Genomic DNA, 451,845 nt, shown 5'->3' with positions numbered 1-451,845 from the left:
GCGCGGCCTGCGCCCTCCACGCCGCGGCGGCCGGGCTCCGCACCGTCCTCGTGGACCGCGGGCCGGTGGCCGGCGGCACCACCGGGGCCGGCGAGGGCAATCTGCTGGTCTCCGACAAGGAGCCGGGTCCGGAGCTCGGACTCGCCCTGCTCTCCGCCCGGCTGTGGCAGGAATTGACGGAACGTCACAATCTGGGCGCGACCGCCGAGTACGAGGCCAAGGGCGGGCTCGTCGTGGCGTCCGGCGCGGAAGGACTGCGCGCACTGGAGGACTTCGCCGCCGCCCAGCGGCGCAGCGGCGTCCAGGCGGTGCCCGTCCCGGCGGACGGGCTGCGCGAGCTCGAACCCCACCTGGCGAACGGCCTCGCCGGGGGTGTGCACTACCCCCAGGACGCCCAGGTGCAGCCCGCGCTCGCCGCCGCCCGGCTCGTCCACGCCGCCCGCGACCTGGGAGCGCAGGCGCGGCTCGGGACCACGGTGACGGCGGTGCTCCGCGCGCCGGACGGCGCCGTGCGCGGGGTCCGCACCGACCGGGGCGACATCCACGCCCCGGCCGTCGTCAACGCCGCGGGCACCTGGGGCGGCGAGGTGGCCGCCCTCGCCGGGGTGCGGCTGCCCGTGCTGCCGCGACGGGGCTTCGTCCTGGTCACCGAGCCCCTGCCGGCGCGCACCGTCCGCCACAAGGTGTACGCGGCCGACTACGTCGCCGACGTCGCCAGCGACTCCGCCGCCCTGCAGACCTCCGCCGTCGTCGAGGCCACCGCCGCCGGCCCCGTGCTCATCGGAGCCAGCCGCGAACGCGTCGGCTTCGACCGCACCTTCTCGCTGCCCGTCGCCCGCCGCCTCGCCGCCCAGGCCCTGGCCCTGTTCCCGGTGCTCCGGGACGTCGCGACACTGCGCGCGTACACCGGCTTCCGGCCCTACCTGCCGGACCACCTCCCCGCGATCGGCCCCGACCCCCGCGTCCCCGGACTCCACCACGCCTGCGGCCACGAGGGCGCCGGCATCGGACTCGCCCCGGCCACCGGCCACTTGATCGCGCAGTGCCTCACCGGGGCCCGCCCCGAACTCGACCTCACCCCCTTCCGCCCCGACCGCTTCCCCGCCGAGGAGGCCACCCCGTGAGCCGTCGCAGCCCCCTGCGCCTGGCCCGCGCCGCACCGGGCCCGGGCTTCACCTTCACCTTCGCGGGGCGCGACATCCCCGCCCACCCCGGCCAGACCGTCGCCGCCGCCCTCTGGTCGGCCGGCGTCCTGTCCTGGCGCACCACCCGCGTCGACGGCGCCCCGCGCGGCGTCTTCTGCGGCATCGGCGTCTGCTTCGACTGCCTCCTCACGGTCAACGGCCGCCCGGGGCAGCGGGCTTGCGTCACCGTCGCCCACCCCGGCGACGTCGTCACCCCGCAGGTGGGCACGGGGGAGCTGCCGTGAGCGCCCGCGTCGCGGTTGCGGTCGCCTTCGTCCTGGTGCGGGCGGCGGGGCTGCGGTGCGTCCTTGGTGGATCGGGCGCGGGGGGTTGGCCGTCCCCGGGGTGTAGCCGTCCGGCGGGCGGGCGTGCGGGTGCTGCCGGGGGTGTCCGTGTCGGGGCTGCGGCTGCCTTCGTCCTGGTGCGGGCGGCGGGGCTGCGGTGCGTCCTTGGTGGATCGGGCGCGGGGGGTTGGCCGTCCCCGGGGTGTAGCCGTCCGGCGGGCGGGCGTGCGGGTGCTGCCGGGGGTGTCCGCGGTGCCGCCCCGGCGCGGTGGCGGGCGCCGGCGAAGGCGCGCGGGCAGCGGGATCCTCGGGAGGGGACGGCGGGTCCCGCCGCGGGCCGGCCCCGTCCGTCGGTGACGGCGGCGACGTCGCCTGCCACGGCCGAGCCGTCCGCCCGGCACTCGACCGGCCGTGACGCCGGCAGGTCGGCCGGGACGATCGGGGCGAGCAGCACCCCCGCCGGCGTCGGTGCCGTGGGGGCGACCGGGCTGCTGCGCGGCGTGCCGAGGCGCAGGCCGGACTCGCCGGACGGTGCCGGAGCGGCCGGAGGGGGACGGCCGGGGCTCGTACGGGGCTTGTCCGCGCCCCCGGGGGTGGTCCGCGGGGGGCGCCCCGGACCGGGCCCGCGGGGGAGGCGGGCGTGAGCGGGGACAGGTACGAGCTGGCCGTCGTGGGGGCAGGGCCGGCGGGGATCGCGGCGGCGCTGGCGGCCGCGGACGCGGGCGTACGGGTCGCCCTGGTCGACGCCGCGCTCCAGGCGGGCGGGCAGTTCTACCGGCAGCCCGCGCCGGGACTCCGGGCGCGCAGGACCCGGGCCCTGCACCACGCGTGGCGCACCTGGCGGGGGCTGCACGGGCGACTGGAGGCCCACCTCGCCACGGGCCGCGTCACCCACCTGCCGCAGCGCCAGGTCTGGTGCATGGAGCCGGGGTTCACCCTCCACACGCTCGAGGCGGGCGCGATCCGGGCGGACGCGGTGGTCCTCGCGACCGGGGGCTACGAGAAGGTGCTGCCGTTCCCCGGCTGGACGCTGCCCGGGGTCGTCACGGCGGGCGGCGCGCAGGCCATGCTCAAGGGCGGCCTGGTGCTCCCCGGCCGTACGGTCGTCGTCGCCGGGACGGGGCCGCTGCTGCTGCCGGTCGCGGCGGGCCTCGCGGCGGCCGGGGCGCGCGTCGCGGCGCTCGCCGAGGCCGCCGACCCGCGTGACCTGCTGCGGCACGCCACCGCCGTACCCCTCGGCAAGGCCGTTGAGGGTGCCGCCTACGCCGTCCGGCTCGCCCGGCACGGGATCCGCGTGCGCTGGCGGCACACGGTCGTCGCCGCCCACGGCGAGGACCGCGTCGAGGCGGTCACCCTCGCCGGGCCCGACGGCACACGGCGCCGCGTCGCCTGCGATGCCCTCGCCGTCGGCCACGGGCTGTTGCCGCACACCGACCTGGCGGACTCCTTCGAGGTGGACGCGGAACAGCGCACCCCCACCCCCGGCGTCTGGGCCGCGGGCGAGGTGACCGGCGTCGGCGGCGCGGAGCTCGCGCTGGCCGAGGGGGAGATCGCCGGCCGCTCCGCCGCCGCCCGGCTGCGCGGCACCGAGCCCCGCCACGCCACGTGGGCCGCGGCCGCCCGCCGCCGCGAGCGGCTGCGGAGGTTCGCCGCCGTGCTCGACGCCGTCTACCGGCTCCCCGGCGACTGGGCGGAGTCCACCGTCACCGACGACACCCTGCTGTGCCGCTGCGAGGAGGTGCCCGCCGCCGCCGTCCGCGAGGCCGTCCGCGACCTCGGCGCCGGCGACCTGCGTACCGTCAAGCTGCTCACCCGCGCCGGGATGGGCTGGTGCCAGGGCCGCGTCTGCGGCCCCGGCGTCGCTGCCGTCGCCGGTTGCCCCTTCACCGACCCCGGGCGGTCCCTCGCCCGGCCCGTGCCGCTCGGCCTGCTGGCCGGCGGGACGGAAGAAGAGGAAGAGAGGGAACGGCCATGAACACCACCCCCGACCGCCCGTGGCGCGGCGTGCTCGTCGCCACAGCCCTGCCGCTGCGCGCAGGTGACCTGTCCGTCGACTACGAGGCCTACGCGGCCCACTGCGCCTGGCTGGTGGCGAACGGCTGCGACGGCGTCGTGCCCAACGGCTCCCTCGGCGAGTACCAGGTCCTGACCCCTGCCGAGCGCGCGCGGGTCGTGGAGACGGCCGTCGCCGCGATCGGCGGCGAGCGCGTCGTACCGGGCGTCGCCGCGTACGGCTCGGGCGAGGCGCGCCGCTGGGCCGAGCACGCCGCCGACGCCGGCTGCTCGGCCGTGATGCTGCTGCCGCCCAACGCCTACCGTGCGGACGAGCGTTCCGTGCACGCCCACTACGCCGAGGTCGCGCGGGCGGGGCTGCCGGTCGTCGCGTACAACAACCCCTACGACACCAAGGTCGACCTGACCCCGCGCCTGCTCGCGGAGCTGCACGACGCGGGCCACATCCAGGCCGTGAAGGAGTTCAGCGGCGACGTGCGCCGCGCCTGGGAACTGGCCGAGCTCGCCCCGGAACTCGACCTCGTGGTCGGCGCGGACGACGTCCTGCTCGAACTGGCCACCGCGGGCGCCAAGGGCTGGGTGGCGGGCTACCCCAACGCCCTGCCCCGCGCCTGCGGCGAGCTCTTCCGCGCCGCGGTCGCCGGGGACACCGCGACCGCGCTGCCGCTCTACCGGGCGCTGCACCCGCTGCTGCGCTGGGACTCCCGGACGGAGTTCGTCCAGGCCATCAAGGTGTCGATGGACCTCACCGGCCGGTACGGCGGCCCCTGCCGCCCGCCGCGCATGCCGCTGCTGCCGGAGCAGGAGAAGGAGGTCAGGGCCGCCACCGAGGCCGCGATCGCCGCAGGCCTCGCCTGACCGGGCTCCGGCCCCGCCCAGCCGGGCTCCGGCCCCCCGACCCACGAGGAGGACACACCCCCATGCGCAGCAAACTCGTCCTGCACGCGGTGGACTCCCACACCGAGGGCATGCCCACCCGCGTCGTCACCGGCGGCATCGGCACGGTCCCCGGCGCCACCATGAACGAACGCCGCCTCCACTTCCGCGACCACCTCGACCACATACGGCACCTGCTGATGGACGAGCCGCGCGGCCACGCGGCGATGAGCGGGGCGATCCTGCAGCCGCCGACCCGTCCGGACGCCGACTACGGCGTGATCTACATCGAGGTCTCCGGCTACCTCCCGATGTGCGGGCACGGCACGATCGGCGTGGCGACCGTCCTCGTCGAGACCGGCATGATGCCGGTGACCGAGCCCGTCACCACGGTCCGCCTGGACACCCCGGCGGGCCTGGTCGTCGCGGAGGTCGCCGTCGAGGGCGGCGCGGCGACCGCCGTGACCCTGCGCAACGTCCCCTCGTTCTGCGTCGCGCTGGACCGCAAGGCCGTCCTCGCCGACGGCCGTACGGTCACGTACGACCTCGCCTACGGGGGGAACTTCTACGCGATCCTGCCCCTGGACGCCTTCGGCCTGCCCTTCGACCGCTCCCGCAAGGACGACATCCTCGCCGCGGGCCTGGCGCTGATGGACGCGATCAACGCCGAGGACCCGCCCGTCCACCCGGAGGACCCCACCATCCGCGGCTGCAAGCACGTCCAGTTGCTGGCGCCCGGCTCCACGGCCGTCCGTTCGCGGCACGCCATGGCCATCCACCCGGGCTGGTTCGACCGTTCACCCTGCGGCACCGGCACGAGCGCGCGCATGGCCCAGCTGCACGCCCGCGGCGAACTGCCCCTGCACCAGGACTTCGTGAACGAGTCCTTCATCGGCACGCACTTCACCGGCCGGCTCACCGGCACCGCCGAGGTGGCCGGTCTGCCCGCCGTGCTTCCGTCCGTCACGGGCCGCGCCTGGATCACCGGCACCGCCCAGTACCTGCTGGACCCGGCCGACCCGTTCCCCTCCGGATTCGTCCTCTAGCCGTCCGGGCACCGATACTGGTCGCATACATGCCACGTCGCCGAGGAGGAGCCACCGCATGGCAGCGCACGACGGCCCCGCCCTGCCCGCCCTCGGCGGGCAGCGCACCGGCAGTTACCGCGAGCTCGTCGCGGACGCCCTGCGCGCGGCGCTGGTCGCCGGGGAGCTCCGCCCCGGCGAGGTGCACTCGGTGCCCGCGCTGGCGACCCGCTTCGGCATCTCCGCCACGCCCGTCCGCGAGGCGCTGCTGGACCTGGCCAAGGAGGGGCTGCTCGACCCGGTGCCCAACAAGGGCTTCCGGGTGACCGCGGTGTCCGAGCGGCAGCTCGACGAGTACACCCACATCCGCTCGCTCATCGAGGTCCCGACCGTCACCGGCCTCGCCTCCACCGCCGACGCCACGGCGCTGGAGGCGCTGCGCCCGGCCGCCGAGGAGATCGTCACCGCCGCCGCGGCCGGCGACCTCATCGCCTACGTGGAGGCCGACCGCCGCTTCCACCTCGGGCTGCTCGCGCTCGCCGGCAACGAGCACCTGGTCGAGGTCGTCGGCGACCTGCGCAAGCGCTCCCGGCTGTACGGCCTCACGGCGCTCGCCGAGCGTGGCCTGCTGCGGGCCTCCGCCGAGGAGCACCTGGAGCTGCTGGACGCCCTCCTGGCCCGCGACGGCGCGGCCGTACAGGCCGTCATGACCCGGCACCTCGGGCACGTCAGGGGCCTGTGGGCGCGATGACCGGCGCAGGCGCCGTGGGACCGGGACCGTTCTTCACCGTGCGCACCGGGCCGGGGGAGCCGCGGGCCGAGGGCTTCGTGCCGCTGGCGCAGGTGTACGCCGGGCGGCCGTCGCCCGCGCTCACCGGCCGGGTGGCGGAGGTCGGGCGGCGCCTGCGCACCTCCGAGCGGCGCGTCGCCGCCTCGCTGGCCCACCAGGGGCTGGCCGCACGGCTGTGGTCCGTCGCGCTCGGCCCGGCGGCGCTGACCGGCCGCATGCCCGACCTGTCCGGCGGACGCCTGTGGTGGCACCCCGGCCGGTCCACCCCGGACGAGCTGTGGCTGCCGGACGACGCCCCGGAGGTGCCCGCGGGGCGGCTGCGCGAGGACGTCCTCCACGGCCACCTCGTGCCCCTCTGCGCGGCCGTGCACGCGGTGTCGGGCGTCGCGCCCGGACTGCTGTGGGGCAACGCCGCCTCGGCCCTCGCCGGCACCCTGCGGGTGCTGCACTCCTGGTGCCTGGGCGAGGGCGCGCGGCCCGACGCGGCCGCCCGCGCCGTCGCGCTGGCGGAGGAACTGACGGCGGACCCGCTGCTGTGCGACGCCGGCGACCTGCGGCTCACCGGGGCCGGCGCGCCCGCCTACGCACGCCGCAGCTGCTGCCTGTACTACCGCGTGCCCGGCGGCGGACTGTGCGGGGACTGCGCGCTGCGCTGAGGGCCAGAAGGCCTTCGTCCGGCCCCTCGACCAGGAACTATCCTCGTGGGCAGAGAAGTTGATGATGTGAAAAGCTGTCGTCAGCGGTGCCGGGTCAGGGCCCGGACGGCCGCCGAGAGGAGCGCAGCGTGATGGAGAACGGTTTCCGCGCCGAGGAGATCGACACCGGCAGGCCGCACCCCGCGCGGATCTACGACTACCTGCTGGGCGGCAAGGACAACTACGAGGTGGACCGCACGGCCGCCGACGCGCTCGCCGCCGCCGCGCCCGAGGTGAGGATCGGCGTCCGCGCCAACCGGGCCTTCATGCGCCGCGCCGTCCGGCACGTGGTCGGCAGCGGCGTCCGCCAGGTCCTCGACATCGGCACCGGCCTGCCCACCTCCCCCAACGTGCACGAGATCGCCCAAGAGGTGGCGCCGGACGTCCGCATCGCCTACGTCGACAACGACCCGATCGTGAACACGCACGCCAACGCCCTGCTCAGCCGCTCGGGCGCCACCAGCGTCGTGCTCGCCGACCTGCGCGACCCGCGGGCCGTCCTGGAGCACCCCGACGTCCGCCGGGTCATCGACTTCGACGAACCCGTCGCCCTGCTCCTCGTCGCCGTCCTCCACTTCCTCACCGACGCGGAGAAGCCCGCGGAGATCGTCGCCACCCTGCGCGACGCGCTCCCGGCCGGCAGCTACGTGGTGCTCTCGCACGCCACCGGCGACTTCGCCGACCGCAGCGACGCCCAGGCCGTCTACAACAACGCCACCGCCACCTTGAACCTCCGCTCCCGCTCCGAGGTCGAGCGGTTCTTCGACGGCTTCGAGCTGGAGGACCCGGGCCTCGTCCAGGTCCCCTTCTGGCGCCCCGACGCCCCGGTCCCGCCCCGCTCCGCCGAGATCGGCTTCTACGGCGGCGTGGCCCGCCGCGGTTAGCCTCCGGCGGGCCGGTCCAGACGTGCCGTGAGGACCCGGGCCCTGGCCTGCTGGACCGCCCCCGCCTGGGAGGCGGCGAAGCGCAGCAGGCCGGGCGGCGTGCGCAGGTGCAGGGTGTCGGTGACGAGGCTGCCGGCCCCGTCGCGGTCGATGGCGAAGCGGTAGCCCATGCGGACCCGCGCGGGGCTGCGCACCTCGCCGGAGATCTCGGCGGAGTGCGGCAGGCGGTCCGGGACGGCGACGAGCGTGACGTCGATGACGTTGTCGTGCCGCAGCAGGCCGAGGAAGCGGAACCGCTCCACGGCCGTGTACCGCACGGTCCCGCCGCTGCGGCGCACGTCGCGGACGTCGACCAGGAGCGGCGACAGGCCGATGTAGTGCGACGGCTCCGCGAGGTGCGCGAAGACCTCCTCCGGCGGCGCGGCTATCCGGAAGGTGTGCTTCAGTTCGGCGGACGGCATCCCGGACCCCTCCTCGACACGGCGCACGGCACGGCGATCCTCCCACCGCGCAGCCCCGTACGCGCCCCACTCGGCACCCGGTACCGCGAAAGCCTCGGCCGGCTCCGGGATGGGAGGATCCTCCCGGAGGGGCGCGTATGGACATGTTCGAACTGATGGCGTGGCTGGCCGAGCGCGGAGTCACGACCGTGTTCAAGGCCGACGGCGAGCGCATGGTCGAGCACAGGAGGGCATGGATGGTCATCATCAGCGGTGGACCGCTCGGCGAGGACTCCTTCTTCCGCGCGGACATGGCCACGGCAGATGCCTGCCTTGACGCGTTGCTCGCCCACCTGGAGAGCAAGGGAATGTCGCCGTTCGCATGACCGGCCGCGCGGTCCGCCGTCGCCGCCGGATGCGAACCATGTGCACGACAGACGCCCACGGCCTAGAGCTGACCCCGCCACCATGGCGCGTCCGGGCTGTCAGCCGGGATGACCTTGGCCCTTGCCAGGATCTTCTCATCGAGGGCCCGCACGAGGGCGCGCAGCTCACGCGCGCTCTTCCCGGGCAGTGCGTGGAGCACGGCTTCGAGGAGTTCGCGGAAGCCGTCGCCGTAACAGCCGCACTCAAAGATGCCGCAATCAGGACCGGCGAGGGGGTCCACAAGTTGTCTGAGGGGGCCATGGGCAAAGGCCTGCCAGTGCCAGAACGCTTCTTCCACGGCTTCGGGCCGGAAACGTGTCCGCTCCAGCCGACGCAGGTCGGCGGTGCAAGATCCTGAAAGACGATCAATGAACGGGTAGCGTCGCCGCATCCAAGGGCGGACGGGAAGGTCGCCCCGCAGGGCTGACGGGCGCCTACGCGGCATTGCCCTTTCGGTTGTCGGTCACGGGGGGCACGGTATAGAACCACGTGTCGGGTGGCCACCGCGTTTTCCCGCCCTGCGACCTGTCGGACACTCAGCCGGTGCGGCTCTCCCTGTCTTGTCTCTCCGAGGCGGGCAGCATTGCGTCCAAAGCCGCTCGAGCCTCGGCAATCCGGTGGCGCCACTCCTCGGCGTTCAGTGCCGCGGTGTCCCACTCGACCACCGGTTCCGTGCCGGTGATGCAGTAGCCGTATACCTGGTGGGCCACCTGGTCGGTGAGGAGCTCGTCGTAGTGGAACGTCCCCTCGAAAGCTGCCCAGGCTACGGCCCGCGTGTCTGCGCAGACCCGTTGAAGTACTGCTCGCGTGTACCCGCGCAGATCGAGCGAGGTGTCATCGAAGTCGATGTCGTACGACACCAGACCGAGCCGCTCGATGGCTTCGGGTTGCTCCAGCAGAGGGAACGGCAAGAAGGCGTCAGGGACCATTCCGGCGAGGTGAAAAGCCTCCTCCGGCAACGGCGTGTTGCCGGCGCCGATCACGAACACGTTCACTGAGACCGGGCCCCGCCAGGACAGCAGGTCACGCATCCCACCCGCCATCGTCCTTCGCCCCTTGTCCTCTGACCGCCTCCTGCCAGGAGAGTGGCACGGCCCGTGATGGTGACGCTCTCGATTAGACGCTGAGGGTGGCTGCGCGATATCGATGAAGGAGCCCTGGACCGCGGTCGGTTCTGCTGTCCCGACATGGTGCAGATCGGTAAGCGAGGTCACGACGTCGGCTTGTGCGGACCCTCCCAGAGGAAGACATCCACACAATCACCGTCGTCCACAGCCCCGAACGAGACTTCGACGACCGCACCGTAGCGCGTAGGGCGGAGGAGCGGCTTCGGGACCTCGAAGACGTCGGCCTTGCTCCGGCGGCACGAACGCGCGGGGCCGTCGACCGCGTCTTCCGGATGAGGAAGGACGCAGGCGACGGCCCCGGTACGGCCCCGGAGGGGGATGCAGGTGCTGTGACCTGATGCGTTCTTAGATGTCGAAGTAGAGCTCGAACTCGTGCGGGTGCGGGCGCAGCGCGATCGGCGCGATCTCGTTGGTCCGCTTGTAGTCGATCCAGGTCTCGATCAGGTCGGAGGTGAAGACCCCGCCCTGGAGGAGGAACTCGTGGTCGGCCTCGAGGGACTCCAGGACCGCCGACAGCGAGGTCGGGACCTGCGGGACGCCCGCGTGCTCCTCGGGGGCGAGCTCGTACAGGTCCTTGTCGACGGGCTCGGCCGGCTCGATCTTGTTCTTGATGCCGTCGAGGCCGGCCAGCAGCAGCGCCGAGAAGGCCAGGTACGGGTTGCCGGAGGAGTCCGGGGCGCGGAACTCGATGCGCTTGGCCTTGGGGTTCGCACCCGTGATCGGGATGCGGATGGCCGCGGAGCGGTTGCGCTGCGAGTAGACCAGGTTGACCGGGGCCTCGAAGCCGGGGACCAGGCGGTGGTAGGAGTTCACCGTGGGGTTGGTGAAGGCCAGCAGCGCCGGGGCGTGCTTGAGGATGCCGCCGATGTAGTAGCGGGCGGTGTCGGACAGGCCCGCGTAGCCCTGCTCGTCGTAGAACAGCGGGGCGCCGTTGGTCCACAGCGACTGGTGGACGTGCATGCCGGAGCCGTTGTCACCGAAGATCGGCTTGGGCATGAAGGTCGCGGTCTTGCCGGCACGCCAGGCGACGTTCTTCACGATGTACTTGAAGAGCATCAGGTCGTCGGCCGCAGCGAGCAGCGTGTTGAACTTGTAGTTGATCTCGGCCTGGCCGGCGGTGCCCACCTCGTGGTGCTGGCGCTCGACCTGCAGGCCGGACTTGATCAGCTCCAGGGTGATCTCGGCGCGCAGGTCGGCGAAGTGGTCGACCGGCGGGACCGGGAAGTAGCCGCCCTTGTACTTGACCTTGTAGCCGCGGTTGTCCTGCTCCGCACCGCTGTTCCAGGCGCCGGCCTCGGAGTCGATGTGGTAGAAGGACTGGTTCGCGCTGGTCTCGAAGCGGGCGCTGTCGAAGACGTAGAACTCGGCCTCGGGGCCGAAGTACGCGGTGTCGGCGATGCCGGAGGAGGCGAGGTAGGCCTCGGCCTTCTTCGCCACGTTCCGCGGGTCACGGCTGTACTGCTCGCCGGTGATCGGGTCGTGGATGAAGAAGTTGACGTTGAGCGTGGAGTCCTTGCGGAACGGGTCCAGCTTGGCCGTGGACAGGTCCGCGATCAGCGCCATGTCGGACTCGTGGATGGCCTGGAAGCCGCGGATCGAGGAGCCGTCGAACATCAGCTGCTCGTCCGGGTCGAAGGACTCGACCGGGACCGTGAAGTGCTGCATCACACCGGGCAGGTCGCAGAACCGGACGTCCACGAACTTGACGTCGTTGTCCGAGATGAACTTCTTCACCTCGTCGGCGTTTTGGAACGACATCCAACTCCTCCTTGGCCCGGCCCGGGAGGCCGGATTGCAGCTCATGGGTGCGACCAGTGCGGTGGCGCACGTTGGTGCCGACCATAGAGATCGGGCATTTCCCTCTCGTGACCCATTTGTTTCTTGCAGGTTAACCGAGCCGCCGCACGGGTGCCGGGTCGGACGCGGGCGCCCCGGGGCGGGGGGTTACCGTGGAGGCGTGGACAACAGGGATGTCATCGGATCGTGGATCGAGGGCCCGAAGGCCGCCGCGGAGCGGATGGGCGTCGACTTCGGCTACCGCGGGCAGCGCCTCGGGCTGCCGGAGGAGGGCCCCGGCTCGATCGCCCCGGTCGGGCGGCGCGTCGCTGCCCTCTTCATCGACTGGGGCCTGTGCGCGGTGATCGCATACGGGCTGATCGCGCACCGTGAGGCGGCCGCGGCCAATCCGTGGACCACGGTGGTCTTCGGCCTCATGAGCGTGCTGCTGCTGGGCACCATCGGCACCACCCCGGGCAAGCGCCTGCTGCGGCTGCGCGTGGTCCGGCAGGACGGCGGGCGGCTGGGCATGGGCGCCGCGGCGCTGCGGACGCTGCTGCTCCTGCTGGTCATCCCGGCGGTGGTCTGGGACCGCGACACCCGCGGCATGCACGACCGGGCCGTGAAGGCGGTCCAGATCCGGATGTGACCGCGGCTGCGGACGTGACCGCGGCGCACACCACGCGAAGTGCCCCGGACGAATCGATTCGTCCGGGGCACTTCGCGTTCCGTTTCGTATGCGATCAGCGGCCCTTCGGCATCCGCATCCCCTTGGGGAGCGGGCCCTTCGGCACCGGCATGTTGCTCATCAGGTCGCCCAGTGCCCGCAGCCGGTCGTTGACCTCGGTGACCTTGGGGCCGGGCAGGACCCGCGGGAGCTTCAGCAGGGTGGTGCGGATCTTCTTCAGCGGCACCTGGCCCTCGTCGTTGCCCACGACGAAGTCGGTGACCGGGACGTCGACGACGATGCGCGCCATCTTCTTCTTCTCGGAGGCCAGCAGGCCCTTCAGCCGGTTCGGGTTGCCCTCGCCGACCAGGACGATGCCGGCCTTGCCGACCGCGCGGTGCACGACGTCCTGGCTACGTGTCATCGCCACCGCGGGCGTCACCGACCAGCCGCGGCCGACGTTGTCCAGCACCGCCGCCGCGGCGCCGGGCTGTCCGTCGAGCTGGCCGAACGCGGCCTTCTCGGCACGCCGCCCGAAGATGACCGCCATCGCCAGCAGGGCCAGCAGGAAGCCCAGGATGCCCGCGTAGATCTCGTGACCGATCAAGAAGCCGATGGCGAGGATGACACCGAAGGTGACGATTCCCACAGCCGCAAGGACGAGACCGACCTTGGAGTCGACACGCCTGGTCATCTTGTAGGTCTGGGCGATCTGCTTGAGGCGCCCAGGGTTGCTCTCGGATGTTTCCCTCGCCATGCCGCACAGGATACGTGGCCCGCGCGTCCCGGGCCCCACCGGAGGGGGTCCGGTTTTCGCCCGGAGGCTCTGCGGGGGTCTAGAGGACGTCGCCGCGCGGGGCGCGCGAGGAGACCAGGGCGTCCATCACGTGCTGGGCGTCGCGGCGGTCCTTGGCGCGCTTGCGGTCCTCCAGGACGGCGGACCAGGCGTTGCGGCGGGCCGTCTCCTCCGCGCCACGGAACAGGAAGTACTCCACGGCGCGCAGCGCGCCGGCGGCGGCGCCGGGGATGGTGGTGCTCTGGCGGTGGAGGTGTGCGGCCTCGGCCTGCATGGTGGTGTCCCCCTCAGGACGGCTCAGACGCGGGTGGATGTTCCGCTTATCCAGAGTCACCACATTGTGTTACCAGTCCGTGACCGGTCGGTCAAACCGTCGTGAAACCCCGGCGGTGGCTTTGCGCCGTTCTCCGCGGACGTACCGCACGTCAGGGACGCGTCAGGGGCCCCCGCGGGGGCCCCTGACGTGACGAACCGCACGTTCCGGCGGTGATCCGGAGGTCACCGCAGCGTGATCAGACCGCCTGTGCGGCGACGACCTCGCCGCGCTCGCCGCGGCGCTCGACGGCCTGCTGGAAGAGCCGGCCGGCCCGGTACGAGGAACGCACGAGCGGGCCCGACATGACACCGGCGAAGCCGATCTCCTCGGCCTCCTCCTTCAGCTCCACGAACTCGTGGGGCTTCACCCAGCGCTCCACCGGGTGGTGCCGCAGGCTCGGGCGCAGGTACTGGGTGATGGTGATCAGCTCGCAGCCCGCGTCGTGCAGGTCCTGCAGCGCCTGGCTGACCTCGGCGCGCTCCTCGCCCATGCCGAGGATGAGGTTGGACTTGGTCACCAGGCCCGCCTCGCGCGCCTTGGTGATGACCTCCAGCGACCGCTCGTAGCGGAAGCCGGGGCGGATGCGCTTGAAGATCCGCGGCACGGTCTCCACGTTGTGGGCCAGCACCTCGGGGCGGGCGCCGAAGACCTCGGCGAGCTGCTCGGGCACCGCGTTGAAGTCGGGGATCAGCAGCTCGACCTTGGTGCGGCCGTCGGCCCGCTCGGCGGTCATGGCGTGGATCTGCCGCACGGTCTCGGCGTACAGCCAGGCGCCGCCGTCCTCCAGGTCGTCGCGGGCGACGCCGGTGATGGTGGCGTAGTTCAGGTCCATGGTGACGACGGACTCGCCGACGCGGCGCGGCTCGTCGCGGTCGAGGGCCTGCGGCTTGCCGGTGTCGATCTGGCAGAAGTCGCAGCGCCGGGTGCACTGGTCGCCGCCGATGAGGAAGGTGGCCTCGCGGTCCTCCCAGCACTCGAAGATGTTGGGGCAGCCCGCCTCCTGGCACACCGTGTGCAGACCTTCGCGCTTCACCAGGCCGTGCAGCTCGGTGTACGCGGGACCCATCTTGGCCCGGGTCTTGATCCACTCGGGCTTGCGCTCGATGGGGGTCTGGCTGTTGCGGACCTCCAGACGCAGCATCTTGCGGCCTTCAGGTGCGACAGCGGACACGTCCGACTCCCTCTCGCGGCTTCATTTCCTTGGTGAACATCAGCGTACGCCTGTGGATTCCTGGACGGCCCGGGGGAGCGGCTCGGCCGACTCCAGGACCAGCCGCAGGTGCTTCTCGACCACCGGGAGGACCTCGGCGACCGTGACCTCGCGGCCGAGCTCGTTGCTGAGCGAGGCCACCCCGGCGTCCCGGATGCCGCACGGCACGATCCGGTCGAACCAGGTGTTGTCGGGGTTGCAGTTGATCGCGAAGCCGTGCATCGTCACGCCCTTCGCGACGCGGATGCCGATGGCGGCGAGCTTGCGGTCCTCTCGGCGCTGGCCGGCGTTGGACGGGGCGTACTCGGGGCCCGAGAGGCGGGGGTCGAACTCGTCGTCCTGCAGCCGGGGGTCGAAGTCCAGGGTCAGCCCCGGGATCACCGGCGGCCGGTCCTCGATCGGGTCGCCCAGCACCCACACGCCGCTGCGGCCCTCCACCCGGGTGGTCTCCAGGCCGAACTCGGCGCACGCGTTGATCAGCGCCTCCTCCAGGCGGCGCACGTGCGCGACCACGTCCACCGGGCGCGGCAGCTTCAGGATGGGGTAGCCGACCAGCTGGCCCGGCCCGTGCCAGGTGATCTTGCCGCCGCGGTCGACGTCCACCACGGGGGTGCCGTCCAGCGGACGCTCGCTGTCCTCGGTGCGGCGGCCCGCGGTGTAGACCGGCGGGTGCTCCAGCAGCAGGCACGTGTCGGGGATCTCGTCGGCGAAGCGTGCGGCGTGCACGCGACGCTGCTCCTCCCACGCCTCCAGGTACTCCACCGCGTCCTCGCCGAAGCCCAGGTGGACGAAGCGCAGGTCACTCACGGCCGCTCCCTTTGTGGTCCTTTGCGGCGCCCCTCCACGAGTCAGGAGCGCCCCCGCAACTGTACGTCCGGTGAGGTGGTGTCCTGCACGGGGCCGGGGGCTTAGCACCCGACGAAGGGCAAAGGAAGCGTTCTGCCGATATGTGGGTGCAGATTCACCCGATACAGCGAATGCGAGGCGCTCGGGTGGTGAGTGAGTCGATACAGAACGTTACATTCGCGCCGTTCTGCGGATGGCTCCGAGGGCCGCGGGCGGTGAACACCGCTCCGGACGCCCGCGGCGCCGCGCACCCGCGCAGCCGGACACCCGCAACTCCGCACGCCCGCACGCCCGGAAGGCAGGGGACCGCACCACTGATGTCCGACCGTTCCTCGCAGCGCCCCCCGAACCGTCAACTGGCCGCCCTGATCGCCGAAGCCGGGTTCTCCAACGCCGGGCTCGCCCGTCGGGTGGACCAGCTCGGCATCGAGCACGGTCTGGATCTGCGGTACGACAAGACCTCCGTCACCCGGTGGCTGCGCGGCCAGCAGCCCCGGGGCACGACGCCCGCACTCATCGCCGAGGTCTTCACCCGGCGGCTCGGCCGGCGGCTGTCCGCCCACGACCTCGGCCTCGACGCCGTCGCCCCGGTCTACGCGGGACTGGAGTACGCCTCCTCCCCGGAGGAGGCCGTGGAGATCATCTCCGGGCTGTGGCGGAAGGACACCGGGAACCAGGCCGACCTCCGCAAGATCGCGTTCACCCCCGCGGGACTGGTGGTCCCCAGCCGTGACTGGCTGATCGGCCGGGCGGACGACCGGGTGGGGCGCGGCCCCGAGCCGGGCACCGGCCCCGCCGGTCCCGGCCACGGCGGCGGTCCGGGGGCGGCGCGGCTGCCGGCGCAGCGCGCGGGGGGCGGGTCGCGCGGGGCGCCCGCACCGGTCGCGGTCGCCGCGCCCGCGGTCTTCGGGGGCACCGGTCAGCGGGTCGGCGTGGGGGACATCGCCGCCCTGCGCTCCGTCGGCGAGCTCTTCCGCACCCTCGACAACGCCTACGGCGGCGGCCACGCGCGGCAGGCCCTCGTCCGCTACCTCGAGCACGAGGCCGAACCCATGCTGCGCGGCACCTACGGGGAGACCATGGGGCGCCGCCTGTTCGCGGCGGTCGCCGACCTCACCCGGCTCGCGGGGTGGACCTCGTACGACATCGGCGCACACGGGCTCGCCCAGCGGTACTTCGTGCAGGCGCTGCGGCTCGCACAGGCCGCCGGGGACCGGGTCTACGGGGGGTACGTCCTCGTCACGATGAGCCGCCAGGCGGTCTACCTCGGGCACGGCCGCGAGGCCGTCCAGCTGGCGCGGGTCGCCCAGCAGGGCGCCGCCGGCGGTGCCCCGCCGGTCGTGCAGGCGCTCTTCCACGCCGCCGAGGCACGCGGCCACGGGCTGCTCGGCGAGGTCCGCGCCTGCACGGCGGCACTGGTGCGGGCCGAACGCGCCCTGGAGGCGGTCAGGAACGGCGACGACGTCCCGTCCTGGGCGCGCTTCTTCGACGAGGCCCAGCTCGCGGACGAGTTCGGCCACTGCCACCGCGACCTCGGCCAGTACCGCGCGGCCTCGCAGCACGCCGAACGCTCGCTGCAACTGCGCGGCCACGCGTACGCACGCAGCCGCGTCTTCTGCCGCACGGTGCTGGCCGCCGCGCGCCTCGGCCTCGGCGAGGTCGACGCCGCCTGCGCCCTCGGCGCGGAGGCCATGCAGGCCGCGGTCGAGATGCGCTCGCTCCGCGCCGTCGAGTACGTCCGCGACTTCAGCCGCCGCCTCGAAACCCACCGCGACGCCGCCCCCGTCCGCGCCTTCCACGACCGCGCCGCCGCGCTGGGCGTCCCGGCAGGGTGACACCGGTCGGCGGCGCGGGGAGGATGCCGCCGCCGAGGTCCGGCCCTGACGGGTTCCCGCCCCGGCGCGGTTCGCGGGGTTCCGCCGTGGTGCGGCGCCGGCGCGTGGGGTACGGGTTCCGGCGGTCGCAGGGGGTCCTGTGCCGGCCCGGTGCGGTCCGTGGACCAGCGGGGGGAGCCCGCTGGCCTCAGGTGCCCCGGCCCAGGCTGCCGGGTGCACCGGACGGCGCCGCGACCGGAGGGCGGCGCGCCCATGGGGCCGGAGAGCCGGGGGGCCGGCGAGCGCCACTGCGCCGGGTGTCTCGCGTGGAGAGGGAGCCCCGGGGGTGCCGGGCCGCCGATCCGGCAGGTACGCGACGGTGGCGAGGGAGACCGCGCCGGTGCATGGCCGCCGCTCTGCCACCTCGGCGCTCCACCGCGACTCCGCCCCGTCCGCGCGTCCACGACCGGCGGCGTGCCCGCGACCCTGACAGGCCGGCGCCAGGGCAGGCCGCGCACGTCGGACCGGCCTCGGGCGGCGCAGGGCATGCCGCCCGTTCGGCGCCCGGCTGAGGCCGCGCAGCGCGTCCCATCCGACCGCGCGGGCCGACCCACGCCCTCCCCCGGGTGGCGGTCAGGCGGCCAGGGGTTCTGCGGGGGGTGCCGGGGGGAGGCCGACGTCGCGGAGGAGGCGCTGGGCCGCGCGGCGGCCGGAGAGCAGGGCGCCCTGGACGGTGCTGGTGTCCCGGTGGTCGCCGCAGACGTAGAGGCCCTGCAGGATCCGCACCGGGCGGCGCAGGTCGTGCGGGGCCGTCATCGCGGGGAGCGCCTCGGCGTCGTGGTGGACGGCGAGCAGCTCCCACGCCGCCGTGGACGTGCCGTAGAGCTCCGCGAGGTGGGCCCGGACGGCGATGTCGTCCGGGGCGGGGGCGGCGGCGCGGCCGAGCAGTACGGAGGTGACCAGCGCGCGGCCCACGGGGGCGCGGGAGGGGTCGACGAGGCTGGCCGGAAACGTGTGGGAGACCGGTCCGCGCCGGTCCGCGTCGAGGACGAGCGCGGGCTGCTTCAACGGTGCCGCGGGTGCGGCGTGGTGCAGGACGGTGACGCCGTGGAAGGCGGGGACCCGCAGCCCCGGCAGCAGTCCGGCCGCCGCGCGGGCCCCGGTGGCGACGACCACGGCCCGGCACGGGATCTCGTCCCCGCCCGCGGTGCGGACGCCGTTGGTGGCCGCGGCGACCGCCCGCACCCCGGTGCGGACCGTCCCGGGCGGCAGCGCGGCCGCCAGGGCCTGCGGCACCGTCACGGCGCCGCCCGCCGGCAGGCACGTACGGCCGAGGGCGAAGCCGCGCAGGACCAGGTCGGCGACCCGGCTGGACGTCGAGAGGTCCGGGTCGCAGAGCAGCGCGGACAGCAGCGGCCGCAGGTACCCGTCGACGGTGCGGGGCGCGAAGCCGCGCGAGGCGAGGGCGGCGGCGGCCGTGGTCTCCGGGCGGTCCAGGAGGCGCTCGACGGGGGCGTCGGCCAGGCGGTTGAGGGCCGCCCGCAGCCGCGCCTTGTCCAGGGGCGAGCCGATGGGCGCCCGCGCGGCGGCGAGTGCGCCGCGCGGGTCGCCGACGCGGTAGCCGCGGCCGGCGGCCCTTACCAGGACGCCGGGGGAGAGCGGCCGCAGCTGCAGGCCCCGCAGGACCGCGGTGCGGCGCAGCTCCGGGTAGGAGGTGCTGAGCAGTTGTGGACCCCGGTCGAGGAGGAAGCCGTCGACCTTCTCGGTCGCCATGCGGCCACCGATCCGGTCCTCGGCCTCCAGCACGGTGACGGTGAGCCCCGCACCGGTGAGGTGATGTGCCGCGGAGAGCCCGGCGAGGCCGGCTCCGATCACGCACACGTCCGTAGGTGAACCCGTAGAGCGTGCTGTAGAGAGCACGTTGCCCCTCCCCGAGGTCGGCACGTTTCCCCGCTCGCGTCAGCTGGCGCTGGAACCGTCATGCCCACTCGCGCGCCAACTGATGCCGGAAAACGGCTGTGGGTGGCATTCAGTGCCTTTCTTCGGCCAGCGCGGCGCGGATCGCCTCGTCGATCCCGGGGTGGGTGTGGGTGAACCCGGAGTCGAGCAGCACCCGCGGCACCGCGCGGGTGCTGCCGAGGATCTCGGTGGCGAACTCCCCGACGACCGTGCGCAGTACGGGTCCGGGGACCGCGAACGCCGTGGGCCGGCCCAGCACCCGTCCCATCGCCCGGGTCACCTCGGCGTTGGTCAGCGCTTCGGGCGCGCACAGGTTGACCGGCCCGGAGACGGACGCGGTGTCGACGATGTGGCGCAGCGCCGCGATCTGGTCGTGCAGGGAGATGAAGCTCCAGTACTGGCGGCCGTCGCCGAGCCGGCCGCCCAGGCCCGCCTTGAAGAGCGGGAAGAGCCGGCCCCACGCCCCGCCCCTGCCGGAGACGACCAGACCGGTGCGGGCGAACGCGGTGCGGATGCCGGCTTCGCGGGCCGGGCCGGCGGCGGCCTCCCAGTCGCGGCAGACGGAGGGGAGGAAACCGGTGCCCAGCGGGGCGCCCTCGTCGACCCGGCGGTCGCCGGTGTCGCCGTACGCGGTGATGCCGGAGCCGCTGACGAGCACCCGCGGCGGGGTGTCCAGGGAGGCGAGGGCCCGCGCGAGGGTGTCGGTGCCCCGCACGCGGCTTTCGCGGATGGTCCGCTTGTAGTCGTCCGTCCAGCGGTGGTCGCCGACCCCGGCGCCGGCGAGGTGGACGACGGCCTCCACGCCCGCGAGCCCCGCGGTGTCGATCGTGCCTTCCCGTGGGTCCCAGCGCACCTCGTCCGGCCCGGACGGCTCGCGCCTGACGAGGCGTACGACCTCGTGCCGGTCGGAGCGCAGGGAGCGGACCAGGGCGGAGCCGATGAGACCGGACGAGCCGGTGATGGCGATGCGCATGGGGACATCGTCGCGCGGAACGGCCCCCGTGGTGTGGGAGGGTGACCCGCATGTCCGACCTCCGCGTGCGCCCGGCCCTGCTCTCCGACGACCCCGCGCTCGTCCGTCTGGAGCGGGCGACCTGGTCGACCCTGCACGCGGTGCGGCCGCCCCGGGAGGAGAACGAGGACTTCTTCAGCGAGCGCTGGGGCCCGGACGCGTTCCTGGTGGCGGAGGCCGACGGCCGCGTCGCCGGCTTCGTCGGGGTGGTGCCGCCGACGCCGCTGGCGTCCAACGCCCACGTGCGCCAGATCCAGGGCCTGGCGGTCGACACCTGGGCGCGGGGGCGCGGGGTGGGGCTGGAACTCGTCCTGGCGGCCGTGGCGGAGGCCCGCCGGCAGGGCGCGGTGCGCGTCACGCTGCGGGTGCTGGGCCACAACACCCCGGCCCGGCGGCTGTACGAGGCGGCCGGGTTCACCGTGGAGGGCGTCCTGCGGGGGGAGTTCCTGCTGGACGGCGTCTACGTGGACGACGTGTGCATGGGGCGCCGGGTCTGACGGGTCACCCGGTACGGCCCGGCGGCGCGGAACGCCGGGCGCGCGGCCGGCACGGTCCGGCTCAGCCGAAGCGCTCCCAGAGCCGGGGGAATCGGTCCGCCACCGCGGCCGTGTTCTCGAAGTCGATGTAGACGCCCTCCGGCTCGGCGGGCTGCGGCGGCAGGTCCAGGTCCGGCAGCCGGACCCCGGTGAGCTGCTCGTACGCCTCGTCCGCCGCGTAGCCGAGGTCCTCCGCGTCGCCGTCGACCTCGGGGTCGAAGGAGTCGGTCATCTCCGCGAGGCTGTCGGGGTCGTGGACGGCCCCTTCGAAGACGTGCCGGCCCTGGCCGATGAGCCAGCACCGGAAGAAGTCGAACGCGTCGTCGCCGGCGCCGCCCAGCATGAGGTCGGCGGCGCCCCACACGTCCCAGCGGTAGGCCCGGTTGAAACGGCTCTCGAAGTGCCGCGCGAAGTCGACGACGGACTCCGGGTCGAGCTGGGTCAGCCGTTCCACCAGGAGGTCGGCGTGCTCCTCCGGGTCGCCCCCCGCTGCCTCACGCGTGCTGTCGACGATCTCCCAGAACTCCGTCTCGTCCATCACCGCTCCAGCATCCTGGCTGCGGCCCTCCGACGCACGCGGAACACGGCAGACGCGGCCCCGTGTCGCGGGCCGCACCGCACGGCCCTCAGGCGTAGACGGCGGCCATGGCGCGCACCGCGTCGGCCAGCCGCTCGCGCAGGGCCGGCGGGCCGAGCACCTCGGCGTCGGGGCCGAGGGAGAGGAGTTGTTCGTAGGCGACGTCCTGGCTCTCGACGGGGAGCGTGACGGTGACCCGCCCCCGTGCGTCCGGCGGCGCGGCGGCCGCGAGGGCCTCACGGGCCGCGGTGCGGTCGGCGGCGTACGGCAGGCGGCGGGCACCGTCGGGCGTCAGGCGCAGGACGACCTCGTCCCGGAGCACCGAGCGGGCGAACTCGGCGGCCCGGGCGTCCCAGAACGCGGAGAGGTCGAAGTCCGGGTCCCTGCTGAAACGATCCTCCGTCGCCTCCGCCGCGGTGAACCGGTCCACCCGGTAGACCCGGACGTCCGCGCCGCAACGCGCCACCGCGTACCAGACGCCCCCCTTGAGCACGAGGCCGTACGGATCCAGCGCGCGCTCCGCCTCCATCTCCGCCTCCCCGCGCCGGTATCGGGCCCGCAGCCGCCGGTCCCCCCACACCGCCTCGGCGAGCACCGGCAGCAGCCGCGGCGTCTGCGGTTCCTGCCACCAGCCCGGCGCGTCCAGGTGGAAGCGCTGGGCCGCCGAGCGCGGGGCGTCCCGCAGTTCGGGCAGCAGGGCGGCCGAGACCTTCAGGCGGGCCGAGGAACCCGCGTCGTGCAGGCCCATCGCCCGCAGCGCGGCGGGCACCCCGGACAGGAAGAGCGCCTCGGCCTCCGCGCGGGCCAGCCCGGTCAGCCGGGTGCGGTAGCCGTCGACCAGCCGGTAGCCGCCGGCGCGTCCCCGCTCGGCGTAGACCGGCACCCCCGCCTCCGACAGGGCCAGCACGTCCCGGCCGACGGTGCGCTCGGACACCTCCAGGGCCTTGGCGAGTTCGGTGGCCGTCATCGACTCGCGGGACTGGAGCAGGAGGACGAGGTGGATCAGTCGTGCCGCACGCATGCCCCGAGGCTATGCGGTCGCCGTGGGCACCGGGACGTGGCCGGTCCGGGAGGTCCGGACCGGCCCCGCCGGAGCCCGCTGCGTGCGCGTCAGCGCGGGGGGAAGGTCACCGCAGCGTGCAACCCGCCAGGGCGGCCGGGCCGGTGGGGACGGTGGCGCCCCGGCGGGAGCAGGGGACGGTGACACGCGGTCACCACCCGGCGGTGGTCGGCCTCGCCGATCCGCCGTCGCTGCAGGGCGCGTTCGCCGGCATCCGGCTCCCCGGGCCCTGCCCCCTTCCGTACGTACGCCGGGCCCGGACCGTTCAACGGGCGGGGGAGTCCCCGGAGAACGGCCGAGGCCCCAGCCCGGAGGGGGCTGGGGCCTCGGCCGTCGTACGGTCCCGTGAGGACTCCGGTCGGTTACAGACCGAGGTCGCCCTCGAACTCGCCGGCCTCGAGACGGGCCTTGACGTCGTTCAGGTAGCGGGCGGCGTCCGCGCCGTCGACCAGCTGGTGGTCGTACGACAGGGTCAGGTACGCCACGTCGCGGATCGTGATGGTCTCACCCAGGTCCGGGTGGTTGATCACGATCGGGCGGCGCACGGTGGCACCGATGCCGAGCTCGGCGACCTGCGGGTAGTTCACGATGATCGTGTCGAACAGCGCACCGCGCGAGCCGGTGTTGCTGATCGTGAACGTGCCGCCGGACAGGTCGTCCGGGCTGATCTTCTTGTTGCGGACCTTGCCGGCCAGCTCGGCGGTCTTCTTGGCGATGCCGGCCAGGCTCAGGTCGCCGGCGCCCTTGATGACCGGGACCATCAGGCCCTGCTCCGAGTCCACCGCGATGCCGACGTTCTCGGCGTCGTGGTAGGTGACGGTGCCGTCGTCGTTGATCTTGGCGTTGATGACCGGGTGGGCCTTCAGCGCCTCGGCGGCGGCCTTCACGAAGAACGGCATCGGCGAGAGCTTGACGCCCTCGCGGGCCAGGAAGGACTCCTTGGCCCGGGCCCGCAGCTTCATGATCTTGGTGACGTCCACCTCGACCACGGTCGACAGCTGCGCCTGGCTGTGCAGGGCCTTCATCATGTTCTCGGCGATGACCTTGCGGATGCGGGTCATCTTGACGGTCTGCCCGCGCAGCGCGGCGGCGGCGGCCGGCACCGTGACGCCCGCGGCCGGGGCCGGGGCGGTCGGCGCGGCAGCGGCGGCCTTGGCGGCCTCGGCGGCGGCCAGGACGTCCTGCTTGCGGATGCGGCCACCGACACCGGTGCCCTTGACCGAGGCGAGGTCCACGCCGTTCTCGGCGGCGAGCTTGCGCACCAGCGGGGTCACGTACGCGCCCTCGTCGGTCGGCGCGGTCGCCGAGGGGGCGGCCGGGGCGGCCGGAGCCGGGGTGACCGGAGCCGGAGCCGCGACCGGCGCGGGGGCCGGGGCGGGCACCGGAGCCGGAGCGGGCGCCGGCGCGGGAGCCGGAACCGGGGCGGGAGCCGGAGCCGCGGCGGCCGGGGCCGGAGCCGCGGCGGCCGGGGCCGGAGCGGGGGCGGCGGGGGCCGGGGCAGCGGCGGGCGCAGCACCGGCGGCACCGATGACGGCGAGCTTGGCGCCGACCTCGGCGGTCTCGTCCTCACCGACGAGGATCTCCAGCAGGGTGCCGGCGGCCGGCGACGGGATCTCGGTGTCGACCTTGTCGGTGGAGACCTCGAGCAGCGGCTCGTCGGCCTCGACGCTCTCGCCGACCGACTTCAGCCAGCGGGTGACGGTGCCCTCGGTCACCGACTCGCCCAGCGCCGGCAGCAGCACCGGGGTGCCCTCGGCGCCACCGGCCGGGGCCGGGGCGGGGGCCGCGGCGGCGGGCGCCGGGGCCGGGACGGGGGCGGGGGCGGGGGCGGGGGCGGGGGCCTCCTGCACCGGAGCCGGCGCGGGCTCCGCCGCGGCGGGGGCGGCAGCGGGGGCGCCCGTGCCGTCGTCGATGACGGCCAGCTCGGCGCCGACCTCCACCGTCTCGTCCTCGGCCACCTTGATGGAGGAGAGGATGCCCGAAGCGGGCGCCGGGATCTCGGTGTCGACCTTGTCGGTCGACACCTCGAGCAGCGGCTCGTCGGCCTCTACGCGTTCACCCTCGGCCTTGAGCCAGCGGGTGACGGTGCCCTCGGACACGCTCTCGCCGAGCGCCGGCAGGGTTACGGAAACCGCCATGGTTTCGGTTGCTCCTAACGATCTGTGCGGATCTGTCTGCGTGTCCGTGGGTCAGTCGTGCGAGTGAAGGGGCTTGCCCGCGAGCGCGAGGTGCGCCTCGCCGAGGGCCTCGTTCTGCGTCGGGTGCGCGTGGATGAGCTGCGCGACCTCGGCCGGCAGCGCCTCCCAGTTGTAGACCAGCTGGGCCTCGCCCACCTGCTCGCCCATGCGGTCGCCGACCATGTGGACACCGACCACGGCGCCGTCGCGGACCTGGACGAGCTTGATCTCGCCCGCGGTCTTGAGGATCTTGCTCTTGCCGTTGCCGGCCAGGTTGTACTTCAGGGTGACGACCTTGTCGGCGCCGTACAGCTCCTTGGCCTTGGCCTCGGAGATGCCGACGGAGGCGACCTCCGGGTGGCAGTACGTGACGCGCGGCACGCCGTCGTAGTCGATCGGCACGGTCTTCAGGCCGGCCAGCCGCTCCGCGACGAGGATGCCCTCGGCGAAGCCGACGTGGGCCAGCTGGAGGGTCGGGACGAGGTCGCCGACCGCGGAGATGGTGGGCACGTTGGTGCGCATGTACTCGTCGACGAGGACGTAGCCGCGGTCCATGGCGACCCCGGCCTCCTCGTAGCCCAGGCCCTGGGAGACCGGGCCGCGGCCGACGGCCACGAGCAGGACCTCGGCCTCGAACTCCTTGCCGTCGGCCAGGGTGACCTTGACGCCGTCGGCGGTGTACTCGGCCTTGGAGAAGAAGGTGCCGAGGTTGAACTTGATGCCCCGCTTGCGGAAGGCGCGCTCCAGCAGCTTCGAGCTGTTCTCGTCCTCGACCGGCACGAGGTGCGGCAGGCCCTCGACGATGGTGACGTCGGCGCCGAAGGACTTCCACGCCGAGGCGAACTCGACGCCGATGACACCGCCGCCGAGGATGATCGCGGACTTCGGCACACGGTCCAGGACCAGAGCGTGGTCGGAGGAGATGATGCGGTCGCCGTCGATGGCCAGGCCCGGCAGCGACTTCGGCACGGAGCCGGTCGCCAGGAGCACGTGGCGGCCGGTGTAGCGCTGGCCGCCCACGTCCACCGAGGTCGGGGAGGACAGACGGCCCTCACCGGTCACGTAGGTGACCTTGCGGGAGGCCACCAGGCCCTGCAGGCCCTTGTAGAGGCCCGAGATCACGTCGTCCTTGTACTTGTGGACCCCGGCGATGTCGATGCCCTCGAAAGTGGCCTTGACACCGAACTGATCGGCCTCGCGGGCCTGGTCCGCGATCTCACCGGCGTGCAGCAGAGCCTTCGTGGGGATGCAGCCGCGGTGCAGGCAGGTGCCGCCGAGCTTGTCCTTCTCGATCAGGGCGACGTCCAGACCGAGCTGCGCCGCACGCAGCGCTGCGGCGTAGCCGCCGCTACCGCCACCGAGGATCACTAGGTCGAAAACGGTGCTGGCGTCGTTCGCCACGTCACGTCCTCCATGCATGGATACGCCGGAGCCGGTCCGTCATGACCGGGCGGCGGCTTTTGTTCGGCCGCTTCTGTTAAACGGGGCCCTGTCGTGCCGAGACAACATCTTCGCACTTGTTCGGGGCCGACGAGGCACCGGGCCGGTGTCTGAGACGTACGGAACGTCCCCGGCCGGGGCTACTCGCCGGTATCCCTTGCGAAATACGGAGCGGTTGCACTCTTTGCTCGCCCTTGGCGAACGCGTACGGCCCCGGATGCCATACCCGGGGCCGTACGGAATGTGCCGAGGCTTACACCGCGGTCAGAGCAGCTCGCCCTCGCCGGCCTTCTCGGCCACGCGCACCAGGGTGCGGATGGCAGAGCCGGTGCCGCCCTTGGGGGTGTAGCCGAAGGGGCCGGACTCGTTGAAGGCGGGGCCCGCGATGTCCAGGTGGGCCCAGGTGATGCCCTCGCCGACGAACTCCTTCAGGAACAGGCCGGCCGCCAGGCCGCCGCCCATGCGCTCGCCCATGTTCGCGATGTCCGCGGTGGGGGAGTCCATGGCCTTGCGCAGGTCGGCCGGGAGCGGCATCGGCCAGGACTGCTCGCCGACCTCGGTCGCGACCTCGTGCAGCGCGGTGCGGAAGGCGTCGTCGTTGGCCATGACGCCGAAGATGCGGTTGCCCAGGGCCAGCACCATGGCGCCGGTCAGGGTCGCCACGTCGATGATCGCGTCGGGCTTCTCCTCGGAGGCGCGGGTGAGGGCGTCGGCCATCACCAGGCGGCCCTCGGCGTCGGTGTTGAGCACCTCGACGGTCTTGCCGCTGTACATCTTCAGCACGTCGCCGGGGCGGGCGGCGCTGCCCGAGGGCATGTTCTCGGCGAGCGCCAGCCAGCCGGTGACGTTGACGGGCAGGCCGAGGCGCGCGGCGGCGACCACGGTGGACAGCACGGCGGCGGCACCGCTCATGTCGCACTTCATGGTCTCGTTGTGACCGGCCGGCTTCAGGGAGATGCCGCCCGAGTCGTAGGTGATGCCCTTGCCGACCAGTGCCAGGTGCTTGGCGCCGCGGCCCTTGGCACCGGTGTAGGCGATCTTCACCAGGCGGGGCGGGTTCGCCGAGCCCTGGCCGACGCCCATGATGCCGCCGTAGCCGCCCTTGACCAGCGCCTTCTCGTCCAGCACCTCGATCTTGAGGCCGTGCTCCTTGGCGGCCTCCTGCGCGAGCGCGGCGAAGGACTTCGGGTGGAGGTCGTTCGGCGGCATGTTGATCAGGTCGCGCGCCCGGTTGACCTCCGCTGCGATGACGGCGGCCCGCTCGGCGGCGGCCTTGAACGCCTTGTCCCGCGGCTTCGCGCCGACCAGCGCGACCTCGGCGAGCGGGGCCTTGCCGTTGGACGACTGGTACGCGGTGTACGTGTAGGCGCCGAGCAGCGCGCCCTCGGCGACCGCCTGCGCGGCGTCCGCGTCCTGCACCGGAAGGGCGTAGGCGGCCTTCTTCGACCCGGCCAGCGCGCGGGCGGCGGCGCCGGCGGCCTTGCGCAGCGCCTCGGTGTCGTACGCGGCGCCGTCGGCCGGGGCCTCACCGAGCCCGACCGCCAGCACGACCGGGGACTTCAGGCCGTCCGGGGCGGGGAGCTTGGTCACCTCACCCTCCGCGCCCGAGGCGCCCAGTGTCTCGAGCGTCGCGGCGAGCCGGCCGGAGAAGGCCTGGTCCACCGCCTCCGCCCCGGCGGCGACCTCGGGGCCCTTGGCGCCCTTGGTCACGCCGACGACGACGGCGTCAGCGCGCAGCGCTGCCGCGGAGGAGGTGCTGAGAGTCAGTGCAGTCACGGTGATGCGGATCCTGTTCCTTCGGGGGTCCAATACTTGACGCCGGACTCCGTCCGGCTCCCTCGTGCCCGACGCCGGGCGTCCTTCGCGGCACGGGCGGGGGTGCAGCACCGACCTTACGCTCACTCCTGTCGCTTGCGACCACGACCTGCGCCCATGACGGCGAAGGCGCGGGTTTTCCCTATGGGACCGCGCCCGCGCGGCACCCCGGACAGGGTCCCGATCCCCTTCCGCCCGGTGGGAGTTGGGGCGTCGGACCGCATCACGCCCGGTCGCCGCGCGGCGCTCAGCCCAGGGTGAGCACCAGCAGCGCGGCCGTCGCGGCTGTCTCGCACAACGCGCCGAAGACGTCACCGGTGACGCCGCCCAGGCGCCGGCGGCACCGCAGCAGCAGCAGTTCCGCGGCGGCCAGGCCCGCCGCCGCAGCAGCCGCACAGCGCACCGCGTCCGGCACGCCGAAGGCGGCCCCGCAGATGGCGCAGATCGCCACCGTCAGCGCGGCCGACGCCCAGGCGGTACGGGCGGGGACCGCGCCCGCCACGGCCGCGCCGAGCCCGCCGGGGCGGGCCGGGGGCACACCGTCACGGCAGGCCAGCGTCATCGCGGCGCGGGCGGTGAGCCCGGCCAGGGCGGCGGCGACCGCACCCCGGGTCCAGGACTGGCCGTACAGCTCTGCGAGCGCGGCGACCTGGGCCAGCAGGACGAGGACCAGGGTGAGCACACCGAAGGGCCCGATGTCGGACTGCTTCATGATGCGCAGCGCGTCCTCGGCGGGCTTGCCGCTGCCCAGCCCGTCGGCGGTGTCGGCCAGCCCGTCCAGGTGCAGCCCCCGCGTCAGGGCGGCCGGTACGGCGGCGCTCGCCACCGCGGCGGGCAGCGGCCCCGAGCCCAGGAGCAGCAGGAGTCCGCCGGCCGCCGCGCACAGCCCCACGACCAGCCCGGCCACGGGCGCCCAGAGCATCCCGGCGCGGGCCGCCGCGCGGTCCCAGCGGGTGACCCGGACCCGCAGCACCGTCAGGGTGCCGAAGGCGAAGCGCAGCCCGTCGGCGGCCGTGACGGCGGGGGGCGCGTGAGCGGGCGCGGGGTCGGGGTCGGGGTCGGCGGTCATGGCGTGCAGGGTAACCGCCGGGCCGGAACCGTATAGTGCCGCGTACGGGGCGAATCTGGAGCAATCGGCATGGGCGACTGGTGGTACCGCAACATCATCGAGCCGGGAAAGCTGCCGCTGCTCCTCGCGCTGGGCGCGTTCGTGCTGACCTTCCTGGTCACCCGGATGATCACCCGTCTCATCCGGGCCGGCAAGGGCCCCTTCCGCAACATCTCCTCCGGCGGCACCCACATCCACCACGTGGTGCCCGGGATCATCCTCATGACGATCGGCGGCTTCGGGGGCGTCGCCAGTTCCTCACGGGGCTTCGGCGCCTACCTGTCCGCGGTCCTGTTCGGCGCCGGAGCGGGCCTGGTGCTCGACGAATTCGCGCTCGTGCTCTACCTCGACGACGTGTACTGGAGCGATCGCGGCCGCAAGAGCGTCGAGGCCGTCGTCGTCACCTTCTCCGTCGTCCTGATGATGCTCTGCGGTCTGGTCCCCTTCGGCGTCAACTCGGTCAGCCCGGACGAGCAGCAGAGCCGCGTCTCGGTGATCCTCACCATCGCCGTCAACTTCCTGTTCGTCCTCGTCGCCCTCGTCAAGGGCAAGCTGCGCTCCGCCGTCGTCGGCGTCTTCGTGCCCTTCGTCGCGCTGTACGCGGCCCTGCGGCTGGCGCGCCCCGACTCGTTGTGGGCCGAGCGGCTGTACTCCCGCAGGCCCGGGGCGGCCCGGCGGGCGGAGGCCCGCGCCGCACGGCACGACGCGCGCTGGTCGGGCCCGTTGCGGCGGCTCCAGGACCGGATCGGCGGCTTCACCGAGCACTGAGCCCCGGCGCCGGCGGCTCACGCCGGTCCCTCCGGACGGCGTCGGTGAGCGTCTCCGCCCCGACGGGCCGCGGCCTTCGCCCCGGCCGTCGGACGCCCGGCGCGCGTGGTGGCCGCGTGCCGGATGCAGGCCGCCGCGGCGCCCCGGCCGGTCCCTCAGCGCCGCGGCGAGGGCATCCGGGGCGCGGCGAGGAAGCCCTCGGCCCGTGCGCTCGCCAGTCCGATCCGGGGCAGTTCGCCGCCCTTCTCGAAGAGCAGGAAACGCGGCTCCCAGACCGGCCGGTACTTGGCGTTGGCGCGGTACAGCGACTCGATCTGCCACCACCGGGAGAAGAAGGTCAGCAGCGCCCGCCACATCCGCAGCACCGGTCCGGCGCCCAGCCTCGCCCCGCGCTCGAAGACCGAACGGAACACGGCGAAGTTGAGCGACACCCGCTCGACCCCGGACTCCTGCGCGCGCCGGATCAGCTCGATCACCATGAACTCCACCAGCCCGTTGTCGGAGTCCCGGTCACGGCGCATCAGGTCCAGCGACAGCCCGTGCCGCCCCCACGGCACGAAACTGAGCAGCGCCCTCGGCTCGCCCCGCCCGTCCGCGCACTCCACCATGACGCACCGGCCGTCCGCCGGGTCGCCGAGCCGCCCCAGCGCCATGGAGAAGCCCCGCTCGGTCTGCCCGTACCGCCAGCGGTCCGCGCGCTCCAGCAGGGCCGCCATCTCCCGCGCCGGGATGTCCTCGTGACGCCGTACGCGGACGGTGTACCCGGCGCGCCCGATCCGGTGGTACGCCTGCCGCACGGTGCGCATCGCGCGGCCCTCCAGGGTGAAGTCGGCGACCTCGACGATCGCCTCGTCGCCGAGCTCCAGGGCGTCCAGCCCGTGCCGTGCGTAGACGGTGCCGGCCTCCTCGCCGGCCCCCACCACCGCCGGTACCCAGGCGTGCTCGCGGGCCTCGGCGAGCCAGGCCTCGATCGCCCCGGGCCAGGCCTCGGGGTCGCCGATGGGGTCGCCGGAGGCGAGGGACACCCCGCCGACGACGCGGTAGGCGATCGCCGACTTGCCCGACGGCGACCAGACCACGCTCTTGTCGCGGCGCAGCGCGAAGTAGCCGAGCGAGTCACGTTCGCCGTGCCGGTCCAGCAGGGCCCGCAGCCGCATCTCGTCCTGCGGGCCCAGCAGTTCGCGGCCGCGGGGCGAGCGGAACGCCGCGTACAGCACCAGCAGGAACAGCACGGCGCTCATGGCGTTGATGACGACGTCGACCCAGCCCGGGGTCGAGATCCCCGGGAAGGACTCCTCGGCGTCCGCCAGCGAGACCACGCGGAGCATGGCGTACGCGTACCGCCGGCCGAAGGTCGAGCCGTGCCCGGTGTCGGTGACGGTGACCAGCCCCGCGGCGAGGAGTCCGCCGGCCGCGACGCCGCCGACGGCGACCGCCGCGGCCAGCCGGGGGTTGGAGCGGTCGCCCTTGGCGCGGAACGCACGGCGCCCGGCGAGCAGCGCGGCGCAGAAGGCGGCGGTGATCCCCAGCGACACCCAGTTCTGCGGGTGGCCGCGGAACGCGGGGACGGCCGTCGCCGCGGCCAGGAACAGCAGGTAGAGCCCGGCGAGGACGAGGTTGAGCAGCCAGGCCGCGCGCTTCCTGCGGCGCATCGTGACCGCCAGGAAGAGCGCGAGGAAGGCCGGGGTGTAGCCGGCGGTCAGCAGGTACGGGGTGAGGTACTCGTCGACGTCGTGACGCCGGATGTCGTTCCCGAAGGACACCCACACCGCACCCAGCAGGTCGATCAGGCCGACCAGGCGCAGGTACCGGACGGTGGACACCGCGCCGCGTTCACGCCAGACCGAGACGGCCGTTCCCATAGGTCCGGATCCTACGGGAACGACCCGGTTCGCGATGGGTCAGAAACGTTCCGGCAGCTCCGCCGACAGGGCCGCCGCCGCCTTCAGCAGGGGGAGCGCCAGCAGCGCGCCGGTGCCCTCACCCGCCGTCACCTTCTGGTCGAGCAGCGGCTCGATGGACAGCCGGTCCAGCGCCTTGACCTGCCCGGGCTCACCGCTGGCCTGCCCGGCCAGCCACCAGTCCGGCGCCCGGAAGGCGATCCGCTGCGCGACCAGCGCGCACGCCGCGGACACCACGCCGTCCAGCACCACCGGCAGCTTCCGCACCGAGGCCTGCAGCAGGAAACCGGTGATCGCCGCCACGTCCGCGCCGCCGACCGCCGCCAGCAGCTCCAGCTGGTCGCCCAGCACGGGCCGGGCCCGGCGCAGCGCGTCGCGGATCGCCGCGCACTTGCGCATCCACGCGATGTCGTCGATGCCCGAACCGCGGCCGGTCACCACGGAGGCGTCGGTACCGCACAGCGCCGCGATCAGCACGCCGGCCACCGTGGTGCCGCCCACGCTCAGATCGCCCAGGAGCACCAGGTCCGTGCCGGAGTCCGCCTCCTCGTCCGCGACGGCCATGCCGGCCCGGAACGCCGCCTCGGCCTCCTCGGCCGTCAGCGCGTCCTCCACGTCGATCCGGCCGGAGCCACGCCGCACGCGGTGCGCCGTCACGTCGGCGGGCAGGTCGTCGGCCGGCGCGTCCACGCCGACGTCCACCACCCGCAGCGCCGCGCCGTACTGACGGGCCAGCACATTGACCGGGGAGGCCCCGTCCAGGACCTGCCGCACCAGCTCGACCGCGGTGCCCCCGGGGCGGGCGGACACCTTCAGTGCCGCCACCCCGTGGTCCGCCGCGAAGAGCACGGCCTTGGGGTGCTCGATCGGGCGTAGGGTCGCCGCGCCCTGGACCGCCGAAAGCCAGTCGGCGAGCTCGGCCAGCCCGCCCAGCGCGCTCGCCGGGCGCACCAGCCGCTGCCAACGGTCGCGTGCGTCACGGCGCACACCGGCGTCCGGACGCTCCACCAGGGTCGCGAAGTCATCAAGGTTCAGGCCGCTCACGGGGTCGAACACTACCGGTCCGCGGGGTCGCGCGCCGAGGTCAGCCCCGCAGCGGCAGCGCCTGTCCCGCGACCACCAGCACCACGTGCTCGGACTCGTCGGCCAGCGCGAGGTTCAGCCGCCCCAGCTCGTCCCGGAATCTGCGCCCGCTGGCCGTGGCCGGTACGACCCCGGAGCCGACCTCGTTGCTGACCGCCACGGCCGTGCGGCGGGTCGCGCGCCACGCCGCGGTCAGTTCCCCGACGCGGCGGCGCAGTTCGCGCTCGGCGCCCTCCGCCCACCTCTCGTCGTCCCACGCGCCGAGCTCGTCCATGGTGTGCGTCAGCCACAGCGACAGGCAGTCGATGAGCAGCGCGGGCCCGTCCTCCTCGGCCAGCAGCGGCAGCAGGTCGCAGGTCTCCACCGTCTGCCACGACTGCGGACGCCGCTCGCGGTGCAGCGCCACGCGCTCCGCCCACTCCGGGTCACCGCCGCGCGTCCCGCCGGTGGCCACGTACAGCACGTCGGGGAAGGCCGACAGCCGCCGTTCCGCCTCCACCGACTTGCCCGACCGCGCCCCGCCCAGCACGAGCGTGCGCCGCGGCACGTCGGGCACGTCGTGCAGGTCGCCGACCGTCAGCGTCGTGCCGTCCGGCACCGCCCGTACGCCGAGCGCGGCGAGCCGGCGCCGCAGCTCCGGCCCGGGGTGGACGCGGTGGTCCAGGTGGACCGCGACGACGTCGGTGGTGCTCCCGACCGCGCCGGCCGCGCGCAGCCGCGCCAGCCCGTCCGGCCGGCCCACGGCGTCCAGCAGCACCATCCGGTACGGCTCCACGGCCTCCGGCAGCCCCGCCGGAGCGCACTCCGGCGGCAGGTACAGCAACCGCTCGCCGTCCGGTCCCGTCACCTCGTACCCGGACCCGGGCGCGTCGACCGGCACCGCCCGCACCCGGTGGCCCGTCAGCAGCGTGATCTCCTGCCCGGCCGCCACCCGGCCCGGCGCGGGCAGCCCCGCCGGGATCTCCACGGCCGGCCCGTCGTGCGGATGCGACAGCAGCACCTGGCGGACCCCGGCGAGCGAGTGACCGGAGCGCGCCGCGGTCAGCGCGAGACCCGGCGTCAGGTCGAGCAGCAGCACCCCGTCCACGAGCAGCGAGGTCGCCGCCCGCGCCTGGTCGCCCACCGCCGTCGCGCACGCCGCGCACGGGCAGCCGGGGAGGGGCAGGCCGTCGGGGCCACCGGTGCCGAGGAGAGTCAGTTCCACGTGCAGATCCTCTCGCGTCCGCGCACGCTACGCTGCCGGGCAGGCACCCCCAGGGACGAGGAGACGGACATGGCGTGGACGTGGCGTTTCGAGAAGACCGACGGCACGGAGGTCACCCCCGCGGTCGAGCCCGAGGAGTTCCCCACGCAGGGCGACGCCGAGTCCTGGATCGGCGAGGTCTGGAAGGACCTCCTCCAGGGAGGCGCCGACCAGGTGCACCTCTTCGATGACGGCACGAAGATCTACGGCCCGATGAGCCTGCACGCCGACGAGTAGACCCGTGCCCGGGCGGCCGGGGGTCCGGCCGCCGCACCACGCCGGGGCGGGGTCGTGGGACGTCCCACGACCCCGCCCCGGCTGTGCGTCCGGCCGCTACTGGAGCTGCCCGAGCGTGACCTTGACGGTCTTCGCGTTGCCGCCGCGCTGGAAGGTGACGTCCACGGTGTCGCCGGGGGCGTGCTGGACCAGGGCCTCGGACAGCGACTGGAGGGTCGTGATGTCGTCGCCCCCGACGTCGGTGATGACGTCCCCGGGCTTGATCCCGGCCTTGTCCGCCGCCCCGCCCCGGGTCACCTCGACGACGCCCACCCCGGCGGGCTGGAAGTTCTCGTCGAGGACGGTGCGCGCGACGATGCCCAGCGCCGCGCGGCCGGAGTCGACGACCTTGCCGTGCTGGATGATCTGGTCCGCGATGCGGGTGACGGTCGCCGCGGGGATGGCGAAGCCGATGCCCGGGGCCGAGGAGTCGCCCATGGTGGGGTTGACCGCGGCGAGCGTCGGGATGCCGATGACCTGGCCGGAGAGGTTGACCAGTGCCCCGCCGCTGTTGCCCGGGTTGATGGGAGCCGAGGTCTGCACCATGTCGGCCAGGGTGGCGCCGGTGCCGCCCTCGGCCCCGGTCTCGCTGACCGTACGGCCGACGGCGGAGACGATGCCCTGCGTGACGCTGCTGTTCAGGCCGAGCGGACTGCCCATGGCGAGCACGATCTGGCCGACCTGGACGTCCCGGGAGCGGCCGAAGGACGCCGCGCGCAGCCCGCTCGGCGGGTCGTCGAGTTCGATGACGGCGAGGTCCTGCTCGGGGTAGGCCGCCACGAGCCGGCCCTTGTGCGGGGTGTCGCTGTTGGCGAGGGTGACCTCGAAGGTGTCGGAGCTGCCGACGACATGGGCGTTGGTGACGATGTGGCCCTTGGTGTCGTAGACGATGCCGGAGCCCAGTCCCTCGGACGTGTTGATCTGGACGACGGACGGCAGCACCGCCTTGACCACCTGCTGGTAGGAGCGCTCCAGATCACGGGCGCCGGCCAGCTCGGAGGCGGCGACGGGCGCGGGCGCCGAGGATGCCGCGCTGGGGGAGGGGGAGTCCCCCGTGCATCCGGCGGTCACGCCACCGCAGCACGCGACGGCCAGCAGCAGGGCCGCCGCCCGGAGCGCCGTCGGCGGCCGCCATCGGTTGGGCTTCGAATCGCGCATGACCGAAGTGTCGCGTTCGTGACGTCCCGTCCCCGGTATCCCGCCCCGGTCAGTTCCGTACGCCGCACAGATGCAGCAGTGCCGCGACCCCGCGGTAGGGGTCGGTGCGGCCGGCCAGCTCCTCGGCGGCCAGCAACTCCTGCGGCACCTCCACGGAGTCGTCCGGCGCCGTGTCGGTGAAGACCCGCACCCCGTACCAGGCGTGCAGCGGCGCGCCGATGGCGCTGAGGGTCGTCGTCAGGTCCGCACGCCGGTCGGCGCGGGCGGCGAGCCCCAGCCGGTTGGTGTACGTGTCGCCCGCGAAGGCGGACAGCGCACCGGCCCAGTCGCCCTGCAGCGCGGGCCGCATCGCCAGGGCGTCGGCGTTGCGCACCAGCAGCGACAGCAGCCCGCCGGGGGCCAGCACCCGGGCGAGCCCGGCGACCATCGCGTCCGGCTCGGGCACGTACATCAGCACGCCGTGGCAGAGCACGACGTCGAAGCTGCCGGGCCCGAAGTGCCGGCCGGTCTCCCGGCCGTCGCCCTCGACGAGGGTGATCCGCTCGCGTATGCCCTCCGGCTCGGCGGCCACGGCCGCGCGCAGGACCCCCGCCATCTCCGGATCGGCCTCCAGGCCGGTGACCAGGTGGCCGGCACGGGCGAGTCGCAGCGCCTGGGTGCCCTGGCCGGGGCCGACGTCGAGGATCCTGAGCCGGCGCCCCACGGGGAAGCGCGCGGTGATCTGCTCGTCCAGCTGGCGCGCGACCAGCTCCTGGCGCACGGTGTTCCGGAGCCCGCCCAGCCGGTCCAGCCACGAGCCGGCGGCGCCGGCGAAACCGCCGTTCCCGCTCAGAGCTTGGTGCCGCGCTTGACCTGCGGCTTCGGCAGGCGCAGTCGGCGCATCTGGAGGGTCCGCATGAGGGCGTAGGCGACCGCACCCTTGGTGGGCTTGTCCGGGAAGCGCTTGGCCAGCTCGCGGCGGAGCAGGAAGCCGGTGAAGGCCGAGTCGACGACGATCAGCACGATGACCACGAGCCACAGCAGCAGGGAGAGGTTCTGCAGCGCGGGGTTGCGGAGCATGCTGAGCACGAGGATGACCACGGCGAGCGGCAGGAAGAACTCGGCCATGCGGAAGCGCGAGTCCACGTAGTCACGCGCGAACTTGCGCACCGGGCCCTTGTCACGGGCGGGCAGGTAGCGCTCGTCCCCGTTCATCAGGGCCTCGCGCTGCTTGGCCAGGTCGGCCCGCCGGGCGTCGCGGGCCTGCTTGGTGGCGGCCTTGCGGTCGGTGGGCGTGGTCACCGCCTTGCGGCGCTGGCCCTGGGCATCGCTGCGCTTGGGCGTGGGGCGACCCTTGGGAGCCTGCGGGTCGCGGGGCTGCCGGTCGTCCACCACAGTGGTGGACGCGGTCTGCTCGCTTTGGGAACGACGTCGGAACACGACTCCAAGGTTACGTGCTCGCCGACGGGACCCCCAGCCCCTCACCTACTCCCTGCGCCTGAGGTCATCGAACTGTGATCGTTCCTAAGGATGAGCGCATCAGCAACAGAACAGTGGGGTAATGGAACCAGGCCCCGTACTGTGGGGTCTGTAGAGGTGTGCTGGCGAGCTGAATGAAGGGGGCGCGCGAGGCCCATGAGCGGTGTCATGAAGCGGATGGGGATGATCTTCCGCGCGAAGGCCAACAAGGCCCTTGACCGGGCCGAGGATCCGCGCGAGACCCTCGACTACTCGTACCAGAAACAGCTGGAGCTGCTGCAGAAGGTACGGCGCGGTGTGGCGGACGTCGCCACCTCGCGCAAGCGCCTGGAGCTGCAGCTGAACCAGCTGCAGCAGCAGTCCGCGAAGTACGAGGACCAGGGCCGCAAGGCGCTCGCCCTGGGACGGGAGGACCTGGCCCGCGAGGCGCTGTCGCGTCGAGCCGCCCTCCAGCAGCAGGTCACCGACCTGGAGACGCAGCACCAGACGCTGCAGGGCGAGGAGGAGAAGCTCACCCTCGCCGCCCAGCGCCTGCAGGCCAAGGTGGACGCCTTCCGCACCAAGAAGGAGACCATCAAGGCCACCTACAGCGCGGCCAAGGCCCAGACCCAGATCGGCGAGGCCTTCTCCGGCATCTCGGAGGAGATGGGCGACGTCGGCCTGGCGATCCAGCGGGCCGAGGACAAGACCGAGCAGCTGCGCGCCCGGGCCGGCGCCCTGGACGAGCTGCTGGCCTCCGGCGCCCTCGACGACCCGACCGGGATCGCCAAGGACGACATCCAGGCGGAGCTCGACCGCCTCTCCGGCGGCAGCGACGTCGAACTGGAGCTGCAGCGCATGAAGGCCGAGCTGGCCGGCGGCTCCCCGCAGCAGGCCATCGAGAGCGGACAGCAGGGCCAGACCCCGTCGCAGACCCAGGACCAGCCCCGGTTCGACAAGCAGTGAGACACCCCTAGAGGAGGGCGTCGTGATCGTGAGGATCATGGGCGAGGGCCAGGTGACGGTGGACGAGAGCCACCTCACCGAACTCAACAAGCTCGACGACGAGCTCCTGGCGGAGATGGAGAGCGGTGACGACGCCGGGTTCCGGCGCACGCTCACCGCGCTCCTCGACGCCGTCCGGCGGCTCGGCACACCTCTGCCGGACGACTCCCTGGAGCCGTCCGAGCTGATCCTCCCGGCCTCGGAGGCCACCTTGGAGGAGGTCCGGGCACTGCTCGGGGACGGCGGGCTCATCCCCGGCTGACACCTCGCCGACCAGCGCACCCGCTCAGTGCCCCGGCCCGGTACCGCACCGGACCGGGGCACGGCCGTTCCTGGGGACCCGTACCGTTGGTGAGCGTGCAGCATCGATCGATGAAGGACCGGGCCCGGCTGTGGCCGCAGGCCCACCCCGTAGCCCTCGACGCCGGGCTGGCGATCGCCGTCCTCGCGGTGATCCTCGGCAACATGTTCATCGGGCCGCACACCGAGCGGTACGACGCCTCGGTCCCCGACATCCTGCTGGCCGTCCTCGGCTCCGCCGCGCTGATGGTGCGCCGGCGCAGCCCGCTGGGCGTCCTCGCCTTCACCGGCGCGGTCACCGTCGTCTACCTGCTCACCGCGACCGGGGAGGGCCGCGCCCCGGTGGCCGCCACCGTCGTCGTGGCGCTCTTCTCCGCCTCCACGCGCACCGACCGCACCACCACCTTCCGGCTCGGCCTCGCCACCTGCCTGCTGCTGCCCGCGATCGCCATGCTCTTCGGGGCCCGGCCCTGGTACTCCGCCGAGAACATCGCCCTGTTCGCGTGGAGCGGCATGGCCGCCGCCGCCGGCGAGGCCACCCGTCACCGCCGCGCCTACATCGCCGCCGTCGAGGAGCGCGCCGAGCGGGCCGAGCGCACCCGGGAGGAGGAGGCCAAGCGCCGCGTCGCCGAGGAGCGGATGCGGATCGCCCGCGAGCTGCACGACGTGGTCGCCCACCACATCGCCCTGGTCAACGTGCAGGCCGGTGTCGCCGCCCACGTCATGGACAGTCGGCCCGACCAGGCGAAGCAGGCCCTCGCACACGTCCGGGAGGCGAGCCGTTCGGCGCTGGACGAGCTCCGTGCGACCGTGGGCCTGCTGCGGCAGTCGGGGGACCCCGCCGCACCCATGGAACCGGCACCCGGCCTCGGGGTGCTGGACCAGCTCGTCGACGGCTTCCGCCGGGCCGGGCTGCCGGTGGAGGTGGCCGAGGAGGACCCCGGCACGCTTCCCGCGAGCGTGGACCTCACCGCGTACCGGGTCATCCAGGAGTCGCTGACCAACGTCCACAAGCACGCCGGCCCGGGCGCGCGGGCGCAGATCCGCATCGCGCGCGGCGACGGGACGCTGGAGGTCACCGTGGTCGACCGTGGCGGCAGCCCGCAGGCCCCGGGCACCGCGGGCGGCGGCCACGGCCTGATCGGCATGCGCGAGCGGGCCGCGGCCCTCGGCGGCACCTGCGAGGCCGGCCCCTGCACGCAGGGCGGTTTCCGCGTCCACGCCCGCCTGCCGCTGGTGGTGCCGGGCCAGCCGGCCGCCCGGCGGGGGGATGGGAGAATCCCGGCATGATCAGGGTGCTGCTCGCGGACGACCAGGCGCTGCTGCGGGGCGCGTTCCGCGTCCTCGTGGAGTCCGAGCCGGACATGGAGGTCGTGGGGGAGGCCTCGGACGGCGCCGAAGCCGTCGCGCTGGCCCGCAGCACCCGGGCGGACGTCGTCCTGATGGACATCCGGATGCCCGGCACGGACGGCCTCGCCGCCACCCGCGAGATCACCGCCGCCGAGGACCTGACCGGCGTGGCGGTCCTCGTCCTGACGACGTTCGAGGCGGACGAGTACGTCGCCCAGGCGATCCGCGCCGGCGCCGCCGGGTTCCTCGGCAAGGGCGCCGAGCCGGCCGAGCTGCTCGCCGCGATCCGCACCGTCGCCGAGGGTGACGCGCTGCTGTCCCCGTCGGCGACCAAGAGCCTGATCGCCCAGTTCCTGGCGCAGAGCGGCGGTCGGCGCCCGCTGCCCACGGAGGGCGGACCGGCGGCCCCGGACCTGGACGCGCTGACGGCACGCGAGCGCGAGGTGCTGGTCGAGGTGGCGCTGGGGCTGCCGAACGACGAGATCGCCGAACGCCTCGGGGTGAGCCCGCTCACCGTCAAGACGCACGTGAACCGCACCATGGCCAAACTCGGTGCCCGCGACCGCGCGCAGCTGGTCGTCGCCGCGTACGAGTCGGGTCTGGTGCGGCCCGCAGCGCGCTGAGTACGACCGGCGTGTACCGCATCCGCAGTACGCCTCCGGAACCAATCACGACCTCGGGCTGAGGAAACCACCCTCCGCGACAGGAGAAAGTGGCGTGGGCTGACAAAAGTCCACAACCCGAGAACACCCGAGCACTCTGAGCACAGAGAAGAGACCGCACCACGATGTCCTGGCTGTCCCGAATCAGCCTCGCCCAGCGCAGCCTGGTCGCGCTGATGGCGGTGGTCGCCATCGGCTTCGGCGCCATCGCGATACCGTCCCTCAAGCAGCAGCTGTACCCCTCCATCGACCTGCCCCTGGTGTCGGTGATCACGACCTACCCGGGCGCGTCCCCCGACGTCGTCGAGAAGCAGGTCGTCGAGCCGATCGAGAACGGCGTCAAGGGCGTCGACGGCATCACCGGCATCACGTCCACGGCCAGCGAGGGCGCTGCCGTGATCATGGCCCAGTTCGACTACGGCAACGACAGCGACAAGCTGGTGGCCAACGTCCAGCAGGCGGTGAACCGGGTCTCCTCGCGGCTGCCGGAGGACGCCGACCCGCAGGTCATCGCCGGCTCGACGGACGACATCCCGACCGTCGTGCTCGCCGCCACCTCCACCGGCCTGGACCAGCAGGCACTGGCCGACGCGCTCGACCGCTCGGTCGTCCCGGTCCTGCAGGACATCGACGGCGTCGGCCAGGTGACCGTCACCGGCGTCCAGGACCAGATCGTCACCGTCACCCCCGACGACGAGAAGCTCGCCGACCGCAAGCTCGGCGCCGCCGCCCTCGTGCAGGCGCTGCAGGCCGGCGGCCACGCCGTCCCGGCCGGCTCCTTCGACGACGGCGGCAAGAGCCGCACCGTCCAGGTCGGCGGCGAGTACGCCTCCGTGCAGCAGATCGAGGACCTGCGGATCCCCGCCGCCCCCAAGCCCGTGCGCCTCGGCGACGTCGCCACCGTCGCGGAGCGCCCGGACGCCGCCGCCTCCATCACCCGGACCGACGGTGAGCCCAGCCTCGGCGTGGCCGTCACCATGGACCAGGACGGCAGCGCCGTCGCGATCTCCTCGGCCGTCAAGGACAAGCTGGCCGATCTCGAGCGCGACCTCGGCAAGGGCGCCAAGCTCACCGTCGTCAGCGACCAGGGCCCCGCGGTCTCCAAGTCGATCCACGGCCTGACCACCGAGGGCCTGCTCGGTCTGCTCTTCGCGGTCGTGATCATCCTGGTCTTCCTGGCGTCGCTGCGCTCGACCCTGGTGACCGCGGTCTCCATCCCGCTCTCCGTCGTGCTGACGCTGATCGTGCTGTGGACCCGCGGCCTGTCGCTCAACGTGCTCACCCTGGGCGCGCTGACCATCGCCATCGGCCGTGTCGTCGACGACTCGATCGTGGTGCTGGAGAACATCAAGCGGCACCTCGCCTACGGCGAGGAGAAGCAGCCCGCGATCATCGCCGCCGTGCGCGAGGTGGCCGGCGCGGTGACCGCCTCCACCCTCACCACGGTTGCCGTCTTCCTGCCGATCGGCCTGGTCGGCGGCCTCGTCGGCGCCTTGTTCGGCTCGTTCTCGCTGACCGTCGCCGTGGCGCTGCTGGCTTCGCTGCTGGTGTCGCTGACGGTCGTCCCGGTGCTGTCGTACTGGTTCCTCAAGCCGCCGGCCGACGCGGGCAGGATCGCCCCGGAGGAGATCCGGCGCCGGGCAGAAGAGGAGGAGTCCCGCGGCGTCCTGCAGCGGCTGTACGTGCCGGTGCTGCGCTTCGCCACGCGTCGTCGGCTGACCAGCGTCCTCATCGCCGTCGCGGTCCTGCTGGTCACTGTCGGACTCGCCCCGCTGCTGAAGACGAACTTCTTCGAGCCCGGTGCCCAGGACACCCTGACCGTCAAGCAGGAACTCCCGCCGGGCACCAGCCTGTCCGCCTCCGACGCAGCGGCCCGCAAGGTCGAGAAGCTGCTCGAGGGCATCGACCAGGTCCAGGACTACCAGGTCACCGTCGGATCGTCCGGCTTCCTGGCGGCCTTCGGCGGCGGCACCGGCGCCAACCAGGCCAGCTTCCAGGTGAAGCTGAAGAGCGCCGACGACAGTGCCGGCGTCCTCGACGAGATCCGGACGGGCCTGAAGAAGCTCGACGGCGTCGGCACGACCTCGGTCTCCGCCGGCGACGGCTTCGGCAGCCAGAACCTGTCGGTCGTGGTCAAGGCAGCGGATGCCGGCACCCTGGCCAAGGCCAGTGCCGAGGTGCGTGACGCCGTTGCCGGTCTGGACGACGTCACCGACGTCACCAGCGACCTCGCGCAGAGCGTGCCCAGGATCGAGGTCCACGCCAAGCAGACCGAGGCCGCCAAGTACGGACTGAACGACGCCACCATCGGTGCCGCCGTCACCCAGGCCGTGCGCGGTACGACCGTCGGCAGCGCTGTGCTCGACGACACCGAGCGCGACGTGCGGGTGGTCTCCGGGCAGAAGGCCGGCACGGTCGCCGAGCTCGAGGCCCTCACCATCCCCACCCCCGCGGGACCGGTGAAGCTCGGCAAGGTCGCCGAGGTCGTCGAGGCTCCCGGCCCGGTGCAGAAGACCCGGATCGACGGTGCCCGCGCCGCCACGATCACGGCGAAGCCGACCGGTGACAACACCGGCGCGGTGAGCAACGCTCTGACGAAGGAGATCGACTCGCTCGATCTCCCCAAGGGCGCCACCGTCGAGATCGGCGGTGTCTCCTCCGATCAGGACGAGGCCAACACAGGGCTCCTGCTCGCGATGCTCGCCGCGATCGCCATCGTCTTCATGCTGCTGGTCGGCACCTTCCGCAGCCTGATCCAGCCGATGGTGCTGCTGGTGTCCATCCCGTTCGCCGCCACCGGCGCGATCGGCCTGCTGCTGATCACCGGCACCCCGATGGGCGTCCCGGCGCTGATCGGCATGCTGATGCTCATCGGCATCGTGGTGACCAACGCGATCGTGCTGATGGACCTCATCAACCAGTACCGCGCCCAGGGGTACGGCGTCGTGGAGGCCGTCATCGAGGGTGGCCGGCACCGTCTGCGGCCGATCCTGATGACCGCGCTGGCGACCATCTTCGCCCTGCTCCCGATGGCCCTCGGGGTGACCGGCGAGGGCGGCTTCATCGCCCAGCCGCTCGCCGTGGTCGTCATCGGCGGTCTGCTCACCTCGACGCTGCTGACCCTGCTGCTCGTCCCGACCCTCTACACGATGGTCGAGATCCGCAAGGAGCGCCGTGCCAAGCGCAAGGCGCTGAAGCGGGCGGCCGGGGCCGCGGGCCCGGGCGAGGAGGAGCCGCAGAAGAAGTCGGAGCTGGCCGGGGTCTGAGACCCCGCGCAGTACGACCGGCTGCAGGGCCCTGGGCGTTCACGAACGCCCAGGGCCCTGCCCCGTCTACAGGAAGAACCCGGACGGGATGTACGGCTCCGGCGGACGCATCCCGCGCAGGCAGACCCAGCCGGACGTGCTCAGCTCCAGCCCGGCCGTCAGGCCCACGTCCACGGCCCACTGCTGCTCGGCCGTCAGGTTGGGGACCCGCGCGGTGGTGCCCTCGGGCAGGCTCAGCAGCGCGGCGGTGAGCAGCCGGGACGCCAGCCGCCGTGAGGTCGCGGCCAGCAGCCGTACGTTCCCTTCCCGGTCGACGTAGCAGTAGCCGCTCCCGGCGAGGTCGTCCACGACCAACAGGGGGCACTCGGTGAGCAGTTGGTCGTGGTCGGGGCCGTGCGCGCCGCCCCGGGTGCGCCGGTCCACGGAGTCCATCAGGTCGCGGTGCTTGGCCGAGCCCTCGTGCACCGCCCCGTCCGGCGCCGGCAGGTCGCCCTTGCGGACGGCACCTTCCAGGCGCATCGCCGGGTGCAGCGCGAAGCCCGCCCGGCGGTAGGTCGCCGCCGCCCGCGGGTCGGGGGAACTGCAGATGATGCCGCGCAGGCAGCCGCGCCCGTACGCCAGGGCGGCGGCGAGCAGTTCGCGCCCGACCCCCTGCCGCTGCGCGGAGGGCAGCACGGCGAAGAGCGACAGCCCCCACGTCCCCTCGCGGCGCGTCGACATGGCGATCCCGAGCGGCATGCCGGAGGTCTCGTCCACGGCCAGCCAGCAGCCACCGGGGTCGGTACGCGCGACGTACCGGTTGCGCCGTCGCAGCAGAGCGGCCCGCTCGGGAGGCATCTCCTCGGGCGGGCCGCCACCGGGCAGGGCGTCGGAGGCGCCGAACGCGGCGGCGGCCACGACCGCTACGGCGTCGGCGTCCTCGTCGGTGTCGTGCAACGGGCGCAGGATCATGCGCCCATCCTGCCCCTACGGCAGGGCGAGCATCCGCTCCAGTGCCAGCTTCGCGAAGTGTTCGGTCTCCCGGTCTACTTGGATGCGGTTGACGACCTTGCCGTCGGCCAGCGACTCCAGCGTCCACACCAGGTGCGGCAGGTCGATCCGGTTCATGGTCGAGCAGAAGCAGACGGTCTTGTCGAGGAAGACGATCTGCTTGTCCTGGTGCGCCTTGGCCAGCCGGCGCACCAGGTTGAGCTCGGTGCCGATCGCCCAGGAAGAACCGGCCGGGGCCGCCTCCAGGGCCTTGATGATGTACTCGGTCGAGCCGACCTGGTCGGCCGCGGTGACGACCTCGTGCTTGCACTCGGGGTGCACCAGGACGTTGACGCCGGGGATGCGGGCGCGCACGTCCTCCACCGAGTCCAGCGAGAAGCGGCCGTGCACCGAGCAGTGGCCGCGCCACAGGATCATCTTGGCGTCGCGCAGCTGCTCCGCGGTGACCCCGCCGTTCGGCTTGTGCGGGTTGTAGAGGACGCAGTCCTCCAGCGAGAAGCCCATCTCCCGGACCGCGGTGTTGCGGCCGAGGTGCTGGTCGGGGAGGAAGAGCACCTTCTCGCCCTGCTGGAACGCCCATTCCAGGGCGCGCTTGGCGTTGCTGGAGGTGCAGATGGTGCCGCCGTGACGGCCGGTGAAGGACTTGATGTCGGCGGAGGAGTTCATGTACGAGACGGGCACGGTGACGTCGGCGACGCCGGCCTCGGTGAGCACGTCCCAGCACTCGGCGACCTGCTCGGCGGTGGCCATGTCGGCCATGGAGCAGCCGGCCGCCAGGTCGGGGAGGATCACCTGCTGGGCGTCGGAGGTCAGGATGTCCGCGGACTCGGCCATGAAGTGCACACCGCAGAAGACGATGTACTCCGCCTCGGGCCGGGCGGCGGCGTCACGGGCCAGCTTGAAGGAGTCGCCGGTGACGTCGGCGAACTGGATGACCTCGTCGCGCTGGTAGTGGTGGCCCAGGACGAAGACCTTCTCGCCGAGCTTCGCCTTGGCGGCGCGGGCGCGCTCCACCAGATCCGGGTCCGAGGGGGCGGGCAGGTCGCCGGGACAGTCGACGCCGCGCTCGCTGCGCGGGTCGGACTCGCGGCCCAGGAGGAGCAGGGCGAGCGGGGTCGGCTGGACGTCCAGCGGTTCGGATGTGGTGGTCACGGGCCCGAAGCCCTTTCTCTGCGAAACTGCGGCTCAAACCTTTTCGTCTATTTGACGCTATCTATCATAACCCGTTCGCGTCAGAATGACGATGGCCCTCGCGTCAATGTGACGCATTACCCGTACAGGGTCCGGTGTGCGAGCATGGATGGCGCCAAGACGCATGGGACCCGGAGGAATGAATCCGGGAAGCCACCGGTTCACCGTTGTGGCAGCATCCGTACAACCCGGGAGTGGATCAGATGACGGTTCAGGACGAGACCAGCCAGAGCGAGGGCATCATCCTGTCCGACGCGGCGGCCTCCAAGGTCAAGAGCCTGCTCGAGCAGGAGGGCCGCGACGACCTCGCGCTGCGCGTCGCCGTCCAGCCGGGCGGTTGCTCCGGCCTGCGCTACCAGCTGTTCTTTGACGAGCGCGCGCTCGACGGCGACGTCGTGAAGGACTTCGGCGGCGTGAAGGTGGTCACCGACCGCATGAGCGCCCCGTACCTCGGCGGCGCCTCCATCGACTTCGTCGACACGATCGAGAAGCAGGGCTTCACGATCGACAACCCGAACGCCACCGGCTCCTGCGCCTGCGGCGACTCGTTCCACTGAGCCCCGCGCGAAGGCGGCGGGCACCCGGGGTGCCCGCCGCCTTCGGCATGTCCTGACGCGCCCTCCCGGGGCCCCGCCGGCTACTTCCGCGGCACCGTACTGCCGTCGGAGAGGTCGACGACCTTGCGGTCGCCCAGCGGCGTGTCGAGCCGGACCGTGCGGGAGAACCGCTCGGCGATCATGATGCAGGCCTTCCCCGGCTCCTTCTCCACCGCGGTGACCTTGACCTTCACCACCGCGCCCGCCCCGTCGGCCGAGGCCGTGTAGTCGCTGCACACCCCGCCCCAGAAGCGCAGGGTCAGCTCCGTCCCCTCGGCGCGGTACGACTCGACCTTCGCCGTCCCGGCGGCCGGCGCCGACGTCCCCGAGGGCGCGGGGGAGGCCGTGCCGCCCCGCACGTACGCCGGGTCCACCGCCGTCTGGGCCAGCACCGAGGTGCGCGTGACGCCCTCCTGCGCCACCTCGAAGAGCCAGGACGGCACGAGTGCCTGCCGCCCGGCCACGAACTGCGCCGACAGGCCGAACTCGGCCTTCCGCACCTCCATCGGCCGGTGCGCCGTCGGCACGCAGGGGAGCACCTGCGGCAGCGTCGGGTCGTCGCCGGGGGCGCGGGAGGGCTTCGGCACCACGGTGGGGCAGTCGCCGATCCCCAGGTCACCGCCCGTCCCGGGGCGCCCCAGCAGCTTCAGCGCCTGCTTCGCCGACACCACCGGGTAGGTGTCACCCCTGGTCAGCGGCGCCATCATGCCGTACCCGGTGACCAGCAGCCCGTCCGAGGCGACCTGCACCGCCGACCGCCAGCCGTGCGTGGGCAGCCCCGCCACCCGCGGGTCCGCGGTGACCGTGCGCAGGACCCCCGAGACCTCGCTCGCGTCCGTACGCGCGCCCTTCAGTCCCAGCGCCGCGAAGACCGGCGCGGCCTTGCGCAGCGCCTCCGCCGACGGCACCGCGAGGTCGTCCTGTGCCGGGGCGCGGCCCTTGCGGGGCGCGGCGCCGTAGTACGAGTACGCCCAGGTACCCGGCGCGTCCTTGTTCACCCGGAGCACCGGACCGCCGCCGTCCGGCGTACCGCCGGCCTTCCAGACGCCGTGGTCGGACTTCACCGTGCCGGGCACGCCCAGGGCCCGGGCGAGCCGTTCCACGGCGGCGCGTGACACGTTGCCCGGCCGCTGCACGGCGGCGGAGGAGGGGCCGTCGGGCAGATCGCCCCGGACGGTGAGCTCGGCACCCGTGCCGCCGGTGGCGGCGTCCAGTTCGAGCGGCTCCGGGGCATCGTTCCCGCTGCCGCCCGTGGCGCGCGGGACACCGCCCTCGGCACTCGACGAGGCCCAGTAGGCGCCGCCGCCCCCGGCGGCCAGTACGGCCACGGCCACCGTGGACATCACCCACGGCGACCTGTGCCGGCGGCGCGTGCGCGTCGGCTCGCTGTCCACGATGGCTCCTTCGGCTCCGCACAGCTGCGTACAACTGCTGACGTCCCGGTCCTTCAACCGGGGGACGCCACTTGGACGGGCCGGAGCGCCTCGCGGTTCCGATCAGTCGGCGTACTCGGCCATGCCCTCGACGACGTGCGACGACGCGGCCGGCACCGTGATCCCGTGCAGGCTCGCCGGGCTGACCCGCGCGGACTCGTCCTCCGCGGGGACCTCCCAGTGCGCGGCCATCTTGCGGCAGTCGCCGATGAGCTCGGCGAGCGACTCGGGGTCGCCGAGGGGCGCGGGGGGAAGAGGAGTGGTCATGCATACGACCCTAGGCACGTGGCGTCACGGGAGAAAGCCCTACTATCGGGTAGTTTCACCATGTCGGCGTCCACCGGCCCAGCCGGTAGCGTGGACAGGTCCCGTCCGCAGCCCGCCTCCGCAGGAGCGTTCCAGCCGTGCGTATCGCAGTCACCGGCTCCATCGCCACCGACCACCTGATGACCTTCCCCGGCCGATTCGCCGACCAGCTCGTCGCCGACCAGCTGCACACGGTCTCCCTCTCCTTCCTGGTCGACACGCTCGACGTACGCCGCGGTGGCGTCGGTGCGAACATCTGCTTCGGCATGGGCCAGCTGGGTGTCCGGCCCGTCCTCGTCGGCGCCGCCGGCTCCGACTTCGACGAGTACCGCGCCTGGCTCGACCGGCACGGCGTCGACACCGCCTCCGTCCGCATCTCCGAGGTGCTGCACACGGCGCGCTTCGTCTGCACCACCGACGCCGACCACAACCAGATCGGCTCCTTCTACACCGGCGCCATGAGCGAGGCCCGCCTCATCGAGCTGCACTCGGTCGCCGCCCGCGTCGGCGGTCTCGACCTGGTGCTCATCGGCGCCGACGACCCCGAGGCGATGCTCCGCCACACCGAGGAGTGCCGCTCCCGCGACATCCCGTGGGCGGCGGACTTCTCGCAGCAGATCGCCCGCATGAACGGCGACGAGATCCGGATACTGCTGGACGGCGCGGCCTACCTCTTCTCCAACGAGTACGAGAAGGGCCTCATCGAGTCCAAGACCGGCTGGACGGACGAGGAGATCCTCGGCCGGGTCGGCACCCGCGTCACCACGCTGGGCTCGCGCGGCGTCCGCATCGAGCGGGCCGGCGAGGAGCCGATCGTCGTGGGCTGCCCGGAGGAGGACGCCAAGGTCGACCCCACCGGCGTCGGCGACGCCTTCCGCGCCGGCTTCCTGTCCGGCCTCGCCTGGGGCGTCGAGGCGGAGCGCGCGGCGCAGGTGGGCTGCATGCTGGCGACGCTGGTGATCGAGACCCTCGGGACCCAGGAGTACCAGCTGCGGCGGGCCCACTTCATGGACCGCTTCACCAAGGCCTACGGCGACGAGGCCGCCGAAGAGGTCCGCACCCACCTGCACTGAGGCTCACCGGGGGTTGCGGGCGACCGCCCGCGACCCCCGGGCCCGTCAGGAGACGCGACGCACCCAGTACGCGACGCCGCGGGGCGCGGCGTGCGCGCCGAGGTACTCCTGCTCGCGCATGTCGCACCACGCGGGGATGTCGAGCCGGGCGGCCTCGTCGTCGGAGAGCACCGACACGACGCCGCCGACTGGCACGTCCCCGATGACCTTCGCCAGCTCGATGACCGGGATCGGGCACCGCTTGCCGAGGGAGTCCACGACGAGGTCGGGCTCGCCCTCCTCCTCCGCGGCTCCCGCTCCTCCCGCCGTCCGCACCGCCCGCGCCGCGGGCCCGGACGCCGGCGCCGGAGCGCCGAGCCGCTCCCGTACCGTCCGCACCACGCCCGGCAGCACCTCGAGGAAGCGGTCCACGTCGCCCGCCTCGGTGCCCGCCGGCAGCGAGACCCGGACGTTCCCCTCGGACAGCACGCCCATCGCCTTCAGCACGTGGCTGGGCGTCAGCGTGCTGGAGGTGCACGACGACCCGGAGGAGACGGAGAAGCCCTCCCGGTCCAGTTCGTGCAGCAGCGCCTCGCCGTCCACGTAGAGGCAGGAGAAGGTCACCACGTTCGGCAGCCGCACCTCGGGGTGGCCCACCACCTCGACGTCCGGGAGGAGTTCGGGCACCGCGGTACGGATGCGGTCCACCAGGGCGGACAGCCGTGCCGCCTCCGCGTCCGCCGCGGCGCGCACCGCCCGCAGGGAGGCCGCCGCGGCGACGATCGCGGGCAGGTTCTCGAAGCCGGGCGCGCGCCCCGACTCCCGTTCGTCCGCGGGGTGCTGGGCGGCGAAGCGGGTGCCCTTGCGGACCGCCAGCAGGCCGACGCCGGACGGCCCGCCCCACTTGTGGGCGCTCGCGGTCAGCAGCGACCAGCCACCCGCCACCGCGCCCCAGCCCAGTGACTGGGCGGCGTCCACGAGCAGCGGCACCCCCGCCGCCCGGCACAGCTCGGCGGCCCGGTCGACCGGCTGCACCGTGCCGACCTCGTGGTTGGCGGACTGCAGGCAGGCCAGCGCGGTGTCCTCGCGCAGCGCGGCGCCGAAGGCGCCGGCGTCGACCAGACCCGTGCGGTCCGTGCCCACCTCCGTGACGTCGGCGTCCTCCACCGCGTGGAGCACGCAGGAGTGCTCGACGGCCGAGACGACCACGTGCCGGCCGACCCGGCGTCGGCCGGCGAGCGCCCCGGCCACCCCCGCGTGCACCGCACGAGTACCCGAAGGAGTGAAAACGAGTTCGTCCGGACGGCATCCGACGGCGTCGGCGGCGGCCTCCCGGGCGGCGTCGAGGAGCAGCCGTGCGCGGCGCCCCTCGCGGTAGAGCCGGGAGGGATCGGCCCACCCTTCGTCGAGCGCGGCGAGGAGTGCCTGCCGGGCGACGGGATGCAGTGGTGCGGCGGACGCGGCGTCGAAGTAGGGCACGTCCTGCACGCTACGCCCCGGCGTCCCGCGGAGCGTCTGGGGGCCAGTCAAAAGCCCCCGAAACGGGGCCCTCCGCAGGTGCGCAGCGGTGCCCGACACCCCTTCGGGGGCAGCCCCGGCGCGTTGGCACCCCTCCCCGCGCGCCCCAAAATCGAGTCCAGTAGGGTTTGGTCCGCATAAACATCCACACCACTGCCCGCGCCAGGGCGACCGACCAGCACAGGCCGGGCATCCGGACGCGTGGGCGAGACTCTCGGGAAGGCGCTACGTGAGTCCCTACGGCTCCGACCGCTCGTCGCGGCGCCCGATGCGGCGGATTCTGCCGCAGGCGCTGGCCGCGGGCCTGGTCCTTGCGACCGCCACCGGTTGCACATACGAGGACTTCCCCCGCCTCGGCATGCCCAGCCCCGTCACGGAGCAGGCACCGCGGATCCTGTCGCTCTGGCAGGGTTCCTGGGCCGCCGCGCTGGCGGTCGGCGTGCTCGTGTGGGGCTTGATCCTCTGGAGCATCATCTTCCACCGGCGCAGCCGCACCAAGGTGGAGATCCCGCCCCAGATCCGCTACAACATGCCGATCGAGGCGCTCTTCACCACCGTCCCGCTGGTCATCATCTCGGTGCTCTTCTACTTCACCGCCCGGGACGAGTCCAAGCTCCTGGAGACCTCCGCGCGGCCCGACCACGTCGTCAACGTGGTCGGCTTCCAGTGGAGCTGGGCCTTCAACTACGTCGAGGACGTGGACGGCAACCCGTCGACCCCGGCGGCCGGAACGGTGCCCGCGGAGCTCTCCACGATCTCGGCGAAGAAGCTGGACGCGCCCGCGGGTGCCGACGGCGTCTACGACTTCGGCACGCCCGCCTCGAAGGACCAGGACACCGGCAACCCGGGCCCGACCCTGTGGCTCCCCAAGGGCGAGTCGGTCCGGTTCGTCCTCACCTCGCGTGACGTCATCCACTCCTTCTGGGTGGTTCCCTTCCTGATGAAGATGGACGTCATCCCCGGACACACCAACGTCTTCCAGGTGACCCCCAACAAGGAGGGCACCTTCGTGGGCAAGTGCGCCGAGCTGTGCGGTGTGGACCACTCCCGGATGCTCTTCAACGTCAAGGTCGTCTCCCCGGAGGCCTACAAGCAGCACCTCCAGGACCTGGCGAAGAAGGGCCAGACCGGTTACGTCCCGGCAGGCATTGCCACCACCGGCAACGCCAAGAACGCGGAGACCAAGACCCAGTGAGCATTCTCAACGAACCCCACGGTGCGGCCGCCGCGCACGACGACGCGTACGCGGACGAGATGCCGGTCCGCACGAAGCAGCCGGGCAACGTCATCGTCAAGTGGCTGACCACCACCGACCACAAGACGATCGGCACGCTCTACCTGGCGACGTCGTTCTTCTTCTTCCTCATCGGTGGCGTGATGGCGCTCGTCATGCGCGCCGAACTCGCCCGCCCGGGCACCCAGGTGGTGTCCAACGAGCAGTTCAACCAGCTCTTCACGATGCACGGCACCGTGATGCTGCTGATGTTCGCGACCCCGCTCTTCGCCGGCTTCGCGAACTGGATCATGCCGCTGCAGATCGGCGCCCCCGACGTCGCGTTCCCGCGGCTGAACATGTTCGCCTACTGGCTCTACCTGTTCGGCTCGCTGATCGCGGTCGCCGGCTTCCTCACCCCGAACGGCGCGGCCGACTTCGGCTGGTTCGCCTACTCCCCGCTGACCGACGCGGTCCGCTCGCCGGGCATCGGCAGCGACCTGTGGATCATGGGTCTGGCGTTCTCCGGCTTCGGTACGATCCTCGGCTCGGTCAACTTCATCACCACGATCATCTGCATGCGCGCCCCCGGCATGACGATGTTCCGGATGCCGATCTTCGTCTGGAACGTGCTGCTCACCGGTGTGCTGGTGCTCTTCGCCTTCCCGGTGCTGGCCGCCGCGCTGCTGGCCCTGGAGGCCGACCGGAAGTTCGGTGCGCACGTGTTCGACGCCGCCAACGGCGGCGCCTTGCTGTGGCAACACCTCTTCTGGTTCTTCGGGCACCCAGAGGTGTACATCATCGCGCTGCCGTTCTTCGGCATCATCAGCGAGGTCATCCCGGTCTTCTCCCGGAAGCCGATGTTCGGCTACGTCAGCCTCATCGCGGCGACGATCTCGATCGCCGGCCTCTCGGCGACGGTGTGGGCCCACCACATGTACGTCACCGGCGGTGTGCTGCTGCCGTTCTTCTCCTTCATGACCTTCCTGATCGCGGTACCGACCGGTGTGAAGTTCTTCAACTGGATCGGCACCATGTGGAAGGGCTCACTGAGCTTCGAGACACCCATGCTCTGGGCCATCGGCTTCCTGATCACCTTCACCTTCGGTGGTCTGACCGGTGTCATCCTGGCCTCGCCGCCGCTGGACTTCCACGTCTCCGACTCGTACTTCGTGGTGGCGCACTTCCACTACGTCGTCTTCGGCACGGTCGTCTTCGCGATGTTCTCCGGCTTCCACTTCTGGTGGCCGAAGTTCACCGGCAAGATGCTCGACGAGCGCCTGGGCAAGATCACCTTCTGGACGCTGTTCATCGGCTTCCACGGCACCTTCCTCGTCCAGCACTGGCTGGGTGCCGAGGGCATGCCCCGCCGCTACGCGGACTACCTGGCCGCCGACGGCTTCACCACGCTGAACACCATCTCGACGATCAGCTCCTTCCTGCTGGGCCTGTCGGTCCTGCCGTTCATCTACAACGTGTGGAAGACGGCGAAGTACGGCAAGCCGGTCGAGGTGGACGACCCGTGGGGCTACGGCCGCTCGCTGGAGTGGGCGACCTCCTGCCCGCCGCCGCGGCACAACTTCCTCACGCTGCCCCGCATCCGGTCCGAATCCCCGGCCTTCGACCTCCACCACCCGGAGATGGCCGCTCTGGACCAGCTGGAGAACGTCGGCGCGGCTCCGGCCGTCTCCGGCGGCGATGAGAAGGAGAGCGGCAAGTGAAGTTCCAGGGCAAGCTGTTCCTGTGGCTGTCCGTCTTCTTCCTGGGCATGGCCGTCGTCTACGGCCTGTGGTCCAAGGAGCCGGTCGGCACCACGGCGCTCTTCCTCTCCTTCGGCCTCGCCGTGATGGTCGGTTTCTACCTGGCCTTCACCGCCCGGCGCGCCGACACCGGCGCCCAGGACCGTGAGGACGCGGACGTCGCGGACGACTCCGGCGAGCTGGGCTTCTTCAGCCCGCACAGCTGGCAGCCGCTGCTGCTGGCCTTCGGTGGAGCCACCGCCTTCCTAGGCATCATCTTCGGCTGGTGGCTGATCTACTTCGGCGCGCCCTTCATCCTCGTCGGCCTGTGGGGCTGGGTCTTCGAGTACTACCGGGGTGAGAACCGCACCCAGTGAGCGCCCGGCGCCCACGCACCGCACGGCGATGGCCCGGACCCCGAACGGGGGGTCCGGGCCATCGCCCGTTCGTACGCGCTCGGCGAGCGCCGTAGATCATCTCTGCTTAGCGTGGTGACCATGGGTCACTTTTCTCCGCGCCGCATGGCGACCGCGATCGCTGCAGTGACACTCTCCGCGCCGCTGGCCTCCTGTTCGGGCGGCGGCGATCCCCTCGCCACCGCCCCCTACGACGCCGCCGGCCAGGTCGTGTGGACCGGGGGAACCACCGGGTCGAAGAAGGCCGACCCGAAGAAGCCGCTGGAAATCACCGTCAAGGGTGAAGGCAACCGCATCACCGACGTGACGGCCACCGACGGTTCGGGACGCTACGTGAGCGGCCGCCTGTCCGCGGACGGCAAGCGCTGGCGCAGCACCTCGAAGCTCTCCTCCGCGGCGCACTACGTCGTCCAGGTGACCACCGAGGACGCGAAGGGCCACCAGGGACGCAAGACGCTCGCCGTGGACACCTCGGGCACCAAGCGCCATCTGAAGGTCACCTTCGGCCCGGAGAGCGGCACCTACGGCGTCGGACAGCCCATCACCGCCGAGCTCAGCGCGGCCGTGAAGGACACCCTCGGCCGGAGCGTCGTCGAGCGCAACCTGCACGTCAACGCCTCCCCGGCGGCCGACGAGGGCGCCTGGTACTGGGTCGACGACAAGACCCTGCACTACCGCCCCCGTACCTACTGGCCCGCGCACGCCCGCATCGACGTGCGCAGCACCCTGGACAACGTGCACATCAAGGGCTCGCTCTACGGGGGCGACGTCAAGCCGCTGACGCTGCGCACCGGCGACCGCATCGAGGCCGTCACCGACGCCGCCACGCACTCCATGACCTTCAAGCGCAACGGCAAGCTCGTCCGCACCATCCCGGTGACCACCGGCAAGCCGGGGTTCTCCACCCGCAACGGCATCAAGGTGGTGCTGGGTCAGGAGGCCAACGTGCGGATGCGCAGCGAGACCGTGGGGATCGCCTCGGGCAGTTCCGACTCCTACGACCTGCCCGTCCAGTGGGCCACCCGCGTGACCTGGAGCGGTGAGTACGTGCACGCGGCGCCCTGGTCGGTGGGCTCGCAGGGGATCGCCAACGTCAGCCACGGCTGCGTCGGCATGAGCACCGAGAACGCCCACTGGTTCTTCGACAACGTGCGGCGCGGCGACCTGGTCTCGGTCGTCCACAGCCTGGGTGAGGACATGCCCGCCTTCAGCAACGGCTTCGGCGACTGGAACCTGTCCTGGAGCGAGTGGCGCAAGGGCAGTGCGACGGGAACGCGCAAGGGCGCCGACCCGGCCGTCGCCGACCGTACCGACGCCCCTGAGGCCCGTCTTCAGCCCGAGATGTGACGCTACGCGTCGACGGCCAGCCGCTGCCTCAGCAGCCCCGCCAGGGCCTCGTTCAGCGCGACCGGGTCGACCGGGTGGCTCACCGCCGCGTCGGCCCGGCTCCAGCTCGCCAGCCAGGCGTCCTGGGGGCGCCCGATGAGCACCAGCACCGGCGGGCAGCGGAAGATCTCGTCCTTCACCTGGCGGCACACTCCCATGCCGCCGGCCGGGACGGCCTCGCCGTCGAACACGCACGCGTCGATGCCGCCGTTCTCCAGCGCGCTGAGGACCGCCGGGAGGGTCGCGCACTCCATGTACTCCACCGGCGGCAGGTCGCTCGCAAGGCGGCGGCCGACGGCCAGACGGACCTGTTCCCGGGTGTTCCTGTCGTCGCTGTAGACCAGCACCGTCGCGGTCGTCTGCATCCGTGCCTCCTCGCCCTCGTGGAGTCGCCTGCCTGTGGCCGAACCTTACTCCCGGGCAGGGTGCTTCGAGGAGGGTTAGCTCCTTCGGGGGACGCCTTTCCCTACCTCAAGGGCCTTGACACACCGAATGGCACCCCCCGGAGTGAGCGCGAGATAAGCGACCGACATAATGTCGGTCGTGGCGACAGCAACAGCAGTAGAAACCGGGCACGCGCACCCGTCGGTCAACCGGCCGAACCTCACCAGCGTCGGAACCATCATCTGGCTGAGTTCCGAGCTGATGTTCTTCGCGGCCCTCTTCGCGATGTACTTCACCCTTCGCTCGGTGACGGGTGCCGAGTACTGGAAGGCGCACGCCGACGTCCTGGACATCCCGTTCTCGGCGACGAACACCACGATCCTCGTGCTCTCCTCCTTCACCTGCCAGATGGGTGTCTTCGCCGCCGAGCGCGGCGATGTGAAGAAGCTGCGCGCGTGGTTCATCGTGACGTTCATCATGGGCGCGATCTTCATCGGCGGTCAGATCTTCGAGTACACCAACCTGGTCAAGGAGGACGGCCTCTCGCTCTCCTCCGACCCGTACGGTTCGGTGTTCTACCTGACCACCGGATTCCACGGTCTGCACGTGACGGGTGGTCTCATCGCCTTCCTGCTGGTCCTCGGACGGACCTACGCGGCACGGCGGTTCACCCACGAGCAGGCCACTGCGGCCATCGTCGTGTCCTACTACTGGCACTTCGTCGATGTCGTCTGGATCGGCCTCTTCGCCACGATCTACCTGATCAAGTAGTCGGGCCCCCGCGCGAGTTGCGCACACGGTCAACGACATCCAGAACCATCGACGCAAGAGATCCTGACACCGGGGTAATCCGTGAAAAAGCTCTCCGCACGACGGCGCCACCCGCTGGCGGCGCTCGTCGTCCTACTTGTCGCGCTCACGGCCATCGGGGGGCTGTACGCCGCGCTCGCGCCGGCGCCCAAGGCGCAGGCCGACGACAGCTCGCAGTCCCTCGCCATCGAAGAGGGCAAGAAGCTGTACGCCGTCGGCTGCTCCAGCTGCCACGGTACGTCGGGGCAGGGCGGCAGTGACGGCCCCAGCCTCGTCGGCGTCGGCTCCGCGGCCGTGGACTTCCAGGTCGGCACCGGTCGCATGCCGGCCCAGCAGCCCGGCGCCCAGGTGCCGCGCAAGAAGGTCATCTACGACCAGAAGCAGATCGACCAGCTCGCGGCGTACATCGCCTCGCTGGGCCCCGGCCCGGTCACGCCCACCGAGGAGCAGTACGACCCGGCCGGCGCCGACGCCGCGCGCGGCGGGGAGCTCTTCCGCACCAACTGCGCCCAGTGCCACAACTACCAGGGCAAGGGCGGAGCGCTGACGCACGGCAAGTACGCGCCCACGCTGGAAGGCGTGAGCGACAAGCACCTGTACGAGGCCATGCTGACCGGCCCGCAGAACATGCCGTCCTTCCCCGACACGACGATGCCGGAGGAGAACAAGCGGGAGATCATCGCTTACCTCGACGCTGTCAACGGCGAGGGTGCGCCGAGCCCCGGCGGCATGTCGCTGGGCAGCCTCGGCCCGGTCACCGAGGGTCTCTTCGGCTGGATCTTCGGCCTCGGGGCCCTGATCGCCTGCGCCATTTGGCTCGCGGCCCACACCACCAAGGCGAAGAAGTCATGAGTCAGGACATGTCACAAGAGAACCTGCCGGACAGGCCGGCACACCAGGGCGGCGGCCAGCTCGCGACCGCGGAGAACCCGTTCGCGGACCCGGGCTTCCCGGCCCACCTGCCGCGCCGCCAGGACATCGACGAGAAGGCCGCGAGGTCCTCCGAGCGCACGGTGGCCTTCCTGTTCACCGTGTCGATGCTCGCCACGCTGGCCTTCATCGCCAGCTTCGTGGTCATCCCGATCGACAAGATCGTCTACATCTGGCCGCTGGGTCACATCAGCGCGCTGAACTTCGCGCTGGGCATGACCCTCGGCGTCTCGCTCTTCGCCATCGGCGCCGGCGCGGTCCACTGGGCCCGCACGCTGATGTCGGACGTCGAGGTCGCCGACGACCGCCACCCGATCGAGGCGAGCCCCGAGGTCAGCGCCAAGGTCAAGGCCGACTTCGCCACCGGGGCCGGGGAGAGCCAGATCGGCCGCCGCAAGCTGATCCGCAACACCATGCTCGGCGCGCTGACCCTGGTGCCGCTCTCCGGTGTGTTCCTGCTGCGCGACCTCGGCCCGCTGCCGGAGGACAAGCTCCGCCACACGCTGTGGTCCAAGGGCAGGCTGCTGATCAACCAGAACACCAACAAGCCGCTGCGTCCCGAGGACGTCGCCGTCGGCTCGCTCACCTTCGCCGTGCCCGAGGGCCTGGAGGAGGAGCAGCACGACTACCAGGAGCAGCTCGCCAAGGCGGCCCTGATGATCGTCCGCATCCAGCCGGACGACATCAAGGACAAGAAGTCCCGCGAGTGGGCGCACCAGGGCATCATGGCGTTCTCCAAGATCTGCACCCACGTCGGCTGCCCGATCAGCCTCTACGAGCAGCAGACGCACCACGTGCTCTGCCCGTGCCACCAGTCGACGTTCGACCTTTCCGACGGTGCCCGGGTGATCTTCGGTCCCGCCGGTCACGCCCTGCCGCAGCTGCACATCAGCGTGAACGGTGAGGGTTACCTCGAGGCACTGGGCGACTTCGAAGAGCCCGTGGGCCCTGCGTTTTGGGAGCGTGGATGAGCACCAACACGAGCGCGAGCGCGAAGCAGCGCGGAAAGGCGCCCGCCGGCGAACGTGTCGCCGACTGGGCCGACGGCCGGCTGGGCATCTACAGCCTGGGCAAGGCCAACCTGCGGAAGATCTTCCCGGACCACTGGTCCTTCATGCTGGGCGAGATCGCCCTCTACAGCTTCATCATCATCATCCTGACCGGTGTCTACCTGACGCTGTTCTTCCACCCGGCGATGAACGAGGTCGTCTACGACGGCTCCTACGCGCCGCTGCAGGGCATCACGATGTCCGATGCGTACGCGTCGACCCTGCACATCAGCTTCGACGTGCGCGGCGGTCTGCTCGTCCGCCAGATCCACCACTGGGCGGCCATCGTCTTCGTGGCCGCGATGCTCGTGCACATGATGCGCATCTTCTTCACCGGTGCGTTCCGCAAGCCGCGCGAGGTCAACTGGGTCTTCGGCTTCCTGCTGCTGTTCCTCGGCATGTTCGACGGCTTCATGGGCTACTCGCTGCCGGACGACCTGCTGTCGGGCACCGGTATCCGCTTCATGGAAGGCGCCGTGCTGTCCGTGCCGATCGTCGGCACGTACCTCTCGTTCTTCCTCTTCGGCGGTGAGTTCCCCGGCACCGACATCGTGCCGCGGTTCTACACGATCCACGTGCTGCTGATCCCCGGCATCATGGCGGGCCTGCTGGTGGCCCACCTGATCCTGATCGTCTACCACAAGCACACGCAGTGGGCCGGCCCCGGCAAGTCGGAGAAGAACGTCGTGGGCATGCCGTTCTTCCCGGTCTACACGGCCAAGGCGGGCGGCTTCTTCTTCATCGTCTTCGGTGTCATCGCGGCCATGTCCGCGCTGGTCTCCGTGAACCCGGTGTGGGCGTACGGCCCCTACCGTCCGGACCAGGTGTCGACCGACGCCCAGCCTGACTGGTACATGGGCTTCTCCGAGGGCCTGATCCGCATCATGCCGGGCTGGGAGATCAACTTCGCGGGCCACACGCTCGTCCTGGGCGTGTTCATCCCGCTGGTGATCTTCCCGCTGGTCCTGGGCTTCATGGGCGTCTACCCGTTCCTGGAATCCTGGGTCACCGGTGACAAGCGCGAGCACCACCTGCTCGACCGGCCGCGCAACCGGCCCGTCCGCACGGGCATCGGCGCCGCCTGGATCAGCCTCTACCTGATCCTGCTCGTCGGCGGTGGCAACGACCTCTTCGCCACCCGCTTCCATCTGTCGATCAACGCGATCACCTGGGTGGTCCGGATCTCGTTCTTCGTGCTGCCGGTGCTGGTCTTCGTCGTCACCAAGCGGATCTGCCTGGGTCTGCAGCGACGCGACCGCGACAAGGTGCTGCACGGTCGCGAGACCGGCATCATCAAGCGGCTCCCGCACGGTGAGTTCATCGAGATCCACGAGCCGCTGGAGCAGGGCTCGCTGTTCAAGCTCACCCAGCACGAGCAGCCCAAGCCGCTCGAGGTCGGCCCCGAGGTCGACGAGAACGGCGTGGAGAAGAAGGTCGGCCCCACCGCGAAGCTGCGCGCGAAGCTGTCCCGCGGCTACTACGGCGAGGGGACGCAGATCGACAAGCCCACGGTCGAGGAGTACGAGGAGATCACGAGCGGCCACGGTCACCACTGATCACTGAAGCTGTGCCACCGGGCAGGGTCCCGTCCATCCGATGGACGGGGCCCTTTCCCGTTCCCCGGCGCCGATAGGCTGGAGCCGAAGGATTCCCGTCGCACGTCAGACCCCATGGAGTGTGGACCATGAGCGTTGTGAACCCCGCCGGAGGCGCATCAATGGCGGGCGGCTCCTGGCCCGACGTCCTGGGTGCGCTGCTGAACGGCAAGGACCTGACCGCCGCGGAGGCGGCGTGGGCGATGGACCGGATCATGAGCGGTGAGGCCTCGGACGCCCAGGTCGCCGGCTTCATGGTGGCGCTGCGGGCCAAGGGGGAGACCGTCGAGGAGGTCACCGGCCTCGTCGAGTCGATGTACGCGCACGCGGAGCCGCTGCACATCCCCGGCCCCGCCGTGGACATCGTCGGCACCGGCGGCGACCGGGCCAAGACGGTGAACATCTCGACGATGTCGGCCATCGTCATCGCCGGCACGGGGGCCAAGGTCGTCAAGCACGGCAACCGCGCCGCCAGCAGCGCCAGCGGCGCCTCCGACGTCCTGGAGAAGCTCGGCATCAACCTCGACCTGCCCGCCGACCGGGTGGCGAAGGTCGCCGAGGACACCGGGATCACCTTCTGCTTCGCGGCGAAGTTCCACCCCGCGATGCGGTTCGCCGCCCCGGCCCGCCGCGACCTGGGCATCCCCACCTCGTTCAACATCCTCGGCCCGCTGACCAACCCGGCACGCGTGGGCGCCTCCGCCGTGGGGTGCTTCGACACCCGGATGGCCGGGCTGATCGCCGGCGTACTGGCCCGCCGCGGCTCCTCCGCGCTGGTGTTCCGGGGCGACGACGGACTGGACGAACTCACCGTCACGTCCACCTCCCAGGTGTGGGTGGTGCGGGACGGGAAGGTCGGGCAGGAGTCCTTCGACCCGCGCGACGTCGGCATCGAACTGGTGCCGATCGAGGCGCTGCGGGGCGCGGACGCGGCGTACAACGCCGACGTCGCCCGGCGGCTGCTGGCCGGCGAGACGGGGCCGGTCCGTGACGCGGTGCTGCTCAACTCGGCGGCCGCGCTGGTGGCGCTGGAGGGCGCGGGCGGTTCGCTGACCGACCGGATCGCGGCCGGGATCGGCCGGGCGGCCGAGTCGGTCGACTCGGGTGCGGCCGCGCGGACGCTGGAGCGGTGGGCCGCGGCCACGCAGGCGTAGTCGCGGGAACGACCGTGGAGGGCCGGGGGCGTTGCCCCGGCCCTCCGTGCTGTGCGCCCGCGGGCGGACCGTCCGGGATGCGGACCGCGGCTTGCGGCGCCCCGCGCGTGTGGCATGATGCTGCGCAGGTCACGAGTGACAGCGACACGGCCCCGGCCCGCTGTCCGGCAACCCTCCTTCCGTGGCGGGGTGCCCCGGGTGATGACCAGGCCGCAGGCAGCGAGGTCTGCGGCAAGCGCGGTCAGAGGAGTTCCTCCATGAGCAAGCGAATGCGCTAGGGCCTTTCGGGCCCCCAGCCGTCCTCCCCCCTCCCCGGGCCTTCGCCCGTCGTGCCGAGGGCCGTTCCGTCATCACTGACGTCCCGTCACTCCCGCATGCTCCCAGGAGACTTCGCCATGTCGCTGCGCCCTGCCCTGCCCTCGTCCGTCCACACCGCGCTGCCCGTGCTCGGGCGCGACGTCCTCGTGCCGCTCGTGACCGGGGGCGAGGTCGGCTACGCAGCCCTCGACTACGCGGCCAGCGCACCCGCCCTGCAGCGGGTCTGGGACGACGTGGCGGCCTACGCGCCGTACTACGGCAGCGTCCACCGGGGGGCCGGCTACCTCTCGCAGCTGTCGACGGACCTGTTCGAGCAGAGCAGGGCCACGGTCGCGGAGTTCCTCGGCTGCCGTCCCGACGACCAGGTGGTCTTCACCCGTTCGACCACCGACTCGCTGAACCTGCTGGCCGCCGCCGTACCGGCCGGCACGAGCGTCTTCGTCTTCGAGACCGAGCACCACGCGTCCCTGCTGCCGTGGCGGAACGCCGACGTGACCTACCTGGGCGCCCCCCGCACCCCGGGGGAGGCCGTGGCGACACTGGAGCGGGCACTGGCCGCCCGGGAGTCGTACGGACCGGCGCTGGTCTGCGTCACCGGGGCGTCCAACGTGACCGGCGAGCTGTGGCCGGTGCGGGAGCTGGCCGCGGCGGCCCACGCGCACGGTGCCCGGATCGTGCTGGACGCGGCGCAGCTGGCCCCGCACCACCCGGTGGACATCGCCGAACTCGACGTGGACTGGGTGGCCTTCTCCGGGCACAAGCTGTACGCGCCGTTCGGCTCCGGTGTGCTGGCCGGCCGCGCCGACTGGCTGAGCGCGGCCGAGCCCTACCTGGCCGGGGGCGGCGCCTCGCGGCGGGTGGCCCGGCGCGCGGACGGCGGCGTGGACGTCGACTGGCACACCACGGCCGCCCGGCACGAGGCCGGCTCGCCCAACGTCATCGGCGCCTACGCGATCGCCTCGGCCTGCCGTGTGCTGACGGAGGCCGGGTTCGACCGGCTGGTCGAGCGCGAGCAGGCGCTGGTGGCACGGGTGCGGGCCGGACTGGCCGAGGTGCCCGAGGTGAAGGTGCTGTCGCTGTTCGGCGACGACGCCCCCCGGGTCGGCGTCATCTCCTTCGTCGTCGAGGGCTGGAACAGCTCCCACTTCGCGGCGGCGCTCTCCGCCGAGTACGGGATCGGCGTCCGCGACGGCCTCTTCTGCGCGCACCCCCTGGTGCGCACCCTGCTCGGCGGCGCCGACCAGGAGCCGGGTGAGTGCGGGGCCCCCGACGCCGCCCCCGGCGAGCTCGCCCGGCCCTCGGCCGGGGGTGCCCCCACGCTCAACGCCATCCGCGTCTCGTTCGGCGCGGGCACCCCGGACGAGCACGTGGAGCGCTTCGTCGCCGCGGTGCGGGAGCTCGTGGCGGACGGTGCCAAGTGGCGCTACCGCACCGAGGACGGCCGCTGCGTCCCGGACCGGGACCAGGCCTGAGCGGCGGCCCGGTCCCGCGGCGCCGCGCCGGGCGGAGCGGTCACGCGTCCAGGCCGATGGCGAAGGCCGTCTCGAGGTCGTGCTGGGAGTAGGTGCGGAAGGCCACGTGCGTGTCCGTGGCCTCGACGCCGGGGATCTTGCTGATCCGGCCGGGGATGACGTCCGCGAGCTCGTCGTGCCGGGCCACCCGCACCATGGCGACCAGGTCGTACGTCCCCGTGACGGAGTAGACCTCGCTGACGCTGTCGAGTGCGGCGATGGACTCCGCGATCTCGGGGATACGGTCGACGCTGGTCTTGATGAGCACGATCGCGGTGATCACGGCTGTAGGTCTCCTTGGGTCGCCCTGGCTGCGGGCTCAAGCTTAGGCGTTGCGCGATAGCACACCCACGCGCACAGGAAGCCGAAGACGAAGCCGGTGATGTGGGCGAGGTAGGCCACCCCGGGACCGGTCTGCTGGATCTCGCCGGCGAGCCACTGCAGCACGAACCAGAAGATCAGCACCATCCAGGCCGGGAAGCGCAGCGGCAGGAAGAAGAGGAAGGGGAAGACACTGGTGACCCGGGCCCTGGGGTAGAGGTAGAGGTACGCGCCGAGCACCCCAGAGATCGCGCCGGACGCCCCGACCAGGGTCTGGGTCGAGGAGGCGTGCCCGAGCGCGTAGCCGTACGTCGCCAGGTAGCCCGAGACGACGTAGAAGAGCAGGAACCGGAAGCGGCCCATGCGGTTCTCGACGTTGTCGCCGAAGACCCAGAGGAACAGCATGTTGCCGAGCAGGTGGACCCAACTGCCGTGGACGAACAGTGCGGTGAGCACCGACACGAACGGCGAGGTGGCGAAGGACCCCAGTGGCGGGCAGTCCGCCGGCATCGGCACCTGCGCCAGGGGGATCCGGCCGTGCCAGAGCTCGGCGGGGATGACACCCCAGCGGGCGAAGTACGTCGCCTGGGCGCACACCTGATCGTGGCCCATGCCGTACATGTAGTTGAGCCCGGAGGACGGGCTGATGAGGAAGAGCAACGCGCACAGCCCGATCAGGCCGTACGTCACCACGGGTGTGCGGTGGACGGGGTTCTTGTCGTACACCGGGATGACCATGGACCGATCATGACGGAACGGGCGTAACGGTCGTGGGGCGCCTCGCCGCAGCGCGGGGGACCACCGAGGCCGTAGGGTGACCGGAACGCATCCGCGCGACCGAGGAGACGACCGATGCCGGTGCCCCTGCCGACCGCCACGACCCGCTGGCGTTGCTCCCTGTGCGGCAACCTGACCCGGTTCGACGTCACCCGCTCCAGCAAGGTCGTCGAGTACGTCCACCTGGACCTGGCGGGCGAGCCCACGGTCGAGGAGCGCGAGGTGCTCAGCGAGTCCGTGGAGTCGGTGCGCTGCCGCTGGTGCAACGCCGTGGACCAGGTCGAGCTGGTCGACCGCCCCGGCGCGGCGGCGGCGACGCAGGCCTGAGCGCCGCCGGGGACAATAGAAGAATGCGGCGCGGCCAGAGAGGTTGAAGGAGGCCGGGGAGGCGCCCACGGACTGGACGGGAGTGACGGGTGGACGGGACCGGCGGTAACCCGGGCCGCGGCGACGAAGCGGCCGCGCCCGAGGCTACGGCTGCGCCGGAGGAGTCCGTCCACGGCGAGTCGCTGGACCGGCCGCTGCCCGAGGGCGTACGGCACCGCGTGGTCGCCCTGGCGGCGGAGGCCTTCGGCGGGCTGACCCCGGGCGAGCTCCCCGCGGTGCTGCGCCCGTACGCCCGGTTCACCCCGAGCCGTCGCGCCAAGTTCGCCGCCACCGCGCTCGCCACGGCCCTGGAGGGCGACCCTTCCTTCCGGCAGCGGGTGGGCGCACGGCTGCGCGAGTCCGAGCCGGACCTGTGCGAGGCGCTGGACGCCGGCACCCCGCCCCCCGCGGTCGACCCGCTGGACGTGGCGGCCGCCGCGTACCTGCTGCGTCCCGCGGGCTGGGCCAAGCTGGTGGCCGCCGCGGGCGAGGAGGCGCAGCGGGTCAGCGCCGAACGGGCCGGCGAGGAGACGCAGCGTGAGCTGCGGCAGCTGAAGGTGGAACTGGACGAGGCCCGTGCCCAGGCGCGTACCGAGGGCGTCCGGGTCCGCACCGAGCTGGAGGCGGCCCGCAAGGAGGCCGAGTCGCTGCAGCGCAAGCTGCGCAGCGCGGCGAGCGACGTGAAGCGAGCCGAGGCGGCGCTGCGCAAGGTCGAGGCCGAACTGGACGAGACCCGCGCGGCCGCGGCCGCGGAGAAGGCCTCGGCCGACGGCGAGGCCCGCCGGCTGCGGGCCCGGCTCGCCGAGGCCGAGCAGGCCGTGGAGGCGTCCCGCCGGGCGGCCCGGGAGGGCCGCAGCACCGAGGACATGCGGCTGCGCCTGCTGCTGGACACCGTGCTCGACGCCGCCTCGGGACTGCGCCGGGAGCTCGCGCTGCCGCCGCGCGACACCCTGGGCGCCCGGCCCGCGGACACCGTCGACGCGGTCACGCCGGGGGCGATCAGCCCCAAGGACATCGCGCGGCGCGCCCTGTCCGAGGACGACCCGGCGCTGCTGGACCAGCTGCTGGCGCTGCCGCAGTCCCATCTGGTGGTCGACGGCTACAACGTGACCAAGACCGGTTATCCGGCGCTGCCGTTGGAGAAGCAGCGGCTGCGGCTGCTGGGCGGCCTGGCCGTGCTGGCGGCGCAGAGCGGTTCCGAGGTCACCTGCGTCTTCGACGGCGCCGATCTGGACGCCCCGGTGTTGCTGGCACCGCCGCGCGGGGTGCGGGTGCTGTTCAGCAAGGCCGGTGAGACGGCGGACGAGTTGATCCGGCGTCTGGTTCGGGCGGAACCTCCCGGTCGTCCGATTGTGGTGGTTTCTTCCGATCGCGAAGTTGCTGACGGTGTGGCCCGTGTTGGCGCCCGCCCGGTCGCATCCACCTTGTTGCTGAAGCGACTTGCCCGGGTGTGACCTGGAGCACACCGTGGGGCGTGTGAGGCGCTTTTCGGGGACGCAGTGTCAACTCGTCATCACTGCACGTGCGATGTGTGTAAAGAAAACGCTGCCGAGCGACTTTTTTTCTTCAGGGATTTGATCCGATCACAAGATGGTCACTAGGGTCGTGCCTCGAACCTCTGCCCAGTCGATCATCCAGCCCGGATGGCGGCGGAGGTCCCGCCGATCTGAAGTGCCGCGCGTACGACGGGGGACGCCGACGCTTGGAGCCGGGGAACGTAGTTCCCGATGCATGCGGCAGGCGGCTGGAGGAAGAAGGAGCTCGCCCGAGTGGCGTCCCACCGTCGTCCCAAGCAGGCCAGTCGCACACGTGTCACCGTGCTCACCGCGACCGCCGCCGCAGCCGTCGCCCTGTCCGCGCAGGCCGCCCAGGCCGCGCCGGCCAAGCCGTCCGTCAAGAGCGTCAAGGCCAAGGTCGACGGTCTCTACGAGCAGGCCGAGCAGGCGACCGAGAAGTTCAACGGCGCCAAGGAGAAGCAGCAGAAGCTGCAGAAGCAGGTCGAGGACCTGCAGGACGAGGTGGCCCGCGAGCAGTCGGAGCTCAACGACCTCCAGGACGACCTCGGCACCCTCGCCAGCGCCCAGTACCGCAGCGGCGGCATCGACCCGACGCTCCAGCTCTTCCTCTCCGCCGACCCGGACACCTACCTCGACAAGGCGTCCACCCTCGACCAGCTGAGCACCAAGCAGGCCGAGGCGCTCCAGCAGATCGCGGAGAAGAAGCGCACCCTCAACCAGCAGAAGGCGGAGGCCGCGAGCAAGCTCAACGAGCTCGACGAGACCCGCACCGAACTGGGCAAGAAGAAGAAGGAAGTCCAGGCGAAGCTCGCCGAGGCGCAGAAGCTCCTCAACTCGCTGACCGCCTCCCAGCGCGCTTCCCTCACCGCCGCGGAGAACCGGGCCAACCGCTCCAACGAGCGCGTCGACCTGGGCAACGTCCCGCCGGCCTCCTCGCTCGCCGCCGCCGCCCTCTCGGCCGCCCAGAGCAAGATCGGTTCGCCGTACGTCTACGGCGCCACCGGCCCGAGCTCCTTCGACTGCTCCGGCCTCACCTCCTGGGCCTACGCCCAGGCCGGCGCCTCGATACCGCGCACCTCCCAGTCCCAGGCCAACGCGGGCACGCGCCTGTCGATGAGCCAGCTCGCGCCCGGCGACCTCGTCATCTTCTACGGCGACCAGCACCACGTGGCCCTGTACGCGGGCAACGGCATGGTCCTGCACGCGCCGCGCACGGGCACGGTCGTGCGCTACGAGTCCATCAACAACATGCCGTTCCAGTTCGGCGTCCGGATCTGACCGGAAGCGCCGACGCCCGTTGAACCTATCGGGTGATCTCGTACGGTGACGGTCCGGCGGTGACCTGCGCAAGCGGAGTCCCGCCCGGCCGCCCGGCGGTACCCGGTCTTTGAACTCCCCGTGTCCGGCTGACTACTGTCAGCCGACGTGCCATCTCATCGACGCATCCCGCAGCCCGGCCGGGCCCCGCGTACCTCCAGGGCCACGGTCCTGACGGCGGCGGCCACGGCCGCCGCCGCGATGGCGGGCGCGGCCGGCACCGCGCAGACGGCCGCCGCCGACCCGGCGGACACCCCCGTCGATGTCGCGGCCCGCATCGACCACCTCTACACCCAGGCCGAACGGGCCACCGAGCAGTTCAACGCCGCCCGTGAGAACACCCAGCGGCTCCGGCGCGAGGTGGAGGTGCTCCAGGACCGGGCCGCGCGCGGCCAGGAGCGGGTCAACCGGCTCCGCGACGACCTCGGCACGTTCGCCGGGGCCCAGTACCGCGGCGGGGGAGTGGACCCCACCCTCGCCCTGCTGCTCTCCGCCGACCCCGCGACCTACCTCGACCGGGCCGCCACCCTCGACCGGATCAGCAGCCGTGGCGACGCGCGGCTGGGCGAACTCCGCTCCGCCCAGCGGTTCCTGGACCAGGAGCGCTCCCGGGCCACCGAACGCCTCGGCGAACTCGAGCGGGCCCGCACCAGCCTCACGGCCCGCAAGAAGGCCGTGCAGCGCAAGCTGATGGCGGCCGCCCGCCTGGTCAACTCCCTCTCCCCGGAGGACCGGGCCCGGCTCGCCCGCCGCCTGGAGGCCCGTGCCTCCCGTTCCGGCCGGATGGTCGACATCCCCGACCTCGGCCCCCTGTCCGTACGTGCCGCGACGGCCGTCGCCGCCGCGCGCTCGGCCGTCGGCGCCCCCTACGTGTGGGGTGCCACCGGCCCCGGCTCCTTCGACTGCTCCGGCCTGATGGTCTGGGCGTACCGCCAGGCCGGCGTGGGCCTGCCCCGCACCTCCCAGGCCCAGCTGAGCGCCGGGCACCACGTGCCGCTCGGCCAGGCCCGCCCCGGCGACCTGGTCATCTACCGCGGCGACGCCAGTCACGTCGCCATGTACGTCGGCGACGGCCAGGTCATCCACGCCCCCTACCCCGGTGCCCGGGTCCGCTACGACCCCGTCGCCATGCTGCCGATCTCGGCGGTGACCCGGCCCACGTGACCGCCCCCGCCCAGACCGTACGATCGGCGGCGTGGCCCTCTTCCGCTCGCCGACCCGCGCCGTGGCCGCCGCGCTGTGCTGCGCGGCGGTGCTGCTCGCGGGCTGCGGACCCGCGGGCGACGGGACGGCGGAGCGCGGGGGGCCCGGGGACCCGGTCGTCCGGCAGCTGCTGGAACGGCGGGCCGACGCGGTCCTGGGGCACGACGAGAAGGCGTACCTGGCCGATGTGACGCCCGCCCGGCACGCCGCCGAGCGCCAGGTCTTCCGCAACCTGGAGGAGCTCCCGCTCGCCTCCTGGTCGTACCGGCTGGTCTCCACCGAGGGCGCGGACCCGGTGACCGTCCGCGTCCAGCTGCGCTACCGCCTGGGGGGCTACGACAGCACCCCGGTCACCACCGACGAGTCCCTGCTGCTGCGCGCGGACGGCACCGGACGCTGGCGGGTGGCCGGCGACGGCGACCCGGGCGGCCTGCTGTGGGAACAGGGCCCGCTGCACGTCGTCCGCGGCAGCCACAGCCTCGTCCTCGGCACCGGCGACCGAACCGAACTGGCCGGGTACGCCACCGACGCGGACCGGGCCGTCCCGCAGGTGCGGCGGGCCTGGGGCGGGCAGGGCTGGACCGGGCGGGTGGTGCTGGAAGTGCCGTCCTCGCTGCGGCGGATGGGACAGCTCCTGGACGCCCCGGCGCAGACGTACGCGGGCGTCGCGGCCGTCACCACCGGGGAGGTCGGCGGCAGCGGGACCGCGCCCGCCGGACGCGTCATCGTCAACCCCGAGGCCTTCGCGGGGCTGTCGGCCTTCGGCCGCCAGGTCGTGCTCACCCACGAGACCACCCACGTCGCCACGCGCGCCGCGACCACCTCCCGCACCCCGCTGTGGCTCTCCGAGGGCTTCGCCGACTGGGTCGCCTACCGGGACTCCGGTCGTACGGCGGCGAGCCTGGCACCCGAACTGCGCCGGGACGTCACGGCCTCGGGGCCGCCCGGGCACCTCCCCGCGGACGCCGACTTCGCGCCCGGCGCGCCCGCGCAGGCCCAGGCGTACGAGGGCGCCTGGCTGGCCTGCCGGCTCATCGCCGACACCTGGGGCGCCGACCGGCTGGTCGCGCTGTACCGTTCCGGTGCGGATCTGCGCGGCACGCTCGGCATCGACGAGGACACCCTCACCGAGCGCTGGCGGGCCTACGTCGAGGGGGAGTTGGGATGAGCGCCACGGACGGGGACTTCACGCCGGAGGAGACCGCGCGCGGCAGGGCGCTGCGCCGCGCGCAACTGCCCTTCCTGCTCGGCGGCCGCCTCGCCGGGCTCGCGCTGCTGGTCGTACTGGGGCTGACCCCCGCGGGCGCCGCCCTCACCGGGCTGTTCGGCGACGCCCGGGCCCTGCGCGTGGCGGCCGGCGGCCTGCTGCTGGTGCTGCTCCAGCAGGCGGTCACCCTGCCGTTCTCCGCCCGGGTCCGCGTCGTCCGGTGCCGCTACGGGCTCGTCACGCAGGGCTGGGGCGGCTGGGCCGTCGACGTCCTGCGCGGGCTGCTCGTCTCCGTACCGCTCGTGCTGGCCGCGCTGTACGGCTACTACGGCCTCGGCTGGGCCTGGGCCGCCCTGGGCGCCGTCTGCGCGGCCGTCGTGCTGTCCTGGCTCGCCCCGGTCGTGCTGGAACCGCTCTTCAACCGCTTCCGGCCGATGGAGGACGGGCCCCTGCGCGACGCGCTGCTGGCCCTGGCCGAGCGCGACGGGATCCCCGTGCGGGCGGTGCTCGTCGCCGACGCGTCCCGGCGGACGACCGCGCTCAACGCGTACGTCTCCGGCTTCGGTCGCACCCGGCGGATCGTCGCCTACGACACGCTGCTCGGCACGGCCCCGGCGGAGGAGGTCGAACTCGTCGTCGCCCACGAACTGGGCCACGTCAAGCACCGCGACGTGCCGCGCGGCACGCTGCTCGGCGCCGTCGGCGCCGGGGCGGGGGTCTGCGTGCTCTCCGCGGTCATGGCCGCCTCCTCGTACGGCACCGGTGACCCCCGCGGGCTGTTCCTGCTGGCCGCGGTGGCCGCGGTGCTGTCGGCGTGCGCCGGGCCGTTCGGCTGCGCCCTGAGCCGGCGGGTCGAACGGCGGGCGGACGTGCACGCGCTGGAACTCACCGGGGACGCCGAGCGGTTCATCGCCATGCAGCGCCGCCTCACCGTCACCAACGTCTCCGACCCCGACCCTCCGCGCCTGCTGCACGTCCTCTTCGGCACGCACCCCACCCCCGTCCAGCGCATCGCCGCCGCCCGCGCGTTCGCCTCCGCCACGGGGTAGCGCCCGGCACGGCGCAGGCGCTCCGCGCCGAACGCGCCACCCTCGCGCCCGGCGCGGTCTGTGCCCGGCAGGTGGGGTCCGGGCGAGCCTTCCGTGAGCCGTTCGCGGTCCGTGTGGGCCGTGGCGCGGGGCACGTCCTGGCGGCGGGGGCCGTCCGCCTCCTCGGCGCGCACCGGTGGCAAGGAGGGACGCCGCCGCAGCTCGTCGTACGGGCCGCGGGCACCGTGCGCGTCCGCGGGCGGCCCGGGATCAGGCGGTGAGGTCCGCGAGGGCCTCCGTGAGCCATTCGCGCTCCGCGTGGCCCGTGGCGCGGGCGACGCGGAGCATGCCCTGGCGGAAGGGGTCGTCCGCCTCCTCGGCGCGCACCGGCCTGCCGCGGTCGTAGAAGAAGCTGGAGGGGGTTTCCAGGAACTCCAGCCGGCGCCGCAGCACGGCCGCCTGGGCCGTCGCGTCGGGCAGGTGCCTCAGGAAGGCGAGCACGGCGAAGAAGCGGGTGGAGTCGGTGATCTCGATCGGCTTGGGGTCGCGGAGCCGGGCGAGCAGCCGCGCGCGCCCGGTGTCGGTGAGCGAGAGCACGCGGCGCGGTGCGGCGCCGACGCCCGGCTCGGTGTGCTCGCTGATCAGGCCTGCGGCGGTGAGCCGGTTGATGGCCGGGTAGAGCGCGCCGTCGCTGACCGGGCGGACGTGGCCGTTGAGTGCGGCGATGCGCTCCTTGAGCTCGTAGCCGTGCAGGGATTCCTTGAACAGGAAGCCCAGGATCGTCAGCTCCAGCACCGTTCGCCACCTTTCTCGATCATGCGTTCGCACTTGCCCGTGTGGTGCCATGATGATACCTCTAAACGTGGTATCTCGAATCGAGGTACCGGACGGGAGGGGACCCATGACGCACCGCGCCCGGCTGGTCGCACTGGCCGGCCCGGTCTACCTGGAACTGCTCGCGGGCGTCGTCGCCGGGATCGTCGACGTGCTGTGGGTGGCGCGGCTCGGCGGTGGGGGAGCGGCCGTCGCGGCCGTGGCGGTGGCGACGAACACCGAGAACGTGCTGCTCGGGGTGGTGCTGATGGCCGCGCAGGGGACGACGGTGCTGGTCTCGCGGGCCGCCGGGGCGCGGGACCCGGCGGCGGTCAGGGCGGCGGTCCGCGGTGGGTGGGCGCTGTGCGCGCTGCTGACCCCGGCCGTGGCCGTCGGCGGCTTCCTGTGCCGGGAGCCGCTGGCGGCGCTGCTGCTCGGTGCCCACGGCGACCCGGCGGCGGTCCGCCTCGCGGCCGGGTACTTCGCGGTCTCGCTCCCCGGCACCGCGGTGTTCTACGCCCAGAACACCCTGGACGGGGTCTTCAAGGGCGCCGGCGACACCCGCACCCCGATGCGGCTCGCCCTGCTGGCGGGCGGGCTGATCCTGCTCCTCGACCCGTTCCTGATCCACGCCCTCGGGGTGCGGGGCGCGGCCGTCGCCACCGTCGCGGGCCGGGCCGTGGCCCTCGCCGCGGGGCTGGCGCTGCTGCGCCGCAACCCCCTGGTGCGGCAGGCCGCGCAGGTGCCGCCCGCAGAACCGGTGGCGGCCGCGCTGCGCCGTACCGCCGTGACCGGGGCGCCGATGGCGGCGGACTTCCTGGTCCGGATGGCCGGCACGCTGACCCTGGTGGCGATCGTGGCCCGGCTGGGCGTCACCCAGGTCGCGGCGTACGGGATCGCGACCAAGGCGATGTACGTGGCGACGATGGGCTTCTACGCCGTGCGCCAGGCGGCCTCGATCCACACCGCGTACCACCTGGGCGCCGGCCGCGACGAGCGGTACGCGATCGGCCGCCGGGCCCTGCTGCTCGGCGGCGGGCTCGGACTCCTCGCGGCGGTCGTGCTGCTGCCCGCCGCGCCGTGGGTCATGGCCGCCTTCGGCGCGGAGCCCGGCGTGGCGGCGGCCGGTACGGTCTTCCTGCGCACCCTGGGCCCGTACCTGGTGCTGCTGGGGTGCCTCATCGCGCTGGGCGGTGTCTTCCAGGGCGGCGGCGGGGCCTCCCTGCTGGTCCGGGTGACCCTGGTGGGCACGGCGGTGCAGCTGCCGCTGGCCTACGCGCTGGCGGGCCCGGCCGGGCTGGGGCTCGTGGGCGTCGGCGTGGCGCTGGCCGTCGCGGCGGGCTTGCAGTGCCTGGCCGTGACGGCGGCCTTCACCAGGTCAGCAGCTTCTCGGCGTCCTGGCCGTGCTCGGGCACAGACGTGGCCTGCGCCCTGCGCGCCCTCTCCGGCAGGCCCGCCGAGGCCACCCACAGCCGGCGGCAGGCGATGACGGAGGCGGCGACCAGCAGTCCGTTGCGGAGCAGCAGCAGGGCGATGCCGAGGTCGGTGCTGCCGACGACGTCGGCGAAGCGCACGGGGAACTCGTACAGGGTGAGCACCGTCGCCGCCAGCACCAGCACCGCGGGCAGCGCCATCACGCTGGCCCGCAGCGTGAGGCAGACGGCCGCCAGGCCGATCAGCCAGATCATGTACTGGGGGCTGATCACCCGGCTGGTCGTGGTGAACAGCAGCACCGCGGTGAACGCGGCGTCGAAGGGCGTGCTCGGGCCGTACGTCCGGGTCCGCAGCCGCCACAGCAGCAGCCAGGCGAAGGCCACCGCGGTCAGCCCGAGGGCGAGGTCGCTGACCAGGCCCACGTAGGGCCCGAGGAACTCCACCGAGCCGTAGTTGAGCAGGACCTGCCCCTGCCAGCCGTGGTGCCGGGCGATGTGGAAGACCAGGGAGCCCAGGGACTCCACCTCGGTGCCCCGCTCGCCCTGGAAGCGCAGGAAGGCGAAGGCACCCGGCATCCACAGCCAGAAGCCCAGGGCGAGGACGCCCGCCCCGGCCACGGCCGCCGTCCAGATCCGGCGGTCGCGGACCCCGGTGAGCAGCAGCACCGGCCAGACCTTGAGCATCGCGCCGAACGCGATCAGCGCGCCCGCGACCCTGGGGCGGCGCACCGTGGCCAGCAGCGCGGCCACGGCGACGGCGGTGACCATCACGTCGTAGCGCGCGTACGCGGTCGGCCCGAGCAGCGGCACGCCCAGCACCCACACGTAGGCGCCGGCCACCCGCCGTCCCTCGCCGCGCGAACCGCGCAGCAGCAGCGCGAAGGCGACGAGGTCGGCGGCGCAGGCGAGCCAGAAGAACGCGGTCGCGTAGTCGAGGAACGGCAGCATCGCGGGGGCGAGCACCGCGAGCGCGGCGGCGGGCGGGTACTGCCAGGTGACGTCGTGGTGGGGGAAGGTGCCGGTCCGCAGGACCTCGTACCAGCCGTGGTAGATCACCGAGACGTCGGTGGTCACGTCCAGCGGGGACAGGGTGAGCACCTTGAAGACGTAGAGCAGCAGCACGACCCGGGTGGCCGCCCAGGCGAGGACCGGCCCGACCGGGAGCCGCTTGCCGCTGTCGCCTGCCATGTCCACCTCGTCGAATCGGTTCTGCTGTGATGATGCACGATGCCGGTCTCACCCGTGGACAGGCTGTGGAGCTTAGACGCGCGGGGGACCGCGGTCGGTTGCCGCGGACCGCACCGGATACCCTCGGCGACGTATGGACAAGACCTTGATCGTCACCAACGACTTCCCGCCACGCCCCGGTGGCATCCAGGCGTTCGTGCACAGCATGGCGCTGCGCCTCGATCCCGGCCGGGTGGTGGTGTACGCGTCGACCTGGCGGGACGGCTCCGAGGTCGCCGCGTTCGACGCTGAGCAGCCCTTCCCGGTCGTACGTGATCGTACGACGATGTTGCTGCCGACCCCGAGGGTGACCCGGCGCGCCGCCGCGCTCCTGCGCGAGCACGGCTGCACCTCGGTGTGGTTCGGGGCGGCGGCCCCGCTCGGGCTGATGGCGCCCGCGCTGCGGAAGGCCGGGGCCCGCCGGCTGGTGGCGACGACCCACGGGCACGAGGCGGGGTGGGCGCAGTTGCCCGCCAGCCGCGGGCTGCTGCGGCGGATCGGCGAGGGCACCGACACGATCACCTACCTGGGCGAGTACACCCGGTCCCGGATCGCCCGGGCGCTGACGCCGGAGGCCGCCGGGCGCATGGTGCAACTGCCGCCGGGCGTGGACGAGAAGACCTTCCACCCGGCCTCCGGCGGCGAGGCGGTGCGCGCCCGGCTGGGGCTCACCGACCGGCCGGTGGTCGTCTGCGTCTCCCGCCTGGTGCCGCGCAAGGGCCAGGACACCCTCATCGAGGCGATGCCGCTGATCCTGGCCGCCCAGCCCGACGCCGTCCTGCTCGTCGTGGGCGGCGGCCCGTACGCGGAGGACCTGAAGCGGCTCGCCGAGCGGACCGGGGTGGCGGAGTCCGTGCGGTTCACCGGGGCCGTGCCCTGGCAGGAGCTGCCCGCGCACTTCGGCGCGGGTGACGTCTTCGCCATGCCGTGCCGCACGCGCCGCGGCGGGCTGGACGTCGAGGGGCTCGGCATCGTCTACCTGGAGGCCTCGGCCACCGGCCTGCCGGTCGTCGCGGGCGACTCCGGCGGGGCGCCGGACGCGGTGCTGGACGGCGAGACCGGCTGGGTGGTGCGCGGCGGGGAGCCCGCGGAGGCCGCCGAGCGGATCCTGGCTCTGCTGGGCGACGCGGAACTGCGGCGCCGGATGGGCGAGCGCGGACGCAAGTGGGTCGAGGACGCCTGGCGGTGGGATCTGCTCGCGGAGCGACTCAAGGCCGTCTTGTAAAAGACCATGAGCGCGCGGTATGGGCGGAATCCGCCGTTCCGCCCATGATGCGCCCATGACAGCAAACCTGACGCGCCGTCAGATTCTGGGCATGGCCGCCCTGCAGACGGCATCCGTGATGGGTCTCACCCGCATCGGGCTCTCCCCGGCCGCCGCGGCGGACCGGCAGCCCGCCGGCTACGCACCGGCGGTCGTCGTCGGCTCCGGCTACGGAGGGGCGGTCGCGGCGTTACGCCTGGCCGAGGCGGGCGTGAGCACCCTCGTACTGGAGATGGGGCGGGCGTGGGACACGCCGGCCTCCGACGGCAAGGTCTTCTGCAACACCGCCTCGCCGGACCGGCGCTCCATGTGGTTCCGCACCCGCACCGCGGCGCCCCTGGCCACCTTCCTCTGGCTCGACGTGGTCAACAAGGACATCGCCCCGTACCCCGGCGTCCTGGACCGCGTCGACCACCCCGGCATGTCCGTCTACGTCGGCCGCGGCGTCGGCGGCGGCTCCCTCGTCAACGGCGGCATGGCCGTCACACCGGACCGCGCCTACTTCCGGGAGGTCCTCCCGCAGGTCGACCCGGACGCCATGTACGGCACGTGGTTCCCCCTGGCCAACCGCATGCTCGGCGTCAACACCGTCGCGCCCGACTGGTTCGAGGGCACCGAGTGGTACCAGTTCACCCGCGTCTCCCGCGCCCAGGCCGCCCGGGCCGGGCTCGCCACCACCTTCGTGCCCAACGTCTACGACTTCGGCCACATGCAGCGCGAGGCCGCGGGCACCGCCACCAAGTCGGCCCTGGCCCAGGAGGTCATCTACGGCAACAACTTCGGCAAGCGCAGCCTCGACCGGACCTACCTCGCCGCCGCGCTCGGCACCGGCAACGTCACCATCGAGACGCTCAGCCACGTGAAGGCGGTCCGCCGCAACCCCGACGGCACCTACGTGCTCACGGTGGCGCAGACCGACCTCACCGGCGCCGTCGTCGCCACCCGCGAGGTCGGCTGCCGCGCCCTGTTCCTCGCCGCGGGCAGTCTCGGCACCACCGAACTGCTGCTGCGCGCCCGGGAGACGGGCGCCCTGCCCGACCTCAGCCCGGCCGTCGGCAAGGGCTGGGCGGGCAACGGCAACATCATGCTCGGCCGCGCCAACCACCTGTGGAACCCCACCGGCGCCCACCAGTCGACCATCCCCGTGATGGGCATCAACGACTGGAACAACGCCGCCAACCCGGTCTTCGCCGAGATCGCCCCGCTCCCCATCGGCCTGGAGACGTGGATCAGCCTCTACCTCGCGATCACCAAGAACCCCGAGCGGGGCACCTTCGTCTACGACCCGGCCACCGACGCGGCCGTGCTGAACTGGACCCGCTCCCAGAACCAGCCCTCGGTCGCCGCCGCGAAGACCCTCTTCGACCGCGTCAACCGGGCCAACGCCACCATCTACCGCTACGACCTGTTCGGCGGCAACCGGGTCTTCGCCGACGACTTCTGCTACCACCCGCTCGGCGGCTGCGTCCTCGGCAGCGCCACCGACGCCTACGGCCGCGCGAACGGCTACGACGGTCTGTACGTCGTCGACGGCTCGCTCGTCCCCGGCTCCATCGGGGTCAACCCGTTCGTCACCATCACCGCCCTGGCCGAGCGCACCATGGCCAGGGTCCTGGCCCAGGACGGCATCACCTAGGAACGCCGGTGGCCGCCGTACGCCCGAGGCGTACGGCGGCCACCGTCGACGTGGGTGAGGGCCCGTCAGCGCGGGCTCACCTGCCGTAGATCGCGGCGATCTCGTCCGCGAAGTCCCGCAGCACCACGTTGCGCTTCAGCTTCAGCGAGGGCGTCACGTGACCGGACTCCTCGGTGAACTGCGTCGCCAGGACACGGAACTTCTTGACCGCCTCCGCCTTGGACACCGCGGCGTTGCCGTCGTCGATCGCCGACTGCACCTCGGCCAGCAGCTCCGCGTCCTCGCGCAGCTCCGCGACGGTGCGGCCGGACTTGCCGTGCTGCTGGGCCCAGCGGGGCAGGAACTCCTCGTCCAGGGTGACCAGCGCGCCGATGAAGGGCATGCCGTCGCCGACCACCATGCACTCGGCGACCAGCGCGTGGGCGCGGATGCGGTCCTCGATCACGGCCGGGGCGACGTTCTTGCCGCCCGCGGTGACGATGATCTCCTTCTTGCGGCCGGTGATGGTGATGTAGCCGTCCTCGTCCAGCGTCCCGACGTCGCCGGTGTGGAACCAGCCGTCGGTGACGGCCTCGGCGGTGGCCGCCTCGTTGTTCCAGTAGCCCGCGAACAGGTGCTCGCCGTGGAGCAGGACCTCGCCGTCGTCGGCGATGCGGACCGTGGAGCCCGGCAGCGGCTGGCCGACGGTGCCGATTTTGGTGCGGTCCCAGGGGTTGAAGGCGGTGGCCGCACAGGACTCGGTCAGGCCGTAGCCCTCCAGCACCGTGAAGCCGATGCCGCGGTAGAAGTGGCCCAGCCGCTCGCCCAGCGGGGCCCCGCCGGAGATCGAGTACTCGGCGCGGCCGCCGAGCACGGCGCGCAGCTTGCTGTAGACCAGCCGGTCGAAGACCTTGTGCTTGAACTTCAGGCCGAGCGAGGGACCGCCGGCCGAGTCCAGCGCGCGGCTGTACTCGATCGCCACGTCGGTGGCCTTGTCGAAGACCTTCCCCTTGCCGCCGGCCTGCGCCTGGGCGCGCGCGGAGTTGTAGACCTTCTCGAAGACCCTCGGCACGCCCAGCAGCAGCGTCGGGCGGAAGGCGGCCAGTTCGCCGGTGAGGTTCTTGGTGTCGCTGACGTGCCCGAGCTTGATCGGCGCCATGATGGCGGCGACCTCGACCAGCCGGCCGAAGACGTGCGCGAGCGGCAGGAAGAGCAGGATCGAGGAGTCCCCGGTGCGGAAGAGCGGCTTCAATCGCTCCACGACGTTGCCGCACTCGGCGAAGAACGCGCGGTGCGTGAGCACGCAGCCCTTGGGGCGCCCGGTGGTGCCGGAGGTGTACACGATGGTGGCCGGGGAGTCGGCCTTGGCCCAGGCGCTGCGCTCGTCCACGGTCGCCTCGGCGACGTCTGTGCCGGCCGCGCCGAGGGTCTCCACCGCACCCGCCTCGATCCGCCACACGTGCTTCAGCTGCGGCAGGCGGTCGCGCACCGACTCCACGGACTTCTCGTGGGCCTCGGTCTCCACCACGGCCGCGACGGCGCCGGAGTCGCCGAGGATCCACTCGATCTGCTCGGCGGAGGAGGTCTCGTAGACCGGGACGGTGACCGCGCCCGCGCTCCAGATGGCGAAGTCGAACAGCGTCCACTCGTAGCGGGTGCGGGAGATCAGGGCCACCCGGTCGCCGGGCTGCACGCCCGAGGCGATCAGGCCCTTGGCGGCGGCGCGTACCTCGGCGAGGAAGGCGGTCGAGGTGACGTCGGCCCAGTCACCGGCCGCGGTCCTCCGGGCGATGACGGCAACGTCCGGGTGCTGAGCGGCGTTGCGGCGGATGAGATCCGTCAGATTGCCGTCCGCGGGGACCTCGTAGAGAGCCGGAAGGCTGAACTCGCGCAAAACTGCTGCTCCTCATCGGCGCCGGCGGCGGTGCTGGCTGCGTCCACTGCATGGTTGAGCGTGGAACGGACGGCCTGGACGTTACCCACCGGTAAAGCTTCAGCGGTAGGGGGTGCCGTGTAGATGTTTTGTGTGTCACATCGTCGTCACACGCCGCAGGCCCGCCGCGAAACCGTGCGGATCCACTGGTCGGAAGCCTAGTCGAGGCCCCCGGTGACCCGCAGGTAACCGCAGCCCCGGTGTGCCCTCCCCAACCCCGCCCGGCGCGTCCTACAGTGATCGTCATGCGGGTCCATGTCGTCAGTGACGTCCACGGCGCCTCCGAGGCCCTCGCCGAGGCCGGTGAGGGCGCCGACGCGCTGATCTGCCTCGGCGACCTGATCCTCTTCCTCGACTACGCCGACCACTCGCGGGGCATCTTCCCCGACCTCTTCGGGGCCGAGAACGCCTCCCGCATGGTCGGGCTGCGCACCGCCCTGCGCTGGGACGAGGCCCGCGCCCTCGACCGCGAACTGTGGGCGGGGCTCGGCACCGACCGGCGCACCGCCATCGAGGCCGCCGTGCGCCGCCAGTACGCCGAGCTGTTCGCCGCGTTCCCCACCCCGACGTACGCCACCTACGGCAACGTCGACATCCCCGCGCTCTGGCCGGAGTACGCCCGGCCCGGCACCACGGTGCTCGACGGCACCACCACCGAGATCGGCGGCCTGGTCTTCGGCTTCGTCGGCGGCGGGCTGCGCACCCCTTACCGCACCCCGTACGAGATCGACGACGAGACGTACGCCGCCAAGGTGGCCGCCCTCGGCGAGGTCGACGTGCTGTGCTCGCACATCCCGCCCGCCGTCCCCGAGCTCTGCTACGACACCGTCGCCCGGCGCCTCGAACGCGGCAGCGAGGCACTGCTCGACGCGATCCGCCGGGTGCGCCCCCGCTACGCGCTCTTCGGCCACGTCCACCAGCCGCTCGTGCCGCGGATGCGCCTGGGCAGGACCGAATGCGTCAACGTCGGCCACTTCAACTCCACCCGGACGCCCTGGGCACTGCAATGGTGACCGCCCCGGCGGTCTCCGGCCGCCCGACCAGGCGGTAGCCTTCACCAGCAGACATACAACAGCAGGTACGACGCGACGTCCCGGAGGGGCCACGGCGATGGCGGAACACACCAGGTCGAGCATCACCATCGACGCGGCCCCGGCCGATGTCATGGGCGTCATCGCGGACTTCGCCCGGTACCCGGAGTGGACCGGCGAGGTGAAGGAGGCCGAGATCCTCTCCGCCGGCGGCGACGGCCGTGCCGAGCAGGTCAGGCTCCTCCTGGACGCGGGCGCCATCAAGGACGACCACACCCTCGCCTACACCTGGGTCGGCGACCACGAGGTCCGCTGGACCCTGGTCAAGTCCCAGATGCTGCGCACCCTGGACGGCGCCTACATCCTGGCCCCGCTGGAGGACGGCAAGCGCACCGAGGTCACCTACCAGCTGACCGTCGACGTCAAGATCCCCATGCTCGGCATGATCAAGCGCAAGGCCGAGAAGGTCATCATCGACCGTGCTCTCGCCGGCCTGAAGAAGCGCGTCGAGTCCCAGGGCTGACGTGCGCACGCTCCTGGTCACCGGCACGGGCGGCGCCGGGCGTACGACGGTCGCCGCCGCCACGGCCGTGGCCGCGAGCACGCCCGGGCGGCGTGTGCTGCTGCTCTCCACCGACCGCGACGCCTCCCTCGACGGGGTCCTGGGCCCGGTGCCGCCCCCGGCCGGGGACGGCCGCGGTCCGCAGCAGGACGGGACGGCGCCCCTGCCCATCGCACCGGTCGGGTCCGTACCGGGTCTGTGGGCCGCGCGCGTCGACGCGGCCGCCGCCTTCCGGGCCGACGCCGGAGCCGTCCAGCAACGCCTGGGCTCCCTGCTCGACCTGCTCGGCGCGGCCCCGCTGGACCCCGAGGAACTGACCGAACTCCCCGGCGCCGACGCCTTCGCGCTGCTGCGCGCCCTGCGGGACACCGCCGGCGGCTGGGACCTGGTGGTCGTCGACCTCCCGCCGGTCCACGACGCCCTCGCCGCACTCGCGCTGCCCGCGCAACTGCGCCGCTACATCGCACGGCTGGTCCCCCGGGAACGGCAGGCCGCCCGCGCCCTGCGCCCCGTCCTCGCCCAGCTCGCCGGTGTGCCCGCGCCCGGCGCCTGGGCCTACGAGGCCGCCGCCCGCGCCGACCGGGAACTGGCCGGCGCCCAGGCCGTGATCGAGGACGCCGCCACGACCGTACGGCTCGTGGTGGCCGCCGGCACGCACGCCGCCGACGCCGTGCGCCGGGCCCGCACCGGACTGGCCCTGTACGGCCACCGCCTGGAGGCCGTGGTCGCCAACCGGATGCTGCCCGCCGAGTCCCCGGACCCCTGGCTGACCGAACTGGCCGCCCACCGGCGCAAGGAAGTGCGCGCCCTGCGCGCGGAACTCGCCGGCACGCCCACCGCCCTCCACGAAATGCCCCACCTCGGCCGGGAACCACACGGCGTCGAGGACCTCGCCCGGCTCGCCGCGCAGCCGCCCGCCGGCGCGCCCGAGGGCCCCGCGGCGCCGCCGTGGACCACCGAGGACCGGCTCGCCGCCGAGGGCCACTTCCTCTGGCGGCTGCCGCTGCCGGGCGCGACACGCGACACCGTCGACCTCGTACGCCGCGGCGACGAACTCGTCGTCGACGCCGAGGGATACCGCCGCATCCTCCCGCTGCCCTCCGCGCTGCGCCGCTGCACCGTGGCCGGTGCGGCGCTCCGCGACGGTGCGCTGCAGGTCCGGTTCGCCCCGGATCCCGGTCTTTGGCCCCGCTGAGCGCTGAAAGCGCCGCCCTCGTTCGGGTACCGTCGTGGGTACCAAGCCCGGAGCCTTACGGAGCCACCATGAGCGAATCCACGGACCGCGCGGGCCGCCCCGACACCGATTCCGACGCCTGGGCCAAGGCGAGCGCGGAGGACACCGCCGCGGAGAACGCCCGCCGACGGCAGCAGAGCGGACAGACCCCCGGCAGTGCCGGCGAGGAGCTGCGGCGTCTCGCGGAAGCGGTCACCGACCGCTTGTCGATGCTCCGCAGCCCCGCCGCCGAGATGGCGGCGCAGGGACTGATCTCGCAGGTCAAGCAGGCGGTGGAGCCGATCGTCGAGCGCAACCCCGAGGTCTTCGACCACCTCGCCGCCGCGGGCGCCGAACTCCTGGCCGCCTACCGCGCGGTGGTGAGCGGACAGGAACGACGCTGGACCTCCGGCGGGGACACGCCGCCCAGCGAACGCATCGACCTGGACTGAACGGCGCGACGCGGACCCGGGACGAGCATCGGGCCCGAACAGGGCGCGGGTCGCCCTCCGGTACGGTGGGACGCAGCGGGGCTCGACCGAATACTGAGGGATACATGGGACTCACCATCGGCGTCGACATCGGCGGCACGAAGATCGCGGCCGGCGTGGTCGACGAGGAAGGCTCGATTCTCGAAATCGTCAAGGTGCCGACCCCGCAGACCTCCGAGGGCGTCGTCGACGCCATCGCGAGCGCGGTGCACGACGTCAGTGTCGGCCACACGGTCGAGGCCGTCGGCATCGGTGCCGCCGGCTACGTCGACGACAAGCGCGCCACCGTGCTCTTCGCGCCCAACATCCGCTGGCGCCACGAGCCGCTGAAGGACAAGGTCGAGCAGCGCGTCGGCCTGCCCGTGGTCGTCGAGAACGACGCCAACGCCGCCGCCTGGGGCGAGTACCGCTTCGGTGCCGGCGCGGGCCACGACGACGTCATCTGCATCACCCTCGGCACCGGGCTCGGCGGCGGCATCATCATCGGCAACAAGCTGCGCCGCGGCCGCTTCGGCGTGGCCGGCGAGTTCGGGCACATCCGCATGGTGCCGGACGGTCTGCTGTGCGGCTGCGGCAGCCAGGGCTGCTGGGAGCAGTACGCCTCCGGCCGGGCACTGGTGCGCTACGCCAAGCAGCGGGCCGTCGCCCAGCCGGAGAACGCCACCCTGCTGCTGTCGCTCGGCGACGGCACGCCCGAGGGCATCCAGGGCCAGCACATCAGCCGGGCCGCACGTGAGGGCGACAAGGTCGCGATCGACTCCTTCCGCGAGCTGGCCCGCTGGGCCGGCGCCGGGCTCGCCGACCTGGCCTCGCTCTTCGACCCCTCCGCCTTCATCGTCGGCGGCGGTGTCTCCGACGAGGGCGAACTCGTCCTCGAGCCCATCCGCAAGTCCTTCCGCCGCTGGCTGGTCGGCGGCCAGTACCGGCCGCACGCCCAGGTACTCGCCGCCCAGCTCGGCGGCAAGGCCGGCCTCGTCGGCGCGGCCGACCTCGCCCGCCAGGGCTAGTCCCGGCGGTCACCCGCCCGGCACCGGTGCCCCCGTCACTCCCGCTACAGGAGTGACGGGGGCACCCGGCTTCCCGGCCGGGCACGCGCCGCCCCCGCGTGACCGCGCCGCCGCTACAGTGAGCCCGTGAGCGAGGGCCCGCTGCCGGAGCTGCCGGCGTCCCGTACCGAGCCGGACGGCTCCGCCGTCGTCCGCGTGCTGAGCTACAACATCCGCTCCATGCGGGACGACACCGCCGCCCTCGCCCGGGTGATCCGCGCCTGCGACGCCGACCTCGCGCTGATCCAGGAGGCACCCCGCTTCTTCCGCTGGCGCAAGGCCGTCGCCTGCCTCGCCCGCGCCTGCGGCCTGGTCGCCGTCACCGGCGGGGCCACCGCCACCGGCCCCCTCGTGCTGTCGTCCCTGCGGGTGCACGTGGAACGCGCCGAGGACGTCCTGCTGCCCCGTACACCCGGCCTGCACCGGCGCGGCTTCGCCACCGCCGTCGTGCGCGTCGGCGGCGCCCGCCTGTCCGTCGTCAGCTGCCACCTCTCGCTGCAGGCCCGCGAGCGCTACGACCAGGGCGGCATGCTGCTGGACCGGCTCGCCGCCATGGGCGAGCTGTACGCGGTGGTCGGCGGCGACCTCAACGACCGCCCCCACGGCCACACCTTCCGCCGGCTCGCCGACGACCTCCAGGACGCCTGGGCGGCCCGGCCCTGGGGCGGCGAGTACACCTCCACCCCGTACGACCCGCACCAGCGGATCGACGCGATCTTCACGACCCCCGGCATCGAGGTCCTCGGCTGCGGGGTCCCGCACGGCCTGCCCGGCATCACCCCGTACGACCTGAGGGCGGCCACGGACCACCTCCCGGTCCTGGCCGCCCTCAAGGTGCCCGCGTCCGCCTGACGGCGGCGCCGGTCAGACCACGGCGCCGCCGCCCGGCAGGTCGTCGTCCTCGTCGCCGCCCGGACGCATGCGCGTCACCAGGGTGGCGAAGCCGCCGAGGAAGCCGCCGACGCCGACGGTGAGCGCCCACCACGGCATCGGCTCCTGGAAGAGGACGAAGCCGAAGATCAGCAGCGGGCCGCCCACGGCGGCCAGCCACGCGAACTTCGTCGTCACGTCCGCCTCCGGCAGCGGCGGCGGCTCCGGCGGCTCGTAGTGCCCCTCGTCCGCGTCCTCGTCGAGTGCGTAGTCACGGGGACCGGACAGCACGGGGTGGATGACGATACGCGTCGCGTCCGGCGCCGCGGGCAGCGCGGACGGGTCCGCCGTGCCCTCGCTCCCGTCACGCTCGCCGTCGGCCCCGCCCTCGCCGTCCCGCTCCGCCGCCGGGACGTCCTCGGCCTCGGGCCAGGAACCCGTCCCGGGCTCGGGGTCCTTCTCGTACGCCGCGACGATCTCGGCCCACGCCGACTCCTCGTCCAGCGGCGCGCGCTCCGGCTCGCCGCCCTCCGGCACCTGGCGACGCTCCTCCTCGGGCTCAGCCACTGGCCGCGTCCTCCTTCTCCGCCCGCTCTCCCGCACCCGACAGCCGCTCGACGAACGCGTACGACTCCTCGAAGACCGTCTCCGCGTCGTGGTCCAGCGTCGCGACGTGGTAACTGCGCTCCAGCACCGTCTCCGTGACGTCCGTCGACGACACCCGGCTCAGCACGACCGCCGAGTTCGACGGGTGCACCACGTGGTCGACCCGGCTGTGCAGCAGCAGGAGCGGCTGCGTCACCTGCGGCAGCTCATGGCGTACCAGCGTCCAGAAACGGCTCAGCGAGTGCACCGCCCGCAGCGGGGTGCGGTCGTAGCCGACCTCCTGCGAGCCCTCCTTCGCGATGTCGCTCGCGATGCCCGGCACGGTGGGGACGAAGTGGCGCAAGAGGGGGACGACCTTCAGCTGATGGCTGTCGGCCTTGACCGAGGGGTTGACCAGGGCGATGCCACTGACCGCGGCGCCGTGCTGCGCGGCCAGCCGCAGGGTCAGGGCCCCGCCCATCGACATTCCGAAGACAAACACGCGGTCACAGCGCTCGGACAGCGCGCGGAATTCCCGGTCCACCTCCGCGTACCAGTCCTCCCAGCCGGTCAGCTGCATGTCCTGCCAGCGCGTGCCGTGCCCCGGCAGCAGCGGTACGGACACGGTCAGGCCCCGCTCGGCCAGGTACTCGGCCCACGGCCGCATGGACTGCGGTGTGCCGGTGAATCCGTGGCACAACAGGACGCCGACCTTGCCGCCGTCGTGGCGGTAGGGCTCGGCTCCGGGCATCAGCGGCACCGTGCGTCTCCTGTTCGGTGGAATGCGCGAAAAGCGATACCTCACAGTACGCGGACGGCCGACACCGGGGGAGAGCACCGGCGGATCTGGCGTTAAGGTCTTCCCGTCAGACACAGGAGGTCATCGGTTGTTGTACGGCGTGATGAAGATCGCCATCGGGCATCCCCTGCGGGCCGCGTTCCGGCCGTGGGTGGAGGGGATGGAGCACATCCCCAAGCAGGGAGCGGCGATCCTGGCGAGCAACCACCTGTCCTTCTCGGACTCCTTCTTCCTGCCGGCCGTGCTCGACCGCAAGGTCACCTTCATCGCCAAGGCCGAGTACTTCACCACGCCCGGCATCAAGGGCAAGCTCACCGCCGCCTTCTTCAAGGGCGTCGGCCAGCTCCCCGTGGACCGCTCCGGCGCGCGCGGCGCCGGCGAGGCCGCGATCAACAGCGGGATAAAGGTCATCGAGGCCGGCGAGCTCTTCGGCATCTACCCCGAGGGCACCCGCTCGCCCGACGGCCGCCTCTACCGCGGCAAGCCCGGCGGCCTGGCCCGCATCGCGCTCGCCACCGGCGCGCCCGTGATCCCGGTCGCCATGATCGACACGGAGAAGATCCAGCCGCCCGGCCAGGTCATGCCCAAGCTGATGCGCCCCGGCATCCGGATCGGCAAGCCGCTGGACTTCAGCCGCTACATGGGCATGGAGCACGACCGCTTCATCCTGCGCTCGGTCACCGACGAGGTGATGTACGAGATCATGAAGCTCTCCGGCCAGGAGTACGTGGACATCTACGCGACCGCCGCCAAGCGGCAGATCGCCGAGGCGGCGAAGAAGCAGCAGCAGCAACAGCAACAGCAACAGCAACAGCAACAGCACGGCGAGTCCTAGCCGGACGCGCCCGGGGGGAACGGGGGGGACGGCCCATGGCCGGGGAGAAGACCGGCGCGACCGGGGGGAGACCCGGCGGGTCCGCCGCCGCGCGGCCCGCACGCGTCACCCGCATGTCCGTCGAGCAGCCGCTGTGGCGCGCCCTCACCGGCTACCGGCTGCTGACCGCGGCGTACGCCATCGGGCTCTACGCCGCCGCGTACCACGAGCACGCACACCCCCTGGCGGGGGCGGCCTACATGGCGGTGCTCGCCGTGTGGACGCTGGCCACCGTCGGCAAGGTGAGCTCGCCCCAGCGCTGCACCAGGCCCTTCCTCATCGTCGACCTCGGCGTCGCGATCACCGGCATCCTCATCACCCCGGTCGTCGAGGCGCACCAGCGCATCCTCGACGGCGGCCCCACCCTCCCGTCGATCTGGACCGCCGGCTCCGTGCTCGCCTTCGCCATCAAGGGCGGCTGGCGCTGGGCCGCCGCCGCCTCCTGCCTCGTCGGCGGCGCCAACCTCGTCGAACGCGGCGCCCCGGCCCGTGACACCCTCCACAACGTGCTGCTGGTGGCCATCGCCAGCATCGCCATCGGGTACGTCGTCGAGGTCGCCCGCGCCAGCGAACGCACCCTCGCCCGCGCCCTGCAGATCGAGGCCGCCACCCGCGAGCGGGAGCGCCTGGCCCGCGACATCCACGACAACGTGCTGCAGGTGCTCGCCATGGTGCAGCGGCGCGGCGCCGAGATCGGCGGCGAGGCCGAGGCCCTGGGCCGCATGGCGGGCGAGCAGGAGGCCGCCCTGCGCGCCCTGGTCACCGACGGCGCCGCCGCCCTGCCGTCCCCCCGCGGTGCCACCGGCACCGATGCCGACGCCGATACCGGCGCCGGCCAGGACCCGGACGCGCCCCGCGACCTGCGCCCGCTGCTGTCCCCGTACGGCAGCGCCCGGGTCACCGTCGCCGCCCCCGGCACCCCCGTCCTCGTCCCGGCCCGCGCCGCACGCGAACTCGCCGCAGCCGTGGGCGCCGCCCTGGAGAACGTCCGCCGGCACGCCGGCGAGGACGCCCACGCCTGGATCCTGGTCGAGGACGAACCCGAGGCCGTACTGGTCAGCGTCCGCGACGACGGCCCCGGCATCCCCGAAGGCCGCCTCGCCGCCGCCGAGGCCGAGGGCAGACTCGGGGTCGCCCAGTCCATCCGCGGCCGGCTCCGGGACCTCGGCGGCACGGCGGAACTGGTGTCGGTGCCCGGGCAGGGGACAGAAGTCGAGTTGAGGCTCGCGAAGTGAGGGAGGAGATTGGGCTCATGGCGGTGAAGGTGATGGTGGTCGACGACCACCCCATGTGGCGGGACGCGGTGGCCCGCGACCTCACCGAGGCCGGATACGTGGTGGTCGCCACCGCCGGCGACGGTCCGGAGGCGGTGCGGCGCGCCAAGGCGGCCATGCCCGAGGTACTCGTCCTCGACCTCAACCTCCCGGGCCTGTCCGGTGTCCAGGTCTGCAAGGACGTCATCGCGGACAACCCCGCCCTGCGGGTCCTGGTGCTCTCCGCCAGCGGCGAGCACGCGGACGTCCTGGAAGCCGTGAAGTCCGGCGCCACCGGCTACCTGCTGAAGTCCGCCGGCCGCGAGGAACTCCTCGACGCCGTCCGCCGCACCGCCGTCGGCGACCCCGTCTTCACCCCCGGCCTCGCCGGCCTCGTCCTCGGCGAGTACCGCCGCCTCGCCTCCGACCCCGCCCCCGCCGCGGCCGACACCCCCGAGGCGCCCCGCCTCACCGACCGCGAGACCGAGGTCCTGCGGCTCGTCGCCAAGGGGCTCAGCTACAAGCAGATCGCCGAACGGCTGGTCATCTCCCACCGCACGGTGCAGAACCACGTCCAGAACACCCTCGGCAAGCTCCAACTCCACAACCGCGTCGAACTCGTCCGCTACGCCATCGAACGCGGACTGGACGAGGAATAGCCCCGACGCCACCTTCGGGGGCGCGCCCGCTCAAGTGCCGCGCGCCGCCCGGAAGGGTGAAATCGGCGGACCAACATCCCCGCGGATCAAGGGATTTCACCGAACGGCCCATCCCACCTGTGACGCCGGTCACGCTAGCGTCGTGGACGCAGGCAAATGGTGCGAACGGGAAGGGATGGATCATGCGAGTTGGCGTGCTGACCGGCGGCGGAGACTGCCCCGGGCTCAACGCGGTCATCCGTGCCATCGTGCGCAAGGGTGTCCAGGAGTACGGATACGAGTTCACCGGTTTCAGGGACGGCTGGCACGGCCCCCTCGAGGGCGACACCGTGCCGCTCGACATCCCCGCCGTGCGCGGCATCCTCCCGCGCGGCGGCACGATCCTCGGCTCGTCCCGCACGAACCCGCTCAAGGCGGAGAACGGCGTGCGCCGCGTCAAGGAGAACCTCGCCAAGTACGAGGTCGACGCACTCATCGCGATCGGCGGCGAGGACACCCTCGGTGTCGCCACCGCCCTGTCGGACGAGTACGGCGTCCCCTGCGTCGGCGTGCCCAAGACCATCGACAACGACCTGGCGGCCACCGACTACACCTTCGGCTTCGACACCGCCGTCAACATCGCCACCGAGGCCATCGACCGCCTCCACACCACCGCCGAGTCGCACATGCGCGTCCTCGTCGTCGAGGTGATGGGCCGCCACGCCGGCTGGATCGCCCTCCACTCGGGCCTCGCCGGCGGCGCCAACGCCATCCTCATCCCCGAGCAGCGCTTCGACGTCGACCAGGTCTGCGCCTGGGTGGAGAGCCGCTTCAAGATCCGCTACGCGCCCATCGTCGTGGTCGCCGAGGGCGCCATGCCCAAGGACGGCGACATGGTGCTCAAGGACCAGTCGCTCGACTCCTTCGGCCACGTCCGGCTCTCCGGCGTCGGCGAGTGGCTCGCCAAGGAGATCGAGAGGCGCACCGGCAAGGAGGCCCGCACCACCGTCCTCGGCCACATCCAGCGCGGCGGCACCCCCAGCGCCTTCGACCGCTGGCTCGCCACCCGCTTCGGCCTGCACGCCATCGACGCGGTCCGCGACCAGGACTGGGGCAAGATGGTCGCCCTGCGCGGTACGGACATCGTCCGCGTCCCGCTGCGCGACGCGACGGCCCAGCTCAAGACAGTCGATCCGCGGCTCTACACCGAGGCGGCCGTCTTCTTCGGGTAAACACGGCGTTTCCCCGGCGCCGTCTGCGCTTTCCCCGCTTGCCATGGGCGATCACGCGGCCGTACATTCCCTGCACCCGGCTTGTCCGGCCGCTTCGTCTATCCCCCTTGAGCACATGAGGAGCGCCCGGCATGACGGGTGTACTGGCGGTCGCAGGCGGCACCGCATCCGGCAAGTCCACCCTTGCCGAGGCCCTGTCGCTGCAGTGTCCCGAGAGCATCGCACTGGTCCATCTGGACGACTACTACGTGCCCGCGCACGATTCCCTCAGGGGCGTGTGGACGGTCAGCGCCGGCGGGCACGCCATCCTCGACTGGAACCACCCCGGCTCCATCGACGAGGCCGCCGTCAGCGCCGCGATCGACGCGGCGCTGGCCCGGCCCGGCGTGCGCCTCGTGGTGGTCGAGGGCCTGTTCGCCCTGACCCTGCCGTCGGTACGGGAACGGGCGGACTGGCGGGTGTACGTGGACGCCCCCGACGACGTCCGGCTGGCCCGCAAGATCCTCCGCAAGATCGAGGTCCAGCGGCAGGACCCCCGGCTGTCCCTGTTGAACTACCTGCAGAGCGGACGGGACCGCCACGTCGCCCACGTCGCCCCTTCGCGGGCGCTGGCCGACCTCGTGGTGGACGGCCTCACCGAGGGCCCGGACATGGTGGCGGCGGTCCTGGCTCTCATCGGCCCGCTCCTGTCGCCCGTCCCCGGGCCCGCGCCCGACCCGGTCCCCGCCGCCCGCCCCCGCCGGCCCCGCGCGGTCACCCCGCGGACGCACCAGTTCCCGGCGGCCGCGGTCTGACCTGCCGGGGCCGCGTGCGGGGCGGCGGGACGCGGGTGTCAGCCCGCCACCGTCACCCCCGCCAGGAGGTCCGCCACGATCGCCGTGCCGTTCAGCGTGAGCACGGACTCGGGGTGGAACTGGACGCCCGCGAAGCCCGGGCCGCGCAGGGCGTGGACGTCGCCGGTGGCGGGGTCGCGGCTCAGTTCGATGCGGTGCATGGCGAGCTCCTCCGCCGTCGCGTCGTCGCAGCGGGCGGTGAAGGAGTTGTAGAACCCCACGGTCTCCGCCTTCCCGAACAGGTCGACGGATGTCTGCGCGCCCTGAAAGGGGACGTCCTTGCGGACGATGTCGAGGCCGAGTTCGGCGGCGATCAGTTCGTGGCCGAGGCAGACCCCGAGCAGGCCGTGCCGGTGGCCGCGGACGAGTCCGGAGGCGAGGCCGCGCAGGAGGGCCATCCTGGGGTCGCCGGTGTCGCAGGGGTCGCCGGGGCCCGGACCGAGGACGACCGGGCCCTGGTGCGCGAGGGCGGTCTCGCGCAGTCCCGGGGCGTCGAAGCGGCGCACGGTGACCTGCAGCCCGGACGACCTCAGCACGTGCGCGAGCATCGCGGTGAAGGTGTCCTCGCCGTCCACCACGAGGGCGTGCCCGGTCAGCGTGCCGGGCTGCTCCGCGGTGCGCATGCGCAGCCAGAACGGGGCCAGGTTCCGGCGGCGTCCGTCCAGCGCGGCCCGCACCCGGATGTCGTCGCCGAGCGGTGGCCGGTCCGCCGCCGGGCCCTGCGCCCGTCCGGGCCGGACCCCCAGCGCGGCCAGCACGGCCGCCGCCTTCGCGTGCGTCTCGGCGACCTCCGCGTACGGGTCGGAGCGCCGCACCAGGGTCGCGCCCACCGGGACCTTCAGGCCGCCCGCGGCGTCGACGTCCGCGGTGCGGATCAGGATGGGCGAGTCCAGGGTCTGTGCCCCGCCCGCGTCCCGACCGATCAGGGCGAGGGCGCCGGCGTAGTAGCCGCGGCCGCCCGGCTCGTGGCGCTCGATCACCCGGCAGGCGTTCTGCACCGGCGAGCCGGTCACCGTCGCGGCGAACATGGTCTCGCGCAGCACGTCCCGCACGTCCATGCTGCTGCGGCCGCGCAACTCGTACTCGGTGTGTGCCAGGTGCGCCATCTCCTTCAGGCGCGGGCCGACGACGACGCCGCCGAGGTCGCCGACGGTGCACATCATCTTCAGTTCCTCGTCGACCACCATCGTCAGCTCCTCCACCTCCTTGGCGTCCCGCAGGAAGGCGAGCAGCCCCTCCGCGTCCGGCCCCTGCGCGGGGTAGCGGTAGGTGCCGCTGATGGGGTTCATGACGACCGTCCCGCCGGCCATCCGCACGTGCACCTCGGGGCTGGCGCCGACCAGGGTCCGCTCCGGGGTCCGCACGACGAACGTCCAGTAGGCGCCGCGCTCGCCGTCGAGCAGCCGGCGGAACAGCGCGAGCGCGTCGGCCGCCGCGAACCCCGGGATCTCGCCGCGGAAGGTGCGCCGGATGACGAAGTTCGCGCCCTCGCCGCGCCCGATCTCGTCCTCGATGACGCGCTCCACGATCCCGGCGTACGTGTCGTCGTCGACGTCGAAGGCCCCGCCTTCCACGCGCACCGCGTGCGCGGGCAGGGCCGCCATGAGCTCGGGCAGCGGCAGCTCGTACGTCTCACGGGGGCGCAGCACGACCAGCGGCGTCCCGTCGTCGCGCACGTCGAAGCCGCGCTCCCTGATCTGCCGGTACGGCACCAGCGCCAGTGCGTCCACCGTGGGTCGCTCCCCTTCGGGCGCCCCGGTCGGCAGCGCGATGCCGGCCAGCCGCTCCGCCGTCGTGACCGGGCCGAGCAGCACTTCGACGGTGTCCGTGTCCCGGCCGGGCGCTCTGCGCCTGAGCAGCGCGAAGGGCGGGCACGCGGGGTCCAGCAGCCGTTCGACGAGCGCGGCGGCGGGGGGTGCGGCGGCGGGATCGTGGTTCTCCACGGCGGTTCCTTCCGGTCTTCGGCGAGGGAAGGGACGGCCGCGCAAACACCGAAGGCCGCCCCTCGGGCGGCCTGAGCGTCTGCTTCTGCGTACGCGCTGCTAGTGGGCCGCCGGATCCGCGGTCCACCACCACTGCAGGTGCGTCTGCTGCGCGTACATGTTCCGCACCCTAACGCATCCGCCCACGACGCGGCGGCCCCGCTCACGCTTTCGGGGCATCGTGGGGACGTGGGGCCCCGGTACTCTCGGGGATGCGTCCAGAATCCCGTCCATGGGAGGAACCATGACCGCCGAACCGCTGCCGGCCTGGGCGATTCCGCCGCGTGGCGGCTTCACCTCGGACGACCTGGACCGCATTCCCGACCTCCCGCCGCACACGGAGTTGATCGACGGGAGCCTGGTGTTCGTGAGCCTGCAGAAGAGCTTTCATTCGGCGGCCATGTATCTGCTGGAGCAGGGCTTGCGAGCGGCGGCCCCGGAGAACCTGCGGGTGCGGCGGGAGATGAGCGTCGTGCTGAACCGGCGCAACCGGCCCGAGCCGGATCTGGTGCTGGTGCGTGCCGAGGCCGCGAGCGACGGCGCGGACGAGACGGGGTACCAGGCGGCCGACGCCGTGCTCGTCGTCGAGGTGGTCTCACCCGACTCCGAGGAGCGGGACCGCAAGCGCAAGCCGCAACTGTACGCCGAGGCGGGCATCCCGCACTTCTGGCGGGTCGAGAAGGGCGAGGGCCGGCTCCCCGTCGTCTACGTCTTCGAACGGGAGTCGGCCACCGGCACCTACGTCGCCACCGGCATCCACCACGAACGCCTCAAGGTGTCCGTGCCGTTCGCCGTGGACATCGACCTCGCGGAGATCGAGCGGCTGTAGCCGCCGCCCCTCACCTCACCAGCCGCCACAGGGACGCCCACTGCCTCGCCGTGAGGTCCTTGGGGAGGGCGTGCGGGGGGACGCGTTCGGCACGCAGCCAGTCGCGCAGCGCCGTGCGGTCGAAGTGGCCGGTGCGGGCGAGGACTTCGCGCAAACCACGGCCCGGGCCGGTGAACACCCGCTGGACGAAGGCCTGGTAGGCGCGGCGGTCGCCGGTGACGAGCGGCTGCGGGCGCCGGGTCATGGTCAGCAGTCCGCCGTCGACGGAGGGTGCCGGGCGGAAGGCGCGGGCGGGGACGCGGGAGTGGAGGGTGAAGTCGTACCAGGGCCACCAGGAGGCGGTGAGCATGCTGGCGCCGCCGACGCCCGCGCGGCGGCGGGCGACCTCCCATTGGACGAGCAGCACCGCGCACTCCCACCGGTCGGCGGCCAGGACGCGCCGCATGATGGTGGTCGTCAGGTGGAAGGGCAGGTTGCCGACGATCACGTGCGGTTCGCGCGGGAAGCGGTAGCGCAGGACGTCGGTGGTGACGACGTGCGCGCCGCGCGGGAGCCGCCGCTGCAGGCGCTGTGCGCGCCCCGGGTCGATCTCCACGGCCGTCAGGGGGCGGCCGGTGCGGCTGAGGGGGAGGGTCAAGGCGCCGTCGCCGGGGCCGATCTCGACGATGGGTCCGCTGGTGGCGGCGACGAGGGCCTCGATGGAGGCGATGACGGTGCGGTCGGTGAGGAAGTTCTGGCCGAGCTCGTGCCGGCCGCCCACCATGGACCGGTGGTGAGGCATGGGTGTGCACTCCGCGACATAAGAGGTTCCGACGATGGACCCGATGCCGCGGCGAAGAGCGCCGCGGCTATGCCCGGCGCAGCCTGATGTAGTAGGTGCAACCCATGGGCCGCACGGTATCCCGGCCCCGTCCGGTTCCGCACGCGGTTTTCCGCGCTCTCCGTGTGGACGCTCGCGTATGGGACGGAGCGTCCGGGCCATGTTCCGTCTCACCAGGCGCGGCTTCACTGGTCGCATGACTTCCCGAGACGCCGTCCTCGTCGCGGCCACCGTCGCCGTCGGCCTCATGGCCGGGCTCTTCTTCGCGTTCTCCGTCGCCGTCATGCCGGGTCTGGCCAAGGCGGCCGACCGTACGCTCGTCGACGCGATGCAGCGCATCAACATCGCCATCCAGAACGGCTGGTTCCTGCTGGTCTTCGGCGGTTCGCTGCTGCTGTGCGCCGCCGCGGTGGCGCTCTGCCTGCGCGACGCAGGCCGCGGTCCGCTCCCGTGGGTGATCGCCGCGACCGTGCTCTACCTGGCGGTGCTCGTCGTCACCTTCGGCGTCAACATCCCGTTGAACGACCGGCTGGACGCGGCGGGCGACCCCGGGAGCCTCGCCGATCCCGCCGCCGTGCGCGAGCGGTTCGAGGCGGCCTGGGTCCGCTGGAACCTGGTGCGCACGCTCCTGTGCACGGCGGCGCTGGGCTGCCTGGGCCAGGCGCTCGTCCTCAGCGGCCGCGCCGCCGTGGAAGCGGCGCGTCGCACAGGGCGCATGTGAAGTCGTCGTCCTTGACGAGGTTGCGCTCGCCGCACCGCGGGCAATGCCGGAAGACGACCGCCTGCGTGAACCAGCCGGGGCGGGTGAGCCCCGCCCGGTCGAGGGCTTCCGCCAGCGCGGGCCAGGACGCCTCGGCGTCGGGGCAGTAGCCGGTCGACTGGTTGCCGACCTCGGTCACCTCCCACCCGCCGTCCTCCCGCGCGGCGAACGTGATCTCCCCGGCGGCCAGCACGGGCCCGCCCCCGGCGCACGCCACGTGCTCGCTGCGGCGCGGCGCCAGACGGAGCGTGCCGGTCGAGTCGACGACGTAGGTGAAGGGCTCCTCGCGGTCGGCGGCGGCGCCATCCAGCCACTGCCGGACGTCGTCCGCTGACCGCACCGCCCGGCCCGCCGCGTCGGGCCGCACCACGGCGGCCCGGATGTCGTCCGGTCCCACGTACCTGAACGCCTCCGACGGTGTCGGCATGACGGCGGCCCCTCCCGTCCGGGCTTCGGTGTGCGGGCCGAGCGTACGACCCCGGACGCGGGCCGTCTCACTGGGTGGACTCCGCGGTGGCGGCGTGGGCCGGACGCGCCGTCGCCGTACGCCGGGCGGCGCCGGCGCGCGGGGCCGGGGAGGGCCCGCCCTCCGGGCTCCGCAGGCCTGTGCCGGGCGGGTCGGACGGGGCTCCGCGGAGGTCACTCGGTCGTCTCATCCTCTGGTCCGATGCGCAAAGGAACGGACACGACCACGTAATGTGGGCTGCGTGACCGTGAACGCTGAAACCCACGCCGGGCGCCAGACCTGGCGCTCACTGCCCGCGGCGCAGCAGCCTGAGTACCCCGACCCCGAGGCTCTGCGCGAAGTGATCGCGGACCTCGAGTCGTATCCGCCGCTCGTCTTCGCAGGCGAGTGCGACCAGCTGCGCGACCGCCTGGGGGCCGTGGCCCGGGGTGAGGCGTTCCTGCTGCAGGGCGGCGATTGCGCGGAGGCCTTCGACCAGATCGGGGCCGACCAGATCCGCAACAAGCTGAAGACGCTGCTGCAGATGGGCGCCGTCCTCACCTACGCCGCGTCCGTGCCGGTCGTGAAGGTGGGCCGGATCGCCGGTCAGTACAGCAAGCCGCGTTCGAAGCCGACGGAGACCCGGGGCGGGGTGACCCTCCCGACCTACCGCGGTGACTCGGTCAACGGCTTCGAGTTCACCGAGGCGGCCCGCGTGCCGGACCCGGAGCGGCTCAAGCGCCTGTACAACGCGTCCGCCGCGACGCTGAACCTCGTCCGGGCCTTCACCACCGGCGGCTACGCCGACCTGCGTCAGGTGCACGCCTGGAACCAGGACTTCGTGAAGTCCTCGCCGTCCGGGCAGCGCTACGAGGCCCTGGCCCGGGAGATCGACGGCGCGCTGAACTTCATGCACGCCTGCGGCGCGGACCCCGAGGAGTTCAAGACCGTCGAGTTCTACGCCTCGCACGAGGCGCTCCTGCTCGACTACGAGTCGGCGCTGACCCGCGTGGACTCCCGCACCGGCCGGCTGTACGACGTGTCCGGCCACATGGTCTGGATCGGTGAGCGCACCCGTCAGCTCGACCACGCGCACATCGAGTTCGCCTCGAAGATCCGCAACCCGCTCGGCGTGAAGCTCGGCCCGACGACCACGCCCGAGGAGGCGCTGGCGCTGATCGACCGGCTGGACCCGGACCGCGAGCCCGGCCGGCTGACCTTCATCACGCGTATGGGCGCCGGCAAGGTGCGCGAGCTGCTGCCGAACCTGGTGGAGAAGGTCACGGCCTCGGGCGCGCAGGTCGCCTGGGTGTGCGACCCGATGCACGGCAACACCTTCGAGGCGGCCTCGGGTCACAAGACGCGCCGTTTCGACGACGTGCTCGACGAGGTCAAGGGCTTCTTCGAGGTGCACCACGGCCTCGGCACCCACCCGGGCGGCATCCACGTGGAGCTCACCGGCGACGACGTGACCGAGTGCGTGGGCGGCGGCGACGAGATCTTCGTCGACGACCTGCACCAGCGCTACGAGACGGCCTGCGACCCGCGGCTCAACCGCAGCCAGTCGCTCGACCTGGCGTTCCTGGTGGCGGAGATGTACCGCGGCCAGTAGCGGCGGCCGTCCCTGCGGACCCTGAGAGGGGCGCGGATCACATCGATCCGCGCCCCTCGTCGGTTTTCAGCCACTCGCCCGGCGGGTAAGGTTAGGTTAACCTCAGGCCGGGATCGAGAGAGAGGGGAACCGCGTGTACGTCTGCTCATGCTTCGGCATCACCGAAGAGCAGGTCAAGCAGCATGCGGACGCCGGCCGCTGCACCCCTCGCCAGATCGCCTCCGCCTGCAAGGCGGGCACGGACTGCGGTTCCTGCGTGCGCCGGATACAGGCGCTTCTCGGCCGCGGCGACGGCTGTGCCACCCGTACGAAGCTCGACACGGCGAAGCCCGGAGCGCCCGCGGAACCCCTCGGTGCCCCCGCGCCGGCCTCCCTGCCGGTCCCGCCCGCACTGCCGGTGCCGGTCGTGGTCCCGCTGCCCGCGGCGGCCAGCGCCGCCTGAACGGCTGCGGCCCGGCCGTCAGCTGTCGGGCTGCTCGATGAGCTGGGCGATGTACAGCGGCTCCCCGAGCTTCTCGATGAGTTCGAGCTGGGTGTCCAGGTAGTCGATGTGGTGCTCCTCGTCGGCGAGGATGTCCTCGAAGATGTTGGCCGACGTGATGTCGCCCTTCGCCCGCATGACCTCGATGCCGCGCTTGAGGCGGTCGATCGCCTCGACCTCGACCTGGCGGTCGGCCTGGAACATCTCGGTGACGGTCTGCCCCACCCGGACGTGGAAGAGCCGCTGGTAGTTCGGCAGTCCGTCGAGGAAGAGGATGCGGTCGGTCAGCACCTCGGCATGCTTCATCTCGTCGAAGGACTCGTGTCGCGTGTACTTGGCGAGCTTTGTCCAGCCCAGGTTCTCCTGCATCTTGGCGTGCAGGAAGTACTGGTTGATCGCCGTCAGCTCGCCCGTCAGCTGCTCGTTCAGGAACTCGATGACCTCGGGGTCGCCCTGCATGGCAAGCCCGTCCTTTCCGGAGGAATCCACACGATGGGCGCATCTTCGCACCGCCGGTGGAAGCGATCCAGTAAGTTCACACTTACTCCGGTGGCCCGGGTTGTCATACTTTGACCTGGTGCTGGTCGGTAGCACTGCATCCGGTCTGTCACCATGGACGCATGGGTCAGTCCGAACGCCGCGAAGGGGAGCTTCCTCCCGGACAGCGGCTCCAGCGGGGCTGGCCGGTCACCCACTACGGTCCGGTGCCCAGGTTCAAACCCGAGCGCTGGGAGTTCCAGGTCTTCGGCGCCACCGCGGACGGCGGCAAGCGTGCGTGGGGCCACGAGGAGTTCGCCGCGCTGCCGTACACGACGGTCACGGGCGACTTCCACTGCGTGACCAAGTTCAGCATGCTCGGCGTCGAGTGGGGCGGTGTCTCCACCGCCGAGATCCTGCGGCTGGCGCCGCCCGCGCCGGACGTCACGCACGTCATGGTGTGGGCCGAGTACGGCTTCAGCTCCAACCTGAGGCTGGCGGACTTCGCCGACCCCAAGTCGATATTCGCGACCCACCGCGGCGGCGAGCCGCTGACCGCGGAGCACGGCTTCCCGGCCCGGCTCGTCGTGCCCCACCTCTACGCCTGGAAGGGCCCCAAGTGGGTCAGGGGCGTGGAGTACATGACGTCCGACCGCCGGGGCTTCTGGGAGGAGCGCGGCTACCACAACCTCGGCGACCCCTGGAGCGAGCAGCGCTACTCGTACCAGGAGGAGCCCGGCGACGGGCCGGAGCTGTAGCCGCCGGGCCTCGGCAGTGGGTCAGTGGTACCGGTGGACGACCGCGTGTCCCTTGCCGCGGCCGATCATCCACTTGTTGACGGGTGCGGTCACCAGGAAGGCGACCACGAAGGCCAGCGCGAGGCTGATCCAGAACAGCGCGTCCGACAGCGTGGCGTCCATCGCGCCCGGGAACAGCAGGATCGTCCCGTTGTCCGCGAGTTCCATGAAGACGATCGAGACGGTGTCGGCGGCGAGCGCCACCCGTACGGCGCTGCGCAGGTCAAGGCCGGCCCGCAGGACGCCGCGCATGGTGAGCGAGTAGCCGAAGACGAAGGCCAGGACGATCGCCAGGGTCATCGTCGGGACGTTGTGCCAGCCGAGGGCCGTGCCGATCAGCATGCCGAGGACCTCGCCGATCGCACAGCCGGTGAGGCAGTGCAGCGTGGCCTGGACGGCGGTGCCCCAGGAGGCCGGGCCGGTGTGGTGGGCCGCCGTGTGGTGCTCGTGGTGGGACTGATGCCGGTGGGAGTGCTCGACGTGCTGCATCCTGTGCCCCCCAGGGATGAGTGCGGGTGTCTCGTCGTGCTCGACGCTCAACGCATTACCCCCCTGGGGTATTCCCGCCGATCCGGTCAGACCGGGCGCAGCGACTTGAGCACGGCCACGTCCGTGGCCATCCCGGTGCCCTTGGGGCCGCCGTTCGGCGTCTCCACGACAAGCGGCACGCCCTGCGTGGCGGGGTGCCGGAACAGCTCCCCGAAGGCGGTGGCACCGATGTGACCGGCGCCGATGTTCTCGTGGCGGTCCTTGTGGGCGCCGGTGACGTCCTTGGAGTCGTTGGCGTGGACGAGCTTCAGCCGCCCCTCGCCGACCGTCGCCACCAGCTCGTCCAGGACGGCCTTGACCCCGCCGGCCGCCGCGAGGTCGTGCCCGGCCGCGAACACATGACAGGTGTCCAGGCAGACCCCCAGCCGCGGGTGGTGGTCCAGGGCGTCGAAGTACGGGCCCAGGTCCTCCACCAGCGAGCAGAGCGAGAAGCCCTGCCCCGCGGTCGGTTCCAGCAGCAGCCACGGGTCGTCGTCGTGCGTCAGTTCCTCCAGCAGCGGCAGCATCCGCTCACGTACCTGCGCCAGCGCGGTGGCCCGGGAACGGCCGCCGGTCGCCGACCCGGTGTGCACGACCGTGCCCAGGGCGCCGATCGCCCGCCCGCGGCGCAGCGAGTGGCGCAGCGAGTCCACCGAGTGGTCGACCGTCGCCTCGGTGTGCGAGCCGAAGTTGATCAGGTACGGCGCGTGGACGTACGCGGGGAGTCCCTGCGCGGCGCAGCGCTCGCGGAACTCCTCGTCCTGGCGCGGACTGCCGGGCGGGGTCGCCCACCCGCGGGGGTTGGCGACGAAGACCTGCACGGTCTCGGCGCCCATCCGCGCGGCCTCCGCCAGCCCGGTGGTGGCCAGCCCACCGGCCACGGCGACGTGGCCGCCGACAGGGTTGCGGAGCGCGGCGGCGGCGCCGCCATCGGACGTGACTATCGCACCCACAGTGTGATCGTGCTGCCCTTCGGTGCCTCGGTGCCGCCGGCGGGCGACTGGTTGTTGACCTGGCCGGTGAAGAAGAACTGGATGACGCGCACGTCGAAGCCCGCGGCCTCCAGCTTCGCCTTCGCCTCGTCGACGTCCAGGCCCTGCACGTCCGGTACCACGACCATCTCCTGGCCCTTGGAGACCTGCAGCGTGACCGTGTCACCGGCCGCCAGCCGTGTGTTGGCGCCGGGCGTCTGCCCGGCGACCGCGCCCTCGTCCGCCTGGTCGGAGTAGACCTGCCGCGGGTCCACCTTGACCCGCAGCCCGGCGTCCTCCAGCTGCCGGCGGGCGTCCTCCAGCGGCTGCCCGACCACGTCGGGGGCGTCGACGGGCGCGCCCTTGCTCACCACCAGCGACACGGCCGAGTCCGGCCGGCGGCTCGCGCCCGAGCCGGGGTCGGTGGAGATCACCCGGCCCCGCGGCACCTCGCCGCTGAACTCGCGGGAGACCGTCCCCGGGCTCAGTCCGGCGGCCTTCAGCCGCCGCTTCGCCTCCGCCAGCTCCTCGCCCACCACGCCCGGGACCTTCACCCGCTCCGGGCCCTTGGACACGGTGATCGTCACCGTGCCGTTGTCGCGGATGCGCTCGCCCGTGCCCGGGTCGGTGGAGGCCACCTTGCCCTTGGTCATGGTGGGGTCGAACGCCTCGACGACCTCGACCCGCAGCCCGGCGTCGCGCAGCTGGCGCTCCGCCTGCGCCTGCGGCAGCCCGACGACGGCGGGGGTCCGGGTGAACTGGCCGTCGTTGATGTACCAGATGCCCGCGCCGACGCCGAGGATCAGCAGCAGGGTCGTCACGACGGCGATGGCCCCGCGACGCCGCCGGGGCCGGGTCGACGTCCGGGACGCCGCCCGGGGCTGCTGCCGGGTCGGCTCGGGCGAGAACTCCAGGCGCGCGGTGCGGTGCACCACCGTCGTCGGTTCCTCGGCGCCGGCCGGTGCCGCGGGGGCGTGCGCGGGGGTCCGCGCGCCCGGTGGCACCAGGTCCAGCTGCTCGGGCGTCATGCCCTGGCGCACCGCGTGCAGCCGCCGCAGCAGCTCCGCGGCGTCGGCCGGACGCCGGGCGGCGGCACGCGCGGTCGCCTCGGCCACCAGCGCGTCCAGCTGCGGGGGCAGCCCGGGGGAGGCGGCGGACGGGGCGGGCACGTCCTCGTTCACCAGCTGGTAGACCACCTGCACGGGCGTCCCGCCGGTGTGCGGCTTGCGGCCGGTGAGCATCTCGTAGAGCAGCACCCCGCACGCGTACACATCGGTGCGCTCGTCGGTCGTGGGGCTCTCGACCTGCTCCGGCGCCATGTACGAGACCGTGCCGAGGACACCGCCGGCGGAGGTGTTGGTGTGCGTGCCCGCGATCCTGACCAGGCCGAAGTCCGCCACCTTGACGCGGCCGTCGTCGCCTATGAGGACGTTCTCCGGCTTCATGTCGCGGTGCACCAGCCCCGCGCGGTGCGCCGCGCCGAGCGCGGCCAGCACGGGCTCCAGGATGTCCAGCGCGGCGCGGGGCGGCAGGGCGCCGCGGTCGCGCAGCACGTCGCGGAGGGTGCAGCCCGCGATGTACTCCATGGCCAGGTAGACGTAGGTGCCGTCGGCGCCCTGGTCGTAGACCTGGACCACATTGGGGTGGTCGAGGCGCGCCACGGTCTTCGCCTCGCGGATGAAGCGCTCCACGAAGCCGGGCTCGGCGGAGAGGGCGGGGTGCATGACCTTCAGGGCCAGCACCCGGTCCAGGCGGGTGTCCAGCGCCCGGTACACCGTCGCCATGCCGCCGACCGCGATCCGGGACTCCACCCGGTAGCGGCCGTCGAGCGTCTGCCCGACGAGCGGGTCCTGAAGCGTCGTATCCACGAAGGTGCAGTTTACGGTGCCGACATGACCCTTCTGGGCTAACCCGCCCAAGTTGTACCTCACCCGTGCGGTACCGCGACCGCCCCGTGACCCGCGCTGCCACGTGCCACCGGGCGGGAGCGGCCCCGGTCCGGCGCGGGCCCCCGCAGGTCGCGGCAGGGTGCCCGGGCCACGGGTCAGCAGGCGCCGAAGGCGGGGCGTTCGGGGTCGAACGTGGCGAGTCCCACAGCCGGCGAGGACGCGTTCGCGTGGTGGCGGCGGGGGATGCGCCCCGCCCGGTACGCCAGGCGCCCGGCGTCGACGGCGTGCCGCATGGCCTCGGCCATGAGCACCGGTTCCCTCGCCCGGGTGACGGCGGAGGCCAGCATGACGGCCGCGCAGCCCAGCTCCATCGCCAGGGCCGCGTCCGAGGCCGTCCCGGCACCCGCGTCCAGGATCACCGGCACCGTCGCCCGCTCGACGATCAGCTCGAAGTTGTGCGGGTTGCGGATGCCGAGCCCCGATCCGATGGGCGAGCCCAGAGGCATGATCGCCGCGCAGCCCGCGTCCTCCAGCTTCCGGGCGAGCACCGGGTCGTCGTTGGTGTACGGCAGCACCGTGAAGCCGTCGTCCACGAGGGTCTCCGCCGCGTCCAGCAGCTCCACCGGGTCCGGCAGCAGGGTGCGCTCGTCGGCGATGACCTCCAGCTTCACCCAGTCCGTGCCCAGCGCCTCGCGCGCCAGGCGGGCGGTGAGGACGGCCTCGCCCGCGGTGTAGCACCCGGCGGTGTTCGGCAGCACGCGGATGCCGTGCCGGGCGAGCACGGACAGCACGGAGCCCTTGACCGTGGGGTCCAGCCGCCGCATGGCGACGGTGGTCAGCTCGGTGCCGGAGGCCAGCAGCGCCTGCTCCATGACCTCCAGGCTGGGCGCCCCGCCCGTGCCCATGATCAGCCGGGATCCGAAGGCGGTGCCGCCGATGGTCAGCGGGTCGTCGGCCATGGGGTCAGCCTCCCTGGACTGCGGTGAGGACCTCGACGCGGTCGCCGTCGCGGAGCGGGGTCGCCGGCCACTGGGCGCGCGGGACGACCGTCTCGTTGAGCGCGGCCGCCACTCCGGACGGGGCGACCGTCAGGGTCGCGACGAGGCGGTCGAGGGTGACGCCCTCGGCGACCTCCCGCGCCTCGCCGTTGACGGAGACGGACAGAAGGAGGGGCCCGGTCATGCGTGCTGCTCCTGGAGGGCGAAACGGTCGGGGGAGAAGGGCCGGGCCTTGGCGGGGACCTCCGACCCGGTGAGCACCTCGGCCATCACGTCCCCGGTCAGCGGGGTCAGCAGCACGCCGTTGCGGTGGTGGCCGGTGGCCAGCACCAGTCCGTCCAGCGCGCCGCGGCCGAGCACCGGGGCGTTGTCGGGCGTGCCGGGGCGCAGGCCCGCCTGCGTCTCGGTCAGCGGGAGTTCGGTGATGCCGGGGAGCAATTCGTGGGCGTCGCGGAGCAGTTCGTACACCCCGCCGGCGGTGACGGTGGTGTCCCAGCCCATTTCCTCGCTGGTGGCGCCGACGACCAGCTCGCCGTTCTCGCGCGGGACCAGGTAGACGTGACCGCCGCGGACCACGGCCCGTACCGTCCGCGACAGGAACGGCGCGTACGCCGCCGGCACCCGCAGCCGCAGCACCTGCCCCTTCACCGGCCGTACGGGCGGCAGCGCCCGTGCGGGCAGCCCCTCGACCCGGCCGCTGAGGCTCCCGGCGGCCAGCACCACCTGCCCGGCGGCGATCCTGGTGCCGTCCTCCAGGACCACCCCGTGGGCGCGGTCGCCCGTCACGTCCACCCGCGCCACCCGCGACCGCCGGAACTCCACCCCGGACAGCTCGCAGGCGCGCACCAGCGCCGCGGCCAGCCGCCGGGGGTCGATCTGGTGGTCGCCGTCGACCCGCAGCCCGCCGTGCACGCCGGGGGCGAGCATCGGCTCCAGGCGGCGGCACTCACGGCCGCTGAGCCACTGCGACGCCAGGCCCAAGGACTCCTGGAAGGAGTGGAGTTCGCGCAGCTGCGCCCGGTCGTCGGCGTCGAGGGCGACGGCGAGGGTGCCGCACGTGCGGTAGCCGAGGTCGAGCCCCGTCGTCTCCTCCAGCTCGGCCACGAAGGACGGATAGCGGCGCGCCGCCGCGAGGTTGAGCTCCAGCAGCGGCTGCTCGCCGTACTGCACCTCCGTGACCGGCGCCAGCATCCCCGCGGCCACCCGGGCCGCCCCGCCGCCCGGTTCGGGGTCCGCGACCGCCGTGCGCAGGCCGCGCCCGCGGGCCCGCCACGCGGTGACCAGTCCGATGATCCCGCCGCCGACCACGACGACGTCATGACGGTGCATGATGTTCCCGCTCCTCCCTTCGCCGGCATGACCCGGATCAGGTTCGTACGGTCGGCGGCCGCTCCAGCCGCCCTCTCAGCCCGGTGCGCCGGGCTCCCGCGAGTGCTCCTGATCCACCTTAGTACGCGCCATCCGCGGCGAGTAGGGCACCGGTACCGGCGGGCGGCGCCCCCGCGGCGTTACGGTGATCGCGTGACCAGCAGCGAGCAGCGCGTCGTCGTCGTCGGGGCCGGGATGGCCGGAGTGCAGACCGCCGTGTCCCTGCGCGAGCAGGGCTGGGGCGGGACGATCACGCTGATCGGCGCGGAGCCGCACGCCCCCTACGACCGGCCGCCGCTGTCCAAGGGCGTGCTCTTCGGCGCCGAGGAGGGCCCGGCGCTGGACGTCGACTTCGCGGGGATCGAGGTCGAACTGCTGCTCGGGCGGCACGCGAGCGCCCTGCGCCCCGGGGAGCGGCAGGTCCACACCGACGCCGGCCCGGTCGGCTACGACAAGCTCGTCCTGGCCAGCGGCGCCGAGCCGGTCATGCTGCCGGGCAGCGAGGGCACGCCGGGCGTGCACGTGCTGCGCACCCTGGACGACGCCACCGCGCTGCGCCCGGTGCTGGAGAACCGGCACCGGGTCGTGGTGGTCGGCGCGGGCTGGATCGGCGCCGAGTTCGCCACCGCGGCACGTCACGCCGGGTGCGAGGTGACCGTCGTCGAAGCCGCCGACCACCCGCTCGCCGGGGTGCTGCCCGAGCACATCGCCGAACGGATGCGCGGCTGGTACGCGGAGGAGGGCGTGGAGCTGCGCACCGGCGCGGTCGTCTCCTCCGTCGAGCCGGGCGCGGTGCGCCTGGCCGACGGCAGCGTGCTCGCCGCCGAGGCGGTCGTCATCGGGATCGGCGCCCGGCCCGCCACCGGGTGGCTGGCCGGCTCCGGCGTCGAGCTGGGGCCGGACCGCTCGGTCCTGGCCGACGACCGGCTGCGCACCTCGGTGCCGGACGTGTACGCGGTGGGGGACTGCGCCTCCTTCCCGTCGGCGCGGTACGGGGAGCGGCTGCTGATCCACCACTGGGACAACGCGGTGCAGGGGCCGCGCACGGCCGCCGCGAACATCCTGGGCGGCGACGAGCCCTACGACCCCGTCCCCTACTTCTGGTCGGAGCAGTTCGGGCGTTTCGTGCAGTACGCCGGGTACCACGTGGACTCCGACCGCATGCTGCTGCGCGGGGACCCGGACGGGCCCGCCTGGTCGGTGCTGTGGCTGCGCGACGGCCAGCTGGTCGCGCTGTTCGCCGTGGGCCGGCCGCGCGACCTGGCGCAGGCCCGCAAGCTCATCGCCCGCGGCGTCCACCTCGACGACACCCTGGCCGCCGACCCTGCGGTGCAGCTCCGGGCGGCGGTCGTCTGACGCCCGTGGTGGTCTCGGAGGCGTAGCGGACCCGTCAGGACGGAGCAACGGGTGCCCTGAGCGGTTCCATGGTGTCGGTCCGGGATGGCACGCTTGTCCTGTGACCGAGATCGACGCAAAGATTGACTCCCTCGTCCCCTCCTGGCTGTACGTCCCCGATGTCGCCGAGCGCCTCGGCGTGGAGGTGACCCGGGTCCGCCAGCTCATCAAGGAGGGCCAGCTCATCGCCGTGCGCCGCGGTGAGAACCGGGTGCTGATGATCCCCGCCGACTTCATCGGCGAGGAGAAGATCGTGAAGGGCCTCGCGGGTACCCTCACCCTGCTCAAGGACGACGGGTTCAGCGACGAAGAGACCCTGGAGTGGCTGTTCACCCCGGACGAGAGCCTGCCCGGCACCCCCGTCCAGGCGCTGCGCGACAACCGCGGCACCGAGGTGAAGCGCCGCGCCCAGGCACTCGCCGTCTGACCGAACGACCCGCCACCGCCGCAGCCACCCGAGGGGACCCGCCCGTATGAGCACGCGTACGAGCACGAGCACCAGCACGGGCGTCCGCGCCCAGCTCGCCGACGCCCGGCTCTACCTGTGCACCGACGCGCGCAAGCGCCACGGCGGCCTGGAGGAGTTCGCGGCGTTCGCGGACGCCGTGCTGGCCTCCGGGGTCGACGTCATCCAGCTGCGCGACAAGAGCCTGGAGGCCCGCGAGGAGCTGGACTACCTCGCGGTCCTCTCGGAGGAGTGCGGACGGCACGGCAGGCTGCTCGCGGTGAACGACCGTGCCGACGTGGCGCACGCCGCCGGGGCGGACGTCCTGCATCTGGGCCAGGGCGACCTGCCCGTGCAGGCCGCCCGCGCGCTCCTCGGCGACGAGGTGGTCATCGGGCGGTCCTGCCACTCCGAGGCCGAGGCGGCCGCGGCCGCCGTGGAGCCCGGTGCGGACTACTTCTGCACCGGGCCGGTGTGGCCCACCCCGACCAAGCCCGGCCGGCCCGCGCCGGGCCTCGGCCTGGTCCGGTACGCGGCGGGCCTGGGCACGGACCGGCCGTGGTTCGCGATCGGCGGGATCGACCTGTCCAACGTGGAGCAGGTGCTCGACGCCGGGGCCCGCCGGATCGTGGTCGTACGGGCCGTCACCGAGGCGGCCGACCCGGGGGCCGCGGCGGCCGAGCTGGCCAAGCGGGTGCGCTCCTACGAGGGCTGAGCGAGGGCCCGTGCCGGGAGTACGGGATGTCCAAGGGATGGACATTTGGGCGTCGTCTGTTGGGACGGCCCAGTCCTCGCCGATAGCCTGAGGCCCATGGCCCTCGGAACCGCCTCCACCAGGACCGATCACGCGGTCACCATCCGTGAGCTGCTGGCCTCCGGCGAGCGCTCGTACTCCTTCGAGTTCATGGCGCCGAGGACCGAGAAGGGCGAGCGGACCCTGTGGAACGCGATCCGCCGCATCGAGGCCGTGGGCCCCACCTTCGTCTCCGTCACCTACGGCGCGGGCGGCAAGTCACGCGAAGGCACGGTCCGGGCGACCGAGCGGATCGCCTCCGACACCACCCTGACCCCGGTGGCCCACCTGACCGCGGTCGACCACTCCGTCGCCGAGCTGCGCAACATCATCGGCCAGTACGCCGACGCGGGCATCCGCAACATGCTCGCGCTGCGCGGCGACCCGCCCGGCGACCCCATGGGGGAGTGGCTGCGGCACCCGGAGGGCGTCGACCACGCCTACGAACTGGTCCGGCTCATCAAGGAGTCGGGCGACTTCTGCGTGGGTGTCGCCGCCTTCACCGAGATGCACCCCCGCTCGACCGACTGGGAAAGTGATACGCGTCACTTCGTCGAGAAGTGCCGGGCGGGCGCGGACTACGCCATCACCCAGATGTTCTTCAACGCCGAGGACTACCTGCGCCTGCGTGACCGCGTCGGGAAGGCGGGCTGCGAGACCCCGATCATCCCCGAGATCATGCCGGTCACGAACGTGAAGCAGATCGAGCGCTTCGCCCAGCTCGGCAACGCGCCTTTCCCGCAGGAGCTCGCGGACCGTATCCTCGCGGTCAAGGACGATCCGGCCGCGGTGCGGGCGATCGGGGTCGAGTACGCGACCGAGATGTGCCGGCGGCTGATGGCCGAGGACATCCCGGGACTGCACTTCATTACCCTTAATCACTCCACGGCGTCGTTGGAAATCTACGAGAATCTGGGACTGCACCAGAGGTCGTGAGGGCGGACCCGCCGCCCCAGTGGGCCGACGACGGTGAACGGTGAGGAAGTGCGCTCATGGCCTACACAGTGCTCTACATCGCCTTCGGGGTGGTCGCGCTGTGGCTGCTCGGTGAAGTGCTCCTGCAGTACAAGGCGCGGCTGAGGTGGCGGCTGCTGGCCTTCGCGGGGTTCCTTGGTGTCGTCCTGGGCGTCTACCTGCCCTCGGTCCTCGTCATCGTGGCCGGTGCCGTCGCCTTCGGCGCGGGCCAGACCTTCGTCACGCTCTCCTACCGCCGCGGCTTCGTCGAGGGTTGGGCACTGCGCTCCCCCAAGGAGGGCGCCGACGACGAGGACGACGAGGAGGCGCCGCCGCTGCCACGCCGTGCCGCCGGCCGCCGCGGCCGGGGCGCGCAGCGCGACGAGCTGCCGGACGACGGTCTGGCGACGCCGTACGAGGAGCCCGCGGGCGACTCCCAGGCCGGTGCGGGCGTCGGGCAGTCCTACGACAGCTACGCCGCTGCCGGCCCGGCCGCGGCGGCACCCGCCGGGATGGACTCCACGCAGGTCTACCAGCCCATGCCCATGCACGAGGACAGCGGCGAGTACCCGATGTACAACGGGCAGCCGAACTACGCCCAGGACCCGTACGCGGGCGCCGGTTACCAGGACTACGCCGCCACCACCGGCTACGGCGACTGGAACAGCGGCCAGCAGCAACAGCAGCCCGCGGCCGCCTCGTACGACGCCTACGGACAGCAGCAGCAGACCGGCGGCTGGGAGCAGCAGCAGACGGCGGCCTACGGCACCTACGCGGGCGGCTACCAGGACCCGTACCAGGGGCAGGGCCAGGGGCAGGGCCAGGGCCAGGGCACCCAGCAGCAGTACGGCTACGACACCCCGGCGGGCGGCGTGTGGGTGCCGCAGCAGGGCGGGGAGCAGCAGCCCTACGTCCCGCAGCAGCAGAACACCTACGACCAGCAGGGGCAGCAGCAGGGGCAGCAGCAGGGCCAGTACGACCCGTACGACCCCTACCGCTACAACTAGCGCCCACGGGCGGCGGCCCCGTCAGCCGGAGCCGACCCGCTCCAGCCCGAAGTCCAGCAGCCCGGCGTCGCCGAGGACCTCCACGTCCACCGGCGGCGACGGGCTATCGGCGGTGTCCGGGCGGTGCGGGACGCGTGCCTCAGCGGCTGCCGCCGGGACCGCCCGCTATGAGGTCGGCGGCGATGGCACCGGACATGCCGGTGTGGGCGAGGCCGCCACCGGGGTGGGACCAGCCGCCCACCAGGTACAGACCGGGGACGAGCAGCCGGTTGCCGGGGTGCAGATGTGCCCCGTCCGCGCCGGCCAGGGCGGGGCGGGGGAGCCGGCCGCCCGGGGTGCCCGTCTCCTCCTCGGTGTCGGCGGGCGTGTGCACGGCCCGCCACAGCAGGCGGTCCGTCAGATCGGGCAGGACCGCGGCCGCGGCCTCCTGCGCCGCGTCCGCGACGCGCTCGGCCGTACCCGGCGCCCGCCAGTCCACCCCCGAGAGGCCGTGGGGCGGGACCGTGACGCTCAACGTGACCGACTCCGAGGCGTCGTCGGGCCGCAAGGTGTCGTCGTCGGGGCGCAGCACGGTGACCGTCGGGCGGTCGTACAGCTCGCCCCGCGCCAGCGCAGCCGCCTCGGTCTCCAGGTCCGCGGTGTGGACGACCGTGCGGTGCACGGCGTCCGAGGGCCGGGCCCCGCGGAGCGCCAGGCAGACCGTGAGGCGCCCGGGGCCCTCGCAGCGGGGGCCGGGACCGATGCCGTCCCACACCTGGTCGGCGCCCTGGACGCCCCCGGCGCCGTGCGCCAGCAGCGGGGGCAGCAGCCACGGGGCGACACCGGCGACGACCGTGTCGGCCTCCACCCTTGTGCCGTCGGCGAGTTCGAGCCCGGCCGCGCGGCCGTCCTTCTCCACGATCCCCGCGACCGCGGTCCCGAAGTGGAACTCCACCCTCCGCGCCACGCACCGGGCGTGCACGGCGTCGGCCAGCGCCCGCATGCCGCCGTGCACGTACCAACTGCCGAAGGTCTGCTCCAGGTACGGCAGCACGGTGGCGCTGCCGGGCGCGGTGCGCGGGTCGAAGCCGTACGCCAGGGCGTAGGAGCCGAGCAGCGCGGCGAGCCGCGGATCGTCCAGTTCGCGCCGGGCGACGTCGGCCAGGGTGGGCGCGCCGCGCCGGAACAGCCCCCGCCGCACGGGAGGCGCCGGATACGGATCGCGGCCGAGCGCGGCCGGGTCGCCGGCGAGCGCGTCCTCCAGCAGGGGGCGGCGCGTGGCGTCCCACACCTCCCGGGCCCGCACCAGCAGCTCGCTCCAGCGCTCGCCCGCGCCGGTGCCGAGCGCCGCGTCCAGGGCCGCGACGACCCCGCCGCGGGACGCGTTGGGCAGCGACACGGACGTGCCGTCGGAGAAGAGGTGGCGGCTCGCCGGGTCGACCTGGCGCAGCGCGACGCTGTCCTCCAGGCTCTCCCTGCCGGTCTTGACGAACAGGTCGCGGTAGACGGCGGGCAGGTGCAGCAGGCCCGGGCCGGTGTCGAACCCGAAGCCCGCGCGCTCCAGCCGCCGCACACCGCCCCCGTGGGTGCCGGCCCGCTCGTACACCGCCACCCGGTGCCCGCCGGTGGCGAGCCGGGCGGCGGCAGCCATGGCGCCCATCCCCGCGCCGATCACCGCAATCCGTGCCATGAACGGGACTCTAACCCCAGCCACCGACAACGCCGCGACCGGCCTTGCGGCGTTCCCTGCGGGCCTTCCAGCGCTGCCAGGCACGGCGGATCCGCGACAGTATGAAGATCACCGTGATGACGCCCAGCACGAGCAGCACGGCCGCGATGCTCGCCGCGGCCACCGGGTGGAAGAGCGCGAAGACGATGATCGCGGCGACGCCGACGTCCTCCGCGAGGCTGATCACGATGTTGCTCACGGGCTCCGGCGAGGTGTTGACGCCCATGCGGAGCCCGGCCTTCACCAGATGGCTCACCAGCGCCGTCGTGCCACCGACCGCGCCCGCGGCGAGCTGCGGCAGCGAGCCGTCCTGCCCGGCCAGCAGGGCCGCCACCACGCCGCCGGCGACCGGCCGGATCGCGGTGTGCACGGCGTCCCACGTGGTGTCGACGTAGGGGATCTTGTCCGCGACCGCCTCGCAGAGGAACAGGATCCCCGCGGCGATCAGCACGTCGGTGCGCTCCAGGGCGGGCGGCACCTGGTCGCTGACGCCCGTGGCGCCCATCAGGCCCAGCAGGAAGACCACGGCGTAGGCGTTGATCCCGCTCGCCCAGCCGCTGGTGAACACGAGCGGAAGTACCGACATGGGCCGTGATGCTACCGAAGCCCTGGAAGACCACCGCGGCCTTTGAGCGATACGACCCGGTCATGAGTACCTGTACTCAGACCCCCACTTGAGTACCCGCACGGATGAGCGCGGGGCGGCCCGGACGCCAAGGTGGAGGCAACGGAAGGGCACGGCACCGGCACCGCCGACACGGGGCGGCGGAACGGCGCCACGCCCGGCCGGAGCGGGGGTGCACGGGGGAGCGCCGCCCCGGAACGGCCCGACGGGGGATCGGGCCGCGCCGGGGCGGCGCGCCGTCGTACGGCGCTCAGGCGCGGGCGTGCCCCGCGACCCGTCCCTGCAGGAGCCGCGACAGGGCCGCGTGCACGTCGTCGATCGACCGCTCGGGCTGGAAGGACAGCCAGTCCAGCGCCGCGACGAGCACCATCCCGAAGAGGGCGGCCGCCGTGAGGGGCACGTCGATCTCGTCGCTGAGCTCGCCCGCTGTCACCGCGTCGTGCAGCGTCTGCTCCACGACCGCGACCGCCTCCTTGCGCAGCACCATGAGAGTGTCCTGCCAGGCGCGGTTGGTCCGCCACAGTTCGGCCACGTACAGCTGCGTGAAGGACGGGTACTCGGCGATGAAGGCGAGACCGGCCCGGATCATCGCGTCGATCGCGTCCACGTGGCTGCCGCCGCGGGCGGTGACGCCCGCCCCCGCCTCCCGCAGGGAGGCCGTCAGCAGGCCGACGCCGTGCCGCAGCAGCTCCTCGAAGAGCTCGTTCTTGCTGGCGAAGTTGTAGTAGACGGTGCCCTTGGCCACCCCGGCGCGCTCGGCGATCTCGTCGACCGTGGTGGCGGAGAAGCCCTGCTCGGCGATGAGCGTGACCGCGGCCTGGAAGAGCTTCTGCCGGGTGGCCTGCCGTCGTGCACTGTTCATGACGACGATTGTCTACGGTCCGGGCGCCCGGTTTCGTGCGGCCTCACAGGGACAGCTCCGGATGCAACCGGTCCAGCGTCCACACCTGCTTGCGGCGGGCCGCCACCGCGGTCAGCGCCAGCGCGCCCGCGGTGAAGGCGAGCAGCACCAGGACTGCCCGCCACACCGGCCAGAGCCCGCCGCCCGTGATGAGGTGGCGCAGCCCCTCGACGACGTAGGTCATCGGCAGGAAGGGGTGGATCGCGTTGAAGAAGCCGGGGCTGGTCTGCACCGGGTAGGTGCCGCCCGCCGAGGTGAGCTGCAGCATGAGCAGCGCCAGCACCAGCACGCGTCCCGCCGGCCCGAAGCGGGCGTTGAGCCACTGCACGATGGCGGCGAAGCAGGCGGTCACCAGCACCAGGAAGCCGACCGTCCCGGCCGCCCGCACCATCTGCAGGCCGATCGCCCAGTGCAGCACCGCCATCAGGGCCAGTGTCTGCAGCACCCCTATGGCGAGCACCGGCAGCCACCCGGCCACCGCGATCCGCCAGGCGGGGGCGCCCGCGGCCATGGCGCGCCTGCTGAGCGGCGGCAGCAGCATGTAGGCGACCATCGCGCCGACCCACAGGGACAGCGGGATGAAGTAGGGGGCGAAGCCCGTCCCGTAGTTGGGCGCCTTGTGCAGCGACTGCGCGGCCAGCCGGACCGGGTCGGCCATCACCTCGGTGCGGTCGGCGCGCTCGCCGCCGTCGTAGTCGGGGATCCGGGACGCGCCGTCGTGCAGGCCGTCGGCGAGCTGCCCGCTGCCGTCGGTGAGCCGGGTCAGACCGGTCGTCAGCTGGTTGCTGCCGTCCGACAGCCGGTACATCCCGCCCGCCAGGGTGTCGGCTCCCGAGGCCAGGTCCCGGAGCCCGGCATCGAGGGCGCCCGCGCCGTCCGACGCCGTCCGCAGTCCCTTCGCCACCTCGTGGGCGCCCTCGTTGAGCCGGTTGACGCCGTCGACGGCGCTCTGCAGCTTCGTGGCGAGCGCCGGGTCCGACAGCGCCACGGCCGCCGAGTGCAGCGTGCCGAGGTCGTCGCGGAGGTCGTCGAGGGCGGCGGAGTGCCCCTGCACGTAGGTGTCGAGACGGGCGGCGACGCCTGCCACCTCGTCGGCGGCGTCGACGGCCTTCCTCAGCGTCCGGCACTGTGGGGTGACGGCGCCCAGGGGGCACTGCTCCGCGTAGGCGTCGTGGATCCCGGCGGCGGCCGCCTCGGCGTCGCGGACCGCCCGCGCCGACTGCCGCGGCAGGTCGCCGATGCCGTCGCGGGCGGCCTGCGAGCCGCGGGCGACGACCCGGGCCACCGCGTTGATCTCCTTGACGTGCTCCTTGACGAAGGTCAGTTCGTCCGAGGCGCCGTTGACCTTGTCGGCCAGTGCCTGGGTCCCCGAGGCGACCTGGCCGGCGCCGCTGTCGAGTTCTCCCAGCCCGCCGGCCAGCGAACTGCTGCCCTTCCTCGCCGTGTGCAGGCCGCCGGCCAGCCGGCGCGCGCCGTCCTCGGCGGTGGAGATGCCGTCGCCGAGCCTCTTGGAGCCGGTCCGGGCCGAGCCCGCGCCCTTGGTGACGTCGTCCGCGCCGTCGGCGGCCCTGACCGTCTCGTCGTGGAGGTCGGAGAAGGCCACGAAGATCCGGTCGTAGAAGTCCCTCGACGCCTTGGTGGAGGCGGCGGACCGCACTTCGGAGAAGACCGTGCGGGAGATCTGCCCCACGACGTAGTTGTTCGCGTCGTTGGTGCGCACCTGGAGCGCGCCGGTACGCGGGTGGTCGCCGGAACTCGACGCGACGCGCGCGCTGAAGTCCCGCGGGATGGTCAGCGACAGGTAGTACGTGCCGTCCTCGACGCCCTCGGCCGCCTCGGCGGCGCTGGTCTCGCGCCAGTCGAAGGTGGCGCTCTCCCGCAGGCCGTCCACGATGGAGTCGCCCGCGGCGAGCCGTTGCCCGTTCACGGTGGTGCCCTGGTCGGCGTTCACCAGGGCGACGGGGATCTTGTCCAGCCGCCCGTAGGGGTCCCAGAAGGACCACAGGTACAGGGCGCCGTAGAGCAGCGGCAGGAGCAGCAGCGACACCATGGCCGCGCGTGGCAGCCGCCCCCTGCCGAACTTCCTCAGCTCAAGCGCTGCCAGCCTCGGCGTGCGCATCGGCCGCCCCCTCCTCGTCGGTCTTCGTGTCGGTTTCCGCGGCGGTTTCCGCGGCGGCCGGCCGGGTGCGCGCCACCACGGCGTCCCCCGGAGCCTGGGAGCACACCGCCAGCACGGTCGTGCCGCCCGCGGCGACGGCCCGCAGCATCGCCCAGGCCTCCTCGCGTTCCGCCGGGGCCAGCTTGTGGTCGGCGTCATCCACCGCCAGCACCCTGGGGCGGGCCAGCAGCGCGAGGGCGGTGCCCAGACGCAGGGCCTCGAGCCGCTCCAGGTCACGGGCGGCGGTGCGCTCGGCCTTGAGCAGCGTCGACAGGTCCAGCCCGGCTGCCGTCAGCGCCTCGTCGACGCGCGCCCTGTCCGTCGCGCCGGGCCGCACCAGTTCGCGCAGCGAGCCGCCGAACCGCCGCTGCAGCAGCACGCGTTCCCGGAGGTGCTCGCCGACGGTGAGGGCCGGGTCGAGTTCCGCGACCCCGGTGACGGGGCCGAGCGCTGCGACGCGGCGGACCGCGGCGAGCTGTTTGGGCAGCGTGAGCCCGGCCACCTCGGCCCGGCCCTCCGCCGCGCGCATGCGCCCGGTCAGCGACAGCAGCAGACAGGTGCGGCCCGAACCGGAGGCACCCTCGACGGCGACCAGAGCGCCCGCCGGCGCGGTGAAGGTGACGTCCCGGAACACCCAGCCCCGGGGCCCCTTGAGCCCGAACCCCTCCGCGGTGATCACTCGCCCGCCCCCATTCTTTGAACTGACCAGTCAGTGCAAAAACACTAACGCATCGCGCCAGTGGACCGCGAATCCAGGGACGTTGTCCGGCCACCGCGACCGTTTGTGCAGGTCAGCGCGATTGTCAGAGGTGTGCTTCACGATGAGTGGCGAAGGTCAGGAACTGTCGGACACGTCATGCGAAGACAGGAGGAATGTGATGACCGTGCCAGCCCGCAGGGCCGCCGTCGCCGGCGGCAGTGCCGCCGACGTCCACCCCGTGCTGCGCAAGGCCACCGCCCCCGCGGCCGCCCTTGACCTGCTCGTCCAGGCCCGGCGGGGGCTCGATGAGGCCGCCGTCCTGGAGACCCCCAACGACCGTTTCGCCACCGCCCACTTGGCCGCCCTGCGCACCGCGGCCGCCGTCCTCGCCGTGCGCGGCCGCCCCGAACCCACCAGGCGGCGCCGGCAGCGGATACGCAGTGCCTGGGAGGTACTGCCCGAGGTCGCGCCCGAACTGGCCGAGTGGAGCGCCCTGTTCGAGGCGGGAGCCCGTCAGCGGGCCCGCGCCGAGGCCGGCATCCAAGGCGCGGTCAGCCCCCGGGAGGCCGACGACCTCGTCCGTGCGACGGGGATGTTCCTGCGGCTCGTGGAGCGCCTGCTGGTGCTGCAGCCCGTGCTGGACCGGCCGCAGACCGGCCGTCCCGCTTGATCGGCCGCCGGGCGGCAGCCCACTAGAGTGGGTCCCAGGCCGGGTCGACCGGTCCCCTGCCCCGTCCGTCCGCGAGGAGCCGTCCGCATGTCCCGTCCAGGAGGGGCCGAACCGCTGCGGCCCCGCGCAGCCCTGCGTACCGCCGTGGTCTGGGAGGTCCTGCGCGATGCGCTGGACCGGCAGGCCAAGGCCGCCGGACGGGACGTCCTCGACGTGCTCGACACCGGTGGCGGCACCGGCAACTTCGCGGTACCCGTGGCCAGTCTGGGTCACCGGGTCACCGTGGTCGACCCCAGTCCCGACGCGCTCTTCGCCCTCGAACGCCGCGCGGCGGAGGCAGGCGTCACCGAACGCGTCCGCGGGGTGCAGGGCGACGCCCACGGATTGCTCGACGTCGTGCCGGCCGGCAGCCACGACGTCGTGCTCTGCCATGGCGTGCTGGAGTACGTGGACGACCCCGCCGAGGGCGTGCGCAACGCCGCGGGCACCCTGCGCGCCTCCGGCGCCCTCAGCCTGCTCGCCGCCAGTCGTCACGGAGCCGTGCTCGCCCGGGCGCTCGCCGGTCACTTCGGCGAGGCCCGGCACACCCTGGACGACCCCGACGGCCGCTGGGGCGAGGGCGATCCGGTGCCCCGCCGCTTCACCGCGGGCGAGCTGACCGCGCTGGTCGCCGACGCCGGGCTGCGGGTCGGATCGGTGCACGGCGTCAGGGTCTTCGCCGACCTCGTCCCCGGCGTCCTGGTGGACACCGAACCGGGCGCGATGGACGCCCTGCTGAGGCTGGAACTGGCCGCCGCCGAGCAGCCCGCGTTCCACGCCGTGGCGACCCAGTTGCACGTGCTGGCCGAGCGCGGCTGAGCCGGAACGGGGGGCGGCGCCCCCTGCCTCTTCCGGTCACCCACCGGGAGGAGTCCGTCACACGCCCCCCGATTCCCGGTTCAGGGCCTTATGCTGGCATGACGTGGCGTTCGACGGGGAAAACACCCCCCGTCGGATTGGCGTAGTGGGGCGGGTTTCACGGGGGCGATTCCCTGCCTATCCTGGAAGGGTCGTACCGGTCGCTCCCCCGCGACCGACGAGGAGGAGGACTCCGTGCCGCTCTCGGAGCACGAGCAGCGCATGCTCGAGCAGATGGAGCGAGCGCTGTACGCCGAAGATCCCAAGTTCGCGTCGGCGCTTGAGGGAAGCGGGCTGCGCACCTACACCAGGCGGCGCGTCTACCTGGCTGTGGCGGGCTTCCTGGTGGGCATCGGGCTGTTGATGGGCGGCATGATCGCCCAGCAGCCCTGGATCAGTGTCGTGGGCTTCCTCGTGATGCTCGGCTGTGCCGTTCTCGCCGTCACCGGCTGGCGCCGTGCCGCCAAACCGGGTGCGGCCCCCGCTCCCGCGGGGAACTCCCCGCAGGGTGCCGTCGGACGGGGCCGTCGCCACCAGCCGCGGCGCAAGATGATGGACCGCATCGAGGAGCGCTGGCAGCGGCGCCGCGACGAACAGGGCCACTGATACACAGACCAAGACGAAGGGGGCGGGGTTCCGGTCGGAACCCCGCCCCCTTCGCCATGCCGTCCTCACGTGGGCCGGGCGGGGTGCGGCGTGCGGCCCTCCGACAGGTCGGCACCGCGTACCGCCGCGCGCCGCTCGGGGGACCGGACCCCCGGGGCCGGCCGACCGGCCGGCCCCGGGGGCCTCAGGAGCTCCGACGCTGCCGCAGCGGTCGCATCACGGCATCGCCCGCACCGCGCAGCCTGGCCGAGAAGCGGGCCGAGGCCGCCGACCAGCGCTCCGCGGACCGCCAGACGACCCGGACCGTGGAACGCGGCAGCAGCACGGCACGGATCCGCGTCATGAAGTCCGCGTTCCTGCGCAGCCCCTCGCGCACCAGCTGGACGTCCTTCGCGGAGCCCGTGGTGGTCGGCGGTCGCGGAGAGAACAGGGCCTGCTCCACCGAGGTCGCCAGACGCTGCGCCGCCTCCGCCGAGGACCCTTCCAGGCCGCCGTCGCGGACGAGGCGCGCCGCGACCCGGCGCGGGGTCTCGGACTCGTCGGGCCGCAGACCGTAGTCCCAGGCGGTGTCGATCAGCTCCAGCCAGGCCGCCAGGGTCCGGGCACCGTCCCGGGCGCCCATGGCGTCCAGCTCGCCGGCGGTCAGGCCCTGTGATGACCCGCCCTGCCCCTGCCCGTCGGCTCCCGCCGTGCCCGGGGCGCGCCCGGTGAGCTCCAGCCACGCCGCCAGGGCCGCCGGGTCCTGGCCGCCGCCGCGCAGCCGCTGGGAACGCTGCCTGCGCCGCCAGAGCAGCGGCAGCAGCAGGACCAGGACCACCAGCGGCACCACGGCCCAGGCGAGGACGCGCAGCGTCCACGTGACGATCCGCGGCCACAGCCGCTCGTCCTGCGTGCCGACGCCCGAGGCCTGCCCCAGGGGGTCGCAGTTGCCGAGCTGGGCGTCCTTGCCCAGGCAGGACGGGGAGACGGTCGGGCCGGTGCTGGCACCGGCCCCCGCGGACTGCTCGGGGGTGTCGGGCGCCGTGGGCCCGGAGTCGGAGGTGGCCGCCTCCTGGGTGTAGCCCGGCAGGGTGCCGCGGGTCGGCGTGGGCTCGAACCGCGTCCAGCCGACGCCCTCGAAGTACACCTCGGGCCAGGCGTGCGCGTCCTTCAGCCCCACCGCGTACGCACCGTCCGACTCCGAGGTGCCGGGCGTGAAGCCGACCGCCACCCGCGCGGGGATGCCCAGGGTCCGCGCCATCGCCGCCATCGTGAAGGCGAAGTGGATGCAGAACCCTTCCTTGTTGCGCAGGAAGCGGGTGATGGCCTGCACACCGGTGCCGGAGCGCACCGAGGTGTCGTACGAGAAGGCGCCCGAGGTGAACCACCGCTGCAGCGCGAGGGCCCGCTCGTAGTCGTTGGTGGCGTCCTTGGTGACCTCCAGGGCCGTCTGCGCCACCACGGGGGGCAGCGAGTCCGGCACCTTCGTGTACTCGGCCCGCAGCCGGGCGTCCGCAGGCGGCGCGCTCGCCAGCTGCTCCGCGGTCGGCTCCAGCGCCAGGCTGCTGACCTGGTAACGGGTGTCCGAGGTGGTCTGGCCCCGGTCGCCGATGATGGTGCGGCCCGTGGGCTCGAAGCGCCAGCGCCCGTCGACCTGCACCTGGGTGGCCGGGTACGGCAGCGGCAGCCACATCTGGACGTAGCTCTTGTCCGCCGCGACCGAGGTGGCGACCTCGGTGGCCTTCACGTCGGGACCGAGCCCCTGGGGGCTGGGCAGCACCTTGGGCACGCCGGTGAGGGAGCGCTGCGCGGGCTCCCACTTGTCACCGGTGAAGCGGTCGAGAGCCACGATCCGCAGGTACATGTCCGCGTTGGAGACGGCGTTCGTCCGGTACCGGAGCACGACGCGGTCGTCGGGCTGGTTGAGGTTGTCCTGGAGCGCGACCACGGGGTTGACCGCGGAGATCGTGCCGCCGCCGCGTCCGTTGCCCGTGCCCGAGCCCCCCGTCGGCAGCAGTCCGACGCCCATCGAGGGCAGCGCGGCCGGCGCCACCAGGGCGATGCCGAGCGCCATCGCCCCTATGCGGCGCCCGGTCCGCACCGGGGCCACCGCCCCGGTCGGTCCTCCGTACCCGGCGCGCGCCCCGGACCCGACGCCGCCGAAGACCCGGCCCCAGCGCGAGATCCGGTCCCGGCCCTCGGCCAGCAGGAGCAGCAGGTAACCGACGGCCGCCAGCAGGAAGTACGGCCAGCGGGTGCCGTCGCCCCCGGCCAGCCCCGCCGCGATCGAGTACAGGGCCAGTAGCGGCAGCCCGGCCGGGGCCGCGCTGCCGTAGGTCACCGCCAGTGCGTCCACGGTCAGCCCGATCAGCAGCACGCCGCCGAGCAGCAGCAGCCGGATGCCCGGGGTGACCGGCGCCGGGATGGCGAACTGGGTCACGTCCTGCATCGCGGCCGTCAGCAGGTTGCCGAACTGGGTGTACGCCGCGGGCCCCGGCAGGAACCCGAGCAGGGCCTGTTCGCCGGCGAACATCAAGGTGAGCACCAGCAGCGTGACCACCGCCTGCGCCAGCACGGTCAGCGGGCGGGCCAGCGGCACCCGCCGGGCCAGCGCGCCCACCCCGGTCTGCAGCGCCACCAGGAAGGCGGCCTGCAGGATCCACGAGTTCGGCGTCGCCAGCGGCAGCAGCGAGCAGGCGGTCATCAGCGTCGCCGCCGCCGCGCAGACCGCGAGCCGTCCTCGTCCGCTCATCATCGCGTCCCCGCCTCCTCACGCGACCGGTACCGGTCGGCGCGCTGCCACAGGTCGGGCAGCCCGTCGCCGGCGGTGGCCGGGAGCACCGTCCAGCCCGCCTCGTGCAGCATCCGCACGGCCCGGGCCGAGCCGTCCTCCGGCGCGTCCGCGTCCGTGCCCGTCCGCGGCGCCTCGGGCCGTCCCGTCCCGTCCTCGTCCAGCGCCCCCCAGGCGGCGCTGTCCAGGACGAAGGCGACGGCGGCCCCCGCCCGCTGCCTCATCCGCCCCGCCATCGCCGCCTGCTCCTCGTCGAGGTCCCCGAAGAACGCCACCAGCAGGCCCTCGCTGCCCGTGCGCAGCACGTCCAGCGCACGGGAGAGCCCGGCGCCGTCCGAGTGGTCGACCACCGCCAGGGTGTCCAGCAGGGTGCCGGCCGCGTCGGAGGAGTCGGTGCCGCCGAAGCCGTCGTTCCCGGGCACCGTGCTGCCGGTGTCGGTGAGCAGCCGTACGGAGTAGCCGCGCTCCAGCATGTGCATCGCCACCGAGGCCGCCCCGGACACCACCCACTCGAAGGCCGAGTCCGGGCCGGCGCCGAAGTACGCCACGGCCCGGGTGTCCAGCAGCACCGTGCACCGGGCGCGGTGCGGCTGCTCCTCGCGGCGCACCATGAGCTCGCCGTACTTGGCGGTCGAGCGCCAGTGCACCCGGCGCAGGTCGTCGCCGTGGCGGTAGCCGCGCGGGATCACGTCGTCCTCGCCCGCCAGGGTCAGCGCGCGGGTGCGGCTCTCCCCGTAGCCGGAGGAGTCGCCCTTGAGCTTGACCGGCGGCAGCGGCTCCACGCGGGGCACCACGGTCAGGGTGTCGTACGCGCTGAAGGAACGGGTCAGCTCGCACATGCCGAAGGGGTCGGTCAGCCGCAGCTGCAGCGGCCCCAGCGGGTAGCGTCCGCGCAGGTCGGAGCGGACCCGGTAGGACACCTCGCGGTGGCCGCCGGGCTCCACCCGGTCCAGGATGAAGCGGGGCCGGGGCCCCAGCACGTACGGCACCCGGTCCTGGAGCATCAGCAGGCCGGTGGGCAGCCGCGACACGTTGTCCACCCGCAGGTGCACCCGCGCCTCGGACATCGCCGGCACGCGCGACGGCGACAGCCGGCGGCTGCCGGCGACGCGGTAGCGCGTGCGGTGGAGCACGGCCACGCAGACCAGCGGCAGCACGGCCAGCAGCAGGCCGACCCGCAGCAGGTCCGGCTGCCCCAGGACGTAGGCGCAGACGGCCGCCGCGATCCCCGCGGCGAGGAACGAGCGGCCCCGCGTGGTGAGGCCGCCCAGGGCGGCCCGGAAGCCGCTTTCACGCTCGGTCACGCGGCACCTCCAGCGTCCCCGTCCGTCGTCCGGGTCACCGGCTGCCGTACGGGTCGGGGACCGGCGTGCGCTGCACGATCTCCGCGACGACCTGCTCCGGGGTGCGCCGGTTCAACTGGGCCTGTGCGGTCGGCAGCAGACGGTGCGCCAGCACGGCGCCGGCCAGCGTCTGGACGTCGTCGGGGAGCACGTAGTCCCGGCCGTCCAGGGCCGCCGCGGCGCGGGCGGCGCGCACCAGGTGCAGTGTGGCGCGGGGGGAGGCGCCGAGTCTCAGGTCCGGGTGGTCCCGGGTGGCCGAGACCAGGCTCACCGCGTAGTGCCGTACGGCCGGGGACACGTGCACCGTCCGTACCGCGTCGACGAGTTTGACGATCTCGTGCGCGTGGGCGACCGGCTGCAGGTCGTCCAGCGGGCTGACGCCCGCGTGCACGTCGAGCATCTCCAGCTCGGCCTCCATGCTGGGGTAGCCGATGGAGACCCGGGCCATGAAGCGGTCCCGCTGCGCCTCGGGCAGGGGATACGTCCCCTCCATCTCCACCGGGTTCTGGGTGGCGATGACCATGAAGGGGCTCGGCAGCGGGTAGGTGCTGCCGTCGATGGTGACCTGCCGCTCCTCCATCGACTCCAGCAGCGCCGACTGCGTCTTGGGCGACGCGCGGTTGATCTCGTCGCCGACGACGATCTGCGCGAAGATCGCGCCCGGCTTGAACTCGAAGTCGCGGCGCTGCTGGTCGAAGACGCTGACCCCGGTGATGTCCGACGGCAGGAGGTCCGGCGTGAACTGGATGCGCCGGACCGAGCAGTCGATCGACCGGGCCAGCGCCTTGGAAAGCATCGTCTTGCCGACGCCGGGGACATCCTCGATGAGCAGATGTCCCTCGGCGAGCAGCACCGTCAGCGCAGTCCGTACGACCTCGGGCTTGCCCTCGATCACGTTCTCCACCGACCGGCGTACGCGGTCCGCCGTGGCAGTCAGATCGCTGAGGCTCGCTCGCGCGTCATAGGTCGTCACCCGGTTCTCCTCGGCCCGTTCCTGGGGACACGGTCATCCCTGGACCGGCCCTCCCCGTTACACGAAGCATTCTCCCCTTCAACTATGCTCCGCGTCACTCCGCTTCCGTTACTCGTTTGTGATTTCGCGCAGCAGGCCGGTGTGCACGTCGAACACAAACCCCCGCACATCGCCCGTGTGGGTCAGGAAGGGGGACGTCCGGACCCGCTGCATCGACTGCCGCACGTCCTGGTCGACGTCACGGAAGGACTCCACCGCCCAGGTCGGACGCTGGCCCACCTCCTCCTCCAGCTCCGTGCGGAACTCCTCGGTCAGCGACTCCAGGCCGCAGCCGGTGTGGTGGATCAGCACGACCGAGCGGGTGCCCAGGGCGCGCTGGCTGATGGTCAGCGAGCGGATGGTGTCGTCGGTGACCACGCCGCCGGCGTTGCGGATGGTGTGGCAGTCGCCGAGCTCCAGGCCCAGCGCCTTGTGCAGGTCGAGGCGGGCGTCCATGCAGGCGACCACGGCCACCTGCAGAACGGGGCGGGCGTCCATGCCGGGGTCGCGGAACTGCTCCGCGTAGCGCCGGTTCGCCTCGACCAGCCGGTCGGTGACGGATGCCGTGCCGGTGCCGGCGGGAACCGCGGACTCATGCGCGTTTATCGACATGACACGACCGTAGAGGGCGCGGTCCTTTCCGACCTGCTGTGGGGTCCGGCAAATCTCGGTCAAACCGGTGCACTGTGAGGTAACCCACAGGCGTCGCGCGCGCTCGCCCGTGCGGGTGATTCGGGCGCGGACGCCCACGAGGGCGCCCGTGCCAGGGCAGGCTCCTCGTTGACCGTGGGGGCCGGTGGAGTAAAGTGGCGCGAAGTGGGTCGACCAACCTGGTGCGGGAGGTGCGGATGTTCCTCGGGACGTACGCGCCACGGCTGGACGACAAGAGCCGGCTCGTCCTCCCCGCGAAGTTCCGCGACCAGTTCGCGGACGGCCTGGTCATCACCAAGGGCCAGGAGCGCTGCCTGTACGTATGGCCGGTCGAAGGCTTCCGGGCCCTCACCGAGGAGCTGCGCAGCGCCCCCCTCACCTCCAGGGCGGCACGCGACTACATGCGCGTGCTCTTCGCCGGCGCCCATGACGAGGTCCCCGACAAGCAGGGCCGCGTCACCCTCCCGCAGCCCCTGCGCGACTACGCCGGACTGCGCCGCGACTGCGCGGTGATCGGCGCCAACACCCGGGTCGAGGTGTGGGACGCGGCGGCCTGGGAGGACTATCTGGCGGGTCAGGAAGACGCCTTTTCGGCGTTGTCCCAGGAGGTGCCTCCCAGCTTACTGTGACCTCGCCCGTAGCCTGATGGCTCACGTACGAGTACGTGACGCTCGGCCTCCTCCCGCTCCCCGGTCCGCTGGCACTCCTTCCCCGGTGCCAGAAGGCCGCCCACGAGCGGGCGGGGACCCAGTGGTACGTCCCCGCGAGCAGATGAGAAGGGCTTCATGAGCACCACCCCGTCCGAGCCACGCCACGTCCCGGTCATGCTGGACCGCTGCCTGGACATGCTGGCGCCCGCCGTCGAAGCGCCGGGCGCCGTGGTCGTGGACGCCACCCTCGGCCTCGGCGGGCACAGCGAGGCACTGCTGCGGCGGTTCCCCGAGGTCCGGCTGGTCGCCGTCGACCGCGACCCCGCCGCGCTCAAGCTCGCCGGTGAGCGGCTCGCCCCCTACGGCGACCGGGCCACCCTCGTGCACGCCGTCTACGACGAGATCCCCGAGGTGCTGCAGCGGCTCGGCGTCCCCAGGGTGCAGGGCGTCCTGTTCGACCTGGGCGTCTCCTCCATGCAGCTGGACGAGGCCGACCGCGGCTTCGCCTACGCCCAGGACGCGCCGCTGGACATGCGCATGAACCAGACCGCGGGCATCAGCGCCGCCGAGGTCCTCAACACCTACCCGCCGGGCGAGCTGGTGCGGGTGCTGCGTGACTACGGCGAGGAGAAGTTCGCCCGCAAGATCGTGGAGGCGGTCGTCCGCGAGCGGGCACGCGAGCCCTTCACCACCAGCGCCCGACTGGTCGAGCTGATCCGCGAGGCGCTGCCGCAGGCCGCCAAGCGGACCGGGGGCAACCCGGCCAAGCGCACCTTCCAGGCGCTGCGCATCGAGGTCAACGGGGAGCTGACGGTGCTGGAGCGCGCCATCCCCGCGGCCGTCGCCACGCTCGCCGTGGGCGGCCGGATCGTCGTGCTGTCCTACCACTCCCTGGAGGACCGCCTCGTCAAGGGCGTCCTCGCCGCCGGCGCGGCCATCACGGCGCCGCCCGGGCTGCCCGTGGTGCCGGAGCAGTACCAGCCGCGGCTGAAGCTGCTCACCCGCGGCGCCGAGCTGCCCACGGAGGACGAGATCGCCGCCAACCGCCGGGCCGCCCCGGCGCGGCTGCGCGGCGCCCAGCGGATCCGCGAGGCCCTGGCGTGAGGCGGCGCAGCTCGGCGGCGCGCTCGCCCTTCGTCCTGCTGATCGTGCTGCTGCTGGGCGGCGGCCTGATCACCCTGCTGCTGCTCAACTCGGCGGTGAACCGGGACTCCTTCAAGCTCAGCGAGCTGCAGAAGAAGACCACCCAGTACACCGACGAGGAGCAGGCGCTGCAGCAGGAGGTCGACCAGTACTCGGCGCCGGACGCGCTGGACGAGCAGGCCCGCGACCTGGGCATGGTCCCCGGCGGCAACCCGGCCTTCCTCGCCCCCGACGGCACCGTCCTGGGCCGCCCCGGGGCCGCGCCGTACGTGCCGGCCCCCAGCCCGAGCACGGCGCCCGCCACCGTCGCGCCCAGCGGCTCCGCGGCCGCCTCCCTGGGCCCGACGCCGTCCGCCTCCGCCAAGCCCAGCGCGAGCCCCAAGGAGACCCCGTGACCGCTGCTCCGGGGCCCCGTGCCCTCCACCCGCCCCGATCCGCCCGTCCGGCCGGCCGGGAAGGTGCCGGGGCGTGGTGACCCGCGACGGGGAGCCGCCGCGCGAGCGGGGCGACCGCGGTGAGCGGGGCGAACGGCGCGACCGGGCCGACCGGGAGAACGGCGCCGGCCGCCCGGGGCCCGACGCCCGGGGCCGTGGCGGCCGCGGTGACGGCGGCGGGGCAGCCCCCCGGCGCCGGCAGGTGCCCCGGGGACGCGACGGCGACGCCGGAACGCCCGCACGCGGCGGCGAGCCCGGCGAACCCCGCCGCAGGACCGCACCCGGGCAGCAGGCGGGGCCACGCCAGCCCGCCGCACGCGGCGCGCGGCCACGTGACGACGGCGGCCGGACCGCCCGCGAGACGGGCCGTGACCCGCGGGCCCGCAGGCCCACCCCCCGCCGCGAGGGATCCGGCGCGTCCGGCGCGTCCGGTACGTCCGGTACGTCCGGCAGCGCCGGCACCTCCGGCGTGCCGCACGGACGCACCCCCGGGGCCCGCAGGCCGGCCGCCGGCGGACGCGACGCCAGGGGCGCCCGGGACCGGGCCGGCCGCGGGGCCGTACCGCCGCGGCGCAGGCCCCCGCGCCCGGTCACGCCGGCCGGTGCGCCGCTGCTGCGGCTGGGCCGGCCACGGCCGCGCCTGCGGCTGGTCAGCTTCGCGCTGACGCTGGTGATGCTCACCTTCGTGATCCGGCTCTTCCAGGTGCAGGCCGTGGACGCCGCGACCTACGCCGCCAAGGCCGAGGTCAACCGCAACGTCAAGGTGACCCTCGCCGCCGAGCGCGGGACGATCACCGACCGCAACGGGGTCGACCTGGCCACCACCGTCGACGCGTACGACATCACGGCCGACCCGATGCTCTTCACCCCCGAGTACGCGAAGGCCAAGGACGCCCCGGCGCGCGCCGCCGAACTGCTCGCGCCGATCGTCGACGGCGACCAGAAGAAGATCGCCAGGCAGCTCGCCAACTACCCGGGGTCCCGCAACGAGATCATCGCCCGGCAGCAGTCGCCGCAGGTCTGGAACCAGATCAAGGACCTGCAGAGCGCGCTCGCCGACCGGGCCGAGAAGGGCGACGGCGTCAACTACCTCGCCGGGGTCTTCCGGCTTCGGCACGCCAAGCGCGTCTACCCCGCGAGTGACCTCGCGGCGGGCGTGATCGGCTGGGTGAACGCCTCCGGCGCGGGCGGCGGCGGCCTGGAGAGCCGTCTGGACAAGGCACTGGCGGGCAAGGACGGCACCGTCACCTACGCCCAGTCCGGCGGCCGCCGGGTGCCCACGGCCAGCGTGCAGGAGCGCGCCGCCGAGCCCGGCACCGACGTGGAGCTGACCCTGGACCGGGACATCCAGTGGGCCGCCCAGCGGGCGATCACCCAGCAGGTGAGGGCGTCCGACGCCGACCGCGGCTACGTGATCGTCCAGGACACCCGCACCGGGCAGGTACTGGCCATGGCCAACGCCCCCGGCTTTGACCCCAACGACCTGACCCGGGCCGACCCCACCGCCCTCGGCAACGCCGCGCTGCAGGACGCGTACGAGCCCGGCAGCGTCAGCAAGCTGATGTCCATGGCCGCGGTCCTCGACGAGGGCGTGGCCACCCCGGACACCCACGTCACGGTGCCCGGCACCCTGCCGCGCGCCGACCGCGTCTTCCACGACGACGTGGACCACGGCACCTGGCACCTGACCCTGAACGGCGTGCTGGCCAAGTCCAGCAACATCGGCACGATCCTGGCCGCCGAGCAACTCGGCAAGAACCAGAAGCAGGCCAACCGCGTCCTCTACTCGTACCTGAGGAAATTCGGCATCGGGCGGCCCACGGGGGTCGGTTTCCCCGGCGAGACGCCCGGCATCCTGGCGAGGCCGGACCAGTGGAACGCGTCCCAGCAGTACACCATCCCCTTCGGGCAGGGCCTGTCGCTGAACGCGCTGCAGGCCACCTCGGTCTACTCGACGATCGCCAACGGCGGTGTACGGGTCGAGCCCAGCCTGGTGCGCGGCACGACCGGCCCGGACGGCCGCTTCGTCCCGTCCCCGCAGGCGCCGCGGACCCGGGTGGTCAGCGCGAAGACCGCCAAGACGCTCACCACCATGCTGGAGTCCGTGGTCGGCGACGAGCAGGGCACCGGCACCAAGGCCCGCATCGCGGGGTACCGCGTCGCGGGCAAGACCGGCACGGCCAACCGGGTGGACCCGGAAACGGGCACCTACAGCGGCTACACGGCCTCGTTCATGGGATTCGCCCCCGCCGACGACCCGCGGCTGACCGTGTCCTGCGTGATCCAGAACCCGACCCGCGGCAGTTATTTCGGTGGTCAGATCTGCGGCCCGGTGTTCAAGCGGGTCATGGAGTTCGCCCTGAAGTCCCTGCAGGCGGCGCCCAGCGGAACCAAGGCCCCGAACCTGCCGGTCGAGTGGGACCCCTCGAAGCCGTGACCGGCGAGCAGGGGAGGAAGGAACGGCGGCCGTGAACGGACACGACCCCACAGCGGAAGGTACGGGCGGTAGCCCCGCGCACGCGGACCGTACCGGAGGAAGCAGCAGGCCGGAAGCCCGGCGAGGGGCTTTTGGCCCGGAGCCCGGCGCGGCGGGTACTCTCACGGCCGTGTCACACGCTGATCAGTCCCCCCGCCCCGAACCGACGCAGCCGGGCGCGCCCCGCCCCACCCGGGTCCGGCCCGTACCGACCGCGGAACTGGCCGCGCGGCTGGGCGCGGAACCGCCCGCGCCGGGCGCCGCCCCGGTCACCGGGATCACGCACGACTCGCGGGCCGTCCGCCCCGGCGACCTGTACGCCGCGCTGCCCGGTGCCCGCTTCCACGGTGCCGACTTCGCCCCGCAGGCGGCCGAACTGGGGGCCGCGGCGATCCTCACCGACCCGGCGGGCGCCGAGCGCGCGGCGGCGACCGGCCTGCCGGTGCTGACGGTCGAGGACCCCCGGTCGCGGATGGGCGAACTGGCCGCCGAGATCTACGGCCGGCCGGGTGAGGACCTGCTGCAGATCGGGATCACCGGCACCTCCGGCAAGACCACCACCGCCTACCTCATCGAGGGCGGCCTGCGGGCGGTGCACGGCGGCGGGACGGGACTGATCGGCACGGTCGAGTCCCGGATCGGCGACGAGCGGATCAAGAGCGAGCGCACCACCCCCGAGGCCACGGACCTGCAGGCACTCTTCGCGGTGATGCGCGAGCGCGGGATCGAGTCCCTGGTCATGGAGGTCTCCAGCCACGCCCTGGTGCTGGGACGGGTGGACGGGGCGGTCTTCGACGTCGCCGTCTTCAACAACCTCAGCCCCGAGCACATGGAGTTCCACTCGGGCATGGAGGACTACTTCCAGGCCAAGGCGCAGTTGTTCACCCCGCGCCGCAGCAAGGCCGGCGTGGTCAACATCGACGACGAGTACGGCCGCCGCCTGGTCCGCGAGTCGCAGGTGCCGGTCACCACCTTCTCCGCCGACGGCCACCCCGACGCCGACTGGCGCGCCGAGCACGTCGTGACCGGGCCGCTGCGCTCCACCTTCACCGTCGTCGGCCCGGGCGGCGTGTGCATCGAGGCCGCCTCGCCCCTTCCCGGCCCCTTCAACGTCGCCAACGCCCTCGCCGCGATCGTTGCCCTGGCGGTGGCCGGGATCGACCCGCAGACGGCCGCCCAGGGCGTCGCCGCCGTCCCGGGCGTGCCGGGCCGGCTGGAGCGCGTCGACGCGGGCCAGCCGTACCTCGCGGTCGTCGACTACGCCCACAAGACCGACGCCGTCGAATCGGTGCTGCGGGCCCTGCGCAAGGTCACCAAGGGCAACCTGCACATCGTCCTCGGCTGCGGCGGGGACCGCGACGAGACCAAACGCGGCCCGATGGGCGCCGCCGCGGCACGGCTGGCCGACACGGCCGTGCTGACCTCCGACAACCCCCGCTCCGAGGATCCGCTCGCGATCCTCACCGCGATGCTGGCCGGAGCGGCCGGGGTGCCCGCGCACGAGCGGGGCCATGTCGTCGTCGAACCCGACCGGGCGGCGGCCATCGCGACCGCCGTCGCCCTGGCCCGGCCGGACGACACCGTACTGGTGGCCGGCAAGGGCCATGAGCAGGGCCAGGACATCGCCGGAGTGGTACGCCCCTTCGACGACCGAGAAGTGCTGCGCGCGGCCATCGAACGGGCCGCCGGCACGCCAGCGCAGGAGAAGGACCAGGACCAGCTGTGATCCCACTCACCCTCGCCGAGGTCGCACACGCGGTCGGCGGGAGCACGTACGACATACCGGACCCGACGGTGCCCGTCACCGGGTCCGTGGAGATCGACTCCCGCAAGGTGACGCCGGGCGGCCTCTTCGTCGCCTTCCAGGGCGAGCACGTGGACGGTCACGACTACGCGGAGCGGGCCGTGGCGGCCGGAGCGGTTGCCGTACTGGCCGCCCGGCCGGTCGGCGTGCCCGCGATCGTCGTGGACGACGTCCAGGTCGCCCTGGGCGCACTGGCCAGGCACGTCATCGAACGGCTCGGCGCGACCCTCGTGGCGCTGACCGGATCGGCGGGCAAGACCAGCACCAAGGACCTCACCGCGCAGCTGCTGCAGCGGCTCGCGCCCACCGTGTGGCCGCCCGGCTCGCTCAACAACGAGATCGGCCTGCCGCTGACCGCGCTGCGCGCCGACGCCTCCACCCGGCACCTGGTGCTGGAGATGGGCGCCCGTGGCATCGGCCACATCCACTACCTCACCGAGCTGACCCCGCCGCGGATCGGCGTGGTCCTCAACGTCGGCACCGCCCACATCGGCGAGTTCGGCGGCCGGGAGCAGATCGCCCAGGCCAAGGGCGAGCTGGTCGAGGCGCTGCCGGAGGCCGCCGACGGCGGCGTCGCCGTGCTCAATGCGGACGATCCCCTCGTACGCGCCATGTCTTCCCGCACCAAGGCGCGCGTCGTGCTGTTCGGCGAGTCCGCCGACGCAGACGTCCGCGCCGAGAACGTCCGCCTCAACGACCGAGGTCAGGCCGTCTTCACGCTCACAACGCCTACCGGGTGCAGCGAAGTGACCTTGCGCCTGTACGGTGAGCACCACGTGTCGAACGCGCTTGCCGCGGCCGCCGTAGCCCGTGAACTCGGCATGCCCGTCGAAGAGATCGCCACCGCGCTCTCCGAGGCGGGGACGCTGTCCCGCTGGCGCATGGAGGTCGTCGAACGGCCGGACGGCGTGACGGTCGTGAACGACGCCTACAACGCGAACCCCGAATCCATGCGAGCCGCCCTGCGCGCGCTCGCGGCCATGGGCCGTGCCGCCGAGGCACGCGGGGGACGCACGTGGGCGGTGCTGGGCGAGATGGCGGAGCTCGGCGGGGAGGCCCTCGCGGAGCACGACGCTGTCGGACGGCTGGCCGTCCGGCTCAACGTCAGCAAGCTCGTGGCAGTCGGCGGCCAGGCGGCCGCCTGGGTGCAAATGGGCGCCTACAACGAGGGTTCGTGGGGTGAGGAGTCGGTGCACGTGTCCGACGCTGAGGCGGCGATCGACCTGTTGCGCAGTGAACTGCGTCCGGGGGACGTCGTGCTGGTGAAGGCATCGAGGGCGGTCGGCCTGGAGCGGGTCGCACTCGCGCTGCTCGACGGCGTCGAGGGCGGGGGCGCCGAGTAATGAACCAGATCCTGGTCTCCGGTGTTCTCGGTCTGTTCCTGTCCCTCGTCGGTACCCCGATGCTGATCAAGCTGCTGGCCCGCAAGGGCTACGGCCAGTTCATCCGCGACGACGGGCCCAAGGAACACCACAGCAAGCGCGGTACGCCCACCATGGGCGGCATCGCCTTCATCCTGGCCACGCTCGTCGCGTACGCGCTCACCAAGGTCATCACCTCGGAGCGCCCGACGATCTCCGGCGTGCTGGTGCTCTTCCTCTTCACGGGACTGGGCGTCGTCGGCTTCCTCGACGACTACATCAAGATCGTCAAGCAGCGCAGCCTGGGCCTGCGGGCCAAGGCGAAGATGGCGGGCCAGCTGATCGTCGGCATCACCTTCGCGGTGCTGTCGCTGCAGTTCTCCGACGCCCGCGGCGTCACCCCGGCCTCCACCCGGCTGTCCTTCACACAGGACTTCGGCTGGTCCCTCGGCCCGGTGATCTTCGTGATCTGGGCGCTGTTCATGATCCTCGCGATGTCGAACGGCGTGAACCTCACCGACGGCCTCGACGGCCTGGCCACCGGTGCCTCGGTGATGGTCTTCGCCTCCTACACCGTCATCGGCGTGTGGCAGTACGGCCAGTCCTGCTCCAACGTCATCACCGCGGGGCCCGGCTGCTACGACGTACCGCACCCGCTCGACCTCGCGGTCGTCGCCGCGGCGCTGATGGGCGCCTGTTTCGGCTTCCTGTGGTGGAACACCTCGCCGGCCAAGATCTTCATGGGTGACACCGGCTCGCTCGCGCTCGGCGGCGCCCTGGCCGGTCTGGCCATCTGCTCCCGCACCGAGCTGCTGCTGGCGATCCTGGGCGGCCTCTTCGTCCTGATCACCCTCTCCGTGGTCATCCAGGTCGGCTCCTTCCGCCTGACCGGCAAGCGCGTCTTCCGCATGGCACCGCTGCAGCACCACTTCGAACTCAAGGGCTGGAGCGAGGTCCTGGTCGTCGTCCGCTTCTGGATCATCCAGGGCATGTGCATGGCCGTCGGCCTCGGTCTCTTCTACGCGGGCTGGGTGGCCGCGCAGTGACCTCGGCCCCCGGGCAGGAACCCGGCTCCCGTCAGGACGGACTTCCGCGGGCCGCCGTCGAGGCGGCCGGGCGGCTCGGACTGCCGGGCCGCCGGGTCACCGTCGCGGGCCTCGGCGTCTCGGGCGTGCCCGCCGCCAAGGTGCTGCACGCCCTCGGCGCCCGCGTGACGGTCGTCAACGACGGCGACGACGAGCGGGTCCGGGCCCAGGCCGCCGAGCTGGAGGCGCTGGGCGTCACCGTGCGGCTCGGGGACGGCCGGACCCTGCCCGAGGGCACCGAACTGATCGTCACCTCGCCCGGGTGGAAGCCCACCAGCCCGCTCTTCACGGCCGCCGGCGCCGCGGGCGTGCCCGTGTGGGGCGACGTGGAGCTGGCCTGGCGGCTGCGCGGCCCCGGGGCGGCGCCCTGGCTCGCCGTCACCGGGACCAACGGCAAGACCACGACCGTGCAGATGCTCGCCTCCATCCTGCGCGCTGCGGGCCTGCGCACCGCGGCGGTCGGCAACATCGGCACGCCGGTCCTGGACGTCGTCCTGTCCGGGCAGGAGTACGACGTCCTCGCCGTGGAGCTGTCCAGCTACCAGCTGCACTGGGCCCCCTCGGTGCGCCCGCACTCGGCCGCCGTCCTGAACCTCGCCCCGGACCACCTCGACTGGCACGGCTCGATGGAGGCCTACGCCGCCGACAAGGGCCGCATCTACGAGGGCAACAAGGTCGCCTGCGTCTACAACCTCGCGGACCCCGCCACCGAGGCGCTGGTGCGCGAGGCCGACGTCGAGGAGGGCTGCCGCGCGATCGGCTTCGGCCTCGGCAGCCCCCGGCCCTCGGAGTTCGGGGTCGTCGAGGGCATCCTGGTCGACCGGGCCTTCGCGCCCGAGCGGCACAAGAACGCCCAGGAGCTGGCCGAGGTCTCCGACGTGCACCCGCCGGCCCCGCACAACATCGCCAACGCCCTGGCCGCGGCCGCCCTCGCCCGCGCGTTCGGCGCCCCGCCGGCCGCCGTCCGCGACGGCCTGCGCGCCTTCCGGCCGGACGCCCACCGCATCGCCCACGTGGACCGGATCGACGACGTGGACTACGTCGACGACTCCAAGGCCACCAACACCCACGCCGCCGAGGCCTCCCTCGCGGCCTACGAGCACATCGTCTGGATCGGCGGCGGCCTCGCCAAGGGCGCCACCTTCGACGAGCTCGTCAAGGGCGCGGCCAAGCGGCTGCGCGGCGCCGTGCTGATGGGGGCCGACCGCGCCCTGATCCGTGAAGCGCTCGCGCGACACGCCCCCGAGGTCCCGGTCGTCGACCTCGACCGCACCGACACTGGGGCGATGGCGGCGGCCGTCCACGCCGCGCGGGACCTCGCCCACCCGGGGGACACGGTGCTGCTGGCACCGGCCTGCGCCTCGATGGACATGTTCGCGGACTACAAGGCTCGCGGAAACGCCTTCGCGCAGGCCGTACGGGATCTGCGGGCGCCCGGCGCCGGGCAGTAGCCGGGGCCGCTCCGGCACGCACCGCGACCTAGGAGGGGACATGACGGCAGCCGACCACGGTGACGCCTCCGGTTCTCGTTCCCGCAACGCCCTGAAGGCGCCCGCCCGCCCCCCGCGGACGGCGCCGCCCCGGCGGGGGGCGGCCGCCTCCGGGGCGCGCACCCCCGGCGGGAAGGCGTCGCGGGGCAGCGCGCTGCGGGGCGCCAGGGTCGTCCTGGACCGCGCCATGCGGACCTGGGACCGCCCGCTGACCGCGTACTACGTCATCCTCGGCAGCAGCCTGCTGATCACCGTGCTCGGCCTGGTGATGGTCTTCTCCGCCTCGCAGATCAAGGCGCTGGAGTACGGGCTGCCGTCCACGTACTACTTCCGCAAGCAGCTGTTCGCCGCCGTGCTCGGCACCGGCCTGCTCGTCGCGGCCTCGCGGGTGCCGGTGCGGCTGCACCGGGCGCTGTCCTACCCGCTGCTCGTCGGCTCGGTCTTCCTCATGGCCCTGGTCCAGGTGCCGGGGATAGGGCAGTCCGTCAACGGCAACCAGAACTGGCTCTACCTCGGCGGCCCGTTCCAGCTGCAGCCCAGTGAGTTCGGCAAGCTCGCGCTCGTCCTGTGGGGCGCGGACCTGCTGGCCCGCAAGGAGGACCTCAAGCTCCTCGTCCAGTGGAAGCACCTGCTGATCCCGCTGGTGCCGGTGGCCTTCCTGCTGCTCGGCCTGATCATGCTCGGCGGTGACATGGGCACCGCGATCATCCTCACCGCGATCCTGTTCGGCCTGCTGTGGATCGCCGGCGCCCCCACCCGCCTGTTCGCGGGTGTGCTGGGGGTCGCGGGGATGATCGGCTTCCTGCTGATCAAGACCAGCGGCAACCGCATGGACCGGCTCGCCTGCATCGGGGCCACCGACGTCACTCCCGGTGGCGGCTGCTGGCAGGCCGTGCACGGGATCTACGCCCTCGCCTCGGGCGGATGGTTCGGTTCCGGACTCGGCGCGAGCGTGGAAAAATGGGGTCAACTGCCCGAGCCGCACACCGACTTCATCTTCGCCGTGACCGGGGAGGAACTGGGGCTGACGGGGACGCTGTCGGTGCTCGTCCTCTTCGCGGCTCTAGGCTATGCGGGTATCCGCGTGGCCGGTCGTACGGAGGAGCCCTTCGTCAGGTTTGCCGCGGGAGGCGTGACGACGTGGATCACGGCGCAGTTCGTGGTCAACATCGGTGCGGTGCTCGGCCTGCTGCCGATCGCCGGTGTCCCGCTCCCGCTGTTCTCCTACGGGGGCTCGGCCCTCCTGCCGACCATGTTCGCGATCGGGCTGCTCATCTCCTTCGCGAGGAGCGAGCCCGCCGCGCGAGCGGCACTCAACGCGCGGGGGCCCGGCTACTGGCCGGGGGCAATGACACGGACGATGAGGCGGTTCGTCAGACGGCGACCGTCCGGAGAGCGGTGAATTTCGGTGCATGTCGTACTCGCCGGTGGGGGGACCGCCGGCCACATCGAGCCCGCGCTCGCGCTCGCCGACGCCCTGCGCAGGCAGGACCCGACCGTGGGGATCACGGCACTCGGCACCGAGCGGGGTCTGGAGACCCGGCTGGTGCCGGAACGCGGCTACGATCTGGCGCTCATCCCGGCCGTCCCGCTGCCGCGCAAGCCCACCCCCGAGCTGATCACCGTCCCGGGGCGGCTGCGCGGCACCATCAAGGCCGCCGAGCAGATCCTGGAGCGGACCAAGGCCGACGCGCTCGTCGGCTTCGGCGGCTACGTCGCCCTGCCCGGCTACCTGGCCGCCAAACGGCTCGGCGTGCCGATCGTGGTGCACGAGGCCAACGCCCGCCCGGGCCTCGCCAACAAGATCGGCTCCCGCTACACCGGCTACGTGGCCGTGAGCACCCCGGACAGCAAGCTCCGGCACTCCCGCTACGTCGGCATCCCGCTGCGCCGGTCCATCGCGACCCTCGACCGCGCCGCGGTCCGCGCGGAGGCGCGTGCCGCCTTCGGCCTCGACCAGACCCTGCCGACCCTGCTGGTCTCCGGCGGTTCCCAGGGCGCCCGGCGGCTCAACGAGGTGATCGCCTCCGTCGCCCCGCGCCTGCAGCAGTCCGGCGTCCAGATCCTGCACGCGGTCGGCCCGAAGAACGAGCTCCCGCACGCCGACAACATGCCCGGCATGCCGCAGTACGTCCCGGTCCCCTACCTGGACCGGATGGACCTCGCCTACGCCGCCGCCGACATGATGCTCTGCCGGGCCGGCGCCATGACCGTCGCCGAGCTCTCCGCCGTGGGCCTGCCGGCCGCGTACGTCCCGCTGCCGATCGGCAACGGCGAGCAGCGGCTGAACGCGCAGCCGGTCGTCAAGGCGGGCGGCGGCGTCATCGTCGACGACGCGGACCTCAGTGCGGAATGGGTGCTCGGCAACGTGCTGCCCGTCCTGACCGATCCGCACCGCCTGTACGAAATGTCGCGCGCCGCGGCCGAGTTCGGCCGCCCGCATGCCGACGAGCTGCTCGTCGGCATGGTCTACGAGGCGATCGCCGCCCGCCGCGGCTGAACCCCGGTGCCGGCCGGGCACCTCCGGCACCCCCGGCGGGCGACGCCGGGGGTCCCCCGTGCTCCGTTGGGGTCACGGGGGAGGAGGCCCGGCCCGCCGGGCGGCGCGCGGCCGCCCGGGCACCCAGCACGACGACTAGCCTGCCCGGAAGCGCAAGGCAGTTCCGACGACCCCGGAGGCGAACGTGGCCGTACCGACGACCGTCGAGGCGGCCGGCGAGCAGGACGACGGGACCGAGCGCCCGCCGCGGCGGAGCCGGCGCCTCGTCGTCCTGACGGCGCTCGCCGCGGCCACCGTGCTGGGCGGCACGGGCACCTGGCTGTTGTACGGCTCCGCCTGGCTGCGCGCGACGCAGGTCCGCGTGACGGGCACGGACGTGCTCCACCCCGACGAGGTGCGCGACGCCGCGCAGGTGCCCCTCAACGGGCCGCTGGTTTCCGTGGACACGGACATGATCGCCCGCCGGCTGAAGGCGCGGCTGCCGCGCATCTCCGCCGTGGAAGTGGAGCGTTCGTGGCCGCACGCGATCACACTGAAAGTGACGGAGCGAACTCCCGCCGCCCTTGTGAAAGGTGACGGGTTCTTCGTCGAAGTCGACGCGGAGGGCTTCCGGTTCGACGAGCGGGACACTCCTCTCAAGGGCGTGCCCATCATCGAATTGAGGCCTGATCGCGACTCCGCGAGCTATCGTCTTTTTGGGACAAAACGACTATTGGCGGCGGCGGTTCAGGTCGCGGCGGACCTGCCGAAGGTCGCATACCGGGACGCACAGCTCATCGATGTGCGCTCATATGACGACATTACGGTCGAACTGACCGGTGGACGTGCGGTGATGTGGGGGAGCGCGGATCGAGGGGCGGAGAAAGCGGTTGCCCTCACGGCGCTGATGAAAGTCGAGCACGATGCCGAGTTCTTCGACGTGAGCGCCCCAACATCCCCTGCTGCGTCGGACGGTTGACGTCCCAGCCTTCTGTTCGACACCCTGGTTGGTCCGGCTCTGGCGTGATCACATAGGGTCAAAAGAAAAACGGGAGGTTCGGCGTGTTCGTTGAACGCGAACCGCTTGTCGATTTAGTGTCCTGTCCCAAAGACAGTGCGGGACAGACATACTGGTAACCCTAAACCTCAGGGTTAGGGTTCGGATCGGCCGGCCTTCCCGACGGTCCCCACAGGTATACGTAACTCGAGGCGAGAGGCCTTCGACGTGGCAGCACCGCAGAACTACCTCGCAGTCATCAAGGTCGTCGGCATCGGCGGCGGTGGCGTGAACGCCATCAACAGGATGATCGAGGTCGGTCTCAAGGGCGTCGAGTTCATCGCGATCAACACCGATGCACAGGCCCTGCTGATGAGCGACGCCGACGTCAAGCTGGACGTCGGCCGTGAACTCACGCGTGGACTCGGCGCCGGGGCCAACCCGGACGTCGGCCGGAAGGCCGCCGAGGACCACCGCGAGGAGATCGAAGAGGTACTCAAGGGCGCCGACATGGTCTTCGTCACCGCGGGCGAGGGTGGCGGCACCGGTACCGGCGGCGCGCCCGTCGTGGCCAACATCGCCCGCACGCTGGGCGCCCTCACCATCGGTGTGGTCACCCGGCCGTTCACCTTCGAGGGACGCCGCCGGGCCAACCAGGCCGAGGACGGCATCGCCGGGCTGCGCGACGAGGTCGACACCCTCATCGTGATCCCGAACGACCGGCTGCTGTCCATCTCGGACCGCCAGGTGAGCGTGCTGGACGCCTTCCGCTCCGCGGACCAGGTGCTGCTCTCCGGTGTCCAGGGCATCACCGACCTGATCACCACCCCCGGTCTGATCAACCTCGACTTCGCCGACGTGAAGTCCGTGATGTCCGAGGCGGGTTCGGCCCTCATGGGCATCGGCTCGGCCCGCGGGGACGACCGCGCGGTCGCCGCGGCGGAGATGGCCATCTCCTCGCCGCTGCTGGAGGCGTCCATCGACGGCGCCCGGGGCGTACTGCTCTCCATCTCCGGTGGCTCGGACCTCGGCCTGTTCGAGATCAACGAGTCGGCCCAGCTGGTCAGCGAGGCCGCCCACCCCGAGGCCAACATCATCTTCGGTGCGGTCATCGACGACGCCCTCGGCGACGAGGTCCGGGTCACCGTCATCGCGGCCGGCTTCGACGGCGGGCAGCCGCCGACCCGCAACCGCGACAAGGTGCTCGGCTCGTACGCCTCCCGCGAGGAGAACTCCTCCTCGTCGCCGGCCCGTCCGGCCACCCCGGCCGCCGAGCCGGCCCGCCCGGCCTTCAGCGGCCTGGGCAGCGTCACCCAGCGTGAGGAGGGGCCGAAGCCGGAGCCGGTCGCCGAGGTGCCGGCCCAGCCGATCGCCCCGCAGGTTCCCCCGGCGCGTCCGTACCAGGACACCGCCGCCGAGGAACTCGACGTACCCGACTTCCTGAAGTAAGCACAGTCACACGTGATAACGCTCAACCACGCACGTCCGGGCGGCGCCCACTTCGCCTTCACCGACAGGTGGGGAGGGGTGAGCGCCGCTCCGTACGACAGCCTCAACCTCGGCGGCGCGGTCGGTGACGACCCGGCCGCCGTCCTTTCCAACCGTGACCTCGCCGCACGCGGGCTGGGCCTCGACCCCGCCCGGGTGGTGTGGATGAACCAGGTGCACGGCAACGACGTCGCCGTGGTCGCCGCCCCCTGGGGCGACGGCCGGGTCCCGGAGGTGGACGCCGTCGTCACCACCCGGCCCGGACTCGCCCTCGCGGTACTGACCGCCGACTGCGTCCCGGTCCTGATGGCCGACGCGCACGCCGGGGTGGTGGCCGCGGCCCACGCCGGCCGCCCGGGTCTGCTGGCCGGGGTCGTCCCGGCGGCGGTCGAGGCCATGGTCGGCCTCGGCGCCCGCGCGGAACGGATCACCGCGATGACCGGCCCCTCGGTCTGCGGCGCCTGCTACGAGGTGCCCGAGGCGATGCGCGACGAGGTCGCCGCCGCCGTCCCCGAGGCCCGTGCCACCACCAGCTGGGGCACCCCCTCCCTGGACATCGCCACCGGAGTGCACGCCCAACTTGCCCGACTGGGTGTCCCGGTGGGTGAGAAATCCCATATTTGTACGATGGAGTCCGGAGACCACTTCTCGTACCGCCGTGAGCGGACCACCGGACGACTCGCGGGATATGTCTGGCTGGACGGCCCGAGTGACTGACCGTACGCAAGAGCGAAGGGCCGAGCTGGCCGGGAACCTGGCCGCGGTCGAGGAGCGCGTCGCGGCGGCCTGCGCGGCGGCCGGCCGGCCGCGGGACGAGGTGACCTTGATCGTGGTCACCAAGACCTACCCGGCGAGCGACGTGCGGATCCTGTCGGAGCTCGGCGTCCGCCAGGTCGCGGAGAACCGCGACCAGGACGCCGCCCCCAAGGCGGAGGCCTGTGTGGACCTGCCGCTGACCTGGCACTTCGTGGGCCAGCTGCAGACGAACAAGGTGCGCTCGGTGGTTCGCTACGCGGACGTCGTGCACTCGGTCGACCGCCTCCGGCTGGTCGACGCGCTCTCCGCGGCCGTCATGAAGTCCGAGCGGGCCGACCGCGAGCTCGGCTGCCTGGTCCAGGTCGCGCTCGACGCCGAGGCCGGGGCGCAGGGCGCCCGCGGCGGAATCGCACCCGATGCCGTCGAAGGGATCGCCGAAACCGTCGCGGCCGCCCCCGGGCTGCGCCTTGACGGACTGATGACGGTCGCACCGCTGGCGGGGCCGTACGCGGGTCAACCCCGCGCCGCCTTCGATCGGCTGGCGGAAATCTCATCCTGCCTGCGCGCGTCGCATCCGGCTGCAAACATGGTCTCGGCAGGGATGAGCGCGGACCTCGAAGAGGCCATCGCCGCCGGTGCGACACACGTACGCATCGGTAGCGCGGTACTCGGAGTCCGGACCGGGCTCGGGTAACGTCACCAAACAAGTCGGACCACACAAAAAATATGGTCTTTCCCCGCTGAGAGGACGCAGAGCATGGCCGGCGCGATGCGCAAGATGGCGGTCTACCTCGGCCTCGTGGAGGACGACGGGTACGACGGCCCGGGCTTCGACCCCGACGACGAGTTCGAACCGGAACCCGAGCCGGAGCGCTCCCGCCGACCGCACCAGTCCCACCAGCCACCACATCAGACACAACCGGAGGAACCGGCACGCATCGTGCACGCGCCGGCCCCCCGGGAGCCACGGATCGCCGCAGTGGCATCCATCACACAAGAACGCCATAGCCTGGAGAAGAACGCGCCGGTGATCATGCCTAAGGTCGTGTCGGAACGAGAGCCGTACCGGATCACGACACTCCACCCCCGGACGTACAACGAAGCCCGTACGATCGGGGAACACTTCCGCGAGGGCACGCCGGTGATCATGAATCTGACGGAGATGGACGACACGGACGCGAAGCGACTTGTCGACTTTGCCGCCGGGCTGGTCTTCGGGCTGCACGGCAGCATCGAGCGGGTGACGCAGAAGGTGTTTCTGCTGTCGCCTGCTAACGTCGATGTCACGGCGGAGGACAAGGCCCGCATCGCCGAGGGCGGGTTCTTCAATCAGAGCTGAGATACGCAACCGTACGAAACCGGCCGTGAGGGCCATGGACGAGCAAGGGAGAGGGAAGCGCGATGGACATCGCACTCCAGGTGCTGTGGATCGCGCTGATGTGTTTCCTGCTCGTCCTGATCTTCCGGTTGGTGATGGACTATGTTTTCCAGTTCGCTCGATCGTGGCAGCCTGGGAAGCCCATGGTGGTCGTCCTGGAGGCCACCTACACTGTCACCGATCCGCCACTCAAGCTTCTGCGGCGGTTCATCCCGCCGCTGCGTCTCGGGGGCGTGGCGCTCGACCTGTCCTTCTTCGTATTGATGATCATCGTGTACATCCTGCTCACCGTCGTAGGGGGCTTGCGAGGATGACCGATGCGGGCTCCCGATATGTCGACGATCACGTTGAGGTGAAGAGATGCCACTGACCCCCGAGGATGTGCGGAACAAGCAGTTCACGACCGTCCGCCTCCGAGAAGGCTATGACGAGGACGAGGTGGACGCCTTCCTCGACGAGGTCGAGGCGGAACTGACCCGACTGCTCCGCGAGAACGAGGACCTGCGCGCCAAGCTGGCCGCGGCGACCCGTGCCGCCGCCCAGAACCAGCAGCAGGGCATGCGCAAGCCCGAACCGCAGGACGGCCGCGGTCCCGGGGCCCCCGTGCCCGCCGCCATATCCGGACCCCAGCCGGTGCCGCCCCAGCAGATGGGCGGCCCCGGTCCCCAGGGACCCGGCAGTGGCCTCGCCCTGCCCGCCGGGCCCAGCGCACAGCAGGGCCCCGGTCCGATGGGCCAGGGTCCGATGCAGGGCGGTCCCATGGGTCCCGGCCCGATGGGTCAGGGTCCCATGGGTCAGGGCCACATGGGCCAAGGCCCGATGGGTCAGGGTCCGATGGGCCAGGGCCCGATGCAGGGCGGTCCCATGGGTCCCGGCCCGATGGGCCAGCACGGCCAGCACCCCATGGGTGGTCCCGGTCACCCGATGCAGCAGCAGGGCCCCGGTGGCGACAGCGCCGCCCGTGTGCTCTCGCTCGCCCAGCAGACGGCCGACCAGGCGATCGCCGAGGCGCGCGCCGAGGCGAACAAGATCGTCGGCGAGGCCCGCAGCCGCGCCGAGGGCCTCGAGCGCGACGCCCGCGCCAAGGCCGACGCCCTTGAGCGGGACGCGCAGGAGAAGCACCGCGTGGCCATGGGCTCCCTGGAGTCCGCCCGCGCCACGCTGGAGCGGAAGGTCGAGGACCTGCGCGGCTTCGAGCGCGAGTACCGCACGCGCCTGAAGTCGTACCTGGAGAGCCAGCTGCGTCAGCTGGAGAACCAGGCCGACGACTCGCTCGCCCCGCCGCGCACCCCCGCGGCCGCGTCCCTGTCCTCCGGTTCCGGCGGGATGGGCGGCACGATGGGCGGCGGCACCATGGGCGGCATGGCCACGGCCGGTGCCGGCACCATGGGCGGCGGCCAGGGCTACGGCGGGCAGGGCATGGGCGGCGTCGGCGGGCAGAACCCGACGTACGGCGGCCAGCAGCAGATGTCTCCCGCCATGACGCAGCCGATGGCACCGGTGCGGCCGCAGGGGCCGGCGCCGCTGCAGCAGGCGCCGACGCCGATGCGTGGGTTCCTGATTGACGAGGACGACAACTAGTCGCTGGCGCGACGGCAGCACGACACAGGGCCGGGCCCCCAGGGAGTCACCTCCCTCGGGGCCCGGCCCTTTGGCGTGCCTCTTGCGGCCCGGTTGTTGTGTGCGGCTCCGTTGCGCCTGCGGCGGGCATCCCCCGCCCGCCCTCCCGATTGCCCGGCGCGGTTGGTGACCGCCTCGCGCGTTCGTTGTGGGTCGGTGCCGCGCCGGGGTACGCCCCCAGCCTTCGGCCGGGGGGACCCCCACCTCGGCGCTCGCGACGCTGCCCCACGTCATATGGCGCCACGTGCTCCGCTCGTCTCCCCCAGCCTTCGGCTGGGGGAGTGCGCCGGCGCGGCCCCGACCCCACACCAACGGAGCGCAGGCCCGCACTGACCGCGCCGGATGGGGGTCCCCCCGGCCGAAGGCTGGGGGAGGGCGAGCGGCGGGGAAACCCCCAACAGCAACCGCAATGCACCCGCAGACGACGACGCCCTCCGCCCACAGGGAACGTGGGGGGAGGGCGGCGCGTGGGGTGCGGCCCCGCGGGGGTTACCGCTTGCGGAGGTGGAAGGTGAGGCCGAGGGCCTCGTCGGTGAAGGCGGGGCCGTAGCCCTCCTCCGGGGCGCCGGAGGCGAAGTCCGTCGCGAGGACTTCGTCCGCGACGAGCCGCGCGTGCTCCGCGAGGGCTTCCTCCAGTTCCGCGTCCGCCGCGGCCCAGCGCAGCGCGATGCGGTCCGCGACGTCCAAGCCGCTGTTCTTGCGGGCCTCCTGGACGAGCCGGATGACGTCACGGGCCAGGCCCGCGCGGCGCAGCTCCGGGGTGATCTCGAGGTCGAGGGCCACGGTCGCGCCGGAGTCGGACGCGACGGACCAGCCCTCCCGCGGGGTCTCCGTGATGATCACTTCCTCCGCCGACAGGGCGACCGGCTCGCCGTCCACGAGGACCGACGCGTTGCCCTCGCGCAGCGCCAGCGACAGCGCCGCCGCGTCGCACTCGGCGACGGCCTTGGCGACGGCCTGGACGCCCTTGCCGAAGCGCTTGCCCAGCGCGCGGAAGTTGGCCTTGGCCGTGGTGTCGACCAGGGAGCCGCCGACCTCGCTCAGGGATGCCAGGGAGGCGACGTTGAGCTCCTCGGCGATCTGCGCCCGCAGTTCCTCGCCCAGTGCCTCGAAGCCCGAGGCGGCCACCAGGGCACGCGAGAGGGGCTGGCGGGTCTTGACCCCGGACTCGGCGCGCGTGGCGCGGCCCAGCTCCACCAGGCGGCGTACGAGGGCCATCTGGTCGGACAGGACGGGGTCGACCAGGGCCTCGTCCACCGTGGGCCAGCCGGCCAGGTGCACCGACCCGGGGGCGCCCGGGGTGACCGGGACGACCAGGTCCTGCCAGACGCGCTCGGTGATGAACGGCACCAGCGGCGCCATCAGCCGGGTCACCGTCTCGACGACGTCGTGCAGGGTGCGCAGCGCCGCCTTGTCGCCCTGCCAGAAGCGGCGCCGCGAGCGGCGCACGTACCAGTTGGACAGGTCGTCGACGAAGGACGAGAGCAGTTTGCCCGCGCGCTGGGTGTCGTACGACTCCAGGGCGTCGGTGACGTCCCGCACGAGCGCGCCCAGCTCGCCCAGCAGCCAGCGGTCCAGCAGCGGGCGGTCGGCCGGGGCCGGGTCGGCCTCGCCCGGAGCCCAGCCGGAGGTGCGGGCGTACAGGGCCTGGAAGGCGACCGTGTTCCAGTACGTCAGGAGGGTCTTGCGGACGACCTCCTGGATCGTGCCGTGGCCGACCCGGCGGGCCGCCCAGGGCGAGCCGCCGGCCGCCATGAACCAGCGCACGGCGTCGGCGCCGTGCTGGTCCATGAGCGGGATGGGCTGGAGGATGTTGCCCAGGTGCTTGGACATCTTCCGGCCGTCCTCGGCGAGGATGTGGCCCAGGCAGACCACGTTCTCGTAGGCGTTCCGGTCGAAGACCAGGGTGCCGACCGCCATCAGCGTGTAGAACCAGCCGCGGGTCTGGTCGATCGCCTCGGAGATGAACTGGGCCGGGTAGGTGCCCTCGAAGAGCTCCTTGTTCCGGTACGGGTAGCCCCACTGCGCGAACGGCATGGAGCCCGAGTCGTACCAGGCGTCGATGACCTCGGGCACGCGCACGGCCTCGGCGGAGCACTGCGGGCACGCGAAGGTGACGTCGTCGATGAAGGGCCGGTGCGGGTCGAGGCCGGTCTGGTCGGTGCCGGTCAGCTCCGACAGCTCGGACAGCGAGCCGACGCAGGTGAGGTGGCCCTCCTCGCAGCGCCAGATGGGCAGCGGCGTGCCCCAGTAGCGGTTGCGGGACAGCGCCCAGTCGATGTTGTTGTTGAGCCAGTCGCCGAAGCGGCCGTGCTTGACCGCCTCCGGGTACCAGTTGGTGCGCTCGTTCTCGCGGAGCAGGGCGTCCTTGACCGCGGTCGTGCGGATGTACCAGGACGGCTGCGCGTAGTAGAGCAGCGCGGTGTGGCAGCGCCAGCAGTGCGGGTAGCTGTGCTCGTACGGCAGGTGCCGGAAGAGCAGCCCGCGCGCCTGCAGATCGTCGACGAGGGCCTCGTCGGCCTTCTTGAAGAACTGGCCGCCGACGAGCCCCAGGTCCTCCTCGAAGGTGCCGTCGGGGCGCACCGGGTTGACCACGGGCAGGCCGTAGGCGCGGCAGGTCTTGAGGTCGTCCTCACCGAAGGCGGGCGCCTGGTGGACCAGGCCGGTGCCGTCCTCGGTCGTCACGTACTCGGCGTTGACGACGAAGTGCGCGCCCTCCATCTCCACCAGGTCGAAGGGCCGTTCGTACGTCCAGCGCTCCATCTCGCGGCCGGTGAAGCTCTGCCCGGTGGCCTCCCAGCCTCCCCCTGGGCCTGACGGCCCGGGAGGTGCCCCCACGCCGAGCGCCTTGCCGAGCAGCGGCTCGGCGACGAGCAGCTTCTCCCGGCCGTCGGTGGCGACGACGTAGGTGACGTCGGGGTGGGCGGCGACCGCGGTGTTGGAGACCAGCGTCCAGGGGGTGGTCGTCCACACCAGGAGCGCGGCCTCGCCCGCGAGCGGGCCGGAGGTGAGCGGGAAGCGCACGTAGACCGAGGGGTCGACCACGGTCTCGTAGCCCTGCGCCAGCTCGTGGTCGGACAGGCCCGTGCCGCAGCGCGGGCACCAGGGCGCGACGCGGTGGTCCTGGACCAGCAGGCCCTTGTCGAAGATCTGCTTCAGCGACCACCAGACGGACTCGATGTACTCCGGGTCCATCGTCCGGTAGGCGTCGTCGAGGTCCACCCAGTACCCCATGCGGGTGGTCAGCTCGGCGAAGGCGTCGGTGTGCCGGGTCACGGACTCGCGGCACTTGGCGTTGAACTCGGCGATGCCGTACGCCTCGATGTCCTTCTTGCCGGAGAAACCCAGCTCCTTCTCGACGGCGAGCTCGACCGGCAGGCCGTGGCAGTCCCAGCCGGCCTTGCGGGTCACGTGGTGGCCCTGCATCGTCTTGAAGCGCGGGAAGACGTCCTTGAAGACGCGGGCCTCGATGTGGTGCGCGCCGGGCATGCCGTTGGCGGTGGGCGGGCCCTCGTAGAAGACCCATTCGGGCTTGCCCTCGGTCTGTTCGAGGGAGCGGGCGAAGACCTTGTTCTCCTGCCAGAACGCGAGCACCTCGTGCTCGAGCGCGGGCAGGTCGACCTGGGCGGGGACCTGGCGGTACTGCGTCATCGGACTGCCTCCGGCGGACACGTCGCGTGCGTATTCCGTCGGAGGGACGAGAGCACGTGCTGTGACTGCTCCCGCGGTACCACCCTCCTTGGCTGCGGACGGGCCCTCGCGGGCTCGCTCCGCAACCCCCTCATTGGGGTCGCGCTACCGGGTCTACTCGCCCTCGCAGGCTTTCTTCCGGCGGCTCCGGGGTGATCTTCACGTCGCGCACACCCCCGGGCTTCCACCGTCCCCGGGTCGCTATGGGCTGCGTACGGCGCTACTCGTCCCCTTCCACGCCTTTCGCTCCGCCCAGTGTAAGGGGCCGCGGGGTGCCGTGTCGGCCGGGTTTCCGCGGGGAGCGGGTGTGACCCGAATGGCCCGGTCCGCACCCTGTTACCCGTTGGTACCGGAATACCTCGTGGAGAGCTGGGCACAACGGATGCAGACCTGCCTCCCGACCCGGCGCGGCAGGCGGATCAGGCGGCGTGCCCCGTTGCCGTGGGTCCGGAGTCGATTTATCGTTCCGGCACGATTCGCGAGCAAGATCACAATATGTGAAGGGGCTCGGCCATGGTGGGGAAGAAGACCACCGTCACGAAGAAGACGACGGCGAAGAAGACGGCACCGGCGGCCGCCTCCGCGGCCCGCAGGAGCGCCGCGCCCACCGCGCGGAAGGCGGCGGCCAAGCGCCCCACCAGGGCCGCGTCCCCCGTTCGCAGCGACACCGCCACGGCCGGCGAAGGAGCGGCCGAGGGGAAGCGGACCCCCGCGAAGCGGGTGGTCCCTCGTACGTCCGCGCCGCCGCAGAAGGCGGCGCCGGCCACCAGGACGACCGCGAAGAAGGCCGCGGCCGGGAAGAAGGCGCCCGCGAAGAAGGCTGTCGTACGCAAGGCGGCACCCGCCGCGAAGAAGGCCGCGGCGCCCGCCGCGGGGAAGACCGCGGCCAAGGCCGCAGGAAAGAAGGCGGCCGTGGCGGAGGAGACGACGACCAAGGCGGCGTCCACACGGAAGACCGCGGGACGTACCGCGAGGAAGACCGCGCCTCCCGCCAAGAAGGCGGTCACGGCGGCGGAGAAGCCCGCGAAGGCGCCGGCCGCGGCGAAGAAGGCCGCACCGGCGAAGAAGGCCGCGCCCGCGGGGAAGGCCGCAAAGACGTCCAAGACCGCCAAGACCGCCGGTACGGCCGCGACGGCCGCACCCGCGAGGACCGCGAAGACCGGCACGACCCCCGCCCGAGCGGCGGCGAAGACCACGAGGGCCACGAAGGCCACGAAGACGGGAGCCAAGACGGTGGCAGCGAAGAAGACGGCGGCCGGTACGGCCGCGGCAGGGGCGTCCGCCTCCGCGGTCCCCACGGCCCGCATCGCCGAGGCGGCGGGTGTCGTCGCCGCGGGCGACCTGGCCGTACGGCCCGACGAGGAGCCGTGGTCCGAGGAGGAGGTGGACGCGGCGCGCGCCGAGCTGCTGGCCGAGATGGACCGGCTGCGGTCCGAGATCTCCACCTCCGAGGACGCCATCACCGGGCTGCTGCGCGACTCGGGCGACGGCGCCGGCGACGACCAGGCCGACACCGGCACCAAGAACATCACGCGCGAGCACGAGATGGCGCTGACCGCCAACGCCCGCGAGATGCTCGCGCAGACCGAGCACGCGCTGGAGCGGCTGGACTCCGGCACGTACGGGCTCTGCGAGTCCTGCGGCAAGCCGATCGGCAAGGCGCGGATGCAGGCCTTCCCCCGTGCGACGCTGTGCGTGGACTGCAAGCAGCGCCAGGAACGCCACTGACCGCGGACACGGGGAATCGCGGGGCCCGAACCCCCGCAGCCCCGCTGTTCGGACGTGTGTGCCGTAACCTCGTCTGCGTCAGGATCCGGACTGGCGCAGATCAGGGCTGAAGGACTCACATGGCGAAGGCACAGGAGACCGCGGCGGACACGGCCGAGGAGCCGCCCGGCGGTACGGACGAGGTCACCGGCAAGGGGCCGCGGCGGATCGCCGTGCTGCTCGGCGTCGCGGCGCTCGCGTACGTCCTCGACCTGCTCTCCAAGATCTGGGTGGTGACCAGCCTCGAGGGGCACGAGCCCATCGACGTGTTCGGCAGCTACCTGCGCCTGGAGGCGGTGCGCAACGCCGGCGCGGCCTTCGGCTTCGGCCAGGGCATGACCATCGTCTTCACGGTGATCGCGGTCACGGTGATCGTGGTGATCGCCAGGATCGCCCGCAAGCTGCACAGCGTGCCGTGGGCGATCGCGCTGGGGCTGCTGCTCGGGGGTGCCTTCGGCAACCTCACGGACCGGGTGTTCCGCGCGCCGGGCTTCCTGCAGGGGCACGTGGTCGACTTCATCGCGCCGACCCACTTCGCGGTCTTCAACCTGGCCGACTCGGCGATCGTGTGCGGCGGCATCCTGATCGTCCTGCTGTCCTTCCGCGGTCTCGACCCGGACGGAACCGTCCACAAGGACTGAGCCGGGACCGGGGCGGCGGAGGACGGCCCGCGGATCCGGCATACTCGATCAGGTGAGTATGCCTGCCGAAGTTCGATCCCTCCCCGTCCCCGATGGTCTCGAGGGCGAGCGCGTCGACGCCGCCATCGCCCGCATGTTCGGTTTCTCGCGGACCAAGGCGGCCGAACTGGCCGCCGCCGGGAAGGTGACGATCGACGGCAGCGAGGCCGCCAAGTCCGACCGGGTGTCGGGCGGTGCCTGGCTCGAGGTCGAGATGCCCGCGCCGCCGCGCCCGGTGGAGGTCGTCGCCGAGCCGGTGCCCGGCATGCGGATCGTCCACGACGACGAGCACGTGGTCGTGATCGACAAGCCCGTTGGCGTGGCCGCGCACCCCAGCCCCGGCTGGACCGGTACCACGGTCATCGGCGGCCTGGCGGCCGCCGGCTACCGGATCTCCACCTCCGGCGCCGCCGAGCGCCAGGGCATCGTCCACCGGCTCGACGTCGGCACCTCGGGGCTGATGGCCGTCGCCAAGTCGGAGATCGCGTACAGCGACCTCAAGCAGCAGTTCCGGGAGCGCACCGTCGACAAGCGCTACCACGCGCTGGTCCAGGGCCATCCGGACCCGCTCAGCGGCACCATCGACGCGCCGATCGGCCGCCACCCGAACCACGACTACAAGTGGGCCGTGACCGCCGACGGCAAGCCCAGCGTCACGCACTACGACCTCGTCGAGGCGTTCCGCGCGGCCTCCCTGCTCGACATCAAGCTGGAGACCGGCCGCACCCACCAGATCCGGGTCCACATGGCCGCCCACCGCCACCCCTGCGTCGGCGACCTGACCTACGGGGCGGACCCCACCCTCGCCAAACGGCTGAAGATCACCCGCCAGTGGCTGCACGCCGTCCGCCTGGGCTTCTCCCACCCCGAGGACGGCCGCTGGGTGGAGTTCGAGAGCTCCTACCCCGACGACCTGCAGTACGCCCTCGACGCCGTGCGAGCCGACAGTGCCTGAGACCTACGAGGTCCGGGTCGCCACCGAACCGGACGACCTGAAGGCGTACTACGCGGTGCGGCACGAGGTTTTCGTCGTCGAGCAGAAGGTCCCCGCCGAGCTGGAGTACGACGCCCACGACGCCGACGCCGTGCACGTCCTGGCCACCGGCCCCGGGGGCGGCCTCGGCGCGGGCCGGCTGCTCCTCGGCGAGGACGGCACCGGCATCCTCGGTCGGCTTGCCGTGACCGGCGCGTCCCGCGGGCTGGGCATCGGCGTGGCCCTGGTGCACGCCATCGAGGTTGAGGCCCGGCGGCACGGCCTGTCCGCCGTCGAGCTGCACGCCCAGTCCCACGCCGTCGGCTTCTACGAGCGCCTGGGCTACACGTCCTTCGGCGAGGAGTACGAGGAGGCGGGCATCCCGCACCTGTCGATGAGGCGCGTGCTCTGACCGGGCCGGAGGCGGCCGACATGCCACGCTAGGGGTGTGGATCAACTCGCGCTGTTCTTCGCCCTGATGCTGGCGGCCATCGTCATGGTGCCGCTGGGCGACCGGATGGGGCTGCCATCGCCCGTGCTGATGACACTGCTCGGGGTCGTGCTGGCCCTCCTGCCGTTCGTGCCGAACGTCGAGATCAACCCCGAGCTCATCCTGCCGCTCGTGCTGCCGCCGCTGCTCTACGCCTCCGTACAGCGCACGTCCTGGCGGCAGTTCGCCGTCAACAAGAAGGCCATCTTCCTGCTGGCCGTCGCACTGGTGCTGATCACCACCGCGGCGGTGGGCGCCATCGCCAACGCCGTCGTCCCCGGCATCTCGCTGGCCGCCGCCCTCGCGCTCGGCGCGCTGGTCGCCCCACCCGACCCGGTGGCCGCTACCGCCGTTGCCGGGCGCCTCGGCCTGCCGCGCCGCATGGTGTCGACCCTGGAGGGCGAGGGGCTGTTCAACGACGTCACCGCGATCGTCGTCTACAACGTCGCCGTCGCCGCGGCCGTGACCGGCTCCTTCTCCTGGCCGGAGGCGCTCGGCGAACTCCTGCTGTCGGCGGTGGTCGCGGTGGGCGTCGGCGTCGTGCTCGGCTGGACCGCATCCAAACTGATGGGCGTCGTGGGGGATCCGACCCTGCAGATCGGGCTCTCGCTGCTCGTCCCGTTCGCCTCGTACGCGATCGCCGACGAGGCGCACGGCTCCGGCGTCCTCGCGGTGCTCACCACCGCGCTGTTCCTCGCCGAACACGCCCGCGACGCCGACGACGTGACCGGGCGACTGGTCGGTGCCACCTTCTGGGAGGTCGTCGACACGCTCGTCACCGGCGTCGCCTTCGGCCTGATCGGCCTGGAGCTGCACAACGTCTTCGGCGTCGGCGCCGGCCGCTGGGGCACGATGCTGAGTCACGCGGCGATCGTCGTCGGCGCGGTCGTCCTCGTACGGCTGGCCTACCTGATGCCGGCCGCCGCGGTGACCAGACGGCTGCACAAGCGGCGCGACCTCGACGAGGACATCCCGATGTCCTGGCGGGAGACCGTCGTCATGTGGTGGGCCGGCATGCGCGGTGTGGCGTCCGTCGCCCTGGCGCTGGCCATCCCGCACACCACGGAGGCCGGCGAGGCCTTCCCGGCGCGTGACGAGATCCTCTTCATCGCCTTCTCCGTCGTCCTCACCACCCTCGTGCTGCAGGGCCTCACCCTTCCGCAGGTCGTCAAGCGGCTCGGGGTCAGCAGCGACACCCAGGTGGAGCACGACATGGAGATGCTGCTCGCACTGCGCGCCATGGCCGCCGCCAAGCAGCGGCTGAAGGAGGTCGAGGCGACCGAGGACTTCTCCGAGGAGGTCTCCGAACTCCTGCACCGCCGCGCCTTCGACGTCGGGGCCCGGATCTGCCCCGACATCGTCGACGACGAGAAGCGCGAGCGGCACACCGCCCGCGTGCGCCGCATCAGGACCGTCGAGCGCGTCCAGCGCGACATGCTCTCCGCCGCCCGGCACGAGGTCCTCGCCGCCCGCAGCGAGCCCGGCTACGACCCCGAGATCGTCGACCGGGTGCTGCGCCAGCTCGACGTGCGCAGCCTGCGCGTGTCCCGGTAGCCGGCCCGGCGCGTTGCCTAGCGGGATCCGGGGCCGGGACCGATGTCCTCGGCCCCGGGCGCGGCCTGCTCCCGGTCCGGGGCCTCGGCCAGGCCGGGGGCGGTGGCGGTGTTGATGCGCGGCAGCGCGTACGGGTGCTCGCGGCGCAGCCAGTCGATCATCTGCTCCCGCACCACGCAGCGCACCGTCCAGATGTCGTCCGCGTCCTTCGCCGTGGCCAGGGCCCGCACCTCGATCGTGGACGGGGTGGCGTCCGTCACCACCAGGCCCCAGGCCCGGCCGTCCCACTGCTCGCACTCCTTGAGGACGTCGTGGAGGTGTCCGCGCATCAGGTCGACGGGTGTGGCGTGGTCCAGGTGGAAGTAGACGGTGCCGGTCATCCGGGCGTTGCCGCGGGACCAGTTCTCGAAGGGCTTGCTGGTGAAGTACGAGACCGGCATGGTGATCCGCCGCTCGTCCCAGGTACGGACCACCAGGTAGGTGAGGGTGATCTCCTCCACCGTCCCCCACTCGCCCTCCACGACCACCGCGTCGCCGATCCGGACCATGTCACCGAAGGCGATCTGCAGCCCCGCGAAGAGGTTGCCCAGCGTCGACTGGGCGGCGATGCCGGCGACGATGCCGATCACCCCCGCGGAGGCCAGCATCGAGGCGCCGAAGCCGCGCATCGCCGGGAAGGTCAGCAGCATGGCCGCCACCGCGACCACGCCGACGACCGCGGTGACCACCCGCTGGATCAGGCTCACCTGCGTCCGCACCCGCCGCACCCGCGCCGCGTCCTGGGCGGCGGAGGCGTAGCGCGAGTAGGACGCCTCCACGACGGCCGCCGCGACTCTGACGACCAGCCAGGCACAGGCCCCGATCAGCACCAGCGTCAGCACCTGCCCGATCCCGCGGGTGTGTCCGCGGGCCAGGTGCGCCTGTTCGTACGAGCCGCGCAGCAGCGAACTGCAGATCACCAGCTGGAGCGCCAGCCGGGCGCGGCGCAGCAGGTTCCACAGCGGGGTCTCCGGGTGCCGGGCGTCCGCACGGCGCAGCGCGTGGTCCACGGCCCAGCCCACGGCGAGCGTGACGACGAGGGAGCCGCCCACCACGCCGAGCGGTCGTATGACGGAATCCATGTCTTCGACGGTAACGGGCATGATGGAGCCCGTACCCGACCGTGCGCCGATCATGGGAAGTGAAATTGTGAGCTCGGGCATGACCATCGTGCTGTTCCACTCGGCCTACGGACTCCGTCCCGCCGTGCACGCCGCCGCCGACCGGCTGCGCGCGGCCGGCCACGAGGTGCACGTGCCCGACCTCTACGAGGGCCGCACCGCGGACACCGTCGAGCAGGGCATGGCCATCAAGGACGAGATCGGCCGCGACGAACTGCTGATGCGCGCCGTCACCGTCTCCGGCCCGCTCTCCGGCCGCGGCCTGGTCTACGCCGGGTTCTCGCTGGGCGGTTCCATCGCGCAGAACCTCGCCCTCGCCGACGACAGGGCCCGCGGCCTCCTGCTGCTGCACGGCACCTCCGACATCGCCGACGACGCGGCCACCGACATCCCCGTCCAACTGCACGTCGCCGAGCCCGACCCCTTCGAGCCCGACGACTGGCTGAACGCCTGGTACCTGCGCATGCGCAAGGCGGGCGCCGACGTGGAGATCCACCGCTACCGGGGCGCCGGACACCTCTTCACCGACCCGGACCTCGACGACTACGACGCGGAGGCGGCCGAGCAGACGTGGGCGGTCGCCCTGGACTTCCTCGCCGACCTCGCGGCGGAGACCGGGACGGCGGGGGAGGCGTAACGCCGTTGTGGACGGGGGTCGTTGTCAGTGCCCGCTGAGATCATCGGGGACATGGGTGTTCTCTACGGGTACTACTCCGCCGCCGACGACAAGGACGCCGCACGCGCCGTGGTCCGGGAGTTCCGTGAGCTGTGCGAGTTCCGCGGGCCTCGCGAGTTCCGCGAGGCCGACGGCGACGGTCGCGACGAGCACGTGACCCAGGGCATAGACCCGGTCGTGGAGTTGCTCCCCGCGGAGGTGCTCATCACCGGCCGCGCCCCCGAGGACGTGCGCTCCGACCCGCGCCGCGGCGCCCTGGTGGGCGTGGCCGGCGAGGGCAGGGTGGTCGCCGTCTCCCTCACCGACAGTTTCCGCGACGCCCTCGCCGCCTTCGACGCGGACCTGCTGGACGATGTGGCCATGGGGTGGTCCCGCACCTCCGGAGGTCTCCACGGCGTCCACGGCCCGGACGTCCTCGGGCTGTTCCTCAAGGAACTCGCCGGGCTGGCCGGCCGTGCGGCGGCGGGCGGACGGCGCCTCTACTGCTGGATCCGCCCCTGAGCGAAGGCGGCCCGGCGCGGCCCGGCGGCCGCGGCGAGCAGCAGGAGCGCGGCCGAGGGCAGGAACACGTACATCGCCGGCACCGCGCCGATGACGGACCAGGTGACCAGCGCCAGCGCGATGACGACGCAGGCCCGGGCGAACACCCTGGGGAACCGCCCCAGGAGCGGTGGCAGCGCCAGCGGCACCACGGACAGCACGAAGAAGCCCCCGTAGTAGCTGTCCAGCCCGAAGAGCAGCCCGGGCACGGCCGCGGCCAACGCCCCCACCGCGAGCACCCACTGCCGCCGCCCGATCCCCGCCCGCGCCTGCGGCCGCCCCGCCTCAGCCTTCATGGCCGCCCCTTCCCCCTGGCGAACAGCACTTTGAACGCGTTCAACCTAGCGGATCGAGACACGGCTCAGTACCAGCGGCTGAACGCGGCGGCACCGAGGCCGGATCGGGCGGCGTGACGCAGCACACGCAAGGGGGCGTCGAGCAGCTCGGCCCCGTCGAACTCCGGGACGTCGCCCATACCGCGCATCCAGTCGGCCACGCGGGAAAGGACCGCGTCCCGCCGGGCGCCGGACACGTCCAGGGCCCGCACGACCCGGGGGAGCGCCGCCGCGACCTCGTCGTGGGTCAGCAGGAACTCGCCGAACCTGCCGGGCAGCAGGGCCGAAGCCTCCGCGCCGAGACCGTGCAGCAGGGCCGCGGCCGGGCTCGCCTTACGGGCGACGGCGGCGAACGGGCCGTCGCCTCCGGTCGTCGGCATGAGCTCCATGAGCTCGTCCTGAAGGGTCAGCGCGGGCTCGTCGTCGGGGGCGGTGTTGCAGTGGACGAGTTCGGCGAACCGCAGCGCGGCCGGGGTGGGGCACACGTCACCTGAGCCGTCCGCGATGTCCTCGAAGAAGCGCTCCTCGTCACCGCCGCCCGACCACCAGGCGAGCGCCTGCGCGTGCTCCGGCGGCAGGTCCTCGTCCCCGGCGCCGCGCCGGGCCGCGCGCCCGGACAACGCCCGTGCCTCGTCGTCGGGGACGGCCCCGACCACCCAGACGCCCATCACGCTCACGGCCCCCACCTCCCGGTTCGATCCCGACCGTATCCGGGGGCCCGGAGGGGGCTTGGCAGGGGCGTCACATCGTGGATGACGGTCGGCACGGCGCCTCGGCCCGGCGGCGCCACCGCCGATCGCCGCGACGGCGTGCGCGTGCTCGTTCCGCGCGACGGCAACGTCCGTTGCCGTTCCGGGGACGGCCGGGGTGGAATGGGCGGATGGAAGACCTGTCCTCGATCGCCGCCGCCCTGGCGGAGGTCGGCCCCCGCCTCAAACGCCTGCGCACGCAGCGGGGCGTCACGCTGGCCGCGCTGTCCGAGTCCACGGGCATCTCCACGAGCACCCTGTCCCGCCTGGAGACCGGCGGGCGCCGCCCCAGCCTCGAACTCCTCCTCCCGATCGCCCGGGCGCACCGCGTGCCGCTGGACGAACTGGTCGGCGCCCCCGAGGCCGGCGACCCCCGGGTACGCCTCAAGCCCCGCCGCGTGAACGGCCGCACCGTGCTGCCGCTGACCCGGCAGCCGGGTTCGCCGCAGGCATGGAAGGTCGTCATCCCGGCGGGCCAGTGCGAGCCCGACCTCCGCGTCCACGAGGGCTACGAGTGGCTGTACGTGCTCTCCGGACGCCTCCGCCTCCTGCTGGGCGACCGCGAGGTCGTCCTCGGCGTCGGCGAGGCCGCCGAGTTCGACACCCGGATGCCGCACTGGTTCGGCAGCGCCGGCGACCAACCCGTCGAGATCCTCAGCCTCTTCGGCCGCCAGGGCGAGCGCATGCACGTCCGCGCCAGGTCCAGCCGGGGGAAGGGGAGCGGCGGTGCCGGTTGAGGACGACCTGGTTGATCGCGCTTTTCCCGTCGCAGTAACGCAGTAACCTCCGTCCGGAACGGGGGAGACGGGTGGGGACGGTGCCGACGCCGCCTGCGCGCGGCCGTCGCGCAGCCGCCCGCACTTGCCGGTCGGCCACAAGGCCCCTTCGCCTGACCGGCTACCGGTACCAGTCGCCGCCATCGGCGAGGGCCCGCCGCAGATAATCGTCCAGCTCCCGCGCAGCCCACAGCCGACTGTCGTCCTCGTGGTCCCACACGAAGATGTCCGGACGCTTGGGCGTCTGCACGAAGGCGAACTGGTCACCCCCGCCGTTGTCACCGAAGAACAGCAGGGCGTCGAAGGGCATGTACAGGCCAGGGAACGCATCGGGGGACCAGAACAGCAGATTCTGTTCCACGATCCGATGCAGGGACCAGACGACGTCCTTGCCGTAGGTGCCGACCATCCCGTCGGCCTCCAGCAGCAGGGCGGTCAACTGCGCGGGCAGGGCCCGCCCCAGACGCTGCTCGGCCTCGGCGAGGGCCGCCCGGTCAACCGGTGGTCGAAATGTGACGTCGGGCAGGACCTCGGCAGCGGTTTCTTTCCACATCGGTGCAGCATATGCGGCGGGCTGGTCAACCGGTCAGTACCTGGGGACATGGGCGCCAGGCTCGCGACCGTTCAGGTTCCGGATACGCCGGCGCCGGCCTCGAGACGAAAGCTCAACTGGGCCCCCACCTCTCGGAAACCGAGCGCGCCTGCAACCCTTCGGGACGGCTCGGGCCGAGCTCTCCACTGAGGTAGGAGACCCGTATCGAGAGCAAGAGCCACCGCTGCGGAGGCCACGGTCTTCGCCAACCCACGACCGCGGCGCCGCGGTGCCGTCAGTACCGACGCATGAGCCGCACTCCCGGGCCAAACCCGGTATCCCGCTGCGGCCACGACCTCGCCGCCGTCGAGGATGACGAACGCAGGCGAAGAGATCTCATCCAGGCCGCTTTCGCCGGCGTCTTCGTGCCCCGCTGTCGCGAGCAAAGCCAGCAGGCCAGGGTGTTCCGCGGGCAGGCGCGCCACAGCCCGGTCCGTGGGCGCAGGACGGAACTCCGCGTCGGACACGTAAGCGAGGGTGGCCGGGCCGAGTACCTCGGCGACGGGCAGTACCGTCCGGAGCGCGTCCGTCCGGACGAGGGCGTCCGGAGGAATCCCAGCGGTGGCTCTGCGGAGCAGGCCGGCGATTGCGCGGGCCTCCGGCGCGACACAGGCAGGGGCCAGTCCGACGCGGCCGCTACGATCGCCCCATGACGTCCCATCAGGCGGATGCCGCGTAGGGCGCCGCGCGAGGTGAGGGCCGCAGGGCCCGATGAACGAGGCAGTGATGCGGTGAGCTCGTTGCTCATCGGCACGTGTCCTGGGCAGCCCGTGTGCGCCGCCGTTCACACGTACCTCTTCGTCGACGGTCTCGACGTGGTCGCGCGCAGCGACAGCAGGATGGCCGGCCTCGATCCGAGGCGGCTGCTCCGGCCGGGCGGGCCGCTCCATCCGACGGACATGCCGCGTGAGGTGGAGGTGGCAGCCCAGGAGCAGCCCGAGTCCGGGCCGGGCAGGCTGGGCATCCGGCTCCGGCTCCGGGGCGGGACGGTCATCTGGTCCGGCCTGATGTACCCCGGCATCGATGGCAGACCCGTCGAAGAGGTGCGCTTCCGCCTTGAGCAGTACCTGGGCGAGGTGGAGCGTGCCTATGCGGCCGTCACCGCCGCCCGGCGGCCCACGGCGGGTGGCTAGACCCCGCTCCTCGTTCTCATCCGCATGCATCGGTTCCACTGGCCGGATCCCCGGTCTGGGACGAATCGATCGCTGCCGGGTTCAGCGCCGACGTGTACTGGGAGTCCAGGCCTATCAGGTGGGAGGAAGCAGGTTCCGATCCAAGGCCTGTTGGCCTTTGATTCCCCCTGCCCGGCCCCCTACGTTCGGAGTAGTCGACCGGTCGGCGAGTCTCCACCGGTCGTAGCATCGCTCCGATCCGACACGAAGGCAGAACACCGGCATGCGTACTACCACCCTGGGCGCCCACGGACCTGAGGTCGGCGTCATCGGCCTGGGCGCCATGGGCATGAGCTTTGCCTATGACATGGCCACCCCGCGTGACGAGGCCACCTCCGTCTCCGTCGTCCACCAGGCCCTCGACCTGGGCGTGACCCTGATCGACACCGCCGACGTCTACGGCCCCTACACCAACGAGGAACTCCTCGGCCGGGCCCTGGCCGGCCACCGCGACCGCGCGGTCCTCGCCACCAAGGTCGGACTGGAGTCCATCGACCCCACCGGCGGCCCCGGCGGCTCCCCCCTGGTCAAGCCCAACGCCCGGCCCGAGCACATCCGCGCCTCCATCGACGCCAGCCTGCGCCGGCTGGGCACCGACCACGTCGAGCTCTACCAGCTCCACCGCGTCGACCCCGACGTCCCGATCGAGGAGACCTGGGGCGCCATGGCCGAGGCCGTCACCGCCGGAAAGGCCCTCCACCTGGGCCTTTCCGAGGTCGGCGTCGAGCAGATCCAGCGCGCCCAGGCCATCCACCCTGTGACGACCGTGCAGTCCGAGTTCTCCTTGTGGACCCGCGACGTCCAGGCCGAGGTCCTGCCGTACTGCGCGCAGCACGGCATCGGCCTGTTGCCCTACTCGCCGCTGGGCCGCGGCTTCCTCGCCGGCCGCTTCACCTCCTTCGACGAACTGCCGGAGAACGACCAGCGCCGGCGCCTGCCGCGCTTCCAGGACGACAACCTGCAGGCCAACCGCGACATCGCCGCCAAGGTCCGCGAGGTCGCCGACCGGGCCGGCGCCACCCCCGCGCAGGTCGCCCTCGCCTGGCTCGTCGCCCAGGGCCCGCACGTCGTCCCCATCCCCGGCACCAAGACCCCGAAGTACCTCACCGACAACGCAGGCGCCGCCGACGTCCAGCTGTCCGCAGCCGACCTCGCCGAACTCGACGCCATACCGGCCCCCGTCGGCGCCCGCTACTGACCGGACCGCCCCGGCCGACGACGACCGCGGGGGCGCGGGACAATACCGCGCCCCCGCGGCGTGCCTTGCCCGCTACGGATCAGGCGGGCAAAGCCCGGAATCGCTGAAAGCGCCGTCGCGCGCGTAGCTGTGAACGAAGTCCTAAATGCGGGTGCCGCCCTGCGAGTCGAACCCCGTCGCGGGCCGCCCCTGGGCCGGGGAAGGTGGGCCGACGCAGACCGACGTTGACAACCGGCGACGGCGTCAACTCTGCTCAGCGTGCCGTTCCGTCTGGAGGCCCAGCTCAGCCGGACGGCCGCTCAGTAGACCGATATGTGCACGTGGTCGAAGTGGTTCTGCGTGATGGAACCGCGGTCCTCCATCAACTTCCACCCCTGTTGCGGGAGTCGGCTGGACCAGATGTGCTGCTCGTAGATGACGTACCATATGCCGTATTCGTCCGCGTGCTCCCGCACCCAGGCCACGATGGCCTCGCCCAGGGCGTCGGACTTGCCGGTGGCCTTCTTGCCGGCGGGCATGAGCATGAAGTCGCAGGCGCGGCCCAGGGGGTGTTCGCCGCCGCCGGCGATGCCGCCTTCCTCGCGGTAGCAGCCGGGGGCGCCCTCGAGGCCGCGGGGGCCGAACTCCTTGACGACGGCCTCGCGGACGGCCTCCATGCGGGCGGTGATGTGCCGCGGCCCGCGGGGTTGCTCCTTCGGCCAGTTGGCCGCGCGGACCTGTGCGGAGAGTGTGGGCCACGCCACGGCGGCCAGTACGAGGCCGCCGATCAGCAGCAGCCCGAATATGGTGCGCCGCCGGCCGCGGCGCGCGGTGTCCCGCCCCCTGGTGGTGTTCATCGCAAGCCAGAACGCGCGACCGTGGCCGGAAGTGCCCGGTTGAACGCGGTGCGACGGTGACGCGAATAACGCCCCGCCCGGGGTCGTCCCCGGGCACGCGAGCGTACGCTCCTGCGTTGGACGCGGCAGACACGGACCAGCCCAGGAGGCACAGCACCGATGGCCACAGGCATGACGACGGACGAAGAGCGCGGCGAGCGGATCCTCGAGGTCTTCGGCACCGCGTTCGGGGAGCTGCTGGCCGCCGATCCGGCCGCGTTCCGGGTCAAGTTCCGCAAGATGGCGGCGTCGGCGTTCGCCTTCTACCGGGGCACCGCGTGCCTCTACTACGCGGACCTGGCCGACATCAAGGACGGCAGCCCGTTCCTGGACGAGCGCACGTCCCGGGTGTGGATCCACGGCGACCTGCACGCCGAGAACTTCGGCACCTACCTGGACGCCAACGGCCGCCTGATCTTCAACGTGAACGACTTCGACGAGGCCTACGTCGGCCCCTTCACCTGGGACCTGCAGCGCTTCGCCGCCTCCATAGCGCTGATCGGCTACAGCAAGGCCCTGGCCGACGACGTGATCTCCGGCCTGGTGCGCAGCTACGCCACCGCCTACCGCGAGCGCGTGCGCGCCCTCGCCCAGGGCGAGGCCGTCCCCGCGCTGACGCTGGACTCGGCGCAGGGCCCGCTGCTGGAGGCGCTGCGCCACGCCCGCTCGCAGACCCGGTTCGGGCTGCTGGACTCGATGACCGAGATCCGCGCCTGGGACCGCCGCTTCGGCTCGGGGGGCGGCGCGGTGGAACTGGACGGCGGCACCCGCGAGAAGGTGCTGCGGGCGTTCGAGGCGTACCTGGACACGCTGCCGGAGACCAGCCGGATCAACCCGGAGAGCCACCGCGTCAAGGACGTCGTGGGCCGCCGCGGCGTGGGCATCGGCAGTGCGGGCCTGCCCTCGTACAACATCCTCCTCGAGGGCCACACCGACGCCCTGGAGAACGACGTCGTGATCTACATGAAGCAGGGGCAGACCCCGGCGGTCTCCCGGCACATCACCGACCCGGCGGTGCGTGACTACTTCCGCCACGAGGGTCACCGCACCGTGATCTCGCAGCGCGCGCTGCAGGCGCACGCCGACCCGTACCTGGGCTGGACCGAGCTGGACGGCGTCGGCCAGCTGGTCGCCGAGGTGTCGCCGTACGCGGTGGACCTGGACTGGTCGGACATCGACGACCCGGAGCAGATCGAGGCCGTCGTCGCGGACCTCGGCCGGGCCACCGCCGGCATGCACGCGGCCGCCGACGACGAGAGCGGGCACTCGCTGGTGCCGTTCTCCACGGAGGACGCGATCGACGCGGCCATCGCCCGGGACGAGGAGGGCTTCACGGAGTCCCTGGTGGAGTTCGCCCACTCCTACGGCGCCCGGGCCCGCGCCGACCACCAGATCTTCGTGGACCTGTTCCGCAACGGGCGCATCCCGGGGCTCTGATCCCGGGCGCCTTGTTCGGGGGTTTAGGCATTGCTTACACACCGGCATGGCACACTCTGCGCCATGGAAGGGACCGGACCCCGGCTGAGGGCACTGCGCGCGGGATGCTTCGCCGCGCTGTGCGTGACGCTGTCCGCGACCGCCCACATCATGCTCTCGCGGGAGCCCCTGCCGATGACGACCACGGCGGGGGCCTTCGCGGGCGTCTTCGCGGTCGCGTACGCGCTCGGCCGCCGGGAGCGCGGCTACTGGCCGATCGCCGGGCTGCTCGTCCCGCTGGAACTGGCCCTCGACACGTTGTTCACCGCGGGCCAGCACACCTGTTACGGCCCCGGGGGCGGTCCCGTCACCGGCTCGTGGCGCTCGATCAACGAGGCGCTGGCCTGCCACGGCGGCGACGTCGGCGGCTCGCTCGCGACGGGGCAGGGGATGTCCGGCGCCGGCACCTCGCCGTGGCTGCTGCTCCTGGCGCACGTCTGCGTGGGCCTGGTCGCCGCCGGGTGGCTGCGGTGCGGTGAGGACGCCCTGCACCGTTTGCTGCGTGCCGCCTTCCGGCCGCTGCTCGTCGCGGTGGCCGTCTTCCGGACGGCCGGACCGCGCGGCACCGCCCGCCCCGGTGCGGCCGGGCCCGTGGCCGCCGCCCCGGCCTTGCCCCTGCTCCTGCACTCCGTCGTACGGCGAGGGCCGCCCGCCCGCCTCGGCTTCCGCTGAGCACGGCGCCCCACCCCTCACCCACGTACGCACGAGTCGGAGATCACACCACCATGAGCAAGCGAAACAGCCAGGCCGCCAAGAACGCCGCCCGTGAGCGGCTGCGCGTCGAGCGCGAGCGGCAGGCGAAGCGGGACAAGCTGCGGCGGCAGCTCGTCGTCGGCGGCAGCGTCCTGGGCGTGCTGGCGCTCGGCGCCGGCATAGCCGTGGCCGTCGTCAAGATGAACGCGCCCACCTACTGGGAGAAGGCCGCGGACAAGCCGCTGGTGAAGCCGGCCAACTCCTCGGGCAAGAACGGCACGTCGATCGTCATCGGCGACGAGAACGCCAAGCACACGCTGAAGGTGTACGAGGACCTGCGCTGCCCGGTGTGCGCGCAGTTCGAGCAGACCTCGGGCGAGACCGTCCAGAAGGACGCCAAGGACGGCAAGTACAAGATCTCTTACACCATGGGTGCCTTCCTCGACGACCGCCTCGCCCAGGGCCAGGGTTCGAAGAACGCGCTGAGCGCGCTGGGCGCCGCCCTGAACGTCAGCAAGGACGCGTTCGTCCAGTACCACACGCTGCTGTACTCCAAGGACGTCCACCCCGAGGAGACCAAGGACGACTTCGGCAGCGACGACAAGCTGATCGAACTGGCGCAGAAGGTCGACGCGCTCAAGGGCAACAAGACCTTCGAGAACGCGGTCCGCAACGGCACCTACGACAAGTGGGCGCTGACCATGGACCAGCAGTTCACCGACGACGGCATCACGGGCACGCCGACCGTGAAGCTCGACGACAAGACCATCGACAGCGTGCAGGCGATGACCGCCGACCAGTACACGGCCGCGGTCGACCAGATCATCGGCAAGGGGTAGTACCGGCCCGTGGCCGGTTCCGCCCTCCGGTCCCCGGCGTCACGCCGGGGACCGGAGGGCGAAGTCCTCCCGAACTCTTGTGCATTCGGTCCCGGAAAGGGGTTACCGGCGCGTAATCTGACGCCCCGTGACCGATACCTCTGCACCCTCACAGACCTCATCGAGAACACCGAGCCGCCGTTCGGTCGTCAAGGCCGGCGCGGTCGTGACCGGCGCCGCACTGATACCGCTGGCGGCCTCCACCGCTCCCGCCTCCGCCGCCCCGGCCCCCGCCTTCCTGCACGGCGTGGCCTCCGGTGACCCGCTGCCCGACGGCGTGCTGCTGTGGACGCGCGTGACTCCCCTGCCCGAGGCCGTCCCCGGCTCCGGGCTCGGCCCCGCGACCGAGGTGAGCTGGACCGTCGCCACGGACAAGGCGTTCACCTCCGTCGTGGCGACCGGCACGGCGACCATCACCGCCGCCTCCGACCACACCGTCAAGGCCGACGTGCGCGGGCTGCAGCCCGCCACGGACTACTGGTACCGCTTCACGGCCGGCGGTGTGACCTCGCCGGCCGGCCGCACCCGTACCGCGCCCGCCGAGAACGCCGCCGCCGACCGGCTGCGCTTCGGGGTGGTCTCCTGTGCCAACTGGGAGGCCGGGTACTTCTCCTCGTACCGGCACCTGGCCGCCCGCGGGGACCTGGACGCCTGGCTGCACCTGGGCGACTACATCTACGAGTACGGCACCGGGGGCTACGCCGCCCGCGGCACCGTCGTCCGCCCGCACGCGCCCGCCCACGAGATCGTCACGCTGGCCGACTACCGCACCCGGCACGGGCGCTACAAGACCGACACCGACCTGCAGGCGCTGCACGCCGTGGCCCCGGTCGTGGCGATCTGGGACGACCACGAGTTCGCCAACGACGCCTGGTCCGGCGGCGCCGAGAACCACACCGAGGGCGCGGAGGGTGCCTGGACGGCCCGGGTGGCCGCCGCCAAGCAGGCCTACTTCGAGTGGATGCCGGTGCGTCCCTCGGTGGCCGGCACCAGCTACCGGCGGCTGCGCTTCGGCAAGCTCGCCGACCTGTCCCTGCTCGACCTGCGCTCCTTCCGCTCCCAGCAGGCCTCGATCGGCAGCGGCTCGGTGGACGACCCGGACCGGACGATCACCGGCCGGGCCCAGCTGGACTGGCTGAAGGCCGGTCTGAAGGCCTCGGACACCACCTGGCGGCTGATCGGCAACTCGGTGGTGATCTCGCCGGTCGCCTTCGGCGCGCTGCCGGACTACCTGATGGCGCCGCTGGCGAAGCTGCTCGGCCTGCCCGCCGAGGGCCTGGCGGTCAACGTCGACCAGTGGGACGGCTACACCGACGACCGCCGCGAGATCCTGGCCCACCTGCGGGACAACGGCATCCGCAACACGGTGTTCCTGACCGGCGACATCCACATGGCGTGGGCGAACGACGTCCCGGTGAAGGCGGCGACCTACCCGCTGTCGGCCTCGGCCGCGACCGAGTTCGTGGTCACCTCGGTCACCTCCGACAACCTGGACGACATCCTCAAGGTCGCCCCGGACACCGTCTCCACGGTCGCCGAGGCCGCCGTGAAGGCCGCCAACCGCCATGTGAAATGGCTGGACATGGACTCCCACGGCTACGGCGTGCTGGACATCACCGGCGAGCGGGCGCAGATGGACTACTACGCGCTCTCCGACCGCACCGACCCGAACGCCTCGTCGACCTGGGAGCGTTCGTACCGCACCCTGTCGGGCACGCAGAAGGTCGAGCGGGTCTACTCGCCGGTACGCTGAGCCTCCCGAACGTCGATTTCCGGCCAACCCCCCGCGCCGTGCGGGGACCGGCCGGCGCGGGGCGGGCGGTGGGGAGCCCCCGGGTCCGAATCCGGACACACCGCCCGCCCCGTGTCCCGGGGGTGTTACGCCGGCCGGCGCGGACCCTCAAAGGTCCTTCGTTGTCTAGGGATTACCCTCTGTCCGCCAATGGGCCGGAAGGGGGCTGCACCGGTTCTGGCATGGACACATAACCTCCGGGCGGCGAGGAGGAAATTCCTCCCGTACGTCCCACGAGGAGTGCCCCCACATGTCACGCACCCCCCGTTCCCGCCGTCTCGTCGGTCTCGCCGCCGTGGCCGGAACCCTGGCCGTGCTCCCCCTCACCGGCGCGACGGCCACCGTGAGCAGCGCCTCCGCGCACGCGAGGACCCCCGCGGAGCAGTGCGCGGACAGCGGCGACGCCGCGGCCCGCAAGATGAAGGGCTCCACGGCCCACGAGCCCAACGCCATCAGCGACGCCACCGCCAAGGCGATGGACGCGGACCTGAGGAAGCGCGTCGCGAAGATCAAGGCCGAGGGCAAGGGCTCCCGGGTCGCCGCCGCCGCGACGACGACCATCCCGGTCTACTGGCACGTCATCCACAGCGGCAGCACCGGCAAGCTCAGCGCCGCCGCCGTCGCCGGCCAGATAGCGGTGCTCAACGCGGCCTACGCCGGCCAGGGCACCGGCAACGTCGACTCCGGCTACCGGTTCTCGCTGGTCGCGACGGACTACACCGACAAGGCCACCTGGTACAACCTGACCGAGGGTTCCTCGGCCGAGACCTCGATGAAGACCAGCCTCCGCAAGGGCGGCGCGAGCACGCTCAACATCTACTCGGCCAACCTCCAGGACGACCTGCTCGGCTGGGCCACCTTCCCGAGCTGGTACGCCGGCGACCCCAAGGACGACGGCGTGGTCATCCTCGACGCGTCCGTCCCCGGCGGCTCCGCCACCAACTACAACCAGGGCGACACCGCCACCCACGAGGTCGGCCACTGGATGGGCCTCTACCACACCTTCCAGGGCGGCTGCGGCGCCAACGGCGACTACGTCTCCGACACGCCCGCCGAGAAGACCGCCGCCAGCGCCTGCCCGACCGGCCGTGACACCTGCACGGCCAGTGGGGCGGACCCCGTCCACAACTTCATGGACTACACCTACGACTCCTGCATGTACCAGTTCACCGCAGGCCAGGTGAGCCGCATGACGAGCTCGTGGGCCGCCTACCGGGCGGGCTGACGCCACCGTCCGCGACCGGCCGGACACGGGGCCGGCCGGCCGCGGCGGGGAGGGCGGGGAGGGCGGGAATGGCATCGGCTGTCGGACCCCCGGCGTAGGATTCCAACGCCGCCAGATGACGACCGATGCCGGAGGTGTCGCTTCCCGTGACCACGCCGTTCACCCACCTTCACGTCCACACCCAGTACTCCCTGCTGGACGGAGCGGCGCGGCTCAAGGACATGTTCAAGGCCTGCGGTGAGATGGGCATGACGCACATCGCCATGACCGACCACGGCAACCTGCACGGGGCGTACGACTTCTTCCACCAGGCCAAGGGCGCCGGGATCACGCCGATCATCGGGATCGAGGCGTACGTCGCCCCCGAGTCGCGGCGCAACAAGCGCAAGGTCACCTGGGGCCAGCCGCACCAGAAGCGGGACGACGTCTCGGCCTCCGGTTCGTACCTGCACAAGACGATCTGGGCGGCGAACGCGACGGGTCTGCACAACCTCTTCCGGCTCTCCTCCGACGCCTACGCCGAGGGCTGGCTCACCAAGTACCCGCGCATGGACAAGGAGACCATCGCCCAGTGGTCGCAGGGCCTGATGGCCTCCACCGGCTGCCCCTCGGGCGAGGTGCAGACCAGGCTCCGCCTCGGTCAGTTCGACGAGGCGGTGAAGGCCGCCGCCGAGTACCAGGACATCTTCGGCAAGGAGCGGTACTTCCTGGAGCTGATGGACCACGGCATCGAGATCGAGCGCCGGGTCCGCGACGGGCTGCTGGAGATCGGCAAGAAGCTCGGCATCCCGCCGGTCGTCACCAACGACTCGCACTACACGTACGCGAGCGAGGCCGACGCCCACGACGCGCTGCTGTGCATCCAGACCGGAAAGAACGTCTCCGACCCGGACCGCTTCCGCTTCGACGGCACGGGCTACTACCTGAAGACGACGGACGAGATGTTCGCCATCGACTCCTCCGACGCCTGGCAGGAGGGCTGCCGCAACACCACGCTGCTGGTCGCGCAGCAGGTCGAGACCGAGGGCATGTTCGAGGCGCGGAACCTGATGCCCCGCTTCGACGTCCCCGAGGGGTACACCGAGATCACCTGGTTCCGCGAGGAGACCATGCGCGGCATGCAGCGCCGCTACCCCGGAGGCATCCCGGACGACCGGATCAAGCAGGTCGAGTACGAGATGGACACCATCATCCAGATGGGGTTCCCCGGCTACTTCCTCGTCGTCGCCGACTTCATCATGTGGGCCAAGAACAACGGCATCGCGGTGGGCCCCGGCCGCGGTTCCGCGGCCGGCTCGATCGTCGCGTACGCGATGGGCATCACCGACCTCGACCCGATCGACCACGGCCTGATCTTCGAGCGCTTCCTCAACCCCGAGCGCGTCTCCATGCCCGATGTCGACATCGACTTCGACGAGCGCCGGCGCGCCGAGGTGATCCGGTACGTCACCGAGAAGTACGGCGCCGACAAGGTCGCCATGATCGGCACCTACGGCACGATCAAGGCCAAGAACGCGATCAAGGACTCGGCCCGCGTCCTGGGCTACCCGTACGCGGTCGGCGACCGCCTCACCAAGGCGATGCCCGCCGACGTCCTCGGCAAGGGCATCCCGCTCTCCGGTATCACCGACTCCGCGCACCCGCGCTACAGCGAGGCCGGCGAGATCCGCTCGATGTACGAGAACGAGCCCGACGCCAAGAAGGTCATCGACCTCGCCCGCGGCGTCGAGGGCCTCGTCCGGCAGATGGGCGTGCACGCCGCCGGCGTGATCATGTCCAGCGAGCCGATCGTCGACCACGCCCCGGTCTGGGTGCGGCACTCCGACGGCGTCACGATCACGCAGTGGGACTACCCGAGCTGCGAATCGCTCGGCCTGCTGAAGATGGACTTCCTCGGCCTGCGCAACCTCACGATCATGGACGACGCCGTCAAGCTCGTGAAGGGCAACAAGGGCGTCGACATCGAACTGCTGGCCCTGCCCTTCGACGACCCCAAGACCTTCGACCTGCTCGCCCGCGGCGACACCCTCGGCGTCTTCCAGTTCGACGGCGGCCCCATGCGCTCCCTGCTGCGCATGATGAAGCCCGACAACTTCGAGGACATCTCCGCCGTCTCGGCCCTCTACCGGCCGGGCCCGATGGGCATGAACTCGCACATCAACTACGCCCTGCGGAAGAACAAGCAGCAGGAGATCACCCCGATCCACCCGGAGCTCGAGGCCCCCCTCAAGGAGGTCCTCGACGTCACCTACGGCCTGATCGTGTACCAGGAGCAGGTGCAGAAGGCCGCCCAGATCATCGCCGGGTACTCGCTCGGCGAGGCCGACATCCTCCGTCGCGTCATGGGCAAGAAGAAGCCCGAGGAGCTGGCGAAGAACTTCACCATCTTCCAGGAGGGCGCCCGGAAGAACGGCTACAGCGACCAGTCGATCCAGGCGCTGTGGGACGTCCTGGTGCCGTTCGCCGGCTACGCCTTCAACAAGGCGCACTCCGCCGCCTACGGCCTGGTCTCGTACTGGACGGCCTACCTCAAGGCCAACTACCCGGCCGAGTACATGGCCGCGCTGCTCACCTCCGTGCGCGACGACAAGGACAAGTCGGCGGTCTACCTCAACGAGTGCCGCCGCATGGGCATCAAGGTGCTCCCGCCGAACGTGAACGAGTCGGACGCGAACTTCACCGCGCAGGGCGACGACGTGATCCTGTTCGGCCTCACCGCCGTCCGCAACGTCGGCCAGAACGTGGTGGACTCGATCATCCGCTGCCGCAAGTCCAAGGGGAAGTACACCTCCTTCCCCGACTTCCTCGACAAGGTCGAGGCCGTGGTCTGCAACAAGCGCACCGTCGAGTCCCTGATCAAGGCCGGCGCGTACGACGAGATGGGCCACACCCGCAAGGGCCTCACCGAGCACTACGAGCCGATGATCGACAACGTGGTCGCGGTCAAGCGCAAGGAGGCCGAGGGCCAGTTCGACCTCTTCGGCGGCATGGGCGACGACGCCGGGGGCGACGAACCGGGCTTCGGGCTCGACGTCACCTTCTCCGACGTGGAGTGGGACAAGACGTACCTCCTCGCGCAGGAGCGCGAGATGCTCGGCCTGTACGTCTCCGACCACCCGCTCTTCGGCATCGAGCACGTCCTCAACGACAAGGCGGACGCTTCCGTCTCGGCCCTGGCCGGCGACTACGCCGACGGCGCGATCGTCACCATCGGCGGCATCATCTCCGGTCTGCAGCGCAAGATGACCAAGCAGGGCAACGCCTGGGCCATCGCCACCGTCGAGGACCTCGGCGGCTCCATCGACTGCATGTTCTTCCCGGCCACCTACCAGTTGATCTCGACCCAGCTCGTCGAGGACGCCGTCGTCTTCGTCAAGGGCCGGCTCGACAAGCGCGAGGACGTGCCGCGCCTGGTCGCGATGGAACTGATGGTCCCCGACCTCACCGACGCCGGAACCAACGCGCCGGTGACGATCTCCATCCCGACGGTGAAGGTGACCCCGCCGCTGATCGCCCGCCTCGGCGAGGTGCTCGCCAGCCACAAGGGGAGCACCGAGGTCCGGGTGCGGCTGCAGGGCGCCCGCAAGACGACGGTGCTGCGCCTCGACCGCCACCGCGTCACTCCCGACCCGGCACTCTTCGGCGACCTCAAGGCCCTCCTGGGCCCCTCCTGTCTCGCCACCGCCCAGCAGCAGGCGGGCTGATCACCTCCCGCGCGAGCGGGCGGACGTGCCGAGGGTGGCACCCCTTCCGGACGGGGTGCCACCCTCGGTCGTGAGTGTCCGGCGCTCGCGCGCTAGTTGTGGCCGAACTTCTTCTGCCGCTTCTGCGACACGTGCGGTTCGGCGCCCGGGACCGTCATCGCCATCTGCTCGCGTCCGCCTGCGCTCTTCGCGTGCTCTTCGGTGGTCGCGGCGCTGCGGTCGTGGTGCTGGCCGGTACGTTCGCCCCGGTTCTTGTTCTTGCCCACGATTCCTCCTTGGGGGAAATCTCGGATGATGGGCCGCACTCAGGCTTGCACGGGAGTACGAAGGTCGCATTTCGGGCAGTTGCAGAGTGTGGCGCGCCGGTGATCGCGTAACCGGTCACAACGCCCCGGTGTTCGGGCAGACTCGGGGCAACAGTGTTACCGGGGGGACGGACGGCAGGACTTTCGGAGAAGAGGGTGAGACCGATGGACCGCTGCGTCGTCCTCGTGGATGCCGGCTACCTGCTCGGGGCTGCCGCGAGCCTCCTGGCCGGAGAGCCCTCCCGGTCCAGGATCACGGTCGACCACGCCGAGGTCGTCGCGGGCCTGCGGGAGCGGGCCGAGAAGGAGACGGGCCAGCCGCTGCTGCGGATCTACTGGTTCGACGGCGCCCCCGACCGCGTCCCCCAGCCGGAGCACCGGAGACTGCGTGTGATGCCCCGGGTGACGGTCCGCCTGGGCGCGCTGACCCGGACCGACGGCCGCTGGGCGCAGAAGGGCGTCGACGCGGCCATGCACGCCGAGCTGTCGGAGCTGGCCCGCAACCGTGCCTGCTCCGACGTCGTCCTGGTCACCGGCGACGGCGACCTCCTGCCCGGCATGATGTCGGCGAAGGAGCACGGCGTCGCCGTCCACCTGTGGGCCGTGCAGGCCGCGGACGGCGACTTCAACCAGTCCGAGGACCTGGTCGCCGAGGCGGACGAGCGGCGCGTCCTGGACCGGGAGTGGATCACCCGGGCCATCCACGTGCGCGAACCCGCCGGGGTCTGCGCGCCCCTCACCCCGCGGCCCGAGATCGCCGCGATCCTGTCCGCGCCGCTGCCCGAGACCACCCGCAGCGCCGAGCCGCAGCCCGCGGCGGACCAGCCCGCGGAGCCGGCCGCCGTCGCGCCCCGGGTCGTCACCGTCGAGCGCAACGGCACCCGCCCGAACCCCGAGGCGCCCGCCGCCGCGACCGGCAAGGGCATGGTGCCCACCCCCAAGGACGTCGCCGGCATCGTCCACCGCGGGCACTCCTCCCCGCACCCCGCCTCCCCGTCCGCCACCGGGGCCACCCTGCGCTGGTCCTCCGACCGCGGGCTGGTCGGCGGCGCCGAGGCCGCCGACGTGGGCCTGCCCACGCTGGCCCAGCTCACCAGCCCCGAACAGCGCTGGGCGGACCGCGAGGAGGACATCACCGCCGTCAGCGGCGACCCGTACGAGGTCGGCCAGGTCTTCGCCCGCCGCTGGATCGGCCGGCTCACCGACACGTCCCACCTCCAGGTGCTCTCCGCCGAGTACCCGCGCGTCCCGCACCGCATCGACGGCGAGCTGCTGCGCTACGCCGCCCGGTTCGGGCTGCTGGCCCACAAGGACGACCAGATCGACGAACACGACCGTTACGCCATCCGGGCGGGCTTCTGGCGCGAGATCGACGCCCGCGCGGTCGTCGCGAGGGCCTCTGCGGGGGAGTGAGCGCGCCCGGACCCGACCCTGCGGCACGTCCCGGCCGGGATGCAGCGTAGGCTCGATCCTCGTGAGTACGGGCACGGGACAGGGCGCCACCACGCGGACGGCGATGGTGGTGACCGTGCGCGGGCTGGTGAAGAGCTATCCGGCCGGGCGGGGGCGGCGCGGCGCCGTGAGCCCCCCGGTGCGCGCCAACGACGGCATCGACCTGGACATCCGGGGCGGTGAGATCTTCGGGCTGCTCGGCCCCAACGGTGCCGGGAAGACCACCCTGGTACGCCAGTTGACGGGGCTGCTGCGCCCCGACGCGGGCACCGTCCAGCTCCTCGGGCACGACCTCGTCCGGCACCCGGAGCGCGCGGCGCGGCTGGTCGGCTACCTCGGTCAGGAGTCGAGCGCGCTGGACGAGCTGACCGTCGCCCTGGCCGCCGAGACCACCGGACGGCTGCGCGGCCTGGACGCCAGGGCCGCGCGCGCCGAGCGGGACGCCGTCCTGGAGGAACTGGACCTGACGGCCCTGGCCGCACGGCCGGTGAAGAGGCTGTCGGGCGGGGAGCGGCGGCTCGCCTGCTTCGCCGCCGCCCTGGTGGGCGAGCGGCCGGTGCTCGTGCTGGACGAGCCGACCACCGCCATGGACCCGGTCGCCCGGCGCGCGGTGTGGGCGGCGGTCGACCGGCGGCGCGCCGAACGCGGCACCACCGTGCTGCTGGTCACCCACAACGTGATCGAGGCGGAGACCGTACTGGACCGGGTCGCGGTCATCGACGACGGCCGGGTCATCGCCTGCGACACCCCGGCCGGGCTGAAGGCACTGGTCGCCGACGAGGTACGGCTGGACCTGGTGTGGCGGGACGCGCCCCCGCTGTCGGTGCCCGCCGTGGCGGCCCTGCGCGACGCCGCCCACGTCACCGGGCGCCGCTGGACGCTGCGGCTGCCGCAGCAGCGGGCCCGTTCCGTGGTCGCCGAGCTGACCGGCGGCCCGGCCTTCGGCGCGCTCGACGATTTCACCCTGACGGCGCCGAGCCTGGAGGATGTCTACCTGGCGCTCGGCGGCCGCCGGAAGGGACTGGTCAAGGCGTGAACGGCGGCAACGGCAAAGACGTGACCCTGGACGTGGACCGGAACGTGGACCTGGACGTGCGCGGCATCGCGCAGCGGGGCGGCGTGGAGTGACGATCATCTCCGCGGGAGCGGACACCCGGACGGCGGCACCGGCGGCGCCCACCGCCCCCCTCGGCGAGGCGGCCGCGACGCTCGCCCCGCGCGCCCGGCTGCTGCCGGCGATGGCGGCGGTGTACCGGGCGCAGCTGTCCCGGGCGAAGGTCGCCCGGATCCCGCTGCTGTTCGTGGCGACCTTCCAGTCGGTCGGCATCATGATCATGATGCGTGGCGTGGTCGACGGCGGCCCGGCCGCGCGTGCGGTGGTCGCCGGGTCGAGCGTGCTGGTCGTCGCCTTCGTGGCGCTGAACCTGCTGGCCCAGTACTTCGGGCAGCTGCGCGCCTCCGGCGGGCTCGACCACTACGCCACCCTGCCGGTGCCACCGGCCGCCGTGGTGCTGGGCGTGGCTGGCGCGTACGCGTCCTTCACCGTGCCCGGGACGCTCGTGACGGCGGGCATCGGCTGTGCGCTGTTCCAGCTGCCGTTCGCCCACCTGTGGATCCTCGCCGCGGTCATCCCGCTGGCGGGGGCCGCGCTGTCCGGGCTGGGCGCGGCGCTGGGGCTGTTCGCGCCGCGCCAGGAACTGGCCACCCTCGCCGGTCAGCTCGGCATGTCCGCGGCGCTGCTGCTGGGAGTGCTGCCGGCCGGCAACCTCCCCCAGCCCATCGGCTACGTACGGGACCTGCTGCCCTCCACCTACGGCGTGGAGGCCTTCATCCGCAGCTTCGACGCCCACCCCGACTGGCTGGCGATCACCACCGACCTGTCGGTGTGCGCGGCCGTGGGCCTGGTGTCGCTGGCCGTGGCCACCTGGGCCTACCGCCGGGCGGCCTGCCGGTGACCCGTGGGTGTGGTGCCGGTGAGGTGCCGGTGCCGCGTGCCACGGACGGACCTGGCACGATGGCAGGGTGACCGCACCCCTGACCCCCCATGATCAATGGCCGCCCGCGCCGCTGCCGCCGTTCCCGCAGCAGGAGAGCCGCATGGATCCCGTCCGGGAGCTCAAGAGCGGCGCGCTGACCGCGGTGCTGGTGGCCGTGGCGGGCGTGGTCCTCGGCCTGCTGTGGCTGTGGCTCGCGCCACGGATCCCGCTGGTCTCCGACGGCAAGGCGGTCTACCTCAAGGACACCGAGGGGGAGCAGGCGATCGGCGCCGACGGCGTCTTCGTGCTGCTCGGGCTCGGCATCGGGGTGCTGACCGGGGTTGTCGTCTTCTGGCGCAACCGGCGCGGAGGCGTCGGCGTCGTCCTCGGCATGGCGGTGGGCGCGGTGCTGGGCTCCCTGCTGGCCTGGCGGCTGGGCACCTGGCTCGGCCCCACCAGCGACCTGATCGCGCACGCCAGGGCGGTCGGCGCGAAGAAGGTGTTCGACGGCCCCCTCGCACTGCAGGCCAAGGGCGCGCTCCTGGCCTGGCCCATAGGGGCCGTCCTCACCCATCTGCTGCTCACCACGGGTTTCGGGCCGCGCGACGAGCAGCCCCCCACCGTGCAGTGGACGCCGCCGCCCCCGGGCGCGTGACCCGGGGCCCGCAGGTCACGCCGGGCGCCTGCCGTGGTTGGCGTTGCGCTTCTTGATCCGCCACTTGCGCTTGCGGGTGCGCTTGGACATCGGGCCTCCTCCCCTGGACCGGGTGTGCTTCCCGGCAGAGTGCGCCCGTACGGCCCCGCCGTCCAGGGGTCAGGCGCGACCGATCGGCGCGACGACCGCATCCGTGAGCCGCACCAGGTCCTGCGGCGCCAGCTCGACCTCCAGGCCGCGCTTGCCGGCCGAGACGAAGACCGTGGGGTGCTCCAGCGCGGAGGCGTCAACGACGGTGCGCAGCCGCTTGCGCTGCCCCAGCGGGGAGATGCCGCCCCTGACGTATCCGGTGGTCCGCTCGGCGGCGGCCGGATCCGCCATCCCGGCGCGCTTCCCGCCGGCAGCGGAGGCCAGCGCCTTGAGGTCCAGTGAGCCCGCGACGGGGACGACGGCGACGGTCAGCGCCCCGTCCACGTCGGCGACGAGGGTCTTGAACACCCGGCCGGGGGAGGTGCCCAGCGCCTGCGCGGCCTCCTCCCCGTAGCCGAGCTCCGAGGCGGGGTCATGGGCGTACGCGTGCACGGTGAAGGCGGCACCCGCCTTCTCCAGGGCGACGGTGGCGGGCGTGCCGCCGGAGGATGACTGCTTCTTCTTGGCCATGGCGCTGTGAGGATACGTCAGTTCGGGCTCGGGACCTGCCGGGTCAGGTCCACGGCGGGCAGGGTGCCGAGCTTGTTGATGACGGCCGCCTCGCGGCGCAGCAGCCGCAGTTCCCGCTCCAGCCGGGCCGCGGTGTCCGGGGCCTCCAGCAGGGCCTGCTTCTCCGGGGTCCCGGCGACGGTCGCGGCCGCCACGAGGTACGACAGCACGGTCGGGTCGTCCGGCAGCTCCTGGCTCCCCGCCAGGCTCCGCTCCCGCGCCCCGGCCAGCCGCTTCTGGTAGGTGCGGAAGGCCCGCGCCACGTCGGCCGCCAGCGCCCCCGACCCGGTGCCGGGCTCCTCCTGGACCTCCTCGACCTCTCCGACCAGGTACGGCCCGGAGGAGTCCACCGACAGCAGCCGGAAGCGCGTCGTGCCGGTCGCCACGACGTCGAAGCCGCCGTCCTCGCGCTCCCCGATCGTCGCCGCGTCCGCGGTGCAGCCCAGCGCGTACAGCGCCCCTGACAGGTCCGGCGCGTACCCGGCGGCGGCCTCCTCCGCGCCGGCGGGGGCGACCTCGTGGCCGTCCCGGATCGCCACGACGCCGAAGGTGCGCGGCGCGTCCTCCGGCAGGGCCAGCAGGTCGCGGAAGAGCGCGCGGTAGCGCTCCTCGAAGACGTTCAGCGGCAGCACGAGCCCCGGGAAGAGGACGGAGCCGAGCGGGAAGAGCGGAAGGCGAGCGGTCACGGTCAGCAATCCTAGGGCCTGCGGCGTTCACCCCCATCGTCGTCCTCGTCCCGCACCACCCGTTTTCGCCCCGTACGGCCTGTATGCGGCCATCGCCGCCCACCGGGCGCACCGGCTCACCGGGCCCGCCGGCCCGCGGCGGCGTCAGCCGCGGCGCAGCAGGCGGGAGGCGCCGGCGGCGACCGTGGTGGCGAGGATCCAGCCGAGCATGCTGAGGACCGCGGCGGCCCATTGGGCGTTGCCGGTCAGGCGCCAGGCGTTGTCCTGCCCGAGGTTGATGACCGGCAGGAGCAGGTCGAGGGCGAAGAGGGAGGGGTTCCAGTCGGGGAAGGCGCCGCCGTCGACGGGATCGGGCCGGCCGTGCGCGGTGAAGAAGACCGCGCCGAAGGCCCAGAGCAGCGCCATCCATATGGCGGCGCGGCCCGGGCGGTAGCCGTAGCCGACGGTCACGTCCTGCAGGTAGCCCCACAGCTTGCCCGCGAGGGGGAGGGTCTCGCGGCGCCGGCGTTGCTTGGCCAGCAGCACCTCGCGGGCGTCGGCGTCCTCGCCGCTCGCGCGCAGGGCGGCCGACAGGTGCTCGTACGGCTCGGGGCTGTACTCCGGGGTGGCCGCGGCCAGCCAGGCGATCCGGGCGCGCAGCGGGAAGGCGCCCTCGGGGCTGAGGGAGCCGTAGGCGAAGCCGGTCAGGTCGAGACCGCCGGCGTCGGGCCAGCAGGTACGGCTGTCCGTGAGGTTGCCCACTCGCGCGCCGGCCAGCGAGATCGTCCCGGTCGGCGGCTGGTCGAGGGTGAGCCGCAGCTCGGGCGTCTGGATCCGGCGCAGTGACAGCTGCTGGCCGCCGGTGAGCCGGAACCGCGCCTGGTGGATGATCACCGCGTTGCCGAACCGGCCGTCGTCCAGCCGCACCCCGCCGTCCGAGCTGAAGCGCCGGGTGCGCACGCCCAGCGGCGGGGTGCCACCGCCGGAGCCGCCGGTGCCGACGTAGCCCGCGCTCAGGTAGAGGGTGTGCTCGACGGTGACCCGGGCCGCGTTGAGCGCGTAGCGCCCGTACGGGTTGTGCAGCCGGCTGCCGCGCAGGCTGAGCCGGCCGCCGATGCGGGCGCTGCGCAGGCTGATCTCGCCGGTCGCCTCGATCAGCTCGGCTTCGACGTCCTGGGCGACGCTGAGCCCGTCGGCCGCCAGCGCCCGGCCGTGCCGGTCCTTGCGCAGGGTGATCTGGTTGAGCAGCAGGTCCGTGCCGATGTGGGCGTCGGTGAGCCGTATCCCGCCCTCGATCGTGCACTGCGGCAGGTGCAGGTCGCCCGAGGTGTGCAGCCGGGCCGCCTCCAGCCGCGGTATGGCGCAGCGCACCATGCGCAGGGTCGTGAAGCTGCACTCCGCGAGCAGCACCTGCTGCTCGAAGCGGCAGTCGTGCAGCTCCACGTACGGCACCACCGTGCCGCCCGAGAGGTTGAGCTGACCGCTGATCTGGGCCCCGGACAACTTCACGCACGACACGCGCCCGGAGGCGGCCTGCGGCCCGTCGAGCAGCAGTTTGGCGATCACCTCGGCCCGCACCGTGCGGTCCGGTCCCCAGAAGCGGTCGGCGGCCGGGTCGTCCCGCTCCGGGATGCCGGTGCGCAGGTCGTACAGCTCCCCCCGGCGGAAGGCCTCCCACAGGCCCTGCTCCACAGCGCTCCAGTCGTGCGGCGGCGCGACGTCCGACGGCTCGGTCACCGGTCTCCCTCCCGTGGCTGGCGACGACGACGGAAACGCTAGCCGGGGAGATCATGGGACGGGGCCCGTACGCGTATCACGGACTGATACTCGACGAAGGCCGTGAGGGCGGTTCTCTACACTTGGGAGGGTGATCTCCCGAATCGATCTGCGCGGCGACGCCTTCCCGGCGGACGGCGTCGACCGCGACCTGCTGCCCCGTGCCGAGCTCGACGTCGAGGCCGCACTGGAGAAGGTGCGCCCGATCTGCGAGGACGTGAAGCATCGTGGCACCGCGGCACTGATCGACTACGCGGAGAAGTTCGACGGCGTCACCATCGACCGGGTGCGGGTTCCGGCCGAGGCGCTGACCCGGGCCCTGGCGGAGCTGGACCCGAAGGTGCGGGCCGCGCTGGAGGAGTCGGTCCGCCGCGCCCGGCTCGTGCACGGCGAGCAGCGCCGCACCGACCACACCACGCAGGTCGTGCCGGGCGGCACGGTCACCGAGCGCTGGGTGCCGGTGGAACGCGTGGGCCTGTACGTGCCCGGCGGCCGCTCGGTCTACCCGTCCTCCGTGGTGATGAACGTGGTGCCCGCGCAGGAGGCCGAGGTCGGCTCGATGGCCGTCGCCTCGCCCCCGCAGAAGGAGTTCGGCGGGCTCCCGCACCCGACGATCCTCGCCGCGTGCGCGCTGCTCGGCGTGGACGAGGTGTATGCCGCGGGCGGCGCCCAGGCCGTCGCGATGTTCGCCTACGGCACCGAGGAGTGCCGTCCGGTGAACATGGTCACCGGCCCCGGCAACATCTGGGTCGCCGCCGCCAAGCGCCTGCTCAAGGGCCGCATCGGCATCGACGCGGAGGCGGGCCCGACCGAGATCGCCATCCTCGCCGACGCCACCGCCGACCCGGTGCACGTCGCCGCCGACCTGATCAGCCAGGCCGAGCACGACCCGCTGGCCGCCGCCGTCCTGGTCACCGACTCCGTGGACCTCGCCGAGGCGGTGGAGAAGGAGCTGGAGACCCAGGTCGCGGCGACCAAGCACGTCGAGGACCGGATCGCCCCCGCGCTGTCCGGCCGCCAGTCCGGCATCGTCCTGGTCGACGGGATCGAGCAGGGCCTGCAGGTGGTGGACGCCTACGCGGCCGAGCACCTGGAGATCCAGACCGCGGACGCCGCCGTCGTCGCCGCCCGGGTGCGCAACGCGGGCGCGGTCTTCGTCGGCGCGTACGCGCCCGTCTCGCTCGGCGACTACGCGGCGGGCTCCAACCACGTCCTGCCCACCGGCGGCTGCGCCTGCCACTCCTCGGGCCTGTCCGTGCAGTCCTTCCTGCGCGGCATCCACGTCGTGGACTACACCCGCGAGGCGCTCGCCGAGATCGCCGCGCACGTGGTGACCCTGGCCGACGCCGAGGACCTGCCCGCGCACGGCGCCGCGGTCCGCGCCCGATTCGATTGGACGGTACCGGGTCCGTGACCGGCATCGACGACCTGCCCATCCGGGACGAACTGCGCGGCAAGTCCCCCTACGGCGCCCCGCAACTCGACGTCCCCGTACGCCTGAACACCAACGAGAACCCGTACCCGCTGCCCGAGGCGCTGGTCGAGCGGATCGCCGAGCGGGTCCGCGAGGCCGCCCGCGACCTCAACCGCTACCCCGACCGGGACGCGGTGGAGCTCCGCACCCAACTGGCCGGGTACCTGACCCGCACCGCGGGCCACGCGGTGGGACTCGCCAACGTGTGGGCCGCCAACGGCTCCAACGAGGTCATCCAGCAACTGCTGCAGACCTTCGGCGGCCCCGGGCGCACCGCGATCGGCTTCGAGCCCTCGTACTCCATGCACGGGCTGATCTCCCGCGGCACCGGCACCGGCTGGATCTCCGGCCCGCGCCGCGAGGACTTCACCATCGACGTGACCGCCGCCGCGCGGGTCATCGCCGAGCAGCGGCCGAACGTGGTCTTCATCACCTCGCCCAACAACCCCACCGGCACCGCCGTCGCCGCCGACACCGTCGTGGCGCTGTACGAGGCCGCCCAGGCCGCCCGGCCCGCCCTGGTGGTGGTCGACGAGGCGTACGGCGAGTTCAGCCACGGCCCGTCCCTGCTGCCGCTGATCGAGGGCCGCCCCAACATGGTGGTCAGCCGCACCATGTCGAAAGCCTTCGGCGCGGCCGGCCTGCGGCTGGGCTACCTCGCCGCCGACCCGGCGGTGGTGGACGCCGTCCAGCTGGTGCGGCTGCCGTACCACCTGTCGGCCGTCACCCAGGCCACCGCGCTGGCCGCCCTGGAGCACACCGATACGCTGCTGGGGTACGTCGAGCAGCTGAAGGCCGAGCGGGACCGCCTGGTCGGGGAGCTGCGGGCGATCGGCTGCGAGGTCACCGACTCAGACGCCAACTTCGTCCAGTTCGGCCGCTTCGAGGACAGCCACCGCGCCTGGCAGGCGATCCTCGACCGCGGCGTGCTCGTCCGCGACAACGGCGTACCGGGCTGGCTGCGGGTCACCGCGGGCACCCCGGCCGAGAACGACGCGTTCCTCGAAGCGGTACGCGAGCTGAAGAAGGAGCAGTAACCACATGACCCGCGTCGGCCGCGTGGAGCGCACGACCAAGGAGACGTCCGTCGTCGTCGAGCTCGACCTCGACGGCACCGGCAGGACCGAGATCTCCACCGGAGTCGGCTTCTACGACCACATGCTCGACCAGCTCGGCCGCCACGGCCTCTTCGACCTCACGGTCAAGACCGAGGGCGACCTGCACATCGACACCCACCACACCATCGAGGACACCGCCCTCGCGCTGGGCGCCGCCTTCAAGCAGGCGCTCGGCGACAAGGTGGGCATCTACCGCTTCGGCAACTGCACCGTGCCGCTGGACGAGTCCCTCGCCCAGGTCACCGTCGACCTGTCGGGCCGCCCGTACCTGGTGCACACCGAACCCGAGAACATGGCGCCGATGATCGGCTCCTACGACACGACGATGACCCGGCACATCCTGGAGTCCTTCGTCGCCCAGGCGCAGATCGCGCTGCACGTCCACGTCCCGTACGGGCGCAACGCCCACCACATCGTGGAGTGCCAGTTCAAGGCGCTGGCCCGGGCCCTGCGCTACGCCTCCGAGCGCGACCCGCGCGCCGCGGGCATCCTCCCGTCGACGAAGGGCGCCCTCTGATGAGCAAGCCGGCCGTTCTCTTCATCCTGCTCGGCCTCTTCCTGGCCGGCGGGGTGTACTCCTTCTGGAAGCAGAAGATGCCCAAGAGCATCGTCGTGCTGCTCGGTGTCGGCTCGGCCATGTCGCTGGCGGCCGGCCTGCTGCGGCTGTAGGGGGTTCCGGCAGATGAGCAAGGCCGCCAAGAAGGTCGTGGTCCTCGACTACGGCTTCGGCAACGTCCGTTCCGCCGAGCGCGCGCTCGCCCGGGTGGGCGCGGACGTGGAGATCACCGCCGACTTCGACAGGGCCATGAACGCCGACGGGCTGCTCGTCCCCGGCGTCGGCGCCTTCGCCGCCTGCATGGCCGGGCTGAAGGCGGTGCGCGGTGAGTGGATCATCGGCCGCCGGCTGTCGGGCGGCAGGCCCGTGATGGGCATCTGCGTCGGCATGCAGATCCTCTTCGAGAGGGGCGTCGAGCACGGCGTCACCACGGAGGGCTGCGAGGAGTGGCCCGGCACCGTGGAGCCGCTGCGCGCACCGGTCGTGCCGCACATGGGCTGGAACACCGTCAAGGCGCCCGAGGACTCCCGGCTGTTCGCCGGCCTGGACGCCGACGCCCGCTTCTACTTCGTGCACTCCTACGCGGTGCGCAGCTGGGAGCTGGAGACCGCCAACCCCGGCATCCGGGTCCCCAAGGTCACCTGGGCCACGCACGGCGAGCCCTTCGTCGCGGCGGTGGAGAACGGTCCGCTGTGGGCCACCCAGTTCCATCCGGAGAAGTCCGGCGACGCCGGCGCCCAGCTGCTGACCAACTGGCTCGACACCTTCAAGGACTAGGACGTACGCCGCCATGAGCACGACGCACCGCCTCGAACTCCTTCCCGCCGTCGACGTCCGCGACGGCCAGGCCGTCCGCCTCGTCCACGGAGAGTCCGGCTCCGAGACGTCCTACGGGGACCCGATGGCCGCCGCCCTGGCCTGGCAGCAGGCCGGTGCCGAATGGCTGCACCTGGTCGACCTGGACGCCGCCTTCGGCACCGGGGACAACCGGGAGCAGATCGCCGAGGTGGCCCGCTCCATGGACATCAAGGTCGAGCTGTCCGGCGGCATCCGTGACGACGGGACGCTGACCGCGGCGCTCGCCACCGGCTGCACCCGGGTCAACCTCGGCACCGCTGCCCTGGAGACCCCGGAGTGGGTCGCCAAGGTCATCGCCGAGCACGGCGACCGGATCGCGGTCGGCCTGGACGTCCGCGGCACCACCCTGCGCGGCCGCGGCTGGACCCGCGACGGCGGCGACCTCTACGAGACGCTGGCGCGTCTGGACTCCGAGGGCTGCGCCCGCTACGTCGTCACCGACATCAACAAGGACGGTACCCTCCAGGGCCCCAACGTCGAGCTGCTCAGGAACGTGTGCGCCGCGACCGACCGGCCGGTGGTCGCCTCCGGCGGTGTCTCCTCCCTCGACGACCTGCGGGTCCTGGCGACTCTGGTCCCGGAGGGCGTCGAAGGCGCCATCGTGGGTAAGGCCCTGTACGCCAAGGCGTTCACCTTGGAAGAGGCTCTGGAGGCTGTGTCGCGATGACCCAAACCCCTGCCGTACGGCGTGTGCAGAGCGACAGCCCCTGGGAGGAGCAGTTCGGTTTCGCACGTGGCGTCGCGGCGGGGGACCGGGTCCTCGTCGGCGGCACGATGCCGTTCGTCGGAACCATGCTGTACGGCGAGGGCGACCCGTACGAGCAGGCCAAGACGGCGTTCACCAACGCGCTCGGCGTGCTGGAGGAGTTCGGCCTCGGCGCCGAATCGGTCGTCCGCACCCGCATGTACCTCACCCACACCCGCGACGTGGACGCGGTGGGCCGGGCCCACAAGGAGTTCTTCGACGCCGTGCGACCCACCGCGACGGTGGTCGTCGTCTCCGGTTTCGTGGACTCCCGGGTCCTGGTCGAAGTCGAACTGGAAGCATTCCGAGGAGCTTGAGCACCATGACCCTGGCGGTCCGAGTCATCCCCTGCCTGGACGTGGACAACGGCCGGGTCGTCAAGGGCGTCAACTTCCGGAACCTGCGGGACGCCGGCGACCCCGTCGAGATGGCCAAGCTGTACGACGCCGAGGGCGCCGACGAGCTGACCTTCCTCGACATCACGGCCTCCTCCGGCAACCGCGAGACGACCTACGACGTGGTGCGGCGCACCGCCGAGCAGGTCTTCATCCCGCTCACCGTCGGCGGCGGCGTGCGGTCCGCCGAGGACGTCGACAAGCTGCTGCGCGCCGGGGCCGACAAGGTCGGCGTCAACACCGCGGCGATCGCCCGGCCCGAGCTGCTGCGCGAGATCGCCGAACGGTTCGGCCGCCAGGTGCTGGTGCTGTCCGTTGACGCCCGCCGCACCGACGCCGGGACACCGTCCGGCTACGAGGTGACCACGCACGGCGGCCGCCAGGGCACCGGCATCGACGCCGTGGAGTGGGCGCACCGCGCGGCCGAGCTGGGCGCCGGCGAGATCCTGCTCAACTCGATGGACGCCGACGGCACCAAGGACGGCTACGACACGGAGATGATCGCCGCCGTCCGCAAGCACGTCACCGTCCCCGTCATCGCCTCCGGCGGCGCGGGCCGCCTCACCGACTTCCCCCCGGCCGTCGCCGCCGGCGCCGACGCCGTCCTGGCCGCCTCCGTCTTCCACTTCGGCGACCTGCGCATCGGCGACGTCAAGCGGACCCTCCGGGGCGCCGGGCACCCGGTGCGCTAGGCGCCCCGTTCCGGCCCGCGGCCCGGACGGCGACGCGGTCGCGGGCCAGGAGGGGCCGCGCGGCGGCGAGGGTGAGGGCGGTGAGGGTGACGCCGCTCGCGGCGCTGACGGCGGCCGCGGGGAGGGAGCCGTCGGCGAGGATCAGGCCGCTGACGGCGGAGCCGCCCGCGATGCCGGTGGTGACCAGGGTGACCAGCCAGGCGAAGGCCTCGGTGACGGTGCCCGCCGGGGCGAGTTCGCCGGTGAGCCCGAACACCACGGTGAGCAGCGGCGCGAAGAACACCCCGCTCAGCAGGGCGGCAGCCGCCATCGGCAGCGGGCCGGGGACCAGGGCGAAGGGCCAGAAGGTGACGGCCATCCCGGCGGCGGTGACGGCCGCCTTGGTGGCCGGGTCCGCCCGCCAGGGCAGGACGGCGATCAGCAGGGCGCCGATCAGGGCGCCGGTGGAGTTCAGCGCCAGCAGGGTGCCCGCGCCGCCGGGCAGCGGGTGGCGCTCGGCGTAGGCGACGGCGAAGACGTTGAACGTGCCCAGCGCCCAGCCGCATCCGGCCAGCGCGCACAGCAGCACCACCAGGGCCCGGTTGCGCAGCGGACCCAGCCAGTCGACGGAACGGGTGGCGGAGGCCCAGGCACGGGAGGGCGCGGAGGTCGCGACGGAGAGCGCGCCCACCACCCCGAGGACGGCCGCGGCCAGCAGCGCCAGCCGGGCCGGGCCGAGCACCGCCAGCCCGCCGACCAGGAGCGGGCCGGCGATGAAGACCAGTTCCTGCGCGCCGGCGTCCACCGCGTACGCGGACTCCAGTTCGTCCGGCTCGACGAGGTCCGGCCAGAGCGCGCGCAGGCACGGCTCCAGCGGCGGCGAGGCGGCCCCGGCGACGGCCGGGCCGAGCACGGCCACCGCCGTGCTGCCCGGTGCGGCGGCCAGCGCGGCGAAGCCGCCAGCCGAGACCAGCGCCGAGACGATCAGCACGCGCGGCTGGCCCAGCCGGTCCGCCCACCGTCCGAGCAGCGGCCCGCCGATCGCTCCGGACACCGCGTAGATGCCCCCGGCGGCGCCCACCAGCCGGTAGTCCGCGCCGGCCGCGCGGAGCGCCAGCGCGATGGCCAGGGCCGCCATCGCGGTCGGCAGCCGTCCGACGAGCGAACCGGACAACAACCGGCCCACATGGGGCCGGCGGAGCAGCTTCAGGTACGGCACACGTCACCCACGGAGGTCGAGCGTTGCGGCGATCACGTCGTGCACCAGGGTCTCACCCGGCGCACGGTTCTCCGCCGGCCGTCCGAGGTCCCCGTCGGCATCGGCCGCGAAGTCCGCCTCGTGGCACGGGCCTTGACCGCCGTCGTCCTCCCGGGTGGACATCCCGATCAGTCGCCCCGATGTGCAGGATCAGTTGCGCAATTTCTATTGCGCAAATTTCCTTTCCTATCTAGCCTCCCGGGTATGCCCGAGGAAGAGACGGAAGAGACCTCCGCAGACCCCCAGAGGATCACCGACCTCGACGCGCTCAAGGTCTTCACGCACCCGCTGCGCATCGAGCTCTACCGCGCCCTGTTCACCGCCCGCACCGCCACCGCCTCCCAGCTGGCCGACCAGGTCGACGAGGCGGTGTCGCTGGTCAGTTACCACCTGCGCAAGCTGGCCGCGCACGGCTTCATCACCGAGGCCCCCGGGCAGAGCTCGGACGGCCGCGAGCGGTGGTGGAAGGTCAGCTCCGAACGCGGATTGGCCTTCCGCACCTCGGACTTCGCCGACCGCCCCGAGGGCGCCGCCGTCATGGGCGAGGTGGCCCGGCAGCTCCTCGCCACCCGGTACGCGCGCTACGCCGCCTACCTCGACCAGCAGTTCGCCTGGGACAAGGAGTGGACCGACGCGTCCTTCAGCTCCGAGTACATGCCCCGGCTCACCGCGCAGGAGATGCGCCGGTTCGGCGATGAGCTGGGGGAGCTGGTCATGCGCTGGGTCGACCGCGGGCGCGCCGCCGAGGAGGCGGGCGACACCGAGGGCCGTGAGCACGTCGCGGTGCACCTGTACGGATTCCCCCACCGGCCGTGAGCCCCGAAGGAGGCGACCGCATGACGGCGCCCGCCACCGCCGCACCGTCCCTGTCCCCTTCCCGTGCCCCCGCCCACCGGGACGCCAACGTCCTGCGCTGGCTCGCCGCCTTCACCGCCTCGCTCGTCGGCGACGCCGTGTGGTTCCTCGCCCTGTCCTGGGCCGCCACCCGCGCCGGGGACCCCGGGCGGGCCGGCCTGGTCCTCGCGGCCGGCGCCGTGCCGCGCGCGGTGCTGATGCTCGGCGGGGGAGTGCTGGCCGACCGGTTCGGGCCGCGACGCATCGTCATCGGCAGTGATCTGACCCGGTGCGCGGTGATGTTCGCGGCGGCCGCGCTGCTCGCCCTCACCACCCCCGGGCTGTGGGCGCTGGCCGTGGTCGCGGTGCTCTTCGGCGCCGTGGACGCGGTGTTCCTGCCCGCCGTCGGCGCCCTGCCGACGCGCATCACCGGCCCGGACCAACTGGGCCGCCTGCACGGGATGAAGGGCATCGCGATGCGGGTCGGCAACGTGGCCGGCGCCTCGCTCGGCGGCACGGCCGTCGCGACCGGCGGCGCCCCCACCGCGTTCGCCGTCGCGGGCGTGCTGTTCGCGGTCTCGCTCGTGCTGCTGCTCGCCGTCCGCGTGGCCCCGCTGCGGCCCGACGACGGTGCCGCACAGGCGGGCGGCACCCCGTGGCGGGAGCTGGTGGACGGCCTGCGCCACATCCGCGGACGGCGCGCGCTCACCGCGCTCATGGTCGTCATCGCGGTCGGCGAGCTCGGTTTCGCCGGGCCGTTCAACATCGGCCTCGTGCTGGTCGCCGCCGACCGGGGCTGGGGCGCCGCCGGGCTCGGCTGGATCGTCAGCGGCTTCGGCGCCGGCGCGGGCGCCGCCTCACTGCTGCTGACGGTGCGCGGCCGGCTGCCGCGCGCCGGGCTGGCCCAGGCCTGCTGCCTGGGGTTGGGGGCGGTCGCGGTGGCCGCCTTCGTCTTCGTCCCCGCGCTGCCGGGGGCGGTCGCCGTGGCCGTCGTGATCGGCCTCGTGGCAGGACTGAGCGGCGCACTGTGCGGAGCCCTGCTGCAGACCCTCACCGACCCCGCCTACCTCGGCCGGGTCAGTTCGGTGGCCGCGCTGTTCTCGCTCGGCGTCGCCCCGATGAGCTACCCGCTCACCGGGGCCGCCATCGGCGCCTGGGGTCCGCAGCCGGTGTTCGTCGTCAGTGCGGCGGTCGCGGCCGCGGGGGCCGTCGCGGGACTCGCCGCGCCGGCGCTGCGGCGGGCGGAACTCGCCCGCCGCCCCGGGTAGCCGGACTCAGGCCGTGATCCCGAGCCTGGCGTCGTACAGCCGGGTCACCGCGTCCTTGTCGCCCTCGGTCTCCACCCGGGCGGAGTCCTGCCGGCCGAAGGCGAACAGCAGCAGCTCGCCGGGCTCCCCGGTGACCGTGACGACCGGGGCGCCGCGGTGCGCCACCGCGGTCTGCCCGTCCGGCCGGCGCAGCACCACGCCGACCGGGGCCTTGCGGCCCAGCAGCCGGGCGGAGCGCTCCAGCCGGGACCAGAGCAGTTCGGCGAAGACGGGGTCCAGTTCGCGCGGCGACCAGTCCGGCTGGGCCCGGCGCACGTCCTCGGCGTGGACGAAGAACTCGACGGTGTTGGCCGCCTCGTCGATCTGCTTGAGGGCGAACGGCGACAGCCGCGGCGGCCCGGTGCGGATCAGCCGGATCAGTTCCTGGAAGGGCCGTTCCGCGAACTCCTTGCGCACACGCTCCGACCGGTCCGCGAGGAAGGGGATGACCAGGCCGGCCGAGGCGTCACCGCGGCGCTCCCGCACCACGATGTGGGCGGCGAGGTCGCGGGTGGTCCAGCCCTCGCAGAGGGTTGGCGCCTCGGGTCCGGCACTCTCCAGCAGGTCGGCGAGGAGCAGACGTTCACGCTGGGCATGAGTCGACATGCCGTCAGCCTACGTCCGGCCCCCGCCGGTGGGCAGCAGCTACGGCAGCGGTTTCGTCAGCTTCTTGCCGTCCAGCTTGTTGCTGAGGGTCAGGGAGCAGGAGATGGTGTCCTTGCCCTGCACCTGGTAGCCCGAGAGCTTCGGGTACAGCGCGTAGTAGTAGTACCCGGGGTTGTCCTTGACGTCCTTCAGGCGCTTGGCGGCGTCCGCCTCGCACAGCTTCAGGACCTTGGCCTTGAGCGCGGCCTCCGTGCCGAAGGTGCCCGTGATGGTCTCGTTGGCGATGACCTCGGCGTCGTGCGGGCCGTTGCAGGAGACCGTCGTGACCTCGGTGACGCCGCTGTCCAGGCCCGGATCGTCGAAGCACTGGCCGGGGCTGAGCACGACGTACTTGCGGAAGGTCTCGGAGGGGTCCGGCTCCGTGGACGCGGTCGCCGTGTCCTGCGTGGCGGGGGCCGAGGCCGTGGGGCTGCTGCTGGTGGACCCGGTGGCGCCCTTGTCGTCGTCCTCGCCGCCGCTCAGCGCGATCGCCAGACCGCCGACGACGACGGCTATCAGGACGACCGCGCCGATGACGATCGCGGCCACCTTCGCGCCGCCACCGCTGCGCGGCGGCTGCGGCGGGGGCGGGTAGCCGTAACCGCCGCCCTGCTGAGCAGGCCCGGGGAACTGCGGCTGGTTCTGGTACGGCGGCAACGGCTGCGGCTGGTACTGCGGCTGCGACTGGGGCTGGTACTGCGGCGGGCCGAAACCCCCCGGGGGCGGCCCAAAACCGCCGCCCTGTCCGGAGCGCGGGTCGTCGGGCGGCGACGGCGGAGGAAAACTCATGGACGAAGCATGCCCCATACGGGTGAGCGGGGTGAGGGCAGGAGCCGAAGTCACGCCGCCCGCAGCGGGCAGAATGGGGGTATGGAATCCCCGCTCGACCCAGCCGTCGCCGCCCGTCTCAAGCGCACCGCCGACGGCCTCGTCCCCGCCGTCGCGCAGCAGTACGACACCGGCGAAGTCCTCATGCTCGGATGGATGGACGACGAGGCGCTGCACCGCACCCTCACCACCGGCCGCTGCACCTACTGGAGCCGCAGCCGCCAGGAGTACTGGGTCAAGGGCGACACGTCCGGGCACGTCCAGCACGTGAAGTCTGTTGCCCTGGACTGCGACGGCGACACCATCCTCGTCAAGGTCGACCAGGTCGGCGCGGCCTGCCACACCGGCGACCGCACCTGCTTCGACGCGGGCGAACTGCCGCTGGCCTGAAGCGGCCGCGCCCGGGCACTAGGCTGCGGACCATGACCACGGGCACCGTCACCCCCGACCTCGACACCTTCCGCAAGCTGGCGCAGGACCGCCGTGTCATCCCGGTCAGCAGGAAGCTGCTGGCCGACGGGGACACCCCGGTCGGCCTGTACCGGAAGCTCGCCGCCGAGCGCCCCGGCACCTTCCTGCTGGAGTCCGCGGAGAACGGCCGCTCGTGGTCCCGCTACTCGTTCGTCGGCGTCCGCAGCGCCGCCACCTTGACCGAGCGCGACGGCCGGGCCCACTGGCTCGGCACGCCGCCGGTCGGCGTGCCGGACGGCGGTGACCCGCTGGAGGCGCTGCGGGCCACGATCGAGGCCCTGCACACCCCGCGCGACCTGCACGACGACGCGGGCCTGCCGCCGTTCACCGGGGGCATGGTCGGCTACCTCGGCTACGACGTCGTGCGCCGCCTGGAGCGCATCGGCGACCATGCCCGAGACGACCTGGGCCTGCCCGAGCTCACGATGCTGCTCACCTCCGACCTGGCGGTGCTCGACCACTGGGACGGCTCGGTGCTGCTGATCGCCAACGCGATCAACCACAACGACCTCGACACCGGCGTCGACGAGGCGTACGCCGAGGCCGTGCGGCGGCTCGACGCCATGACCGCCGACCTGGCCCGTCCCGTGGACTCCGCGCCCGTAGAGCTGCCGCCGTCCCGGCTGCCGGAGGAGGTCACCTCGCGCTTCGGCGGGGCCGCGTACCAGGCCGCGGTGGAGACGGCCAAGGAGTACATCCGGGCCGGCGACGCCTTCCAGGTCGTGCCCTCGCAGCGGTTCGAGACACCCTGTCCGGCGAGCGCGCTCGACGTCTACCGCGTGCTGCGGGCGACCAACCCCTCCCCCTACATGTACCTGCTGCGCTTCGACGGCTTCGACGTCGTCGGGTCCAGCCCCGAGGCGCTGGTGAAGGTCGAGGACGGCCGGGCCATGGTGCACCCCATCGCGGGCACCCGCCCGCGCGGCGCGACGCCCCGGGAGGACCAGGCGCTCGCCGACGAACTGCTCGCCGACCCCAAGGAGCGCGCCGAGCACCTGATGCTGGTCGACCTGGGCCGCAACGACCTGGGGAGGGTCTGCGAGCCCGGCAGCGTCGAGGTCGTCGACTTCATGTCGATCGAGCGGTACAGCCACGTCATGCACATCGTCTCCACCGTCACCGGCAGCCTCGGCGCCGGCCGCACGGCCTTCGACGTCCTCACCGCCTGCTTCCCCGCGGGCACCCTGTCGGGGGCGCCCAAGCCGCGCGCGATGCAGATCATCGACGAGCTGGAGCCCACCCGGCGCGGGCTGTACGGCGGCGCCGTGGGCTACCTCGACTTCGCCGGGGACTCCGACACCGCCATCGCCATCCGCACCGCGGTGCTGCGCGGCGGGACCGCCTACGTCCAGGCCGGCGCCGGCATCGTCGCCGACTCCGACCCGGTCAGCGAGGACACCGAGTGCCGGAACAAGGCCGCCGCGGTGCTGCGCGCCGTCGCCACGGCGGGCCGGATGCGCGGCGGGGCGTGACCGCCACCGGCGGGACCCGCGTGCCGGGGCGCGGGAACGACGGGGGATAGTGGTCCGGTGAGCAGTTCCGTACCCCAGTCCGTACCCCAGCCCCGCACCGTCGCAGATCCGGCCGCCGGGCCCGCACCCCGCCGGGCGGCCGGCCGCGGCAGCCTCGTCCTCGCCCTGGCGAGCGGCGTGGCCGGCGCCGCGGTCGTGCTCCTGGCCTCGGGCAAGACCTGGCAGAAGGGCAGCGCCCCGTTCGCCGGCGGCGGGATGCCGGTCAGCGTCTCCGGCCACCAGGTCACCGGGGTGCCGGGCGCGCTCGCGCTGGTGGGACTCGCCGCCCTCGTGGCGGTCTTCGCCGTACGGGGAGCGGCCCGGCTGCTCGTCGGCGGGCTGCTCGCGCTGTGCGGGGCCGGGGCCCTCGCGGCGGCGCTGCTCGCGCTCGGCGACACCGCGGCCCTGGACGCCGCCGCGGCGACCGCCAGCGGCCTCAGCCGTACGACCGTCACCGGGGCCACCACCAGTGCCTGGCCGGGCTTGTCCGCGGCCGGTGGCGTGCTGCTGCTGTCCGCAGGCGTCGTCGCCCTGCTCCGCGCCCGGACCTGGCCGGGGATGTCGAACCGGTACGACCGCGACACCCCGAAGGCGTCGCAGCCCGCACGTACCGCCGCACCCGCCGCCGGCGAGGAGCGCCCCGAGGACCTGTGGAAGGCGCTGGACCGCGGCGAGGACCCCACCGAGGCGCCCTGACGCGCCGGGCCACCCCCCGCGCGCGGAGCGTGAGCGCAACGGGGGACAATGGCGCGTGACGCGCGCCATCGCGCGGGCGGAGCAACTGACGACCCTTTTGTAGAACGACTTGGGAGCACTCATGGCGGGCAACAGCCACGGACACACCCCTGCCGCCTGGACCGGCGTGACCATCGCCTTCATCGGCTTCTGCGTCGCGGCTGCCTTCGTCGTCCTGGCGGAGCCGATCGGTATGTTCGCCGGCCTGGCGGTCGCCGCCCTGGGCGGTCTGATCGGTCTCGGTATGCGCGCCGCGGGCCTCGGCAAGCCGGTGCCGGAGAAGCAGCACGGCTGACCCGGGCACGGACCCCGCAGCCGCCGCCGGCGCATCCGCCGGCGGCGGTTGCGTCCTTTCCGGCCACCCCGGGTGTCCCCGGCGGGCGCGGCGCGGGACAATCACCGCGTGACCGAGACCGCCGCCAGGCCGAAGCCGATTGCCCTCGCCGCCCCGCTGGGCGTGCTCGGCGGTGTCGCCGCCGCCTTCGCGTACGTCGGCACCTTCGACCCGAACGAGGCCGGGCACTACCCGGTCTGCCCCCTGCTGCACTACACGGGCCTGTACTGCCCCGGCTGCGGCGGGCTGCGCAGCGCGTACGCGGTCGTGCACGGCGACTTCGGCGCGGCGTTCGGCCTCAACGCGCTGGCCGTGGCGGGCTACCTGCTCTTCGCCGTGGTGTGGACGGTCTGGCTCACCCGGACGCTGCGCGGCCGCCCCTTCTCGCTCGCGCTGCGGGCCGTCCACTGGTGGGCGATCACGGGTGTCGTGCTGCTCTTCACCGTCGTCCGGAACCTTCCGTTCGGCACCGCGCTGGCGCCCTGACCAGCGACGAAGGGGCGCCCGGACCGTCCGTCCGGTGGGCCCCCGCCCCGCCGGATGCGGGTCCTCCGCCCACCGGCGGTTACCATCGCAGTGCTGGTGGAACATCTCACTGGCCTGATCGTTTCGCTTTCGGAAGGGGTCCTCTCGCGTGAGTGTGCTCGACGAGATCATCGACGGAGTCCGCGAGGACCTCGCCGAGCGGCAGGCCCGGGTCTCCCTCGACGAGCTCAAGGAGCGGGCGGCGAAGGCGCGCGACGCCAAGGACGGCGTGGCGGCCCTGCGCGGGGACAGCGTCAAGGTCATCTGCGAGGTCAAGCGGTCCAGCCCCTCCAAGGGAGCTCTGGCCGCCATCGCCGACCCCGCGGGCCTGGCCGCGGACTACGAGGCGGGCGGCGCCGCCGTCATCTCGGTCCTCACCGAGCAGCGCCGCTTCGGCGGCTCGCTGGCCGACCTCGAGGCCGTCCGGGCCAAGGTCGACATCCCCGTGCTCCGCAAGGACTTCATCGTCACCGCCTACCAGCTCTGGGAGGCCCGCGCCTACGGTGCCGACCTGGCGCTGCTGATCGTCGCGGCGCTGGAGCAGGACGCGCTGGTCTCCCTGATCGAGCGGGCCGGGTCCATCGGGCTCACCCCGCTGGTCGAGGTGCACGACGAGGAGGAGGTCGAGCGCGCCGTCGACGCGGGCGCCCGCATCATCGGCGTCAACGCGCGCAACCTCAAGACCCTCGAGGTCGACCGCGGCACCTTCGCCCGCGTCGCCCCGGAGATCCCGGACCACATCGTCAAGGTGGCCGAGTCCGGCGTCCGCGGCCCGCACGACCTCATCGCCTACGCCAACGACGGCGCCGACGCCGTCCTCGTCGGCGAGTCGCTGGTGACCGGCCGCGACCCCAAGTCCGCCGTGGCCGACCTCGTGGCCGCCGGCGCGCACCCCGCGCTGCGCCACGGACGGGGCTGACCGGCCCCATGACGACCTACGCGCGACTGGCCCGGGGCTGCCGTCCCCGTGGCTGCCGCGCGCCCGCGCGGCGCGTCCTCGGCCGCCGCGTGCGCTACCACATCGGCTGCGAGCCGGGTCAGATCAACGGGCGCCGATGGCGCTGACGGCAGCGCCGTCCTCCTGATGACCGGGGCACGGGCGTGCCCACCGGCGTCCCGCCGGTGAGCGTCCCGCCGTGCTCCCCGGCCGCGGGCGTGCGCATGCCGCCGACGGCGCCGAACGCGCCGTAACGTGACCATTGGTACGCGAAACCCTGGGGGCTGCCGACGCGCGCCCCCGAAGGAGCCGAGAACGTCATGTCCGAAGACTTCTTCATCCCCGACCCCGAGGGCCGGGTGCCCAGTGCCGAGGGCTACTTCGGCAGGTTCGGCGGCAAGTTCATCCCGGAGGCGCTGGTCGCCGCCGTGGACGAGGTCGCCGTGGAGTACGACAAGGCGAAGTCCGATCCGGCCTTCGCCGCGGAACTGAACGACCTGCTGGTGCACTACACCGGCCGCCCGAGCCCGCTCACCGAGGTGCCGCGGTTCGCGGAGCACGCCGGCGGGGCACGGGTCTTCCTCAAGCGGGAGGACCTCAACCACACCGGCTCGCACAAGATCAACAACGTGCTGGGCCAGGCGCTGCTCACCAAGCGCATGGGCAAGACCCGGGTCATCGCCGAGACCGGCGCGGGCCAGCACGGTGTGGCGACGGCCACCGCCTGCGCCCTGTTCGGCCTGGAGTGCACCATCTACATGGGCGAGGTCGACACCGAGCGCCAGGCGCTCAACGTCGCCCGCATGCGCATCCTCGGCGCCGAGGTGATCCCCGTGAAGTCGGGCAGCCGCACGCTGAAGGACGCGATCAACGAGGCGTTCCGCGACTGGGTCGCCAACGTGGACCGCACCCACTACCTCTTCGGCACGGTCGCGGGCCCGCACCCCTTCCCGGCGATGGTGCGCGACTTCCACCGCGTCATCGGCGTCGAGGCCCGCCGCCAGATCCTGGAGCGCGCGGGCCGGCTGCCGGACGTGGTCGCCGCCTGCGTGGGCGGCGGGTCCAACGCGATCGGCCTGTTCCACGCCTTCATCCCGGACGAGGGCGTACGCCTGGTCGGCCTGGAGGCGGCGGGACACGGCGTGGACTCCGGCGAGCACGCGGCGACGCTCACCGTCGGCGAGCCCGGCATCCTGCACGGCTCCCGCTCCTACGTCCTGCAGGACGACGAGGGCCAGATCACCGAGCCGTACTCGATCTCGGCCGGCCTGGACTACCCCGGCATCGGCCCCGAGCACGCCTACCTCAAGGAGACCGGCCGCGCCGAGTACCGCCCGGTCACCGACGACGAGGCGATGCAGGCGCTGCGCCTGCTGTCCCGCACCGAGGGCATCATCCCGGCCATCGAGAGCGCGCACGCCCTCGCCGGCGCGCTGGGGGTCGGCCGGGAGCTGGGCGAGGAGGGCCTGGTCCTGGTCAACCTCTCCGGCCGCGGCGACAAGGACATGGACACGGCCGCCCGCTACTTCGGGCTGTACGACGAGGCTGAAGGAGCACAGCGGTGAGCGGGCAGATCGAGCTGCTGGACCGGACCCTGGCCGGCGCCAGGGCCGAGGGGCGCGCCGCCCTGGTGGCCTACCTCCCGGCCGGTTTCCCGACCGTGGAGGGCGGCATCGAGGCGGCGAAGGCGGCCCTGGACGGCGGTGCCGACGTCGTCGAGATCGGCCTGCCGCACAGCGACCCCGTGCTGGACGGCCCGGTCATCCAGACCGCGGACGACATCGCGCTGCGCGGCGGCGTGCGGATCAAGGACGTGCTGCGCACGGTGCGGGAGGCGCACGCCGCGACCGGGAAGCCGATCCTGGTCATGACGTACTGGAATCCGGTGGACCGCTACGGCACCGAGCGCTTCGCGGCCGAGCTGGCCGAGGCGGGCGGCGCGGGCTGCATCCTGCCGGACCTGCCGGTGGAGGAGTCCGAGGTGTGGCGGAAGGCCGCCGAGCAGCACGGACTGGCCACCGTCTTCGTGGTCGCCCCGAGCAGCCGGGACGAGCGGCTGGCGAAGATCACGGCGGTGGGCTCCGGCTTCGTCTACGCGGCCTCGCTGATGGGCGTCACCGGCACCCGCGAGAGCGTCGGCGCCGAGGCGGCCGACCTGGTGCGGCGCACCCGGGCCCAGACCGAGCTGCCGGTCTGCGTGGGCCTGGGCGTCTCCAACGCCGCCCAGGCGGCCGAGGTGGCGGCCTTCGCGGACGGGGTGATCGTCGGCTCGGCGTTCGTCAAGCGGCTGCTCGACGCGCCGGACCTGGAGCAGGGCCTGACCGGGGTGCGCGAGCTGGCGGCGGACCTCGCCCAGGGCGTCCGCCGGTAGCGGCGCCTCACTCTTCCGGGCGAAACATGGGCCGGGGGTACGCGCGAGCGTGCCCCCGGTTCGTTGTGCCTGGGTGTGAGCGAGAAGAACCGTGAAGGAAAGCGCAGTGCCCGGGACCGGCTGCAGGAGCAGCGCGCGGAGGACGAGCGCCGGCACAAGCGCAAGAGGACGCTGATCGTCGCGGGCTCCGTGGTGGGGGTCCTGGCCGTCGGCGCCGTCATCGGGGTCGTGGTGGCGGGCAGCGGCGGCGGTTCCGGCGCCCCGGCCGTCACCCCGGTGGGCGCGACCGGCAAGGACAGGCTGGCCCTCCCCAACGGCGCGAGCGACGCCCCGTCCACCCTGACCGTGTACGAGGACTTCCGGTGCCCGGCCTGCGCGGCCTACGAGAACGAGCTCCGCGACACCATCCACGGCCTCCAGGACCAGGGCCAGCTCAAGGTCGAGTACCACCTCGTCCGGCTCATCGACGGGAACCTGGGCGGTACCGGCTCGCTCAACGCCGCCAACGCCGCGGCCTGCGCGCAGGACGAGGGCAAGTTCCGCGCGTACCACGACGTCCTCTACCAGAACCAGCCGCAGGAGAACGACGACCACTTCGCCGACAAGACCTACCTGCTGGAGCTGGCCGGCAAGGTGCCGGGGCTGAAGACCGACGCCTTCACCACCTGCGTGAAGGACGGCACGTACGACGACTGGGTGAACGCCAACAACGAGGCCTTCGGCGCCGCCGGCTTCAACTCCACGCCCACCATCCTGCTCAACGGCGGGGAGAACCTGCTCGCCAAGGGGCAGCCCAACCTGACCGCGGACCGGCTGAAGCAGCTGGTCACCGAGGCCAACAAGGGCAAGAAGCCCGGCACCGCGACGCAGGGCGCCACCCCGCCGAGCGCTTCCGGGTCGCCGGGCGCGCCGGGATCGGCGAGCGGCTCCGCGCCCGCGGGAGGCTCTCCCGCGGCCTCGCAGGGCGGCTGAGCTCCCGCCCGTTATCCAGCCGTTGCCGGGCGGGTGCCCGCCGCACCCGCCCGGCACGGTAGCGTCGGCAGTGCCATGGAACTCATCGCCTTCATTCCCAGCCCGTCGCGCGGGGTCATCCACCTCGGCCCCATCCCTCTGCGCGGCTATGCCTTCTGCATCATCATCGGTGTCTTCGTGGCCGTGTGGCTCGGCGGCAGGCGATGGGTCGCCCGCGGCGGACTGAAGACCACGGTCGCCGACATCGCCGTCTGGGCGGTGCCCTTCGGCCTGGTCGGCGGCCGCCTCTACCACGTGATCACCAGTTACGAGCTCTACTTCGGTGAGGGCAAGGACTGGGTCAACGCGTTCAAGATCTGGGAGGGCGGTCTCGGCATCTGGGGCGCCATCGCCCTGGGTGCCCTCGGCGCCTGGATCGGCTGCCGGCGCCGCGGCATCTCGCTGCCCGCGTACGCCGACGCCGTGGCCCCGGGCATCGCCTTCGCCCAGGCCATCGGCCGCTGGGGCAACTGGTTCAACCAGGAGCTGTACGGGCGTGCCACCGATCTGCCCTGGGCCCTGAAGATCGACAGTGCCCACCGGCCGGCGGACAGCCTGGACGTCGCGACGTACCACCCGACCTTCCTCTACGAGTCGCTGTGGTGCGTGGGCGTGGCCCTGCTGGTCATCTGGGCCGACCGGCGCTTCCGGCTCGGCCACGGCCGCGCCTTCGCGCTCTACGTCGCGGCGTACACCGTCGGGCGCTTCTGGATCGAGTACCTGCGCGTCGACGACGCCCACCACGTCCTCGGCCTGCGTCTCAACGACTGGACGTCGATCCTGGTCTTCGTCGCCGCCGTGGTCTACATCGTGGTCTCGGCGCGGCTGCGGCCGGGCCGTGAGGAGGTCGTCGAGCCGGCGGCCGTCGCCGCGGAGGGGACGGACCCCGAGGCGAAGGCCAAGGACGCCGGGGACGCCAAGGGCGAGCAGGCGACCGGCGCGGACGCGGACGCCGAGAAGACCGAAGCCGACGGGGCGGAGCCCGGCCCGGACCGGGACGAGGAGGACGGCGCCGTCCCCGTCGACGCCGAGGCCAAGCCCGCCAAGAACCTCTGACGCGTACGTCGCGCAGCCCGCGGCCGCCGTTCACCACCCCGGTGACGGCGGCCGCGGCGTTTCACCTCCGGGCGCGTTTTCGCAGGTAAGGCAGGCTTTCCTTGCTGGAAACGCAGGGAATTCGAGCGTACGGTCGAGGCGTTCGAGGGAGGGACGCGGGGATCGCCGCCCCGGGGGAAGGAGCACATCGACCATGCCGTCAGCCGTGGAGGACGAGCGGGTCGCGCCGTACCACGTGGCGCACCACACCCACCGGGACGTCAGCGGTGGCTGGCTGCGTCCGGCCGTGTTCGGGGCGATGGACGGCCTGGTGTCGAACCTCGCGCTCATGACCGGCGTCGCCGGCGGCAACGTCGCCCCCTCGACCATCGTGATCACCGGTTTGGCGGGACTCGCGGCGGGCGCTTTCTCGATGGCGGCGGGCGAGTACACCTCCGTCGCCTCCCAGCGGGAGCTGGTCCAGGCGGAGCTGGACGTCGAGCGGCTGGAACTGCGCCGCAACCCCAAGGACGAGCTGCGCGAACTGGCCGCGCTGTACGTCGCCCGGGGCGTCGAGCCGGAGCTGGCCGAAGAGGTGGCACGGCAGATGTCCAGGGATCCGGAGCAGGCCCTGGAGATCCACGCCCGCGAGGAGCTGGGCGTCGACCCGACCGACCTGCCGTCGCCGCTGGTGGCGGCCGGTTCCTCGTTCCTGTCCTTCGGCGTCGGGGCCCTGCTGCCCGTGCTCCCGTACCTGATCGGCGCAACGGTGGTCTGGCCCGCGGTGATCGTCGCGCTGGTCGGTCTCTTCCTCTGCGGGGCGGCTGTGGCCCGTGTGACGGCGCGCAGCTGGTGGTTCAGCGGACTTCGGCAGCTCGTCTTGGGCGGAGCCGCCGCCGGGGTTACCTTCGTTCTGGGAGCGCTGTTCGGCACCGCCGTCGGCTGAGCCGGGTGACGGCCACAAGCCACTTGTTACCCGCTCGTTTCAGCGTGACCAACACAGGGCATCAGTCTGTGGCGCCGTGGGCAGTGTCGCCTGCGTCTCACGTGAGCGATGCTGGCCCATACTGCCTGCTCGTAGCGCTGCTTAGTCCACATGATGGAACTGGCTATCCACTTTTCGGCCATCCGGCCATCATGTAACCTGCACGAAATCGCAGAGGGCCAACGTCGTCCCTAGTGCGCATGTCATATGCCAGATGACGACGACGGGAGAGCCGATGCGTTCCGCGTCCACGCACCCCCAGACCGCCGGCTCCGGTTCCGGCCGGTGGTCCCACATGGACGGGCGTCCCGCCCCCCAGGGGATGTACGACCCCCGCAACGAGCACGACGCCTGCGGCGTCGGCTTCGTGGCCACCCTCACCGGCGAGGCGGACCACGCGCTCGTGGAGCAGGCACTGACCGTGCTGCGCAACCTGGAGCACCGCGGGGCCACCGGCTCCGATCCGGACTCCGGCGACGGCGCGGGCATCCTGATGCAGGTCCCGGACGCGTTCCTGAGGGCGGTCGCCGGCTTCGAGCTGCCCGCCGCCGGCCGGTACGCGGTCGGCACGGCCTTCCTGCCCGTCGAGGACGAGGACCGCCGCAAGGCCGTCGAGTCGATCGAGCGGCTGGCCGCCGAGGAGGGCCTGACCGTCCTCGGCTGGCGCGAGGTGCCGATCGGCCCCGACGTCCTCGGCGCCACGGCGCGCTCGACGATGCCGTACTTCTCCCAGCTCTTCGTCTCGGACGCCGAGGGCGCGCGGTCCGGGATCGACCTCGACCGCCCGGCCTTCGTGCTGCGCAAGCGTGCCGAGCGGGAGGCGGACGTCTACTTCCCGTCGCTGTCGGCCCGGACGCTCGTCTACAAGGGCATGCTGACCACCGGCCAGCTGGAGCCCTTCTTCCCGGACCTGTCCGACGGGCGCACCGCCACCGCGATCGCCCTGGTGCACTCCCGCTTCTCCACCAACACCTTCCCCAGCTGGCCGCTGGCGCACCCGTACCGCTTCGTCGCCCACAACGGTGAGATCAACACCGTCAAGGGCAACCGCAACTGGATGCGCGCCCGCGAGTCGCAGCTCGCCTCCGGCCACTTCGGCGGCGACCTGGACCGGATCTTCCCGGTCTGCACCCCGGACGCCTCGGACACGGCGACCTTCGACGAGGTGCTGGAGCTGCTCCACCTCGGCGGCCGCTCGCTGCCCCACAGCGTGCTGATGATGATCCCCGAGGCGTGGGAGAACCACGACTCGATGGACCCGGCCCGGCGCGCCTTCTACCAGTACCACTCCACCCTGATCGAGCCCTGGGACGGTCCGGCCTGCGTCACCTTCACCGACGGTTCCGTCGTCGGCGCCGTCCTGGACCGCAACGGCCTGCGTCCGGGGCGCTACTGGGTCACCGACGACGGCCTGGTCGTGCTCGCCTCCGAGTCCGGCGTGCTGGACGACATCTCCCCGGACAAGGTGGTCCGCAAGGGCCGGCTGCAGCCCGGGAAGATGTTCCTGGTCGACACGGCCCGGCACCGGATCATCGAGGACGACGAGATCAAGGCCCAGCTCGCCGCCGAGCACCCCTACGCGGAGTGGCTGGAAGCCGGCCTGATCCACCTCAACGACCTGCCCGAGCGCGAGCACATCGTGCACACCCACGCCTCGGTCACCCGCCGCCAGCAGACCTTCGGGTACACCGAGGAGGAGCTGCGGATCATCCTGGCGCCGATGGCGAAGACCGGCGGTGAGCCGCTGGGCTCCATGGGCACCGACTCGCCGATCGCGGCGCTGTCCGAGCGGCCCCGGCTGCTCTTCGACTACTTCACCCAGCTGTTCGCGCAGGTCACCAACCCCCCGCTGGACGCCATCCGGGAGGAGCTGGTCACCTCGCTGATCAGCGCCGTCGGCCCGTCCGGCAACCTGCTGGAGCCGTCGCCGGCGTCCTGTCGCAACATCACCCTGCCCTTCCCGGTGATCGACAACGACGAGCTGGCCAAGCTCATCCACATCAACGCCGACGGCGACCTGCCGGGCCTGAAGGCCGCGACGCTGTCGGGCCTGTACCGGGTCTCCGGCGGCGGGGAGGCGCTGGCCGCGCGGCTGACCGAGATCTGCGCCGAGGCCGACGCCGCCATAGAGGACGGCGCCCGGCTGATCGTGCTCTCCGACCGGCACTCGGACGCCGAGCACGCGCCGATCCCGTCGCTGCTGCTCACCTCCGCCGTGCACCACCACCTCATCCGCACCAAGCAGCGCACCCAGGTGGGCCTGCTGGTCGAGGCCGGCGACGTCCGCGAGGTGCACCACGTCGCGCTGCTCATCGGCTACGGTGCCGCGGCGGTCAACCCGTACCTGGCGATGGAGTCGGTCGAGGACCTGCTGCGCGCGGGCACCTTCCTCCAGGGCCTGGAGCCCGAGGCGGCCATCAGGAACCTGATCAAGGCGCTGGGCAAGGGCGTGCTGAAGGTGATGTCCAAGATGGGCATCTCCACCGTCGCCTCCTACCGCGGCGCGCAGGTCTTCGAGGCCATCGGCCTGGACACCGACTTCGTCGACACCTACTTCCACGGCACCACGACCAAGCTCGGCGGCGCCGGCATCGACGTGGTCGCCAAGGAGGTCGCGGCCAGGCACGCCAAGGCCTACCCCGCCTCCGGCATCGCCCCGGCGCACCGCCGGCTGGAGATCGGCGGCGAGTACCAGTGGCGCCGCGAGGGCGAGCCGCACCTGTTCGACCCGGAGACGGTCTTCCGGCTGCAGCACGCCACCCGCTCGCGCCGCTACGACATCTTCAAGCAGTACACGGACCGGGTGAACGAGCAGTCCGAGCGCCTGATGACGCTCCGCGGCCTGTTCGCGTTCAAGGACGGCGAGCGCGCCCCGATCCCCGTCGACGAGGTCGAGCCGGTCTCCGAGATCGTCAAGCGCTTCTCCACCGGCGCCATGTCGTACGGCTCCATCTCGCGCGAGGCGCACGAGACGCTGGCCATCGCCATGAACCAGCTGGGCGGCAAGTCCAACACCGGCGAGGGTGGCGAGGACCCGGACCGCCTGTACGACCCGGCGCGCCGTTCCGCGATCAAGCAGGTCGCCTCCGGCCGCTTCGGCGTCACCTCGGAGTACCTGGTCAACGCGGACGACATCCAGATCAAGATGGCCCAGGGCGCCAAGCCCGGTGAGGGCGGCCAGCTGCCCGGCCACAAGGTCTACCCCTGGATCGGCAGGACCCGGCACAGCACCCCCGGTGTCGGCCTGATCTCGCCGCCGCCGCACCACGACATCTACTCCATCGAGGACCTGGCGCAGCTGATCCACGACCTCAAGAACGCCAACCCGCAGGCCCGCATCCACGTGAAGCTGGTCTCCGAGGTCGGCGTCGGCACGGTCGCGGCGGGCGTCTCCAAGGCCCACGCCGATGTCGTGCTGATCTCAGGCCACGACGGCGGCACCGGCGCCTCCCCGCTGACCTCGCTGAAGCACGCGGGTGGCCCCTGGGAGCTGGGGCTGGCCGAGACGCAGCAGACGCTGCTGCTCAACGGCCTGCGCGACCGCATCGTGGTGCAGACCGACGGCCAGCTGAAGACCGGCCGCGACGTCGTGATCGCCGCCCTGCTGGGCGCCGAGGAGTTCGGCTTCGCGACCGCCCCGCTGGTGGTCTCCGGCTGCGTGATGATGCGGGTGTGCCACCTGGACACCTGTCCGGTCGGCATCGCCACCCAGAACCCGGTGCTGCGCGACCGCTTCACCGGCAAGGCCGAGTACGTGGTGAACTTCTTCGAGTTCATCGCGCAGGAGGTCCGCGAGCTCCTGGCCGAACTGGGCTTCCGCTCGATCGAGGAGGCCGTCGGCCACGCCGAGCTGATCGACACCACCGCGGCCGTCACCCACTGGAAGGCGCAGGGCATGGACCTCGCCCCGCTCTTCCACGTGCCCGAGCTGCCCGAGGGCGCGGCCCTGCACCGCACCACCGACCAGGACCACGGCCTGGGCAAGGCGCTCGACAACGAGCTCATCGCGCTCGCCAAGGACGCCCTCGACAACGGCGACCCGGTCCGCGCCCAGGTCGCGATCCGCAACGTCAACCGCACGGTCGGCACCATGCTCGGCCACGAGGTGACCAAGAAGTACGGCGGCGCAGGCCTGCCCGACGACACCGTCGACATCACCCTGACCGGCTCCGCGGGCCAGTCCTTCGGCGCCTTCCTCCCCAAGGGCATCACGCTCCGCCTGGAGGGCGACGCCAACGACTACGTCGGCAAGGGCCTGTCCGGCGGCCGGGTGATCGTCCGTCCCGACCGCGGGGCCGACCACCTGGCCGAGTACTCGACCATCGCCGGCAACACCATCGCGTACGGCGCCACCGGCGGTGAGCTCTTCCTGCGCGGCACCACCGGCGAGCGCTTCTGCGTCCGCAACTCCGGTGCCACCGTCGTGTCCGAGGGCGTGGGCGACCACGGCTGCGAGTACATGACCGGTGGCCGGGCGCTGGTGCTCGGCCCGACCGGGCGCAACTTCGCGGCGGGCATGTCCGGCGGCATCGCGTACGTCCTCGACCTCGACCCGGACAACGTCAACACCGGCATGGTGAACGTCGAGGAGCTGGACGCCGACGACATCAAGTGGCTGCACGACGTGGTGCGCCGCCACCAGGAGGAGACGGGCTCCACCGTCGCCGAGAAGCTCCTCGCCGACTGGGGTCACACCCTCACCCGCTTCGGCAAGGTCATGCCGCGGGACTACAAGGCAGTGCTCGCCGCCAAGAACGCCGCCGAGCAAGCCGGGCTCTCCGAGTCCGAGACCGTCGCGAAGATGATGGAGGCGGCAAATGGCTGACCCGAAGGGCTTCCTCACCACGCCCCGCGAGACCGCTCCGACCCGTCCGGTCGAGGAGCGCAAGCAGGACTGGAACGAGGTCTACGTTCCCGGCGGCCTGCTGCCGATCATCACCAAGCAGGCCGGACGCTGCATGGACTGCGGCATCCCCTTCTGCCACAACGGCTGTCCGCTGGGGAACCTGATCCCCGAGTGGAACGACTACGCCTACCGTGAGGACTGGAAGGCCGCCAGCGAGCGCCTGCACGCGACCAACAACTTCCCGGAGTTCACCGGTCGCCTCTGCCCGGCCCCCTGCGAGTCCGCCTGTGTGCTCGGCATCAACCAGCCGGCGGTGACCATCAAGAACGTCGAGGTCACCATCATCGACAAGGCCTGGGACAGCGGGGACGTCACCCCGCAGCCCCCGGACCGGCTCTCCGGCAAGACCGTCGCCGTCATCGGCTCCGGCCCGGCGGGCCTGGCCGCCGCCCAGCAGCTGACCCGGGCCGGCCACACCGTCGCGGTGTACGAGCGGGCCGACCGCATCGGCGGTCTGCTGCGGTACGGCATCCCCGAGTTCAAGATGGAGAAGCGGCACATCAACCGCCGCATCGAGCAGATGCGCGCGGAGGGCACCAAGTTCCGCACCGGTGTCGAGGTCGGCCGCGACATGCCGGGCAGCGCACTGCGCAAGCGGTACGACGCCGTGGTGATCGCCGCGGGCGCCACCCAGTGGCGCGACCTGCCCGCCGAGGGCCGCGAACTCGGCGGCATCTACCAGGCGATGGAGTACCTGCCGCTGGCCAACAAGGTGCAGGAGGGCGACTTCGTCGCCCCGCCGATCACCGCCGAGGGCAAGCACGTGGTCGTCATCGGCGGTGGCGACACCGGCGCCGACTGCGTCGGCACCGCGCACCGCCAGGGCGCCCGCTCGGTCACCCAGCTGGAGATCATGCCCCGGCCGTCGGAGGACCGCCCGGCGCACCAGCCCTGGCCGACCATGCCGATGACGTACAAGGTCACCTCCGCCCACGAGGAGGGCGGCGAGCGGGTCTACGCCGTCAACACCATGAGGTTCGAGGGCGACGAGGACGGCAACGTCAAGGCGCTGCACCTGGTCGAGGTCGAGTTCCAGGACGGGAGGTTCGTCCCGCAGCCCGGCACCGAGAAGGTGATCCCGGCCGAACTGGTCACCCTCGCCATGGGCTTCACCGGCACCGACCAGCGCAACGGCCTGGTCGAGCAGCTCGGCCTGGAGCTCGACGCCCGCGGCAACATCGCCCGCGACAAGGACTTCACCACCAACGTGGACGGTGTCTTCGTCGCCGGTGACGCGGGCCGCGGCCAGTCGTTGATCGTGTGGGCCATCGCCGAGGGCCGTTCCGCGGCCCGCGCGGTGGACCACTACCTCACCGGCGCGAGCATCCTGCCGGCCCCGATCCGTCCGACGGATCGCCCGCTGACGGTCTGACCCTCCGTCACACCTGAGACGTCCCGTACAAGGGCGTACGGAACGGAACGCGGCGCCTGCCCTCACCCGACCGGGGGCAGGCGCCGCACTGCCATGTCGTGGAACTCCACCCGGGCGTCCTCGGTGTAGGCGCCCACGCCGCCCCGGGTGTAGGGGCGTTCGGCGTCCGCGAACGAGGTCAGGAAGCGCCCGTCGACCGTGATCGTGAGCGTGGCGCCGCGCTGCTCCACCTCGATCCGGTACCAGCGCCCGGTGGGGAACGGCGCCGGACCGGTGGCCAGGAAGCGCTGGCCGCCCGGGTACGCCGGGTCGCGCTTGCCCAGCTCCCAGCCGTTCGGCTTGAGGGCCAGGTAGTAGAAGTGCTCCGGGTCGCGGTACGCCCAGACCAGCCAGGGCACTTCCCACGGGTTGGGCCGGGGGGTGCGCAGCTGGCGGAGCGTCCGCGTCCGCGCCCCGAACGCCATGTCCCCGTACTCCTCGGTGGAGACCACCAGGCCCGCGTGCGTGACGTCCGGGCGGTCGGCCACGCCCGGCGAGAGCAGCAGCGACGTGGCGTCCCCGCGGTTGTCGCCGTAGCCGTCGTACACCGACAGCCAGGGCCCGTGCACCGTGCCGTCCGTCCAGCCGGGCCCGGCGCCGCCGCGCCCCTGGCACGCGTACACCACGCCGCCCACCACCAGCAGCAGGGCGAGCACCAGCCCGGCGGACCGCGGGCCCCTCCGCCGCGGGGGGCGGAGGGGCCGGAGCGCGGAGGACCTCAGGGCGGTGGTCATGCCGCGGGGGAGGGCTCCGGGGCACGGGGCGGCGGGACCGCGGAGGAGAGCGTGGTGGGCACGTCCTCGCCGAAGTCCTCGGCGAGCTGGGCGAGCACGCGTTCCGCCGCCCGTCCGTCGCCGAAGGGATTGCCCGCGGTCGCCATGCGGTGGTACTCCGCCGGGTCGTCCAGCAGCCGGCCCGCGGCCGTCAGGATCGCCTCGGGGTCGGTGCCGATCAGCCGGGCCGCGCCGGCCTCCACGGCCTCCGGCCGCTCGGTGGTGGTACGGAGCACCAGCGCGGGCTTGCCGAGGCTCGGCGCCTCCTCCTGGATGCCGCCGGAGTCGGTGAGGACCAGCTCGCAGTCGGCGAGGGTGGCGGCGAAGTCGGGGTAGCCCAGCGGTTCGACGACGTGCACGGCGTGATGGCCGGTCAGTTCGGGCAGCAGGGCCTCGCGCACGGCCGGGCTCTTGTGCAGCGGCAGCAGGATCTCCACGTCCCCGCGCTGGCCGAGCCGGCGCAGCGCGCGGCCCATGGCGCGCATCCGCTCCCCCTGGTTCTCCCGGCGGTGCAGGGTGAGCAGCACCCGGCGGCGGCCGCTGCCCGGGAAGGCACTGCGGCCGACGCCCTCGCCGAGCACCCACAGCAGGTTGTCGATGACCGTGTTGCCGGTGGTGAACACCTGGGTGTCGGGGGTGCCCTCGGCGAGCAGATGGGCGGCGGCCCGCGGGGTGGGGGCGAAGTGCCAGCGGGCGATCCGCCCGATCAGCCGGCGGTTGAGCTCCTCGGGGAACGGGCTGTCGAGGACGCCGGTGCGCAGGCCCGCCTCGACGTGGGCGACGGGGACGCGTTCGTAGAAGGCGGCCAGCGCCCCGGCCAGCGCGGTCGTGGTGTCGCCCTGGACGATCACCAGGTCCGGACGGTCGTTCCTGATGACCTCGCCCAGTCCCTCCACCAGACGGGCCGTCAGCTCCGAGAGCTGCTGGCGCTCGCGCATCACGTCGAGCCCGGCCCTGGCCGGCACCTGGAGCAGCTCCAGCATCTGGTGGAGCATCTCGCGGTGCTGTCCGGTGGTGACCACGATCGGCTCGAACAGCTCCGAGGCCGCCATCGCCCGGGCCACGGGGGCCAGTTTGATCACCTCCGGCCGGGTGCCGAGGACGAGCATCGCGCGGATCGTTCCCATCATTCCGGGCGATTCGGATGGGTGAGCGGACATGGTTCCCCCCTGGGACGGTGGTGCAGGTGATAGGGACGAGAAGGAGTACGGGCCGTCAGGTGCGCGCGGTCTTCAGCCAGGTGCGCTTGCCGGTGAGCATCCGCCACAGGCCCCACCAGCCGGCGGCGAACCAGATGTAGCCGTAGAGGATGAAGGCGTGCGCCACCAGGACGGAGCGCACCAGCCCGAGCGTGCGCTCGCGCTTGGCGTAGACGAAGCCGTAGACGTAGGCCGCGGTGAAGGAGAGCAGGTACGGGCCGAGCAGCCACATCGGCGAGACCAGCGGCCGGCCCTCCTGGAACGAGGCGGCGACGGTGCCGCCGACGGCGACCAGGAAGGACAGCGGCAGCAGCGAGGTGAGCAGGATCAGCACCGGGCTGGACAGGTGGTAGAGCAGGTCCAGGGCCGGGCGGGTGGCGACCTCGCGCAGGATCAGCGGCACCAGGCCGGCGGACTGCAGGTGGCCCTGGAACCACCGCGAGCGCTGGCGCACCAGCCGCCGTACGTCGAGCACGGCCTGCTGGGAGACGGCCGCGGTGGTGCAGTACTGGTTGCGCCAGCCACGCGCGATCAGCCGGACCCCGAGGTCGAGGTCCTCGGTCAGGCTGTCGCTCCAGGGGCCGTCGCCGCCGAGCGTGTCGAGCGCGGACAGCCGCATGAACTGCCCGTTGCCGCCCATGCCGACGCTGCCCAGGAAGCGGCGGGCGCTCTGGAAGACGTCGCCGTAGACGACGAACTCCATGTCCTGCAGCCGGGCCAGCAGCCCCAGGTGCCGGTTGTACATGCGGACGCCGATCTGGACGGCGCCGGTGGCCGGGTCGTCGAAGTACGGGTCGACGGCCTGGATGGTGTGCGGGTCGAGCCGGCCGTCGGCGTCGACGACGCAGATGATGACGTCCTCGGGGGCGCGGTGGCCGAGCAGTCCGGCGGCCCGCAGGTGGCGCACGCCCGCGTTGAGCGCCGCGCCCTTGCCGCGCCGGGCGTCGGGGAGCCGGCGCCGGTAGAGCCGGACCCGCGAGCTGTCGGCGGCCCGGGCGACCTCGGACGTACGGTCGTCGGAGGCGTCGTCGATGACCAGTGCCACGAAGCTGTCGGCGGGCAGTGAGGCGATCCGGGCCAGGCTCTCGGCGAGGACCTTCTCCTCGTTGAGGCAGGCGAGCAGGAAGACGTAGAAGCGCTGCCGTCCCGGCCGGCGCACCCGGCGGATGTGGCGCCGGGAGAGCAGGAACAGCGTGGTGTTGTAGGTCCCGGCCAGCACGATCAGCGCGGTCGCGGCCCACAACGCGAACTGGCCGGTCATGACCGGCCCCCGGCGGGGCGGCCGGCCGCCGCACGGGCCGAGGGGCGGCGGAGCCAGAGTCTCGCCGCCATCAGACCGAATGCGATCAGGCAATACAGCAGGAAGCCCATTCCTGCCGCTATTTGTAAACCCCTGGCGAACGGAATGCCAGGAACAGCCCTCGAAGCCGTGGCCATACCGGCCAGCGGCAGCATTGTGCCCAGTGCGGACCTTCCGTACATGAGTGAGTCCCCCCAATGCGTTCCGGCGCGAAAGGCGGTCCGGAACTCCAGGGCAGGAAGTTAGCAGATACTTTTTGATGATCATCGCCTGATAGGTGGTGCGTGGGGTCGCGCGCGGGGCGTGCGCCCGTATCGCCGCAGCTCCGGGGTGTGCGTTGAAAGGGAGATTCACCCTTCCGGGGGCTTTGGGTTTCCATGCCGGAATGAAAATCGAACGAGAGGCGAATCCGATGATCGTGTTGACAGCGGGCATTGCTGCTCTGAACAATCGGCGACCTGTTCTGAACCGGTGCAATGGGGGGAAACATGCAATCCCGCATCAGGAGGCCCGGGAAGTCCCGGGTCTCCGTCATCGTCATGCTCATCACGGCCCTCTTGGGGTTCGCATTCCTGTCCGCCCCGGCCGGCGGCGCCGCAGGGCGCGGCCCCGCCGGCAAGGGCGACCACCGCCACCGCGGCGAGCTCCTGGGCGGCCGCGCCGGCCTCGGCAAGGTCGACTTCACGGGCTGGGCCACGGCCCAGCGCGCCGCCGACCGGGAGCGGCGCGCCAAGGGCCCGGTCCGCGGGGGCGGCCTGCCGCCACGGGCCGGCCGCGACCTGACCGGCGCACGCGCCCCGCTGGCGGCCGCACCCGCGAGGGCGGCTGCGGCCGCCGCCGGCACCACCGCGCTGGTGCTGTACGACACCGCCGGCCCCTACGGACACCTCGGCGAGCTCTACGCCATGGCCACCGCCAACCTCGCCGGCCACTTCGGGACCGTGACCGCCAAGCCCGTCTCGCAGTACACCGCGGGCATGGTCAACCAGTACACGGCCACCTTCTACATCGGCTCCACCTACTACGGCGGGAGCATCCCCGACGCCGTCCCCGCCGCCTTCTACCAGGACGTGGTCACCACCACGCGCCCGGTGACCTGGTTCGCCGACAACATCTGGTCGCTGGCGAACGCGACCGGGGTCGCGCAGTTCCGGACCAAGTACGGCTGGGACCCCACCGCGTCGTACTTCGAGGCGAACGGCAGCGTCGGCACCGTCACGCAGGTGACGTACAGGAACCAGAACCTCACCCGGAAGATCCCGGCGGGCCAGGACGGCGGCGTGCTGCGCCCCGCCATCTCGTCGGGGCCCGGCTACCCGGCGGTGACGCAGCTGGCCACCGCACGCGACACCAGTACCGGCACAGACTTCCCGTGGGCCGTGCGATCGGGCAACCTCACGTACGTCGGTGAGATCCCCTTCGCCTACGTCTCCGAGAGCGACCGGATCATCGCCTTCGAGGACCTGCTCTTCGACTCCCTCGCCCCCGCCACCGCCGAGCGGCACCGGGCCATGATGCGGCTGGAGGACATCAGCCCCAACTCCGACCCCGCGCAGCTGCGGGCCATCGCCGACTACCTCGCCGCGGAGCAGGTCCCCTACGGCATCAACGTCATCCCCGTCTACACGGATCCCAGCGGTACCTACAACAACGGCCGGCCGCAGACCGTCACCCTGGCGCAGCGTCCCGAACTGGTCACCACCCTGAAGTACATGCTCCAGCATGGTGCCGTGCTGATGAACCACGGCTACACCCACCAGTACGGGAACACCGCCAACCCCTACAACGGCGTCACCGGCGACGACTTCGAGTTCTACCGGGCCCACGTCGACGCCTCCGACAACGTGGTCTACGACGGCCCGGTCGCCGGGGACTCCGCCCTGTGGGCGCAGACCCGGGTCACCCTGGGCCTGGCCCAGTTCGCCCTCGCGGGACTGCCGGTGCCCAGGCTGTGGACCACCCCGCACTACGCGGCCTCCGCCACCGACTACAAGGTCTTCGCCCAGAACTACACCGCGCGCCTGGAGCGTTCGCTGTACTTCTCGGGCACCCTCGGCGGCAGCACGGCCGACCCCAACCGCTTCATCGGGCAGTTCTTCCCGTACGTCGTCAAGGACGTGTACGGCACCACCGTGCTCCCCGAGAACATCGGCAACTACGAGCCCGAGGCCTACAACAACCACCCGGCGCGCCTGCCGGCCGACCTGATCGCCTCGGCCAAGGCGAACCTCGCCGTCCGCGACGGCTTCGCCAGCTTCTTCTACCACCCCTACTACCCGGTCCAGCCGCTCAAGGAGACGGTCGAGGGCATCCGCGCCCTCGGCTACACCTTCGTCAGCCCCGCGACCGCCGCGTGACCCTGCTCCGGAGGACCGCCGCCGCGACCGTCGCGGCGGCGGTCGTCGCCCTCACCGGGGGCTGCACCACCGTCGGCGCCCGGCCCGCGGACCGCCCCGACGACCGGCCGCACGAGCGCCCCGGGGACGCCGCGGGCGACCGTGTCCGCGGCATCGCGCTGCCCTCCTGGGCCGCGGACGACTACGACAGCCCCGCCGCCGGGCGCTACCTGCGCGGCATCGCCGCCACCGGCGCGCGCTGGGTGTCCTTCACCCCCACCTGGTACCAGTCCGGCGTCCACGACACCTCGATGCGCACCACCGAGGAGACCGCGAGCGACGCGAGCCTGCGGAGGATCGTCCGCGCGGCCCATGCCGCCGGCCTGAAGGTGCTGCTCAAACCGCACGTCGACCTGACCGGCGGCGGCGACCGCGCCGGCATCACGCCCACCGACCCCGATGCCTGGTTCACCGCCTACACGCGCTTCATCACCCACTACGCGGAGCTGGCGGGCGGGCTCGGCGTCGAGCAGTTCTCCGTCGGCACCGAACTGGCCGGCACCTCGCGGGACGGCGGGCGCTGGCGGGCGGTGATCCGCGCCGTCCGGGACGCCTACGACGGCCCGCTGGTCTACGCCGCCAACTACGACGAGTACGAGCAGGTCCCCTTCTGGGACGCCCTCGACCTGATCGGGGTCGACGCCTACTGGCCGCTGGCCGAGCGCCCCACCGCCGACGTCGGCCGGCTGCGCGCCGCCTGGCGGCCCGTCATCCGGGAGCTGGCCGGCTACTCCGCCCGGCACCACCGCCGCGTGCTGTTCACCGAGGCCGGCTACGTCAGCCAGCGCGGGACGACCACGGCCCCGTACTCCTGGACCGTCAGCCGGCAACCGGGGGAGGCGGAGCAGGCGGCCGCCTACCAGGCGTTGCTCGCCGCCCTGGACGGGGAGCGCTGGTGGGCCGGGGTGTGCTGGTGGATGTGGGACGACTGGCCGGACAGCGGGGAGACCCCGGCCCGGCTCGCGTACAGCCCGCGCGGCAAACCCGCGGAGGAGGTGCTGCGCCGCTGGTGGCGCACATGAGCGTGACAATTCAGGCGAAACGCTGACATTGTGTCGTCATGACGGCTCTCGCACCCGGCGCAACCGAGGACACGACGGACTTCGCCGACGCCGACCGGGGATTCCTCGGTGCCCTGACCCCCGGCCGCGTCACCGACGGCGACGGCCGGGTGGTCTGGGACGGCGACGCGTACTCCTTCCTGCAGGGCCCGTGCCCCGACACGGCGCACCCCGGCCTGTGGCGGCAGAGCCGGCTCGCCTCCCGGCAGGGGCTGTTCGAGGTCGTCGAGGGGATCTACCAGGTACGCGGCCTGGACCTGTCGAACATGACCCTCGTCGAGGGGGACCGCGGGGTCGTCGTCATCGACCCCCTCCGCTCCGCCGAGTGCGCCGCGGCCGCCCTCGCCCTCTACCGCGAACACCGCGGGGACCGGCCCGTCACCGCCCTCATCTACAGCCACTCGCACGTCGACCACTTCGGCGGCGCCCGCGGTGTCCTGCCGCACGGTCACGACCCGGTGCCCGTCCTGGCCCCGGCCGGCTTCCTGGAGCACGCCGCCGGCGAGAGCGTCGACGCCGGGGTCGCGATGACCCGCCGCGCCGTCTACATGTACGGCTCCGAACTGCCCAAGGGCCCGGCCGGGCAGATCGGCTGCGGCCTCGGCCAGACCGCCTCCACCGGAACCGTCACCCTGATCCCGCCCACCGTCCTGGTCACCCGCACCGGCCAGGACGAGACGATCGACGGCGTCCGGATCATCTTCCAGCTCACCCCGGGGGCCGAGGCGCCCGCCGAGATGAACTTCCACTTCCCCGCCAAGCGGGTGCTGTGCATGGCGGAGAACGCCACCCACACCATGCACAACGTCCTCACCCTGCGCGGCGCGCAGGTCCGCGACGCCCGGCTGTGGGCGCACTACCTCAACGAGGCCCTCGTCCTGTTCGGCAACGCCTCCGACGTCGTCATCGCCTCCCACCACTGGCCGACCTGGAGCCGCGAGGGCATCCACCGGCTGCTGTCGCACCAGCGCGACCTCTACGCCTACCTCCACGACCAGACCCTGCGGCTGATCAACAGGGGCCTCACCGGCAGCGAGATCGCCGAGGAGCTGACCCTGCCCCCGGCCCTGGAACGGATCAACTCCAACCGCGGCTACTACGGCTCCCTCAGCCACAACGTGAAGGCCGTCTACCAGCGCTACATGGGCTGGTTCGACGGCAACCCGGCCCACCTGTGGCAGCACCCCCCGGCCCAGGAGGCACGCCGCTACGTGGACTGCCTCGGCGGCACCGACGCCACCGTCGCCAAGGCCAGGGAGTACGCCGAGGCCGGCGACCTGCGCTTCGCCGTCACCCTGCTGGGCCACGCCGTCTTCGCCGACCCCGGGCACGCCACCGCGGCGGAGGAACTGGCGCTGCTCTACGAACGGCTGGGGCACGGCTGCGAGAACGGCCCCTGGCGCAACTTCTACCTGATGGGCGCCCAGGAACTGCGGCAGGGCGTGACCCGGACCCCCGTCGTCATCGCGAACCCGGAGCTGATGGCCGCCCTGACCGTCGACCAGCTCATCGACTCCCTCGCCATCCGCGTCAACGGCCCCAAGGCCTGGGACGTCCACCTGACCATCGACTGGCGCCTCACCGACGAGCACCGCACCTGGCACCTGACCCTCTCCAACGGCGCCCTCACCTACTTCTCCACCCAGGACGGGCGCCCCGCCGTCCGGCACGCCGACCTGACGCTCACCCTCAGCCGGCCCGAGCTGCACCGGCTCCTCGCGGGCGGCCGCTTCGAGGGCGTCGACCACGAGGGGGACCTGAAGGTGGTCGCGACCCTGGTCGGACTGCTGGACGCCGCCGACCAGGACTTCCCGATCGTCACCCCGTGAGGATCCCCCCACGCGCGCCCGGCACCGTGGTCCACCACCGCACCGTCGAGGCGAACGGGATCCGGCTGCACATCGCCGAGCAGGGCGAGGGCCCGCTCGTGCTGCTGCTGCACGGCTTCCCCGAGTGCTGGTACTCCTGGCGCCACCAGTTCGCGCCGCTGGCCGCCGCCGGCTACCGGGTGGTCGCCCCCGACCAGCGCGGCTACGGCCGCAGCGAGCGGCCCGGCGCCGTCGACGCGTACACCGTCCTCGACCTCGTCGGCGACGTCGTCGGGCTCGTGCACGCCCTCGGCGAGAGCCGGGCCGTCGTCGTCGGCCACGACTGGGGCGCCCCCGTCGCCTGGCACACCGCGCTGCTGCGGCCCGACCTCGTCCGCGCCGTGGCGGGCCTCAGCGTCCCGCCGACCTTGCGCAGCGGCGACACGCCGCCGCTGCGGTCCATGCGCGAGCTGTACGACGGGCGGTTCTACTGGAACTACTTCGAGCGGCCCGGGGTCGCCGACGCCGAGTTCGCCGCCGACCCGCGGACGACCTTCCGTCGTTTCCTGTACGGCGCGTCCGGCGACAACCCCGCCAACGACCCGGTCCCGGTCCAGCCCCTGGTCCCGCCCGGGGGCGGCTTCCTCGACCTCGTCGAGGAGCCCGGGGAACTCCCGGACTGGCTCACCGACGAGGACCTCGACGCCTTCGCCGCCGAGTACGCCGAGGCCGGCTTCACCGGCGGGCTCAACTGGTACCGCAACCTCGATCGCAACTGGCGGCTGACCGCCCCCTGGGCCGGTGCCGCCCTCCAGGTCCCCGCCCTCTACGTCACCGGCGACCGCGACCTCGTCCACGGCTTCCCGGGGATGTCGGAGCTGCTCCCGGTGCTGCGGGAACTCCACCCCACGCTGCGCGAACCGGTGGTGCTGTCCGGCTGCGGCCACTGGACCCAGCAGGAGCGCCCGGCGCAGGTCAACGCCGTGCTGCTGGACTTCCTGCGGGAGGTCGCACCGCCCACCGGCTGATCACGTGTCGCACTCCAGCACGGTGCGGCACAGCCCGCACCGTGCCTTCACCCGGCCGCGCACGGGCACCCGGATCCGCTGGTGGCACGTGGGGCAGGAGAAGGAGACCCGCTGGGGGTCGGCGCCCTCGAAGGCGTAGCCCGCCGCCGGGTACGCCCCGCCGCGGCGCCGGTCGTGGGCGTACCGGCGGCGGCCCGCCCAGCCGCAGCCCACCATCGGCGGATGGCGCAGATCGGCCTCGGCGAGCCGCAGCCCGGTCCGGTAGGCCTCCTGGGCCCTCGGGCTGGTGAGCCACGGCTCGATGTCGTCGCCGAAGGCCTGCGCCCGCTTGGCCAGGACGTAGCCGAACTCCTCCGGGGTGAGGTAGCCCAGCTTGGACGCGGCCGTGGTCAGCCGCTCCCCGAGCAGCGCCGGCTCCTCCCGGTAGGAGTCCAGCAGCAGCCAGCCCGCGCCCAGGTAGGTCGTGGCGGTGTCGGTGAGGATCTCGTTGTCCCGCACCCCGGGGTACTCCAGGCCGAGCCGGTGCAGGTAGACGTGCATGACCTCGTGCGCCAGCACCGCCCCCACGTCGCGCCGGTCGTCCCGGAAGCGCGCGTGCAGCTCCACGAAGTACTCGGGTCCGGCGGCCAGTTCCACGTTGCCCGCGTGCACCATGTCCCGGAAGCTGACCACCATGCGGGCCTCCGGCAGCCGGAAGTGCTGCACGATGGCCCGGGCCACCCGCTGGGCGCCCAGATGGAGGTCCTCCTCCGCGGGGAACGCCACGGCTTCCGGGCGCACGCTCGCGGGGAAGCGGCTCACCGTGTCGTACGACAGCCGCCGGTACAGCGCGGTCAGGGCGGCCCGGACCTTCTCCAGGTGCGGGAAGCCGTGTTCGATCGGGCTGGACGACGGCTCGGTCACGGCGCCTCCCCGGGCGGGTACGACGCTTCGAGCCTACGCGTCGACCCAGGCCGTTGTCGCCGTGCGTTCCGGCCCCGTGCCGCTCGCCGAACCGCCCACCGGCACCCCCAGCGCGGCCAGCCGCTCGGCGGCGGTCGGCGCGGTGCCGCCCTCCGCCTGGTACACGCTGACCAGCAGCCGGCCGCCCGGCTCCACGAGTTCCGCCAGCAGCCTGCGGACCAGGTCGCCCAGCCGGCGCTCGGGCACGCAGTCGACGAGGGTGTGCACGAAGGTGAACCGGCCGCCGTCGGCGGGCCGCCAGTCCAGCGCGTTGCCCACCGCGATCCGCCCGGCCCACTGCGGCAGCCGGCGCCGGGCCAGCGCCACCAGGCGCGGGGCGAAGTCCACACCGTGGGGCTCGACCACCCGGCCCCGCTCCGCCGCCCACCGCCGCACCGACTCCATCAGCAGCCCGTTGGCGCAGCCGACGTCCAGGAACGTGCCGTCCTTGTGGAGCGCCTCGACCACCATCGAGCGCCGCGCCCGCCACTGCTCCGGCTCCCGGCCGAAGCCCGAACCGCCCTCGGGCGTGGTCGCCCGCAGGTAGGCGGGCTCCAGCAGGCGCAGGTTGTCGGCGAAGTACGAGGCCTCGTCCTGCTCCCGGAAGGAGCGCTCCGCGTCCAGCACGGCATGCCGCTCGGGGCCGTGGGGGAGCAGGCCCGCGATCGTGCCGGCGTCGGCCACGACCAGGTCCGCGTCGGCGGCGTGCGGCCGCCGGCCCCGGTACCGGTCGCCGTCCAGCCAGGCGTAGAGCCGCTGTTGCCCCGCGTCCCAGGCGAAGGGGTGCACCCGCTGCCGGTAGTAGCCGGCGCTCTCCAGCGGCACCCGGGCGGCGGTGTCGAGCATCCAGTCCTCGCCGGGCAGCACCTCGCCGGACGGCAGGCGCACCACCCCGTCCGCGCCGCGCACCGCACCCGCCAGGCCGCCCGGCAGGAACGGCACGAAGGTGACCCGGCGCACCGACTCGGGGTCCGGGTCCTCCTCGACCAACGCGTACGCCGTCCGCCGTGCGTCCATGCCGTTCCCCCTCGGCCGAGTGCGTTCGCCCCGGCCCGGCCCGGGCGGGACGTGCTGCCTCCGCACCCGGCGTCGGCACGGGAACACCGTACAAGCGGCCGCCGGCAGCGGGCCGCCGCTCATCCCGTGACGGCCGGCCCCGGCGTCTGCCCGTAGCAGAGGCAGAACGGGTGCCCGGCCGGATCGGCGAAGACCCGGAAGCCGCTGCGCTCGCCGCCACTGTCGTGCAGGAAGGCGGCGCCCAGCGCGAGGACCTCCTGGTGGGCGCGCTCCACGTCGGCGCGGGTGGGGACGTCGAAGTCCAGGTGGAACTGCTGGGGGTGCTCCGGATCGGGCCAGCGCGGCGGCCGGTGGAAGGGCACCTCCTGGAAGGCGATCCGGGTGCCGTCCGGGGCCGTCAGGGTCACCCACGAGGGGTCCGCGGTGTCCAGGGCCCAGCCGAGGATCCCCTGGTAGAAGGCGCCCAGCGCGGCCGGGTCCGGGCAGTCGATCACGGTGCACTGCAAGGTGGCGATCATCCGACGAGCCTGCCCGGCCTCCTCCTGCGGACGCAAGGCCCGCCCCCGGGACCATACTTTCGGCTGATACGGAACAGGTCGGCCGGGGGAGGCCCCGGCACCCCGGGCTGCGTACGGTGGGACCCGTGGCCGGCCGTCCGTCGCCCGGCGGCCGGCCACGGCATCCGTACCGCCGTCGCCCGAAGGACCCCCACGACCGATGTCCGCCGCCTGTGCCGCCTCCGCCGTGACCGCCCCCGCCGTGACCGTCCGCAGCGCCTCCGCCCGGATCGCCGCCGCCGTCGCCTGCCGCGCGGTGCTCGCGTCGGTGCTCGCGGTGTTCGCGGTCCTCGCGGTGTGCGTGGCCAGGGCGGCCGGGGTCCCCGGCACCCTGGGCGGCCCCGGACCGGCGCTGACCGGCGCGTTCCTGCTGGGAGCGGGTGTCTGCGGCGTCCGCTACGCCGTCCGCCCGAGGTGAGGGGGCGATGAGGATGACGCACCGTCGCATCAACGTCCTCGCCCTCGTCCTCCTCGCCGTCGCCGCCGCCGCGACCACCTGGGCGGTCACCCGCGCGGGGCAGGGCGCCGCCGTGGTCCACGGCAGCACGCCCGCCCGCGCCTCCGACCCGGCCGGGCACACCCCGGTGCGCATCGACATCCCCAGCGCCGACGTGCACGCCCGCGTCGTCGACCTCGGGATCACCGACGACGGCACCCTCCAGACCCCCGCGACCGAGCAGGGCCGCTACGCCGGCTGGTACGACCGCAGCGCCGCCCCCGGCGACACCGGCACCTCCGTGATCGTCGGCCACGACGACGGCGGACGCGGCCGCGCGGTCTTCCACGACCTGCACGCCGTGCGCCGCGCCGACACCGTCGTCGTCACCCGCCGTGACGGCAGCCGTGCCCGCTTCACCGTCACACGGATCGAACACGTCCCCCGGCACTCCTTCCCCGCCCAGGACCTGCGCACGGACGGCGGCGTGCCAACGCTGCGGCTCGTCACCTGCGCGGGCGACCGGCACGACGGCCACCGTCCCACCGGGGCGCTGGTCGTGCACGCGACCGCCGTCCGCGCCTCCTGAGCGGCGCTGCGGGCCGGGGACCCCTCCCCACCGCCCCGGTTGCCGCGGCATTTCCGGCGGAGGATCGTGAGGAGCGGGGCTGTCCTCGCGTCGGATGCCGGAGCCGAGCGCCCTCCCCGCCGCGGGCCGCCCGGCATCCCGCCGCCTCGGGCGCCGACCGGCGGACCCCGGGTCATCCCCCGTCAGCCGGGTCGCCTCGGGCACCCGGGACGCAGGGTCACGGGAGGCCGTGATGTGCTTCGTGCATTCTGGTACCGCAGGCGCCGGCAGCCTGGTGCAGCGGGCCTCCGCAGGACCGGCCGCGGCCGCGCTGTCGGCACTGGCCGCCGGGGGCGGGACGGTCGGCGGCATGGACGTCGCCGGCTCCGGCAGCCCGGACGTGACGACGGGACCGGACGGGGACAAGGTCGTGGACGGGTTCGGCCGGGTGCTGCACAACCGGTGGAACCGGGACCTGCCCCCGGTGACCACGGTGCGGCCGGGCGAGGTCGTCCAACTGCTGTGCCGGGACGCCCTGGACATCGGGGCCGCGGCCCGGACGATGACCCCCGAGGCGACCCTGACCATCGACCTGGGGAAGGTCCATCCGCTCACCGGCGCCATCGAGGTGGAGGGCGCGAAGCCGGGCGACATCCTCGAGGTCGAGGTCCTGGACGTCGCCCCGCTGGTGGACTTCGGCTACGTCGTCGTCAGTCCCGCCCTGGGCCTGTTCGGATCCCTGCGCCCCGAACTGCTCGCCCCGCTCGCCCCCTGGAGCGAGGCCTCCCAGTTCAGCGACCCCACCCCCGGACCGGCCGCCGGTGCCCTGCCGGAGGACCAGCCCCACAACAGCGGCGCCCCGTTCCTCCAGTTGTTCGGCTTCGAGCGCGGCCAGAGCACCGGGTTCGCCACGTTCACCGGCGCCGACACCGGCCGGCAGGCGCGTATCCCCATCGCACCCTTCATGGGGATCATGGGCGTCGCGCCCCTGCGCAAGGGCATGTACCGCACCTTCCCGCCCGATGTCAGCGGCGGAATGGGCGGCAACACCGACATCCGGCAGCTGGTCAAGGGAGCGCGCATACAGATCCCGGTCTACGCCGAGGGCGCGCTGTTCTCCGCCGGGGACGGGCACATGGCGCAAGGCGACGGAGAGGTGACCGGGACGGCCATCGAGACGCTCATGGCGGTCACGCTGCGGTTCGCCGTCATCCCGGACACGGTGATCGCCGGTCCCCGGGCCGTCGTGCCCGCCGCGGACCCGACCCAGCTGGCCATGCCCGAGGAGATGCTCGCCCAGGGTTACTACCAGACGACCGGCACCGGACCGGACCTGATGGAGAACGCGAAGAACGCGGTCCGGGACATGGTCGACTGGCTCGCCGTCGACCAGGGGCTGAGCCTGCACGAGGCCTACACGCTCTGCAGCGTGGCGGGCGACCTGAAGATCAACGAGACGGTGGACCTGCCGTCCTGGCTCGTGTCGATGACCCTTCCGCGCGGCATCTTCACCTGACGGCACGCCGGCCCGGACGCCCGGTCGACCGGCCCGCGCGACCGTGGGTCGCGGCGAACCGCCGTGCGCCGCGGACCGGGCATGGGGCAGCATGAACCGCATGCCTGTTCTCACACGTGCCGAGGCCGAGACCCGCGCCCGGCGGATCGCCGTCCAGCACTACTCCGTCGACCTGGACCTCACCCGCGGCGACGAGGTGTTCGGATCGACCACCGTCATCCGCTTCACCGCGCTCGCCGACGGCGACACCTTCGTCGAGCTGAAGCCCGCCGCGCTGCACGGCGCCGTCCTGGACGGGCGGTCGCTGGACCCCGCGTCCCTGGACGACAACCGGCTGCCGCTCACCGGGCTCGCGGCCGGCCCGCACGAACTGCGGGTCGAGGCGGACATGCGCTACTCCCGCACCGGTGAGGGCATGCACCGCTTCACGGACCCGGCCGACGGCGAGACGTACCTGTACACCCAGCTCTTCCTGGACGACGTGCAGCGCGTCATCGCCGCCTTCGACCAGCCCGACCTCAAGGCGGTCTTCGAGGTCGCCGTGACCGCGCCCCCCGCGTGGACGGTCCTCGGCAACGGCGTCGCCGAGCGCACCGGGGAGGCCGAGGGCCGCTGGCGCGTCGCGGCGACCCCGCCGATCAGCACCTACCTCCTCGCCGTCGCCGCCGGACCCTGGCACTCGGTGCGCACCGAGCACGCGGGCCTGCCGTTCGGGCTGCACTGCCGCCGCTCCCTCGCCCCGTACCTGGACGCCGACGTCGAGGAGCTCTTCGACATCACCCGGCGCTGCTTCGACCGCTACCACGAGCTGTTCGAGGAGCCGTACCCCTTCGACTCCTACGACCAGGCCTTCGTCCCCGAGTTCAACGCGGGCGCGATGGAGAACCCGGGCCTGGTCACCTTCCGCGACGAGATGGTCTTCCGTTCCGCCGTCACCGACACCGAACGGCAGACCCGCGGCATGGTCGTCGCCCACGAGATGGCCCACATGTGGTTCGGCGACCTCGTCACCCTGCGCTGGTGGGACGACATCTGGCTCAACGAGTCCTTCGCCGAGTACATGGGCTACCAGGTGCTCTCCGAGGCCACCCGGTTCACCGGGACGTGGACCGACTTCGCCGTCGCGCGCAAGGGCTGGGGGTACGACGCCGACCAGCGCCCCTCCACGCACCCCGTCGCCCCGGCCCCGGAGGCCGTCCCCGACACCGCCTCGGCGCTGCTCAACTTCGACGGGATCTCCTACGCCAAGGGTGCCTCCGCGCTGCGCCAGCTCGTCACGTGGCTCGGCCGCAAGGACTTCCTCGCCGGCATCAACGACCACTTCGCCCGGCACCGCTTCGGCAACGCCGCCCTCGCCGACTTCATCGACTCCCTCGCCCGCGCCACCGACCGCGACGTCCACGCCTGGGCCGACCGCTGGCTGCGCACCACCGGCGTCGACACGCTCACCCCCGTCCCCGTGGGCGCCGACGGCGGCTGGCAGCTCGACGTCACGCACCAGGGCAGCCGCCCGCACCGCATCGCCGTCGCCGCTTACGACCGCGCCGACGCCGACCCGGCGCAGCTGGTGCTGCGCGAGCGCTTCGAGACCGACGTGCCCGCGGACGGCGAGGCGCCCGGCGCCCGTCCCGGCCCCCGCCCCGACCTGGTGCTCCTCAACGACCAGGACCTGACGTACGCCAAGATCCGCTTCGACGGGCAGTCCTGGGACACCCTGGTCGCCGCGCTGCGCGGCCTGCCGGACCCGCTCAGCCGCGCCCTGGTCTGGAACGCCGCCCGCGACCTCGTCCGGGACGGCGAACTCCCGCCCGCCGCCTACCTCGACGTCGCCCGGGCCCACCTGCCGTACGAGACCGACATCGCCGTCGTGCAGGGCGTGCTCGGCTTCGCCCGGGGGCAGATCGCCGACCGCTACCTCCCCGCGGCCGAACGCCCCGGCGCGCTCGCCACCCTGGAGGCGCTCGCCCGCGACCTGCTCACCCGTCAGGACCCCGGACTGCGGCTGGCCGCGGCCCGCGAGCTCATCGCCGCCACCGCGGACCCCGGCGCCCTGCGCGGCTGGCTCACCGAGGGCACCCTGCCCGGCGGGCCCGCGCTCGACCCCGAACTGCGCTGGCAGATCCTCACCCGGCTCACCGTCCTGGGCGCGGCGTCGGCCGAGGACATCGCGGCCGAACTGGACTCCGACCCCAGCGCCACCGGCCAGGAGGGCGCCGCCCGCTGCCGGGCCGCGCTGCCCGACCCCGAGGCGAAGCGCGACGCCTGGGCGCGGATGTTCGACGGCGACACCCTGTCCAACTACCTCTTCACGGCCACCGCCCAGGGCTTCTGGCAGCCCGAACAGCTCGACCTCGTGCGCGAGTACGTGCCCCGCTTCTTCCCCGCCGCCGTCGCGGTCGCGGCCCGCCGGGGACCCGCACTCGCCGAGGCCGCGGGCCGCTGGGCCTTCCCCGTCCCCGTCGTCGAGCCCGCCGTCCTCGACCTCGGCGAGCAGTGCCTGCGCTCCGGCGACCCCGCCCCGACCCCTGCGCCGACCCCCGCCCCGACCCCCGCCCTGCGCCGCCGCCTCGCCGACCAGCTCGACGACCTGCGCCGCGCGCTCCGCGTCCGCACGGGTTCCGCGTAGCGGGTGCGGGGGGTGCGTCTGCGCGGGCCGGTTGTCGTGTGCGGGTTGTTTGCGCCTGCGGCGGGCGGTCCCCCGCCCGCCCGCCCGATTGCCCGGCGCGGTCAGTGCGGGTCTCGCACCGTGTGCCTGGGTCGGTGCCGCGCCGGCGCACGTCCTCAGCGCTCGCGGTTTACGTCCACATCGTTCGGCGCCCGGGTCCGCCGCTCGTCGCTTCCGGGCGCACCCCGCCACACCCCCTCCCGTGTGTTGGGGCGACTGACGGCCGGTGGGGGGTGAGTGGGGCACTTGCGGCAGCCCCGGACCGCGCTCTCAGCCACCCTCCGGCCGTTGGTCGCCCGCGATAGGGAGGGGGCGGGGGAGGAGGGGGCACCCCCGGCCGAAGGCTGGGGGGAGGGCGGGCGGGGGAGAAACCTCAACCGCAACCACGACGGCGCTGCACACGACAGCTGGGCGAACGCCCCCGTGGGTGCGCCGGGGCGGCGACCGTTCGGGGTGTGGGGGCAACACCCGGGGCGGGGGAGCGTCGTTACGCAGGTCGCCCAGCGCGCACGCGCCGGTGATCCGCGACAACGGAGGGGCGCCGACACCATGCCACCCCATCTCGCCGGAGGCAGTGAAGGGCCGGACCGGCTGCGCCCGTTGGTCGAGGTCGTGCTCGGCGCGCTCGCGGCGGGCGCGGCCGCCCGCAAGGGGCCGCTTCCCGCGGGTGGTCCCGGGGCGGTCGCGCGGCGGGTACGGGAGGTGCTGGGGGAGGCCCTGCCGGAGGACGGCACCGGGGCGGCGGAGGCGCTGCGCGCTCTGGTCGGGGTTGTCGCCGAGGGGGCGGCCGACCCGGCGGACCCGTTGTGCGCCGCCCATCTGCACTGCCCGCCGCTGGGGGCGGCCGTGGCGGCCGACCTGGCCGCGAGCGCGCTCAACCCGTCGATGGACTCCTGGGACCAGGCCCCGGCCGCGACCGCCCTGGAGGCGGAGGTCGCCCACGCGCTGGCCCGTCTGGTCCACCCGGATGCGGCCGCGCCGGACGCGCTGGTCACGACCGGCGGCACGGAGTCCAACCAACTGGCCTTGCTGCTGGCGCGGGAGAGCGCCCAGGGCGTTCCGGGCGGCGTGCGGGTCGTCGCCGGGGCCAACGGCCACCACAGCGTCCCGCGGGCCGCCTGGCTGCTCGGGATGCGCGCTCCCGTCGTCGTGGACACCCCCGGCGGGGTGCTCGACCCGGAGCGGGTGCGGGCCGCGCTCGCCGCGGGCGGGGGGCCGGCCCTGCTGGTCGCCACCGCGGGCACCACGGACTCGGGCGACATCGACCCGCTCCCCGAACTCGCCCGCGTCGCGAGGGAGTACGGCGCGCGTCTGCACGTGGACGCCGCCTACGGCGGGTCGCTGCTGTTCAGCGACCGGGAGGCGGTGAGGCTCACCGGGCTGCGGGAGGCCGACACCGTCACCCTGGACCTGCACAAGCTGGGCTGGCAGCCCGTGGCGGCCGGGGTGCTCGCGGTGCGCGAGGCCGCTCTGCTGCGCCCGCTGGACCACCGCGCCGACTACCTGAACGCCGCCGACGACACCGAGGCCGGCTTCCCCGACCTGCTCGGCCGCTCGCTGCGCACCTCCCGCCGCCCCGACGTGCTGAAAATCGCCGTCACGCTGCGCGCCCTCGGCCGCCGCGGGCTGGGCGGGCTCGTCGAGGCGGTCTGCGACCACGCCCGGTACCTGGCGGACCTGGTGGAGCGGCATCCCGCACTGACCCTGCGGGCCCATCCGGCCGTCAGCACCGTGCTGTTCCGCCCCACCGGCGCCGGCGACGAGGAGGTCGCCGCGATCCGCCGCCGGCTCATGCTCGACGGCCGCGCCGTCCTCGGCCGGGCCCGCGCCGACGGACGGCTCTGGCTCAAGGCCACCCTGCTCAACCCGACCACCACGCCCACCGACCTCGAGGCTCTGCTCACGCTCGTATGCGCGACCCACCAGGAAGGCAGCACCCCCCGATGACCGCCACCGACGACCACGACCCCCACCGGGACCAGCCCTACGACCTGCTCGGCATCGGGATCGGCCCGTGCAACCTGTCCCTGGCCGCCCTCGCCGACGGCGTCCCGTACCTCAGCGCCGCCTTCTACGAGCAGGAGCGCTCCTTCCGCTGGCACCCCGGGCTGCTGCTCGACGACGCCACCCTCCAGGTGCCCTTCCTCGCCGACCTGGTGAGCCTGGTCGACCCCACGAGCCGGTGGAGCTTCCTGAACTACCTCAGGACCCACGAGCGGCTCTACCCCTTCTACTTCGCCGAGCGCTTCCACGCGCACCGCACCGAGTACGACGCCTACTGCCGCTGGGTCGCCGAGTCGCTGCCCAGCACCCGCTTCGGGCACCAGGTCGACACCGTCCGCTGGAACCCCGGGCGCGCCGTCTTCGAGGTGGACCACACCCAGCTCGACGCCGACGGCCAGGCCGAGGCCCTCGGCCGCACGTACGCCCGCAACCTGGTGCTCGGCGTCGGCAGCGCGCCGTACGTGCCCGAGCCGCTGCGGCCGCTCGCCGAGTCGCCCGCCGTCCCCGTCGTGCACTCCGCGCACTACCTGGAGCACCGGGACCGGTTGCTGGCCGCCGAACACGTCACCGTCGTCGGCTCCGGGCAGTCGGGCGCCGAGGTCTTCCTGGACCTGCTGCGCGCCCGGCCCGCCGGGCGTGAACGGCTGACGTGGATCGCCCGCAGCCCCTCGTTCGCCCCGATGGAGTACAGCAAGCTCGGCCTGGAGCAGTTCACCCCCGACTACACGCGGTTCTTCCACGGGCTGTCCGAACCGGTCCGCGACGAGCTCCTGCCCCGGCAGTGGCAGCTGCACCGGGCCATCGACCACGGCACGATCGGCGCCGTCCACGACGAGCTGTACCGCCGCACCCTGGGCGGCGGCTGGCCGGACGCGGTCCTCACCCCCGGCGTGACGGTCCGCACCGCCGGCCGGATGGGCATGGGAGCCGTGGAACTCCACCTGGAGCACGAGCAGCAGGGCACCCGCAGCCGGCTGATCACCAACGCGGTCGTCCTCGCCACCGGCTACCGGGAGCGCTCCCTGGACGCGCTGCTCGCCCCGATCCACCCCTACATCCGCCGTGACGCGGCCGGCCGGCCCCGGATCGACGGGAGCCACCGGCTGGAGCTCGACCCGGTGGTCGAGAGCACCGGCGCGGCCGTCCACGTGCAGAACGCCGAGCGCCACACCCACGGCGTCGGCGCCCCCGACCTGGGGCTGGCCGCGTGGCGCTCGGCGGTCGTCCTCAACGCGGTGACCGGCAAGGAGCCCTACCCGCTGCCCTCCCGTACGGCCTTCACGACCTTCGGGCTCGGCGCGGCCACCAACCCGGTCAGCCCTTGGACCGCGACTTCTCCTTGCGCAAGGCCCGCAGGTATTCGCGGTTCATAGCGGCGATCGACGGCAGCGGGATGCCCTTGGGGCAGGCCGTCGCGCACTCCCCGGTGTTGGTGCAGCCGCCGAAGCCCTGGTCGTCCATGGCGGCGACCATGTCCAGCACCCGGGTCTCGCGCTCGGGCTGCCCCTGGGGCAGCACGTTGAGGTGGTTGACCTTGGCCGAGGTGAACAGCATCGCCGAGCCGTTGGGGCAGGCCGCCACGCACGCGCCGCAGCCGATGCACTCCGCGTGCTCGAAGGCGAAGTCGGCGGCCTCCTTCGGGACGGGCGTGGCGTGCGCCTCGGGGGCGCTGCCGGTCGGCACGGAGATGTAGCCGCCGGCCTGGATCACCCGGTCGAAGGCCGAGCGGTCGACGACCAGGTCCTTGACCACCGGGAAGGCGGCGGCCCGCCACGGCTCGACGTCGACGGTGTCGCCGTCCTTGAAGTGCCGCATGTGCAGCTGGCAGGTGGTGGTCCGCTCCGGGCCGTGCGCCTGCCCGTTGATCACCATGCCGCAGGCGCCGCAGATGCCCTCCCGGCAGTCGTGGTCGAAGGCGACGGGCTCGTCGCCCGCGAGGATCAGCTCCTCGTTGAGGACGTCGAGCATCTCCAGGAACGACATGTCGGGACTGATGTCCTCGACACGGTAGGTGACCATGGCGCCCTCCTCCTCGGAGGACGGCTGGCGCCAGATGCGCAGGGTGAGGTTCACGCGTAGCTCCGCTGGGTGGGGTGTACGTACTCGAAGTCGAGGGCCTCCTTGTGGAGCACCGGGTCCTCGCCGGCGCCGGTGAACTCCCAGGCCGCGGCGTACGAGAAGTCCTCGTCGTCGCGCAGGGCCTCGCCGTCCGGGGTCTGGCTCTCCTCGCGGAAGTGGCCGCCGCAGGACTCGGTGCGGTGCAGGGCGTCCAGGCACATCAGCTCGGCCAGCTCCAGGAAGTCCGCGACCCGGTTGGCCTTCTCCAGCGACTGGTTGAGGTCGTCGCCGCTGCCGGGCACCTTCACCCGGCGCCAGAACTCCTCGCGCAGCGCCGGGATCCGCTCCAGCGCCTTGCGCAGCCCCGACTCGTTGCGGGCCATGCCGCACTCGTCCCACAGGAGCTCGCCGAGCTCGCGGTGGAAGGAGTCCGGGGTGCGGTCGCCGTCCACGGACAGCAGCAGGTTCAGCCGGTCCTCGACGTCGGCGACGGCCTCGGCGACCGCGGGGTGGTCCGGCGTGACGGTCTCGTGCGGGCCGCGCGCCAGGTAGTCGTTGATGGTGGCCGGGAGCACGAAGTAGCCGTCGGCCAGGCCCTGCATCAGGGCGCTGGCGCCGAGCCGGTTGGCGCCGTGGTCGGAGAAGTTGGCCTCGCCGATGGCGAACAGGCCCGGGACCGTGGTCTGCAGGTCGTAGTCGACCCACAGGCCGCCCATCGTGTAGTGCACGGCGGGGTAGATCCGCATGGGCCGGGTGTACGGGTCCTCCGCGGTGATCCGCTCGTACATCTCGAAGAGGTTGCCGTACTTCTCCTCCACCTTGGCGCGGCCCATGCGGGCGATCGCGTCGGCGAAGTCCAGGTAGACGCCCTGGCCGCCGGGGCCGACGCCGCGGCCCTCGTCGCAGACGTTCTTGGCGGCGCGGGAGGCGATGTCGCGGGGCACCAGGTTGCCGAAGGCGGGGTAGATCCGCTCCAGGTAGTAGTCGCGCTCGTCCTCGGGGATCTCGTGCGGCGGACGGTCGTCGCCCTTGGCCTTCGGCACCCAGATGCGGCCGTCGTTGCGCAGCGACTCGCTCATCAGGGTGAGCTTGGACTGGTGGTCGCCGGAGCGCGGGATGCAGGTGGGGTGGATCTGCGTGAAGCAGGGGTTGGCGAAGTACGCGCCGCGCCGGTGCGCCCGCCAGATGGCGGTGGCGTTGGAGCCCTTGGCGTTGGTCGACAGGTAGAAGACGTTGCCGTAGCCGCCGGTCGCCAGCACCACGGCGTCGCCCATGTGCGTCGAGACCTCGCCCGTCACCAGGTCGCGGGCGACGATGCCGCGGGCCTTGCCGTCCACCACGATCAGGTCGAGCATCTCGGTGCGCGGGTGCAGTTCCACGTTGCCCGCGTCGATCTGCCGGGACAGTGCCTGGTAGGCGCCGAGCAGCAGCTGCTGGCCGGTCTGGCCGCGGGCGTAGAAGGTGCGGGAGACCTGGACTCCGCCGAAGGAGCGGGTGTCCAGCAGGCCGCCGTACTCGCGGGCGAAGGGCACGCCCTGGGCCACGCACTGGTCGATGATCTGCACCGACACCTCGGCGAGGCGGTGCACGTTGGACTCGCGGGCGCGGAAGTCGCCGCCCTTGACGGTGTCGTAGAACAGGCGGTGCACGCTGTCACCGTCGTTGCGGTAGTTCTTCGCCGCGTTGATGCCGCCCTGGGCGGCGATCGAGTGCGCCCGGCGCGGTGAGTCCTGGTAGCAGAACTGCACGACGTGGTAGCCCTGTTCGGCCAGCGTCGCCCCCGCGGAGCCGCCCGCCAGACCCGTGCCGACCACGATCACGGTGTGCTTGCGGCGGTTGGCGGGGTTGACCAGCTTCGCCTCGAACCTGCGGCGGTCCCAGCGCTCCGCGATCGGCACGTCCGGCGCTTTGGTGTCGGCGATCGGCTCGCCCAGTCGGTACTCCACGGTCAGTCCACCAATCCGGTCATCACGGAGACGGGTACGACGAGGAAGCCGGCGGTCAGCGCCGCCGCCAGCACGTTCGCCGTGATCTTCAGCGCGCGGTCGCGGCGCTTGTTCACCGCCCCCAGGGTCTGCGCGGCGCTCCAGAAGCCGTGCCTGATGTGCAGGCCGAGGGCGAGCATCGCGACGATGTAGACGACGTCCACCCACCAGATCCGGAAATCGGCCACGATGTTCTCGTAGGGGTGGTGCTCCTTGCCCAGCGGGTTCACGGTGAGCGTGGTCAGGTCCAGGATGTGCCAGACGATGTAGAGGCCCAGGATCACCCCGCCCCAGCGCATCGTCCGGGTCGCGTAGCTCGTCCGCTGCCGCTTGTGCTCGTACTTCGCCGGGCGTGCCTTGATGTCGCGCTTGCTGAGCTGGTAGGCGGCGACGCCGTGCAGCACCACCGCGACCACCAGGCCGGTGCGCTGGATGTACAGGTACCAGCTGTTGTGCAGGGCGGGCTCACCGATGGTGCGCAGCCACGCCGCGTACCCGTTGAACTCCTCGGGACCGAAGAAGATCTTCAGGTTGCCCAGCATGTGCGCGACCAGGAAGAGCAGCATGATCACGCCGGTCCCGGCCATGACCGCCTTCTTGCCCACGGTCGAGCCCCACAGTGCCCGTAGGAGCGACGGGCGGCGGCCCGTACCCGTCGCCCTCGTCCTCGTCGTCGCCAAAGCCATGCGCCCGACGCTAGGTCTGCCTGCCACGAAAGGTCCAAGACATGTTGCGGCTCGTTTCGATAGGTGACACCTATCGCGTTATCGTGCCGATATGCAGCTGCAGCAGCTCGTGTACTTCCTGGCGGTCGCCGACACCCTGCACTTCACCCGCGCCGCCGAACGCGTCCACGTTGCGCAGCCCTCGCTGTCGCAGCAGATCAAGGCCCTGGAGCGAGAGCTGGGCGCGGACCTGTTCAGCCGCGCCCGCGGCAACATCGCGCTGACCGACGCAGGGCAGGCCCTGCTGCCGCTGGCACGCCGCATCATCGCCGACACCGAGACCGCCACCCAGGAGGTCCAGGAGCTGGTGCACCTGCGCCGCGGCCGGGTGCGCCTCGGCGCGACCCCCAGCCTCGCGACCGGCCTGCTGCCGGACGTGCTGCGCGACTTCCACGACCGCTACCCCGGCATCCGGCTGGTCGTCGAGGAGGGCGGCTCACGCGACCTGGTGCGCGAGCTCGCCTCCGGCAGCCTCGACCTCGCCCTGATCGTGCTGCCGCTGCAGAGCCACGACCCCGCCCTGGACGCCACGCCGCTGCTCCACGAGGACCTGGTGGTGGTGACCGCCACCGACGCGCCGCCGCCCTCCGCGGGGCCCACCCTGCGGGTCGCCGACCTCAGGGACCGGCCGCTGGTCATGTTCCGCAGCGGCTACGACCTGCGGGACCTCACCGTCGCCGCGTGCCGGGCGGCGGGTTTCGAACCGCGCTTCGCGATCGAGGGCGGCGAGATGGACGCCGTGCTGGGCTTCGTGGAGGCGGGACTCGGCCCCGCGGTCGTGCCCAGCATGGTCGCCGGACGCCGGCCCAGGCTGCGTACGACGCCCTTCGAGGCCCCCGGGCTGCAGCGCACGGTCGCCCTGGCGCACCGCAAGGACGCCGAGCCCCCGCGCGCCGCCCGGGAACTGCGCCGCGTGCTCCTGGAACACGTACCGGCCTGAGGCCGGGGGTGCCGGCGTCCTCGGCGCACGGCCACCGCGGAACGCCCGGAAGGCATGTGCACAGCCCGCACATGCCCTCCGGTGTACCGGGACCGCTCGGAAGAACGAGCGGAGGAACGATCGAGGAACTAGAAGACCGGGACGCCGCCGCGGGTCAGCTTCCAGTCCTGCGAGCCGAACCGCGCCGGGTCGATGGAGCCGTTCGCCTGCACCCAGGCGATGATGGTGTTCCGGATCTCCTCGGAGTTCGCCCACACCTGCTGCGCCGCGGCGACCGCGGGGAAGTTGCCGCCGCCGTTGGCGCGGTAGTTGTTGACGGCCAGCACGAAGCGGGCCGACTCGTCGATCGGCGCACCCTGGAAGAGCACGTTCGACACCCGCGAACCGGCCGGGCGGGAGATGTCGACGTCGTAGGTGACGCCGCTGACCACGTCGTAGTTGTAGTCGGGCGTGCCGTTCGCGTTCGTCAGCTTCGCGACGTCGACGGGCGCGTCGGGCGCCGTCTGCACGAAGTAGTTCGCGGAGAACTCGATGTACGCCTTGACCTGGGCACCGGTCAGGATCCGGGCCTCCAGGGTGTTCTCGAAGACGTACAGCCCGGCGACGTCGCGGATGGTGACCTGGCCCGCCGGGATGGAGGCCGTGCGCGAGAAGCACGCGGCCTGCGACAGCACCGGCAGGGAAGCGTGCTCGGTCCCGGCGAGCGCCGCCTTGACCGTCTCGGCCTGGACGAAGTTGATGAAGTCGATGATCGGCGTGTCCTTGTAGGGGGACTCCTGCGCCGACATCGCCGCGGCCGACGTGCCGATCACCTGGTTGACGTAACCCACGACCTCCTTGTGCTCGTCCGAGAGCAGCCGGACGATCCGCGGGTCCTCCTCGACCGTGTTGGAGTTGAGGACGGACGCGCCGACGGTGACGACCTCCCACTTCCCCCGGACCAGCTCCAGGTCGAAGTCGAAGACGGTCAGGCGCTGGCCCCACTTCAGCGGCTCGGAGAGCACCACGCCCTGACCGGTCTGCTGGTTGGCCACCACGTACTCGGGGATCTCGGAGTGGGCGTGGCCGACCAGGATCGCGTCGATGCCCGGCACCTGCTCGGCGACCAGCGCCGCCGCGTTCTCGACGTACGGCAGCTGGTCACCGTAGGAGGAGGTGCCGGAGGAGCCGCTGTGGGCCGAGACGACGACCACGTCGGCGCCCATCGCACGCAGCCGCGGCACGTACTTCGCGGCCTGCTCCTCCAGGCCCGGGAAGGTCATCTTGCCCTGCACGTTGGCCTTGTCCCAGATCGCGATGCCGGGGTTGGTCAGGCCCAGGACCGCCACCTTCACGTCCGGGGCGCCGTCCACGCGCAGCCGGTGGAAGGAGTACGGCGCGAAGGCCGGCCGGCCCGTGCGCGCGTCGAGCGCGTTGGCGCCGAGCAGCGGGAAGTCGCACTGTTCCTCGAACTTGCGCAGCACCGGGATGCCGTAGTTGAACTCGTGGTTCCCCAGCGCCGCGGCGTCGTAGCCGATGGCGTTCATGGCCTGCGCCATCGGGTGCACCGGACCGTGCTTGGCGGTGATCGGGTCGATCCTGGCGTAGTAGTACGACAGCTGGGTGCCCTGGATGGTGTCGCCCGCGTCGATCAGCAGGGTGTTGCGGCGGCCCTTGGCCGCGCGCTGCTGCGTGACCAGGGTGGAGATCTTGGCGAGGCCGACGTCGTTGTGCGCCTTGTCGTCGTACTCCGTGTCCGTGAAGTAGTCCCAGTTGAAGACGTTGCCGTGCAGGTCGGTGGTGCCGAGGACGCTGAAGGAGTACTTCTTCGGCCCGTGACCGTGACCGTTCCCGTGCCCGTGGCGGTCCGTGGCCTGGGCCGGAGCCGCGCCGGCCAGGGCGCCCGCCGTGCCGGCCAGCGCGAGGCCCGCGCCGGTGACGGCGGAGCGGTTGAGGAAGTCCCTGCGGTTCAGCGGCATGCGTCGGCTCCTGGTGTCCGGGGGCGCCTCCGGCGGTCGCCGGGGGCGGGATGATGGTCTGCTGGTGGTGTTAACGCGCGTAGATTCTGGCGCACGGGTGCTCCGGGCAACACCCCCGCCAGGTTGCGAACAGATGACTCGTCACGGCGGTACCGGCCTGGCAAGGTGGGACGCATGAGCACAGAACCGGCCAGGACGTACCCGACGCCCGAGACCCCGCACGTGGGGGTGCGGGGCGAGGCGACCCTCGAGGTCGAGCCCGAGCTCGCCCGGATCGCCGTCACCGTCAGCGCCCGCGGCACCGACCGCCGTGCCACGCTGGACGACCTCAGCCGGCGCAACGCGCAGGTGCTCGACCTCGTCAAGGGCTACACCGACGCCGTCGAGAAGCTGGAGACCGGGGCCTTCGTGATCACCCCCGAGCTGCGGGAGCGGGGCCGCGGCGAGCGCGTACGGGCGTACCATGGCAGCGTGCGCGTGGGGGCCACCCTCACCGACTTCACCGCTCTGGGGGAGCTCACCACCCGGCTGGCCGATCTGGAGCTCACCCGTGTCGACGGCCCCTGGTGGTCGCTGCGGCCCGACTCCCCGGCCTACAGCGAGGCCCGCCGGCAGGCCGTGCGCGACGCGGTGCAGCGTGCCCGCGAGTACGCGGAGGCGCTCGGCGCCCGGCTGGTCGCCCTGGTCGAGCTGGCCGACGAGGGGGTGCAGCAGTCGGCGCCCTTCCGGGCCCGTCCTGCGATGCGGACCGCCGCCTTCGCGGCACCAGGCGGCGCCGAGGACACGGCCCAGGCCCTTGACATGGAGCCGGAGCGACAGAACGTGTACGCGCAGGTCACCGCGCACTTCACCATGACGGCGCCCGACCTGTCGGCCTGAGCCCCGCCCCACCGGCGGTGTGCTCATCGGAGCGGGCCCCAGCTCACTTCACCACTTGTCAACAACCGTTAATCAGGCTGACGTTGGACAGTCGCCTTCCACGAGGTACCTACTGTGAAGTAGGTCATAGGCTCGGTCCATGCGCCGAGCAAAAATCGTCTGCACCCTCGGGCCCGCCACCGACGCCTACGACCAGATCAAGGCCCTGGTCGAAGCCGGTATGGACGTCGCCCGCCTGAACATGAGCCATGGTTGCCACGCCGATCACGAGGAGCGTTACCGGCGCGTGCGCAAGGCCGCCGACGAGAGCGGCCGCAGCGTCGGGATCCTCGCGGACCTTCAAGGCCCGAAGATCCGGCTGGGACGCTTCGCGGAGGGCCCCGTACTGCTTGAACGCGGTGACGAGTTCACGATCACCACCGAGGAGATCGAGGGCGACCGGCTGATCTGCGGCACCACGTACAAGGGCCTGGCCGCCGACGTCACGCGTGGTGAGCGGATCCTCGTCGACGACGGCCGCGTCACCCTGGAGGTCACCGGCGTCGAGGGCACCCGGGTCCGCACCCTGTGCATCGAGGGCGGTCTGATCTCCGACAACAAGGGGCTCAACCTGCCCGGTGTCGCCGTCTCCGTGCCCGCCCTGTCCGAGAAGGACGTCGAGGACCTGCGCTGGGCGCTGCGCACCGGTGCCGACATCATCGCGCTGTCCTTCGTCCGCAGCGGCCGCGACGCCGAGGACGTGCTGCGCATCATGCGCGAGGAGGACCGCCGGGTACCCGTCATCGCCAAGATCGAGAAGCCGCAGGCGGTCGACAACCTCGAGGAGATCGTCGCCGCCTTCGACGGGATCATGGTGGCCCGCGGCGACCTCGGCGTGGAGATGCCGCTGGAGGCCGTGCCCATGGTGCAGAAGCGCGCGGTCGCCCTGGCCCGGCGCAACGCCAAGCCGGTGATCGTCGCGACGCAGATGCTGGAGTCGATGATCGCCTCCTCGCGTCCCACCCGCGCCGAGGCCTCGGACGTCGCCAACGCCGTCATGGACGGCGCCGACGCGGTCATGCTCTCCGGCGAGACCAGCGTCGGCAAGCACCCCGTCGAAACGGTCAGGACCATGGGCCGGATCGTCGCCGCCGCCGAGGAGGACATGCTCGCGGCCGGCCTGCCGCCGCTGACCGAGCAGAACAAGCCCCGCACCCAGGGCGGCGCCGTCGCGCGCGCGGCCGCGGAGATGGGCGACTTCCTCGACGCCAAGTACCTGGTGGCCTTCACCCAGTCCGGCGACACCGCCCGGCGGCTCTCCCGGTACCGCTCGCCCATCCCCGTGCTCGCCTTCAGCCCCGAGCCGGCCACCCGCTCGCAGCTCAGCCTCACCTGGGGCGTGGAGACCTTCCTCGGGCCGATGGTGCAGACGACCGACGAGATGGTCGAGCAGGTCGACGAGCAGCTGCTGCGCATCGGCCGCTGCCAGGAGGGCGACGTCGTCGTCATCACGGCGGGCTCGCCGCCCGGCGTTTCGGGGACCACCAACCTCGTGCGCGTGCACCACATCGGCCAGGACGACTCCCCTTCGCCCCGCTGAGGCCGCCGACGCCGCCCGCTGCCGGGCGGCGGCCGCGCGCCTCCAGGACGAGCGCGAGCGACAGCAGCGCGGCGCCCAGCAGGAGCGAGCCCCACGGCAGGTAGGAGGTCATCACCAGCACCACCTGCCGCTGGGACGTCACCAGGGCGACGGTGTGCCGCACGTAGTCCTCGCGCATCTTCACGTGCCCGGCGAACGCGGTGATCGGCTGCTGCTTCCCGTCGGTGAAGCGCATCTCCTCCCGGTGGACCTCCTCCCCGTTGACCGGGGCCCCGGTGACGGGGTCCACCCAGAACATGCGCTTCGTGGTGTACCAGCGCTCCATGCCCATCGCCGCGACGGTCTGCGGGGTGACGCCCTCGACCGGCATCTTCTTGGGCAGCGGGACCTCGGTCCAGGGCACGGTCTGCTCGAAGTAGTAGACCTCCAGGCCGCGGAACTGCCGCGTGCCCCGGTAGTGGATGGGCGCCGAGCTCCGCGCCTGCGCGTCGAAGTAGTAGTAGTCCCGCTTCTCGGTGAGGAAGGGGAACTTGAACTCGACGCCCCGGCGTTCGACGGCATCGCCGTCGACGCTCTCGCCCCCGGCGTGGACGGGCTCCTGCGTGTGCGCGTCGAAGACATACCGCTCGGGGACCTGGGAGACCATCGCGCCGTCCGGGCCCACCACGTAGGCCAGCCCGTCCCACACGACCACGTCCCGGCCGGTGAGCCGGTCGATCCGATGCGCCTCCTCCACGTTGCCCTTCAGGGTCTGCACGATGCTGACCTTCGCGACCTTCTTCGGCCGCATCGTCCCGTAGTCGAGCAGCGTGGCGTCCCGCGCCTCCAGGACGACCGCCTGGTACTGGCCGGCCGGGATCTTCGCCAGCCGGGGGAAGGCGTACCAGCGCACCAGCGGTGACAGCGCGGCGAAGAACACCGCGAGGGAGAGGAGGACCAGGCTTGACCTGCGGCGCATGGGACCGCCCTCCTACGGGTGCGCGGGGACGGTGGTGAGCAGCGGCTCGGGGGACGTGCTGCCGTCCGGCGGACCGACCGCGGACACGAGGAGGACGATCCCGAGCGCGGCGACGAGTCCGATGGCCGCGGCGATGACTGCGCGCATGGCCGTACCTCCAGGTCGTACGGCTACGTCGGCTGGGCCGGTGAACCGTAGCAACCGGGAGTTGAAATGAGAACAGGTTCTACGGCGTCAGTTGGTCGGGCCGGAGGCGGTGGCGCCCTCCGTCTCCGTCGCCGTCGGCGACGGGCTGTCGCCGGGGGAGGCCGTCGCACAGGGGTCGGGCGAACCGGACGGCGACGGGGAGGCCGTGTCGGTGGGGGTCGCCGTGGGCGACGCGGAGTCCGTCGGGCAGGTCGGCGGGTCCGTCGGGCCGGTGGTGGGGCCCGTCGTCGGGGGGTCGGTGGGCGAGGTCGTCGGCGAGGGGCTGCCCGACGGGGGGCCGATCGTGCCGCTGGCGGTCGCGGTCGGCGTGGGCGACTTCGTCGGCCGGGGCGAGGCGCTCATGCTCGGGGACCACGTCGGCGAGGGCGAGCTGGACGGCGCCGTGGAGGACGGCGGGTCGTCGGGGGTGTCGCTGCCCGCGCCGCCCACGTCAGGGAGGGAGACGACGTCGCCCTCGCGGAAGTGGTCGTACCAGGACAGGACCGTGTTCAGGTACGCCGTCGAGTTGTTGTAGCCCAGGATCGCGCGGTGGAGGTCGTGCTCGACGGACAGGTCGCGGTTGCCCGCGCACAGGTAGCGGCCGGCGGCGAGCGCCGCGTCGAATATGTTGTTCGGGTTGGTGACGCCGTCGTCGTTGCCGTCCGCGCCCCAGGTCTGCCAGGTCGACGGGATGAACTGCATCGGGCCGACCGCACGGTCGTGGACCTTGTCCCCGTCCCAGACGCCGTCGTCGGTGTCGGTTATGTTCGCGAAGCCGTTGCCGTTGAGGACCGGGCCCAGGATGGGGGAGAGCGTGGTGCCCGCGGAGTCGACGTTGCCGCCGCGCGCCTGGTTGGACTCGACCTGGCCGATCGCGGCCAGCAGCTCCCAGCGCAGGTTGCACCCGGGGTCGCTCGCGGCGAGCGCCGTCTCGGCCCTGCGGTAGGCCTCCAGCACCGACACCGGCAGGCCGGTGCCGTCGGTCGTGCCGGTCCCCGGCCCGGTGCCCGGGGTGGCGGAGGTGCCGGGAGCGGGTGTGTTGAGCGGCGGGAGACCGGTGAAGTACTCCGACGAGTTGCCGTCGATGGGGTCGCCGGGCGGGGGTACGATCGGGGCGCCTGCGCTGGTGTTGAGGATGCCCGGCAGCAGTCCGGGGGCCTGGGAACCCGTCAGCGCCGCCATGGCCGCGGCGGCCACCGCGGTGCCCGCGACTCCCCTGCGGATCCGCCGTCCGTACCGCGCTCGCATACCCGCTGCCCCTCCCGAAAGCCGTGTGTCGCCCGTCTCCCTGCGTGGCAACCCTGGTGACCCTACGGCAACTTCCCGAACGGAGCCACCGTCCCGGACGTCGCATACTGATCAGACAGATGTGTTCCGGAAGAGGTTGCATGCCGTTCACGATGAGTCATGCGTTGGCAGTGCTGCCGGGTCTGCGGCAGGACCGCGCCGGCACCGTACGGGGACGCGGCCCGCTCGTCGCGGCCGCCCTCGTCGCCGGCTCCTTCGCCCCCGACGTGCCGTTCTTCGCCGATTCGCTGGTGCGGGGCCTCTTCGGCTTCGGGCAGGTCACCCACGCCCCGCTGGGCGTCGCCCTCGTGGACCCGGTCATCGCCGCCGGGCTCGTGGGCGGCTGGGCGGTGCTGCGCGGCCCCCTCGTGGCGCTGCTGCCCGAGCACCGGCAGGCCGGGATCGCCGCCCTGGCCGGCGTCGGCGACCGCATGCGGCCCTCGCCACGCACGGTCGCGGCCTTCTGGGCGTCGGCCGTGGCCGGGGCGACCACCCACGTGGTCTGGGACGCCTTCACCCACCCCGGGCGGTGGGGCGTGCGCCTGCTGCCCGTGCTCGACCACGAGGTGCACGGCACGGCCCTGCACAAGTACGTCCAGTACGGAAGCTCGGCCGTGGCGCTGGCCCTGCTGGGCTGGTACGGGCTGCGCGCCCTGAGGGCCGTGCCCGGTACGGCCGAAAAGCGCCCCTCCTCCGTGCCCCGGCTCTCGCGCCGGGCCCGGCGGCTCGCCCTGACCGCCCTCGGCGTCACCACGGCCGCCGGAGCGGCCGTACGCGCGGAGCAGTGGTACGGGGCGACCGGCGACGCCGCCGGGATGATCCCGGCCGGCCTCTTCGGCGCCGGGGCAGGGCTCGCCCTGGCCGCCGCGACCTGCGCCGGCGCGGTGCACCTCACGCACCGCGCCGCCCGCCGCGACGGCCCGGGGACCGGCGGTCAGTGGGCCGCCGACTCCCAGTCAGGACCGACGCCCACGGAGACGTCCAGCGGCGCCCGCAACGGGTAGGCGGCGGCCATCTCGCGGCGGACCAGCTCCTCCACCGCGGCCCGCTCGCCCGGGGCGACCTCGACCACGATTTCGTCGTGCACCTGCAGCAGCATCCGGGAGCGCAGCCCCTCCCGCGCCAGCGCCGCGTCCACCTTCAGCATCGCGATCTTGACGATGTCGGCGGCCGAGCCCTGGATCGGCGCGTTGAGCGCCATCCGCTCGGCCATCTCGCGGCGCTGACGGTTGTCGCTGGTGAGGTCGGGAAGGTAGCGGCGGCGGCCCATCAAGGTCTCGGTGTAACCCGTGACCCGGGCCTCCTCCACCACGCGCTGCAGATAGTCCCGCACGCCGCCGAACCGCTCGAAGTACGTCTCCATCAGGCCGCGCGCCTCGGCCGCCTCGATGCCCAGTTGCTGCGACAGGCCGAAGGCCGACAGCCCGTACGCCAGCCCGTAGGACATCGCCTTGATCTTGCGGCGCATCTCGGCGTCCACCTGCTCCGGCGGCACAGAGAAGACGTAGCTGCCGACCGTGGTGTGCAGGTCCTCGCCGGAGTCGAAGGCCGCGATCAGCCCCTCGTCCTCCGAAAGGTGGGCCATCACGCGCAGTTCGATCTGGCTGTAGTCGGCGGTCAGCAGCGACTCGTAGCCCTCTCCGACCACGAAGCCGCGGCGGATCGCCCGGCCCTCGTCGGTGCGCACCGGCACGTTCTGCAGGTTGGGGTCGGTCGAGGACAGCCGGCCCGTGGCCGCCACGATCTGGCTGAACGTGGTGTGGATCCGCCCGTCGGGAGCGATCGTCTTGACCAGCCCCTCGACCGTCACCCGCAGCTTCGCCTGCTCCCGGTGACGCAGCATGATCACCGGCAGCTCGTGCTCGGTCTGCGCCGCCAGCCACGCCAGCGCGTCCGCGTCGGTGGTGTAACCCGTCTTGGTCTTCTTCGTCTTGGGCAGCCCCAGCTCGCCGAAGAGCACCTCCTGCAGCTGCTTGGGGGAGCCCAGGTTGAACTCGTGCCCGACCGCGGCGTGCGCCTCCTTCACGGCGAGCTGCACCTCGCCCGCGAACCGCTGCTCCAGGCGCTCCAGATGCTCGCGGTCCGCCGCGATGCCCGCCCGCTCCATCCGCGCCAGCAGCGTGGAGGTCGGCAGCTCCACCTCGCGCAGCAGCCGCAGCGCGCCGTCCTGCTCCAGCCGCGCGGCGAACGCGTCGCCCAGGTCCAGCACGGCGCGCGCCTGCACCATCAGGGCGTCCGCCTCGGCCTCTTCGTCGGCGCCGAAGGCCAACTGGCCGTCCTCGCCGCCCGCGGGGGCCAGCTCCCGCCCCAGGTACTCCACCGACAGGTCGTCCAGCGCGAACGAGCGGCGGCCGGGCTTGACCAGGTACGCGGCCAGCGCCGTGCACATCGTGACCCCGTCCACGCTCCAGCCGTGCTCGGCGAAGACCCGCATCACGTTCTTGGCGTTGTGCAGCACCTTCGGCCGGGCGGCGTCCGCCAGCCACGCCGCGAAGGCCTGCTCGTCCTTCTCGTCCAGCGCCGACGGGTCGAACCACGCCGCCGGGCCCTCCGCCGTCGCCAGCGCCACCTCGGACACGCTGCCCGCGCCCAGCGCCCACGCGTCGACCGTCGCCACGCCCAGCGGCCCGCCGGCGTGCTCCACCAGCCAAGCCGCCAGCTCGCCCGCGGCCAGCACGCGGCCCTCGACGGCCACACCGCCGGCGACCTCCGGCGTGCCCTGCTCCGCGGCACCCGGGTCGGCCGCGTACAGCCGCTCCCGGAAGTTGGGGTGGCGGAACTCCAGGGTGTCCAGCACCACGTCGAGCGCGTCCCGGTCGTACGCCTGCCGTGCCAGCTGCTCCGGCCCGCAGGGCAGCTCCACGTCCCGCACCAGCTCCGTCAGCCGGCGGTTCAGCTTCACCGACTCCAGGTGGGCGCGCAGGTTCTCGCCCGCCTTGCCCTTCACCTCGTCCGCGCGGTCCGCGAGCTCCGCGAACGAGCCGAACTGGGTGATCCACTTGGCGGCGGTCTTCTCCCCGACGCCCGGGATGCCGGGCAGGTTGTCCGACGGGTCGCCGCGCAGCGCCGCGAAGTCCGGGTACTGCGCGGGGGTCAGCCCGTACTTCTCCTCGACCTTCGCCGGGGTGAACCGCGTCAGCTCGGAGACACCCTTCGTCGGGTACAGCACCGTGACGTGGTCCGAGACGAGCTGGAAGGAGTCGCGGTCGCCGGTGACGATCAGCACCTCGTACCCCAGCGCCTCCGCCTGCGTGGCCAGCGTGGCGATCACGTCGTCCGCCTCGTAACCCTCCGTGGCGAATCGCTGCACCTTCATCGTGTCCAGCAGCTCGCCGATCAGCGTCACCTGGCTGCGGAACTCGTCCGGCGTCGCGGACCGGGTCGCCTTGTACTCCGGGAACTCCTCCAGACGCCACGTGCGCCGCGAGACGTCGAACGCCACCGCCAGATGCGTCGGCCGTTCGTCACGCAGCGTGTTCGCCAGCATCGACGCGAAGCCGTACACCGCGTTCGTCGGCTGCCCGGTGGTGGTGTTGAAGTTCTCCACCGGCAGCGCGTAGAAGGCCCGGTACGCCAGCGAATGCCCGTCCAGCAGGAGCAACCGGGGCCGCTCACCCCCCTGGGGTGCGGTGCCGGTCGCTGCGTTCGTCTTCTCTGCCTTGGCTGCCACGTCCCCGATCCTCCCACGCCCGACCGACACTGCCGGTCCGCCGCCTTGTCGTGGCAGGATCGAAGCCATGGCAGGCAAAGCACCCGCAGGCGACCCCGTCCAGGACGCACCCGAGGTCAGCGCCCCGCAGCACGCCGCTGCCGGGCTCACGGCCATCGGGCACACCCTGCGCATCGCGCAGCAGCAGATGGGGGTGCGACGCACCGCGCTCACCCTCCTCAAGGTCAACCAGAAGGACGGCTTCGACTGCCCCGGCTGCGCCTGGCCCGAGCCCGAGCACCGGCACACCGCCGAGTTCTGCGAGAACGGCGCCAAGGCTGTCGCCGAGGAGGCCACCCTGCGCCGGGTCACCCCGGACTTCTTCGCCGCGCACCCCGTCGCCGACCTCGCCCGGCGCAGCGGCTACTGGCTGGGCCAGCAGGGCCGCCTCACCCAGCCCATGTACCTGCCGGACGGCGCCGACCACTACGAGCCCGTCCCCTGGGAACGCGCCTTCGAGATCGTCGCCGACGAGCTGAACGGCCTGACGGGCCCCGACGAGGCCGTGTTCTACACCTCGGGCCGCACCAGCAACGAGGCCGCCTTCCTCTACCAGCTCTTCGCCCGGGAGTTCGGCACCAACAACCTGCCCGACTGCTCCAACATGTGCCACGAGTCGTCGGGCTCCGCGCTCGCGCAGACCATAGGCATCGGCAAGGGCAGCGTCCTGCTCGAGGACCTCTACCGCGCCGACCTGATCATCGTCGCCGGGCAGAACCCCGGCACCAACCACCCCCGCATGCTCTCCGCCCTGGAGAAGGCGAAGGCGAGCGGCGCGAAGATCGTCACGGTCAACCCGCTGCCCGAGGCCGGCCTGCAGCGCTTCAAGAACCCGCAGACCCCCAAGGGCCTGGCCGGCGGCGGCACCGCGCTCGCCGACCTCTTCCTGCAGATCCGGCTCGGCGGTGACCAGGCCCTGTTCCGCGCCCTCAACAAGGCGCTCCTGGAGGCCGAGGACCAGGCGCCCGGCACCGTCCTCGACCAGGCCTTCATCGACGGCCACACCCACGGCTTCCAGGAGTGTGCCGCCGCCGCCCGCGCCACCGACCCCGACGAGGTGCTGCGCGCCACCGGCCTGCCCCAGTCCGAGATCGACGAACTCCTCGCCATGGTGCTCGGCGCCAAGAGCGTCATCGTCTGCTGGGCCATGGGCCTCACCCAGCACAAGCACTCCGTGCCCACCATCAAGGAGGTCGTCAACTTCCTCCTCCTGCGCGGCAATATCGGCCGCCCCGGCGCCGGCGTGTGCCCCGTCCGCGGCCACAGCAACGTCCAGGGCGACCGCACCATGGGCATCTACGAGAAGCCCGCCCCCGCCTTCCTCGACGCCCTGGAGAAGGAGTTCGGCTTCGCCCCGCCCCGCGAGCACGGCCTGGACACCGTCGCCGCCATCCGCGCCCTGCGCGACGGCGACGCCAAGGTCTTCTTCGCCATGGGCGGCAACTTCGTCGCCGCCTCACCCGACACGGACGTCACCGAGGCCGCCATGCGCCGCGCCCGCCTCACCGTGCACGTGTCCACCAAGCTCAACCGCTCCCACGTGGTCACCGGCGCCCGCGCCCTGATCCTGCCCACCCTGGGCCGCACCGAGCGGGACGTCCAGGCCGCCGGCGAGCAGTTCGTCACCGTCGAGGACTCCATGGGCATGGTGCACGCCTCCCGCGGCGGCCTGGAACCCGCGAGCCCCCTGCTGCTGTCCGAGCCGGCCATCGTCTGCCGCCTCGCCGCCGCCGTCCTCGGCCCGGACAGCCGCGTGCCCTGGCAGGAGCTCGAGGGCGACTACGACCGGATCCGCGACCGCATATCCCGCGTGATCCCCGGCTTCGACGACTTCAACGTCAAGGTGCGCCGCCCCGGCGGCTTCACCCTCCCGCACGCCCCGCGCGACTCCCGCAGCTTCCCCACCGCCACCGGGCTGGCCAACTTCACCGCCGCCCCCCTGGAGTACCCCCGGGTCCCCGAGGGCCGGCTGCTGCTGCAGACGCTGCGCTCGCACGACCAGTACAACACCACCATCTACGGCCTCGACGACCGCTACCGCGGCATCAAGGGCGGCCGCCGCGTCGTCCTGGTCCACCCCGACGACGCCGCCGCCCTCGGCTTCGCCGACGGCGCCTACACCGACCTCGTCAGCGAGTGGACGGACGGCACGGAACGCCGCGCCGAGGGCTTCCGGGTGGTCCACTACCCGACGGCCCGCGGCTGCGCCGCCGCCTACTACCCGGAGACCAACGTGCTGGTCCCGCTCGACCACACCGCCGACACCAGCAACACCCCGGCGTCCAAGTCCGTCGTCGTCCGGCTGGAACAGACCACCCCGCCCGGCGGTCCCCACTGACCGTCCGGTAGAAAACGGGCCAGTACACCGAACGACGACGATCGGAGCCACCGTCCATGGGCGAGCAGACCACGACCAGCCTTTTCTCCCCGGAGGTCATCGAGCAGTACGCCGGACTCGGCGTCGACCTGGTGGCGCTGTTCTCCGCCGGCGACCTCGGCTCCCGCATGGGCATCGAGATCGTCGAGGCGTCCGCGGAGCGCGTCGTGGGCACCATGCCCGTCGAGGGGAACACCCAGCCCTACGGGCTCCTCCACGGCGGCGCCTCCGCGGTCCTGGCGGAGACCATCGGCTCCATCGGCGCCATGCTGCACGGCGGCCCCGGCAAGCTCGCCGTCGGCGTCGATCTCAACTGCACCCACCACCGCGGCCTGCGCTCCGGCCGGGTGACCGGGGTCGCCACTCCCGTCCACCGCGGCCGCTCCTCCGCGACCTATGAGGTCGTCATCAGCGACGAGCAGGACCGCCGGGTCTGCTCCGCGCGCCTCACCTGCGCGCTGCGCCCGGCCACCCCGGCCACGCCGGGCACCGTCACCGCCTGACCCCCGCCCGCACGGGACGCACGAGGAGGGCGGCCCCCGGAATCCTCCGGGGGCCGCCCTCCTCGCGGTGTGAAACGCCGTACGACGCCGGACGCTACGCCGCGCCCTCACCGAGGTACGCGGCACGCACCCGCGGGTCGGACAGCAGGGCCGAGGCGTCGTCCTCCATGACGATCGCGCCCGTCTCCAGCACGTAGCCGCGGTCGGCCAGCTGCAGCGCCTGCGAGGCGTTCTGCTCCACCAGCAGCACCGTGGTGCCCTGGTCGTTGATCTCCTTGATGATCTCGAAGATCTGCTGGACGATCAGCGGCGCCAGCCCCATCGACGGCTCGTCGAGCAGCAGCAGGTTCGGGCGGCCCATCAGGGCCCGGCCGATGGCCAGCATCTGCTGCTCACCGCCGGACAGGGTGCCCGCCAGCTGCGTACGCCGCTCCGCCAGGCGCGGGAAGAGCGTCAGCACACGGTCCAGGTCGTCCTTGGAGACGCCCTTGAACCGGTACGCGCCCATCTCAAGGTTCTCCAGCACCGTCATCACCGGGAAGACACGGCGGCCCTCCGGCGACTGGCCGATGCCGAGCTCCACGACCTTGTGCGCGGGAACGCCGTCGATCCGCTCACCGCCCAGGCGCACCTCGCCGTGGCGGGGCTGCAGCAGACCGGAGATCGTGCGCAGGGTGGTCGTCTTGCCGGCGCCGTTCGCGCCGAGCAGCGCCACGACCTCACCCTGCCGGACCGTCACGTTGATGCCCTTGAGCGCCTGGATCGCGCCGTAGAACACCTGCAGGTCGACCAGCTCCAGCATCGCCGGGGCCTGGGCGACGGAACCGTCCGTCGCCTTCTCGAAGTTGGCGGCCTCGGTCATCGGCCCTCCTCCTCGGACTCACGCGGTGCGGGGACTTCCGGAGCGTCGGCCGCGTGGTGCGACTCGACGATCTCCACCATCTCCGCGACGGCCTCCACGGCCTCCTCGTCGGCAGAACCCAGGTACGCCTCGATCACCGCGGGATCGCGCTGCACCTCCTCGGGCAGACCCTCGGCGATCACCTTGCCGAAGTTCAGCACCATGACGCGGTCCGCGACCGACATCACGAGCTTCATGTCGTGCTCGATCAGCAGCACGCTGACGCCCAGGTCCTGGTTGATCCGGCGGATCAGCTGCTCCAGCTCCAGCTTCTCCGTCGGGTTCGTACCGGCCGCCGGCTCGTCCAGCAGCAGCACCTTCGGGTCGGTCGCCAGCGCCCGCGCGATCTCCAGACGCCGCTGGTCACCGTAGGAAAGGCTGGCGGCCAGCTCGTTGTGCTTGCCCGACAGGCCCACGTACGACAGCAGCTCCTGCGCCCGCTCGTCGCTGGCCTTCTCGTCCCGGCGCGCCCACGGCAGGCCCAGCATGATCGAGATCGCTCCCGACTTCTGCCGCGACTCCGCCGCGATCTTGACGTTCTCCAGCGCCGTCAGGGCACTGAAGAGCCGGATGTTCTGGTAGGTCCGGGCGACACCGTAACGGTTCACCAGGTACGGCTTGGCGCCGAGCAGCTTGTGCTCGGAACCGCCCTCCGCATGGAAGGTGATCGTGCCCTCCTGCGGGACGTACACGCCCGTCAGGGAGTTGAACAGCGAGGTCTTGCCCGCGCCGTTCGGGCCGATCACCGCGAGGATCTCGCCCCGCCGCATCGTCAGGTTGACGTCCGACAGGCTGGTGAGACCGCCGAACCGCAGCGTCACGCCACGGGCCTGCAGCACCGCACCGCCGGTCTGCGCGGGCTGCACGCCCGCTTCCTCCACCGCGTTCACGACTTCACGCCTCCCGTCGGCTCGGTCATCGCATCGGCGTCGCCGATGCCCGCCTCCGCCATGTGCAGCTCACGCTGCCTGCGGCGGGAGGGGATCACACCCTGCGGACGGAAGATCATCATGATGACGAGCAGCGCACCCAGGTAGATGAAGCGGTCCTGCTCCGGCACCAGGTCACGCAGCGCGTTCGGCAGCCACACCAGCAGCGCGGCACCGAACAGCACGCCCGCGATGGAGCCCATGCCGCCGAACACCACGTACGCCAGCGCGAGCACCGACAGCACGATGGTGAAGTTCTCCGGGTTGATGAAGCCGACCTTGCTGGAGTAGACGACGCCCGCCAGACCCGAGGTCGACGCGCCGATCGCGAAGGCCAGCAGCTTGTACCGGACGGTGTTGATGCCCGTCGCGGAGGCGGCCACCTCGTCCTCCCGGATCGCCGTCCAGGTGCGGCCGATCCGCGAGTGCTCCAGGCGGTTGTACAGGAAGATCAGCACCACCAGGAAGAACAGCAGCAGGTACCAGTACGGCAGCGGGTCCAGCGTCCAGTCGTAGTTGATCGGACCGATGTGGATCGACGGGTGCGGGATGCCGATGACACCGCGCGAACCGTTCGTGAAGCCGTCCGAGTTCTTCGCGACCAGGTACACGATCTCGTGGAAGCCCAGCGTCACGATCGCGAGGTAGTCACCGCGCAGCCGCAGCGTCGGGGCGCCGAGCAGCACACCGGCGATCAGACAGGTGACGATGGCGAACGGGATCGACTCCAGCGCGCCCACCGTGAACGGCGGCTTCACCGGCATGTGGCCGGTCCAGAAGGCGCAGGAGTACGCGCCGATCGCGTAGAAGGCGATGAAGCCCAGGTCCAGCAGACCGGCCCAGCCGACCACCACGTTCAGACCGACCGCGATGATCATGAAGATCCCCATCTGCGTGACGAGGACCTCCTGCCAGAACAGGCTGGTGTTCGCCGGGATGACGATCGCCAGCACCAGGACGACCACCAGTCCGCCCAGCCGCAGCCAGCCGTTGGACCGGAACATCGCCCGCGTCGGCTCCAGCGACTTGCCGACACCCTGCGCACCCTGCCGGGCCGCGTCGCGCACCGGAGCGCCGAACTCCACCAGGGCCCACACGCCCACCATGATGGCCAGGCAGATCCACAGCCGCGCCGACTGGAAGGCGCCGGTGAACGCCGACAGCCTCTCCGCCGGGTTGCCGTCCTCGCCCGTCATCAGCGCCAGGATGAAGCCCAGCACCAGCATGCCGAGCAGCCGTGTCCAGCGGGGCTGCTGGTACCAGGCCTTGCGGCGCAGTTTCGCCACGTCCACCGAGAAGGACTTGGCAGCGGTCGCGTTGCTCATGCCGACCTCCCCAGACGCTCGCCCATGATGCCCGTCGGACGGAACATCAGCACCAGGATCAGGATCACGAACGCGGTCACGTCGATCCACTGGGTGCCGAAGAGCGGGGAGCTCAGGTTCTCGACGATGCCCAGCAGCAGACCGCCCAGCATCGCACCACGGATGTTGCCGATACCGCCCAGCACCGCCGCCGCGAAGGCCTTGATGCCCGGCAGGAAGCCCACCGTGAACCAGACCTGGCCGGAGATGCCGAAGCCGTACAGGAAGCCGGCCGCGCCACCCAGCAGACCGCCGATGATGAACGTACGGGAGATGATCTTGTCGATGTCGACACCCATCAGACCCGCCGTCTCGGCGTCCTGCGCCACGGCCCGGATGCCCGCACCCATCTTCGTGCGGTTGACCACCAGGTCCAGACCGATCATCATCGCGACCGCGGAACCGATGATGATCAGCTGCGTGATCTTCACCGGGGTGCCGAAGACGCTGAAGACCTCACCGTTGGTGTACAGCTCCGGCATCGGCACGGGGTTGCGGCCCCACAGCTTGCCCGCCAGGTTGTACAGGAAGAACGACGCACCGATGGCGCTGATCAGGAAGACCAGCTTCGGGGCGTTGCGCTTGCGCAGCGGCTTGTACGCCGCCTTCTCCAGCCCGAACGCGGTCAGCGCTCCGACCAGGGCGCCGGCGATCATGCCGACGATCACCCACACGACGGAGTTGAACCCGTGCGGGGACTGCGGGGCGAGCTCGGAGAGCACGACGAGCGAACCGAAGCCGCCCATCATGAAGACCTCGCTGTGCGCGAAGTTGATGAGCTGGAGCACGCCGTAGACCAGGGTGTACCCGATCGCTATGACGGCGTACATGGAACCCGTCGTCAAGCCTGGGATGAAGTAGTCCCAGAAGTTGTGGAAGAGATTCATCGTGCGTGGGAATCCTTGCTGAAGCCGGTGAAGGGCGGCGAAAACGCGTCCGACACAGCGATGGGGAGCGCGGGGCGGCGGCCGGAATCCGTGCCGCGCCCCACGCCCCCCACCTCAGGTGTCAGTTGCCGGGTCAGCTGGCGCTGAGGGTGGCCACGTCACCCAGGTAGCCGATCTTGCCGTCGGCGACCTGGTACAGGTACACGTTCTTGGTCTTCAGCTCACCCTTGTCGTCGAAGGCGAACTCCTTGGTCAGGCCCTTGTAGTTGACACCCTTCAGGGCCGCCAGCAGCTTGTCGCGCGTGACGTCCTTACCGAGCTTCTTCATCTCGGAGATGATCAGGTTCGCGATGTCGTACGACTCGGCCGAGTAGGTGCCGGGGGGCGTGTTGAACTTCGCGGTGTACGCCTCGGTGAACGCCTTGGTGCTCTCGTTCTTCGTGGCGTCCGTGCACGGGCAGGTCAGGAACCACTTCTCGGACGCGGCGCCGGCCAGCTCGACGAACTTCGCGTCGTTGGAGCCGTCACCCGAGACGCCGATGCCCTTGAAGCCGCCGTCGGCCAGCTTCTTGGCGAACGGAGCCAGGTCCGCGTAGTAACCCGCGTAGATGAGCGCGTCGGCCTTGGAGTTGACGACCTTCGTCGCGGCAGCGGTGTAGTCCGGGGTCTTCGCCGGGACGGAGTCCGTCTCCACCGTGACGCCCGCGGCCTTCAGGCTGTCGATCGCGACCTTCGCCAGACCGACGCCGTACTCGCTCTTGTCGTCGATGACGAAGACCTTCTTGGCCTTCTCGTGCTTCGAGAGGTACTCGGCCATGCCGGCACCCTGCTCGTTGTCGTTCGGCGCACCGCGCAGGAACGAGGAGAAGCCCTGGTTCGTCAGGTCCGGGTTGGTCGCCGACGGCGTCACCGCGGCGAGCTGCGCCTGGGCGTACAGACCGCCCGCGGCCTTCGTCGGGCCGGAGAATGCGGGGCCGACGACGGCGACGACGCTGGTGTCACCGATCAGCTTCTGGGCCGCAGCGGGCGACTGGTCCGGCAGGCCCTGGTCGTCGCCGTCCACGACCTTCAGCGTGAAGGGCAGGTCGCCCTTCTTGTTGGCCTCTTCCACGGCCAGCTTCAGACCGTTGTCCTCGTTGATGCCCAGCGCGCTGTTGTCACCCGACAGCGGACCCTGGAAGCCGATGGAGAACGTCGGCTTGCCGCCGCCACTGCTGCTGTCGTCCTTGTCGCCACCGCACGCGGTGAGCGCGAGAGCGCCAACTGCCACCGGGATGGCAAGCTTGACGAGCTTCTTGTTGAGCACTACGACCCCCTGGAGCCGCTCAATGAGATTACGAGTCGGCGGGCCGTAGGCCCTCCGGATTGCGACCGCGTGAACTCCACGCGGGTTGGCGGGAATGTAATCCGCTGATCAGGCACTCAGATAGGCCGTCGGAAGATATGTGATCGGACGGTGACCTCGGTCATGTGCCGGAAACAGAACGGTCCTTACCGGTAACCGGACGACCCCTGGGGGAGAGATGGAGTCAAAGGTCCGATTTGGCGGCCTTGTGCGGCGGTTGGCCCGCCGGCCCGCCCTGACGGCCCTGGCCGGAGCACTCGCCGGAGCCACGGTAGCGGCCCTCGCCGCCGCCGCGACATGGCCCACCCCTTCCCCACCCCCGACCGGCCAACCCCTCCGTCAGCTCGAAATCCCCCTCGACGCACCGGCCGTCCACGCGGGGAACCTCGAATTCCGCGCCCTCGCCCTGCGTTGCGGCATCGCCGTCATCGTCGGCACCCACGCCGAACACCCCGCCGAAGGCCGCCTCTGCCGCATCCGCGTCACCGTCACCGTCGACGACGCCGTCAGCGCGCGCCTCGACAACGACCTCCACCGGCTCGTCCTCACCGACGGCAGCCGGCACGCCATGGACTGGGAGGCCATGCAGATCAAGCGCCAGCCCCTCACGATCGACATCGGGGCCCACGACAGCGCCACCTACGACCTGTGGTTCGACATCCCCCGCGACGCCGCCGTCGACCACCTCGCCGTCACCAACGACAAAGGGATGCCCACGACGGACATCCCCCTGCCGCAGCGCGACTGGCCCGACCACGCGGCCTGACCCGGTCCGCGGCCGACGCTACTTTGCGGCGCCGTCCACCTCGTCCAGCACGGCCTGCGCCACCGCCTGCATCGTCATGCGACGGTCCATCGACGTCTTCTGGATCCACCGGAACGCGGCCGGCTCCGTCAGCCCGTACTTCGTCTGCAGGACGCTCTTCGCCCGGTCCACCAGCTTCCGCGTCTCCAGCCGCAGGCTCAGGTCCGCGACCTCCGCCTCCAGCGCCCGCAGCTCCGTGAACCGCGACACGGCCATCTCGATCGCCGGGACGACGTCGCTCTTGCTGAACGGCTTGACCAGGTACGCCATGGCGCCCGCGTCCCGGGCCCGCTCCACCAGCTCGCGCTGCGAGAAGGCGGTCAGCATCAGCACCGGCGCGATCTTCTCCTTGGCGATCCGCTCCGCGGCCGAGATCCCGTCCAGCACGGGCATCTTCACGTCCAGGATCACCAGGTCCGGCCGCAGCTCCTCGGCGAGCTTCACGGCCGTCTCGCCGTCACCCGCCTCACCGACGACGGAGTAGCCCTCCTCCTCGAGCATCTCTTTCAGGTCGAGCCTGATCAGAGCCTCGTCCTCGGCGATCACCACACGGGTGGTCAGCGGCGGTACGTGCGACTGCTCGTCAACGGGCTCGGCGGCGCTCACGGGACTCCTCGTTCCAGGGCAGGTGCTGCCCCAAGAGCCTACCTATCTCCGGTATGTTTAGGACACGGAGGGTATACGCTAGCCTTCGCTTCAAAGGAAGCCCCGGTAGCCCAGCGGTAGAGGCAATGGTCTCAAACACCATATAGCGTGGGTTCGAATCCCACCCGGGGTACTCCACCTTCAAATTCAAGGCGTTTATCACTCAGGGTGATCTTCACTGAGTCGAGTGAGCGGCACTGGATTTCGGGTCACGCGTGGCGGGAATCACGCCAAAGTCGTTCACATGTACGACCTGGAAACCCGCCGCCGGGCCCTCGCGCTCCTCGCCGAAGGCCGGAGCCTCAGCTCCGTGAGCCGGATGACCGGTGTGTCCCGTTCCGCCATCCGCGACTGGCGCACCCGCATCGAACCCAGACGAAGCGGCACCGACTGCACCGGCCGCGCATCCGGCCCCGCCTACGCCTACCTGCTCGGCCTCTACCTCGGCGACGGCTGCATCAGCCCCCAGCCCCACGGCGGCCACGCCCTGCGCATCGCCTGCGGCGACGCCTGGCCCGGACTGATCGACACGTGCGAGCAGGCCATGAGGGCCGTCCGGCCCGGGAACTCCGTGTGCCGCGTCCACATCCGGCGCCTGTGCGCCGACTCGCTCGACGCCGCAGGCGTCGCCTGGAGGCAGGCCAACGCCTGCAACATCTCCGTCGCCCGCCGGGAGGCCGTCGCGCTCATGGACCGGTTCGTCGGCCCGGAGCATTGAGGCGGGCGTTGGTGTGCCGGGTGGCGACCGCCGTGGTGGGGTCCTCGGGCCAGGGGTGCTTGGGGTAGCGGCCGCGGAGTTCCGCGCGCACGGCGCGGTAGCCGTCGCGCCAGAAGGAGGCGAGGTCGGCGGTGACGGCGGCGGGGCGTCCCGCGGGGGAGAGCAGGTGGACGAGGAGGGGGACGCGGCCGCCGGCGATGCGGGGGGTGGTGGTCCAGCCGAAGAGTTCCTGGAGTTTGGCGGCGAGGACGGGGCGGTCGTCGTCGTAGGAGACGCGGACCTTGGAGCCGGAGGGGATCTTTAGGCGTTCCGGGGCGAGTTCGTCGAGGCGGGCGGCGTCGCCGGTGGCCCAGGGCAGGAGGCGGCCCAGGGCGGTGGCGGCGTCGACGCGGGCGAGGTCGGCGCGGCGGCGGGCGGTGGCGAGTTCGGGGGCGAGCCAGTCGTCCGCGCGGGAGAGCAGGGCCTCGTCGGAGACGTCGGGCCAGGGGGCGCCGATCTCGCGGTGGAGGAAGGCGAGGCGCCGACGGAGGGTGTCGGCGTCGCGGGTCCACTTCAGCAGGCGGGGTCCTTCGCGGCGGAGGCCGTCGAGGAGCGCGGTGTGCAGCTGTGCGGGGTCGGGGTCGGTCAGGGGCCGGGTGGTGAGGGTGATCGCGCCGAGGCGGGCGGCGTGGTGGGCGGTGACGTCGCCGTCGGCCCAGGTGACCTCGTCGGTCTCGGTGAGCAGGGGCGCGGCCGCGGTGCGGGCGGTGTCCTCGTCGATGACGGCGGCGAGGCGTACGCGGGCGGCGGGGGAGCCGGCGGGGCGGTCGGCGACGGCGACGGCGAGCCACTGGGGGGTGCCGAGGCGGGTGCCGTCGGTGAGGTCGGCGGCGGTGCCGGAGGCCATCAGGTAGCCGGATGCGTCGCCCCCGCGGCGGCGGGCGACGCGTTCGGGGAAGGCGAGTGCGGTGAGGAGGCCGGCGGCGGTGTCGTCGGTGAGCGCGGTGGTGGGGTGGTCGGGGGCCGCGGCGGCGAGGCGGCGGGCCTCGCGGCGCCAGCGGTCGGCGTGGGCGTCGTGGGCGCGGCGGGTGGTGCGCCAGGCGGCGGCGAGGTCGTCGCCGCGCTCGCGCGGGGGCTGTTCTGACAGGAGGGCGACGATGTCGGCGGCGCGGCGGGTGCCGGTGCGGGGGGCGCCGTCGAGGAGGGCGCGGGCGAGGCGGGGGTGGAGGCCGATGCGGGCCATGCGGTCGCCGCGGTCGGTGGTGCGGCCGTCGGCGTGGAGGGCTCCGATGGCGGTGAGGACGTCGTGGGCGGCGGCGAGGGCGCCGGGCGGGGGCGGGTCGAGGAGGGCGAGCCCGGTGGCGTCGGGGTCGCCCCACGCGGCGGCCTGGAGGGCGAAGGGGGTGAGGTCGGCGACGGCGATCTCGGGGGAGGGGAAGCGGGGCCGGGCGGTGTCCTCGGCCTCGTTCCAGCAGCGGTAGGCGGTGCCGGGGGCTTCGCGTCCGGCGCGTCCGGCGCGCTGGGCGGCGGTGGCGAGGGAGGCCCGGACGGTGGTGAGGGAGCCGAGTCCGCGGGCGTGGTCGGTGCGGGGTTCGCGGGCGAGGCCGGAGTCGACGACGACGCGTACGCCGGGGACGGTGAGGCTGGATTCGGCGACGGAGGTGCAGAGGACGATGCGGCGCCGGGTGCCGTCGCCGCCGCGGAGCACGGCGTCCTGGACGGCGGTGGGTGCCTGGCCGTGGAGTTGGAGGACGTCGGCGCCGGCGTCGCCGAGCATCCCGGCGACGCGGGCGATCTCGCCGGTGCCGGGGAGGAAGCAGAGGACGTCGCCGTCGGTGGTGCGCAGCGCGGTGCGGACGGTGGCGGCGACGTGGTCGAGGAAGGCGGGGTCGACGCGCATGCCGTGCGGCGGCCGTATGCCGTGCGGCGGGGGCGCGTGGGTGACGGTGACGGGGTGGAGGCGGCCTTCGGCGTGGACGACGGGTGCGTCGCCGAGCAGCCGGGACCAGGCGTCGGCGTCGGTGGTGGCGGAGGCGGCGACGATGCGCAGGTCGGGGCGGAGGGCGGCGCGCACGTCGAGGAGGAAGGCCATGGCGGTGTCGGCGTCGAGGTGGCGTTCGTGGCACTCGTCGAGGAGGACGGTGGTGGTGCCGGGGAGTTCCTGGTCGCGCTGGAGGCGCTGGAGGAGGACGCCGGTGGTGACGACCTCGACGACGGTGCCGGGGGAGACCTTGCGGTCGCCGCGCACGGTGTGTCCGACGCGGCCGCCGGCCTCCTCGCCGAGGAGCCAGGCCATGCGGCGGGCGGCGGCCTTGGCGGCCATGCGGCGTGGTTCGGCGACGACGACGGTGCGGGTGGGGCGGTCGTCGTCGAGGAGCCCGGCGAGGGCGAGCGGGACGAGGGTGGTCTTGCCGGTGCCGGGCGGGGCGGCCAGGACGGCGCAGCCGTGGCTGTCGAGGGCGTCGTGGAGGGCGGGCAGGGCGGTGCGCACCGGGAGGGCGGCGAGGGCGTCCTGCCGCGGGCCCGCGGGGCGGGGGGTGGTCACGGGGCGACGCAGACGAAGATCGCGGTGCCGGGGATGATCCGGCCGCGCAGCGGGGACCAGCCGCCCCATTCGGCGGTGTTCCAGGCGGGCCATTCGGGTTCGACGAGGTCGACGAGGTGGAAGCCGGCGGCGGCGAGTTCGCGCACGCGGTCGCCGAGGGTGCGGTGGTGTTCGACGTAGACGGCGTGTCCGCCCTCGTCCTGCTCGACGTAGGGGGTGCGGTCGAAGTAGGGGGCGGAGGCGGTGAGTCCGTCTGGGCCGGGTTCGTCGGGGAAGGCCCAGCGGATGGGGTGGGTGACGGAGAAGACCCAGCGGCCGCCGGGGCGCAGGACGCGCCGGACCTCGCGCATGACGTGGGCGGTGTCGGCGATGAAGGGGAGGGCGCCGTAGGCGGAGCAGGCGTGGTCGAAGGAGGCGTCGGCGAAGGGGAGGGCGCCGGCGTCTGCCTGGACGAGGGGGAAGGGGCTGTGGCCGTCGTCGATGCGGCGGGCGTGCTGGAGCTGGCGGTGGGAGAGGTCAAGGGCGACGGGCCGGGCGCCGTGCGCGGCGAGCCAGCGGGAGCACTGGGCGGCGCCGGCGCCGATCTCCAGGACGGAGGCGCCCTTCAGTCCGGCGGCGGGTCCGAGGAGGTGGAGCTCGTCCTCGGTTGCTCCTTCCGGGCCCCAGACGAAATCTCCGTCGCCGAGGAACTCCCCGTGGTCGTTCTGGTACTCGTCGGCGTTGCGGTCCCACCATCCGCGGTTGGCTCGGCTGCTCTCCGTGGCGCCTGCGACACGGCGCGTGGCCTCGGGTTCTTCGGGGATGGGCCGGGGGGCCGGTGCTTGGATCATTGCGCTGGTCGTCGTACCCTCTGTGGTGACCTGTGGCTGCGGTGCCGCCGCAACACGTCTATGTGCCAGTGCCCGGTACGGGGTGTTACGCCCGTGGTGCGCTCTTCGTGCATTGACCGTGCCCGGCTGCCCCCGTATGCTACAAGTTGCGCTGCGAGCCTGCGCGCCTCGGACGGAGCAGGCTGCGCTCACATCTGTTGTAAACCTCTCGGCCTCTGGGCTGTCCGGAATCGGCAGGAGCGAAACGGGCTTACGGCGTAGCAGTACCTACGACTTCATGTCCGTACCGGAGCCCTTTTCCTAATGACGAGCAGCACCGAGGCCCAGGCCCCTCGTACCACCCCGCAGGTGGCGGTCAACGACATCGGTTCCGAGGAAGCCTTCCTCGCCGCGATCGACGAGACGATCAAGTACTTCAACGACGGCGACATCGTCGACGGCGTCATCGTGAAGGTCGACCGGGACGAGGTCCTGCTCGACATCGGTTACAAGACCGAGGGTGTCATCCCCTCGCGCGAGCTTTCGATCAAGCACGACGTCGACCCCAACGAGGTCGTCGCCGTGGGCGACGAGATCGAGGCCCTGGTCCTCCAGAAGGAGGACAAGGAGGGCCGTCTGATCCTGTCCAAGAAGCGCGCTCAGTACGAGCGTGCCTGGGGCACGATCGAGAAGATCAAGGAAGAGGACGGGATCGTCACCGGTACCGTCATCGAGGTCGTCAAGGGTGGTCTCATCCTCGACATCGGCCTCCGTGGCTTCCTCCCCGCCTCGCTGGTCGAGATGCGCCGTGTCCGCGACCTCCAGCCGTACGTCGGCAAGGAGCTCGAGGCCAAGATCATCGAGCTGGACAAGAACCGCAACAACGTGGTCCTGTCCCGCCGTGCCTGGCTGGAGCAGACCCAGAGCGAGGTCCGTCAGACCTTCCTCACCACCCTCCAGAAGGGTCAGGTGCGCTCCGGCGTCGTCTCCTCCATCGTCAACTTCGGTGCCTTCGTGGACCTGGGTGGCGTGGACGGCCTGGTGCACGTGTCGGAGCTGTCCTGGAAGCACATCGACCACCCCTCCGAGGTCGTCGAGGTCGGCCAGGAGGTCACGGTCGAGGTCCTGGACGTCGACATGGACCGCGAGCGTGTCTCCCTGTCGCTGAAGGCGACCCAGGAAGACCCGTGGCAGCAGTTCGCCCGCACCCACCAGATCGGCCAGGTCGTGCCCGGCAAGGTCACGAAGCTGGTGCCGTTCGGTGCGTTCGTCCGCGTGGACGAGGGCATCGAGGGTCTGGTCCACATCTCCGAGCTGGCCGAGCGCCACGTGGAGATCCCGGAGCAGGTCGTCCAGGTCAACGACGAGATCTTCGTCAAGGTCATCGACATCGACCTCGAGCGCCGTCGCATCAGCCTCTCGCTGAAGCAGGCCAACGAGTCCTTCGGTGCCGACCCGGCCTCGGTCGAGTTCGACCCGACCCTGTACGGCATGGCCGCGTCCTACGACGACCAGGGCAACTACATCTACCCCGAGGGCTTCGACCCCGAGGCCAACGACTGGCTCGAGGGCTACGAGACCCAGCGGGAGGCGTGGGAGCACCAGTACGCCGAGGCGCAGTCCCGCTTCGAGCAGCACCAGGCCCAGGTCATCAAGTCCCGCGAGGCCGACGCCGAGGCTGCGGCTGCGGCCGGCGAGGCGGCTCCGGCCGGCCCGACCGGTGGCTCGTACTCCTCGGAGTCCGGCGACCAGTCCGGCGCGCTCGCGTCGGACGAGGCGCTGGCCGCGCTCCGCGAGAAGCTGGCCGGCGGCCAGAGCTGATCGCAGGGCGTATCGCCCACGCACCACGGAAGGACCCGCTCTCCTCTGGAGGGCGGGTCCTTCCGCGTTGCCGGGTCCGGGTGGGAATGCGCGGGCTGTGCGGTCCGTTGCACCCAGAGTTGACGAAGACCGAGGGAAGGGTGCGCAGTGCTGGATCCGCAGGGGCTGTACGCATACGAGCCGGGCGGGGCAGAGGCGGTCGACGAGGCGTTCGGTGAGACCGGACCCGTGCTGCTGTACCACTTCGACGGGTACATCGACGCCGGGGAGACCGGCGGGCAGGTCGTCGAGGAGCTGCTGGAGCGGCAGGAGCACCAGGTGGTGGCGCGTTTCGACGCGGACCGCCTGGTGGACTACCGCGCGCGCCGTCCGCTGATGACCTTCAAGCGGGACCGCTGGACGGCGTATGACGCGCCGGAGATCGCGTTGCGGCTGGTCCGTGACAGTACGGGCAGCCCGTTCCTGCTGCTGTCGGGCCAGGAGCCGGACATCGAGTGGGAGCGTTTCGCCGCCGCGGTGGTGCAGATCGTGGAGCGGCTGGGGGTACGGCTGGCGATCAACTTCCACGGCATCCCCATGGGCGTGCCGCACACCCGCCCGGTGGGGCTGACGCCGCACGGCAACCGGCTGGACCTGGTGCCGGGGCACCGCAGCTGGTTCGACGAGGCGCAGGTGCCGGGCAGTGCGGAGTCGCTGGTCGAGTTCCGGCTGGCGGAGGCGGGCCGTGATGTGCTGGGCCTGGCCGCCCATGTGCCCCACTACCTGGCGCGTTCGGGTTACCCGGACTCCGCGCTGATGGTGGTGGAGACGCTGACGGCCGCCACCGGACTGGTGCTTCCGCAGGTGGCGCACGCGCTGCGGATGGAGGCGCACACGGTGCGCGCGGAGGTCGACCGGCAGGTCGCCGACGGTGACGCGGAGCTGGTCGCGGTGGTGCAGGGCCTGGAGAACCAGTACGACGCGCTGGCGGGCGGCGGCAGCCGGCAGAACCTGATCGCCGAGCCGGTCGAGCTGCCGTCGGCGGACGACCTGGCGGCGGAGTTCGAGCGCTTCCTGGCAGACCGTGAGGACGACGGCTCCTGACCCGGATCGTGGGTGTGCGGGGGCACCGGTAGTCTCGCGCCATGGTCAAAGTGGGGTTGACGGGCGGGATCGGGGCGGGCAAGAGCGAGGTGTCGCGGCTGCTGGCCTCGTACGGGGCGGTGCTGGTCGACGCCGACCGGATCGCGCGCGAGGTGGTGGAGCCGGGCACACCCGGGCTGGCGGCGGTGGTCGCCGAGTTCGGCGAGGGGGTGCTGGCCGCCGGCGGCGCCCTGGACCGGCCGAAGCTGGGCGCGATCGTCTTCTCCGACCCCGAGCGGCTGCGGGCGCTGAACGCCATCGTCCACCCCCTGGTCCGGGACCGTTCGGCGGCGCTGGAGCAGACGGCCGGCCCGGACGCGGTCGTCGTGCACGACGTGCCGCTGCTCACGGAGAACGCCCTGGCACCGCTGTACGACGTGGTCGTGGTGGTGGACGCCGCACCGGAGACTCAGCTGGACCGGCTGGTGCGGCTGCGCGGCATGGCCGAGGAGGACGCCCGGGCCCGGATGGCGGCCCAGGCCACCCGGGAACAGCGGCTGGCGGTCGCCGACGTCGTGATCGACAACGACGGGCCGCTGGAGGCGCTGGAGCCCCAGGTCCGGCAGGTGTGGGAGCAGTTGCGTCAAAAGATCGTCAAGAGCTGATCCGGAATCCTCTCCGTGGACGTCTGTGGAGCAGTAGCGTCGCTCCACCGCGGACAGAGGGGGCTGGGATGGAAGCCGTGTCGGCAGCGATCGGGATCGCCGTCGTGGTGCTGGGACTGGGTGGTCTCAAGAGCAGTTTCCGGGTGATCAGGCAGTACGAGCGGGGTGTGGTCTACCGCTTCGGGCGGGTGCGGCCGCACGCCAAGCAGCCCGGGCCGCGTCTTCTGGTGCCGCTGGCGGACCGGATGACCAAGGTCAACATGCAGGTGGTGACCATGCCGGTGCCCTCGCAGGAGGGCATCACCCGCGACAACGTCTCGGTCCGGGTGGACGCCGTGCTGTACTTCCGGGTCATCGACCCGATCAAGGCCACGGTGGACGTGCAGAACTACCAGTTCGCGATGTTGCAGGTGGCCCAGACCTCGCTGCGTTCGGTGATCGGCAAGAGCGAGCTGGACGACCTGCTGTCGGGGCGCGAGGCGATGAACGAGGGCCTGGAGCTGATGCTGGCCACGCCTGCCGTCGAGTGGGGCATCCACATCGACCGCGTGGAGATCAAGGACGTGGCCCTGCCGGAGTCGATGAAGCGGTCGATGGCGCGGCAGGCCGAGGCCGACCGCGAGCGCCGGGCGCGCATCATCACCGCCGACGGCGAACTGCAGGCCTCGCAGAAGCTCGCGCAGGCCGCGGCCGCGATGGACGGCACACCGGCCGCGATGCAGCTGCGGCTGCTGCAGACGGTCGTGGAGGTGGCAGCGGAGAAGAACTCGACGCTGGTCATGCCGTTCCCGGTGGAGATGCTGCGTTTCTTCGAGCGGGCGTCGGGAGGCGAACGCCTGGCCGCCGAACCGGCCCCTGTTCCCGCCCCGGCACCCGACCCCGTCGCGGCTGTGGAGCCGCCGCGGCCCGTCGCGGAGGTCGACGGCGTGGCTCCGGCGGCCCTGGAAGCGCCGAAGGACCCGGCCGGGCCTACGGTGCCGGCGGAACGGCGCCCGGCCGGCGAGGAGGCCTGAGCGACCGCCGGGGTGTTCCGCCCGGGAATGCATATGCAGATGGTGATGTTGGGTAGTTGTGAGCTGTTGAGCGCCCGGGGAAGGAGGCGGCTGTGCCCGAGCAGAGCCCCGAGAACCACGTCATCGACTTCCGTGCGGCCGAGCAGCTGCTGGCGGCCCGCGACGCCCGTGGGGCGGTGAAGCTGCTGGACTCGGTCATCGCCGCCCACCCGGAGAACACCGCGGCGCGGCTGCTGCGCGCGCGGGCCTTCTTCCTGTCCGCGCAGCTGCGCCCGGCCGAGCTGGAGTTCCAGGTCGTCCTGGAGCGCGAGCCGGACAACGCGTACGCGCACTTCGCCCTCGGCCGCACCCTGGAGCGTTCCGGCCGCTCCGGCGAGGCGCTGCGGCACTTCCGGCTGGCGGCGGCGCTCGACCCCAAGCCCGACTACCTGCAGGCGGCACGCTTCCCCGACCCGGCGTGAGCCAGGGTGGGTAGTTCGTCCGCTTTTACGGCGAACACCCCTCGCGTCACATTGATCCGTATCGTCACTCCCGTTACCGTTCCGGGGCACGCGTTCTGACGCAGCCTCAACTGTCGGGAGCCGGCCGTGACTCGAGTGACCAGGCGGATGCTGCTGGGTTCCGCCGCCGCGACCGCGACGGGCGCGGTGTTCGCGACGGGGGCGGCGGGCGCGACCGCGGCCGCCGCCTTCGACACTGCTCCCGCACGCGCCGCGCTGGGCCGCCTGCTGCCACGGCACGCGGGGCAGTTCCGGCTGGTCGCGCTGGGCCGGGGGAACGGCGGCAAGGACGGCGAACGGTCCGACCGCTTCCGGATCGCGGGTGCGCGGGGCCGCATCGAGGTGGCCGGCACGTCCCAGGCCACACTGCTGTGCGGCGTGCGCTGGTACCTCAAGCACGTGTGCGGTGTGGGCGTCTCCTGGGTGGGCGACAGCCTGGACGCCCTGCCCGCGACGCTCCCGGCGCCGCCCCCGGGCGGCATCGCCCGCCGCGCCACCGTGCCGCACCGCTTCGTGCTCAACGACACCAACGACGGTTACACCGCCCCCTACGCCGACTGGTCGCGCTGGGAGCGCTTCATCGACGTCCTGGCACTGCACGGCTGCAACGAGGTGCTGGTGGTAGCCGGTGCGGAGGCCGTGTACCGGCGCGTGCTGCGCGAGTTCGGCTACTCCGACAAGGAGGCCCTGGCCTGGCTGCCGGCCCCGTCCCACCAGCCGTGGTGGCTGCTGCAGAACCTCTCCGGGTACGGCGGCCCGTTGACCTCGGGCATCGTCGACGCCCGCGCGGCGCTGGGCCGCAGGATCACCGCGCGGCTGCGCGAACTGGGCATGGCCCCCGTGCTGCCGGGCTACTTCGGCACCGTCCCGGACGGCTTCGCCGGTCGCAACGCCGGGGCGCACGTCGTCCCGCAGGGCACCTGGCACGGCTTCGCCCGCCCGGGCTGGCTCGACCCGCGCACCGACGCCTTCGCCGCGGTGGCCGCCTCCTTCTACCGCCACCAGAAACAGCTGTTCGGCGAGGCCGCGTACTTCAAGATGGACCTGCTCCACGAGGGCGGCACCGCGGGCGGGGTCCCCGTGGCCGCGGCCGCCCGCGGCGTCCAGGCGGCGCTGCGCGCGGCGCAGCCCCGCGCCACCTGGGTGATCCTCGGCTGGGAGAAGAACCCGCGGGCCGACCTGCTGGAAGCGGTCGACAAGGAGCGGATGCTCGTCGTGGACGGCGTCTCCGACCGGTTCGCCTCGGTCACCGACCGCGAGCGGGACTGGGCGGGCACCCCGTACGCCTTCGGCTCCATCCCCAACTTCGGCGGCCGGACGACGATCGGCGCCAAGGCCCACGTGTGGGCGGACCGCTTCTTCAGCTGGCGGGACAAGCCCGGCAGCGCCCTGGCCGGCACCTGCTACCTCCCGGAGGCCGCCGAGCGCGACCCGGCCGCCTTCGAGCTGTTCTGCGAACTGCCCTGGCACGAGCAGCGGGTGGACCTGCCGACCTGGTTCGACACGTACGCGCGGACCCGTTACGGCACCGAGGACGGCCAGGCACGCGTCGCCTGGCAGGCGCTGCGCCGCACCGCCTACCGGCACGACGCGCTGGAGCGCGCCGACGCCCACGACAGCCTCTTCACCGCCCGTCCCTCGCTGACCGCCGACTCCAGCAGCGTGTACGCGCCGAACGCCCTCACCTACGATCCCGCCGCCTTCGACGCGGCGTTCGCCGCGCTGCTGGCGGTCTCCGCCGGGGCACGCGGCTGCGACGCCTACCGCTACGACCTGACCGACGTCGCCCGGCAGGCCGTCGCCAACCGCAGCCGGCAGCTCCTGCCGCAACTGCGCGCCGCGTTCGCGCGCGGCGACGCGGCGGTCTTCCACCAGCTGTCCGAACTGTGGCTGCGGCTGATGCGACTGGCCGACGAGGTCGCGGGCGGCCACCGGGCCTTCCTGCTCGGCCCCTGGCTCGCCGAGGCCCGGGACTGGGGCGGGGCGGACGCGCAACGCGCCAAACTCGAGCGCACCGCCCGGGTGCTGACCACCACCTGGGGCGGGCGCGCGACGTCGGTGTCGCTGCACGAGTACGCCAACCGTGACTGGAACGGGCTGGTCGCGGACTTCTACCTGCCGCGCTGGCGGACCTTCCTGGACGAGTGCGCGGCGGCCCTCACCACCCGCCGCACCCCGCGGGCCGTCGACTGGTACCGCGCCGAGGAGCCCTGGACGAAGCGCGCCGGGCGCTACCCCACCCGGCCCACCGGCGACGCGCACACGCTCGCCCGGCGGGCCTACGGGGTCCTTGCCGCGGCCCCCTACCAGGGCACGCTGACCGTGACCGCGGACCCGGTGACGCTGGTGCCGGGCGGCCGGGCCGTGGTCACCGCGGAGTTCGCCAACACCAACGGGCTCGCCCCCACCGGCACGGTCGGCTTCTCCCTGACCACGGACGGGCTGCGGGCCGCACCGCGCGGGACGCTGTCGCTGCCGCGCGTGGCGGCGGGCGGCACCGGCCGTGCGACCTGGCACGTCACCGCACCCGAGGCACGCCCCAAGCGGCCGCTGTCGCCGCTGCGGTACGAGGCGCGGGCCGCTTACGAGCCGGTCCCCGGCGGCGCGCGGGTGCCCGCGGTCGCCACCGGGGACCTGTACGTCGCGGGCCCGCTGGACCGTGCCTACCGGACGGTCAACGGCACCGGAGCCGTGTTCGGGCAGCTCGGCGACCGCTTCGCCATCGACGGCGCCGGGCGCGACCTGTGGAAGGGCACGGCCGAGTTCGCGGCGGTCCTGCGGCCCGGCGCGCTGCGCGACGGCGGGACGGTCACCACCCGGGTCGACAGCCAGGCCGAGACCGCCGCATGGGCGCGGGCCGGCATCGTCGTCCGCGACGACCTCGACGACCCGGCCGCCCCGGGCTTCCTGAACCTGGCGGTCAGCCCCGGGCACGGGGTGACGCTGTCGTACGACTCCGACGGCGACGGCCTGCTGAACCGCTACCGGCGGCTCGCCGGTGTGCGGGCCCCGGTGCTGCTGAGGCTGCGCCGCAGGGGCCGCGCCTACACGGGGGAGTGCAGCACCGACGGCGGGACGACGTGGCGGAAGGTCGCGACCGTGACCGTCCCGGCGGCGGCCCGGACCCAGGACGTGGGGCTCTTCATGACCGCGGGGAACGGTGGCACGGGAGACCATGGCCTGGTGGAGTTCACCGGCTTCCGCGTCACCTGAGGCCGCCGGTTCCGCTGCCACCGCCGGTTCCGCCACCCGTGCCGACGGCGGCGACGAGGGCGGCCAGGGCGTCCCCGAACCGGTCCAGTCCCTCGCCGGGGGCACCACCGGGCTCGCTCATGTACCCGTCCCTGCGGATCTCGACCATCAGCGCCGAGACCTCGCGGACCTCGCCGTAGTGCTTCAACGGCACATAGGTGCCGGCGAACGGCGAGTCGAGACCGACCTCCCCGCACGGCGCGAAGGCCTCGCGGGCGGCGTCCAGCAGCCAGGCCGGGGTGTGGAAGGCATCCGTGCCCAGGCAGACGGCGGGCCGGGGCCCGTCGCCGTGCAGCTCGTAGGGGAGCGGCGCGCCGGGGTAGGAGTGCACGTCGATGACGACCGCCCGCCCCGTGGCCTCCAGCCGGTCCTGCACGGCCGCCGTCATGGCGGCCGCGTACGGCTCGAAGTAGGCCTCCAGCAGGGCCCGTTCGTGCCGGGGGTCGGACTCGCGCAGCGGCGCCCCGTGCGAGGTGCGGGTGTACACGGCGCCCATGCCGACGGCCCGCATCTCCTCCCGCTCGTCCGGGAACCGCTCGGGGTCGACGACCAGCCGCGACAGCCGGTTGGTGAACTGCCAGGCCCCCGTCCGTCCGGCGGCGCGCGCCGCGATCAGGTCGGTGTACGAGTCCGTCATGTGGTCGAGCTCGGCCGCCAGTCCGGCGTCGTCCAGGAGGATGCGCTCACGGACGTGCCCAGGCACGGCGCGGGCGCTGTGCGGGACGTGGAGGAGCACCGGTGAGTCCGGCGCGCCCTCGGTGACGCAGAAAGTCGATTCGTCCATTTCTCCACCCTCCCCGGACCCGCCGGTGTGACCTGCCGTCCAGCACGGCGGCGTTGAGGAACCGTCAGAACAGCGGCTCCGGCAGGACGCCCTCCAGGGCCAGCAACGAGCGCTTGATGTCGAGCATGCGCAGGCCCCCGCCGAAGCCGCCGATGCCCCCGTCGCTCTCCAGGACCCGGTGGCACGGGACGACGACGGGCAGCGGGTTGGCGCCCATGGCCACCCCGACGGCCCGGGCGGCGCCCGGCTCACCGACCCGCTTGGCGAGGTCCTGGTAACCGACCACGCTGCCGAACGGGACGCCGGCCGACAGCTCGCGCAGCACACGGCGGTTGAAGCCGGTCGTCAGGGACCAGTCGAGGTCGAGGTCGAAGGTGTGGCGCGTCCCGGCGAAGTACGCCTCCACCTGGCGTATCGCCTCGTCCAGCCGGGCCCCCGCGGCGCTCGCGGGCCCGGGCCTGCGCGCGGGCACGGCGCCCAGCCGGGAGCAGATCCGCTCCAGCACGGCGGGCGCCTCCTCCTCCCCGGTCCGGAAGGCGACGTGGACCAGGCCCTGCCCGGTCGCGGCGAGCAGCAGCGGCCCGACCGGTGCCTCCAGCACCGACCAGGCGACCTCGGCGGAAGGGGTCTGTGGTTGCGTCACGGTCCCCAGCGTAGGACGGGGCACTGACAGCCGGTCCCGGCCGGGGGCGCGCCCGGGAGGGATCCCCCCGGGTCCGGGACGGCCACGGCAACCGGCCGCACGCCGCACCACCCGGGAGGGTGGCCGTTCTCGACAGGTCTGTCACAAGCGGTGGCCGACCGGTTACGAGGGGGGATGGGGCGCGCATGACGCGAAACGACTTCATCCCGGCCGTCCGCCGGCTCGCCCGTGAACAGGACCGGGTCGCCACCGTCGCCCAACTCGCCGCGGTGGGCGTTCCGCAGAGCAGGCTGCGGGAGTGGTGCCGCCCCGGCGGCCGGTGGCAGCGGCCGCTGCCCCGGGTGGTCGTCCTCCAGCCCGGTCCGCTCACCGCCGCGCAGCGGTCCAGGGCGGCCCTGGCCTTCGCCGGGTACCCGCAGGTCCCGGCCATGATCACCGGCGTGGCGGGGCTCGCCCTGCACGGCGTCGCCGTGGCCGCGCCGCCCTGCGGGCTCCCGGTGGTGGACGTGCTCGTCCCGAGCGAGCGCCGCATCCGCACCCACACCTGGGTGCGGGTCCACCACGGCCGCGGACTCCCCGCGCCCTGCACCGTGGACGGTGTGCCCGTGGCGCCGGTGGCCCGGGCGGCCGCCGACGGCGTACGGGAGTCCATCGACCCCGAGTGGGCCCTGGAAGTCGTCCGCGAACTGGTCATAGCGCTCGGCGTGCCCGCCCCCGCGCTCGCCGCGGAACTGGGTGGCGCGGTACTCGCCCGGCGCCCCGCCGTGGCCGCCCTGCTCGACGCCATGGATCCCGGTCCGCGCGCCGCCTCCGCCGAGCCCATGGCCCGCGCCCTGGTGGCCCGGTCGGGACTCCGGCAGCCGCTGTGGCGTCCCACGCTCCAGCTCGACGGCGCCTTCCTGGGCTCGCCCGACGCGTACTGGGTGCGCGACGGCCTCGTCCTGGACCTCGGCCCGGGGACCGGGCGCGGCCGGCTGGAGTCGCTGGGCCTGCGCGTGCTGCGGGTCGCGCCCGCCGCGCTCACCCGCAGCCCCGCCGAGGTCGTCGCCGCCCTGCGCACCGCGCTCGCGGCCGGACCGTACGGCCCGCTGGACCGCATCACGGCACTGCCCGGGCCGATGTGACGTACGGGTGTCCGCGCGATGAAGTCGCCATGAGGCGGCCGCGCGGGGCGGGCCGGCGAGCCTAGCGTGTGTCAGCACGGGGGACGGAAGGAAGCGGGGGACCGGGGCGGCAAGGGGAGGGTGCCGTGAGCGGCACGTACGGAACGGTCAATGGCTTCACCTACGGATGGGCGACCCCTCTCGCGGGTTTCCTGATGGCCTGCTTGGGCGCCGCCCTCGGGCTGCGCTGCACGACCCGGGCCCTTGCCATGCACCCCTCGCGACGGGCCGGCTGGCTCGCGCTGGGTTCCGCTGCCATCGGTTCCGGCATCTGGACCATGCACTTCATCGCCATGATGGGCTTCACCGTCGTCGAGGTGCGGATCGCCTACGACACGCTCGTCACCTTCGAGAGCCTGCTCGTCGCCGTCGTGGTCGTCGCTCTCGGGGTGTTCCTCGTCGGCTTCGTGGGCCGCACGCTCCCCGCCGTACTGGCCGGCGGCTGCGTCACGGGACTCGGCATCGCCGCCATGCACTACATGGGCATGCGGGGCATGCGGCTGCGCGGCGACCTGGAGTACACGCAGTCCACGGTGGTGCTGTCGGTCGGCGTCGCCGTCCTGGCCGCCACCGTCGCCCTGTGGTCGGCGGTCGCCGTCCGGCGCCTGTACGCCGGTGTGCTCGCCAGCCTCGTCCTGGGCTTCGCCGTCACCGCCATGCACTACATCGGCATGGCCGCGCTGACGGTGCACCTGTACAGCGGCGCGCGGGAGGGATCGAGCGGGGCGGGACCGGCCGCGTTCCTCGCCCCGGTGCTGATCGGGCCGGTCGTCTTCCTCTTCCTCGCGGGGGTCGTCGTGGCGCTCGACCCGCCCGTCGGCGACTTCGACCCCGACCCCGACCCCGACCCCGCGCCCGCCCGCGGCCGTCGTTCCTCGCGGGCGACCCGCTCCTCGCACGCCGCCCGGGCCTCACGCGTCCGCGAGCGCCCGCGCGAACGCCAGTGACGGCTGGTCGACCCCGCTGCACCGGGCCGGGGCCGACTCCTTGGTGCCGTCCTCGCAGGGCCGGTCCCGGTCGGCCGACCACATGGACAGGCCGCCCAGCTGCTTGTCACGGGCGAAGGCGGCCAGTGTGGCCGCGTCCCGCAGGGTGAACACCTCGCCCCGGATGTCGTTCACCCCGATCATCGGGGTCACCCAGAGGGTCCGCCACGCCGCGGCGTCCGGCAGGCCCAGCAGCGCCTTGAGCTGCCGGTGCGCCGCGGTGGCCGCCTGGACCGCGTACCGGCCCATGTCGCCGGTGTACGTCTCCCCGTAGTCCATCGCCATGATGTTGACCGCGTCGACGCGCACCCCTTGGTGCCGGGCGTCCGCGAGCAGCGCGCGGGCCCCGGCGGTCAGCCCGGACGGCATCACGGGCAGCGTGAAGGAGACCGACAGCGTCCGGCCTTCCCGCTCGGCCTCCCGCTGGAGGCGGGCGACGGCGCGCGCCCGGCGGGTGCCGGCGGCGGTGTCCGCGAGGTCGTCGCCCTCGACGTCGAAGTCGACCCCGGTCAGCCGGTAACGCCCGATCACATCGGCGTAGACGGAGGCGAGTTCGTCCACGTCGTCGCAGGCGCCGGCGAGTTCCGTGCCGTCGGCGCCGCCGAACGAGACCCGCACGTCGCGGCCGGCGGCCCGCAGCGCGGCGATCCGGCCCGCCAGGCCGCCGTGGGCGATGCCGTCGCGCCCGTCCCAGGTCGGGGCGCAGTCACCGCGCGCGGTCACGAACCCGAGGGTGAAACCGTCGGCCCCGGTCCTGCGGGCGGCGTCCGCCATGTCGTACGCGGTGGAACGCGAGGCGTCCACGTAGGAGGTGAAGGCCACCTCGGCCACCGGTTCCCTCCCCCCGGGCGCGTGGCGCGCAGGGGAGCCGGCGGGCTCGGTGCCGGTGAGGAGGGAGGCGGTCGTGGCGGCGACGGCGACCGCCACGAGTCCGGTGATCAGCTGTGCCGTGCGGCTCTTCATGACGGAGAGACTATCTGCCCCGGGAATTTCGGATCACGCTTTCCTGGAATTGAGTGGACGGGGGTCTCGGTTCATTCGTGGGATTAATGCGGAAGTGAATCCGCGGAATTCATGGAGAGAAATTACTGCTAGCATTCCGCCCATGCATTCCCTCTCCCGACGGGCGTGTCCCCGTGGGCGGTCCACGGAGGAAGGGCCCGTATTCGTCGATGCGTCGGGCCGCCGGGCGCGCATTATCCGGCGCGCCGGACTGGCCGTCGGGATCGCCTGCGCGGGATATGCCGTGCTGCTGGGGGTGGCTTTCGCGGGAGGCACCCCTTTCGCCCCCCAGACCCTGATTCCGGGCGCCGACGTCCCCGAGGGCGCGTCGGCGCAGGCCGAGGCGGGTGGAAGAACCGGGGGTACCGCGGAACGCGTCGCGAGCGCCCCGGCCGCTCCTCACGCCCCCGCCCCGGTGGCCCGGGGCCCCGCCGCCGCGCCCACCGTCGTCGCGGCCGCCGAGGTCACCCCCTCCGCCACCGGGCGCCGCGCCACGGCCTCGGCGACCCCCTCCGCCGGCCCCGGCGCCACCGCGACGGCGAGCGCCTCCCCGCGGCCCACGTCCGTGCGCACCCCCACGGCCACCGCCTCGCCGTCCGCCTCCGCCCCCGTGACACCCGGGCCGGACACCCCCGCCTTCCCCCCGGGCGACGCCGGCGGCGACCCGGTGCCCGGCGACGGCTGGGACGACTGAGCGGCCATGGCGCGGACGGCCCGGCACGCGGCACCCGGTGCGATCACCAAGGTGGCGTCGGCAGGCCGGCAGGCCGTGCCCAGACCTCGCGTGGTCATGGCCGTGCTGGGGCTGTTCGCGCTCGTGTGCGTGATGCTGCTGGACGGCTACCTGCACTCGGAGATCGGCAACGACAGCCGCGTGCACGAGTCCGGGAGCGCGAGCCAGGTGCCCGCCTCCGTCCTCGAGGGCGGCCCCGTGCTGACCTTCGGCGCCGACGGCGAGCCCGTCAGCCACACCCTGCCGCCCCGGACGATCGCGCTCACCTTCGACGACGGCCCGGACCCCCGGTGGACCGCGAAGGTGCTCGCGGTGCTGCGCGAGCACGACGTGCCGGGCACCTTCTTCGTCGTCGGCCAGATGGCCGCCCGGTACCCCGCGCTCATCCGCGACATCGTCGACTCCGGCGGCGAGATCGGCGTCCACACCTTCTCCCACGTCGACCTCGCGTACCAGGACAGGGCCAGGATCGACCGGGAACTCGCCCAGACCCAGCTGGCGCTCGCGGGCGCCGCGGGCATCACGACCTCGCTCTTCCGTGCCCCGTACTCCTCCGAGCCCGACGCCGTCGACGACACCACGTGGCCCGTCTACCGCTACCTCGGCACCAAGGGCTACATCAGCGCCTTCGTCGACACCGACAGCGAGGACTGGCGGCGCCCCGGTGCCGCCGCCATCGTCCGCGACGCCACCCCCAGGGGCGGCAAGGGCGCCTCCGTCCTCTTCCACGACGCCGGCGGCGACCGCTCCCAGACCGTGGAGGCGCTCGGCACGTACATCGACACCATGAAGGCGAAGGGCTACACCTTCACGACGCTGACCGCGAGCCTGGGCGCCACGACCGCCAACCACCGGGCGAGCGGCGCCGAGTTGTGGCAGGGGCGCGCCCTGATCGGGGTCGTGGCGCTGGCCGAGTTCACCATGCCCGTCCTGTTCTGGCTGCTCGTCGTGGTCGGCGTCGCCGTCCTGGCCCGCTTCGCCCTGATGCTCGTCCTCGCCCGCCGCCACGCCAGGATCCGCGGCCGCCGCCGCTTCAGCTGGGGGCCCGCGGTCACCGAACCGGTCAGCGTCATCGTGCCCGCCTACAACGAGAAGGAGTGCATCGCCAACACCGTCGGCTCGCTCGCGGCGAGCACCCACCCGGTGGAGATCGTCGTCGTGGACGACGGCTCGACCGACGGCACCGCCGGCATCGTCGAGTCGATGGGCCTGCCCCAGGTGCGCGTCGTGCGCCAGGAGAACGCGGGCAAGCCCGCCGCGCTCAACCGCGGCCTGGAGCACGCCCGTCACGACCTCGTCGTGATGATGGACGGCGACACCGTCTTCGAGCCCGGCACCGTGCACCGGCTCGTGCAGCCCTTCGCCGATCCGCGGGTCGGCGCCGTCGCGGGCAACGCCAAGGTCGGCAACCGCGGCACGGTGATCGGGGCCTGGCAGCACATCGAGTACGTGATGGGCTTCAACCTCGACCGGCGCATGTACGACCTGCTCGGCTGCATGCCCACCGTCCCGGGCGCCGTCGGCGGCTTCCGCCGCGCCGCGCTGCTCGAGGCCGGGGGCATGAGCGGGGACACCCTCGCCGAGGACACCGACGTCACCATCGCGCTGCACCGCGCGGGATGGCGCGTGGTGTACGCCGAGCACGCCCGCGCCTGGACCGAGGCACCGGGCAGCATCGGCCAGTTGTGGCGGCAGCGGTACCGCTGGAGCTACGGCACCATGCAGGCGCTGTGGAAGCACCGGCGCTCCCTGGTGGACCGCGGGCCCTCGGGACGCTTCGGCCGGGTCGGCATGCCGCTGGTCGTGCTCTTCCAGATCGTCACGCCCCTCTTCGCGCCGCTGATCGACCTCCTGACCGTCTACGGCGCCGTCTTCGTCGCCCCGGTCAGGTCGCTCCTCGCCTGGGCCGCGCTGATGTCCGTGCAGCTGCTGTGCGCGGCCTACGCCTTCCGCCTGGACCGCGAGCACTACCGCCACCTGCTGATGCTGCCGCTGCAGCAGATCGTCTACCGGCAGCTGATGTACCTCGTCCTGATCCACTCCTGCGTCACGGCCATGACCGGAGGCCGGCTGCGCTGGCAGAAGCTCGAGCGCACCGGCGAGGTCAACTCCCCGCGGGCGTCCGCGGGAGCCGCCCGGTGACCGCGTCCGGCGCCTCCCTGCCCCTGCCCCGGCCCGGGACCTCCGGCCGGCACGCCGCCCGCCGCGGCGCGCGGGCGGTTGCCGCTGCCGCCACCACGGCCCCGGGCGCCCGCGACCGGTACCTGGACCTGCTGCGCGCCCTGGCGCTCGTCCGCGTCGTGACGTACCACACGTTCGGCTGGGCGTGGCTGAGCCTGGTCTTCCCCTCCCTCGGCGTGATGTTCGCCCTCGCGGGCTCGTTCATGGCGCGGTCGCTGGAGAAGCGGCCCGCGCTGCCGGTGGTGCGGCGGCGGCTGCGCAGACTCCTGCCGCCGCTGTGGTGCCTCGGCGCCGTCCTGGTCCCGGCGATGCTGCTCCACGGCTGGTCGCCCGCCGAGCACCACGCGGGGCGCTGGTGGGCGCGGCTGCTGTGGTGGGTGGTGCCGCTGGCGGACCCGCCGGGCAGCGCCTGGGCCGAACAGGCCACGGGGGTGCTGTGGTACGTGCGTGCCTACCTGTGGTTCGTCCTGCTCTCGCCGCTGCTGCTGCGCGTGTTCCGGCGGTCACCCACCGCCGTGCTCGTCGCCTCCCTCGCCCCGGTCGTGCTCCTGCAGACGCTCCGGAGCCCGCCGGAGGGCGGGGCCGGCAGCGCCGTCACCGATCTGGCGACCTTCCTCACCTGCTGGCTGCTCGGCTTCGCCCACCACGACGGACTGCTGGACCGCGCGCGGGCGGGCCTGGCGCCGGTCCTGGCCGCCGTCGGCATGGCGATCGGCGGCTGGTGGGCCTGGTCCCACCGTGCGGACGGCTCGTACGACCTCAACGAGATCCCGCTCGCCCAGGCCCTGTGGTCGGCCGGTTTCGTCCTGCTCCTGCTGCGCTTCCGGCCGGGCGCCGGCCCGGCCGGGCGGCTCCGGACGCTGGACCGGGCGGCGCGGATCGTCAGCGCGCGGGCCGTGACGGTCTACCTGTGGCACGAGGTCGCCCTCATGCTCAGCGTCCCCCTGATCGACCTGATGTGGCGGGTCAGGCTCCTCGAGCTGTCCCTGCCGCTGGACAGCACCTGGTTCCAGTTCGCGGTGGCCTGGGTGCTGATCGCGGTGGCGGTGCTGCTCCTGGGCCGGGTGGAGGACCTCGCCGCGGGGCGCCGGCCCTGGCTCCTGCCTGACCCGGGCCGGTCGGGACCGGTTGTCGGTGGGGGGTCGTACCGTTGACCCATGCGGCCCGTATCAGACATCGAACGCAGTGTGGCGCCCTTCGAGGTCGTCAGCCCCTTCCAGCCCAGCGGCGACCAGCCGACCGCCATCAACGACCTCGAGCGGCGCATCCGCGCGGGCGAGAACGACGTCGTCCTGCTCGGCGCGACGGGCACGGGCAAGTCGGCGACCACGGCGTGGATGATCGAGCGGCTGCAGCGCCCGACCCTGGTCATGGCGCCCAACAAGACCCTGGCCGCCCAGCTGGCGAACGAGTTCCGCGAGCTGCTGCCGAACAACGCGGTCGAGTACTTCGTGTCGTACTACGACTACTACCAGCCCGAGGCCTACGTCCCGCAGACGGACACCTACATCGAGAAGGACTCCTCGATCAACGAGGAGGTCGAGCGGCTGCGCCACTCCACCACCAACTCGCTGCTGACCCGCCGCGACGTGGTCGTGGTCGCCTCGGTGTCCTGCATCTACGGCCTGGGCACCCCCCAGGAGTACATCGACCGCATGGTGCGGCTCAAGGTCGGCCAGGAGATCGACCGGGACGCGCTGCTGCGCAAGTTCGTCGACATCCAGTACGCGCGCAACGACGTGGCGTTCACCCGCGGCACCTTCCGGGTGCGCGGCGACACCATCGAGATCTTCCCGGTCTACGAGGAGCTCGCCGTCCGCATCGAGATGTTCGGCGACGAGATCGAGGCCCTGTACACGCTGCACCCGCTCACCGGCGAGATCATCACCGACGACCAGCAGCTGTACGTCTTCCCCGCCACCCACTACGTCGCCGGCCCCGAGCGCATGGAGCGCGCCATCGCCGGCATCGAGAAGGAGCTCGGCGAGCAGCTCGCGGTCATGGAGAAGCAGGGCAAGCTGCTGGAGGCCCAGCGGCTGCGGATGCGCACCACGTACGACATCGAGATGATGCGGCAGATCGGCACCTGCTCCGGCATCGAGAACTACTCGCGGCACATCGACGGCCGCGAGGCGGGTTCCGCCCCCGACACCCTCATCGACTACTTCCCCGAGGACTTCCTCCTCGTCATCGACGAGTCGCACGTCACCGTGCCGCAGATCGGTGCCATGTACGAGGGCGACGCCTCCCGCAAGCGCACCCTGGTCGACCACGGCTTCCGCCTGCCCTCCGCCCTCGACAACCGCCCGCTGAAGTGGGAGGAGTTCCTGGGGCGCGTCGGGCAGACCGTCTACCTGTCGGCCACCCCGGGCAAGTACGAGCTCTCCCGCGGCGACGGCGTCGTCGAGCAGATCATCCGCCCGACCGGCCTGGTCGACCCCGAGGTCATCGTCAAGCCCACCAAGGGGCAGATCGACGACCTGGTGCACGAGATCCGGCTGCGCGCCGAGCGCGACGAGCGCGTCCTGGTCACCACTCTCACCAAGAAGATGTCCGAGGACCTCACCGACTACATGCTGGAACTCGGCATCCAGGTGCGGTACCTGCACAGCGACATCGACACCCTGCGCCGGGTCGAGCTGCTGCGCGACCTGCGGGCCGGCGAGTTCGACGTCCTGGTCGGCATCAACCTGCTCCGCGAGGGCCTGGACCTGCCAGAGGTGTCGCTGGTCGCCATCCTCGACGCCGACAAGGAGGGCTTCCTGCGCTCGGGTACCTCCCTGATCCAGACCATCGGCCGCGCGGCGCGCAACGTCTCCGGCCAGGTCCACATGTACGCCGACAAGATCACCCCGGCGATGGAGAAGGCCATCGAGGAGACCAACCGGCGCCGGGCCAAGCAGATCGCGTACAACGAGGAGAGGGGCATCGACCCGCAGCCGCTGCGGAAGAAGATCGCCGGCATCCTGGACTCCTTCGCCCGCGAGGACGCCGACACCGAGGAGCTGCTGGGCTCCGGCCGCCAGCGTTCGCGCGGCAAGGCGCCGGTGCCGGGCCTGTCCGCCAAGGCGGGGGAGAAGCGGGCCGCCAAGAGCCTTCCCGCGGCCGAACTGGCGGAGCTCATCGGTGAGCTGACCGACCAGATGCACGCCGCCGCCGCGGATCTCCAGTTCGAGGTCGCGGCCCGGCTGCGCGACGAGGTGGGCGAGTTGAAGAAGGAACTGCGGCAGATGCGGGAGGCCGGCGTGGCCTGACCGTACCGGCTGTCGAATCTCTTGCCGAACCACGGTGACCTACCCGTGCGTCTCCCCATAGGGTGCGGAGCAACCGCACGACGGCAAAACGGTTGAGAGGGGACAGCGCGTGACGGTCAACATGACCAAGGGTCAGAAGATCAGCCTGCAGAAGTCGGACGGGGGGACGCTTTCGTCGGTCCGCATGGGGCTCGGCTGGCAGGCCGCCCCGCGTCGCGGTCTCTTCGGTTCCCGTACCCGGGAGATCGACCTCGACGCCTCCGCGGTCCTGTTCGCCGACAAGCAGCCCGTGGACGTGGTGTTCTTCCGTCACCTCGTCAGCGACGACGGCTCGGTCCGGCACACCGGCGACAACCTCGTCGGCGGTGCCGGACAGGGCGGCGACGACGAGTCGATCCTGGTCGACCTGCAGCGGGTGCCGGTGCACATCGACCAGATCGTCTTCACCGTCAACTCCTTCACCGGGCAGACCTTCCAGGAGGTGCAGAACGCCTTCTGCCGCCTGGTCGACGAGACCAACGGGCAGGAACTCGCCCGCTACACCCTGACCGGAGGCGGTGGCTACACCGCGCAGATCATGGCGAAGGTGCAGCGCAACGGTGACGGCTGGTCGATGACCGCGATCGGCTCCCCGGCCAACGGCCGCACGTTCCAGGACCTCATGCCGGCGATCCTGCCGGCGCTCTGACCGCACAGGGGGGCGCGGGCATGACCATCGAGCTGGTCCACGGGCAGAACCATCCGCTTCCCGGCACCTCGCTGGAGGTACGGGTGTCGGCCGGTACCCCGGTGGTGGCCGCCGTCTCGCTGGGTGACGGGCAGGGGCGCGTGAGCGGCCCCGGGTCCGTCGCCCACCCCGGGGCGCCGCGGCTGCCGGGCATCGAGGTGCCCGCGGGCCTCGCCGCCGAGCAGCGCGTCACCGCCGACCTGGCGGCCGTGCCGGCGGACGTGGAGCGCGTCCACGTCCTGCTGGCGCTGCCACCGGTCGCGGGGGCACCGACCCGCTTCGGGGCCTGCCCCGCGCCCCATCTGACCGTCGCCGGCGCCGACGGGGCGCCAGTCGTGAGCTTCACCGTCACCGGGCTCGGCGCCGAGGCCGCGATCGTCGCCCTGGAGCTCTACCGCCGCCAGGGCGCCTGGAAGGTGCGGGCGCTCGGCCAGGGGTACGGCGGCGGGCTGGCGGAGCTGCTGCGCGACCAAGGGCTGGGCCGCCCCGAGGCGGACGCGGTGGCCGCGCGCGTGGCGGACGCCGTACGCCCCGCGCGCACGGTGCCCACCGCACCCTCCACCGCGCCGCCCCCGCCCCCCGTTCCCCCGACCCCGCCCCCCGCGGACTCCGTGCCGCACGCGGTGCCCCCGGCCCCCGCGCCCGTCGCGGGTGACGCCGCGGGCTGGAGCATGGAGGAACGGCTCTACAACCAGGTCTGGGGCATGTTCGAGGACCTGGCCCGCACCATCGCGGCGTACCGCAGCGCCGTCGACTTCGCCGAGTCCCGGCTCGACCAGGAGCTGGACGCGCTCCTCGCCGACCCGCGCACCCGGGTCGGCCCCGCCGCCGAGGCCGCCCGCGACCAGGCCAGGGCCCGCCAGGCCGAGCTGGTGGACCGGGCGCGTGCCGTGCTCGACCGCGACCTGGCCCAGCTCACCGCTGAGGCCGAGGTGGTCGAGCCCGCCCTGCCGCCGCCCTACGCGGGCTGGGAGAGCCCGGTCTGGCACGGCTACCGCGCCCCCGCCGAGCCGCCGATGGCGGTCCGGCTCGGCGACCTCCACCTGCCCGAGCGCCCGGAGCTGCGCGTCCCCCTTCTGGTACGGCTGCCCCTGGAGCGCGGTCTGTGGGTGGACAGCGCCCAGGACCGCCGCCGTGCCGTGGACGTGGCCGTGGCGCTCGCCGCCCGCCTGCTGGCCTCCCACCCGGCGGGGGAGTGCGCCGTCCACGTCATCGACCCGGCGGGCTCCGCAGGGACGGCGCTGGCACCGTTCACGGACTCCGGCGCACTGCGCGAGCCGCCCGCCACCGGCGCCGCCGGGGTGGCGGCCCTGCTCGCCCGGCTCACCGAGCGGGTCGACCTGGTGCAGATGGCCCTGCGCGCCGACGTCCCCTTCGAGGTCCCCCCGGGCGTCGACCCGGCCCGCCAGGTGCTGGTCGTCAACGACTTCCCGTACGGCTTCGACGACCGGACGGTCAACCAGCTGCGCTACCTCGCCGACGAGGGACCGCAGGTCGGCGTCCACCTGGTCCTGGTCGCCGACCGCGAGGACGCCCGCGAGTACGGTCCGCTCCTCGACCCGCTGTGGCGCTCGATGCTGCGGCTGACCCCGCAGCCCGACGACCACCTCGCCGACCCCTGGGTGGGCCACGCCTGGACGTACGAACCGCTGCTGGCCCCGGCCGGCAGCGCGGTCCTGTCGCAGGTGCTGCGCCAGGTGGCCGCCGCGCGCCGGACCTACGACCCGGGCCGCCACTGACCGGCCGACCGGTCCCACGGGGCCTCGGTGCACCCTCCTGATTGACCATCACTTTACTCTCTTTACCTTTCCTTGGGATTTCATGTACTCTTCTTTACGCGGAGGGGAGTACTCCCAGCTTGCGGTGCATCCCGTCATCACGGGCCGGAACGGCCCCGGGACACCGGCCCCGGCCTGACGGCCCGGGTGGAAGAGACCTCCGGCAGCGACAACGCTGACAATTGCCAGCCCATCTGCCGGAGGCAACGCGTGGATGTATCCCTGACCCTGTGGGTGCTGACCATCGCCGGTCTGTGCGCCCTGATCGCCGCCGACTTCTTCATCGGGCGCAAGCCCCATGAGGTGTCCGTCAAGGAAGCCGGGACCTGGACCGTCGTCTGGATCGTCCTGGCCGCCCTGTTCGGGCTCGGCCTGCTGTTCTTCGCCGGCGGGCAGCCCGCGGGCGAGTTCTTCGCCGGCTACATCACCGAGAAGTCGCTCAGCGTCGACAACCTCTTCGTCTTCGTCCTGATCATGGCGAAGTTCGCGGTGCCGTCCCAGTACCAGCAGCGCGTGCTGCTCTTCGGCGTGCTCATCGCGCTCGTCCTGCGAGCGGCCTTCATCGCCGCCGGCGCCGCCATCATCGCCAGCTTCTCCTGGGTGTTCTTCATCTTCGGCGCCTTCCTCATCTGGACCGCGTGGAAGCTGGTCCAGGAGGCCCGCGCCGAGGAGCACGACGAGGAGTTCGAGGAGAACCGGCTGCTCAAGGCCGCCGAGCGCCGTTTCGGCGTCGCCGACCGCTACCACGGCACCAAGCTCTTCATCCAGCAGAACGGCAAGCGGATCATGACCCCGATGCTGGTGGTCATGCTGGCGATCGGCACCACCGACGTCCTGTTCGCGCTGGACTCCATCCCGGCGATCTTCGGCCTGACCCAGGACCCGTACATCGTCTTCACCGCCAACGCCTTCGCGCTGATGGGCCTGCGGCAGCTGTACTTCCTCATCGGCGGTCTGCTGAAGAAGCTGGTCCACCTCTCCTACGGGCTGTCGATCATCGTCGGCTTCATCGGCGTGAAGCTCGTGCTCCACGCCCTGCACGAGGCGGGGGTCCACGTCCCCGAGATCAGCATCCCCTTCTCCCTCGGCTTCATCGTCGTGGTCCTCGCCGTCACCACGGTCACCAGCCTCATGGCGTCGAAGAAGCAGGCGGCCGCGGACGAGCGCGACGAGGAGCACATCGACGCCTGACCCACGGCTCCTCAGCCCGGACGGGGTGCGCGGCGGATCGCCGCGCACCCCGCCGTCGCGTCCGCGGCGGCCTCGCCCCGGGTCTGCGGCAGTGCCGCGAAGCAGCCGAGGCTGAGCAGCGCGACCCCTGCGACGTACGCCGCCACCGGCCAGGGCGTGCCGGAGCCCGCCGCCAGCCGGGTCGCCACGACCGGGGTCAGCGCGCCGCCCAGGACACCGCCGAGGTTGTAGCCCAGGGCGGCGCCCGTGCAGCGCACCCGCGGCGCGTACAGCTCCGGGAGGTACGCGCCCACGACGGCGAAGACCGTGATGAAGGCGAGCAGCTCCGCCGCGGACCCCACGGTGATCGCCACCGGCGAGCCGCTCGCGAGCAGCCCGGCGTACGGGAAGACCACCACGCCCATCGCCGCCGTACCGGCCAGTGCCATCCGCCGGCGTCCGAAGCGGTCGCCGAGCAGTCCCGCCAGCGGGGTCAGGGCCCCCTTGACCAGGACGGCCACCAGGACGCAGCCCAGCACGACCGTGCGGTCCATGCCGAGGTGCTCCGTGGCGTACGCCAGCGACCAGGTGGTCACCGTGTAGAAGACGGCGTAGCCGCACGCCATGGCGCCCGCCGTGAGCAGCACCAGGCGCCCGTGCTCGCGCAGCAGCTCCGAGACGGGCACCCGGGCCAGGTCCCCGCGCCCGGCGGCCGCCGCGAACGCGGGGGTCTCCGGCAGCGCCGCCCGCAGCGCCAGCCCGGCCAGCGCCAGCACGCCCGCCACCCAGAACGGCACCCGCCAGCCCCAGGAGCGGAAGGCCGCGTCGCTCAGCCCCGCGGACAGGGCGAGCACGATCCCGTTCGCCAGCAGGAAGCCCACCGCGGGACCGGTCTGCGGCAGGCTCGCCCACAGCCCGCGGCGCCGCCCCGGCGCGTGCTCCGCGACGAGCAGCACCGCCCCGCCCCACTCGCCGCCCAGCCCCAGCCCCTGCAGGAAACGCAGGGCAACCAGCAGCGCGGGCGCGGCCGGGCCGATCGAGGCGTGAGCGGGGACGCAGCCGACGGCGGTGGTCGCCAGCCCGGTCAGCAGCAGGGAGCCGATCAGCACGGGGCGCCGTCCGACGCGGTCGCCGATGTGGCCGAAGAGGACCGAGCCGAGCGGGCGGGCGACGAAGCCCACCGCGAAGGTGCCGAAGGCGGCGAGGGTGCCCGCGAGGGCCGAGGCGTCGGGGAAGAACAGCGGTCCGAGGACGAGGGCGGCCGCGGTGCCGTAGGCGAAGAAGTCGTAGAACTCGATCGCGGTCCCGGCCGCCGACGCGGCGGCGATCCGGGCCATGGAGGGGGAGGTGCGCACGTGGGTCCAACGACGCACGTGCGCGGGGGTGGCGGCGCCGCAGGGGGCGCCGCCACGGAGCCGCTACCAGCCCCGCTCGCGCCATTCGTCGAGGTGGGGGCGCTCGTCGCCGAGCGTGGTGTCCTTGCCGTGGCCGGGGTAGACCCAGGTCTCGTCCGGGAGCCGGTCGAAGAGCTTGGCCTTGACCCCCTCGAACAGGCTCATGAAGTGGTCCGGGTTGTTGTGCGTGTTGCCGACGCCGCCGGGGAAGAGGCAGTCCCCGGTGAAGATGTGCGGGTGCCCGTGGGGGTCGTCGTAGATCAGGACGATGCTGCCGGGCGTGTGGCCCACCAGGTGCCGGGCGGTGAGCTCTACCCGGCCGACCCGGATCCGGTCGCCGTCCTCGACCGGCACGTCGGTGGGGACGGGGATCCCTTCGGCGTCGTGGCGGCCCGCGTAGGTACGGGCGCCGGTCGCGTCGACCACGGCCTGCAGCGCCTGCCAGTGGTCGGCGTGCCGGTGCGTGGTGACGACGGACGCGAGACCGTCGTTGCCGGCGACCTCCACGAGCGTGTGCGCGTCGTTCGCCGCGTCGACGAGCAGCTGCTCGTCGGTGGCGCGGCAGCGCAGCACGTACGCGTTGTTGTCCATGGGGCCGACCGCGACCTTGGTGATGATGAGGTCCTTGAGTTCGTGCACGTCGGGCGCGCCCCCGACCGTGACCTCGCCGCTGTACGTCATGGCGTCAGCCTAGTGGCGGCAGCACCGGCAGGGGTACGTCGGGCCGGGCGGTCAGGCCCTCGCCGTCGGAGCGGCCGCTGACCCAGGCGAGCAGGGCGTGCCGGGGCCCGCCGACGGTGAGTTCGGGCTCGTTGGCGGCGCCGATCACCCACTTCTCGCCGCTGTCGGTGTCGTGGATGCGGACGGCGGCGACGCCCTCGTGGCCGGACAGGTCGTCGATGATGGCGCCGAGCTCCCGGGCCGCGAAGTCCCCGGGGAGGTGCGCGCAGGTGTACTCCAGGCCGAGGTCGACGTGGTGGAAGTAGATCTCCATGAGCCGGGTGTACGGGATCTCGGCCGCGGCGACCACCCGGCCGGAACGCATGACGACCTGCGCGGCCCAGTTCTGGGGCGGGAGCTCCGCGATGGCCAGGGCCAGCCGGTCCGCGGAGGCGCGCAGGTCGTCGACGTGCTCCGCGAGCGTGCGGCCGGCCCCCTCCTCGATGTCCTTGTTGCGGCCGTCGGTGCTCTCGTACTGCGGGGTCTCCTCGCCGGTGCGCGCCCAGATCATCAGGTTCACCAGGGAGTCGGCGTTGCGCGCCAGGTGGGCCAGCACGTGGCCGCGGGTCCAGCCCGGCAGCCGTGACGGCTCGGCGACGCACGCCGGGGGCATGGCGGCCACGGTCTCGATCAGTCGTTCGGTGGCCTCTCGGAGCTCGGCCGCATCGTGGTCGGGGTCGGGTCGTTGGACAGACACGGAGCCTCCTGGTCGGACCGGTCGACGTCTCCACGGAGACGCTAGCGCGGGACACTCATTCGGGTGAAGCTGCCGCACCGATGCCAGAAATCGAATGTGCGTGCTATAGGCTCGCTGTCATCGCAACCGGAAGAAAACTCGTCGGCGCCCCGTTTAGGCTGTCTGGGGGTGCTGTCCCTTGTCTGTCTTTTGAAAGGTGCGCACTGGCGTGGCCGATCGTCTCACCGTCCGTGGCGCTCGCGAGCACAATCTGAAGAACGTCTCGCTCGACCTGCCACGGGACTCGCTCATCGTGTTCACCGGCCTCTCCGGGTCGGGCAAGTCCTCCCTGGCGTTCGACACGATCTTCGCCGAGGGCCAGCGCCGTTACGTGGAGTCGCTCTCCTCCTACGCACGGCAGTTCCTGGGCCAGATGGACAAGCCGGACGTCGACTTCATCGAGGGCCTGTCGCCCGCGGTGTCGATCGACCAGAAGTCCACCTCGCGCAACCCGCGCTCGACGGTCGGCACGATCACCGAGGTCTACGACTACCTCCGTCTGCTCTTCGCCCGCATCGGCAAGCCGCACTGCCCCGAGTGCGGCCGGCCCATCTCCCGGCAGTCGCCCCAGGCGATCGTGGACCGGGTGCTGGAGCTGGAGGAGGGATCCCGCTTCCAGGTGCTCTCGCCGCTGGTGCGCGAGCGCAAGGGCGAGTTCGCCGACCTCTTCGCCGACCTGCAGACCAAGGGCTACAGCCGGGCCCGGGTGGACGGTGCGACCGTCCAGCTGACCGACCCGCCGAAGCTCAAGAAGCAGGAGAAGCACACCATCGAGGTGGTCATCGACCGCCTCACCGTCAAGGAGAGCGCCAAGCGCCGGCTGACCGACTCGGTCGAGACGGCCCTGGGCCTGTCCGGCGGCATGGTGATCCTGGACTTCGTCGACCTCCCCGAGGACGACCCGCAGCGCGAGCGGATGTTCTCCGAGCACCTGTACTGCCCGTACGACGACCTGTCCTTCGAGGAGCTGGAGCCGCGCTCCTTCTCCTTCAACTCGCCCTTCGGCGCCTGCCCCGAGTGCACCGGCATCGGCACCCGCATGGAGGTCGACCCGGAGCTCATCGTCCCCGACCAGGACAAGTCCCTCGACGAGGGCGCCATCGCCCCCTGGTCGCTCGGCCACACCCGGGACTACTTCCAGCGCCTGATCGGCGCGCTCGCCGACGAGCTGGGCTTCCGCACCGACATCCCCTGGGCGGGGCTGCCGCAGCGCGCGAAGAAGGCCCTGCTGAACGGCCACAAGACGCAGATCGCGGTGCGCTACCGCAACCGTTACGGGCGCGAGCGTTCCTACACCACCTCCTTCGAGGGCGCGATCCCCTTCGTCCGGCGCCGGCACGCGGAGTCCGAGAGCGACTCCAGCCGCGAGCGCTTCGAGGGGTACATGCGCGAGGTGCCCTGCCCGACCTGTGAGGGGACCCGCCTCAAGCCGATCGTGCTGGCGGTCACCGTTCAGGGGAGGTCCATCGCCGAGGTCGCCGCGATGTCCATCAGCGACTGCGCGGAGTTCCTGCGCGGCATGAAGCTGAGCGCGCGCGAGAAGACCATCGCCGAGCGGGTGCTCAAGGAGGTCAACGAGCGGCTGCGCTTCCTGGTCGACGTCGGCCTGGACTACCTCTCGCTCAACCGCGCGGCCGGCACCCTCTCCGGCGGCGAGGCCCAGCGCATCCGGCTGGCCACGCAGATCGGCTCGGGCCTGGTGGGCGTGCTCTACGTGCTGGACGAGCCGTCCATCGGGCTCCACCAGCGCGACAACCACCGGCTCATCGAGACCCTGGTGCGCCTGCGCGACCTCGGCAACACCCTGATCGTGGTGGAGCACGACGAGGACACCATCAAGACCTCCGACTGGGTGGTGGACATCGGCCCGGGTGCGGGTGAGCACGGCGGCAAGGTGGTGCACAGCGGTTCGCTCAAGGAGCTGCTGCGCAACAAGGAGTCGCTGACCGGCCAGTACCTGGCGGGCAAGCGCCGGATCCCGATCCCGGAGATGCGCCGCCCGGTCGACGGGGAGCGCCGGCTGACCGTGCACGGCGCCCGGGAGAACAACCTGCGGGACATCGACGTGTCCTTCCCGCTGGGTGTCTTCACGGCGGTCACCGGGGTCTCCGGCTCCGGGAAGTCCACCCTGGTCAACGACATCCTCTACACCCACCTGGCCCGTGAGCTGAACGGCGCCCGGGGCGTCCCGGGCCGGCACACCCGGGTCGACGGTGACGACCTGGTCGACAAGGTGGTCCATGTCGACCAGTCGCCGATCGGCCGCACCCCGCGGTCCAACCCGGCCACGTACACCGGCGTCTTCGACCACGTCCGCAGGCTCTTCGCGGAGACGATGGAGGCGAAGGTGCGCGGCTACCTGCCGGGCCGCTTCTCCTTCAACGTCAAGGGCGGCCGCTGCGAGAACTGCTCCGGCGACGGCACCATCAAGATCGAGATGAACTTCCTCCCGGACGTCTACGTCCCGTGCGAGGTCTGCCACGGTGCCCGGTACAACCGGGAGACCCTGGAGGTCCACTACAAGGGCAAGTCCATCGCCGAGGTCCTGGACATGCCGATCTCCGAGGCGCTGGACTTCTTCGAGGCCGTCCCGACGATCGCGCGTCACCTGCGCACCCTCACCGAGGTGGGCCTGGGCTACGTCCGGCTGGGCCAGTCCGCGACGACCCTGTCCGGTGGTGAGGCGCAGCGCGTGAAGCTCGCCTCCGAGCTGCAGAAGCGCTCCACCGGCCGCACGGTCTACGTGCTGGACGAGCCGACCACGGGTCTGCACTTCGAGGACATCAGCAAGCTGATCAAGGTGCTCTCCGGGCTGGTCGAGAAGGGCAACACCGTGGTCGTCATCGAGCACAACCTCGATGTGATCAAGACGGCCGACTGGGTGATCGACATGGGCCCCGAGGGCGGCAGCGGCGGCGGTCTGGTGATCGCCGAGGGCACCCCCGAGCAGGTGGCGGGGGTGGGCGCGAGCCACACCGGCAAGTTCCTCAGGGACATCCTGGGCGCCGAGCGGATCTCCGACGCCCCGCCGCTCCCGGCCAAGAAGCGGGCTGCCCCGCGGAAGCGGGCGGCGGCGAAGGCCTGACAGCCGGCTCAGAGTTTCGGCACGTAAGGTGCAGCTTTCAAGCTCTTTTCCTTACGTGCCGAAACGGAGTCCCCCATGGCCGACATCACCGACCTGCCCCCCTGCCGCCGTACCGTCCTGAAGGGCGCGGCCCTCGTGGGCGTCGCCGGGGTCGGCCTCACCGCCTGCGGCGGCTCCGGCAGCACGGTCTCCGACGGCCCCGTCGAGCTGGGCGCGGCCACCGAGGTCCCGGTCGGCGGCGCCAAGCTCTACCGCGAGGCCAAGATAGTCGTCGCTCAGCCCACGCAGGGCAGCTACCAGGCGTTCAGCGCCGTGTGCACCCACCAGGGCTGCACCTGCGACAAGGTCGAGGGCACCGCCCTGTCCTGCCCCTGCCACGGCAGCGTCTTCGACGCCGCCACCGGCGCCGTCCGCAACGGCCCGGCGACCAAGCCGCTGACCAAGGTCGACGTCCAGGTCAAGGAGGGCAAGCTCGTCGCCGTGACCGGGGCCTGAGACGGCGGGAATGTCACCGTCAATCAGTAGGGTGGGGGCATGGCCGATCCCTCCAGCTACCGCCCCAAGCCGGGACAGATTCCGGACTCCCCCGGGGTGTACAAGTTCCGGGACCAGCACGGCCGGGTGATCTACGTCGGGAAGGCGAAGAGCCTGCGCCAGCGGCTCTCCTCGTACTTCCAGGACGTCGCGAACCTGCACCAGCGCACCCGCACGATGGTCACCACCGCCGCCTCCGTGGAGTGGACGGTGGTGACCACCGAGGTCGAGGCGCTGCAGCTGGAGTACTCCTGGATCAAGGAGTTCGACCCGCGCTTCAACGTGAAGTACCGGGACGACAAGAGCTATCCCTCGCTCGCCGTCACCCTGAACGAGGAGTTCCCCCGCGTCCAGGTGATGCGCGGCCCCAAGCGCAAGGGCGTGCGCTACTTCGGTCCCTACGCGCACGCCTGGGCGATCCGCGAGACCGTGGACCTGCTGCTGCGGGTCTTCCCCGTGCGCACCTGCTCCTCCGGGGTGTTCAAGCGTTCCGCGCAGATCGGCCGCCCCTGTCTGCTGGGGTACATCGGCAAGTGCTCGGCCCCCTGCGTCGGCCGGGTCAGCGCCGAGGAGCACCGCGAACTGGCCGAGGAGTTCTGCGACTTCATGGCCGGCCGCACCGGCACCTACCTGCGCCGCCTGGAGCAGCAGATGAGGGACGCGGCGGCCGCGATGGAGTACGAGAAGGCGGCCCGGCTCCGGGACGACATCGAGGCGCTCAAGCGCGCCCTGGAGAAGAACGCGGTCGTCCTCGCCGACGCCACCGACGCCGACCTGATCGCCGTCGCCGAGGACGAGCTGGAGGCCGCCGTCCAGATCTTCCACGTCCGCGGCGGCCGGGTGCGCGGTCAACGCGGCTGGGTCACCGACCGGGTCGAGGAGGTCGGCACCGCCGGGCTGGTCGAGCACGCCCTGCAGCAGCTGTACGGCGAGGAGCGGGGCGAGGGGGTACCCAAGGAGGTGCTGGTGCCCGCGCTGCCCGACCCGTACGAGCCGGTCCAGCAGTGGCTCACCGAGCGCCGCGGCTCCCAGGTCAGCCTGCGGATACCGCAGCGCGGCGACAAGAAGGACCTGATGGCCACCGTGCAGCGCAACGCCCAGCAGGCGCTGGTGCTGCACAAGACCAGGCGCGCCTCCGACCTCACCACGCGCTCCCGCGCGCTGGAGGAGATCGCGCAGGCCCTGGACCTGGACTCGGCGCCGCTGCGCATCGAGTGCTTCGACATCTCCCACCTCCAGGGCGACGACGTCGTCGCCTCGATGGTGGTCTTCGAGGACGGGCTGGCCCGCAAGAGCGAGTACCGCCGCTTCCAGATCAAGAGCTTCGCCGGCCAGGACGACGTCCGGTCGATGCACGAGGTGGTCTCCCGGCGCTTCCGCCGCTACCTGCTGGAGAAGCAGAAGACCGGCGAGTGGGTCGACGGGGACGGCGACGGTGGCGAGGAGGGCCCCGGCGAGGTCGCCGGCGGTCCCATCGACCCGGACACGGGCAGGCCGCGCAAGTTCGCCTACCCGCCGCAGCTGGTCGTCGTCGACGGCGGGCAGCCCCAGGTCGCCGCCGCCCAGCGGGCCCTGGAGGAGCTCGGTGTGGAGGACGTGGCCGTGTGCGGCCTCGCCAAGCGCCTTGAGGAGGTCTGGCTGCCCGGCGAGGACGACCCGGTGATCCTCCCGCGCACCAGCGAGGGCCTTTACCTGCTGCAACGGGTCCGCGACGAGGCCCACCGCTTCGCCATCGCCTACCAGCGCAACAAGCGTTCCAAGTCGATGAAGGCCGGTGCCCTGGACGCGGTGCCGGGCCTCGGCGAGAGCCGCCGCCAGGCGCTGCTGAAGCACTTCGGCTCGCTCAAGCGGCTGCGGGCGGCCACGGTCGAGCAGATCTGCGAGGTCCCCGGGGTCGGCCTGCGCACCGCCGAGGCCGTGCTCGCCGCGCTGGCCGGGGCCGCCCCGGCCGGACCGGCGGTCAACACCGCCACAGGAGAGATCATTGAGGAAGAGGGGACGGCCGGTCCGGTGACCGTCCCCACGGAACGGGGGCACAGCTCATGAACGCGAACGACGGAGGCGGAGCACAGGTGACGACCGGAGGAGCGGGAGAGGCGGCCGAGGCCATCCCCGAACTCGTGATCATCTCGGGCATGTCGGGTGCCGGGCGCAGTCACGCGGCCAAGTGCCTGGAGGACCTCGGCTGGTTCGTCGTGGACAACCTGCCGCCGGCCCTCATCCCCACCATGGTCGACCTCGGCGCCCGCTCCCAGGGCAACGTGGCACGGATCGCCGTGGTCGTGGACGTCCGCGGTCGGCGCTTCTTCGACAACCTCCGCGAGTCCCTCGCGGACCTGGACTCCAAGGGCGTCAAGCGCCGGGTGCTCTTCCTCGAGGCCTCCGACGAGACGCTGGTGCGCCGCTTCGAGTCGGTGCGCCGCCCGCACCCGCTGCAGGGCGACGGGCGCATCGTCGACGGCATCGCCAAGGAGCGGGAGCTGCTGAGCGAGCTGCGCGGCGACGCCGACCTGGTGATCGACACCTCCAGCCTCAACGTCCACGAGCTGCGCGCCAAGATGGACGCCCAGTTCGCCGGCGAGGAGGAGCCGGAGCTGCGGGCCACCGTCATGTCCTTCGGCTTCAAGTACGGCCTCCCCGTCGACGCCGACCTGGTCGCGGACTGCCGCTTCCTGCCCAACCCGCACTGGGTGCCGGAGCTGCGTCCGTACACCGGTCTCAACGACGAGGTCGCCACCTACGTGTTCAACCAGCCCGGCGCCAAGGAGTTCCTCGACCGCTACGCCGAGTTGCTGCACATCGTCAACGCCGGCTACCGCCGCGAGGGCAAGCGCTACGTGACCATCGCGGTCGGCTGCACCGGTGGCAAGCACCGCAGCGTCGCCATGTCCGAGCGCCTGGCCGCGCGACTGTCCGCCGACGGAGTGGAGACGGTGGTCGTCCACCGGGACATGGGGCGCGAGTGATCAGGACGACGCGGCGCTTGCGCCGGTCGGCAGGGCGCAGCGGGGCCACGCCCAAGGTCGTGGCATTGGGAGGCGGGCACGGACTGTCCGCCTCCCTGTCGGCTCTGCGCCGCATCACCCAGGACCTGACCGCGGTGGTCACGGTCGCCGACGACGGCGGCTCCAGCGGCCGTCTGCGCCAGGAGATGGGGGTGCTGCCGCCCGGCGACCTGCGCAAGGCGCTCGCCGCGCTGTGCGGCGACGACGAGTGGGGCCGCACCTGGTCCCAGGTCGTCCAGCACCGCTTCGTCAGCCAGGGCGAGCTGCACGGCCACGCGGTGGGCAACCTGCTGATCGTGGCGCTGTGGGAGCAGCTCGGCGACCCCGTGGCGGCCCTGGAGTGGGTGGGTCGGCTGCTCGGCGCCCACGGCAGGGTGCTGCCCATGTCCGCGGTGCCGCTGGAGCTCACGGCCACGGTCCGAGGTCACGACCCGGCGGAGCCGGACGAGGTCACGACCGTGCACGGCCAGGCCACCGTCGCCCTCACCCCCGGTGAGGTGCAGGAGGTGCAGTTGGTGCCGCACGACCCGCCGGCCGTCCCCGAGGCGGTGAAGTCCGTGCTCGACGCGGACTGGGTGGTGCTCGGCCCCGGATCCTGGTTCTCCTCCGTGATGCCCCACCTGCTGGTGCCCGATCTGGTGTCCGCGCTCATGGAGACCAGGGCCCGCAAGGTGCTCGCGCTCAACCTCGCGCCGCAACCTGGTGAGACCGAGGGCTTTTCTCCGCAGCGTCACTTGGAGGTTTTGGCCCGACACGCCCCTAAACTCACCATCGACGTGGTGCTGGCCGACGAGGCCGCCGTGCTCGACCGCGACAGCCTCATACAGGCAGCCGAGCGGTTGTCGGGCACGGTGGAGCTGGCCCGGGTCGCCGCCCCCGACGGGCCGCGGCACGATCCGGAACTGCTGGCGGCCGCGTTCGACCGGATTTTTCGTATGCATGGAAGGATCGGCCCATGGCGATGACGGCAGCGGTGAAGGACGAGATCTCCCGGCTTCCCGTCACCCGGACCTGCTGCCGCAAGGCGGAGGTCTCGGCGATCCTGAGGTTCGCGGGCGGACTGCACCTGGTCAGCGGACGCATCGTGATCGAGGCGGAGCTGGACACCGGAATCGCCGCCCGCAGACTGCGCAAGGACGTCCTGGAGATCTTCGGGCACTCCTCCGACCTGGTGGTCATGGCGCCCGGCGGGCTGCGCCGCGGCAGCCGGTACGTGGTGCGGGTGGTCGCCGGCGGCGACCAGCTGGCCCGCCAGACCGGGCTCGTCGACGGCCGCGGCCGTCCCATCCGGGGCCTGCCGCCGCAGGTCGTCTCCGGGGCCACCTGCGACGCCGAGGCCGCCTGGCGCGGGGCGTTCCTGGCCCACGGCTCGCTGACCGAGCCGGGCCGTTCCTCGTCCCTGGAGGTCACCTGCCCCGGCCCCGAGGCGGCCCTCGCCCTGGTCGGCGCCGCCCGCCGGCTGCAGATCGCCGCCAAGGCGCGCGAGGTGCGGAACGTCGACCGCGTGGTCGTCCGTGACGGTGACGCCATCGGCGCGCTGTTGACGCGGCTCGGCGCGCACGAGTCGGTGCTGGCGTGGGAGGAGCGGCGAATGCGGCGCGAGGTGCGCGCCACCGCCAACCGGCTCGCCAACTTCGACGACGCGAACCTGCGCCGCTCGGCCCGCGCCGCGGTGGCCGCGGGTGCGCGTGTGCAGCGGGCGCTGGAGATCCTCGGCGACGAGGTGCCCGAGCACCTCGCGGCGGCCGGCCGGCTGCGCATGGACCACAAGCAGGCCTCGCTGGAGGAACTGGGCTCGCTCGCCGAACCCCCGCTCACCAAGGACGCGGTGGCGGGCCGGATCCGGCGCCTGCTGGCGATGGCCGACAAGCGCGCCTCGGACCTCGGCATCCCGGGCACCGAGTCCAACCTGACCGAGGAGATGGTGGGCTGAACCCGCCGCGGCCCGCCCGCCCCGTCCGGTTACCGTTCCGTACGGCGGGCACCCGTGGCGCCGATGTCACCGCCGGGTGCCCGGGGAGGTAGGGTCGTCCTTGGTCGGGGACATCCCAATACGTCGCAGCCGGAGCGAAATGGCCTCCGGCACACCAGCGAGGAGATCGGTTCGTGACGATCCGCGTAGGCATCAACGGCTTTGGTCGCATCGGTCGAAACTTCTTCCGTGCCGCCCTGGACCAGGGTGCGGACATCGAGATCGTGGCTGTCAACGACCTGGGTGACACGGCCACCACCGCCCACCTGCTCAAGTACGACACGATCCTGGGCCGCCTGAAGGCCGAGGTCACGCACACCGCCGACTCCATCACCGTCGACGGCCACACCATCAAGGTGCTGTCGGAGCGCAACCCCGCCGACATCCCGTGGGGCGAGCTCGGCGTCGACATCGTGATCGAGTCCACCGGCATCTTCACCAAGGCCGCCGACGCCAAGAAGCACCTCGACGGCGGCGCCAAGAAGGTCATCATCTCGGCGCCCGCCTCCGACGAGGACATCACCATCGTGATGGGCGTCAACAACGAGAAGTACGACCCGGCGAAGCACAACATCATCTCCAACGCGTCCTGCACCACCAACTGCGTGGCGCCGATGGCCAAGGTCCTCGACGAGAACTTCGGCATCGTCAAGGGTCTGATGACCACCGTGCACGCGTACACCAACGACCAGCGCATCCTGGACTTCCCGCACAAGGACCTGCGTCGCGCCCGTGCCGCCGCGGAGAACATCATCCCGACCTCGACGGGTGCCGCGAAGGCCACCGCCCTGGTGCTCCCGCAGCTCAAGGGCAAGCTGGACGGCATCGCCATGCGCGTCCCGGTCCCGACCGGCTCCGTGACCGACCTGGTCATCGAGCTCGAGCGCGAGGTCACCAAGGACGAGGTCAACGCGGCCTTCCAGAAGGCCGCCGAGGGCCAGCTCAAGGGCATCCTGGAGTACACCGAGGACCCGATCGTCTCGTCGGACATCGTCAACTGGCCGGCCTCCTGCACCTTCGACTCCTCGCTGACGATGGCGCAGGGCAAGCAGGTCAAGGTCATCGGCTGGTACGACAACGAGTGGGGCTACTCCAACCGTCTCGTCGACCTGACCGTCTTCGTCGGCGGCCAGCTCTGACACCCGCTCGACCGCCCGCCATGCGATGAGGACAGGGTCCGGACGACGTGCCGTCGTCCGGGCCCTGTCCCATGACGTGGCGGTCGGAGCGATCCGACCAGTCAGGACCAAGGCAGGGGAGCCTCCACCATGAAGACGATCGACGAACTCGTCGACGAGGGGGTCGGCGGCAAGCGCGTGTTCGTGCGCGCCGACCTCAACGTGCCGCTGTCCGGCACGACCATCACCGACGACGGCCGCATCCGCGCCGTCGTACCGACCATCGCCAAGCTGGCCGGGGCCGGCGCCAAGGTGATCGTCGCCTCCCACCTGGGCCGCCCCAAGGGCGCGCCCGACCCGCAGTTCTCGCTCGCCCCCGTCGCGGCGCGCCTGGGCGAACTCCTCGGCACGCAGGTGGCGTTCGCGACCGACACGGTCGGCGAGAGCGCCCGCGGGACGGTGGACGCCCTCACCGACGGCTCGGTGGCGCTGCTGGAGAACCTGCGCTTCAACCCGGGTGAGACCAGCAAGGACGACGCCGAGCGCGGCGCCTTCGCCGGGCAGCTGGCCGAGCTGGCCGAGCTGTACGTCGGTGACGGCTTCGGCGCGGTGCACCGCAAGCACGCCTCCGTGTACGACCTCCCGGCCCGGCTGCCGCACGCCGCGGGCCTGCTGATCGCCACCGAGGTCACCGTGCTGAAGAAGCTCACCGAGGACGTGTCCCGTCCGTACGCGGTGGTGCTCGGCGGCGCCAAGGTCTCCGACAAGCTGGGGGTCATCGACCACCTGCTGGAGCGTGCCGACCGGATCCTGATCGGCGGCGGCATGGTCTACACCTTCCTCAAGGCCCAGGGCCACGAGGTGGGCAAGAGCCTGCTGCAGGAGGACCAGATCCCCGCGGTCAAGGAGTACCTGGAGCGCGCGAAGGCCAAGGGCGTGGAGTTCGTGCTGCCCGTGGACGTCGTCGCCGCCCCGTCCTTCCCGGATCTGAAGAACCCGGTCGACACCAACCCGGCGGTCGTCGGCGTCGACGCCATCCCCGCCGACCTGCAGGGCCTGGACATCGGTCCGGAGTCCCGCAAGGTCTTCGCCTCGAAGCTCGCCGACGCGGCAACCGTCTTCTGGAACGGCCCGATGGGCGTCTTCGAGCACCCCGACTACGCCGAGGGCACCCGCGCGATCGCCCAGGCGCTGATCGACAGCCCCGCGTTCACCGTGGTCGGCGGCGGCGACTCGGCCGCGGCCGTCCGTATCCTGGGCTTCGACGAGAACGCTTTCGGCCACATCTCGACCGGTGGTGGCGCGAGCCTCGAGTACCTCGAGGGCAAGACGCTCCCCGGCCTCGCCGCACTGGAGGACTGACCCGATGACCTCGCGCACGCCGATCATGGCGGGCAACTGGAAGATGAACCTCAACCACCTCGAGGCCATCCACCACGTCCAGAAGCTCGCCTTCGCGCTCAACGACAAGGACTTCGACGCCGTCGAGGCCGTCGTACTGCCGCCCTTCACCGACCTCCGGGGGGTGCAGACCCTGATCGAGGCCGACAAGCTGAAGATCAAGTACGGCGCCCAGGACCTGTCGGCGCACGACTCCGGTGCCTACACCGGTGAGATCTCCGGCTCGATGCTGGCCAAGCTGAAGTGCTCGTACGTGGTCATCGGCCACTCGGAGCGCCGCCAGTACCACCACGAGACCGACGAGCAGGTGAACGCCAAGGTCAAGGCGGCGTTCCGGCACGAGCTGACGCCGATCGTCTGCGTCGGCGAGGGCCTGGACGTCCGCAAGGCCGGTGAGCAGGTGGCGTACACCCTCGCCCAGGTCGACGGCGCCCTGAAGGACATCCCGGCCGAGCAGGCCGCGACCCTGGTCGTCGCCTACGAGCCGGTGTGGGCCATCGGCACCGGCGAGGTCGCCACCCCCGAGGACGCCCAGGAAGTCTGCGGGGCGATCCGCGGCCGTCTTGCCGAGCTGTACGGCCAGGAGGTGGCCGACGCGATCCGCATCCAGTACGGCGGCTCGGTCAAGGCCGGCAACATCGCGGCGATCATGGCGCAGCCGGACGTGGACGGCGCCCTGGTCGGCGGCGCGGCGCTGGACCCGGAGGAGTTCGTCAAGATCATCCGCTTCCGCGACCAGTAAGTTTCGCGGCAGTAGGCTGTCGGGCCCTGCCCGAAGTACTCTGTCGGGGGTCGGAGCGCTGCATAGCAGGCAGCGGCCCGGCCCCCGCGTCGTCCTAGGTCACCGAGAGAGTTGGTCCAGCTGTGGTCATCGGGTTCTCCATCGCCCTCATCATCTTCAGCCTGCTGCTGTTGCTGCTCGTGCTGATGCACAAGGGCAAGGGCGGCGGTCTGTCCGACATGTTCGGCGGCGGCATGCAGTCGTCCGTCGGCGGTTCCTCGGTGGCCGAGCGCAACCTCGACCGGATCACGGTTGTCATCGGTCTGCTGTGGTTTGCGTGCATTGTCGCCCTCGGGCTTCTGCTGAAGTTCCAGAAGTGACCGAGTCCCCGGCTTCCGGGGAGAAGTGACGCTTCGTCGTCGGCGCGACTTATCATGGGAGCGCGTCATGGGATACGGTGCCCTTTCCCCGCAGGCGCGGGGGGTGGACCGGTCTCCGTAAACTGGGCGACCTCGCAGCACCATCACGCAGGGAGTTACGACCGTGGCAAGTGGCAACGCGATCCGTGGCAGTCGGGTCGGGGCGGGGCCGATGGGAGAGGCCGAGCGGGGCGAGTCCGCGCCGCGCCTGCGCATCTCCTTCTGGTGCTCCAACGGGCACGAGACCCGGCCGAGTTTCGCGAGCGACGCGCAGATCCCGGAGACCTGGGACTGCCCTCGCTGCGGCTTCCCGGCCGGACAGGACGAGGAGAACCCCCCGGCGCCGCCGCGCACCGAACCGTACAAGACGCACCTGGCGTACGTGCGGGAGCGGCGCAGCGCGGCCGACGGCGAGGCGATCCTCGCCGAGGCGCTCGCCAAGCTGCGCGGCGAGATCTGAGCCGCACCGGCTGAAACTCCACGGGCCCGGCCCGCGAGGAAGACCCTTCTTTCGCGGCCGGGCCCGTCGCGTCCCTTCGACTGTGCGTAACCAAAACGTATACTCCGTGTCGTGTCTCTGGTGATCGGCATCGATGCGGGCGGAACCCGGACGCGCGCCTACCTGGCCGAGGCGGCGCGCGAAGGCGTGGTGCTCGGTGAGGGCGAGGGCGGGCCCGGCAACGCGATGACCGTCGAACGTGTGGCGCTGACGCAGCACCTCGCGGACGCCATCCGCGGCGCGGTCCCGGAGGACCGCAGAGGCGAGGTCACGTCCGTCGTGGGCGGCTTCGCCGGTGCGGCGCTCGGCACCGGCCCCGAGACGGGGCACGAACTGGCAACCTCCTGTCTGCGGGCGGCGCTCGACAGCCACGGCGTCGGCACGCCCGAGGTGACGGTCTGCGGCGACATCGAGGTCGCCTTCGCCTCCGCGCCGGGCACGCCGGCGGACGGTCTGGCCCTGGTCGCCGGGACGGGAGCCGTCGCCGCGCGGATCGAGAAGCGCCAGCAGACCCTCGTCGCGGACGGCAACGGCTGGTTGATCGGCGACGAGGGCAGCGGGTTCTGGCTGGGCCGCGAGGTCATGCGGGCCGCCCTGCGCGCGCTGGACGGGCGCGGGCCGTGGACGATCCTCGTCGAGGGCGTGCTCTCCCACTACATGGGTTCCCCCGGAGGCCCGTACCTCGCGCAGGAGCGTCCCGGCGGCCATGAGTGCCACGTGCTGCGCAACCGTCTGGTGCCGCTGGTGTACGCCGAACCCCCGGTCAGGCTGGCCCGGTTGAGCCCGCTCGCCGTCACCGCCGACCGGGACGGCGACGAGGTCGCCGGTTCCCTGCTGGACGACGCCGCGGACGAACTCGCCGCGACCGTCGCCGCGCTGGATCCGCGCCCGGGCGAACCCCTGGTCGTCACCGGCGGGCTGCTGGGCCCGACGGGGCCGTTGCTCGGCCGGGTGGTGGCCCGTGCCGAGGAGATGGATCTGGACGTCCAGCCGGTGCGCAACGGCGGTGCGGGCGCGCTGGCGTTGGCCCGGCTGCGGGTGAACGGGGACTGAGCGGGAGCGAACCGGACGGTTCGGGCGGCGCCGACAGGAGGCGTCCACCGGGGGATTGACGTGGACTAGACCTCTCGTCCATCGTTTCGGAGGAGCATCCGCCGGATCACTGGACTCAGGGGGAATCGGCCATGGCCGACGACGTGACGACCACCGCCGCACGCTTCGCCGACGAGGCGAGGACGGTCATCGACCGCGTGGTCGCCGGCAACAAGGACTCCGTGGCCGCCGCCGCCCGGCTGATCGCCGACTGCGTCGCCGCGGACGGCATCGTCCAGGCCTTCGGGACCGGCCACTCGCAGGCCACGGCGCTGGAGATCGCCGGACGTGCCGGTGGACTCATCCCCACCAACCGCATCGGGCTGTCGGACCTGGTGCTCCGGGGCGGCGAGGACCTCTCGGTGCTCTCCGACCCGTTGCTGGAGCGGTCGCCGGGGCTCGGCAAGCGTCTGTACGAACTGGCCGCCCCGCATCCGCGGGACGTCTTCGTCGTCATCTCCAACTCCGGCGTCAACAACTCGATCGTCGACTTCGCCCTGCACGTGAAGGACGCCGGCCACCCGCTGATCGCCCTCACCTCGCTGCTGCACACCCGTTCCGTCCCGGCGCTGCACGCCGGGGGCAAGCGCCTTGCCGACGTCGCCGACGTCGTCCTGGACAACGGCGCGCCGACCGGCGACGCCCTGCTCCCGCTGCCCGACGGCGGCTCACTGTGCGGGATCTCCACGATCACCTCGGCCATGCTCGTCCAGATGACCGTCGCCGAGGCCGTCGGGCTGATGACCGCCGAGGGCCACCAGGCACCGGTGTACGTCTCGGCCAACGTCCCCGGCGGCTTCGAGCGCAACCTCGTCCTGGAGCGCCACTACGGGGAGAGACTGCACCGCGGAGGGTTCTGACCAGCGCGGACGCTGCGTTGTCAGTGGCCCCCGCTACGGTCTGTGACGAAGGTCGAGGACCGGTGAGCGGGGGGATCCATGAGCGTCGGCATCGTGCAGGGCCGGGAGCGCACGCCGCAGTGGCGGGGCGGGTTCGGGCGGCTGTGGACGGCCGCGGCGGTCTCGCGGTTCGGTGACGGGCTGCGTGCGGCGGCGCTGCCGCTGCTCGCCGTGGGCCTGACCGACTCGCCACTGCTGGTCTCGCTCGTCACCGCCGCGGGCTTCGTGCCCTGGCTCGTCTTCGGGCTGCTCGGCGGGGCGGTGGCCGACCGGGTGGACCAACGGCGCGCCATGTGGGCCGTGGACGCCGTGCGGGGCGCACTCACGGCCGTCTTCGCGCTCGCGGTGTGGCTGGACCGGGCGGGCATCGCGTTGCTGCTCGTGCTGGCGTTCGCGCTGACCACACTGCAGACCCTCTTCGACAACGCGGCGACCTCACTGCTGCCGGCGGTCGTCCCCTCCCGGTCCCTGGGCCGCGCCAACGCCCGTCTGATGACCGGTCAGACCATGGCCGCGACCTTCCTCGCCGCGCCGCTGGTGCCGGTGCTGTTCGGCCTCACGGCCGCGCTGCCGTTCGGGGTGGACGCCCTCACCTACGCGGTCGCGGCCGGGCTGGTGGCCTCGCTGCGGCTGCCCGCACCCGAACGGGCGGCGCGGGCCGCGGGCCGCACCCTGCGGCAGGACATCGCCGAGGGCATACGGGTGCTGTGGCGGGACCGCGTGCTCAGGGCGCTGTGCACGGCCAACACCGTGGTCAACGTGGGCATCGGCGCCCTGGTGGCGACCCTCGTCCTCCAGGTCACCGGCTGGCTCCACGCGGGGCACACGGGATACGCCCTCGTGCTGGTCGCCTACGGGGCGGGCAGCGTGGCCGGGGGAGCGGCCGCGGGGCGGCTCTCCGCGCTGCTGGGCGGTCGCGTCAGGAGCCTCGCGCCGGGCCTGGCCCTCCAGGCCGGCTGCCTGGTCGTGGCCGGCACCGTGCGCTCCCTGCCGGTGACCGCGGCCGCCCTGGCCGTCTTCGGTGCCCTCGGCATGGTGTGGAACGTCAACGAGACCACCCTGATGCAGCAGCGCACGCCCGAGAAGTTGCTGGGCAGGGTGAGCGCGGCCATGCGCACCCTGGGGGTGGCGGGGGCTCCGCTCGGCGCCCTGCTGGGCGGCGTCGCGGCGCAGATCCTCGGGCCGAACACCCCGCTGCTGCTCGCGGCCGCCGTGCTGGGCTGCGCGTTGCCTGCTCTTCGTCCGATCGTCACCACGCCAGAGGGCGGAGGTGAAACAACGGCGTGCAGGTAATCAACTAGTTTGGACCTGCAGCAGGAGGACGAGGAGAAGTGGACTGATGTCCGATACCAACACGCAGGGCCGAACCCGTCTCGACCAGCGCCCCGAGTGGCACGCGCTCGCCGAGCACCACGAGGAGCTGGGCGCGACCCACCTGCGGGAGCTGTTCGCCGCCGACCCGGACCGCGCCCGGCGCTACACCGTGCAGGTCGGCGATCTCCATCTGGACTACTCCAAGCACCTGGTGACCGACGAGACGCTGCGTCTGCTGCGCGACCTCGCGGCGGCCACCGGTGTCGCCGCACTGCGGGACGCCATGTTCAGCGGCGAGAAGATCAACGTCACCGAGGACCGCGCCGTGCTGCACACGGCGCTGCGCGCCCCGCAGTCGGCCGAGATCACGGTCGACGGCGTCAACGTCGTGCCCGGGGTCCACCACGTGCTCACCCGGATGGGGAGCTTCGCCAACTCCGTCCGCACGGGCAAGTGGGTCGGCTCGACCGGACGCCGCATCAAGAACGTGGTGAACATCGGGATCGGCGGCTCCGACCTGGGACCGGCGATGGCCTACGAGGTGCTGCGCGCGTTCACCGACCGCGGGCTCACCTTCCGGTTCGTCTCCAACGTGGACGGCGCCGACCTCCACGAGGCGCTGCACGGCCTGGACCCCGCCGAGACGCTGTTCATCGTCGCGTCCAAGACGTTCACCACCATCGAGACCATCACCAACGCCACCTCGGCGCGCGAGTGGCTGCTCGACGGGCTCGGCGGCGACCAGGACGCGGTGCGCTTCCACTTTGTGGCGGTGTCCACGAACGCGGCGGAGGTCTCCAAGTTCGGCATCGACACCGACAACATGTTCGAGTTCTGGGACTGGGTCGGCGGGCGCTACTCGTACCCGTCCGCCATCGGGCTCTCGCTGATGATCGCCATCGGCGAGGAGCAGTTCCGGGAGATGCTGGCCGGATTCCACCTCGTCGACGAGCACTTCCGCACCGCCCCTCCGGAGGCCAACGCGCCGCTGCTGATGGGTCTGCTGGGCGTCTGGTACGGCCAGTTCTTCGACGCGCAGGCGCACGCGGTCCTGCCGTACAGCCACTACCTGTCGAAGTTCACGGCCTACCTGCAGCAGCTCGACATGGAGTCCAACGGCAAGTACGTGGACCGCGAGGGACGGCCCGTCGACTGGCAGACCGGCCCGGTCGTGTGGGGCACGCCCGGCACCAACGGGCAGCACGCCTACTACCAGCTGCTGCACCAGGGCACGAAGTTCATCCCCGCGGACTTCATCGGCTTCGCCAACCCGGTCGGTGAGCTGGAGCCGGCCTTCGCCGCCCAGCACGACCTGCTGATGGCCAACTTCTTCGCCCAGACGCAGGCGCTGGCCTTCGGCAAGACCAGCGAGGAGGTCCGTGCCGAGGGCGTCCCGGAGGCGCAGGTCCCGCACCGCACCTTCCGCGGCAACCACCCGACGACGACCGTCCTCGCCAAGGAACTGACCCCGTCGGTGCTGGGGCAGCTGGTGGCGCTCTACGAGCACAAGGTCTTCGTACAGGGCGCGGTCTGGAACATCGACTCCTTCGACCAGTGGGGCGTCGAGCTGGGCAAGGTCCTCGCCAAGCGCGTGGAGCCGGCCCTGACCGAGGGCGCCGAGGTGCCCGGTCTTGACGCGTCCTCCCAGGCCCTCGTGGCCACCTACCGGTCGCTGCGCGGCCGCTGAGACGCCGCAGAGGCGGTAGAAGGACGCCGGGCGGGCTCCGAGGAGCCCGCCCGGCGTCTTGCGTCGCGTCCCGCGCCGGTCACCGCCTCACGGGGAGGACGGCGGGTACAACTGCGGGGGCAGCTTCGCGGCGGCCGTACGGTCCAGCAGCCACAACGTGCGGGCCCGCCCATGGGCACCCGCCGCCGGGGCCTGGATCTCACCGGGCCCGGACAGGGCGATGGCCACGGCGCCCGCCTTGTCCTCGCCCGCCGCCAGCAGCCACACCTCGCGGGCGGCACGGATGGCGGGCAGGGTGAGCGAGATCCGGGTCGGCGGCGGCTTGGGGGAGCCGTGCACGCCCACGACCGTGCGCTCGCTCTCGCGGACCCCGGGGTGCCCGGGGAAGAGCGAGGCCACGTGCGTGTCCGGCCCCACGCCGAGCATCAGCACGTCGAAGGAGGGCACCGGCCCGTGGTCCTCGGGACCGGCCGCCGCCGCCAGTTCCTGGGCGTAGGCCTCGGCCGCGGCGTCCGCGTCGTTGCCGAGCGGCCCGTCCGAGGGCGGCATGGGATGGACCCGCGCCGGGTCGACCGGAACCGCGTCGAGCAGCGCCTCACGGGCCTGGGTCTCGTTGCGCTCCGGATCGCCCGAGGGCAGGAACCGCTCGTCGCCCCACCACAGGTCCAACCGCGTCCAGTCCACCGCGTCCCTGGCCGGCGAGGCGGCCAGGGCGGCGAGCAGGGCGTTGCCGTTGCGTCCGCCGGTGAGCACCACCGAGGCGGAGCCGCGGGCGGCCTGGGCGTCCACGATCTTCGTGATCAGCCGGGCCGCCGCGGCCTGCGCCATCAGTTCCTTGTCCCGGTGGACCACCACCTGGGGGGCGGTCACGTGACGGCCGCCTTGTCCGAACCGCCGTTCTGGGCCGGCCCCGCCCCGGCGGCGGCCGGCTCGGCGGCGTCCTCGGCGCGCCCCAGCCGGTCCACGCCGAACTTGACCGCGGCCGCGTACGCCTCGTCGGGGTCGAGCCGGCGCAGCTCCTCGGCGATCAGGTCCGAGGTCGCCCGCCGCTGCAGCGCCACGTGCCGGTCGGGCTGGCCGGGGATGGCGAGCTCGGCCAGCGCGCCGGTCGGCCGGTCCAGGCAGATTTCGCCGTCCGCGGTCGCCAGCCGTACGGCGGTGATGCCGGGGCCGTCGGAGACCTTCCGCCTGACGGGTACGCCGAGCCGCCTGGCGAGCCACAGCCCGAGCAGCTCCGTGCTCGGGTTGTACGCCTCGCCCTCGACGACGGCGCCCTTGACCGCTGCCTCCTTCTGGTCCAGGGCCGCGGCCAGCACGCTGCGCCACGGGGTGATCCGGGTCCAGGCCAGGTCGGTGTCGCCGGGGGTGTACGTCTCGGCGCGCAGTCCCAGTGCGGCGACCGGGTCCTCGGTCGCCGCCGCGTCGGTGATCCGGCGGGCCGCGAGCTGGCCCAGCAGGTCCTCTGCGGGGTTCGCCGGGGCGTCCTCGGGCCACCAGACGACGACGGGGGCGTCGGGCAGCAGCAGCGGCAGCACGACGCTCTCGGCGTGGTCGGCGAGTTCGCCGTGGAGGCGGAGCAGGACGGTCTCGCCGGTGCCGGACTCGCCGCCGACGCGCACCTCGGCGTCGAGGCGGGCGCTGCGCCGGTCGCGGGGGGAGCGGCCGGGGCGCTTGATGACGACCAGGATGCGCGAGGGGTGCTCGCGCGAGGCGTCGGAGGCGGCCTTGAGGGCGTCGTAGTGGTTGCCCTCGTCGGTGACGATGACGAGGGTCAGCACCATGCCGACGGCCGGACTGCCGATGGCCCTGCGCGCCTTGATCAGCGCCGAATTGATCTTGCTTGAGGTCGTCTCGGTGAGATCGATGTTCATGGCCGGCGCCAGCTCCTGCCGTCTCGTGCGAGCATCTCGTCCGCCGCCTTCGGACCCCAGGTGCCCGCGGTGTACTGCTCGGGCTTGCCGTGCCGGTCCCAGTACTCCTCGATCGGGTCGAGGATCCGCCAGGACTCCTCGACCTCCTGGTGCCGGGGGAAGAGGTTGGCGTCGCCGAGCAGGACGTCCAGGATCAGCCGTTCGTAGGCCTCCGGGCTGGACTCGGTGAAGGACTCGCCGTAGGCGAAGTCCATCGTCACGTCCCGGATCTCCATCGAGGTGCCCGGCACCTTGGAACCGAACCTGATCGTCACACCCTCGTCCGGCTGGACCCGGATGACCAGGGCGTTCTGCCCGAGCTCCTCGGTCGCGGTGTTGTCGAACGGGGAGTGCGGGGCGCGCTGGAAGACGACCGCGATCTCGGTGACGCGGCGCCCCAGGCGCTTGCCGGCGCGCAGGTAGAAGGGGACCCCGGCCCAGCGGCGGTTGTCGATGGCCAGCTTGATGGCGGCGTAGGTGTCGGTCTTGGACTTGGCGTCGATGCCGTCCTCCTCCAGGTACCCGAGCACCTCCTCCCCGCCCTGCCAGCCGTGCGCGTACTGCCCGCGCACGGTGTGCCTGCCGAGGTCCGCCGGCAGCTTGACCGCCTGGAGGACCTTGAGCTTCTCCTGCACCAGCGACTTGGCGTCGAAGGAGGCGGGCTCCTCCATGGCGGTCAGCGCGAGGAGTTGCAGCAGGTGGTTCTGGATGACGTCGCGCGCGGCGCCGATGCCGTCGTAGTAGCCGGCGCGGCCGCCGATGCCGATGTCCTCGGCCATCGTGATCTGCACGTGGTCGACGTAGGAACGGTTCCACAACGGCTCGAACATCGTGTTGGCGAACCGCAGCGCCAGGATGTTCTGGACCGTCTCCTTGCCCAGGTAGTGGTCGATCCGGAAGACGTCCTGGGAACGGAAGACCTGGTGGACGACCTGGTTGAGCTCCTGGGCGCTGGCCAGGTCGTGGCCGAAGGGCTTCTCGATGACGGCCCGTCGCCAGGAACCCTGGGGCGGGTCGGACAGCCCGTGCTTCTTCAGCTGCTGGACCACGGTCGGGAAGAACTTGGGCGGCACCGAGAGGTAGAAGGCGAAGTTGCCGCCCGTACCGCGGGCCTTGTCCAGTTCGTCGACCGTGCCGCGCAGCTTCTCGAAGGCCTGGTCGTCGTCGAAGTCGCCGGGGACGAACCGCATCCCCTCGGAGAGCTGCTGCCAGACCTCCTCGCGGAAGGGGGTGCGCGCGTGCTCCTTGACGGAGTCGTGGACGACCTGCGCGAAGTCCTCGTCCGCCCAGTCGCGGCGCGCGAAGCCGACGAGCGAGAAGCCCGGCGGCAGCAGCCCGCGGTTGGCGAGGTCGTACACGGCAGGCATCAGCTTTTTACGTGACAAATCGCCCGTGACGCCGAAGATCACCAGGCCCGACGGTCCCGCGATGCGCGGGAGCCGTCGGTCCGATGCGTCACGCAGCGGGTTGGCGCTGCTCAACGTGCTTACGCCTCCTTCGGCGCCAGGCGCTTGAGCTCGGCCTCGGTCGAGGCCAGCAGCTCGTTCCAGGACGCCGCGAACTTCTCGACGCCCTCGTCCTCCAGCAGCTGGACGACGTCGTCGTACGAGATGCCGAGCGCGGCGATCGCGTCCAGCTCGCCCTGGGACTGCTCGTACGTGCCGCGGATGGTGTCGCCGGTGACCTCACCGTGGTCGGCCACCGCGTCGAGCGTGGCCTCGGGCATGGTGTTGACGATGCCCGGGGCAACCAGCTCGGTCACGTACAGGGTGTCCGGGTAGGACGGGTCCTTCACGCCGGTGGAGGCCCACAGCGGACGCTGCTTGTGCGCGCCCTCGTGCTCCAGCGCCTGCCAGCGGTCGGAGGAGAAGACCTCCTCGTACGCCTGGTAGGCGAGCCGGGCGTTGGCGACGGCGGCCTTGCCCTTGAGGGACCTGGCCTCGTCGCTGCCCAGCTTCTCCAGGCGCTTGTCGATCTCGGTGTCCACCCGCGAGACGAAGAAGGAAGCCACCGAGCGGATCAGGGAGAGGTCCAGGCCTGCGGCCCGGGCCTTCTCCAGGCCCGCCAGGTAGGCGTCCATGACCTCGCGGTAGCGCTCCAGGGAGAAGATCAGCGTGACGTTGACGCTGATGCCCCGGCCGATCACCTCGGTGATGGCCGGCAGGCCCGCCTTGGTGGCCGGGATCTTGATCAGGGTGTTGGGCCGGTCCACCAGCCAGGCGAGCTGCTTGGCCTCGGCGATGGTGGCGGCGGTGTTGTGCGCCAGACGCGGGTCGACCTCGATGGACACCCGGCCGTCCTGGCCGCCGCTGGCGTCGTACAGCGGGCGCAGCACGTCGGCGGCGTCGCGCACGTCAGCGGTGGTGATCATGCGCAGGGCCTCGTCCACCGTCAGCTTCCGGGCGGCGAGGTCGGTGAGCTGCTGCTCGTAGCCGTCCCCGCTGGAGATCGCCTTCTGGAAGATCGAGGGGTTGGTGGTGACACCGACCACGTGGCTCTGGTCCATGAGCTCGGCCAGGTTGCCGGAGGTGATCCGCTTGCGGGACAGGTCGTCGAGCCAGATCGCCACGCCCTCGTCGGAGAGGCGCTTGAGTGCGTCTGTCATGGGTTCTGCATCTCCTCGGTACGTCGTAAGGGTCTGTGCGTCAGCGTGCGGCGGCGGCGAGCGAGTCGCGCGCTGCGGCGGCCACGGCCTCCGCGGTCAGACCGAACTCGCGGTAGAGGACCTTGTAATCGGCGCTTGCCCCGAAGTGCTCCAGGGACACGATCCGGCCCGCGTCACCGACGAAGCGGTGCCAGGTCAGCCCGATGCCGGCCTCGACGGCGACGCGTGCCCGCACGTTCGGCGGGATGACGCTGTCGCGGTAGGCCTGGTCCTGCTCCTCGAACCACTCCACGGACGGCATGGAGACCACGCGCGCCGGGATGCCGTCGGCCTGCAGCTGCGCGCGGGCCTCGACGGCCAGCTGCACCTCGGAGCCGGTCGCGATCAGGATCACCTGAGGCTGGCCGCCCTCGGCGTCGAACAGCACGTACCCGCCCTTGACCGCGTCCTCGTTCGCCGGGTAGGTCGGCACGTTCTGCCGGGTCAGCGCCACGCCGTGCGGGGCGGGCTTGGCCGTGTGGCGGCGCAGGATCTCCGCCCAGGCGATCGCCGTCTCGTTGGCGTCGGCCGGCCGGACGACGTTGAGGCCGGGGATGGCGCGGAGCGCCGCCAGGTGCTCGATCGGCTGGTGGGTCGGGCCGTCCTCGCCCAGGCCGATGGAGTCGTGCGTCCAGACGTAGGAGACCGGCAGCTTCATCAGCGCCGCCAGGCGGACCGCCGGGCGCATGTAGTCGGAGAACACCAGGAAGGTGCCGCCGTAGACGCGGGTGTTGCCGTGCAGCGCGATGCCGTTCATGGTCGAGCCCATGGCGTGCTCGCGGATGCCGAAGTGCACGGTGCGGCCGTACGGGTTCGCCTCCGGCAGCGGGTTGTCCGCCGGGAGGAACGAGGACGAGGCGTCGATGGTGGTGAGGTTCGAGCCCGCCAGGTCGGCGGAGCCGCCCCACAGCTCGGGGATCACGCCGCCCAGCGCCTTCAGCACCTCACCGGAGGCCTTGCGGGTGGCGACGTCCTTGCCCGCGGGGAACTCCGGGACGACGTCCTCCCAGCCGGCCGGGAGCTCGCCGGCGTGGATGCGGTCGAAGGTCCTGGCCCGCTCCGGGTTGGCGGAGCGCCACTCCTCGAACCGCTTGGTCCACTCGGCGTGGGCCTCACGGCCGCGGTCGGCGACCTTGCGGGCGTGCGCCAGCACCTCGGGGACGACCTCGAAGTCCTGCTCGGGGTCGAAGCCCAGCACCTTCTTGGTGGCCGCGACCTCGGTGTCGCCCAGCGCCGAGCCGTGGGCGGCCTCGGTGTTCTGCGCGTTCGGGGCGGGCCAGGCGATGATCGTGCGGGCCGCGATGATCGAGGGGCGGTCGGTGACGGCCTTGGCCTTCGCGAAGGCGGCGTAAAGGGCCTGGACGTCGAAGTCGCCCGAGGGGTCCTGCTCGATGCGCTGCACGTGCCAGCCGTAGGCCTCGTAGCGCTTCAGCACGTCCTCGGAGAAGGCGGTCGCGGTGTCGCCCTCGATCGAGATGTGGTTGTCGTCGTAGAGGGCGATCAGATTGCCCAGCTTCTGGTGCCCGGCCAGCGAGGACGCCTCGGCGGAGATGCCCTCCTCCAGGTCGCCGTCGGAGACGATCGCCCAGATGGTGTGGTCGAAGACCGACTCGCCCGGCGCCGCGTCCGGGTCGAACAGGCCGCGCTCGTAGCGGGCGGCCATCGCCATGCCCACCGCGTTGGCGACACCCTGGCCCAGCGGGCCGGTGGTGGTCTCCACACCCGTGGTGTGACCGTGCTCGGGGTGGCCGGGGGTGCGCGAGCCCCAGGTGCGGAAGGCCTTGAGGTCCTCCAGCTCCAGGCCGTACCCCGAAAGGAAGAGCTGCGTGTACAGCGTCAGGGACGTGTGTCCCGGCGAGAGGACGAAGCGGTCGCGACCGGTCCACCCGGCGTCCGAGGGGTCGTGCCGCATCAGCTTCTGGAACAGCAGGTAGGCCGCGGGGGCGAGGCTCATCGCCGTACCCGGATGGCCGTTGCCGACCTTCTGCACGGCATCCATCGCCAGAACCCGGGCGGTGTCAACCGCACGCCTGTCAAGCTCGGTCCACTCCAGCTCGGTGGTGGTCGGCTCGGTGCTCACCTGAGAGGGCTCCTCTCCACATGTATTACGCCGGTGACGAAGTGCACACCGGGCGTTGCCGAGCCTACCCCTGCACGTACGTGCACCTATTCGAGTGTTGGGCTCGACGCCTGCGGCAACCGATCCCCGGGCAGCCACATTCCCTCCCCGGCACCGGTGGTGTCACCAGCGTGCCCCGGTCAGCGTTTCTTCGCCTGTTGAACACAGAACACCTTCAGGTTGCGCCTCTCTTGCGCTATGGAGGCCAACACGTGCCACCCCCGAGCGCGGGTGGAGTATCCGCTACGTCTAAAGTGGCGTGGTACGCGCAAGCGGAGCCGCTTGCTGGACTTTTCCTCAGGGGTGTTCGTGACGGCCGTCGAATCCCGGCCCGCCGGAGCCATCGGATCGAGCCATCGCCACCGGCCGTTCGGTGCCCGTGTGATGGCGTTCGTGGCGCTGACCAAGCCGCGCATCATCGAGTTGCTGCTCATCACGACGGTTCCGGTGATGTTCCTTGCGGCGGGCGGTGTGCCCGACCTCTGGCTGGTCGCGGCGACCATGATCGGCGGCTACATGTCGGCGGGCGGCGCGAACGCCCTCAACATGTACATCGACCGTGACATCGACGCGCTCATGCACCGTACGGAGCAGCGCCCGCTGGTGACCGGCATGGTCGCGCCGTGGGAGTGCCTGGTCTTCGGCATCACGCTTTCGGTGGTTTCCACCGCCTGGTTCTGGGTGCTCGTCAACCCCTTGTCGGCGGCGCTGTCCCTCACGGCCATCCTCTACTACGTCTTCGTCTACACCCTCGGCCTCAAGCGCCGCACGGCCCAGAACATCGTCTGGGGCGGCATCGCGGGCTGCATGCAGGTGCTCATCGGGTGGTCGGCGGTGCGGGACGAACTGGCCTGGGCGCCCTTCGTCCTCTTCCTCGTCCTCTTCTTCTGGACGCCGCCGCACTACTGGCCGCTGTCGATGAAGGTGAAGGACGACTACGCGCGCGTCGGCGTGCCCATGCTGCCGGTCGTGGCGGGCAACGTCGTGGTGGGCCGGCAGATCGTCATCTACAGCTGGGTGATGGTGCTGGTCTCGCTGACCCTGTGGTGGCCGCTGGGTGCGGCGAGCTGGTTCTACGCGGCCGCCGCCGTGCTGCTGGGCGCCTTCTGGCTGGTCGAGGCGCACGCCCTGTACGGGCGGGCGAAGGCCGGTGTGGTCGGCGCCAAGCTGAAGGAGATGCGGCTGTTCCACTGGTCGATCACCTACGCGACGCTGCTGTTCGTCGCCGTCGCCGTGGACCCCTTCCTGCGCTGATTACCGGCGGGTAGCATTCCTCCCATGGCAGAGACCCAGGAAGCAGTCACCCAGGCCGCGGACCGCCGGGCCGCGGCCCGTGCCGAGCGCCGCGCCGCCCGCCTGGCGAAGCAGATCACCGCGTTCGCCAAGAGCCACGGCGGCGGCGCCGAGGGCCAGATCGCGTACATCGGCGAGGTCGGCACCCGCATCGTGCTCGTCGGCGAGAACGGCGAGTGGGGCGACCTGGTGGCGCCCACGTACGACATCGCCCGCAGCGCCGTCGAGCGCTCCGGGATCACGGTGCACGAGTCCTTCGACGGCGACCTGGCGGCCAAGGTGCGCACCGGCCGTTACGAGTGGTCGCGGATGGCCGGGATCCAGATCGGCGGACGCGCCAACACCTGACGCCGGGCCCGCCCGTTAGGACCACCATGGGAGTGGTCCGGTCGACGGACGGGCCGGTACGAGGAGGCGTCGGTGGAGACCGAGGAACGGGACGAGCGGCGGCTGACGGCCCGCCGGGAAGCGGCGCGGCTGTGCGCGGAGGGCGTGCGCGCCGTCGCCGTCAGCTGGGTCGACAACGCGGGCATCAGCAGGGCCAAGACCGTGCCGACCGCCCGGCTGCCGCACGCCGCGCACCGCGGGGTGGGCATGTCGCCGGTCTTCGACGTCTTCACCTCCGACGACGCCATCACCTCCTCCCCGCACATCGCCGGCCCCGACGGTGACCTGCGTCTCTTCCCCGACCTGGACCGCCTCACCGTGCTGGCCGCCCGCCCCGGCTGGGCCTGGGCCCCGGCCGACCGCTACGACCAGGACGGCCGCCCGCACCCCGCCTGCCAGCGGCTGTTCGCCCGGCGCATGACGGAGCGGGCCGCCGAGCGCGGCCTGGAGTTGCGGATGGGCTTCGAGACCGAATGGGTCGTGGTCAAGGACGACGGCAGCGGCGACTGGGCCTCCCGCGGCCCGGCCTACGGCCTGACGCGGGTGACCGAACTCTCGGACTACCTGCTCGACCTGCACGACGCGCTCGCCGTGCAGCGCATCGAGGTGCTGCAGGTGCACCCCGAGTACGCGCCCGGCCAGTTCGAGGTCTCCACCGCGCCCGCCGACCCGGTGCGTGCCGCCGACGAGGTCGTCCTCGTCCGCGAGACCGTGCGCGCGGTCAGCGCCGCCCACGGTCTGCGCGCCTCCTTCGCCCCGGCCGTCGTCGCCGGGCAGGTCGGCAACGGCTGCCACCTGCACCTGAGCCTGCGCGAACACGGGCACAACCTGCACCGCGACGCCAGCGCCCCGTTCGGCCTGGCGCCCGCCGCGAACACCTTCCTGGCGGCCGTGCTCGACGCCCTGCCCGCCCTCTGCGCCATCGGCGCCCCGTCCCCGGCCAGCTACCTGCGGCTCGTCCCCTCCCACTGGGCCGGCGTGCACCGCTGCTGGGGCGTGGAGAACCGCGAGGCGGCGCTGCGCCTGGTGCCGGGCGAGTCCGACGACCCCGACGGCGGCCACGCCGAGCTCAAGCCGTTCGACGCGGCGGCCAACCCCTACCTCCTGGTCGGCTCCGTCATCGCGGCGGGCCTGGCCGGCCTGCGCGACGGCGCGGGAACGCTCCCCCCTCCGGTCAGCGGCGATCCCGGCGGGCGCGGTGACCAGAAACGGCTGCCGACCTCGCTCAGCGAGGCCGTCTCGCACCTGGTGCGCAGCGGGACGCTGAAGGAGGCGCTGGGGGAGGCGCTGTTCGGCGCGGTGGTCGCGGTGCGGCGCGCCGAGTCCGAGGCACTGGCCGAGTACGGTCCCGCCGAGCTCGCGGAGGCCACCCGGTGGCGGTGGTGATCGAGCTGCCGCCGCTGGTCGACCACCACTGCCACGGCGTCGTCCGCGGCGACCTCGGCATTGCGGCCTTCGAGGGGTACCTCACCGAGTCCGACGCGCCCGCGGCGCCCGGCACGACCTACTTCGACACCCAGACCGGCTTCGCCGTCCGCCGCTGGTGCCCGCCGCTGCTCGGCCTGGAGCCGCACTGCCCGCCGGCGGGCTACCTCGCCCGGCGCCGTGAACTCGGGGCGCACGAGACCACGCGCCGGCTGCTGCACGGCAGCGGCATCGGCACGTACGTCGTCGACACCGGACTCCCGGGCGACCTGACGACGCCCGCGGAACTGGCCGCCGCGGGTGGGGGAGCGCAGCGGGAGATCGTGCGGCTGGAGCGGCTCGCCGAGGACGTCGCCGGGACCCGCGACTCGCCCGGGGCCCTGGTCGAGGGCATCGCCGAGGCCGTCCACGCCGCCGCGCGCACCGCCGCCGGATTCAAGTCGATCGCCGCCTACCGCCACGGACTGGGCCTCGCCCCGGAGCCCCCGGCGCCCGGTGAGGTGCGGCACGCCGCCGGGGCGTGGCTGGACGCGCGCCGCGCCGGCCGCACCCGGCTCGACCACCCCGTCCTGCTGCGGCACCTGCTGTGGACGGCCGTCGCGACCGGGCTGCCGCTGCAACTGCACACCGGGTTCGGCGACCCGGACCTGCGGCTCGACCACGCCGATCCGGCGCTGCTGACGGACTTCGCCCGGGCGACCGCGGGCACGGGGACCGACCTGGTGCTGCTGCACTGCTACCCGTACCACCGTCAGGCGGCCTACCTGGCGAACGTCTTCCCCCACGTGCACGCGGACGTCGGTCTGGCCCTCACCCATGTGGGGGTACGGGCGGGCGCGGTGTTCGCGGAGTTCCTGGAGCTGGCGCCGTTCGGGAAGCTGCTGTTCTCCACGGACGCCTACGGGCTGCCCGAGCTGTACGTGACCGGCGCCGAGGCCTTCCGCGGCGCGGTGCGCGACGTGCTGGGCGGCTGGGTCGCGGACGGTGCCTGGTCGGCGGCCGACGCCCGGCGCGTCGCGGCCATGGTGGCCGCGGACAACGCGCGACGGCTGTACCGGCTCGGCTGACCGGGCCGGTGGCGGCTAGGCGGCCGGCGCGGGCTCGGGCGCGGCTGCGACGGCCTCGGTCACCGGCGCCTCGCCGGGCTCGGTCTCCGGGCGCTCGCGCATCGAGAGCAGCACCCGCAGCACCGCGATCCACACCAGCGTCGAGCCGAGCATGTGGAGGGCCACCAGCACCTCGGGCAGCTTCGTGAAGTACTGGACGTAGCCGATGACGCCCTGCGCCAGCAGCACGACCAGCAGGTCCCGCACCCGGGCCCGCGGTCCCCCGGGGGCGTCGACGGCGCGCAGCACGAACCACAGCGCGATCGTCAGCCCGCACACCACCCACGCCAGGTCGGCGTGGAGCTGCGAGATGGTCTCCCACTTCACCGGGACGCGCGGCACGTCGCTGCTGTCGCCCGCGTGCGGCCCCGCCCCCGTCACCAGCGTGCCGACCGCGATCAGCGCCGCGGAGGCGGCGACCAGCACCCACGCCAGCTGCCTGACCGGCTTGCCGACCAGGGGCCGCGGTCCCGCGTCGCCCTCGCCGGCCCGCTGCCACATCAGCAGCGCGACGGCGATCAGCGCGCTGGAGAGCAGGAAGTGCGCGGCGACGGTGTACGGGTTGAGACCGGTCAGGACGGTGATGCCGCCGAGTACGGCGTTGCCCATGACGACCCAGAACTGGGCCCAGCCCAGCCGGGTCAGCCCGCGCCGCCACGGCTCCGCCGCCCGCGCGGCGACGATCGCCCAGCCGACGGCCGCGCACAGCACGTAGGTCAGCATGCGGTTGGTGAACTCGATCGCCCCGTGCAGCCCCATGGCGCCGGTCGCGGTGAGGCTGTCATCGGTGCACTTGGGCCAGGTCGGGCAGCCGAGACCCGAACCGGTCAGCCGGACGGCGCCGCCGGTCACCACGATGACGACGCTCATCACGAGCGCGGCCAGCGCGGCCCGCCGGACCGTCTCGGGGGACGGGGTCCAGCGCTGGGCGATGAAGGCCAGGGGGTTTCGCACGGCTTGGCCTGCTTGGCTGAGATTCGGCACGGCCACCATCGTAGGGGCCTCCTTGTGCATTCCTTCACGAGGGGGACACCCAGGGCAGGGGACGGGGGACACGAGCGGCGTCGACCAGCGGAAGGACGCCGGCCGCCCGCTACGCGGACCGCGTCATTCCCACCTGAACCAGCGCGCCGCCGCGCCGAGCCCCAGCACCGCCCACACGGCGAGGATTCCGAGGTCGCCCCAGGGCACGCCCGCGCCGTGCTGGAGGACGTCGCGCAGACCGTCCGACAGGGCCGAGATCGGCAGCAGTTCCAGGACGGAGCGCGCAGCGCCGGGGAACCTGTCGAGCGGCACGATCACCCCGCCGCCGACGAGCAGCAGCAGGAAGACCAGGTTCGCGGCGGCGAGCGTGGCCTCGGCGCGGAGTGTGCCGGCCATCAGCAGGCCGAGGCCGGAGAAGGCCGCCGTGCCCACGGCGAGCAGCGCGAGCACCGAGAGCGGGTTGCCGTGCGGCGACCAGCCCAGGGCGAACGCGATCACGGTGAGCAGGACGACCTGCAGGATCTCGGTGACCAGCACGGAGCCGGTCTTGGCGGTCATCAGCGCCCAGCGCGGCAGCGGTGACGCGCCGAGCCGCTTGAGCACGCCGTAGCGCCGCTCGAAGCCGGTGGCGATGGCCTGGCCGGTGAAGGCGGTGGACATCACGGCCAGCGCGAGGATGCCGGGGGCCAGGAAGTCGACGGCCTTGCCGGCGCCGGTGTCGACGATGTCGACGGCGCTGAAGAGCACCAGCAGCAGCGTGGGGATGACGACGGTCAGCAGCAGCTGCTCGCCGTTGCGCAGCAGCATCCGGGTCTCCAGTGCCGTCTGCGCGCCGATCATCCGGGGCAGCGGGGCCGCGCCGGGGGCGGGGGTGAAGGTGCCGGTGGCGGTCACGAACGCAGCTCCTTGCCGGTGAGCTCCAGGAAGACGTCCTCCAGGGTGCGCCGCTCGACCGCGAGGCGGTCGGGCATCACGCCGTGCTGGGCGCACCAGGAGGTGACGGTGGCCAGCATCTGCGGATCGACCTTGCCCTCGATGCGGTAGCTGCCCGGGGTGAGCTCCACGGCGGCGGAGTCGGCGGGCAGCGCCTTGAGCAGCGAGGCGAGGTCCAGGCCCGGGCGGCCGTTGAAGCGCAGGGTGTTCTCCGCGCCGCCGCGGCACAGTTCCTCGGGGGTGCCGCTCGCTATCACGCGGCCCTTGTCGACGATCGCGACGCCGTCCGCGAGCTGCTCGGCCTCGTCCATGAAGTGCGTGGTCAGGACGACGGTGACGCCGTCGGCGCGCAGCTCGCGGACCAGCTCCCAGGTGGCGCGGCGGGCCTGGGGGTCAAGTCCGGCCGTCGGCTCGTCCAGGAAAACCAGTTCCGGGCGGCCCACGACGGCCATCGCGAGCGCCAGACGCTGCTGCTGGCCGCCGGAGAGCCGGCGGTACGGGGTACGGCCGCAGGACTCCAGGCCGAGCCGTTCGATCAGCAGCGCGGGGTCGAGGGGGTGGGCGTGCAGCTTGGCGGTGTGCCGCAGCATCTCCTCGGCGCGGGCACCGGCGTACACGCCGCCGGACTGCAGCATCACGCCGATCCGGGGCCGCAGCGCGGCGGTCTCCCGTACCGGGTCGAGCCCCAGCACGCGGACCCGGCCCCCGTCGGGACGGCGGTACCCCTCGCAGGTCTCGACGGTCGTGGTCTTGCCGGCTCCGTTGGGTCCGAGCACGGCGGCCACGGTGCCCCGGGCGACGGTCAGGTCGAGCCCGTCCACCGCGGTCTTGGGGCCGTATCGCTTGACCAGTCCGGTCACCTCGACCGCGGGGTCCATTCGCATGACGGGAAGTCTACGAACCCCCGGGGCGCGCTCCGCCGGGAGGGCGGCGCCCGATGCCGCCGCCGCCGGTCGCGCGGCGGTGCGCGGGGGGCGGGGGGCGGGTTCCGGGCGCCGGACCCGGGTACCGGGGAAGATCGTTTCCGCAGGTCAGGTTAGGTTTCCCTAAGTGACGCAGCAGACATCCGCCCCGGGGGCCGCCGCTTGCCTCTGCGAGATGAATTACGCAACACTGGTCTTGTGAAAAACGTGTCCGAGGCTCAGGAGGAGCAGACGACCGGGGAGCGGAGCACCCGCAACCGGGTCGCCAGGTCCGTACTGGTCCACGGGCCGTCGACCGCCGCCGACCTGGCGGAACGGCTCGGGCTCACCCAGGCGGCCGTACGCCGCCACCTGGACGCGCTCCTTGCCGAGGGCATGGTCGAGCCGCGTGAGAAGCGGGTCTACGGGAACCGCGGCCGCGGCCGCCCGGCCAAGGTGTTCGCGCTGACCGACTGCGGCCGCGACGCCTTCGACCAGGCCTACGACCAGCTCGCCGCCGACGCGATGCGCTGGATCGCCGAGTCCGCCGGAGGCGGGGAGGAGGGCGACGCCGCGGTGTCCGCCTTCGCCCGTGCCCGGGTCGCCGCGCAGGCCGAACGCTACCGGGCGGTCGTCGAGGCGGCCGACCCCGAGGAGCGCACGCAGGCGCTCGCCAAGGCCCTCAGCCAGGACGGGTACGCTGCCACCACGCGCGGCGCGCCCGCCTCCGCCGGGGAGCAGCTCTGCCAGCACCACTGCCCGGTGGCCCACATCGCCGAGCAGTTCCCGCAGCTGTGCGAGGCGGAGGCCGAGGTCTTCTCCCGCCTGCTCGGCACCCATGTACAACGGCTGGCGACCATCGCGCACGGAGACGGTGTCTGCACCACCTTCGTGCCGAAGACCGCGTCGCCGGCCGGCACCACCGCACCGACCAACACCGCAAGCAACGCCGGGAGGAACCCCGCATGACTGCCCCCCTGGAGACGGCTCACCCTGAACTCGAGGGTCTGGGCAACTACGAGTACGGCTGGGCCGACTCGGACGTAGCCGGTGCCGCCGCCCGCCGAGGCCTGAGCGAGGACGTCGTCCGCGACATCTCCGCGAAGAAGGACGAGCCCGAGTGGATGCTCAAGCTGCGTCTCAAGGGCCTGAAGCTCTTCGGGAAGAAGCCCATGCCCACCTGGGGCTCGGACCTGTCCGGCATCGACTTCGACAACATCAAGTACTTCGTGCGGTCCACGGAGAAGCAGGCGGAGTCCTGGGAGGACCTGCCCGAGGACATCAAGAACACCTACGACAAGCTGGGCATCCCCGAGGCGGAGAAGCAGCGGCTGGTCGCGGGTGTGGCCGCGCAGTACGAGTCGGAGGTCGTCTACCACCAGATCCGCGAGGACCTGGAGGAGCAGGGCGTCATCTTCCTGGACACCGACACGGCGCTGAAGGAGCACCCGGAGCTGTTCCAGGAGTACTTCGGCACGGTCATCCCGGCGGGTGACAACAAGTTCGCCTCCCTGAACACCGCGGTGTGGTCCGGCGGCTCCTTCATCTACGTGCCGAAGGGCGTGCACGTCGAGATCCCGCTGCAGGCCTACTTCCGGATCAACACCGAGAACATGGGCCAGTTCGAGCGGACGCTGATCATCGTCGACGAGGACGCCTACGTCCACTACGTCGAGGGCTGCACGGCGCCGATCTACAAGTCGGACTCCCTGCACAGCGCCGTGGTCGAGATCATCGTGAAGAAGGGCGGCCGCTGCCGCTACACGACGATCCAGAACTGGTCGAACAACGTGTACAACCTGGTCACCAAGCGTGCCGTGGCGTACGAGGGCGCGACCATGGAGTGGGTCGACGGCAACATCGGCTCCAAGGTGACCATGAAGTACCCGGCCGTCTACCTGATGGGCGAGCACGCCAAGGGCGAGACGCTGTCGATCGCCTTCGCGGGCGAGGGCCAGCACCAGGACGCCGGCGCCAAGATGGTGCACATGGCGCCGAACACCTCCTCCTCGATCGTCTCCAAGTCGGTGGCCCGCGGCGGTGGCCGCACTTCCTACCGCGGACTGATCGAGATCGGCGAGGGCGCCGCCGGCTCCAAGTCGAACGTGCTGTGCGACGCGCTGCTGGTGGACACGATCTCCCGCTCGGACACCTACCCGTACGTGGACGTCCGCGAGGACGACGTGTCGATGGGCCACGAGGCGACCGTCTCCAAGGTCAGCGAGGACCAGCTCTTCTACCTCATGAGCCGCGGCCTGGAGGAGACCGAGGCGATGGCCACCATCGTCCGCGGCTTCGTGGAGCCGATCGCGCGCGAGCTGCCCATGGAGTACGCGCTGGAGCTCAACCGGCTGATCGAGCTGCAGATGGAGGGCGCGGTCGGCTGACGCCGGTCCCGCCACTCCGCCGGGTCACCGCCCGGCAACCCCGTCAAGCTCGTGAGCACAGAAAGAGGCAGTAAGACAGCCATGGCTGAAACCATCCCGGCCGCCGGTGCCACCACCGAAGGCGCCATCCAGGTCGGCCAGCCCCGGGACGCCCGGGTCAGCGCGCCCGCGTCCTACGACGTGGCCGACTTCCCCGTGCCGAACGGCCGCGAGGAGGAGTGGCGCTTCACCCCGCTGGAGCGGCTGCGCGGTCTGCACGACGGCACCGCCGTCGCGACCGGTGGCGGCGTCAAGGTCGAGGTGAACGCCCCCGCGGGCGTCACCGTCGAGACCGTCGGCCGGGACGACGCCCGGGTCGGCAAGGCGGGCAAGCCGGTGGACCGGGTCGCCGCCCAGGCCTACAGCTCCTTCGAGAAGGCCTCGGTCATCTCCGTCCCCAAGGACGCGGTGCTCACCGAGCCGGTGCGGATCTCGGTGCACGGCCAGGGCGGGGTCGCCTTCGGCCACCAGGTCGTCGAGGTCGGTGCCTTCGCCGAGGCGGTCGTGGTCATCGACCACACCGGTGACGCCGTCGTCGCGGCCAACGTCGAGTACCTGATCGGTGACGGCGCCAAGCTGACCGTCGTGTCGATCCAGGACTGGGACGACACCGCCGTGCACGCGGCCCAGCACACCGCGCTGGTCGGCCGCGACGCGACCTTCAAGTCCGTCGTGGTCACCTTCGGCGGCGACGTCGTGCGGCTGCATCCGCGGGTCGTCTACGGCGCCCCGGGCGGCGAGGCCGAGCTCTACGGCCTGTACTTCACCGACGAGGGCCAGCACCAGGAGCACCGCCTCTTCATCGACCACGACACCCCGCACTGCCGGTCCAACGTGGCCTACAAGGGCGCGCTGCAGGGCCGGGACGCGCACGCGGTGTGGATCGGCGACGTGCTCATCCGCGCCGAGGCCGAGGGCACCGACACCTACGAGCTCAACCGCAACCTGGTGCTCACCGACGGCGCCCGGGTCGACTCGGTGCCGAACCTGGAGATCGAGACCGGCGAGATCGTCGGCGCCGGTCACGCCTCGGCGACCGGCCGCTTCGAGGACGAGCAGCTGTTCTACCTGATGGCCCGCGGCATCCCGGCCGACGAGGCCCGCCGGCTGGTCGTCCGCGGCTTCTTCGCCGAGCTGATCCAGCAGATCGGCGTCGCCGACCTGCAGGAGCGCCTGCTGGAGAAGATCGACGCGGAACTGGAGGCGTCCGTCGTATGACCGCCGCCGAAGGTTTCGTCCGCGCCTGCGCGCTGAGCGAGCTCGAGGAGGACACGCCCCGGCGTGTCGAGCTCGGCGGCGTGCCGGTGTCGGTCGTGCTCACCGAGGGCGAGGTGTTCGCGATCTACGACATCTGCTCGCACGCGAACGTCTCGCTGTCCGAGGGTGAGGTGGAGGACTGCCAGATCGAGTGCTGGCTGCACGGCTCCTCCTTCGACCTGCGGACCGGCAAGCCGTCCGGGCTGCCCGCGACGCGGCCCGTCCCCGTATACCCCGTTCAGATCCAAGGGGACGATGTGCTCGTCTCCGTCACCCAGGAGTCCTGAGACACCCATGGCAACGCTTGAGATCCACGACCTGCACGTCTCCGTCGAGGCCGAGGGCGGTCCGCGGGAGATCCTCCGCGGTGTCGACCTGACCGTGAAGCAGGGCGAGACCCACGCCATCATGGGCCCGAACGGCTCCGGCAAGTCGACCCTGGCCTACTCGCTCGCCGGGCACCCGAAGTACACCATCACCGGTGGCACCGTGACCCTGGACGGCGAGGACGTGCTGGCCATGTCCGTCGACGAGCGGGCCCGGGCGGGCGTCTTCCTGGCCATGCAGTACCCGGTCGAGGTCCCCGGCGTCTCCGTCTCCAACTTCCTGCGCACCTCGGCCACCGCCATCCGCGGCGAGGCCCCGAAGCTGCGCACCTGGGTGAAGGAGGTCAAGGAGGCCATGGAGCGCCTGCACATGGACCCCTCCTTCGCCGAGCGCAACGTCAACGAGGGCTTCTCCGGCGGTGAGAAGAAGCGTCACGAGATCCTCCAGCTCGAACTGCTCAAGCCCAAGATCGCGATCCTCGACGAGACCGACTCCGGCCTGGACGTCGACGCGCTGCGCATCGTCTCCGAGGGCGTCAACCGGGTGCGCGAGAGCGGTGAGGTCGGCACCCTGCTGATCACCCACTACACGCGCATCCTGCGCTACATCAAGCCCGACCAGGTCCACGTCTTCGCCGCGGGCCGGATCGCCGAGTCCGGCGGCCCGGAGCTGGCGGACAAGCTGGAGGCCGAGGGCTACGAGGCCTATGTGAAGGGAGGCGCGTCCGCATGACATTGCAGCTGCCGGGCCTGCTGGACACCGAGGCGATCCGCAAGGACTTCCCGGTGCTGGACCGGCTGGTCCACGACGGGAAGAAGCTCGTCTACCTGGACAACGCGGCGACCTCGCAGAAGCCGCGCCAGGTCATCGACGCCCTCAGCGAGTACTACGAGCGCTACAACGCCAACGTCCACCGCGGTGTGCACACGCTCGCCGAGGAGGCCACGGCGCTGTACGAGGGCGCCCGTGACAAGGTCGCCGCGTTCGTCAACGCCCCGAGCCGCGACGAGGTGATATTCACCAAGAACGCCTCGGAGTCGCTGAACCTGGTCGCCAACATGCTGGGCTGGGCCGACGAGCCCTACCGCGTGGACAGCGACACCGAGATCGTCATCACGGAGATGGAGCACCACTCCAACATCGTCCCGTGGCAGCTGCTCTCGCAGCGCACCGGCGCGAAGCTGAAGTGGTTCGGCCTGACCGACGACGGCCGGCTCGACCTGAGCGACATCGAGCAGGTCATCACCGAGAAGACGAAGATCGTCTCCTTCACGCTCGTCTCCAACATCCTGGGCACGGTCAACCCGGTCGAGGCCATCGTGCGCCGCGCCCAGGAGGTCGGCGCCCTGGTGCTGATCGACGCCTCGCAGGCCGCGCCGCACATGGTGCTGGACGTGCAGGCGCTGCAGGCCGACTTCGTGGCCTTCACCGGCCACAAGATGCTCGGCCCGACCGGCATCGGCGTGCTGTGGGGCCGCCAGGAGCTGCTGGAGGACCTCCCGCCGTTCCTGGGCGGCGGCGAGATGATCGAGACCGTCTCGATGCACGAGTCGACGTACGCGCCCGCGCCGCACAAGTTCGAGGCGGGTACGCCCCCGATCGCCCAGGCCGTCGGCCTCGGCGCGGCGGTGGACTACCTGAGCGCCATCGGCATGGACAAGATCGCCGCGCATGAGCACGCGATCACCGAGTACGCGCTGAAGCGGCTGAAGGAGGTGCCCGAGCTGAAGATCATCGGCCCGGACACCCCCGAGGGCCGGGGCTCCGCGATCTCCTTCACCCTGGGCGACATCCACCCGCACGACGTGGGCCAGGTCCTGGACGAGCAGGGCATCGCCGTGCGCGTCGGCCACCACTGCGCGCGGCCGGTCTGCCTGCGGTACGGAATTCCCGCGACCACACGAGCGTCGTTCTATCTGTACTCCACTCCGGCCGAGGTCGACGCCTTGGTCGAGGGCCTGGAGCACGTACGGAACTTCTTCGGCTGAGGGACGGACGGCGAAGCCTGTGAAGCTGGATTCGATGTACCAGGAAGTCATCCTGGACCACTACAAGAACCCGCACGGCCGCGGCCTGCGCGACGGTGACGTCGAGGTGCACCACGTCAACCCGACGTGCGGCGACGAGATCACGCTGCGCGTCAAGCTCGACGGCACGTCCATCCGGGACATCAGCTACGAGGGCCAGGGCTGTTCCATCAGCCAGGCCAGTGCCTCCGTGCTCAACGAACTGCTCGTCGGCCGCCAGGTCGACGAGGCCGTGAAGGTCCAGGAGGTCTTCCTGGAGCTGATGCAGTCCAAGGGCAAGCTGGAGCCCGACGACGCGATGGAGGACGTGCTGGAGGACGCGGTCGCGTTCGCGGGCGTCTCGAAGTACCCGGCGCGCGTCAAGTGCGCGCTGCTGAGCTGGATGGCGTGGAAGGACGCCACCGCCCAGGCACTGGGCGATGGCGCGGTCAGGGAGTCCGCATGAGCGAGAACGCAGAAGTGACGACGACGAAGCCGGCGAGCGAGGAGGAGATCCGTGAGGCCCTCTACGACGTCGTCGACCCCGAACTGGGCATCGACGTCGTCAACCTCGGCCTGATCTACGGCATCCACATCGACGACAGCAACGTCGCGACCCTCGACATGACGCTCACGTCGGCGGCCTGCCCGCTGACCGACGTCATCGAGGACCAGGCGAAGTCCGCCACCGACGGCATCGTCAACGACCTGAAGATCAACTGGGTCTGGATGCCGCCGTGGGGCCCGGACAAGATCACCGACGAGGGCCGCGACCAGCTGCGCGCGCTCGGCTTCAACGTCTGACCCGCACGGGACCACGACCGCGGGACGCCGCTCCGGGCAGGAGCGGCGTCCCGCGGTCGTATTTTCGTTTGCGCGGGTTCCCCCGGGTCGGCGAGTCTTCCGCGCATGAGCAGTCATTTCGCCGCCATCGGACTCGGCGTGACCGACCAGGACTCCTTCCGTTCACTCGTCGTCGGGCTCCTCGAACGCGCGGACACGCAGCAGGTCGAGGGTGAGCTGAGGCGGCACGTGTGGACGGGCGCCGGTGGCGCCCGGGTCGTCATCGAGACGCAGGGGCGCTCGATCGCCCAGGTGCTGCCCTGCCTGGCGCCCGCCGGGGAGCCCGTGCCGGTGGCCCGCGTGGCGCTGGTGGACGAGGAGACCGCCCGGCTCGAACTGCTGGACCGGCCCGGCGGGACGATGCTGTGCCCGCTCGCGGTGGAGCTGGAGGACCGCGCCGTGCTGCGCTCCCGGGGCGGTACGGCCCCCGAGGGCGAACTGCGCCTCGCCGCGCTCGCGGAGCGGCTCACCCTCCACACCGGGGGCAGGCAGGCGTACGACGCCGCACAGGAGGAGGGCGAGATCGGTTTCGCGCCCGACTACCTCATTCCCTTCGGCCTGTTCGCGCCGGAGGGAGCGGGCGAGGACTGGGTGCCCTCGGCGCACGCGGCGTTCGCCGGGGAGGTCCTGCTCGCCGAGGTCCACGAAGGCGAGGCCGGGGGCGGCCGCTTCCACCGGCTGCGGGTGCGCACCATCGGCGGCCACGAGGTCGATGTCGCCGTGGCCGGCGAGGAGTTGACCGACGCCCCGGCCCTGGGCCACTGGGTGGACGGGGAGTTCTTCCTGACGGGTTCGCTGGGCCTGGCGCCGGCGCCGGACACCGCCCGGAAGCGGTGGTGGCCGCGCCGGTCCTGAGGGGCCCGCCATGCGTACAGGCGTACACATCGATGTGTACGCTTGTACGCATGGCATACGCATTGCTGGGCGGGGCGATCCTCGCCGAAGTGCTCGGTACGACGTCCATGAAGTACAGCGACGGCTTCACCAAGCTGTGGCCCTCCCTCGGCACCACCGCCGGCTACCTGATCGCCTTCGCGCTGCTCGCGCAGACGCTCAAGTCGATGTCGGTGGGCACCGCCTACGCGATATGGGCCGGAGTCGGCACGGCCGCGATCGCCGCCATCGGCGTGGTCTTCCTCGGCGAGGCGGCCACCGCCGCCAAGCTGACGGGGATCGCCCTGGTCATCGCCGGGGTGGTCGTCCTCAACCTCGGCGGCGCCCACTGATGGCCCGCCGGTACGACCCGGAACGGCGGCAGCGCATCATCGACGCCGCGATCCGCGTCGTCGGCGAGCGCGGCATCGCCGGGCTGAGCCACCGGGCCGTCGCCGCGGCGGCCGACGTCCCGCTCGGCTCGACCACGTACCACTTCGCCACCCTCGACGACCTGCTGGTGGCCGCGCTGCGGCAGTGCAACGAGGCCTTCTTCCGGGAGGTCGGGGAGCGTACCCTGCTCGGCTCGCCAGGCGCCGACCTCGCCGCGGAACTGGCCCGGTTCGTCGAGGAGACGGTCTCCCGGGACCGTCCGCGTGCGCAACTGGAGTACGAGCTCTACCTCGCCGCGCTCCGCCACGATGCCGTACGCCCGGTCGCCGCGGAGTGGGTGGACCACATGGCCGCGCTCCTCACCCGGTGGACCGACCCGGTCACCGCCCGCGCGCTGGCCGCCCTCACCGACGGGATGTGCCTGCAGGCACTGCTGACCGGCCGCGACATCGACCGGGAGGAGGCCCGCGAGGTCTTCGCCCGGATCATCGGCACATGTGACCGGATTCGCTGACCTATACCGGCCGCGACCTGATCCGGCATCCTCACGCGCCGCATTCACGCCTTCACGTGATCGATTCTTGTAGAGCGTCGATCGGAGGGCAGTATGAAACAGGCGATGAAGGACATACCGAGGGTGGTGTGGCTCCTGGCCAGCGGCATGTTCTTCGTGGCGGCGGTGAGCTTCACCTTCGTCTACCTCTTCGTCTACCTGACCGGACCGCGTGGGCTCAGCACCTCCCAGGCAGGACTCATCGCCGGTGTGGGCGGCGTCGGCATGGTCGCCGGCAACTTCACCGGCGGCTGGTTCGGCGACCGCTTCGGGCACCGCCGCACCCTGATCACCGGCATGGTCGTGTCCGGTCTCGGCCTGGCGGCCCTGCCGCTGACGCCGACCGCCGCCCTCGCGGTGGTCTTTCCGGTCGCCCAGTACGCCACCGGCATCACCCGGGCCTCCAACTCGGCGCTCATCGCCTTCTCCGTGCCCGAGGGCTCCCGCCGTCAGGGCTTCGCCCTGCTGCGCTTCATGGCGAACCTCGGCGTCACCGTCGGCCCGCCGCTCGGTGCGCTGATCGCCACGACGATCTCGTACGACTGGCTGTTCGTGGCCGACGGCCTCGGCATGCTCTTCTTCGGTGTCTACGCGCATTTCATCCTGCCGGCGAACGGCAACCACCGGCCCAAGGGCGAGGCCTCGCCCGACGCGCCCGGCCTGTGGACCGCGCTGCGCGCCAGGCCCGCCGTCCTGGTGCTGCTCGCCGCGATCCTGGTCGCCGACACCATCTACCGCCAGCAGTACTCCACCCTGCCCGTGTACCTGAAGGACCACGGCATCGGCACGGGCGTCTACGGCGCCCTCATCGCCATCAACGGCGCCCTGGTGATCCTCCTCGAACTCCCGGTCACCATCGCCCTGCGCCGGCGAGCCCCGCTGCCGATCATCGGCCTCGGCGTGATCCTGGTCGGGCTCGGCTTCGCCGCGCTGACCACCGGCGGCTGGTACGTCGCGGCGGCCGTCGCGATGATGATCCTGCTGACCGTGGGCGACATCCTCTACAAGTCGCCGTCCACCGCCTACGTCGCCGACAACGCCCCCGACCACCTGCAGGGCCGCTTCCAGAGCATGTACGCCGGCGCGTCCATCAGCGGCGTGGTGCTGGCCGCCCCGCTCGGCGGCGTGCTCTACGAGCACGCGCCGGGCGCGCTGTGGCCGTTGTGCGCGGTGCTCGGCGTCGTCGCCGGCGCGGCCGTGCTCGGCGCCCAGCGGCTGCCGGGCGTACGGGACGCGGCCGCCGAACCGGACACGGTCAAGGCCGCGACGCAGTCCTGACCGCCTCGAGGGCCTCCACCACGCCCGCCGTGATGTCCGTGACCGGGTAGAACACCCGCCGGACCACCCGGTCCGCGCCGACCACCAGCGTCAGCCGCTTCAGCCGCACCGCGCCGCCCGCGCGGAAGGTCGGCAGCCGCAGCGCCGCGGACAGGGTCAGCTCCGCGTCCGACAGCAGCGGGAAGCGCAACCGCTCCCGCTCGGCGAACTCCGCCTGCTCGTCCGGGCGCTGGGCGCTCACCCCGTGCACGGCCGCCCCCGCCGCGGTGAACTCCGCCTGCCGGTCCCGGTAGGTGCAGGACTCCAGCGTGCAACCCGCCGCACCCGGGATGTCGCCCCAGCCCGGGGGGTAGGACGTGGGCCGCGCGTAGGCGCCGGGGAAGCAGTAGAGGACCGTGAACGGGCGGTCCGCGGCCACCGGGTCGCGGAGTTCGCCGTCCGGGCCCGCGGGGAGCAGCAGCGCGGGCACGCGGGTCCCCGTCAGCGCGTGCACGCGCTCCGCCTCCCGTGAGCCGTCCGGTGCGGTGCCGGTGGTCGTTCCGTCGCCCAGCACCCACTGGTCGCCCCAGTCCTGGAGGGCGATCAGCACCGGCAGCAGCGCCCGGCCGCGCGGGGTGAGCCGGTAGGCGTGGCGCACGGGGCGGTCCTGGTACGGCTCACGGGCCAGCACGTCCGCGTCGACCAGCAGGCGCAGCCGCTCGGCCAGCACCTTGCGGGACACGCCGAGTTCGCGCTGCAGGTCGTCGAAGCGGTCCACGCCGCGGGCGGTGTCCCGCACGATCAGCAGCGTCCACCAGTCGCCGACCACGTCGAGGGCCTGGGCGATGGAGCAATTCGCGTCACCGAGTTCTGTGCGGCGGGCCATGCCGCTATCCTGCCAGCCGGGAGTGAGTTTCCAAAAGGAACTCACTGGGCGGAGGAGGGGGTACGGGCATGCGCGAGGTGCCCAGGGTCGTCTGGTTGCTGGCCGCCGGGGTCTTCACGAACGCGGTCGTGAGCTTCACGTTCGTCTACCTCTTCGTCTGGCTGACCTCGGTACGGGGCCTGCCCGTCCCGGAGGCCGGGCTGATCGCCGGCACGGGCGGGGTGGGCCTGGTCGCCGGCAACTTCACCGGCGGCTGGTTCGGCGACCACCTCGGGCACCGCCGCGTCCTGCTCGCCGGGTCCGCCGCCTCCGGCGCCGGACTCGTCCTGCTGCCCGCCCTGCCGACCGCCGCGCTGCTGCCCGTCCTGCTGCTCGCGCAGTACGCGGCCGGCACCGTGCGGGCCGCCAACTCCGCGCTCGTCGCCGTCTCCGTCCCCGAGGGCGCGCGCCGCCAGGGCTTCGCCGTGCTGCGCTTCGCCTCCAACGCGGGCTTCACCGTGGGGCCGCCGCTCGGCGCGCTCCTGGCCGCCCGCACCTCGTACACCTGGCTCTTCGTCGCCGACGGCCTCGGCACCCTGCTCTTCGCCGGCTACGCCGCCCGCGCGCTGCCCGCCCAGGGCGCCCGCCGGGCCCGTGCCGTCCGCGCCGCCGGCGCCGACGGGTTGTGGGCGGCACTGCGCGCCCGGCCCGCCGTCATGGTGCTGCTGGTGACGGTCCTGGTCACCGACACCGTCTACCGGCAGCAGTACTCCACCCTGCCCGTCTGGCTCGCCGACCACGGCATCGGCACCGCCGCGTACGGCCTGCTGATCGCCGTCAACGGAGGCGTCATCCTCTGCCTGGAGATCCCGGCCACCGTCGCCCTGCGCCGCCGCCCGCCGCTGCCGATCATCGGCACCGGGCTCGTCCTCGTCGGCGCCGGCTACGCCGCCCTGGCCGGCGGCCCGTACATCGCCGCCGCGGTCACGATGATGCTGCTCCTCACGGCGGGGGAGATCCTCTACAAGACCACCGCCACCGCCTACGTGGCCGACAACGCCCCCGACCACCTGCAGGGCCGCTTCCAGTCCCTGTACGCCGGGGCCTCCGTCAGCGGCACCGTCCTCGCCCCGCCCCTCGGCGGCGCCCTGTACGACGCCGCGCCCGGCGCGCTGTGGCCGGTCTGCGCGGTGCTGGCCGCGCTCAGCGGGGCGGTGCTGCTGGCGGCCGCCGCACGGTGGCGGCGCGGCTCCGGGACCGTCGACGCGGGTGCGCGGGACGCCGGATCCGCCGGGACCGCCGGGACCGCCGGAGCCGAGGCGGGTGGGCGCCGGCGTTCCGGATTTCGGGCCGGTTGGGCAAGTGCGGGACGCAACGACTAGCGTTCGACACATGACTGAAACGACCGCCACCTCTCGCGCCACCGGTGCCGTTGCCGCAGGCCTCGCCACGATCGCCGCCGACGGCACCGTCCTCGACACCTGGTTCCCCGCGCCCGAGCTCGTGGCGGCGCCCGGCCCCGCCGGCACCGAACGGCTCTCCGCCGAGCAGGCCGCCGAGCTGCTGGGAGACGCCGCCCCCAAGGCCCTGGGGCCGGACCCGCGCCGCGGCGTCGAGGTCGTCGCCGTACGCACCGTCATCGCCTCGACCGACGACAAGCCGCTCGACGCGCACGACGCCTACCTGCGGCTGCACCTGCTGAGCCACCGTCTGGTGAAGCCCAACGGCCAGAACCTGGACGGCATCTTCGGCCTCCTGGCCAACGTCGCCTGGACCTCCATCGGGCCCGTCCCCGTCGGCGACATCGAGCGCGCCCGCCTCGCCGCCCGCGCCGAGGGGCTGCACCTGTCGGTCTACGGCGTGGACAAGTTCCCGCGCATGACGGACTACGTCGTCCCCGCCGGCGTCCGCATCGCCGACGCCGACCGGGTCCGCCTCGGCGCGCACCTCGCGTCCGGCACCACGGTGATGCACGAGGGCTTCTGCAACTTCAACGCCGGCACGCTGGGCACCTCCATGGTCGAGGGGCGCATCAGCCAGGGCGTCATCGTCGGCGACGGCTCCGACATCGGCGGCGGCGCCTCGATCATGGGCACCCTCTCCGGCGGCGGCAAGGCCGTCGTCTCCATCGGCGAGCGCTGCCTCCTCGGCGCCGAGGCCGGCATCGGCATCTCCCTGGGCGACGACTGCGTCGTCGAGGCCGGCCTGTACGTCACGGCGGGCACCCGGGTCTCCCTCCCCGACGAGACCATCGTCAAGGCCAAGGAGCTCTCCGGCGCCAACAACCTCCTCTTCCGCCGCAACTCCATCACCGGCGCGGTCGAGGTCCTCCAGCGCACGGGCTCGTGGGGCGGGCTGAACGAGATCCTGCACAGCCACAACTGACCGCCGGCGGCCGTGACCTGCGGCTGCCTTGTCGACCAACGTCCCGAACTACTGCTGAGCTGTCGGCAGTTGTCGACGCTGGTCATCGCTGAGCGCCCTTCCACGGGAGTTCGAGCCGGCGCCGCCTGGCGCCACCACCGTGTGGTCGGGACGAGCGTGCGGGTCCCTGCGACCCTCCCGGCTGCGCTCGCGGGCGAGCGCCCCGCAGCGCGTGGCTGCGGGGCGCCTAGGGTGGCTAGTCGATCTTCTGCCCGTCGTATGTGCCGCCCTTGCAGGTCCATGTCCCCCAATCGACTGTTCCGCCGCCCTTCTCGCACTCACCCACGGTGGGGGAGGCGTCGGTGGGGGCGGCGTGGGTGGCGGCGGTGGCGGTGGCGGCGCCTGTGAGGCCGAGTCCGGCGAGGGCTGCCGTGCCGATGATGGCGACGAGCATTCGTCGAATGCGCATGTGGTTCCCCTTTCACGCATTGCCTCGGTTGGGACACTAGTCAGCCTGATCTTCACCCATGTGGGTGGCACGTCGTGTTGGGCCATTCGGGTGACGGCGCCGCCGGGCGCGGGGCCGTTGACGCGACTCGTCGGACAGGCCCTGGCGGGCGGCGCTGCGCGCGGCCACCTCGCGGTCCCGTCCTTGGGAGATCGCCGGTCCACGGGCGGCAAAGGGATGAACCGAACAAGTTCAGTCGAGGACTCACGGGGAGGAGTCCGGGCTGCCTGCGAAGTGGCGGCCCGGCCCGGGCTACCGCCCGCGCCCGGCCCATGGCGTCCTCCCGGCCGCTGTACCTGCGTGCGTGGATGCGCCGGCTTGAGGAGACCGGGCGTGCGCCCTCCTGCCGGCGGTCCCTCTTCGCCGACGTGTCGGCGGTCTTCACGACCGCCCTTCCACGGCCCCAGGACGGCCCGGGAGGGCGCTCGTGTGTTGAGGGACATCTGGCCGTGTAAGCCTGGTGGTCAGGGTCGTCGAGGGTGCGCAGATCAAGCGGGAAGCGGCACGCGCGGAGCTTGACGGCAAGCGACTCGGGCCTGCTGGGGGTTGCTCACCGATCCCTGATGTAGATCCTGAAGACAATGTGTCGTTGGCCCAGGCGATCAAAGGAAGGGCGAGTAGGTGCGCCATCTCACCCCAGCATTCGCGCTCGGAGCGCTGCGTCGAGGCAAGCAGATCGAACAGTTCCTCGGCGCCGTGGAGCGAGACGGCCGGCATGGCGTCCGCTGGATCGCGCTCAGCCCTGGCCGTGAGGGCATCGGCGTCTACTTGGAAGAGGTTGAAGACGTCCCTTCCGATGGCTTGCGTGACATCGCCGATCTTGCACCCCTTGACCCGGACGACGAGGCGTGGGGAAAGAAGATCACAACGGTGACGAGTCCGGAGGATGCCATCCGCTTGGCTGAGCAGGAGTTCGGCGCCATCGCTGACCGGTGGGTCAACTCGGTTTCATCAGCGACGAGTACTACGACTTCGTGACCTCCGGCCGTCCGGATCGCACGGGCTGACACGCGCCTTGCAAGTTCGAGCACGGCAATCCGTTGCCTGTCGAAGGTATGCGCAGGGCGGCGGGCTGACCGACGCCGAGAGGACCACGCGGGAGCGGTTACGGCTCCAGGCCGTGGAGCGTTTCGAGGGCGGGCAGAAGAACGCGGAGATTGCCGCTGCCCTGCGGATCAGCTTGCGGTCGGTCGAGCGGTGGCGCCGGGCCTGGCGCGAGGGCGGCGAGGCGGGAGTCCTGTCGAAGGGGTCGCCGGGAAGACCTCGACTCAGTGAAGCCCAGATCGCCAGGCTGGAGCAGGAGTTGGAGCGTGGTCCACTGGCTCACGGCTGGGCGGACCAGCGGTGGACGCTGGCACGGATCAAGACGCTGATCGGCCGGCTCTTCCAGGTCTCCTACACGGTCGAGGGCACCTGGCGGCTGCTGAAGCGCCACGGCTGGAGCTGGCAGCAGCCCACTCGACGGGCGATCGAGCGCGATGACGAGGCGGTCGAGGTGTGGAAGAAGGAGACCTGGCCGCGGGTAAGAGCACCGCGGCGGAGCGCAACGCCTGGGTCGTCTTCGAGGACGAGGCCGGGCAGTCGATGACTCCGCCGCGCGCCAGGACCTGGGGCCGGATCGGCCAGACCCCGGTCGTGAGGGTGAGGGGCCGGGGCTCGGGTCGCGTGTCGATGGCGGGGATGGCCTGCTACAAGCCGGGCCAGCGGTCCCGGCTGATCTACGCGATCCGCGAGTATCGGGGCCGCAAGGACGAGCCGAAGGGCTTTGGCTGGCGCGACTTCCGCGACCTGATCGTCCGCGCTCGCATCCAGCTCGGCGGACCGATCGTGCTGGTCTGGGACAACGTCCGCCTGCACCTGACGGCCGGCATGCGCGAGTTCATCGACGCGAACGCCGAGTGGCTCACCGTGTTCCAGCTGCCCACCTATGCCCCGGACCTCAACCCGACCGAGGGCGTCTGGTCGCTGGTCAAGCGGGACATCGGCAACCTCGCCGCGGCCGACCTCGGCCAGATCACCCGCACCGTGAAGCGCAAACTGAAGATGCTGCAGTACCGACCGGAGGCCATCGACGGCTGCCTCGCCGGCACCGACCTGGCCCTGGACCTGTGAGCGTGGGGTCGACCGACCCAAAGTTGGTCGAAGCCCAAAGCTGGTGGTCAGCTACGGTGGCGGCATGACTGACAGCCTGCCCGAGGACGTAGCCGACGTGCTTGACCTCGTCCTGAGCCCGGACGAGCCCGTTCACGTCGCCCTCCGACGACAGGTGCCCCAACTCAGGGTGCAATCCCGCTGTAAGTGCGGGTGCGGCACTGCCTACTTCGAACTCGACGCCGACGCGGTGGAGCCCGCTCCAACGGGCCTCGGCACCGTCGTGGCTGTCGACGTACAGCTGTTCACCGGAACCGGCGAGTGCCCTGGCGAGGTCCTGGTCTTCGCGCAAGGCGGCTACCTCTCATGGCTGGAGGTCCGCTCTTGGAGCGATGACGTCGAGGTGAATCTCGCCGCGGCGCGGCGCTGGCTACAGCCATCGTCCTGAACCCGAGCCGGTAACAGCCGGCGGTCTCGGACCCTGACGCCGTCACCACGAGTCGACCGACATCACGAGTTCAAGTTCAGTAGCGGGCTGACAGGGCTTCTTCGCCGTCGGGGTACGCAAGATCGATTCTTGTGATGTCCCGGAAGGAGAAGGCCACTCGGACCAGGCCCGCCGCCTGTGCAATCTTGTCGGGTAGGTCGGTGATCAAGATGGGGAGTGCGGGCGACTCCACTCGCGTGTAGTGGTCGTCGCACTCTTCGTCCCATTCGAAGCGATACGGCGCGGGTCCGGTGGGTCTGGCCTCGGCGAACCAGCCCGGGTAGTTCGCCCGAGCGGCCTTCGTCGCACTGTCGATCACCTGTACCTGGCTGTTGGCTGCCCATGGCACCTGCCCGAAGGCGGAGTAGATGAGGGCGACCTCGCCGGATGGGTCCACGGCCCACCAGTGGAAGGTCAAGCCCCAGCGGGGATGCACGAACGGATTAGGCGAAGCCATAGTGATCACATTATCGCCTCACCGCTCCACCTGAGCTTGGGAATCACCGCTCGTTGGTGCGCACGTGTAGTTGCGACCTGGGCAGATGGCCCACTGCTGCCCATGTAAGAGGGGCATGCGATGCCCGGCGTTGACCGTGGTTCGCCGCTCGATCTGGCACGCATCTGGCACGGCAGCAGTCAGACGAGACGCCAAGACCGGCACCACGGAGTCCAGTGGGCCGACGGGTCTCTCTTCGTGTCCGCCAGCGCGCTTGATGACTACTTACTGGTCCTGGACGACGTGCACATGGTCGCCGGGAGCGAGCATCAGGGGAGGTCCAGCTCGTAGATCGCATCTGGATCGGCCGCGGTGTGAAAACCACGACGGCAGCCCAAGCGGGTGCCCGTGTCTTTAATGCTCGTCACTTTCGGCGATTGTGATTTGCCACCGCCATTTGAATACCTGCTCAACTATTCCATGTCGGACTCAACCGCAGTCGCTGAGAAGTCCCTCGATGAAGGTCTTGCGAGATCGACGTCGAGATCCGGATGCGGGCATTTGGCTCAACTTGCCGACAGCTGCGGACATCCACTCGGGGTCGCCGAGACGACTTGCCATTTTCCGTTCGACGACCTGTCTCAAGAACTCGTCTACCAGCTTGATGTGATGGCGAGAATACTTTCGCGAGTGGTGATCGAAATTGGCGGTCCAGTCTATGTACGGGTGTCGCAACGTCGCGCCAACCCTGGACCCGCCGTTGCCCCCGTTTGGAAGTCCCGCCAGATCAGTTATGATCTTGGTCGCTCGCTCGAGGCCCTTTGAGCTTGCAAATTTTCCAGGCTGGGTCTGCAAACCGAAGTCCATAAGCCGCGACCAAGCGATGATCTGCTTCTCGATGCCATCAGACCAAAGGGCGATCCCTTCCGGCATGAACTTCAGATGCTCCCCTGCCGAATCCCCGATGACCCAATGGGCTCCGGCGAGTTCCAGCGGTCCCAATTCTCTATGCATGATCTCCGCAAACTGCCTCACGGCAGCCGTGGCGGCCATGTGACCATTGATTTTATTTTGCTCAACTCGATGCATGCGGGATGCTACCCCGGCGGCCGTCCATGGCCTCGCCCCTCGGAAGCTCATGGACGCGTCAGCCACTGCAGCACGGGCCCTAGAGCACCAGTTTGGAAGACTGAGGCTGCGGACCGGGCCTCACCTGGGCGGACGCTGACCTGCGGCAACGCGGCCTCGTCACCGCTGTTCCCCGTGGCTACCCGTGAGACGCTGCCCCTTCTGGCACGGCCACTGTCGGGTGGCTACGACCCGAATTTCGTCCATTGGCCTTCGGAGACCAGCTCGACGGAGCCGTCGACGACCTGGATGGCCGTCTGTTCGTCGATGGCGTAGGCCGGGATGCCGATGTCGGCGGCCCAGTGCTCCGCGTCGGCCAGGGTGTTCGTCGGGAAGGCGTCCAGGTGCGGGAAGATCGAGAAGTCGACGACTCCCAGAGTGCGGTCGTCCGGCGCGGACGGCCACTCGACGAAGTACGCTCCGATCCGGGGCGTCATCACCATGCTTCCGGCACTCACTCCCACCCAGACCGTGTCGGGCAGCGAAGGCAGCAGATCGGCCAGCCCGGACTCCCGCATCCAGTGGCACAGGTACGTCGCGTCGCCGCCGTCGACCAGGAGCACGTCGGCCTCCCGGACCCAGGGGACCCATCGCTCCGCGCCGATGGTGGGCAGTGCGGTGAGCTCGAGGACGCCGAGCGACGCCCAGCCGAGGCCGGTCAGGTGCTGCCACCGGGGCTCGGCGGCTACGAGGCCCCGCACCGATGCCGGACCGCACATCGGGTGACCCCATTGTGCTGTCGGGATGCAGAGGGCGTGGCACTCGGCGACCGGCTTGCCGAGAAGCTTTACGAGCGCCGTGTGGATGCTCGGGTTCGTGACGCCGCCTGACGTAAGCAGGAGCTTCAAGGTGCCTCCAAATTCGCGTGCAGAAGGTGGATGTAGTGGATGTACCTGAAGACCCGAGACCGTGCTGGAACTCCTCGCAGTTCGGGCGACCTCTTCAGAGGTCCTTCAGGTCGCCGGGGCTCTCGGCTCATCCTCCGGCTGCGATCGACGTTCATTGGACCGCGGCAAGGCGCTTGCCGTCGTGACTACGGACATGGGGGCCGGCACTGCCCAGGGCGTCCAGGAGCCGAACCGCGAAGACCTCGGACATGCGCGCCGAGACCTCCTCGGGCGTGAGCCAATCGACGGCTGTGGACTCGGCGGAGGTGCCTTCGGTGCCGGGGGAGGGCAGCAAAGTGCTGAGCGAGTAGCTCGGTCACCATGATCCGAGCTTCATCCTTCGCACGTACGCCCACCTGATGCCGAACAGCGAGGCGCGCACCCGGGCCGTGAACCGGCGGCGCCGCCCTTGGCCGACGTGACGAGCGCCCTCCCGCGGGAGGGCGCTCGTCACGTCGGGGAGCCCTGCCCCGTGTGCGTCAGATCGCCTCGCCCTAGGCGACCTTGGCGCCGGTCTTCCCCATCCGCTCCTCGTCGCCGCGGTCAGCCCCAGCGGGACGAAAGAAAGCTCGACGTCTGCGTCGGCGCCCGGCACCGCGGCGCACTGCATCCGCTCGGACTGCTCGACATCCCGTGGCAGCGCTTCGACGGGTGACCGTTGCGTCCACGCGCCCGCGCGGCGCTCAGCCGGGTGGGAGGGCGAGCCGCAGGACGATCTCGCCGTCGTCGATCTCGCCGGTCGGCTCGAAGCCGAACTTGCGGTAGAAGGGCCAGGGTTCGCCGTCGCCGGGTTCGTAGCTGGTCAGCAGCTCGGTGGCGCCGTCCGCGCGGACCAGGTCGGCGATCTGGGTGAGCACCTCCCGGCCGATGCCGTGCCCCTGGTGGTGCTTGTCGATGAGGAGGCGCCAGATGAAGTGCCGTCCTTGGTAGGGGCCGGTCGGCGGTTTCCACGACAGCATCACGAAGCCGACCGGCTCGTCGCCGCGGTACACGGCGCGGTACCAGGGGTTGGTGTCCGGCATCTTCGCCGCCTGCTTCAGCGACAGGGACACCGACGCGACGAACTGCTTCTGCTTGTGCCGGACGCGCAGGGCGCGGACGGCCTCGCGGTTGTCGTCGGTGATCTCCCGGAGGTGCACGCCTGGGGACGTCATGCCACACCCTTTCCCTGTGCGTACGCGTAGCCGAGGGCGCCGGGTCGTACGTCCTCGCAGCGTATGCGGCCCGCGGCGTCCGGAGCGGGACTGGCGCGCCGGGCGCGGCGTGCGGACCCGGGCGGCGCATCCGGGGCCTGCGGCCTTCGACCGGCTGTTAGGGTCCGGCCTTGCCGGTTCCCGCCACCGTACGCAGGCGGCGGGGGATCCATGAGTGATCGGACCGCGAAGGACAGCGATGGTCGAATTGGTACGGACCCTGGTCGAGGCACTCGTGCAAGGGCTGCCGGGACTGAGGGCGATCCGCGAGGAGAAGCGGCGCCGCAAACTCGGCGCGGAGCTGTTCATCCTCTACGTGCGGCTCAACGAGGCGATGCTGGAGGCGGAAGGCATCGTCGGGAACCTGGAGGGCTACGCGGAGCGAATGGGCCGGCACCTCGAGCACGGTGACGACGCGTACGCGCTCGGCGCGGGGGACTGGGTCGCCCGGGGTGTGCAGCGGCAGATCGTGAACCTCGCGCGGATCTCCGGCCTGATGGGTGACCACGGTGTGGCGCTGCAGATCATCGACCCCGAGGCCTACAACCGGCTCCAGCCGCTGCTCAGCGGCAAGTTCAACGCCCTGCAGGTGCTCCTCGCCATCATGCGCTCCGGGGCCCTGCCGCTCGCCCCGACGCAGGAGGACCTCGCGAGGGCGATGGACGCCGGTCATCCCGGCAGCAGGGAGGGGCAGCGCCGGATGATGGCCAACCTGGAGGAGTTCGCGCCCCGGTGGCGTGACACCGCGCTCGCCACGTCGTCCCCATGGGGACCGTCGACGTACGAATCCGTCGTCCGGTACCTGCGGGAGCGCGAGCCGCGCGAGCAGCTGTCCGAGATCCGCGCAGCCCTGGAGTCGCTGCGGACCGCCCTCGAGAAGCACTTCACGATCTCCGACGTCCTGCTGGAGGTCGGGGACGCGCGCATGGGGTCGCGGAGCGGCAGCTTCGTGGAGTGACCCGCCCGGGCGGCGGACTAGGCCGTGTCGTCAAAGGAGCGCCGGCCGCCCGGAGGGCGGGCCCAGCGGCGTCTGGTGCGGTGCATCGTAAGGCGGAGAGTCGTCCTCGTAGTGGGCTACTCGGACGATTCGACAACGCAGCGAGGTGCCGTGCCAGGCGCCGCTGGGCAGGCGGGACTTTGACGACACGGCCTAGGCGGGGTCGAGCGGTTCCCACGGGGGCGTGCCGCGGTAGGCGCGGCCGACCATCGTGACCCAGCGGTGGACCGCGTCCTCGTTGGGGGCGAAGGGGCCGGGGCGGAAGTGCGGGGAGGCCAGGCCGCGCTGCACCGACTCGCAGGCGGCCCAGTCCTGCCGGTTCGTGCGGTCCCAGAACTCCACGGCGTACGAGGCGTCGGCCACGCCCTCGGGTACGTACCAGGTGCAGGTGACCCGGGTGAGGTCCGGGGCTTCCGGGACGAGCAGATGGGTCATCACGTAGTCGGGGTGCAGGGAGAGCAGCAGGTTCGGGAAGAGGCCGAGGTACAGCACGCGGCGCCGGTCCGTGCCGTCGATGAAGGTCCCCCGGGACCGGCCGGTCAGGGACATCGTCTCCGCGCCGTCCCGCAGGTCCATCGCGCCGCCCACCCATGCGCCGGGCAGGTCGTAGTTGTCGCCGCTGGTCGGCGGGGACACGGCGCACAGCTCGGGGTGGATCAGCGGGCAGTGGTAGCACTCGTGGTAGTTCTCGGCGATCACCTTCCAGTTCGCGCGGACCGTGTACGCGTGCCGCTCGGCGGCCTTCAGTTCCGCGGGGGCGTACGGGTCGACCAGCGGGCCCATCCCGCCGAGGTGCTCGGCGAACGGGACCGCGTCGCCGGTCGCGTTGGCCATGACCCAGCCGTGCCATTCGACGGCGGGCAGTTCGGCCAGCCCGTGGTCCCGGCGCTCGAAGGAGGGCACGTCCTGGAAGCCGGGCGCCCTGCGCAACGCGCCGTCCAGGCCGTACGCCCAGGCGTGGTAGGGGCACGGGACGATCTCCCGGGTGCCCGTGCCGCCCTCGGGCAGGAGTTCGTGGGCGCGGTGCCGGCAGGTGTTGGCGAACGCGCGGACGGCGCCGCCGTCCCCGGAGCGCGTGAGCAGGACCGGGACGTCGCCCACGACCAGGGCGCGCTGCGTGACGGCGGTCCCGTCCGGCCTCGTGAACAGCTCGTCGACGCGGCCGAGGCAGCACCAGGTGCCGGCGAACAGGTGCCGCCGCTCCCAGTCGAGGACGGCGGCCGAGGTGTACGCCTCGCCGGGCAGCATCGTCGACGTTCCGAACGGCCGCAGCGCCCGGTCCAGTTCACCGGGCGGGACGGGGGCCTCGGGGAAGACGGGACGTGCCATCGCACACCTCCGGACGCGGCTACCTGGACGGGCGGGCATGGTATCCCGGCCCCGGGCGGCCGGGTCAGATCCAGGTGTTCAGCCACATCCGGGCGTGCCAGTCGTCGTACGGGATCGTCCGCCCGGTGTAGATCGGGAAGAAGTAGATGAAGTTCCAGACGATCAGCAGGACGAGGACGCCCGCGGCCACCGCCCCGTAGGTGCGGCGGCGTTCGCCGGCGCCGGGCCGGCCGAGGAGCGCGCCGAGCGTCATGGCGAGGGCCAGGCAGAGGTAGGGGAGGAAGACGACGGCGTAGAAGGAGAAGATGGTGCGGTTCTGGTAGTGGAACCACGGGAGGTAGCCCGCGGCGACCGCGCACAGGAGGGCGCCGGCGCGCCAGTCACGGCGCAGCGCCCAGCGGTAGAGCAGGTAGACGAGGGCGAAGCAGGCCGCCCACCACAGCAGCGGCGTGCCGAGGGCGAGGATCTCCCGCGAGCAGTTGGCGGCGCCGCAGCCGTCCTGCCCCTGCTTGGGGGACTCGTAGAAGAAGGACACCGGACGGCCCAGCACCAGCCAGCTCCACGGGTTGGACTGGTACGGGTGCGGGTCCTCCAGGCCGACGTTGAACTGGTAGACCCCGTACTCGTAGTGCCACAGGCTGCGCAGCGGCGCCGGGATCCACGACCACGTGCCGCCGCGCCCGTCGGCCCAGTCCCGGCCGTAGCCGTCGTCGCTGAGGAACCAGCCGGTCCAGGTCACCAGGTACGTGACCAGGGCGACCGGGACGAGGGACAGGAAGGACCAGCCGAGATCGCGGCGGAGCACGGCGCGGCGGGGGCGGCGGGCCCCGGCCAGACGGCGGGCGCCGACGTCCCAGAGCACGGTCATCAGCAGGAAGAACGCCAGGTAGTACAGGCCGTTCCACTTGACGGCGGAGGCCAGGCCCAGGAGCGCGCCGGCCGCGAGCCGCCAGGGACGCGGGCCGGTTCCCGCGCGGGCGCCGGTGACCGCGTCGGGCCCGGCGAAGCCGTCGGGCCCCACCGGGAGGGCCGCCGCGAGCCGGGCCCGCGCGCGGTCGCGGTCGATCAGCAGGCAGCCGAACGCCGCCAGCACGAAGAACATGACGACCACGTCGAGGAGGGCGACCCGGCTCATCACGAAGTGCAGCCCGTCCACCGCCATCAGGCCGCCCGCGAGGCAGCCCAGTGCCGTGGAGCGCAGCAGCCGGCGGCCGATGCGGCACAGCATCAGCACCGACAGCGTGCCGAGCACGGCCGCCATGAAGCGCCAGCCGAGCGGGTTCAGGCCGAACATCCACTCGCCGAGGGCGATCACCCACTTGCCCATCGGCGGGTGTGCCATGAAGTGGCCGGTCTCGGAGAGCGGGATGACCTGGGGGTCCCCCAGGATCTGCGGGTCGGAGACCTTGCGGTCGGGCCAGGTGCCCTCGTAGCCGAGCCGGAGCAGGGACCAGGAGTCCTTGGCGTAGAACGTCTCGTCGAAGACGATGGCGCGCGGGCTGCCGAGGTCCACGAAGCGCAGCACGCCGGCGAGGACGGCGACCAGGACGGGGCCGAGCCAGCCCATGGCCCGTGCGGCGCGGAGCGCCCGCGCCGGACCCAGGCCCAGGGCCTGCCAGGTCCGGGTGCCCGGTTCGGGGAAGGGCGGGACCAGCCGCTCGCGCGTGTCGGTCCGGGGGCGTGGGCTGTGGCCGAACCGGCGCAGTCGCAGCGGCCAGTCGGCGGCGGTCGCCGCCCGGGGGCCGCCGGCGGCGTCTTCGGTGCTGTCCGGCGTAGCGGTGTCCGTCGTCACCCGGCCATCCTAGGGACGTTGTCGGATCGTCATACTGGCCCCCGTGTTCGAGGAGATGCTGGTGCCGGTCTCGCACGACCCGGCGGTGGAGTTGTTCGTCGCCCGGGCCGGCCGTCCGTCCGGCCCGCCGCTGCTGGTGGTGCACGGCGGACCCGACTGGGACCACACGTACCTGCGCCGGCCGCTCGACCGGCTTGCCGGGCACCGCCGGATCGTCCTCCCAGACCTGCGCGGCTGCGGGCGCTCCACGCGCGGGCTCGCCGACGCCCACTACACGCCGGACGCGGCCACCGCCGACCTCGTGCGGCTGCTGGACGCCCTGGGGATCGGGCGGACGGACGTCCTCGGCTTCTCGTACGGAGGGCTGATCGCGCAGCGCCTCGCCCTGGCCGCGCCCGGGCGTGTACGACGCCTGGTGATCGCGTCGAGCAGTGTCCTGCCGGTGCCGCCGGACGCCTTCGACGGCTGGCGGGAGCGCGAGGAACGGCTGGCGGCGGAGGCCGCGGTGTGGTCCGACCCCTCGTTGTCCGGAGCGGCCCTCACGCGTGCGGCCGCCGTGGCCTCCGCGCGGGCGAACGTGTGGCGGGAGGAGGCCCTGCCGGGTTACCTCGACGTCCTGCGCGGCGTCCGCTTCACCGCGGAATGGCTGCGCCCCTGGCAGGCCGGGACACTGCCGGGGCCGCGCCGCCCGGGCGACCCCGGGCGGCTCGCGGCGCTCGGCGTGCCCGTGCTGCTGCTGCACGGACGGCAGGACATGACCTTCCCGGTCGGCCTGGTCGCACCCACGCTGCGGCTCCTCCCGTCCGCGCGGGCCGCGGTGATCGAGGAGGCGGGGCACATGGCCCACGTCGACCAGCCCGACGCCTGGCTGGAGGCCGTGGAGGACTTCCTCCCGCAGGACTGACCACGGCCGCGCCCGCGGAGCGACCCGGCTCAGACGACCGGTGCCCGGTGCAGATCCAGCGGAAGGATCCCCGCGTCGTCGAAGCGTCGCTCCAGTGCCTCGGTGCCGTGCTCGCGGCGGAAGGCGATCTCGGACGCGGTCACCGGCAGCAGCCACAGCAGACGGGCGTGGCCGCCCGGCAGCCGGCACACCTCCAGATCGGGGCCGTGCAGGTACGGGAGGCTGACCAGGATGTGGTCGCAGGCCGAACCGGGGACCCAGGGCCCGCCGAGCGGCAGGCTGTGGCCCACGTCGAGCGGATGCGGCCGGGGACCGCGGTGGTAGTGGGCGGTCATGGCGATCAGGTCGGCGAAGCGGGGGTCGCGGGCCGGGGCGGTCAGGACGAACTCGAGGCGGTGGCCGTCGCGGTCGGCCCGTGACCCGCGACCGGCCGTGACGTAGGTCCAGTAGTCGCCGCGGGGGCCCGGGCCCACCTCGAGGACCCGCAGCCCGGGGACCGTGCCGCGCCGTCCGTCGCCCAGGTCGTGGTCGGCCGTGCCCACCGGGTGGCCCGCGAAGAACGTCCGCACGTGCCGGTCGAGCGCCTCCTGCGCCGGGTCCGCCCCGCTCGTCGTCATGGCGGGGATCATGCCAGGTGCCCGGCGCCCGCCCCCGTCCCACCCCGTGGGGCGCGAGGGGCCCGCCGCACGCCCTGCCGCGCACCGGTGCGCGCCGTGTGGCGCGGGCTCCGCGACGTGCGCACCGGTGCCAGGCCACGGCGGTGGGGCGGAAGTGACACCGCTGACGGGCGGAGCCGCCGTGGTCGTCCTCCCGGGTCCGCCGACGCGCGCCAATGCCGACGCCTCGCGCGTCCGTTGCGGTAACGACGGGTGACGGGAGGCCGAAGCGCACCCGCCGGGCGCCCGCACGTCTAGGCTGGTGCTGCGCGCTCACGCGCCCCCGGACACCGCTGCATTGGAGATCCCGCCATGGCCGCTGACCGCCTCGACCTGCCGCCGGTGAGGCTGCTGCCCGAGGAGGAGCTGGCGCGGCTCGCACTCGCCGTACCGCTCCTCGACCGCGCGGTACGACTGGCACGCTGGTGCGCGCCGCACGTGACCGTGGACGCGATGGGGGAGCTGACCGCCGAGGACGTCCCGGGCGCGGTCCGCGAGCTGGGCCTGGAGGAGCAGCCGGACGGCCCGGCGGAGACGACCCAGGCCTGGGGCGTGGCCGTGGACGCGGGCCTCGTGGACCTGGACATCGCGGACACCGCGGACGAGGACGAGGAGGGCGGCGCCCCGAGCGTGGCGCTGGACGAGCCCGCGGGGCGCGCCGTGCCCGGCGAGGCGCTGACGCGGCTGGACGCGGGCGAGCCCCGCGAGGTGCTGGAGCTGTGGCTCGCCGCACTGGACACGGCGCTGGCCGAGGCCGCGACCCCCGACCTTGACGGCCTGATGGAGGAACTGGGCCCGGACGGGGAGGTCGACCTGAGCACCCTGGACTGGGACCCGGAGGAGGAGGCCGAGTTCCTCGACGGCGCGCTCGCCAACCTCTACCTCTTCACCGTCATGGAGGACTCCGGCGGCGACGCCAAGGACGCCGTGCCGCTGCCGGTCCTGGCCGCCTCCCTCGTCGTCCCCGAGGACGTGGAGGAGCCGAGCGACGCCCTGCTGGAGGACGTCACCGAGGTGATGATGCGCCTCGACGAGCACTTCCGGCTGCTCACGACCACCGGGCTGCTGGAGTACCAGCCGCTGGACGAGGCGCTGATCGAGGAGGCCGAGTCCGAGGACGCCGGTCCCGCCGAGGGGACGGTGGCCTTCCCGCAGGAGATCGGGCCCGATGAGGTCTCCCGGTACGGCCTGGTGCGGCTGACCCCGCTCGGCGTGTACGGCGTGCGGTCCCGGATGGTCGAGGCCGGCCTGCACGCCCCGGTCGCCGGCGACCTGGCCGGGGAGCCCGCCGCCGCCCTCCTGGAGGCGCTGTTCCGGTACCCGGACCAGATCGCCCGCCGGGAGGCCGACGCGTGGCTCGGCAACCGCAAGCCGTACGACGCGGCCCGTGAGCTGCTGGAGGCGGCGCGCGGCGAGGACCGCAACGCGCCCGGCCGCCGGCTGGTCGCCCAGCAGACCCTGAGCCTGCTCGGCGACGAGGCCGAGCCGGCCCTGCGCGAGGTCCTGGCCGACCGCCAGCTCGGCGGACTGGCCCGGGTCTGGCTGACCGAACGCGAGGCGGCGGACGTCCCGGCGCCCGACGAGGACATGATCTTCTGGCTCACGGTCGACACCATCGCCGCCCAGCTCGACGCCGACGACGACCCCGAGTTGCTGAGCGAGCTGGTCACCGACCTCGTCGCCCGGCACGACGGGTTCTTCACCGCGGCCTGGCGGGTGGACCACCCGGCGACCGCCGACGTCCTGGAGGCCATGGGCCGCATCCACCCCGACAAGCGGCTGGCCAAGGAGGCGCGCAAGGCCGCGTTCAAGGCCCGTTCGGCGGGACCCGCGGCGCCCTGAGCCGCCTGCCGCGGCGCGGGACGGGGTGCGCAACAGGGTGCGGAGGAGGCCCGAACGCCTCAGGGAATGGGCGTCGGAATGTCCCGCTCAGTTCAACTTCCGTTCGCCACGGGGCGGGAGCGTGACTGCGGCAGAGCAGTGACCTCGTGGCCCCAGGAGACAACGATGCCGCTCACCCGTAGAGACTTCGCCAAGCGCACGGCGATCACCGGCGCCGGAGTCGCGCTGGCCGGAACCGTCGACGTCCTCGCGACCGCACCGGGCGCCCTCGCCGCCGAGGCCCCGGCGACCGCCGCGGAGGCCGGGGCGTCCCGGCACCACGGCCAGCTGGGGTACGGCGAGCTGATCAAGGACCCCAAGGGCATCCTGGCCCTGCCCAAGGGCTTCTCGTACCGCGTCATCACCCGGACCGGCGTCACCAAGCTGGAGTCGGGCGAGTCGACCCCCTCCAACCACGACGGCACCGCGACCTTCGAGGGGCTGCGCGGCGCCACGCTGCTCGCCAACAACCACGAGCTGGCCGGCGCCCGCGCCGACTGGCCGCACCCGGTCCCGCTGACCGAGGGCCTGGTCTACGACTCCGGCGCGGCCGGCGGCGTGACCATCGTCGAGGTCGCCCAGCACGGCGGCCACGTCGTGGAGTGGGTCGGCGTGGCCGGCACCGTCACCAACTGCGCGGGCGGCCGCACCCCCTGGGGCACCTGGCTGACCTGCGAGGAGACCGAGGACAAGGCCGGCAAGAACGGCTTCCTGAAGGACCACGGCTACGTCTTCGAGGTCGACCCGTACGACCGCAAGGCCAACCGCGACCCCAAGCCGATCAAGGCCCTGGGCCGCTACGCGCACGAGGCGGTCGTCGTCGACCCCAAGCGCGGCCACCTCTTCCTCACCGAGGACGCCTCCAACCCCAACGGCCTGTTCTTCCGCTGGACCCCGCCGGCCGGCTTCCACCACGGCCGCGGCAAGCTGCGCGCCCTCAAGGCCGACGCGGGTGTGCTGCAGGCCTTCAAGTGCTTCGACTCCGGCGGCAAGTTCGTCGACGACCTGTCCCGCGCCACGAAGATCGGCACGGTCTACGGCGTGGACTGGGTGGACGTCCCGGACCGCGACGCCGCCACCACCTCCGTCCGCAAGCAGTTCGCGGCCGGCGAGGTCACCCGGGCCCGCAAGCTGGAGGGCATGTGGTGGGGCGACGGCGGCGTGTACGTCGTCTCCTCCTACGCCCGCGAGGAGAGCCCGGGCGCGTCCCACGACGGTGCCGTGTGGTTCTACGACCCCAAGCGCCGCACCCTGACCCTCAAGGTCCTCCTGGGCGTCAACCCCGACCCGTCGGTCGACGGTGCCTTCGACGGCCCGGACAACATCACCGTCTCGCCCTACGGCGGCCTGGTCATCGCCGAGGACGGCGAGGGCCAGCAGCACCTGTTCGGCGCGCTCGGCGACGGCCGCACCTACCCGATCGCCCGCAACGAGCTGAACATCGGCACCGCGCAGGAGCCGGAGTACAGCGAGTTCACCGGTGTGACCTTCTCGCCCGACGGCAGGACGCTGTTCGCCAACATCCAGGTGCCGGGCATCATGCTGGCCATCACCGGACCGTGGCGCCGCCAGGGCCACGGCGGCGCCTGCTGAGCTGCGACCGCACCACCCGCGCCCGGTGGTCCGTGCCCCGCACGGACCACCGGGCGCACCCGCGTCGCTCAGAGCGCCTGCGCGGCGGGCTTGACCATGCCCTTCACGGTGCGGGAGTCGACGAAGTCGCCCAGCGCCGTCATCTCCCACTCGCCGGAGAACTGGCGGACGAACTTCGCCATCATCACGCCCGTGCGGGGCTCGGCGCCGGTGAGGTCGAAGCGCACCAGCTCCTCGCCCGTCGTGCCGTCCAGCAGGCGGCAGTAGGCCTTGGCCACCTGGTTGAACTTCTGGCCGGAGAAGGAGTTCACCGTGAAGACCAGCCCGGTGACCTCGGGCGGCAGCCCGCCGAGGTGGACGGTGATGACCTCGTCGTCGCCCGCGCCCTCGCCGGTGAGGTTGTCGCCGGAGTGCTGGATCGCCCCGCCCAGGATGGTGAGCCGGCCGAAGTAGCAGGACTCGATGTGGTTGCGCTGCGGCCCGTACGCGATGACCGAGGCGTCCAGGTCGATGTCCTTGCCGCGGTAGGCGGGCTCCCAGCCGAGGCCCATGCGGACCGAGGTCATCAGCGGCTTGCCGCCCTTGACCAGGGAGACCGTCTGGTTCTTCTGGAGGTTGACCCGGCCCTTGTCCAGGTTGATCTTGCCGGTGCCGGCCGGCGGGGCGGGGGGTGCCGGCGGCGCGGGCGGCGCAGGGGGCGCGGGGGGAGGCGTCATGGCGGCGGCCGGGGGAGCGGGCGGCGGGGGAGCCACGGGCGGCGCCTGGGGCGGTGCCTGCGGCGCGGCGGCCGCGGGCTCGTCGACGGACACGCCGAAGTCGGTGGCGATGCCCGCCAGCCCGTTGGCGTACCCCTGGCCGACCGCCCGGGCCTTCCAGGCGCCGGAGCGGCGGTAGATCTCGACCACCACGAGGGCGGTCTCGGTGCTCAGGGCGGGCGGGGTGAAGGTCGCCAGGACGGCGCCGCTGTCGGCGTCCCGCACCGTCGCCGTCGGCTCGGTGCCGGCGAAGGTCGCCCCGGGCGCGTCGGGGCTCGCCGTCACGACGATCTTCTCGATGCCGGCGGGCACCGCCACCGTGTCCACCGTGATCGCGTCGGGCGAGGTGCCGCCGCCGGACCGGTAGGTCACACCCGGCCCCGCGGGCTGGTTGTAGAACACGAAGTCGTCGTCGGAGCGCACCTTGCCGTCGGCGGCGATCAGGAGGCCCGACACATCAAGCCGCACGGGCGCGGATACCTCCACTGCCACGCGTGCCGCGGAGAGCGGGATGTTCGAGCCGGGTGTCATTGCGGTCATGTTCCGCTTAACGATCGTTCCGGGTTTACGGTTCCATTACCGAACGGAGTTTTCACGTGTCACGCATCGTGGTCATCAGCGGCGGCGGTACGGGGATCGGCCTGGCCGTCGCGGAGGCCTTCGTCCGCGACGGGGACCAGGTCGTGCTGGTCGGACGGCGGGGGGACGTCCTGGACGGGGCGGTCGCCCGGCTGGGTTCCGGATCGGCCCTGGCGGTCCCGGCGGACCTGACCGACGAGGCGGGGACGGCCGGGGTCCGCGAGCTCGTGGCCGAGCGCTTCGGGCGGGTGGACGTCCTGGTCAACAACGCGGGCGGGAACGTCGCGCTCGGCGGCGGGGAGGCGTCGCTCACCGAGCTGTGGACGGGCAACTTCCGGTCCAACGTGCTGACCGCCGTGCTGCTCACCGAGGCGCTGCGCGACCTGCTGGCCGACGGCGGCCGGGTGCTGCTGCTCAGCTCCATCGCCGCGGTGCGCGGCGGCGGGTCCGGCTCGTACGGCGCCGCCAAGGCCGCCCTGCACCCGTACGCCTACGACCTGGCGGCGGACCTGGGCGGGCGCGGGATCACGGTCAACGTCATCGCGCCCGGCTTCATCGACGACACCGAGTTCTTCGGCGGGCGCATGACGCAGGAGCGGCGCGCGTTCCTCGTCGGCCAGACCCTCACCGGCCGGGTCGGCGTCCCCGAGGACGTCGCCTCGCTCGCCCACTGGCTCGCCTCCCCGGGTGCCGCCCACATCACCGCGCAGATCCACCAGGTGAACGGCGGCGCGGAACGCGGCCGCTGAGGACCGCTGACGCCCGCCGCGGGTCAGTGGGGCCAGAGGGGCGGATGCGTGGTGAAGTGGCCGCCGAGGTGCGCGTGGTCCGGGTTGTCCGGGTCCAGTTCGCCCTGCTCGGCGATGAGCTTGGCCGCGAAGGGCTCGGAGTCGTCGCGCGGCTCGTAGCCCAGTGCCCGCGCGGAGGACAGGTCCCACCACAGCCGGGTGTTGGCGGAGCTGCCGTGGACCACGGTGTGCCCGACGCCCTCGGCGGTGAGGGCGGCGTGCACCAGCCGGGCGCCGTCCTCGGGGCTCATCCAGACCGACAGCATGCGCACCGAGGTCGGCTCCCGGAAGCAGGAGCCGATGCGGATGGAGACGGTCTCCAGGCCGTGCAGGTCCCAGTAGAGCTGGGCGAGGTCCTCGCCGAAGCACTTGGACAGGCCGTAGAAGGTGTCGGGGCGGCGCGGGGTGTCGACCGGGATGAGCGGGTCGTCCCCGACCGGGCGCGGGGTGAAGCCCACGGCGTGGTTGCTGGAGGCGAAGACGATCCGCGGCACGCCCTCCTCGCGGGCGGCCTCGTAGAGGTGGTAGGTGCCCTCGATGTTGGCGCGCAGGATCTTCTCGAAGGGGGCTTCCAGGGAGATGCCCGCGAGGTGGATGATCGCGTCGACCCCGCGTACGGCCTCGCGCAGGGCGGCGCGGTCCGCCAGGTCCGCGGTGATCGCGTCGGGCGCGCCCTCGACGGGCCGCATGTCGAGCAGGCGCAGCCGGTAGCCGTAGGCCGGCAGCAGCTCGCGCATCAAGGTGCCCAGGCCGCCTGCGGCGCCGGTGAGCAGGACGGTGCGGGGAGCGGGCATGCGCGGGTCTCCTCGATCGGACGTCCACGTTCGTGGATGTCATTCATATGCATGGACACGCTAAAGAGAGCTTGTCGAAGCGTCAAGACTCCACCACCTGCGGCTGTCTTTCTTGACCCCTCCTTATGTGCTGCCTTAGCGTAAACGCGTTCATGAATATAGACATCGATCAGATGAGCGCACAGACGCCAGTCTTCAGGGAGAACCCGATGACCGATGCCGCCTCACTCTCCGCGCGCCTCGACGGCCTGCTGTTCTTCCCCGTGACGCCCTTCGGCCCGGACGGCGCCGTTGACCTGGAGGTCTTCCGCGCGCACGTGCGCCGCGGGATCGAGGCCGGAGCCGGGGCGGTCTTCGCGTGCTGCGGCACCGGCGAGTTCCACGCGCTGACGCCCGAGGAGTTCCGCGTCTGCGTCGCCGCGGCCGTCGAGGAGTCCGCGGGCCGGGTCCCCGTCGTCGCCGGCGCCGGCTACGGCACCGCCCTGGCCCTGCAGTTCGCGCGCCTCGCCGAGGAGGCGGGCGCCGACGGACTGCTCGCCATGCCGCCCTACCTCGTCGTCGCCGACCAGGCCGGACTGCTGCGGCACTACGCGGCGCTCGCCGAGGGCACCTCGCTCGACGTCATCGTCTACCAGCGCGACAACGCCGTCCTCACCCCCGCGACCGTCGCCGAACTCGCCCGCATCCCGCGCATCATCGGCCTCAAGGACGGCGTCGGCGACCTCGACCTGATGCAGCGCATCATCAGCGCCGTCCGCAGCACGGTCCCCGACCGCGACTTCCGCTACTTCAACGGCCTCCCCACCGCCGAACTCACCGGCCTCGCCTACCGCGGCATCGGCGTCACGCTCTACTCCTCCGCCGTGTTCTGCTTCGCGCCCGAGATCGCCCTCGCCTTCCACCGCGCCCTGACCGGCGGCGACGACACCACCGTGAACGCCCTCCTCGACGGCTTCTACCGGCCCCTGGTGGAACTGCGCCAGCAGGGCCGCGGCTACGCCGTCTCCCTGGTCAAGGCCGGCGTCCGGCTCCGCGGGCTCGACGTCGGCGAGGTGCGCCCGCCGCTGTCCGAGCCCGCGCCCGCGCACATCAAGGAACTGGCCGAACTCATCGACCGCGGACTCGCCCTGCTCGGCGAGGACTGACGTACGGTGACCCGCGTCAACCCCCACCCCCAGGAGCAGCGTTGAGAGCCTCCACCTTCGTCTACCCGTGGGACGTCGTCGGCGACCCGGAGGCGGCGGACCGCATCGCCGGACTCGGCGTGCAGCAGGTCACCCTCGCCTCCGCGTACCACTCCACGCGGGCGCTGACCCCACGCCACCCCGGGCACCGTGTCGTCACCGCCCGCCACGCCGCCGTGCTCTACCCGCCGGACGAGCGGCGCTGGGCGGGGCGCTCCCTGCGGCCGTACACCCAGGACTGGGCCGGTGCCGAGGACGCCTACGGCGAGGCCGCCCGGGCCCTGCGGGCGGCCGGACTCGCCGTGCACTCCTGGGTCGTGCTCGCCCACAACTCCCGCCTCGGGGACGAACACCCCCGGGTGAGCGTGCGCAACGCCTACGGCGACCGCTACCCGTGGGCGCCGTGCATCGCCCAGCCGGAGGTGCGCGAGTACCTCGTCACGCTGGCGGCGGAGGCCGCGGTGCGGCCGGGGACCGGGACGGAGGGCACGGAACTGGAGTCCTGCGGCTGGTACGGCCTCGCCCACCTGCACGCCCACGACAAGACGGGCGGCGTGCCGCTGCCCGGGGCGGCGCAGTACCTGATGTCCCTGTGCTTCTGCCCCACGTGCGAGGCGGGGTACACCGCGCTGGGCGCGGACCCGGACGCACTGCGCTCGGCCGTGCGCGACGCCCTGGCACCGGTGTGGGCGGGGGAGTGGACCCCGGGGCCCGAGGAGTGGGCCGACGTCGAGAAGCTGCTCGGGGCGGACCTCGCGGGGCTGACGATGGCGTGGCGGGGCCCCGTCGCGCGGGAGTTGCAGCGGGCGGCGGTGGAGGCGGTACGGGGTGCGGCGGTACGGGCCTCGGCGGGAGGGGCCTCGGCGGGACCGGGGTTCCAGGTGCTGCTGCACGCGGATCCGCACGCCCACCGCTGCGGGGCCAACGTGGGCGTCGACCCGGGGTACGTCCTGGGCCACGCGGACGGGCTCGTGCTGCCCGGGGCCGACCTGGTGGCGGCCTGCGTGCCGCACGCGCGGGCGGGCACCGTGCTGGCCGCCAACTTCCCCGTGGTCGCGGGAATGGGGGGCAGCCCCGGCACGCTGGCCGCGGACGCCTCCCGGGCGGCGGCGGCCGGGGCGACGGAGCTGCGGCTCTACCACGCGGGGCTCGCGTCCGCGGGGGACCTGGCGGGGGTGCGGGCGTTTTTGGCGGGGGTGGGGTGAGGCTTGCGCCTCGGGTGTCGGTTGGTCGTGGTTGCGGCGCGTTGTTGTGTGTGGGTGTGTTGCGCCTGCGGCGGGCATCCCCCGCCCTCCCTCCCGATTGCCCGGCGCGGTCAGTGACCGCCTCGCTGCGTACGTATGGGGTCGGTGCCGCGCCGGGGTACGCCCCCAGCCTTCGGCCGGGGGGACCCCCACCTCGGGGCTCGCGGTTTACGCCCACGTCATTCGGAGCCGGGTCCCCCGCTCGTCCCCTGCGGGCGCACCCCGCCACACCCCCTCATGCCGGTTGGGGCGCATGACGCCGGAGGGTGGTAATGACGGGGGTGCCCTTCCGCCGACATAAGCGCACCGGTATACCGGCGGGGTGATCGAAAAGGTGAGGGCCGTCCTTCTGGACTGGGTGGGAACGCTCATCGTCCCCAAATGGGGTCCTGACCACGCCGGTCCCAAGGGCGGGGCGTGGATCGAGGGCGCGTTGAGGCGTCTCGCCCGGGACGCCTCGCCATCGCAGGTGCGGCGGCTCAGCGCTGGTCTCGACGCGGCGATCAGGCAACCCGAAGTGGCGCGGGCGATGAACGGCGCGGACGCGTCCGTGGAGTCGTACCGGGCCGGCTTCAGGCATTGGGCCTCGGCCGCGGGCATCGACGAGGCGCTGGTGGACGCCCTGTATGCCGAACTGGCGCAACCGGACGTCGATCTCTTCGCGGTGGACGTGGGGCCGACACTTGCGACGCTGAAGGCCGCCGGGGTGCGGGTTGCCGTGGTCAGCGACGTCCACTTCGACATCCGCCCCTGGTTCGAGAAGGCGGGCCTCGACGGTTACGTCGACCGGTTCGTGCTGTCCTTCGAGCATGGTGTGTGCAAGCCCGATCCCGCCATTTTCCGGCTGGCGTTGGACGAGCTCGCGGTGGGTCCGGGCGAGGCACTGATGGTCGGGGACCGTTCCGCCTATGACGGTGCGGCGGTCGAGGCGGGCATCGCGACCCTGCTGGTCCCCCCTCTCGCCGAGGCCACCGACGAACGCCTGCACCTCGTGCTCGCATCCTGCGGACTGCCTTGGCACGTGCGCCCCTGACACCCCCTCCGGCCGTCAGTCGCCCCAACTCGTGGGAGGGGGTGTGGCGGGGTGCGCCCATGGGGGTCCCCCCGGCCGAAGGCTGGGGGAGGGAGGGCGGGGGATGCCCGCCGCAGGCGCAAACAACCCGCACACGACAACAACCGCACCGCACACAAAGTGCGTCGGGCCCATTGACGAACCCCGCCCCCCGCCCTAGTTTCATCGCGTCGTACTTCGTACGTCATATATGAGACGCCATACGCGAGATCCGAAAGAGCCCCCATGGACCTGCTCGCCGGCACCGCGCCGACGCCGATTCCGTCCCGTACCCAGGTCGTGCTGGAAACGATCAAGCACGGGATACTGACCGGGCAGCTGAAACCCGGTCAGGCACTCGTGGAGGCCGAGCTGGCCGCGCAGTTCGGGGTGTCGAAGACGCCCGTGCGGGAGGCGCTCAAGACGCTCGCCGGCACCGGGCTGGTCGTGATGAGCCAGTACAAGGGCGTCACCGTGCGGACCGTGGACGCGGAGATGGCGCGTCAGGTGTACGACGTGCGCCTGCTGCTGGAGCCGGAGGCGCTGCGCCGTACCGTCACGCGCCGCGCCCCGCTGGACGCCGCGCGGGACGCGCTGTCGCGGGCCGACGAGGCGGGGGACCGGGCCGACCGGTCGCTCGCCAACCGGGAGTTCCACCGGGCGCTGTACACGCCGTGCGGCAACCCCCTGCTGGCCCGGATGCTCGACGACGTGCGGGACCAGGCGGCCCTGGTCTCGGCGGTGGTCTGGCAGGAGACCCCGTCGTGGGAGCAGGAGGCCCGCGAGCACCGGGAGATCCTGGCGCGTGCCCTGGACGGGGACGCGGACGGCGCGGCGCGGCTGCTCCACGACCACATCGCGAGCTTCGTGGCCCGGGCGTTCCCCGAGGGCCCGGACGGCGGCGAAGGAACGGCCCGCTGAGCCGCGGGCGCGCGGGGTGAGGGGACGGCCCTCCGCGCGCCCGCTCCCCCACGCCGCCCCCACGGCATCCCGTAGCGAACCGAGTTGAAGGGCAACCGCATGTCATTCGCAGAGCAGTCGTCGGCGCTCGCCGATGTCGTGGCGATCCCGGTGACCCCGTTCGGCGCGGACGGGGGCGTGGAGCCCACCGCGTACCGGGCGTTGCTGCGCAGACTGCTCGACAGCGGGGTGCGGACGGTCACGCCGAACGGCAACACCGGGGAGTTCTACGCCCTCGACCCGGCCGAGCGGCGGCTGGTCGTCGAGCTGACGATGGCCGAGGCGGACCCGGACACCCAGGTCGTGGTGGGCGTCGGCCACGACGTGCCGACCGCGGTGGCCGCCGCGCGGCACGCACGCGACGCCGGGGCGCAGATGGTGATGGTGCACCAGCCGATCCACCCGTACGTCTCGCCGGAGGGCTGGGTGGACTACCACCGGGCCATCGCGGAGGCCGTCCCGGAGACCGGGGTCGTCCCGTACGTCCGCAACGCGGCGCTGGACGGGGGGCTGATCGCGCGCCTCGGCGAGCTGTGCCCGAACGTCGTCGGGGTGAAGTACGCGGTGCCGGACGCCGCCCGCTTCGCGGCGGTGGCCCGGGACGCGGGGCTGGACCGCTTCACCTGGGTCGCGGGCCTCGCCGAGCTGTACGCCCCCGCGTACTGGGCGGTCGGCGCGAGGGGCTTCACCTCGGGCCTGGTCAACGTCGCGCCCCGGGTGTCCCTGGAGATGCTGCGCGCGCTGCGCGACGGCGACTACGCGGCGGCGATGAAGGTGTGGGAGCAGATCAGGGAGTTCGAGGACCTGCGGGCCGAACAGCAGTCCGCCAACAACGTGTCGGTGGTCAAGGAGGCGCTGGCGGTGCTGGGACTGTGCCGCCGTGACGTGCGCCCGCCCAGCCGCCTGCTGACCGGGGGCCGGCGCGAGCGGGTGGCCGCGCTGCTCGCCGGCTGGGACGTGTGAGCCGGGACGGGACGGAGGGCCGCCATGAAGAAGCCGGAAGAGCTCCGCAGCCACCAGTGGTACGGGACGGACGGCCTGCGCTCGTTCAGCCACCGGGCCCGTACCCGGCAGCTGGGCTACCTGCCCGAGGAGCACCTGGGCAAGCCGGTGATCGCGGTCGTCAACACCTGGAGCGACATCAACCCCTGCCACGTCCACCTGCGCGAACGGGCCCAGGCGGTCAAGCGCGGGGTGTGGCAGGCGGGCGGCTTCCCCCTGGAGTTCCCCGTCGCGACGCTGTCGGAGACGTACCAGAAGCCGACGCCGATGCTCTACCGCAACCTGCTCGCGATGGAGACCGAGGAACTGCTGCGCTCCTACCCGGTGGACGGGGCGGTCCTGCTGGGCGGTTGCGACAAGTCCACGCCCGCGCTGCTCATGGGGGCCGCGAGCGCCGGCCTGCCGGCGGTGTTCGTGCCGGCCGGGCCCATGCTGCCCGGGCACTGGCGCACCGAGGTCCTGGGTTCCGGCACCGACATGTGGAAGTACTGGGACGACAAGCGGGCCGGCCTCATCGGTGACTGCGAGATGGCCGAACTGGAGAGCGGGCTGGCCCGTTCGCCCGGCCACTGCATGACCATGGGCACCGCCTCCACGCTGACCGCCGCGGCGGAGGCGCTGGGGATGACGATGCCGGGCGCGTCGTCGATCCCCGCCGTCGACTCCGGGCACGACCGCATGGCGGCGGCCTCGGGGATGCGGATCGTGGACCTCGTGCGCGAGGACCTGCGGCCGTCCGCGATCCTGACCCGCGAGGCGTACGAGGACGCGGTGGCCACGGTGCTCGCCCTCGGCGGTTCGACCAACGCCGTGATCCACCTGATCGCGATGGCCGGGCGCAGCGGTGTCCCGCTGACGCTGGACGACTTCGACCGCATCGCCCGCACGGTGCCGGTCCTGGCGAACCTCCGGCCGGGCGGCCGCCACCTGATGGAGGACTTCCACTTCGCGGGCGGTCTCCCGGGGTTCCTGACCCGGCTGCGGGACGCCGGTGTCCTGCACCTCGACCGGCCGACCGTCGCGCACGCCACGCTGCGCGAACAGCTCGCCGGTGCCCTCGTCCACGACGAGGACGTGATCCGCCCGCTGGACAGGCCGCTCGCGGCCGAGGGCGGCGTCGCCGTCCTGCGCGGCAACCTGTGCCCGGACGGCGCGGTCATCAAGCACATCGCCGCCGAGCCGCACCTGCTCAAGCACACCGGCCCGGCCGTGGTGTTCGACGACTACCGGACCCTGCAGCGCACCATCGACGACCCGGCGCTCGGCATCACCGAGGACAGCGTGCTCGTGCTGCGCGGCTCCGGTCCGCTCGGCGGCCCGGGCATGCCCGAGTACGGGATGCTGCCGCTGCCCGGCCACCTCCTGAAGAAGGGGGTGCGGGACATGGTGCGCATCTCCGACGCCCGGATGAGCGGCACGAGTTACGGCGCGTGCGTGCTGCACGTGGCGCCCGAGTCGCACGTGGGCGGGCCGCTCGCCCTCGTCCGTACCGGCGACCCGATCACCCTGGACGTCCAGGCGCGCACCCTGCGCCTGGAGGTCGACGACGCGGAACTGGAACGCCGGCGCGCGCAGTGGCAGGCACCGCCGCCGCGCTACGGACGCGGCTACGGCGCGCTGTACCAGGACCAGATCACCCAGGCCGACACCGGCTGCGACTTCCGCTTCCTGGCCCGGCCCGGAGAAGTGCCGGAGCCCTACGCGGGCTGACGCCCCGCCGCGCACCACCCCGCACCGCCACCGCGCCCGTGGCGGTCCCGCACCACTAGGCAAGCGCTTTCCCCGCACCCGTACGAAGGAGTACCGGTCATGGCCACAGCCGTGGCGAAACCACCCCGGCCCCCGCGGCGCCGGCCGTCCGGCGCGGCCCGGCGCACCCCGTACCTCCTGATCGCCCCCGCCGTCCTGCTGATGCTGGGCTTCATCGCCTACCCGATGGTCAGCGTCCTCTACTACAGCCTGCAGGACCACAACGTCACCAAGCCCTGGCGGAACGGCTTCGCCGGCCTCGGCAACTTCCGGCGGATCCTCTTCGACGACCCGCTTTTCTGGCAGAGCCTGCTCTTCAGCCTCAAGTGGGTCGCCGCGGAGGTGGGGCTGCAGCTCGCCCTCGGGCTGGCGCTCGCCCTGGTCGTCAACCAGACCTTCGTCGGCCGCGGCCTGTCCCGCGCCCTGGTCTTCTCGCCGTGGGCCGTCTCCGGCGTGCTGACCACCACGATCTGGATGCTGCTCTACAACCCCGCCACCGGCATCAGCCGCTACCTGGCGGACGCCGGCATCGGCGAGTACGGCACCTCGGTGCTCTCCGACCCCGCCACCGTCTTCCCGGCCGCCGTCCTGGCCGAACTGTGGCGCGGGGTGCCGTTCTTCGCCATCCTCATCCTCGCCGACCTGCAGTCCATCCCGAACGAGCTGTACGAGGCGGCCTCGGTCGACGGCGCGGGCCGCTTCCGGCGGTTCTTCCACATCACGCTGCCCCACCTGCGGGACGCCATCGTGCTGTCCACGCTGCTGCGCGGGGTGTGGGAGTTCAACAACGTCGACCTGCTCTACACGCTCACCGGCGGCGGTCCCGCCGGTTCGACGACCACACTGCCGCTGTACGTGGCCAACACCGGCATCGACGGCCACGACTTCGGCTACGCGTCCGCGCTCACCACCGTCGCCTTCGTGATCCTCCTGTTCTGCTCCATCGTCTACCTGCGTCTGAGCAAGTTCGGGGGCGACCGCACATGACCACCACCGTGCCGGAGAGGAACGGCCTCCCCCTGCCGCGCGTGGCGCCCGCCACGCGCCCCGACGACGGCGGCGGTGCCGGGCCGCGCCGCGGGCGCCGGGGGCTCGGCGCGGGTGCGCCCCGCTGGCAGATCTACCTTCCGCTCGGCCTGTACCTGCTGTTCACGCTCGTCCCCTTCTACTGGATGCTGCTGTTCGCGCTGCGCCCCTCGGGGTCCACCTCGCTGGTGCCGTGGCCGGCCACCACCGCGCACTTCTCGAAGGTGTGGAACGACCTCGGTTTCGCGGTCTTCTTCAAGAACAGCCTGCTCATCGGCGTGGCCACGCTCGTGATGACCACCGTGATCGCCCTGCTCGGCGGTTACGCGCTGGCCCGTTTCGACTTCCGCGCCAAGCGCGCCTTCCTGCTCGCCCTGCTGTGCTCGCAGTTCATCCCGGGCGCGCTCATGCTGGTGCCGCTCTTCCAGATCTTCAGCGAGCTGCGCATGATCGACTCCCTGTGGAGCGTCATCGTCGCCGAGACGGTCTTCCAGCTGCCGCTGTCGATCATCCTCATCAGCGGCTTCATCAGGAACGTCCCGGTGTCGCTGGAGGAGGCCGCCTGGGTCGACGGCTGCGGCCGGATCCGGGCCTTCTGCGCGGTGGTGCTGCCGCTGCTGCGGCCGGGGCTGGTCGCGGTGGGCTCCTTCGCCTTCGTGCACAGCTGGAACCACTTCCTCTTCTCGCTGATGTTCCTCAGCACGCAGGAGAAGTACACGATCCCCGTCGGCCTCAGCTACACCATCGGCTCCGGCGAGAGCGTCGAGCTCGGAACGCTCGCCGCGGGCGGCGTCGTGGCCGCGGTGCCCGTCGTCATCGTCTTCGCCTTCATCCAGAAGTGGCTGGTCACCGGCTTCAGTGCCGGTGCGGTGAAGGGCTGACGCCCGTCCCGCCACCAGCCACCCGCCCCTGTCCCGCGGACGAGGAGGTCCAAACCGTGCGAGATGCATCCACGCGGCCCGGCGACGCGCCCGTGCCCGTCGTCCTGGCCGGGGCCCGCGGCCACGGCGCCTGGCACCTGGAGAACCTGAGGAGGCTGTCGGCCACCGGTCTGGTGCGGCTCGCCGGGATCTGCGACACCGTCCCGCTCGCGCCGGGGGAACCGGCCGGGTTCCCCGGACCCGCCCACGGCACCGACCTGGGCGAACTGACCGCGCGGACCGGCGCCGGGATCGTCATCGTCTGCACCCCCCTCCACACGCACACCGACCTGGCGCTGGCCGCGGCCGCGCAGGGCGCCCACGTGCTGCTGGAGAAGCCGCCCGCGCCCTCCTATGCCGCGTACGAACGGCTGGTCGCCGGGGTCGAGGCGAGCGGACGGGCCTGTCAGATCGGCTTCCAGTCGCTCGGCTCGCACGCCCTGGACGCCGTCCGCGCGCTGGTGGCCGACGGCGCGATAGGCACCGTGCGCGGCATCGGCGCCGCCGGCAACTGGGTGCGCGACGAGCACTACTTCCGCCGGGCCGCCTGGTCGGGGCGGCGCAGGATCGGCGGTACGGACGTGGTCGACGGGGTGCTCACCAACCCCCTCGCCCACGCCGTCGCCACCGCGCTCGCCCTGGACGGCAGCGAACGCGCCGAGGACGTCGGGGCGATCGAGCTGGAGCTCTTCCGGGCCAACGCCATCGAGGCCGACGACACCTCCGCCCTGCGGCTGCGCACCGCGCGGGGCACGGTCGTCACGGTCACCGCCACCCTGTGCGCCGAGCGGAACGCCGAGCCGTACGTCGTCGTCCACGGCGACCGAGGCCGTGTGACGTTCTGGTACAAGCAGGACCGCGTCCTGCTGCAACGCGCCGGGCGCGGCCCGCAGGAGCAGCGGTACGGGCGCACGGACCTGCTGGAGAACCTGGTCGCGCACGTGCGGCACGGCGAGGACCTGCTCGTGCCGCCCCGCGCCACCGGTGCCTTCATGAAGGTCGTCGAGGCCGTGCGCACCGCCCCGGACCCGGTGCCGCTGCCCGACGGCGCCTGGCGCTCCGAGCCCGGCGAACGGTCCGCGCGACGTGTCGTCACCGGGGTCGACGGCATGGTCACCGCCGGCGCGGAGACCCTGGCCCTCTTCTCCGAGCTGGGCGCCCCCTGGGCCGCGCCGAACGGGGTGGTCCGGCGATGACGACCACCGTGCTGCGTGCCGCCGGACGTACCGTCGGACGGTACGTCCACCGCCCCGAGCTGCCCGGGCGGCTCGCCCCGCGCCCGTACCTGCACCCGCTGACCACCCTGGCCGGGGTGCCCGTCACCGAGTTCATGCCCGGCGACCACCTCCACCACCTCGGGGTGAGCGTCGCCGTCCCCGACGTCGACGGGCGCAACTTCTGGGGCGGGCGCACCTACGTCCGCGACCGGGGCCCGGCCGAGCTGGACGACCACGGCGTCCAGGAGCACCTGGGCCTGCTCCGCGGCGGCCCGGACGGCTTCACCGAGGAGCTGTCCTGGCGCACCGGGGACCGCGAACTGCTCCGCGAGCGGCGGACGGTCACGGCCCGCGCGCTCGGCAGGGGCTGCTGGGCGCTCGACGTCACCTTCGCCCTGGCCAACCCCGGCGACCGGGAGCTGACCATCGGCAGCCCGGCCACCAACGGCCGCCCCGGCGCCGGATACGGCGGCTTCTTCTGGCGGGCGCCCGCCGAGCCGGAGCGGGCGCGGGTGTTCACGGCCGGTGCGGAGGGCGAGGAGGCCGTGCACGGCCGGGCGGCCGACTGGCTGGCCCTCTCGGGCGAGGGCTGGACGCTGGTCTTCGCCGGGGCGACCGCCGGGACCCGCCGCGACCCGTGGTTCGTGCGCACCGCCGAGTACCCCGGCGTCGGCTCCTCCCTCGCCTGGGCGCGGCGGCTGCCCGTCCCCGCGGGCGGCACCGTGACCCGGCGGATCGTCACCGCCGTCGCCGACGGTCGCCTCGGACCCGCGCAGGCCGGCGCGCTGGCCCGCCGCCTCGTCGACGGGAGCGGCTGACGATGCGCCCCTGGACCGCCGGCCTCGGCGACGGCACCCACCGCCGCGGACACCGGCGACGGCCCACGCCGGACCCCGGGCCACCCCTCACGTCCCCACCACCCGCACACACCCCGACAGGAGAGTCACCATGAGAGCACCGAAGGGCCGCGGAGCACGCCTCGCCGCCGCCGTCGCGGCCGTCTCCGCACTGGCGCTGACCGCGTCCGCCTGCGGCACCGACGGCAAGGGCAGCTCGGGCAGCGAGGGCAGCGGCAAGGGCACCGTCACCTTCTGGGACAACAACGGCGGTGTCCGCACCGAGGTGTGGAAGGAGATCATCTCCCGCTTCGAGAAGAAGAACCCGGACGTCAAGGTGAAGTACGTCGGGGTCGCCGCCGCCGACGTGCAGTCCAAGTACGACACCGCCATCGCGGGCGGCAAGGGCCTGCCCGACGTGGGCGGCGTGGGCACCGCGATGCTCGCGAGCCTGGTGGCGCAGGGCGCGCTCGACCCGGTGACCGACCGCATCGACGACAGCCCCCTGAAGGGCAGGTTCGACCCCAACCTGGTCACGAGCGTGCAGGCGGCGGGCGGCGGCGACGAGCTGTTCTCGGTGCCGACCTCCGCGAACATGGGCGTCCTGTGGTACCGCACCGACCTCTTCGAGGCCGCGGGGGCGCAGGCGCCCACCACCTGGGACGCGTTCTTCACGGCGACGCAGAAGCTGACGGACCGCAAGAACAACGAGTTCGGCTTCACCTTCCGCGGCGGCGCCGGCTCGATCGCCCAGGCCCTGGACATGATGTACGGGCAGTCGGGCATCGACAGCTTCTGGAACGGCGACACGACCACCGTCAACGACGCCAAGAACGTGGCGGCGCTGGAGAAGTACGTCGCGCTGTACAAGAAGACCACGCCCGAGGCCGACCTCAACAACGACTTCACCAAGATGGTCGCCGAGTTCGACAACGGGAAGATCGGCATCCTCCAGCACAACCTGGGTTCCTACCAGAACCACCTGGACGCCCTCGGTCAGGGCAAGTTCGCGGGCGTGGCCATGCCGGTCGACGCGGCGGGGGTGCGCACCACGGTCTCCAACCCGGTGGACGGGCTCGGTCTGTTCAAGAGCTCCGAGAACAAGGAGGCCGCCTGGAAGTTCATCGAGTTCGCCGCCTCCGCGGAGGCGAACAGCCTGTGGAACGAGTCCGCCGGTGCCATCCCGTCCAACACCGAGGCGCAGGACGACGACTGGATCGCCTCCGCCGGGGCCACCAAGATCGCCATCGAGGCGCTCACCGACCTCAAGACGAAGATCGTCCAGCTGCCGTACTACCTGCCGGACTGGAACACCCTCAGCAAGGCCGACAGCGAACCGGAGTTCCAGAAGGTCGTCCTCGGCCGGCTGAGCGCCAAGGACTTCCTCGACGCCTTCGCCGGGAAGCTCAACGCCGCGCAGGCGGACTGGAAGAAGCACACCTCCTGATCCGCGTGCCCGGGTACGGGAAGGCCGGCGGCGCCCACGCCGCGCCGTGAGCCGCCGGCCGTCCCCGCTCCCCCTCCCCTCCCCACCTCCTCCCAAGGAGCCGCAATGCGCAGATCTGTGTGTCATGCACGCGTCATTCCCCTGCTGGTGGGCTGCACGACGCTCGCCCTCGCCCTCACCGCTCCGGCCGAGGCCCAGGCCGTCCCGCGCGGGACCGCCCTCGGCCGCGCCGTACTGCCCGCCGGTGACGGCTGGGCCTCGGCCGGCGGGGGCACCAAGGGCGGCTCGGCCGCCGACGCCGCCCACGTCTTCACCGTGCGCAACCGCGCCGAACTGGTCGCCGCCCTCGGCGACGGCGACGGCACCCCCCGGATCGTCCAGGTCAAGGGCGTCATCGACGTGAACACCGCCGACGACGGCACCCCCCTGGGCTGCGCGGACTACGCCACCGACGGCTACACCCTCGACGGCTACCTCGCCGCCTACGACCCCGCGGTGTGGGGCACCGACCGCGAGCCGTCCGGCCCGCTCGAGGACGCCCGCGCCGCCTCGCAGAAGGTCCAGGCGGAACGCGTCCAGGTGCGGGTCGGCTCCCGCACCACCATCGTCGGCCTCGGCCGGGGCGCCACCCTCCGGGGCGGCAACCTCATGGTCCAGGACGCCGACGACGTCATCATCCGCAACCTGTCCTTCGAGAACGCCGCCGACTGCTTCCCCGCCTGGGACCCCACCGACGGCGACACCGGCAACTGGAACTCCGAGTACGACAACCTCAGCGTGGTCGGCTCCACGCACGTGTGGGTGGACCACAACACCTTCTCCGACGGCGACGAGCCCGACACGACCCTGCCCACCTACTTCGGCCGCGTCTTCCAGAAGCACGACGGCCTCTTCGACGTCATCAAGGGCTCCGACCTCGTCACCGGGTCCTGGAACGTCTTCCGGGACCACGGCAAGACCTCGCTCATCGGCAACAGCGACAGCGCCGCCGCCACCGACGCGGGCAGGCTGCGCGTCACCCTCCACCACAACCTCTACCGGAACGTCACCGAGCGCGCCCCGCGCGTCCGCTTCGGCCAGGTCGACGTCTACAACAACCACTACGTGGCGACCGCGGACTCCGGCTACGCCTACGGCTACAGCCTCGGTGTCGGCGTCCAGTCGCAGCTCGTGGCGGAGGCCAACGCCTTCACCCTGCCCGCGGGCGTCACCCTCCACCACAACCTCTACCGGAACGTCACCGAGCGCGCCCCGCGCGTCCGCTTCGGCCAGGTCGACGTCTACAACAACCACTACGTGGCGACCGCGGACTCCGGCTACGCCTACGGCTACAGCCTCGGTGTCGGCGTCCAGTCGCAGCTCGTGGCGGAGGCCAACGCCTTCACCCTGCCCGCGGGCGTCGACCGCGCCACCGTCATCAAGAAGTGGAAGGGCACCGCCCTCACCGAGGACGGCAACCTCGTCAACGGCCGCCCCGTCGACCTGCTCGCCGTCCACAACGCGGGTGTCCCCGCCGAGCAGCTCGGCGACGACGCCGGGTGGACCCCGGCCCTGCGCACCCGGGTCGACCGTGCGGGCGCCGTGCCGCACGTCGTCGACCGCCACGCGGGCAGCGGAAGGCTCTGACCGGCCGCCGCCCCGCACCCACCCCACCCGTCGGCCGACCGTCCCCGGCCGGCGGAGGCCCGCGCCCCCAGGCCGTCCCTTCAGGCCGTCCCGTCAGGCCGCGGGACCGCCGCGGTAGGCACGGGGCGAGCTCCCCGTCACCTCCTTGAAGGCCGTGCTGAGCGCGCTCTCGGAGCCGTAGCCGACCGCGCGGGCGATGACGGCGAGGGTCTCGGTGCCCTTGCGCAGGCGCTGCGAGGCGAGTTCGATGCGCCACCGCCTGAGGTAGTCCAGCGGCGGACAGCCCACGGTCCGCTTGAACCGCGCGGCGAGCGTGGACCTCGACACCCCGCTGGTGCGGGCGAGTTCGGCGACCGTCCAGCCGTGCGCCGGCGCGCGGTGCAGCGCGGCCAGGGCGGGCGCCACGACGGGGTCGGCCAGGCCCGCCGGCCAGCCCGACGCGCCGTGCGACTCCTCGGCGAGGTGCAGACGCAGCACGTGGACCAGCATGACGACGGCCAGGTGCTCCGCCACGAGGGTGGAGGCCACGGGCCGTCGCAGCAGCTCCTGCCCGATCTGCTCCAGTGCCCAGCCCACGGTCTGCGCGTGCGCGGTCCCCGCGGGCACGTGGATGACCGGCGGCAGGGCGTCCAGCAGCAGGGCCCGCGCGCGGTCGCCGAAGGAGAAGCGGCCGCCGACGAGCAGGACGTCGTCGCCCCGGCCGACCCGGGCGAAACCGCCCTCCGCCGCGGCGAACACCGGCTCCGCGGAGACCGGGGCCACGCCGGGAGCGCTGCGCAGCACGAACGGGCGGGCCTGGGTGAGCAGGAAGCAGTCGCCCGCGGCCAGCTCCACCGGCCCGTCCGCCCCTTCGACCTCCAGGAGGCACCCGCCGCGCCGGACCGCGTTGAACTTCACCCCGGACGGCGCCCCGAAGCGCACCGCCCACTCGCCGCCCGCCACGAGGCCCGTCGAGAGATGGGCCCTGGTCTCCAGCAGGGCCAGCACGTCCTCGAGCGGATCCATGACGTGCCTCCTGGGGCTGGACGATGGCTGAAGTTTTCCGGAGTTTTCATTATGGAGAATACGCGATGCCGTCCATAGCCTGGTTCGCGTACCAGCCGTTCCCCTCCCGAGAAGGTCACCGTGCTCGACCACCCCCTGCTGCAGACCCCCTTCCCCTCGCACGCCACGGCCTCCGAGGTCATCGGCGGAGTCGACCTCACCGGCCGGCGCGCCCTCGTCACCGGCGGCGCCTCCGGCATCGGCCTCGAAACGGTCCGGGCCCTGGCCTCGGCCGGCGCGGACGTCACCGTCGCCACGCGCGATCCCGCCGCCGCGGCACCGGCCCTCCGCGGACTCGCCACCACCGCCCCGGCGGGCTCGGTGGACGTACGGGCCCTCGACCTGGCCGACCTCGCGTCCGTCGCCCACTTCGCGGACGCCTGGAGCGGGCCGCTCGACATCCTCGTCGCCAACGCCGGGATCATGGCCCTCCCCACCCGCCAGGTCACCGACCTGGGGTGGGAGCTGCAGCTCGCCACCAACCACCTCGGGCACTTCGCCCTCGCCACGGCACTCCACCCCGCACTGCGGGCGGCCGGGTCGGCCCGTCTGGTGGTCGTCAGTTCCGGAGCCCACCGCAACGCCGCGTTCGACTTCGGCGACCCCCACTTCGAGCGGCGTCCCTACGACCCCTGGACGGCCTACGCGCAGTCCAAGACCGCGGACGTCCTGCTCGCGGTGGGCGCCCGCCGGTGGGCCGCCGACGGCGTCACGGCCAACGCGCTCAACCCCGGATGGATCCTCGGCACCAACCTCCAGCGCCACATCGACGCCGGCACCATGCGGGCGATGGGCGTGACGGACGAGGACGGCGCCGTCATCCCGCAGCCGTACCACAAGACCGCGGAGCAGGGAGCCGCCACCTCGGTGCTGCTCGCGGCGTCGCCGCTGCTCGACGGGGTGACCGGACGTTACTTCGAGGACAACCAGGAGGCGCAGGTCGTGGACGGGGACGAGGGGCGCCCCGGCGGCGTCGCCGCCCACGCCGTGGACCCGGTCGCCGCGGACCGGCTCTGGGACCGCGCCCTGTGCGCCCTGCGGGCGTGACCTCCCGGACGTCCCCGGAGGTGCCCCCGCCCCCGGATGTCACACCGGGGAGGCCGCCGTCCGTCGTACTCCCGCAGGCACGACGCGGACGACCCCAGGAGGCACGACATGTCCCGCATCTCCCTCGACCCGCCCCGGACCCCGTTCATCCGGCTCGCCGAGTGGTACGCGCGCCGCAGGTTCGGCAGGGTCCTCGACCCCGGCCGGGCGGTCGGCCACAACCCGAAGGTGCTGATGAGCTACGCCCGCTTCGAGCAGGGCGTGGAGAAGTGGCACGCGCTCGACCGGGGCCTGGGGCACCTCGCCGTCATGGCGTCCGCGGTCCGCATCGGCTGCTCCTGGTGCGTGGACTTCGGCCACTGGAAGGCCGAGGGCCTGGGGCTGCCCATGGAGAAGGTGGGCAAGGTGCCGGTCTGGCGCGAGCACCGGGAGGACTTCACCGAGCTCGAACAGTGGGTGATGGAGTACGCCGAGGCCATGAGCGAGACGGTGCCGTCCGTCACCGACGACCTGGCCCGCCGGCTGCTCGACCGGCTCGGTGAGGCCGCCTTCGTCGAACTCACGGCCATGGTCGCGGTGGAGAACCTGCGCTCCCGGCTCAACAGTGCCCTCGGGCTGACCAGCCAGGGCTTCTCCGAGCAGTGCGCGGTCCCGCCCGGTACGTCCTGACCGCCCCGCGGCAGGGTCACGCCACGGCCGGGTCACGCCACGGCCGCGTCACGCCGCCGCGGCGCCCTCGGGGGTCGCGGCCCGGGCCCTGCGGCCCTCGTGCCAGAGGGCCGCACCGGTCACCAGCGCGCCCACGCCCTCCCACACGCCGACCCCGAGGAAGCCGGAGGGCGCCCGGCCGATCACCACGGCCGTGGTGAAGACGGTGAAGGTCAGCAGCCGGAACGGGACCGTCCAGCGGAAGAAGGCGCGCCAGTCGGCGAGGGCCGCCAGGACGTAGTACACGCCCATGTTGAGCGCCGCCATCGAGGACGCGGTGAGGAAGACCAGGGTGTAGTCGCCGGCGGCGCGGTGGTCCGGACGGTGGAAGCCGAGCAGGGACAGCTGCACGGCCGGCGAGACGATCCCGACGATGCCGAGCGCGGCGGCGAGCACACCGAAGACGGCCATGGTCCAGCCGGAAAGGGAGCGGGGGAGACGCACCGGTCCTCCAAGTCCGGGGGCGGCGGCTTCGACGCCCCAACTCCCATGATCCTAGGGGATGTTCAGGCCGACTCCCGCCGTACCAGCTCCGTCGGGAGGATCACCGCGGACGGCTCGTCACCGGCGATGCGGGCGAGCAGCAGCCGCACCATCTCGGCGCTGATCCGGTCCCACGGCTGGCGGATCGTGGTCAGCGGCGGGAGCGTGGCCAGCGCCGCCGGGGAGTCGTCGAAGCCGCCGACCGCGACGTCCTCCGGCACCCGCCGCCCGGCCCGTTCCAGCGCCGCCAGCGCGCCCTGGGCCATCAGGTCGGAGGCGACGAAGATCGCGTCCAGGCCGGGGGAGCGGTCCAGCAGCGCGGTCATCGCGGCCTCCCCGCTGGCCCGGCTGTAGTCGCCCTCGGCGATCAGCGTCTCGTCGGCGGGCAGCCCCGCGGCGGCCAGCTCCTCGCGGTAGCCCGCCAGGCGCTGCACACCGCCGGGGGTGTCCAGCGGCCCCGTGATCATGGCGATCGTGCGCCGCCCGGAGGCCACGAGGTGCCGCACCATCCGGTGCGCGCCGCCCCGTTCGTCGGCGGCCACGTACGCGACCCGGCCGCCCTGCCCCAGCGGCTCCCCGCAGGCGACGACCGGAACCCCGGCCTTCTCCAGCCGCTCGGCGACCGGGTTCCCCGAGTGGCTGGACACCAGCAGCACGCCGTCGACGTGCCCGGCGGTGATGTAGCGGGTGATCCGCCGCCGCTCGGACTCGTCGCCGGCGATCATCAGCAGCAGCGGTATGTCGTGCGCGGCCAGCGCCTGGGTGCAGCCGCTGAGCAGCACGTTGAAGTTCGGGTCCTCGAAGAAGCGCTCCTGCGGCTCGGTGAGCAGGAAGCCCACCGAGTCCGAACGCCCGGTGATCAGGCTGCGGGCGTGCCGGTTCACCACGTATCCGGTGCGGCGGATGGCGGCGTTGACCGCCTCCATCGCGGCCGGGCTCACGTTGTGCCCGCCGTTGAGGACGCGCGACACCGTGCCCCGTGACACGCCCGCCTCGCGGGCCACGTCGTGGATCGTCGGGGGACGGCGTCGTTCTGTGCGGCTCATACCGTTCTTCCTTCGGGGCTCCTCAGGACTTTACGGCCCCGGAGAGCAGGTCCAGGCTCCAGAACCGCTGGATCACCAGGAACAGTGCGATCAGCGGCATTATCGCCAGCATCGCACCGGTGATCACCAGCGTGTAGAGGGCGGGCGCCGAGGCCCCCTGCTGGAGCAGGGTGAACAGGCCCAGCGTCACCGGGAACTTCTCGTCGTCGCCCAGCATGATGAACGGCAGCAGGAAGTTGTTCCAGATCGCCACGAACTGGAAGAGGAAGACCGTCACCAGTCCGGGCAGCATCACCGGCAGCGCGATCGTGCGGAAGGTCCGCCACTCGCCCGCACCGTCCACCCGGGCCGCCTCCACCACCTCGTCCGGCACGGCGGCGGAGGCGTAGATCCGCGCCAGGTAGATGCCGTACGGCGCCAGGACGCTCGGCAGCAGCACCGACAGGTAGCTGTCGGCCAGACCCGCCTTGGCCATCAGCAGGTACTGCGGGATCGCCAGGATGACCGGCGGCATCAGCACCCCGGTCAGCAGGACGTTGAAGATCGCCTCGCGGCCGCGGAAGCGGTACTTCGCCAGCGCGTAGCCGCTCACCGCGGACACCGCGGTGGACAGCAGCGCGCCGAGGCCCGCGTAGAAGAGGGAGTTGAGCATCCACCGCCAGTAGACGCCGTCGCGGTACGCCGTCAGCGCGGAGACGTTGTCGACCAGGCCCGTGCCGGGCAGGAAGGTGAACGTCGCGAACAGCTCGCGGCTGCTCTTCGTCGACGCCACCAGCACCCATGCGACCGGGAGCAGGCAGTAGGCCGCGCCGAGCAGCAGCACGACGGTCGGGACCAGGCCGGTCCCGCGGCGCCGCCGCGGCGCGGAGGCGCGGGCCGCCGTGGTGGCGCCGGGCCGCTGGGCGAGGGGGGTTGCCGTGACGCTCATCAGGAGGCTCCCTGCCGGGTACGGGAGTTGGCCGCCCGCAGGAAGCCGAAGGACAGGACGAGGGTGACGACGGCGATGACCACGGACGTCGCGGCCGCCGAGTGGAGGTCGCCGCGGACGAAGGCGTCCTGGTAGACCTTCATCAGCGGGCTCCAGGTCGTGGAGATCGAGTTCGTCATCCCCTTCAGGGTCATCGGCTCGCCGAAGACCTGGAAGGTCGCGATCATCGAGAAGAAGAAGGTCAGCACGAGCGCCGGCGCCACCGTGGGGATCTTGATCCGCAGTGCGATCTGCAGCTCAGAGCAGCCGTCGATCCGTGCGGCCTCGTAGATCTCGGAGGGCACCGCCCGCAGCGACGTGTAGATCACGATCATGTTGAAGCCCGTGCCGCCCCACACGGCGACGTTGGCCAGCGCGCCGAAGAGCGCGCCGCCGGTCAGCAGGTCCGGCTCCGGCAGGCCCATGGCGCCCAGCGCGTAGTGGAGCGGGCTGAGCGAGGGCAGGTAGAGGAAGCCCCACAGCAGCGCCGCGACCACCCCGGGCACGGCGTACGGCAGGAAGATCGCCAGCCGCGAGAAGCCGCGCAGCCGGGTCCGCTGCGCGTCCAGCATCAGGGCGAACAGCAGGGCGAGGCCCAGCATCACCGGCACGACGATCGCGCCGTAGCCGAGGATGCGGGCGGCGCCGTGCAGGAGCTCGGTGTCGGACAGGACGGAGGTGTAGTTGGACAGCCCCGCCCAGGCCTCGCCGCGTGCGCCCCGGCCCAGGCCCAGGCCCTTGACCTCGATCTTGCGGAAGCTCAGGTAGACGGCGTAGCCGATGGGGAGCGCGAAGGTCGCGGCGAACAGGAGGACGGCGGGGGCGAGGAATCCGTAGGGGGCGAGGCGTCGGGTGCGCCGGGCAGCGGACGTGGGCGGCATGGGCGGCTCGTTTCGGACGGCTGACGGCTGACGGCTGACGGCTGACGGATGGGCGGCGGACGGGCGGGCGGGACCGGGGGCGCGTGGTGCCCCCGGTCGGCCTGAGGGGCTGCCGCGCGCTACTCCGTGACCGAGAAGCCCTGCTTCTTCATGTCGGCGACCGTCGTCGACTGCACCGTGCCCAGCGCCGGGCCGAAGCCGGCCTTGTCCTGCGCCGCCTTGCCGAAGGCGTCCTTGAACGCGCTGTAGGCGACGTTCACGTTCGGACCCCACGCCCCCGGGGCGGTGGTCTTCGCGATCTCCGCCGCCTTGGTGTAGAAGTCCGGCTGGTTGGAGAAGAACTCCGGCGCCTGGGCGAGCGCGTCCCCGGTCTGGGCGGCCGTCGCCGCCGGGTAGATGCCGCCGTTCTTCACCAGGGCCGTCACGGCCTCCGGGTCGGTGTTCAGCCAGGTCGCGAACTTCACCGCGGCGTCCTTGTGCTTCGAGTCGTTGCTGACACCGGTCGTGGAGCCGCCCCAGCTGCCCGTGACGTTCTCACCCGCGTTCCACTGCGGCAGCGGCGCCATGGCCCACTTGCCCTTGGTGTCGGGGGCCGCGGTCGTCAGCACGCCAGGCGCCCACACGGCGCTGACCCAGGCGATCTGGGTCCCGGTGTTGAGCGCCTTGTTCCACGCGGGGGTGTACATCGGCTGGTTGTCGACGACGCCCTCCTTGACCAGGCCGCCCCAGAAGTCGGCGACCTTGGTGGAGGCGGCGTCGTCGATGGCGACGTCCCACTTGTCCCCGGAGGTCGTCCACCACTTCGCGCCCGCCTGCTGCGACAGGCCCGCGAACAGGCCGGGGTCGGTCGCCGAGAAGGTGGTCAGCGACTTCTCGGCGTCCTTCTTCTTCAGGGCGCGGGCCGTCTGCGCGAACTCGTCCCACGTCGTGGGCACGTTCAGGCCGTACTTCGTGAACAGGTCCTGGCGGTAGTAGAACATCAGCGGCCCGGTGTCCTGCGGGATCGCGTACACCGCGTCGGAGCCGAGGGTCACCTGCTGCCACACGCCGTCGGCGAAGTCCTTCTTCACGTCGCCCGCCTGCCCGGATACGTCGGCCAGGACGTCGTTGCTCACCAGCGTGGGGAGGGCCTGGAACTCGGCCTGCACCAGGTCGGGCGCCTTGTGCGCCTTCGATGCGGTGATGATCTTGGTGACCAGGTCGTCGCCCGACGCCTGCTTCTTCACCGTGACCGTGATGCCGGCCTCCTTGCCGGGACCGGCGTTCCAGATCGCCGCGACCTTGTCCAGGCCCGGGGCCCAGGCCCAGTACGTGAGGCTGACCGGTCCGGACTCCGCCTTGTCTCCGTCTCCGCCGTCGTCCGACGAACCGCAGCCGGCCAGCAGCGTGGTGGAGAGCGCGGCCGCTGCGAATGCGGCGACGAGGCGCTTGTTCATGGGTTCCTCCCCTGACGAGGGTGCGCGGGGGCGCTGTGAGCGTTCACAGTAGAGAAACATCTCCGACACTTGTCAATGCTTGTGGCCGTGCGGTTACCTTGGCCGAGCCGCCCCTCGGGCAGCTGTGCACGTTCCCAGAGTTGACCCAGGAGATCCCATGGCGCGCCTTGCCTACGGCGGCGACTACAACCCCGAGCAGTGGCCCGAGGAGGTCTGGCACGAGGACGTCCGGCTGATGCGCGAGGCCGGTGTGACCATGGTCAGCGTCGGCATCTTCGCCTGGGCGAAGCTGGAGCCCGAGCCCGGCCGCTACGACTTCGCCTGGCTCGACCGGCTGCTGGACCTGCTGCACGAGCACGGCATCCGCGCCGACCTCGGCACCCCCACCGTCGTGCCGCCCGCCTGGTTCTACGCCGCCCACCCCGAGGCGCTCCCGGTGAGCCGCGAGGGCGTCCGCTACGGCTTCGGCTCGCGCGGCGCCATCTGCCACAGCTCCGCCGCCTACCGCCGGGCCGCCGCCGGGATCACCGAGCGGCTGGCCGAGCGCTACGGGAGCCACCCGGCCGTGGCGATGTGGCACGTCCACAACGAGTACGGGGTCCCGGTCGGCGCCTGCTACTGCGAGGCGTCCGCCGAGGAGTTCCGGCAGTGGCTGCGGGCCCGCTACGAGAGCCTGGACGCCCTCAACGCCGCCTGGGGCACGGCCTTCTGGGGCCAGACCTACGGCGACTGGGCGCACGTCGACGCCCCGCGGCTGACCCCCACCGTCGCCAACCCGGCCCAGCAGCTGGACTACGCCCGCTTCACCGACGAGACCGTCCGCGGCAACTTCACCGCCGAACGCGACGTCCTGCACCGGCTGTCACCCGGCGTCCCGGTCACCACCAACTTCATGACCGCGCTCAGCCAGTGCGACTCCATGGACTACTGGGCCTGGGGCCGCGAGGTCGACCTCGTCACCAACGACCACTACCTGATCACCGACGGCCGCCGCACCCACGTCAACCTGGCGATGGCCGCCGACCTCACCCGCTCCGTCGCCGGCGGCGCCCCCTGGCTGCTGCTGGAGCACTCCACCAGCGGCGTCAACTGGCAGCGCCGCAACCCCGCCAAGGCCCCCGGCCAGATGGCCCGCAACAGCCTTGCGCACGTCGCCCGCGGCTCGGAGGGCGCCCTGTTCTTCCAGTGGCGGCAGTCCCGCTACGGCGCCGAGAAGTTCCACTCCGCGATGCTGCCGCACGCGGGCACCGACAGCCGCGTCTGGCGCGAGGTGGTCCGGCTGGGCGCCGACGTCGCCGCCCTCGCCGAGGTCGCCGGCACCCGGACCGTCGCGGACGCCGCCGTGCTGTGGGACTGGCAGTCCTGGTGGGCGCAGAAGCTGGAGTGGCGGCCCAGCCAGGACCACGACGCGCGCGAACGCGCCGACAGTTACTACGAGGCCCTCTTCGACCGGCACCTGACCGTCGACTTCACGCGTCCCGAGGCCGACTTGTCGGCCTATCCCCTCGTCGTCGTCCCCGCCCTCTACCTCACCACCGAGGCCGCCGGACGGAACCTGCGCGCCTACGTCGAGGGCGGCGGCACGCTGCTGGTCTCCTACTTCTCCGGCGTCGTCGACGAGCACGACACCGTCCACCCGGGCCCCGTGCCCGGCGCGCTGCGGGACGTGCTCGGGCTGACCGTCGAGGAGTTCGCGCCCCTGCTCGACGGGGAACGGGTCCTGCTCGACGGCCCCGAGGGCCCCGCCCTCACCGGCGACCTGTGGACCGAGGTCGTCGTGCCGCGCGGCGCCGAGCCGGTGTGGACGTACGCCGACGGCCCCGCCGCCGGCCGCCCCGCCGTCACCCGGCACGCCCTGGGCGAGGGCACGGCCTGGTACGTCTCGACCCGGCTCGGCCCCGCGGAGCTCGGCGCGGTCCTGGCCGCCGCCGCGGAGGACGCGGGCCTGCCGGACCGGGCCGAACTGCCGCGCGACGTCGAGGTCGTCCGCCGCGCCGGCGAGCAGGGCACGTACCTCTTCGTGATCAACCACACCGGGTCCGAGGCGAAGGTGCCCCTCGACGCGCCGGGTACCGAACTGCTCACCGGGGAACGGGTCATCGGCCGGCTCAGCGTGCCGCCGGGTGCCGTCCGGGTGCTGCGCGAGGAGTCCTGACCGCGAGGGTCACAGACGGCGGGTCGCCAGCGTGAGGCGGTCGCGCGCGTCGAAGAGGGCGTCCTTGATCAGCTGCTCGTGGGCCGGGGTCAGCCTGGCCACCGGGACCGAGCAGCTGATCGCGTCGCGCGCGGGCGTGCGGTACGGGATGGCGACGCCGAAGCAGCGCAGGCCCAGCGTGTTCTCCTCGCGGTCCACGGCGTAGCCCTGCTCGCGGATCTGGTGCAGCTCCGCGATCAGCTTCTCGCGGTCGGTGTGGGTGTGCTCGGTGAGCGGCTCCAGCGTCTCCGGCAGCAGCTTGCGGACCTGCTCGTCGGTGTACGTGGCGAGCAGCGCCTTGCCGAGCGAGGTGGAGTGGGCCGGCAGCCGGCGGCCGACCCGGGTGAACGGCCGCAGGTAGTGCGAGGACTGACGGGTCGCCAGGTAGACGACGCTGGTTCCGTCGAGGCGGGCCAGGTGGATGGTCTCGCTGGTGTCGTCCGAGAGCCGGTCCAGGGTCGGGCGGGCCGCGGCGACGACCTCGTCGCCGTCGATGTACGAGGTGCCGACCAGCAGGGCGCGCACGCCGATGCCGTAGCGGGTGCCGGTGGCGTCGGTCTCGATCCAGCCCAGCTCCACGAGCGTGCGCAGCAGCATGTACAGGCTGGACTTGGGGTAGCCCACGGCCTCCTGCACGGCGGCCAGGCTGTGCATGCCGGGTTGCCCCGCGAAGAACTCCAGCAGCTCCACCGTCCGCACCGCGGATTTGACCTGCGCGCCGCCCTCACCTGCAGCCATCTGGAGTGGACCCCCCTTGTTCGGCCGGGACCCGCACAAGTAGGCTCCCGAACAGATTCACAGTTGCGGATGCTGTTCAGTATATCGAACGGAAGGCCTGGAGGTGCCCGCGGTGGCCGTACCAGTGTGGAGCGTCGATCCCCGAACCGGGAAGCAGCGGGAGCAGGTCGCCGTGGAAGCCACCGCCGAGGAGGTCGACACCGCGGTGCGCGCCGCCGCCGCGGCTTTCCCGGCGCTGGCCGACCGCGAGGTGCGCGCCCGGCTGCTGCGCACCGCGGCCGACTTCCTGGAGGAGGCCGGCCCCCGCATCCTGGAGGCCGCCGACGCGGAGACCGCCCTCGGTCCTGCCCGCCTCACCGGCGAACTCGGGCGCACCACCTACCAGTTGAGGGCCTTCGCCGAGATCGTCGAGGAGGGCGCCTTCCTCGACGTCATCATCGACCACGCCGACGCGACGCTCGCCCCGCCCCGGCCCGACCTGCGGCGCTACAAGATCCCGCTCGGCGTCGTGGCCGTGTACTCCGCCAGCAACTTCCCCCTCGCCTTCTCCGTGCCGGGCGGCGACACCGCCAGCGCGCTCGCGGCCGGCTGCCCCGTCGTCGTCAAGGCCCACCCCGACCACCCGGCGACGAGCGAGCTGTGCGCGGACGCGCTGCGCCGCGCCGCCGTCGCCGTCGGCCTGCCCGCCGACGTCGTCTCGGTGGTCCACGGCTTCCAGGCCGGCATCGACCTGATCAAGCACCCGCTGGTCTCCGCCGCGGGGTTCACCGGCTCCGTACGGGGCGGGCGCGCCCTCTTCGACGCCGCCGCGGCACGACCGGTGCCGATCCCCTTCCACGGCGAACTCGGCAGCCTCAACCCCGTGGTGATCACGGAGGCCGCGGCCGAGGAGCGCGCCGAGCAGATCGGCGCGGGGCTCGCCGGTTCCGTGACCCTCGGCGTCGGCCAGTTCTGCGTCAAACCCGGCCTCGTACTGGCCCCGGCGGGCGAGGCCGGCGACCGCCTCCTGAAGTCCCTGGCGGCCGCGGTCGGCGACGTCGCCCCCGGCACCCTGCTCGACGCCCGCATGCGGGACAACTTCATCGCGGGCGTGCGCGAACTGACCGCGCTGCCCGAGGTGGAGGCGCCGGTCGAGCCCGGCGACGGAGGCGAGCACCTGGTGCGCGCCGGCTTCGTCGCCGTCCCGGCGGCCCGGCTCGCGGAGGGCGGCGTGCACGACGCGCTGCTGGAGGAGCACTTCGGGCCGGTCACGGTCGTCGCGCGGTACGGCGGCGCGGAGGAGGTCGAGGGGGTGCTCGGACGGCTCCCCGGGAACCTCACGGCGACGGCGCACCTGAGCGAGGCCGAGGCGTCCGGCACCGACGCCGACGGCTCCGGCGCGGACCTGCTGCGCCGCCTCACCCCGCTGGCGGGGCGCGTCGTGGTGAACGGCTGGCCCACAGGGGTCGCGGTGGCCCCGGCCATGCACCACGGGGGGCCGTACCCGGCCACGACCTCGACGTCCACGTCGGTGGGCGGCACGGCGATCGAGCGGTGGCTGCGGCCGGTCGTCTACCAGGACGCGCCGCAGGGGCTGCTTCCGGCGGAGCTGCGCGACGGCAATCCGTTGGGGTTGCCGCGCCGCTTCAACGGGCGCCGCGAGGCCTGACGGGGTTCCCGCCTGCGGGCGGCTGCGCCGGGCTGCCCGATGGTGTGTGCGGGTGCGTTGTGGTTGCGGCGGGGCAACCGCCCGCCGCAACAAACGCGGCGCCGCACACAGAACCCGCACCCCGGAGGGTTACCGCACAGGCGTGAAGTCGCGCGCTCCGATGAACTCGGGGCGGCGGACCGGGGCCGCGAAGGGGTCGACGGCGGCGTTGTCGACGCTGTTGAAGACGATGAAGACGTTGCTGCGCGGGTACGGCGTGATGTTGTCCCCCGAGCCGTGCATGGCGTTGCAGTCGAACCACACCGCGGACCCGGGCGGCCCGGTGAAGAGCCGGATACCGTGGCGGCCCGCCAGTTCCGTGAGGGCCGCGTCGGATGGCGTGCCCGCGTCCTGCATCTGGAGGGACTTCTTGTAGTTGTCCTCCGGTGTCGCGCCCGCGCAGCCCAGGAACGTCCGGTGCGAGCCCGGCATGATCATCAGGCCGCCGTTGGTGGCGTGGTTCTCGGTCAGCGCGATCGAGACCGAGACCGTGCGCATGCGGGGCAGCCCGTCCTCGGCGTGCCAGGTCTCGAAGTCGGAGTGCCAGTAGAAGCCGGAGGCGCCGAAGCCCGGCTTGACGTTGATCCGGCTCTGGTGGACGTAGACGTCCGAGCCGAGGATCTGCCGGGCGCGGCCGACGACGCGGGGGTCGCGGACCAGTTCGGCGAAGACCGGGCTGATCTTGTGGACCTCGAAGACCGAGCGGATGTCCTGGGACTTCGCCTCGACGATGGACCGCTCGTCCGCGCGCACCGCCGGATCGGCGCACAGCCGCTCCAGCTCGGCGCGGTAACGGGCGACGTCCTCGGGCCCGATGATCGCGTCCACGGGCAGGAAGCCGTCGCGGTCGAAGTCGCGCAGCTCGGACGGCTGGATCGGGCCGGACGTGCCGGGTCCGCCCCAGACGGCCGGGTCCTGACGCGGGGTCATCACCTCGGCCGTGCCACGGGTGGGGTAGAGGTCGGTCGTCGTCACGGTGGTCATCGCTGGTCACGCTCCCTCGGTGAGCAGGGGGTAGACGCCGTTCTCGTCGTGCACCTCGCGCCCGGTGACGGGCGGGTTGAAGACGCAGACGAAGCGCAGGTCGGTCCTGGGGCGCATGGTGTGCCGTTCGTGGCCGTCGAGCAGGTAGAGCGTGCCGGGGGAGATCGCGTGGCGCTCGCCGGTCTCGTCGTCGGTCAGCTCGCCCTCGCCCTCGACGCACAGCACCGCCTCGACGTGGTTGGCGTACCACATGGAGGTCTCGGTCCCCGCGTACATCACGGTCTCGTGCAGCGAGAAGCCCACGCGGTCGTCGGCGAGGACGATGCGCTTGCTGCGCCAGGTCCCGGTCTCGGCGGTGACATCGCGGTCGGTGCCCTCGATGTCCTTCAGGGATCGCACGATCACGGTCGGACGGTTCCTTTCGTCAGGCGGTCTCACGGACGGAGCGGGCGAGGGTGCGCAGCCCCTCGTCGAGCTCCTCGGGGGTGATGGTCAGGGCGGGCAGCAGCTTGACGACCTCGCCGCGGGGGCCGGAGGTCTCCAGCAGCAGGCCCAGTTCGAAGGCTCGGGCGCACACCCGCGAGGCTCGGCCGGGGTCGGTGAACTCCAGGCCCCACACCAGGCCGCGGCCCCGGTACCGGGCGCCGGAGCGCGGATGCTCGGCGCAGATCTCGCGCAGGACGGCCTCGGCCTGCTCACCGCGCCTGAGCGTCTGCTTCTCCATGCTGCCGCCGTCCGCCCAGTAGGTGTCGAGGGCGGCGGTGGCGGTGACGAAGGCGGGGTTGTGGCCGCGGAAGGTGCCGTTGTGCTCGCCCGGCTCCCAGATGTCGAGCTCGGGGCGGAAGAGGGTCAGCGACATCGGCATGCCGTAGCCGCCGATCGACTTGGAGAGGGTGACGATGTCCGGCACGATGCCCGCCTCCTCGAAGGAGAAGAACGGGCCGGTGCGGCCGCAGCCCATCTGGATGTCGTCGACGATCAGCAGCATGTCGCGGCGCCGGCACAGGTCGGCCAGGCCGCGCAGCCACTCGGGGCGGGCGACGTTGATGCCGCCCTCGCCCTGGACCGTCTCGACGATCACGGCGGCGGGCTGGTTGAGGCCGGAGCCCTGGTCCTCCAGCAGCCGTTCGAACCACAGGAAGTCGGGGACGCGGCCGTCGAGGTAGTTGTCGAAGGGCATCGGGGTGCCGTGCACCAGGGGGACGCCGGCGCCGGCCCGCTTCATCGAGTTGCCGGTGACGGCGAGCGAGCCCAGCGACATGCCGTGGAAGGCGTTGGTGAAGGACACCACGGACTCCCGGCCCTTGACCTTGCGGGCCAGTTTCAGCGCCGCCTCCACGGCGTTGGTGCCGGTCGGGCCGGGGAACATCACCTTGTGGTCCATGCCGCGGGGGCGCAGCACGACGTCCCGGAAGCGTTCCAGGAAGGCGCGCTTGGCGGTGGTGCTCATGTCGAGGCCGTGCGTGATGCCGTCGCGCTCCAGGTAGTCCAGCAGGGCGCGCTTGAGCACGGGGTTGTTGTGGCCGTAGTTGAGGGCCCCGGCGCCGGAGAAGAAGTCGAGGTAGTCGTGGCCGTCCTCGTCGAAGAGCCGGCTGCCCTGCGCGCGGTCGAAGACGGCGGGCCAGCCGCGGCAGTAGCTGCGGACCTCGGACTCGAGGGTCTCGAAGACGGACAGGGCGGGCGGGGTGAGGGTCACCGTGCATTCCTTCTGTGGGGGAGGGAGGAGTCGTGCGGGGACGGCCGGGTCAGACGAGGGGCCCGATGCGGTACAGGACTTCGGGCTGGTGGCCGTCGGGGAACAGCGCGGCGTCGAAGAGCACCTCGCGTTCGGTGCGGGCTCCGTGGCGGGCGCCGAAGGACGTGAACAGGCGGTGCGAGGCCTCGTTGTCCGGGGTGATCGTGGTCTCGACCTCGCGCACGCCGGACGCGGCGGCCCGCTGCGCGAGGTCGTCGAGCATCGTGGCGGCGAGCCCCTGACCGCGGTGCGCCTCGTCCACGGCGACCTGCCAGACGACGAGGGCGCGGGGGCGCTCCGGGCGGACGTAGCCGGTCACGAAGCCGATCGGTTCGCCGTGCGCCGCACGCGCCACCACGGAGGTGCCGGCGAAGTCCCGGCACCACAGGAGGTAGCTGTACGGGGAGTTCAGGTCCAGGGTCCGGGAGTCGCGGGCAATGCGCCACAGTGCGGCGCCGTCCTCTGTTCGCGGGGTGTCGAGCAGCAATTCCCTTGCGGCGGTCATGCGGAAAGAACGTAGCGGGCGGAATTCGGAATTGCATTCCGCGCGGCCCTTGTGGCGGGCCGGTGCTGCTGATATCAGGCGCGTGAAGACCATCGGTGTGGGATGCTTTGCCCGGATATATCGGGGCGGAAAGGTGAGGTTGTGGGCTCGGTCACATCCTCGAAATCATCACGTCGCGTTGATGGAATCTTGGCGTTTGAAACCGTGATCCCGGGGCAGGAGTTGAATGCGGAATACCCTGGCGGATTCCCCGGATAATTCCCCGGAATTTCCCTGGGGTCACGCCGCACGGAATTCCGGGCGCCGACGGCGAAGGGCCGCCCGGGCCGGCGTGAACGGCCCGGGCGGCCCTTCGGGGGCGGGGGTGGGGTCAGGCCCGCCAGGCGGCCTCGGCCGCCGCCACGGCAGGCCCGGGGTCCGCCTCCAGCGCGCCGGCCAGCGCGCGCAGCGTACGGACGACCACGGCCGGGTCGGCGTCCCGGCCGTAGTGGTTGACCCGGATCATCTCCTTGGCCAGCGCGCCGCCCCCGGCGACCAGCGGAAGCCCCGGATCCAGCGCGAGGGCGCGGGCGACCAGGGCGTCGGCGGCGACGCCGTCCAGGGTGCGCAGCGTCGTCGCGACCGGCGCGGCGTCCTGGTCCCGGTGCACGTACGGCTCGACGGCGGCGGCCAGCGCCGCCGCACCGGCCCGGGTCGCCGCGGCGGCGGCGCGGTGCCGGGCGACCACCGCGTCGAGCCCGGCCTCCTCGATCCGCTCCAGGCAGGCCTCCAGCGCCAGCATCTCCAACTGCGCGGGCGCGTGCGGCAGCGCCCTGCGCCCGGCGTCGATCCAGCGCTCCTTCCAGTCCAGCAGGGACAGGTACGAGCGGCGCGGTGCCGCCGGGTTGTCCGCCAGGCGCCGCCACGCGCGCTCGCTCACCGACACCGCCGACACCCCGGCGGGCCCGCCCATGGCCTTCTGGGCGCCGATCACGCACAGGTCCACGCCCCACGCGTCCACCATCAGCGGTTCGGCCGCCACCGAGGCGACCGCGTCGACCATGAACAGCGCGCCGTGCGCCCGGACCACCTCGCCGATCTCCGCCACCGGGTTGGTGTTGCCGGTGGCCGCCTCCGCGTGCACCAGCGACACGAAGTCGACCTCCGGGTGGTCGGACAGCGCCCGCGCGACGTCCCGCGCACTCACGGCGGCGTGGAAGGGCACCTCCAGGTCGACCACGGTGGCGCCCGCGTCCCGCAGCCAGTTGCCGAAGGTCTGGCCGTACGGTCCGGTCACCACGTTCAGTGCCGTCGAGCCCGGCCGCGCCCCGCCGCGGATGCAGCCCTCCAGCGGCAGCAGGGCCTCGCCCTGCGTGATCACGACGTCCTGCCCGGTGTGCAGGAGCGCGGCGACCCTCCGCTCGATCGCGGCGAAGCGCGCGGCGGTCAGCGGGGGCAGGTCGAGGAGGGGGTGGGACACGGCAGCGCTGCTTCCTTCGTCGGGGGGTGTACGGCCCGAGGGTATCCGGCGGCTCGTAGAGTGCGGACATGGCTGATCGCGAGGGCACGCACGCGCTGCACGTCAAGGGCCGCATCCTGGCCGGGGCGCAGGACGTACGGGACGAGCTCTGGGTGGTCGGCGGGCGCGTCACCTACGAGCGCCCCGCCGGCCTCCGCGACCTCACCACCGTGCAGGGCTGGGTCCTGCCCGGCCTGGTCGACGCCCACTGCCACGTCGGCCTCGACCAGCACGGCCCGGTCGACCCGGGCACCTCCGAGAAGCAGGCGCTCACCGACCGCGACACGGGCACCCTGCTGCTCCGCGACGCCGGTTCGCCCTCCGACACGCGCTGGATCGACGACCGCGAGGACCTGCCGCGGATCATCCGGGCGGGCCGGCACATCGCCCGCACCCGCCGCTACATCCGCAACTACGCGTGGGAGATCGAGCCCGAGGACCTGGTCCCCTACGTCCGCCGGGAGGCCCGGCGCGGCGACGGCTGGGTCAAGCTGGTCGGCGACTGGATCGACCGGGACACCGGCGACCTGTCCGCCTGCTGGCCACGCGGCGCCGTCGAGGCCGCCATCGCCGCCGCCCACGAGGAGGGCGCCCGCGTCACCGCCCACTGCTTCGCCGAGGACTCCCTGCGGGACCTGGTCGAGGCCGGGATCGACTGCGTCGAGCACGCCACCGGGCTCACGCAGGACACCATCCCGCTCTTCGCCGAGCACCAGGTGGCCATCGTCCCCACCCTGGTCAACATCGCGACCTTCCCCGGTCTCGCGGACGGCGGCCAGGCCAAGTTCCCGCGCTGGGCCGACCACATGCGCCGGCTGCACGAGCGCCGCTACGACACCGTCCGCGCCGCCCACGACGCGGGCATCCGGATCTTCGCCGGCACCGACGCCGGCGGCTCCCTCGCCCACGGGCTCGTCGCCGGCGAGGTCGCGGAGCTCGTCACCGCCGGTCTGCCCGTCCTCGACGCGCTCTCGGCCGCCACCTGGTCCGCCCGCGAGTGGCTCGGCCGCGACGGCCTCACCGAGGGCGCCTCCGCCGACCTGGTCGTCTACCCGGACGACCCGCGCGCCGACGTCCGCGTCCTGACCGCGCCCCGGCGCATCGTGCTGCGCGGTCGCGTGGTGGGGTGACCCGGCGGACCCGGCGGACCCGGCGGACCCGGCGGACCCGGCGGACCCGGCGGACCCGGCGGACCCGGCGGACCCGGCGGACCCGGCGGACCCGGCGGACCCGGCGGACCCGGCGGACCCGGCGGACCCGGCGGACACGGCGGACACGGCGGACACGGCGGGGCCACGGTAGCGGAGCGTGGCCACCGATGCGCCCGGAATGATCCCGGAGCACCGCTTCGGGTGATCCTGTACGGGAAAAGTCGATCCGTCCTCTTCTGTCGTGCTGCGATCGGTCGTACCGGCCGACACCGCAACGGGACGGGGAGCACGATGACCAGGCAGGGACCGCAGAAGTACCCGGGGGCCTCGCGCAGGTACTGGTACCAGGACGACTACGGCGGCGACGCGATGGAGGTCAACGCCGTCGTGCTGCACACCACCGAGGGCCGCAGCGTGCCGACGTACGGGGGCGGCGGCAGCGCGCCCAACCTGACGGCGAAACCGGACTTCGAGGACGAGAAGCTGGTCTGGTACCAGCACTTCGACATCGACATCTCCTCGCGCGCCCTGGTCAACCGGCCCGGCGGGGTGGAGACCAACACCCTCAACGTGTGCCAGGTGGAGCTGGTGGGCACCTGCGACCCCGAGCGGCACGAGGACTGGGGCGTCGCCAACCGGCACGTCTACTGGCCCAAGGCCCCGCAGTGGGCGCTGCGCGAACTCGCCGAGTTCCTCGCCTGGATGCACACCCACCACGGTGTGCCCCTGAAGGGGCCGAAGCTCTGGCTGCCCTACCCCCGCTCGTACGGGAACGCGGGCGGCCAGCGGATGACCGGACGGGAGTGGAACGCCTTCCGTGGCGTCTGCGGCCACCAGCACGTGCCCGAGAACTGCGTGCACCCGGACACCCCCGTGCTCCGCGCCGACCTGAGCTGGGCCCGGGCGGCCGAACTGGCCGTCGGCGACGAGGTCGTGTGCTTCGACGAGGAGGAGGCCCGGGGCGCTGCGGGCGCCGAGGGCGGGCAGGGGCGACGCCGGCTCCGCCGCGGGGTGGTGACCCGCAACGACCCGGCACGCAAGGACGCGTACCGGGTGACCACGGTGCGGGGCGAGGTCGTCGCGACGGCCGACCATCCGTGGCTGGTACGGCTGCCGCACGGCGACGCATGGGTGACCAGCCGTGAACTCACCCCGTTCAAGCACCGGATCGCCGCGGTCGCCGACCCGCAGGGCACCCCCGCGGGGGCCTGGGAGGGCGCCGCGGTCGCCGACGTCACCGCCGAGGCGGAGGTGCTCGCGGTCGAGCACCTGGGGGAGCAGCCGATCGCCTCGCTGTCGACCTCGACGCGCACCTACGTGGCCGGCGGCCTGCTGTGCCACAACTCCCACGGGGACCCCGGCGCGGTGGACTTCGCCAAGGTGCTCGAATACGCGCGATCGCAGGTGTGACGCGCGGGAACGCATGTGCCGCAGGTTTCGAATACGGAGGCGAAAACCACCCTTTGGAGTGAACCGGGCCCAGGCGGGTGCCGGTTCACTCTCCGTACGTAAATCATTACGGGGTCGAGGTCGCCCGGCGAGCGCGCTGTCCCCTTCAGCGGCGCCGTGGCGACTCCATGACCACTTGGGGGTTTTCCACTTTGTCCAGCTCTCCCTTCAGCATGCCCGCGCGCCGTCCCGCCGCCGCGCTGGGGGCCGCCGTCGCGCTGGCGGCGGGTGCCCTCGCCCTCGGGCCGGCGACCCCGGCCGCCGCGACCGGGGGGACCCACGGCTCCTCCGGCAAGGCCGGTGCGGTCGTCCTGCGGACCGGCCTGGAGGTCTCACTGCTCCGCACGTCCGTGGACGTGCCGCTGAACCTGACGCTCAACGAGGTCCACGCTCCGGCGAGCGCCGACGAGACCGCCCTCACCGCCACCCTCGACGGGGTCGACCACGGCAGGCCGTTCAGCGTCCTGCGCGCCGACGTCGCCACCGCCAGGGCCACCGCCGACCGCCACAAGGCGGAGGGCTACGCCAACCTCGTCAAGGCGCGCGTCAGCCTGCCCGGACTGCCGTTGCTCGGGCTCATCAAGGCCGACGCGATCTCCGCCCGCGCCACGTGCGTGGCCGGCCGCAAGCCGGTCGCCGACGTCGAGCTGCCCGGCCACGTCGTCGTCCTCGGCAAGCGCGTCAAGGTGTCGGCCGGCGGCACGACCCTGGTGAAGGTGCCCGGCGTGGGCGAGGTCCGCCTCGACCTCGCCAAGAGGACCGTCACCTCGCGCAGCGCCGCCGCCACCGCACTGGAACTGTCGGTCGAGGTCAACCCGCTCAAGCTCGGCGTCGCCGAGGTGAACGGCACCGTCACCCTCGCCGGGGCCACCTGCGAGACGCCCCGCCGCGGCGGGCACGACGGCGGCGGGCACGACGGCGGCGGGCACCACGGCGGCGGCAACGGCGACGGGGACAACGGCGGCGACGACTCCGGCAGCGGCGAGGAGCCGCAGACCGGCGGCGAGTCCGAGCAGCCCTCGCAGTCCGCGGAGCCCTCGGTGTCGGCCGGGCCGTCGGAGTCCGCGCGCGCCGACCAGTCCCCGCAGGCCGCGCCCGCGGCCGCCGGCGACCTCGCCGAGACCGGCAGCAGCTCCATGACCCCGTACCTCGCGGGCGGTTCGGTGCTGCTGTTCGCCGCCGGATTCCTCGTGATCCGCAAGACCCGCCGCAAGCCGGCGGCCGAGAGCGCCCGGGACTGACGACCCCGGGTCGACCCCGGGGGGCGGACCAGGGGTGAGGGGGGACGTGGAGGGCGGCGGAGTGTCCGGAGCCGCCCTCCACGCGCTTTCCCGCACCGCTCCCCGCTCCGGCCGCTCGCTCACGGGCGTCTGAAAAGGGCACTTTCCACTACCCTGTTGGGGAGTGTCCGCGCGCCCGTCGCGGACGGGGCCGGGGGGTCGCATGTTCGGGGGACGGTACGAGTTGCGGGCGCTGCTCGGCTCCGGCGGCATGGCCCGGGTCCATCTCGCGTACGACACCCGGCTCGGCCGGACCGTGGCCGTCAAGACGCTCCTGCCGGAGCTGGCCCGCGACCCCGAGGCGCGCCGCCGCTTCGCCCGCGAGGCACGGGCGGCGGCCGGGCTCAACCACCCCGGCATCGTCACCGTCCACGACCAGGACGAGGTGAGGACGGACGACGCGGTCGTGCCGTACCTGGTGATGGAGCACATCGAGGGCCGCACCCTCGCCGAACTCGCCCGCGAACAGGCCCCGATGGAGATCGAGCGGGCCGTCCGCATCACCTGCGAGATCCTGGACGCCCTCGCCCACGCCCACGCCCGCGGACTCGTCCACCGCGACGTGAAGCCCTCCAACGTCCTGATCGCCACCGGGGGCACGGTCAAGGTCGCCGACTTCGGCATCGCCCGGGTCGTCCACTCGCTGTCCCGCATCACCGGCACCGGCTCCGCCATCGGCACCCCCGGCTACATGGCCCCCGAGCAGTGCGCCGGCGACGCCGTGGACGCCCGCAGCGACCTGTACGCGGTCGCCTGCATGCTCACCGAACTCCTCACCGGCACCGTCCCCTTCGCCGGGGCCACCCCGCTGTCGGTGATGTACGCCCATGTCCACCAGACACCGGCGCCGCCCTCCGCGCGCAACCCGCTGGTGCCGCCCGAGCTCGACGCGATCGTGCTGTCCGCCCTGTCGAAGAACCCCGCCCTGCGCCCGCGGAGCGCCGCGGAGATGCGGGGAGCCCTCGGCAACTGGCTGGCCTCGCGGACCCCGCCCACGGGCCCGCCCGCCCTGCCCCCGCCGCCCGCACGGCCGCCCACCCTGCCCCACCCCGCGTACAACCCGCCCTCGTACGGGCCGCCGTCCTACCCCACCCGGCCCGCCTGGGACACCCCGGTCCCGGTGCCCCGGCGCCGCCGCTGGGGCGTGGTGTCCGCGGTCACCGCTGCGGTCGTGGCCGTCCTGGTCACCGTGACGGTCGTCGTCGACCCCTTCGGCGACGACCCGAAGAAGCGGTCCACCCCGACCGCCCAGGACCTGATCGCCGCCCGCAGGCCCACCGGCGGCTACAACGGCGCCCTCACCGGCGCCGTCAACCCGTCCACCGCCAAGGGCGGCACCCTCAGGCTCATCTCGGCCTACACCCCCGACTCCCTCGACCCGGCCCGCACCTACTCGCCGATCGTGTGGAACCTCGGCCGCCTCTACCTGCGCAAACTCGTCGACTTCGCCCCGCAGCCCGGCGCCGCGGGCACCCGGCTCGCCCCCGACCTCGCCACCAGCACCGGCACGGTCTCCGACGGCGGCCGCACCTACACGTACACCCTCAAGGAGGGCGTCACCTTCGAGGACGGCTCGCCGATCACCTCACGGGACGTCAAGTACGGCATCGAGCGCACCTTCGCCAGGGACCTCTACCCCGGCGGCCCCACCCACCTGCGCGACCTGCTCGACCAGGGGCAGGACTACCCCGGCCCCTACAAGGACACCGACCCCGACGGGCTCGGCCTGAAGAGCGTCGGGACCCCCGACGACCGCACGATCGTCTTCCACCTCGACGCGCCCTTCGCCGACTTCCCCCACGTCCTCGCGCTGCCCATGTCCTCGCCCGTCCCGAAGGCTAAGGACACCAAGGAGAGCTACCAGGACCAGCCGGTCGCCAGCGGCCCCTACCGCATCGCCTCCTACGACGCAGCCAAGGGACTGCGCCTGGTGCGCAACGACAAGTGGGACCCGGCGACCGACGCGATACGCACCGCCCTGCCCGACGAGGTGGAGCTCACCATCGCCGCGGACGCGGCCGCCGTGGACACCGCCCTGATGAACGGCACCGCCGACCTCGACCTCGCCCAGACCGGCGTCCAGGGGGCCACCCGGACCCGCATCCTCGCCGACGACGCGCTCAAGTCCCGCGCGGACCTCGTGCAGACCGGCGCCGTCCGCTACTTCTCCCTGCAGACCGCCGTCGCGCCCCTGGACGACTACCGCTGCCGCTGGGCCGTCCAGTACGCCACCGACCGCAGCCTCCTGCGTGACGCCCTGGGCGGCCAGGACGCGGGCGGCGTCGCCGGCGGCATGCTCCCGCCGACCATCGGCGGCCACGACCGGCACCTGGACACCTACGGCACCGTGACCGGCGGCTCCTACCCCGAACAGGCCCGCCGCTTCCTCGGCGAATGCGGCCACGCCAAGGGGTTCAGCACGGTCGTCGCGGTCTCCGCCACCGACCAGGCCGCCCGCAAGGCCGCACAGTCGCTCGCCGGCCAGCTCGCCGAGGTGGGCATCACGGCGACCGTGCAGACCCCCGAAGCCGCCGACTTCTACGCCGCCCTCACCGACCAGCAGCAGATCAAGGACAAAGGCTGGGGCATCGTCATGACCACCTGGCAGTCCGACTGGCCCTCCCCGGCCGGATTCCTGCGCCCGCTGCTGCTGCCGGACAGCCCCAGCAACTACGCGGGGCTGGACGACCGGGAGATCAACTCCCTGATGGACGAGGCCGACTCCGAGACCAACCGCAACGCCGCCGACAACCTCTGGCGCACCGTCGACTCCACCGCCCAGGACCGCGGCACGCTCCTGCCCTTCCTCTACGACCGCCGCCTCAACTACCGGTCCGACCGCCTGACCAACGCCTACGTCCACCCGGCCCTGGGCGGCCTCGACATCCAGGCCCTCGGGGTCAGGGGCTGACCGGGCGGCGCGACTGCGTTCTGTGGCGATCCGGTCGCACAGCGCCGATGTTGTTGCGGAATGCACGCAGTGGGCCGCCGAGGGCATGGGCGGCGAGGCCGAGTCGGGGGCGGGCGAGCGTGCGGCGGTGCGGAAACCCTTCAGGGAGGCATCGTGGACAAAAGTCGTGAACAAAAGTGCGGAATACAATGGATAGTGATCATTCGGGCGATCGCTCGGTGATCGCCAGGGAGCGCAGATGGACAGCTCGGACGATCTCCTTCGATGGGCTACTCCGTCGGCTCTCCTGGCAGTGGACGGCACTGTTCGCTCACTCAACGCCCCGATGGCCGCCACGCTGGGCAGGCCGGCCGAGCAGTGCGTGGGACATGACTTCTGCGGTCTGCTGCCTGAGACCCAGCGGGCCTCGGCGGAGAACCTGCTGACCCACGGGGCCACGACGAAGACGGTCGCGATGCGTGTGCTGGAGTTCTCCGCGCCGGGGAGAGCATCCGTGGTCAGCCTCATCGAAGCCCGGCCGGTGACCGATCCCGCAGGTCGCGAGCGGCTGGTGTGGGTGCACTCGGTGGACGCGCGCAACGACCCGGGCGGCCTGCTGATCCCCTTCCGGCTGGCGGCCGCGGCCGCGGATCTCGGCCTGTGGATGTACTCGCCCCAGGAGAACCAGCTCGAGTGGCTGGGCGGCGCGCCCGCTCTGGCCTTGCTGTTCCCGCAAGCCACGGCGTCCTTGTCCAGGGTGGTCCGGAGCGTTCACCCGGACGACCGGGAGGCCCTGAGACGGCTCGTACGCTCGACCGCCACACAGTCCCCCTGGATCAACCTGCAGTTCCGATCCGTGAGCGACGGGTGGCACCACCTGGCCTGCCAGATCCGGCGGATTCAGCTGGGTTACGGCGGCCCCGAACAGATATTCGGAGTGATCCGGGACGACACCAAGCTGGAGGCGGGCCGGCAGAGAGCGCTGGCCACGCTGTTCGCCGAGCGTCAGCGTGTCGATGAGATCGCCGGGTTCTCCGCCGCCCTGATCACCGCCGCCACGGAGCAGGAGCTGCAGCAGGTCGTCCTGGCACGGGTCGCCGCGACCTTCGGTGGCACGGGCGCCGTGCTCACGCTCCTCGACCAGGAGACAGGGCTTCTCCACGCCTCTTCCGACGCCCGGGTCGACCCACAGCAGATGAACGCCATGGAGGGCATATCCCTCGATGAGCCCCAGCCGCTGACCTGTGCGATCCGAACCGGCATGCCGCATTTCATCCCCAACCACGAAGAGCTCATCCGCGACTGGCCGCAGACAGCCGGCATCCCGTGGCTCGGCTCCTTCATCGGGATATCGATCGCCCCCCTCAGTCCGGTCGGCGACCAGCCGCTCGGGGCCTGGGCGGTGACCTACGACAGGGAGCACCACTCGCCGCCGGACGAGCGCGCCCTCATGAGCACCCTTGCCGACCTGGCGGGCCAGGCACTCAGGCGCATCCGGTTGCAGCAGGCCCGGGTCGAGCTGGCCGCGGCGCTCCAACAGAGCATGCTGCCCACGCTGCCCGATGACCTCCCGGGCCTGGAGGTCGCCGCCCGGTACCAGCCGAGCCGGGACGGGCTCGACATCGGCGGGGACTGGTACGACGCCTTCGTGACGCCCGATGGTGCCGTGGCCCTGGAGATCGGTGACAGCCAAGGCCATGACGTGGATGCCGCCGCCTTCATGGGGCAGGTACGCACTTCCATCCGTGCGATCGCCGCACACGAACCGGATCCCGCGACGGTGCTGAAGCGCACCAACGAACTGCTGGTCACGATGAACGCGGCACGATTCGCCAGTTGCACCATGCTGTCCATCGGTCCACGGGAAGGACAGGTCACCGGCGCCAGCGCCGGCCATGTGCCGTTGCTGTGCGTACGTGACGACGGCAGCAGTGACGTCCGCGAACTGCCGGGCGGTCCGGTGCTGGGAGTCCTGTCGGGAACCGACTACCGCGAGGAGACCTTCACGCTGGACGAGGGCACCGCGCTGGTCATGGTCACCGACGGGGTGGTCGAAGGACCGGGCCTGACGCTGGACGCCGGTCTGGAGCGGGCCGGAGCACTGGCCGCCCACGCCCTCCACGACGGACTGGACGCCGATGCGATCGCCGACCGGATCCTCGACGCCGCGGTCGCGCTGGACCATCTCGACGATGTTGCCGTACTGGTCGTCAGGCGCGTGTGACGGCGCCCTTCCGGTTCGCGCCGCGGGACACCCCGTTGACGTCGGCGGAACGACGGCAACGGGGTGCACACCGGCACCCTGTTCGGGAAAGGTGCCTTCCGCCGACCGCCCTCCCGTGGTGCGGACGACACGTCGTACGCACCACCGCGTCATGCCCCTGCCGGATGTGGCTGGACGGCCGGCGGCCGGTGAACCGGGTACGCCACGCAGCCCTGGTGATCGCCGGCCGCCTGCGACGGGCGCTGGTCCTCGGCGTGCGAGGGCGCGCAGGGCAGGTCCTGATCGACCCAGACGAGCTTGCCGCCGGTCGCCGACCGGAAGCCCCACCTGTGGCACAGCTGCGCGATCATGAACAGGCCCCGGCCGTTCTCGTCGACGCCGCGAGCGTGACGCAGGCGCGGGTAGCAGCTGCCGCTGTCGAAGACCTCGCAGGTCAGGACTTGGTGCTGGATCAGCCTGAGACGCAGGGGGCCGGCGCCGTGGCGGATGGCGTTGGTGACCAGCTCACTGACGATGAGTTCCGTGTTGGGCACGAGATGATCCAGCCCCCATTCCCTGAGCTGCCGGGCGGCCGTGTGCCGGGCGGTGCGGACGACGGTCGGATCGGCGGGGAAGTCCCAGGAGGCGATCTGGGCGGCACCGAGGGTGCGGGTCCGGACGAGGAGCAAGGTGACGTCGTCCGACGGTGCCTGGGTCGGCAGGGTCTCGATCACCGAGGAGCACAGGTCGTCCAAGGACCGACCGGACCGTGTGAGGGCGGATCCCAGGCGACGCATGCCCACTTCGATGTCGTCGTCACGGGACTCGACCAGGCCGTCGGTGTAGAACGCGAGCAGACTCCCTTCGGGGAGCTCCACTTCCATGGCGCCGAAGGGAACCAGGCCGAGGCCGAGACCGAGCGGGGCTCCGGTGGGCAGGTCGGGGAAGGTGACCTGGCCCTGTGGGTCGATGATCGCGGGCGGCAGGTGCCCGGCGCGTGCCATGGTGCATTTGCGGGTGACCGGGTCGTAGACGGCGTACAGACAGGTGGCGCCGACCACCGCGGGGGGCTGGTCGCAGGCGTCGGCGTCCTCCTCGGTCAATCGCCGGACGGTGTCGTCGAGGTGGGCCAGCAGTTCGTCGGGGGGCAGCTCCATGTCGGCGAGGGTGTGGACGGCGGTGCGGAGCCTGCCCATGGTCGCGGCGGCGTTGATGCCGTGCCCGATCACGTCGCCGACGACGAGGGCCACCCGGGCGCCGGACAGCGGGATCACATCGAACCAGTCGCCCCCGACGCCGGCATCCATGTCGGCCGGCAGGTAGCGCGAGGCCGCCTCCACCGCGACGCCGCCCCTCAAGCGGTGGGGGAGCAGGTTGCGTTGGAGCGCCAGGGCCGCGCTGCGTTCGCGGGCGTACTGGCGGGCATTGTCCAGTGACAGCGCGGCCCGGCCGACCAGTTCCTCGGCCAGGAGCAGGTCGTCCTCCTGGAACGGAACCGGGTTCTCCGTGCGTGCGAAGACAACCATGCCCAGCATGGAGCGCCGTGCCCGGATGGGCACGACCATGAGGGAGTGCACGCCGTTCTCACGGACCTTCTCCGCCCGGCACGGATCACGGTCGATCCATGTCCCGGGAGAGGTGTCCAGCACGGGTTCGAGGTGAGACCGTCCTGTGCGCAGGACCCTGGCGAACGGCGAGGTCGGTGACACCGGCACGGGCTCGCCGCGCGCCCACCACGACTCCGGGACCCCCGGGTGGATCGAGGCCAGGCCGACGCGGTGGCAAGCGCGGGGGAGACCGTTCGTGGTGTCGGTCCGGGCGGAGGGCTCTTCGCCGAACGGAACCGAATCCGCGAGGTCGACGATCGCGTAGTCGGCCAACAGCGGAACGGCGACGTCGGCCAGTTCCTGCCCGGTCTGCATGACGTCCAGGGTGTTGCCGATACGCGTGCTGGCCTCGTTGAGAACGGCACGGCGCTCGCAGACCCCCTGACTTCCGGTGACGTCCACGATCACCGAGCACACTCCCAGCGGCCGGCCCTTCGCGTCCTGGAGGCAGAAGAAGGACGCCGAGAACGCGTGCTCGCGGCGCGGATCGCCGGCCGGCCACGCCCGGTACTCGTGGACCATGGTGGTGCCGCTCTCCAGTACCTGCCGCATGACCGCTTCGAGTCCTTCGGGCTCGAAGCCGGGCATCGAATCGGTGAGTCGACGTCCGAACCGGCGGTCACCTGGAATGCCGTCGTGACGCTCCATGACGTCGTTCACCCAGGTGCACAGGAGTTGCGGGCTGTGAACGACGATGCCGACCGGGGCGCGAATGAGGAGTGCCTGCCGCACCGATCCGTTGATCCTCCCCGAGGAGAGCGCGTCTATGTCGGTCAGCGACACCAGCCACCGCAGGGTGGTGCCCTGCCCCCGGAGCAGGGAGATGCGCAGGCTCAGGTTGAGTGAGTGGCCGTCGCGGTGGTGGACCGTCGCGGTGCCGGACCAGCCACCCCGAGCACGGCAGTGCTCGGCGAACGCCGATTCCCCGAGCACCTCCTCGAAAGACGGCAGAACGAATGCGGCGGACCGGCCCAGCACGTCCTCTGCGCGGTAGCCGACAAGTCGCTGAGCGGATTGCGTCCACCCGACCACCGTCCCCTGCCGGTCGACCATCGCTATTGCGGCATCTGATATCTCCCGGGGCTTCGGGGGCTCAATGACTTCGGCCTGTTCGGTGGTCGTCATCGCGGTTCATCCCTTCAGGCGTGCGGCGCGGGGAAAAGCCGATCTTCGTGCAATTCCAGCGAACCAGCCGGAGGGGTGCCTGAGGGCGGTCAAGCAGGCTCTCCTCGGCCGTGGCCTGCTGGTCCGGGTACTGGCAGGCCCCCTGTCCCATTGCCGAGCGATCACCGAGGCGGGCGCCTTTTCGGGAAACGCCCTCGCCGGCGGCTATTGTTCGAAACAATGCATTGAAGTGAGCGGGAATTGGCGTGGTGGAATCCGTGACTCTGCCGGGGTGGCGCGCAGAGCGTTAGCCTTGGCATATGGCCAAAGCAGCGTCCGGTTCGGGTGACAACAAGGAACTGAGCGATTTTCTGCGTTCGCGGCGCGCCCGGGTGGCTCCCGAGCAGGCCGGGGTCACGCCGGGGGCGAGTCGCCGTGTCCCGGGACTTCGTCGCGAGGAGGTCGCGTTCTCGGCCGGATTGAGCGTGGACTATTACATCCGTCTGGAACGCGGACGGGTGGCCAACGCCTCGGAGGCGGTGCTGGAGGCCGTGGCCCGGGCTCTGCGGCTGGACGACGCCGAGCGTGCGCACCTGTTCAACCTGGCCAGGCCGCAGTCCGTGGTCAGGGCCAGCCAGCCGGAGGTTCCGCGGCGAGTGCGGCCGGGCGCGTACGCCCTGCTCGAGGTTCTCGCGGACAGCCCCGCCATGATCCTGGACGGCCGTATGGACGTCCTCGCCGTCAACCGGATGGCCCGGGCGCTATTCGTCGATTTCGAAGCCATGCCGGTCCGTGAACGTAATTTGGCGCGGTATGTATTTCTCGATCCCGCGGCACGTGAACTGTTCGTCGACTGGGACATGGCCGCCCGCATGGTGGTGACCGGTTTGCACCTGTACGCGGGTCAGAATCCGGACGACACGCGTCTGACCGAGCTGATCGGCCACCTGTCGGCCGCGGACGCCGACTTCAGCCGGTGGTGGGCGGCGCATGACGTGGAGGTGTTCTCCCACGGCACCAGGCGCTGTCGGCACCCCTTGCTCGGGGAATTCGTCCTCGACTACGAGACCCTCGTGTTCCCCGGTGACCCGGACCAGTGGTTGTACGTGTGCACGGCCCCACCCGGCTCACCGTCCGCGGAGGCGTTGCGTTCCCTGGCCCGCCGGATCGGTGAATCGGACACCCATCCGGAGCGGAGGTCACCCCAGGCTCCTGCGCCCTGACGGCGGTCGGTTTCGAGGGGCACGCGTCCGTCTGCCAGGGCGTCAGCCGTCAAGCGCCTTCGACAGGGCGGCCGCGAAGCGGTCGCTCGTGGCGGGGTCGCGGACGGCGAGGCGGAGCCAGTCGGGGGACAGGCCGGGGAAGGTGTCGGCGCGGCGGACGGCGAAGCCGAGGTCGCGCAGGCGCTCGCGGACGGCGGCCGCCCGGGGGAGGCGCAGCAGGACGAAGGGGCCGTGCGCCGGTCCGGCGACCTCGACGTCGTCGAACTCGGCGAGCCGGCGCAGCAGGTGGGCGCGGTCGTCGGCGATCCCGCGGGCTGCCTCTTCGGCCTCCGCGAGGGCCGCGGGGGCGCTGCACGCCTCGGCGGCGGTGAGGCCGGGCGCGGAGACCGCCCACAGGGGCTGGGCGCGGCGCAGCGCCGCCACGCGCTCGCGGTCGCCGAGGACGTAGCCGACCCGCAGGCCCGCGAGGCCCCAGGTCTTGGTGAGGCTGCGCAGCACCACCAGGCCGGGCAGGTCGCGGCGGACGGCGAGGCTCTCGGGCTCACCGGGCACCGCGTCCATGAACGCCTCGTCCACGACGAGGGTGCGGCCCGGCCGGGCCAGGCGGGCGAGGTCCGCCACGGGGTGCAGCACGGAGGTGGGGTTGGTCGGGTTGCCGACGACGACCAGGTCGGCGGCGTCCGGCACCGCCCGCGGGTCGAGGCGGAAGCCGTCCTCCGCGCGCAGCACGACGCGGTGCACGGGGTGCCCGGCATCCCTCAGCGCCGCCTCCGGCTCCGTGAACTGCGGGTGCACGACCACCGCGTGGCGGGCCCGGGTGGTGCGGGCCAGCAGGACGAACGCCTCCGCGGCACCCGCCGTGAGCAGCACTTCCTCCACGGGTCGGCCGTGGCGGGCGGCGACCGCCCGGTGCGCGGCGCGGTCGTCGGGGTAGCCGGCCAGCCCTTCGAGGGTGGCGGCGAGGCGTTCCTTGAGCCACCGGGGCGGTGTTCCGGCGCGCACGTTCACGGCCAGGTCCGTCAGGTCCCCGGCGCCGTCGCGGACCTCGGCGTCGCCGTGGTGCCGCAGGTCGTGTTCGCCCTCGCCGGGCTCCTGCCGGACGGCCCCGGCGTCGCCGGGCGGCGCGTGCCGTACGTCGGCCTCGGGACGCGCCTCGGCCCAGCCCTCCGCCTGCTGCCGGACCCGCTCCTCCAGGGCCGCGTCCGCCGGGAAGCAGGTCAGCACGACGATCCGCCGGGCTCCGAGCCGTGCGCAGCGTTCCAGGCCCGCGGGCACGTCCGGCGCCGCCGTCGTGAGGAAGGCGGTCTCCACGCCCGCGTAGCCCCGGCCCTCCCACAGCAGCCGTGCGGTACGGGCCACTTCGGCGTTGCCGGCGGCCTCGGGGGAGCCGGCGCCGACCAGCAGCACCATGGTCGCCGCCAGATCCAGCGGCGTACGGCGGCCGCCGCCCAGCGCGGCATCGACGCGCCGCTCCAGCACGTCCTCGGGCGGGGGGTTGCTCACGGTGCCTTCTCCTCCGTCGTGCCGTGCGTGCCGTGCCTGCCGTCCGTGCCGTGATCGGGCGTACGGTGCCGCGCCACGGCCGCGGTCGCCCTCGCCGTACCGCTCCCGGGGGCGGACTTCCTCTTCGGCACCAGCAGTTCGCCGCCGGGCGCCGCGGCGAGCGCGGCCGCCTCCGCGACGGAGGGCGTGCCGACCGCGGCCAGCGGGGCGCCCGAGGGGCTCGGCACGCCGACCGCGGCCAGCGTACGCGCGTCGTACGTCACCAGGGGGACGCCCAGCCGCGCCGCCGCCGCGACGAGACCCGGCTCGCCGGCCTTGCCGTCCACGGTCGCCAGCGCCGTGACGGACGCCTCCGGCACCCCGGCCTCGGCGAGCACGGACCGTACGAGCGCGAGCACTTCGGCCGCCGCCACCCCGCGGCCCGCCCCGACGCCGACGACCACGCTCACGCGGCCGCGCCCGGGCCGCCCGCGCAGGAGGCGACGAACCGCCGTGCCAGGGACGGCTCGGCGGCCCAGTGGACGTGCAGGTACGACGCGTGGACGCCGCCGTGCACGAAGCCCTCCACGCGCCGCTCCGGCCGGATCAGTCCCCAGGCGGGGGTGGCCCCGGCGGCGGGCTCGACGACGGTGCGGTGGAACTCGTGGCCGCGCACCCGCGTCCCGGCGGCCGCCAGCGCGTTGTCGGCGATCGCGACCGCCTCGCGGTAGCCCAGGGTGAGCCGGTCAGACATGCGGGCCGTGGAGTCCAGCACCCCGCACATGGGACGTCCGTCCAGTTCCCGCCCGAGGTAGAGCAGGCCCGCGCACTCCGCCGTCACGGGCCCGGCGAAGGCGGCGACGGCCTTGCGCAGCGGCTCGTTGGCGGACAGTTCGTGGGCGTACATCTCGGGGAAGCCGCCGCCTATGACCAGCCCCGCGGCGCCGGGCGGCAGGTGCTCGTCGCGCAGCGGGTCGAAGGTGACGACCTCCGCCCCCGCCGCGGCCAGCAGTTCGAGGTGCTCGGCGTACGAGAAGGTGAACGCCGCCCCGCCCGCCACCGCGACCACCGGCCGTGCGCCCGGCGCCGCCGGACCGGCCGCCGCCTCCTGCGGGTCCCAGGGCTCGTCCGTGAGCGGGGGAGCACTGCGCGCCAGCGCCAGCAGCGCGTCCATGTCGCAGCCCTCCCGCACCCGGGCGGCCAGGGCCCGCACGGCGTCGACGGCGTCCGCGCGCCGCTCCGCGACCGGGACCAGACCCAGGTGCCGGGAGGGCGTGCCGACCGCCGTGTCGCGCCGCAGCGCGCCCAGCACGGGCACGCCGGCGCCGTCGAGGGCGTCGCGCAGCAGCTCCTCGTGCCGGTCGGAGCCGACCTTGTTGAGGATGACGCCGGCGACCCGCACCTCCGGGTCCCACGAGGCGAAGCCGTGCACCAGCGCCGCCACCGAACGGGACTGCGACGAGGCGTCCACCACCAGCACCACCGGTGCCCGCAGCAGCTTCGCCACATGAGCGGTGGAGGCCAGCTCGCCCATCCCGGAGGCGCCGTCGAAGAGCCCCATCACGCCCTCCACGACGGCCAGGTCGGCCCCCCGCGCGCCGTGCAGGAACAGCGGTGCGATCCGCTCCGGGCCGCACATGTAGGCGTCGAGGTTGCGGCCCGGGCGGCCGGTGGCCAGCGCGTGGTAGCCGGGGTCGATGTAGTCGGGGCCCACCTTGTGCGGGGAGACCGCGAGCCCGGCCTCCGCGAAGGCGGCCATCAGACCCGTGGCGACGGTGGTCTTGCCGCTCCCCGAGGCCGGGGCCGCGACGACGATCCTGGCTACCACTCGATGCCCTTCTGGCCCTTCTGGCCCGCGTCCATCGGGTGCTTCACCTTGCCCATCTCGGTGACCAGGTCCGCGAAGTCCAGCAGCGGCTGCGGCGCGTTGCGCCCGGTGATGACGACGTGCTGGGTGCCGGGCCGGTCACGGAGCACGGAGACCACCTCGTCGGTGTCGATCCACCCCCAGTGCAGCGGGTAGGCGAACTCGTCCAGCACGTACAGCCGGTAGGTCTCGGCGGCCAGGTCGCGCTTGACCTGCTCCCAGCCCTCGCGCGCGGCGTCCTCGGACTCCGAGATGTCCCGCTGGACCCAGGACCAGCCCTCGCCCATCTTGTGCCAGGCGACGGTGCCGCCCTCGCCGGAGGCGCCGAGCACGCGCAGCGCCCGCTCCTCGCCGACCTTCCACTTCGCGGACTTGACGAACTGGAACACCCCGACCGGCCAACCCTGGTTCCAGGCCCGCAGCGCCAGGCCGAAGGCGGCGGTCGACTTCCCCTTGCCGGTGCCGGTGTGCACCATCACCAGCGGCCGGTTGCGGCGCTGGCGCGTGGTCAGACCGTCCTGCGGCACCACACTCGGCTGTCCCTGCGGCATTACGCGGCCCTCCGTGCATCCCGTACCAGTGCCGCGACGCTGTCCGCGCGCAGCTCGTCCAACGTCACGGCGGTGCCGTGCAGTTCGCGGGCCAGCTCGCCCGCGAGCCCCAGGCGCACCGGCCCGGACTCGCAGTCGACGACCACCGACGCGGTGCCCTCGGCCGCCAGCAGCCGTGCGGCCCGCGCGGCCGTGCGCACCGGCTCGGGCCCGCCGGTCGCCCGGCCGTCGGTGACCACGACCAGCAGCGGGCGGCGCGAGGGGTCCCGCAGCCGCTCCACGCGCAGCACGTCCTGCGCCTTCAGCAGCCCGGCGGCCAGCGGGGTGCGGCCGCCGGTGGGCAGCTTCTCCAGGCGTGCCGCGCCCGCGTCGACCGACGAGGTCGGCGGCAGCGCCAGCTCCGCCGTCGCCCCGCGGAAGGTGACCAGGCCGACCTTGTCGCGCCGCTGGTAGGCGTCGAGCAGCAGCGACAGCACCGCGCCCTTGACCGCGCTCATGCGCTGCCGGGCGGCCATCGAGCCCGAGGCGTCGACGACGAAGAGCACCAGGTTGCCCTCGCGGCCCTCCCGCACCGCCTCGCGCAGGTCGTCCCGGCGGATCACCAGGCCCGGGCCGCCCCGCCCGCGCGCCCGCTGGTGCGGGGCGGCGGCGAGCACGGTGGCGGCCAGATGGAGCTTGGACAGGGTGCCGTGGGGCCGCCTGGCGCCGGTCGTCCTGCCGTGCGCGGTACGGGCCCGTGAGCGGCGGCCCGCGGCGCCCTCGCCGAGGCCGGGAACGGTCAGGGTGCGGGCCTTGAACGGCTCGGTCGCGGGCACCGCGGCCCGTTCCCCGGCGCCGCCCTGCGGCGCCTGCGCGGGCTCGGGCCCGGGCTGGGGACCGGAGTCCGCCGGCTCCCGGGGCGGGGCGATGTCGGGGGTGGTGCCGGGGGCGCCGTCGTCACCCTGCGGCGGGCGGCCGCCGCCGTCGGGACCGCCCCCGTCGGGACCGCCCCCGTCGGGACCGGGGTCCGGGTCCGGGTCCGGGTCGTCGTCCTCGGCGCGGTTGCGCTCCAGGGTCTCGTCGAGCTTGTCCTCGTCCAGGCCCGGCGCGTCGAAGGGGTTGCGGCGGCGCCGGTGCGGCAGCGCCAGCAGCGCGGCCTGCCGTACGTCGGCGTCGGTCACGTCGGTGCGTCCGGCCCAGGCGGCCAGGGCGGTCGCCGTGCGCGCCATGACGATGTCCGCGCGCATGCCGTCCACCTCGAAGGCCGCGCAGGTGGCCGCGATCTGGCGGAGCGCGCCGTCGCCGAGCGACACCGCGGGCAACAGCGCCCGTGCCGCCGCGATCCGCTCGCGCAGTTCCCGCTCCTCGGCCTGCCAGGCGGCGGCGAAGCCCGCCGGGTCCGCGTCGTAGGCGAGGCGCCGCCGGACGACCTGCACCCGCTCGTCGGTCTCCCGCGAGGCCGCGACCTCCACCGTGAGACCGAAGCGGTCCAGCAACTGCGGCCGCAGCTCGCCCTCTTCGGGGTTCATCGTGCCGACGAGGAGGAAGCGCGCGGCGTGGCGCACGGAGACGCCCTCCCGCTCGACGTAGGAGGCGCCCATGGCGGCCGCGTCCAGCAGCAGGTCCACCAAGTGGTCGTGGAGGAGGTTGACCTCGTCCACGTACAGCACGCCGCGGTGCGCGTCGGCCAGCAGCCCCGGCTCGAAGGCCTTCACGCCCTCCGCCAGGGCCCGTTCGATGTCCAGGGCGCCGACGAGGCGGTCCTCGGACGCGCCGACCGGCAGCTCCACCATGCGCGCCGCCCGGCTCTCCGCGCCGGCGTCCGGGCCGTGCGGCCCGTCCGGGCAGGCCGGGTCGGGCGCCGCCGGGTCGCAGCCGAAGCGGCAGCCGGGCACGACGTCCACGGGCGGCAGCAGCGCCGACAGCGCCCGTACGGCGGTCGACTTGGCGGTGCCCTTCTCGCCGCGCACCAGCACACCGCCCACCGCCGGGCTGACCGCGTTCAGCAGCAACGCCAGGCGCAGGTCCGCCATCCCGACGATCGCGGTGAAGGGGTAAGGGGTGCTCACGCGGCCTCCTGGGTCGAACGGACGTTGCGGCGGTGCTCACGGACGGCCCCGCTACGGGGCCGCGACGGGGTGCTCACGGTGCCCCCGGGGGGACGAAGGGCAGCCCCGCAGGGGGGCCCTGCTCGATGAGGCGCAGCAGCGCGCCGGTGTCGGCGTGCTCCTCGATCAGGTCGCCCAGCCGGTCCAGTTGCTCCTCGCGGAGCGCGCCGAAGGCGGTGCCGGGGGCGGGTACGAAGCGCCGTCCGGCGGCCCGGGCGACGCGGCGCAGGAAGGCGCGGCGGAAGCCGTCGCTCTCCAGCGAGCCGTGCCAGTGGGTGCCCCAGACCGCGCCGGTGCGGCAGCCGTCCAGGAAGGGCTCGTCGCCGCCGCGGACGTCGGCGACCCCGTGGTGGATCTCGTACCCCTCGACCGGTTCGCCGTACGCCTTCCCGGAGGGCCGGGCCAGGGTCTTCGCCACGGCGAAGCGGACCCGCACCGGCAGCAGGCCGAGCCCGGCGACCGTGCCCGCGCGGGACTCGACGTCGTCCTCGATCGTCTCGGCGAGCATCTGGAAGCCGCCGCAGATCCCCAGCACCGGGCGCCCCTGCGCGGCCCGGCGGGTGACGGCATCGGCCAGGCCGCGCTGCCGCAGCCACTCCAGGGCCTTGACCGTGCCGCGGGTGCCGGGCAGGACGACGAGGTCGGCGTCGGCCAGTTCCTCGGGCCGGTCGACGAAGCGGACGAGCACACCGGGCTCGGCGGCGAGCGCGTCCACGTCGGTGAAGTTCGACATCAGCGGGACCGCCGCGACGGCGACCCGCAGGACGTCCTCACCGTGCGGCGGCGCCGTGTCCGACTCCCTGACGGTGCCGCGCAGCGACATCCGCAGGCCGTCCTCCTCGTCGATGCCGAGGCCGTGCCGGTACGGCAGCACCCCATAGAAGCGGCGCCCGGTCAGCCCGCGCAGCATCTCGAGACCCGGCTCCAGCAAGGACACGTCGCCGCGGAACTTGTTGACCAGGTAGCCGCAGACCAGCTCCTGGTCCTCGGGGGCCAGCAGCGCCGTCGTCCCGAAGAACGAGGCGAAGACCCCGCCCCGGTCGATGTCGCCGACCACGACCACCGGGAGCCCGGCGGCCCGTGCCAGGCCCATGTTGACGATGTCGCCCCGCCGCAGGTTGATCTCGGCTGGGCTGCCGGCGCCCTCGCAGATCACCGCGTCGTACCGGCCGCGCAGCTCCTCCAGGCAGCCGGTGACGGTCTCCAGCAGCTGCGCGCGGCTCCCGTTGTGGTAGCCGCGTGCGCTCATCTCGCCCACCGGGCGTCCCATCAGGACGACCTGGCTGGTGCGGTCCCCGCCGGGCTTGAGCAGCACCGGGTTCATCAGGGCCGAGGGCTCCACGCGCGCCGCCTGGGCCTGCATCGCCTGGGCGCGGCCGATCTCGGCGCCCTCGCGCGTCACGTACGAGTTCAGCGACATGTTCTGCGCCTTGAACGGCGCCACGGACACACCCTGCCGCGCCAGCCACCGGCAGATCCCCGCCGTGACGACGCTCTTGCCGGCGTCCGACGTGGTCCCGGCGACCAGCAGGCCCCCGCCCCTCATGCGTTCCTCCTCCGGGCGACCGCGCCCCACGCCAGGCGCCCGCCGACCGCGACCGCCAGCGCCAGCGCGCCGACCCGTCGCGACAACCGCGCCGCCCGTTCGATGTCCCGTACCTCCACCGGCCGGTTCCCCGCCCCCAGGACGGGCCGGTGCTCGACCCGCCCGCCATAGGCAAGCGTCCCCCCGAGGCGCACGCCCAACGCCCCCGCGAACGAGGCCTCCACCGGTCCCGCGTTCGGGCTGGGATGCCGGGAGCCGTCCCTGCGCCAGGCCCGCCAGGCCCCCCGGGGGTCGGGCCCGGCCAGCACCGCGAGCGCGGCGGTCAGCCGGGCGCCGGGGTAGCCGGCCACGTCGTCCAGCCGGGCCGCCGCCCAGCCGAACCGCCGGTGCCGCGGCGACTTGTGACCCACCATCGCGTCGAGGGTGTTGACCGCGCGGAAGCCCACCAGCCCGGGCACGCCGCCCAGCGCGCCCCACACCAGGGCGCCCACGACGGCGTCCGAGGTGTTCTCCGCGACGGACTCCACGACCGCCCGGGCCAACTGGGCCTCGTCCAGCGCCTGCGGGTCGCGGCCGCACAGATGGGGCAGCCGCCCGCGCGCCGCCTCGGTGTCCCCGGCGGACAGGGCGGCGCCGATGGCGCGCGCCTCCCGCACCAGGGAGGTCCCGCCGAGCACGGCCCAGGTCGCCGCCGCCGTCAGGGCGACGGAGGCGGGGCCGGAACGGCGTGCCGCACGCCGGAGCCCGGCCGCGGCCGCCACGGCGCCGCCCGCGCACAGCGCCGTGTGGAGGGCGCCCCGGCCGCGGTGGTCGCGCCACAGGGCACGCTCCAGGCGGGCGGCGGCGCTGCCGAACACCGCCACGGGGTGACCGCGGCGCGGGTCGGCGAGGGCGAGGTCGGCGAGCCAGCCGAGGGCGGCACCGGTGGCGAACGCGCACGGCGCCGCGACGCCGGTGTCGGGTGAACGGCCGGGGCCGCGCATCACAGGAGTCCTCACTCAGGGTCCGCGCCCTGGTTCGACGTGACCGGCGACGAGAGTCTCCTGGCTCCCGGATCGGCGGCACCCCCGGCCTTCCAGCCCCTCACGGGGCCGTGGCCATGGGCGGGGGTCCGCTCCCCGGTGACAGTGGCGGGACCGCGCCGGATTCGCACCGGACTTCCTCTCCTGCCGCCGTTTGGCGGTTCCGATACCACCACGCGCCGCTCCGGCCCGTCAACTCACCGCGACGGCCTGTGGAAAAGAAGAAACCCCAGCTCACGGCCGGAAAGCCGGGAGCTGAGGTCAACTTCACACCGGGCCGCGCGCACGCTGCCCGGTGACCCGCGGGTCAGGCGACGATCAGGAAGATCCCGTACGCGACGGCTGCCGCGCACAGCGCGAAGCACAGGTACGCGCCGCTGCGGGCCAGCGCGGTCGAGCCGGCGGCGGAGCCGCCGCCCGCCTCGCCGGTGGCCGCGCCCTGCTTGGACAGGCCCACGATGCCGAGGGTGAACAGGCCGACGAGTCCGATGGTCACGGCGAGGCTGACGCCGAAGACGGAGCCGAGGGCAGCCCAGTCGATGTGCATGATGCTGGTTCCTTCCGGGGCCGGTGCGGCACCGCCGTCAGGCGGGGGCCTGGGCGGGGTCGGCGTCGACGGTGGCGGCCGTGAGGCCGGCGGGCGGCGGGATCACGGCGGCGATCGCCGTGGTGATGACGCCCGGCTCCTCGGCGTCGCCGTGGGCCTCGTTGACGTTGGTGTGGTCGACGGGCTTGCGGCGCGAGGCGATCCAGATCGCGACGCAAGCGGCGAGTGCCAGGACGGCGACCGCGGTGACGCCCAGGTCCCCCTGGTCGGCCAGGAGCGCGGCGCCCGCCGCGACCAGACCCGCGGCCGGAAGGGTGAGCCCCCACGCGGCGAACATGCGGCCCGCGGTGCTCCACCTGACGACGCCGCCCTTGCGGCCGACACCGGCACCCATGACGGAGCCGGAGCAGACCTGCGTGGTGGAGAGCGAGAAGCCGAGGTGGGAGGAGGCGAGGATGACGGTGGCGGCGCCGGTCTGGGCGGCGAAGCCCTGCGGCGGCTGGATGTCGGTGATGCCCTTGCCCATGGTGCGGATGATCCGCCAGCCACCGATGAAGGTGCCGAGCGCGATCGCCATGCCGGCCGACACGATGACCCACAGCGGCGGGTCGGAGTCGGGGGCGACGACGTTGCCCGCGATCAGGGCGAGGGTGATGACACCCATGGTCTTCTGTGCGTCGTTGGTGCCGTGCGCGAGGGAGACCAGACCGGCCGAGGCGATCTGCCCGGCCCGGTAGCCCTTGGCGGTCGCCTTCGGGTCGGCGTTGCGGCCGATGCGGTAGGTCAGACGGGTCGCCAGCATCGCGGCGAGACCGGCGACCACCGGGGCGCAGACGGCCGGGATCAGGACCTTCATGACGACCGCGTCACCGTTGATCGAGCTGAAGCCCGCGGAGGCGACGGAGGCGCCGATGAGGCCGCCGAACAGGGCGTGGGAGGAGCTGGAGGGGAGGCCCGCCAGCCAGGTCAGCAGGTTCCAGACGATCGCGCCGACGAGCCCCGCGAAGATCACCTCGGGCTTGATGCCCGCGCTCTCGTCGAGGATGCCGCCGGAGATCGTCTTCGCCACCTCGACGGAGAGGAAGGCGCCGACGAGGTTGAGCACGGCGGACATGGCCACCGCCGTCTTGGGCTTGAGCGCGCCAGTGGAGATGGTGGTCGCCATCGCATTGGCGGTGTCGTGGAAACCGTTCGTGAAGTCGAACACGAGTGCGGTAATGATCACGATTCCGATCAGGAGCGTGATGTGTTCCATTGACCCAGGCATTCGTTCGATCGGACAGTGGCGGTGGCGACCGTACGGAGTCTGGATGAACGGAAGGTGAACGAGGAGAGGCGCGGCGGTGCCGGTGCGTGCGGGGGGTGTGGGTCCGTGTGGACTTCGCCCCGGAATCCGGCCTTTGACGTGCTTCGATCGCCCTTCCCGGCGCCTGCGGAAGAGATCCTGGTCACGGCCCGGGGCCGTCGTGGCCCGACAGGGGGACGGGCCTAGGCCGTGTCGTCAAAGTCCCGCCTGCCCAGCGGCGCCTGGCACGGCACCTCGCTGCGTTGTCGAATCGTCCGAGTAGCCCACTACGAGGACGGCTCTCCGCCTTGCGATGCACCGCACCAGACGCCGCTGGGCCCGCCCTTTGGGCGGCCGGCGCTCCTTTGACGACACGGCCTAGTGGCGGCCCGAGATGCGGTCCGCGATGCGCGCCACCCGGTCGGTCTCCGCGCTGCGTCCGGCCTGCTCGCGCCGGTCGGCGGCGCGGTAGGCCGCGTACAGCCCGTGCACCCCGATCCACCGGAAGGGCTCGGGCTCCCAGCGGCGCACGCGGTGGTGCACCCACGGCAGGGACGTCAGCTCCGTGCCGTGCGCCTGGCCGGAGTCCAGCTGGACGAGGTCGCGCAGCGTCCGCGCCGCGAGGTTCGCCGTCGCGACCCCGCTGCCGACGTAGCCGCCCGCCCAGCCGAGGCCGGTGGAGCGGTCCAGTTCGACGCTCGCGCACCAGTCGCGCGGCACGCCGAGCACCCCGGACCACGCGTGGTCGACCGCCACCCGCCCCGTCGCCGGGAAGAAGCGCACCAGGATCTCGCGCAGCGCCTCGACCGTCGCCGCCTGCGTGCGGCCGTCGTTGTCCGTACGGGAGCCGAAGCGGTACGGCACCCCGCGGCCGCCGATGGCGATCCGGTCGTCGGCGGTGCGCTGCGCGTACATGTACGCGTGCGCCATGTCGCCGAGCGCCTCCCGGCCCTCCCAGCCGATGGTGTCCCAGACCTCCTTCGGCAGCGGCTCCGTCACGATCATGGAGGAGTTCATCGGCAGCCACGACCGCTTGTGGCCCTTGAGCGAGGCGGTGAAGCCCTCGGTGCAGCGCAGGACGTAGGGGGCGCGCACGCTCCCGAACGGGGTGACCGCGTGCTTCGGCCGGATCTCGGTCACCGGGGTCGACTCGTGGACGACGACGCCGAGCGCCTCCACCGCCCGGGCCAGCCCCTGCACCAGCTTCGCCGGGTGGACGCGCGCCCCGTGCGGCGTCCAGGTGCCCCCGGCCGTCCCGGCGACCCGGATCCGCGCGGCGGACTCGGCGGCGCCCAGCAGCAGGCGGTCCTTCTCGCCGAAGGCGACCTCGGCCTCGTGGAACGCCCTGAGCCGCGCCAGCTGCGCGGGGGAGTGCGCGACCTCCAGCACCCCGCCCTTGTGGATGTCCGCGTCGATGCCCTCCTCGGCGGCGACCCGGATCACCTCGTCCACGGTCCCGTTCATCTCGCGCTGCAGCGCCACGGCGGCCTCACGCCCGTGCAGCGCGGCGTAGCGGTCGCGGCCGGCGATGCCGTTGTACAGCCAGCCGCCGTTGCGGCCGGAGGCGCCGTAGCCGCAGAAGCGCTGCTCCAGGACGACGATCCGCAGGAAGGGCACGGCCTTCTTCAGGTAGTAGGCGGTCCACAGTCCGGTGTAGCCGCCCCCGACGATGCACACGTCGGCGGTGGTGTCCCCGGGCAGCGGCTCACGCGGCACCGGGAGCCCTGACTTCGCGTACCAGAAGGAGATGCCGCCGTTGACGGTGGTCATGGTGCCCCTGCAATTCGTATGCGTGATCGGTCCGGAAACTGTGCCGGGACGCTACTGTGCCCCGGGAACGTGCGGCAACGGCCAACCTGTCAGGATCAGCGCTCGGAGGTGACACGGATGTCGGTGCGGAACGCGGTGGCACGGGCCTGGTCGGAGCTGGTGGACACGGCCCGCCGCTCGGTCGACGACGGTCTCGTGGTCGGTACGTCCGGCAATGTGTCGGTGCGGGTGGGCGACGACCTCGTGCTCGTCACCCCCAGCGGGGTGCCCTACCACCGCCTGGGCCCGGACGACACGGTCGGCGTCGGCCTGGACGGCAAGCAGGTGCTCGGCGACCTGCGCCCGACGAGCGAGCTGGCGATGCACCTCGCGATCTACCGGCACACCGACGCGGGCGCCGTCGTGCACACCCACGCCGTGCACGCCACCGCCGTCTCCACGCTCCTGTACGAGCTGCCCGCCATCCACTACATGGCCGCGGCCCTGGGCGGCCGGATACGCGTCGCCGACTACGCGACGTACGGCAGCGAGGAACTGGCCGCCAACGTCCTGCGCGCGCTCCGCGACCGCACCGGCTGCCTGCTGCGCAACCACGGCACCATCGTCTACGGCGACGACCTCGAGCAGGCCTACGACCGCACCGCCCAGCTGGAGTGGATGTGCCAGGTCTGGCTCGCCGCCCGCTCCGTCGCCGGGTTCTCGCCCTCCCTGCTCTCCAAGCGCGAACTCGCCCGTGTCGCCGAGAGGCTGCGCCAGTACGGCCAGCCCGGGGACGGGACGGAGGAGGAGCACGAAGGGTACGGGGCGCACGGCGATCACGAGGCCCACGAGGAGCACGGCGAGTACGGCGAGCAGGGGGAGCACCGGGCCGCACGTGCCGACGTCCCCCGGCCCCGTGCGGCCCACGACGCCGAGAACGACTGAGCCCGGACGGCCCCGCCCACTGGCCGCGCGGGGTGAGCGCGCGGAGACTGGAAGCGATGCGCCTCACCACCGCGGCGGCCCTCGCCGCCACGACAGCGTTCGGTGCCGGTGCGGCCGCGGTGGCGGCCGGGCGGCATGTCTCCGAGCTTGCCCTGAGGCCGACCGCGAACGGCGTCGACCCGGACCCGCTCACCGTCCACGCCGTGACCGGCCAGGACGTCACCCTCAGCCGGACCCTGGGCACCGCCCGGCGCGGTGTGCACGGCCTGATCGCGGCCGGGGTGCACGTCACCGTCGGCGAGGTGCTCTCGACGGCCCCGGACTCGGTCACCCGCCGTCTGGTGCGGATCAACCGCGGCGGCGTCGCGCCGGGCGACCAGGTGCGGCTCACCCCGCAGACGCACGTCGGCACTCCGGGATCGGCCCTCGGCCTGGAGTACCGGGACGCCGAGATACCCGCCGAACTCGGCCTGCTGCCCGCCTGGTTCGTGCCCGGCGCCCGTGACACCTGGGTCGTCCTCGCGCACGGCCTCGGCACCTCCCGCGAGCTCGGCATGAACGTCATGGCGTTCCTGGCCAAACTGCGGCTGCCCGTGCTCGCCTTCTCCTACCGAAACGACGCCGGCGCGCCCCCCTCGTGGGACGGCATCGGCCACCTCGGCGACTCCGAGTGGCGCGACCTCGACGCGGCGATGCGCTACGCGGTACGGCACGGCGCGCGCCGGCTGGTGCTGCACGGCTGGTCCACCGGTGCGACGATGGCGCTCCGTGCCGCCTGCCACTCCCCGCTGCGCTCCCTGGTGTCCGGGATGGTCCTGGACTCCCCGGTGCTCGACTGGCAGAGCACGGTCCGTGCCGCCGCCGCCTCCCGGGGTGCGCCCCGCGCGCTGCTGCCGCTCGGCGTGCGCGCCACCGAGGGCCGCACCGGACTGCACGCGGAGCGGATCGCCGAGGCCGCCCACCCCGAGCGGCTGGACGTCCCGGCGCTCGTCTTCCACGGTCCCGACGACACGCTCGCCCCGTGGGGGCCGTCCCGCCAACTCGCCCGGCAGCGCCCGGACCTGGTCACGCTGCACGCCGTCAGCGGCGCCTCGCACGCGGCCATGTGGAACGCCAACCCCTCAACATACGAGGAGGCCCTCCGGCGCTTCCTCACCCCCCTGCTCTGACGCCCGCCATACGTGGTCTTTATATCCGCACAAAGACCCATCTCTCCCGTCAATTCGGGCGGGGTCAATCCCGGTACGGGGACGCTCGTTTGGGTTTCCGGGTGCTCACCCGCAAGACTGCTCCCGTGACGTCCCGTATCCCGCGAGACACTCCGCTGCGTCTTGTCCCGCGCAGGCCACTCGCCACCGCGCGCCGTGCCGCCACAGTGCGGCGAAGCCGTCCGCCGCGGCCTCCGGAGGGAATCCCGGCGCTGCCCGAGCTCGCCCGCAGGGCGCGCACCGAACTCGCGGACGCCGTACGGCTGGCCCGCTGGGCCGACGCGGAGACCGGCGCCGCCGCCCCCGGGACCGCCGGGATACTACGGGACCCCGACGTGCTGCGGGCGGCCGCCGCCCTGGGCCTGACGGAGCGGCAGGTGCGCACCGCCTGGGACCGGGCGCGGCTGACCGGCCTGATCGAGCTGCACAAAGGAGGGGCCGCCCGGCCCGGCTGGCGACTGCGCGCCTGGGACCGCGACGACACCGCCGTGCTGCGCGGCTGGGTCGCGCTCTTCGACGCGTGGTCGCTCGCGCACCCCGCGGCGCTCGAGCCGGAGTGCGCCGACGCCGACCCCTCGCTCGTCGCCGAGGTCGTCGAGGCCGCACCGCAACTGCTCTCCCTGCTCCACCTCTCCTCCGGTCCGGTCGCCGTGGCCGTACTGCTGGACCTGTTGCGGCAGCGTGTGGCCGAACTACGCGCGGAGCGCCACGAGCCCCCGGCCGGTGCCGCCCGCGACGAACTGCCCGCGCTGCTGGACTGGACGCTGGACGCGCTCGCCCGGGTCGGCGCGCTCAGGCCCCGCGACCCCGCCCGCCCCGGCGAGGTCACCGTCACCGCGCTCGGCAGCTGGGCGGTGTGGGTGAAGCTGGAGCAGATCTGCGTGGCCGCGCAGGGCCCCGCCGGGCACTTCGAGCACTCCGCCGAGGAGATGCTCAAGGCCTGCATCGGGATGCCGCCCGGTGCCGCCCGCGACGAGTACAAGGCCTGGCTGGCGGCCCGCCCGGTGGCCCAGGCGGTGGGCGAGTTCCTGGACGTGGCACGCGGCGACGACGCCCTGCTGCGCGCCCTGGCCTTCGAGGCGCTGCGCGTCGTCGGCGGCCCGGCGGAGCCGGCCGTGCGCGTCGTGGTGGACGAGGCAGGCCTGCGGCCCTACGCGCTGCTGTGGCTCGCCGAGCACGAGGGCGGGGACCCGGAGGACGTCGCCGCGCTGCTCACCCGTGAGGAATCCACCTGGCTGTGGGTGGACACCGCCGCGGCCGTCGCCGACCACGGCGAGAGCCACCTGCTGGTGAGCCATCTCGAGACGGCCGTCCAGGGCTCGGTCAGCCGCCTGCTGGAGGAGCTGCGCCACGCGGGTCACCCCCGCACCGTCCAGGTGCTGGTCGCCCTCGCCGCCGCCCACCCCGACCCGGCCCTGTCCAAGATGATCCGCCGGGCCGCCTTCCAGGTGCACACCGGGGGAGAGTGACGACAGGGCCACGACGACGGGCCCGCGACGGCAGGGCCTACTCGTCCGGTATCCGCGGCACGTACGTGCCGAAGGACCAGAGGTTGCCCTCGGGGTCGCGGGCCGTGTAGTCCCGCGACCCGTAGTCCTGGTCGGTGAGCGGCAGCACGACCTCGGCCCCGGCCGCGACGGCGCGCTCGTGGTGGGCGTCGGTGTCCTCCACGACCACGTACACCGACACGGCGCCCAGGTCCGCCGCGATCCGGCTGAAAGCCGTCCCCGAGCGCTCGTTGCCGAGCATCACCACGCCGTTGCCGTAGGCGAGTTCCGCGTGCTCCACGACGCCGTCCTCGCCCTGGTGCACCGCGACCTCGGTGAAGCCGAAGGCCTCCTTGAGGAAGGCGATGGCGGCCTTCGCGTCCTTGTAGCGCAGCGTCGGGTAGACGGTGGGCGCGGTTTCCTTGCCGACCATGACGATCACCCTCCCCTTCCGGGACCCTGACGTCCTGACGTCCTGTGTGACGTGGATCCCAGTCTGGCAGGGGGGTCCGACAATGGCCCCGCGCACGGACATTCCGGCCGGTCAGCGCTGGAAGGTGTCGCAGTCGCCGGGGTCGCCGGTGTCCAGTCCGGTGGTGAACCACTGCTGCCGCTGCGCGGACGAGCCGTGCGTCCAGGATTCCGGGGTCACCCGGCCCTGGACCCTGGACTGGATCGCGTCGTCGCCGACCGCCGCGGCCGCGTCCAGCCCCCGCCGGATGTCCTCCTCGTCGAGCGCGCTGATCATCGGCCTGCCCGTGTCCTCGTCCGGGGTCCGCGTGGCGTTGTGCGCCCACACCCCCGCGTAGCAGTCGGCCTGCAGCTCCACGCGCACCGAGTTGCTGCCGGGGCCGGTGAGCCGGTCCTGCGCCTTGCCCAGCGTCCCCACCAGGTCCTGCACGTGGTGCCCGTACTCGTGGGCGACGACGTAGCTCTCGGCGAACGGCCCGCCCTGCGCGCCGAAACGGCTGCTCAGGGTCGAGAAGAAGTCCAGGTCCAGGTAGACCTTGCGGTCCACGGGGCAGTAGAACGGCCCCGACGCGGGGTCCGCGACCCCGCACCCGGTGCGGATGGGCTGGTCGAAGAAGACGGTCGGCGCGGGTTCGTACGTCATGCCGCGCTTGCGGAACTCCGACGCCCAGTACGCCTGCACGCTGTTGATCACCCCGACCATGCGGCACTCCTGATGGGCGTTGGCGTCCGCGCCGGTGCGGCAGCCGGCGGCGAGGTCCGAGCCCGAGGTGGTGCCCGGGGCCTGCCCCGGCGGATCGGAGGAGAGCCCCAGCTGGTCGGGACTGATGCCGAAGATCAGCCCGATCACCAGGACGATCAGCCCTGCGAGACCGCCGCCCACCATCTTGCCCCGCGGCCTGCCGCCGAACCGTCCGCCGCTTCGCCGGTCCTCCACCTGGGACGTGTCGAGCGATGCGTCGTCGTCGAACTGCATACCTACGATTATCTGCCGCTTTGTCCCACCCGGCCCGTCGCGCCCGCCGTCGCGGCCCCCGGGGCGGTCCCCGGCCGGGCCCGCCCCGCGGCCCGGCCGAAAACCGTTTGCCGGGGACCCGTGCCGCCCCCGGTAGACTGGAGACATGGCAGTGATCCTCACGCATTAGACGGCGTCCGACCGCGACCCACCGCGACCACATCGTCCGACTGCCGTCCGCCACGTTCTGGAGCTTCTTCCCGTGATTACTGCCACCGGCATCGAGCTGCGCGCCGGAGCCCGCGTCCTCATCGAGTCCGCCTCCTTCCGCATCGCCCGCGGCGACCGCGTCGGCCTGGTCGGCCGCAACGGCGCCGGCAAGACCACCCTCACCAAGGTGCTCGCGGGCGAGGGCCTGCCCGCCGGCGGCACCGTGACGCGTTCCGGTGAGGTCGGTTATCTGCCCCAGGATCCGCGTACCGGCGACCTCGACGTCCTGGCCCGCGACCGCATCCTGTCCGCCCGCGGCCTGGACACCGTCCTGCGCAAGATGCGCGAGAACGAGGACCGGATGGCCAACGGCAAGGGCGCCACCCGCGACAACGCGATGAAGAAGTACGCGCGCCTGGAGACCGAGTTCCTCACCAAGGGCGGCTACGCCGCCGAGGCCGAGGCCGCCACCATCGCCGCCGCCCTGGGCCTGCCCGACCGGGTCCTCGCCCAGCCGCTGCACACCCTCTCCGGTGGTCAGCGCCGCCGCGTCGAGCTGGCCCGCATCCTCTTCTCGGACGCCGACACCCTGCTGCTCGACGAGCCGACCAACCACCTCGACGCCGACTCGATCGTCTGGCTGCGGGACTTCCTCAAGACCTACCGCGGTGGGTTCATCGTCATCTCCCACGACATCAACCTGGTCGAGACGGTCGTCAACAAGGTGTTCTACCTGGACGCCAACCGCTCCCAGATCGACGTCTACAACATGGGCTGGAAGCAGTACCTGACCCAGCGCGAGGCCGACGAGAAGCGCCGCAAGCGCGAGCGCGCCAACGCCGAGAAGAAGGCCGCGACCCTCAACGCCCAGGCCGACAAGATGCGCGCCAAGGCCACCAAGACCGTCGCCGCCCAGAACATGGCCCGTCGCGCCGACAAGCTGCTGTCGGGGCTGGAGGCGGTGCGTCAGTCCGACAAGGTCGCCAAGCTGCGCTTCCCCGACCCCGCGCCGTGCGGCAAGACGCCCCTGACCGCCGAGGGCCTGTCCAAGTCGTACGGCTCGCTGGAGATCTTCACCGACGTCGACCTGGCCATCGACAAGGGCTCCCGGGTCGTCATCCTGGGCCTCAACGGCGCCGGCAAGACGACGCTGCTGCGGCTGCTGGCGGGCGTCGAGCAGCCCGACACCGGGGAGGTCGTGCCCGGGCACGGCCTCAAGCTCGGCTACTACGCCCAGGAGCACGAGACCCTCGACCCCGACCGGACCGTGCTGGAGAACATGCGCTCGTCGGCGCCCGACATGGACCTGGTCGCCGTCCGCAAGATCCTCGGCTCGTTCCTCTTCTCCGGCGACGACGTCGACAAGCCCGCCGGCGTGCTGTCCGGCGGCGAGAAGACCCGGCTGGCGCTCGCCACCCTCGTCGTCTCCAGCGCCAACGTGCTGCTCCTCGACGAGCCCACCAACAACCTCGACCCGGCCAGCCGCGAGGAGATCCTCGGCGCGCTGCGCACCTTCACGGGCGCGGTCGTCCTCGTCACCCACGACGAGGGCGCGGTGGAGGCGCTGCAGCCGGAGCGGATCATCCTCCTGCCCGACGGCGTCGAGGACCTGTGGGGCCAGGACTACGCCGACCTCGTCACGCTCGCCTGATCCTTCCGGTGCCCGCGGCCGATCATCCGTGTGGATCACTCCACTGGATCATTCGGCCGACGGGTGATCCTTCATCTGTGTGAGACCGGCTCGTACACCGGCGCGGGAACGTGCGAAATACCGGACGTACGAATGGATCAGCCGCGTCACATGGGGAAACTCCTTACCGGCCCGGGTGACCTGCCTTTTCTCCGCCGCGCTCCGGAGGGAGTCCGGGACGGCCCGGCGGAATGCCGGATTCCACTTGTCCGGCGCCGGGTGTCCGCGTCAACGGCGCGCCAAATGTTGTCGCACGGACCTTGCCGAATGGGTGGCCAGGAAGTCTCCTAGGGGTGATCATGAGAGTCACAGAGCGCACTTCCCTAGAGGAGGCACGGGTGGCCGAGACTCTGAAGAAGGGCAGCCGGGTGACCGGCGCCGCGCGCGAGAAGCTCGCGGCAGACCTCAAGAAGAAGTACGACGGTGGAGCAAGCATCCGGGCGCTGGCCGAGGAGACCGGCCGCTCGTACGGCTTCGTCCACCGGATGCTCAGTGAGTCCGGCGTGACCCTGCGCGGTCGCGGCGGGGCGACACGGGGCAAGAAGGTTTCCACGGCCTGACACAGCCGGGCGCCCCGTGCGGCGGCTCGGAGTCGTGGCAGCACCACCCGGTCGCGGAAACGGCCGACCGGGTGGTTACTCTTCGGTAATCCAGACTGCGGATCGCCAGGAGGTGCCCGATGTCCGACCCCATTGTGTTGCTGGAACGTGACGGCGTACGACTCGTGACGGAGGATTCCGTCGCCACCGTCACGCTGTGCAACGCGGCCAAGCGCAACGCCCAGTCGCCCGCCATGTGGCGGGCGCTGGTCGAGGCCGGTCGTCTGCTCCCGGGCGGCGTACGGGTCGTCGTGCTCCGCGCGGAGGGCGTGTCCTTCTCCGCCGGGCTGGACCGTCAGGCCTTCACGCCTGAAGGTTTCGACGGCGAGCCGTCGTTCATCGACCTCGCACGCGCTCCCGAGGGCGAACTCGACGCCACGATCGCCGAGTACCAGTCGGCGTTCACCTGGTGGCGGCGGAACGACGTCGTCACCGTCGCCGCCGTGCAGGGGCACGCCATCGGAGCGGGTTTCCAGTTGGCCCTCGCCTGCGACCTGCGCGTCGTCGCCGACGACGTGCAGTTCGCCATGCGCGAGACCAGCCTGGGCCTGGTCCCCGACCTCGCGGGCACCAAGCCGCTGACCGAACTGGTCGGCTACGCCCGGGCGCTGGAGATCTGCGCCACGGGCCGCTTCGTCGGCGCCGAGGAGGCCTGCGCCACCGGCCTGGCCAACGTCGCCGTCCCGGCCGCGGAGCTGGACGCCACGGTCAAGGACCTGGTGGGCGCCCTGCTGGCCGCGCCGCGCGACGCGGTGATCGAGACCAAGGCCCTGCTCCGCGAGGCCGCCGGCCGTTCGTACGACGAGCAGCGGGTGGCCGAACGCGCCGCGCAGGGCCGCCGGCTGCGGGACCTGGCGGGCGTGGGGGAGTAACGCCCCGACCGGGCGCGCGCACGCCGGACCGGGCGCCCGGCGCCGACGGCGTCCGCGCGCCGCTCCGCGGCCGCCGTGTCGCGGGCCGGGTCCCCCAGTGGCTCAGCGCCCGGCGATGTCGGTGACCACGACGGTCGTGATCTCCTGCGTCACGGCCGTCACCGCCGTGGCCACCGCCCGCCCGACGTCCAGGGCGCGGTGACCCGCGTCCACCGCGATCTGCACCTGTGACGGATGGCGCTGCCCGCCCAGCCGCGAGGTCAGCCCGGCCACCCCGGGCACCGCGGCCGCGACGCGGCCCGCGGTGGTGGTGGTCCGCCCGCCCTCCGTCGGGTCGTCGGCCTCCGCGGGGTGGGCCGCCGGCGGGCTGCCCTCCTCCAGCAGCCCGGTGACCGTCAGGTCGACCGCCTCCGGCTCCAGACCGACCTCGGTCGCCGCCTCCCACAGCGCGTCGCGCAGCCGTCCGGCCGACTCGGGCAGCGGAAGCTCCGGGGTGGCCTCGAAGCCTGCCTCCACCCGCAGTGGCCGCCTCGGCAGTGCCCCGGACGGCGCCGACTCCGGCAGCACCGCCGCAGCGTTCCCGGGCTCCCCGCCATGTGGTCCGTCCGGTGCGTCCAGTGCGTCCGGTCCGTCAAGTCCCTCAGCCGTGCCGATGCGCAGGGTGCCCAGGCGGATCCCGGGCACCGCGTCGGCGGCCGCGCGCAGCACGCCGGCCGCCGCGCGCTCGGTGACCCACACCGTGTCCCCGGGCCCGCCGAGGGGGAGCACCCGGCCGTGCCCGAGCTGCCGGCGTACCGCACGAGCCAGCCGGTCCGCGGTCATCGGCCGTCGTCTCCCTCCACCGCGCGCGTCCGCGCGGGCCGCCATCCTGGCCCTGATCGCTGCATCCTCACGGCGCGACGGGGCATGCCCACATAGTGTGGTGCACGGAGCAGCCCGTACCGCTCCCGCCATCGGAATCCCGAAGGGAAGAGGTGCGATGACCGACACCGCGCAGCAGCCGGAGGGGCGGGGCCGGACCCTGGAGAAGGGGACCAGCCCGGCCGGCAACGGCACGTCAGGGCAGCGGCGGGCGCCCCTGGGCGATCCCGCGACGCGCGGGCGGACCACCATCGCGGACGGCGTGGTCGAGAAGATCGCCGGGCTCGCGGCGCGTGACGTGGAGGGCGTGCACGCCCTCGGCTCCGGGGTCTCCCGCGGTTTCGGCGCGGTCCGCGACCGGGTGCCCGGCGGCAAGTCCGTGACCCGGGGCGTCCGGGCCGAGGTGGGCGAGGTGCAGGCCGCCCTCGACCTGGACGTCGTCGTGGACTACGGGGTCTCGATCGTGGCGGTCGCGCACGGGGTGCGCGAGAACGTCATCGCGGCCGTGGAGCGGATGACCGGCCTCGAGGTCATCGAGGTCAACATCGCGGTGGGCGACGTCAAGCTGCCCGAGGACACGGACGACGACGACCAGGAGCAGCGGGTCCAGTGACGGGCCCCGGGCGGGAAACAGGGAGCGGACGATGAGCATGGCCGTGCTCGGCTTGATCGTCGGGATGGCGCTCGGATTCGCCGGGTACTTCGGTGGGTTCGCGGCCTTCCTGCTCGTGGCGGCGCTCGGCGCCGTCGGGTTCGTCGCCGGCCGGTTCCTCGACGGCGACCTGGAGCCAGGGGAGTTCTTCCGCAGCCGTGACCGCAGGCGGTGAGCCCCCGGATGACGGCCGCGGTGCCGACGCCGGCGTCCTCCGTTCCGCCGCCCCTCGTCCCCGGCGAGCGCGGCTCGCTCCGCCTCGCCGACCGCGTGCTGGCGAAGATCGCCTCCCAGGCGGCCCGCGAGGCGCTCGCCGACGCCCCCGGCAGGGAGTACGTGCCGCGCGGGGCGCGCCCCCAGGCGGGCGTCTCCGTCCACCGCGAGCAGGTGTACGTACGGCTCTCCGTCGAACTCGGCTACCCGGTGGACATCGCCGCGGTGTGCCGCGCGGTGCGCCGTCATGTCGCGGCCCGGGTCGAGGAGTTGACCGGCGTCGTGGTCTTCGGAGTGACCGTGGAGGTCGAGCGGCTGCACTCGCGGGCCAGCCACATCCTGGAGGGGGCGAGGGTCCGGTGAGCGACCTCGGCCCGGCACCCCTGCCGCCGACCGGACGGCCGCCGTACGGCTCCCGCCCGCGGCGCTTCTGGTCCGCGCGCCGCCTCCCGGCCGCGATCACCGCCGCCCTCCTGGCCGCCGCGGCCGGGCTGCTGCTGTACGACGTCGCCGCGGTGCGCGCCGGACGGCCCGGGATGGCCTGGCGCCGGATCCTCGCGGACGAACTGGCCACCCGCCCGCTGGACGACCCGTGGATCCTCGCCGGGGCCTGTGTGGCGGTCCTGCTCGGGCTGTGGCTGCTCGTCCTCGCCGTCACCCCGGGGCTGCGCGACGTGCTCGCCATGCGCGCCGGAACGGCGCCCGTACGGGCCGGACTCGACCGCCACGCCGCCGAACTCACGCTGCGCGACCGCGCGGTGGAGGTCTCCGGGGTGCGCTCGGCGCGCGTCACGGTCACCCGCCGTACCGCCACCGTGCGCGCCGTGATCGCCTTCCGGGAGACGGAGGCGGTCCGCGCCGATCTGGCCTCCTCCCTGGCCGACGCCATGGAACAGCTGGGCCTGGCCCGGCCGCTGGGCCTCGCGCTGCACGTCCGCCGCATGGAAGAGGGGTGAGGCGCGGTGCGCGCCACCGTCAATCGTGTCGTCCTCGCACTCGTCGGGCTGGCCCTGGTGCTCGTCGGCGCCGTCGTGCTGTGCTCCGCGACGGGCCTGCTGCGCCGTCCGTACACCGGGCGGGACGATGTACTGCTCAGCGAGGGCGACCGGACCCGCTACGAGGACTCCTCATGGTGGTGGCCCGTGGTGATCGGCGTGCTGGCCCTGCTCGTGCTGGGCGCCCTGTGGTGGCTGCTCGCCCAGGTGCGCGACCGCAGGCTGCGCCGGCTGGCGGTGGACGCCGACGACGACGGCGTGGCCCTGCTGCGCGGCCGCGCACTGGAGGAGATCATCGCCGCCGACGCCGAGCAGCTCCACGGCGTCGACCATGCCACCACCGCGCTCATGGGCACGCCCACCGCGCCCCGCGCCCGGCTGCAGCTCGCGCTGTCCCCGCACGCCGTCCCCGGCGACGTCCTCGCCGGGCTCGACTCCGCCGTCCTGGACCGCGCCCGCGTCAGCGCCGGCCTCCCCCTGCTCCCCGCCGAGGCGCGCCTGCGGGCGGTCAGCCACCGGGCGGCCCGCGTCAGTTGACCGAGCCGTTGTGCGACGGACGGCGCGCCGGACGGGGCCGCGGACGGGGCGGCGGACGCACCCGCTAGAAGCCGCCGCGCGCCCCGCCGTCCACCGGGAGCATGACCCCCGTCAGGTAGGACGCCGCCGGCGACAGCAGGAAGGCGGCGGTACGTCCGAACTCCTCCGGGGTGCCGTAGCGGCGCAGCGGGATGCGCTCGCTGAGCCGGGCCCGGGCGGCGTCCGCGTCCCCGGTGAGGGCGTCGAGCTCGCGGACGCGGTCGGTGTCGATCCGGGCGGGCAGCAGCCCCACCACGCGGATGCCGCGCGGTCCCAGTTCGTTGGCCAGGCTCTTGGCGTAGCCGGCCAGGCCCGGCCGCAGGCCGTTGGAGACCACGAGCCCCGGGATCGGCTCGTGCACCGAGCCCGAGAGCACGAAGCCGATGACGCCGCCCTCGCCGAGCTCGTCGGCGGCGGCCCGGGACAGCCGTACGGCACCGAGGAAGACGGACTCGAACGCGTCACGCCACTGGTCGTCGCCGATGACGTCTGCGCCGCCCGCCGGCGGCCCGCCGACGCTGATGAGGAAACCGTCGAGCCTGCCGAACGCCCGGCGGGCGGCGGCGACCAGCCGTTCCGGCGCCTGGGGCCCGGCGTTGTCCGCCACGACGCCGGTCGCCCGCTCCGCGCCGCCGAGCGCCGCGACGGCGGCGGCCACCGATTCCTCGTGCCGGCCGCTGACGACCACCCGCGCGCCGTCGGCCACCAGTTCCCGCGCGGCGGCGAAGCCCAGCCCGCGGGTCCCGCCCGTGACGACGTACACCCTGTCCTTCAGCCCGAGATCCATGGCGTCATCGTGCCCCATCGCAGCCGGAGAGGGTGAGCGCGGTGTTGACCAGGCCGATGTGGCTGAACGCCTGCGGGAAGTTGCCCAGCTGGCGCCGGTCGACCGGGTCCCATTCCTCCGCCAGCAGGCCGACGTCGTTGCGCAGGCCCAGCAGCCGCTCGAACAGCTCGCGCGCCTCGTCGGTGCGGCCGATCCGGTGCAGCGCGTCGGCGAGCCAGAACGAGCAGGCCAGGAAGGCGCCTTCGCCGCCGGGCAGCCCGTCCACGCTGCTGTCCTCCAGGGTGTAGCGGCGTACGAAGCCGCCGTGGTCCAGCTCGCGGCGCACCGCCTCCACCGTGCCGACCACCCGGCTGTCGGTGACGGGGAGGAAGCCCACCTGCGGGATCAGCAGGGTCGCCGCGTCCAGTTCCTTGGAGCCGTAGTACTGCGTGAAGGTGTTGCGCTCGCGGTCGAAGCCCTTGCGGCACACCTCCCGGTGCACCTCGCTGCGCATCGCCCGCCAGGAGTCCGCGTCGCCGGAAAGGTGCGGCTGCCCCTCCAGGGTGCGCACCGCGCGGTCGGCGGCCGCCCAGGCCATCACCTTGGAGTGCACGAAGTGCCGCCGGTCGCCGCGCACCTCCCACAGGCCCTCGTCGGGTTCGTGCCACTTGGACTCCAGGAAGTCCATCAGCGTGCGCTGCACCGCCCAGGCGTGGGGCTCGTCGCGCAGCCCGAAGCTGCGGGCGAGGAAGAGCGAGTCCAGGACCTCGCCGTAGACGTCGAGCTGGAGCTGCTTGGCGGCGGCGTTCCCGGTCCGCACCGGAAGGGACGCCTCGTACCCGGCGAGCCAGTCCAGTTCCTCCTCGGGCAGCCGGCGCTCACCGGCCAGCCCGTACATGATCTGCAGGTCGGCGGGGTCGCCGGCGACGGCACGCAGCAGCCAGTCGCGCCAGTGGTAGGCCTCCTTGAGGTAGCCGGTCTCCACCAGCACGTTCAAGGTGAGCGTCGCGTCGCGCAGCCAGCAGAAGCGGTAGTCCCAGTTCCGCACCCCGCGGATCTCCTCGGGCAGCGAGGAGGTCGCCGCCGCGACGATGCCGCCGCTGGGCGCGTACGTGAGCGCCTTGAGGGTGATCAGCGAGCGCAGCACCGCGTCCCGCCAGGGACCGTCGTAGCGGCACTTGGCCGACCAGGACTCCCAGTCCGCGCAGCTCTGCTCCAGTGCCCGGAAGGGGTCGATCAGGCGCGGCCGGCTCTCGTGGGAGGGGTGCCAGGTCAGGACGAAGGCGATCCGCTCGCCCTCGGCGACGGTGAAGTCGGCGTGGGTGGCGAAGCCCCGGCCGTACATGGGCACCTGCGGCTCGGTGCGCAGCCACACCGAGTCCGGACCGGCGATCGCGACGCGGTGGCCGTCGGTGCGGCGCATCCAGGGGACGACCCGTCCGTAGTCGAAGCGCAGCCGCAGCTCGCTGCTCATGGCGACGTGTCCGCGCACGCCCTCGACGATGCGCATGACGTCCGGTGCGCGATCGCGCTGCGGCATGAAGTCGATCACCTTGGCGGTGCCGTCGCGGGTCTCCCACACGCTCTCCAGCACCAGGGTGCCCTCGCGGTACGAGCGGCGCGTGCACGGCTCCTCGTCCCAGGCGGAGGCCGGGGCGATCCGCCAGGTGCCGTTGTCCTCGTCGCCCAGCAGCGCGGCGAAGCAGGCGCCGGAGTCGAAGCGGGGCAGGCACAGCCAGTCGATGGAGCCGCTCCTGGAGACCAGCGCGACGGTCTGCAGGTCACCGATGACCGCGTAGTCCTCGATCAGTGCCGCCACGGTCGGCCTCCGTCTCTCCCTCTACGAGGGTCCCCGCTCTACGAGGGTGCCCCCGGCGCTAGGGCGACGCGACCGCAGCGGCGGCCGGCTCGGCCGTGGCACTGTCCTGCGCCGCCGCGCCGCGGGCGGCGAGCCGCTCCCGCCGCTCGCGGCGGACGAGGATGACCCAGCCGACCGGCACCATGGCGGTGAACAGCCACCACTGGATCGCATACCCCATGTGCATGCCGATGCTGCTGTGGTCGGGATCCGGGATCAGCTCGGGCTGCCGCCCGGAGGGCTTGGGGGAGGTCGCCGCCAGCTCGATGTAGCCGCCGACCGGCCGCTGTGCCGCGGGCAGGTCCTCTGCCACCATCCCGCTGTTGATCAGCATGATCATGCGGTCGGGCAGTCCGCCCTTGTTCCTGATGCCGGTCGCCGCGGTGGTCTCGTCCGGGCGCAGCCGGCCGGTGACGGTGACCTCGCCGGACGGTGCCGCGGGGACCTTGGGGAACGTGGTCAGGTCGGTGCCGGCGGGGACCCAGCCCCGGTTGACCAGCACCGACCGGCCGTCGGCCAGGACCAGCGGGGTGATCACGTGGTAGCCGATGCTGTCCCCGTCGGCGGCGGTGCGCTGGCGGGCGACGACCTCGTGGGCGGTGTCGTAGTGCCCGGTCGCGGTGACCGTGCGGTAGATCTGCCGCTTCGGCACGGCCGCGCCGGGGGCGGTCAGCGATTCCACCGGGACGGGCTCCGCCTCGAGGTTGTCCGCGATCAGGTGGTTGCTGGCCACCCGGCGCTCGTGCCGGTGCAACTGCCAGAAGCCCAGCTCGACCATGGCGGGCATCAGGAGCAGTGCGATCAGGGTGAGGATCACCCACTGCCGGGACAACAGGAAGCGGTACACCCCATGACCGTACAACTCGGTCGCGGGGCGCCTTCCGGAGGGGTCGGACGTGCCGGGGCGCGGCCGCCGGGATCAGCCGCCGGGATCAGCCGCCGCCGGGCAGCGAGCCGACCCGGTCGACGATGCCGCTGCGGCCCTCCGCCTTGGAGCAGTGGCCGCCGCAGTACCAGTGGCCGTCGACCTCGACCCCGTGGCCGACGATCCGTACCCGGCAGTGCTCGCAGATGGGCGCCATCCGGTGGATCGCGCACTCGAAGCTGTCGAAGACGTGCACGGCCCCCTGGGCGTGCACTTCGAAGCTCATCACGTAGTCGTTTCCGCATACTTCGCATCGGGCCATGAGGCCCAGGGTGCGGGCCGGGCCCTGGCGCGGCAATCGGTGACCGGGTGCGTCGCGGGCGCACCACTCGAACGGAGGCGTCAGCCGTGCACGTCCGGCGCGGGGGCGACGTCCCGCAGCAACTCGGCGAAGCGGCGCTCGTTGACGACCGGGGTGCCGAGCTGCCGGGCCCGTACGGTCTTCGTGGTGAGCGAGTCGGGGTCGTTGGTCACCAGGAGGCTGGTCAGCCGGCTCACGGAGGACGACACGTGCAGACCCGCCTCGGTGGCGCGGTCCTCCAGCAGTTCGCGGTCGATGCCCGTGTCGCCCGAAAAGGCGACCCGCATCCCCTGGACCAGCGGTCCGCCGGACTCCAGCCGCCCCGGGTTGGGATAGGGGCAGGCCGGCCGCTTCCGCGAGGTCCGCCAGTTCATCGGCCGGTACGTGCTGCGGTAGCCCGCGGAGACCGACTGCCGGGGGACGGCCGTGTCGATCCACTCCGTCAGGGGGCGGCAGGCGTGCAGCGGCAACTGCAGTCCGCCCGCCGCGGCCTGCCGCAGGCTGGGGCGGAACACCTCCGCCAGCACGCGCGCGTCGTCCAGGGCGTGGTGGGCGCGCTGCTGGACGACGCCGAAGTGCGCGGCCAGGGACTCCAGCTTGTGGTTGGCCAGCGGCAGCCCCAGCGCCTTGGAGAGCACGATGGTGCACAGCCGGTGCTCCACCGGCGCCACGGTGCCCGCCCGCGCGAACTCCCGGGCGAGCATGGACCAGTCGAAGACCGCGTTGTGGGCGACGAACACCCGGCCCGACAGCCGGTCCGCCAGCTCGGCGGCGACCTCGCCGAAGAGCGGGGCGTCGGCCAGCACGGCCGAGGTGAGGCCGTGGATCCACACCGGGCCCGGGTCACGCTGCGGGTTGACGGGGGTGTACCAGTGGTCCTCCACCTCGCCGCGCGCGTCCAGCCGGTAGACGGCCGCGGACACTATCCGGTCGTCGCGGCCGAGGCCGGTGGTCTCGACGTCCACGACGGCGTATCCGTCGGGGTAGGCCTCTGGCCACGACGGGTGCGGAAGCTGGGGCGCGTGCATGGAGGAACACAATACGGGCGGCCACCGACAGTGCCCGCCGCCACCCGCCCCTGGCGCACCGTCGGATCCCGCCGGGGACGGGGCGGCAGCGGCGGCGCGCGGGGCCCGTCGTGCGCGGCACCCGCGGGTCAACCACCCGTCGCATGGGCCCGGTTGGGCCGTCGCCCTTCCGAGGGGGCCGACCGGGCGGAATCCCGGGGGTACCCCCGGGTAGAACCGACAGGTAACGACCTCTAGCCGGGGCCGCCGCACGCCCTTAAGGTGCGCGCATGCCGCAACTGCCCGATGCCGTGATGTGGTCCATACCCGCGTTCGTGCTGCTCACCGTCCTGGAGCTGATCAGCTACCGGATCCATCCGGACGAGGACGCCGCCGGCTACGCCGCCAAGGACACCGCGACGAGCCTGTCGATGGGACTCGGCAGCCTGTTCTTCGACTTCCTCTGGAAGATCCCGATCCTCGCGGTCTACACCGCTGTGTACGCGTTCACCCCGTTGCGGGTGCCCGTGGTGTGGTGGACGATCCCGCTGATGCTGCTCGCGCAGGACTTCTTCTACTACTGGCAGCACCGCGGCCACCACGTGGTCCGCATCCTGTGGGCGTCCCACGTGGTGCACCACTCCAGCCGGAAGTTCAACCTCTCCACCGCGCTGCGCCAGCCCTGGACCGGCATGACGTCGTGGGTGTTCTACCTGCCGGTGATCGTCTGCGGGGTGCACCCGGCGGCACTGGCGTTCTGCTCCTCGCTCAACCTCGTCTACCAGTTCTGGATCCACACCGAGCGCGTCGACAAGCTCCCCCGCCCGGTGGAGTTCGTCCTCAACACGCCCTCGCACCACCGCGTGCACCACGCCTCGCAGGGCGGCTACCTGGACCGCAACTTCGGCGGCATCCTGATCGTCTGGGACCGGCTGTTCGGTTCCTTCGCGGCGGAGGTGCAGCGCCCGGTCTTCGGACTCACCAAGAACATCACCACGTTCAACCCGCTGCGCGTGGCCACCCACGAGTACGCCTCGATCGCCCGGGACGTCGCCGCCGCCCGCACCTGGCGCGACCGGGCGGGCCACGTCCTGCGCGGTCCCGGCTGGCGTCCGCGGGGCGAGGAGCCGGCGGCGTGACCCGGGAGCGCGCCGCCCGCGCGGCACTGGCCGCCTTCGCGGTGGTGGCCGTGGTCCACCTGGCCGCCCAGCTCGCGGGGTCGGTGACGGCCGACCACCTCACCAAGCCCGTCCTGGTGCCGCTGCTCGCGGTCTGCGCGGCGCTGCGGGGCGGCCCCCGGCTGCTGGTCGCCGCGCTGCTGTGCGGCTGGGCCGGGGACGTGCTGCTGCAGCTCGGCGGGGACACGTCCTTCCTCGCTGGGATGGGCGCCTTCGCGGCCGGGCACGTCTGTTACCTCACACTTTTCGCCGCCCGCGGGGCCTTCGCCGACCGGCGTCGCGCCGCCGCGACGGGGGCCGGCTACACGGTCGTGTGGGTCGCCGCGCTCGTCGTGGTGTGGCCGGGCCTGCCCTCCGGGCTGCGGATCCCGGTCGCCGCGTACAGCCTGCTGCTGACGGCGATGGCGGCCGGTGCGGCCGCGCTCGGACCACGGGCGACGGCAGTGGGCGGGGCGCTCTTCCTGCTCTCCGACACCCTGCTCGCGACCCGGCTCGCCGACCTCCCGCAGCTCCCGGCGGCCGACTTCTGGATCATGCTCACCTATCTGGGGGCGCAGTCCCTGCTCGCCACCGGCCGGTACGGTGGTACGACCCCATTCGTACGACCAGCGAGGACGACCTCCGTATGCGCGCGACCGTGATCCACGCCCCCCACGACATACGGGTGGAGGAGGTGCCGGACCCGGCGGTCCGGCGGCCCACCGACGCGGTGGTGCGCGTGGTGCTGGCCTGCATCTGCGGCAGCGACCTGTGGGCGTACCGCGGCGAGTCGGCCCGGCAGCCGGGACAGCGCATCGGGCACGAGTTCCTCGGCGTCGTGGAGGAGACCGGCTCCGAGGTGTCCGGGCTCAAGCCGGGCGACCTGGTCGTCTCGCCCTTCGTGTGGTCCGACGGTACGTGCGCCTACTGCGCGGAGGGTCTGACGACCTCCTGCCCGGCCGGCGGCTTCTGGGGCCAGGTCGGCTCCGACGGCGGCCAGGGCGAGGCCGTGCGCGTGCCGTTCGCGGACGCCACCCTCGTACGGCTGCCCGCCGAGGCGCTCTCCGACGACCGTCTGCTGGCCGGTCTGCTCACCCTCTCCGACGTGCTGGGCACCGGCCACCACGCCGCCGTCGGCGCCGGTGTGCGGCCCGGCGCCACGGTCGCGGTCGTCGGGGACGGCGCGGTCGGACTGTGCGGTGTGCTGGCCGCCAGGCGGCTCGGCGCGGAGCGGATCATCGCGCTCGGCCGGCACGAGGCCCGCACCGGGATCGCCCGCACCTTCGGCGCCACCGACGTCGTCGCCGAGCGCGGCGAGGCCGCCGTCGCGGCGGTCCGCGAACTGACCGGCGGCCACGGCGCCCACGCGGTCATCGAGGCCGTCGGCACCGAGCAGTCGATGCGCACCGCCGTCGCCATCACCCGCGACGGCGGCGCCGTCGGCTACGTCGGCGTCCCGCACGGCAGCGGCACCGGCCTCGACCTGAGCGACATGTTCGACCGCAACGTCTCCCTGCGCGGCGGCGTCGCCCCGGTCCGCACCTACATCCCCGAACTGCTCCCGGACGTCCTCGACGGCACCATCGACCCGTCCCCGGTCTTCGACCTCACCGTCGGCCTGGACGGCGTCCCCGGCGGCTACAAGGCGATGGACGGGCGCACCGCGCTGAAGGTCCTCGTCAAGGCCTGACCCGGGCCCGGACGCGGAACGCCCGGACAGCGGAACGCCCGGCGGGGATCCCCCGCCGGGCGTTCCCGTGTCACGCGGGGCGCGTCACTTCGTGACGGCGTCCAGGGCGTCGACGACGCCGTGGCCGTAGAAGCTGGTCACGTGCCGGCCGGCGGTGCAGGTGGCGTCCTGCACGCCGTTGCCGTCCGGGTCGTACAGACCCGTGGGGCAACCCGGGTCGTCGGCCTGGGCCTTGAGCATCCACTGCAGCTGCTCCGGGGAGGCGTGCGGGTGGCGGCTCTTGATGAGCGCGGCGACGGCGGCCACGTGCGGGCTGGCCATCGACGTGCCCTGCAGGTAGCCGTAGGTGTTGCCGGGCAGGGTGGACAGGATCCGCCCGTTGGCCGAGGGGGTGGCGGGGATCTGGTAGCGGTCGCCGCCGGGGCCCGCGACGTCGACGACGCCGAGACCGTAGCTGGAGTAGTACGACTTCAGCTTCTGCACTCCGGTCGCGGAGACGGTGACGACGCCCGGCAGCTGGGTCGGGATGTCCCAGCAGACGTGCGGGTCGATGGTCCGGGTGACCGGGGTGGTGTCGTCGGGGCTCGTCGCGTCGACGATCGCGTCCGAGTCGAGGTCGTGGTTGGAGTTGCCCGCCGAGGCGACGTTCAGCACGCCCTTCTTGTGGGAGTACTGCGCGGCCCGGTTGACGGCGTCGACGATGGCCCGCTGGTCGGGGTCGCCGAAGCAGTTGTAGAGCCACGGGTCGATGTAGTAGCTGTTGTTGGTGATCTCGACGCCGTGGTCGGCGGCGAAGACGAAGGCGCAGACCACGCTCTCCGGGAAGAACAGCTGCGTGACGGGGTCGGCCACCTTGATGGAGGCGACCTTCACGCCCGGGGCCACACCGGCCACGCCGATCCCGTTGCGCGCCGCGGCGATCTCACCCGCGACGTGCGTGCCGTGGTAGGCGTCCGGGGTGTACGGGCGCCAGGCGCCCGGGCTGGTGTCGGCCTTGCCGCCCACGCAGTTGGCGGACTGCGAGGCGGAGAAGTTGGCGGTGAGGTCCGGGTGCGTGTCGTCGACGCCGGTGTCGATGACGGCGACGGTGACCTTGCGGCTGCCCGGATTGATCCGGGCGGCCTTGTCGGCCCTGATGGCCGGCAGGTCCCACTGGTCCGGCTCCATCGGCTCCTGCGCGGCGGTGGCCGCGGACTTCGCCCGGGCGGCGTCGGCGGCCGTGATCTCCTGCACCGCGCCCAGCTCCGTCGTCGACGCCGTGGACAGCGCGGCCGTCCGGGTCGCCCCGGCGGTCTGCACACCGCGGACCTTGCGCATCTCGGAGGCGAACGCGGGGTTCGCCGAGTGGACGACGATCACGCCGATCCGGTCGTAGGTGGTGACGACGTCACCGCCGCTGCGGGACACGGCCCGCTCCACGGACTTGATGGTTCCCCGGTCGGTCTTGGTGTTGACCACGTACGACAGCGTCGGGCCGTCGTACGCGGCACTGCCGCCGCCCGAGGCGGATCCGGCGGTGGCGGCCGAGGCGGCGTTCGGCAGGAAGGCGAGAGCACTCGCCACCGCGACACCGATCGGTATCGCGAAGGCGCGGCGCCGTCTTGGCAGTGGAGCCATGGGATCTCCAATCGTCCAAACGCCCGTCCTGGCGGCCGTGTTGCCCTTGGACGGGTACATGACGCTGGAAGCTATCGCCGCCGTCGGCGCGCTATCAATGGATTGGTAAAGAAAGCTCAAGTTCCGGTTGCCGAGGAACAACCAGTTTTCAACTACCGCCCCCTGTCGGCGGCCGTGGTCGCGCATCTACCATGCGCGGGTCCGATCTTTACGTGACGTAGCTCACGTCGGCGCCCCCGTGCGCCCACGCGGGTCGCGTCGCCTGCTCGTGCCCTCTCAAGCTCCGCCCCACAGGAGGCATCGTGGACCCCGCACGACCGTCGGCAAGCTCCGGTCCGCCGTCTGCCGACTCGTACGCCGAGGTGCAGGCGAGCGCGGAGTTCGCCCAACTGCGCCGCTCTTACCGCTCGTTCGCGTTCCCGCTCACGGTCGCGTTCATCACCTGGTACCTGCTCTACGTCCTGCTGTCGAACTACGCCGGCGGCTTCATGGACACCAAGGTCGTGGGCCACATCAACGTGGCCCTCGTCTTCGGGCTCGCGCAGTTCGCCACCACCTTCGGGATCGCCGTGTGGTACTCCCGGCACGCGAACGCCAAGCTCGACGCCCGCGCGGACGCCATCAAGGCGAGCCTGGAAGGCCCTGGCCCCCAGGGCACCGACGACACCGAGAGCACGGAGGCCACCGCATGACCGCGCTGCACACCACGGGAGTCCAGGTGGTCGCGGTCGGCGCGAGCGAACACCGACCGCTCATCATCACCCTGTTCTCGGTCTTCGTCGTCGCGACGCTCGGCATCACCGTCTGGGCCGGCCGCCAGACCAAGGACGCCACCGACTTCTACGCCGGCGGCCGTTCCTTCAGCGGCTTCCAGAACGGCCTGGCGATCTCCGGCGACTACATGTCGGCCGCGTCCTTCCTGGGCATCGCGGGTTCGATCGCCCTCGTCGGCTACGACGGCTTCCTCTACTCGATCGGATTCCTCGTCGCCTGGCTGGTGGCGCTGCTGCTGGTCGCCGAACCCCTGCGCAACTCCGGCCGGTTCACCATGGCCGACGCCCTCGCCTTCCGGCTGCGGCAACGCCCGGTGCGCACGGCCGCGGGCATCTCGACCATCGTTGTCAGCATCTTCTACCTGCTGGCCCAGATGGTGGGCGCGGGCGCCCTGGTGGCCCTGCTGCTCGGCATTACCGGTGAGGGGCCGCGCCGCCTGATCGTCATCCTCGTCGGCGTCGTCATGGTGCTGTACGTGACCATCGGCGGCATGAAGGGCACCACCTGGGTGCAGATGGTCAAGGCGGTGCTGCTGATCGGCGGGACCCTGCTGATCACGTTCCTGGTCTTCGCCAAGTTCCACTGGAACCTGTCGTCGCTGCTCGGCGCCGCCGCGGAGAAGAGCGGCAAGGGCGCGGCCTTCCTGGAGCCGGGCCTGAAGTACGGCGTCACGGCCACCTCGAAGATCGACTTCATCTCGCTGGGCCTGGCCCTCGTGCTCGGCACCGCGGGCCTGCCGCACATCCTGATCCGCTTCTACACCGTGCCCACCGCCCGGGCCGCCCGTACCTCGGTGAACTGGGCGATCGGCATCATCGGCTGCTTCTACCTGATGACGATCGCGCTGGGCTTCGGGGCCGCCGCCCTGCTCACCCCGGAGACGATCACCACCTCCAACGCGGCCGGCAACACCGCGGCCCCGCTGCTCGCCCAGGAGATCGGCGGCGGCGCGGACTCCACGGGCGGCGCGATCCTGCTCGCCGTGATCTCCGCGGTCGCCTTCGCCACGATCCTGGCCGTGGTCGCGGGCCTCACCCTCGCCTCCTCGTCGTCCTTCGCGCACGACCTGTACGCCAACGTCATCCGCAAGGGCACGGCGAGCGAGAAGGAGGAGGTCGCGGCGGCGAAGATCGCGGCGGTCGCCATCGGGGCCGTGGCGATCCTGCTCGGCATCTTCGCGGGCAAGCTCAATATCGCCTTCCTGGTCGCCCTGGCCTTCGCCGTCGCGGCGTCCGCGAACCTGCCGACGCTCCTATACAGCCTGTTCTGGAAGCGCTTCAACACCACCGGGGCGCTGTGGAGCATCTACGGCGGTCTGATCACCTCCGTGGTCCTGGTGGTCTTCTCGCCCGTGGTCTCGGGCAAGGAGACCGCGATGTTCCCCGGCGTGGACTTCCACTGGTTCCCGTTGGAGAACCCCGGGATCGTCTCCATCCCCGTCGGTTTCCTGCTCGGTGTGGTGGGCACGCTCCTGTCCAAGCCGGAAGAGGACGCCGACCGCAAGTACGCGGAACTGGAGGTCCGCTCCCTCACGGGAGCCGGAGCGCATTAAACAGACTGTTGAACGTCGGTGCCGTCCCGTAGGCTGCGAAGTAACGGGACGGCACTGCCGTTCCATCGACCGGACCCTCAAAGGGAGGCGCGCCGTGCTGATCGACACCTACGGCCGGATCGCGACCGACCTGAGGGTCTCGCTGACCGACCGGTGCAATCTGCGGTGCACCTACTGCATGCCCGAGGAGGGCCTGCAGTGGCTCGGCAAGCCCGATCTCCTCACCGACGACGAGATCGTCCGGCTGGTGCGGATCGCGGTCACCCTGCTCGGCGTCAAGGACGTCCGCTTCACCGGCGGAGAGCCCCTGCTCCGCCCCGGCCTGGTCGGGATCGTCGAGCGCTGCGCGGAGCTGGAGCCCCGCCCCAAGCTCTCCCTGACCACCAACGGCATAGGCCTCGCCCGCACCGCACAGGCGCTGAGGGGGGCCGGTCTGGACCGGGTGAACGTCTCCCTGGACACCCTGCGTCCCGACGTCTTCCAGACCCTCACCCGCCGCAAGCGCCACGAGGACGTCGTACGCGGCCTGGAGGCCGCCCACGCCGCGGGCCTGACCCCGGTCAAGGTCAACACCGTGCTGATGCGCGGCGTCAACGACGACGAGGCCCCCGAGCTGCTGGCCTGGGCCCTGGAGCGCGACTACGAGCTGCGCTTCATCGAGCAGATGCCGCTCGACGCCCAGCACGGCTGGCAGCGCAGCGACATGGTCACTGCCCAGGAGATCCTGGAGAGCCTGCGGACCCGGTTCACGCTGACCGCCGAGCCCGACGCGGCCCGCGGCCACGCCCCAGCCGAGCGCTGGCTGGTGGACGGCGGGCCCGCCCGGGTCGGTGTGATCGCCTCCGTCACCCGGCCCTTCTGCAGGGCCTGCGACCGCACCCGGCTCACGGCCGACGGTCAGGTGCGCAACTGCCTGTTCGCGCGCGAGGAGACCGACCTGCGCGCGGCGCTCCGCTCCGGTGGCTCCGACGAGGAGGTCGCCGAGCTCTGGCGGACCGCGATGTGGGGCAAGAAGGCCGGCTCCGGCCTGGACGACCCCACGTTCCTGCAGCCCGAGCGGCCCATGTCAGCCATCGGCGGCTGAGCTCGACTCCCACTCCTCGAAGGGCACGACGTCCTTCAGGAAGCCGCGGACGCCCAGGAACGACGAGAGGTGCTCGCGGTGCTCCTCGCACGCCAGCCAGGTCTTGCGGCGCTCGGGCGTGTGGATCTTCGGGTTGTTCCAGGCGAGCACCCACACGGCGGGAGCGCGGCAACCCTTGGCGGAGCAGATCGGGGATTCGTCGTTCACGAACCCCATCCAAACATGGCGACGCCGGGCAGCCACGGGGGGAGCCGCCCGGCGTCGGTCCGTCGCTCCGACGGGGGATGCGGAGCGCGTACGCAGTATGTCACGCGGAAAGGCCCGCAGTGGAGTGGATCCCCATGATTGATCTGAGGTTTTCTTGAGCTTCGGAGCGGCCCCTGAGCAGCCCCGGAGCGGTGGAAAGGTTCAGACCTGACCGGAGGGGGAGCGTCCGTCCTCTTCCGGGGTCCGCTCCGCCGGCAGCAGCGGTTCGCCGGGGCCGAGCGCCGGCCGCACGGGCGGCGCGATCCGGGCCGACGGCAGTCCGGGGGCGTTCTCCCGGCCCGCGTTGGCGATGACGACGGCGATGTACGGCATCACCAGGCCGAGGACCAGCGCGATCCAGGCCAGCGGCGTCGAGACGTGCCACAGGACGACCGCCAGGATGAAGGACAGGGTGCGGACCGACATCGAGATGATGTAGCGCCGCTGCCTTCCGCGGACGTCGTCGGTGAGCCCTGCCGCGGTCCCGGTGATCCGGAAGACCTCGGTACCGCTCCGCTTCCGCATCACGTTCCACCACCTGCTCGAAACGCCGGAAGCCACCCGGTTCCGGCACTGTCCACGGTACGCCGTGGGTTTGCCGCAGAGGAGACCGGGGAGGCCGTCTGCGTGTGACAGCACCCGCCGTACGGCGTATGGCCGCCTTCGGCATGCGGCGTACCGGGGCCACGCCGAGACTGGCCGCATGAACTGGTTCTGGGCGATCATCGTCGGCATCGTGCTCGGGTTCCTGGCGAAGCTGCTCCTGCCGGGAAGGCAGGACATCCCCTGGTGGCTCACCATCATCTGCGGCATCCTCGGCGCCTTCCTGGGCAACGCGGTCGCCGGATGGATCGGCGTCCGGCACACCGGTGGCATCGACTGGATCCGTCACGTGCTCCAGATCCTGGGCGCGATCCTCGTGGTCGCCGTGATCACCCCGCTGTGGGCCTCGATCCGCGGCAGGCGGCGGCGGACGGCCACCTGACGGGGGCGCCCCGCTCAGGGCTCACAGGACGTGCTGCCGCAGATGCGTCGGGGGCACCAGGTCGGTGAGCCACACGCCGTTGGCGCTCACCCGGAACTCGTGGCCCGCGGCCGTCAGTCCGGCCGCGTCCACCGCCAGCACCACCGGACGGCCGTGCCGCGCACCGACGCGCACGGCCGTCTCCACGTCTGCGGACAGGTGGACGTCCTGCCGGGACATCGGCTTGAGCCCCTCGCGCAGCACGATCGGCAGGGTGGTGCTTGCCGTGCCGTGGAAGAGGACGGCCGGCGGCTCCGCCGGCGACAGCCCGAGGTCGACCTCCACCGAGTGCCCCTGACTGGCCCGGATCCGCCGCCCGTCCTCCGAGAACGCGTACCGCTTCTTGTTGTTGGTGGCCACGACGTGGTCGAGGTCGGTGCGCGAGAAACGCCGGCCCGCGCGGCCGGACGCGGCGATCAGCTCGTCCACGTCCACCCAGCCGGCCTCGTCCAGGGTGATCCCGATCGAGGCCGGGTCGTGCCGCAGCACCCGCGCCAGGAACTTCGAGACCTTGACCGTCTGCTTCTCGTCCATCGCCCCACCCATCGTCCTGGTCAGACCCCCTGGCTGACCGAGCTCATGTTGAAGTCCGGGACCCGCATCGCCGGGAACGCGGCCCGGGTGAACCAGTCGCTCCACTCGCGCGGCAGCGTCCGCTCGGTGCGGCCCACCTCGGTGGCCCGGCCCAGCAGGTCCACCGGCGACTCGTTGAACCGGAAGTTGTTGACCACACCGGTCACCTCGCCGCCCTCCACCAGGTAGACCCCGTCCCGGGTCAGCCCGGTCAGCAGCAGGGTGGCCGGATCCACCTCGCGGATGTACCACAGGCAGGTCAGCAGCAGACCGCGCTCGGTGTCCGCCACCATCTCCTCCAGCGACCGCTTGCCGCCGCCGTCCAGGATCAGGTTGCCCCCGGACGGCGTGAACGGCAGCCCGGTCAGAGCGGCGCTGTGCCGCGTGGTGGACAGGCGGTTGAGCACGCCCTCGCGCACCCAGTCGGTCGCCTCGACGGGCAGCCCGTTGTCGAAGACCGACGCGGCGTCACCCGAGGCGTGCGCGATGACGAACGGCGCCGACTCCAGCCCCGGTTCGGCCGGGTCGCTGCGCAGCGTCAGCGGCAGTTCCGAGAGCTTGTCGCCGACCCGGGTGCCCCCGCCCGGCCGGCTGAAGACCGTACGGCCCTCCGCGGCGTCCCGGGCCGACGCGCTCCACTGCTGGTAGATCACCAGGTCCGCCACGGCGGAGGGCGGCAGCAGCGTCTCGTACCGCCCGGCGGGCAGGTCGATCCGGCGCTCGGCCCAGGCCAGGCGCTGCGCCAGGTCGGCGTCCAGGGCCGCCGGGTCGACGTCGGTGAAGTCGCGCGTGCCGGCCCCGGCCCACGCCGAGCGCGACATGTCCTGCGACTTGGCGTTGAGCTCCAGGGTCCCGCTGGGCTGGTCGTGCCGGAGCCGCAGCCCCGAGGACGTGCCCAGGTAGGTGGAGGTGACGTAGTGGTAGGCGAACCCGTACAGCCGCCGGCCGCCGGCCCGGGCCGCGGCGAAGGACTCGCCGAGGGCGGGCGCGAAGGCGGCGAACACCTCGGATGAGGTCTCGGCCGGCGGCTCGGTGAAGGAGGCGCTCGCCGGCACCCCCTCGACCAGCGGCTGGGCGTCCTCGGCGGGGCCGGCGGCGCGCGCGGCCGCCTCGGCGGCCCGCACCAGCGGCTCCAGTTCGTCCGCGGTGACCGCGGCGCGGGACACCACGCCCGAGGCGGTGCCCTGGGAGCCGTTCACCGTGGCGATCACCGTGAGGGTGCGGCCCCGCGTCACGCCGTTGGTGGTCAGCGCGTTGCCCGCCCAGCGCAGGTTGGCCGAGGACTCCTCGTCGGCGATGACGACGCAGCCGTCCGCCCGGGACAGTTCCAGGGCGCGCTCGACGATCTCGTGGGGCTTCGAAACGGAGCTCATCGACCGGCCTCCTGCGTGGTGTTGAGGATGTTGACGCCGCGGAAGAGCGCGGAGGGGCAGCCGTGCGAGACGGCGGCGACCTGACCCGGCTGGGCCTTGCCGCAGTTGAAGGCGCCGCCCAGGACGTAGGTCTGCGGCCCGCCGACGGCCTCCATGGAGCCCCAGAAGTCGGTGGTGGTGGCCTGGTAGGCGACGTCGCGCAGCTGCCCGGCCAGCCGGCCGTTCTCGATCCTGAAGAAGCGCTGGCCGGTGAACTGGAAGTTGTAGCGCTGCATGTCGATCGACCAGGAGCGGTCGCCCACGACGTAGATGCCGCGCTCGACGCCGCCGATCAGCTCCTGCGTGGACGGCCCGTCCGGCGCGGGCTGCAGCGACACGTTCGCCATCCGCTGCACCGGGACGTGGCCGGGGGAGTCCGCGTAGGCACAGCCGTTGGAGCGCTCGAACCCGGTGAGCCGGGCGATCCTGCGGTCGAGCTGGTAGCCGACCAGGACGCCGTCCTTGACCAGGTCCCAGGACTGCCCGGCCACGCCCTCGTCGTCGTAGCCGATGGTCGCCAGGCCGTGCTCGGCGGTGCGGTCACCGGTGACGTTCATGTGCGGGGAGCCGTACTGCAGCGTGCCCAGCTGGTCGAAGGTCGCGAAGGAGGTGCCCGCGTAGGCGGCCTCGTAGCCCAGCGCACGGTCCAGCTCGGTGGCGTGGCCGATCGACTCGTGGATGGTCAGCCACAGGTTCGAGGGGTCGACCACGAGGTCGTACGAGCCCGCCTCCACCGGGGGCGCCGCCATCTTCTCGGCGAGCAGCCCGGGGATCTCCGCGAGCTCCGCGTCCCAGTCCCAGCCGGTGCCGGTCAGGTACTCCCAGCCGCGGCCGGCCGGCGGCGCCAGGGTGCGCATCGAGTCGAACTCCCCGGACTCCGGGTCCACCGCGACGGCGGTCAGCTCCGGGTGCACCCGTACCCGCTGCTGGGTCGTGGTCGTCCCCGCCGTGTCCGCGTAGAACTTGTTCTCGTGGACGGTCATCAGGGAGGCGTCGACGTGCGACACGCCGTCGGCGGCCAGCAGCCGGCCGCTCCACTCGGACAGCAGACCCGTCTTGTCGGCATCGGGCACCTCGAAGGGGTCGGTCTCGTACGAGGAGACCCACACCCTGTCGGAGTGGACCGGCTCGGCCGCCAGCTCCACCCGCTCGTCGGAGCCCGCCGCGGCGATCACCTTGGCCGACAGCTTCGCCATCGCGACCGCCTGCCCGGCCACGCGCGCCGCGGCGTCCATCGTCAGGTCGACCCCGGAGGCGAAGCCCCACGCCCCGCCGTGCACCACGCGCACCGCGTAGCCGACGTCCGTGGTGTCCGACGACCCGGACGCCCTGCCGTCACGCAATCGCCACGAGGCGCTGCGCACCCGCTCGAGACGGAAGTCCGCGTGCTCGGCTCCCAGGGCGCGGGCGCGTGCCAGCGCCGCGTCCGCGAGCGCCCGCAGCGGCAGCGCCAGGAATGACTGATCGACCTCGTGGGGCACGACGGCCTCCCGTTCTGTCCAATCGTCAAGGTCTCCGCAGTGAATCATGCCGCTCCGACAATCCGCCCGCCTGCGGTTTTCTGTAGAGACTCGACAGCGACTCGCACACGCCCCTGTCGGGGGTCGATTCCCCGTACCGCGAGGTAGGCAGATAGTTTTCTGGAGTACCAGACCTCTAGGGAAAGGGTGATCCGTTGAGCCGCTCGGTTCTCGTCACCGGAGGAAACCGGGGCATCGGCCTCGCCATCGCCAGGGCGTTCGCCGACGCGGGCGACAAGGTCGCCGTCACCTACCGCTCGGGCGAGCCCCCGGAGGGGCTCTTCGCCGTCAAGTGCGACATCACCGACGGTGAGCAGGTCGAGCAGGCGTTCAAGGAGATCGAGGCCCAGCAGGGTGCGGTGGAGGTGCTGGTGGCGAACGCCGGCGTCACCCGCGACCAGCTGCTGCTGCGGATGTCCGACGACGACTTCACGTCCGTCGTGGACACCAACCTCACCGGCACCTTCCGCGTGGTCAAGGCCGCGTCGAGGAAGATGCTGCGCGCCCGCAAGGGCCGCATCGTGCTGATCTCCTCCGTGGTGGGGCTGCTCGGCTCGGCGGGCCAGGCGAACTACGCCGCGTCCAAGGCCGGCCTGGTCGGCTTCGCGCGCTCCCTCGCCCGTGAGCTCGGCTCGCGCAACATCACCGTCAACGTCGTCGCCCCCGGCTTCGTCGACACCGACATGACCCGTGTGCTCACCGACGAGCAGCGGAAGAACATCGTCAGCCAGGTCCCGCTGGCCCGCTACGCGCAGCCCGAGGAGATCGCCTCCTCGGTCCGCTTCCTCGCCTCCGACGAGGCGGCATACATCACCGGAGCCGTCATTCCCGTCGACGGCGGATTGGGTATGGGTCACTGAGCACCATGAGCGGAATCCTCGCTGGAAAGCGCATCCTCATCACCGGCGTGCTGATGGAGTCCTCCATCGCGTTCCACACCGCGAAGCTCGCCCAGGAGCAGGGTGCCGAGATCATCCTCACGGCGTTCCCGCGGCCCACGCTGACCGAGCGCATCGCCAAGAAGCTGCCCAAGCCGGTCAAGGTCATCGAGCTCGACGTCACCAACGACGAGCAGCTGGCCTCCCTCGCCGACGTGGTCGGCGCGGAGCTGGGCGGCCTCGACGGCGTCGTGCACTCCATCGGCTTCGCGCCGCAGGACGCCCTCGGCGGCAACTTCCTCAACACGCCGTTCGAGTCCGTCGCCACCGCGATGCACGTCTCGGCGTACTCGCTGAAGTCGCTCACCATGGCCTGCCTGCCGCTGATGCAGGAGGGCGGTTCTGTCGTCGGCCTCACCTTCGACGCGCAGTTCGCCTGGCCCCAGTACGACTGGATGGGCCCGGCCAAGGCGGCGCTGGAGGCCACCTCCCGCTACATCGCCCGGGACCTGGGCAAGCAGAACATCCGCTGCAACCTGATCTCGGCGGGCCCGATCGGCTCCATGGCCGCCAAGTCCATCCCGGGCTTCGGCGAGCTGGCCGACGTCTGGAACCACCGGGCCCCGCTCGAGTGGGACCTCGCCGACCCCGAGCCGGCCGGCCGCGGTGTCGTCGCGCTGCTGAGCGACTGGTTCCCCAAGACCACGGGGGAGATCATCCACGTCGACGGCGGTCTGCACGCGGTCGGCGCCTGATCGTAGGGGCCCGTTCCGGCCCCTTCGCGTACGGGGCGCCGTCCCCCGTTCGGCCCAGCAGACCGGGTGGCCGGACCCCCCGGGCCGGGAGGATGGCTGTGCGGGGGCCGGGGGCGAGCGGAGGGAGGGCGTCGATCGTGCGTCCCTACGTATGCGCCGCGACCACCGCCGCGGCACGGATGCCGGACGTCGCGCAGTGCCGGACCTCGGTGCAGGGCAGCGAGGGCGTCGCCGTCTGCTTCAACCCCGACCCCGACCTGGACCGCGTGCAGCTGCACATCGAGTGCCTCCAGTGGTGGGACCCGGACGTCGACGGAGCCCCCGTCCCGGTAGGACCCGCGCAGACCGTCACGCTCAGCGACCGCTGCTGGCAGGAGATCCAGGAGGTCTGGGTCACCGGGACGCTGGACTGAAGCGGCAGCTGAAGGCGTGTGCAGAGGCCTCGGCGGAGGCCGCCTCCTGATCTCCGGCCCGGATCGCCTCGACCAGGCGGGCGTGGTCCACGTACTGCTCGGCGCGCAGCTCCTCGCCGACGTCCGCGCGCAGGAAGGCGCGCAGCACCTCGCCGAGGTCGGCGTAGAGCTCGGCGACGACGTCGTTGTGCGAGGCCGCCACGACGGACAGGTGCAGCGCCGCGTCGGCGTCGACGAAGGCCTCGGTGCGGCCCGACTCCCAGGCCCGTTCGCGCCGGGCCAGGGCCGCGTCCAGCTGCTTCAGGTCGCGGTCCGTCCGCCGCTGCGCGGCGAGCGCGGCCGCGGACGCCTCCAGGGCGCTGCGCAGCTCGGCCACGTGCCGCGGGTCGGCGTCGGCGAAGCGGCGGTGCATCACCCCGGCGAGCTCGCTGGTGGCCAGCACGTAGGTGCCGGAGCCCTGCCGGATGTCGAGCAGTCCGTTGTGCGCGAGTGCCCGCACCGCCTCGCGGACGGTGTTGCGGGCCACCCCGAGCTGCTCGACCAGCTGGGTCTCGGTGGGGATCCGCGACCCCACCGGCCACTCACCGGAGGTGATCTGGGCGCGCAGCTGCGCGATCACCTGGTCGGCCAGGGCGGAGCGCCGGGGTGAGGTCAGGGGCATGGGGTCTCCTCAACATTCATCCCATCATTCTATGATGGTCGGCATGCGTGACGACGAAGCGACGCTCGACCCTGCCACGGAACGGGCCACCATGCCCGCACACCTTCCCCCCGCCGCGCAAGGCGTACGGCGCACCCGGATCCTGGTGGCGGTCGCGCTGGTGCTCGCCGCCCTCAATCTGCGGCCCGCCATCACCAGCCTCGGCGCCCTCCTGGAGGAGGTCCGCGACGGCCTCGGCATGAGCGGCACCGTCGCGGGCCTGCTCACCTCCGTCCCCGCGCTGTGCTTCGCCGTGTTCGGGGTGACCGCGCCCCGGCTGGCCCGCCGCCGCGGCCCCGGCGCCGTGGTCTGCGCCGGGCTGGTCGCGATCACCCTCGGGCTCTTCCTGCGTCCGTTCGCCGGCGGAACGGCGCTCTTCCTCGCCGCCAGCGCCCTCGCGCTCGGCGGCATAGCCGTCGGCAACGTCCTGATGCCCGTCGTCGTCAAGCGCTGGTTCCCGGACCGGGTGGGCACCATGACGGGGCTCTACTCGATGGCCCTGTCCCTGGGCACCGCCCTCGCCGCCGCGGCGACCGTCCCGGCGACCCGCGCCTTCGGTGGCGACTGGCGGCTCGGCCTCGCCGCCTGGGGCGTGATCGCCGCCGTCGCCGTGCTGCCCTGGCTCGCCCTCGTCCGGGACCGGGACCACGCCCCCACGGCCCCCGCCGCCACCCCCGCAGCTCCGCCCGCGGAGCGGGCGCCCTCCGGCAGCATCGCCCGCAGCCGCACCGCCTGGGCACTCGCCGTCTACTTCGGGCTCCAGGCCACGGGCGCGTACATCACCATGGGGTGGCTGCCGCAGATCTTCCGTGACGCCGGGGTCTCCGCCTCCACCGCCGGCGTGCTGCTCGCCGTCACCATGGTGATGGGCGTACCGCTCTCCTTCGTGCTGCCCGCGCTCGCCGGCCGCATGCGGCACCAGGGCGGACTCGCCGTCGGCCTCGGCCTGTTCGGGATCGTCGGCTACGGCGGCCTGTGGGCGGCCCCGGCCGCCGCGCCCTGGGTGTGGGCCCTGCTGCTGGGCATCTCCAACTGCTCGTTCCCGCTCGCCCTCACCATGATCGGGATGCGCTCGCGCACCGGCGGCGGGGTGGTGCGGCTGTCGGCCTTCGCGCAGTGCACGGGCTACCTGCTCTCCATCCCCGGTCCGATCCTCGTCGGGGCCCTCTACCAGCACACCGGCGGCTGGGACCTGCCCGTGGCCTTCATGCTGGCCCTGCTGGTGCCGCAGATCGCCGCGGGCGTGGTCGCCGGCCGCGACCGCTCCGTGGAGGACGAGCTCTGACCACCCGCGTGCGCAGGCGCCGCGACCGGGTGCGAGACTGGGCCGCATGCCCGTGCTCGAGCCCAACCCCCCGCAGCCGCAGAAGAAGCTCCTGATCATCTTCGGCCTCATGATGGCCGTGCCCGCCCTCGTCGCGGTGATCGCGATCATCGGCGCCAAGTTCGGCTGACCTGCGACCCCGAGACCCGGGGTAGGGACAACCCCACCTCCCCTAGGGGGCCAGGGTCAGGGTCGAGTGGGTGGGCCACCCGATGGGCCCGGCGGCCGTCCTTCCGTAGCGTCGTGGTGCAAGGTCGGACACCGCTCCGGCACCCCGGCTGACCCACGGAGGCGTCCCGTGTCCCTGCAGGCTGTTCCCTCGCGTCCCCCGCGAACCCGCGCCGCCCGCCCGGCGGTCGGGGGCGGCACGCAGACGCGCCTGCCGTGGTGGGCGCTCGCCCTGCCCGCACTCGCCTTCGTGGCGCTGCTCGCCCTGGTCGCGGGCCCCGGCGCCGCGGAGGCCTCGGCCGCGGAGCCCGTCGGACAGCTCCTGCACGCGGTCGGCGAAGGGCTCCCGGGGCTCCTGCAACACCTGCTGTGACCCTCCCGCGGCGAACCGTGATCCGTCCCGCAGCCCGCGCCCGGCGGCCGGATTTCTGGAAAGCTGAGGGTCATGAGCGCAGCTGCATCGCCCCGCCGGATCGTCCTGCTCCGGCATGCCAAAGCCGACTGGCCCGACGTCCCCGACCACGAGCGACCGCTGGCGGAACGGGGACGCAAGGAGGCCCCCGTCGCCGGCCGCAGGCTCGCCGAACTGGGGATCCCGTTCGAACTGACCCTCTGCTCCTCGGCCGCGCGCACCCGCGAGACGTGGAAGCTGGCCGCCCACGAACTCCCGCACCGCCCGCGCACCGTCTACGAGGAGCGCCTCTACGACGCCACCCTCGGTGACCTGATCGCCCTGCTCAACGAGACCCCGGAGGACGTCGACGACCTGCTGCTGGTGGGCCACAACCCGACCATCCACGCACTGGCCGACGCCCTCGCTGGGGAGAGCGACGGGGACGCCCGCGCGCGGATGAACCGCACCGGATTCCCGACGGCGGCCATCGCGGTGATCACCTTCTCCGGTCCGTGGAAGACGGTCGAGCACGGCGTCGGCCGCCTCGTCGACTTCTGGTCGCCGCACGACTGAGCCGCAGCCGGCCGAGCCGCAGGGACGCAGGGACGCAGGGACGCAGGGACCGTACGGAAAGGGCTCCGGAGCACCTGCTCCGGAGCCCTTTCCCTGCCCTTGGGTCCGCGCCGGTCAGGCCCCGGCGGCCGCGCCGTCCCCGGCGTCGGCCGCCTCGACCTCCTCGCGCGTGATGCCCAGCAGGTAGAGCACGGTGTCCAGGAACGGCACGTTGACCGCGGCGTCCGCGGCCCGCCGCACCACAGGCTTGGCGTTGAAGGCGACCCCCAGGCCCGCCGCGTTGAGCATGTCCAGGTCGTTGGCGCCGTCGCCGATGGCGACGGTCTGGCTGAGCGGCACCCCGGCCTCCGCCGCGAAGCGCCGCAGCAACCGGGCCTTGCCCGCCCGGTCGACGATCTCGCCGGTCACCCGGCCGGTGAGTTTGCCGTCCACGATCTCCAGGGTGTTGGCGGCGGCGAAGTCCAGTCCCAGCCGCTCCTTGAGGTCGTCGGTGACCTGCGTGAAGCCCCCGGAGACCACGCCCACCTGGTAACCCATCCGCTTGAGCGTGCGGATCAGCGTGCGGGCCCCGGCCGTCAGGCGCACCTCCTGGCGGACCTTGTCCACCACGGACTCGTCCAGCCCCTTGAGCAGGGCGACCCGCGCGTGCAGGGACTGCTCGAAGTCCAGTTCGCCGCGCATCGCCGCGGCCGTGACCTCGGCGACCTGGTCCTCGCAGCCCGCGTGCGCCGCGAAGAGCTCGATCACCTCGTCCTGGATGACGGTGGAGTCCACGTCCATGACCACCAGGCGCTGCGCCCGGCGCTGCAGCCCGGCCGAGACCACGGCCACGTCCACCCCGCGCTCGTGGGCCTCCAGGGCCAGCGCGGGACGCAGGGTGGCGGTGGCGACACCGGACACGGCGAACTCCACGGCCGTCACCGGGTACTTCGCGAGCCGGAAGATCCGGTCGATGTTGCCGCCGGTGCCGGTGATCCTGGCCGCTATGGCCGCCGTGGACTCCGCGGTCAGCGGGTGCCCGAGCACCGTCACATGGGAGCGGCCCTCGCCGCGCGGCCGGTTGTCACCGATGCCGGAGATGATCTCGGCCTGCAGGCGCATCGACTCCGCCCACGCGTGCACCGTGGCGCGCAGCTCGCCCTCCACCGAACGGCCCGCGGGGGCGGGCACCAGGGCGCAGAGCACGATGCGCCCACGGGTGACGACCTGCTCGATGTCGATGACGTTCACCTGGAAGCGGGCCAGCGTCTCGAAGAGCCCGGCGGTGATCCCCGGCCGGTCCTTCCCGAAGATCTTGACCAGCAGCGTCGGCACATTGGCGGCGGTGGCAGCGGTCGCCTGCGATGCGTCGTTCATGGTGCCTCCACCGTATCGGGCACCGCGCCCCGGACGGACATGTGTTCCGCCTGGCGGACACCGTCCGTGGTCAGCGGCGGCCCCCGGGCGCGCCGGGCGGCGGCGGGCCCTCGCGCGACGGGCCGGGCGGCGGCCCCGGGGGAGGCTTGGGCGGCCCGGGCGGCGGGGGCAGCGGCGCCCCGGTGACGGTCCGCGTGGAATGCGGTGCCTGGCCCTGCGGGGGCTGCCGGTAGGGGTTGGGCCCGGCGTCCGGCCGGCCGTGACCGGTGCTCGGGATGTACGGACCGGGCTGGTAGGCGATGCCCGGGTACGTGCGGGAGCTGCTCTCCCCGGCCGCCGCCTCCGCGGCCCGGCGCAGCGCGTACGGAGACACCCGGCGCCCGGCGGTGCCCGTCAGCAGGGCCAGCAGCGCCCCCGCGCCGCCCGCCACCGCCCCCCAGGCGGCGCCCAGCAGGAACGCCAGGGGAAGGCTGCCGTGCAGGTCGACGCCGGCGCCCACGGCGTCGAACCCGAAGACCGAGACGCCCGCGTTCACCGAGACCCCCGTCACCCACACCAGCAGGGGGAACGCGACCGCCGTGACCAGGCCGAGCCGCACCGCGCAGCGCCCCGCGTACCCGGCCCGCGTCGCCCCCCACAGCGGGGTGCGGGCCGCCGCCAGCGCCCCCGCCGCCAGCATCATCAGCGCCGCGGCGACGGTCAGCAGCCACACCCGCTGGTCGTACTCGGCCAGCCGGGCGGGCGTCACCGGCTCCGCCACGCTGGTCGACAGCAGCCGGTCCAGCGGATCCGGGAGCACCTTCGCCAGCTCCCCGGTGGCCGTGCCCCGCCAGGACACGAACAGCCCGAGCGGCACCGCAAGCCACACCCCGTTGGGCGCCCCCAGCAGGGCGGCCCCGGCGATCCGGCCGGGCTCGTCACCTGTCACCGCCGCGTACCCGGCGGCGGAACAGCCCGCGACGACGGCCAGCAGCAGCACCCAGCGCAGCGCCGACGCGGCGGGCCGCACGACCCGGTGCAGCCCTTCGAGGGCGGGCGGCAGCGGCGTACGGCGCGAGGTGAGCAGGGCCAGCAGCAGCACGACCAGCACCCACAGCAGGCCGCCCAGCAGGGTGCGGCCGGTGGCGACGTGGAAGCTCACCGAGGCCTTGGCGTCGATCAGGTCCTGCAGCCCGTCCCCGAGCCCCCCGCCGATGTCACCGATGCCCGGGATCTGGTCCGTCAGGCCGCCGCCCTTCTCCCCGCCCAGCGCGGCGCCGTCGAGGGCGATGGTGTCCTCCCCGGCCCAGGCGAGTGCGCCGAGCAGCGTCACGAAGAGCACCGCCACCGCCCCGGCCCGCGCGGCGAGTTCACCCCCGGGGACGGTCAGTCCCGCCCCGCGCAGCGACCGCAGGAACACCCAGGTCAGCAGCAGGGCCCCCACCAGGCCGACGCCCAGCGGCATGAGGTCGAGCCGGCCCTCGCCGCCCGCACCTCCCAGCCCGAACACCGCGACGTCACCGGAGGGGACGACCTTGCCGCCCACCGCCATCGCGACCACGGCCGCCGTCATCGGCCCCAGCGAGCCCGCGGTGTCCGCACCGAGCAGGTGCAGCCCCAGCGCGGCGGCCCCCACCATCCCCAGGTACGCCCAGCTGACCGCGGCGACCGCGGAGAGCAGCACACCGCCCCAGGGGACCGGGCGCCCCGGGTGCGCAGGCGCGTTGGAAGGTGTGGAGGTGTACGCGGTCATGCCCGCCCCCGAGGTCTCGCGTCCGAACCGCCTGCGCTGCATGGTGCCCTGATCCGTCATGATCCGCACGGTTCATGGGCGGTTACCACTCTCCGGTGGTGTTTCGGCGCCGTCAACGGCTTCTCGGAAGAGGGTTCACATCACTCCCCTCGCACGGCTTCCCGACGGGTGGGCGTGCCTGGAATGGTTCCTCCCGATGTTCGCAATCCCTAGACTCCCCCCATGGGGGATAACCCGGGGGACAACTTTGTGGGGCTTGGGGTGCCTGAACTCGTACTCGAACTGAACGGACAGACCTGGGCGCTCGATCCGGCCAGGTCCTACAGCCTCGGCCGGGATCCGCAGTCGGACGTCGTCCTCGACGACGCGCGGGTCTCCTGGCGGCACGCCACCATCCGCCGGGGCGAACGCGGTTGGGTCATCGAGGACCTCGGCAGCACCAACGGCACCTACGTCCAGGGCCAGCGCGTCCACGCCTACGACGTCGCCGCCGGGGCCGCCGTCAACCTCGGCAACGCCACCGACGGCCCGCGCCTGAGCTTCAGCGGCGGCGCCGCGGCCGGCGGTGACATCTACAGCGCCGACACCGCACTGGCCAACCCGCAGCAGCAGGCCCGCCAGTCCGGCCCCGCCGCGCAGGGGACGCCCCACTCCGTCGCCCCGCCGCGGCAGGGCGGCTGGGGGAACGGGTCGTCCGCCGCGCACGTGCCGCAGCCCTCGCAGGGCGCACGGCCGGACCAGCGCAAACCGCAGGCGCACATCCCGTCCCCGCACGGGCCGTCGGGCGCCTCCGGCGCGCCGCCCGTCTACGGCGACCGCAGCCCGACCACCTTCCACCACCTGGTGCTCGGCCGCGTCATGAAGATCGGCCGTGCCCTGGAGAACGACCTGGTCGTCTCCGACCTGCAGGTCTCGCGCTTCCACGCGGAGTTCCGCGCGCACCCCGACGGCCGCTACGAGATCGTCGACCTCGGCAGCCACAACGGCACGTACGTCAACGGCCAGCCGATACAGCGTCATCTCCTGGGCCCCAACGACATCGTGGGCGTCGGCCACTCCACCTTCCGGCTCGTCGGCGACCAGCTCGAGGAGTTCGTCGACACCGGCGAGATCTCCTTCTCCGCCCGCCGGCTCACCGTCCGCGTGCCGCAGGGCAGCACGACCAAGACCATCCTCAACGACGTCTCCTTCGGCGTCCCCGAGAAGTCGCTGGTCGCCGTCATCGGCCCGTCCGGCTCCGGCAAGTCGACGCTGCTGCGCGCCCTGACCGGCTACCGCCCGGCCGAAGAGGGCGAGGTGCTGTACGACAGCCGCAACCTCTACAAGCAGTTCGCCGAGCTGCGGCAGCGCATCGGCCTCGTCCCGCAGGACGACATCCTGCACAAGGAGCTGACGATCCGCAGGGCCCTGCGCTACGCGGCCAAGCTCCGTTTCCCCGGCGACACCAAGGCCGCCGAGCGCGAGGCCCGCATCGACGAGGTGCTGCGCGAGCTGAAGCTCGACGTGCACGCCGACAAGCGCGTCACCTCGCTCTCCGGCGGCCAGCGCAAGCGCGTCTCCGTCGCCCTGGAACTGCTCACCAAGCCCTCGCTGATCTTCCTGGACGAGCCCACCTCCGGTCTCGACCCGGGCATGGACCGCGACGTCATGAAGCTGCTGCGCGGCCTCGCCGACGACGGCCGCACCGTGCTCGTCGTGACCCACTCGGTGGCGGAACTCGCCCTGTGCGACAAGCTGCTGGTGATGGCGCCGGGCGGCGCGGTGGCCTACTTCGGCCCGCCCGAGGAGGCGCTGAACTTCTTCGGCTACGAAACCTGGGCCGACGTCTTCTCCGCCTTCGAGAACTACCGCGACTACGACTGGTCCGGTCGCTGGCGCGGCTCTCAGCACTACCAGATCTACGCCGCGGACCTGGACGCGGTCGCCCCGCAGTCCGTAGGCGCCGCCCCGCAGCGGGCCAAGCCGCCCAAGCCGCAGAGCTGGCCGGCGCAGTTCGTCACCCTCGTCCGCCGCTACCTGTCGGTGATCGCCTCCGACAAGGGCTTCATGGCGCTGATGGTGATCCTCCCGGCCGTCCTCGGCCTGGTGAGCGTGGTCATCCCGGCGAAGTTCGGCCTCGCCCCACCCGACGAGGCGGGGAAGTTCAACGCCGACGCGGGCACCATCATGCTGATCATCGCCGTCGGCGCCTGCTTCTCGGGCGCGGCCAACTCGGTGCGCGAGCTGATCAAGGAACGGGTGATCTACGAACGGGAACGCGCCACCGGCCTGTCCCGCTCCGCGTACCTGGTCTCCAAGGTCTTCGTGCTCGGTCTGATCAGCGCCCTGCAGGGCGTCATCATCTGCGCCATCGGGCTGTCGGTGCGCAAGCTCCCCGAGGAGGGCCTGATCGTCAAGGGCTTCCCGGCCGCGGAGATCACCCTGGTGGTCATCGCCCTGGGCTTCACCTCGATGATGTTCGGCCTGGTGATCTCCTCGCTGGTGAAGACCGCCGAGAAGACCATGCCCCTGCTGGTGATGTTCGCGATCGTCCAGGTCGTCTTCACCGGCGTCCTGTTCCAGATCTTCGGCACCGTAGGCCTGGAGCAGGTCGCCTGGCTGATGCCCTCCCGCTGGGCCGTCGGCGCCGCCGGCGCCACCCTCGACCTCGGCCGGCTCATGCCGCCGTGGGACCAGGCCAAGCCCGACAACCTGGACCCGCTGTGGGAGCACTCGGCGAGCCAGTGGGGCTTCGACATGGCGATCCTGCTCGGCATCGCCCTCGTCTGCGGCATCCTCGTCCTGAGGCTGCTGCGCCGCCACGAGCCGGAGGTCATGCGCAAGTAGCGGCCCCCGCGTACGGATGCGGAAGGCGGCGGCTCCCCAGGGAGGGGAACCGCCGCCTTCCGCATGTCCGTACGGTCCGCGCCCGGCGGCTCAGTACCAGTGGTTGGCCTGCCAGAACGACCAGGCGCCGCAGGGGCTGCCGTAACGCCCGTTCATGTAGTCAAGGCCCCACTTGATCTGCGTGGCAGGGTTGGTGCGCCAGTCCGCGCCCGCGGAGGCCATCTTGGAGCCCGGCAGCGCCTGGACCAGGCCGTACGCGCCGGAGGAGGGGTTGACCGCGTACGGGTTCCAGGTGCTCTCGTGCATCACGATGTTGGCGAAGCACTGGAACTGGGCCGCGTCGCCGATGATCTGCTGCGCCATCTGCTGCGGGCTGCCGGACGGGGCCGCCGGGGCGGCCGCGCGCGGTGCCGGACGCGAGGTCTCGTGCCGCTGCTGCGGGACGAGGGCCCTGCGCTCGTGGCTGCGGTTGGCGGCCAGCTGCTCCTGCCGGCGCGCGTGGGCCCGGTGCGCCTCCTGCGCGGCCTGGCGGGCGCGCTGCTCGGCGTGGCGCTTGCGCTCCGCGGCCTGGTGCGCGACGTGGGCGGCGTGCTGCCTGGCGAGCGCCTTGCGGTGCGCCACGTGCGCGACGTGCGACGCGTGCTGCTTGGCGGCGGCGGACCGTGCCTGTCCGGTGACCGCCTCCGGTGCCTTGCCGGAGGCCTGCGCGGTCCCGCTGGTCCCGGTCACACCGGTGATGGCCAGGACACCCACACCGGCCGCGGCGAGGCCGGCGGCGGAGAACTTGTGGGTCTTGGTCAGGCGGTCGAACTTCGGGATCGTCGGGAGCTGCATGGGGGAGTGACCTCTTCCATTCGGCTGCGCCCCACTCCGCCCTCGGGCAAGGAGAGGCGCCGCGTGTCGAACGCGGCGCGGAGCGACCCGAGCATTCTTAGCCCCGGGAAATTCCCCGACCAAACCCATCCATTACTACCCGAAGTCGTAGTGGCCGGACCGGCCGGGTACGGCACACGCCGCACTTCCGGCCGATCCGGCCGCCGCGCCGCCTACTAGGCGTCCTCGTACGTGACGTACGCCCTATGTGCCGCCTCACAGGCCCGTCGCGCACCGCGACCGCGCGGCGACCGCGGGTGCCCCCGGGCGGGGCCGTCAGGGCAGCAGCAGGTTCACGTCCCCGAACTCGTGCCAGAGGTAACCGGCCCCCACCGCAGCGCCGTAGACCCGTTCCAGCAGCTCGCGCCCGGCCACCGCCTCCAGCATCAGCAGATGCGACGCCGCGGGGTCGTGCAGCCCGGTGAGGAGGCCGTCCACCGCCCGTACGCCCCGCTCCGGCGTGACCACCAGGTCCGTCCAGCCGCCCGCCGCCGCGACCCGCCCCCGCTCGTCGGCCGCCGTCTCCAGGGCGCGCACCGCCGTGGTGCCCACCGCCACCACCCGGCCGCCACCCGCCCGGGCGGCGTTCACCAGCCAGGCGGTGCTCTCCGGCACCGAGAAGCGCTCCGGGTAGGGCGGCTCGTGCGCCTCGCCCGAGGACACCCCGGTGTGCAGCACCACCGGAGCGATCTGCACGCCCCGGCTCACCAGCGCCGTGACCAGCCCGGCCGTGAAGGGGCGCGCCGCGCTCGGCATCTCCGCCGAGCCGAGGCCGTCGGCCGACGGCACCGAGAAGACCGTCTGGTACGCCGCCAGCGGCTGGTCGCGCCGGGTGTACGCGTACCGGATCGGCCGCCCCCGCCGGTGCAGGAACGCCATCGCGTCCGCCACCGACGCCCGCGCCACCCACAGCCGCTCCCCGCAGGGGCTCAGCGGCTCCTGCAGCATCAGCCGCTCACCCTCGGGCAGCGCCACCGCCACCCCCGCCGGGCCGCCCGTCCGCGGCCGGGTCGTGCCCCGTCCGTCGGGCGTCCGCAGCTCCACCACCCAGCGCCCGTCGTCCAGCAGCCCCGAGAAGTGCACCACCACCGGGGACTCGCCGAGCGCCGCGTCCACCGCCGCCGGCAGGGTCCGCGAGGTGTTCACCACCAGCACGTCCCCGGCCCGCAGCAGCCCCGGCAGATCACCGAAAGCGTGGTGCGCGACCTCGCCCCGGGCCTGCCCGCCCACCAGCATCCGCACCCCGTCGCGGCCCGACGCCCCGTCGGCACGCTGCTCCACCGGGACCCGGGCCGCCAGTGCCTCCGGCACCCTCAGCGCGCCCAGCGAGGTCATCGCCCGGCCTCCAGCAGCGCCGGGGCCACGTAACGGCCACCGGCCGCGCCCGTGTCGAGCAGCCCGAGCATGGCCGGCACCACGGACTCGGGGGCCGGGCGCCCGTCCGCGTCCGGATCGTCGGGCACCGCCGCCGCGTACAGCGCGGTCCTCATGTCGCCCGGGTCCAGCCACCACACCCTCAGCTCCGGCTCCTCCACCGCCAGCACCGCCGACAGCTGCTCGAGCGCCGCCTTGCTCGCGCCGTACCCTCCCCACGTGGGGTACGCCTCGACCGCGGCGTCCGAGCTGATGTTGAGCACCGCCCCGCGCCGCCGGCGCAGCAGCGGCAGCCCCTCCTGCACCAGGCCCAGCGCGGCCACCACATTGGTCTCCAGCGCCGCCCGCAACCCCTCCAGCGGCTGCTCGGACAACGGCCGCAGCGGCTCGGCGCCCAGTGCGCTCGCGTTGTTCACCAGCAGGTCGAGCCCGCCGAAATCCCAGGCCGCCGAGACCAGTTCCACCCGGTGCCGGGGGTCGGTGACGTCGCCCGGCAGCGCGGCCACCCGCGTCCGGCCCGCCAGCTCCCCCTCCGTCCGCTTCAGCGCCTCGTCCGACCGCGCGTCGATCACCAGGTCCCAGCCCCGCTCCGCGAGCGCTCCGGCCAGGGCCCGTCCCAGTCCCCGCGACGCCCCCGTGATGATTGCCACCGGCATGACGTGTCCTCCCACCGGCCGCCCGGTCCGTCGCCCGGCGGCCGCCCCCCACCGTAGGAACGGCCCCGTCCCGGCCACCTCGGCCGCCCGCAGCACCGGGGCAGGGAACTTCGCCCTAGGTCCACGGACCGGGGGCGCTCGGTCACCAGGCCGATCCCGCCGGCCGCGACCCGCCGGTACGGTGAGGTCATGTCCAGCCGATCGTCCCGACGCGGCATCGAGGCGGTGAGCGCGGCCGTCCTCGCGATGAGCCGGCACCTGGAAGTGCGCGAGGTCCTGCAGACCATCGTGTCGTCCGCCCGCGAACTGCTCGACGCCGAGTACGCGGCGCTGGGCGTGCCGGACGACCACGGCGGCTTCGCCCAGTTCGTCGTGGACGGCGTCAGCGACGAGCAGTGGAAGGCGATCGGCCCGCTGCCCCGGCAGCACGGCATCCTCGCCGCGATGCTCCACGAGGCCACCCCGCAGCGCCTGCGGGACGTGAAGGGCGACCCCCGCTTCGGCGGCTGGCCGTCCGCCCACCCCGACATGTCCGACTTCCTCGGCATGCCGGTGGTCGACGGCGACGAGATCCTGGGCGCCCTCTTCCTCGCCAACAAGCGCTGCGCCACCCGCCCGCCGGAGGACGGCCGCGGCTTCACCGAGGAGGACGAGGAGCTGCTGCGCACCCTGGCCGCGCACGCCGCGATCGCCCTCACCAACGCCCGCCTGTACGAGCGCAGCCGCGAGCTGACGCTCGCCGGTGAACGGGCCCGCATCGCCCACGAACTGCACGACGCCGTCTCGCAGAAGCTGTTCTCGCTGCGGCTGACCGCCCAGGCCGCAGCCGCCCTGGTGGCCCGCGACCCGGAGCGCGCCCGCCAGGAGTTGCGGCAGGTCGCCACGCTCGCCGCCGAGGCCGCCGACGAACTGCGCGCGGTCGTGGTGGAGCTGCGCCCCGCCGCCCTGGACGAGGACGGCCTGCTGGCCACCCTGCGCACCCAGGTCGACGTCCTGGACCGGGCGCACTCGTCGCGGATCTCCTTCAGCCACCGCCAGGTCCGCGCCCTGCCCGCCGCCCAGGAGGAAGCGCTGCTGCGGGTCGCCCAGGAGGCCCTGCACAACGCGCTGCGCCACGCGGAGGCCGCCTCGGTGACGGTGCGCCTGGAGGGCCGGGGCAGGGGAGCGGTGCTCACGGTGCGCGACGACGGGCGGGGCTTCGACCCGTCCGCGGTGCGCCGGGCCGGCCGCCACCTGGGACTGGTCTCCATGCGGGACCGGGCCGACGGGGTGGGCGGCGGACTGACGGTGGACTCGGCGCCCGGCAGGGGCACCGTGATCGAGATGGAGGTGCCCGGTGGCTGACGGCCCCATTCGCGTCCTGCTGGTCGACGACCACCAGGTGGTCCGGCGCGGCCTGCGGACCTTCCTGGAGGTGCAGCCCGACATCGAGGTGGTGGGCGAGGCCGGGGACGGCGAGGAGGGCGTGCAGCGCGCCGGGGAACTCGCGCCCGACGTGATCCTGATGGACGTCCGGATGCCGGGCGTCGACGGCATCGAGGCCCTGCGCCTGCTGCGCGACAGCGGCAGCAAGGCCCGCGTCCTGGTCGTCACCAGCTTCACCGAGCAGCGCACCGTCGTCCCGGCGCTGCGCGCGGGCGCGGCCGGTTACGTCTACAAGGACGTGGACCCGGACGCGCTGGCCGGCGCCATCCGCTCGGTCCACGCCGGCCACGTGCTGCTGCAGTCGGAGGTCGCCGACGCCCTGCTCTCCCAGGAGGACTCCGGTCCCGGTCAGGGCCGCGGTGGCACCCTTACCGACCGGGAGCGCGAGGTGCTGTCGCTGATCGCGGAGGGTCGCTCCAACCGGGAGATCGCCCGCGCCCTGGTGCTGTCGGAGAAGACCGTCAAGACCCACGTGTCGAACATCCTGATGAAGCTGGACCTCTCCGACCGCACCCAGGCCGCCCTGTGGGCGGTGCGGCACGGGATCGGCGGCTGATCCGGCGCACCTCAGGGGCGTCCGACGCCACGGAAGCCGGGGCACGTAGCGGTAGGACAAGCGGATCGTCGCCATCCGGAGTGAGATTCATACCGTCGGGTGTATGTCCCCCGGATGGCGCAACCTGGCCGGGCGTGGGCCGTTCTCCATGGCGTGCTGCGGCGCCTGCCGCGGTACCCATGCAAGGAGGGTCAAGAACGTGAAGAACCTGCACAAGGCCGCCGCCGTCGCCATGGTCGCCGGGAGCCTCGCCATGGTCGGCGCGGGTGCCGCCTCCGCCCACAGCGGTGGCGCCCAGGCCCACGGTGGCGCGAAGAACAGCCCCGGCGTGGTCTCCGGCAACGTGATCCAGGTGCCGGTGCACGTTCCGGTGAACGTCTGCGGCAACACCATCAGCGTCATCGGTCTGCTCAACCCGGCCATCGGGAACGTCTGCGTCAATCGCTGACCCAGGACGTCACCCCCACGGCACGGCCGTGACCACCGGCCCCGGAGCGTTCCGCCGCCCCGGGGCCGGTCCGTTCCTGCGGCTCACGGCGTCCGCGCGCACGGCGCGCGCGGCACACGCCGGTGCGACACGCAGATTCCGCCGTACGGAGGTTTCCGGTGCGCTCCCCGTGTCAACGCCCCGGGCTCCGCGTTCCTCACAGTGCGGCTCCTCGAACCGGGCCGTGCCATCACAGGAGGAACAGTTTCATGAACAGCGCCAAGAAGGCCGCCCTGATCATCGCCGCCGCCGGTGCGGCCGCCGCCGGTTCGGCCGGTACCGCGCTCGCCGAATCCCACGCGGGTGCCGTGGCCGCCGGCTCGCCCGGTGTGCTCTCCGGCAACGTGATCCAGGTTCCGGTGAACATCCCGATCAACCTCTGCGGCAACACCATCGACGCGGTCGGCATCCTGAACCCCGCGATCGGCAACGTCTGCTTCAACCACTGACGTGCCCTGAAGGCCCCGCGGACAGCGTCGTCCGCGGGGCCTTCGCCCGTTCCCGGCCGGCCTCAGCCCCGGCGCCGCTCGGCCTCCTCGACGTACGCGTTGTACGCCGCCACCTGCGCCCGCCGTGCCGTACGCTCCACCGGCCGCAGCAGCTCCGCCCGGGCGGCGATCTCCGAGGCGCTGACGGCCGCCCCGTGCCCGGACCGGGCCCCGGTCGCGATCCCGACCAGCGCGCCGACCCGCTGGGCCAGTTCCAGCACCCGCACCGCCCGCGGCGGATACCCCGGCGCGAGCACCTCGCGGCCGCGCGCCGCCCGCGCCCGGTACGCCTCCAGAGCCGCCTGGGCCGCCGGGCCCGCGCCGGCCACGTCCAGCCGCGCCAGCGCCTCCGTGGCGTCCCGCAGCGCCTCCGCGAGCTCCCGTTCCGCCTCGCCCAGCGAGGGCACGTCCGCCGGCGGAGCGTCCCGCACCTCCAGGCACTGCCACTCGACCGACACGTGCACGTCGCCCTGCGGGCCGGCCTCCGTGACCTCCGGCACCAGGCCGATGGCCGGTCCGCCGACGGTGATGACCGCTTCGCCCGCCGCCAGCGCCCGCGCGTTGAACTCCGGCGGCCCGCTGAGCCCGAGCGGGTGCCCGGGCACCGGGAGCGCTATCCGCAGCCCGGACACGCCGAGCGCGCGCAGCCGCCCCAGCCCCAGCGTCAGCCCCACCGGGCCGGCCTCCCCGGGGAGGCCCGAGATCCGGTGGACCGAATCGTCGGCGATCACTTCCTGAGCGGCGTCATCCGGCGCGGCAAGTCCGGCAATCAGGGCATTTCCCCAAGCCGCCAGCCGTCCTGAGCGAGGTTCGTCGAGCATCCCCCCAGCCTAAGGACTGGGGCGGCCCGGGCGTGGCGTAGATTTCCTGGGGGCGGCGCCTACAGGTGCTCGCAACGGCAGACATGCGATCGGGAAGTGGGAGACAACACGCTCATGAGCGATGTTCTGGAGCTGGTGGACGTATCCGTGGTCCGAGACGGCCGGGCTCTGGTGGACCAGGTCTCCTGGTCGGTCGCCGAGGGCGAGCGCTGGGTCATCCTCGGTCCCAACGGCGCCGGCAAGACGACCCTGCTGAACATCGCCTCCAGCTACCTCTTCCCGACCTCCGGCACCGTCCAGATCCTCGGCGAGAAGATGGGCGGCGTCGACGTCTTCGAACTGCGCCCCCGCATCGGCATCGCGGGCGTCGCCCTGGCCGAGAAGCTGCCGCGCAAGCAGACCGTCCTGGAGACCGTGCTCACCGCCGCGTACGGCATGACCGCGCACTGGCAGGAGAGCTACGAGCAGGTCGACGAGGACCGCGCCCGCGCCTTCCTGGACCGGCTCGGCATGAGCGACTACCTCGACCGCAAGTTCGGCACCCTCTCCGAGGGCGAGCGCAAGCGCACCCTCATCGCGCGCGCCATGATGACCGACCCCGAGCTCCTGCTGCTCGACGAGCCCGCCGCCGGCCTCGACCTCGGCGGCCGCGAGGACCTCGTCCGCCGCCTCGGCCGGCTCGCCCGCGACCCGATCGCGCCCTCCATGGTCATGGTCACCCACCACGTCGAGGAGATCGCCCCGGGCTTCACCCACGTCCTGATGATCCGTCAGGGCAAGGTCGTCGCCGCCGGCCCCATGGAGACCGAACTCAGCTCCCGCAACCTCTCCCTGTGCTTCGGCCTCCCGCTCGTCGTCGAGCGCCGCGGCGACCGCTGGACCGCCAACGGGCTGCCCCTGAAGTGACCCCCTGAGGCCCCCCGCGCACGAAGCCCCGCGCCGAAAGCCTCGGGGAGAGCCGTCGCACCCTGTCACAGATCCACTGCGGACCCCTACGATGGGCCTGTGGACGACTGGTTGTGGTGGCTGATCGCCGCCGTGGGGCTGGGTATTCCGCTCGTGGTGACCGCGATGCCCGAGTTCGGGATGTTCGCGGTCGGAGCCGTCGCCGCCGCGATCGCGGCAGGCCTCGGCCTGGGCATCACTCCGCAGGTACTGATCTTCGTCATCGTCTCGGTCGCGGGCATCGCCGTCGTACGCCCGCTGGCCAACCGGAGCCGCTCGCAACGCCCGGAGCTGCGCAGCGGCATCGACGCGCTCAAGGGCCGTCAGGCCGTCGTCCTGGAACGGGTCGACGGGCACGGCGGCCGGATCAAGCTCAACGGAGAGGTCTGGTCGGCCCGTTCCCTCGAGACGGGACGGGCCTTCGAGCCAGGCGAGAGCGTGGACGTCGTCGAGATCGAGGGCGCGACGGCCGTCGTGATGTGATCCTGCCCGCCCCCGCACCCCGAGACGGCACGGGAATTCGCCGAACCCGGCCCGCCTCCCCGCGGGGTCTGTCAGACTTGATCATGTCTTCGTACAGGTAGCCACAGGCAATCGGCGTGGGAGTGGACGTGCAGCCGATCATCATCGTCCTGATCATCCTGGTGGTGCTCGTCTTCATCGCGCTCATCAAGACGGTCCAGGTCATCCCGCAGGCCAGCGCGGCGATCGTCGAACGCTTCGGTCGCTACACCAGGACCCTGAGCGCGGGCCTCAACATCGTGGTGCCGTTCATCGACACCATCCGCAACCGCATCGACCTGCGCGAGCAGGTCGTGCCGTTCCCGCCGCAGCCGGTGATCACCCAGGACAACCTGGTCGTCAACATCGACACGGTCATCTACTACCAGGTCACCGACGCGCGGGCGGCCACCTACGAGGTCGCCAGCTACATCCAGGCGATCGAGCAGCTCACCGTCACCACGCTCCGCAACATCATCGGCGGCATGGACCTGGAACGGACCCTGACCTCCCGCGAGGAGATCAACGCGGCCCTGCGCGGCGTCCTCGACGAGGCCACCGGCAAGTGGGGCATCCGCGTCAACCGCGTCGAACTCAAGGCCATCGAGCCGCCCACCTCCATCCAGGACTCGATGGAGAAGCAGATGCGCGCCGACCGCGACAAGCGCGCCGCCATCCTCACCGCCGAGGGCATCCGGCAGTCCCAGATCCTCACCGCCGAGGGCGAGAAGCAGTCCGCGATCCTGCGCGCAGAGGGCGAGGCCAAGGCCGCCGCCCTCAAGGCCGAGGGCGAGGCCCAGGCCATCCGCACGGTCTTCGAGTCCATCCACGAGGGCGACCCCGACCAGAAGCTGCTCGCCTACCAGTACCTGCAGATGCTCCCCAAGATCGCCGAGGGCGAGTCCAACAAGCTCTGGATCATCCCCAGCGAACTCAACGACGCGCTCAAGGGCCTCGGCGGCATCGTCAACCTCCCCGGCGCCCCCGGCAACGGCGAGGGCGGCACCCGTCGCGAGACCCCCCGGCTCGACAAGGACTGAGCAGTGCGGCGGCCGCCGCGAACGCGTATGACATGATCCGTGCGCTCCGGCTCCCCCCGGTCCCGTCGGGGGGAGGGGAGCCGCACCGACCATGGAGACGCCTATGACCTACTGGGAAGCCCTGGCCGTGTTCGCGGCCGGGATCGGAGCCGGCACCATCAACACCGTCGTCGGCTCCGGCACGCTCATCACCTTCCCCGTCCTGCTCGCCGTCGGCCTGCCGCCCGTCACCGCCAACGTGTCCAACACCCTCGGCCTCGTCCCCGGTTCTCTCAGCGGCGCCATCGGCTACCGGCGCGAACTCGCCGGACAGCGCGACCGCCTGCTGCGGCTCGGCGCCGCCGCCCTCGTCGGCGGACTCACCGGGGCCGTCCTGCTGCTGGCGCTGCCCTCCCAGGCCTTCGACACCATCGTGCCGATCCTGATCGCGGTGGCCCTCGTCCTCGTCGTCGTCCAGCCCAGGCTCTCCCGCGTGCTCCAGGCCCGCCGGGCCGGCAACGGCACGCACGCCCCCGAGCACGGCGGCCCGCTCCTCCTCGGCGGCCTCCTCCTCGCCAGTATGTACGGCGGCTACTTCGGCGCCGCCCAGGGAGTCATCTACCTCTCCCTGATGGGCGTCCTCCTCGAGGAGTCCTGGCAGCGGATCAACGCCGTGAAGAACGTCCTCGCGCTGATCGTCAACGGCGTCGCCGCGGCGTTCTTCCTCTTCGTCGCCGACTTCGACTGGACCGCCGTCGCGCTCATCGCCGTCGGGGCGGCGCTCGGCGGCGTCCTCGGCGCCCGCATCGGCCGCCGCATGCCGCCCGTCGCCCTGCGCGGCGTCATCGTCGTCGTGGGCCTCGTGGCGATCGCCCAGCTCCTGCTGAAGTAGCCGGGCGACCGCCTCGGGGCACAGGACTCAGGCCGGCAGCGCGAGCCAGCCGGGGGCGTCCTCACGGTCCTTCAGACCCAGGGCCAGCAGCAGCGCGTCCGCCGGGGTCGGCTCGAACGGCTGGGTCAGCAGCCGCATCCCCGCCTGCTCCGGCGTACGGTCCGCCTTGCGGTGGTTGTCCTCCGCGCACGACGCAACGGTGTTCAGCCAGGTGTCCCCACCACCGCGCGAACGCGGCTGCACGTGGTCCACGGTCGTCGCCCTCCGTCCGCAGTACGCGCACCGGTGCCGGTCCCTGACCAGCACACCCCGCCGCGACCACGCGGCCCGTTGTCGGAAGGGCACCCTCACGTACCTGCAGAGCCTGATCACCTGCGGCACGGGTACCTCCACCGCCGCCGCGCGGATCCGCAGCCCGGGATGAGCCTGCTCGACCACGGCCTTGTCCTGCATGACCAGCACCACCGCACGCCGCAGCGACACGGTCGACAGCGGCTCGAAGCTCGCGTTCAGCACCAGCGTCTCACGCACGTCGCCCACCCCTCGGGTCCATCCCCGCCCCGCGGCGAGGTGGCTCCACTGTGACCGGGCCATACCCGCGCGGACAACGCAATTTCCGCACGTGAAAGCGAACAGGAGGAAACGGGGAACGAAACGGTGGCCCCGGCCGCCGGCCACTCCGGGCGCCCGCCCCCGTGGGGTCCGGGGCGCCCGGAGCGCGGCGATCGGCGTGGACGCCCGGGCGCATGACCGGGCTCCGGCGGACGGCAGGCAGGTCGCGCGGCGAGAGCCGCACAGCGCAACGCCCCGCCGCCCCCGCCACTGCGGTGCCGACCCCCGGTGACGGTCAGGTCACCAGGCAGACACCACAGTGCGATGCGGGAGCGCCGGGGCGCAACGGAATTTGGGACCCCCGGCCCTCGGCCGGGAGCGCCACGACTACTGCGGGTTCTCGTACTCGCCGATCAGGTTGGCCCGCGCGATCGCGTGGAACCGCAGGTTGAAGCCGACGACGGCGGGCGACACGTCCCCGTCGGGCCCCAGCTTCTCCTGGTCCACCGCGTACACGGTGAACACGTAACGGTGCGGTCCGTCCCCGGGCGGCGGCGCGGCGCCGCCGAAGTCCTTGCTCCCGTAGTCGTTGCGCACGTGCACCGCACCCTCGGGCAGCCCCTTGAAGCCGTCACTGCCGGCACCCGCGGGCAGCTCCGTCACCGACACCGGGATGTCGAAGAGCACCCAGTGCCAGAAACCGCTGCCCGTGGGCGCGTCGGGGTCGTAGCACGTGACGGCGAAGCTCCCGGTCCCCTCGGGGAACCCCTCCCACCGCAGGTGCGGCGAGACGTTGCCCTCGGCGTAGACCTGGGAGTCCTTCAGCGTGCCGCCCGGCTCGATGTCGTCGCTCACCACCGTGAACGACGGCACCTGGGGATGGAAATCGTGGGGGAGCGGCCGCCGCTTCTGCTCGGTCACCTCGGTACCTCCTGCTGATCGCGAAACGCGCTTCCGCCCGCCGATCCTAGAACCAGTTGCGCTTCCCGCCGACCTCGGCCAGCCACTGGTTGAGGTAACCCGCCCAGTCGGTCGCGTGGAAGTTGTTCAGGTCCACGGTGAAGGAGCGGAACGCGTCGCTGCCCTCGCTGAACAGGCCCGGCTTCTTGTCCATCTCCAGGATGACGTCCATCTCGTGGCCGTCGGCGACGAAGCTCAGCTCCACCTGGTTCAGCCCGCGGTACTGCTGCGGCGCGAAGAACTCGATCTCCTGGTAGAACGGCAGCCGCTGCCGCGTACCGCGGATGTGGCCGCGCTCCAGGTCCGCGTTCTTGAAGCCGAAGCCCAGCTGGCCGAACGCGTCGAGGATCGCCTGCTGCGCCGGCACCGGGTGCACGTTGATCGGGTCGAGGTCACCGGAGTCCACCGCACGGGCGATCGCCAGCTCCGTCGTCACCCCGACGTTCATCCCGGTCAGGTGACGCCCCAGGAAGGTCGTGATCGGGGTCTCCCACGGGATCTCCAGCCCGAACGGCACCACGTGCACCGCACCCGGCTGCACCTCGAACGCCCCGCCCAGCTGCTGCCGGTGGAACTCGACGTCCTGCTTGTACTCCGCGTCCTGGCCCTCGACCTCGACGCGGGCCTGCAGGCCCACCGACAGTCCCTCGATCCGCTGCGGCACCGAGCCGCCCTGGATCCGCACCTCGCCCTGGACGACCCCGCCCGGGACGACGTTCGGCTCGTTGAGCACCGTCTCGACCGACGCGCCACCGGCGCCCAAGCTCGCAAGCAGCTTCTTGAAGCCCACGATGTCCCTCTCCCTTTACTGGCGGTTGCCTCGGTCATTACGAACGCGGCCCCACCCCGAACGGTTCCATTACTCTCGTACCGCATGATCCCCCCTCCTGAAAGCACCCCGCTCCCCAGGTCCTTCTTCGACCGCCCGGTGCTGGAGGTGGCCCCCGACCTCCTGGGGCGGACCCTCGTACGCAGGACGGACGACGGCCCCGTGGCACTCCGGCTGACCGAGGTCGAGGCCTACGCCGGCCCCCTCGACCCGGGCTCCCACGCCTACCGCGGGCGCACCGACCGCAACGCGGTCATGTTCGGCCCGCCCGGCCACGCGTACGTCTACTTCACCTACGGCATGTGGCACTGCATGAACATCGTCTGCGGCCCCGAGGGCAACCCCAGCGGGATCCTGCTCCGCGGCGGCGACGTCATCGAGGGCGCCGACCTCGCCCGCGGGCGCCGGGTCACCTCACGGCGCCCCCACGACCTCGCCCGGGGCCCCGCCCGCCTCGCCACCGCCCTCGACATCGACCGCGCCCTCAACGGCGCCGACGTCTGCCCCGACGACCCCGCCGCCTCGCCCTTCCGCGTCCTGACCGGCACCCCGCCCGACCCCGCCGCGGTCCGCACCGGACCGCGCACCGGCGTCGGCGGCGACGGCGCCGCCCACCCCTGGCGCTTCTGGATCGACGGCGACCCCACCGTCAGCCCCTACCGCGCCCACTCACCCCGCCGCCGCGCCCCAGGGGGCGCAAAAGGAGTCGAGCGGAACGCGTAGTCTCGGAAAGACTCCGTACGCACAGGTACGAGGCACCGACCGACACCGAGGAGACACGAGAACCGTGACGGACATCGTCGACGAGCTGCGGTGGCGAGGGCTGATCGCCGTTTCCACCGACGAGGACGCACTGCGCAAGGCGTTCGCGGACGGCCCGGTCACGGTCTATTGCGGCTTCGACCCCACCGCCCCCAGCCTCCACCTCGGCAACCTGGTGCAGATCCTCACCATCCGCCGGCTCCAGCTGGCGGGC

421 protein-coding genes, 1 tRNA gene, 3 pseudogenes and 3 riboswitches (2 of these 428 only partly in view) are annotated in these 451,845 nt (G+C 72.6%); of the genes and pseudogenes, 258 read left to right on the top strand and 167 right to left on the bottom strand.

The window, feature by feature from the left end; genetic code table 11:
- From AC1VWI_RS14850 to AC1VWI_RS14815, 8 genes are all read left to right on the top strand, one after another.
- Positions 1-1,124, top strand: the 3' portion of a protein-coding gene (locus AC1VWI_RS14850) for an NAD(P)/FAD-dependent oxidoreductase (protein WP_499511474.1). Its footprint begins 52 nt before the window's first position; only the last 1,124 of its 1,176 coding nucleotides appear in the window; its start codon lies beyond the left edge, outside the window; its stop codon occupies positions 1,122-1,124.
- A complete protein-coding gene (locus tag AC1VWI_RS14845; RefSeq protein ID WP_499511473.1) occupies positions 1,121-1,429 on the top strand; it encodes a (2Fe-2S)-binding protein in 309 nt (102 codons plus the stop codon). The genes AC1VWI_RS14850 and AC1VWI_RS14845 overlap by 4 nt, the downstream gene beginning before the upstream one ends.
- 679 nt (positions 1,430-2,108) lie before the next feature.
- A complete protein-coding gene (locus AC1VWI_RS14840; protein WP_499511472.1) occupies positions 2,109-3,443 on the top strand; it encodes an FAD-dependent oxidoreductase in 1,335 nt (444 codons plus the stop codon).
- Positions 3,440-4,339, top strand: coding sequence for a dihydrodipicolinate synthase family protein (locus AC1VWI_RS14835; RefSeq protein WP_499511471.1), 900 nt, complete (start codon positions 3,440-3,442; stop codon positions 4,337-4,339). Before AC1VWI_RS14840 ends, AC1VWI_RS14835 begins: the two co-directional genes overlap by 4 nt.
- Before the next feature lie 62 nt (positions 4,340-4,401).
- A complete protein-coding gene (locus tag AC1VWI_RS14830) occupies positions 4,402-5,403 on the top strand; it encodes a proline racemase family protein (RefSeq protein WP_499511470.1) in 1,002 nt (333 codons plus the stop codon).
- A gap of 58 nt (positions 5,404-5,461) precedes the next feature.
- Positions 5,462-6,133 carry a GntR family transcriptional regulator gene (locus tag AC1VWI_RS14825; protein ID WP_499511469.1) on the top strand — a complete coding sequence of 224 codons (672 nt, stop codon included), beginning with the start codon at positions 5,462-5,464 and terminating at the stop codon, positions 6,131-6,133.
- Positions 6,130-6,828: a (2Fe-2S)-binding protein gene (locus AC1VWI_RS14820; protein ID WP_499511468.1), complete on the top strand. Its 699-nt coding sequence runs from the start codon at positions 6,130-6,132 to the stop codon at positions 6,826-6,828. The genes AC1VWI_RS14825 and AC1VWI_RS14820 overlap by 4 nt, the downstream gene beginning before the upstream one ends.
- A 131-nt stretch (positions 6,829-6,959) precedes the next feature.
- A complete protein-coding gene (locus tag AC1VWI_RS14815; RefSeq protein ID WP_499516812.1) occupies positions 6,960-7,751 on the top strand; it encodes an SAM-dependent methyltransferase in 792 nt (263 codons plus the stop codon).
- Here AC1VWI_RS14815 and AC1VWI_RS14810 read toward each other — a convergent pair.
- Positions 7,748-8,239: an SRPBCC family protein gene (locus AC1VWI_RS14810; protein WP_499511467.1), complete on the bottom strand. Its 492-nt coding sequence runs from the start codon at positions 8,237-8,239 to the stop codon at positions 7,748-7,750. The two genes, AC1VWI_RS14815 and AC1VWI_RS14810, sit on opposite strands and share 4 nt — an antisense overlap.
- Positions 8,240-8,349: 110 nt before the next feature.
- Here AC1VWI_RS14810 and AC1VWI_RS14805 point away from each other — a divergent pair, with 110 nt between their 5' ends.
- Positions 8,350-8,577: a hypothetical protein gene (locus AC1VWI_RS14805; RefSeq protein ID WP_499511466.1), complete on the top strand. Its 228-nt coding sequence runs from the start codon at positions 8,350-8,352 to the stop codon at positions 8,575-8,577.
- 62 nt (positions 8,578-8,639) lie between these two features.
- Here AC1VWI_RS14805 and AC1VWI_RS14800 read toward each other — a convergent pair whose 3' ends face one another.
- The 3 genes from AC1VWI_RS14800 to glnA all read right to left on the bottom strand — a co-directional run bounded on the left by AC1VWI_RS14800 (position 8,640) and on the right by glnA (position 11,502).
- Positions 8,640-9,008, bottom strand: coding sequence for a hypothetical protein (locus AC1VWI_RS14800; protein WP_499511465.1), 369 nt, complete (start codon positions 9,006-9,008; stop codon positions 8,640-8,642).
- A 145-nt stretch (positions 9,009-9,153) separates the two neighbouring features.
- Positions 9,154-9,648 carry a hypothetical protein gene (locus AC1VWI_RS14795; protein ID WP_499511464.1) on the bottom strand — a complete coding sequence of 165 codons (495 nt, stop codon included), beginning with the start codon at positions 9,646-9,648 and terminating at the stop codon, positions 9,154-9,156.
- Positions 9,649-10,089: 441 nt separating this feature from the next.
- Positions 10,090-11,502, bottom strand: a complete 1,413-nt coding sequence (gene glnA, locus AC1VWI_RS14790) for a type I glutamate--ammonia ligase (RefSeq protein ID WP_499511463.1) — start codon at positions 11,500-11,502, stop codon at positions 10,090-10,092.
- Positions 11,503-11,701: 199 nt separating this feature from the next.
- On the opposite strand from glnA, the gene AC1VWI_RS14785 reads away from it, so the two are divergent.
- Positions 11,702-12,169: an RDD family protein gene (locus AC1VWI_RS14785; protein WP_499511462.1), complete on the top strand. Its 468-nt coding sequence runs from the start codon at positions 11,702-11,704 to the stop codon at positions 12,167-12,169.
- A gap of 94 nt (positions 12,170-12,263) precedes the next feature.
- Here the strand turns inward: AC1VWI_RS14785 and AC1VWI_RS14780 are convergent, their stop codons facing one another.
- From AC1VWI_RS14780 to lipB, 4 genes are all read right to left on the bottom strand, one after another.
- Positions 12,264-12,944 carry a DUF4191 domain-containing protein gene (locus tag AC1VWI_RS14780; RefSeq protein WP_499511461.1) on the bottom strand — a complete coding sequence of 227 codons (681 nt, stop codon included), beginning with the start codon at positions 12,942-12,944 and terminating at the stop codon, positions 12,264-12,266.
- Between the two features lie 79 nt (positions 12,945-13,023).
- On the bottom strand, positions 13,024-13,257 hold the full coding sequence (locus AC1VWI_RS14775) for an SCO2195 family GlnR-regulated protein (RefSeq protein ID WP_499516811.1): 234 nt from the start codon (positions 13,255-13,257) through the stop codon (positions 13,024-13,026).
- 238 nt (positions 13,258-13,495) lie between these two features.
- Positions 13,496-14,470, bottom strand: coding sequence for a lipoyl synthase (gene lipA / locus AC1VWI_RS14770; protein WP_499511460.1), 975 nt, complete (start codon positions 14,468-14,470; stop codon positions 13,496-13,498).
- Between the two features lie 39 nt (positions 14,471-14,509).
- Positions 14,510-15,316: a lipoyl(octanoyl) transferase LipB gene (gene lipB, locus AC1VWI_RS14765; protein ID WP_499511459.1), complete on the bottom strand. Its 807-nt coding sequence runs from the start codon at positions 15,314-15,316 to the stop codon at positions 14,510-14,512.
- A gap of 356 nt (positions 15,317-15,672) precedes the next feature.
- Here lipB and AC1VWI_RS14760 point away from each other — a divergent pair, with 356 nt between their 5' ends.
- Entirely contained in the window at positions 15,673-17,190 is a 1,518-nt protein-coding gene (locus AC1VWI_RS14760; RefSeq protein ID WP_499511458.1) for an NsdA family TPR-like regulatory protein, read from the top strand.
- 612 nt (positions 17,191-17,802) lie between these two features.
- On the opposite strand, the gene AC1VWI_RS14755 is transcribed toward AC1VWI_RS14760, so the two are convergent.
- Positions 17,803-19,044 carry an NAD(P)/FAD-dependent oxidoreductase gene (locus AC1VWI_RS14755; RefSeq protein WP_499511457.1) on the bottom strand — a complete coding sequence of 414 codons (1,242 nt, stop codon included), beginning with the start codon at positions 19,042-19,044 and terminating at the stop codon, positions 17,803-17,805.
- A 154-nt stretch (positions 19,045-19,198) separates the two neighbouring features.
- Positions 19,199-20,101: a TIGR01777 family oxidoreductase gene (locus AC1VWI_RS14750; protein WP_499511456.1), complete on the bottom strand. Its 903-nt coding sequence runs from the start codon at positions 20,099-20,101 to the stop codon at positions 19,199-19,201.
- 50 nt (positions 20,102-20,151) lie between these two features.
- Between AC1VWI_RS14750 and AC1VWI_RS14745 the strand changes: the two genes are divergently transcribed.
- The gene (locus AC1VWI_RS14745; RefSeq protein WP_499511455.1) at positions 20,152-20,637 is read left to right on the top strand and encodes a GNAT family N-acetyltransferase; all 486 of its coding nucleotides are present in this window, start codon (positions 20,152-20,154) and stop codon (positions 20,635-20,637) included.
- Between the two features lie 61 nt (positions 20,638-20,698).
- Here AC1VWI_RS14745 and AC1VWI_RS14740 read toward each other — a convergent pair whose 3' ends face one another.
- The 6 genes from AC1VWI_RS14740 to AC1VWI_RS14715 form a co-directional block, all read right to left on the bottom strand.
- Positions 20,699-21,214: a DUF4240 domain-containing protein gene (locus AC1VWI_RS14740; protein WP_499511454.1), complete on the bottom strand. Its 516-nt coding sequence runs from the start codon at positions 21,212-21,214 to the stop codon at positions 20,699-20,701.
- 88 nt (positions 21,215-21,302) lie between these two features.
- A complete protein-coding gene (locus AC1VWI_RS14735) occupies positions 21,303-22,274 on the bottom strand; it encodes a helix-turn-helix transcriptional regulator (RefSeq protein ID WP_499511453.1) in 972 nt (323 codons plus the stop codon).
- A 401-nt stretch (positions 22,275-22,675) separates the two neighbouring features.
- Positions 22,676-24,451, bottom strand: coding sequence for a 2-oxoglutarate dehydrogenase, E2 component, dihydrolipoamide succinyltransferase (sucB, locus tag AC1VWI_RS14730; protein WP_499511452.1), 1,776 nt, complete (start codon positions 24,449-24,451; stop codon positions 22,676-22,678).
- A gap of 51 nt (positions 24,452-24,502) precedes the next feature.
- Positions 24,503-25,891: a dihydrolipoyl dehydrogenase gene (gene lpdA, locus AC1VWI_RS14725; protein ID WP_499511451.1), complete on the bottom strand. Its 1,389-nt coding sequence runs from the start codon at positions 25,889-25,891 to the stop codon at positions 24,503-24,505.
- Positions 25,892-26,194: 303 nt separating this feature from the next.
- Positions 26,195-27,706, bottom strand: a complete 1,512-nt coding sequence (locus tag AC1VWI_RS14720) for a leucyl aminopeptidase (protein WP_499511450.1) — start codon at positions 27,704-27,706, stop codon at positions 26,195-26,197.
- Positions 27,707-27,992: 286 nt separating this feature from the next.
- A complete protein-coding gene (locus AC1VWI_RS14715) occupies positions 27,993-28,814 on the bottom strand; it encodes an adenosylcobinamide-GDP ribazoletransferase (protein WP_499511449.1) in 822 nt (273 codons plus the stop codon).
- 69 nt (positions 28,815-28,883) lie between these two features.
- Here AC1VWI_RS14715 and AC1VWI_RS14710 point away from each other — a divergent pair, with 69 nt between their 5' ends.
- Positions 28,884-29,621, top strand: a complete 738-nt coding sequence (locus AC1VWI_RS14710; protein WP_499511448.1) for a hypothetical protein — start codon at positions 28,884-28,886, stop codon at positions 29,619-29,621.
- A 155-nt stretch (positions 29,622-29,776) separates the two neighbouring features.
- Here the strand turns inward: AC1VWI_RS14710 and AC1VWI_RS14705 are convergent, their stop codons facing one another.
- Genes AC1VWI_RS14705 through AC1VWI_RS14695 form a run of 3 tightly spaced genes read right to left on the bottom strand, consistent with a single transcriptional unit; the run spans position 29,777 to position 33,809 of the window.
- Positions 29,777-31,483: a DUF6541 family protein gene (locus tag AC1VWI_RS14705; RefSeq protein WP_499511447.1), complete on the bottom strand. Its 1,707-nt coding sequence runs from the start codon at positions 31,481-31,483 to the stop codon at positions 29,777-29,779.
- A 39-nt stretch (positions 31,484-31,522) separates the two neighbouring features.
- Positions 31,523-32,566, bottom strand: coding sequence for a nicotinate-nucleotide--dimethylbenzimidazole phosphoribosyltransferase (gene cobT / locus AC1VWI_RS14700; protein ID WP_499511446.1), 1,044 nt, complete (start codon positions 32,564-32,566; stop codon positions 31,523-31,525).
- Between the two features lie 40 nt (positions 32,567-32,606).
- Positions 32,607-33,809 (bottom strand): bifunctional adenosylcobinamide kinase/adenosylcobinamide-phosphate guanylyltransferase, encoded by a 1,203-nt coding sequence (locus tag AC1VWI_RS14695; RefSeq protein WP_499511445.1) that lies wholly within the window; start codon positions 33,807-33,809, stop codon positions 32,607-32,609.
- A gap of 69 nt (positions 33,810-33,878) precedes the next feature.
- On the opposite strand from AC1VWI_RS14695, the gene AC1VWI_RS14690 reads away from it, so the two are divergent.
- Complete coding sequence (locus AC1VWI_RS14690) at positions 33,879-34,085, top strand: hypothetical protein (protein ID WP_499511444.1); 207 nt, start codon at positions 33,879-33,881, stop codon at positions 34,083-34,085.
- Positions 34,086-34,181: 96 nt separating this feature from the next.
- Here AC1VWI_RS14690 and AC1VWI_RS14685 read toward each other — a convergent pair whose 3' ends face one another.
- From AC1VWI_RS14685 to AC1VWI_RS14675, 3 genes are all read right to left on the bottom strand, one after another.
- Positions 34,182-35,282: a S1C family serine protease gene (locus tag AC1VWI_RS14685; RefSeq protein ID WP_499511443.1), complete on the bottom strand. Its 1,101-nt coding sequence runs from the start codon at positions 35,280-35,282 to the stop codon at positions 34,182-34,184.
- 49 nt (positions 35,283-35,331) lie between these two features.
- Positions 35,332-36,042, bottom strand: coding sequence for a class I SAM-dependent methyltransferase (locus AC1VWI_RS14680; protein WP_499511442.1), 711 nt, complete (start codon positions 36,040-36,042; stop codon positions 35,332-35,334).
- Positions 36,043-36,110: 68 nt separating this feature from the next.
- Positions 36,111-36,701, bottom strand: a complete 591-nt coding sequence (locus tag AC1VWI_RS14675) for a DUF3043 domain-containing protein (RefSeq protein ID WP_499511441.1) — start codon at positions 36,699-36,701, stop codon at positions 36,111-36,113.
- A 195-nt stretch (positions 36,702-36,896) separates the two neighbouring features.
- On the opposite strand from AC1VWI_RS14675, the gene AC1VWI_RS14670 reads away from it, so the two are divergent.
- From AC1VWI_RS14670 to AC1VWI_RS14650, 5 genes are all read left to right on the top strand, one after another.
- On the top strand, positions 36,897-37,685 hold the full coding sequence (locus tag AC1VWI_RS14670) for a PspA/IM30 family protein (protein ID WP_499511440.1): 789 nt from the start codon (positions 36,897-36,899) through the stop codon (positions 37,683-37,685).
- A gap of 22 nt (positions 37,686-37,707) precedes the next feature.
- Positions 37,708-37,986, top strand: a complete 279-nt coding sequence (gene pspAA, locus AC1VWI_RS14665) for a PspA-associated protein PspAA (protein WP_499511439.1) — start codon at positions 37,708-37,710, stop codon at positions 37,984-37,986.
- A gap of 110 nt (positions 37,987-38,096) precedes the next feature.
- Positions 38,097-39,314: a sensor histidine kinase gene (locus tag AC1VWI_RS14660; protein WP_499516810.1), complete on the top strand. Its 1,218-nt coding sequence runs from the start codon at positions 38,097-38,099 to the stop codon at positions 39,312-39,314.
- Positions 39,311-39,997 carry a response regulator transcription factor gene (locus tag AC1VWI_RS14655; RefSeq protein ID WP_499511438.1) on the top strand — a complete coding sequence of 229 codons (687 nt, stop codon included), beginning with the start codon at positions 39,311-39,313 and terminating at the stop codon, positions 39,995-39,997. The genes AC1VWI_RS14660 and AC1VWI_RS14655 overlap by 4 nt, the downstream gene beginning before the upstream one ends.
- 164 nt (positions 39,998-40,161) lie before the next feature.
- The gene (locus tag AC1VWI_RS14650; protein WP_499511437.1) at positions 40,162-43,302 is read left to right on the top strand and encodes an efflux RND transporter permease subunit; all 3,141 of its coding nucleotides are present in this window, start codon (positions 40,162-40,164) and stop codon (positions 43,300-43,302) included.
- A gap of 66 nt (positions 43,303-43,368) precedes the next feature.
- Here AC1VWI_RS14650 and AC1VWI_RS14645 read toward each other — a convergent pair whose 3' ends face one another.
- Both AC1VWI_RS14645 and nadA read right to left on the bottom strand, forming a co-directional pair.
- Positions 43,369-44,253 carry a GNAT family N-acetyltransferase gene (locus tag AC1VWI_RS14645; RefSeq protein WP_499511436.1) on the bottom strand — a complete coding sequence of 295 codons (885 nt, stop codon included), beginning with the start codon at positions 44,251-44,253 and terminating at the stop codon, positions 43,369-43,371.
- Between the two features lie 15 nt (positions 44,254-44,268).
- Entirely contained in the window at positions 44,269-45,444 is a 1,176-nt protein-coding gene (gene nadA, locus AC1VWI_RS14640) for a quinolinate synthase NadA (protein WP_499511435.1), read from the bottom strand.
- Between the two features lie 242 nt (positions 45,445-45,686).
- Between nadA and AC1VWI_RS14635 the strand changes: the two genes are divergently transcribed.
- The gene (locus AC1VWI_RS14635; RefSeq protein ID WP_499511434.1) at positions 45,687-46,040 is read left to right on the top strand and encodes a HesB/IscA family protein; all 354 of its coding nucleotides are present in this window, start codon (positions 45,687-45,689) and stop codon (positions 46,038-46,040) included.
- Positions 46,041-46,120: 80 nt separating this feature from the next.
- Here the strand turns inward: AC1VWI_RS14635 and AC1VWI_RS14630 are convergent, their stop codons facing one another.
- Together AC1VWI_RS14630 and AC1VWI_RS14625 are read right to left on the bottom strand one after the other, a co-directional pair.
- The gene (locus AC1VWI_RS14630) at positions 46,121-47,473 is read right to left on the bottom strand and encodes a hypothetical protein (RefSeq protein WP_499511433.1); all 1,353 of its coding nucleotides are present in this window, start codon (positions 47,471-47,473) and stop codon (positions 46,121-46,123) included.
- A 102-nt stretch (positions 47,474-47,575) separates the two neighbouring features.
- Positions 47,576-47,779: a hypothetical protein gene (locus AC1VWI_RS14625; protein WP_499511432.1), complete on the bottom strand. Its 204-nt coding sequence runs from the start codon at positions 47,777-47,779 to the stop codon at positions 47,576-47,578.
- Between the two features lie 137 nt (positions 47,780-47,916).
- On the opposite strand from AC1VWI_RS14625, the gene AC1VWI_RS14620 reads away from it, so the two are divergent.
- On the top strand, positions 47,917-48,891 hold the full coding sequence (locus AC1VWI_RS14620) for a carbohydrate kinase family protein (protein WP_499511431.1): 975 nt from the start codon (positions 47,917-47,919) through the stop codon (positions 48,889-48,891).
- Positions 48,892-48,936: 45 nt separating this feature from the next.
- Here AC1VWI_RS14620 and AC1VWI_RS14615 read toward each other — a convergent pair whose 3' ends face one another.
- Positions 48,937-50,349, bottom strand: coding sequence for a cysteine desulfurase/sulfurtransferase TusA family protein (locus tag AC1VWI_RS14615; protein WP_499511430.1), 1,413 nt, complete (start codon positions 50,347-50,349; stop codon positions 48,937-48,939).
- 268 nt (positions 50,350-50,617) lie between these two features.
- Between AC1VWI_RS14615 and ctaC the strand changes: the two genes are divergently transcribed.
- The 4 genes from ctaC (at position 50,618) to AC1VWI_RS14595 (ending at position 55,103) form a co-directional block, all read left to right on the top strand.
- Positions 50,618-51,583 carry an aa3-type cytochrome oxidase subunit II gene (gene ctaC, locus AC1VWI_RS14610; protein ID WP_499511429.1) on the top strand — a complete coding sequence of 322 codons (966 nt, stop codon included), beginning with the start codon at positions 50,618-50,620 and terminating at the stop codon, positions 51,581-51,583.
- Entirely contained in the window at positions 51,580-53,322 is a 1,743-nt protein-coding gene (ctaD, locus tag AC1VWI_RS14605) for an aa3-type cytochrome oxidase subunit I (RefSeq protein WP_499511428.1), read from the top strand. The genes ctaC and ctaD overlap by 4 nt, the downstream gene beginning before the upstream one ends.
- Positions 53,319-53,717 (top strand): cytochrome c oxidase subunit 4, encoded by a 399-nt coding sequence (locus AC1VWI_RS14600; protein ID WP_499511427.1) that lies wholly within the window; start codon positions 53,319-53,321, stop codon positions 53,715-53,717. Before ctaD ends, AC1VWI_RS14600 begins: the two co-directional genes overlap by 4 nt.
- A gap of 120 nt (positions 53,718-53,837) precedes the next feature.
- Positions 53,838-55,103, top strand: coding sequence for a L,D-transpeptidase (locus AC1VWI_RS14595; RefSeq protein WP_499511426.1), 1,266 nt, complete (start codon positions 53,838-53,840; stop codon positions 55,101-55,103).
- Positions 55,104-55,105: 2 nt separating this feature from the next.
- Here the strand turns inward: AC1VWI_RS14595 and AC1VWI_RS14590 are convergent, their stop codons facing one another.
- Positions 55,106-55,507: a hypothetical protein gene (locus AC1VWI_RS14590; protein WP_499511425.1), complete on the bottom strand. Its 402-nt coding sequence runs from the start codon at positions 55,505-55,507 to the stop codon at positions 55,106-55,108.
- 169 nt (positions 55,508-55,676) lie between these two features.
- On the opposite strand from AC1VWI_RS14590, the gene ctaE reads away from it, so the two are divergent.
- The 6 genes from ctaE to AC1VWI_RS14560 all read left to right on the top strand — a co-directional run bounded on the left by ctaE (position 55,677) and on the right by AC1VWI_RS14560 (position 62,854).
- Positions 55,677-56,297, top strand: a complete 621-nt coding sequence (gene ctaE, locus AC1VWI_RS14585) for an aa3-type cytochrome oxidase subunit III (RefSeq protein ID WP_319163544.1) — start codon at positions 55,677-55,679, stop codon at positions 56,295-56,297.
- A gap of 81 nt (positions 56,298-56,378) precedes the next feature.
- Positions 56,379-57,188 (top strand): cytochrome bc1 complex diheme cytochrome c subunit, encoded by an 810-nt coding sequence (gene qcrC / locus AC1VWI_RS14580; RefSeq protein ID WP_499511424.1) that lies wholly within the window; start codon positions 56,379-56,381, stop codon positions 57,186-57,188.
- An 8-nt stretch (positions 57,189-57,196) separates the two neighbouring features.
- On the top strand, positions 57,197-58,237 hold the full coding sequence (gene qcrA, locus AC1VWI_RS14575) for a cytochrome bc1 complex Rieske iron-sulfur subunit (protein ID WP_499511423.1): 1,041 nt from the start codon (positions 57,197-57,199) through the stop codon (positions 58,235-58,237).
- The gene (gene qcrB, locus AC1VWI_RS14570) at positions 58,234-59,871 is read left to right on the top strand and encodes a cytochrome bc1 complex cytochrome b subunit (RefSeq protein WP_499511422.1); all 1,638 of its coding nucleotides are present in this window, start codon (positions 58,234-58,236) and stop codon (positions 59,869-59,871) included. Before qcrA ends, qcrB begins: the two co-directional genes overlap by 4 nt.
- Before the next feature lie 128 nt (positions 59,872-59,999).
- On the top strand, positions 60,000-61,064 hold the full coding sequence (trpD, locus tag AC1VWI_RS14565; RefSeq protein ID WP_499511421.1) for an anthranilate phosphoribosyltransferase: 1,065 nt from the start codon (positions 60,000-60,002) through the stop codon (positions 61,062-61,064).
- Positions 61,065-61,191: 127 nt separating this feature from the next.
- A riboswitch (SAM riboswitch) is annotated at positions 61,192-61,308 on the top strand.
- A 151-nt stretch (positions 61,309-61,459) separates the two neighbouring features.
- The gene (locus AC1VWI_RS14560) at positions 61,460-62,854 is read left to right on the top strand and encodes an aminotransferase class V-fold PLP-dependent enzyme (RefSeq protein ID WP_499511420.1); all 1,395 of its coding nucleotides are present in this window, start codon (positions 61,460-61,462) and stop codon (positions 62,852-62,854) included.
- 40 nt (positions 62,855-62,894) lie between these two features.
- Here AC1VWI_RS14560 and AC1VWI_RS14555 read toward each other — a convergent pair whose 3' ends face one another.
- Together AC1VWI_RS14555 and AC1VWI_RS14550 are read right to left on the bottom strand one after the other, a co-directional pair.
- Complete coding sequence (locus tag AC1VWI_RS14555) at positions 62,895-63,176, bottom strand: Lrp/AsnC family transcriptional regulator (protein ID WP_018557042.1); 282 nt, start codon at positions 63,174-63,176, stop codon at positions 62,895-62,897.
- The gene (locus AC1VWI_RS14550) at positions 63,173-63,952 is read right to left on the bottom strand and encodes a rhomboid family intramembrane serine protease (protein ID WP_499511419.1); all 780 of its coding nucleotides are present in this window, start codon (positions 63,950-63,952) and stop codon (positions 63,173-63,175) included. The genes AC1VWI_RS14555 and AC1VWI_RS14550 overlap by 4 nt, the downstream gene beginning before the upstream one ends.
- A gap of 114 nt (positions 63,953-64,066) precedes the next feature.
- Here AC1VWI_RS14550 and AC1VWI_RS14545 point away from each other — a divergent pair, with 114 nt between their 5' ends.
- From AC1VWI_RS14545 to AC1VWI_RS14520, 6 genes are all read left to right on the top strand, one after another.
- Entirely contained in the window at positions 64,067-64,318 is a 252-nt protein-coding gene (locus tag AC1VWI_RS14545) for a hypothetical protein (RefSeq protein WP_499511418.1), read from the top strand.
- 89 nt (positions 64,319-64,407) lie between these two features.
- On the top strand, positions 64,408-65,811 hold the full coding sequence (locus AC1VWI_RS14540; RefSeq protein WP_499511417.1) for an NYN domain-containing protein: 1,404 nt from the start codon (positions 64,408-64,410) through the stop codon (positions 65,809-65,811).
- Positions 65,812-66,126: 315 nt separating this feature from the next.
- Positions 66,127-67,152 (top strand): C40 family peptidase, encoded by a 1,026-nt coding sequence (locus AC1VWI_RS14535; RefSeq protein ID WP_499511416.1) that lies wholly within the window; start codon positions 66,127-66,129, stop codon positions 67,150-67,152.
- A gap of 147 nt (positions 67,153-67,299) precedes the next feature.
- Positions 67,300-68,355 carry a C40 family peptidase gene (locus AC1VWI_RS14530; RefSeq protein ID WP_499511415.1) on the top strand — a complete coding sequence of 352 codons (1,056 nt, stop codon included), beginning with the start codon at positions 67,300-67,302 and terminating at the stop codon, positions 68,353-68,355.
- 31 nt (positions 68,356-68,386) lie between these two features.
- Positions 68,387-69,562 (top strand): hypothetical protein, encoded by a 1,176-nt coding sequence (locus tag AC1VWI_RS14525; protein WP_499511414.1) that lies wholly within the window; start codon positions 68,387-68,389, stop codon positions 69,560-69,562.
- Positions 69,559-70,650 carry a M48 family metallopeptidase gene (locus AC1VWI_RS14520; protein WP_499511413.1) on the top strand — a complete coding sequence of 364 codons (1,092 nt, stop codon included), beginning with the start codon at positions 69,559-69,561 and terminating at the stop codon, positions 70,648-70,650. Before AC1VWI_RS14525 ends, AC1VWI_RS14520 begins: the two co-directional genes overlap by 4 nt.
- Before the next feature lie 249 nt (positions 70,651-70,899).
- On the opposite strand, the gene AC1VWI_RS14515 is transcribed toward AC1VWI_RS14520, so the two are convergent.
- Positions 70,900-71,424, bottom strand: a complete 525-nt coding sequence (locus AC1VWI_RS14515) for a PadR family transcriptional regulator (protein ID WP_499511412.1) — start codon at positions 71,422-71,424, stop codon at positions 70,900-70,902.
- Between the two features lie 106 nt (positions 71,425-71,530).
- On the opposite strand from AC1VWI_RS14515, the gene AC1VWI_RS14510 reads away from it, so the two are divergent.
- Positions 71,531-72,931 (top strand): MATE family efflux transporter, encoded by a 1,401-nt coding sequence (locus tag AC1VWI_RS14510; RefSeq protein WP_499511411.1) that lies wholly within the window; start codon positions 71,531-71,533, stop codon positions 72,929-72,931.
- On the opposite strand, the gene AC1VWI_RS14505 is transcribed toward AC1VWI_RS14510, so the two are convergent.
- Positions 72,813-74,063, bottom strand: a complete 1,251-nt coding sequence (locus tag AC1VWI_RS14505; protein ID WP_499511410.1) for a glycosyltransferase 87 family protein — start codon at positions 74,061-74,063, stop codon at positions 72,813-72,815. The genes AC1VWI_RS14510 and AC1VWI_RS14505 overlap by 119 nt on opposite strands.
- Positions 74,064-74,196: 133 nt before the next feature.
- Here AC1VWI_RS14505 and AC1VWI_RS14500 point away from each other — a divergent pair, with 133 nt between their 5' ends.
- The gene (locus tag AC1VWI_RS14500; protein WP_499511409.1) at positions 74,197-75,327 is read left to right on the top strand and encodes a glycosyltransferase family 4 protein; all 1,131 of its coding nucleotides are present in this window, start codon (positions 74,197-74,199) and stop codon (positions 75,325-75,327) included.
- A 55-nt stretch (positions 75,328-75,382) separates the two neighbouring features.
- Positions 75,383-77,002, top strand: a complete 1,620-nt coding sequence (locus tag AC1VWI_RS14495) for a GMC oxidoreductase (protein ID WP_499511408.1) — start codon at positions 75,383-75,385, stop codon at positions 77,000-77,002.
- A 76-nt stretch (positions 77,003-77,078) separates the two neighbouring features.
- Here the strand turns inward: AC1VWI_RS14495 and AC1VWI_RS14490 are convergent, their stop codons facing one another.
- A complete protein-coding gene (locus tag AC1VWI_RS14490; RefSeq protein WP_499511407.1) occupies positions 77,079-78,875 on the bottom strand; it encodes an AMP-dependent synthetase/ligase in 1,797 nt (598 codons plus the stop codon).
- A 284-nt stretch (positions 78,876-79,159) separates the two neighbouring features.
- Here AC1VWI_RS14490 and AC1VWI_RS14485 point away from each other — a divergent pair, with 284 nt between their 5' ends.
- From AC1VWI_RS14485 to AC1VWI_RS14460, 6 genes are all read left to right on the top strand, one after another.
- Positions 79,160-79,927 (top strand): metallophosphoesterase family protein, encoded by a 768-nt coding sequence (locus tag AC1VWI_RS14485; protein WP_499511406.1) that lies wholly within the window; start codon positions 79,160-79,162, stop codon positions 79,925-79,927.
- Positions 79,928-80,024: 97 nt separating this feature from the next.
- A complete protein-coding gene (locus AC1VWI_RS14480; protein WP_499511405.1) occupies positions 80,025-80,468 on the top strand; it encodes an SRPBCC family protein in 444 nt (147 codons plus the stop codon).
- A 1-nt stretch (position 80,469) separates the two neighbouring features.
- The gene (locus AC1VWI_RS14475; RefSeq protein ID WP_499511404.1) at positions 80,470-81,702 is read left to right on the top strand and encodes an ArsA family ATPase; all 1,233 of its coding nucleotides are present in this window, start codon (positions 80,470-80,472) and stop codon (positions 81,700-81,702) included.
- A 68-nt stretch (positions 81,703-81,770) separates the two neighbouring features.
- Positions 81,771-82,172, top strand: coding sequence for a DUF5304 family protein (locus AC1VWI_RS14470; protein WP_499511403.1), 402 nt, complete (start codon positions 81,771-81,773; stop codon positions 82,170-82,172).
- Between the two features lie 104 nt (positions 82,173-82,276).
- Positions 82,277-83,218: an ROK family glucokinase gene (locus AC1VWI_RS14465; RefSeq protein ID WP_499511402.1), complete on the top strand. Its 942-nt coding sequence runs from the start codon at positions 82,277-82,279 to the stop codon at positions 83,216-83,218.
- A gap of 126 nt (positions 83,219-83,344) precedes the next feature.
- Positions 83,345-84,109: an endonuclease/exonuclease/phosphatase family protein gene (locus tag AC1VWI_RS14460; RefSeq protein ID WP_499511401.1), complete on the top strand. Its 765-nt coding sequence runs from the start codon at positions 83,345-83,347 to the stop codon at positions 84,107-84,109.
- A gap of 12 nt (positions 84,110-84,121) precedes the next feature.
- Here AC1VWI_RS14460 and AC1VWI_RS14455 read toward each other — a convergent pair whose 3' ends face one another.
- Together AC1VWI_RS14455 and AC1VWI_RS14450 are read right to left on the bottom strand one after the other, a co-directional pair.
- Positions 84,122-84,694 (bottom strand): hypothetical protein, encoded by a 573-nt coding sequence (locus AC1VWI_RS14455; protein ID WP_499511400.1) that lies wholly within the window; start codon positions 84,692-84,694, stop codon positions 84,122-84,124.
- A complete protein-coding gene (locus AC1VWI_RS14450) occupies positions 84,687-85,472 on the bottom strand; it encodes an alpha/beta hydrolase (protein ID WP_499511399.1) in 786 nt (261 codons plus the stop codon). Before AC1VWI_RS14450 ends, AC1VWI_RS14455 begins: the two co-directional genes overlap by 8 nt.
- Before the next feature lie 127 nt (positions 85,473-85,599).
- On the opposite strand from AC1VWI_RS14450, the gene AC1VWI_RS14445 reads away from it, so the two are divergent.
- The 5 genes from AC1VWI_RS14445 (at position 85,600) to AC1VWI_RS14425 (ending at position 90,302) form a co-directional block, all read left to right on the top strand.
- Positions 85,600-86,346: a lysophospholipid acyltransferase family protein gene (locus AC1VWI_RS14445; protein WP_499511398.1), complete on the top strand. Its 747-nt coding sequence runs from the start codon at positions 85,600-85,602 to the stop codon at positions 86,344-86,346.
- Positions 86,347-86,459: 113 nt separating this feature from the next.
- Positions 86,460-87,620 (top strand): MacS family sensor histidine kinase, encoded by a 1,161-nt coding sequence (gene macS / locus AC1VWI_RS14440; protein ID WP_499516809.1) that lies wholly within the window; start codon positions 86,460-86,462, stop codon positions 87,618-87,620.
- 17 nt (positions 87,621-87,637) lie between these two features.
- Positions 87,638-88,297 carry a response regulator gene (locus tag AC1VWI_RS14435; protein ID WP_431959998.1) on the top strand — a complete coding sequence of 220 codons (660 nt, stop codon included), beginning with the start codon at positions 87,638-87,640 and terminating at the stop codon, positions 88,295-88,297.
- Positions 88,298-88,479: 182 nt separating this feature from the next.
- On the top strand, positions 88,480-89,508 hold the full coding sequence (locus AC1VWI_RS14430; protein WP_499511397.1) for a 6-phosphofructokinase: 1,029 nt from the start codon (positions 88,480-88,482) through the stop codon (positions 89,506-89,508).
- Positions 89,509-89,639: 131 nt separating this feature from the next.
- Positions 89,640-90,302, top strand: a complete 663-nt coding sequence (locus AC1VWI_RS14425; RefSeq protein WP_499511396.1) for a uridine kinase family protein — start codon at positions 89,640-89,642, stop codon at positions 90,300-90,302.
- 38 nt (positions 90,303-90,340) lie between these two features.
- On the opposite strand, the gene AC1VWI_RS14420 is transcribed toward AC1VWI_RS14425, so the two are convergent.
- Complete coding sequence (locus tag AC1VWI_RS14420; protein WP_499511395.1) at positions 90,341-92,284, bottom strand: anthranilate synthase family protein; 1,944 nt, start codon at positions 92,282-92,284, stop codon at positions 90,341-90,343.
- 283 nt (positions 92,285-92,567) lie between these two features.
- Between AC1VWI_RS14420 and AC1VWI_RS14415 the strand changes: the two genes are divergently transcribed.
- Positions 92,568-93,152, top strand: coding sequence for a Uma2 family endonuclease (locus tag AC1VWI_RS14415; RefSeq protein ID WP_499516808.1), 585 nt, complete (start codon positions 92,568-92,570; stop codon positions 93,150-93,152).
- A gap of 10 nt (positions 93,153-93,162) precedes the next feature.
- On the opposite strand, the gene erm is transcribed toward AC1VWI_RS14415, so the two are convergent.
- The gene (gene erm, locus AC1VWI_RS14410) at positions 93,163-93,915 is read right to left on the bottom strand and encodes a 23S ribosomal RNA methyltransferase Erm (protein ID WP_499516807.1); all 753 of its coding nucleotides are present in this window, start codon (positions 93,913-93,915) and stop codon (positions 93,163-93,165) included.
- Positions 93,916-94,168: 253 nt separating this feature from the next.
- Between erm and AC1VWI_RS14405 the strand changes: the two genes are divergently transcribed.
- Positions 94,169-94,693 (top strand): anthrone oxygenase family protein, encoded by a 525-nt coding sequence (locus tag AC1VWI_RS14405; protein ID WP_499511394.1) that lies wholly within the window; start codon positions 94,169-94,171, stop codon positions 94,691-94,693.
- On the opposite strand, the gene AC1VWI_RS14400 is transcribed toward AC1VWI_RS14405, so the two are convergent.
- Entirely contained in the window at positions 94,644-95,159 is a 516-nt protein-coding gene (locus tag AC1VWI_RS14400; protein WP_499511393.1) for a hypothetical protein, read from the bottom strand. The two genes, AC1VWI_RS14405 and AC1VWI_RS14400, sit on opposite strands and share 50 nt — an antisense overlap.
- A 280-nt stretch (positions 95,160-95,439) precedes the next feature.
- Here AC1VWI_RS14400 and AC1VWI_RS14395 point away from each other — a divergent pair, with 280 nt between their 5' ends.
- Positions 95,440-96,789 (top strand): class II 3-deoxy-7-phosphoheptulonate synthase, encoded by a 1,350-nt coding sequence (locus AC1VWI_RS14395; RefSeq protein ID WP_499511392.1) that lies wholly within the window; start codon positions 95,440-95,442, stop codon positions 96,787-96,789.
- A gap of 133 nt (positions 96,790-96,922) precedes the next feature.
- Complete coding sequence (locus tag AC1VWI_RS14390; protein WP_499511391.1) at positions 96,923-97,231, top strand: (2Fe-2S)-binding protein; 309 nt, start codon at positions 96,923-96,925, stop codon at positions 97,229-97,231.
- 18 nt (positions 97,232-97,249) lie between these two features.
- On the opposite strand, the gene bfr is transcribed toward AC1VWI_RS14390, so the two are convergent.
- Complete coding sequence (gene bfr, locus AC1VWI_RS14385) at positions 97,250-97,729, bottom strand: bacterioferritin (protein WP_499511390.1); 480 nt, start codon at positions 97,727-97,729, stop codon at positions 97,250-97,252.
- 161 nt (positions 97,730-97,890) lie between these two features.
- Between bfr and AC1VWI_RS14380 the strand changes: the two genes are divergently transcribed.
- A complete protein-coding gene (locus tag AC1VWI_RS14380) occupies positions 97,891-98,505 on the top strand; it encodes a sulfite oxidase-like oxidoreductase (protein WP_499511389.1) in 615 nt (204 codons plus the stop codon).
- Positions 98,506-98,526: 21 nt separating this feature from the next.
- Here AC1VWI_RS14380 and AC1VWI_RS14375 read toward each other — a convergent pair whose 3' ends face one another.
- The 6 genes from AC1VWI_RS14375 to thiO all read right to left on the bottom strand — a co-directional run bounded on the left by AC1VWI_RS14375 (position 98,527) and on the right by thiO (position 104,259).
- On the bottom strand, positions 98,527-99,033 hold the full coding sequence (locus AC1VWI_RS14375) for a DUF4396 domain-containing protein (RefSeq protein ID WP_499511388.1): 507 nt from the start codon (positions 99,031-99,033) through the stop codon (positions 98,527-98,529).
- An 86-nt stretch (positions 99,034-99,119) separates the two neighbouring features.
- Positions 99,120-100,025 carry a deoxyribonuclease IV gene (locus AC1VWI_RS14370; RefSeq protein ID WP_499511387.1) on the bottom strand — a complete coding sequence of 302 codons (906 nt, stop codon included), beginning with the start codon at positions 100,023-100,025 and terminating at the stop codon, positions 99,120-99,122.
- Positions 100,013-101,911: a Stk1 family PASTA domain-containing Ser/Thr kinase gene (gene pknB, locus AC1VWI_RS14365; RefSeq protein WP_499511386.1), complete on the bottom strand. Its 1,899-nt coding sequence runs from the start codon at positions 101,909-101,911 to the stop codon at positions 100,013-100,015. The genes AC1VWI_RS14370 and pknB overlap by 13 nt, the downstream gene beginning before the upstream one ends.
- Positions 101,912-102,087: 176 nt before the next feature.
- Positions 102,088-102,891 carry a thiazole synthase gene (locus tag AC1VWI_RS14360; protein WP_499511385.1) on the bottom strand — a complete coding sequence of 268 codons (804 nt, stop codon included), beginning with the start codon at positions 102,889-102,891 and terminating at the stop codon, positions 102,088-102,090.
- A gap of 4 nt (positions 102,892-102,895) precedes the next feature.
- Positions 102,896-103,114, bottom strand: a complete 219-nt coding sequence (gene thiS / locus AC1VWI_RS14355) for a sulfur carrier protein ThiS (RefSeq protein WP_499511384.1) — start codon at positions 103,112-103,114, stop codon at positions 102,896-102,898.
- Positions 103,111-104,259, bottom strand: coding sequence for a glycine oxidase ThiO (gene thiO, locus AC1VWI_RS14350; protein WP_499511383.1), 1,149 nt, complete (start codon positions 104,257-104,259; stop codon positions 103,111-103,113). Before thiO ends, thiS begins: the two co-directional genes overlap by 4 nt.
- Positions 104,256-104,369: riboswitch (TPP riboswitch) on the bottom strand. Its footprint overlaps the gene before it by 4 nt.
- An 82-nt stretch (positions 104,370-104,451) precedes the next feature.
- On the opposite strand from thiO, the gene AC1VWI_RS14345 reads away from it, so the two are divergent.
- The 5 genes from AC1VWI_RS14345 (at position 104,452) to AC1VWI_RS14325 (ending at position 108,892) form a co-directional block, all read left to right on the top strand.
- Positions 104,452-105,654, top strand: a complete 1,203-nt coding sequence (locus AC1VWI_RS14345; protein ID WP_499511382.1) for an NAD(P)/FAD-dependent oxidoreductase — start codon at positions 104,452-104,454, stop codon at positions 105,652-105,654.
- 100 nt (positions 105,655-105,754) lie between these two features.
- A complete protein-coding gene (locus AC1VWI_RS14340; protein WP_499511381.1) occupies positions 105,755-106,120 on the top strand; it encodes an Rv2175c family DNA-binding protein in 366 nt (121 codons plus the stop codon).
- 46 nt (positions 106,121-106,166) lie between these two features.
- Positions 106,167-106,853, top strand: a complete 687-nt coding sequence (gene thiE / locus AC1VWI_RS14335; protein ID WP_499511380.1) for a thiamine phosphate synthase — start codon at positions 106,167-106,169, stop codon at positions 106,851-106,853.
- Positions 106,854-106,949: 96 nt separating this feature from the next.
- Positions 106,950-107,867 (top strand): methylenetetrahydrofolate reductase [NAD(P)H], encoded by a 918-nt coding sequence (gene metF, locus AC1VWI_RS14330; protein ID WP_499511379.1) that lies wholly within the window; start codon positions 106,950-106,952, stop codon positions 107,865-107,867.
- Positions 107,868-107,923: 56 nt separating this feature from the next.
- Positions 107,924-108,892 (top strand): hypothetical protein, encoded by a 969-nt coding sequence (locus AC1VWI_RS14325; protein ID WP_499511378.1) that lies wholly within the window; start codon positions 107,924-107,926, stop codon positions 108,890-108,892.
- Between the two features lie 139 nt (positions 108,893-109,031).
- Here the strand turns inward: AC1VWI_RS14325 and AC1VWI_RS14320 are convergent, their stop codons facing one another.
- The 5 genes from AC1VWI_RS14320 to AC1VWI_RS14300 form a co-directional block, all read right to left on the bottom strand.
- Positions 109,032-110,561, bottom strand: coding sequence for a phytoene desaturase family protein (locus tag AC1VWI_RS14320; RefSeq protein ID WP_499511377.1), 1,530 nt, complete (start codon positions 110,559-110,561; stop codon positions 109,032-109,034).
- 10 nt (positions 110,562-110,571) lie between these two features.
- Entirely contained in the window at positions 110,572-111,186 is a 615-nt protein-coding gene (locus AC1VWI_RS14315; protein ID WP_499511376.1) for a DUF4126 domain-containing protein, read from the bottom strand.
- Positions 111,187-111,475: 289 nt separating this feature from the next.
- Positions 111,476-112,087: a TetR/AcrR family transcriptional regulator gene (locus tag AC1VWI_RS14310; protein ID WP_499511375.1), complete on the bottom strand. Its 612-nt coding sequence runs from the start codon at positions 112,085-112,087 to the stop codon at positions 111,476-111,478.
- Between the two features lie 43 nt (positions 112,088-112,130).
- Positions 112,131-114,245 (bottom strand): YhgE/Pip family protein, encoded by a 2,115-nt coding sequence (locus AC1VWI_RS14305; protein ID WP_499511374.1) that lies wholly within the window; start codon positions 114,243-114,245, stop codon positions 112,131-112,133.
- Positions 114,217-114,963, bottom strand: a complete 747-nt coding sequence (locus AC1VWI_RS14300; protein ID WP_499511373.1) for an ATP-binding cassette domain-containing protein — start codon at positions 114,961-114,963, stop codon at positions 114,217-114,219. Before AC1VWI_RS14300 ends, AC1VWI_RS14305 begins: the two co-directional genes overlap by 29 nt.
- Positions 114,964-115,162: 199 nt before the next feature.
- Between AC1VWI_RS14300 and AC1VWI_RS14295 the strand changes: the two genes are divergently transcribed.
- The 3 genes from AC1VWI_RS14295 to AC1VWI_RS14285 all read left to right on the top strand — a co-directional run bounded on the left by AC1VWI_RS14295 (position 115,163) and on the right by AC1VWI_RS14285 (position 117,157).
- A complete protein-coding gene (locus AC1VWI_RS14295; RefSeq protein ID WP_499511372.1) occupies positions 115,163-115,654 on the top strand; it encodes an SAV_6107 family HEPN domain-containing protein in 492 nt (163 codons plus the stop codon).
- 87 nt (positions 115,655-115,741) lie between these two features.
- Positions 115,742-116,512: a methyltransferase gene (locus tag AC1VWI_RS14290; protein ID WP_499511371.1), complete on the top strand. Its 771-nt coding sequence runs from the start codon at positions 115,742-115,744 to the stop codon at positions 116,510-116,512.
- A 234-nt stretch (positions 116,513-116,746) separates the two neighbouring features.
- The gene (locus tag AC1VWI_RS14285) at positions 116,747-117,157 is read left to right on the top strand and encodes an SCO2097 family morphological protein (protein ID WP_499511370.1); all 411 of its coding nucleotides are present in this window, start codon (positions 116,747-116,749) and stop codon (positions 117,155-117,157) included.
- Positions 117,158-117,341: 184 nt separating this feature from the next.
- Here AC1VWI_RS14285 and AC1VWI_RS14280 read toward each other — a convergent pair whose 3' ends face one another.
- The 4 genes from AC1VWI_RS14280 to AC1VWI_RS14265 form a co-directional block, all read right to left on the bottom strand.
- Positions 117,342-119,888 (bottom strand): transglutaminase TgpA family protein, encoded by a 2,547-nt coding sequence (locus AC1VWI_RS14280; protein WP_499516806.1) that lies wholly within the window; start codon positions 119,886-119,888, stop codon positions 117,342-117,344.
- A complete protein-coding gene (locus AC1VWI_RS14275) occupies positions 119,888-121,231 on the bottom strand; it encodes a DUF58 domain-containing protein (RefSeq protein ID WP_499511369.1) in 1,344 nt (447 codons plus the stop codon). Before AC1VWI_RS14275 ends, AC1VWI_RS14280 begins: the two co-directional genes overlap by 1 nt.
- A 34-nt stretch (positions 121,232-121,265) precedes the next feature.
- Positions 121,266-122,243 (bottom strand): AAA family ATPase, encoded by a 978-nt coding sequence (locus AC1VWI_RS14270; RefSeq protein WP_499511368.1) that lies wholly within the window; start codon positions 122,241-122,243, stop codon positions 121,266-121,268.
- A 108-nt stretch (positions 122,244-122,351) separates the two neighbouring features.
- Complete coding sequence (locus AC1VWI_RS14265) at positions 122,352-122,894, bottom strand: beta-class carbonic anhydrase (protein ID WP_499511367.1); 543 nt, start codon at positions 122,892-122,894, stop codon at positions 122,352-122,354.
- 194 nt (positions 122,895-123,088) lie between these two features.
- Between AC1VWI_RS14265 and mraZ the strand changes: the two genes are divergently transcribed.
- The 17 genes from mraZ to AC1VWI_RS14180 all read left to right on the top strand — a co-directional run bounded on the left by mraZ (position 123,089) and on the right by AC1VWI_RS14180 (position 142,055).
- Positions 123,089-123,562 carry a division/cell wall cluster transcriptional repressor MraZ gene (gene mraZ / locus AC1VWI_RS14260; protein ID WP_499511366.1) on the top strand — a complete coding sequence of 158 codons (474 nt, stop codon included), beginning with the start codon at positions 123,089-123,091 and terminating at the stop codon, positions 123,560-123,562.
- Between the two features lie 156 nt (positions 123,563-123,718).
- Positions 123,719-124,687 carry a 16S rRNA (cytosine(1402)-N(4))-methyltransferase RsmH gene (rsmH, locus tag AC1VWI_RS14255; RefSeq protein ID WP_499511365.1) on the top strand — a complete coding sequence of 323 codons (969 nt, stop codon included), beginning with the start codon at positions 123,719-123,721 and terminating at the stop codon, positions 124,685-124,687.
- Complete coding sequence (gene ftsL / locus AC1VWI_RS14250; protein ID WP_499511364.1) at positions 124,684-125,121, top strand: cell division protein FtsL; 438 nt, start codon at positions 124,684-124,686, stop codon at positions 125,119-125,121. The genes rsmH and ftsL overlap by 4 nt, the downstream gene beginning before the upstream one ends.
- A 508-nt stretch (positions 125,122-125,629) precedes the next feature.
- On the top strand, positions 125,630-127,597 hold the full coding sequence (locus tag AC1VWI_RS14245) for a peptidoglycan D,D-transpeptidase FtsI family protein (RefSeq protein ID WP_499516805.1): 1,968 nt from the start codon (positions 125,630-125,632) through the stop codon (positions 127,595-127,597).
- A 169-nt stretch (positions 127,598-127,766) separates the two neighbouring features.
- On the top strand, positions 127,767-129,362 hold the full coding sequence (locus AC1VWI_RS14240) for a UDP-N-acetylmuramoyl-L-alanyl-D-glutamate--2,6-diaminopimelate ligase (protein ID WP_499511363.1): 1,596 nt from the start codon (positions 127,767-127,769) through the stop codon (positions 129,360-129,362).
- Complete coding sequence (locus tag AC1VWI_RS14235) at positions 129,359-130,783, top strand: UDP-N-acetylmuramoyl-tripeptide--D-alanyl-D-alanine ligase (RefSeq protein ID WP_499511362.1); 1,425 nt, start codon at positions 129,359-129,361, stop codon at positions 130,781-130,783. Before AC1VWI_RS14240 ends, AC1VWI_RS14235 begins: the two co-directional genes overlap by 4 nt.
- Positions 130,783-131,847, top strand: a complete 1,065-nt coding sequence (gene mraY / locus AC1VWI_RS14230; protein WP_499511361.1) for a phospho-N-acetylmuramoyl-pentapeptide-transferase — start codon at positions 130,783-130,785, stop codon at positions 131,845-131,847. Before AC1VWI_RS14235 ends, mraY begins: the two co-directional genes overlap by 1 nt.
- Before the next feature lie 80 nt (positions 131,848-131,927).
- On the top strand, positions 131,928-133,337 hold the full coding sequence (gene murD / locus AC1VWI_RS14225) for a UDP-N-acetylmuramoyl-L-alanine--D-glutamate ligase (protein ID WP_499516804.1): 1,410 nt from the start codon (positions 131,928-131,930) through the stop codon (positions 133,335-133,337).
- Positions 133,338-133,377: 40 nt separating this feature from the next.
- Entirely contained in the window at positions 133,378-134,778 is a 1,401-nt protein-coding gene (gene ftsW, locus AC1VWI_RS14220) for a putative lipid II flippase FtsW (protein ID WP_499511360.1), read from the top strand.
- A gap of 6 nt (positions 134,779-134,784) precedes the next feature.
- Complete coding sequence (gene murG / locus AC1VWI_RS14215) at positions 134,785-135,876, top strand: undecaprenyldiphospho-muramoylpentapeptide beta-N-acetylglucosaminyltransferase (RefSeq protein ID WP_499511359.1); 1,092 nt, start codon at positions 134,785-134,787, stop codon at positions 135,874-135,876.
- 184 nt (positions 135,877-136,060) lie between these two features.
- Positions 136,061-136,834 (top strand): cell division protein FtsQ/DivIB, encoded by a 774-nt coding sequence (locus tag AC1VWI_RS14210; protein ID WP_499511358.1) that lies wholly within the window; start codon positions 136,061-136,063, stop codon positions 136,832-136,834.
- Between the two features lie 246 nt (positions 136,835-137,080).
- Positions 137,081-138,301 carry a cell division protein FtsZ gene (gene ftsZ / locus AC1VWI_RS14205; RefSeq protein WP_499511357.1) on the top strand — a complete coding sequence of 407 codons (1,221 nt, stop codon included), beginning with the start codon at positions 137,081-137,083 and terminating at the stop codon, positions 138,299-138,301.
- Positions 138,302-138,316: 15 nt separating this feature from the next.
- Positions 138,317-139,057 (top strand): peptidoglycan editing factor PgeF, encoded by a 741-nt coding sequence (pgeF, locus tag AC1VWI_RS14200; protein WP_499516803.1) that lies wholly within the window; start codon positions 138,317-138,319, stop codon positions 139,055-139,057.
- Positions 139,050-139,790 carry a YggS family pyridoxal phosphate-dependent enzyme gene (locus AC1VWI_RS14195; protein WP_499511356.1) on the top strand — a complete coding sequence of 247 codons (741 nt, stop codon included), beginning with the start codon at positions 139,050-139,052 and terminating at the stop codon, positions 139,788-139,790. Before pgeF ends, AC1VWI_RS14195 begins: the two co-directional genes overlap by 8 nt.
- A 63-nt stretch (positions 139,791-139,853) precedes the next feature.
- Entirely contained in the window at positions 139,854-140,435 is a 582-nt protein-coding gene (locus AC1VWI_RS14190; RefSeq protein ID WP_018557119.1) for a cell division protein SepF, read from the top strand.
- 62 nt (positions 140,436-140,497) lie between these two features.
- Entirely contained in the window at positions 140,498-140,788 is a 291-nt protein-coding gene (locus AC1VWI_RS14185) for a YggT family protein (protein WP_018557120.1), read from the top strand.
- 46 nt (positions 140,789-140,834) lie between these two features.
- The gene (locus tag AC1VWI_RS14180; RefSeq protein WP_499511355.1) at positions 140,835-142,055 is read left to right on the top strand and encodes a DivIVA domain-containing protein; all 1,221 of its coding nucleotides are present in this window, start codon (positions 140,835-140,837) and stop codon (positions 142,053-142,055) included.
- A 528-nt stretch (positions 142,056-142,583) separates the two neighbouring features.
- Here AC1VWI_RS14180 and ileS read toward each other — a convergent pair.
- Together ileS and AC1VWI_RS14170 are read right to left on the bottom strand one after the other, a co-directional pair.
- Entirely contained in the window at positions 142,584-145,745 is a 3,162-nt protein-coding gene (gene ileS, locus AC1VWI_RS14175; RefSeq protein WP_499511354.1) for an isoleucine--tRNA ligase, read from the bottom strand.
- A gap of 527 nt (positions 145,746-146,272) precedes the next feature.
- Positions 146,273-147,013: a hypothetical protein gene (locus AC1VWI_RS14170; protein ID WP_499511353.1), complete on the bottom strand. Its 741-nt coding sequence runs from the start codon at positions 147,011-147,013 to the stop codon at positions 146,273-146,275.
- Between the two features lie 4 nt (positions 147,014-147,017).
- On the opposite strand from AC1VWI_RS14170, the gene AC1VWI_RS14165 reads away from it, so the two are divergent.
- The 5 genes from AC1VWI_RS14165 to AC1VWI_RS14145 all read left to right on the top strand — a co-directional run bounded on the left by AC1VWI_RS14165 (position 147,018) and on the right by AC1VWI_RS14145 (position 151,248).
- On the top strand, positions 147,018-147,512 hold the full coding sequence (locus tag AC1VWI_RS14165; RefSeq protein ID WP_499511352.1) for a TraR/DksA family transcriptional regulator: 495 nt from the start codon (positions 147,018-147,020) through the stop codon (positions 147,510-147,512).
- A 119-nt stretch (positions 147,513-147,631) separates the two neighbouring features.
- Positions 147,632-148,192, top strand: a complete 561-nt coding sequence (gene lspA / locus AC1VWI_RS14160) for a signal peptidase II (protein ID WP_499511351.1) — start codon at positions 147,632-147,634, stop codon at positions 148,190-148,192.
- Between the two features lie 58 nt (positions 148,193-148,250).
- The gene (locus AC1VWI_RS14155; RefSeq protein WP_499516802.1) at positions 148,251-149,186 is read left to right on the top strand and encodes an RluA family pseudouridine synthase; all 936 of its coding nucleotides are present in this window, start codon (positions 148,251-148,253) and stop codon (positions 149,184-149,186) included.
- Positions 149,179-149,616, top strand: a complete 438-nt coding sequence (locus AC1VWI_RS14150) for a GNAT family N-acetyltransferase (protein ID WP_499511350.1) — start codon at positions 149,179-149,181, stop codon at positions 149,614-149,616. The genes AC1VWI_RS14155 and AC1VWI_RS14150 overlap by 8 nt, the downstream gene beginning before the upstream one ends.
- A 36-nt stretch (positions 149,617-149,652) precedes the next feature.
- A complete protein-coding gene (locus tag AC1VWI_RS14145) occupies positions 149,653-151,248 on the top strand; it encodes a Na+/H+ antiporter (RefSeq protein WP_499511349.1) in 1,596 nt (531 codons plus the stop codon).
- A 17-nt stretch (positions 151,249-151,265) separates the two neighbouring features.
- Here AC1VWI_RS14145 and AC1VWI_RS14140 read toward each other — a convergent pair whose 3' ends face one another.
- Complete coding sequence (locus tag AC1VWI_RS14140; protein ID WP_499511348.1) at positions 151,266-152,369, bottom strand: mechanosensitive ion channel family protein; 1,104 nt, start codon at positions 152,367-152,369, stop codon at positions 151,266-151,268.
- A gap of 79 nt (positions 152,370-152,448) precedes the next feature.
- Between AC1VWI_RS14140 and AC1VWI_RS14135 the strand changes: the two genes are divergently transcribed.
- Both AC1VWI_RS14135 and AC1VWI_RS14130 read left to right on the top strand, forming a co-directional pair.
- Positions 152,449-153,045: a dienelactone hydrolase family protein gene (locus AC1VWI_RS14135; protein WP_499511347.1), complete on the top strand. Its 597-nt coding sequence runs from the start codon at positions 152,449-152,451 to the stop codon at positions 153,043-153,045.
- A gap of 51 nt (positions 153,046-153,096) precedes the next feature.
- A complete protein-coding gene (locus tag AC1VWI_RS14130) occupies positions 153,097-153,585 on the top strand; it encodes a hypothetical protein (protein ID WP_499511346.1) in 489 nt (162 codons plus the stop codon).
- Here AC1VWI_RS14130 and AC1VWI_RS14125 read toward each other — a convergent pair.
- On the bottom strand, positions 153,564-153,920 hold the full coding sequence (locus tag AC1VWI_RS14125; RefSeq protein WP_499511345.1) for a hypothetical protein: 357 nt from the start codon (positions 153,918-153,920) through the stop codon (positions 153,564-153,566). The genes AC1VWI_RS14130 and AC1VWI_RS14125 overlap by 22 nt on opposite strands.
- Positions 153,921-153,985: 65 nt before the next feature.
- Positions 153,986-154,636, bottom strand: coding sequence for a hypothetical protein (locus AC1VWI_RS14120; RefSeq protein WP_499511344.1), 651 nt, complete (start codon positions 154,634-154,636; stop codon positions 153,986-153,988).
- Positions 154,637-154,839: 203 nt separating this feature from the next.
- On the opposite strand from AC1VWI_RS14120, the gene AC1VWI_RS14115 reads away from it, so the two are divergent.
- Entirely contained in the window at positions 154,840-155,445 is a 606-nt protein-coding gene (locus AC1VWI_RS14115; RefSeq protein WP_499511343.1) for a helix-turn-helix domain-containing protein, read from the top strand.
- 160 nt (positions 155,446-155,605) lie between these two features.
- Here AC1VWI_RS14115 and AC1VWI_RS14110 read toward each other — a convergent pair whose 3' ends face one another.
- Together AC1VWI_RS14110 and AC1VWI_RS14105 are read right to left on the bottom strand one after the other, a co-directional pair.
- Entirely contained in the window at positions 155,606-156,037 is a 432-nt protein-coding gene (locus AC1VWI_RS14110) for an SMI1/KNR4 family protein (RefSeq protein WP_499511342.1), read from the bottom strand.
- Positions 156,038-156,108: 71 nt separating this feature from the next.
- Positions 156,109-156,501, bottom strand: coding sequence for a GNAT family N-acetyltransferase (locus AC1VWI_RS14105; RefSeq protein WP_499516801.1), 393 nt, complete (start codon positions 156,499-156,501; stop codon positions 156,109-156,111).
- 306 nt (positions 156,502-156,807) lie between these two features.
- Between AC1VWI_RS14105 and AC1VWI_RS14100 the strand changes: the two genes are divergently transcribed.
- Together AC1VWI_RS14100 and AC1VWI_RS14095 are read left to right on the top strand one after the other, a co-directional pair.
- Positions 156,808-157,209, top strand: coding sequence for a hypothetical protein (locus AC1VWI_RS14100; protein WP_499511341.1), 402 nt, complete (start codon positions 156,808-156,810; stop codon positions 157,207-157,209).
- A 262-nt stretch (positions 157,210-157,471) separates the two neighbouring features.
- Positions 157,472-158,446, top strand: a complete 975-nt coding sequence (locus AC1VWI_RS14095) for an aldo/keto reductase (RefSeq protein ID WP_499511340.1) — start codon at positions 157,472-157,474, stop codon at positions 158,444-158,446.
- Positions 158,447-158,745: 299 nt separating this feature from the next.
- Here AC1VWI_RS14095 and AC1VWI_RS14090 read toward each other — a convergent pair whose 3' ends face one another.
- Positions 158,746-159,282 carry a VldE C-terminal domain-containing protein gene (locus AC1VWI_RS14090; protein ID WP_499511339.1) on the bottom strand — a complete coding sequence of 179 codons (537 nt, stop codon included), beginning with the start codon at positions 159,280-159,282 and terminating at the stop codon, positions 158,746-158,748.
- Positions 159,283-159,441: 159 nt separating this feature from the next.
- Between AC1VWI_RS14090 and AC1VWI_RS14085 the strand changes: the two genes are divergently transcribed.
- From AC1VWI_RS14085 to dnaE, 6 genes are all read left to right on the top strand, one after another.
- A complete protein-coding gene (locus tag AC1VWI_RS14085) occupies positions 159,442-160,758 on the top strand; it encodes a DUF2252 domain-containing protein (RefSeq protein ID WP_499511338.1) in 1,317 nt (438 codons plus the stop codon).
- A gap of 63 nt (positions 160,759-160,821) precedes the next feature.
- On the top strand, positions 160,822-161,469 hold the full coding sequence (locus tag AC1VWI_RS14080; RefSeq protein WP_499511337.1) for a hypothetical protein: 648 nt from the start codon (positions 160,822-160,824) through the stop codon (positions 161,467-161,469).
- Between the two features lie 53 nt (positions 161,470-161,522).
- Positions 161,523-162,329, top strand: a complete 807-nt coding sequence (locus AC1VWI_RS14075; RefSeq protein WP_499511336.1) for a thioredoxin domain-containing protein — start codon at positions 161,523-161,525, stop codon at positions 162,327-162,329.
- Positions 162,330-162,456: 127 nt separating this feature from the next.
- Positions 162,457-164,121: an alkaline phosphatase D family protein gene (locus tag AC1VWI_RS14070; RefSeq protein ID WP_499511335.1), complete on the top strand. Its 1,665-nt coding sequence runs from the start codon at positions 162,457-162,459 to the stop codon at positions 164,119-164,121.
- Between the two features lie 289 nt (positions 164,122-164,410).
- Positions 164,411-165,385, top strand: coding sequence for a zinc metalloprotease (locus AC1VWI_RS14065; RefSeq protein WP_499511334.1), 975 nt, complete (start codon positions 164,411-164,413; stop codon positions 165,383-165,385).
- Between the two features lie 125 nt (positions 165,386-165,510).
- A complete protein-coding gene (dnaE, locus tag AC1VWI_RS14060) occupies positions 165,511-169,089 on the top strand; it encodes a DNA polymerase III subunit alpha (RefSeq protein WP_499511333.1) in 3,579 nt (1,192 codons plus the stop codon).
- Between the two features lie 92 nt (positions 169,090-169,181).
- Here the strand turns inward: dnaE and AC1VWI_RS14055 are convergent, their stop codons facing one another.
- The gene (locus AC1VWI_RS14055; RefSeq protein WP_499511332.1) at positions 169,182-169,355 is read right to left on the bottom strand and encodes a hypothetical protein; all 174 of its coding nucleotides are present in this window, start codon (positions 169,353-169,355) and stop codon (positions 169,182-169,184) included.
- Between the two features lie 204 nt (positions 169,356-169,559).
- Here AC1VWI_RS14055 and AC1VWI_RS14050 point away from each other — a divergent pair, with 204 nt between their 5' ends.
- The 4 genes from AC1VWI_RS14050 (at position 169,560) to AC1VWI_RS14035 (ending at position 173,477) form a co-directional block, all read left to right on the top strand.
- Positions 169,560-170,807, top strand: coding sequence for an NYN domain-containing protein (locus AC1VWI_RS14050; protein WP_499511331.1), 1,248 nt, complete (start codon positions 169,560-169,562; stop codon positions 170,805-170,807).
- Between the two features lie 103 nt (positions 170,808-170,910).
- Complete coding sequence (locus AC1VWI_RS14045; RefSeq protein WP_499516800.1) at positions 170,911-171,882, top strand: ABC transporter ATP-binding protein; 972 nt, start codon at positions 170,911-170,913, stop codon at positions 171,880-171,882.
- 202 nt (positions 171,883-172,084) lie between these two features.
- The gene (locus tag AC1VWI_RS14040; protein ID WP_499516799.1) at positions 172,085-172,801 is read left to right on the top strand and encodes an ABC transporter permease; all 717 of its coding nucleotides are present in this window, start codon (positions 172,085-172,087) and stop codon (positions 172,799-172,801) included.
- Positions 172,802-172,868: 67 nt separating this feature from the next.
- Positions 172,869-173,477: an ABC transporter permease gene (locus AC1VWI_RS14035; RefSeq protein ID WP_499511330.1), complete on the top strand. Its 609-nt coding sequence runs from the start codon at positions 172,869-172,871 to the stop codon at positions 173,475-173,477.
- Positions 173,478-173,492: 15 nt separating this feature from the next.
- Here the strand turns inward: AC1VWI_RS14035 and AC1VWI_RS14030 are convergent, their stop codons facing one another.
- The 4 genes from AC1VWI_RS14030 to AC1VWI_RS14015 all read right to left on the bottom strand — a co-directional run bounded on the left by AC1VWI_RS14030 (position 173,493) and on the right by AC1VWI_RS14015 (position 176,578).
- On the bottom strand, positions 173,493-173,567 hold the full coding sequence (locus AC1VWI_RS14030) for a 50S ribosomal protein bL37 (protein ID WP_488180945.1): 75 nt from the start codon (positions 173,565-173,567) through the stop codon (positions 173,493-173,495).
- A 69-nt stretch (positions 173,568-173,636) separates the two neighbouring features.
- A complete protein-coding gene (gene ybaK, locus AC1VWI_RS14025; RefSeq protein WP_499511329.1) occupies positions 173,637-174,137 on the bottom strand; it encodes a Cys-tRNA(Pro) deacylase in 501 nt (166 codons plus the stop codon).
- A 17-nt stretch (positions 174,138-174,154) separates the two neighbouring features.
- Positions 174,155-174,862, bottom strand: coding sequence for an LON peptidase substrate-binding domain-containing protein (locus AC1VWI_RS14020; RefSeq protein WP_499511328.1), 708 nt, complete (start codon positions 174,860-174,862; stop codon positions 174,155-174,157).
- A gap of 144 nt (positions 174,863-175,006) precedes the next feature.
- Entirely contained in the window at positions 175,007-176,578 is a 1,572-nt protein-coding gene (locus AC1VWI_RS14015) for an oxidoreductase (RefSeq protein WP_499511327.1), read from the bottom strand.
- Between the two features lie 130 nt (positions 176,579-176,708).
- Between AC1VWI_RS14015 and hisD the strand changes: the two genes are divergently transcribed.
- Genes hisD through hisF form a run of 8 tightly spaced genes read left to right on the top strand, consistent with a single transcriptional unit; the run spans position 176,709 to position 182,455 of the window.
- On the top strand, positions 176,709-178,031 hold the full coding sequence (hisD, locus tag AC1VWI_RS14010; RefSeq protein ID WP_499511326.1) for a histidinol dehydrogenase: 1,323 nt from the start codon (positions 176,709-176,711) through the stop codon (positions 178,029-178,031).
- On the top strand, positions 178,028-179,128 hold the full coding sequence (locus tag AC1VWI_RS14005) for a histidinol-phosphate transaminase (protein ID WP_499511325.1): 1,101 nt from the start codon (positions 178,028-178,030) through the stop codon (positions 179,126-179,128). Before hisD ends, AC1VWI_RS14005 begins: the two co-directional genes overlap by 4 nt.
- Positions 179,129-179,132: 4 nt before the next feature.
- On the top strand, positions 179,133-179,726 hold the full coding sequence (gene hisB, locus AC1VWI_RS14000; RefSeq protein ID WP_319661088.1) for an imidazoleglycerol-phosphate dehydratase HisB: 594 nt from the start codon (positions 179,133-179,135) through the stop codon (positions 179,724-179,726).
- Entirely contained in the window at positions 179,726-179,878 is a 153-nt protein-coding gene (locus AC1VWI_RS13995) for a CG2302 family histidine operon protein (protein ID WP_499511324.1), read from the top strand. The genes hisB and AC1VWI_RS13995 overlap by 1 nt, the downstream gene beginning before the upstream one ends.
- 13 nt (positions 179,879-179,891) lie before the next feature.
- Positions 179,892-180,542, top strand: coding sequence for an imidazole glycerol phosphate synthase subunit HisH (gene hisH / locus AC1VWI_RS13990; RefSeq protein WP_499511323.1), 651 nt, complete (start codon positions 179,892-179,894; stop codon positions 180,540-180,542).
- A gap of 13 nt (positions 180,543-180,555) precedes the next feature.
- On the top strand, positions 180,556-181,290 hold the full coding sequence (gene priA, locus AC1VWI_RS13985) for a bifunctional 1-(5-phosphoribosyl)-5-((5-phosphoribosylamino)methylideneamino)imidazole-4-carboxamide isomerase/phosphoribosylanthranilate isomerase PriA (RefSeq protein WP_499511322.1): 735 nt from the start codon (positions 180,556-180,558) through the stop codon (positions 181,288-181,290).
- Positions 181,287-181,685 carry a RidA family protein gene (locus AC1VWI_RS13980; RefSeq protein WP_499511321.1) on the top strand — a complete coding sequence of 133 codons (399 nt, stop codon included), beginning with the start codon at positions 181,287-181,289 and terminating at the stop codon, positions 181,683-181,685. Before priA ends, AC1VWI_RS13980 begins: the two co-directional genes overlap by 4 nt.
- A gap of 5 nt (positions 181,686-181,690) precedes the next feature.
- Positions 181,691-182,455 carry an imidazole glycerol phosphate synthase subunit HisF gene (gene hisF, locus AC1VWI_RS13975; RefSeq protein WP_499511320.1) on the top strand — a complete coding sequence of 255 codons (765 nt, stop codon included), beginning with the start codon at positions 181,691-181,693 and terminating at the stop codon, positions 182,453-182,455.
- Here the strand turns inward: hisF and AC1VWI_RS13970 are convergent.
- Entirely contained in the window at positions 182,415-183,653 is a 1,239-nt protein-coding gene (locus AC1VWI_RS13970) for an MFS transporter (RefSeq protein ID WP_499511319.1), read from the bottom strand. The two genes, hisF and AC1VWI_RS13970, sit on opposite strands and share 41 nt — an antisense overlap.
- 3 nt (positions 183,654-183,656) lie before the next feature.
- The gene (locus AC1VWI_RS13965; protein WP_499511318.1) at positions 183,657-183,815 is read right to left on the bottom strand and encodes a hypothetical protein; all 159 of its coding nucleotides are present in this window, start codon (positions 183,813-183,815) and stop codon (positions 183,657-183,659) included.
- 81 nt (positions 183,816-183,896) lie between these two features.
- Between AC1VWI_RS13965 and AC1VWI_RS13960 the strand changes: the two genes are divergently transcribed.
- Both AC1VWI_RS13960 and AC1VWI_RS13955 read left to right on the top strand, forming a co-directional pair.
- On the top strand, positions 183,897-184,508 hold the full coding sequence (locus tag AC1VWI_RS13960) for a winged helix-turn-helix domain-containing protein (protein ID WP_499511317.1): 612 nt from the start codon (positions 183,897-183,899) through the stop codon (positions 184,506-184,508).
- 20 nt (positions 184,509-184,528) lie between these two features.
- Positions 184,529-185,794 carry an MFS transporter gene (locus AC1VWI_RS13955; protein ID WP_499511316.1) on the top strand — a complete coding sequence of 422 codons (1,266 nt, stop codon included), beginning with the start codon at positions 184,529-184,531 and terminating at the stop codon, positions 185,792-185,794.
- Positions 185,795-185,800: 6 nt separating this feature from the next.
- Here the strand turns inward: AC1VWI_RS13955 and AC1VWI_RS13950 are convergent, their stop codons facing one another.
- Together AC1VWI_RS13950 and AC1VWI_RS13945 are read right to left on the bottom strand one after the other, a co-directional pair.
- Positions 185,801-186,439 (bottom strand): TIGR03085 family metal-binding protein, encoded by a 639-nt coding sequence (locus AC1VWI_RS13950; protein ID WP_499511315.1) that lies wholly within the window; start codon positions 186,437-186,439, stop codon positions 185,801-185,803.
- A 39-nt stretch (positions 186,440-186,478) separates the two neighbouring features.
- Positions 186,479-187,267 carry a hypothetical protein gene (locus tag AC1VWI_RS13945; RefSeq protein ID WP_499511314.1) on the bottom strand — a complete coding sequence of 263 codons (789 nt, stop codon included), beginning with the start codon at positions 187,265-187,267 and terminating at the stop codon, positions 186,479-186,481.
- A gap of 81 nt (positions 187,268-187,348) precedes the next feature.
- Here AC1VWI_RS13945 and hisI point away from each other — a divergent pair, with 81 nt between their 5' ends.
- The 14 genes from hisI (at position 187,349) to AC1VWI_RS13875 (ending at position 203,499) form a co-directional block, all read left to right on the top strand.
- Entirely contained in the window at positions 187,349-187,696 is a 348-nt protein-coding gene (gene hisI / locus AC1VWI_RS13940) for a phosphoribosyl-AMP cyclohydrolase (protein ID WP_499511313.1), read from the top strand.
- A 32-nt stretch (positions 187,697-187,728) separates the two neighbouring features.
- Positions 187,729-189,249 (top strand): anthranilate synthase component I, encoded by a 1,521-nt coding sequence (locus AC1VWI_RS13935; RefSeq protein WP_499511312.1) that lies wholly within the window; start codon positions 187,729-187,731, stop codon positions 189,247-189,249.
- A gap of 57 nt (positions 189,250-189,306) precedes the next feature.
- Positions 189,307-189,984, top strand: coding sequence for a TIGR02234 family membrane protein (locus AC1VWI_RS13930; RefSeq protein WP_499511311.1), 678 nt, complete (start codon positions 189,307-189,309; stop codon positions 189,982-189,984).
- A gap of 121 nt (positions 189,985-190,105) precedes the next feature.
- Positions 190,106-190,318 carry an HGxxPAAW family protein gene (locus tag AC1VWI_RS13925; protein WP_499511310.1) on the top strand — a complete coding sequence of 71 codons (213 nt, stop codon included), beginning with the start codon at positions 190,106-190,108 and terminating at the stop codon, positions 190,316-190,318.
- Positions 190,319-190,426: 108 nt separating this feature from the next.
- Positions 190,427-190,843, top strand: a complete 417-nt coding sequence (locus tag AC1VWI_RS13920; protein ID WP_499511309.1) for a DUF2752 domain-containing protein — start codon at positions 190,427-190,429, stop codon at positions 190,841-190,843.
- A gap of 148 nt (positions 190,844-190,991) precedes the next feature.
- The gene (trpC, locus tag AC1VWI_RS13915) at positions 190,992-191,801 is read left to right on the top strand and encodes an indole-3-glycerol phosphate synthase TrpC (protein WP_499511308.1); all 810 of its coding nucleotides are present in this window, start codon (positions 190,992-190,994) and stop codon (positions 191,799-191,801) included.
- An 8-nt stretch (positions 191,802-191,809) separates the two neighbouring features.
- A complete protein-coding gene (gene trpM / locus AC1VWI_RS13910; protein ID WP_431959897.1) occupies positions 191,810-191,947 on the top strand; it encodes a tryptophan biosynthesis modulator TrpM in 138 nt (45 codons plus the stop codon).
- 192 nt (positions 191,948-192,139) lie between these two features.
- A complete protein-coding gene (gene trpB / locus AC1VWI_RS13905) occupies positions 192,140-193,384 on the top strand; it encodes a tryptophan synthase subunit beta (RefSeq protein ID WP_499511307.1) in 1,245 nt (414 codons plus the stop codon).
- Positions 193,381-194,190, top strand: a complete 810-nt coding sequence (gene trpA / locus AC1VWI_RS13900; protein ID WP_499511306.1) for a tryptophan synthase subunit alpha — start codon at positions 193,381-193,383, stop codon at positions 194,188-194,190. The genes trpB and trpA overlap by 4 nt, the downstream gene beginning before the upstream one ends.
- 75 nt (positions 194,191-194,265) lie before the next feature.
- Positions 194,266-195,162, top strand: a complete 897-nt coding sequence (locus AC1VWI_RS13895) for a DsbA family protein (protein WP_499511305.1) — start codon at positions 194,266-194,268, stop codon at positions 195,160-195,162.
- A 75-nt stretch (positions 195,163-195,237) separates the two neighbouring features.
- Positions 195,238-196,257, top strand: coding sequence for a prolipoprotein diacylglyceryl transferase (lgt, locus tag AC1VWI_RS13890; RefSeq protein ID WP_499511304.1), 1,020 nt, complete (start codon positions 195,238-195,240; stop codon positions 196,255-196,257).
- Positions 196,258-196,450: 193 nt separating this feature from the next.
- Entirely contained in the window at positions 196,451-197,182 is a 732-nt protein-coding gene (locus tag AC1VWI_RS13885; protein WP_499511303.1) for a VIT1/CCC1 transporter family protein, read from the top strand.
- Between the two features lie 274 nt (positions 197,183-197,456).
- Positions 197,457-202,046, top strand: coding sequence for a glutamate synthase large subunit (gene gltB / locus AC1VWI_RS13880; protein ID WP_499516798.1), 4,590 nt, complete (start codon positions 197,457-197,459; stop codon positions 202,044-202,046).
- Positions 202,039-203,499, top strand: coding sequence for a glutamate synthase subunit beta (locus tag AC1VWI_RS13875; protein WP_499511302.1), 1,461 nt, complete (start codon positions 202,039-202,041; stop codon positions 203,497-203,499). Before gltB ends, AC1VWI_RS13875 begins: the two co-directional genes overlap by 8 nt.
- A 62-nt stretch (positions 203,500-203,561) precedes the next feature.
- Here the strand turns inward: AC1VWI_RS13875 and AC1VWI_RS13870 are convergent, their stop codons facing one another.
- Genes AC1VWI_RS13870 through AC1VWI_RS13860 form a run of 3 tightly spaced genes read right to left on the bottom strand, consistent with a single transcriptional unit; the run spans position 203,562 to position 206,771 of the window.
- Complete coding sequence (locus AC1VWI_RS13870; protein WP_499511301.1) at positions 203,562-204,272, bottom strand: calcium-binding protein; 711 nt, start codon at positions 204,270-204,272, stop codon at positions 203,562-203,564.
- Positions 204,269-205,471, bottom strand: coding sequence for a non-hydrolyzing UDP-N-acetylglucosamine 2-epimerase (gene wecB, locus AC1VWI_RS13865; protein ID WP_499511300.1), 1,203 nt, complete (start codon positions 205,469-205,471; stop codon positions 204,269-204,271). The genes AC1VWI_RS13870 and wecB overlap by 4 nt, the downstream gene beginning before the upstream one ends.
- Positions 205,472-205,526: 55 nt before the next feature.
- Positions 205,527-206,771: a glycosyltransferase family 2 protein gene (locus AC1VWI_RS13860; RefSeq protein ID WP_499511299.1), complete on the bottom strand. Its 1,245-nt coding sequence runs from the start codon at positions 206,769-206,771 to the stop codon at positions 205,527-205,529.
- A 527-nt stretch (positions 206,772-207,298) separates the two neighbouring features.
- Between AC1VWI_RS13860 and AC1VWI_RS13855 the strand changes: the two genes are divergently transcribed.
- The 4 genes from AC1VWI_RS13855 to AC1VWI_RS13840 are packed head-to-tail and all read left to right on the top strand — an operon-like array spanning position 207,299 to position 213,103.
- The gene (locus tag AC1VWI_RS13855) at positions 207,299-209,167 is read left to right on the top strand and encodes a DUF2334 domain-containing protein (RefSeq protein WP_499511298.1); all 1,869 of its coding nucleotides are present in this window, start codon (positions 207,299-207,301) and stop codon (positions 209,165-209,167) included.
- A complete protein-coding gene (locus tag AC1VWI_RS13850) occupies positions 209,164-210,228 on the top strand; it encodes a glycoside hydrolase family 113 (RefSeq protein WP_499511297.1) in 1,065 nt (354 codons plus the stop codon). Before AC1VWI_RS13855 ends, AC1VWI_RS13850 begins: the two co-directional genes overlap by 4 nt.
- Before the next feature lie 38 nt (positions 210,229-210,266).
- Positions 210,267-212,096, top strand: coding sequence for an alkyl/aryl-sulfatase (locus tag AC1VWI_RS13845; RefSeq protein ID WP_499511296.1), 1,830 nt, complete (start codon positions 210,267-210,269; stop codon positions 212,094-212,096).
- Positions 212,097-212,122: 26 nt separating this feature from the next.
- Entirely contained in the window at positions 212,123-213,103 is a 981-nt protein-coding gene (locus AC1VWI_RS13840) for an alpha/beta fold hydrolase (RefSeq protein ID WP_499516797.1), read from the top strand.
- Here the strand turns inward: AC1VWI_RS13840 and AC1VWI_RS13835 are convergent, their stop codons facing one another.
- From AC1VWI_RS13835 to AC1VWI_RS13825, 3 genes are all read right to left on the bottom strand, one after another.
- Positions 213,104-214,006 (bottom strand): hypothetical protein, encoded by a 903-nt coding sequence (locus tag AC1VWI_RS13835; RefSeq protein ID WP_499511295.1) that lies wholly within the window; start codon positions 214,004-214,006, stop codon positions 213,104-213,106.
- Positions 214,007-214,039: 33 nt separating this feature from the next.
- Positions 214,040-215,062 carry a class I SAM-dependent methyltransferase gene (locus AC1VWI_RS13830; protein ID WP_499511294.1) on the bottom strand — a complete coding sequence of 341 codons (1,023 nt, stop codon included), beginning with the start codon at positions 215,060-215,062 and terminating at the stop codon, positions 214,040-214,042.
- 119 nt (positions 215,063-215,181) lie between these two features.
- Positions 215,182-215,580 (bottom strand): VOC family protein, encoded by a 399-nt coding sequence (locus tag AC1VWI_RS13825; RefSeq protein ID WP_499511293.1) that lies wholly within the window; start codon positions 215,578-215,580, stop codon positions 215,182-215,184.
- Between the two features lie 199 nt (positions 215,581-215,779).
- Between AC1VWI_RS13825 and AC1VWI_RS13820 the strand changes: the two genes are divergently transcribed.
- The 6 genes from AC1VWI_RS13820 to AC1VWI_RS13795 all read left to right on the top strand — a co-directional run bounded on the left by AC1VWI_RS13820 (position 215,780) and on the right by AC1VWI_RS13795 (position 224,181).
- Entirely contained in the window at positions 215,780-216,037 is a 258-nt protein-coding gene (locus AC1VWI_RS13820; protein ID WP_499511292.1) for a hypothetical protein, read from the top strand.
- 7 nt (positions 216,038-216,044) lie between these two features.
- Positions 216,045-216,644 (top strand): sortase domain-containing protein, encoded by a 600-nt coding sequence (locus AC1VWI_RS13815; protein ID WP_499511291.1) that lies wholly within the window; start codon positions 216,045-216,047, stop codon positions 216,642-216,644.
- Between the two features lie 241 nt (positions 216,645-216,885).
- On the top strand, positions 216,886-218,139 hold the full coding sequence (locus AC1VWI_RS13810; RefSeq protein ID WP_499511290.1) for an acetamidase/formamidase family protein: 1,254 nt from the start codon (positions 216,886-216,888) through the stop codon (positions 218,137-218,139).
- Between the two features lie 100 nt (positions 218,140-218,239).
- Complete coding sequence (gene pepN / locus AC1VWI_RS13805) at positions 218,240-220,765, top strand: aminopeptidase N (RefSeq protein ID WP_499511289.1); 2,526 nt, start codon at positions 218,240-218,242, stop codon at positions 220,763-220,765.
- A gap of 588 nt (positions 220,766-221,353) precedes the next feature.
- Positions 221,354-222,751, top strand: coding sequence for a pyridoxal phosphate-dependent decarboxylase family protein (locus AC1VWI_RS13800; RefSeq protein ID WP_499511288.1), 1,398 nt, complete (start codon positions 221,354-221,356; stop codon positions 222,749-222,751).
- On the top strand, positions 222,748-224,181 hold the full coding sequence (locus AC1VWI_RS13795) for a lysine N(6)-hydroxylase/L-ornithine N(5)-oxygenase family protein (protein ID WP_499511287.1): 1,434 nt from the start codon (positions 222,748-222,750) through the stop codon (positions 224,179-224,181). The genes AC1VWI_RS13800 and AC1VWI_RS13795 overlap by 4 nt, the downstream gene beginning before the upstream one ends.
- Here AC1VWI_RS13795 and AC1VWI_RS13790 read toward each other — a convergent pair.
- Genes AC1VWI_RS13790 through AC1VWI_RS13780 form a run of 3 tightly spaced genes read right to left on the bottom strand, consistent with a single transcriptional unit; the run spans position 224,123 to position 227,537 of the window.
- Complete coding sequence (locus AC1VWI_RS13790; protein WP_499511286.1) at positions 224,123-224,881, bottom strand: succinate dehydrogenase/fumarate reductase iron-sulfur subunit; 759 nt, start codon at positions 224,879-224,881, stop codon at positions 224,123-224,125. The genes AC1VWI_RS13795 and AC1VWI_RS13790 overlap by 59 nt on opposite strands.
- Positions 224,878-226,812 carry a fumarate reductase/succinate dehydrogenase flavoprotein subunit gene (locus tag AC1VWI_RS13785; protein ID WP_499511285.1) on the bottom strand — a complete coding sequence of 645 codons (1,935 nt, stop codon included), beginning with the start codon at positions 226,810-226,812 and terminating at the stop codon, positions 224,878-224,880. Before AC1VWI_RS13785 ends, AC1VWI_RS13790 begins: the two co-directional genes overlap by 4 nt.
- Positions 226,813-226,814: 2 nt before the next feature.
- Positions 226,815-227,537 (bottom strand): succinate dehydrogenase cytochrome b subunit, encoded by a 723-nt coding sequence (locus tag AC1VWI_RS13780; protein WP_499511284.1) that lies wholly within the window; start codon positions 227,535-227,537, stop codon positions 226,815-226,817.
- Between the two features lie 91 nt (positions 227,538-227,628).
- On the opposite strand from AC1VWI_RS13780, the gene AC1VWI_RS13775 reads away from it, so the two are divergent.
- Positions 227,629-228,516: a LysR family transcriptional regulator gene (locus tag AC1VWI_RS13775; protein WP_499511283.1), complete on the top strand. Its 888-nt coding sequence runs from the start codon at positions 227,629-227,631 to the stop codon at positions 228,514-228,516.
- 128 nt (positions 228,517-228,644) lie between these two features.
- Here AC1VWI_RS13775 and AC1VWI_RS13770 read toward each other — a convergent pair whose 3' ends face one another.
- The gene (locus AC1VWI_RS13770) at positions 228,645-230,474 is read right to left on the bottom strand and encodes a bifunctional metallophosphatase/5'-nucleotidase (RefSeq protein WP_499511282.1); all 1,830 of its coding nucleotides are present in this window, start codon (positions 230,472-230,474) and stop codon (positions 228,645-228,647) included.
- Between the two features lie 174 nt (positions 230,475-230,648).
- On the opposite strand from AC1VWI_RS13770, the gene AC1VWI_RS13765 reads away from it, so the two are divergent.
- On the top strand, positions 230,649-231,353 hold the full coding sequence (locus AC1VWI_RS13765; protein WP_499511281.1) for an SIMPL domain-containing protein: 705 nt from the start codon (positions 230,649-230,651) through the stop codon (positions 231,351-231,353).
- A 139-nt stretch (positions 231,354-231,492) separates the two neighbouring features.
- Positions 231,493-232,932 carry a pyruvate kinase gene (gene pyk, locus AC1VWI_RS13760; protein WP_499511280.1) on the top strand — a complete coding sequence of 480 codons (1,440 nt, stop codon included), beginning with the start codon at positions 231,493-231,495 and terminating at the stop codon, positions 232,930-232,932.
- On the opposite strand, the gene pgfA is transcribed toward pyk, so the two are convergent.
- The 3 genes from pgfA to AC1VWI_RS13745 all read right to left on the bottom strand — a co-directional run bounded on the left by pgfA (position 232,841) and on the right by AC1VWI_RS13745 (position 235,324).
- Positions 232,841-233,890 carry a cell envelope lipid trafficking protein PgfA gene (gene pgfA, locus AC1VWI_RS13755; protein WP_499511279.1) on the bottom strand — a complete coding sequence of 350 codons (1,050 nt, stop codon included), beginning with the start codon at positions 233,888-233,890 and terminating at the stop codon, positions 232,841-232,843. The two genes, pyk and pgfA, sit on opposite strands and share 92 nt — an antisense overlap.
- A 12-nt stretch (positions 233,891-233,902) precedes the next feature.
- On the bottom strand, positions 233,903-234,037 hold the full coding sequence (locus AC1VWI_RS13750) for an SPW_0924 family protein (protein WP_499511278.1): 135 nt from the start codon (positions 234,035-234,037) through the stop codon (positions 233,903-233,905).
- Positions 234,038-234,124: 87 nt separating this feature from the next.
- On the bottom strand, positions 234,125-235,324 hold the full coding sequence (locus AC1VWI_RS13745) for a lytic transglycosylase domain-containing protein (protein WP_499511277.1): 1,200 nt from the start codon (positions 235,322-235,324) through the stop codon (positions 234,125-234,127).
- Between the two features lie 152 nt (positions 235,325-235,476).
- Here AC1VWI_RS13745 and AC1VWI_RS13740 point away from each other — a divergent pair, with 152 nt between their 5' ends.
- The gene (locus AC1VWI_RS13740) at positions 235,477-236,367 is read left to right on the top strand and encodes a DUF4184 family protein (protein ID WP_499511276.1); all 891 of its coding nucleotides are present in this window, start codon (positions 235,477-235,479) and stop codon (positions 236,365-236,367) included.
- Here AC1VWI_RS13740 and polA read toward each other — a convergent pair.
- Positions 236,298-239,033, bottom strand: coding sequence for a DNA polymerase I (polA, locus tag AC1VWI_RS13735; RefSeq protein ID WP_499511275.1), 2,736 nt, complete (start codon positions 239,031-239,033; stop codon positions 236,298-236,300). The two genes, AC1VWI_RS13740 and polA, sit on opposite strands and share 70 nt — an antisense overlap.
- Before the next feature lie 67 nt (positions 239,034-239,100).
- Here polA and AC1VWI_RS13730 point away from each other — a divergent pair, with 67 nt between their 5' ends.
- Positions 239,101-241,410 (top strand): FdhF/YdeP family oxidoreductase, encoded by a 2,310-nt coding sequence (locus AC1VWI_RS13730; RefSeq protein ID WP_499511274.1) that lies wholly within the window; start codon positions 239,101-239,103, stop codon positions 241,408-241,410.
- A gap of 56 nt (positions 241,411-241,466) precedes the next feature.
- The gene (locus tag AC1VWI_RS13725; protein WP_499511273.1) at positions 241,467-241,952 is read left to right on the top strand and encodes a PaaI family thioesterase; all 486 of its coding nucleotides are present in this window, start codon (positions 241,467-241,469) and stop codon (positions 241,950-241,952) included.
- Between the two features lie 94 nt (positions 241,953-242,046).
- On the opposite strand, the gene AC1VWI_RS13720 is transcribed toward AC1VWI_RS13725, so the two are convergent.
- The 5 genes from AC1VWI_RS13720 to AC1VWI_RS13700 form a co-directional block, all read right to left on the bottom strand.
- Positions 242,047-242,814 (bottom strand): ABC transporter ATP-binding protein, encoded by a 768-nt coding sequence (locus AC1VWI_RS13720; protein WP_499511272.1) that lies wholly within the window; start codon positions 242,812-242,814, stop codon positions 242,047-242,049.
- Positions 242,811-243,743: an ABC transporter ATP-binding protein gene (locus AC1VWI_RS13715; RefSeq protein ID WP_499511271.1), complete on the bottom strand. Its 933-nt coding sequence runs from the start codon at positions 243,741-243,743 to the stop codon at positions 242,811-242,813. The genes AC1VWI_RS13720 and AC1VWI_RS13715 overlap by 4 nt, the downstream gene beginning before the upstream one ends.
- Positions 243,740-245,107 carry a branched-chain amino acid ABC transporter permease gene (locus tag AC1VWI_RS13710; RefSeq protein WP_499511270.1) on the bottom strand — a complete coding sequence of 456 codons (1,368 nt, stop codon included), beginning with the start codon at positions 245,105-245,107 and terminating at the stop codon, positions 243,740-243,742. Before AC1VWI_RS13710 ends, AC1VWI_RS13715 begins: the two co-directional genes overlap by 4 nt.
- Positions 245,104-246,033 carry a branched-chain amino acid ABC transporter permease gene (locus tag AC1VWI_RS13705; protein ID WP_499511269.1) on the bottom strand — a complete coding sequence of 310 codons (930 nt, stop codon included), beginning with the start codon at positions 246,031-246,033 and terminating at the stop codon, positions 245,104-245,106. Before AC1VWI_RS13705 ends, AC1VWI_RS13710 begins: the two co-directional genes overlap by 4 nt.
- A 133-nt stretch (positions 246,034-246,166) precedes the next feature.
- Positions 246,167-247,303: a branched-chain amino acid ABC transporter substrate-binding protein gene (locus AC1VWI_RS13700; RefSeq protein WP_499511268.1), complete on the bottom strand. Its 1,137-nt coding sequence runs from the start codon at positions 247,301-247,303 to the stop codon at positions 246,167-246,169.
- Between the two features lie 253 nt (positions 247,304-247,556).
- Here AC1VWI_RS13700 and AC1VWI_RS13695 point away from each other — a divergent pair, with 253 nt between their 5' ends.
- Complete coding sequence (locus tag AC1VWI_RS13695; RefSeq protein ID WP_499511267.1) at positions 247,557-248,144, top strand: hypothetical protein; 588 nt, start codon at positions 247,557-247,559, stop codon at positions 248,142-248,144.
- An 18-nt stretch (positions 248,145-248,162) separates the two neighbouring features.
- On the opposite strand, the gene AC1VWI_RS13690 is transcribed toward AC1VWI_RS13695, so the two are convergent.
- Complete coding sequence (locus AC1VWI_RS13690) at positions 248,163-248,789, bottom strand: ANTAR domain-containing response regulator (protein ID WP_499511266.1); 627 nt, start codon at positions 248,787-248,789, stop codon at positions 248,163-248,165.
- A gap of 99 nt (positions 248,790-248,888) precedes the next feature.
- On the opposite strand from AC1VWI_RS13690, the gene AC1VWI_RS13685 reads away from it, so the two are divergent.
- Both AC1VWI_RS13685 and AC1VWI_RS13680 read left to right on the top strand, forming a co-directional pair.
- Positions 248,889-248,961: transfer RNA gene (locus tag AC1VWI_RS13685), tRNA-Leu, on the top strand.
- A 111-nt stretch (positions 248,962-249,072) separates the two neighbouring features.
- Complete coding sequence (locus tag AC1VWI_RS13680) at positions 249,073-249,546, top strand: helix-turn-helix domain-containing protein (RefSeq protein WP_499511265.1); 474 nt, start codon at positions 249,073-249,075, stop codon at positions 249,544-249,546.
- Here AC1VWI_RS13680 and hrpB read toward each other — a convergent pair.
- Both hrpB and AC1VWI_RS13670 read right to left on the bottom strand, forming a co-directional pair.
- Positions 249,515-252,163, bottom strand: a complete 2,649-nt coding sequence (gene hrpB, locus AC1VWI_RS13675) for an ATP-dependent helicase HrpB (RefSeq protein WP_499511264.1) — start codon at positions 252,161-252,163, stop codon at positions 249,515-249,517. The two genes, AC1VWI_RS13680 and hrpB, sit on opposite strands and share 32 nt — an antisense overlap.
- Positions 252,067-252,900, bottom strand: coding sequence for a class I SAM-dependent methyltransferase (locus AC1VWI_RS13670; protein ID WP_499511263.1), 834 nt, complete (start codon positions 252,898-252,900; stop codon positions 252,067-252,069). The genes hrpB and AC1VWI_RS13670 overlap by 97 nt, the downstream gene beginning before the upstream one ends.
- Positions 252,901-253,203: 303 nt before the next feature.
- Here AC1VWI_RS13670 and rpsA point away from each other — a divergent pair, with 303 nt between their 5' ends.
- The 6 genes from rpsA to AC1VWI_RS13640 all read left to right on the top strand — a co-directional run bounded on the left by rpsA (position 253,204) and on the right by AC1VWI_RS13640 (position 261,153).
- Entirely contained in the window at positions 253,204-254,700 is a 1,497-nt protein-coding gene (gene rpsA / locus AC1VWI_RS13665; protein ID WP_499511262.1) for a 30S ribosomal protein S1, read from the top strand.
- Between the two features lie 147 nt (positions 254,701-254,847).
- The gene (locus AC1VWI_RS13660) at positions 254,848-255,783 is read left to right on the top strand and encodes a PAC2 family protein (protein ID WP_499511261.1); all 936 of its coding nucleotides are present in this window, start codon (positions 254,848-254,850) and stop codon (positions 255,781-255,783) included.
- A gap of 41 nt (positions 255,784-255,824) precedes the next feature.
- The gene (gene coaE / locus AC1VWI_RS13655) at positions 255,825-256,427 is read left to right on the top strand and encodes a dephospho-CoA kinase (protein WP_499511260.1); all 603 of its coding nucleotides are present in this window, start codon (positions 255,825-255,827) and stop codon (positions 256,425-256,427) included.
- A gap of 68 nt (positions 256,428-256,495) precedes the next feature.
- Positions 256,496-257,440: a slipin family protein gene (locus AC1VWI_RS13650; RefSeq protein ID WP_499511259.1), complete on the top strand. Its 945-nt coding sequence runs from the start codon at positions 256,496-256,498 to the stop codon at positions 257,438-257,440.
- Positions 257,441-257,532: 92 nt separating this feature from the next.
- Positions 257,533-257,901 (top strand): tetratricopeptide repeat protein, encoded by a 369-nt coding sequence (locus tag AC1VWI_RS13645; RefSeq protein WP_499511258.1) that lies wholly within the window; start codon positions 257,533-257,535, stop codon positions 257,899-257,901.
- Between the two features lie 147 nt (positions 257,902-258,048).
- On the top strand, positions 258,049-261,153 hold the full coding sequence (locus AC1VWI_RS13640; protein ID WP_499516796.1) for an alpha-N-acetylglucosaminidase: 3,105 nt from the start codon (positions 258,049-258,051) through the stop codon (positions 261,151-261,153).
- Here the strand turns inward: AC1VWI_RS13640 and AC1VWI_RS13635 are convergent.
- Together AC1VWI_RS13635 and AC1VWI_RS13630 are read right to left on the bottom strand one after the other, a co-directional pair.
- Positions 261,146-261,976, bottom strand: coding sequence for an N-formylglutamate amidohydrolase (locus AC1VWI_RS13635; RefSeq protein WP_499511257.1), 831 nt, complete (start codon positions 261,974-261,976; stop codon positions 261,146-261,148). The two genes, AC1VWI_RS13640 and AC1VWI_RS13635, sit on opposite strands and share 8 nt — an antisense overlap.
- Positions 261,977-262,040: 64 nt before the next feature.
- On the bottom strand, positions 262,041-262,619 hold the full coding sequence (locus tag AC1VWI_RS13630; RefSeq protein ID WP_499511256.1) for a methylated-DNA--[protein]-cysteine S-methyltransferase: 579 nt from the start codon (positions 262,617-262,619) through the stop codon (positions 262,041-262,043).
- Between the two features lie 185 nt (positions 262,620-262,804).
- Between AC1VWI_RS13630 and AC1VWI_RS13625 the strand changes: the two genes are divergently transcribed.
- Together AC1VWI_RS13625 and AC1VWI_RS13620 are read left to right on the top strand one after the other, a co-directional pair.
- Positions 262,805-263,743 carry a hypothetical protein gene (locus tag AC1VWI_RS13625; RefSeq protein ID WP_499511255.1) on the top strand — a complete coding sequence of 313 codons (939 nt, stop codon included), beginning with the start codon at positions 262,805-262,807 and terminating at the stop codon, positions 263,741-263,743.
- 194 nt (positions 263,744-263,937) lie between these two features.
- Positions 263,938-264,729, top strand: coding sequence for an MHYT domain-containing protein (locus AC1VWI_RS13620; RefSeq protein ID WP_499516795.1), 792 nt, complete (start codon positions 263,938-263,940; stop codon positions 264,727-264,729).
- Here the strand turns inward: AC1VWI_RS13620 and AC1VWI_RS13615 are convergent.
- Positions 264,694-265,731, bottom strand: coding sequence for a chitinase (locus tag AC1VWI_RS13615; RefSeq protein WP_499511254.1), 1,038 nt, complete (start codon positions 265,729-265,731; stop codon positions 264,694-264,696). The two genes, AC1VWI_RS13620 and AC1VWI_RS13615, sit on opposite strands and share 36 nt — an antisense overlap.
- Positions 265,732-266,026: 295 nt before the next feature.
- Here AC1VWI_RS13615 and AC1VWI_RS13610 point away from each other — a divergent pair, with 295 nt between their 5' ends.
- From AC1VWI_RS13610 to AC1VWI_RS13580, 7 genes are all read left to right on the top strand, one after another.
- Positions 266,027-266,464: a hypothetical protein gene (locus AC1VWI_RS13610; protein WP_499511253.1), complete on the top strand. Its 438-nt coding sequence runs from the start codon at positions 266,027-266,029 to the stop codon at positions 266,462-266,464.
- A 6-nt stretch (positions 266,465-266,470) separates the two neighbouring features.
- Positions 266,471-268,645 carry a bifunctional polysaccharide deacetylase/glycosyltransferase family 2 protein gene (locus AC1VWI_RS13605; protein WP_499511252.1) on the top strand — a complete coding sequence of 725 codons (2,175 nt, stop codon included), beginning with the start codon at positions 266,471-266,473 and terminating at the stop codon, positions 268,643-268,645.
- Entirely contained in the window at positions 268,642-269,838 is a 1,197-nt protein-coding gene (locus tag AC1VWI_RS13600) for an acyltransferase family protein (RefSeq protein WP_499511251.1), read from the top strand. The genes AC1VWI_RS13605 and AC1VWI_RS13600 overlap by 4 nt, the downstream gene beginning before the upstream one ends.
- A gap of 3 nt (positions 269,839-269,841) precedes the next feature.
- A complete protein-coding gene (uvrB, locus tag AC1VWI_RS13595; protein WP_499511250.1) occupies positions 269,842-271,938 on the top strand; it encodes an excinuclease ABC subunit UvrB in 2,097 nt (698 codons plus the stop codon).
- Between the two features lie 109 nt (positions 271,939-272,047).
- Positions 272,048-272,626 carry a TerD family protein gene (locus AC1VWI_RS13590; RefSeq protein WP_499511249.1) on the top strand — a complete coding sequence of 193 codons (579 nt, stop codon included), beginning with the start codon at positions 272,048-272,050 and terminating at the stop codon, positions 272,624-272,626.
- A gap of 20 nt (positions 272,627-272,646) precedes the next feature.
- Entirely contained in the window at positions 272,647-274,404 is a 1,758-nt protein-coding gene (locus tag AC1VWI_RS13585; protein ID WP_499511248.1) for a TerD family protein, read from the top strand.
- Positions 274,405-274,653: 249 nt separating this feature from the next.
- Positions 274,654-275,634, top strand: coding sequence for a TerC/Alx family metal homeostasis membrane protein (locus AC1VWI_RS13580; protein WP_499511247.1), 981 nt, complete (start codon positions 274,654-274,656; stop codon positions 275,632-275,634).
- A gap of 11 nt (positions 275,635-275,645) precedes the next feature.
- Here the strand turns inward: AC1VWI_RS13580 and AC1VWI_RS13575 are convergent, their stop codons facing one another.
- The 3 genes from AC1VWI_RS13575 to AC1VWI_RS13565 form a co-directional block, all read right to left on the bottom strand.
- The gene (locus tag AC1VWI_RS13575) at positions 275,646-276,950 is read right to left on the bottom strand and encodes an MFS transporter (RefSeq protein WP_499516794.1); all 1,305 of its coding nucleotides are present in this window, start codon (positions 276,948-276,950) and stop codon (positions 275,646-275,648) included.
- A gap of 81 nt (positions 276,951-277,031) precedes the next feature.
- Complete coding sequence (locus AC1VWI_RS13570) at positions 277,032-277,688, bottom strand: MBL fold metallo-hydrolase (protein WP_499511246.1); 657 nt, start codon at positions 277,686-277,688, stop codon at positions 277,032-277,034.
- A gap of 4 nt (positions 277,689-277,692) precedes the next feature.
- Positions 277,693-278,424, bottom strand: a complete 732-nt coding sequence (locus AC1VWI_RS13565) for a maleylpyruvate isomerase family mycothiol-dependent enzyme (RefSeq protein ID WP_499511245.1) — start codon at positions 278,422-278,424, stop codon at positions 277,693-277,695.
- Between the two features lie 208 nt (positions 278,425-278,632).
- Here AC1VWI_RS13565 and uvrA point away from each other — a divergent pair, with 208 nt between their 5' ends.
- The 15 genes from uvrA (at position 278,633) to pgi (ending at position 296,209) form a co-directional block, all read left to right on the top strand.
- Positions 278,633-281,548 carry an excinuclease ABC subunit UvrA gene (uvrA, locus tag AC1VWI_RS13560; RefSeq protein WP_499511244.1) on the top strand — a complete coding sequence of 972 codons (2,916 nt, stop codon included), beginning with the start codon at positions 278,633-278,635 and terminating at the stop codon, positions 281,546-281,548.
- 75 nt (positions 281,549-281,623) lie between these two features.
- Positions 281,624-282,043, top strand: a complete 420-nt coding sequence (locus tag AC1VWI_RS13555; protein ID WP_499511243.1) for a Rieske (2Fe-2S) protein — start codon at positions 281,624-281,626, stop codon at positions 282,041-282,043.
- A 39-nt stretch (positions 282,044-282,082) separates the two neighbouring features.
- Positions 282,083-284,128 (top strand): excinuclease ABC subunit UvrC, encoded by a 2,046-nt coding sequence (uvrC, locus tag AC1VWI_RS13550; protein WP_499511242.1) that lies wholly within the window; start codon positions 282,083-282,085, stop codon positions 284,126-284,128.
- On the top strand, positions 284,125-285,048 hold the full coding sequence (rapZ, locus tag AC1VWI_RS13545) for an RNase adapter RapZ (RefSeq protein ID WP_018557246.1): 924 nt from the start codon (positions 284,125-284,127) through the stop codon (positions 285,046-285,048). Before uvrC ends, rapZ begins: the two co-directional genes overlap by 4 nt.
- Before the next feature lie 17 nt (positions 285,049-285,065).
- Positions 285,066-286,052: a gluconeogenesis factor YvcK family protein gene (locus AC1VWI_RS13540; protein WP_499511241.1), complete on the top strand. Its 987-nt coding sequence runs from the start codon at positions 285,066-285,068 to the stop codon at positions 286,050-286,052.
- Positions 286,043-287,020, top strand: coding sequence for a DNA-binding protein WhiA (gene whiA / locus AC1VWI_RS13535; protein WP_499511240.1), 978 nt, complete (start codon positions 286,043-286,045; stop codon positions 287,018-287,020). The genes AC1VWI_RS13540 and whiA overlap by 10 nt, the downstream gene beginning before the upstream one ends.
- A 173-nt stretch (positions 287,021-287,193) precedes the next feature.
- Positions 287,194-288,198, top strand: coding sequence for a type I glyceraldehyde-3-phosphate dehydrogenase (gene gap / locus AC1VWI_RS13530; RefSeq protein WP_499511239.1), 1,005 nt, complete (start codon positions 287,194-287,196; stop codon positions 288,196-288,198).
- A gap of 129 nt (positions 288,199-288,327) precedes the next feature.
- Entirely contained in the window at positions 288,328-289,539 is a 1,212-nt protein-coding gene (locus AC1VWI_RS13525; RefSeq protein WP_499511238.1) for a phosphoglycerate kinase, read from the top strand.
- Positions 289,540-289,543: 4 nt separating this feature from the next.
- Positions 289,544-290,320 (top strand): triose-phosphate isomerase, encoded by a 777-nt coding sequence (gene tpiA, locus AC1VWI_RS13520; protein ID WP_499511237.1) that lies wholly within the window; start codon positions 289,544-289,546, stop codon positions 290,318-290,320.
- A gap of 122 nt (positions 290,321-290,442) precedes the next feature.
- Positions 290,443-290,679, top strand: coding sequence for a preprotein translocase subunit SecG (gene secG, locus AC1VWI_RS13515; protein WP_018557252.1), 237 nt, complete (start codon positions 290,443-290,445; stop codon positions 290,677-290,679).
- Between the two features lie 163 nt (positions 290,680-290,842).
- Positions 290,843-291,178, top strand: coding sequence for an RNA polymerase-binding protein RbpA (locus AC1VWI_RS13510; protein WP_361803309.1), 336 nt, complete (start codon positions 290,843-290,845; stop codon positions 291,176-291,178).
- A gap of 111 nt (positions 291,179-291,289) precedes the next feature.
- Positions 291,290-292,270, top strand: coding sequence for an N-acetylglucosamine kinase (locus AC1VWI_RS13505; protein WP_499511236.1), 981 nt, complete (start codon positions 291,290-291,292; stop codon positions 292,268-292,270).
- A 131-nt stretch (positions 292,271-292,401) separates the two neighbouring features.
- Entirely contained in the window at positions 292,402-293,169 is a 768-nt protein-coding gene (locus tag AC1VWI_RS13500) for a sugar isomerase domain-containing protein (protein WP_499511235.1), read from the top strand.
- Between the two features lie 78 nt (positions 293,170-293,247).
- The gene (locus tag AC1VWI_RS13495; protein ID WP_499511234.1) at positions 293,248-294,501 is read left to right on the top strand and encodes an MFS transporter; all 1,254 of its coding nucleotides are present in this window, start codon (positions 293,248-293,250) and stop codon (positions 294,499-294,501) included.
- A 46-nt stretch (positions 294,502-294,547) separates the two neighbouring features.
- Positions 294,548-296,209 carry a glucose-6-phosphate isomerase gene (pgi, locus tag AC1VWI_RS13490; protein ID WP_499511233.1) on the top strand — a complete coding sequence of 554 codons (1,662 nt, stop codon included), beginning with the start codon at positions 294,548-294,550 and terminating at the stop codon, positions 296,207-296,209.
- Positions 296,210-296,296: 87 nt separating this feature from the next.
- On the opposite strand, the gene pgl is transcribed toward pgi, so the two are convergent.
- Genes pgl through tkt form a run of 5 tightly spaced genes read right to left on the bottom strand, consistent with a single transcriptional unit; the run spans position 296,297 to position 302,843 of the window.
- On the bottom strand, positions 296,297-297,079 hold the full coding sequence (gene pgl / locus AC1VWI_RS13485) for a 6-phosphogluconolactonase (RefSeq protein WP_499511232.1): 783 nt from the start codon (positions 297,077-297,079) through the stop codon (positions 296,297-296,299).
- Positions 297,076-298,080 carry a glucose-6-phosphate dehydrogenase assembly protein OpcA gene (gene opcA / locus AC1VWI_RS13480; protein WP_499511231.1) on the bottom strand — a complete coding sequence of 335 codons (1,005 nt, stop codon included), beginning with the start codon at positions 298,078-298,080 and terminating at the stop codon, positions 297,076-297,078. The genes pgl and opcA overlap by 4 nt, the downstream gene beginning before the upstream one ends.
- On the bottom strand, positions 298,077-299,600 hold the full coding sequence (gene zwf / locus AC1VWI_RS13475; protein WP_499511230.1) for a glucose-6-phosphate dehydrogenase: 1,524 nt from the start codon (positions 299,598-299,600) through the stop codon (positions 298,077-298,079). Before zwf ends, opcA begins: the two co-directional genes overlap by 4 nt.
- Before the next feature lie 5 nt (positions 299,601-299,605).
- A complete protein-coding gene (tal, locus tag AC1VWI_RS13470) occupies positions 299,606-300,724 on the bottom strand; it encodes a transaldolase (protein ID WP_499511229.1) in 1,119 nt (372 codons plus the stop codon).
- 40 nt (positions 300,725-300,764) lie between these two features.
- The gene (gene tkt / locus AC1VWI_RS13465) at positions 300,765-302,843 is read right to left on the bottom strand and encodes a transketolase (protein ID WP_499511228.1); all 2,079 of its coding nucleotides are present in this window, start codon (positions 302,841-302,843) and stop codon (positions 300,765-300,767) included.
- Between the two features lie 348 nt (positions 302,844-303,191).
- Between tkt and AC1VWI_RS13460 the strand changes: the two genes are divergently transcribed.
- The 4 genes from AC1VWI_RS13460 (at position 303,192) to AC1VWI_RS13445 (ending at position 307,054) form a co-directional block, all read left to right on the top strand.
- A complete protein-coding gene (locus tag AC1VWI_RS13460; RefSeq protein WP_499511227.1) occupies positions 303,192-304,136 on the top strand; it encodes a heme o synthase in 945 nt (314 codons plus the stop codon).
- 24 nt (positions 304,137-304,160) lie between these two features.
- Positions 304,161-304,523, top strand: a complete 363-nt coding sequence (locus AC1VWI_RS13455) for a hypothetical protein (RefSeq protein ID WP_499511226.1) — start codon at positions 304,161-304,163, stop codon at positions 304,521-304,523.
- A gap of 72 nt (positions 304,524-304,595) precedes the next feature.
- Positions 304,596-305,948, top strand: coding sequence for a glutamine synthetase family protein (locus AC1VWI_RS13450; protein ID WP_499511225.1), 1,353 nt, complete (start codon positions 304,596-304,598; stop codon positions 305,946-305,948).
- Entirely contained in the window at positions 305,945-307,054 is a 1,110-nt protein-coding gene (locus AC1VWI_RS13445) for an amidohydrolase family protein (protein WP_499516793.1), read from the top strand. The genes AC1VWI_RS13450 and AC1VWI_RS13445 overlap by 4 nt, the downstream gene beginning before the upstream one ends.
- A gap of 15 nt (positions 307,055-307,069) precedes the next feature.
- Here AC1VWI_RS13445 and AC1VWI_RS13440 read toward each other — a convergent pair whose 3' ends face one another.
- The 3 genes from AC1VWI_RS13440 to AC1VWI_RS13430 all read right to left on the bottom strand — a co-directional run bounded on the left by AC1VWI_RS13440 (position 307,070) and on the right by AC1VWI_RS13430 (position 309,894).
- Positions 307,070-308,086, bottom strand: a complete 1,017-nt coding sequence (locus AC1VWI_RS13440; protein WP_499511224.1) for a COX15/CtaA family protein — start codon at positions 308,084-308,086, stop codon at positions 307,070-307,072.
- A gap of 114 nt (positions 308,087-308,200) precedes the next feature.
- Complete coding sequence (locus AC1VWI_RS13435; protein WP_499516792.1) at positions 308,201-308,917, bottom strand: ABC transporter permease; 717 nt, start codon at positions 308,915-308,917, stop codon at positions 308,201-308,203.
- A gap of 50 nt (positions 308,918-308,967) precedes the next feature.
- A complete protein-coding gene (locus AC1VWI_RS13430) occupies positions 308,968-309,894 on the bottom strand; it encodes an ABC transporter ATP-binding protein (protein ID WP_499511223.1) in 927 nt (308 codons plus the stop codon).
- Between the two features lie 237 nt (positions 309,895-310,131).
- Here AC1VWI_RS13430 and AC1VWI_RS13425 point away from each other — a divergent pair, with 237 nt between their 5' ends.
- From AC1VWI_RS13425 to AC1VWI_RS13370, 12 genes are all read left to right on the top strand, one after another.
- The gene (locus AC1VWI_RS13425) at positions 310,132-310,881 is read left to right on the top strand and encodes a helix-turn-helix transcriptional regulator (protein ID WP_499511222.1); all 750 of its coding nucleotides are present in this window, start codon (positions 310,132-310,134) and stop codon (positions 310,879-310,881) included.
- On the top strand, positions 310,878-312,299 hold the full coding sequence (gene sufB, locus AC1VWI_RS13420; protein WP_499511221.1) for a Fe-S cluster assembly protein SufB: 1,422 nt from the start codon (positions 310,878-310,880) through the stop codon (positions 312,297-312,299). Before AC1VWI_RS13425 ends, sufB begins: the two co-directional genes overlap by 4 nt.
- Before the next feature lie 81 nt (positions 312,300-312,380).
- Positions 312,381-313,556 carry a Fe-S cluster assembly protein SufD gene (gene sufD / locus AC1VWI_RS13415; RefSeq protein ID WP_499511220.1) on the top strand — a complete coding sequence of 392 codons (1,176 nt, stop codon included), beginning with the start codon at positions 312,381-312,383 and terminating at the stop codon, positions 313,554-313,556.
- Positions 313,553-313,882 (top strand): non-heme iron oxygenase ferredoxin subunit, encoded by a 330-nt coding sequence (locus tag AC1VWI_RS13410; protein ID WP_499511219.1) that lies wholly within the window; start codon positions 313,553-313,555, stop codon positions 313,880-313,882. The genes sufD and AC1VWI_RS13410 overlap by 4 nt, the downstream gene beginning before the upstream one ends.
- A 7-nt stretch (positions 313,883-313,889) precedes the next feature.
- Positions 313,890-314,654, top strand: coding sequence for a Fe-S cluster assembly ATPase SufC (gene sufC / locus AC1VWI_RS13405; RefSeq protein ID WP_499511218.1), 765 nt, complete (start codon positions 313,890-313,892; stop codon positions 314,652-314,654).
- Complete coding sequence (locus tag AC1VWI_RS13400; protein ID WP_499511217.1) at positions 314,651-315,910, top strand: cysteine desulfurase; 1,260 nt, start codon at positions 314,651-314,653, stop codon at positions 315,908-315,910. Before sufC ends, AC1VWI_RS13400 begins: the two co-directional genes overlap by 4 nt.
- Before the next feature lie 19 nt (positions 315,911-315,929).
- Entirely contained in the window at positions 315,930-316,394 is a 465-nt protein-coding gene (sufU, locus tag AC1VWI_RS13395) for a Fe-S cluster assembly sulfur transfer protein SufU (protein WP_326576995.1), read from the top strand.
- On the top strand, positions 316,391-316,732 hold the full coding sequence (locus AC1VWI_RS13390; protein WP_018560667.1) for a metal-sulfur cluster assembly factor: 342 nt from the start codon (positions 316,391-316,393) through the stop codon (positions 316,730-316,732). The genes sufU and AC1VWI_RS13390 overlap by 4 nt, the downstream gene beginning before the upstream one ends.
- A gap of 105 nt (positions 316,733-316,837) precedes the next feature.
- On the top strand, positions 316,838-317,626 hold the full coding sequence (locus AC1VWI_RS13385) for a hypothetical protein (protein WP_499511216.1): 789 nt from the start codon (positions 316,838-316,840) through the stop codon (positions 317,624-317,626).
- A gap of 50 nt (positions 317,627-317,676) precedes the next feature.
- A complete protein-coding gene (locus AC1VWI_RS13380; RefSeq protein WP_499511215.1) occupies positions 317,677-317,997 on the top strand; it encodes a DMT family transporter in 321 nt (106 codons plus the stop codon).
- Positions 317,997-318,551: a TetR/AcrR family transcriptional regulator gene (locus AC1VWI_RS13375; RefSeq protein ID WP_499511214.1), complete on the top strand. Its 555-nt coding sequence runs from the start codon at positions 317,997-317,999 to the stop codon at positions 318,549-318,551. The genes AC1VWI_RS13380 and AC1VWI_RS13375 overlap by 1 nt, the downstream gene beginning before the upstream one ends.
- 105 nt (positions 318,552-318,656) lie before the next feature.
- Positions 318,657-319,868 carry an MFS transporter gene (locus tag AC1VWI_RS13370; RefSeq protein WP_499511213.1) on the top strand — a complete coding sequence of 404 codons (1,212 nt, stop codon included), beginning with the start codon at positions 318,657-318,659 and terminating at the stop codon, positions 319,866-319,868.
- Here the strand turns inward: AC1VWI_RS13370 and AC1VWI_RS13365 are convergent.
- Positions 319,846-320,733 (bottom strand): winged helix-turn-helix transcriptional regulator, encoded by an 888-nt coding sequence (locus AC1VWI_RS13365; RefSeq protein WP_499511212.1) that lies wholly within the window; start codon positions 320,731-320,733, stop codon positions 319,846-319,848. The two genes, AC1VWI_RS13370 and AC1VWI_RS13365, sit on opposite strands and share 23 nt — an antisense overlap.
- 68 nt (positions 320,734-320,801) lie before the next feature.
- Here AC1VWI_RS13365 and AC1VWI_RS13360 point away from each other — a divergent pair, with 68 nt between their 5' ends.
- The gene (locus AC1VWI_RS13360) at positions 320,802-322,094 is read left to right on the top strand and encodes an MFS transporter (protein ID WP_499511211.1); all 1,293 of its coding nucleotides are present in this window, start codon (positions 320,802-320,804) and stop codon (positions 322,092-322,094) included.
- Between the two features lie 10 nt (positions 322,095-322,104).
- On the top strand, positions 322,105-323,097 hold the full coding sequence (dapD, locus tag AC1VWI_RS13355) for a 2,3,4,5-tetrahydropyridine-2,6-dicarboxylate N-succinyltransferase (RefSeq protein WP_499511210.1): 993 nt from the start codon (positions 322,105-322,107) through the stop codon (positions 323,095-323,097).
- Positions 323,098-323,332: 235 nt separating this feature from the next.
- Here dapD and AC1VWI_RS13350 read toward each other — a convergent pair whose 3' ends face one another.
- Positions 323,333-323,545, bottom strand: a complete 213-nt coding sequence (locus tag AC1VWI_RS13350) for a hypothetical protein (protein ID WP_499511209.1) — start codon at positions 323,543-323,545, stop codon at positions 323,333-323,335.
- A 660-nt stretch (positions 323,546-324,205) separates the two neighbouring features.
- On the opposite strand from AC1VWI_RS13350, the gene AC1VWI_RS13345 reads away from it, so the two are divergent.
- From AC1VWI_RS13345 to AC1VWI_RS13335, 3 genes are all read left to right on the top strand, one after another.
- Positions 324,206-324,562, top strand: coding sequence for a hypothetical protein (locus AC1VWI_RS13345; protein WP_499511208.1), 357 nt, complete (start codon positions 324,206-324,208; stop codon positions 324,560-324,562).
- A 37-nt stretch (positions 324,563-324,599) separates the two neighbouring features.
- A protein-coding gene (locus AC1VWI_RS13340; RefSeq protein WP_499511207.1) for an IS630 family transposase occupies positions 324,600-325,696 on the top strand; the annotation gives its coding sequence in 2 pieces (ribosomal slippage) (positions 324,600-325,089 and positions 325,089-325,696; 1,098 coding nt in all).
- Positions 325,697-325,760: 64 nt separating this feature from the next.
- Positions 325,761-326,123, top strand: coding sequence for a hypothetical protein (locus tag AC1VWI_RS13335; RefSeq protein WP_499511206.1), 363 nt, complete (start codon positions 325,761-325,763; stop codon positions 326,121-326,123).
- Between the two features lie 76 nt (positions 326,124-326,199).
- Here AC1VWI_RS13335 and AC1VWI_RS13330 read toward each other — a convergent pair whose 3' ends face one another.
- The 5 genes and pseudogenes from AC1VWI_RS13330 to AC1VWI_RS13310 all read right to left on the bottom strand — a co-directional run bounded on the left by AC1VWI_RS13330 (position 326,200) and on the right by AC1VWI_RS13310 (position 329,767).
- Complete coding sequence (locus tag AC1VWI_RS13330; RefSeq protein WP_499511205.1) at positions 326,200-326,619, bottom strand: hypothetical protein; 420 nt, start codon at positions 326,617-326,619, stop codon at positions 326,200-326,202.
- 468 nt (positions 326,620-327,087) lie between these two features.
- Positions 327,088-327,651, bottom strand: coding sequence for a hypothetical protein (locus AC1VWI_RS13325; RefSeq protein WP_499511204.1), 564 nt, complete (start codon positions 327,649-327,651; stop codon positions 327,088-327,090).
- Between the two features lie 260 nt (positions 327,652-327,911).
- Positions 327,912-328,574: a Type 1 glutamine amidotransferase-like domain-containing protein gene (locus AC1VWI_RS13320; protein ID WP_499511203.1), complete on the bottom strand. Its 663-nt coding sequence runs from the start codon at positions 328,572-328,574 to the stop codon at positions 327,912-327,914.
- Positions 328,575-328,725: 151 nt separating this feature from the next.
- A pseudogene (locus AC1VWI_RS13315) lies at positions 328,726-328,902 on the bottom strand (NUDIX hydrolase); the annotation flags it as partial.
- 394 nt (positions 328,903-329,296) lie between these two features.
- A complete protein-coding gene (locus tag AC1VWI_RS13310) occupies positions 329,297-329,767 on the bottom strand; it encodes a GNAT family N-acetyltransferase (RefSeq protein WP_499511202.1) in 471 nt (156 codons plus the stop codon).
- Positions 329,768-330,005: 238 nt separating this feature from the next.
- Here AC1VWI_RS13310 and AC1VWI_RS13305 point away from each other — a divergent pair, with 238 nt between their 5' ends.
- The gene (locus tag AC1VWI_RS13305) at positions 330,006-330,764 is read left to right on the top strand and encodes a hypothetical protein (RefSeq protein WP_499511201.1); all 759 of its coding nucleotides are present in this window, start codon (positions 330,006-330,008) and stop codon (positions 330,762-330,764) included.
- 192 nt (positions 330,765-330,956) lie between these two features.
- Here AC1VWI_RS13305 and AC1VWI_RS13300 read toward each other — a convergent pair whose 3' ends face one another.
- Both AC1VWI_RS13300 and AC1VWI_RS13295 read right to left on the bottom strand, forming a co-directional pair.
- Positions 330,957-332,132 carry an aromatic ring-hydroxylating oxygenase subunit alpha gene (locus tag AC1VWI_RS13300; protein ID WP_499511200.1) on the bottom strand — a complete coding sequence of 392 codons (1,176 nt, stop codon included), beginning with the start codon at positions 332,130-332,132 and terminating at the stop codon, positions 330,957-330,959.
- A 64-nt stretch (positions 332,133-332,196) separates the two neighbouring features.
- On the bottom strand, positions 332,197-333,924 hold the full coding sequence (locus tag AC1VWI_RS13295; RefSeq protein WP_499511199.1) for a dolichyl-phosphate-mannose--protein mannosyltransferase: 1,728 nt from the start codon (positions 333,922-333,924) through the stop codon (positions 332,197-332,199).
- 43 nt (positions 333,925-333,967) lie between these two features.
- Here AC1VWI_RS13295 and AC1VWI_RS13290 point away from each other — a divergent pair, with 43 nt between their 5' ends.
- Positions 333,968-334,828 carry an alpha/beta fold hydrolase gene (locus tag AC1VWI_RS13290; protein WP_499511198.1) on the top strand — a complete coding sequence of 287 codons (861 nt, stop codon included), beginning with the start codon at positions 333,968-333,970 and terminating at the stop codon, positions 334,826-334,828.
- A 29-nt stretch (positions 334,829-334,857) separates the two neighbouring features.
- Here the strand turns inward: AC1VWI_RS13290 and AC1VWI_RS13285 are convergent, their stop codons facing one another.
- Entirely contained in the window at positions 334,858-335,445 is a 588-nt protein-coding gene (locus tag AC1VWI_RS13285) for a suppressor of fused domain protein (protein WP_499511197.1), read from the bottom strand.
- A gap of 351 nt (positions 335,446-335,796) precedes the next feature.
- Here AC1VWI_RS13285 and AC1VWI_RS13280 point away from each other — a divergent pair, with 351 nt between their 5' ends.
- On the top strand, positions 335,797-337,326 hold the full coding sequence (locus tag AC1VWI_RS13280; protein ID WP_499511196.1) for a hypothetical protein: 1,530 nt from the start codon (positions 335,797-335,799) through the stop codon (positions 337,324-337,326).
- A 165-nt stretch (positions 337,327-337,491) separates the two neighbouring features.
- Complete coding sequence (locus AC1VWI_RS13275; RefSeq protein WP_499511195.1) at positions 337,492-338,958, top strand: alkaline phosphatase PhoX; 1,467 nt, start codon at positions 337,492-337,494, stop codon at positions 338,956-338,958.
- Between the two features lie 68 nt (positions 338,959-339,026).
- Here AC1VWI_RS13275 and AC1VWI_RS13270 read toward each other — a convergent pair whose 3' ends face one another.
- A complete protein-coding gene (locus AC1VWI_RS13270) occupies positions 339,027-340,244 on the bottom strand; it encodes a TerD family protein (protein WP_499516791.1) in 1,218 nt (405 codons plus the stop codon).
- 65 nt (positions 340,245-340,309) lie between these two features.
- On the opposite strand from AC1VWI_RS13270, the gene AC1VWI_RS13265 reads away from it, so the two are divergent.
- Positions 340,310-341,041, top strand: a complete 732-nt coding sequence (locus tag AC1VWI_RS13265; RefSeq protein ID WP_499511194.1) for an SDR family NAD(P)-dependent oxidoreductase — start codon at positions 340,310-340,312, stop codon at positions 341,039-341,041.
- Positions 341,042-341,064: 23 nt separating this feature from the next.
- Here the strand turns inward: AC1VWI_RS13265 and AC1VWI_RS13260 are convergent, their stop codons facing one another.
- Positions 341,065-341,874: an NAD-dependent epimerase/dehydratase family protein gene (locus AC1VWI_RS13260; protein WP_499511193.1), complete on the bottom strand. Its 810-nt coding sequence runs from the start codon at positions 341,872-341,874 to the stop codon at positions 341,065-341,067.
- A gap of 209 nt (positions 341,875-342,083) precedes the next feature.
- On the opposite strand from AC1VWI_RS13260, the gene AC1VWI_RS13255 reads away from it, so the two are divergent.
- The 12 genes from AC1VWI_RS13255 (at position 342,084) to AC1VWI_RS13200 (ending at position 356,136) form a co-directional block, all read left to right on the top strand.
- Positions 342,084-343,019 carry a 5-dehydro-4-deoxyglucarate dehydratase gene (locus AC1VWI_RS13255; protein ID WP_499511192.1) on the top strand — a complete coding sequence of 312 codons (936 nt, stop codon included), beginning with the start codon at positions 342,084-342,086 and terminating at the stop codon, positions 343,017-343,019.
- A 41-nt stretch (positions 343,020-343,060) separates the two neighbouring features.
- Complete coding sequence (locus AC1VWI_RS13250) at positions 343,061-344,263, top strand: hypothetical protein (RefSeq protein WP_499511191.1); 1,203 nt, start codon at positions 343,061-343,063, stop codon at positions 344,261-344,263.
- A 361-nt stretch (positions 344,264-344,624) separates the two neighbouring features.
- Positions 344,625-345,335, top strand: coding sequence for an HAD family hydrolase (locus AC1VWI_RS13245; protein WP_499511190.1), 711 nt, complete (start codon positions 344,625-344,627; stop codon positions 345,333-345,335).
- Between the two features lie 264 nt (positions 345,336-345,599).
- A complete protein-coding gene (locus tag AC1VWI_RS13240; RefSeq protein ID WP_499511189.1) occupies positions 345,600-346,274 on the top strand; it encodes a GntR family transcriptional regulator in 675 nt (224 codons plus the stop codon).
- A 99-nt stretch (positions 346,275-346,373) separates the two neighbouring features.
- Entirely contained in the window at positions 346,374-347,276 is a 903-nt protein-coding gene (locus AC1VWI_RS13235) for a dihydrodipicolinate synthase family protein (protein ID WP_499511188.1), read from the top strand.
- Positions 347,277-347,300: 24 nt separating this feature from the next.
- Positions 347,301-349,025, top strand: a complete 1,725-nt coding sequence (araD, locus tag AC1VWI_RS13230) for an L-arabinonate dehydratase (protein WP_499511187.1) — start codon at positions 347,301-347,303, stop codon at positions 349,023-349,025.
- A gap of 99 nt (positions 349,026-349,124) precedes the next feature.
- Positions 349,125-350,051, top strand: coding sequence for a carbohydrate ABC transporter permease (locus AC1VWI_RS13225; protein ID WP_499511186.1), 927 nt, complete (start codon positions 349,125-349,127; stop codon positions 350,049-350,051).
- Positions 350,048-350,971, top strand: coding sequence for a carbohydrate ABC transporter permease (locus AC1VWI_RS13220; protein WP_499511185.1), 924 nt, complete (start codon positions 350,048-350,050; stop codon positions 350,969-350,971). The genes AC1VWI_RS13225 and AC1VWI_RS13220 overlap by 4 nt, the downstream gene beginning before the upstream one ends.
- A 56-nt stretch (positions 350,972-351,027) precedes the next feature.
- Positions 351,028-352,206 carry a Gfo/Idh/MocA family protein gene (locus AC1VWI_RS13215; RefSeq protein WP_499511184.1) on the top strand — a complete coding sequence of 393 codons (1,179 nt, stop codon included), beginning with the start codon at positions 351,028-351,030 and terminating at the stop codon, positions 352,204-352,206.
- On the top strand, positions 352,203-353,045 hold the full coding sequence (locus tag AC1VWI_RS13210) for a DUF6807 domain-containing protein (RefSeq protein ID WP_499511183.1): 843 nt from the start codon (positions 352,203-352,205) through the stop codon (positions 353,043-353,045). The genes AC1VWI_RS13215 and AC1VWI_RS13210 overlap by 4 nt, the downstream gene beginning before the upstream one ends.
- A 130-nt stretch (positions 353,046-353,175) precedes the next feature.
- On the top strand, positions 353,176-354,510 hold the full coding sequence (locus AC1VWI_RS13205; protein ID WP_499511182.1) for an ABC transporter substrate-binding protein: 1,335 nt from the start codon (positions 353,176-353,178) through the stop codon (positions 354,508-354,510).
- A 105-nt stretch (positions 354,511-354,615) separates the two neighbouring features.
- Positions 354,616-356,136, top strand: a complete 1,521-nt coding sequence (locus tag AC1VWI_RS13200) for a pectate lyase family protein (protein WP_499511181.1) — start codon at positions 354,616-354,618, stop codon at positions 356,134-356,136.
- Positions 356,137-356,229: 93 nt separating this feature from the next.
- Here the strand turns inward: AC1VWI_RS13200 and AC1VWI_RS13195 are convergent, their stop codons facing one another.
- Positions 356,230-357,141: an AraC family transcriptional regulator gene (locus AC1VWI_RS13195; protein ID WP_499511180.1), complete on the bottom strand. Its 912-nt coding sequence runs from the start codon at positions 357,139-357,141 to the stop codon at positions 356,230-356,232.
- Between the two features lie 120 nt (positions 357,142-357,261).
- Here AC1VWI_RS13195 and AC1VWI_RS13190 point away from each other — a divergent pair, with 120 nt between their 5' ends.
- Complete coding sequence (locus AC1VWI_RS13190) at positions 357,262-358,227, top strand: SDR family NAD(P)-dependent oxidoreductase (RefSeq protein WP_499511179.1); 966 nt, start codon at positions 357,262-357,264, stop codon at positions 358,225-358,227.
- Between the two features lie 108 nt (positions 358,228-358,335).
- Positions 358,336-358,896, top strand: a complete 561-nt coding sequence (locus AC1VWI_RS13185; protein ID WP_499511178.1) for a carboxymuconolactone decarboxylase family protein — start codon at positions 358,336-358,338, stop codon at positions 358,894-358,896.
- A gap of 48 nt (positions 358,897-358,944) precedes the next feature.
- On the opposite strand, the gene AC1VWI_RS13180 is transcribed toward AC1VWI_RS13185, so the two are convergent.
- The 5 genes from AC1VWI_RS13180 to AC1VWI_RS13160 form a co-directional block, all read right to left on the bottom strand.
- Positions 358,945-359,346: a hypothetical protein gene (locus AC1VWI_RS13180; protein WP_499516790.1), complete on the bottom strand. Its 402-nt coding sequence runs from the start codon at positions 359,344-359,346 to the stop codon at positions 358,945-358,947.
- Between the two features lie 95 nt (positions 359,347-359,441).
- Positions 359,442-360,464, bottom strand: a complete 1,023-nt coding sequence (locus AC1VWI_RS13175) for a LacI family DNA-binding transcriptional regulator (RefSeq protein ID WP_499511177.1) — start codon at positions 360,462-360,464, stop codon at positions 359,442-359,444.
- Between the two features lie 22 nt (positions 360,465-360,486).
- Complete coding sequence (locus AC1VWI_RS13170) at positions 360,487-361,392, bottom strand: carbohydrate ABC transporter permease (RefSeq protein WP_499511176.1); 906 nt, start codon at positions 361,390-361,392, stop codon at positions 360,487-360,489.
- Positions 361,392-362,312 (bottom strand): carbohydrate ABC transporter permease, encoded by a 921-nt coding sequence (locus AC1VWI_RS13165; protein ID WP_499511175.1) that lies wholly within the window; start codon positions 362,310-362,312, stop codon positions 361,392-361,394. Before AC1VWI_RS13165 ends, AC1VWI_RS13170 begins: the two co-directional genes overlap by 1 nt.
- Positions 362,313-362,431: 119 nt before the next feature.
- Positions 362,432-363,748 carry an ABC transporter substrate-binding protein gene (locus tag AC1VWI_RS13160; protein WP_499511174.1) on the bottom strand — a complete coding sequence of 439 codons (1,317 nt, stop codon included), beginning with the start codon at positions 363,746-363,748 and terminating at the stop codon, positions 362,432-362,434.
- A gap of 157 nt (positions 363,749-363,905) precedes the next feature.
- Here AC1VWI_RS13160 and AC1VWI_RS13155 point away from each other — a divergent pair, with 157 nt between their 5' ends.
- Positions 363,906-365,903, top strand: coding sequence for a beta-galactosidase (locus AC1VWI_RS13155; protein WP_499511173.1), 1,998 nt, complete (start codon positions 363,906-363,908; stop codon positions 365,901-365,903).
- A gap of 9 nt (positions 365,904-365,912) precedes the next feature.
- On the opposite strand, the gene AC1VWI_RS13150 is transcribed toward AC1VWI_RS13155, so the two are convergent.
- On the bottom strand, positions 365,913-366,680 hold the full coding sequence (locus AC1VWI_RS13150; protein WP_361795955.1) for an IclR family transcriptional regulator: 768 nt from the start codon (positions 366,678-366,680) through the stop codon (positions 365,913-365,915).
- 112 nt (positions 366,681-366,792) lie between these two features.
- Between AC1VWI_RS13150 and AC1VWI_RS13145 the strand changes: the two genes are divergently transcribed.
- Positions 366,793-368,328 carry an aldehyde dehydrogenase (NADP(+)) gene (locus tag AC1VWI_RS13145; protein WP_499511172.1) on the top strand — a complete coding sequence of 512 codons (1,536 nt, stop codon included), beginning with the start codon at positions 366,793-366,795 and terminating at the stop codon, positions 368,326-368,328.
- A 129-nt stretch (positions 368,329-368,457) separates the two neighbouring features.
- Here AC1VWI_RS13145 and thpD read toward each other — a convergent pair whose 3' ends face one another.
- The 5 genes from thpD to AC1VWI_RS13120 all read right to left on the bottom strand — a co-directional run bounded on the left by thpD (position 368,458) and on the right by AC1VWI_RS13120 (position 373,050).
- Entirely contained in the window at positions 368,458-369,351 is an 894-nt protein-coding gene (gene thpD / locus AC1VWI_RS13140; RefSeq protein ID WP_499511171.1) for an ectoine hydroxylase, read from the bottom strand.
- Positions 369,352-369,357: 6 nt separating this feature from the next.
- Positions 369,358-369,756 carry an ectoine synthase gene (locus tag AC1VWI_RS13135; RefSeq protein ID WP_499511170.1) on the bottom strand — a complete coding sequence of 133 codons (399 nt, stop codon included), beginning with the start codon at positions 369,754-369,756 and terminating at the stop codon, positions 369,358-369,360.
- Positions 369,757-369,775: 19 nt separating this feature from the next.
- Positions 369,776-371,047: a diaminobutyrate--2-oxoglutarate transaminase gene (gene ectB / locus AC1VWI_RS13130; RefSeq protein WP_499511169.1), complete on the bottom strand. Its 1,272-nt coding sequence runs from the start codon at positions 371,045-371,047 to the stop codon at positions 369,776-369,778.
- 49 nt (positions 371,048-371,096) lie between these two features.
- Complete coding sequence (gene ectA, locus AC1VWI_RS13125; RefSeq protein ID WP_499511168.1) at positions 371,097-371,591, bottom strand: diaminobutyrate acetyltransferase; 495 nt, start codon at positions 371,589-371,591, stop codon at positions 371,097-371,099.
- Positions 371,592-371,961: 370 nt separating this feature from the next.
- Positions 371,962-373,050 (bottom strand): pyridoxal-phosphate-dependent aminotransferase family protein, encoded by a 1,089-nt coding sequence (locus AC1VWI_RS13120; protein ID WP_499511167.1) that lies wholly within the window; start codon positions 373,048-373,050, stop codon positions 371,962-371,964.
- A gap of 68 nt (positions 373,051-373,118) precedes the next feature.
- On the opposite strand from AC1VWI_RS13120, the gene AC1VWI_RS13115 reads away from it, so the two are divergent.
- The 5 genes from AC1VWI_RS13115 to AC1VWI_RS13095 all read left to right on the top strand — a co-directional run bounded on the left by AC1VWI_RS13115 (position 373,119) and on the right by AC1VWI_RS13095 (position 382,083).
- Complete coding sequence (locus AC1VWI_RS13115; protein ID WP_499511166.1) at positions 373,119-374,219, top strand: amidohydrolase family protein; 1,101 nt, start codon at positions 373,119-373,121, stop codon at positions 374,217-374,219.
- A gap of 312 nt (positions 374,220-374,531) precedes the next feature.
- Positions 374,532-375,650, top strand: a complete 1,119-nt coding sequence (locus AC1VWI_RS13110) for a Hint domain-containing protein (RefSeq protein WP_499511165.1) — start codon at positions 374,532-374,534, stop codon at positions 375,648-375,650.
- Positions 375,651-375,862: 212 nt separating this feature from the next.
- Positions 375,863-376,930 (top strand): SCO1860 family LAETG-anchored protein, encoded by a 1,068-nt coding sequence (locus tag AC1VWI_RS13105; RefSeq protein ID WP_499511164.1) that lies wholly within the window; start codon positions 375,863-375,865, stop codon positions 376,928-376,930.
- 202 nt (positions 376,931-377,132) lie between these two features.
- The gene (locus AC1VWI_RS13100) at positions 377,133-379,880 is read left to right on the top strand and encodes an ABC transporter substrate-binding protein (protein WP_499511163.1); all 2,748 of its coding nucleotides are present in this window, start codon (positions 377,133-377,135) and stop codon (positions 379,878-379,880) included.
- 238 nt (positions 379,881-380,118) lie between these two features.
- The gene (locus AC1VWI_RS13095) at positions 380,119-382,083 is read left to right on the top strand and encodes a SpoIIE family protein phosphatase (protein WP_499511162.1); all 1,965 of its coding nucleotides are present in this window, start codon (positions 380,119-380,121) and stop codon (positions 382,081-382,083) included.
- A 149-nt stretch (positions 382,084-382,232) separates the two neighbouring features.
- Here the strand turns inward: AC1VWI_RS13095 and AC1VWI_RS13090 are convergent, their stop codons facing one another.
- Positions 382,233-384,794, bottom strand: a complete 2,562-nt coding sequence (locus tag AC1VWI_RS13090) for a SpoIIE family protein phosphatase (RefSeq protein WP_499511161.1) — start codon at positions 384,792-384,794, stop codon at positions 382,233-382,235.
- A gap of 299 nt (positions 384,795-385,093) precedes the next feature.
- On the opposite strand from AC1VWI_RS13090, the gene AC1VWI_RS13085 reads away from it, so the two are divergent.
- Positions 385,094-385,996, top strand: a complete 903-nt coding sequence (locus tag AC1VWI_RS13085) for a helix-turn-helix transcriptional regulator (RefSeq protein ID WP_499511160.1) — start codon at positions 385,094-385,096, stop codon at positions 385,994-385,996.
- 42 nt (positions 385,997-386,038) lie between these two features.
- Here the strand turns inward: AC1VWI_RS13085 and cobC are convergent, their stop codons facing one another.
- The 11 genes and pseudogenes from cobC to AC1VWI_RS13030 form a co-directional block, all read right to left on the bottom strand.
- Entirely contained in the window at positions 386,039-387,064 is a 1,026-nt protein-coding gene (cobC, locus tag AC1VWI_RS13080) for an Rv2231c family histidinol phosphate aminotransferase CobC (RefSeq protein ID WP_499516789.1), read from the bottom strand.
- A 108-nt stretch (positions 387,065-387,172) separates the two neighbouring features.
- Positions 387,173-387,406, bottom strand: a pseudogene (locus tag AC1VWI_RS13075) (CbiX/SirB N-terminal domain-containing protein); the annotation flags it as partial.
- 89 nt (positions 387,407-387,495) lie between these two features.
- Entirely contained in the window at positions 387,496-387,948 is a 453-nt protein-coding gene (locus tag AC1VWI_RS13070) for a cobalamin biosynthesis protein (RefSeq protein ID WP_499511159.1), read from the bottom strand.
- Complete coding sequence (locus AC1VWI_RS13065) at positions 387,945-389,306, bottom strand: cobyrinic acid a,c-diamide synthase CobB (protein WP_499511158.1); 1,362 nt, start codon at positions 389,304-389,306, stop codon at positions 387,945-387,947. The genes AC1VWI_RS13070 and AC1VWI_RS13065 overlap by 4 nt, the downstream gene beginning before the upstream one ends.
- Complete coding sequence (gene cobO, locus AC1VWI_RS13060) at positions 389,300-389,896, bottom strand: cob(I)yrinic acid a,c-diamide adenosyltransferase (RefSeq protein WP_499511157.1); 597 nt, start codon at positions 389,894-389,896, stop codon at positions 389,300-389,302. Before cobO ends, AC1VWI_RS13065 begins: the two co-directional genes overlap by 7 nt.
- Positions 389,896-391,944 carry a putative cobaltochelatase gene (locus AC1VWI_RS13055; RefSeq protein ID WP_499511156.1) on the bottom strand — a complete coding sequence of 683 codons (2,049 nt, stop codon included), beginning with the start codon at positions 391,942-391,944 and terminating at the stop codon, positions 389,896-389,898. The genes cobO and AC1VWI_RS13055 overlap by 1 nt, the downstream gene beginning before the upstream one ends.
- 73 nt (positions 391,945-392,017) lie before the next feature.
- A complete protein-coding gene (locus tag AC1VWI_RS13050; protein WP_499511155.1) occupies positions 392,018-393,529 on the bottom strand; it encodes a cobyric acid synthase in 1,512 nt (503 codons plus the stop codon).
- Positions 393,526-394,512: a cobalamin biosynthesis protein gene (locus AC1VWI_RS13045; RefSeq protein ID WP_499511154.1), complete on the bottom strand. Its 987-nt coding sequence runs from the start codon at positions 394,510-394,512 to the stop codon at positions 393,526-393,528. Before AC1VWI_RS13045 ends, AC1VWI_RS13050 begins: the two co-directional genes overlap by 4 nt.
- A gap of 54 nt (positions 394,513-394,566) precedes the next feature.
- Positions 394,567-394,692, bottom strand: a riboswitch (cobalamin riboswitch).
- Positions 394,693-394,858: 166 nt separating this feature from the next.
- On the bottom strand, positions 394,859-395,098 hold the full coding sequence (locus AC1VWI_RS13040) for a hypothetical protein (protein ID WP_499511153.1): 240 nt from the start codon (positions 395,096-395,098) through the stop codon (positions 394,859-394,861).
- Positions 395,099-395,135: 37 nt separating this feature from the next.
- Positions 395,136-396,353, bottom strand: coding sequence for an inorganic phosphate transporter (locus tag AC1VWI_RS13035; protein WP_499511152.1), 1,218 nt, complete (start codon positions 396,351-396,353; stop codon positions 395,136-395,138).
- Between the two features lie 408 nt (positions 396,354-396,761).
- Positions 396,762-398,153 (bottom strand): NAD(P)/FAD-dependent oxidoreductase, encoded by a 1,392-nt coding sequence (locus tag AC1VWI_RS13030; protein WP_499511151.1) that lies wholly within the window; start codon positions 398,151-398,153, stop codon positions 396,762-396,764.
- A gap of 117 nt (positions 398,154-398,270) precedes the next feature.
- Between AC1VWI_RS13030 and AC1VWI_RS13025 the strand changes: the two are divergent.
- From AC1VWI_RS13025 to AC1VWI_RS13015, 3 genes and pseudogenes are all read left to right on the top strand, one after another.
- A pseudogene (locus AC1VWI_RS13025) lies at positions 398,271-398,924 on the top strand (class II aldolase/adducin family protein); the annotation flags it as partial.
- A gap of 209 nt (positions 398,925-399,133) precedes the next feature.
- Complete coding sequence (locus tag AC1VWI_RS13020) at positions 399,134-400,246, top strand: alpha/beta hydrolase (RefSeq protein WP_499511150.1); 1,113 nt, start codon at positions 399,134-399,136, stop codon at positions 400,244-400,246.
- 125 nt (positions 400,247-400,371) lie between these two features.
- Positions 400,372-401,754 carry a hypothetical protein gene (locus AC1VWI_RS13015; protein WP_499511149.1) on the top strand — a complete coding sequence of 461 codons (1,383 nt, stop codon included), beginning with the start codon at positions 400,372-400,374 and terminating at the stop codon, positions 401,752-401,754.
- A gap of 37 nt (positions 401,755-401,791) precedes the next feature.
- Here the strand turns inward: AC1VWI_RS13015 and AC1VWI_RS13010 are convergent, their stop codons facing one another.
- Both AC1VWI_RS13010 and ypfJ read right to left on the bottom strand, forming a co-directional pair.
- The gene (locus AC1VWI_RS13010) at positions 401,792-402,205 is read right to left on the bottom strand and encodes a VOC family protein (RefSeq protein ID WP_499511148.1); all 414 of its coding nucleotides are present in this window, start codon (positions 402,203-402,205) and stop codon (positions 401,792-401,794) included.
- A 111-nt stretch (positions 402,206-402,316) separates the two neighbouring features.
- Positions 402,317-403,219 carry a KPN_02809 family neutral zinc metallopeptidase gene (gene ypfJ / locus AC1VWI_RS13005; protein ID WP_499511147.1) on the bottom strand — a complete coding sequence of 301 codons (903 nt, stop codon included), beginning with the start codon at positions 403,217-403,219 and terminating at the stop codon, positions 402,317-402,319.
- A gap of 241 nt (positions 403,220-403,460) precedes the next feature.
- Between ypfJ and AC1VWI_RS13000 the strand changes: the two genes are divergently transcribed.
- The 3 genes from AC1VWI_RS13000 (at position 403,461) to AC1VWI_RS12990 (ending at position 406,569) form a co-directional block, all read left to right on the top strand.
- Positions 403,461-405,059 (top strand): ABC-F family ATP-binding cassette domain-containing protein, encoded by a 1,599-nt coding sequence (locus AC1VWI_RS13000; protein ID WP_499511146.1) that lies wholly within the window; start codon positions 403,461-403,463, stop codon positions 405,057-405,059.
- A 377-nt stretch (positions 405,060-405,436) separates the two neighbouring features.
- Positions 405,437-405,658: a helix-turn-helix domain-containing protein gene (locus tag AC1VWI_RS12995; RefSeq protein WP_018560612.1), complete on the top strand. Its 222-nt coding sequence runs from the start codon at positions 405,437-405,439 to the stop codon at positions 405,656-405,658.
- 119 nt (positions 405,659-405,777) lie between these two features.
- Complete coding sequence (locus tag AC1VWI_RS12990; RefSeq protein WP_499511145.1) at positions 405,778-406,569, top strand: enoyl-CoA hydratase/isomerase family protein; 792 nt, start codon at positions 405,778-405,780, stop codon at positions 406,567-406,569.
- A gap of 102 nt (positions 406,570-406,671) precedes the next feature.
- Here AC1VWI_RS12990 and AC1VWI_RS12985 read toward each other — a convergent pair whose 3' ends face one another.
- Complete coding sequence (locus AC1VWI_RS12985) at positions 406,672-407,391, bottom strand: hypothetical protein (RefSeq protein ID WP_499511144.1); 720 nt, start codon at positions 407,389-407,391, stop codon at positions 406,672-406,674.
- 157 nt (positions 407,392-407,548) lie between these two features.
- Between AC1VWI_RS12985 and AC1VWI_RS12980 the strand changes: the two genes are divergently transcribed.
- Genes AC1VWI_RS12980 through amaP form a run of 5 tightly spaced genes read left to right on the top strand, consistent with a single transcriptional unit; the run spans position 407,549 to position 409,827 of the window.
- A complete protein-coding gene (locus AC1VWI_RS12980) occupies positions 407,549-408,043 on the top strand; it encodes an Asp23/Gls24 family envelope stress response protein (RefSeq protein WP_499511143.1) in 495 nt (164 codons plus the stop codon).
- A 31-nt stretch (positions 408,044-408,074) separates the two neighbouring features.
- Entirely contained in the window at positions 408,075-408,257 is a 183-nt protein-coding gene (locus AC1VWI_RS12975; RefSeq protein ID WP_499511142.1) for a hypothetical protein, read from the top strand.
- Positions 408,258-408,265: 8 nt separating this feature from the next.
- A complete protein-coding gene (locus AC1VWI_RS12970; RefSeq protein ID WP_499511141.1) occupies positions 408,266-408,658 on the top strand; it encodes an Asp23/Gls24 family envelope stress response protein in 393 nt (130 codons plus the stop codon).
- Positions 408,655-409,251, top strand: coding sequence for a DUF6286 domain-containing protein (locus AC1VWI_RS12965; protein ID WP_499511140.1), 597 nt, complete (start codon positions 408,655-408,657; stop codon positions 409,249-409,251). Before AC1VWI_RS12970 ends, AC1VWI_RS12965 begins: the two co-directional genes overlap by 4 nt.
- 6 nt (positions 409,252-409,257) lie before the next feature.
- A complete protein-coding gene (gene amaP, locus AC1VWI_RS12960) occupies positions 409,258-409,827 on the top strand; it encodes an alkaline shock response membrane anchor protein AmaP (protein ID WP_499511139.1) in 570 nt (189 codons plus the stop codon).
- Positions 409,828-409,891: 64 nt separating this feature from the next.
- Here the strand turns inward: amaP and AC1VWI_RS12955 are convergent, their stop codons facing one another.
- From AC1VWI_RS12955 to AC1VWI_RS12935, 5 genes are all read right to left on the bottom strand, one after another.
- Positions 409,892-410,653, bottom strand: a complete 762-nt coding sequence (locus tag AC1VWI_RS12955; protein WP_499511138.1) for an SDR family oxidoreductase — start codon at positions 410,651-410,653, stop codon at positions 409,892-409,894.
- A gap of 4 nt (positions 410,654-410,657) precedes the next feature.
- Positions 410,658-412,451: a glycoside hydrolase family 15 protein gene (locus AC1VWI_RS12950; RefSeq protein ID WP_499511137.1), complete on the bottom strand. Its 1,794-nt coding sequence runs from the start codon at positions 412,449-412,451 to the stop codon at positions 410,658-410,660.
- 58 nt (positions 412,452-412,509) lie between these two features.
- Positions 412,510-413,337: an SURF1 family cytochrome oxidase biogenesis protein gene (locus AC1VWI_RS12945; RefSeq protein ID WP_499511136.1), complete on the bottom strand. Its 828-nt coding sequence runs from the start codon at positions 413,335-413,337 to the stop codon at positions 412,510-412,512.
- An 85-nt stretch (positions 413,338-413,422) separates the two neighbouring features.
- The gene (locus tag AC1VWI_RS12940; RefSeq protein ID WP_431963558.1) at positions 413,423-413,677 is read right to left on the bottom strand and encodes a metallothionein; all 255 of its coding nucleotides are present in this window, start codon (positions 413,675-413,677) and stop codon (positions 413,423-413,425) included.
- 80 nt (positions 413,678-413,757) lie between these two features.
- On the bottom strand, positions 413,758-414,744 hold the full coding sequence (locus tag AC1VWI_RS12935; protein ID WP_499511135.1) for a DEDDh family exonuclease: 987 nt from the start codon (positions 414,742-414,744) through the stop codon (positions 413,758-413,760).
- A 269-nt stretch (positions 414,745-415,013) separates the two neighbouring features.
- On the opposite strand from AC1VWI_RS12935, the gene AC1VWI_RS12930 reads away from it, so the two are divergent.
- From AC1VWI_RS12930 to AC1VWI_RS12920, 3 genes are read left to right on the top strand one after another with little or no spacing between them, the layout of a single operon-like run.
- Positions 415,014-415,862, top strand: a complete 849-nt coding sequence (locus AC1VWI_RS12930) for a sterol desaturase family protein (RefSeq protein WP_499511134.1) — start codon at positions 415,014-415,016, stop codon at positions 415,860-415,862.
- On the top strand, positions 415,859-416,542 hold the full coding sequence (locus AC1VWI_RS12925) for a lysoplasmalogenase (RefSeq protein WP_499511133.1): 684 nt from the start codon (positions 415,859-415,861) through the stop codon (positions 416,540-416,542). The genes AC1VWI_RS12930 and AC1VWI_RS12925 overlap by 4 nt, the downstream gene beginning before the upstream one ends.
- Positions 416,527-417,570, top strand: a complete 1,044-nt coding sequence (locus tag AC1VWI_RS12920) for a zinc-dependent alcohol dehydrogenase family protein (RefSeq protein ID WP_499511132.1) — start codon at positions 416,527-416,529, stop codon at positions 417,568-417,570. Before AC1VWI_RS12925 ends, AC1VWI_RS12920 begins: the two co-directional genes overlap by 16 nt.
- Before the next feature lie 84 nt (positions 417,571-417,654).
- Here the strand turns inward: AC1VWI_RS12920 and AC1VWI_RS12915 are convergent, their stop codons facing one another.
- Positions 417,655-419,187 (bottom strand): S8 family peptidase, encoded by a 1,533-nt coding sequence (locus AC1VWI_RS12915; protein ID WP_499511131.1) that lies wholly within the window; start codon positions 419,185-419,187, stop codon positions 417,655-417,657.
- A gap of 302 nt (positions 419,188-419,489) precedes the next feature.
- Here AC1VWI_RS12915 and AC1VWI_RS12910 point away from each other — a divergent pair, with 302 nt between their 5' ends.
- From AC1VWI_RS12910 to moaA, 3 genes are all read left to right on the top strand, one after another.
- The gene (locus AC1VWI_RS12910) at positions 419,490-419,879 is read left to right on the top strand and encodes a DUF485 domain-containing protein (RefSeq protein WP_499511130.1); all 390 of its coding nucleotides are present in this window, start codon (positions 419,490-419,492) and stop codon (positions 419,877-419,879) included.
- The gene (locus AC1VWI_RS12905) at positions 419,876-421,513 is read left to right on the top strand and encodes a monocarboxylic acid transporter (RefSeq protein WP_499511129.1); all 1,638 of its coding nucleotides are present in this window, start codon (positions 419,876-419,878) and stop codon (positions 421,511-421,513) included. Before AC1VWI_RS12910 ends, AC1VWI_RS12905 begins: the two co-directional genes overlap by 4 nt.
- Before the next feature lie 94 nt (positions 421,514-421,607).
- Positions 421,608-422,597 carry a GTP 3',8-cyclase MoaA gene (gene moaA / locus AC1VWI_RS12900; protein ID WP_499511128.1) on the top strand — a complete coding sequence of 330 codons (990 nt, stop codon included), beginning with the start codon at positions 421,608-421,610 and terminating at the stop codon, positions 422,595-422,597.
- Here moaA and AC1VWI_RS12895 read toward each other — a convergent pair.
- Positions 422,580-422,804, bottom strand: a complete 225-nt coding sequence (locus AC1VWI_RS12895) for a hypothetical protein (RefSeq protein WP_499511127.1) — start codon at positions 422,802-422,804, stop codon at positions 422,580-422,582. The two genes, moaA and AC1VWI_RS12895, sit on opposite strands and share 18 nt — an antisense overlap.
- 201 nt (positions 422,805-423,005) lie before the next feature.
- Positions 423,006-423,368: a DUF3099 domain-containing protein gene (locus AC1VWI_RS12890; RefSeq protein ID WP_499511126.1), complete on the bottom strand. Its 363-nt coding sequence runs from the start codon at positions 423,366-423,368 to the stop codon at positions 423,006-423,008.
- A 178-nt stretch (positions 423,369-423,546) separates the two neighbouring features.
- On the opposite strand from AC1VWI_RS12890, the gene AC1VWI_RS12885 reads away from it, so the two are divergent.
- On the top strand, positions 423,547-423,828 hold the full coding sequence (locus tag AC1VWI_RS12885; protein WP_499511125.1) for a GlsB/YeaQ/YmgE family stress response membrane protein: 282 nt from the start codon (positions 423,547-423,549) through the stop codon (positions 423,826-423,828).
- Positions 423,829-423,849: 21 nt separating this feature from the next.
- On the opposite strand, the gene AC1VWI_RS12880 is transcribed toward AC1VWI_RS12885, so the two are convergent.
- Genes AC1VWI_RS12880 through AC1VWI_RS12870 form a run of 3 tightly spaced genes read right to left on the bottom strand, consistent with a single transcriptional unit; the run spans position 423,850 to position 427,333 of the window.
- A complete protein-coding gene (locus AC1VWI_RS12880; RefSeq protein WP_499511124.1) occupies positions 423,850-424,401 on the bottom strand; it encodes an RNA 2'-phosphotransferase in 552 nt (183 codons plus the stop codon).
- Positions 424,402-424,421: 20 nt separating this feature from the next.
- Positions 424,422-425,813 (bottom strand): metallopeptidase TldD-related protein, encoded by a 1,392-nt coding sequence (locus AC1VWI_RS12875; RefSeq protein ID WP_499511123.1) that lies wholly within the window; start codon positions 425,811-425,813, stop codon positions 424,422-424,424.
- Positions 425,810-427,333: a TldD/PmbA family protein gene (locus tag AC1VWI_RS12870; RefSeq protein ID WP_499511122.1), complete on the bottom strand. Its 1,524-nt coding sequence runs from the start codon at positions 427,331-427,333 to the stop codon at positions 425,810-425,812. Before AC1VWI_RS12870 ends, AC1VWI_RS12875 begins: the two co-directional genes overlap by 4 nt.
- A gap of 194 nt (positions 427,334-427,527) precedes the next feature.
- Here AC1VWI_RS12870 and fabG point away from each other — a divergent pair, with 194 nt between their 5' ends.
- The 3 genes from fabG to AC1VWI_RS12855 all read left to right on the top strand — a co-directional run bounded on the left by fabG (position 427,528) and on the right by AC1VWI_RS12855 (position 429,418).
- A complete protein-coding gene (fabG, locus tag AC1VWI_RS12865) occupies positions 427,528-428,232 on the top strand; it encodes a 3-oxoacyl-[acyl-carrier-protein] reductase (RefSeq protein ID WP_499511121.1) in 705 nt (234 codons plus the stop codon).
- Between the two features lie 5 nt (positions 428,233-428,237).
- The gene (fabI, locus tag AC1VWI_RS12860) at positions 428,238-429,005 is read left to right on the top strand and encodes an enoyl-ACP reductase FabI (RefSeq protein ID WP_499511120.1); all 768 of its coding nucleotides are present in this window, start codon (positions 428,238-428,240) and stop codon (positions 429,003-429,005) included.
- A 137-nt stretch (positions 429,006-429,142) separates the two neighbouring features.
- The gene (locus AC1VWI_RS12855) at positions 429,143-429,418 is read left to right on the top strand and encodes a hypothetical protein (RefSeq protein WP_499511119.1); all 276 of its coding nucleotides are present in this window, start codon (positions 429,143-429,145) and stop codon (positions 429,416-429,418) included.
- Here the strand turns inward: AC1VWI_RS12855 and AC1VWI_RS12850 are convergent.
- Entirely contained in the window at positions 429,399-430,079 is a 681-nt protein-coding gene (locus AC1VWI_RS12850; protein ID WP_499511118.1) for a FadR/GntR family transcriptional regulator, read from the bottom strand. The genes AC1VWI_RS12855 and AC1VWI_RS12850 overlap by 20 nt on opposite strands.
- A 43-nt stretch (positions 430,080-430,122) precedes the next feature.
- Here AC1VWI_RS12850 and AC1VWI_RS12845 point away from each other — a divergent pair, with 43 nt between their 5' ends.
- The 4 genes from AC1VWI_RS12845 to AC1VWI_RS12830 all read left to right on the top strand — a co-directional run bounded on the left by AC1VWI_RS12845 (position 430,123) and on the right by AC1VWI_RS12830 (position 432,577).
- A complete protein-coding gene (locus AC1VWI_RS12845) occupies positions 430,123-431,403 on the top strand; it encodes a CynX/NimT family MFS transporter (RefSeq protein ID WP_499511117.1) in 1,281 nt (426 codons plus the stop codon).
- A gap of 46 nt (positions 431,404-431,449) precedes the next feature.
- On the top strand, positions 431,450-431,572 hold the full coding sequence (locus AC1VWI_RS12840; RefSeq protein WP_499511116.1) for an SGM_5486 family transporter-associated protein: 123 nt from the start codon (positions 431,450-431,452) through the stop codon (positions 431,570-431,572).
- A 168-nt stretch (positions 431,573-431,740) separates the two neighbouring features.
- Positions 431,741-431,983 carry a hypothetical protein gene (locus tag AC1VWI_RS12835; protein ID WP_499511115.1) on the top strand — a complete coding sequence of 81 codons (243 nt, stop codon included), beginning with the start codon at positions 431,741-431,743 and terminating at the stop codon, positions 431,981-431,983.
- 72 nt (positions 431,984-432,055) lie between these two features.
- Complete coding sequence (locus AC1VWI_RS12830; RefSeq protein ID WP_499511114.1) at positions 432,056-432,577, top strand: SixA phosphatase family protein; 522 nt, start codon at positions 432,056-432,058, stop codon at positions 432,575-432,577.
- Between the two features lie 114 nt (positions 432,578-432,691).
- On the opposite strand, the gene serB is transcribed toward AC1VWI_RS12830, so the two are convergent.
- On the bottom strand, positions 432,692-433,933 hold the full coding sequence (gene serB / locus AC1VWI_RS12825; RefSeq protein WP_499511113.1) for a phosphoserine phosphatase SerB: 1,242 nt from the start codon (positions 433,931-433,933) through the stop codon (positions 432,692-432,694).
- Between the two features lie 70 nt (positions 433,934-434,003).
- Positions 434,004-435,665 (bottom strand): streptophobe family protein, encoded by a 1,662-nt coding sequence (locus tag AC1VWI_RS12820; protein ID WP_499516788.1) that lies wholly within the window; start codon positions 435,663-435,665, stop codon positions 434,004-434,006.
- Between the two features lie 261 nt (positions 435,666-435,926).
- Between AC1VWI_RS12820 and AC1VWI_RS12815 the strand changes: the two genes are divergently transcribed.
- Entirely contained in the window at positions 435,927-438,491 is a 2,565-nt protein-coding gene (locus AC1VWI_RS12815; protein WP_499511112.1) for an FHA domain-containing protein, read from the top strand.
- 90 nt (positions 438,492-438,581) lie between these two features.
- Here AC1VWI_RS12815 and AC1VWI_RS12810 read toward each other — a convergent pair whose 3' ends face one another.
- The 3 genes from AC1VWI_RS12810 to AC1VWI_RS12800 all read right to left on the bottom strand — a co-directional run bounded on the left by AC1VWI_RS12810 (position 438,582) and on the right by AC1VWI_RS12800 (position 441,394).
- Positions 438,582-439,325 carry an aggregation-promoting factor C-terminal-like domain-containing protein gene (locus tag AC1VWI_RS12810; RefSeq protein WP_499511111.1) on the bottom strand — a complete coding sequence of 248 codons (744 nt, stop codon included), beginning with the start codon at positions 439,323-439,325 and terminating at the stop codon, positions 438,582-438,584.
- A 315-nt stretch (positions 439,326-439,640) separates the two neighbouring features.
- Complete coding sequence (locus tag AC1VWI_RS12805) at positions 439,641-440,699, bottom strand: S-adenosylmethionine:tRNA ribosyltransferase-isomerase (protein WP_499511110.1); 1,059 nt, start codon at positions 440,697-440,699, stop codon at positions 439,641-439,643.
- Positions 440,696-441,394 carry an SDR family oxidoreductase gene (locus tag AC1VWI_RS12800; RefSeq protein WP_499511109.1) on the bottom strand — a complete coding sequence of 233 codons (699 nt, stop codon included), beginning with the start codon at positions 441,392-441,394 and terminating at the stop codon, positions 440,696-440,698. The genes AC1VWI_RS12805 and AC1VWI_RS12800 overlap by 4 nt, the downstream gene beginning before the upstream one ends.
- A 189-nt stretch (positions 441,395-441,583) precedes the next feature.
- On the opposite strand from AC1VWI_RS12800, the gene AC1VWI_RS12795 reads away from it, so the two are divergent.
- The 4 genes from AC1VWI_RS12795 (at position 441,584) to AC1VWI_RS12780 (ending at position 444,311) form a co-directional block, all read left to right on the top strand.
- Positions 441,584-442,738, top strand: a complete 1,155-nt coding sequence (locus tag AC1VWI_RS12795) for a GAF domain-containing sensor histidine kinase (protein ID WP_499511108.1) — start codon at positions 441,584-441,586, stop codon at positions 442,736-442,738.
- Complete coding sequence (locus AC1VWI_RS12790; RefSeq protein WP_499511107.1) at positions 442,731-443,375, top strand: response regulator; 645 nt, start codon at positions 442,731-442,733, stop codon at positions 443,373-443,375. The genes AC1VWI_RS12795 and AC1VWI_RS12790 overlap by 8 nt, the downstream gene beginning before the upstream one ends.
- Positions 443,376-443,574: 199 nt before the next feature.
- Positions 443,575-443,823 carry a chaplin gene (locus tag AC1VWI_RS12785; protein WP_018560570.1) on the top strand — a complete coding sequence of 83 codons (249 nt, stop codon included), beginning with the start codon at positions 443,575-443,577 and terminating at the stop codon, positions 443,821-443,823.
- A 248-nt stretch (positions 443,824-444,071) separates the two neighbouring features.
- Positions 444,072-444,311, top strand: a complete 240-nt coding sequence (locus tag AC1VWI_RS12780) for a chaplin (protein WP_499511106.1) — start codon at positions 444,072-444,074, stop codon at positions 444,309-444,311.
- A gap of 62 nt (positions 444,312-444,373) precedes the next feature.
- Here the strand turns inward: AC1VWI_RS12780 and AC1VWI_RS12775 are convergent, their stop codons facing one another.
- On the bottom strand, positions 444,374-445,171 hold the full coding sequence (locus AC1VWI_RS12775; RefSeq protein ID WP_499511105.1) for an Rv1486c family protein: 798 nt from the start codon (positions 445,169-445,171) through the stop codon (positions 444,374-444,376).
- Between the two features lie 114 nt (positions 445,172-445,285).
- Between AC1VWI_RS12775 and AC1VWI_RS12770 the strand changes: the two genes are divergently transcribed.
- The 4 genes from AC1VWI_RS12770 to AC1VWI_RS12755 all read left to right on the top strand — a co-directional run bounded on the left by AC1VWI_RS12770 (position 445,286) and on the right by AC1VWI_RS12755 (position 448,528).
- Positions 445,286-446,077 (top strand): ABC transporter ATP-binding protein, encoded by a 792-nt coding sequence (locus AC1VWI_RS12770; protein WP_499511104.1) that lies wholly within the window; start codon positions 445,286-445,288, stop codon positions 446,075-446,077.
- Positions 446,078-446,188: 111 nt separating this feature from the next.
- A complete protein-coding gene (locus AC1VWI_RS12765) occupies positions 446,189-446,599 on the top strand; it encodes an NfeD family protein (RefSeq protein ID WP_499516787.1) in 411 nt (136 codons plus the stop codon).
- A 128-nt stretch (positions 446,600-446,727) separates the two neighbouring features.
- Positions 446,728-447,657, top strand: a complete 930-nt coding sequence (locus AC1VWI_RS12760) for an SPFH domain-containing protein (RefSeq protein ID WP_499511103.1) — start codon at positions 446,728-446,730, stop codon at positions 447,655-447,657.
- Positions 447,658-447,760: 103 nt separating this feature from the next.
- Entirely contained in the window at positions 447,761-448,528 is a 768-nt protein-coding gene (locus tag AC1VWI_RS12755) for a sulfite exporter TauE/SafE family protein (protein ID WP_499511102.1), read from the top strand.
- Between the two features lie 27 nt (positions 448,529-448,555).
- Here the strand turns inward: AC1VWI_RS12755 and AC1VWI_RS12750 are convergent, their stop codons facing one another.
- From AC1VWI_RS12750 to AC1VWI_RS12740, 3 genes are all read right to left on the bottom strand, one after another.
- Positions 448,556-449,059, bottom strand: a complete 504-nt coding sequence (locus AC1VWI_RS12750; protein ID WP_499511101.1) for an HNH endonuclease — start codon at positions 449,057-449,059, stop codon at positions 448,556-448,558.
- Between the two features lie 408 nt (positions 449,060-449,467).
- Positions 449,468-450,001 carry a YbhB/YbcL family Raf kinase inhibitor-like protein gene (locus AC1VWI_RS12745; protein ID WP_499511100.1) on the bottom strand — a complete coding sequence of 178 codons (534 nt, stop codon included), beginning with the start codon at positions 449,999-450,001 and terminating at the stop codon, positions 449,468-449,470.
- A 46-nt stretch (positions 450,002-450,047) separates the two neighbouring features.
- On the bottom strand, positions 450,048-450,830 hold the full coding sequence (locus tag AC1VWI_RS12740; protein WP_499511099.1) for a sporulation protein: 783 nt from the start codon (positions 450,828-450,830) through the stop codon (positions 450,048-450,050).
- Positions 450,831-450,914: 84 nt separating this feature from the next.
- On the opposite strand from AC1VWI_RS12740, the gene AC1VWI_RS12735 reads away from it, so the two are divergent.
- Both AC1VWI_RS12735 and tyrS read left to right on the top strand, forming a co-directional pair.
- Positions 450,915-451,592 (top strand): DNA-3-methyladenine glycosylase, encoded by a 678-nt coding sequence (locus tag AC1VWI_RS12735; RefSeq protein WP_499511098.1) that lies wholly within the window; start codon positions 450,915-450,917, stop codon positions 451,590-451,592.
- Positions 451,593-451,656: 64 nt separating this feature from the next.
- Positions 451,657-451,845, top strand: the 5' end (the start) of a protein-coding gene (gene tyrS, locus AC1VWI_RS12730) for a tyrosine--tRNA ligase (protein WP_499511097.1). Its footprint extends 1,080 nt past the window's final position; only the first 189 of its 1,269 coding nucleotides appear in the window; its start codon is at positions 451,657-451,659; its stop codon lies off the right edge, out of view.

The organism is Streptomyces sp. TOM-9 (assembly GCF_056858595.1).
This window is presented reverse-complemented; position numbering and strand designations above follow the sequence as displayed.

Excerpts from the sequence above, each read along its gene's own strand:
- AC1VWI_RS14835 (WP_499511471.1), top strand. The coding sequence starts at position 3,440 with ATGAACACCACCCCCGACCGCCCGTGGCGCGGCGTGCTCGTCGCCACA.
- AC1VWI_RS14830 (WP_499511470.1), top strand. The coding sequence starts at position 4,402 with ATGCGCAGCAAACTCGTCCTGCACGCGGTGGACTCCCACACCGAGGGC.
- AC1VWI_RS14825 (WP_499511469.1), top strand. The coding sequence starts at position 5,462 with ATGGCAGCGCACGACGGCCCCGCCCTGCCCGCCCTCGGCGGGCAGCGC.
- AC1VWI_RS14820 (WP_499511468.1), top strand. The coding sequence starts at position 6,130 with ATGACCGGCGCAGGCGCCGTGGGACCGGGACCGTTCTTCACCGTGCGC.
- AC1VWI_RS14815 (WP_499516812.1), top strand. The coding sequence starts at position 6,960 with ATGGAGAACGGTTTCCGCGCCGAGGAGATCGACACCGGCAGGCCGCAC.
- AC1VWI_RS14805 (WP_499511466.1), top strand. The coding sequence starts at position 8,350 with ATGGACATGTTCGAACTGATGGCGTGGCTGGCCGAGCGCGGAGTCACG.
- AC1VWI_RS14800 (WP_499511465.1), bottom strand. The coding sequence starts at position 9,008 with ATGCGGCGACGCTACCCGTTCATTGATCGTCTTTCAGGATCTTGCACC.
- AC1VWI_RS14795 (WP_499511464.1), bottom strand. The coding sequence starts at position 9,648 with ATGCGTGACCTGCTGTCCTGGCGGGGCCCGGTCTCAGTGAACGTGTTC.
- glnA (WP_499511463.1), bottom strand. The coding sequence starts at position 11,502 with ATGTCGTTCCAAAACGCCGACGAGGTGAAGAAGTTCATCTCGGACAAC.
- AC1VWI_RS14780 (WP_499511461.1), bottom strand. The coding sequence starts at position 12,944 with ATGGCGAGGGAAACATCCGAGAGCAACCCTGGGCGCCTCAAGCAGATC.
- AC1VWI_RS14775 (WP_499516811.1), bottom strand. The coding sequence starts at position 13,257 with ATGCAGGCCGAGGCCGCACACCTCCACCGCCAGAGCACCACCATCCCC.
- AC1VWI_RS14760 (WP_499511458.1), top strand. The coding sequence starts at position 15,673 with ATGTCCGACCGTTCCTCGCAGCGCCCCCCGAACCGTCAACTGGCCGCC.
- AC1VWI_RS14750 (WP_499511456.1), bottom strand. The coding sequence starts at position 20,101 with ATGCGCATCGCCATCACCGGCTCGTCCGGTCTCATCGGCTCCGCCCTG.
- AC1VWI_RS14745 (WP_499511455.1), top strand. The coding sequence starts at position 20,152 with ATGTCCGACCTCCGCGTGCGCCCGGCCCTGCTCTCCGACGACCCCGCG.
- AC1VWI_RS14740 (WP_499511454.1), bottom strand. The coding sequence starts at position 21,214 with ATGGACGAGACGGAGTTCTGGGAGATCGTCGACAGCACGCGTGAGGCA.
- AC1VWI_RS14735 (WP_499511453.1), bottom strand. The coding sequence starts at position 22,274 with ATGCGTGCGGCACGACTGATCCACCTCGTCCTCCTGCTCCAGTCCCGC.
- sucB (WP_499511452.1), bottom strand. The coding sequence starts at position 24,451 with ATGGCGGTTTCCGTAACCCTGCCGGCGCTCGGCGAGAGCGTGTCCGAG.
- AC1VWI_RS14715 (WP_499511449.1), bottom strand. The coding sequence starts at position 28,814 with ATGACCGCCGACCCCGACCCCGACCCCGCGCCCGCTCACGCGCCCCCC.
- AC1VWI_RS14710 (WP_499511448.1), top strand. The coding sequence starts at position 28,884 with ATGGGCGACTGGTGGTACCGCAACATCATCGAGCCGGGAAAGCTGCCG.
- AC1VWI_RS14705 (WP_499511447.1), bottom strand. The coding sequence starts at position 31,483 with ATGGGAACGGCCGTCTCGGTCTGGCGTGAACGCGGCGCGGTGTCCACC.
- AC1VWI_RS14690 (WP_499511444.1), top strand. The coding sequence starts at position 33,879 with ATGGCGTGGACGTGGCGTTTCGAGAAGACCGACGGCACGGAGGTCACC.
- AC1VWI_RS14685 (WP_499511443.1), bottom strand. The coding sequence starts at position 35,282 with ATGCGCGATTCGAAGCCCAACCGATGGCGGCCGCCGACGGCGCTCCGG.
- AC1VWI_RS14670 (WP_499511440.1), top strand. The coding sequence starts at position 36,897 with ATGAGCGGTGTCATGAAGCGGATGGGGATGATCTTCCGCGCGAAGGCC.
- AC1VWI_RS14660 (WP_499516810.1), top strand. The coding sequence starts at position 38,097 with ATGAAGGACCGGGCCCGGCTGTGGCCGCAGGCCCACCCCGTAGCCCTC.
- AC1VWI_RS14655 (WP_499511438.1), top strand. The coding sequence starts at position 39,311 with ATGATCAGGGTGCTGCTCGCGGACGACCAGGCGCTGCTGCGGGGCGCG.
- AC1VWI_RS14650 (WP_499511437.1), top strand. The coding sequence starts at position 40,162 with ATGTCCTGGCTGTCCCGAATCAGCCTCGCCCAGCGCAGCCTGGTCGCG.
- AC1VWI_RS14645 (WP_499511436.1), bottom strand. The coding sequence starts at position 44,253 with ATGATCCTGCGCCCGTTGCACGACACCGACGAGGACGCCGACGCCGTA.
- AC1VWI_RS14635 (WP_499511434.1), top strand. The coding sequence starts at position 45,687 with ATGACGGTTCAGGACGAGACCAGCCAGAGCGAGGGCATCATCCTGTCC.
- AC1VWI_RS14625 (WP_499511432.1), bottom strand. The coding sequence starts at position 47,779 with ATGACCACTCCTCTTCCCCCCGCGCCCCTCGGCGACCCCGAGTCGCTC.
- AC1VWI_RS14595 (WP_499511426.1), top strand. The coding sequence starts at position 53,838 with ATGGGTCACTTTTCTCCGCGCCGCATGGCGACCGCGATCGCTGCAGTG.
- AC1VWI_RS14590 (WP_499511425.1), bottom strand. The coding sequence starts at position 55,507 with ATGCAGACGACCGCGACGGTGCTGGTCTACAGCGACGACAGGAACACC.
- ctaE (WP_319163544.1), top strand. The coding sequence starts at position 55,677 with ATGTCGGTCGTGGCGACAGCAACAGCAGTAGAAACCGGGCACGCGCAC.
- qcrA (WP_499511423.1), top strand. The coding sequence starts at position 57,197 with ATGTCACAAGAGAACCTGCCGGACAGGCCGGCACACCAGGGCGGCGGC.
- qcrB (WP_499511422.1), top strand. The coding sequence starts at position 58,234 with ATGAGCACCAACACGAGCGCGAGCGCGAAGCAGCGCGGAAAGGCGCCC.
- trpD (WP_499511421.1), top strand. The coding sequence starts at position 60,000 with ATGAGCGTTGTGAACCCCGCCGGAGGCGCATCAATGGCGGGCGGCTCC.
- AC1VWI_RS14560 (WP_499511420.1), top strand. The coding sequence starts at position 61,460 with ATGTCGCTGCGCCCTGCCCTGCCCTCGTCCGTCCACACCGCGCTGCCC.
- AC1VWI_RS14550 (WP_499511419.1), bottom strand. The coding sequence starts at position 63,952 with ATGGTCATCCCGGTGTACGACAAGAACCCCGTCCACCGCACACCCGTG.
- AC1VWI_RS14545 (WP_499511418.1), top strand. The coding sequence starts at position 64,067 with ATGCCGGTGCCCCTGCCGACCGCCACGACCCGCTGGCGTTGCTCCCTG.
- AC1VWI_RS14520 (WP_499511413.1), top strand. The coding sequence starts at position 69,559 with ATGAGCGCCACGGACGGGGACTTCACGCCGGAGGAGACCGCGCGCGGC.
- AC1VWI_RS14510 (WP_499511411.1), top strand. The coding sequence starts at position 71,531 with ATGACGCACCGCGCCCGGCTGGTCGCACTGGCCGGCCCGGTCTACCTG.
- AC1VWI_RS14505 (WP_499511410.1), bottom strand. The coding sequence starts at position 74,063 with ATGGCAGGCGACAGCGGCAAGCGGCTCCCGGTCGGGCCGGTCCTCGCC.
- AC1VWI_RS14500 (WP_499511409.1), top strand. The coding sequence starts at position 74,197 with ATGGACAAGACCTTGATCGTCACCAACGACTTCCCGCCACGCCCCGGT.
- AC1VWI_RS14495 (WP_499511408.1), top strand. The coding sequence starts at position 75,383 with ATGACAGCAAACCTGACGCGCCGTCAGATTCTGGGCATGGCCGCCCTG.
- AC1VWI_RS14485 (WP_499511406.1), top strand. The coding sequence starts at position 79,160 with ATGCGGGTCCATGTCGTCAGTGACGTCCACGGCGCCTCCGAGGCCCTC.
- AC1VWI_RS14480 (WP_499511405.1), top strand. The coding sequence starts at position 80,025 with ATGGCGGAACACACCAGGTCGAGCATCACCATCGACGCGGCCCCGGCC.
- AC1VWI_RS14470 (WP_499511403.1), top strand. The coding sequence starts at position 81,771 with ATGAGCGAATCCACGGACCGCGCGGGCCGCCCCGACACCGATTCCGAC.
- AC1VWI_RS14465 (WP_499511402.1), top strand. The coding sequence starts at position 82,277 with ATGGGACTCACCATCGGCGTCGACATCGGCGGCACGAAGATCGCGGCC.
- macS (WP_499516809.1), top strand. The coding sequence starts at position 86,460 with ATGTCCGTCGAGCAGCCGCTGTGGCGCGCCCTCACCGGCTACCGGCTG.
- AC1VWI_RS14435 (WP_431959998.1), top strand. The coding sequence starts at position 87,638 with ATGGCGGTGAAGGTGATGGTGGTCGACGACCACCCCATGTGGCGGGAC.
- AC1VWI_RS14430 (WP_499511397.1), top strand. The coding sequence starts at position 88,480 with ATGCGAGTTGGCGTGCTGACCGGCGGCGGAGACTGCCCCGGGCTCAAC.
- AC1VWI_RS14425 (WP_499511396.1), top strand. The coding sequence starts at position 89,640 with ATGACGGGTGTACTGGCGGTCGCAGGCGGCACCGCATCCGGCAAGTCC.
- AC1VWI_RS14415 (WP_499516808.1), top strand. The coding sequence starts at position 92,568 with ATGACCGCCGAACCGCTGCCGGCCTGGGCGATTCCGCCGCGTGGCGGC.
- erm (WP_499516807.1), bottom strand. The coding sequence starts at position 93,915 with ATGGTGGGCGGCCGGCACGAGCTCGGCCAGAACTTCCTCACCGACCGC.
- AC1VWI_RS14405 (WP_499511394.1), top strand. The coding sequence starts at position 94,169 with ATGACTTCCCGAGACGCCGTCCTCGTCGCGGCCACCGTCGCCGTCGGC.
- AC1VWI_RS14400 (WP_499511393.1), bottom strand. The coding sequence starts at position 95,159 with ATGCCGACACCGTCGGAGGCGTTCAGGTACGTGGGACCGGACGACATC.
- bfr (WP_499511390.1), bottom strand. The coding sequence starts at position 97,729 with ATGCAGGGCGACCCCGAGGTCATCGAGTTCCTGAACGAGCAGCTGACG.
- AC1VWI_RS14380 (WP_499511389.1), top strand. The coding sequence starts at position 97,891 with ATGGGTCAGTCCGAACGCCGCGAAGGGGAGCTTCCTCCCGGACAGCGG.
- AC1VWI_RS14375 (WP_499511388.1), bottom strand. The coding sequence starts at position 99,033 with ATGCAGCACGTCGAGCACTCCCACCGGCATCAGTCCCACCACGAGCAC.
- AC1VWI_RS14360 (WP_499511385.1), bottom strand. The coding sequence starts at position 102,891 with ATGGCCGACGACCCGCTGACCATCGGCGGCACCGCCTTCGGATCCCGG.
- thiS (WP_499511384.1), bottom strand. The coding sequence starts at position 103,114 with ATGACCGGGCCCCTCCTTCTGTCCGTCTCCGTCAACGGCGAGGCGCGG.
- thiO (WP_499511383.1), bottom strand. The coding sequence starts at position 104,259 with ATGCACCGTCATGACGTCGTCGTGGTCGGCGGCGGGATCATCGGACTG.
- thiE (WP_499511380.1), top strand. The coding sequence starts at position 106,167 with ATGAGCACGCGTACGAGCACGAGCACCAGCACGGGCGTCCGCGCCCAG.
- metF (WP_499511379.1), top strand. The coding sequence starts at position 106,950 with ATGGCCCTCGGAACCGCCTCCACCAGGACCGATCACGCGGTCACCATC.
- AC1VWI_RS14325 (WP_499511378.1), top strand. The coding sequence starts at position 107,924 with ATGGCCTACACAGTGCTCTACATCGCCTTCGGGGTGGTCGCGCTGTGG.
- AC1VWI_RS14320 (WP_499511377.1), bottom strand. The coding sequence starts at position 110,561 with ATGGCACGGATTGCGGTGATCGGCGCGGGGATGGGCGCCATGGCTGCC.
- AC1VWI_RS14315 (WP_499511376.1), bottom strand. The coding sequence starts at position 111,186 with ATGTCGGTACTTCCGCTCGTGTTCACCAGCGGCTGGGCGAGCGGGATC.
- AC1VWI_RS14310 (WP_499511375.1), bottom strand. The coding sequence starts at position 112,087 with ATGAACAGTGCACGACGGCAGGCCACCCGGCAGAAGCTCTTCCAGGCC.
- AC1VWI_RS14305 (WP_499511374.1), bottom strand. The coding sequence starts at position 114,245 with ATGCGCACGCCGAGGCTGGCAGCGCTTGAGCTGAGGAAGTTCGGCAGG.
- AC1VWI_RS14295 (WP_499511372.1), top strand. The coding sequence starts at position 115,163 with ATGACCGTGCCAGCCCGCAGGGCCGCCGTCGCCGGCGGCAGTGCCGCC.
- AC1VWI_RS14290 (WP_499511371.1), top strand. The coding sequence starts at position 115,742 with ATGTCCCGTCCAGGAGGGGCCGAACCGCTGCGGCCCCGCGCAGCCCTG.
- AC1VWI_RS14280 (WP_499516806.1), bottom strand. The coding sequence starts at position 119,888 with ATGAGCGGACGAGGACGGCTCGCGGTCTGCGCGGCGGCGGCGACGCTG.
- AC1VWI_RS14265 (WP_499511367.1), bottom strand. The coding sequence starts at position 122,894 with ATGTCGATAAACGCGCATGAGTCCGCGGTTCCCGCCGGCACCGGCACG.
- rsmH (WP_499511365.1), top strand. The coding sequence starts at position 123,719 with ATGAGCACCACCCCGTCCGAGCCACGCCACGTCCCGGTCATGCTGGAC.
- mraY (WP_499511361.1), top strand. The coding sequence starts at position 130,783 with ATGAACCAGATCCTGGTCTCCGGTGTTCTCGGTCTGTTCCTGTCCCTC.
- ftsW (WP_499511360.1), top strand. The coding sequence starts at position 133,378 with ATGACGGCAGCCGACCACGGTGACGCCTCCGGTTCTCGTTCCCGCAAC.
- AC1VWI_RS14190 (WP_018557119.1), top strand. The coding sequence starts at position 139,854 with ATGGCCGGCGCGATGCGCAAGATGGCGGTCTACCTCGGCCTCGTGGAG.
- AC1VWI_RS14185 (WP_018557120.1), top strand. The coding sequence starts at position 140,498 with ATGGACATCGCACTCCAGGTGCTGTGGATCGCGCTGATGTGTTTCCTG.
- AC1VWI_RS14180 (WP_499511355.1), top strand. The coding sequence starts at position 140,835 with ATGCCACTGACCCCCGAGGATGTGCGGAACAAGCAGTTCACGACCGTC.
- ileS (WP_499511354.1), bottom strand. The coding sequence starts at position 145,745 with ATGACGCAGTACCGCCAGGTCCCCGCCCAGGTCGACCTGCCCGCGCTC.
- lspA (WP_499511351.1), top strand. The coding sequence starts at position 147,632 with ATGGCGAAGGCACAGGAGACCGCGGCGGACACGGCCGAGGAGCCGCCC.
- AC1VWI_RS14155 (WP_499516802.1), top strand. The coding sequence starts at position 148,251 with ATGCCTGCCGAAGTTCGATCCCTCCCCGTCCCCGATGGTCTCGAGGGC.
- AC1VWI_RS14140 (WP_499511348.1), bottom strand. The coding sequence starts at position 152,369 with ATGGATTCCGTCATACGACCGCTCGGCGTGGTGGGCGGCTCCCTCGTC.
- AC1VWI_RS14135 (WP_499511347.1), top strand. The coding sequence starts at position 152,449 with ATGACCATCGTGCTGTTCCACTCGGCCTACGGACTCCGTCCCGCCGTG.
- AC1VWI_RS14130 (WP_499511346.1), top strand. The coding sequence starts at position 153,097 with ATGGGTGTTCTCTACGGGTACTACTCCGCCGCCGACGACAAGGACGCC.
- AC1VWI_RS14125 (WP_499511345.1), bottom strand. The coding sequence starts at position 153,920 with ATGAAGGCTGAGGCGGGGCGGCCGCAGGCGCGGGCGGGGATCGGGCGG.
- AC1VWI_RS14115 (WP_499511343.1), top strand. The coding sequence starts at position 154,840 with ATGGAAGACCTGTCCTCGATCGCCGCCGCCCTGGCGGAGGTCGGCCCC.
- AC1VWI_RS14110 (WP_499511342.1), bottom strand. The coding sequence starts at position 156,037 with ATGTGGAAAGAAACCGCTGCCGAGGTCCTGCCCGACGTCACATTTCGA.
- AC1VWI_RS14095 (WP_499511340.1), top strand. The coding sequence starts at position 157,472 with ATGCGTACTACCACCCTGGGCGCCCACGGACCTGAGGTCGGCGTCATC.
- AC1VWI_RS14090 (WP_499511339.1), bottom strand. The coding sequence starts at position 159,282 with ATGAACACCACCAGGGGGCGGGACACCGCGCGCCGCGGCCGGCGGCGC.
- AC1VWI_RS14085 (WP_499511338.1), top strand. The coding sequence starts at position 159,442 with ATGGCCACAGGCATGACGACGGACGAAGAGCGCGGCGAGCGGATCCTC.
- AC1VWI_RS14080 (WP_499511337.1), top strand. The coding sequence starts at position 160,822 with ATGGAAGGGACCGGACCCCGGCTGAGGGCACTGCGCGCGGGATGCTTC.
- AC1VWI_RS14075 (WP_499511336.1), top strand. The coding sequence starts at position 161,523 with ATGAGCAAGCGAAACAGCCAGGCCGCCAAGAACGCCGCCCGTGAGCGG.
- AC1VWI_RS14065 (WP_499511334.1), top strand. The coding sequence starts at position 164,411 with ATGTCACGCACCCCCCGTTCCCGCCGTCTCGTCGGTCTCGCCGCCGTG.
- dnaE (WP_499511333.1), top strand. The coding sequence starts at position 165,511 with ATGCCGGAGGTGTCGCTTCCCGTGACCACGCCGTTCACCCACCTTCAC.
- AC1VWI_RS14050 (WP_499511331.1), top strand. The coding sequence starts at position 169,560 with ATGGACCGCTGCGTCGTCCTCGTGGATGCCGGCTACCTGCTCGGGGCT.
- AC1VWI_RS14045 (WP_499516800.1), top strand. The coding sequence starts at position 170,911 with ATGGTGGTGACCGTGCGCGGGCTGGTGAAGAGCTATCCGGCCGGGCGG.
- AC1VWI_RS14040 (WP_499516799.1), top strand. The coding sequence starts at position 172,085 with ATGGCGGCGGTGTACCGGGCGCAGCTGTCCCGGGCGAAGGTCGCCCGG.
- ybaK (WP_499511329.1), bottom strand. The coding sequence starts at position 174,137 with ATGGCCAAGAAGAAGCAGTCATCCTCCGGCGGCACGCCCGCCACCGTC.
- hisB (WP_319661088.1), top strand. The coding sequence starts at position 179,133 with ATGACCCGCGTCGGCCGCGTGGAGCGCACGACCAAGGAGACGTCCGTC.
- AC1VWI_RS13995 (WP_499511324.1), top strand. The coding sequence starts at position 179,726 with ATGAGCAAGCCGGCCGTTCTCTTCATCCTGCTCGGCCTCTTCCTGGCC.
- hisH (WP_499511323.1), top strand. The coding sequence starts at position 179,892 with ATGAGCAAGGCCGCCAAGAAGGTCGTGGTCCTCGACTACGGCTTCGGC.
- priA (WP_499511322.1), top strand. The coding sequence starts at position 180,556 with ATGAGCACGACGCACCGCCTCGAACTCCTTCCCGCCGTCGACGTCCGC.
- AC1VWI_RS13980 (WP_499511321.1), top strand. The coding sequence starts at position 181,287 with ATGACCCAAACCCCTGCCGTACGGCGTGTGCAGAGCGACAGCCCCTGG.
- hisF (WP_499511320.1), top strand. The coding sequence starts at position 181,691 with ATGACCCTGGCGGTCCGAGTCATCCCCTGCCTGGACGTGGACAACGGC.
- AC1VWI_RS13965 (WP_499511318.1), bottom strand. The coding sequence starts at position 183,815 with ATGTCCACCCGGGAGGACGACGGCGGTCAAGGCCCGTGCCACGAGGCG.
- AC1VWI_RS13960 (WP_499511317.1), top strand. The coding sequence starts at position 183,897 with ATGCCCGAGGAAGAGACGGAAGAGACCTCCGCAGACCCCCAGAGGATC.
- AC1VWI_RS13955 (WP_499511316.1), top strand. The coding sequence starts at position 184,529 with ATGACGGCGCCCGCCACCGCCGCACCGTCCCTGTCCCCTTCCCGTGCC.
- AC1VWI_RS13950 (WP_499511315.1), bottom strand. The coding sequence starts at position 186,439 with ATGTCGACTCATGCCCAGCGTGAACGTCTGCTCCTCGCCGACCTGCTG.
- AC1VWI_RS13945 (WP_499511314.1), bottom strand. The coding sequence starts at position 187,267 with ATGAGTTTTCCTCCGCCGTCGCCGCCCGACGACCCGCGCTCCGGACAG.
- hisI (WP_499511313.1), top strand. The coding sequence starts at position 187,349 with ATGGAATCCCCGCTCGACCCAGCCGTCGCCGCCCGTCTCAAGCGCACC.
- AC1VWI_RS13935 (WP_499511312.1), top strand. The coding sequence starts at position 187,729 with ATGACCACGGGCACCGTCACCCCCGACCTCGACACCTTCCGCAAGCTG.
- AC1VWI_RS13925 (WP_499511310.1), top strand. The coding sequence starts at position 190,106 with ATGGCGGGCAACAGCCACGGACACACCCCTGCCGCCTGGACCGGCGTG.
- trpM (WP_431959897.1), top strand. The coding sequence starts at position 191,810 with ATGACGACCTACGCGCGACTGGCCCGGGGCTGCCGTCCCCGTGGCTGC.
- trpB (WP_499511307.1), top strand. The coding sequence starts at position 192,140 with ATGTCCGAAGACTTCTTCATCCCCGACCCCGAGGGCCGGGTGCCCAGT.
- lgt (WP_499511304.1), top strand. The coding sequence starts at position 195,238 with ATGGAACTCATCGCCTTCATTCCCAGCCCGTCGCGCGGGGTCATCCAC.
- AC1VWI_RS13885 (WP_499511303.1), top strand. The coding sequence starts at position 196,451 with ATGCCGTCAGCCGTGGAGGACGAGCGGGTCGCGCCGTACCACGTGGCG.
- gltB (WP_499516798.1), top strand. The coding sequence starts at position 197,457 with ATGCGTTCCGCGTCCACGCACCCCCAGACCGCCGGCTCCGGTTCCGGC.
- AC1VWI_RS13875 (WP_499511302.1), top strand. The coding sequence starts at position 202,039 with ATGGCTGACCCGAAGGGCTTCCTCACCACGCCCCGCGAGACCGCTCCG.
- AC1VWI_RS13870 (WP_499511301.1), bottom strand. The coding sequence starts at position 204,272 with ATGACCACCGCCCTGAGGTCCTCCGCGCTCCGGCCCCTCCGCCCCCCG.
- wecB (WP_499511300.1), bottom strand. The coding sequence starts at position 205,471 with ATGTCCGCTCACCCATCCGAATCGCCCGGAATGATGGGAACGATCCGC.
- AC1VWI_RS13860 (WP_499511299.1), bottom strand. The coding sequence starts at position 206,771 with ATGACCGGCCAGTTCGCGTTGTGGGCCGCGACCGCGCTGATCGTGCTG.
- AC1VWI_RS13855 (WP_499511298.1), top strand. The coding sequence starts at position 207,299 with ATGCAATCCCGCATCAGGAGGCCCGGGAAGTCCCGGGTCTCCGTCATC.
- AC1VWI_RS13845 (WP_499511296.1), top strand. The coding sequence starts at position 210,267 with ATGACGGCTCTCGCACCCGGCGCAACCGAGGACACGACGGACTTCGCC.
- AC1VWI_RS13830 (WP_499511294.1), bottom strand. The coding sequence starts at position 215,062 with ATGGACGCACGGCGGACGGCGTACGCGTTGGTCGAGGAGGACCCGGAC.
- AC1VWI_RS13825 (WP_499511293.1), bottom strand. The coding sequence starts at position 215,580 with ATGATCGCCACCTTGCAGTGCACCGTGATCGACTGCCCGGACCCGGCC.
- AC1VWI_RS13820 (WP_499511292.1), top strand. The coding sequence starts at position 215,780 with ATGTCCGCCGCCTGTGCCGCCTCCGCCGTGACCGCCCCCGCCGTGACC.
- AC1VWI_RS13815 (WP_499511291.1), top strand. The coding sequence starts at position 216,045 with ATGAGGATGACGCACCGTCGCATCAACGTCCTCGCCCTCGTCCTCCTC.
- pepN (WP_499511289.1), top strand. The coding sequence starts at position 218,240 with ATGCCTGTTCTCACACGTGCCGAGGCCGAGACCCGCGCCCGGCGGATC.
- AC1VWI_RS13800 (WP_499511288.1), top strand. The coding sequence starts at position 221,354 with ATGCCACCCCATCTCGCCGGAGGCAGTGAAGGGCCGGACCGGCTGCGC.
- AC1VWI_RS13795 (WP_499511287.1), top strand. The coding sequence starts at position 222,748 with ATGACCGCCACCGACGACCACGACCCCCACCGGGACCAGCCCTACGAC.
- AC1VWI_RS13780 (WP_499511284.1), bottom strand. The coding sequence starts at position 227,537 with ATGGCTTTGGCGACGACGAGGACGAGGGCGACGGGTACGGGCCGCCGC.
- AC1VWI_RS13775 (WP_499511283.1), top strand. The coding sequence starts at position 227,629 with ATGCAGCTGCAGCAGCTCGTGTACTTCCTGGCGGTCGCCGACACCCTG.
- AC1VWI_RS13770 (WP_499511282.1), bottom strand. The coding sequence starts at position 230,474 with ATGCCGCTGAACCGCAGGGACTTCCTCAACCGCTCCGCCGTCACCGGC.
- AC1VWI_RS13765 (WP_499511281.1), top strand. The coding sequence starts at position 230,649 with ATGAGCACAGAACCGGCCAGGACGTACCCGACGCCCGAGACCCCGCAC.
- pyk (WP_499511280.1), top strand. The coding sequence starts at position 231,493 with ATGCGCCGAGCAAAAATCGTCTGCACCCTCGGGCCCGCCACCGACGCC.
- pgfA (WP_499511279.1), bottom strand. The coding sequence starts at position 233,890 with ATGCGCCGCAGGTCAAGCCTGGTCCTCCTCTCCCTCGCGGTGTTCTTC.
- AC1VWI_RS13750 (WP_499511278.1), bottom strand. The coding sequence starts at position 234,037 with ATGCGCGCAGTCATCGCCGCGGCCATCGGACTCGTCGCCGCGCTCGGG.
- AC1VWI_RS13745 (WP_499511277.1), bottom strand. The coding sequence starts at position 235,324 with ATGCGAGCGCGGTACGGACGGCGGATCCGCAGGGGAGTCGCGGGCACC.
- AC1VWI_RS13740 (WP_499511276.1), top strand. The coding sequence starts at position 235,477 with ATGAGTCATGCGTTGGCAGTGCTGCCGGGTCTGCGGCAGGACCGCGCC.
- AC1VWI_RS13730 (WP_499511274.1), top strand. The coding sequence starts at position 239,101 with ATGGCAGGCAAAGCACCCGCAGGCGACCCCGTCCAGGACGCACCCGAG.
- AC1VWI_RS13725 (WP_499511273.1), top strand. The coding sequence starts at position 241,467 with ATGGGCGAGCAGACCACGACCAGCCTTTTCTCCCCGGAGGTCATCGAG.
- AC1VWI_RS13720 (WP_499511272.1), bottom strand. The coding sequence starts at position 242,814 with ATGACCGAGGCCGCCAACTTCGAGAAGGCGACGGACGGTTCCGTCGCC.
- AC1VWI_RS13710 (WP_499511270.1), bottom strand. The coding sequence starts at position 245,107 with ATGAGCAACGCGACCGCTGCCAAGTCCTTCTCGGTGGACGTGGCGAAA.
- AC1VWI_RS13705 (WP_499511269.1), bottom strand. The coding sequence starts at position 246,033 with ATGAATCTCTTCCACAACTTCTGGGACTACTTCATCCCAGGCTTGACG.
- AC1VWI_RS13695 (WP_499511267.1), top strand. The coding sequence starts at position 247,557 with ATGGAGTCAAAGGTCCGATTTGGCGGCCTTGTGCGGCGGTTGGCCCGC.
- AC1VWI_RS13680 (WP_499511265.1), top strand. The coding sequence starts at position 249,073 with ATGTACGACCTGGAAACCCGCCGCCGGGCCCTCGCGCTCCTCGCCGAA.
- hrpB (WP_499511264.1), bottom strand. The coding sequence starts at position 252,163 with ATGGCCCGCCTGGAACACCGCCGAATGGGGCGGCTGGTCCCCGCTGCG.
- AC1VWI_RS13670 (WP_499511263.1), bottom strand. The coding sequence starts at position 252,900 with ATGATCCAAGCACCGGCCCCCCGGCCCATCCCCGAAGAACCCGAGGCC.
- rpsA (WP_499511262.1), top strand. The coding sequence starts at position 253,204 with ATGACGAGCAGCACCGAGGCCCAGGCCCCTCGTACCACCCCGCAGGTG.
- coaE (WP_499511260.1), top strand. The coding sequence starts at position 255,825 with ATGGTCAAAGTGGGGTTGACGGGCGGGATCGGGGCGGGCAAGAGCGAG.
- AC1VWI_RS13650 (WP_499511259.1), top strand. The coding sequence starts at position 256,496 with ATGGAAGCCGTGTCGGCAGCGATCGGGATCGCCGTCGTGGTGCTGGGA.
- AC1VWI_RS13640 (WP_499516796.1), top strand. The coding sequence starts at position 258,049 with ATGCTGCTGGGTTCCGCCGCCGCGACCGCGACGGGCGCGGTGTTCGCG.
- AC1VWI_RS13635 (WP_499511257.1), bottom strand. The coding sequence starts at position 261,976 with ATGGACGAATCGACTTTCTGCGTCACCGAGGGCGCGCCGGACTCACCG.
- AC1VWI_RS13625 (WP_499511255.1), top strand. The coding sequence starts at position 262,805 with ATGACGCGAAACGACTTCATCCCGGCCGTCCGCCGGCTCGCCCGTGAA.
- AC1VWI_RS13620 (WP_499516795.1), top strand. The coding sequence starts at position 263,938 with ATGGCCTGCTTGGGCGCCGCCCTCGGGCTGCGCTGCACGACCCGGGCC.
- AC1VWI_RS13615 (WP_499511254.1), bottom strand. The coding sequence starts at position 265,731 with ATGAAGAGCCGCACGGCACAGCTGATCACCGGACTCGTGGCGGTCGCC.
- AC1VWI_RS13605 (WP_499511252.1), top strand. The coding sequence starts at position 266,471 with ATGGCGCGGACGGCCCGGCACGCGGCACCCGGTGCGATCACCAAGGTG.
- uvrB (WP_499511250.1), top strand. The coding sequence starts at position 269,842 with ATGCGGCCCGTATCAGACATCGAACGCAGTGTGGCGCCCTTCGAGGTC.
- AC1VWI_RS13585 (WP_499511248.1), top strand. The coding sequence starts at position 272,647 with ATGACCATCGAGCTGGTCCACGGGCAGAACCATCCGCTTCCCGGCACC.
- AC1VWI_RS13575 (WP_499516794.1), bottom strand. The coding sequence starts at position 276,950 with ATGGCCCGGATCGCCGCCGCGTCGGCGGCCGGGACCGCGATCGAGTTC.
- AC1VWI_RS13570 (WP_499511246.1), bottom strand. The coding sequence starts at position 277,688 with ATGACGTACAGCGGCGAGGTCACGGTCGGGGGCGCGCCCGACGTGCAC.
- AC1VWI_RS13555 (WP_499511243.1), top strand. The coding sequence starts at position 281,624 with ATGGCCGACATCACCGACCTGCCCCCCTGCCGCCGTACCGTCCTGAAG.
- uvrC (WP_499511242.1), top strand. The coding sequence starts at position 282,083 with ATGGCCGATCCCTCCAGCTACCGCCCCAAGCCGGGACAGATTCCGGAC.
- rapZ (WP_018557246.1), top strand. The coding sequence starts at position 284,125 with ATGAACGCGAACGACGGAGGCGGAGCACAGGTGACGACCGGAGGAGCG.
- whiA (WP_499511240.1), top strand. The coding sequence starts at position 286,043 with ATGGCGATGACGGCAGCGGTGAAGGACGAGATCTCCCGGCTTCCCGTC.
- AC1VWI_RS13525 (WP_499511238.1), top strand. The coding sequence starts at position 288,328 with ATGAAGACGATCGACGAACTCGTCGACGAGGGGGTCGGCGGCAAGCGC.
- tpiA (WP_499511237.1), top strand. The coding sequence starts at position 289,544 with ATGACCTCGCGCACGCCGATCATGGCGGGCAACTGGAAGATGAACCTC.
- AC1VWI_RS13500 (WP_499511235.1), top strand. The coding sequence starts at position 292,402 with ATGGCCGACGACGTGACGACCACCGCCGCACGCTTCGCCGACGAGGCG.
- AC1VWI_RS13495 (WP_499511234.1), top strand. The coding sequence starts at position 293,248 with ATGAGCGTCGGCATCGTGCAGGGCCGGGAGCGCACGCCGCAGTGGCGG.
- pgi (WP_499511233.1), top strand. The coding sequence starts at position 294,548 with ATGTCCGATACCAACACGCAGGGCCGAACCCGTCTCGACCAGCGCCCC.
- opcA (WP_499511231.1), bottom strand. The coding sequence starts at position 298,080 with ATGAACATCGATCTCACCGAGACGACCTCAAGCAAGATCAATTCGGCG.
- tal (WP_499511229.1), bottom strand. The coding sequence starts at position 300,724 with ATGACAGACGCACTCAAGCGCCTCTCCGACGAGGGCGTGGCGATCTGG.
- AC1VWI_RS13455 (WP_499511226.1), top strand. The coding sequence starts at position 304,161 with ATGGCAGAGACCCAGGAAGCAGTCACCCAGGCCGCGGACCGCCGGGCC.
- AC1VWI_RS13440 (WP_499511224.1), bottom strand. The coding sequence starts at position 308,086 with ATGGTGGCCGTGCCGAATCTCAGCCAAGCAGGCCAAGCCGTGCGAAAC.
- AC1VWI_RS13435 (WP_499516792.1), bottom strand. The coding sequence starts at position 308,917 with ATGATCGGCGCGCAGACGGCACTGGAGACCCGGATGCTGCTGCGCAAC.
- AC1VWI_RS13430 (WP_499511223.1), bottom strand. The coding sequence starts at position 309,894 with ATGCGAATGGACCCCGCGGTCGAGGTGACCGGACTGGTCAAGCGATAC.
- sufB (WP_499511221.1), top strand. The coding sequence starts at position 310,878 with ATGACTGCCCCCCTGGAGACGGCTCACCCTGAACTCGAGGGTCTGGGC.
- sufD (WP_499511220.1), top strand. The coding sequence starts at position 312,381 with ATGGCTGAAACCATCCCGGCCGCCGGTGCCACCACCGAAGGCGCCATC.
- AC1VWI_RS13410 (WP_499511219.1), top strand. The coding sequence starts at position 313,553 with ATGACCGCCGCCGAAGGTTTCGTCCGCGCCTGCGCGCTGAGCGAGCTC.
- sufC (WP_499511218.1), top strand. The coding sequence starts at position 313,890 with ATGGCAACGCTTGAGATCCACGACCTGCACGTCTCCGTCGAGGCCGAG.
- AC1VWI_RS13400 (WP_499511217.1), top strand. The coding sequence starts at position 314,651 with ATGACATTGCAGCTGCCGGGCCTGCTGGACACCGAGGCGATCCGCAAG.
- AC1VWI_RS13390 (WP_018560667.1), top strand. The coding sequence starts at position 316,391 with ATGAGCGAGAACGCAGAAGTGACGACGACGAAGCCGGCGAGCGAGGAG.
- AC1VWI_RS13385 (WP_499511216.1), top strand. The coding sequence starts at position 316,838 with ATGAGCAGTCATTTCGCCGCCATCGGACTCGGCGTGACCGACCAGGAC.
- AC1VWI_RS13380 (WP_499511215.1), top strand. The coding sequence starts at position 317,677 with ATGGCATACGCATTGCTGGGCGGGGCGATCCTCGCCGAAGTGCTCGGT.
- AC1VWI_RS13375 (WP_499511214.1), top strand. The coding sequence starts at position 317,997 with ATGGCCCGCCGGTACGACCCGGAACGGCGGCAGCGCATCATCGACGCC.
- AC1VWI_RS13370 (WP_499511213.1), top strand. The coding sequence starts at position 318,657 with ATGAAGGACATACCGAGGGTGGTGTGGCTCCTGGCCAGCGGCATGTTC.
- AC1VWI_RS13365 (WP_499511212.1), bottom strand. The coding sequence starts at position 320,733 with ATGGCCCGCCGCACAGAACTCGGTGACGCGAATTGCTCCATCGCCCAG.
- AC1VWI_RS13360 (WP_499511211.1), top strand. The coding sequence starts at position 320,802 with ATGCGCGAGGTGCCCAGGGTCGTCTGGTTGCTGGCCGCCGGGGTCTTC.
- dapD (WP_499511210.1), top strand. The coding sequence starts at position 322,105 with ATGACTGAAACGACCGCCACCTCTCGCGCCACCGGTGCCGTTGCCGCA.
- AC1VWI_RS13350 (WP_499511209.1), bottom strand. The coding sequence starts at position 323,545 with ATGCGCATTCGACGAATGCTCGTCGCCATCATCGGCACGGCAGCCCTC.
- AC1VWI_RS13335 (WP_499511206.1), top strand. The coding sequence starts at position 325,761 with ATGACTGACAGCCTGCCCGAGGACGTAGCCGACGTGCTTGACCTCGTC.
- AC1VWI_RS13330 (WP_499511205.1), bottom strand. The coding sequence starts at position 326,619 with ATGGCTTCGCCTAATCCGTTCGTGCATCCCCGCTGGGGCTTGACCTTC.
- AC1VWI_RS13325 (WP_499511204.1), bottom strand. The coding sequence starts at position 327,651 with ATGGCCGCCACGGCTGCCGTGAGGCAGTTTGCGGAGATCATGCATAGA.
- AC1VWI_RS13310 (WP_499511202.1), bottom strand. The coding sequence starts at position 329,767 with ATGACGTCCCCAGGCGTGCACCTCCGGGAGATCACCGACGACAACCGC.
- AC1VWI_RS13305 (WP_499511201.1), top strand. The coding sequence starts at position 330,006 with ATGGTCGAATTGGTACGGACCCTGGTCGAGGCACTCGTGCAAGGGCTG.
- AC1VWI_RS13300 (WP_499511200.1), bottom strand. The coding sequence starts at position 332,132 with ATGGCACGTCCCGTCTTCCCCGAGGCCCCCGTCCCGCCCGGTGAACTG.
- AC1VWI_RS13285 (WP_499511197.1), bottom strand. The coding sequence starts at position 335,445 with ATGACGACGAGCGGGGCGGACCCGGCGCAGGAGGCGCTCGACCGGCAC.
- AC1VWI_RS13280 (WP_499511196.1), top strand. The coding sequence starts at position 335,797 with ATGGCCGCTGACCGCCTCGACCTGCCGCCGGTGAGGCTGCTGCCCGAG.
- AC1VWI_RS13275 (WP_499511195.1), top strand. The coding sequence starts at position 337,492 with ATGCCGCTCACCCGTAGAGACTTCGCCAAGCGCACGGCGATCACCGGC.
- AC1VWI_RS13270 (WP_499516791.1), bottom strand. The coding sequence starts at position 340,244 with ATGACACCCGGCTCGAACATCCCGCTCTCCGCGGCACGCGTGGCAGTG.
- AC1VWI_RS13260 (WP_499511193.1), bottom strand. The coding sequence starts at position 341,874 with ATGCCCGCTCCCCGCACCGTCCTGCTCACCGGCGCCGCAGGCGGCCTG.
- AC1VWI_RS13255 (WP_499511192.1), top strand. The coding sequence starts at position 342,084 with ATGACCGATGCCGCCTCACTCTCCGCGCGCCTCGACGGCCTGCTGTTC.
- AC1VWI_RS13240 (WP_499511189.1), top strand. The coding sequence starts at position 345,600 with ATGGACCTGCTCGCCGGCACCGCGCCGACGCCGATTCCGTCCCGTACC.
- AC1VWI_RS13235 (WP_499511188.1), top strand. The coding sequence starts at position 346,374 with ATGTCATTCGCAGAGCAGTCGTCGGCGCTCGCCGATGTCGTGGCGATC.
- araD (WP_499511187.1), top strand. The coding sequence starts at position 347,301 with ATGAAGAAGCCGGAAGAGCTCCGCAGCCACCAGTGGTACGGGACGGAC.
- AC1VWI_RS13225 (WP_499511186.1), top strand. The coding sequence starts at position 349,125 with ATGGCCACAGCCGTGGCGAAACCACCCCGGCCCCCGCGGCGCCGGCCG.
- AC1VWI_RS13220 (WP_499511185.1), top strand. The coding sequence starts at position 350,048 with ATGACCACCACCGTGCCGGAGAGGAACGGCCTCCCCCTGCCGCGCGTG.
- AC1VWI_RS13210 (WP_499511183.1), top strand. The coding sequence starts at position 352,203 with ATGACGACCACCGTGCTGCGTGCCGCCGGACGTACCGTCGGACGGTAC.
- AC1VWI_RS13205 (WP_499511182.1), top strand. The coding sequence starts at position 353,176 with ATGAGAGCACCGAAGGGCCGCGGAGCACGCCTCGCCGCCGCCGTCGCG.
- AC1VWI_RS13200 (WP_499511181.1), top strand. The coding sequence starts at position 354,616 with ATGCGCAGATCTGTGTGTCATGCACGCGTCATTCCCCTGCTGGTGGGC.
- AC1VWI_RS13195 (WP_499511180.1), bottom strand. The coding sequence starts at position 357,141 with ATGGATCCGCTCGAGGACGTGCTGGCCCTGCTGGAGACCAGGGCCCAT.
- AC1VWI_RS13185 (WP_499511178.1), top strand. The coding sequence starts at position 358,336 with ATGTCCCGCATCTCCCTCGACCCGCCCCGGACCCCGTTCATCCGGCTC.
- AC1VWI_RS13180 (WP_499516790.1), bottom strand. The coding sequence starts at position 359,346 with ATGGCCGTCTTCGGTGTGCTCGCCGCCGCGCTCGGCATCGTCGGGATC.
- AC1VWI_RS13175 (WP_499511177.1), bottom strand. The coding sequence starts at position 360,464 with ATGAGCCGCACAGAACGACGCCGTCCCCCGACGATCCACGACGTGGCC.
- AC1VWI_RS13170 (WP_499511176.1), bottom strand. The coding sequence starts at position 361,392 with ATGAGCGTCACGGCAACCCCCCTCGCCCAGCGGCCCGGCGCCACCACG.
- AC1VWI_RS13165 (WP_499511175.1), bottom strand. The coding sequence starts at position 362,312 with ATGCCGCCCACGTCCGCTGCCCGGCGCACCCGACGCCTCGCCCCCTAC.
- AC1VWI_RS13160 (WP_499511174.1), bottom strand. The coding sequence starts at position 363,748 with ATGAACAAGCGCCTCGTCGCCGCATTCGCAGCGGCCGCGCTCTCCACC.
- AC1VWI_RS13155 (WP_499511173.1), top strand. The coding sequence starts at position 363,906 with ATGGCGCGCCTTGCCTACGGCGGCGACTACAACCCCGAGCAGTGGCCC.
- AC1VWI_RS13150 (WP_361795955.1), bottom strand. The coding sequence starts at position 366,680 with ATGGCTGCAGGTGAGGGCGGCGCGCAGGTCAAATCCGCGGTGCGGACG.
- thpD (WP_499511171.1), bottom strand. The coding sequence starts at position 369,351 with ATGACCACCGTGACGACGACCGACCTCTACCCCACCCGTGGCACGGCC.
- ectA (WP_499511168.1), bottom strand. The coding sequence starts at position 371,591 with ATGACCGCCGCAAGGGAATTGCTGCTCGACACCCCGCGAACAGAGGAC.
- AC1VWI_RS13115 (WP_499511166.1), top strand. The coding sequence starts at position 373,119 with ATGGCTGATCGCGAGGGCACGCACGCGCTGCACGTCAAGGGCCGCATC.
- AC1VWI_RS13110 (WP_499511165.1), top strand. The coding sequence starts at position 374,532 with ATGACCAGGCAGGGACCGCAGAAGTACCCGGGGGCCTCGCGCAGGTAC.
- AC1VWI_RS13105 (WP_499511164.1), top strand. The coding sequence starts at position 375,863 with ATGCCCGCGCGCCGTCCCGCCGCCGCGCTGGGGGCCGCCGTCGCGCTG.
- AC1VWI_RS13100 (WP_499511163.1), top strand. The coding sequence starts at position 377,133 with ATGTTCGGGGGACGGTACGAGTTGCGGGCGCTGCTCGGCTCCGGCGGC.
- AC1VWI_RS13095 (WP_499511162.1), top strand. The coding sequence starts at position 380,119 with ATGGACAGCTCGGACGATCTCCTTCGATGGGCTACTCCGTCGGCTCTC.
- AC1VWI_RS13090 (WP_499511161.1), bottom strand. The coding sequence starts at position 384,794 with ATGACGACCACCGAACAGGCCGAAGTCATTGAGCCCCCGAAGCCCCGG.
- AC1VWI_RS13085 (WP_499511160.1), top strand. The coding sequence starts at position 385,094 with ATGGCCAAAGCAGCGTCCGGTTCGGGTGACAACAAGGAACTGAGCGAT.
- cobO (WP_499511157.1), bottom strand. The coding sequence starts at position 389,896 with ATGCCGCAGGGACAGCCGAGTGTGGTGCCGCAGGACGGTCTGACCACG.
- AC1VWI_RS13050 (WP_499511155.1), bottom strand. The coding sequence starts at position 393,529 with ATGAGGGGCGGGGGCCTGCTGGTCGCCGGGACCACGTCGGACGCCGGC.
- AC1VWI_RS13045 (WP_499511154.1), bottom strand. The coding sequence starts at position 394,512 with ATGCGCGGCCCCGGCCGTTCACCCGACACCGGCGTCGCGGCGCCGTGC.
- AC1VWI_RS13040 (WP_499511153.1), bottom strand. The coding sequence starts at position 395,098 with ATGCACATCGACTGGGCTGCCCTCGGCTCCGTCTTCGGCGTCAGCCTC.
- AC1VWI_RS13035 (WP_499511152.1), bottom strand. The coding sequence starts at position 396,353 with ATGGAACACATCACGCTCCTGATCGGAATCGTGATCATTACCGCACTC.
- AC1VWI_RS13030 (WP_499511151.1), bottom strand. The coding sequence starts at position 398,153 with ATGACCACCGTCAACGGCGGCATCTCCTTCTGGTACGCGAAGTCAGGG.
- AC1VWI_RS13020 (WP_499511150.1), top strand. The coding sequence starts at position 399,134 with ATGCGCCTCACCACCGCGGCGGCCCTCGCCGCCACGACAGCGTTCGGT.
- AC1VWI_RS13010 (WP_499511148.1), bottom strand. The coding sequence starts at position 402,205 with ATGGTCGGCAAGGAAACCGCGCCCACCGTCTACCCGACGCTGCGCTAC.
- ypfJ (WP_499511147.1), bottom strand. The coding sequence starts at position 403,219 with ATGCAGTTCGACGACGACGCATCGCTCGACACGTCCCAGGTGGAGGAC.
- AC1VWI_RS12990 (WP_499511145.1), top strand. The coding sequence starts at position 405,778 with ATGTCCGACCCCATTGTGTTGCTGGAACGTGACGGCGTACGACTCGTG.
- AC1VWI_RS12985 (WP_499511144.1), bottom strand. The coding sequence starts at position 407,391 with ATGACCGCGGACCGGCTGGCTCGTGCGGTACGCCGGCAGCTCGGGCAC.
- AC1VWI_RS12980 (WP_499511143.1), top strand. The coding sequence starts at position 407,549 with ATGACCGACACCGCGCAGCAGCCGGAGGGGCGGGGCCGGACCCTGGAG.
- AC1VWI_RS12975 (WP_499511142.1), top strand. The coding sequence starts at position 408,075 with ATGAGCATGGCCGTGCTCGGCTTGATCGTCGGGATGGCGCTCGGATTC.
- AC1VWI_RS12970 (WP_499511141.1), top strand. The coding sequence starts at position 408,266 with ATGACGGCCGCGGTGCCGACGCCGGCGTCCTCCGTTCCGCCGCCCCTC.
- AC1VWI_RS12955 (WP_499511138.1), bottom strand. The coding sequence starts at position 410,653 with ATGGATCTCGGGCTGAAGGACAGGGTGTACGTCGTCACGGGCGGGACC.
- AC1VWI_RS12940 (WP_431963558.1), bottom strand. The coding sequence starts at position 413,677 with ATGGCCCGATGCGAAGTATGCGGAAACGACTACGTGATGAGCTTCGAA.
- AC1VWI_RS12935 (WP_499511135.1), bottom strand. The coding sequence starts at position 414,744 with ATGCACGCGCCCCAGCTTCCGCACCCGTCGTGGCCAGAGGCCTACCCC.
- AC1VWI_RS12930 (WP_499511134.1), top strand. The coding sequence starts at position 415,014 with ATGCCGCAACTGCCCGATGCCGTGATGTGGTCCATACCCGCGTTCGTG.
- AC1VWI_RS12920 (WP_499511132.1), top strand. The coding sequence starts at position 416,527 with ATGCGCGCGACCGTGATCCACGCCCCCCACGACATACGGGTGGAGGAG.
- AC1VWI_RS12915 (WP_499511131.1), bottom strand. The coding sequence starts at position 419,187 with ATGGCTCCACTGCCAAGACGGCGCCGCGCCTTCGCGATACCGATCGGT.
- AC1VWI_RS12905 (WP_499511129.1), top strand. The coding sequence starts at position 419,876 with ATGACCGCGCTGCACACCACGGGAGTCCAGGTGGTCGCGGTCGGCGCG.
- AC1VWI_RS12890 (WP_499511126.1), bottom strand. The coding sequence starts at position 423,368 with ATGCGGAAGCGGAGCGGTACCGAGGTCTTCCGGATCACCGGGACCGCG.
- AC1VWI_RS12885 (WP_499511125.1), top strand. The coding sequence starts at position 423,547 with ATGAACTGGTTCTGGGCGATCATCGTCGGCATCGTGCTCGGGTTCCTG.
- AC1VWI_RS12880 (WP_499511124.1), bottom strand. The coding sequence starts at position 424,401 with ATGGACGAGAAGCAGACGGTCAAGGTCTCGAAGTTCCTGGCGCGGGTG.
- AC1VWI_RS12875 (WP_499511123.1), bottom strand. The coding sequence starts at position 425,813 with ATGAGCTCCGTTTCGAAGCCCCACGAGATCGTCGAGCGCGCCCTGGAA.
- fabI (WP_499511120.1), top strand. The coding sequence starts at position 428,238 with ATGAGCGGAATCCTCGCTGGAAAGCGCATCCTCATCACCGGCGTGCTG.
- AC1VWI_RS12850 (WP_499511118.1), bottom strand. The coding sequence starts at position 430,079 with ATGCCCCTGACCTCACCCCGGCGCTCCGCCCTGGCCGACCAGGTGATC.
- AC1VWI_RS12845 (WP_499511117.1), top strand. The coding sequence starts at position 430,123 with ATGCGTGACGACGAAGCGACGCTCGACCCTGCCACGGAACGGGCCACC.
- AC1VWI_RS12840 (WP_499511116.1), top strand. The coding sequence starts at position 431,450 with ATGCCCGTGCTCGAGCCCAACCCCCCGCAGCCGCAGAAGAAGCTCCTG.
- AC1VWI_RS12830 (WP_499511114.1), top strand. The coding sequence starts at position 432,056 with ATGAGCGCAGCTGCATCGCCCCGCCGGATCGTCCTGCTCCGGCATGCC.
- serB (WP_499511113.1), bottom strand. The coding sequence starts at position 433,933 with ATGAACGACGCATCGCAGGCGACCGCTGCCACCGCCGCCAATGTGCCG.
- AC1VWI_RS12820 (WP_499516788.1), bottom strand. The coding sequence starts at position 435,665 with ATGACCGCGTACACCTCCACACCTTCCAACGCGCCTGCGCACCCGGGG.
- AC1VWI_RS12810 (WP_499511111.1), bottom strand. The coding sequence starts at position 439,325 with ATGCAGCTCCCGACGATCCCGAAGTTCGACCGCCTGACCAAGACCCAC.
- AC1VWI_RS12805 (WP_499511110.1), bottom strand. The coding sequence starts at position 440,699 with ATGACCTCGCTGGGCGCGCTGAGGGTGCCGGAGGCACTGGCGGCCCGG.
- AC1VWI_RS12800 (WP_499511109.1), bottom strand. The coding sequence starts at position 441,394 with ATGCCGGTGGCAATCATCACGGGGGCGTCGCGGGGACTGGGACGGGCC.
- AC1VWI_RS12795 (WP_499511108.1), top strand. The coding sequence starts at position 441,584 with ATGTCCAGCCGATCGTCCCGACGCGGCATCGAGGCGGTGAGCGCGGCC.
- AC1VWI_RS12780 (WP_499511106.1), top strand. The coding sequence starts at position 444,072 with ATGAACAGCGCCAAGAAGGCCGCCCTGATCATCGCCGCCGCCGGTGCG.
- AC1VWI_RS12775 (WP_499511105.1), bottom strand. The coding sequence starts at position 445,171 with ATGCTCGACGAACCTCGCTCAGGACGGCTGGCGGCTTGGGGAAATGCC.
- AC1VWI_RS12770 (WP_499511104.1), top strand. The coding sequence starts at position 445,286 with ATGAGCGATGTTCTGGAGCTGGTGGACGTATCCGTGGTCCGAGACGGC.
- AC1VWI_RS12755 (WP_499511102.1), top strand. The coding sequence starts at position 447,761 with ATGACCTACTGGGAAGCCCTGGCCGTGTTCGCGGCCGGGATCGGAGCC.
- AC1VWI_RS12735 (WP_499511098.1), top strand. The coding sequence starts at position 450,915 with ATGATCCCCCCTCCTGAAAGCACCCCGCTCCCCAGGTCCTTCTTCGAC.